363 protein-coding genes, 6 tRNA genes, 4 pseudogenes and 2 riboswitches (1 of these 375 running past the window's edge) are annotated in these 461373 nt (G+C 71.8%); of the genes and pseudogenes, 150 read left to right on the top strand and 223 right to left on the bottom strand.

The features are described from left to right. The 6 genes from ACZ4QV_RS03750 to ACZ4QV_RS03725 all read left to right on the top strand — a co-directional run. Nucleotides 1-434, top strand: partial view of an Lrp/AsnC family transcriptional regulator gene (locus ACZ4QV_RS03750; RefSeq protein ID WP_003980199.1) — the 3' portion only. The gene continues 40 nt to the left of window position 1, outside the view; 434 of the gene's 474 nt are visible here — the last part of the coding sequence; the start codon falls outside the window, past its left edge; it ends in the stop codon at nucleotides 432-434. A 2-nt stretch (nucleotides 435-436) separates the two neighbouring features. After that, the gene (locus tag ACZ4QV_RS03745; protein WP_361145567.1) at nucleotides 437-1798 is read left to right on the top strand and encodes an aspartate aminotransferase family protein; all 1362 of its coding nucleotides are present in this window, start codon (nucleotides 437-439) and stop codon (nucleotides 1796-1798) included. Between the two features lie 473 nt (nucleotides 1799-2271). Beyond that, nucleotides 2272-3003, top strand: coding sequence for an ABC transporter ATP-binding protein (locus ACZ4QV_RS03740; protein WP_361145570.1), 732 nt, complete (start codon nucleotides 2272-2274; stop codon nucleotides 3001-3003). Continuing rightward, the gene (locus tag ACZ4QV_RS03735) at nucleotides 2985-4196 is read left to right on the top strand and encodes a hypothetical protein (protein ID WP_361145573.1); all 1212 of its coding nucleotides are present in this window, start codon (nucleotides 2985-2987) and stop codon (nucleotides 4194-4196) included. The genes ACZ4QV_RS03740 and ACZ4QV_RS03735 overlap by 19 nt, the downstream gene beginning before the upstream one ends. A gap of 71 nt (nucleotides 4197-4267) precedes the next feature. Further along, entirely contained in the window at nucleotides 4268-5521 is a 1254-nt protein-coding gene (locus tag ACZ4QV_RS03730; protein ID WP_467762529.1) for an LOG family protein, read from the top strand. A gap of 30 nt (nucleotides 5522-5551) precedes the next feature. Then, nucleotides 5552-6553: a DMT family protein gene (locus ACZ4QV_RS03725; RefSeq protein ID WP_361584036.1), complete on the top strand. Its 1002-nt coding sequence runs from the start codon at nucleotides 5552-5554 to the stop codon at nucleotides 6551-6553. Between the two features lie 37 nt (nucleotides 6554-6590). Here the strand turns inward: ACZ4QV_RS03725 and ACZ4QV_RS03720 are convergent, their stop codons facing one another. The 9 genes from ACZ4QV_RS03720 to rpsB all read right to left on the bottom strand — a co-directional run bounded on the left by ACZ4QV_RS03720 (nucleotide 6591) and on the right by rpsB (nucleotide 16568). Continuing rightward, nucleotides 6591-7664, bottom strand: a complete 1074-nt coding sequence (locus ACZ4QV_RS03720) for an ABC transporter ATP-binding protein (RefSeq protein WP_467762528.1) — start codon at nucleotides 7662-7664, stop codon at nucleotides 6591-6593. Further along, complete coding sequence (locus tag ACZ4QV_RS03715) at nucleotides 7665-9278, bottom strand: ABC transporter permease (RefSeq protein ID WP_467762527.1); 1614 nt, start codon at nucleotides 9276-9278, stop codon at nucleotides 7665-7667. Between the two features lie 56 nt (nucleotides 9279-9334). Further along, nucleotides 9335-10411 carry a thiamine ABC transporter substrate-binding protein gene (locus ACZ4QV_RS03710; RefSeq protein ID WP_361615803.1) on the bottom strand — a complete coding sequence of 359 codons (1077 nt, stop codon included), beginning with the start codon at nucleotides 10409-10411 and terminating at the stop codon, nucleotides 9335-9337. Nucleotides 10412-10657: 246 nt separating this feature from the next. Continuing rightward, nucleotides 10658-11764 (bottom strand): dual-specificity RNA methyltransferase RlmN, encoded by a 1107-nt coding sequence (gene rlmN, locus ACZ4QV_RS03705; RefSeq protein WP_361145584.1) that lies wholly within the window; start codon nucleotides 11762-11764, stop codon nucleotides 10658-10660. Between the two features lie 125 nt (nucleotides 11765-11889). After that, on the bottom strand, nucleotides 11890-13029 hold the full coding sequence (locus ACZ4QV_RS03700; protein WP_361634516.1) for a phosphatidate cytidylyltransferase: 1140 nt from the start codon (nucleotides 13027-13029) through the stop codon (nucleotides 11890-11892). Further along, nucleotides 13029-13586, bottom strand: coding sequence for a ribosome recycling factor (gene frr / locus ACZ4QV_RS03695; protein ID WP_030674083.1), 558 nt, complete (start codon nucleotides 13584-13586; stop codon nucleotides 13029-13031). The genes ACZ4QV_RS03700 and frr overlap by 1 nt, the downstream gene beginning before the upstream one ends. Nucleotides 13587-13760: 174 nt before the next feature. Next, on the bottom strand, nucleotides 13761-14534 hold the full coding sequence (pyrH, locus tag ACZ4QV_RS03690) for a UMP kinase (protein WP_030017377.1): 774 nt from the start codon (nucleotides 14532-14534) through the stop codon (nucleotides 13761-13763). A 176-nt stretch (nucleotides 14535-14710) separates the two neighbouring features. Next, nucleotides 14711-15547 carry a translation elongation factor Ts gene (tsf, locus tag ACZ4QV_RS03685; protein WP_030017378.1) on the bottom strand — a complete coding sequence of 279 codons (837 nt, stop codon included), beginning with the start codon at nucleotides 15545-15547 and terminating at the stop codon, nucleotides 14711-14713. A gap of 109 nt (nucleotides 15548-15656) precedes the next feature. Continuing rightward, complete coding sequence (gene rpsB / locus ACZ4QV_RS03680; protein ID WP_361145675.1) at nucleotides 15657-16568, bottom strand: 30S ribosomal protein S2; 912 nt, start codon at nucleotides 16566-16568, stop codon at nucleotides 15657-15659. A 135-nt stretch (nucleotides 16569-16703) separates the two neighbouring features. Here rpsB and ACZ4QV_RS03675 point away from each other — a divergent pair. Next, nucleotides 16704-17990, top strand: a pseudogene (locus ACZ4QV_RS03675) (peptidoglycan DD-metalloendopeptidase family protein); the annotation flags it as partial. A 288-nt stretch (nucleotides 17991-18278) separates the two neighbouring features. On the opposite strand, the gene ACZ4QV_RS03670 reads toward ACZ4QV_RS03675, so the two are convergent. The 18 genes from ACZ4QV_RS03670 to proS form a co-directional block, all read right to left on the bottom strand. Beyond that, on the bottom strand, nucleotides 18279-18818 hold the full coding sequence (locus ACZ4QV_RS03670; protein ID WP_361147302.1) for a TetR/AcrR family transcriptional regulator: 540 nt from the start codon (nucleotides 18816-18818) through the stop codon (nucleotides 18279-18281). A 1316-nt stretch (nucleotides 18819-20134) separates the two neighbouring features. Then, a complete protein-coding gene (whiG, locus tag ACZ4QV_RS03665; RefSeq protein ID WP_031007327.1) occupies nucleotides 20135-20971 on the bottom strand; it encodes an RNA polymerase sigma factor WhiG in 837 nt (278 codons plus the stop codon). A 369-nt stretch (nucleotides 20972-21340) separates the two neighbouring features. After that, nucleotides 21341-22504, bottom strand: coding sequence for a DNA-processing protein DprA (gene dprA / locus ACZ4QV_RS03660; RefSeq protein ID WP_361615808.1), 1164 nt, complete (start codon nucleotides 22502-22504; stop codon nucleotides 21341-21343). Nucleotides 22505-23078: 574 nt separating this feature from the next. Then, nucleotides 23079-24695 carry a YifB family Mg chelatase-like AAA ATPase gene (locus ACZ4QV_RS03655; RefSeq protein ID WP_361145682.1) on the bottom strand — a complete coding sequence of 539 codons (1617 nt, stop codon included), beginning with the start codon at nucleotides 24693-24695 and terminating at the stop codon, nucleotides 23079-23081. A 1-nt stretch (nucleotide 24696) separates the two neighbouring features. Continuing rightward, complete coding sequence (locus ACZ4QV_RS03650; protein WP_361584039.1) at nucleotides 24697-25065, bottom strand: YraN family protein; 369 nt, start codon at nucleotides 25063-25065, stop codon at nucleotides 24697-24699. 516 nt (nucleotides 25066-25581) lie between these two features. After that, complete coding sequence (locus ACZ4QV_RS03645) at nucleotides 25582-25890, bottom strand: DUF2469 domain-containing protein (protein ID WP_003980220.1); 309 nt, start codon at nucleotides 25888-25890, stop codon at nucleotides 25582-25584. A 38-nt stretch (nucleotides 25891-25928) separates the two neighbouring features. Next, nucleotides 25929-26498, bottom strand: coding sequence for an NUDIX hydrolase (locus ACZ4QV_RS03640; RefSeq protein ID WP_467762526.1), 570 nt, complete (start codon nucleotides 26496-26498; stop codon nucleotides 25929-25931). Beyond that, entirely contained in the window at nucleotides 26491-27219 is a 729-nt protein-coding gene (gene lepB / locus ACZ4QV_RS03635) for a signal peptidase I (protein ID WP_361145684.1), read from the bottom strand. The genes ACZ4QV_RS03640 and lepB (ACZ4QV_RS03635) overlap by 8 nt, the downstream gene beginning before the upstream one ends. Before the next feature lie 219 nt (nucleotides 27220-27438). After that, a complete protein-coding gene (lepB, locus tag ACZ4QV_RS03630; RefSeq protein WP_361147310.1) occupies nucleotides 27439-28443 on the bottom strand; it encodes a signal peptidase I in 1005 nt (334 codons plus the stop codon). After that, on the bottom strand, nucleotides 28385-29641 hold the full coding sequence (lepB, locus tag ACZ4QV_RS03625; RefSeq protein WP_467762525.1) for a signal peptidase I: 1257 nt from the start codon (nucleotides 29639-29641) through the stop codon (nucleotides 28385-28387). Before lepB (ACZ4QV_RS03625) ends, lepB (ACZ4QV_RS03630) begins: the two co-directional genes overlap by 59 nt. After that, a complete protein-coding gene (gene lepB / locus ACZ4QV_RS03620) occupies nucleotides 29634-30374 on the bottom strand; it encodes a signal peptidase I (protein WP_467762555.1) in 741 nt (246 codons plus the stop codon). Before lepB (ACZ4QV_RS03620) ends, lepB (ACZ4QV_RS03625) begins: the two co-directional genes overlap by 8 nt. Nucleotides 30375-30797: 423 nt before the next feature. After that, nucleotides 30798-31145 carry a 50S ribosomal protein L19 gene (gene rplS / locus ACZ4QV_RS03615; protein ID WP_031007308.1) on the bottom strand — a complete coding sequence of 116 codons (348 nt, stop codon included), beginning with the start codon at nucleotides 31143-31145 and terminating at the stop codon, nucleotides 30798-30800. A gap of 132 nt (nucleotides 31146-31277) precedes the next feature. Then, nucleotides 31278-32087 (bottom strand): tRNA (guanosine(37)-N1)-methyltransferase TrmD, encoded by an 810-nt coding sequence (gene trmD, locus ACZ4QV_RS03610; protein WP_361145687.1) that lies wholly within the window; start codon nucleotides 32085-32087, stop codon nucleotides 31278-31280. Further along, nucleotides 32087-32695: a ribosome maturation factor RimM gene (gene rimM, locus ACZ4QV_RS03605; RefSeq protein ID WP_361583831.1), complete on the bottom strand. Its 609-nt coding sequence runs from the start codon at nucleotides 32693-32695 to the stop codon at nucleotides 32087-32089. The genes trmD and rimM overlap by 1 nt, the downstream gene beginning before the upstream one ends. Before the next feature lie 195 nt (nucleotides 32696-32890). After that, nucleotides 32891-33130 carry an RNA-binding protein gene (locus ACZ4QV_RS03600; RefSeq protein WP_003980229.1) on the bottom strand — a complete coding sequence of 80 codons (240 nt, stop codon included), beginning with the start codon at nucleotides 33128-33130 and terminating at the stop codon, nucleotides 32891-32893. Nucleotides 33131-33132: 2 nt separating this feature from the next. Then, nucleotides 33133-33570: a 30S ribosomal protein S16 gene (gene rpsP, locus ACZ4QV_RS03595; protein ID WP_030018410.1), complete on the bottom strand. Its 438-nt coding sequence runs from the start codon at nucleotides 33568-33570 to the stop codon at nucleotides 33133-33135. Between the two features lie 155 nt (nucleotides 33571-33725). Then, nucleotides 33726-34316, bottom strand: a complete 591-nt coding sequence (locus ACZ4QV_RS03590) for a hypothetical protein (protein WP_361145694.1) — start codon at nucleotides 34314-34316, stop codon at nucleotides 33726-33728. A gap of 248 nt (nucleotides 34317-34564) precedes the next feature. After that, nucleotides 34565-35980, bottom strand: coding sequence for a proline--tRNA ligase (proS, locus tag ACZ4QV_RS03585; protein WP_361615811.1), 1416 nt, complete (start codon nucleotides 35978-35980; stop codon nucleotides 34565-34567). Nucleotides 35981-36199: 219 nt separating this feature from the next. On the opposite strand from proS, the gene ACZ4QV_RS03580 reads away from it, so the two are divergent. The 9 genes and pseudogenes from ACZ4QV_RS03580 (at nucleotide 36200) to ACZ4QV_RS03540 (ending at nucleotide 45552) form a co-directional block, all read left to right on the top strand. After that, a complete protein-coding gene (locus ACZ4QV_RS03580) occupies nucleotides 36200-37075 on the top strand; it encodes a methyltransferase domain-containing protein (RefSeq protein ID WP_361583839.1) in 876 nt (291 codons plus the stop codon). Between the two features lie 406 nt (nucleotides 37076-37481). Next, nucleotides 37482-38429: a GntR family transcriptional regulator YhfZ gene (yhfZ, locus tag ACZ4QV_RS03575; RefSeq protein ID WP_361615814.1), complete on the top strand. Its 948-nt coding sequence runs from the start codon at nucleotides 37482-37484 to the stop codon at nucleotides 38427-38429. 144 nt (nucleotides 38430-38573) lie between these two features. Beyond that, nucleotides 38574-38945 (top strand): PRD domain-containing protein, encoded by a 372-nt coding sequence (locus ACZ4QV_RS03570; protein WP_361583845.1) that lies wholly within the window; start codon nucleotides 38574-38576, stop codon nucleotides 38943-38945. Continuing rightward, nucleotides 38942-39298 carry a DUF2620 family protein gene (locus ACZ4QV_RS03565; protein WP_361615815.1) on the top strand — a complete coding sequence of 119 codons (357 nt, stop codon included), beginning with the start codon at nucleotides 38942-38944 and terminating at the stop codon, nucleotides 39296-39298. Before ACZ4QV_RS03570 ends, ACZ4QV_RS03565 begins: the two co-directional genes overlap by 4 nt. Nucleotides 39299-39394: 96 nt before the next feature. Then, nucleotides 39395-40810 carry a YhfT family protein gene (locus ACZ4QV_RS03560; RefSeq protein WP_361615817.1) on the top strand — a complete coding sequence of 472 codons (1416 nt, stop codon included), beginning with the start codon at nucleotides 39395-39397 and terminating at the stop codon, nucleotides 40808-40810. A 36-nt stretch (nucleotides 40811-40846) separates the two neighbouring features. Continuing rightward, nucleotides 40847-41767: pseudogene (locus ACZ4QV_RS03555) on the top strand (phosphotriesterase family protein); the annotation flags it as partial. Between the two features lie 214 nt (nucleotides 41768-41981). Continuing rightward, the gene (locus ACZ4QV_RS03550) at nucleotides 41982-43127 is read left to right on the top strand and encodes an aminotransferase class V-fold PLP-dependent enzyme (RefSeq protein WP_361615819.1); all 1146 of its coding nucleotides are present in this window, start codon (nucleotides 41982-41984) and stop codon (nucleotides 43125-43127) included. Nucleotides 43128-43132: 5 nt separating this feature from the next. After that, complete coding sequence (locus ACZ4QV_RS03545; protein ID WP_361615821.1) at nucleotides 43133-44305, top strand: alanine racemase; 1173 nt, start codon at nucleotides 43133-43135, stop codon at nucleotides 44303-44305. Then, the gene (locus ACZ4QV_RS03540) at nucleotides 44302-45552 is read left to right on the top strand and encodes a phosphopentomutase (RefSeq protein ID WP_361615824.1); all 1251 of its coding nucleotides are present in this window, start codon (nucleotides 44302-44304) and stop codon (nucleotides 45550-45552) included. The genes ACZ4QV_RS03545 and ACZ4QV_RS03540 overlap by 4 nt, the downstream gene beginning before the upstream one ends. A gap of 110 nt (nucleotides 45553-45662) precedes the next feature. Here the strand turns inward: ACZ4QV_RS03540 and ffh are convergent, their stop codons facing one another. The 5 genes and pseudogenes from ffh to nsdA all read right to left on the bottom strand — a co-directional run bounded on the left by ffh (nucleotide 45663) and on the right by nsdA (nucleotide 54297). Continuing rightward, on the bottom strand, nucleotides 45663-47222 hold the full coding sequence (gene ffh, locus ACZ4QV_RS03535; protein ID WP_361145724.1) for a signal recognition particle protein: 1560 nt from the start codon (nucleotides 47220-47222) through the stop codon (nucleotides 45663-45665). A gap of 336 nt (nucleotides 47223-47558) precedes the next feature. Beyond that, nucleotides 47559-50084, bottom strand: coding sequence for a [protein-PII] uridylyltransferase (locus tag ACZ4QV_RS03530; RefSeq protein ID WP_361615835.1), 2526 nt, complete (start codon nucleotides 50082-50084; stop codon nucleotides 47559-47561). Between the two features lie 290 nt (nucleotides 50085-50374). After that, nucleotides 50375-50713: a P-II family nitrogen regulator gene (locus ACZ4QV_RS03525; protein ID WP_030018395.1), complete on the bottom strand. Its 339-nt coding sequence runs from the start codon at nucleotides 50711-50713 to the stop codon at nucleotides 50375-50377. A gap of 224 nt (nucleotides 50714-50937) precedes the next feature. Then, a pseudogene (locus ACZ4QV_RS03520) lies at nucleotides 50938-52263 on the bottom strand (ammonium transporter); the annotation flags it as partial. 558 nt (nucleotides 52264-52821) lie between these two features. Further along, nucleotides 52822-54297, bottom strand: coding sequence for a transcriptional repressor NsdA (gene nsdA, locus ACZ4QV_RS03515; protein WP_361634526.1), 1476 nt, complete (start codon nucleotides 54295-54297; stop codon nucleotides 52822-52824). A 1178-nt stretch (nucleotides 54298-55475) separates the two neighbouring features. Here nsdA and ACZ4QV_RS03510 point away from each other — a divergent pair. After that, nucleotides 55476-56144 carry a bifunctional DNA primase/polymerase gene (locus ACZ4QV_RS03510; protein ID WP_361583857.1) on the top strand — a complete coding sequence of 223 codons (669 nt, stop codon included), beginning with the start codon at nucleotides 55476-55478 and terminating at the stop codon, nucleotides 56142-56144. Nucleotides 56145-56381: 237 nt separating this feature from the next. On the opposite strand, the gene ftsY is transcribed toward ACZ4QV_RS03510, so the two are convergent. Continuing rightward, a complete protein-coding gene (gene ftsY / locus ACZ4QV_RS03505) occupies nucleotides 56382-57608 on the bottom strand; it encodes a signal recognition particle-docking protein FtsY (protein ID WP_467762524.1) in 1227 nt (408 codons plus the stop codon). Nucleotides 57609-58122: 514 nt separating this feature from the next. Between ftsY and ACZ4QV_RS03500 the strand changes: the two genes are divergently transcribed. Next, nucleotides 58123-59604, top strand: coding sequence for a purine-cytosine permease family protein (locus ACZ4QV_RS03500; RefSeq protein WP_361145736.1), 1482 nt, complete (start codon nucleotides 58123-58125; stop codon nucleotides 59602-59604). Between the two features lie 92 nt (nucleotides 59605-59696). Continuing rightward, a complete protein-coding gene (locus tag ACZ4QV_RS03495) occupies nucleotides 59697-60686 on the top strand; it encodes an LLM class flavin-dependent oxidoreductase (RefSeq protein ID WP_361145738.1) in 990 nt (329 codons plus the stop codon). 152 nt (nucleotides 60687-60838) lie between these two features. Here ACZ4QV_RS03495 and ACZ4QV_RS03490 read toward each other — a convergent pair whose 3' ends face one another. From ACZ4QV_RS03490 to ACZ4QV_RS03475, 4 genes are all read right to left on the bottom strand, one after another. Next, the gene (locus tag ACZ4QV_RS03490) at nucleotides 60839-62257 is read right to left on the bottom strand and encodes a sugar porter family MFS transporter (protein WP_361583864.1); all 1419 of its coding nucleotides are present in this window, start codon (nucleotides 62255-62257) and stop codon (nucleotides 60839-60841) included. A gap of 246 nt (nucleotides 62258-62503) precedes the next feature. Continuing rightward, the gene (gene smc, locus ACZ4QV_RS03485) at nucleotides 62504-66055 is read right to left on the bottom strand and encodes a chromosome segregation protein SMC (protein WP_467762523.1); all 3552 of its coding nucleotides are present in this window, start codon (nucleotides 66053-66055) and stop codon (nucleotides 62504-62506) included. A 295-nt stretch (nucleotides 66056-66350) separates the two neighbouring features. Beyond that, nucleotides 66351-66557, bottom strand: coding sequence for a hypothetical protein (locus ACZ4QV_RS03480; RefSeq protein ID WP_361145746.1), 207 nt, complete (start codon nucleotides 66555-66557; stop codon nucleotides 66351-66353). Nucleotides 66558-66938: 381 nt separating this feature from the next. Beyond that, nucleotides 66939-67220 (bottom strand): acylphosphatase, encoded by a 282-nt coding sequence (locus tag ACZ4QV_RS03475; RefSeq protein ID WP_361145748.1) that lies wholly within the window; start codon nucleotides 67218-67220, stop codon nucleotides 66939-66941. Nucleotides 67221-67356: 136 nt separating this feature from the next. Here ACZ4QV_RS03475 and ACZ4QV_RS03470 point away from each other — a divergent pair, with 136 nt between their 5' ends. Next, nucleotides 67357-68307 carry a CAP domain-containing protein gene (locus ACZ4QV_RS03470; protein ID WP_361145751.1) on the top strand — a complete coding sequence of 317 codons (951 nt, stop codon included), beginning with the start codon at nucleotides 67357-67359 and terminating at the stop codon, nucleotides 68305-68307. A gap of 19 nt (nucleotides 68308-68326) precedes the next feature. On the opposite strand, the gene ACZ4QV_RS03465 is transcribed toward ACZ4QV_RS03470, so the two are convergent. The 10 genes from ACZ4QV_RS03465 to ACZ4QV_RS03420 all read right to left on the bottom strand — a co-directional run bounded on the left by ACZ4QV_RS03465 (nucleotide 68327) and on the right by ACZ4QV_RS03420 (nucleotide 78097). Continuing rightward, nucleotides 68327-68563 (bottom strand): hypothetical protein, encoded by a 237-nt coding sequence (locus tag ACZ4QV_RS03465; protein ID WP_361583872.1) that lies wholly within the window; start codon nucleotides 68561-68563, stop codon nucleotides 68327-68329. 222 nt (nucleotides 68564-68785) lie between these two features. Further along, a complete protein-coding gene (gene mutM / locus ACZ4QV_RS03460; protein ID WP_361145757.1) occupies nucleotides 68786-69646 on the bottom strand; it encodes a bifunctional DNA-formamidopyrimidine glycosylase/DNA-(apurinic or apyrimidinic site) lyase in 861 nt (286 codons plus the stop codon). A 170-nt stretch (nucleotides 69647-69816) separates the two neighbouring features. Beyond that, nucleotides 69817-70668, bottom strand: a complete 852-nt coding sequence (gene rnc / locus ACZ4QV_RS03455) for a ribonuclease III (RefSeq protein ID WP_361583875.1) — start codon at nucleotides 70666-70668, stop codon at nucleotides 69817-69819. 19 nt (nucleotides 70669-70687) lie between these two features. Further along, a complete protein-coding gene (gene rpmF, locus ACZ4QV_RS03450; protein WP_003951102.1) occupies nucleotides 70688-70861 on the bottom strand; it encodes a 50S ribosomal protein L32 in 174 nt (57 codons plus the stop codon). Nucleotides 70862-70863: 2 nt separating this feature from the next. Next, nucleotides 70864-71547 (bottom strand): YceD family protein, encoded by a 684-nt coding sequence (locus tag ACZ4QV_RS03445; protein ID WP_361145763.1) that lies wholly within the window; start codon nucleotides 71545-71547, stop codon nucleotides 70864-70866. Nucleotides 71548-71633: 86 nt separating this feature from the next. Further along, on the bottom strand, nucleotides 71634-72722 hold the full coding sequence (locus ACZ4QV_RS03440; RefSeq protein WP_361584049.1) for a cell division initiation protein: 1089 nt from the start codon (nucleotides 72720-72722) through the stop codon (nucleotides 71634-71636). Between the two features lie 109 nt (nucleotides 72723-72831). Further along, nucleotides 72832-73341, bottom strand: a complete 510-nt coding sequence (gene coaD, locus ACZ4QV_RS03435; protein ID WP_361145766.1) for a pantetheine-phosphate adenylyltransferase — start codon at nucleotides 73339-73341, stop codon at nucleotides 72832-72834. Further along, nucleotides 73338-73922 (bottom strand): 16S rRNA (guanine(966)-N(2))-methyltransferase RsmD, encoded by a 585-nt coding sequence (gene rsmD / locus ACZ4QV_RS03430; protein WP_361145768.1) that lies wholly within the window; start codon nucleotides 73920-73922, stop codon nucleotides 73338-73340. The genes coaD and rsmD overlap by 4 nt, the downstream gene beginning before the upstream one ends. 108 nt (nucleotides 73923-74030) lie before the next feature. Beyond that, nucleotides 74031-76253: an ATP-dependent DNA helicase RecG gene (gene recG, locus ACZ4QV_RS03425; RefSeq protein WP_361145771.1), complete on the bottom strand. Its 2223-nt coding sequence runs from the start codon at nucleotides 76251-76253 to the stop codon at nucleotides 74031-74033. Between the two features lie 83 nt (nucleotides 76254-76336). Next, the gene (locus ACZ4QV_RS03420) at nucleotides 76337-78097 is read right to left on the bottom strand and encodes a DAK2 domain-containing protein (protein ID WP_467762522.1); all 1761 of its coding nucleotides are present in this window, start codon (nucleotides 78095-78097) and stop codon (nucleotides 76337-76339) included. Between the two features lie 214 nt (nucleotides 78098-78311). Between ACZ4QV_RS03420 and rpmB the strand changes: the two genes are divergently transcribed. Continuing rightward, nucleotides 78312-78497, top strand: coding sequence for a 50S ribosomal protein L28 (gene rpmB, locus ACZ4QV_RS03415; protein ID WP_003984695.1), 186 nt, complete (start codon nucleotides 78312-78314; stop codon nucleotides 78495-78497). A gap of 158 nt (nucleotides 78498-78655) precedes the next feature. On the opposite strand, the gene thiD is transcribed toward rpmB, so the two are convergent. Both thiD and ACZ4QV_RS03405 read right to left on the bottom strand, forming a co-directional pair. Then, on the bottom strand, nucleotides 78656-79447 hold the full coding sequence (thiD, locus tag ACZ4QV_RS03410) for a bifunctional hydroxymethylpyrimidine kinase/phosphomethylpyrimidine kinase (RefSeq protein ID WP_467762521.1): 792 nt from the start codon (nucleotides 79445-79447) through the stop codon (nucleotides 78656-78658). 103 nt (nucleotides 79448-79550) lie between these two features. Continuing rightward, nucleotides 79551-80531, bottom strand: coding sequence for a thiamine-phosphate kinase (locus ACZ4QV_RS03405; protein ID WP_361145780.1), 981 nt, complete (start codon nucleotides 80529-80531; stop codon nucleotides 79551-79553). Nucleotides 80532-80740: 209 nt separating this feature from the next. On the opposite strand from ACZ4QV_RS03405, the gene ACZ4QV_RS03400 reads away from it, so the two are divergent. Continuing rightward, nucleotides 80741-80974, top strand: a complete 234-nt coding sequence (locus ACZ4QV_RS03400) for an Lrp/AsnC family transcriptional regulator (RefSeq protein WP_030018372.1) — start codon at nucleotides 80741-80743, stop codon at nucleotides 80972-80974. Nucleotides 80975-80983: 9 nt separating this feature from the next. Then, the gene (locus tag ACZ4QV_RS03395) at nucleotides 80984-81475 is read left to right on the top strand and encodes a DUF3515 domain-containing protein (protein ID WP_361145783.1); all 492 of its coding nucleotides are present in this window, start codon (nucleotides 80984-80986) and stop codon (nucleotides 81473-81475) included. 18 nt (nucleotides 81476-81493) lie between these two features. Here the strand turns inward: ACZ4QV_RS03395 and ACZ4QV_RS03390 are convergent, their stop codons facing one another. The 3 genes from ACZ4QV_RS03390 to ACZ4QV_RS03380 all read right to left on the bottom strand — a co-directional run bounded on the left by ACZ4QV_RS03390 (nucleotide 81494) and on the right by ACZ4QV_RS03380 (nucleotide 84618). Beyond that, on the bottom strand, nucleotides 81494-82630 hold the full coding sequence (locus tag ACZ4QV_RS03390; RefSeq protein ID WP_361876124.1) for a D-alanine--D-alanine ligase family protein: 1137 nt from the start codon (nucleotides 82628-82630) through the stop codon (nucleotides 81494-81496). 159 nt (nucleotides 82631-82789) lie between these two features. After that, nucleotides 82790-83791: an NAD(P)H-dependent glycerol-3-phosphate dehydrogenase gene (locus ACZ4QV_RS03385; RefSeq protein WP_361145789.1), complete on the bottom strand. Its 1002-nt coding sequence runs from the start codon at nucleotides 83789-83791 to the stop codon at nucleotides 82790-82792. Beyond that, nucleotides 83788-84618, bottom strand: a complete 831-nt coding sequence (locus tag ACZ4QV_RS03380; protein ID WP_030018368.1) for a lysophospholipid acyltransferase family protein — start codon at nucleotides 84616-84618, stop codon at nucleotides 83788-83790. Before ACZ4QV_RS03380 ends, ACZ4QV_RS03385 begins: the two co-directional genes overlap by 4 nt. A gap of 140 nt (nucleotides 84619-84758) precedes the next feature. Between ACZ4QV_RS03380 and cofC the strand changes: the two genes are divergently transcribed. After that, nucleotides 84759-85445: a 2-phospho-L-lactate guanylyltransferase gene (gene cofC / locus ACZ4QV_RS03375; RefSeq protein ID WP_361145792.1), complete on the top strand. Its 687-nt coding sequence runs from the start codon at nucleotides 84759-84761 to the stop codon at nucleotides 85443-85445. A 130-nt stretch (nucleotides 85446-85575) separates the two neighbouring features. Here cofC and ACZ4QV_RS03370 read toward each other — a convergent pair whose 3' ends face one another. The 5 genes from ACZ4QV_RS03370 to leuC all read right to left on the bottom strand — a co-directional run bounded on the left by ACZ4QV_RS03370 (nucleotide 85576) and on the right by leuC (nucleotide 89185). After that, nucleotides 85576-85782, bottom strand: coding sequence for a hypothetical protein (locus ACZ4QV_RS03370; RefSeq protein ID WP_361583894.1), 207 nt, complete (start codon nucleotides 85780-85782; stop codon nucleotides 85576-85578). A gap of 137 nt (nucleotides 85783-85919) precedes the next feature. Further along, entirely contained in the window at nucleotides 85920-86642 is a 723-nt protein-coding gene (locus ACZ4QV_RS03365; RefSeq protein ID WP_361634542.1) for an HU family DNA-binding protein, read from the bottom strand. A gap of 125 nt (nucleotides 86643-86767) precedes the next feature. Then, entirely contained in the window at nucleotides 86768-87013 is a 246-nt protein-coding gene (locus tag ACZ4QV_RS03360) for an SCO5555 family protein (protein WP_030018364.1), read from the bottom strand. A 135-nt stretch (nucleotides 87014-87148) separates the two neighbouring features. After that, on the bottom strand, nucleotides 87149-87742 hold the full coding sequence (leuD, locus tag ACZ4QV_RS03355; protein WP_361145800.1) for a 3-isopropylmalate dehydratase small subunit: 594 nt from the start codon (nucleotides 87740-87742) through the stop codon (nucleotides 87149-87151). 6 nt (nucleotides 87743-87748) lie between these two features. Then, the gene (gene leuC, locus ACZ4QV_RS03350; RefSeq protein WP_361145802.1) at nucleotides 87749-89185 is read right to left on the bottom strand and encodes a 3-isopropylmalate dehydratase large subunit; all 1437 of its coding nucleotides are present in this window, start codon (nucleotides 89183-89185) and stop codon (nucleotides 87749-87751) included. Between the two features lie 172 nt (nucleotides 89186-89357). Here leuC and ndgR point away from each other — a divergent pair, with 172 nt between their 5' ends. Next, nucleotides 89358-90074 (top strand): IclR family transcriptional regulator NdgR, encoded by a 717-nt coding sequence (gene ndgR, locus ACZ4QV_RS03345; protein ID WP_003984709.1) that lies wholly within the window; start codon nucleotides 89358-89360, stop codon nucleotides 90072-90074. 101 nt (nucleotides 90075-90175) lie between these two features. Here ndgR and ACZ4QV_RS03340 read toward each other — a convergent pair whose 3' ends face one another. Next, nucleotides 90176-90658: a DUF4188 domain-containing protein gene (locus tag ACZ4QV_RS03340; protein WP_361145806.1), complete on the bottom strand. Its 483-nt coding sequence runs from the start codon at nucleotides 90656-90658 to the stop codon at nucleotides 90176-90178. A gap of 83 nt (nucleotides 90659-90741) precedes the next feature. On the opposite strand from ACZ4QV_RS03340, the gene ACZ4QV_RS03335 reads away from it, so the two are divergent. Next, nucleotides 90742-91392, top strand: coding sequence for a MerR family transcriptional regulator (locus tag ACZ4QV_RS03335; RefSeq protein WP_361145808.1), 651 nt, complete (start codon nucleotides 90742-90744; stop codon nucleotides 91390-91392). Nucleotides 91393-91468: 76 nt separating this feature from the next. On the opposite strand, the gene ACZ4QV_RS03330 is transcribed toward ACZ4QV_RS03335, so the two are convergent. From ACZ4QV_RS03330 to ACZ4QV_RS03295, 8 genes are all read right to left on the bottom strand, one after another. Beyond that, nucleotides 91469-91541: transfer RNA gene (locus tag ACZ4QV_RS03330), tRNA-Glu, on the bottom strand. A gap of 38 nt (nucleotides 91542-91579) precedes the next feature. Then, a tRNA-Gln gene (locus ACZ4QV_RS03325) sits at nucleotides 91580-91651 on the bottom strand. A gap of 16 nt (nucleotides 91652-91667) precedes the next feature. Beyond that, nucleotides 91668-91740 (bottom strand) — tRNA-Glu (locus ACZ4QV_RS03320). A gap of 63 nt (nucleotides 91741-91803) precedes the next feature. After that, nucleotides 91804-91876 (bottom strand) — tRNA-Glu (locus tag ACZ4QV_RS03315). 40 nt (nucleotides 91877-91916) lie between these two features. After that, a tRNA-Gln gene (locus ACZ4QV_RS03310) sits at nucleotides 91917-91988 on the bottom strand. A gap of 87 nt (nucleotides 91989-92075) precedes the next feature. After that, nucleotides 92076-92816, bottom strand: coding sequence for an HAD family hydrolase (locus ACZ4QV_RS03305; protein ID WP_361145811.1), 741 nt, complete (start codon nucleotides 92814-92816; stop codon nucleotides 92076-92078). Between the two features lie 161 nt (nucleotides 92817-92977). After that, nucleotides 92978-93181: a DUF397 domain-containing protein gene (locus ACZ4QV_RS03300; RefSeq protein ID WP_361614668.1), complete on the bottom strand. Its 204-nt coding sequence runs from the start codon at nucleotides 93179-93181 to the stop codon at nucleotides 92978-92980. A gap of 10 nt (nucleotides 93182-93191) precedes the next feature. Then, on the bottom strand, nucleotides 93192-94049 hold the full coding sequence (locus ACZ4QV_RS03295; protein WP_361614665.1) for a helix-turn-helix domain-containing protein: 858 nt from the start codon (nucleotides 94047-94049) through the stop codon (nucleotides 93192-93194). Between the two features lie 130 nt (nucleotides 94050-94179). On the opposite strand from ACZ4QV_RS03295, the gene ACZ4QV_RS03290 reads away from it, so the two are divergent. The 3 genes from ACZ4QV_RS03290 (at nucleotide 94180) to ACZ4QV_RS03280 (ending at nucleotide 95191) form a co-directional block, all read left to right on the top strand. Then, nucleotides 94180-94479, top strand: coding sequence for a hypothetical protein (locus tag ACZ4QV_RS03290; RefSeq protein WP_361614662.1), 300 nt, complete (start codon nucleotides 94180-94182; stop codon nucleotides 94477-94479). A 143-nt stretch (nucleotides 94480-94622) separates the two neighbouring features. Then, entirely contained in the window at nucleotides 94623-94955 is a 333-nt protein-coding gene (locus ACZ4QV_RS03285) for a DUF6247 family protein (protein ID WP_361634550.1), read from the top strand. Further along, nucleotides 94952-95191, top strand: coding sequence for a hypothetical protein (locus ACZ4QV_RS03280; protein ID WP_030018349.1), 240 nt, complete (start codon nucleotides 94952-94954; stop codon nucleotides 95189-95191). Before ACZ4QV_RS03285 ends, ACZ4QV_RS03280 begins: the two co-directional genes overlap by 4 nt. Nucleotides 95192-95279: 88 nt before the next feature. Here the strand turns inward: ACZ4QV_RS03280 and gltX are convergent, their stop codons facing one another. The 3 genes from gltX to ACZ4QV_RS03265 form a co-directional block, all read right to left on the bottom strand. Beyond that, a complete protein-coding gene (gltX, locus tag ACZ4QV_RS03275; RefSeq protein ID WP_361145820.1) occupies nucleotides 95280-96758 on the bottom strand; it encodes a glutamate--tRNA ligase in 1479 nt (492 codons plus the stop codon). Next, complete coding sequence (locus ACZ4QV_RS03270; protein WP_361145821.1) at nucleotides 96751-97512, bottom strand: fumarylacetoacetate hydrolase family protein; 762 nt, start codon at nucleotides 97510-97512, stop codon at nucleotides 96751-96753. The genes gltX and ACZ4QV_RS03270 overlap by 8 nt, the downstream gene beginning before the upstream one ends. 99 nt (nucleotides 97513-97611) lie before the next feature. Further along, nucleotides 97612-97836 (bottom strand): hypothetical protein, encoded by a 225-nt coding sequence (locus ACZ4QV_RS03265; protein WP_361145824.1) that lies wholly within the window; start codon nucleotides 97834-97836, stop codon nucleotides 97612-97614. 612 nt (nucleotides 97837-98448) lie between these two features. Between ACZ4QV_RS03265 and ACZ4QV_RS03260 the strand changes: the two genes are divergently transcribed. The 8 genes from ACZ4QV_RS03260 to ACZ4QV_RS03225 all read left to right on the top strand — a co-directional run bounded on the left by ACZ4QV_RS03260 (nucleotide 98449) and on the right by ACZ4QV_RS03225 (nucleotide 109156). Continuing rightward, entirely contained in the window at nucleotides 98449-102234 is a 3786-nt protein-coding gene (locus ACZ4QV_RS03260; RefSeq protein WP_361583908.1) for a nitrate- and nitrite sensing domain-containing protein, read from the top strand. 9 nt (nucleotides 102235-102243) lie between these two features. Further along, nucleotides 102244-102657 (top strand): roadblock/LC7 domain-containing protein, encoded by a 414-nt coding sequence (locus tag ACZ4QV_RS03255; protein WP_030018344.1) that lies wholly within the window; start codon nucleotides 102244-102246, stop codon nucleotides 102655-102657. 97 nt (nucleotides 102658-102754) lie between these two features. Then, the gene (locus ACZ4QV_RS03250) at nucleotides 102755-103165 is read left to right on the top strand and encodes a DUF742 domain-containing protein (protein WP_030018343.1); all 411 of its coding nucleotides are present in this window, start codon (nucleotides 102755-102757) and stop codon (nucleotides 103163-103165) included. After that, a complete protein-coding gene (locus ACZ4QV_RS03245; RefSeq protein ID WP_358965342.1) occupies nucleotides 103146-103745 on the top strand; it encodes a GTP-binding protein in 600 nt (199 codons plus the stop codon). Before ACZ4QV_RS03250 ends, ACZ4QV_RS03245 begins: the two co-directional genes overlap by 20 nt. Nucleotides 103746-104165: 420 nt before the next feature. Further along, nucleotides 104166-107468, top strand: a complete 3303-nt coding sequence (locus tag ACZ4QV_RS03240) for a sensor histidine kinase (protein ID WP_467762520.1) — start codon at nucleotides 104166-104168, stop codon at nucleotides 107466-107468. A gap of 10 nt (nucleotides 107469-107478) precedes the next feature. Further along, complete coding sequence (locus ACZ4QV_RS03235) at nucleotides 107479-107892, top strand: roadblock/LC7 domain-containing protein (protein ID WP_018087204.1); 414 nt, start codon at nucleotides 107479-107481, stop codon at nucleotides 107890-107892. Between the two features lie 84 nt (nucleotides 107893-107976). Then, nucleotides 107977-108597: a DUF742 domain-containing protein gene (locus ACZ4QV_RS03230; RefSeq protein ID WP_361614654.1), complete on the top strand. Its 621-nt coding sequence runs from the start codon at nucleotides 107977-107979 to the stop codon at nucleotides 108595-108597. Then, complete coding sequence (locus ACZ4QV_RS03225) at nucleotides 108578-109156, top strand: GTP-binding protein (RefSeq protein WP_073447656.1); 579 nt, start codon at nucleotides 108578-108580, stop codon at nucleotides 109154-109156. The genes ACZ4QV_RS03230 and ACZ4QV_RS03225 overlap by 20 nt, the downstream gene beginning before the upstream one ends. A 79-nt stretch (nucleotides 109157-109235) precedes the next feature. On the opposite strand, the gene ACZ4QV_RS03220 is transcribed toward ACZ4QV_RS03225, so the two are convergent. Continuing rightward, the gene (locus tag ACZ4QV_RS03220) at nucleotides 109236-111020 is read right to left on the bottom strand and encodes a dihydroxyacetone kinase family protein (protein ID WP_467762519.1); all 1785 of its coding nucleotides are present in this window, start codon (nucleotides 111018-111020) and stop codon (nucleotides 109236-109238) included. A 289-nt stretch (nucleotides 111021-111309) separates the two neighbouring features. Between ACZ4QV_RS03220 and ACZ4QV_RS03215 the strand changes: the two genes are divergently transcribed. Then, complete coding sequence (locus tag ACZ4QV_RS03215) at nucleotides 111310-112626, top strand: MFS transporter (RefSeq protein ID WP_361583917.1); 1317 nt, start codon at nucleotides 111310-111312, stop codon at nucleotides 112624-112626. Here ACZ4QV_RS03215 and ACZ4QV_RS03210 read toward each other — a convergent pair. The 4 genes from ACZ4QV_RS03210 to ACZ4QV_RS03195 form a co-directional block, all read right to left on the bottom strand. Continuing rightward, nucleotides 112619-113284: a DUF4360 domain-containing protein gene (locus tag ACZ4QV_RS03210; RefSeq protein ID WP_361145842.1), complete on the bottom strand. Its 666-nt coding sequence runs from the start codon at nucleotides 113282-113284 to the stop codon at nucleotides 112619-112621. The two genes, ACZ4QV_RS03215 and ACZ4QV_RS03210, sit on opposite strands and share 8 nt — an antisense overlap. A gap of 232 nt (nucleotides 113285-113516) precedes the next feature. Then, nucleotides 113517-113726 carry an acyl-CoA carboxylase epsilon subunit gene (locus tag ACZ4QV_RS03205; RefSeq protein WP_361145843.1) on the bottom strand — a complete coding sequence of 70 codons (210 nt, stop codon included), beginning with the start codon at nucleotides 113724-113726 and terminating at the stop codon, nucleotides 113517-113519. Between the two features lie 102 nt (nucleotides 113727-113828). After that, nucleotides 113829-115412: an acyl-CoA carboxylase subunit beta gene (locus ACZ4QV_RS03200; RefSeq protein WP_361145846.1), complete on the bottom strand. Its 1584-nt coding sequence runs from the start codon at nucleotides 115410-115412 to the stop codon at nucleotides 113829-113831. Between the two features lie 261 nt (nucleotides 115413-115673). Then, nucleotides 115674-118115, bottom strand: coding sequence for a polysaccharide lyase 8 family protein (locus tag ACZ4QV_RS03195; protein WP_467762518.1), 2442 nt, complete (start codon nucleotides 118113-118115; stop codon nucleotides 115674-115676). A gap of 238 nt (nucleotides 118116-118353) precedes the next feature. Between ACZ4QV_RS03195 and ACZ4QV_RS03190 the strand changes: the two genes are divergently transcribed. Further along, the gene (locus ACZ4QV_RS03190; RefSeq protein WP_361145852.1) at nucleotides 118354-118989 is read left to right on the top strand and encodes a YceI family protein; all 636 of its coding nucleotides are present in this window, start codon (nucleotides 118354-118356) and stop codon (nucleotides 118987-118989) included. A gap of 108 nt (nucleotides 118990-119097) precedes the next feature. On the opposite strand, the gene cimA is transcribed toward ACZ4QV_RS03190, so the two are convergent. The 5 genes from cimA to ACZ4QV_RS03165 form a co-directional block, all read right to left on the bottom strand. Further along, nucleotides 119098-120714: a citramalate synthase gene (cimA, locus tag ACZ4QV_RS03185; RefSeq protein WP_361145855.1), complete on the bottom strand. Its 1617-nt coding sequence runs from the start codon at nucleotides 120712-120714 to the stop codon at nucleotides 119098-119100. Between the two features lie 562 nt (nucleotides 120715-121276). Beyond that, on the bottom strand, nucleotides 121277-122632 hold the full coding sequence (locus ACZ4QV_RS03180; RefSeq protein ID WP_361145858.1) for an MFS transporter: 1356 nt from the start codon (nucleotides 122630-122632) through the stop codon (nucleotides 121277-121279). Nucleotides 122633-122753: 121 nt separating this feature from the next. Next, the gene (locus ACZ4QV_RS03175) at nucleotides 122754-124013 is read right to left on the bottom strand and encodes a TolB family protein (protein WP_467762517.1); all 1260 of its coding nucleotides are present in this window, start codon (nucleotides 124011-124013) and stop codon (nucleotides 122754-122756) included. A gap of 180 nt (nucleotides 124014-124193) precedes the next feature. Beyond that, a complete protein-coding gene (locus ACZ4QV_RS03170) occupies nucleotides 124194-124841 on the bottom strand; it encodes a TetR/AcrR family transcriptional regulator (protein WP_361145862.1) in 648 nt (215 codons plus the stop codon). A 17-nt stretch (nucleotides 124842-124858) separates the two neighbouring features. Next, a complete protein-coding gene (locus ACZ4QV_RS03165; protein WP_361147325.1) occupies nucleotides 124859-125908 on the bottom strand; it encodes an agmatine deiminase family protein in 1050 nt (349 codons plus the stop codon). Between the two features lie 585 nt (nucleotides 125909-126493). On the opposite strand from ACZ4QV_RS03165, the gene ACZ4QV_RS03160 reads away from it, so the two are divergent. Further along, a complete protein-coding gene (locus ACZ4QV_RS03160; RefSeq protein WP_361145864.1) occupies nucleotides 126494-126919 on the top strand; it encodes a hypothetical protein in 426 nt (141 codons plus the stop codon). A 113-nt stretch (nucleotides 126920-127032) separates the two neighbouring features. Here ACZ4QV_RS03160 and ACZ4QV_RS03155 read toward each other — a convergent pair whose 3' ends face one another. Then, nucleotides 127033-128118 (bottom strand): branched-chain amino acid aminotransferase, encoded by a 1086-nt coding sequence (locus ACZ4QV_RS03155; RefSeq protein ID WP_361145867.1) that lies wholly within the window; start codon nucleotides 128116-128118, stop codon nucleotides 127033-127035. A 312-nt stretch (nucleotides 128119-128430) separates the two neighbouring features. Further along, on the bottom strand, nucleotides 128431-129471 hold the full coding sequence (locus ACZ4QV_RS03150) for a 3-isopropylmalate dehydrogenase (protein WP_361145870.1): 1041 nt from the start codon (nucleotides 129469-129471) through the stop codon (nucleotides 128431-128433). Between the two features lie 129 nt (nucleotides 129472-129600). Between ACZ4QV_RS03150 and ACZ4QV_RS03145 the strand changes: the two genes are divergently transcribed. After that, nucleotides 129601-131178: a purple acid phosphatase family protein gene (locus tag ACZ4QV_RS03145; protein ID WP_361634569.1), complete on the top strand. Its 1578-nt coding sequence runs from the start codon at nucleotides 129601-129603 to the stop codon at nucleotides 131176-131178. A 69-nt stretch (nucleotides 131179-131247) separates the two neighbouring features. On the opposite strand, the gene ACZ4QV_RS03140 is transcribed toward ACZ4QV_RS03145, so the two are convergent. Beyond that, nucleotides 131248-131379 carry a hypothetical protein gene (locus tag ACZ4QV_RS03140; protein ID WP_274535863.1) on the bottom strand — a complete coding sequence of 44 codons (132 nt, stop codon included), beginning with the start codon at nucleotides 131377-131379 and terminating at the stop codon, nucleotides 131248-131250. A gap of 352 nt (nucleotides 131380-131731) precedes the next feature. On the opposite strand from ACZ4QV_RS03140, the gene ACZ4QV_RS03135 reads away from it, so the two are divergent. After that, entirely contained in the window at nucleotides 131732-132253 is a 522-nt protein-coding gene (locus tag ACZ4QV_RS03135; RefSeq protein ID WP_361614680.1) for a Uma2 family endonuclease, read from the top strand. Nucleotides 132254-132330: 77 nt separating this feature from the next. Here ACZ4QV_RS03135 and pruA read toward each other — a convergent pair whose 3' ends face one another. Next, nucleotides 132331-133962: an L-glutamate gamma-semialdehyde dehydrogenase gene (gene pruA / locus ACZ4QV_RS03130; RefSeq protein WP_361145878.1), complete on the bottom strand. Its 1632-nt coding sequence runs from the start codon at nucleotides 133960-133962 to the stop codon at nucleotides 132331-132333. A 106-nt stretch (nucleotides 133963-134068) separates the two neighbouring features. Then, on the bottom strand, nucleotides 134069-134995 hold the full coding sequence (locus ACZ4QV_RS03125; protein WP_361145881.1) for a proline dehydrogenase family protein: 927 nt from the start codon (nucleotides 134993-134995) through the stop codon (nucleotides 134069-134071). A 266-nt stretch (nucleotides 134996-135261) separates the two neighbouring features. Here ACZ4QV_RS03125 and ACZ4QV_RS03120 point away from each other — a divergent pair, with 266 nt between their 5' ends. Further along, nucleotides 135262-136575, top strand: coding sequence for a PucR family transcriptional regulator (locus tag ACZ4QV_RS03120; RefSeq protein WP_361634572.1), 1314 nt, complete (start codon nucleotides 135262-135264; stop codon nucleotides 136573-136575). Nucleotides 136576-137189: 614 nt separating this feature from the next. Here ACZ4QV_RS03120 and ACZ4QV_RS03115 read toward each other — a convergent pair. The 8 genes from ACZ4QV_RS03115 to ACZ4QV_RS03080 all read right to left on the bottom strand — a co-directional run bounded on the left by ACZ4QV_RS03115 (nucleotide 137190) and on the right by ACZ4QV_RS03080 (nucleotide 149267). Then, nucleotides 137190-137828 carry a TetR/AcrR family transcriptional regulator gene (locus ACZ4QV_RS03115; RefSeq protein ID WP_467762516.1) on the bottom strand — a complete coding sequence of 213 codons (639 nt, stop codon included), beginning with the start codon at nucleotides 137826-137828 and terminating at the stop codon, nucleotides 137190-137192. Nucleotides 137829-138033: 205 nt separating this feature from the next. Then, a complete protein-coding gene (locus tag ACZ4QV_RS03110; protein WP_361145890.1) occupies nucleotides 138034-139014 on the bottom strand; it encodes a PRC and DUF2382 domain-containing protein in 981 nt (326 codons plus the stop codon). A 269-nt stretch (nucleotides 139015-139283) separates the two neighbouring features. After that, nucleotides 139284-140876 (bottom strand): phosphoglycerate dehydrogenase, encoded by a 1593-nt coding sequence (gene serA, locus ACZ4QV_RS03105; protein WP_361145893.1) that lies wholly within the window; start codon nucleotides 140874-140876, stop codon nucleotides 139284-139286. A 300-nt stretch (nucleotides 140877-141176) separates the two neighbouring features. Next, entirely contained in the window at nucleotides 141177-142175 is a 999-nt protein-coding gene (ilvC, locus tag ACZ4QV_RS03100; protein ID WP_125044817.1) for a ketol-acid reductoisomerase, read from the bottom strand. 128 nt (nucleotides 142176-142303) lie between these two features. Beyond that, nucleotides 142304-142828: an acetolactate synthase small subunit gene (ilvN, locus tag ACZ4QV_RS03095; protein ID WP_361145897.1), complete on the bottom strand. Its 525-nt coding sequence runs from the start codon at nucleotides 142826-142828 to the stop codon at nucleotides 142304-142306. A 45-nt stretch (nucleotides 142829-142873) separates the two neighbouring features. Then, on the bottom strand, nucleotides 142874-144739 hold the full coding sequence (locus ACZ4QV_RS03090; protein WP_361583951.1) for an acetolactate synthase large subunit: 1866 nt from the start codon (nucleotides 144737-144739) through the stop codon (nucleotides 142874-142876). Between the two features lie 208 nt (nucleotides 144740-144947). Next, nucleotides 144948-147971, bottom strand: a complete 3024-nt coding sequence (locus ACZ4QV_RS03085; RefSeq protein WP_361634578.1) for a putative bifunctional diguanylate cyclase/phosphodiesterase — start codon at nucleotides 147969-147971, stop codon at nucleotides 144948-144950. Between the two features lie 333 nt (nucleotides 147972-148304). Beyond that, the gene (locus tag ACZ4QV_RS03080; RefSeq protein ID WP_467762515.1) at nucleotides 148305-149267 is read right to left on the bottom strand and encodes a 2-hydroxyacid dehydrogenase; all 963 of its coding nucleotides are present in this window, start codon (nucleotides 149265-149267) and stop codon (nucleotides 148305-148307) included. Nucleotides 149268-149354: 87 nt separating this feature from the next. On the opposite strand from ACZ4QV_RS03080, the gene ACZ4QV_RS03075 reads away from it, so the two are divergent. The 3 genes from ACZ4QV_RS03075 to ACZ4QV_RS03065 all read left to right on the top strand — a co-directional run bounded on the left by ACZ4QV_RS03075 (nucleotide 149355) and on the right by ACZ4QV_RS03065 (nucleotide 151963). Beyond that, the gene (locus ACZ4QV_RS03075) at nucleotides 149355-150347 is read left to right on the top strand and encodes an aldo/keto reductase (protein WP_361583957.1); all 993 of its coding nucleotides are present in this window, start codon (nucleotides 149355-149357) and stop codon (nucleotides 150345-150347) included. 124 nt (nucleotides 150348-150471) lie between these two features. Then, the gene (locus tag ACZ4QV_RS03070) at nucleotides 150472-151647 is read left to right on the top strand and encodes a PQQ-dependent sugar dehydrogenase (RefSeq protein ID WP_361145909.1); all 1176 of its coding nucleotides are present in this window, start codon (nucleotides 150472-150474) and stop codon (nucleotides 151645-151647) included. Nucleotides 151648-151780: 133 nt separating this feature from the next. Continuing rightward, on the top strand, nucleotides 151781-151963 hold the full coding sequence (locus ACZ4QV_RS03065; protein WP_361145912.1) for a DUF6191 domain-containing protein: 183 nt from the start codon (nucleotides 151781-151783) through the stop codon (nucleotides 151961-151963). A 53-nt stretch (nucleotides 151964-152016) separates the two neighbouring features. Here ACZ4QV_RS03065 and ACZ4QV_RS03060 read toward each other — a convergent pair whose 3' ends face one another. From ACZ4QV_RS03060 to ACZ4QV_RS03040, 5 genes are all read right to left on the bottom strand, one after another. Then, the gene (locus ACZ4QV_RS03060; RefSeq protein WP_361145915.1) at nucleotides 152017-152655 is read right to left on the bottom strand and encodes a hypothetical protein; all 639 of its coding nucleotides are present in this window, start codon (nucleotides 152653-152655) and stop codon (nucleotides 152017-152019) included. 215 nt (nucleotides 152656-152870) lie between these two features. Next, entirely contained in the window at nucleotides 152871-155165 is a 2295-nt protein-coding gene (locus ACZ4QV_RS03055; RefSeq protein ID WP_361145918.1) for an MMPL family transporter, read from the bottom strand. 255 nt (nucleotides 155166-155420) lie between these two features. Continuing rightward, nucleotides 155421-157550, bottom strand: a complete 2130-nt coding sequence (locus tag ACZ4QV_RS03050; protein ID WP_467762514.1) for a phosphocholine-specific phospholipase C — start codon at nucleotides 157548-157550, stop codon at nucleotides 155421-155423. Nucleotides 157551-157855: 305 nt separating this feature from the next. Next, nucleotides 157856-158743 (bottom strand): hypothetical protein, encoded by an 888-nt coding sequence (locus ACZ4QV_RS03045; RefSeq protein ID WP_467762513.1) that lies wholly within the window; start codon nucleotides 158741-158743, stop codon nucleotides 157856-157858. 63 nt (nucleotides 158744-158806) lie between these two features. After that, nucleotides 158807-158944: a hypothetical protein gene (locus ACZ4QV_RS03040; protein ID WP_361634587.1), complete on the bottom strand. Its 138-nt coding sequence runs from the start codon at nucleotides 158942-158944 to the stop codon at nucleotides 158807-158809. A 501-nt stretch (nucleotides 158945-159445) separates the two neighbouring features. On the opposite strand from ACZ4QV_RS03040, the gene ACZ4QV_RS03035 reads away from it, so the two are divergent. Further along, nucleotides 159446-159721, top strand: a complete 276-nt coding sequence (locus tag ACZ4QV_RS03035) for a DUF7848 domain-containing protein (protein WP_361876080.1) — start codon at nucleotides 159446-159448, stop codon at nucleotides 159719-159721. A gap of 109 nt (nucleotides 159722-159830) precedes the next feature. Next, nucleotides 159831-160142, top strand: a complete 312-nt coding sequence (locus tag ACZ4QV_RS03030) for a glycine-rich domain-containing protein (RefSeq protein ID WP_361634593.1) — start codon at nucleotides 159831-159833, stop codon at nucleotides 160140-160142. A gap of 238 nt (nucleotides 160143-160380) precedes the next feature. Here ACZ4QV_RS03030 and ACZ4QV_RS03025 read toward each other — a convergent pair whose 3' ends face one another. Continuing rightward, nucleotides 160381-162045 carry an FAD-binding oxidoreductase gene (locus ACZ4QV_RS03025; RefSeq protein ID WP_467762512.1) on the bottom strand — a complete coding sequence of 555 codons (1665 nt, stop codon included), beginning with the start codon at nucleotides 162043-162045 and terminating at the stop codon, nucleotides 160381-160383. A 344-nt stretch (nucleotides 162046-162389) separates the two neighbouring features. Here ACZ4QV_RS03025 and ACZ4QV_RS03020 point away from each other — a divergent pair, with 344 nt between their 5' ends. Next, entirely contained in the window at nucleotides 162390-164138 is a 1749-nt protein-coding gene (locus tag ACZ4QV_RS03020) for a chitinase (protein WP_467762511.1), read from the top strand. Nucleotides 164139-164204: 66 nt separating this feature from the next. On the opposite strand, the gene gatB is transcribed toward ACZ4QV_RS03020, so the two are convergent. From gatB to gdhA, 10 genes are all read right to left on the bottom strand, one after another. After that, nucleotides 164205-165713 carry an Asp-tRNA(Asn)/Glu-tRNA(Gln) amidotransferase subunit GatB gene (gene gatB, locus ACZ4QV_RS03015; protein ID WP_361146072.1) on the bottom strand — a complete coding sequence of 503 codons (1509 nt, stop codon included), beginning with the start codon at nucleotides 165711-165713 and terminating at the stop codon, nucleotides 164205-164207. Nucleotides 165714-165737: 24 nt separating this feature from the next. Further along, a complete protein-coding gene (locus ACZ4QV_RS03010; RefSeq protein WP_030018300.1) occupies nucleotides 165738-165980 on the bottom strand; it encodes a hypothetical protein in 243 nt (80 codons plus the stop codon). Then, entirely contained in the window at nucleotides 165977-167470 is a 1494-nt protein-coding gene (gene gatA, locus ACZ4QV_RS03005) for an Asp-tRNA(Asn)/Glu-tRNA(Gln) amidotransferase subunit GatA (protein ID WP_467762510.1), read from the bottom strand. The genes ACZ4QV_RS03010 and gatA overlap by 4 nt, the downstream gene beginning before the upstream one ends. Before the next feature lie 5 nt (nucleotides 167471-167475). Then, entirely contained in the window at nucleotides 167476-167772 is a 297-nt protein-coding gene (gatC, locus tag ACZ4QV_RS03000; protein WP_003984986.1) for an Asp-tRNA(Asn)/Glu-tRNA(Gln) amidotransferase subunit GatC, read from the bottom strand. A gap of 418 nt (nucleotides 167773-168190) precedes the next feature. Next, nucleotides 168191-170308 (bottom strand): putative bifunctional diguanylate cyclase/phosphodiesterase, encoded by a 2118-nt coding sequence (locus ACZ4QV_RS02995; protein ID WP_361146078.1) that lies wholly within the window; start codon nucleotides 170306-170308, stop codon nucleotides 168191-168193. Between the two features lie 156 nt (nucleotides 170309-170464). Further along, the gene (gene ligA, locus ACZ4QV_RS02990; RefSeq protein ID WP_361146081.1) at nucleotides 170465-172681 is read right to left on the bottom strand and encodes an NAD-dependent DNA ligase LigA; all 2217 of its coding nucleotides are present in this window, start codon (nucleotides 172679-172681) and stop codon (nucleotides 170465-170467) included. 31 nt (nucleotides 172682-172712) lie between these two features. Next, complete coding sequence (locus ACZ4QV_RS02985) at nucleotides 172713-173675, bottom strand: methionine synthase (RefSeq protein ID WP_361147326.1); 963 nt, start codon at nucleotides 173673-173675, stop codon at nucleotides 172713-172715. 246 nt (nucleotides 173676-173921) lie between these two features. Next, nucleotides 173922-174611, bottom strand: a complete 690-nt coding sequence (locus ACZ4QV_RS02980) for an SDR family oxidoreductase (RefSeq protein WP_361146084.1) — start codon at nucleotides 174609-174611, stop codon at nucleotides 173922-173924. Nucleotides 174612-174701: 90 nt separating this feature from the next. Then, nucleotides 174702-175244: an LOG family protein gene (locus ACZ4QV_RS02975; protein WP_361146087.1), complete on the bottom strand. Its 543-nt coding sequence runs from the start codon at nucleotides 175242-175244 to the stop codon at nucleotides 174702-174704. 182 nt (nucleotides 175245-175426) lie between these two features. Next, a complete protein-coding gene (gene gdhA / locus ACZ4QV_RS02970; RefSeq protein ID WP_361146090.1) occupies nucleotides 175427-176809 on the bottom strand; it encodes an NADP-specific glutamate dehydrogenase in 1383 nt (460 codons plus the stop codon). 282 nt (nucleotides 176810-177091) lie between these two features. Here gdhA and murJ point away from each other — a divergent pair, with 282 nt between their 5' ends. Continuing rightward, complete coding sequence (gene murJ, locus ACZ4QV_RS02965; protein WP_361146093.1) at nucleotides 177092-178717, top strand: murein biosynthesis integral membrane protein MurJ; 1626 nt, start codon at nucleotides 177092-177094, stop codon at nucleotides 178715-178717. Here murJ and ACZ4QV_RS02960 read toward each other — a convergent pair. After that, nucleotides 178683-179471: a VC0807 family protein gene (locus ACZ4QV_RS02960; protein ID WP_361146097.1), complete on the bottom strand. Its 789-nt coding sequence runs from the start codon at nucleotides 179469-179471 to the stop codon at nucleotides 178683-178685. The two genes, murJ and ACZ4QV_RS02960, sit on opposite strands and share 35 nt — an antisense overlap. Before the next feature lie 204 nt (nucleotides 179472-179675). On the opposite strand from ACZ4QV_RS02960, the gene ACZ4QV_RS02955 reads away from it, so the two are divergent. Continuing rightward, nucleotides 179676-180734: an aldo/keto reductase gene (locus tag ACZ4QV_RS02955; RefSeq protein WP_361614617.1), complete on the top strand. Its 1059-nt coding sequence runs from the start codon at nucleotides 179676-179678 to the stop codon at nucleotides 180732-180734. A 51-nt stretch (nucleotides 180735-180785) separates the two neighbouring features. Here the strand turns inward: ACZ4QV_RS02955 and mnmA are convergent, their stop codons facing one another. Further along, a complete protein-coding gene (gene mnmA, locus ACZ4QV_RS02950; protein ID WP_361146102.1) occupies nucleotides 180786-181907 on the bottom strand; it encodes a tRNA 2-thiouridine(34) synthase MnmA in 1122 nt (373 codons plus the stop codon). 54 nt (nucleotides 181908-181961) lie between these two features. On the opposite strand from mnmA, the gene ACZ4QV_RS02945 reads away from it, so the two are divergent. Both ACZ4QV_RS02945 and ACZ4QV_RS02940 read left to right on the top strand, forming a co-directional pair. Next, nucleotides 181962-182651 carry an N-acetylmuramoyl-L-alanine amidase gene (locus ACZ4QV_RS02945; RefSeq protein WP_361146105.1) on the top strand — a complete coding sequence of 230 codons (690 nt, stop codon included), beginning with the start codon at nucleotides 181962-181964 and terminating at the stop codon, nucleotides 182649-182651. Between the two features lie 58 nt (nucleotides 182652-182709). After that, entirely contained in the window at nucleotides 182710-183297 is a 588-nt protein-coding gene (locus ACZ4QV_RS02940; protein ID WP_361146108.1) for a hypothetical protein, read from the top strand. A 58-nt stretch (nucleotides 183298-183355) separates the two neighbouring features. On the opposite strand, the gene ACZ4QV_RS02935 is transcribed toward ACZ4QV_RS02940, so the two are convergent. Then, the gene (locus ACZ4QV_RS02935) at nucleotides 183356-184525 is read right to left on the bottom strand and encodes a cysteine desulfurase family protein (protein ID WP_361146111.1); all 1170 of its coding nucleotides are present in this window, start codon (nucleotides 184523-184525) and stop codon (nucleotides 183356-183358) included. 149 nt (nucleotides 184526-184674) lie between these two features. Here ACZ4QV_RS02935 and ACZ4QV_RS02930 point away from each other — a divergent pair, with 149 nt between their 5' ends. Continuing rightward, complete coding sequence (locus ACZ4QV_RS02930; RefSeq protein WP_361614615.1) at nucleotides 184675-185520, top strand: alpha/beta fold hydrolase; 846 nt, start codon at nucleotides 184675-184677, stop codon at nucleotides 185518-185520. 65 nt (nucleotides 185521-185585) lie between these two features. On the opposite strand, the gene ACZ4QV_RS02925 is transcribed toward ACZ4QV_RS02930, so the two are convergent. From ACZ4QV_RS02925 to ACZ4QV_RS02905, 5 genes are all read right to left on the bottom strand, one after another. Further along, on the bottom strand, nucleotides 185586-191015 hold the full coding sequence (locus tag ACZ4QV_RS02925; protein ID WP_467762509.1) for an SAV_2336 N-terminal domain-related protein: 5430 nt from the start codon (nucleotides 191013-191015) through the stop codon (nucleotides 185586-185588). Next, entirely contained in the window at nucleotides 191012-192031 is a 1020-nt protein-coding gene (locus ACZ4QV_RS02920; RefSeq protein WP_361146119.1) for an AAA family ATPase, read from the bottom strand. Before ACZ4QV_RS02920 ends, ACZ4QV_RS02925 begins: the two co-directional genes overlap by 4 nt. A 46-nt stretch (nucleotides 192032-192077) precedes the next feature. Next, entirely contained in the window at nucleotides 192078-194441 is a 2364-nt protein-coding gene (locus tag ACZ4QV_RS02915) for a VMAP-C domain-containing protein (RefSeq protein WP_361146121.1), read from the bottom strand. Nucleotides 194442-194463: 22 nt separating this feature from the next. Next, nucleotides 194464-194904: a CU044_2847 family protein gene (locus ACZ4QV_RS02910; RefSeq protein WP_361614606.1), complete on the bottom strand. Its 441-nt coding sequence runs from the start codon at nucleotides 194902-194904 to the stop codon at nucleotides 194464-194466. 63 nt (nucleotides 194905-194967) lie between these two features. Further along, entirely contained in the window at nucleotides 194968-195828 is an 861-nt protein-coding gene (locus ACZ4QV_RS02905; protein WP_361876061.1) for a thioesterase family protein, read from the bottom strand. A 138-nt stretch (nucleotides 195829-195966) separates the two neighbouring features. On the opposite strand from ACZ4QV_RS02905, the gene ACZ4QV_RS02900 reads away from it, so the two are divergent. Further along, nucleotides 195967-196584, top strand: a complete 618-nt coding sequence (locus ACZ4QV_RS02900; protein ID WP_361146130.1) for a trimeric intracellular cation channel family protein — start codon at nucleotides 195967-195969, stop codon at nucleotides 196582-196584. A 40-nt stretch (nucleotides 196585-196624) separates the two neighbouring features. Here ACZ4QV_RS02900 and ACZ4QV_RS02895 read toward each other — a convergent pair whose 3' ends face one another. From ACZ4QV_RS02895 to ACZ4QV_RS02845, 11 genes are all read right to left on the bottom strand, one after another. Continuing rightward, the gene (locus ACZ4QV_RS02895) at nucleotides 196625-196936 is read right to left on the bottom strand and encodes a DUF6191 domain-containing protein (protein ID WP_361614603.1); all 312 of its coding nucleotides are present in this window, start codon (nucleotides 196934-196936) and stop codon (nucleotides 196625-196627) included. A gap of 271 nt (nucleotides 196937-197207) precedes the next feature. Beyond that, nucleotides 197208-198269 carry an alpha/beta hydrolase gene (locus tag ACZ4QV_RS02890; protein WP_467762508.1) on the bottom strand — a complete coding sequence of 354 codons (1062 nt, stop codon included), beginning with the start codon at nucleotides 198267-198269 and terminating at the stop codon, nucleotides 197208-197210. A 152-nt stretch (nucleotides 198270-198421) separates the two neighbouring features. Beyond that, a complete protein-coding gene (locus tag ACZ4QV_RS02885) occupies nucleotides 198422-199825 on the bottom strand; it encodes a M1 family metallopeptidase (protein ID WP_361146136.1) in 1404 nt (467 codons plus the stop codon). Nucleotides 199826-199946: 121 nt separating this feature from the next. Then, a complete protein-coding gene (locus tag ACZ4QV_RS02880; protein ID WP_361584020.1) occupies nucleotides 199947-200777 on the bottom strand; it encodes a class I SAM-dependent methyltransferase in 831 nt (276 codons plus the stop codon). Between the two features lie 165 nt (nucleotides 200778-200942). Further along, the gene (locus tag ACZ4QV_RS02875) at nucleotides 200943-202034 is read right to left on the bottom strand and encodes an ABC transporter ATP-binding protein (RefSeq protein WP_361146142.1); all 1092 of its coding nucleotides are present in this window, start codon (nucleotides 202032-202034) and stop codon (nucleotides 200943-200945) included. Beyond that, on the bottom strand, nucleotides 202031-203245 hold the full coding sequence (locus ACZ4QV_RS02870) for an ABC transporter ATP-binding protein (protein WP_361881208.1): 1215 nt from the start codon (nucleotides 203243-203245) through the stop codon (nucleotides 202031-202033). Before ACZ4QV_RS02870 ends, ACZ4QV_RS02875 begins: the two co-directional genes overlap by 4 nt. Then, nucleotides 203242-204252, bottom strand: coding sequence for an ABC transporter permease (locus ACZ4QV_RS02865; RefSeq protein ID WP_361146145.1), 1011 nt, complete (start codon nucleotides 204250-204252; stop codon nucleotides 203242-203244). The genes ACZ4QV_RS02870 and ACZ4QV_RS02865 overlap by 4 nt, the downstream gene beginning before the upstream one ends. 77 nt (nucleotides 204253-204329) lie before the next feature. Further along, nucleotides 204330-206078, bottom strand: a complete 1749-nt coding sequence (locus ACZ4QV_RS02860; RefSeq protein ID WP_361584025.1) for an ABC transporter substrate-binding protein — start codon at nucleotides 206076-206078, stop codon at nucleotides 204330-204332. Nucleotides 206079-206149: 71 nt separating this feature from the next. Then, the gene (locus ACZ4QV_RS02855; protein ID WP_361146151.1) at nucleotides 206150-207148 is read right to left on the bottom strand and encodes an ABC transporter permease; all 999 of its coding nucleotides are present in this window, start codon (nucleotides 207146-207148) and stop codon (nucleotides 206150-206152) included. A gap of 914 nt (nucleotides 207149-208062) precedes the next feature. Further along, a complete protein-coding gene (locus ACZ4QV_RS02850; RefSeq protein ID WP_361146153.1) occupies nucleotides 208063-208869 on the bottom strand; it encodes an enhanced serine sensitivity protein SseB C-terminal domain-containing protein in 807 nt (268 codons plus the stop codon). 174 nt (nucleotides 208870-209043) lie between these two features. Next, nucleotides 209044-209841: an enhanced serine sensitivity protein SseB gene (locus tag ACZ4QV_RS02845; protein WP_361147331.1), complete on the bottom strand. Its 798-nt coding sequence runs from the start codon at nucleotides 209839-209841 to the stop codon at nucleotides 209044-209046. A gap of 196 nt (nucleotides 209842-210037) precedes the next feature. Between ACZ4QV_RS02845 and ACZ4QV_RS02840 the strand changes: the two genes are divergently transcribed. After that, nucleotides 210038-210832: a hypothetical protein gene (locus ACZ4QV_RS02840; RefSeq protein ID WP_361146156.1), complete on the top strand. Its 795-nt coding sequence runs from the start codon at nucleotides 210038-210040 to the stop codon at nucleotides 210830-210832. A 233-nt stretch (nucleotides 210833-211065) separates the two neighbouring features. Here the strand turns inward: ACZ4QV_RS02840 and ACZ4QV_RS02835 are convergent, their stop codons facing one another. After that, nucleotides 211066-211818, bottom strand: coding sequence for an AAA family ATPase (locus ACZ4QV_RS02835; RefSeq protein ID WP_467762507.1), 753 nt, complete (start codon nucleotides 211816-211818; stop codon nucleotides 211066-211068). A gap of 256 nt (nucleotides 211819-212074) precedes the next feature. After that, nucleotides 212075-212170, top strand: a riboswitch (glycine riboswitch). After that, a riboswitch (glycine riboswitch) is annotated at nucleotides 212171-212279 on the top strand. Nucleotides 212280-212311: 32 nt separating this feature from the next. Between ACZ4QV_RS02835 and gcvT the strand changes: the two genes are divergently transcribed. The 5 genes from gcvT to ACZ4QV_RS02810 all read left to right on the top strand — a co-directional run bounded on the left by gcvT (nucleotide 212312) and on the right by ACZ4QV_RS02810 (nucleotide 218631). Next, nucleotides 212312-213439 carry a glycine cleavage system aminomethyltransferase GcvT gene (gcvT, locus tag ACZ4QV_RS02830; protein WP_361586257.1) on the top strand — a complete coding sequence of 376 codons (1128 nt, stop codon included), beginning with the start codon at nucleotides 212312-212314 and terminating at the stop codon, nucleotides 213437-213439. Nucleotides 213440-213527: 88 nt separating this feature from the next. Next, nucleotides 213528-213902 carry a glycine cleavage system protein GcvH gene (gene gcvH, locus ACZ4QV_RS02825; RefSeq protein WP_361146164.1) on the top strand — a complete coding sequence of 125 codons (375 nt, stop codon included), beginning with the start codon at nucleotides 213528-213530 and terminating at the stop codon, nucleotides 213900-213902. 57 nt (nucleotides 213903-213959) lie between these two features. Next, entirely contained in the window at nucleotides 213960-215219 is a 1260-nt protein-coding gene (glyA, locus tag ACZ4QV_RS02820; protein WP_361146167.1) for a serine hydroxymethyltransferase, read from the top strand. A 241-nt stretch (nucleotides 215220-215460) separates the two neighbouring features. Then, nucleotides 215461-217125, top strand: a complete 1665-nt coding sequence (locus tag ACZ4QV_RS02815) for an APC family permease (protein WP_361146170.1) — start codon at nucleotides 215461-215463, stop codon at nucleotides 217123-217125. A 123-nt stretch (nucleotides 217126-217248) separates the two neighbouring features. Then, nucleotides 217249-218631 carry an L-serine ammonia-lyase gene (locus ACZ4QV_RS02810; RefSeq protein WP_361146173.1) on the top strand — a complete coding sequence of 461 codons (1383 nt, stop codon included), beginning with the start codon at nucleotides 217249-217251 and terminating at the stop codon, nucleotides 218629-218631. 149 nt (nucleotides 218632-218780) lie between these two features. On the opposite strand, the gene ACZ4QV_RS02805 is transcribed toward ACZ4QV_RS02810, so the two are convergent. From ACZ4QV_RS02805 to ACZ4QV_RS02790, 4 genes are all read right to left on the bottom strand, one after another. Continuing rightward, nucleotides 218781-219791 (bottom strand): HNH endonuclease family protein, encoded by a 1011-nt coding sequence (locus ACZ4QV_RS02805; RefSeq protein WP_361634097.1) that lies wholly within the window; start codon nucleotides 219789-219791, stop codon nucleotides 218781-218783. Further along, on the bottom strand, nucleotides 219788-220441 hold the full coding sequence (locus ACZ4QV_RS02800) for a class I SAM-dependent methyltransferase (protein WP_361634100.1): 654 nt from the start codon (nucleotides 220439-220441) through the stop codon (nucleotides 219788-219790). Before ACZ4QV_RS02800 ends, ACZ4QV_RS02805 begins: the two co-directional genes overlap by 4 nt. Before the next feature lie 56 nt (nucleotides 220442-220497). Beyond that, entirely contained in the window at nucleotides 220498-220785 is a 288-nt protein-coding gene (locus ACZ4QV_RS02795; RefSeq protein WP_361634103.1) for a hypothetical protein, read from the bottom strand. Between the two features lie 97 nt (nucleotides 220786-220882). After that, the gene (locus tag ACZ4QV_RS02790) at nucleotides 220883-221608 is read right to left on the bottom strand and encodes a phosphatase PAP2 family protein (RefSeq protein WP_361634106.1); all 726 of its coding nucleotides are present in this window, start codon (nucleotides 221606-221608) and stop codon (nucleotides 220883-220885) included. Between the two features lie 535 nt (nucleotides 221609-222143). Between ACZ4QV_RS02790 and ACZ4QV_RS02785 the strand changes: the two genes are divergently transcribed. The 3 genes from ACZ4QV_RS02785 to ACZ4QV_RS02775 all read left to right on the top strand — a co-directional run bounded on the left by ACZ4QV_RS02785 (nucleotide 222144) and on the right by ACZ4QV_RS02775 (nucleotide 224173). Beyond that, entirely contained in the window at nucleotides 222144-222698 is a 555-nt protein-coding gene (locus ACZ4QV_RS02785; protein WP_361146186.1) for a GH25 family lysozyme, read from the top strand. 75 nt (nucleotides 222699-222773) lie between these two features. Then, entirely contained in the window at nucleotides 222774-223604 is an 831-nt protein-coding gene (gene nadE, locus ACZ4QV_RS02780) for an ammonia-dependent NAD(+) synthetase (RefSeq protein WP_361634109.1), read from the top strand. 221 nt (nucleotides 223605-223825) lie between these two features. After that, complete coding sequence (locus ACZ4QV_RS02775) at nucleotides 223826-224173, top strand: hypothetical protein (RefSeq protein ID WP_125044867.1); 348 nt, start codon at nucleotides 223826-223828, stop codon at nucleotides 224171-224173. Between the two features lie 77 nt (nucleotides 224174-224250). Here ACZ4QV_RS02775 and ACZ4QV_RS02770 read toward each other — a convergent pair whose 3' ends face one another. The 7 genes from ACZ4QV_RS02770 to ACZ4QV_RS02740 form a co-directional block, all read right to left on the bottom strand. Further along, nucleotides 224251-225081 (bottom strand): cytochrome c biogenesis CcdA family protein, encoded by an 831-nt coding sequence (locus tag ACZ4QV_RS02770; RefSeq protein ID WP_361146191.1) that lies wholly within the window; start codon nucleotides 225079-225081, stop codon nucleotides 224251-224253. Then, a complete protein-coding gene (locus ACZ4QV_RS02765; RefSeq protein WP_361634112.1) occupies nucleotides 225078-225911 on the bottom strand; it encodes a DsbA family protein in 834 nt (277 codons plus the stop codon). The genes ACZ4QV_RS02770 and ACZ4QV_RS02765 overlap by 4 nt, the downstream gene beginning before the upstream one ends. 59 nt (nucleotides 225912-225970) lie before the next feature. Then, nucleotides 225971-226372 (bottom strand): hypothetical protein, encoded by a 402-nt coding sequence (locus tag ACZ4QV_RS02760; RefSeq protein WP_361146196.1) that lies wholly within the window; start codon nucleotides 226370-226372, stop codon nucleotides 225971-225973. A 470-nt stretch (nucleotides 226373-226842) separates the two neighbouring features. Further along, nucleotides 226843-227394, bottom strand: a complete 552-nt coding sequence (locus tag ACZ4QV_RS02755) for an ATP-binding protein (protein ID WP_361146199.1) — start codon at nucleotides 227392-227394, stop codon at nucleotides 226843-226845. 264 nt (nucleotides 227395-227658) lie between these two features. Next, the gene (locus ACZ4QV_RS02750; RefSeq protein WP_030018248.1) at nucleotides 227659-228426 is read right to left on the bottom strand and encodes an enoyl-CoA hydratase/isomerase family protein; all 768 of its coding nucleotides are present in this window, start codon (nucleotides 228424-228426) and stop codon (nucleotides 227659-227661) included. Between the two features lie 170 nt (nucleotides 228427-228596). Beyond that, nucleotides 228597-229763: a L,D-transpeptidase gene (locus ACZ4QV_RS02745; RefSeq protein ID WP_467762506.1), complete on the bottom strand. Its 1167-nt coding sequence runs from the start codon at nucleotides 229761-229763 to the stop codon at nucleotides 228597-228599. 284 nt (nucleotides 229764-230047) lie between these two features. Beyond that, nucleotides 230048-231229 carry a L,D-transpeptidase gene (locus ACZ4QV_RS02740; RefSeq protein WP_361146201.1) on the bottom strand — a complete coding sequence of 394 codons (1182 nt, stop codon included), beginning with the start codon at nucleotides 231227-231229 and terminating at the stop codon, nucleotides 230048-230050. A 609-nt stretch (nucleotides 231230-231838) separates the two neighbouring features. Between ACZ4QV_RS02740 and glgX the strand changes: the two genes are divergently transcribed. From glgX to ACZ4QV_RS02725, 3 genes are all read left to right on the top strand, one after another. Continuing rightward, nucleotides 231839-234004 (top strand): glycogen debranching protein GlgX, encoded by a 2166-nt coding sequence (gene glgX, locus ACZ4QV_RS02735; protein ID WP_361147336.1) that lies wholly within the window; start codon nucleotides 231839-231841, stop codon nucleotides 234002-234004. Between the two features lie 103 nt (nucleotides 234005-234107). Continuing rightward, nucleotides 234108-236018: an ABC transporter ATP-binding protein gene (locus ACZ4QV_RS02730; protein WP_467762505.1), complete on the top strand. Its 1911-nt coding sequence runs from the start codon at nucleotides 234108-234110 to the stop codon at nucleotides 236016-236018. After that, nucleotides 236015-238006 carry an ABC transporter ATP-binding protein gene (locus tag ACZ4QV_RS02725; RefSeq protein WP_361146207.1) on the top strand — a complete coding sequence of 664 codons (1992 nt, stop codon included), beginning with the start codon at nucleotides 236015-236017 and terminating at the stop codon, nucleotides 238004-238006. The genes ACZ4QV_RS02730 and ACZ4QV_RS02725 overlap by 4 nt, the downstream gene beginning before the upstream one ends. Before the next feature lie 276 nt (nucleotides 238007-238282). On the opposite strand, the gene ACZ4QV_RS02720 is transcribed toward ACZ4QV_RS02725, so the two are convergent. The 3 genes from ACZ4QV_RS02720 to ACZ4QV_RS02710 all read right to left on the bottom strand — a co-directional run bounded on the left by ACZ4QV_RS02720 (nucleotide 238283) and on the right by ACZ4QV_RS02710 (nucleotide 240923). Continuing rightward, a complete protein-coding gene (locus tag ACZ4QV_RS02720) occupies nucleotides 238283-239389 on the bottom strand; it encodes an NAD(P)/FAD-dependent oxidoreductase (RefSeq protein WP_361146210.1) in 1107 nt (368 codons plus the stop codon). Between the two features lie 54 nt (nucleotides 239390-239443). Next, a complete protein-coding gene (locus tag ACZ4QV_RS02715) occupies nucleotides 239444-240334 on the bottom strand; it encodes an RNA polymerase sigma-70 factor (RefSeq protein WP_361146212.1) in 891 nt (296 codons plus the stop codon). A gap of 82 nt (nucleotides 240335-240416) precedes the next feature. Next, entirely contained in the window at nucleotides 240417-240923 is a 507-nt protein-coding gene (locus ACZ4QV_RS02710; protein ID WP_361146214.1) for a DinB family protein, read from the bottom strand. A gap of 569 nt (nucleotides 240924-241492) precedes the next feature. Here ACZ4QV_RS02710 and ACZ4QV_RS02705 point away from each other — a divergent pair. From ACZ4QV_RS02705 to ACZ4QV_RS02690, 4 genes are all read left to right on the top strand, one after another. Then, entirely contained in the window at nucleotides 241493-243760 is a 2268-nt protein-coding gene (locus ACZ4QV_RS02705; RefSeq protein WP_361146216.1) for a M4 family metallopeptidase, read from the top strand. A gap of 270 nt (nucleotides 243761-244030) precedes the next feature. Further along, on the top strand, nucleotides 244031-245674 hold the full coding sequence (locus ACZ4QV_RS02700) for a M4 family metallopeptidase (protein ID WP_467762504.1): 1644 nt from the start codon (nucleotides 244031-244033) through the stop codon (nucleotides 245672-245674). Between the two features lie 166 nt (nucleotides 245675-245840). Further along, entirely contained in the window at nucleotides 245841-246515 is a 675-nt protein-coding gene (locus ACZ4QV_RS02695) for a response regulator (protein WP_467762503.1), read from the top strand. A 79-nt stretch (nucleotides 246516-246594) separates the two neighbouring features. Continuing rightward, the gene (locus ACZ4QV_RS02690; RefSeq protein ID WP_361586226.1) at nucleotides 246595-248211 is read left to right on the top strand and encodes a sensor histidine kinase; all 1617 of its coding nucleotides are present in this window, start codon (nucleotides 246595-246597) and stop codon (nucleotides 248209-248211) included. A gap of 16 nt (nucleotides 248212-248227) precedes the next feature. On the opposite strand, the gene ACZ4QV_RS02685 is transcribed toward ACZ4QV_RS02690, so the two are convergent. Then, the gene (locus tag ACZ4QV_RS02685; protein ID WP_361147339.1) at nucleotides 248228-249160 is read right to left on the bottom strand and encodes an NADP-dependent oxidoreductase; all 933 of its coding nucleotides are present in this window, start codon (nucleotides 249158-249160) and stop codon (nucleotides 248228-248230) included. Nucleotides 249161-249245: 85 nt separating this feature from the next. Here ACZ4QV_RS02685 and ACZ4QV_RS02680 point away from each other — a divergent pair, with 85 nt between their 5' ends. Both ACZ4QV_RS02680 and ACZ4QV_RS02675 read left to right on the top strand, forming a co-directional pair. Continuing rightward, nucleotides 249246-250223: a GlxA family transcriptional regulator gene (locus ACZ4QV_RS02680; RefSeq protein WP_361146226.1), complete on the top strand. Its 978-nt coding sequence runs from the start codon at nucleotides 249246-249248 to the stop codon at nucleotides 250221-250223. Nucleotides 250224-250319: 96 nt separating this feature from the next. Then, nucleotides 250320-250607, top strand: a complete 288-nt coding sequence (locus tag ACZ4QV_RS02675) for an antibiotic biosynthesis monooxygenase family protein (RefSeq protein ID WP_361146229.1) — start codon at nucleotides 250320-250322, stop codon at nucleotides 250605-250607. Between the two features lie 69 nt (nucleotides 250608-250676). Here ACZ4QV_RS02675 and glgP read toward each other — a convergent pair whose 3' ends face one another. Beyond that, a complete protein-coding gene (gene glgP, locus ACZ4QV_RS02670) occupies nucleotides 250677-253394 on the bottom strand; it encodes an alpha-glucan family phosphorylase (RefSeq protein WP_467762502.1) in 2718 nt (905 codons plus the stop codon). 1047 nt (nucleotides 253395-254441) lie between these two features. Between glgP and ACZ4QV_RS02665 the strand changes: the two genes are divergently transcribed. From ACZ4QV_RS02665 to glgB, 4 genes are all read left to right on the top strand, one after another. Beyond that, entirely contained in the window at nucleotides 254442-256445 is a 2004-nt protein-coding gene (locus tag ACZ4QV_RS02665; RefSeq protein ID WP_361634124.1) for an alpha-1,4-glucan--maltose-1-phosphate maltosyltransferase, read from the top strand. Continuing rightward, nucleotides 256442-258142 carry a maltose alpha-D-glucosyltransferase gene (gene treS / locus ACZ4QV_RS02660; RefSeq protein WP_361146237.1) on the top strand — a complete coding sequence of 567 codons (1701 nt, stop codon included), beginning with the start codon at nucleotides 256442-256444 and terminating at the stop codon, nucleotides 258140-258142. Before ACZ4QV_RS02665 ends, treS begins: the two co-directional genes overlap by 4 nt. A gap of 282 nt (nucleotides 258143-258424) precedes the next feature. Next, nucleotides 258425-259996: a maltokinase N-terminal cap-like domain-containing protein gene (locus tag ACZ4QV_RS02655; RefSeq protein ID WP_361146240.1), complete on the top strand. Its 1572-nt coding sequence runs from the start codon at nucleotides 258425-258427 to the stop codon at nucleotides 259994-259996. Nucleotides 259997-260148: 152 nt separating this feature from the next. Then, a complete protein-coding gene (gene glgB, locus ACZ4QV_RS02650; RefSeq protein ID WP_467762501.1) occupies nucleotides 260149-262734 on the top strand; it encodes a 1,4-alpha-glucan branching enzyme in 2586 nt (861 codons plus the stop codon). Nucleotides 262735-262792: 58 nt separating this feature from the next. Here the strand turns inward: glgB and ACZ4QV_RS02645 are convergent, their stop codons facing one another. From ACZ4QV_RS02645 to ACZ4QV_RS02635, 3 genes are all read right to left on the bottom strand, one after another. Further along, nucleotides 262793-263857 carry an aldo/keto reductase gene (locus ACZ4QV_RS02645; RefSeq protein ID WP_361146246.1) on the bottom strand — a complete coding sequence of 355 codons (1065 nt, stop codon included), beginning with the start codon at nucleotides 263855-263857 and terminating at the stop codon, nucleotides 262793-262795. A 136-nt stretch (nucleotides 263858-263993) separates the two neighbouring features. After that, nucleotides 263994-264434: a DUF4259 domain-containing protein gene (locus ACZ4QV_RS02640; protein ID WP_361616640.1), complete on the bottom strand. Its 441-nt coding sequence runs from the start codon at nucleotides 264432-264434 to the stop codon at nucleotides 263994-263996. A 94-nt stretch (nucleotides 264435-264528) separates the two neighbouring features. Beyond that, nucleotides 264529-266229, bottom strand: coding sequence for an MFS transporter (locus ACZ4QV_RS02635; RefSeq protein ID WP_361146251.1), 1701 nt, complete (start codon nucleotides 266227-266229; stop codon nucleotides 264529-264531). 179 nt (nucleotides 266230-266408) lie between these two features. Between ACZ4QV_RS02635 and ACZ4QV_RS02630 the strand changes: the two genes are divergently transcribed. Continuing rightward, the gene (locus tag ACZ4QV_RS02630) at nucleotides 266409-267035 is read left to right on the top strand and encodes a TetR/AcrR family transcriptional regulator (RefSeq protein ID WP_361146253.1); all 627 of its coding nucleotides are present in this window, start codon (nucleotides 266409-266411) and stop codon (nucleotides 267033-267035) included. Between the two features lie 212 nt (nucleotides 267036-267247). On the opposite strand, the gene ACZ4QV_RS02625 is transcribed toward ACZ4QV_RS02630, so the two are convergent. Then, complete coding sequence (locus ACZ4QV_RS02625; RefSeq protein WP_361146256.1) at nucleotides 267248-268660, bottom strand: cation:dicarboxylate symporter family transporter; 1413 nt, start codon at nucleotides 268658-268660, stop codon at nucleotides 267248-267250. A 182-nt stretch (nucleotides 268661-268842) separates the two neighbouring features. Here ACZ4QV_RS02625 and ACZ4QV_RS02620 point away from each other — a divergent pair, with 182 nt between their 5' ends. The 6 genes from ACZ4QV_RS02620 to ACZ4QV_RS02595 all read left to right on the top strand — a co-directional run bounded on the left by ACZ4QV_RS02620 (nucleotide 268843) and on the right by ACZ4QV_RS02595 (nucleotide 275117). Further along, nucleotides 268843-270525 (top strand): sensor histidine kinase, encoded by a 1683-nt coding sequence (locus tag ACZ4QV_RS02620; protein ID WP_361616644.1) that lies wholly within the window; start codon nucleotides 268843-268845, stop codon nucleotides 270523-270525. Further along, the gene (locus ACZ4QV_RS02615) at nucleotides 270522-271220 is read left to right on the top strand and encodes a response regulator (RefSeq protein WP_361586210.1); all 699 of its coding nucleotides are present in this window, start codon (nucleotides 270522-270524) and stop codon (nucleotides 271218-271220) included. The genes ACZ4QV_RS02620 and ACZ4QV_RS02615 overlap by 4 nt, the downstream gene beginning before the upstream one ends. Before the next feature lie 63 nt (nucleotides 271221-271283). Beyond that, nucleotides 271284-272645: an extracellular solute-binding protein gene (locus ACZ4QV_RS02610; protein ID WP_361146265.1), complete on the top strand. Its 1362-nt coding sequence runs from the start codon at nucleotides 271284-271286 to the stop codon at nucleotides 272643-272645. After that, nucleotides 272642-273559, top strand: coding sequence for a carbohydrate ABC transporter permease (locus tag ACZ4QV_RS02605; RefSeq protein WP_361586207.1), 918 nt, complete (start codon nucleotides 272642-272644; stop codon nucleotides 273557-273559). Before ACZ4QV_RS02610 ends, ACZ4QV_RS02605 begins: the two co-directional genes overlap by 4 nt. Nucleotides 273560-273564: 5 nt before the next feature. Further along, nucleotides 273565-274416: a carbohydrate ABC transporter permease gene (locus tag ACZ4QV_RS02600; protein WP_361146271.1), complete on the top strand. Its 852-nt coding sequence runs from the start codon at nucleotides 273565-273567 to the stop codon at nucleotides 274414-274416. Nucleotides 274417-274439: 23 nt separating this feature from the next. Then, the gene (locus tag ACZ4QV_RS02595; protein WP_361634129.1) at nucleotides 274440-275117 is read left to right on the top strand and encodes a S1 family peptidase; all 678 of its coding nucleotides are present in this window, start codon (nucleotides 274440-274442) and stop codon (nucleotides 275115-275117) included. Nucleotides 275118-275148: 31 nt separating this feature from the next. Here ACZ4QV_RS02595 and ACZ4QV_RS02590 read toward each other — a convergent pair whose 3' ends face one another. Further along, nucleotides 275149-279180 (bottom strand): nSTAND1 domain-containing NTPase, encoded by a 4032-nt coding sequence (locus tag ACZ4QV_RS02590; protein WP_467762500.1) that lies wholly within the window; start codon nucleotides 279178-279180, stop codon nucleotides 275149-275151. Nucleotides 279181-279495: 315 nt separating this feature from the next. On the opposite strand from ACZ4QV_RS02590, the gene ACZ4QV_RS02585 reads away from it, so the two are divergent. The 7 genes from ACZ4QV_RS02585 (at nucleotide 279496) to ACZ4QV_RS02555 (ending at nucleotide 287928) form a co-directional block, all read left to right on the top strand. Beyond that, nucleotides 279496-280203, top strand: coding sequence for a helix-turn-helix domain-containing protein (locus ACZ4QV_RS02585; RefSeq protein WP_361586200.1), 708 nt, complete (start codon nucleotides 279496-279498; stop codon nucleotides 280201-280203). Nucleotides 280204-280281: 78 nt separating this feature from the next. Further along, nucleotides 280282-280968, top strand: a complete 687-nt coding sequence (locus ACZ4QV_RS02580; RefSeq protein ID WP_361147342.1) for a mycothiol-dependent nitroreductase Rv2466c family protein — start codon at nucleotides 280282-280284, stop codon at nucleotides 280966-280968. Between the two features lie 198 nt (nucleotides 280969-281166). Continuing rightward, complete coding sequence (locus ACZ4QV_RS02575) at nucleotides 281167-281949, top strand: ABC transporter ATP-binding protein (protein WP_467762499.1); 783 nt, start codon at nucleotides 281167-281169, stop codon at nucleotides 281947-281949. A gap of 40 nt (nucleotides 281950-281989) precedes the next feature. Then, nucleotides 281990-284560 carry an ABC transporter permease gene (locus ACZ4QV_RS02570; RefSeq protein WP_361586195.1) on the top strand — a complete coding sequence of 857 codons (2571 nt, stop codon included), beginning with the start codon at nucleotides 281990-281992 and terminating at the stop codon, nucleotides 284558-284560. 132 nt (nucleotides 284561-284692) lie between these two features. Continuing rightward, nucleotides 284693-285688 carry a YihY/virulence factor BrkB family protein gene (locus ACZ4QV_RS02565; protein WP_361146287.1) on the top strand — a complete coding sequence of 332 codons (996 nt, stop codon included), beginning with the start codon at nucleotides 284693-284695 and terminating at the stop codon, nucleotides 285686-285688. Between the two features lie 138 nt (nucleotides 285689-285826). Continuing rightward, nucleotides 285827-287485 (top strand): catalase, encoded by a 1659-nt coding sequence (locus tag ACZ4QV_RS02560; protein ID WP_467762498.1) that lies wholly within the window; start codon nucleotides 285827-285829, stop codon nucleotides 287483-287485. A 137-nt stretch (nucleotides 287486-287622) separates the two neighbouring features. Then, complete coding sequence (locus tag ACZ4QV_RS02555; RefSeq protein WP_361586188.1) at nucleotides 287623-287928, top strand: hypothetical protein; 306 nt, start codon at nucleotides 287623-287625, stop codon at nucleotides 287926-287928. Between the two features lie 133 nt (nucleotides 287929-288061). Here the strand turns inward: ACZ4QV_RS02555 and ACZ4QV_RS02550 are convergent, their stop codons facing one another. The 4 genes from ACZ4QV_RS02550 to ACZ4QV_RS02535 all read right to left on the bottom strand — a co-directional run bounded on the left by ACZ4QV_RS02550 (nucleotide 288062) and on the right by ACZ4QV_RS02535 (nucleotide 290357). Then, a complete protein-coding gene (locus ACZ4QV_RS02550) occupies nucleotides 288062-288322 on the bottom strand; it encodes a DUF4235 domain-containing protein (RefSeq protein WP_361146296.1) in 261 nt (86 codons plus the stop codon). Continuing rightward, nucleotides 288322-288735, bottom strand: coding sequence for a DUF3618 domain-containing protein (locus ACZ4QV_RS02545; protein ID WP_361146299.1), 414 nt, complete (start codon nucleotides 288733-288735; stop codon nucleotides 288322-288324). The genes ACZ4QV_RS02550 and ACZ4QV_RS02545 overlap by 1 nt, the downstream gene beginning before the upstream one ends. Further along, nucleotides 288732-289151: a phage holin family protein gene (locus ACZ4QV_RS02540; RefSeq protein ID WP_361146302.1), complete on the bottom strand. Its 420-nt coding sequence runs from the start codon at nucleotides 289149-289151 to the stop codon at nucleotides 288732-288734. The genes ACZ4QV_RS02545 and ACZ4QV_RS02540 overlap by 4 nt, the downstream gene beginning before the upstream one ends. Nucleotides 289152-289331: 180 nt before the next feature. Beyond that, nucleotides 289332-290357 (bottom strand): ATP-dependent 6-phosphofructokinase, encoded by a 1026-nt coding sequence (locus tag ACZ4QV_RS02535; RefSeq protein WP_030025262.1) that lies wholly within the window; start codon nucleotides 290355-290357, stop codon nucleotides 289332-289334. 229 nt (nucleotides 290358-290586) lie between these two features. Here ACZ4QV_RS02535 and pta point away from each other — a divergent pair, with 229 nt between their 5' ends. The 3 genes from pta (at nucleotide 290587) to pyk (ending at nucleotide 295485) form a co-directional block, all read left to right on the top strand. After that, nucleotides 290587-292686 (top strand): phosphate acetyltransferase, encoded by a 2100-nt coding sequence (pta, locus tag ACZ4QV_RS02530; RefSeq protein ID WP_467762497.1) that lies wholly within the window; start codon nucleotides 290587-290589, stop codon nucleotides 292684-292686. A gap of 43 nt (nucleotides 292687-292729) precedes the next feature. Continuing rightward, a complete protein-coding gene (locus ACZ4QV_RS02525; protein ID WP_361146308.1) occupies nucleotides 292730-293941 on the top strand; it encodes an acetate kinase in 1212 nt (403 codons plus the stop codon). A gap of 116 nt (nucleotides 293942-294057) precedes the next feature. Further along, nucleotides 294058-295485 carry a pyruvate kinase gene (gene pyk / locus ACZ4QV_RS02520; protein ID WP_361146311.1) on the top strand — a complete coding sequence of 476 codons (1428 nt, stop codon included), beginning with the start codon at nucleotides 294058-294060 and terminating at the stop codon, nucleotides 295483-295485. Between the two features lie 552 nt (nucleotides 295486-296037). On the opposite strand, the gene ACZ4QV_RS02515 is transcribed toward pyk, so the two are convergent. From ACZ4QV_RS02515 to ACZ4QV_RS02500, 4 genes are all read right to left on the bottom strand, one after another. After that, nucleotides 296038-297429 (bottom strand): hypothetical protein, encoded by a 1392-nt coding sequence (locus ACZ4QV_RS02515; protein WP_361879185.1) that lies wholly within the window; start codon nucleotides 297427-297429, stop codon nucleotides 296038-296040. Next, nucleotides 297419-297925: a DUF6114 domain-containing protein gene (locus ACZ4QV_RS02510; RefSeq protein ID WP_361586178.1), complete on the bottom strand. Its 507-nt coding sequence runs from the start codon at nucleotides 297923-297925 to the stop codon at nucleotides 297419-297421. The genes ACZ4QV_RS02515 and ACZ4QV_RS02510 overlap by 11 nt, the downstream gene beginning before the upstream one ends. A gap of 143 nt (nucleotides 297926-298068) precedes the next feature. After that, on the bottom strand, nucleotides 298069-298707 hold the full coding sequence (locus ACZ4QV_RS02505; protein WP_361146320.1) for a DUF6230 family protein: 639 nt from the start codon (nucleotides 298705-298707) through the stop codon (nucleotides 298069-298071). Between the two features lie 638 nt (nucleotides 298708-299345). Next, nucleotides 299346-300311, bottom strand: coding sequence for a tetratricopeptide repeat protein (locus ACZ4QV_RS02500; protein WP_361146323.1), 966 nt, complete (start codon nucleotides 300309-300311; stop codon nucleotides 299346-299348). Nucleotides 300312-300668: 357 nt separating this feature from the next. Between ACZ4QV_RS02500 and ACZ4QV_RS02495 the strand changes: the two genes are divergently transcribed. Further along, complete coding sequence (locus ACZ4QV_RS02495) at nucleotides 300669-301355, top strand: TetR/AcrR family transcriptional regulator (protein WP_361146326.1); 687 nt, start codon at nucleotides 300669-300671, stop codon at nucleotides 301353-301355. An 81-nt stretch (nucleotides 301356-301436) separates the two neighbouring features. Here the strand turns inward: ACZ4QV_RS02495 and ACZ4QV_RS02490 are convergent, their stop codons facing one another. After that, nucleotides 301437-302432 carry a GDP-mannose 4,6-dehydratase gene (locus ACZ4QV_RS02490; protein WP_467762554.1) on the bottom strand — a complete coding sequence of 332 codons (996 nt, stop codon included), beginning with the start codon at nucleotides 302430-302432 and terminating at the stop codon, nucleotides 301437-301439. A gap of 50 nt (nucleotides 302433-302482) precedes the next feature. Then, entirely contained in the window at nucleotides 302483-303649 is a 1167-nt protein-coding gene (locus tag ACZ4QV_RS02485; protein WP_361634143.1) for a UDP-N-acetylglucosamine--N-acetylmuramyl-(pentapeptide) pyrophosphoryl-undecaprenol N-acetylglucosamine transferase, read from the bottom strand. 63 nt (nucleotides 303650-303712) lie between these two features. On the opposite strand from ACZ4QV_RS02485, the gene ACZ4QV_RS02480 reads away from it, so the two are divergent. The 4 genes from ACZ4QV_RS02480 (at nucleotide 303713) to secD (ending at nucleotide 308928) form a co-directional block, all read left to right on the top strand. Beyond that, the gene (locus ACZ4QV_RS02480) at nucleotides 303713-304495 is read left to right on the top strand and encodes a response regulator transcription factor (RefSeq protein ID WP_467762496.1); all 783 of its coding nucleotides are present in this window, start codon (nucleotides 303713-303715) and stop codon (nucleotides 304493-304495) included. Continuing rightward, nucleotides 304492-305889, top strand: coding sequence for a sensor histidine kinase (locus ACZ4QV_RS02475; RefSeq protein ID WP_361586170.1), 1398 nt, complete (start codon nucleotides 304492-304494; stop codon nucleotides 305887-305889). The genes ACZ4QV_RS02480 and ACZ4QV_RS02475 overlap by 4 nt, the downstream gene beginning before the upstream one ends. 98 nt (nucleotides 305890-305987) lie before the next feature. Further along, a complete protein-coding gene (locus ACZ4QV_RS02470; protein ID WP_361618868.1) occupies nucleotides 305988-306467 on the top strand; it encodes a hypothetical protein in 480 nt (159 codons plus the stop codon). A 121-nt stretch (nucleotides 306468-306588) separates the two neighbouring features. Further along, nucleotides 306589-308928, top strand: coding sequence for a protein translocase subunit SecD (secD, locus tag ACZ4QV_RS02465; RefSeq protein WP_467762495.1), 2340 nt, complete (start codon nucleotides 306589-306591; stop codon nucleotides 308926-308928). A 64-nt stretch (nucleotides 308929-308992) separates the two neighbouring features. Here secD and ACZ4QV_RS02460 read toward each other — a convergent pair whose 3' ends face one another. The 8 genes from ACZ4QV_RS02460 to ACZ4QV_RS02425 all read right to left on the bottom strand — a co-directional run bounded on the left by ACZ4QV_RS02460 (nucleotide 308993) and on the right by ACZ4QV_RS02425 (nucleotide 315950). Then, nucleotides 308993-310693, bottom strand: a complete 1701-nt coding sequence (locus tag ACZ4QV_RS02460; protein WP_467762494.1) for an acyl-CoA mutase large subunit family protein — start codon at nucleotides 310691-310693, stop codon at nucleotides 308993-308995. A 205-nt stretch (nucleotides 310694-310898) separates the two neighbouring features. Further along, nucleotides 310899-311231 carry a DUF3817 domain-containing protein gene (locus tag ACZ4QV_RS02455; protein ID WP_361146346.1) on the bottom strand — a complete coding sequence of 111 codons (333 nt, stop codon included), beginning with the start codon at nucleotides 311229-311231 and terminating at the stop codon, nucleotides 310899-310901. 53 nt (nucleotides 311232-311284) lie between these two features. Next, nucleotides 311285-311794, bottom strand: coding sequence for a MarR family winged helix-turn-helix transcriptional regulator (locus tag ACZ4QV_RS02450; protein WP_361146349.1), 510 nt, complete (start codon nucleotides 311792-311794; stop codon nucleotides 311285-311287). A 96-nt stretch (nucleotides 311795-311890) separates the two neighbouring features. Then, complete coding sequence (locus ACZ4QV_RS02445; protein ID WP_361146352.1) at nucleotides 311891-312421, bottom strand: SUKH-4 family immunity protein; 531 nt, start codon at nucleotides 312419-312421, stop codon at nucleotides 311891-311893. A 63-nt stretch (nucleotides 312422-312484) separates the two neighbouring features. Beyond that, nucleotides 312485-313036 (bottom strand): hypothetical protein, encoded by a 552-nt coding sequence (locus ACZ4QV_RS02440; protein WP_361146355.1) that lies wholly within the window; start codon nucleotides 313034-313036, stop codon nucleotides 312485-312487. After that, nucleotides 313029-313838: a hypothetical protein gene (locus ACZ4QV_RS02435; RefSeq protein WP_361146358.1), complete on the bottom strand. Its 810-nt coding sequence runs from the start codon at nucleotides 313836-313838 to the stop codon at nucleotides 313029-313031. Before ACZ4QV_RS02435 ends, ACZ4QV_RS02440 begins: the two co-directional genes overlap by 8 nt. Then, nucleotides 313835-314521 (bottom strand): WXG100-like domain-containing protein, encoded by a 687-nt coding sequence (locus ACZ4QV_RS02430; RefSeq protein WP_361146361.1) that lies wholly within the window; start codon nucleotides 314519-314521, stop codon nucleotides 313835-313837. Before ACZ4QV_RS02430 ends, ACZ4QV_RS02435 begins: the two co-directional genes overlap by 4 nt. A 145-nt stretch (nucleotides 314522-314666) precedes the next feature. Next, the gene (locus ACZ4QV_RS02425; RefSeq protein ID WP_361586161.1) at nucleotides 314667-315950 is read right to left on the bottom strand and encodes an MFS transporter; all 1284 of its coding nucleotides are present in this window, start codon (nucleotides 315948-315950) and stop codon (nucleotides 314667-314669) included. 118 nt (nucleotides 315951-316068) lie between these two features. Here ACZ4QV_RS02425 and ACZ4QV_RS02420 point away from each other — a divergent pair, with 118 nt between their 5' ends. Then, on the top strand, nucleotides 316069-317073 hold the full coding sequence (locus ACZ4QV_RS02420) for an ArsR/SmtB family transcription factor (RefSeq protein WP_361586158.1): 1005 nt from the start codon (nucleotides 316069-316071) through the stop codon (nucleotides 317071-317073). Between the two features lie 9 nt (nucleotides 317074-317082). On the opposite strand, the gene ACZ4QV_RS02415 is transcribed toward ACZ4QV_RS02420, so the two are convergent. Beyond that, complete coding sequence (locus ACZ4QV_RS02415) at nucleotides 317083-317388, bottom strand: MTH1187 family thiamine-binding protein (protein ID WP_361146370.1); 306 nt, start codon at nucleotides 317386-317388, stop codon at nucleotides 317083-317085. After that, a complete protein-coding gene (locus ACZ4QV_RS02410; protein WP_361146373.1) occupies nucleotides 317385-317729 on the bottom strand; it encodes a DUF3817 domain-containing protein in 345 nt (114 codons plus the stop codon). The genes ACZ4QV_RS02415 and ACZ4QV_RS02410 overlap by 4 nt, the downstream gene beginning before the upstream one ends. Nucleotides 317730-317858: 129 nt before the next feature. Between ACZ4QV_RS02410 and ACZ4QV_RS02405 the strand changes: the two genes are divergently transcribed. From ACZ4QV_RS02405 to ACZ4QV_RS02390, 4 genes are all read left to right on the top strand, one after another. Then, nucleotides 317859-318497, top strand: coding sequence for an AIM24 family protein (locus ACZ4QV_RS02405; protein ID WP_361146376.1), 639 nt, complete (start codon nucleotides 317859-317861; stop codon nucleotides 318495-318497). Further along, entirely contained in the window at nucleotides 318497-319147 is a 651-nt protein-coding gene (locus tag ACZ4QV_RS02400; protein ID WP_467762493.1) for an AIM24 family protein, read from the top strand. Before ACZ4QV_RS02405 ends, ACZ4QV_RS02400 begins: the two co-directional genes overlap by 1 nt. Next, nucleotides 319144-319917, top strand: coding sequence for an AIM24 family protein (locus ACZ4QV_RS02395; protein WP_361146382.1), 774 nt, complete (start codon nucleotides 319144-319146; stop codon nucleotides 319915-319917). The genes ACZ4QV_RS02400 and ACZ4QV_RS02395 overlap by 4 nt, the downstream gene beginning before the upstream one ends. Nucleotides 319918-320032: 115 nt before the next feature. Further along, complete coding sequence (locus ACZ4QV_RS02390) at nucleotides 320033-320509, top strand: MarR family winged helix-turn-helix transcriptional regulator (RefSeq protein ID WP_031008046.1); 477 nt, start codon at nucleotides 320033-320035, stop codon at nucleotides 320507-320509. A gap of 64 nt (nucleotides 320510-320573) precedes the next feature. Here the strand turns inward: ACZ4QV_RS02390 and ACZ4QV_RS02385 are convergent, their stop codons facing one another. Then, on the bottom strand, nucleotides 320574-321995 hold the full coding sequence (locus tag ACZ4QV_RS02385; RefSeq protein WP_467762492.1) for a sensor histidine kinase: 1422 nt from the start codon (nucleotides 321993-321995) through the stop codon (nucleotides 320574-320576). After that, a complete protein-coding gene (locus tag ACZ4QV_RS02380) occupies nucleotides 321988-322650 on the bottom strand; it encodes a response regulator transcription factor (RefSeq protein ID WP_361146388.1) in 663 nt (220 codons plus the stop codon). The genes ACZ4QV_RS02385 and ACZ4QV_RS02380 overlap by 8 nt, the downstream gene beginning before the upstream one ends. Nucleotides 322651-322689: 39 nt before the next feature. Between ACZ4QV_RS02380 and ACZ4QV_RS02375 the strand changes: the two genes are divergently transcribed. Next, nucleotides 322690-323430, top strand: a complete 741-nt coding sequence (locus tag ACZ4QV_RS02375; protein ID WP_361146391.1) for a PepSY domain-containing protein — start codon at nucleotides 322690-322692, stop codon at nucleotides 323428-323430. Between the two features lie 75 nt (nucleotides 323431-323505). On the opposite strand, the gene ACZ4QV_RS02370 is transcribed toward ACZ4QV_RS02375, so the two are convergent. The 3 genes from ACZ4QV_RS02370 to ACZ4QV_RS02360 form a co-directional block, all read right to left on the bottom strand. After that, nucleotides 323506-323766, bottom strand: coding sequence for a hypothetical protein (locus tag ACZ4QV_RS02370; protein ID WP_361619491.1), 261 nt, complete (start codon nucleotides 323764-323766; stop codon nucleotides 323506-323508). Between the two features lie 3 nt (nucleotides 323767-323769). Further along, nucleotides 323770-324738, bottom strand: coding sequence for a methylmalonyl Co-A mutase-associated GTPase MeaB (meaB, locus tag ACZ4QV_RS02365; RefSeq protein WP_361146397.1), 969 nt, complete (start codon nucleotides 324736-324738; stop codon nucleotides 323770-323772). A gap of 95 nt (nucleotides 324739-324833) precedes the next feature. Next, nucleotides 324834-326009: an acetyl-CoA C-acetyltransferase gene (locus ACZ4QV_RS02360; RefSeq protein ID WP_361147347.1), complete on the bottom strand. Its 1176-nt coding sequence runs from the start codon at nucleotides 326007-326009 to the stop codon at nucleotides 324834-324836. A 173-nt stretch (nucleotides 326010-326182) separates the two neighbouring features. Here ACZ4QV_RS02360 and mce point away from each other — a divergent pair, with 173 nt between their 5' ends. From mce to ACZ4QV_RS02325, 7 genes are all read left to right on the top strand, one after another. After that, the gene (gene mce / locus ACZ4QV_RS02355) at nucleotides 326183-326656 is read left to right on the top strand and encodes a methylmalonyl-CoA epimerase (protein ID WP_361146400.1); all 474 of its coding nucleotides are present in this window, start codon (nucleotides 326183-326185) and stop codon (nucleotides 326654-326656) included. A 198-nt stretch (nucleotides 326657-326854) separates the two neighbouring features. Further along, nucleotides 326855-331132: a polarized growth protein Scy gene (gene scy / locus ACZ4QV_RS02350; protein WP_361146403.1), complete on the top strand. Its 4278-nt coding sequence runs from the start codon at nucleotides 326855-326857 to the stop codon at nucleotides 331130-331132. Between the two features lie 114 nt (nucleotides 331133-331246). Then, complete coding sequence (locus ACZ4QV_RS02345) at nucleotides 331247-332185, top strand: coiled-coil domain-containing protein (RefSeq protein WP_031008063.1); 939 nt, start codon at nucleotides 331247-331249, stop codon at nucleotides 332183-332185. Between the two features lie 254 nt (nucleotides 332186-332439). Beyond that, nucleotides 332440-333477 (top strand): ABC transporter ATP-binding protein, encoded by a 1038-nt coding sequence (locus ACZ4QV_RS02340; protein ID WP_361146406.1) that lies wholly within the window; start codon nucleotides 332440-332442, stop codon nucleotides 333475-333477. Between the two features lie 2 nt (nucleotides 333478-333479). After that, nucleotides 333480-334253 (top strand): ABC transporter permease, encoded by a 774-nt coding sequence (locus ACZ4QV_RS02335; RefSeq protein ID WP_467762491.1) that lies wholly within the window; start codon nucleotides 333480-333482, stop codon nucleotides 334251-334253. A gap of 161 nt (nucleotides 334254-334414) precedes the next feature. Further along, nucleotides 334415-335686: an ABC transporter ATP-binding protein gene (locus ACZ4QV_RS02330; protein WP_361634171.1), complete on the top strand. Its 1272-nt coding sequence runs from the start codon at nucleotides 334415-334417 to the stop codon at nucleotides 335684-335686. Beyond that, nucleotides 335683-337128: an ABC transporter permease gene (locus tag ACZ4QV_RS02325; protein WP_467762490.1), complete on the top strand. Its 1446-nt coding sequence runs from the start codon at nucleotides 335683-335685 to the stop codon at nucleotides 337126-337128. The genes ACZ4QV_RS02330 and ACZ4QV_RS02325 overlap by 4 nt, the downstream gene beginning before the upstream one ends. A gap of 10 nt (nucleotides 337129-337138) precedes the next feature. Here the strand turns inward: ACZ4QV_RS02325 and ACZ4QV_RS02320 are convergent, their stop codons facing one another. Continuing rightward, nucleotides 337139-337456: an ATP/GTP-binding protein gene (locus ACZ4QV_RS02320; RefSeq protein ID WP_361146416.1), complete on the bottom strand. Its 318-nt coding sequence runs from the start codon at nucleotides 337454-337456 to the stop codon at nucleotides 337139-337141. 189 nt (nucleotides 337457-337645) lie between these two features. On the opposite strand from ACZ4QV_RS02320, the gene ACZ4QV_RS02315 reads away from it, so the two are divergent. Next, nucleotides 337646-338674: an LLM class flavin-dependent oxidoreductase gene (locus tag ACZ4QV_RS02315; protein ID WP_361146419.1), complete on the top strand. Its 1029-nt coding sequence runs from the start codon at nucleotides 337646-337648 to the stop codon at nucleotides 338672-338674. Nucleotides 338675-338880: 206 nt separating this feature from the next. On the opposite strand, the gene ACZ4QV_RS02310 is transcribed toward ACZ4QV_RS02315, so the two are convergent. After that, complete coding sequence (locus tag ACZ4QV_RS02310) at nucleotides 338881-339273, bottom strand: SCO5389 family protein (RefSeq protein ID WP_361146422.1); 393 nt, start codon at nucleotides 339271-339273, stop codon at nucleotides 338881-338883. A 216-nt stretch (nucleotides 339274-339489) separates the two neighbouring features. Between ACZ4QV_RS02310 and nucS the strand changes: the two genes are divergently transcribed. Next, a complete protein-coding gene (gene nucS, locus ACZ4QV_RS02305; protein WP_031008081.1) occupies nucleotides 339490-340152 on the top strand; it encodes an endonuclease NucS in 663 nt (220 codons plus the stop codon). A gap of 150 nt (nucleotides 340153-340302) precedes the next feature. On the opposite strand, the gene ACZ4QV_RS02300 is transcribed toward nucS, so the two are convergent. The 4 genes from ACZ4QV_RS02300 to ACZ4QV_RS02285 form a co-directional block, all read right to left on the bottom strand. Beyond that, nucleotides 340303-342813: an ATP-binding protein gene (locus tag ACZ4QV_RS02300; RefSeq protein WP_467762489.1), complete on the bottom strand. Its 2511-nt coding sequence runs from the start codon at nucleotides 342811-342813 to the stop codon at nucleotides 340303-340305. Nucleotides 342814-343078: 265 nt separating this feature from the next. Next, nucleotides 343079-343402 carry an STAS domain-containing protein gene (locus ACZ4QV_RS02295; protein WP_031008086.1) on the bottom strand — a complete coding sequence of 108 codons (324 nt, stop codon included), beginning with the start codon at nucleotides 343400-343402 and terminating at the stop codon, nucleotides 343079-343081. A gap of 266 nt (nucleotides 343403-343668) precedes the next feature. Next, nucleotides 343669-344517: a 3-hydroxyacyl-CoA dehydrogenase family protein gene (locus ACZ4QV_RS02290; RefSeq protein ID WP_031008088.1), complete on the bottom strand. Its 849-nt coding sequence runs from the start codon at nucleotides 344515-344517 to the stop codon at nucleotides 343669-343671. A gap of 126 nt (nucleotides 344518-344643) precedes the next feature. Continuing rightward, complete coding sequence (locus tag ACZ4QV_RS02285; RefSeq protein ID WP_361146429.1) at nucleotides 344644-345285, bottom strand: TetR/AcrR family transcriptional regulator; 642 nt, start codon at nucleotides 345283-345285, stop codon at nucleotides 344644-344646. A gap of 99 nt (nucleotides 345286-345384) precedes the next feature. Between ACZ4QV_RS02285 and ACZ4QV_RS02280 the strand changes: the two genes are divergently transcribed. From ACZ4QV_RS02280 to ACZ4QV_RS02270, 3 genes are read left to right on the top strand one after another with little or no spacing between them, the layout of a single operon-like run. Then, complete coding sequence (locus ACZ4QV_RS02280) at nucleotides 345385-346167, top strand: ABC transporter ATP-binding protein (protein WP_361146432.1); 783 nt, start codon at nucleotides 345385-345387, stop codon at nucleotides 346165-346167. Nucleotides 346168-346193: 26 nt separating this feature from the next. Continuing rightward, nucleotides 346194-346949, top strand: coding sequence for an ABC transporter permease (locus ACZ4QV_RS02275; protein WP_467762488.1), 756 nt, complete (start codon nucleotides 346194-346196; stop codon nucleotides 346947-346949). Nucleotides 346950-346959: 10 nt separating this feature from the next. Beyond that, entirely contained in the window at nucleotides 346960-347532 is a 573-nt protein-coding gene (locus ACZ4QV_RS02270; RefSeq protein ID WP_361146442.1) for a cob(I)yrinic acid a,c-diamide adenosyltransferase, read from the top strand. A gap of 56 nt (nucleotides 347533-347588) precedes the next feature. On the opposite strand, the gene ACZ4QV_RS02265 is transcribed toward ACZ4QV_RS02270, so the two are convergent. Next, nucleotides 347589-348236 carry a hypothetical protein gene (locus ACZ4QV_RS02265; protein WP_361146445.1) on the bottom strand — a complete coding sequence of 216 codons (648 nt, stop codon included), beginning with the start codon at nucleotides 348234-348236 and terminating at the stop codon, nucleotides 347589-347591. 163 nt (nucleotides 348237-348399) lie between these two features. Here ACZ4QV_RS02265 and ACZ4QV_RS02260 point away from each other — a divergent pair, with 163 nt between their 5' ends. The 3 genes from ACZ4QV_RS02260 (at nucleotide 348400) to ACZ4QV_RS02250 (ending at nucleotide 352353) form a co-directional block, all read left to right on the top strand. Then, complete coding sequence (locus ACZ4QV_RS02260; RefSeq protein ID WP_361146448.1) at nucleotides 348400-349635, top strand: sensor histidine kinase; 1236 nt, start codon at nucleotides 348400-348402, stop codon at nucleotides 349633-349635. Then, the gene (locus ACZ4QV_RS02255) at nucleotides 349632-350327 is read left to right on the top strand and encodes a response regulator transcription factor (RefSeq protein WP_361146451.1); all 696 of its coding nucleotides are present in this window, start codon (nucleotides 349632-349634) and stop codon (nucleotides 350325-350327) included. Before ACZ4QV_RS02260 ends, ACZ4QV_RS02255 begins: the two co-directional genes overlap by 4 nt. Nucleotides 350328-350520: 193 nt before the next feature. Continuing rightward, nucleotides 350521-352353, top strand: a complete 1833-nt coding sequence (locus ACZ4QV_RS02250) for a glycosyl hydrolase family 18 protein (RefSeq protein ID WP_467762553.1) — start codon at nucleotides 350521-350523, stop codon at nucleotides 352351-352353. A 101-nt stretch (nucleotides 352354-352454) separates the two neighbouring features. Here ACZ4QV_RS02250 and ACZ4QV_RS02245 read toward each other — a convergent pair whose 3' ends face one another. From ACZ4QV_RS02245 to ACZ4QV_RS02125, 25 genes are all read right to left on the bottom strand, one after another. Continuing rightward, the gene (locus ACZ4QV_RS02245) at nucleotides 352455-352904 is read right to left on the bottom strand and encodes a DUF2550 domain-containing protein (RefSeq protein WP_030022185.1); all 450 of its coding nucleotides are present in this window, start codon (nucleotides 352902-352904) and stop codon (nucleotides 352455-352457) included. Between the two features lie 149 nt (nucleotides 352905-353053). After that, nucleotides 353054-353437 (bottom strand): F0F1 ATP synthase subunit epsilon, encoded by a 384-nt coding sequence (locus ACZ4QV_RS02240; RefSeq protein ID WP_223735126.1) that lies wholly within the window; start codon nucleotides 353435-353437, stop codon nucleotides 353054-353056. 107 nt (nucleotides 353438-353544) lie between these two features. Further along, entirely contained in the window at nucleotides 353545-354987 is a 1443-nt protein-coding gene (atpD, locus tag ACZ4QV_RS02235; RefSeq protein WP_361146461.1) for a F0F1 ATP synthase subunit beta, read from the bottom strand. Nucleotides 354988-354992: 5 nt separating this feature from the next. Continuing rightward, on the bottom strand, nucleotides 354993-355913 hold the full coding sequence (locus ACZ4QV_RS02230; protein WP_361146464.1) for a F0F1 ATP synthase subunit gamma: 921 nt from the start codon (nucleotides 355911-355913) through the stop codon (nucleotides 354993-354995). 20 nt (nucleotides 355914-355933) lie between these two features. Beyond that, a complete protein-coding gene (gene atpA, locus ACZ4QV_RS02225; protein WP_361146467.1) occupies nucleotides 355934-357526 on the bottom strand; it encodes a F0F1 ATP synthase subunit alpha in 1593 nt (530 codons plus the stop codon). Nucleotides 357527-357675: 149 nt separating this feature from the next. Then, nucleotides 357676-358491 (bottom strand): F0F1 ATP synthase subunit delta, encoded by an 816-nt coding sequence (locus tag ACZ4QV_RS02220; protein ID WP_361146468.1) that lies wholly within the window; start codon nucleotides 358489-358491, stop codon nucleotides 357676-357678. Further along, nucleotides 358488-359036 carry a F0F1 ATP synthase subunit B gene (locus ACZ4QV_RS02215; protein WP_467762552.1) on the bottom strand — a complete coding sequence of 183 codons (549 nt, stop codon included), beginning with the start codon at nucleotides 359034-359036 and terminating at the stop codon, nucleotides 358488-358490. The genes ACZ4QV_RS02220 and ACZ4QV_RS02215 overlap by 4 nt, the downstream gene beginning before the upstream one ends. A gap of 61 nt (nucleotides 359037-359097) precedes the next feature. Beyond that, nucleotides 359098-359340: an ATP synthase F0 subunit C gene (gene atpE / locus ACZ4QV_RS02210; protein WP_030595669.1), complete on the bottom strand. Its 243-nt coding sequence runs from the start codon at nucleotides 359338-359340 to the stop codon at nucleotides 359098-359100. Between the two features lie 79 nt (nucleotides 359341-359419). Beyond that, entirely contained in the window at nucleotides 359420-360217 is a 798-nt protein-coding gene (gene atpB, locus ACZ4QV_RS02205; RefSeq protein WP_030022193.1) for a F0F1 ATP synthase subunit A, read from the bottom strand. A gap of 279 nt (nucleotides 360218-360496) precedes the next feature. Continuing rightward, a complete protein-coding gene (locus tag ACZ4QV_RS02200) occupies nucleotides 360497-360934 on the bottom strand; it encodes a hypothetical protein (RefSeq protein ID WP_361634186.1) in 438 nt (145 codons plus the stop codon). A gap of 289 nt (nucleotides 360935-361223) precedes the next feature. Next, entirely contained in the window at nucleotides 361224-362606 is a 1383-nt protein-coding gene (locus ACZ4QV_RS02195) for an MraY family glycosyltransferase (RefSeq protein ID WP_361146477.1), read from the bottom strand. A gap of 99 nt (nucleotides 362607-362705) precedes the next feature. Next, on the bottom strand, nucleotides 362706-364043 hold the full coding sequence (locus ACZ4QV_RS02190; protein WP_361586115.1) for a serine hydroxymethyltransferase: 1338 nt from the start codon (nucleotides 364041-364043) through the stop codon (nucleotides 362706-362708). Nucleotides 364044-364637: 594 nt separating this feature from the next. After that, nucleotides 364638-365300 (bottom strand): arsenate reductase/protein-tyrosine-phosphatase family protein, encoded by a 663-nt coding sequence (locus ACZ4QV_RS02185; RefSeq protein WP_030017732.1) that lies wholly within the window; start codon nucleotides 365298-365300, stop codon nucleotides 364638-364640. Next, nucleotides 365297-365944: an L-threonylcarbamoyladenylate synthase gene (locus ACZ4QV_RS02180; RefSeq protein ID WP_030017733.1), complete on the bottom strand. Its 648-nt coding sequence runs from the start codon at nucleotides 365942-365944 to the stop codon at nucleotides 365297-365299. Before ACZ4QV_RS02180 ends, ACZ4QV_RS02185 begins: the two co-directional genes overlap by 4 nt. A 53-nt stretch (nucleotides 365945-365997) precedes the next feature. Continuing rightward, nucleotides 365998-366837: a peptide chain release factor N(5)-glutamine methyltransferase gene (prmC, locus tag ACZ4QV_RS02175; RefSeq protein ID WP_030017734.1), complete on the bottom strand. Its 840-nt coding sequence runs from the start codon at nucleotides 366835-366837 to the stop codon at nucleotides 365998-366000. 112 nt (nucleotides 366838-366949) lie between these two features. After that, nucleotides 366950-368029 carry a peptide chain release factor 1 gene (gene prfA, locus ACZ4QV_RS02170; RefSeq protein ID WP_361146483.1) on the bottom strand — a complete coding sequence of 360 codons (1080 nt, stop codon included), beginning with the start codon at nucleotides 368027-368029 and terminating at the stop codon, nucleotides 366950-366952. A 184-nt stretch (nucleotides 368030-368213) separates the two neighbouring features. Next, nucleotides 368214-368438, bottom strand: coding sequence for a 50S ribosomal protein L31 (rpmE, locus tag ACZ4QV_RS02165; RefSeq protein ID WP_030017736.1), 225 nt, complete (start codon nucleotides 368436-368438; stop codon nucleotides 368214-368216). Between the two features lie 173 nt (nucleotides 368439-368611). After that, nucleotides 368612-369736, bottom strand: coding sequence for an LCP family protein (locus ACZ4QV_RS02160; RefSeq protein WP_361146486.1), 1125 nt, complete (start codon nucleotides 369734-369736; stop codon nucleotides 368612-368614). A gap of 384 nt (nucleotides 369737-370120) precedes the next feature. Continuing rightward, a complete protein-coding gene (gene rho, locus ACZ4QV_RS02155; protein ID WP_467762487.1) occupies nucleotides 370121-372181 on the bottom strand; it encodes a transcription termination factor Rho in 2061 nt (686 codons plus the stop codon). 361 nt (nucleotides 372182-372542) lie between these two features. Next, the gene (gene thrB, locus ACZ4QV_RS02150; protein WP_361146492.1) at nucleotides 372543-373460 is read right to left on the bottom strand and encodes a homoserine kinase; all 918 of its coding nucleotides are present in this window, start codon (nucleotides 373458-373460) and stop codon (nucleotides 372543-372545) included. Nucleotides 373461-373837: 377 nt separating this feature from the next. Then, a complete protein-coding gene (thrC, locus tag ACZ4QV_RS02145; protein WP_361146495.1) occupies nucleotides 373838-374914 on the bottom strand; it encodes a threonine synthase in 1077 nt (358 codons plus the stop codon). Between the two features lie 8 nt (nucleotides 374915-374922). After that, nucleotides 374923-376251: a homoserine dehydrogenase gene (locus ACZ4QV_RS02140; RefSeq protein ID WP_361146498.1), complete on the bottom strand. Its 1329-nt coding sequence runs from the start codon at nucleotides 376249-376251 to the stop codon at nucleotides 374923-374925. Nucleotides 376252-376504: 253 nt separating this feature from the next. Continuing rightward, complete coding sequence (gene lysA / locus ACZ4QV_RS02135) at nucleotides 376505-377896, bottom strand: diaminopimelate decarboxylase (RefSeq protein WP_361146501.1); 1392 nt, start codon at nucleotides 377894-377896, stop codon at nucleotides 376505-376507. A gap of 128 nt (nucleotides 377897-378024) precedes the next feature. Continuing rightward, nucleotides 378025-379269, bottom strand: a complete 1245-nt coding sequence (nrtL, locus tag ACZ4QV_RS02130) for an ArgS-related anticodon-binding protein NrtL (protein WP_361634192.1) — start codon at nucleotides 379267-379269, stop codon at nucleotides 378025-378027. Between the two features lie 96 nt (nucleotides 379270-379365). Next, nucleotides 379366-379869: a response regulator gene (locus tag ACZ4QV_RS02125; RefSeq protein WP_361146506.1), complete on the bottom strand. Its 504-nt coding sequence runs from the start codon at nucleotides 379867-379869 to the stop codon at nucleotides 379366-379368. Nucleotides 379870-380060: 191 nt separating this feature from the next. On the opposite strand from ACZ4QV_RS02125, the gene ACZ4QV_RS02120 reads away from it, so the two are divergent. Further along, a tRNA-Arg gene (locus tag ACZ4QV_RS02120) sits at nucleotides 380061-380132 on the top strand. A gap of 355 nt (nucleotides 380133-380487) precedes the next feature. Here the strand turns inward: ACZ4QV_RS02120 and ACZ4QV_RS02115 are convergent. Continuing rightward, nucleotides 380488-381711, bottom strand: a complete 1224-nt coding sequence (locus ACZ4QV_RS02115; RefSeq protein WP_361634195.1) for a hypothetical protein — start codon at nucleotides 381709-381711, stop codon at nucleotides 380488-380490. Nucleotides 381712-382135: 424 nt separating this feature from the next. Here ACZ4QV_RS02115 and ACZ4QV_RS02110 point away from each other — a divergent pair, with 424 nt between their 5' ends. From ACZ4QV_RS02110 to ACZ4QV_RS02090, 5 genes are all read left to right on the top strand, one after another. Further along, a complete protein-coding gene (locus ACZ4QV_RS02110) occupies nucleotides 382136-383497 on the top strand; it encodes a serine/threonine-protein kinase (RefSeq protein WP_361634198.1) in 1362 nt (453 codons plus the stop codon). 87 nt (nucleotides 383498-383584) lie between these two features. Next, a complete protein-coding gene (locus tag ACZ4QV_RS02105) occupies nucleotides 383585-386596 on the top strand; it encodes a DEAD/DEAH box helicase (RefSeq protein WP_361634201.1) in 3012 nt (1003 codons plus the stop codon). Nucleotides 386597-386630: 34 nt separating this feature from the next. Beyond that, a complete protein-coding gene (locus ACZ4QV_RS02100) occupies nucleotides 386631-391823 on the top strand; it encodes an Eco57I restriction-modification methylase domain-containing protein (protein ID WP_361634204.1) in 5193 nt (1730 codons plus the stop codon). Nucleotides 391824-392847: 1024 nt separating this feature from the next. Beyond that, nucleotides 392848-393273: a hypothetical protein gene (locus ACZ4QV_RS02095; RefSeq protein ID WP_361634206.1), complete on the top strand. Its 426-nt coding sequence runs from the start codon at nucleotides 392848-392850 to the stop codon at nucleotides 393271-393273. Nucleotides 393274-393279: 6 nt separating this feature from the next. Then, nucleotides 393280-397191: a caspase, EACC1-associated type gene (locus ACZ4QV_RS02090; RefSeq protein WP_361634209.1), complete on the top strand. Its 3912-nt coding sequence runs from the start codon at nucleotides 393280-393282 to the stop codon at nucleotides 397189-397191. 38 nt (nucleotides 397192-397229) lie between these two features. On the opposite strand, the gene ACZ4QV_RS02085 is transcribed toward ACZ4QV_RS02090, so the two are convergent. Continuing rightward, complete coding sequence (locus tag ACZ4QV_RS02085) at nucleotides 397230-398291, bottom strand: beta family protein (protein ID WP_361634212.1); 1062 nt, start codon at nucleotides 398289-398291, stop codon at nucleotides 397230-397232. 319 nt (nucleotides 398292-398610) lie between these two features. On the opposite strand from ACZ4QV_RS02085, the gene ACZ4QV_RS02080 reads away from it, so the two are divergent. From ACZ4QV_RS02080 to ACZ4QV_RS02065, 4 genes are all read left to right on the top strand, one after another. Next, entirely contained in the window at nucleotides 398611-399807 is a 1197-nt protein-coding gene (locus ACZ4QV_RS02080) for an AAA family ATPase (RefSeq protein WP_361634261.1), read from the top strand. Next, a complete protein-coding gene (locus tag ACZ4QV_RS02075) occupies nucleotides 399804-400442 on the top strand; it encodes a hypothetical protein (RefSeq protein WP_361634215.1) in 639 nt (212 codons plus the stop codon). The genes ACZ4QV_RS02080 and ACZ4QV_RS02075 overlap by 4 nt, the downstream gene beginning before the upstream one ends. Before the next feature lie 106 nt (nucleotides 400443-400548). Then, complete coding sequence (locus ACZ4QV_RS02070) at nucleotides 400549-407514, top strand: DEAD/DEAH box helicase (RefSeq protein WP_361634218.1); 6966 nt, start codon at nucleotides 400549-400551, stop codon at nucleotides 407512-407514. Beyond that, the gene (locus tag ACZ4QV_RS02065; RefSeq protein ID WP_361634221.1) at nucleotides 407511-409778 is read left to right on the top strand and encodes a UvrD-helicase domain-containing protein; all 2268 of its coding nucleotides are present in this window, start codon (nucleotides 407511-407513) and stop codon (nucleotides 409776-409778) included. Before ACZ4QV_RS02070 ends, ACZ4QV_RS02065 begins: the two co-directional genes overlap by 4 nt. A 300-nt stretch (nucleotides 409779-410078) precedes the next feature. On the opposite strand, the gene ACZ4QV_RS02060 is transcribed toward ACZ4QV_RS02065, so the two are convergent. Then, nucleotides 410079-411353 carry a site-specific integrase gene (locus tag ACZ4QV_RS02060; protein ID WP_361634224.1) on the bottom strand — a complete coding sequence of 425 codons (1275 nt, stop codon included), beginning with the start codon at nucleotides 411351-411353 and terminating at the stop codon, nucleotides 410079-410081. Nucleotides 411354-411568: 215 nt separating this feature from the next. Between ACZ4QV_RS02060 and ACZ4QV_RS02055 the strand changes: the two genes are divergently transcribed. The 9 genes from ACZ4QV_RS02055 (at nucleotide 411569) to ACZ4QV_RS02015 (ending at nucleotide 421228) form a co-directional block, all read left to right on the top strand. Beyond that, nucleotides 411569-411832, top strand: coding sequence for a CopG family transcriptional regulator (locus tag ACZ4QV_RS02055; RefSeq protein WP_361634227.1), 264 nt, complete (start codon nucleotides 411569-411571; stop codon nucleotides 411830-411832). Further along, nucleotides 411829-412242 (top strand): type II toxin-antitoxin system VapC family toxin, encoded by a 414-nt coding sequence (locus ACZ4QV_RS02050; protein ID WP_361634230.1) that lies wholly within the window; start codon nucleotides 411829-411831, stop codon nucleotides 412240-412242. Before ACZ4QV_RS02055 ends, ACZ4QV_RS02050 begins: the two co-directional genes overlap by 4 nt. A 118-nt stretch (nucleotides 412243-412360) precedes the next feature. Then, nucleotides 412361-413782, top strand: a complete 1422-nt coding sequence (locus ACZ4QV_RS02045) for a hypothetical protein (protein ID WP_467762486.1) — start codon at nucleotides 412361-412363, stop codon at nucleotides 413780-413782. A 964-nt stretch (nucleotides 413783-414746) separates the two neighbouring features. Then, complete coding sequence (locus ACZ4QV_RS02040) at nucleotides 414747-415409, top strand: response regulator transcription factor (RefSeq protein WP_361146514.1); 663 nt, start codon at nucleotides 414747-414749, stop codon at nucleotides 415407-415409. Between the two features lie 51 nt (nucleotides 415410-415460). Further along, complete coding sequence (locus ACZ4QV_RS02035; RefSeq protein ID WP_361634236.1) at nucleotides 415461-416648, top strand: sensor histidine kinase; 1188 nt, start codon at nucleotides 415461-415463, stop codon at nucleotides 416646-416648. 112 nt (nucleotides 416649-416760) lie between these two features. Further along, the gene (locus tag ACZ4QV_RS02030; RefSeq protein WP_361146520.1) at nucleotides 416761-417300 is read left to right on the top strand and encodes a hypothetical protein; all 540 of its coding nucleotides are present in this window, start codon (nucleotides 416761-416763) and stop codon (nucleotides 417298-417300) included. Between the two features lie 8 nt (nucleotides 417301-417308). Then, a complete protein-coding gene (locus tag ACZ4QV_RS02025; protein ID WP_361586268.1) occupies nucleotides 417309-418238 on the top strand; it encodes an ABC transporter ATP-binding protein in 930 nt (309 codons plus the stop codon). Continuing rightward, nucleotides 418235-419860, top strand: coding sequence for an ABC transporter permease (locus ACZ4QV_RS02020; RefSeq protein ID WP_467762485.1), 1626 nt, complete (start codon nucleotides 418235-418237; stop codon nucleotides 419858-419860). The genes ACZ4QV_RS02025 and ACZ4QV_RS02020 overlap by 4 nt, the downstream gene beginning before the upstream one ends. Before the next feature lie 225 nt (nucleotides 419861-420085). Then, nucleotides 420086-421228, top strand: a complete 1143-nt coding sequence (locus ACZ4QV_RS02015) for a GDSL-type esterase/lipase family protein (protein ID WP_361146526.1) — start codon at nucleotides 420086-420088, stop codon at nucleotides 421226-421228. A gap of 14 nt (nucleotides 421229-421242) precedes the next feature. On the opposite strand, the gene ACZ4QV_RS02010 is transcribed toward ACZ4QV_RS02015, so the two are convergent. Together ACZ4QV_RS02010 and ACZ4QV_RS02005 are read right to left on the bottom strand one after the other, a co-directional pair. Further along, nucleotides 421243-421725 carry an MSMEG_6728 family protein gene (locus ACZ4QV_RS02010; protein ID WP_361146529.1) on the bottom strand — a complete coding sequence of 161 codons (483 nt, stop codon included), beginning with the start codon at nucleotides 421723-421725 and terminating at the stop codon, nucleotides 421243-421245. 145 nt (nucleotides 421726-421870) lie between these two features. Then, nucleotides 421871-432568 (bottom strand): amino acid adenylation domain-containing protein, encoded by a 10698-nt coding sequence (locus ACZ4QV_RS02005; RefSeq protein WP_467762484.1) that lies wholly within the window; start codon nucleotides 432566-432568, stop codon nucleotides 421871-421873. Between the two features lie 108 nt (nucleotides 432569-432676). Here ACZ4QV_RS02005 and ACZ4QV_RS02000 point away from each other — a divergent pair, with 108 nt between their 5' ends. After that, a complete protein-coding gene (locus ACZ4QV_RS02000; protein ID WP_361617356.1) occupies nucleotides 432677-433420 on the top strand; it encodes a 4'-phosphopantetheinyl transferase family protein in 744 nt (247 codons plus the stop codon). Nucleotides 433421-433430: 10 nt separating this feature from the next. Here the strand turns inward: ACZ4QV_RS02000 and ACZ4QV_RS01995 are convergent, their stop codons facing one another. Genes ACZ4QV_RS01995 through ACZ4QV_RS01950 form a run of 10 tightly spaced genes read right to left on the bottom strand, consistent with a single transcriptional unit; the run spans nucleotide 433431 to nucleotide 445581 of the window. Then, nucleotides 433431-435068 carry an amino acid adenylation domain-containing protein gene (locus tag ACZ4QV_RS01995; RefSeq protein WP_361617357.1) on the bottom strand — a complete coding sequence of 546 codons (1638 nt, stop codon included), beginning with the start codon at nucleotides 435066-435068 and terminating at the stop codon, nucleotides 433431-433433. Beyond that, complete coding sequence (locus ACZ4QV_RS01990; protein ID WP_361586084.1) at nucleotides 435065-436333, bottom strand: MFS transporter; 1269 nt, start codon at nucleotides 436331-436333, stop codon at nucleotides 435065-435067. Before ACZ4QV_RS01990 ends, ACZ4QV_RS01995 begins: the two co-directional genes overlap by 4 nt. Further along, nucleotides 436330-437493, bottom strand: a complete 1164-nt coding sequence (locus tag ACZ4QV_RS01985; protein ID WP_361617359.1) for an HAD-IIIC family phosphatase — start codon at nucleotides 437491-437493, stop codon at nucleotides 436330-436332. The genes ACZ4QV_RS01990 and ACZ4QV_RS01985 overlap by 4 nt, the downstream gene beginning before the upstream one ends. Further along, nucleotides 437490-438494: a 3-oxoacyl-[acyl-carrier-protein] synthase III C-terminal domain-containing protein gene (locus ACZ4QV_RS01980; protein ID WP_361146543.1), complete on the bottom strand. Its 1005-nt coding sequence runs from the start codon at nucleotides 438492-438494 to the stop codon at nucleotides 437490-437492. Before ACZ4QV_RS01980 ends, ACZ4QV_RS01985 begins: the two co-directional genes overlap by 4 nt. Beyond that, a complete protein-coding gene (locus ACZ4QV_RS01975) occupies nucleotides 438491-439603 on the bottom strand; it encodes an acyl-CoA dehydrogenase family protein (RefSeq protein WP_361586078.1) in 1113 nt (370 codons plus the stop codon). The genes ACZ4QV_RS01980 and ACZ4QV_RS01975 overlap by 4 nt, the downstream gene beginning before the upstream one ends. Then, nucleotides 439600-439896, bottom strand: coding sequence for an acyl carrier protein (locus tag ACZ4QV_RS01970; RefSeq protein WP_361146548.1), 297 nt, complete (start codon nucleotides 439894-439896; stop codon nucleotides 439600-439602). Before ACZ4QV_RS01970 ends, ACZ4QV_RS01975 begins: the two co-directional genes overlap by 4 nt. Then, nucleotides 439893-440846, bottom strand: coding sequence for a 3-hydroxyacyl-CoA dehydrogenase family protein (locus ACZ4QV_RS01965; protein WP_467762483.1), 954 nt, complete (start codon nucleotides 440844-440846; stop codon nucleotides 439893-439895). Before ACZ4QV_RS01965 ends, ACZ4QV_RS01970 begins: the two co-directional genes overlap by 4 nt. Before the next feature lie 4 nt (nucleotides 440847-440850). Then, nucleotides 440851-444339 (bottom strand): thioester reductase domain-containing protein, encoded by a 3489-nt coding sequence (locus ACZ4QV_RS01960; protein WP_467762482.1) that lies wholly within the window; start codon nucleotides 444337-444339, stop codon nucleotides 440851-440853. After that, on the bottom strand, nucleotides 444336-444755 hold the full coding sequence (locus ACZ4QV_RS01955) for an acyl carrier protein (RefSeq protein ID WP_361146553.1): 420 nt from the start codon (nucleotides 444753-444755) through the stop codon (nucleotides 444336-444338). Before ACZ4QV_RS01955 ends, ACZ4QV_RS01960 begins: the two co-directional genes overlap by 4 nt. Beyond that, nucleotides 444748-445581 (bottom strand): sugar phosphate isomerase/epimerase family protein, encoded by an 834-nt coding sequence (locus tag ACZ4QV_RS01950; protein ID WP_361146556.1) that lies wholly within the window; start codon nucleotides 445579-445581, stop codon nucleotides 444748-444750. Before ACZ4QV_RS01950 ends, ACZ4QV_RS01955 begins: the two co-directional genes overlap by 8 nt. Before the next feature lie 1037 nt (nucleotides 445582-446618). Between ACZ4QV_RS01950 and ACZ4QV_RS01945 the strand changes: the two genes are divergently transcribed. Continuing rightward, nucleotides 446619-447851: a cytochrome P450 gene (locus ACZ4QV_RS01945; RefSeq protein WP_361586063.1), complete on the top strand. Its 1233-nt coding sequence runs from the start codon at nucleotides 446619-446621 to the stop codon at nucleotides 447849-447851. A gap of 247 nt (nucleotides 447852-448098) precedes the next feature. On the opposite strand, the gene ACZ4QV_RS01940 is transcribed toward ACZ4QV_RS01945, so the two are convergent. Next, a complete protein-coding gene (locus tag ACZ4QV_RS01940) occupies nucleotides 448099-449337 on the bottom strand; it encodes a cytochrome P450 (protein ID WP_361147360.1) in 1239 nt (412 codons plus the stop codon). 802 nt (nucleotides 449338-450139) lie between these two features. On the opposite strand from ACZ4QV_RS01940, the gene ACZ4QV_RS01935 reads away from it, so the two are divergent. The 4 genes from ACZ4QV_RS01935 (at nucleotide 450140) to ACZ4QV_RS01920 (ending at nucleotide 454689) form a co-directional block, all read left to right on the top strand. Beyond that, the gene (locus tag ACZ4QV_RS01935; RefSeq protein ID WP_361146562.1) at nucleotides 450140-451669 is read left to right on the top strand and encodes an FtsW/RodA/SpoVE family cell cycle protein; all 1530 of its coding nucleotides are present in this window, start codon (nucleotides 450140-450142) and stop codon (nucleotides 451667-451669) included. Then, entirely contained in the window at nucleotides 451666-453120 is a 1455-nt protein-coding gene (locus ACZ4QV_RS01930; RefSeq protein WP_361146564.1) for a penicillin-binding transpeptidase domain-containing protein, read from the top strand. The genes ACZ4QV_RS01935 and ACZ4QV_RS01930 overlap by 4 nt, the downstream gene beginning before the upstream one ends. A gap of 69 nt (nucleotides 453121-453189) precedes the next feature. Further along, nucleotides 453190-453693 carry an HD domain-containing protein gene (locus ACZ4QV_RS01925; RefSeq protein WP_361146566.1) on the top strand — a complete coding sequence of 168 codons (504 nt, stop codon included), beginning with the start codon at nucleotides 453190-453192 and terminating at the stop codon, nucleotides 453691-453693. A gap of 132 nt (nucleotides 453694-453825) precedes the next feature. After that, complete coding sequence (locus ACZ4QV_RS01920; protein ID WP_361617365.1) at nucleotides 453826-454689, top strand: ABC transporter ATP-binding protein; 864 nt, start codon at nucleotides 453826-453828, stop codon at nucleotides 454687-454689. Between the two features lie 55 nt (nucleotides 454690-454744). Here ACZ4QV_RS01920 and ACZ4QV_RS01915 read toward each other — a convergent pair whose 3' ends face one another. Beyond that, entirely contained in the window at nucleotides 454745-455869 is a 1125-nt protein-coding gene (locus ACZ4QV_RS01915; RefSeq protein ID WP_361146571.1) for a ferritin-like domain-containing protein, read from the bottom strand. A 171-nt stretch (nucleotides 455870-456040) separates the two neighbouring features. Between ACZ4QV_RS01915 and ACZ4QV_RS01910 the strand changes: the two genes are divergently transcribed. From ACZ4QV_RS01910 to ACZ4QV_RS01890, 5 genes and pseudogenes are all read left to right on the top strand, one after another. After that, nucleotides 456041-456988, top strand: coding sequence for an AurF N-oxygenase family protein (locus ACZ4QV_RS01910; protein WP_361146573.1), 948 nt, complete (start codon nucleotides 456041-456043; stop codon nucleotides 456986-456988). Nucleotides 456989-457159: 171 nt separating this feature from the next. Beyond that, complete coding sequence (locus ACZ4QV_RS01905) at nucleotides 457160-457900, top strand: TetR/AcrR family transcriptional regulator (protein ID WP_361617368.1); 741 nt, start codon at nucleotides 457160-457162, stop codon at nucleotides 457898-457900. A gap of 110 nt (nucleotides 457901-458010) precedes the next feature. Beyond that, entirely contained in the window at nucleotides 458011-458274 is a 264-nt protein-coding gene (locus tag ACZ4QV_RS01900; protein WP_031001301.1) for a hypothetical protein, read from the top strand. Between the two features lie 406 nt (nucleotides 458275-458680). After that, nucleotides 458681-459697, top strand: a pseudogene (locus ACZ4QV_RS01895) (chitinase); the annotation flags it as partial. A gap of 191 nt (nucleotides 459698-459888) precedes the next feature. After that, complete coding sequence (locus ACZ4QV_RS01890; protein WP_361146582.1) at nucleotides 459889-461250, top strand: C40 family peptidase; 1362 nt, start codon at nucleotides 459889-459891, stop codon at nucleotides 461248-461250. Nucleotides 461251-461373: the final 123 nt, after the last annotated feature.

Here is a 461373-nt window from a genome sequence, read left to right as displayed (position 1 = left end):
CCGTCTCCCTGGCGATCATCGAGCAGCTCCAGGAGGACGGCCGCCGTCCGTACGCCGCGATCGGCAAGGCCGTCGGCCTGTCCGAGGCGGCGGTGCGGCAACGCGTACAGAAATTGCTCGACCAAGGCGTGATGCAGATCGTCGCGGTCACCGACCCCCTCACGGTCGGCTTCCGACGGCAGGCGATGGTCGGGATCAACGTCGAAGGTGACCTCGACCCGGTGGCCGACGCCCTGACGGCCATGGAAGAGGTCGAGTACGTCGTCATGACCGCGGGCTCCTTCGATCTCCTCATCGAGATCGTCTGCGAGGACGACGACCACCTCCTGGAAATGATCAACAAGCGGATCCGCACGCTGCCCGGCGTCCGGACCACCGAGAGCTTCGTCTACCTCAAGCTCCGCAAGCAGACCTACACCTGGGGAACCAGATAGCCATGACCGCTGACCTCTCGAAGACGGCCTACGACCACCTGTGGATGCACTTCACCCGCATGTCGTCGTACGAGAACGCCCCCGTGCCGACGATCGTGCGCGGCGAGGGCACGAACATCTACGACGACAAGGGCAAGCGCTACATCGACGGGCTGGCCGGCCTCTTCGTCGTCCAGGCGGGGCACGGCCGCGCCGAACTCGCCGAGACCGCGCTCAAGCAGGCCCAGGAGCTGGCCTTCTTCCCCATCTGGTCGTACGCGCACCCCAAGGCCGTGGAGCTGGCCGAGCGGCTGGCGCACCACGCGCCGGGCGACCTGAACAAGGTCTTCTTCACCACCGGCGGCGGTGAGGCCGTCGAGACCGCGTGGAAGCTGGCCAAGCAGTACTTCAAGCTCACCGGCAAGCCCGCCAAGCACAAGGTCATATCGCGCGCGGTGGCCTACCACGGCACACCGCAGGGCGCCCTGTCCATCACCGGACTGCCGGGCCTCAAGGCCCCGTTCGAGCCGCTGGTCCCCGGCGCGCACAAGGTCCCGAACACCAACATCTACCGGGCGCCGCTCTTCGGGGACGACCCGGAGGCGTTCGGCCGCTGGGCCGCCGACCAGATCGAGCAGCAGATCCTCTTCGAGGGCCCGGACACCGTCGCCGCCGTCTTCCTGGAGCCGGTGCAGAACGCGGGCGGCTGCTTCCCGCCCCCGCCCGGCTACTTCCAGCGCGTCCGCGAGATCTGCGACCGGCACGACGTGCTGCTCGTCTCGGACGAGGTCATCTGCGCCTTCGGCCGCCTCGGCACGATGTTCGCCTGCGACAAGTTCGACTACGTGCCCGACATGATCACCTGCGCCAAGGGCATGACCTCGGGCTACTCCCCCATCGGCGCCTGCGTCATCTCCGACCGGCTGGCCGAGCCGTTCTACAAGGGCGACAACACCTTCCTGCACGGCTACACCTTCGGCGGCCACCCGGTCTCCGCCGCCGTAGCCTGCGCCAACCTCGACATCTTCGAGCGCGAGGGCCTCAACCAGCACGTGCTGGACAAGGAGGACGCCTTCTTCTCGACCCTGAAGAAGCTCCACGACCTGCCGATCGTCGGCGACGTCCGCGGCAACGGCTTCTTCTACGGCATCGAACTCGTCAAGGACAAGACCACCAAGGAATCGTTCAACGACGAGGAGACCGAGCGCGTCCTGTACGGCTTCCTCTCCAAGGCCCTCTTCGACAACGGCCTGTACTGCCGTGCCGACGACCGCGGTGACCCGGTCGTCCAGCTCGCCCCGCCGCTCATCGCCGACCAGCCGGTCTTCGACGAGATCGAGCAGATCCTGCGCGGCACGCTGACGGAGGCCTGGGCGAAGCTCTGAGAAGTACGGAACGGCGGCGCGGGCCCGGGGTCGCGGAGCGAGCGGCGAAGGGCCGCGGCCCCGCCCCGGGCCCGCGGTCCGGGGCGGGGCCGCGGGCTTGTCGCCTCCGCCTGCCCACCTGCCGGTACGGGCGAGCCCGCCCAGCGGGCTCACGCGCCCGCCCGTGATGCGCGTACGGCCATGGACCCACGGCCCCGCACGCCCTCCGGGCAGGCGCGGCGCACGGACGAGCGCGGGTCCCGGGCGCCCGCCCGCCTTCCCCCGCCCGCCCCGCACCTCCCGCGAGCCCCTGCCGCTCACCCTTCGCCCAAGTTCTTCATATAAGCGGCCATTTGAGTGAACCTGAGCCGTGGTGCGCGCCGAGCGCCGAATACCGAGGGTCGCCACTCCTTACCGTGCCAGTGACCGATACTCTCCATGGTCGTTCACCCGGTTGGGGGAACGATCGGACGCGACGAGCATGAGGTGCGCAGATGGTGGCCCCACCTGACAACGACGTTCTCTGGGCGCGCGGCCTGCACCACACGTACGCCGGCTCCCCCGCGCTCGCCGGGGTTTCCGTCGGTGTCCGCGAGGGCGAGATCCTCGCCGTCACCGGGCCGCGCGGCTGCGGCAAGTCGACTCTCCTGCGGTGCCTTTCCGGCCAACTTGTCCCGGACAGCGGCGAGATCTGGTTCAACAGTTCACCCGTGCACACGCTCTCGCCGCTCAGCCGTGAACGGCTGCGCCTGGACCGGTTCAGCTGGGTGGACACCGAACCGCACCTCGTCCCCGAGCTGACCGCCTGGGAGAACGCCGCCCTCCCCCTGCTGCTGCGCGGCGTCGGTCACCGCGCCGCCAAGCAGACCGCCGGCGAATGGCTGGACCGCCTGGACGTGGGCCTGTGCGCCCGTCAACGCCCCGGCCGCCTCGACCAGTCGCAGCGCCAGCGGATCGCCGTCGCCCGCGCCCTGGCCTGCGCGCCGCAGGTCCTGTTCGCCGACGAGCCCACCGCGCCGCTGCACCGCGCGGACGCCGCCCAGGTACTGCGCGCCATCACCACGGCGGCCCGCTCGCACGGCATCACGGTCGTCCTCGCCACCCACGAACCCGAGGCCGACACCCTCGCGGACCGCACCGTGGCCCTCCTCGACGGCCGTCGCGTCGGTCTCAAGGCCCCCGCCCCCGAGAAGGAAAGCAGGGCAGAGTGCTCGCTCTCCGTCTGACCCGCGGGGCCCACCCCCTCGTCCTGTTCCGCCGCCTGCTCGTGGCCGCCGCCTCCGCGGGCACCGGCTTCCTCCTCCTGGCCGTCCTCGGCCACGCCGCCGCCCACCCCGCGTCGGCCACGGACGCCTTCGTACGCCTTCTCTGGTGCGCCGTCCCGGTCGCGGCCACCACCCAGCTCGCCGTGTCCGCGGCCCGCACCGACCCCGCGTCCCGTCCTCAACGGGGCATGTCGGCCGCCGGGCTGGGGCCTGCCCGGCTGACCCTGATCGCCGCCACCTCCACCGCCGTCTCCTGTGTCCTGGGCAGCTTCCTCGCGCTGCTCGTCTTCCTGGCGCTCCGCGGCGACCTGGGCGGCGCGACCGCCACCGGTTCCGCCACCCAGCTCCTCGGCGCGGGCCATGCCCTGCCGCCCGCCGGCGCGCTGCTGCTGCTCGCCGTCGTCCCCCTGACGGCTGCTGGCGCGACCGCCGTCGTCCTGCGCCCCCGTAAGGACGTCCGCGGCGGCCGGCGCGGCGCCCGGGCGGCCACCGGAGCCGGCGAGCCCCTGACGGCCACGGCCACCGACAGCTCGCGTTCCGCCGTGCCCGCCGCGCTCCCGTGGGGAATCACGCTGACGGCGGCCGGCCTCGCCCTGGAGACCTACGTCAGCCGGGGCTCCGACGACGCCGGCGCTCTCCTCCCGCTGCCCGAGCGCCTCGTCGGGAGCCCGCCGGGAGTCCTGGCGGGCTGGGCGCTGTCCACCCTCGGCCTGGTCCTGGCGGGCCCCGGCCTGACGCAACTGTCCGGCCGGCTGCTGGCGGCCGGCCGCCCGGGCGCCGTCCGCCTCCTCGCGGGCCGCGTCCTCCAGGAGGAGTCCCGGCGCGTCGGCCGTCCGCTCGGCGTGCTCTGCGCGGTCGCCTCCGGTACGTATGCGGCGGTGAAGGTGTACGAAGCCGCCCCCGCCCGGCCTCTCGGCCCCCTCACCGGGCTGGGCGCGGCCCTCGTCCTGGCCTGCGTCACCGCGAGCGCCCTCACCGCGGCGCTGGAAGCCCGCTGGGCCCGTGAGCACACCACCGCCGCCCTCCGCCGCCTCGGGACGCCCCGCTCGCTCCTCCACCGCGCCGCCGCCCTCCGCGTCCTGGCCCTCCTTGTCGTCCTGGCCCCCTTGACCTGGGCCATCGCCGAACTCGCCGCCCTCCCCCTGCTCCCCTGACCCGGCGTCACGCCGCCCGCCACCCCGCCCTCGCCGCCGGGCCCCGGCGCCTCCCGCCTACGATGACGGGCGTGCAGCCGAACTCCGAGCCCCCCGCGTCCCCCGCACCCCATCGTCCCGTCGAGCGGCCGCGACACCCCGGCAGCGACCGCGAGATCGAGACGCTCGCCGCGTTCGACCGGGTGCTGGCCTCGGGCAGTCTGCGCGGCTACCGCGTCCAGTCCGTCGACCTGACCGGCCGCACCTCCGCCCTGCTCGGCACGCCGGTGTCCGACGCCGTCTTCCTCGGCTGCCGGATGGAACCGGAGGCCGCCGCGAGCGTGCGGGCGGCCGGCGCACTGGTCTTCCCGCCGATACCGGACCTGCCGTTCGACCCGTACCGCGGCGGCCTCTACTCGCCCGACGAACTCTTCGACGCCCTCGCCACGGAAGCCGGCTACCCGGCGACCCCCGACGCCCTGGCCTACGCCTGGTACCAGCGGACCATGTCGGACGGCGACATCCTCGCCTCGATGCTGCGCAGCATCCACGACGACGCCGTCTCGGACGCGCTGGACGAGCACGTCACCGGCGCCCGGGTCGTCGGCATCATGGGCGGGCACGCGCTGGAGCGCGGTTCCGACGCGTACGCAGGCGCGGCCCGGCTGGGGCGGCGGCTCGCCCGGGCCGGCCTGACGGTCGCCACGGGCGGCGGTCCGGGCGCGATGGAGGCCGCGAACCTCGGTGCCTACGCCGCGCCCTTCGACGACGCCATGCTGGACGAGAGCCTCGCGCTCCTCGCCAAGGTGCCGCGGTTCGTTCCCTCGGTGACGGACTGGGCGCGGGCCGCCTTCGAGGTACGCGGCCGCTGGCCGGGCGGCGGCGACTCGGTCGGCATCCCCACCTGGTTCTACGGGCACGAACCGCCGAACGCCTTCGCGTCCCGCATCGCCAAGTACTTCGTCAACGCGGTCCGTGAGGACGGCCTCCTGGCCCGTTGCAACGCCGGCGTGGTCTTCCTGCCCGGCGCGGCGGGCACCGTGCAGGAGATCTTCGACAACGCGACTCCGAACTACTACGGATCGCGGGGTGAGCCGACCCCGATGGTGCTCGTCGACCGTGTCCACTGGACCGAGAGGCTGCCCGCCTGGCCGCTGTTGCAGGCGCTCGCCGCGGAACGCGCCATGTCCGGCAGGATCGCTCTGGTCGACTCGGTGGAAGAGGCGCCGGAAGCGCTGGCCCGCCTCGGCGAAGTCCCCGGTTCCGGTCCCGCGGCATCTGCTCGACCGTCCGAGGCAACTCACGCCCCCGAAACCACGTCTCCCAGTCAGGTAATGCACAGGTAAAACCAGGCAGTGCGCGAAACGGAGTTCTCGGTGCTCATCGGTCTTCTGACAGCGGTAGCGGCCTCGGCCTGCTACGGCACGGGGTCGGTCCTGCAAGCGGTGGGGTCGCGCAAGTCCGCGCGCCGGGAGGCGGCCGCCGCGTCCACCACCGGCGTCACCGCACACGGCGGCCCCAGTCTCTCCTCCACCGCCAAGGCCGCCGTGACGTGGGAGTTCATGGTCGGTACGGTGCTGGACTTCGTGGGGTTCGGCCTCGGCGCGCTGGCCGCCCGGATGCTGCCGCTCTTCCTCTCGCAGACCGTCATCAGCGCCAACCTCGTGATCACCGCCGTCCTCAGCATCAAGCTGCTCGGCATCCGGCTGAACGGCCGCGAGTGGGTCTCCATCGGCGTGGTCTGCTCGGCGCTGGTCCTGCTGGCCACCGCGGCCGGGCCGGAGGGCGGCGGGGACGCCTCGACGACCACCCACTGGTGGCTGCTGATCGCCTCGGTGGCGCTGATGGGCGGCGGAACGCTGGCCGTCCGGCTGCTCGGCAGCCGCGCCGCGATCCTCGCCGGCCTGCTGTCCGGCCTGGGCTTCGGCGCGCTCGGGGTCGGCGTGCGCGTACTGAACGGCGTCGACCCGTTCCACCTGCCCACGCTCCTGGCCGACCCGGCGCTCTACGCCATTCTCGTCGCCGGTATCGGCGGTATGTACCTGCACACGGTGGCTCTCCAGATCGGTTCGGTCAACGGTGCCACGGCGGCGTTGGTGGTGGGCGAGACGGTGGTGCCGGGCATCCTCGGGGTGCTGTGGCTCGGTGACTCCTCCCGGCCGGGCTTCGCCTGGATGGCGGTGCTCGGTTTCGTCGTGGCGGTGGCCGGCGCCGTCGCGGTCGCCTGGTTCGGCGAGCCGGAGGACGGCGGCACGACCGGTACGGCGTCCGGGCCGGCGTCCGTACCGGCTCCCGCGGAGGAAGCGAAGGCGCCGGACGGGCCGTCGGCCGTGAGCGACGCCCGGACCACGGCGGGCAGCCGCACCAGCTCCCCGTAGTACGAACGCGGGCACGCGTCCCGGTGGTGGGCGTCCCTCAGCGGTTCAGGACCACGACGTCCTCGGCCGCGAAGGTGACGCCCACCGGCTCCCCGTCCTGTGGGGCGTCCCGCAGCGCGCAGGCCGCCTCCACCTGCGGCCCGGTGTCCGGCTGGAGGAGCAGCGCGACATGGGTACCGCGGAAGGTGCGGGCCGCTACCCTGCACGGCAGCCCGTCCGCGGCGGCCGTGATGCGCACCCCGGCCGGGCGCACCAGCAGGCGGCACGGGCCGTCCGGTGTGCCGTCCGGTACCGGGATCTTCCCCCAGGGGGTGTCGGCGGACCCGCCCCGTACGGTCGCCTCCACCACGTTGTCGAAGCCCAGGAAGCGGGCGACGAACTCGGTGGCGGGGCGCTGCCAGACCTCCAGCGGGGTACCGCTCTGCGCGATCCGCCCCTCCTGCATGACCACCACCCGATCGGCCAGCGCGAAGGCTTCGCCCTGGTCGTGCGTCACGGCCAGCACGGTCGTCCCCAGCTCGCCGAAGACTCTGCGCAGTTCGACGACCAGGCGCTCCCGCAGGCCGCGGTCGAGCTGGCCGAGCGGCTCGTCCAGCATCAGCAGCCGTGGCCGCGGTGCGAGTGCGCGGGCCAGCGCGACCCGCTGTTGTTCGCCGCCGGACAGCGCCGCCACCGCACGCCGCTGGGCGCCGGGCAGACCCACCAGGTCCAGGAGTTCGGCAACCGTACGCTCCTGTTCGGCACGTGACGCGCCTCGCATGCGCAGGCCGAAGGCCACGTTCCCGCCGACGTCGCGCTGCGGGAAGAGCTGGTGGTCCTGGAACATCAGCCCGAGGCCGCGGCGGTGGGTGGGCACGCCCGACTGGTCCCGTCCTTCCAGGAAGACGCGCCCCGCTTCGGCGGCCTGCAGTCCCGCCACGACCCGCAGAAGCGTGGACTTGCCGCTGCCGCTGGGCCCCAGCACGCACACGGTCTCCTGCGCGGCGACGCTCAGGTCGACCGCGTCCAGCGCCGGCGGCTGCCCGGTGCGGAAGCGGACGGTGACGTCGTCCAGCCGCAGCAGTGCCCCGTCCGCCGTGTCGGCGCGTCCCGTATCGGCGTGTCCCGCCATCTAAAACTCTCCGGCCTGGTCGGTGCGGATGCGCTCCAGCGCCAGCAGCGCGCCCGCGCACACCACCATCAAGATCGTGGACAGTGCCATGGCCTGTCCGTAGTTGAGTTCTCCAGCGCGTCCCAGCAGCCGTGCGACGGCCACCGGCAGCGTCGGGTTGTCCGGTCGCGCGATGAAGACCGTCGCGCCGAACTCGCCCAGCGAGACGGCGAAGGCGAAGCCCGCGGCGACCAGCAGGGCCCGCCGCACCAGCGGCAGGTCGACCTCGCGCCACACCCGCCAGGGCGAGGCTCCCAGCACCGCGGCCGCTTCCCGCAGCCGCTCGTCCACCGCGCGCAGCACGGGCAGCATGGTCCGTACGACGAAGGGCACCCCGACCAGCGCCTGCGCCAGTGGCACCAGCCACCACGACGAGCGCAGGTCGAGCGGCGGCTCGTCGAGAGTGATCAGAAAGCCGAAACCGACGGTCACGGCCGAAACCCCGAGGGGCAGCATCAGCAACGCGTCGAACCCCCGCACCAGCCTGCCGCCCCGCTTCGTCAGCGCGGCCGCGGCCAGTCCGCCCACCACCAGGGCGATCAGCGTGGCGGCCGCCCCGTAGGCGAGCGAGTTCCACAAGGCGTTCAAGGGGGCGACGGCAAAGGTGCTGTCCATGGAGGCGGCGGATTGCAGCGCCCGGTAGTACGTGAACCCGTAGCCGTCCGGCCCCGCGAAGGACCGCTCGATCAGCACCGCCAGCGGCACCACCAGCAGCAGCACGATCACGACGAGCGTCCCCCACAGCAGCGCCCACTGGCCCGCGCCGCGCGGCCGCCGCACCGTCTGCGCCGGGTCGACGAGCGTGAGGGCGGCCTCCCGCCGCCGTACGGTCCAGGCGTGCAGGGCCAGCAGTGCCAGCACGGCGGCGAACTGCAGCAGGGTGAGGACGGCGGCCGTGGGGAGGTCCAGGAAGTCGGCGGTCTGCCGGTAGATCTCCACCTCCAGAGTGGAGAACGTCGGCCCTCCCAGGATCTGCACCACACCGAAGGAGGTGAAGGTGAAGAGGAAGACCATCAGGGCGGCAGCAGCGACGGCCGGCCCCAGGGCGGGCAGCGTCACCCGCCGCCAGGCGCCCCAACGGGACGCCCCGAGCACCCGGGCCGCCTCCTCCTGCCGCGGGTCGAGCTGCCCCCAGAGGCCGGAGACGGTCCGTACGACCACGGCGTAGTTGAAGAAGACGTGCGCCAGCAGGATCGCCCACACCGACGTGTCCAGCCGTACGCCCCACAGGTCGTCCAGCACCCCGCCACGCCCGACCAGGGCCAGGAACGCCGACCCCACCACCACCGTGGGCAGGACGAACGGCACCGCGACCACGGACCGCAGCAGCCTCTTTCCGGGGAATTCGAAGCGCGCGAAGACATACGCGCCGGGGAGCGCGATCAGCAGCGTGAGCCCGGTCGAGGCCGCCGCCTGCCAGACGGTGAACCACAGGACGCGCAGGACGTCCGGGTCGGAGAGCACCTCCCCGGCCCGGCCCGGCTGCCACTGCCCGCCGTCCTTCAGCCCGCGCCCGACGATCGCGACGACCGGGTAGGCGAAGAACAGCGCGAAGAAGGCGAGCGGCAGCGCCATCAGGGCGAGCCGGCCGGCCGTTGCCCGTCCGCGGCGCGCCCGCCTCGCGCGGCCGGTTACTTCAGAACGAGCGAGGACCACTGCTTGATCCACTGTTCGCGGTTCTTGGTGATCGTCTCCGGAGCCACCGTCCCCGGCTTGTCGATCTTCTCGCCGTACTTGGTGAACAGCTCCGGCACCTTCGCGTCCTGACGCGCCGGGTTGACGAACATCTGGAGCGGCATGTCCTCCTGGAACCGCTTGCTCAGCAGGAAGTCCAGCAGCGCCTTGCCGCCCTTCTCGTTCTTGGCGTCCTTGAGCAGGCCCGCGAACTCGATCTGCCGGAAGCAGGTGCCGACCGCGACGCCCGTGGGCGCCTCCTTCGGCTCCGGCTTCTTGCCCAGCACCTCCACCGGAGGGCTCGACGCGTACGACACCACCAGGGGCTTGTCCCCCTTGCCCTTACCGGCCGCCGAACCCGAGAACCGCTCGTTGTACGCCTGCTCCCAGCCGTCCACGACCTCGACGCCGTTGGCCTTGAGCTTCTTCCAGTAGTCCTGCCAGCCGGACTCGCCGTACTCGGCGATGGTGCCGAGCTGGAAGGCGAGCCCCGGCGACGACGTGGCGGAGTTCTCGGTGACCAGCAGCCCCTTGTACTCGGGCTTGAGCAGGTCGTCGAAGGTCTTCGGCGGCGCGATCTTGTGCGCGGCGAAGTAGGCCCGGTCGTAGTTGACGCAGGTGTCGCCGTAGTCCACCGGCGTCACCCGGTGCTCCGCCTTGTCGAGCTGGAGCTCGGCGGGCACGCTCTCCAGCCCCTTGGCCTGGTACGGAGTGAAGATCCCTGCCTTCAGCCCGCGCGACAGCAGCGTGTTGTCGATACCGAAGAAGACGTCACCCTGCGGGTTGCCCTTCGACAGGATCGCCTGGTTGACGGCCTTGCCCGCGTCCCCGCCCTTGAGCACGTCGACCTTGTAACCGGTCTGCTCGGTGAACTCCGCCAGCACGGATTTCGAGACATTGAAGGAGTCGTGGCTGACGAGCGTGACGGTCTTCGGATCCTTGCCGCCGCTGCCTCCCGAGCCGCACGCGGCGAGCGCCGTCATGCCGGCCGCGACGGCCAGCGCCGTGACGGTGATCCTTCTGTTGGTGCTCACTGAATTCCTCCTGGCTGGCCAGGAAGAGACGCGGCCCCGCCCGGCGCTTCGCGAAGAAGGCCGGACGGGGCGCAACAGCATGAGTGACGACCGAACTTCCTACCCGGAATGACCCGGGCGAGGTTCAAGGGTCTGCGGCACCTCGGTGTCCGTGACGCTCGGTCCGTGACACTGCCGCACTCTCAGCGCTGTGGCGCTCCCCTGTCGGAATGTGCATTTGTTCGATCACACCGTACCAGCGGGCGGTCAGCGCTCCGCGGCGGCGAGCTGCCCGCAGGCGCCGTCGATCTCCTGTCCGCGCGTGTCGCGGACGGTCACCGGCACACCGTGCGCGGCGACGGCCTCGACGAACGCCTTCTCGTCCTCGGGACGGGACGCGGTCCACTTCGACCCGGGCGTCGGGTTCAGCGGAATCAGGTTCACATGGACCCGCTTGCCCTTGAGCAGACGCCCCAGCAGGTCACCGCGCCAAGCCTGGTCGTTGATGTCCCGGATCAGCGCGTACTCGATCGAGATCCGCCGTCCGGACTTCTCCGCGTACTCCCACGCGGCGTCCAGCACCTCCCGCACCTTCCAGCGCGTGTTGACCGGTACGAGCGTGTCGCGCAGCTCGTCGTCCGGCGCGTGCAGCGACACCGCGAGCCGGCACTTCAGGCCCTCGTCCGCGAACCGCAGCATCGCCGGGACCAGACCGACCGTGGACACCGTGATGCCACGCTGGGACAGCCCCACCCCGTCGGGCTCGGGGTCGGTCAGCCGCCGGATCGCCCCCACGACCCGCTTGTAGTTCGCCAGCGGCTCGCCCATGCCCATGAAGACGATGTTGGACAACCGGGCCGGCCCACCCGGCACCTCACCGTCACGCAGCGCCCGCATGCCGTCGACGATCTGATGAACGATCTCGGCGGTGGAGAGGTTCCGGTCCAGCCCGGCCTGCCCCGTCGCGCAGAACGGACAGTTCATGCCGCACCCGGCCTGCGACGAGATGCACATCGTCACCCGGTCCGGGTAGCGCATCAGCACGGACTCCACGAGGGTCCCGTCATGCAGCTTCCACAGCGTCTTGCGGGTGGTGTCGTCGTCACAGGAGATGTGCCGCACCACACTCATCAGCTCGGGCACCAGCTCCGACGCCAGCTTCTCCCGCGCCGCGGCCGGGATGTCGGTCCACTCCGCCGGGTCGTGCGCGTACCGCGCGAAGTAGTGCTGCGACAGCTGCTTGGCACGGAACGGCTTCTCACCGACCGCGGCCACGGCTTCGCGCCGCTCGGCGGGGGTGAGATCGGCAAGGTGCCGCGGGGGCTTCTTGGCTCCGCGCGGCGCGACGAAAGTGAGTTCTCCGGGCTTAGGCATGGTTCTTCCAGTGTCGCAGACGTACGAAGTGACGATCGCCGACGCGATCCGGGGCCGTTCCCGACGTGCGTAGGGCCCGCCACGCGAGGTGGCGGGCCCTACGGCCGCGTACGGAAAACCGCTGGTCAGCCCGAGCCGACAAAGATCACGTACAGCAGCCAGACGATCGGCGCGGTCGGCAGGAGGGAGTCCAGGCGGTCCATGATCCCGCCGTGACCGGGCAGCAGGGTGCCCATGTCCTTGATGCCGAGGTCCCGCTTGATCATGGATTCGCCGAGGTCACCGAGGGTCGCGCTGGCCGCGACGGCGATGCCCAGGAGCAGACCCTGCCACCAGGCGCCGTCGGTGATGAGCAGCTCCATGGACAGCGCGCCCGCGACCATGGCGAACAGCACCGCGCCCAGCAGGCCCTCGCGGGTCTTGCCCGGGCTGATGCGCGGGGCGAGCTTGTGCTTGCCGAAGCGCCAGCCCACCGCGTACGCGCCCGTGTCGCTGACGACGGTCAGCAGCAGGAACGTCAGGACCCGCTGCGGTCCGTCGTCGGCGGCGAGCATCATCGCCACGAACGTCGCCAGGAACGGCACGTAGAACGCCGCGAAGACGCCTGCCGTGACGTCCCTGAGGTAGTTCTCGGGCGCCTCCGTCATGCGCCACACGAGCGCGGCGAGCGCGGTGAGCGCCATCGCCACCCAGGCGCCCTCCGCGCCGCGTACGTAGCCGGCGACCACCATCGCCGTACCGCCGAGCGCGAGCGGCACCAGGGGGACCTTGACGTCCTTGCGCTCCGCCAGCCGCGAGGTCAGCTCCCACAGGCCCACGACCACCGCGATGACTATCACGCCCACGAACAGGGGCTTGTAGACGAAGAGCGAGAAGAGGATGACCGCGCCGAGGCCGACGCCGACCCCTATGGCGGCCCGGAGGTTGCGTCCCGCGCTCTTCTTCTGCGGCTTGGGGGGTTGCTGTGAGCTGTCGGGCCCCGGCAAAGAGGTGGGCATGGGCTCCTGCGGCTGTTCGTCGCGGAACAGGGGGCCGCTCGGCCGAGCGGCCCCCAGGTCGTCCCGGTGGTCCCGGTCGTCGTCCAGAGGATTCCGGTCGTCGTCCTGGTGTCCGCCTGTGTCGGGCACGATGGGCATGGGGCGAGTCTGCGCCGCCGCGCTCCAGTCGTGCGCGGGACCCGCCGTACCGACGGGTCCCTGCTCGGGTGGTCCCCATTGACCGGCTCGGCCGACGCCAGGCGGGGCCCCCCAGGATGACTCGTTCATCAGACCTCGAGGAGCTCGGATTCCTTGTGCTTGAGGAGCTCGTCCACCTGCGCGACGTACTTCGCGGTGGTGTCGTCGAGCTCCTTCTCCGCCCGGCGCACCTCGTCCTCGCCGGACTCCTTGTCCTTGACGAGCTTGTCGAGGTTTTCCTTGGCCTTGCGCCGGATGCTGCGGATCGAGATCTTCGAGTCCTCGGCCTTGTTCTTCGCGACCTTGATGAACTCCCGGCGGCGCTCCTCGGTGAGCTCCGGGAAGTTCACGCGAATGATGTTGCCGTCGTTGCTCGGGTTGACGCCCAGGTCGGAGTCGCGGATCGCCTGCTCGATGTTGCGCAGCGCGCTCTTGTCGAACGGGGTCACCACGGCCATCCGCGGTTCGGGAACCGAGAACGACGCCAGCTGGTTGATCGGCGTCATGGCGCCGTAGTAGTCCGCCACGATCTTGTTGAACATCGCCGGGTGCGCACGCCCGGTGCGAATCGCGGCGAAGTCCTCCTTGGCGACCACGACGGCCTTCTCCATCTTCTCCTCGGCCTCGAGGAGGATCTCTTCGATCACCACTTGCTCCTGGTCTTTTCGGTAAGAAGCAGAGCCTCGCCCCTGCCGCGCGTCTTCTCCTGCACGGTGTCCGACCGGCAGGCCGTTGTCCATCCCCGTGCCGAGGTCAGCCACGACCCGGGGTTGCCGCCCGTACGGAGCCCTGCCCGTACGGCACTACGGCAGTTGGGGCCGTCAGGCCCGGGTGCCCTGATCGCTGACGAGCGTGCCGATCTTCTCACCCTTCACCGCGCGCGCGATGTTGCCCTCGGCGAGCAGCTCGAAGACGAGGATCGGAAGCTTGTTGTCACGGCAGAGCGTGATGGCGGTGGCGTCGGCGACCTTGAGGTCGCGGGTGATGACCTCGCCGTACTCCAGGGCGTCGAACTTCACCGCGTCCGGGAACTTCTTGGGGTCGGCGTCGTAGACCCCGTCCACCCCGTTCTTGCCCATCAGCATGGCCTCGGCGCCGACCTCCAGGGCGCGCTGCGCCGCGGTGGTGTCGGTGGAGAAGTACGGCATGCCCATGCCCGCTCCGAAGATGACCACGCGGCCCTTCTCCATGTGGCGGACGGCGCGCAGCGGAATGTACGGCTCCGCGACCTGTCCCATGGTGATGGCGGTCTGTACCCGGCAGTCGATGCCCTCCTTCTCCAGGAAGTCCTGGAGGGCCAGGCAGTTCATGACCGTACCGAGCATGCCCATGTAGTCGGAGCGGGCGCGGTCCATGCCGCGCTGCTGCAGTTCGGCGCCGCGGAAGAAGTTGCCACCGCCGATCACGATGGCGATCTCGTAGCCGTCGCGGACCACGGCTGCGATCTCGCGGGCGATGGCGTGCACGACATCGGGGTCGACACCCAGTCCGCCGCCGCCGGCGAACGCTTCGCCCGACAGCTTCAGAAGGAAGCGTCCCTTCCCGTCACTGTCGGCTTTGTGGGCTGTGTCCGCGCCGTCGGCACCCTGATTCATCACGCTCTCCTCGTGCACATACGAAGAAGGCCATTGCCGGGGGTCTGGTGCAGATCCCTGTACGGCAATGGCCTCCTCGTCACATCTGCGGCCGGCCGGTATGCGGCCGACTGCGTACGACCCTAGCGGGGCCGCAGGTCATTCGCTGGCCTTGGCGGCAAGGCCCACGGCTTGGCTCAGGCGCCGACGCGGATGCGCGCGAAGCGCTTCAGCGAGACACCGGCCTCGTTCAGGACCTTCTCGACGGACTTCTTGTTGTCCTTCGCGAAGGGCTGCGCGAGCAGCGTGTTCTCCTTGAAGAAGCCGTTGACGCGACCCTCGACGATCTTCGGGAGGGCGGCCTCGGGCTTGCCCTCCTCGCGCGAGGTGGCCTCGGCGACGCGACGCTCGTTCTCGACGACGTCGGCCGGAACGTCCTCACGGGTGAGGTACTTCGGCGCGAACGCGGCGATGTGCTGCGCGACGTCCTTGGCGGTCTCGGCGTTCTCCTTGTCCAGCTCGACCAGGACGCCGACCTGCGGCGGGAGGTCGGGCATGGTGCGGTGCATGTAGGCGGCCACGTAGCCGCCGGAGAACTGCGCGAAGCGGTCCAGGACGATCTTCTCGCCGAGCGTGGCGTTGGCCTCGTCGACGTACGCCTGGACGGTCTTACCGGCCTCGATCTCGGAGGCGAGCAGCGCCTGGAGGTCGGCCGGGGAGGTGGCGGCGACGTGCGCGGCGAGCGCGTTGGCGACGGCCAGGAACTTCTCGCCCTTGGCGACGAAGTCCGTCTCGCACTTCAGCTCCAGCAGGACGCCGGAGGTCTTGTCCTCGGAGATGAGGGAGACGACGGCGCCGTTCTCGGCCGAACGGCTCTCGCGCTTGGCGACGCCCTTCTGGCCCTTGACGCGGAGGATCTCCACGGCCTTGTCGACGCTGCCCTCGGCCTCGTCCAGGGCCTTCTTGCAGTCCATCATGCCGGCGCCGGTCAGCTCACGGAGCTTCTTGACGTCCGCGGCGGTGTAGTTCGCCATGGTCTGTGAATCTCTTCTCGAAATCTCGACAGTCGAAAGATCTACGGGTGGACGGCGGGGGCGGCGCTCGTGGCGCCCTCCCCCGCCGTCGTCAACCGGTGGTGCGGCGTCAGGCCTGCTCGGCGTCCGCGGCCGGCTTCTCGGCCTCGGCGGCGGGGGCCTCGGCAGCCGGAGCCTCGGCAGCGGGGGCCTCGGCGGGCTTGTCCTCGGCCTTGGCCTCGTCGGCCTTGGCGTCGTCGGCCTTCTTCTCGCCCTCGAGCAGGTCGCGCTCCCACTCGGCGAGCGGCTCGCCGGCCTTCTCGCCCGGCTTCTGGTCGCCGGTGGCGACGCCGGAGCGGGCGATGAGGCCCTCGGCGACGGCGTCGGCGATCACGCGGGTGAGCAGGGTGACGGAGCGGATCGCGTCGTCGTTGCCCGGGATCTTGTAGTCGACCTCGTCCGGGTCGCAGTTCGTGTCGAGGATCGCCACGACCGGGATGTTGAGCTTGCGCGCCTCGCCGACGGCGATGTGCTCCTTCTTGGTGTCCACGATCCAGACGGCGCTGGGCACCTTCTGCATCTCGCGGATACCGCCGAGGGTCTTCTCCAGCTTGGCCTTCTCGCGGGAGAGGACCAGCAGCTCCTTCTTGGTGAGGCCGGAGGCGGCCACATCCTCGAAGTCGATCTGCTCGAGCTCCTTCAGACGCTGCAGGCGCTTGTAGACGGTCGAGAAGTTGGTCAGCATGCCGCCGAGCCAGCGCTGGTTCACGTAGGGCATGCCCACGCGGGTCGCCTGCTCGGCAATGGCCTCCTGGGCCTGCTTCTTGGTGCCGACGAACATCACCGAGCCGCCGTGGGCGACGGTCTCCTTGACGAACTCGTAGGCGCGGTCGATGTACGACAGCGACTGGAGCAGGTCGATGATGTAGATGCCGTTGCGCTCCGTGAAGATGAAGCGCTTCATCTTCGGGTTCCAACGGCGGGTCTGGTGCCCGAAGTGGACGCCGCTCTCCAGCAGCTCCCGCATCGTGACGACGGCCATGGCCGTACTCCTCGTGTTACTCGGTTCCACTGCGGCCGGGCGGCCGCGGTGCCTGACGCCCCGGCGCGCTCTGCCGGGGAAGGAACCTTGCGGGGCCTTCCGAGGACCGAGGGGCGCGTCCACCGTGCTGCCCGAATGGGAAATGTGCGCTGGTGGCGGGGCGTGCGAAGTCGACCCGGTGACCCGGATCGCCACAAGAAGTGTACGGGACCGCCGAAGGGACGGGCGACACACTCCTTTCGGCCAGGGGGTGGGGGGCGGGGAGGGGGTGCGGTCGGGGGTGGGGTGGGAGGGTCGGGGTACGGGCCCACCAGGCTGTTCAAGCTTTACGACTGCACGGCTTCCGGCTTCCCGGCTTCCCGGCCTTCCGGAGCTTCCGGTGTGACGCGTGACGCGTGCCCCGCGCCCCCTGCCTGCTGCCTGCTGCCTGCTGCCTGCTGCCTGCTGCCTGCTGCCTGCTGCCTGCTGCCTGGAGCATTGGCGCCTTGGGGAGCGTTCCGAGACGGGAGGGAGCGCTCCGGGCAGATCCCGGGGTATCGCACGGGTGACGTGGTTGCACACAACCCGTCGGTAGTCCACCGATCCAGCTCAAGATCCCCAAGCCGCAGCCGATCGGGGCACCGTCGTGACATGCGACAACGAACTGTTATCGAGACCGTACGCACCGCAGTCACCCGACAGCCGGCGCGCGACGTGCACGCCGCGCCCACTACCGCCACACGCCGCCCACGGGTATCGCCCGGGGCTGGCCACTCACCAGTCCCCCTCGCCTCCGGATCCAGGCGGGCGGCGTACGCCCGGCGCACCGCTCCCCCAGCCGTCCGCCTCCTGGCCCTGTGCGCAGCGGGCACCACATCTGCCGTGCTGGCGGCCGTAGCCGCCGCCCCGACTGGAGCCTCCCCCACGGCTGGAGCCTCCTCCACGGCTGGATTGGCCTTCGCCGGTGCCGTTCAGCCCGGTTCCGAGGAACTCGCAAGGTCATCGGAACGCCGTCCGGCACCCGCCCACCCGATCGATCCTGACCGAAGCCGCCCCGCACCGCCGGCTACCGGCGAGCGAGCTTGGCCCGTCACTGGAGCGGCCGGCGCGCGGCCCACCATCGCACGCGGCTGGGAGCCCCCACCCGCCCCCTGGGCGCCCGGCCATCGGGGGGTGGATCTCCTCGCGGCCGAGGACGCGACGGTACGGGCAGCCGCCCCCGGACGCGTTCTCTTCGCCGGCAAGGTGGCAGGCCGAGGCGTCCTGTCGATCGAAGTCTCGGGGTCCGGTCACCCGCCCCTACGCACCACCTACGAACCGGTCCACCCGACCGTCCGCAAGGGTGACCACGTCACCGCCGGTCAGGCAGTGGCCAAGCTCGGCCCAGGCCCGTTCCACTGCTCCACCCCTTGCCTGCACTGGGGCCTGCTGCGCGACAAGACCTACCTGGACCCGCTGTCCCTGCTCCCCGCGGCAATGCTGAACCCCGGCCCTTCGCGGCTCCTCCCGGTCATCGGCGTGCCCGAGCCGAGCAGCGAACCAGGACGTCGCGATCCGCCGCGCTCACGTCAATCTCAGCGTTCGAGATCCCCGACGCAGGCGGCACACGCAAATGGAACCCGCCAACGGCCCTTACTCGTGCCTACGTGCCCGATCCTGCAACAGCGCCGATCTCCGTCCCCCACACCCCACACCACCCACTACCTCGTGCAGGGAGGATCGACCGACCGATCAGCCTCTTACCCCACCCAGGACCATGGCGACCGCGGCCTCCGTGATCTGCGTCGGCTCTTCCGCAGCCCCGAGCTCGATGCGGCGGACAGCGGCGTCGACGATCCCCTGAAGCAGCATGGCGGCGAGACGTGGTTGCTCGTGACCGAGGCCGGCCAGCGCCTCCACGATCATCGCGATCAGTCCCCCGTGCGCGGCACGGATCTTCTCCCGCGCGCCGGCGTCCAGCTCACCGGCCGAGATCGCGACGACGGCTCGGTGACGGCGGTCGCCGACCAGCGCGAGCTGTTGCCGCACATACGCCTCGATCTTGGCCTCGGGTGTCTCGACCCGCTCCATCGCCGCCTCGACCTCAGCCGCCCATACGGGGAAGTCGACAGCGCAGAGCTCTTCGACGACAGCCGCGCGGGAACGGAAGTACTCGTAGACGGAGGAGCGCGCGAGGCCCGTTCGCTCAGCGAGGGCGGGGAAGGTCAACGCCTCGGTCCCGCCTTCGGACAGCAGGGTGCGGGCGGCGTCCAGAAGGGCGCCACGCTGCATCGTCCGGTGCTCGGCCACAGAGGCCGCTCGAATCCTGGGCACGTCACCACTCTACGGATGGCACCGCGGACATGGCACTCCGCATCACGATGTGTCCATGCCGACACCCGGGAGAAGGACACCGAGAAGGGCGACGAGAGGGGGCCACGGCGGGCCGACGACGCGGCGAGACACCGGGAGAAGGCAGGTCGGGAAGGGAAGAGGACCAGAGGCAGAAATCCAGCTAGGGAAGGAAACGAGCAAGGGCAGCCGCCATAGGACGACCTCGTAGGCGCGCACACGATGCCGAGCAGGCAGGCAAACACGGAAGCGAGCGCCGACGTGACGTCCGGGAGGGACGGGGCCACAGAGCGCTCGGCATGGGTACTGATGCGCAGACGGGTATCGGTCCCGGTGATCGCGGAGCGACCGCGGGTGCGTGCGTCGGAGGTCAGACAGCCGCCAGGACTGGCTGTCCGCTGCGGGCTCTCGGCAGCGGGGCAGAGTACGCCGATCGACCGCAGGGCGAGTGCCCGGAACTACCCCCGACCGATCCCGAGCCAATCCGGATCAGGTCAAGTCCGACAACCAGACACGGGCACCGCAACCAGGCCCGGGACCGCAGCCGGGGAGTGCGGACGATCAGACGCAGGCATCGCAGCCAGGTCCAGGTTCGGCAGTCACGCCCGGGTTCGGCGGTCAGACGCGGACGCCGCGGGCAGGCGCGGGGCTGCGGGTCAGGCGCGGGAGCTGCGGAATAGGCGCGGAGCGCTGCGGTTCCTGAGGAGGCGGCCCTGGGGGCGGCGTGAGCTTGAGTGCGGCCTATAACAGCGAGCTCCAATGCGGCCCTCCAGGCACGAACGCCGCCGGGAAGCCGGCTGCGCTCGAACCGCCGCGGGGTACGGCCAGGGCGGAAGAGGAGAGCGGCGGAGGTGGGGTGGGTGGGCGGGGGGTGGGGGGAGGCGAAGCGAGAAGCGAGCGCCGAACTCGGAATGACCGTCAGGGGCTCGGAGCCGCGAAAGCGCAGGCCAAGAGCCAGGCGAAGGCCACAGTGCAGAGCCGGGCGAAGGAAGGACGTCGGCGCAGTGACTTCGCCGCCTCGCCCCCCGCGCGCAGGAACCGATGGACCTCCGCCATCGTGAACACCGGCAACAGTCCTCGGCCCCCGGGCGCGCAGGAACCTCCGCCTCCAGCAAAGCATCAGCTGCTTCTCGTCCCCAGCCGGCACCGGCCCGCTTCTCTCCAGCTTCCGACGACAAGAGCCTCCACCCCGGCTACGACACGACAGCACGCGCCCCACTGAACGGAGGCCCACGGCTCCCACCCCCTGCCCCGGCTCACCGCCCCACGTCAGCCAGTTTGGCGCGGAGCTGGAGTACGGACTTGGTGTGGATCTGGCTGACCCTGCTCTCGGTGACCCCGAGGACATTGCCGATCTCGGCGAGCGTGAGACCCTCGTAGTAGTAAAGCGTCACGACGGTCTTCTCCCGCTCAGGAAGCGTGTTGATGGCCCTGGCGAGCAGTCGCCGCAGCTCGCGGTCCTCGGCCACCTCGACCGGATTGTCGGCAGCCGTGTCCTCCAGGGTGTCCATCAGGCTCAACCGGTCACCGCCCTCGCCACCGACGTGCAGCAGCTCCTCCAGGGCGACGACATTGGCCAGGGACAGTTGGCTGAAGACCCCGTGGAGTTCCTCCAAGGCGATGCCCATTTCCGAGGCCACCTCCGCTTCGGACGGGGTACGCCGCAGCTGGGCCTCCAGTGTGGCGTAGGCCCGCTCGACCGCCCTGGCTTTCTGCCGCACCGACCGCGGGATCCAGTCCAGTGCCCGCAGTTCGTCGATCATCGCGCCCCGGATGCGGGTGATGGCGTACGTCTCGAACTTGATCGACCGCTCGGGATCGAACTTCTCGATGGCATCGATGAGCCCGAAGACTCCGGAGGAGACGAAGTCGGCCTGCTCGACGTTGGGCGGTAGGCCGACACTGACCCGGCCGGCGACGTACTTCACCAGGGGCGAGTAGTGCAGGATCAGCTGCTCACGCAGCCGCCCGTCGCCTGAGATCTTGTAGGCGCGCCACAGCTCCTCCAGCGAGGTGGGCGCGGCGGGGCGCACGCTACCGCGTGCGGCGGGGGGCGCGGCCGCGCGGTCGGACCCGGAGGTGTGCTGGGGCATTCGTTGCCTTGAGCCGTTCTGCCGAAACACTGGGGAACACGTGCGTGAGGTTCAATTACTCGTGAGCGTAGCGTGACTGCAGTGTCGCGATGCGCGATGAAGGGTGGTCCGGGAGTGCGCAGATACGTTCCGCTGCCCGCACCCCCGGGTTACACGAGGCGACGCCGATTCCACTCGCAGGGGGATGGAAGCGTCGTTACGGGCGCCCGGCGCACGCTCCTCCGCACGCGGCTTCACCACAGACCGCCACGGCGACGACCGATGCGCCTCGCCACCGTCCAGCGTCGACAAGGCTCCACGTACAGAAACGCATCCAAACCGGCCCTTACAGCCACTTCCCCTCCTCCCTTTTCACCCGTTCGCCACATGTCAAGCACCGCCTCCCCGGGGCCCCGTGATGGATACGGGACGTCGCGCCAACTCCCATACAGGTCCACACCTTTGAACGAATCCCAGCGACTGCAGCTCGAAGAGCTTGCCCTGCGCGACTTCCTCTGCCGTGCCCGAGTCCCGAGCCAGCCGCCGCGAGTCCGCACCACCCCGTGCGGGGACCGCTTCGAGCACCCGGGACGCCACCGGATCAAGAAGATCATGCGCCAGGGTCGGCCCACGCTGCGCGGGAGCGAGGTCGCCGATGCTGCCGACCAACTCGATCACTTCGGCGGCTTCGGTCACCACTACGGCCTCGCCTCGCAGCAGTTGGTGCACACCCGCCGACAGTCCGCTGGTGACCGGCCCCGGCATCCCCATGGTGAACCGGCCGAGCTCCGTCGCCCGCCGAGCGGTGACCAGGGATCCGCTGCGCAGTTCGGCCTCTACGACCACGGTGCCGCGGGTGAGGGCCGCGATGACTCGATTCCGGAGAATGAATCGGCTCCGGGTCGGATGATCTCCCGGTGGCAACTCCGCGATCACCAGGCCCTGTTCCGCAAGCCGACGGATCAATTCGGTGTGTCCCCGCGGATAGGCGTAGTCGACGCCGGAGGCCAGTACAGCGACCGAGGCCCCCTTCGCCGCCAGGGCACCTCGATGAGCCGCACCGTCCACTCCGTAAGCAGCTCCTGACACCACCGTCCAGCCGCGGTCGGCCAGGCCGGCGCTGAGGGTGGCTGCCAAGTGAGCGCCGTACTCCGTGCAGGCGCGAGCGCCGACGACCGCGACGGACCGTAAAGCCCACATGCGCAAGTTCGCGCTCCCACGCACCCACAGGCCGACGGGTTTGCCATCCCCCAAATCGTTCAACTGCTGTGGCCACTCGTCGTCTCCCGGACAGACGAACCGGCCACCGAGTGCAGCGACAGCCGCAAGGTCCGCAGCAGCTCCGTCGGCGTCCGTCCGAGCCGCTCGCAGGCGCAGGCTCTTGTATTTTTCTTTCGACACTCCTGACGGCATGTCCCGCTCGCCGAACAGGGACTGTACGAGGTGCACCGGCGTCATCTGCCGCAGGCACCGGCCTACCGCTTCGTCACCGGGCTCAGCGATACGCGTCAGTGCCGCGCGTGCTGCCCTCTCTTCCTCTCCCACTTCACTCATGCGCCGGCTCCCTGGCGCTCGCCGTGGAACAGCCCTCGGTCCCCCGCATGTCCCTCTCCCCTTCTCCTTCTTCGATTACCGATTCCTCGTCAGCCGAGCAGCGCCGTGTAGCCGAAAGGGGTAATCGGTAACTGAGTCGCCATACGTCGGCCTGCCGGGCCAGCGATCGCGGCCAGGCATCATCGTCTGCGGCCCGCTGCCCGCCTTCATCCGTCATCCGTTCGGCCCTACGCTCAGGTCACGGACGTTCTCACCCGCCCGAGCTAAGGCGAAGCACGAGATGACTGTGCTCGCTCCCCCCTCCCCCTCCCCCTCCCTTCGACCGTCGGCGAGCGGCGGACCGCGGGCCGCGGGCGACCGTCAGCCACCGGAACACGGATCGCCCCATCGTCGCTGCACCACATCCGCCCGCCGCGCGACGCCCTTCCATGCGCATCACTTCCGCGCCCAACGCCGCGGCGGCATTCGCAGCACCACACCGGCAACACCACACCCGCAGCGCCGGGGCACGCCTACCGCAAGGGCCGCCGGCTAGCCCAACAACCCGACCGAAGGGGCGCGCGCCTCTCCTCGCTCACCTCACCCCCGCTGCCAAAGGCACCCCCCGCCTGATACCCGTACGGAGTTCCAGAGCCCAGTTGATGTCTTCGGCCGTCGGGCGGTCGTGGCCTGCGAGGTCGGCTGAGGTCCAGGCGACCCGGAGTACGCGGTCCATTCCGCGGGCCGTCAGGAGGCCGGTTTCGAGGTCGTGTTCTGCCTGCGCCATCGCGCCCGGGGCGACTTGCCAGCGCGTGCGCAATTCGTGTCCCGGAACCTCACTGTTGGTGCTCCATGGCGTGTCCGTGAGCCGGGCTGCGGCGCGGTCGCGGGCTGCTCGTACTCGTTCGGCCACTTCGGCAGTGGTTTCGGCGCTCTGGGCGAGCGAGAGCAATTCGGAACGCGCGACGGGCTCCACCGCCACCCGCAGATCGACCCGGTCCATCAGCGGACCCGACAACCGGGCACGGTAGCGCCGGATGGTGGACGGGCGGCATTCACAGCCGCCTCCGAGTGTGCCGTGGCGCCCGCAAGGACAAGGGTTGGCAGCCAGGGCCAGCAGGAACTTCGCCGGCATCCGCATCATCCCGGCGGCCCGTGCGACTACGACGTATCCCGATTCCAGCGGCTGCCGCAGCGCGTCCAGTACGCGGGCATTGCATTCGGCTGCTTCGTCGATGAACAAGACGCCGTGATGCGCCAGCGACACGGCTCCCGGCCGGGGCAGGCCGCTGCCGCCGCCCACGAGCGAGGCCATCGTCGCGCTGTGGTGAGGCGCGCAGTACGGCGGGCGATCCACCAGTGGCTGCCCCGGCGGCAGGGCACCGGCCACCGAATGCACCGCCGTCACCTCCAGGGACTCCTTGGGCGAGAGACGGGGAAGCAGGCCGGGCAGGCGTTCGGCCAGAAGGGTTTTCCCAGCTCCCGGAGGGCCCAGGAAGAAGATGTGGTGGCGTCCGGCTGCCGCCACCTCCAGGGCTCTTCGCGCGCTGTACTGTCCGGCGACGTCCGACAGGTCGGGCAGCCGGTCGCCGATCGTGCGCTCCGTCCCCAGCCCGGTACCGGGTACGGCCAGGCCGGCCAGCAGAGAATCCGGGCGTCCCTCGGCGGCCGCGTTGTCTTCCTCTTCTTCCGGCACCGGTTCGTCGGTGAGCACCGCGATCAGCTGCCTGAGGCTGCGTACGCCGAGGACGGAGACGCCCGGGACGAGCGATGCCTCGGCCACGGTCTTCTCCGGTACGACCACCTGGCGGTATCCGGCGTCGGCCGCCGCCAGGACGGCCGGGAGCACTCCGCGCACCGGTCGGACACGGCCGTCCAGCCCCAGCTCACCGATCATGACGAGGTCGGACAGTTCCCGCGGATCGATCCGTTCCGCCGCGCCGAGCACCGCGCAGGCCACGGCGAGGTCGAACCCACTGCCGCCCTTGGGCACGGAGGCCGGGCTGAGGCCGACGGTGAGCTTCTTCTGCGGCCATTCACCGCCGGAGTTCACAACGGCGGCCCGTACTCTGTCCCGCGATTCGATCAGGCTCTTGTCCGGCAGTCCGACGAGTGCGAAGGCCGCCACTCCCGGCTCCAGATCCGCCTGGACCTCCACGACCACGCCTTCGACCCCGACCAGTGCGACCGAGCACGTGCGGGCGAATCCCATGTCAGGTCACTCCCCGCACATGCTCCAGAACCGGTGCGCCACGTGACGGCAGCAGCACTCCGACCACGTCGATGCGCACTCCGCCGGGCGGTGGGCCGCCGTGTTCCTCCAGCCAGCGTTCCGCCAGGCGCAGAAGGCGGGCGGCCTTCTCCGGCCGTACGGCCGCCATGGGGTGTTCGTACGAGCCCGCACGGCGGGCCTTGACCTCGCAGAGCACCAGGGCGTCACCGTCGGCCGCCACGATGTCGACCTCGCCGTCCTGACATCGCCAGTTACGGTCCAGGATGCGCATGCCGACGGTGGTCAGGTGCCGTGCCGCCAGGTCTTCCCCGTAGCGTCCGAGCGCTCGGCGCGCACTGCTGACGGGCAGGTCGTAGGGAGCGGTGGCCGGCCCGATGGGGTGTCTGGGGCGGCGGGGGCGGGAGCGTCGGGAGGCGGCTCGGGCGACGGTACGGGAACCGGGCGGGCCGTCTCCGCAGCTTGTCACCGACCGGCCGCTCCGGACTCGCGGTGTTGCGTCGCACGGCTCCCGCGGTACGCCATCCAGCCCTCGTGGCCTGTCCTCCGGGGGTGACGGGCCCCCCGCATCCACCGCTGCCTGAGCACGTCCGTCAGGCTGATACTTCAGGGAGCTTCGCTCGCGCGGATACTCATGCGAGTCCCTATTGGGCCGGTCAGGTCGGCGATTCTTCTCGTCCGTGGCGTTCACTCGGCACCACCTCCGGCACCGACTGTGACGCTTCAGCCACGAACTGTTGGATCTTGGTGGACTACCGAGCGGTTGTGGACAACTTCGTCACTCGCCCCGGTGAGGCCCCCAGCATCTACGACCCCTTCGAGGCCGACGCCAGGCCCAGCGCGCCTGCCCTCGACCGGCTCGGCGGTCTCAGCTCCCCGGAAGATCCAGGTCACTCTTGTTCAGCTCCTCGATGTTCACGTCCTTGAACGTCAACACCCGTACCTGTTTCACGAACCGAGCAGGCCGGTACATGTCCCAGACCCACGCATCAGCCATCGAGACCTCGAAAAAGACCTCGCCCTGTACGGAGTGCACCTGCATCTCGTAGTCGTTCGTGAGATAGAAGCGACGCTCGGTCTCGATCACATACTTGAACAGCCCGACGACATCGCGGTACTCCCGGTAGAGCTTCAGCTCCATCTCGGTCTCGTACTTCTCGAGGTCCTCGGCGCTCATGGCAGATCCCCTTCAGCCGTGCGTCCCCCTATTGTGCGTCAGACGCTCTCGGTAGCCAGCAGCACCGGCGCGTCAGGGGGCCCTTCGTCGAGCAGCCTGCGCAGCAGCTCGGCGAATTTCGTCGGATACACCGTCTCATGCGACACGGAAAGATCTTCCAGAGTCCACCACCTCACTCCCGACACGCTGCGCCGCTCAAGATCTGTCTGCCCCGACATCTCGGTTGCAGTCCGGTCGGTACGAGCCAGGTAGTACCACTCGTCCTGTTCCCAGCGCCTGCCGTCGAAGGGGAAGGCGCAGCGCCGCTTCCACAGCAGCGGCCCCAGTTGTACGCCCACGATCCCCGTCTCCTCGGCCAGCTCCCTGTGTGCGGCCTCCTCACGGGACTCCTCGCCCTCCAGCCCGCCTCCCGGCGTGAACCACCAGGTGCGAGAGGGATCGCCTGGTTCATAGCCGTTCAGCAGCAGGACCCGGTCGTCCGGGTCGAGCAGTACTACCCGTGCGACCTGGCGCACCTCCACCGGCAGCCCCCCGAGCGTCTCAGGCGCCTCGGACACCTCATACGCCCCGCCCTCACCCGTCGCATCAGCGCCCGTCACGTCAGCCATTCCTGCGTCTCCTCCACCGCGCCAGCGGCCCGTACGCCGCGCCGCCCAGAATCATCACCGCTCCGACGACGACCGCGACGACGATGACGCGTACCGGCCCGGGCTGCGACGTGCCGCCGGGCATCGCCGCGAAGCTCTCCGGCCGTTCCACCACGCCCATGTTGCCGACCGGCCACGCTCTGGCGTCCACCCGCGCGTCCACGGCCTTGCGCGACACGGAGCCGTGGTCGGCGTCCTTGAGGTGCGTGCGGGAGTCCAGGGAGTCATTGCGGTGATCGCCGAGGAGGAAGAGCTGGCCCACCGGTACCTTGGAGCTGAAGCCGGTCGGCGAGGCCGGGCCCGTGGCGTGCAGATACGGTTCTTCGACAGGCTTGCCGTTGATCGTCAGCCGGCCGTCCTTGCTGCAGCAGGCGACCGTGTCGCCGCCCACCCCGACGACCCGCTTGATCATCGGCACATCGCCCCACACCGCGTCCCGGAAGACCACGACGTCCCCGCGCCGCACCTCGGAGCCGTCCACCCGCTCGGCCAGCACCCGGTCCCCCACTCCGATCGTCGGGGCCATCGAGTCGGTCGGCACCGTATAGGGGCGGTAGGTCAGCGCTCCCCATACGAAGCCGCCCAGGAACAGCACACAGCCGACGGCCACGACCAGACCGGACAGCACACTGCCCGTCGTCCGGCCGCGGCCGTCGACCGTACGTGCCTTGCTGCTGCTCATCCCAGCGCTCCCGCCCCGCGAACGATCCGCTTCGAAGATCTGGGACGGCACCCTACCTGGGGGTACGTTCCCCAGTCAGCACCATGAGCCGGGACGACCTGCCGACGTACGCACGCGACGCCACGACGCTGTGACGCTCACCAGGAGAGCAATCCGGCACCGTCGACCTCTGTCCTTCCGGACCGCACACCTCATGCGCGGTCCGGTACGGTCACCCGCTCAGTCGGACGCCTGCTCCACCGGCTGCGCCGCCCTCGCGACCCGCCTGCGGCGCCGCCACAGCACGATCGGTACCGCGCCCGCCAGACCGAGCGCCGCCGGCGTCGCCGCCATGGCCTTGTTCAGCGCGGGCTGGTCGAAGGTGTCCGGCACCGACAGCCACGACCAGCGGTTGACCGGCCAGGCGATCGTGAAGGCGCGCCCCACGACCTGCTTGACCTCGACCGTGCCGTTGCCCTTGAGGTTGGTGTGATAGCGCGAGTCGAGGGAGTCCTGGCGGTGGTCGCCCATGACCCAGATGCTGTCCTTGGGCACCTTGATCGGCCCGAACGGCTTGTCGCCGCACGGCGTGTTGCCCGGGTAGAGGTACGAGTCCTCCTTCAGGGCCGTGCCGTTGACCTTGACCGGACCGGTGCCCTGGCACTCCACGGTGTCACCGCCGACGGCGATGACCCGCTTGATCAGGTCCTTCTCCTCGGCCGACGGCATCAGGCCGATGAAGCTGAGGACCTGCTGGATCGCGTTGGGCTCGGGCGTGGGCACCTCGTTCAGCCAGCCGCCCGGGTCGTGGAAGACCACCACCTCGCCCCGTTCCGGTTCGGAGCCGAACCACGGGGTGAGCTTGTCCACCAGTACCCGGTCACCGCGCTGCAAGGTGTCCTGCATCGAGTCCGACGGGATGGAGAACGCCTGCACCAGGAACGTCTTGATGATCAGCGCCAGGATCAGCGCGATCCCGATGAGGATCGGCAGCTCTTTCCAGAAGGCACGCGGTTTCTTGCCCTTCTTCACGCTGCCGCTCTCCTCCTCGTCCCCCGGTTGTTCCTTGTCCAACGGCACTCCCACACCCTCCGGTCGACCGGGGCCGGCCGGCTGTCCCGGACCCGCCGCCCGCGCCGGACCCGCCGGTCCCCCCGGCCCACCGGACGCGGCGGACTGTGAGGACTCACCGTTTCCCGCCGGCTCTTCGGGCTCTCCGGTTCCGGACCGCGCGCCGACCGCCAAGTCCCCCACATCCACTCCTTACTCCACGCCACTGCCTGCCCGATAGCCGGTGCAGGCCCACCACTCCCATAACGAGCGGGAGTTCCGCAGGGGTCGGGAGTTCGGACAAACCGTCGGAGGACACACTATGCGGAGCCCGCCCCGCCGTCGCCCTCGCGTCCGGCGCGTCGCGCACGGTCGCATAGGTGTCAGGCTCCTCCAGGCGGCGCCAGTGTCCCACCGGCCAGGCGATGACCACGGCCCGGCCGACCACGTTGTCCACCGAGATCGTCCCACGGTACGGCTCGTCCAGGTGATACCGCGAGTCCGCCGAATTGGAGCGGTGGTCGCCCATCACGAAGATCCGGCCGGCCGGAACCTTGACCTCGAATGTGATCTGCGAGGGCACATCGCCCGGATGTATGTACGGCTCGTTCAGGGGGGTGCCGTTGACCGTGACATGCCCTTGCTTGTCGCAGCACTTGACGGTGTCGCCCCCGACACCCACCACTCGCTTGATCAGGTCCTGCTCGTCGGCCGACGGGAGCAGACCGATGAAGGTCATGAACTCCTTGATCTGCTTGACCACGACCGGATCGTCGGCGGAGGTGACCTGCTCGTCCTTCAGCCAGCCCCCGGGGTCCTTGAAGACCACCACGTCGCCGCGCTCGGGTTCCGAGCCGAACCAGGGGGTGAGCTTGTCCACCAGCACCCGGTCGCCGATCCGGATGGTCTCTTCCATGGAGCCGGAGGGGATCACGAATGCCTGGACGAGGAACGTCTTGAGCACCAGCGCGATGGCCAGCGCCACACCGATGAGGATCGGTATCTCTTTGAGATAGGAGCGACGCCTGCGCCGTTTGATGCGGCGCGCCTGGCGCCGCCGTGCGGCACGTCCTCCAGTGGCGGGCCTGGTCGTTCGCGTGCTGACGCGCGCGCCGTCGCCGGCCCCGGCTCCTTCGCCATACGAACCGTCCCTGTGACCAGCGCTTTCGTACGGGCTGCCACCGTGCCTCGCGTACGAGTCAGACCTGTAGCCGGGCCCGTGGTCGGTTCCGTACTCGGGCGCGCTGGTTCCATACTCGGGCCCGCCGGTCCCATACTCGGACCGGAACGAAGCGGACCCGTGCGAGCCGCCCCCGTATGCCTCTTCCCCGTCCGACTCATCCGCGCCCGCGGCCCCCTGATGCCCGTGCCTGGGCCGCCCCCGGCTACCCATGGCTGCCCGCCGCGCCCGGTATGCCGTCGAAGGCGCGCGGGCGGTGCAAGGCCGTCCAGTGGCCCACCGGCCAGGCGATCCAGTCGGCACGGCCGATCACCTTGCCGACCGGGACGGTGCCGCCTCCTGGTTGGCCGAGGTGGTCCCGTGAGTCACGTGATCTGCCGCGGTGGTCCCCCATGACCCACAGCTTTCCCTCCGGCACCACGATGTCGAACGCGTCGGAGGACGGTTCGTCCCCCGGGAACAGGTAGTCCTCGTCCACCGGCTCGCCGTTCACCTTGATCCGCCCCCGTTTGTCGCAGCAGGTCACCCGGTCCCCGCCGACGCCGATCACGCGCTTGATGTAGTCGGTGGCCGCGGGCTCGGCCAGCCCCAGCGCCGCGCCCGTTCCCCTGATCAGCCCTGTCACCGGGTTCTCGTCGGGTTCGCTCTGCAGGAACGAACCGGTGCCGTCGAAGACGATCACGTCGCCCCGGCGCGGTGCGCCGCCGAAGCGGTACGCAAGCTTGTTGACCAGCACCCGGTCACCGACCCGCAGGGTGTTCTCCATGGAGGAGCTGGGGATCAGGAAGGGCTGTACGACGAAGGCGCTCACCAGCAGGACGAAGGCCACGCAGGTCGCGAGCAGCAGAACGGGCCGGTGCCACAGAGCGGACACGCCTGCTCCGAGCCAGGACCCGAACCGCCGGATCCGGGACGGCCGCCGTTGCGTTCCCCCCTCCGGGGCCAGCGATTCCTTGAGCGGCGCCTCCTGAGGCAGCGCTTCTTGGGACGGCGCGTTTCGATCATGCGATCGCGTGGTCTGTTCCGACCGCTCCTGCGGGCCCGTATCCCTCTCCGCCCGCCCCTTAGAGCCGGTGTACCCCTCAGGCCGGCCCAGCGCGCCCCTGCCCCCCTCCGGCCGATCATCCGGCTCCGGGGTTCCCTCCGTACGCCCCGAAGGCCCTGCGCCCCCTTCCACCCGCTCCTCGGACCCGAGGAGCTCGCCCGTCCCCTCCGGCCCGGAGGAAGAGGGCGCGGAAAAACGCGCGGAGCGCGACCCCTGCTCCGGCCCCGGTTCAGGGGCGGGAGAGCGGTCGCGCTCCGAAAGCTGTGCGTCGGTGTCCATCGGACCCTGAGCCTATCCGGCCGGTCCAGGACGCCGGACGTCTGTTCAGTTGTCGCGCTTCTCCTTGATCTTCGCGGCCTTGCCGCGCAGCTCACGGAGGTAGTACAGCTTGGCGCGACGCACGTCACCGCGGGTCACCAGCTCGATCTTCTCGACGATCGGGGTGTGCACGGGGAAGGTGCGCTCGACGCCGACGGAGAAGCTGACCTTGCGGACCGTGAAGGTCTCGCGGACACCCGCGCCCTGGCGGCGGATGACGACGCCCTTGAACTGCTGCACACGGGAGCGGTTGCCCTCGATGACGCGCACGTGGACGTTGACGGTGTCACCCGGGCGGAAGGCCGGGATGTCGCTGCGCAGCGACGCGGAGTCGACGGAGTCGAGAAGGTTCATGACCCACTGCTTTCTTCGCTGATGCCACAGGTCATCAACGGAACTGGAGAATTGCGTTGAGGTTGCCGTTCCGTCGGGCGGGCGTCGTTCCCCCTGTGGCAGGGGCGCGCGCCGGACGCACACAGCAGCGGCCTATTCTTCCACGCCGTCGGCCGTACGCCCAAATCGACCGCCCGTTCCCTCGGCCCACCCGAGGATCGAGAGGGTCTCGCGGTCCTTCTTGTCGAAGGCGGCCGGGTCGGCGCGCTCGATGAGGTCGGGGCGGTTGCGGTCGGTGCGGCGGAACGCTTCGTCCCTGCGCCAGCGGGCGATCTTGCCGTGGTGGCCGCTGAGCAGCACCTCGGGGATGCCGCGGCCGCGCCACTCGGGAGGCTTGGTGTAGACGGGGCCTTCCAGGAGGTCCGCCATCGCACCGGGGGCGAAGGAGTCGTCCTGGTGGGAGGCCGAGTTGCCCAGTACGCCGGGCAGCAGCCGGGCGATGGCCTCGACCATCACCAGGACGGGGGCCTCGCCGCCGGCCAGGACGTAGTCGCCGATGGAGACCTCGCGGACATCCACGCGGTCGCCGTACTCCTCGATGACGCGGCGGTCGATGCCCTCATAGCGGGCCGGCGTGAAGACCAGCCAGGGCTTCTCGGAGAGCTCCACGGCGAGCTGCTGGGTGAAGGGCTTGCCGCTCGGCGTGGGGACGACGATGACCGGGTCGCCCTCCTGGGAGTCGATGACCGAGTCCAGCGCCTCACCCCACGGCTCGGGCTTCATGACCATGCCAGGGCCGCCGCCGTACGGCGTGTCGTCGACGGTGTTGTGCTTGTCGTGGGTCCATTCCCGCAGGTCGTGGATGCGGACGTCCAGCTGGCCGCGGGCGCGGGCCTTGCCGACCAGGGAGACGTTCAGCGGTTCCAGGTACTCCGGGAAGATCGTGACGACGTCGAGCCGCATCACACGTCCTCGCCGGTGCCACGGGCCGGTGCGGCGCCCTCCGCCTTCGGGGCCGCGGCCTCCTCGGACGTGTCGCGGGCCGAGGCCACCTCGGCCTGGCTGTCGTCGAGCAGGCCGGGCGGGGGGTCGACGACCGCCTTCTGCTCCGCCAGGTCGATCTCCGGCACGATCTCGGAGACGAACGGGATCATGATCTCGCTGCCGTCCGGGCGGCGGACGATCAGCAGGTCCTGGTAGGGCAGGTGGGAGATCTCGGCGATCCGGCCGACCTCGGTGCCGTCGCGGGTGACCACATCGAGGTCGACGAGCTGGTGGTCGTAGAACTCCTCGGGGTCCTCGGGGACCTCTTCGGGGTCGATCTCCGCGATCAGCAGCGTGTTCCGCAGCGCTTCGGCGCCCGTACGGTCCCGTACACCCTCGAAACGCAGCAGCAGGCGTCCGCTGTGCACCCGGCCGGTCTCGATGGTCAGCGGACCGGTTGCGGGCGGGTCCGTGGCCAGTACGGCGCCGGGCGCGAGCCGCAGCTCCGGCTCGTCGGTACGCACCTCGACGGTGACCTCGCCCTTGATGCCGTGGGCGCGGCCGATCCGCGCGACTACCAGCTGCACAGTGCCCCTCTTCGCGGCCGGCCGCCCGCCGCTCGCCGCGGTGGCGGTCCTCGCCTCGTGTTCGTCAATCGGTGATAACGGTCATACGTGCATCGTCGCAGATGCCTACGACAACGGGCCGGGGCGAGCCGTAGCCCTCCCCGGCCCGTGCCGGTACTGCCTGGTCCGGGAAGTGCCCCGGTACCCCGGTTCTGCTCAGCGGACCTGGTCCACGTCGACGAGGTCGACCCGGATACCGCGGCCGCCGATGGCGCCTACGACCGTCCGCAGGGCGCGCGCGGTGCGGCCGTTGCGGCCGATCACCTTTCCGAGGTCGTCGGGGTGGACCCGGACCTCCAGAACGCGCCCGCGGCGCAGGGTGCGCGAGGCGACCTGCACGTCGTCGGGGTTGTCGACGATGCCCTTTACGAGGTGCTCGAGGGCCTCCTCGAGCATGATCAGGACTCGGTCGACTCGGAGGTGGACTCGGCCTCGGCCTCGTCCGCCTTCTTGTCCGCCTTCTTCGCCTTCGGGGTGATCGCCTCACCCTTCGGCTCGTCGCCGTCCTTGGCCAGAGCCTCGAACAGGGCGCTCTTGTCAGCCTTCGGCTCGGCGACCTTCATCGGCGCCGGGGCGGGCAGGCCCTTGAACTTCTGCCAGTCGCCGGTGACCTTGAGGATGGCCATGACGGGCTCGGTCGGCTGCGCGCCGACACCCAGCCAGTACTGGACACGCTCGGAGTCGACCTCGATGCGCGACGGGTTCTGCACCGGGTGGTACAGGCCGATCTCCTCGATCGCCCGGCCGTCACGGCGGGTGCGGGAGTCGGCGATGATGATGCGGTAGTGAGGCGCGCGGATCTTGCCCAGACGCTTCAGCTTGATCTTGACTGCCACGGGAGTGGTGTCTCCTGGTCTTGACGTGGTTGGGCACAACGGGATGCCACGTGGGGTTGCGGTACTCGGGTGCCCGATGGACGCGCCAGCCGGAGGAGAGAGGGGTCCTGTGCGACTGTCGAGTACAGCTGACCATTGTGCCACACCACTCCAGGTCAGCCGACCGCAGCCACCTCGGGGATCCGGAAGGGCTTGCCGCAGCCGCCGCAGACGATGGGCGCCTGCGCCAGCACGGACGGAACGACCCGGACATTGCGCCCGCAATCGCAGACGGCCTTGACGCGCACGCCACCGCCGGAGGAGCCGTGCCGGGCGGCCGGACCCCGGAAGCTGCGGGCGCTGTCGGCCGTGGTCGCGGCGGAGTGGGCCTTGAGGGCTCTGGCGAGCCGCTCGATGGTGGGGCGGTAGCGCCTTCTGGCCTCGGGGTTGAGCGTGACCAGTGAGAAGCCGCTGCTCGGGTGCGGCTCGTCGACGTGGTCGAGGCCCAACTCCTCGGCGATGGAGAGGAATCGGCGGTTGTGGTAGCGGCCGGCGCGTGAGGTGTCACGGACGCCGCGGGCGGCGGCGATGCCGTGGACTGCCTCATGCAGCAGCCGTTCGAAGGAGAGCTCGGCCCCACAGGCGGACGAGGACTCTCCGATCAAGGACTCGGGCGCGGCCAGATCCGGCAGCTCGGGGTGGTGCCGTTGAATGTCGGCCCACGCGAGCGCCAGCTCGGCGGCGAGAACAGGCGGTGTCGTGCTCACGTCGTGACAACGAGCCGGGCCCATCCAGTGTTCCGATTACGGGGCATCTCAAATAATTTGCACGTACCGGTCAGTTTCTGGTCATGGGTTTCGAGGACGGCGTGTGCGCAGAACTGCGGAGAAGGCGCGCGTCGGGTGGCAAGCCGGGACGTACCCGCGCGTACGCCCCGGCGCGTAAGAGACGGGTACGCGCCGGGACAACCGTTGCCCGTGGGCCGCGACGTGCCACCGGTGGAGCCCGGTGGGGCTCAGTAGGCGCGCGCGACGACCGCGATCGTACCGGGGGCTTCGTCCGTGTCGGGCACCGACCCGTCCTCGGCTACCAGACACCGTACGGTCGCCGCCCCCTCGGCGAGCCGGGCCTCCCCCTCCGGGCCGAGTGCCGCCCACGGGATGCGGGCCCAGCCGCCCGAGGCCGCCACCTCGGCGGCCTCCTCGGCCGTCGTCACGTCCGACGTGCGCGACTGCCGGCGCTCACGGGACTGCCGCAGGAGGAGCGCCTGGTCCTCCTCCAGGACGGCGGGGAGCAGGGAGGCGAGCGCGTCGAGCCGGACCGGTTCCTTGCCTCCGGGGATACGGCGGACGAGCACCGCGGTGCCGTTCTCCAGGTCGCGCGGACCGACCTCGACCCGGATCGGTACGCCCTTCAGCTCCCAGTCCACCGCGCGGCGCCCGAAGGGGACGTCCGTACGGTCGTCGACCTGGACGCGCACCCCCGCCGCCCTCAGGGTGTCGCCGATCCGCTGCACCTCGGCCAGTACGGCGTCGTCGCCCTTGACCGCGAGAACCACGGCCTGGACCGCGGCCAGTCGGGGCGGGACGCGCAGGCCGTGGTCGTCACCGTGCGACATGACCAGCGCTCCGACCATGCGGGTGCTGCTGCCCCAGGAGGTCTGCCAGACGAGTTCCTGCGCGCCTTCCTTGGAGAGGTACTGCGTGTGGAAGGCGCGCGCGAAATTCTGGCCCAGTTCGTGGCTGGTGGCCATCTGGAGGGCCTTGCCGTCGCCCATCATCGCTTCGAGGGTGAGGGTGTTGACGGCGCCGGCGAATCGTTCCGCCGGAGTCTTGCGCCCGGCCACCACGTCGACGGCGAGCACGTTGACCATGAAGTCGGCGTAGACGTCACGGTGGATGCGGGCGGCGTAGTCGCGGGCCTCCTCATAGGTGGCGTGCGCGGTGTGCCCCTCCTGCCAGAGGAATTCCGTCGTACGGAGGAACACCCGCGGCCGCATCTCCCAACGGACGACGTTGGCCCACTGGTTGATGAGCAGGGGGAGGTCGCGATAGCTCTGCACCCACTTGGAGAAGTACTCGTTGACAATGGTCTCGGAGGTGGGCCTGACGACGGCCGGTTCCTCCAGTTCCTTGCCGCCGCCGTGGGTGACCACCGCCAGTTCCGGCGCGAAGCCCTCGACGTGCTCGGCCTCTCTGGTCAGGTACGACTGCGGGATCAGGAGCGGGAAGTAGGCGTTCTGGGCGCCGGCCTCCTTGATGCGCACGTCCACCTCCCGCTGCATCCGTTCCCAGAGCCCGTACCCGTACGGCCGGATGACCATGGTGCCGCGCACCGGTCCGTTGTCGGCCAGCTCGGCCTTGCTGATCAGATCCTGGTACCAGCGGGGAAAGTCGTCCGCCTGGGGTGTGAGAACGGGGGCCTTTGCCATGGCGCGCATGGTAGGGGCGCGACACCCGGTATCGGCAAACGAAATTGCACCCCGGCGCACTGAGGGGCGCGCGGGAGACAACCCCGGCGCAACCCTGGACTCCGAGCCGGATGGGGAGTTGTCTGGAATGCGGGGGCGCACGACGCGAACACAGGGGCGGGACACGGGGGAGATCGACCACTGACAGCTTCGGGTTCTCGGCGGATTGGGGCGCTTTCGATGACACCCACGCTCGTACGGCATCACCTCCGGCAGTCCGGCTCTCCCGGTTCTCACGACCCATCCGCACCGGCCGACTCCCGTGGACGCGCCCGCGACTGGGCCGAGATCCAGGAACGGATGCTGGTGCCGCTGTACGAGGCCGTCTACGACCGGGTGGGCGTCGGCCCCCACACCAGGCTGCTGGGCCTGGGGTGCGGTTCCGGACTCGCGCTGCTGATCGCCGCGGCCCGCGGAGGGCAGGTCTGCGGCGTGGACGCGGACGAGGAACGGCTGGATCTGGCGCGGGAACGACTGACTCCCGACTCCTCGCGCGAAGCCCGAGGCGACGCGGCGCGAGCCACGGTCCTGGCGTGCGGCGGCCCCGAGCGGGCGGCCGCCCCGGACGGCTCCGCGTTCAACCTGGTGACGGCCCTTCACCCGGTGGGCTGTGTCAGCAGCGTCGAAGGACTGACGACTTCGCTGGTGACGGCCGCCGGTCTCGCGGAGCGCGGCAGCCCGGTGGTGCTGGGCGGCTGGGGGCCTGTGGAGCGGTGCGCCACGGCGAGTGTGCTGCGGGTGGCCCAGCGGCTGGCGGACCCGTTGCGCACGGCGGGCGGCTGGCGGCCCAGCGGCCGGGACGACCTCGAAGACCTGGCTGACCGCGCAGGGCTGCGGCCCGACGGGTCGGGGCGGGTGGCCTGCCCGTTCGGTTACGGCAACCTGCCGAGTGCGGTGCGCGGGCTGCTGTCCACGGGGCTGTTCGACGCGGCGCTGGAGGTCACCGAGCAGGCTCAGGTGGAGAAGGAGCTGAGTGAGGCGCTGCATCCGCACCAGCGCCCGGACGGCACGGTCTGGATGGCGAACGTGTTCCGCTATCTCATCACCCGCACGTGATCCTTTCCGCAGCGATTCCTTCCGTCTGCCCGCTGCCTCGGTCCGCGTCTCTTCCGCTGCTTCGTTCCCTTGTTCTTTCGACCCTTTCGGCTCCTCCGGCTCTTGCAGCTCTTCCGGCCCCTTCGCCTCTTCCACCCCTTCCAGCTCTTCCGGCCCATTCGGCCCATTCGGACCTTTCAGTTGTTCCGTCTTTTCCGACGGCCTGACCGCCGGAGCCGGCCGTTCTCGACCGGGCCCCGCCCGTCACTGGGACGTGACGGGGCGACCGGGGGGGGCGGCCCGGCCGGGTTCGCAGCGTTGTCTCCCTGCCCCGCCCGGGGTGGGAACGCGCGTCAACGTCGAGGTGCCAGGCGTTCACCCGTGCGAGGTATACCCAATATCCAGAATTCTGTTTACTGTCGTTTCCATGAACAGCATCGACGAACGGTTCCTGACCCGCAACGGGCACGCGGCCCGGCGGCTCTCCGCGCTACTGATCAACCAGCCCACCGAGGGCGACGCCGCGCGACTCCCCCGGGTCCGCGACCTCGCCACCGAGCTCGGGGTCGGCAACGGGACGGTGCAGGCGGCACTCCAACTGTTGGAGGAGTCGGGTGCGATAGAGACCGTGGCCCGCGGGCATCTCGGCACCTTCCTGGTGCGTGCGGACCGCGGCATACTGTGGCGCCTCGCAGGGCTGGGCACCGTCCTCGCCGCGATGCCGCTGCCTCACTCACGCCGTCATGAAGGCTTGGCCACCGGACTGCGGAGCGCCTTCGAGGAGGCCGGCGCGCCCTTCGCCATCACCTTCATGCGCGGTGCCGCCTCGCGGGTCTCCGCCCTGCTGGACGGCAAGGTCGACCTGGCGGTGCTGTCCCGCTTCGCCGCCGACCGGTTGATGGAGCAGCACCCCGTCGACCTGATCGCCGACCTGGGCCCGGCCACGTATGTCGGGGGACACGGGGTGCTCCTGCGGCGCGGCGTCCAGCTCGACGCCGACGGCCTGCGGGTCGCCGTGGACACCGCGTCGGAGGGGCAACGAGTGCTGGCCGAGCAGGCGTTCGCCGGCCGTCAGGACGTGACGTGGCTGGAGAGCTCGTTCATACGGCTCCACGACCTGTTCGCGCAGGACAGGGCCGACGCCACCGTCTGGAGCCTCGACGAGGTGCCGGGGCAGCTGGGCGACGAGGTGGAGGTGCTGCCGCTCGGCGACAAGATCCCCGGCGATCTGTCGCTGCGCAATTCCAGCGCGGCGCTGATAGCCCGCAGTGAGGGCAGCGAAGCGCTGGCAGCCGTGAGCGGCTCACTAGATCTGGGAGCCGTCACCGGTCTTCAGGACGAGGTGCTGCGAGGGGAGCGCATTCCTTCCTACTGAGACGGCCGTGGCGGCCGGCCGGGGGCGAGTCGTCTCCGTCGGTCCGAATGGGTCATCGGGGTGTCTGCACGCAGGCGCTCCCCCGCAGTCGCAGACCGATGCGCAAGACGCCGAATTCTTCTACCGATCACCAGGGGGGCGGGCATGGAAGCCCTGCTCGCGCAGCGGATCCGCATCTTCGTGGAGAGCGGTCAGGTGCGGTCCGAGGTCGCTGATTTTGTACGGACCGAACTGGACGCGTTGGCCGCCGACGGGTGCATGGTCACCGAGGAGACCGCGGGGATGCTCACCAGCCATCTGCTGATGGCGCTGACCCGGCTGCGGAACGGCGAGCCGGTGGTGGCGTTCCGCACCGACGACATAGCGGCGGCGGAGCTGGCCGACCATCCCCAGGCCGTCCGGCGGGCCCACGCCGTCTCCGTACGGGCCGAGAGCGCCTTCGGCTCTCCGTTCCCCGAATCCGAGATCAACTTCCTGGCGATGCATTTCGCCCTCCTGCGAAGGGACACACCATGACGACCATCCTCACCGGCGGTGTCGGCAAGGCCAAGGTCGCGGACGCCGTGGAGCGGCTGGCGCTGGCCGGCGTCGAGGTCGAGGTCAGCAACGACATGGAGGCGGCAGCACGGCTGCGGGCCGGCCGGGCCGACTACTTCCTGGGCACCTGCCAGACGGGGGCCGGGGCGTCGCTGGGCGTGCTGGTCGGGCTGATGGGCTCCGCCGTCTGCCACACCTTCGGCCGCTCGGTCCCCTCGGCGGGCGAGATCAACGCCTTGCTGGACCAGGGCAAGAAGGTGTTCGGCTTCGCGGTGGACCAGATCGACGCGATCACGCCCACGCTGGCCGGCGCCATCGTCGCCCGCGCTTGACCGCAACCTGACCGTGCCGGGCTGTCACCGGCTCGGCGCCCCGGCCTGCGAGGGCCGTGCGACCCGTGACCTGCCAGGGCACAAAGGAGTGACTCTGTGAGCAGCACCGTCTTCGCCGCGAGCACCGGTCTCGACTTCCCGCTCGCGCAGCAGTTGACCGTCGTGGCCCTGTGCGCGCTGACCGCGTTCCTCTCGCACCTGGCGCTGGCCGTCTTCAACGACGGTGTACGCCCCTTCATGCTCGACTTCGTCCAGGGCCGTACGACCCGGAGCGCCACCACGGCGGTGTCCTTCGGACTGTCCGCAGGGTTCATCTTCGGGCTGGGGGCGCCGATGGCGCTCTCCTCGGGGGTACTCAATCCCTGGCTGCTGTTCCTGCCCACCGACGTGCTGGGCATCCTCGCGCCGAAGAAGTGGCTCGCGCCGCTGCTCGGCGGCGCGTGGGGCGCGGTGGTCGTGTTCGGGCTGGACGGGGCCAACGATCTCGCGCACGATCTGCCGGTCGACTTCCTGACGGCCATGCAGCAGATGGCGACGCCGATCCTCTTCCTCTTCACACTCTTCCCGGTGCTGGCGATCACCAGACAGTTCGGGAGGTTGCGCGGGGTTCTGGCCGGTGGGGTGGAGCTGGCGCTCGTGGTGCTGACGATGAAGGTGTGGCCGGAAGTGTTCGCGGGGGCGCCGGCCATGGTGGTCGGGGCGCTTCTCCTCATCGGGTTCGCGGTGGCGAAGGACGTACGTCGGCGCCGGGCGGAGCGTGTCGCAGCAGGAGGGGCGACGCCCGCGCAGGGGCAGGCTCCGGGTGATCCGAACACGGGGAAGGGTCAGGCTCCGGGTGATCCAGCTGCCGGTGGGGCGCCGGGTGAGGTGGATCCGATGGCGTCGCTGTTCGGCTCCAGCGCGGCCCGGTTGCGCCGGCACCTGCCGTTGTTCATGGTGCTGGGCGCCGGTGTCTGTCTGCTGGCTCAGCTGCATGTGTTCGGCGGTGGGGAGGCGACCAGTTTCCTGATCGCCAAGGGGCAGTACGCGGAAGCGGCGCAGGTCGACTTCTACCGGGCGCTGGGGTTCATCCCGCTGATCGCCACCACCGCGCTGGCCTCGGGGGCGTACGGCATCGTCGGTTTCACCCTCGCCTACCCGGTCGGATATCTGCTGCCGAGTCCCTGGCTGGCGATGGCCTGCGGAGCGTTGATCTTCGCCGGTGAGGTGCTGGCCCTCAGCTGGATCGGAAAGGTGCTGGGCGCGCTGCCATCGGTGCGTGACTCCTCGGAGCACCTGCGTGCAGCCATCGGCGACACCCTGCAACTGGCCATCCTCTTCGGTTCCTTGCTGGCGGCCGACGCCATGGGCGGCGGGCTGGGGATTCTGATAGCCGGCGGGCTCTATCTGCTGAACGAGGCAGTGGGCCGGGTGGTGGTCCGGATGGCCGCCGCTCCCGCCGCGGTCGTCGTCACCGGCATCGTCCTCAACCTCCTCCACTGGCTGCACCTCTTCACCCCGGTCAAGAGCTGAGCAGGCGTGCAGGGGATGTCAGAAAGGCAGTGCGTGATGAATTCTCTTGTGCGGACCGTCACCGGGCCGCTGCCCGTGAGCGCCGTGCGGGGCCCCGTGCTCGCCCATGAGCACCTGGCCCTCGATCTCACCCGGGCCGCCGACCGCGCGGCATTCCTTGGAGCCCGACACGCCACAGGGGTCGCCGGTGAACTGGCGGCCCTCCGGGAGCAGTTCGGTTTGGGGCTGGTCATCGAGCTGACCTGCCGCGGCATGGGGCGGAACCTCGCGACACTGGCGTGCATCTCCCGGGCGTCGGGGGTGGCGGTCGTCGCAGGCACCGGCTGGTACCACGAGCGATTCCATCCGGATGAGGTGGAAGGCGCGAGCGTCGAGGAACTGGCCGACATCCTGGTCGAAGAAATCACGGGTGGCTCGGGCGGCGACGGCGTCCTTCCCGGCGTCATCGGGGAAGTCGGCAGTCACGGTCGTGCGCCGAGCGGGCCGGAGGTGCGTACGCTCACCGCGGCCGCCCGCGCTGCTGTCACGACCGGCCTGTCGCTGGCGACCCATGCCCAGCTGGGGTACGGCGGCCCCGCCCAGCTGGAGCTGCTGACCGCGGCCGGGTTGGCGCCGCACCGGATCAGCGTCGGGCATCAGGATCTGCGCGACGATCCCGTGGCCCATCGGGAGCTGGCGGCGGCGGGAGCGTACGTAGCCTTCGACACCATCGGCAAGGAGCACTACCAGAGCGATACCACCCGGTTGCGGTCACTGCTCGCGCTGCTGGAGGCCGGGCACGCCGATCGTGTACTGCTCAGCTGTGACATCTCCCGGCACAGCTATCTGGTCGGTGCGGGAGGCCAGGGGTACGGGCACCTGTTCCGGTCGTTCCTGCCGCGGGTGCGGGCCGCCGGGGCCGACGAGAAGTTGATCGATCTGCTGACCCGTCGCAATCCGCTGCGTTTCCTGACCGGTGGAGGCGGCGGCGGGGACAGAGATGGGGACGGAGCAGCCGAGCCGCGGGCAGCAGCCCGGCCGGCAGGGCAGCCGGTCACCGCGCCGGCCCTTGGTACCGGAGCAGCCGTTGGTACCAGGGCAGCCCTTGGTTCCAGGGCGGCTTCTGCTCCTGGGGCAGCTTCCCGCCCGGCTCCCGGCGTCAGGGGGGCCGGGCGGGGTGGGAGGTGGTGACATGAGTGTGCGGCTGCCCAGGACGTTTCCGTTGCCGACGGTCTCGGTGGAGGACGCGGTGATGAACCAGTTTCGGCTGGTGGAGTGCGTGGCCCGGCATTTCGAAGGCCGTCAGCTCTTCGAGGCGGACGCGGGAGTGGTGCCGGGGCTGGGCCGTCCGCGGACCACCGCGCGGGTCGAGGCCGTCCTCGCGGACTATTTCGGGGCTCCCGCCGCCGCGCTGGTGCAGGGTGCGGGGACGGGGGCCATCCGGGCCGCGCTCGGCGCCGTGATCGGCGCGGGTGATCGGCTGCTCGTGCACCGTGCGCCGGTCTACCGCACCACCGGTGTCACTCTGCGCGGGTTGCGGGTGGAGGCCGTCGAGGTGGACTTCGAGGACCGTGCCGCACTCGACCGGGCCCTGTCCTCCGGCCGGTTCCGGTGGGCCTTCGTGCAACACACCCGGCAGCGGCTGGCGGACTCCCACGACCCGGGCGCAGTGCTCGCCTCCTGCCGGGCAGCCGGTGTGCAAACCATCGTGGACGACAATTACGCGGTCTTCCGTGTCCCGGCGTGCGGTGTGGAACTGGGCGCCGATGCTTCCTGCTTCTCGCTGTTCAAGCTGCACGGCCCGGAGGGGGTGGGAGCGGTCGTCGGTGCACGCGACGTGGTGGAGCGGGTGCACGACGACAACTACTCGGGCGGCGGTCAGGTGCAGGGGCACCAGGCGCTCGATGCGCTGCGTGCGCTCACCCATGTCCCGGTGACATGGGCGGTGCAGTCCAGGACGGGTACGGAAGTCGCCGAGCGGCTGGCGGCCGGGGAAGTGCCCGGTGTCCCCGAGGTACGGATCGCCAATGTCCAGGACCGTTGTGTACTGCTGAGGCTGGACCGGCCTGTGGCCCAAGCGATGCCGGGGGTCGCGTCCCGGTACGGGGCCGCGCCGTACCCGGTCGGTGCCAACTCCCGGTACGAGATCGCTCCGCTCGTCTACCGGATGTCCAGCTCGGCCCTGGAGGACGCTCCGGAGCTCGCCGACTGGACGGTACGCGTCAATCCGATGCGGGCAGGCGCGGACCTGGTCATCGACATCCTCCGCCGTGCGCTGCGTGACCTGGACGCCGCCGGCACCGCGCCCGGTGTTCCCGGGTGCGGGAAAGGGGGCTGACCACGATGTTCCTCGACGCGGTCCTCGCACGTAACCCGCAGTTGGTCGACTATGCCGCCGAGCTGCACCGCACCGGAAGGGTCCAGCCGGACACCTACGTCGTCGACCTGGAGACCGTCGAGGCCAATGCCGCGCTGCTGGCGGCGGAGACGAGACGGTGGTGCCTCGGCCTCTGGCCCGTGGTCAAACAGGTCGGCCGCAACCCCGAACTGATCCGGGCGGTGGCCCGGCACCTGCCCCGCTTCGCCGCCATCGACGCACCGGAAGCCCGTGCCCTGCACGCGGCGGGCGCGCGGTTCGGGAACGTGGGCCACCTGGTGCAGATTCCGCACCGCGCGCTGCCCGAGATCCTCGCCTGGCGCCCGGAGGCGGTGACCGTTTTCGATGTGGCCAACGCCCGAGCCGTCTCGAGGACCGCCCGCCGACTGGGCTGGGTGCAGGACATCCTCGTACGGATCGAGGGTGCGCCGAGGCTGGTGCATCCCGGGCAGGAAGGCGGTGTACCGCTCGGTGGGCTGGCGGAGTTCGCGGCCGAGGTGGAGCAGTTGCCCGGAGTCCGTGTCGCCGGGGTCACCGGATTCCCCTGCGTCCAGTGTGTTCCCGGAACCGGGCAGCCGCGTCCCACCGCCACTTTCGCACGCGTCCGCGAGGCCCGAGCGGTGCTGGCTGCCCGCGGGCATCCGGACCTGAAGCTGAGCGCTCCGGGCGTGACCTGCGCGGCCACCCTGCCGCTGCTCGCCGAGCTGGGTGCCACGCACGGTGAGCCCGGCCATGCCCTCACCGGCACCACACCGCTCCACGCAGTCGACCTGGACCAGCCGGAACGGCCCGCCTACATCTATGTCACCGAGGTCGCGCATGTCCTCGCGGACGGCCGGCCCGCTCTGCACGGCGGCGGCTTCTACTCCAGGTCCGGGGTCGAATCGGCGCTGATCGCCCGTACCGGCGCACGGCTCGTCGTCCAGCGAGCCCCGGCCGAGAACATCGATTACCACCGTCTGCTGGCTCCCGGTGACGCCAGGCCCGGCGACACGGCCGTCCTCGCGTTCCGTACCCAGGTCTTCGTCACCCGCAGCACGGTCGCCGTCGTCGCCGGCCTCGCCACCGGTTCCCCGCGGCTGATCGGCCGCCATGACGCGCTCGGTCGGCCGCTTCCGGAGGGTGCGGGTGGGCCATGAGCAGGATCGTCATCGTCGTCATCGACGGTTTCGGCATCGGGGCGATGCCCGACGCGGACACCCAGCGCCCCGGCGACGCCGCCGCCGACACGCTCGGCCATCTCCTCGACCGGCACCGCGCGACCACCGGCCGGCGTCTGCCGCTGCCCACGCTGGCAGCTCTCGGTCTCGGCCTCGTCCACCCTCATCCGGACCTGCCGCGGGAGCCGTCACTGCCGGTGGCCGTGGGCCGCGCGGCTCTCGGCTATCCGGGGGCCGACACGTACGCCGGGCATCAGACCATGATGGGAGCCGACTGCAGCCGGGTGACGGCGGCCCGGCTCGCCGATCACCTCGACGAGGTCACCGTGGCCCTGCGGGCGAACGGGCACGGTACGGACAGCCTCGGCGGGCGGCCCCTGCTGGTGGTGGACGGGCGGGTTCTCGTCCACGACAACCTGGAGGCGGACCCGGGCGTCAACTGGAACGTCTCCGGCTGCTTGGCAGACGTCTCGTTCACCGACGTTCTCCGCATCGCCCAGGTGGTGCGCTCGGTGGCGCCCGTCGCCCGGGTGATCGCCGTGGGCGGTCACGCCGACGCTCCGCTGCCCGCCTTCGTACGGGAAGGCGCCCTCGGCACGGTCGGCCTGGACACCCCGGCGAGCGGGTTCTACCGGAACGGTGGGCTGGCGGTGCAGCATCTCGGCGCGCCGTTGGACCGGGCCCGCCGGCTGCCGGAGCTGGTGGCGGGCACGGGTGTCCCCGTCACGCTCGTGGGCAAGGCCGCAGAGGTGCTGGCCTGCGACGCGGCGGTGCGCCGCCCTGCCGTGGGCACCACCGACGTCTTCGCGCTCACCCTCGACGCCCTCCGGCGGGCTCCTGGCACGGCGCTGATCGTCAGCAACGTCCAGGAGACCGACCTGGCGGGGCACCAGCAGGACGCCCCTCGGTACGCCTCCGTGCTCCGGCGTACCGATACGGGTCTGAGCACGCTGCTGCCGCTGCTCTCCTCCCCCGGCGACCGCCTGATCGTCACCGGTGATCATGGTAACGACCCGGTGATCGGTCACGCCTGTCACACCCGGGAGTACGTCCCGGTCCTGATCCACCGCCCGGGAGCCGCCCGGGCGGAGCGTCTGCCGGCGGCCCGGACCTTGGCGGACGTGGGGGCCACGGCGGCGGCCGCCCTGGGACTGGGTGCCGCCGCCCTCGGCAGCGGCGCTCCACTCCTGAGGCCGGCGGCCGGATCGGCGGGTGTACCGACATGACCGCACGGACGAGCCCCCGGCCGGGGCTCCGGCCAGGGGCTCGATCACGCAGCTACGCGCCGTGCACGGCCCCGGAGGCGGCGGGTGCCGCCCGGAGGCCGGGGTGGGCGTCAGCCCATGAACTTCTTGAATTCGTCGGGCAGTTCAAAGTTCTTCGCGTCGTCGCCCTGCGGCAGACCCAGCGGATTGCCGGACTGTGCGGCCTCGCGGCGGGCGGCAGCTGCCTCCTCCTCGGCCTTCCGCTTCATCGGGTTGCCGCTCTTGCGCTTGCCCTTGGCCTGCTTCTGCTGCTTCTTCTTCTTGGCGCCGCCGCCACCCATGCCCGGCATCCCCGGCATGCCAGGCATTCCCGGCATGCCGCCGCCCTGGGCCATCTTCGACATCATCTTGCGGGCGTCGAAGAACCGCTCGACCAGGTTCTTGACCGCGCTGACGTCGACGCCGGAGCCCTTGGCGATACGGGCACGGCGCGAGCCGTTGATGATCGTCGGCTCCTGGCGCTCGGCCGGCGTCATCGACTTGATGATCGCCGCCGTACGGTCGACCTCGCGCTCGTCGAGGTTGTTGATCTGCTCCTTCATCTGCCCCATGCCGGGCAGCATCCCGAGGAGCTTGGAGATGGAGCCCATCTTGCGGACCTGCTCCATCTGGGCCAGGAAGTCGTCGAGCGTGAAGTCCTTGCCCTTGCTGCTCGCCAGCTTCGAGGCCATCTTCTCGGCCTCTTGCTGGCTGAAGGTCTGCTCGGCCTTCTCGATCAGCGTGAGCATGTCGCCCATGCCCAGGATGCGGGACGCCATGCGGTCCGGGTGGAACGCGTCGAAGTCGTCCAGCTTCTCGCCGTTGGAGGCGAACATGATCTGCTTGCCGGTGACGTGCGCGATGGAGAGCGCGGCACCACCGCGGGCGTCGCCGTCCAGCTTGGAGAGGACCACGCCGTCGAAGCCGACGCCGTCGCGGAACGCCTCGGCGGTGTTGACCGCGTCCTGGCCGATCATCGCGTCGACGACGAAGAGGACCTCGTCCGGCTTGACCGCGTCGCGGATGTCCGCGGCCTGCTGCATCAGTTCCTGGTCGATGCCGAGGCGGCCGGCGGTGTCGACGATGACCACGTCGTGCTGCTTGGAGCGGGCGAACTCGATCGAGTCCTGAGCGACCTTGACCGGGTCGCCGACACCGTTGCCCGGCTCCGGCGCGAAGATGGCGACGTCGGCGCGCTCGGCGACGACCGAGAGCTGGTTGACGGCGTTGGGGCGCTGCAAGTCACAGGCGACCAGCAGCGGCGCGTGGCCCTGCTGCTTGAGCCAGTTGCCGAGCTTTCCGGCGAGGGTCGTCTTACCGGCACCCTGCAGACCGGCCAGCATGATGACGGTCGGCGGGTTCTTGGCGAAGCGGAGCCGACGGGTCTCGCCGCCAAGGATGCCGATGAGCTCCTCGTTGACGATCTTGATGACCTGCTGGGCGGGGTTCAGCGCCTGGGAGACCTCGACGCCGGTCGCCCGCTCCTTGACCTGCTTGATGAAGGCCCGGACGACGGGCAGCGCGACATCGGCCTCCAGCAAAGCGATCCGGATCTCGCGCGCCGTGGCGTCGATGTCCGCCTCGCTCAAGCGGCCTTTGCCCCGGAGGTTTTTGAAAGTACTCGCCAAGCGGTCGGAAAGCGTATCGAACACGGCGGTCGTCGATCCTCGGGGTCGGGGGCAGGGTCAAGTCGGCTTCTAGGGTATCCGCACAGGCAAGCAACGTGTCCCTGCCCGCCGGGGAAGGGCGCCGGGACAGGCCCCCGTACGACTGCGGGGGCGGTGCGCAACCAGCGCGGGCGCCCCTTGCGCACCCCGCACCCACCGTCTCACGGAGGCGCGGCATCCGGGGAGCCCGCGCCGTCCACGGAGACGGTGCGGCTTGCGAAGGCGTTCCGGTCGGCGGAGGCGTACCGGTCCGGGGCGATGATCTCCGTGTTGTCGATCTTGCTGGTTTCGGAGCCCGCACCGGGCAGGCGGCCTGCGTGGCTACTTCAAGGCGTGCTCCACCGTCCGTGCCACCTCGACGGCCACCTCGTCCGCCAGAGGTTCTCCCTTTTCGTCCGTGACGTAGAACGCATCCACCGCGTTCGCTCCCAGCGTGCTCACATGGGCGCTGCGTACGGTGACCCGCACGGACTCCAGGGCGCGGCCGATCCGGTGCAGCAGTCCCTGGGCGTCCTGGGCCCGTACCTCGATCACGGTGGCCAGCTCCGAGGTCCCGGGGGCGACCGTCACCCGGGGCGGCGGGGCCTGCATCCCGCGCGAACGACGCGCGTACGCCTGCTCGCGCTCGGCCAGCCTGGCCGGCACGTCCAGCGAGCCGTCCAGAGCCCGTACGAGGTCCGCCCGCAGCCGTACCGCCTGCGGGAGAGAGCCGTATTCGGCGGCCACCCGCCAGCTCAGCAGCAGCACCGGCCCCTCGCCGACGGGATCGACGCTGCGCAGGTCCGCGGCGCGGACGGTCAGGCGGTGCATGGCGAGGACGCCCGCTGCGGCGGGCAGCACGCCCGGCTGGTCCGGTACGGCCATCAGCAGTTCGACGCCCACCGGCTCCGGTTCCGGATCTGCCGCGGCGCCCGGACCTGCGGCGGGATCGGCGGGCGGGTCCGTGCGGAGGCGTTCGTCGACTTCGCCGCGGCCCTCCGCCCGGGTGCGCAGGGCGAGGGCCGGGCCGCCGGTACGCCACGCCTCGACGGCCAGGCGCTCCTGCTCGGCGGTCGGCTCGTCCGCCGGGCGCCCTTCTGGTGCGGCCTCCCCCGCCAACCGCGCCGTGACGCGTTTCACCAGATCGGCGACGAGCGACCCGCGCCAGGCGCTCCAGGCCGCGGGGCCGGTCGCCAGTGCGTCGGCCTCGGTGAGGGCGTGCAGCAGTTCCAGCGTCCCGGTACTGCCCACCGTCTCCGCGACCGCATCGATCGTCGCCGGATCGGCCAGGTCCCGGCGGGTGGCCGTCTCGATGAGCAGCAGATGATGCCGTACGAGCGTGGCGATCACCGTCACGTCCCGGGCGTCGAAGCCGATTCTGGTCGCCATGTCCCGGGCGATGGTCTCGCCGGAGACGGAGTGGTCGCCGGGCCAGCCCTTGCCGATGTCGTGCAGCAGAGCCGCGATCAGCAGCAGGTCGGGGCGGTGCACGCGGCGGGTGAGCGCCGCGGCGCGGACGGCGGTCTCGATCAGGTGCCGGTCGACGGTCCAGCGGTGCACGGCGTTGCGTTGCGGACGGCAGCGCACCCGCTCCCAGTCGGGCAGCAGCCAGGTGACGATCCCTTCCGCCTCCAGCGCCTCCCAGACGGGTACGGTCTGTGCGCCCGCGCCCAGCAAGGTGACCAGTTGTTCGCGTGCCTCGGCCGGCCACGGCACGGGCAGGGGCCGGATGGCGGCGCCCGTCCGCAGCCGGCGCACGGCGTGCAGGGACAGCGGCAGTCCGGCCAGCGCGGCGGCGGCAGCGGCGCGCAGGGGAAGCACCGGGTCGCGGTCCGGCCGCGCCGTCCGCGCCAGGACGGCTTCACCGTCCAGTTCGACCACGCCCTCGGCGAGCGGGGACCGCTCTCCCCGTCCCGGCCCGCCCCCGGCCGTACGGCCCCGCAACAGCCCGCGCAGTACGGGGCGTACGGACCGGGACCGCAGCACCCGCCCGACTTCGCGCCAGGTGACGTCGCTCGCGTACGAGATGGTGCGCGCGGATTCGTAGACCTGCCGCAGCAATACGTCCGCGTCCAGTACACCGAGTGCTTGGGCCACCTGGTCCTGGTCCTGGAGAGAGAGCCGGTCGGTGGTGCGGCCGGTGGTCAGGTGCAGTGCGTCGCGCACGTCCAGCAGGCGGGTGCGGGCTGCCTCCAGTCCCTCGCGCGGGGCGTCGGCGAGCCAGGAGGCGGCTACCGCCCGCAGCGCGGTGGCGTCCCGCAGCCCGCCCCTGGCCTCCTTCAGGTCCGGTTCCAGGAGGTACTGCAACTCGCCGTGGCGGGCGGCGCGTTCGCGGCTGATCTCGCGCAGCTCCGGCAGGCGTTTGGGAGCCTGTTCGCGCCAGTCGGCCAGCGCGGTGCCGCGCAGGGCGCCGGTCAGTTCCGGGTCGCCGGCCAGGTGGCGGGCGTCCAGCAGGCCGAGCTGGACCTTGAGGTCGTCGCGAGCGGCCTTGCGTGCCTCGACGGGCGTCCGTACCGAGTGGTCCAGGGCGAGGCCCAGGTCCCAGACCGGGTACCAGAGCCGGTCGGCGAGCTCGGCCACCGTGCGGGCGCCGGCTTTGCCGTCGTGGAGCAGGAGCAGGTCCAGGTCGCTGCGGGGGGAGAGTTCGCCGCGGCCGTAGCCACCGACGGCGACCAGCGCGACGCCGGAGCCGGTGCGGCCGGTCGCGCGCTCGAACAGACCGGCCAGCCAGTCGTCGGTGAGCCGGGCGAGGGCGGCCCGGCGCGCGGCTCCCTCCTGACCCATGTCCTGCAGAAGCCGCAGCCGGTCCGGGGCGTAACTGTCTTCGCTGCCTTTGCTGTCTTTGCTGTCTTCGGCAGCGGAGGACAGGGGCGGGTGCTGCGGGCCGTCCGGTGCTTCCGTAAGGGCGGTGGTCGCGTCCGCTGCCTGGTTCGTGGCGGCATTCGTCCGGGCCGCAGTGGTGGCGGCGTCGCACTGGTCGCCGTCCTCCGCCGTCTTGCGCACGCTGTCGGTCAACTCAGGCGCTCCTTGGTCATGTCGGCCCCCAGGCACCGGACCTCGAAGGGCCCCGTCCTCACGCTCCTTCCCCCGTGGCGGGTACGGCTCTGCCAGCACGGGGGCACGGACACCCGCACCCGCACCCGCACCCGCACCCGCACCTACAACGCGTCCGGACCCCGTTCGCCCGTGCGGACGCGGACCGCTTCCTCGACCGGGAGGCTCCAGACCTTGCCGTCGCCGATCTTGCCGGTGCGGGCCGCCTTCACCACGATGTCGATCAGTTCGTCGGCGTCCGCGTCGTCCACCAGGACCTCGATGCGGACCTTCGGGACCAGGTCGACGGTGTATTCCGCGCCCCGGTACACCTCCGTGTGTCCGCGCTGCCTGCCGTATCCGCTGGCCTCGGTGACGGTCAGACCGTGTACGCCGAACGACTGCAGGGCCTCCTTCACCTCGTCGAGCCGGTATGGCTTGATCACTGCCGTGATGAGCTTCACGCGTCCACCCTCTTCTCACTGCCGGAGGCCGGGGCCGGGCCCTGGCCCTTCCCCTGACCCGCGCCCTTGTCCTTGCCCTTGTTCGTATCCCGGTTCGTGCTCTTGCCCGTGCCCTCGTCCGTGCCCTCGTCCGTGTCCTGGTCCGGGCCCTGGCTCGCGCCTCGGCCCTTGCCGTGGCCCTCCCCCTGCGCCTTGTGCCGGGACGGGGACGAGCCGCCGCCGAAGGCCTGCCCGGGAGCTGCTGCGCCCACGCCCGCGCGCGCCACCACGCCACCGCCCGTACCGCCGAAGTCATACGCCGTCTCCGCGTGCGCGGCTTGGTCGACGCCCGCGACCTCCTCGTCCTCGGAGACCCGGAAGCCCATCAGCACGTCGATGATCTTGGCGAGGAGGAAGGAGACGACAAAGGAGTACAGGAGCACGGAGACGACACCGACGGCCTGCTTCCCCAGTTGGTCCAGGCCGCCGCCGTAGAAGAGGCCCTTGACGTCGCTCTGTACGCCGCCGGTGGCGAACAGGCCGACCAGCAGGGACCCGGCGACGCCGCCGACGAGGTGGACGCCGACCACATCGAGGGAGTCGTCGTACCCGAACCGGTACTTCAGGCCGACCGCCATCGCGCACAGCACCCCGGCGATGACGCCCACCCCGATCGCGCCCAGCGGACTGACCGCGCCGCACGCCGGAGTGATCGCGACCAGCCCTGCCACGGCGCCGGAGGCCGCGCCCAGGGTGGTGAAGGAGCCGTGCCGGATCTTCTCGTACCCGAGCCAGCCGAGCATCGCCGCGGCCGTGGCGACCTGGGTGTTGACGAAGGCGACGGCGCCCACGCCGTCGTCGTTGTTCAGCCAGGAGCCCGCGTTGAAACCGAACCAGCCGAACCACAGCAGCCCGGCGCCGAGCATCACCAGCGGCAGGCTGTGCGGCCGCATCGGGTCCTTCTTGAAGCCGATGCGCCGGCCGACGACGAAGAGCACGCCCAGGGCCGCGGCACCCGCGTTGATGTGGACGGCCGTACCGCCGGCGAAGTCGATGACGCCCAGGTCGAAGAGCCAGCCGCCTTCGGCCCACACCCAGTGCGCGACGGGGAAGTAGACGACGGTGGCCCACAGGGCGATGAACAGCGCCCACGCCGTGAACTTCACCCGGTCCGCGAGGGCACCGCTGATCAGCGCGGGTGTGATCACCGCGAACATCAGCTGGAAGACCGCGAAGACGTAGACCGGGATGGAGGTGGTGCCCCACAGCTCGGTCAGGCCGATGCCGCTGAGCCCGGCGAAGTCTCCGGGCCGGCCGAGGAAGCCGCCGCTGTCCTGGCCGAAGGCGACCCCGAAGCCGTACAGCACCCACAGGACGGTGACGATCCCCAGACTGATGAAGCTCATCATCAGCATGTTGAGCACGCTCTTGACCCGGACCATGCCGCCGTAGAAGAAGGCGAGGGCGGGGGTCATGAGCATCACCAGGGCGGTGCAGATGAGCATGAAGCCGGTGTTGGCCGGGCTCAGGGTGGCCTCGTCTGCCGCGAGCGTCATGATGCCTGGGGGCATCGGCGTCTCCTGTCGTCGATGCGGCCCGTGCGGGCGTGGTTCCGGGTGGGCCGACTTTCGCCACGAGGTTGTCGCAGCACCGTTTCGGCCATGACCCGTCGGTGTTTCCCCACGGTGACGAAGCCCTCGTCAGTGTTACGCCCCCATGAACTCCGAGATCAGCCCGCCACGCCCGGTACCTCCCGCAACCCACCGAAACGACCACTCCGGCACCACGCCCCCGGCACCACGCCCCCACCGAGACCACGGCACGACGGCCACACCGCGACCGCGCCACCGAGGCCACAGTGCCCTCACGACCCCACCCCCTGCCACGCCAGCCCTACCCCCTGCCCCTGCCCCCTGCGCCCTGCGCCCTGCGCCCTGCGCCCTGCCTCACCGCACGCCCCACAAAGCCGACCGCGGCTGTCACCCGTTTGACCTGGCGTGGGGGAGCCGAGTCGAGCTGTACGGGGTGACGGGCCGCGGTCGGGGTCTCTGGGAATGCGGTCGAAGAAACGGGGTGAAGAGGGTGCGGTCGCACAGTGGGGCCGAAGAGGGTGCGGCCAGGGAGTGCGGTCAGACGGCCTCCGCGCCGGTTTCCGGCAGTTGCTGGGCCAGTTCGTCGCTGAGCTGGATCACTTCGGCCACGCTTTCGAAGTTCCGCGCCGCGGTGTCCACAGTCTTGCGCAGCCGGGTGTTGACCCGTTCCGAGCGGACCTTCTTCGCCAGCGGTATGGCCTGCTGCGCCAGGACCGCGCACTGCTCCGGCTCCTTCTGGAGCAGGTGCACCGTCGCCATCCCGATCAGATTGAGCGCGTACGAACGCTGGTGCTCCATGTCCCGCGAGAAGAGTTCGACCGCCCGCTGCATCACGGGGTTGGCGAGGGAGGCGTAGGTCGGGCTGCGCCCGGCCACGTAGGCGAGATCGCGGTAGGAATGGGCGTTCTCCGCGTTCAGCTCGGCCTCCGAGAAGAAGCGGATCCAGTCCGGCTCGGGGTCACCGGGCGTCACGTCACCGAAGGTGTCCTCGGCCATCCGCACGGCGCGTTTGACCTTGCTCGGCTGGCCCATGCTCGCGTACGCCCGCGCCTCCATCGCATACAACATCGCCTGGGTGCGGGGCGTGGCCGATTCGCGGCTGCCGTACTGCGCGAGGTGGATGAGCTCCAGTGCGTCGTCCGGGCGGTCCAAATGGATCATCTGGCGGCTCATGCTGGAGAGGATGTACGAGCCCAGCGGGCGGTCGTCGGCTTCCTTGGAGGCGTGCAGGGCGAGCACGAAGTACTTCTGCGCGGTGGGTTGCAGGCCGATGTCGTAGCTCATCCACCCGGCCAGCTCGGCCAGTTCGGCGGCGACCTTGAACAGCCGTTTGGAGACCTCTTCGCTCTGCGGTTCCTGCAGCAGGTCGGTGACCTCGTGGAGCTGGCCGACCACCGCTTTGCGGCGCAGTCCGCCGCCGCACTGGGCGTCCCACTGGCGGAACATCACGGTCGTCGACTCCAGCAGGTCCAGTTCCGGGCTGGACAGCCGGTTGGAGCGCCGGGGACGCTCCTGGGACGCCTGCTGCGCGGCGGACGCCTGGCCGGGTGAGACCGGCACCAGCCAGCGCTGCATCGGCTCGATGAGCGCGGGCCCGGCGGCCAGCGCCAAGGAGGTGCCCAGGAAGCCCCGGCGTGCCAGCATCAGGTCGCTGCGGGAGAACTCGCTGATCAGCGAGACGGTCTGGGGGCCGGCCCAGGGCAGGTCGACGCCGGAGACGGACGGGGACTGGTGCGCGGTACGCAGGCCGAGGTCCTCGATGCCGACCACACACCCGAACCGCTCCGAGAACAGTTCGGAGAGGATGCGCGGGATGGGCTCGCGCGGCTGTTCACCGTCGAGCCAGCGCCGTACCCGCGAGGTGTCGGTGCTGATGTGGTGCGCGCCCATCTGGCGTGCGCGCCGGTTGACCTGTCGTGCCAGCTCGCCCTTCGACCAGCCGCTGCGCACGAACCATGAGCCCAACGGTTCGTTGGGACGCTTGTCAGCGCCGGTGCCGCCACTGCCGCCCACTGGAACGCCCCCATTCCGATTGCTGCCTTGCTTCACTGCGCCGCGCCATCGCTTCGCATCGCCGCTCTTCGCCGCTTCCGGGTTTCTTTTCCATACGTCCGCTAATACGGTCCGGACCGCCCCGATGCCTCATTGCGCCGGCGCGGTGTTCCTGCCGCGGCCGCGGTGCCGGTCCGGTGCGGTACGTGGAGGGTGCCGCCCCGCCGGTGCCCGGCCGCGCTGTGGCCGCTGCGGACGGTTTCCGCGCCGCTGCGTCCACGTCGTGGTGTTGCTGTTGTTCCGGTACTGCTGTTGTTCCGGTACCGCTGTCGTTCGCGTACTGCTGCTGGTCAAGTACTGCTGTCGTTCCGGATATCGCCGCTCGCCCTACGGTTGTCCGCCGGTCCCGTAGGACCGGCCGTCCCGCGGAACTGCCGGCCCCACGGGTTGCGCCGGTACGACCGACCGTTGACACTGCCGCATCGGTTTCGGCACTTCGCGTTCGCGTCGCCTCGCGTTACTTCCCGTTCTGCTGCTTCGTACGTCTGCTGCTTCCTGCGTCTGCCGGTCCGGCATGTCCTGCGGCAGCTTCTCCGCCGTATCCCTGCCGTGTCCGCTACGTCATGGCTCTACGTCGCCGCTCCACGTCGCCGTAGTGCCTCGGTACCGCGCCATCGCGCTGTTCGCGCACCGGTTCACCGCACCGCTCCGCACGGCCGCCCTGCCGCTGTGCGTCGCGGCCGTGTCCCGTGAATCTGCCACAGGATTCCGTTGAACCTCCCACAGGATGCCGTCTGTTGCGGCGACCGGTACGGGGTGGACCTACCCGACCACGGAATTGAGCCAACCCGATTCGGCAGGGTTCACCCGCCGGTGCGTTGCCTCCGGCATACCCACGCCCGCAGCGTCCCGCCCCGGGTCGTGCACCGAAAGTAATCCTACGATCACGCCCGCGGCGAGGGCGATCCGCTAAACGCCACCATTCGCCACCCCTTTGAATGAACTCCCCGGCCGGTCCTCGCGATTGACTTGACACAGGTCGAGAGGAGACGGACGGAAAGGAGTGCGCACAGGCGCGCGTCGCACGCCGCACCACCCACCGCACCACAACGCGCCACGGACACCGACCTCTCCTGACGGAGCGTCACGACTTCGCTCCCACACGTAACCACTGGCACGCACCACCCGTTGGAGGAGGCATGGGCTTCACGATCGGCGGCATCCGCGACATCCGGTCCGGCTCACGGCGTCGCGCCCGCTCGACCGAGATCACGGCGGTGGCGGAGTACACGGGACTGTGGGGCTGGGACGTGGTGCCCGGCGCCCGCGCGGCCCGCGGCGGGAACGGACGTACGGTCTGCTCGTGCGGTGCGGACGACTGCGCCTCCCCCGGCGCGCACCCGCTGGCCCACGCGGACGGACTGGCGGCCGGCGCGACGCTGGAGGAGGCCGCCGACGTCTGGGCGAGGACGCCCGGTGCGGCCGTCCTGCTCCCGGTGGGCCGGACCTTCGACGTCCTCGAAGTGCCGGAAGGGGCGGGGCGCAGCGCGCTCGTACGGCTGGAACGGATGGGTCTGCCGCTCGGTCCGGTGGCCGCCACGCCGACGGGCCGCGCCCTGTTCTTCGTGGCGCCCGGTGCCGCCGCCGGGCTGCCCGGTCTGCTCTACCGGATGGGCTGGGACGACGCCGCCCTCGACCTGTGTCCGCGCGGCCCCGGCGACCATGTCACGGCCCCGCCGTCCGACCTCGGCGGGCTCGGCCCGATGCGGTGGCTGCGGCCGCCCACCCTGGACACGGCCGGGCGGCCGCCGCAGGCCCGGCTGCTGCTGGGCACACTCGCGTACGTGTGCCACCGGTCGGCCGCTTGACCTCGGGCCCGGACGGAACCGCGCCCCATCCGCGCCCCCGCCCGCCTACGCCGCACCCGCGCCGCAATGCAGCCCGCCACGCCACGCCCCGCCTCCCCGCGCCACGGCGTACCCCGGCATACCCCGCCTTCCCGCCCAGAAGCCCCGCCCCGCCCCCCACCCACCAAAAAGCCCCGCAGCGATCATCCGCTGCGGGGCTCTTCCCACCGGCTGCGCCCGTAAGGCCATCTGCCCGCCCTAGTCGCCGATCAGGGCGTCCACGAATGCCTCCGGCTCGAACGGCGCCAGGTCGTCCGCGCCCTCGCCGAGACCGACGAGCTTGACCGGTACGCCCAGCTCCCGCTGGACCGCGACGATGATGCCGCCCTTGGCCGTGCCGTCCAGCTTGGTCAGCACGACACCGGTGATGTCCACGACCTCCGCGAACACGCGGGCCTGCACCAGGCCGTTCTGGCCGGTGGTGGCGTCCAGGACGAGGAGGACCTCGCCGACCGGGCCGTGCTTCTCCACGACCCGCTTGACCTTGCCCAGCTCGTCCATCAGGCCGGTCTTGGTGTGCAGCCGGCCCGCGGTGTCGATGAGGACCACGTCGGCGCCCTCGGCGATACCTTCCTTCACCGCGTCGAAGGCGATCGAGGCCGGGTCGCCGCCCTCCGGACCGCGGACCGTACGGGCACCGACCCGCTCGCCCCAGGTCTGGAGCTGGTCGGCGGCGGCGGCGCGGAAGGTGTCGGCGGCGCCGAGGACGACCGACTTGCCGTCGGCGACCAGGACACGGGCCAGCTTGCCGGTGGTGGTGGTCTTGCCGGTGCCGTTGACGCCGACGACCATGACGACGCCGGGGATCTCCTGGCCGTCCTTGCCCACCGCGTTGTCGGTGGCGACCGCGCGGTCCTGGTCCGTACCGATCAGCTTGAGCAGCTCTTCGCGCAGCAGCGCGCGCAGCTCCTCGGGGGTACGGGTGCCGAGCACCTTCACGCGCTCGCGCAGCCGCTCCACCAGTTCCTGCGTGGGCGCGACACCCACGTCGGCGGTGAGCAGCGTGTCCTCGATCTCCTCCCAGGTGTCCTCGTCGAGGTGCTCGCGGGAGAGCAGCGTGAGCAGGCCCTTGCCCAGCGAGTTCTGGGAGCGGGAGAGCCGGGCGCGCAGCCGCACGAGCCGGCCGGCGGTCGGCTCGGGGACCTCGACCTCGGGGGCGGCGGGGGCGGGCGGCGTTTCGGCCACCGGCTCCTCGACGGGCGCCTCGGCCGGCGGCAGGTCGACTTCTTCTATGGTGCGACGGGTTTCGTCGCGGGGGGTCTCGGCGTCCTCACCGACCTGCGGCTCCGCAGGGGGCGCGGTGACGGACGGGGTGGTCGGCGGGGCCGGCGGCAGCTGCTTCTTCTTGCGGCTGCTGACGACGAGCCCGCTGATCGCGCCGAGCGCGACCACAGCGATGACTACAGCAAGGATGACGATTTCCATAACCCGTCCAGTATCGGTCACACCCCGCCGTGCGGGACCGCACACGCCGAACCTGGACGTCGCCTGTCCGGGTTCACTCGCCGCGGGGCCGCTCGCCACCCCCTGGAGGAAAAGTCCGGACATCGTGTACCACAGTCCGGGCCCCGAGCGCGGCGGCCCTGATCGTCGGCCCAGGTCGGCCGCCTGACCCGGCGCGGCGCCGCCTGCCCACCGGCGCACGCACCCCCGCGCCGGGGGCGCGGTCGATATCCGTCGTGTCGGCCGGGCGTTGAAAGCCCCTGCTCCGGACTGCCGCACACCCCGCCTGACCTGCGCCTCAGCCGACCGGACGGGAGGCTCCGACGAGTTCGGGGACAGCGAGCGGTCGTCGTTGGACACAACAAGGCGTATGAACCGAAGTTGGATCAAAGTACGATAGCTCTCGGCTGCGCAACGCGCGTAGAGTCCTGGCAACCCCCTCCCCTTCGCCAGGCATCACAGCCGCTGCCTGAACCCGCACGGAGACACCTGCACCATGGGCACCACGTCCACGGACACCATGTCCGCTCCTGAAACCGAAGGCGCCGTCGAGCAACGAGGCATCGAGCCCGTCCCCGACCACGAACGCCACGGCCGCGTCCGCGAACTCTTCCCGACCTGGGTCGCCGCCAACATCAGCGTGCTGCTGCTCACCATGGGTGCCTCCCTGGTGATCACCAACGGTCTGAACTTCTGGCAGGTCCTGATCGTGGCCGCCATCGCCTCCGTCGTCTCCTTCGGCATGGTCGGCGTGCTGTCGGTCTCCGGCAAGTGGGGCGGCGCGCCCGGCGCGATGCTCTCCCGTGCCGCCTTCGGTGTGCGGGGCAACTACTTCCCGGGCGCGATCCTGTGGGTGGCCCGCTTCGGCTGGGAGACGATCAACGCGGTCAGCGGCGCGTACGCCGTACTGACGGTCCTGAAGCTGCTGTTCGGCATCGAGGCCAACAACGTCCTCACTGTGATCACGCTGCTGCTCTTCGTCGCGACGACGTTCCTGGTCAGCGGCATGGGCCGGAAGGCGCTCAACGTCTGCAACAAGTACTCGACGTACCTGTTCAGCGTCTTCAGCATCATGGTGCTGGTCTACCTGATCGCCGAGATGCCGTGGGGGAAGATCTTCTCCCAGTCGGCGGGCAGCACCGCCCTGATGATCGCCGGTATCGGCACCATCGCGGCGGGCGGCATCAGCTGGGTGCCCACCGGTCCGGACTTCGCGCGCTACCTGCCGCACTCCGCCTCCGGCAAGAAGATCGTCGGCACCACCATCTCCGGCGCGGCCCTGGTGATGGTCCCGATGGTGCTGATGGGCGGCATCATGGCCGTCTCCAAGCCCGACCTGGCCAACCAGAACACCGACCCGATGTCCTTCCTCGGCGAGGTTCTGCCGACCTGGCTGGCGATCCCCTACCTGATCACCGCGCTGGTCGGGATGCTGCTGATCAACAGCCTGTCGATGTACTCGGCCGGTTTCACCGCGCAGACCATGGGCGTCAAGCTGCCGCGTGCCCTGGCCGTGAGCATCAACGCGGTCATCAGCCTGGTCGGCGGCGCGTTCATGATGCTGGTGGCCAAGGACTTCATCGGCCAGTTCATCACCTTCCTGACGCTGCTCGCGGTGTCCTTCTCCGCCTGGATCGGGGTGTACGCCGTCGACATGGCGCGCCGCCGGAACATGGCGGTCCGCTACGACGGCGATAGCCTGATGAACGTCAGCCGCGCCAGCCGTTACTGGTACGCGGGCGGCTTCTGCTGGCAGGCGCTGACAGCCTGGGCCGCGGCGCTGGTGGTGGGCCTGTGCCTGACCAAGGTCACCTGGTTCACCGGCCCGCTGGCCGAGACCTGGCCGGGCAAGCACGGCCTGGGCTGGGCGGCCACGATCGTGATCGCCGCGGTGGTCTTCGCGGTGCTGCCGAAGCCGAAGGAGACGGTGCCCGCGGGTGCCGCCGCCCCGGCCGCGGAGCCGGCGCCGGTCGGCTGATTCAGCGCCCGCACCCTTCTCACCTGATGTGACGTCAGCTAGCGTCCCCTTCGCCAACCGGGCCCACCGCCTCGGTGAAGGGGACGTTCGTCATGCCCGTAACGGTCCTGCGCTTCAACCTCGCCGACCCCTCCCCCACCCCCGCCTCACTCAGCGCGCGCTACCGGGCGGCCGTCGAGATGGCCGCCTTCGCCGACGACCGGGGCCTGACCACGGTCCAGACCGAGGAGCACCACGCCACGGACAACGGCTGGATGCCGGCGCCGCTGGCGTTCGCCGGCACGGTCCTGGGCGCCACCCGGCGGATCACCGTCACCGTCTCCGCCCTGATCACACCGCTGCACGACCCGCTGCGGCTGGCCGAGGAGATCGCCGTACTGGATCTGCTGAGCGGCGGCCGGCTGGTCACCGTGGCGGGCATCGGCTACCGGCCCGAGGAGTACGCGGCGCACGGCCGGGACTGGCACTGGCGGGGCAAGCTCCAGGACGAGGTGCTGGAGACGCTGCTCGCCGCCTGGAAGGGTGAGCCGTTCCGCTACCGGGGCCGTACGGTGCGGGTCACCCCGCGCCCGTACACCCAGCCCCATCCGCTGCTGCTGGTCGGCGGCAGCTCCCGGGCCGCCGCGCGCCGGGCCGCACGGCTGGGGCTGCCGCTCTTCCCCAGCGCGCATCTGCCCGAGCTGGAGGCGTACTACCACGCGCGGCGCGCCGAGTACGGGACCGAGGGCTGGGTGCTGCAGCCCGACGCCCGTACGAGTCTGCTGCACGTGTCCGAGGATCCGGACCGGTCCTGGGCCGAGTACGGCGGGCATCTGCTGCACGAGGCGCGAACGTACGCCGCGTGGCAGGCCCCCGGTGCGGAGTCGGCCGTGCGGTCCGCCGCCGACGACGTGGCGGCGCTGCGCCGGGAGGGGGTCTACCGGATCGTGACACCCGAGGAGTGTGTGCGGCTGGCCGGGGAGGCGGGGCCGACGGGGTCGCTGATCCTGCATCCGCTGTGCGGCGGGATGCCGGTGGACGAAGGCTGGCGTTCCGTACACCTGTTCGCGGAGCGGGTGGTTCCGCACCTGAAGGAGAGCTGAGGCGCCGGCCCGCTTCCCTGCTTCAACGGAAAACCATTCACGGGGAAAAGAAGTGCCCGCGAGCCCTGGCGCGCGATAAAGGAGCTGCCCCGATCCGACGGACGGACCGGGGCAGCTGCCCACAACTGAGGAGAAGGGCTGGCGGGGGGTTGTTAGCCCATCTCCTCCAACGCCTTGCCCTTGGTCTCCTTCACGAATTTCAGCACGAAGGGGATCGAGAGCAGAGCGAAGATCATGTAGATCACGTACGTACCCGAAAGATTCCAGTCGGAAAGGCTCGGGAAGCTGGCAGTGATGGCCCAGTTGGCGATCCACTGCGCACACGCCGCGACACCGAGCGCAGCGGCACGGATCTTGTTCGGGAACATCTCACCGAGGAAGACCCAGACTACGACGCCCCAGGACAGGGCGAAGAAGAGCACGAAGGCATGGGCCGCGACCAGGGCGACCGTGCCCTGGGCGGTCGGCAGCGTGCCGTCCGCGGTCTTCGAGGCGAAGGCCCAGGCCTCCAGCGCGAGGGCGACGGCCATACCGGCGGAACCGATCAGCGCCAGCGGACGGCGGCCGATCCGGTCCACGAAGACCATCGCGATCACGGTGCCGATGATGTTGATGATCGAGGTGGTGAAGCTGTAGAAGAACGAGCTGCTCGGGTTGATGCCGACGGACTGCCACAGCGTCGAGGAGTAGTAGAACGCCACGTTGATGCCGACGAGCTGCTGGAAGACCGAGAGGCCGATACCGATCCAGACGATCGGCAGGAAGCCGGCCTTGCCGCCCAGCAGGTCCTTGAAGCTGGACTTGTGCTCCCGGCGCATCGCCTCCTTGATCTCCGAGACGCGGGTGTCCAGGTCGACGCCCCGGCCCTCGACCTCGGCCAGCACCTCCTTGGCCTTGGCGGTCTTGCCGACGGAGATCAGGAAGCGGGGCGACTCGGGGATCGCGAAGGAGAGCAGCCCGTAGAGCACGGCCGGTACGACCATCACGCCGAGCATCCACTGCCAGGCCTCCAGACCCGCCAGCTTGCCGCGCTGGTCACCGCCGGCGAGGTTGAGGATGCCCCAGTTCACCAGCTGCGAGATCGCGATGCCGATGACGATCGCGGCCTGCTGGAAGGAGCCCAGGCGCCCCCGGTACGCGGGCGGCGCGACCTCGGCGATGTAGGCCGGGCCGATGACCGAGGCCATACCGATCGCGATGCCGCCCAGGACGCGCCACATGGCCAGGTCCCACAGGGCGAACGGCAGCGCCGAGCCGACCGCGCTGATCGTGAAGAGCGCCGCGGCGATCTGCATGACGCGGATCCGGCCGATGCGGTCCGCGATCCGGCCGGCCGTGGCGGCGCCGATGGCGCAGCCGATCAGCGCGATGGCGATCACCTGGGCGAGCCCCGCGGAGCCCACTTCGTAGCGGCCGCGGATCGCCTCGACGGCGCCGTTGATCACGGAACTGTCGTAGCCGAAGAGGAAGCCGCCCATCGCGGCAGCCGCGGTGATGAAGATGACATGGCCGAGGTGATCCGGCTGGGCCTTGCGGCCTTCCGGAGTCGTCGGCTGCGCGGTGCTGGTCAACGTGTACTCCAGTGCCCGGCTGCGCTGCCGGGCGTAGGGGGCTGGCCCTTCCAGTGGCGCATAGGTTGGGGGTACCCACCACTTGAAGGTAAAAGCAACGTTGCAGACCCTATGCCTTCAAGTTTCGAAGTCAATAGGTCGTGATGAATTTGTTTCGCCGGAGCTTCGCGGTCATTGCGTTCAAGTTATGAAGCGTGCCGGGGTCGCGGGAAGCGTGTATGCCACAGCCGGGTACCCTGCGCGCGGTCACCGGAGCCGCTGGCTGATGACCTTCGAGACGCCGTCGCCCTGCATCGACACCCCGTACAGCGCGTCGGCGACCTCCATCGTCCGCTTCTGGTGCGTGATCACGATCAGCTGGGAGCTCTCCTGCAGCTCCTCCATGATCCCGATCAGCCGCTGCAGATTGGTGTCGTCCAGCGCCGCCTCGACCTCGTCCATCACGTAGAACGGGCTGGGGCGCGCCTTGAAGATCGAGACCAGCAGCGCCACCGCGGTCAGCGACCGCTCGCCGCCCGACAGCAGCGACAGCCGCTTGACCTTCTTGCCCGGCGGGCGGGCCTCCACGTCCAGGCCGGTGGTGAGCATGTGGTCCGGGTCGGTCAGCACCAGCCGCCCCTCGCCGCCCGGGAACAGCCGCGCGAAGACGCCCTCGAACTCCCTGGCGGTGTCGTGGAAGGCCTCGGTGAAGACCTGCTCCACCCGCTCGTCGACCTCCTTGACCACCCGCAGCAGGTCGGTACGGGTCTTCTTCAAGTCTTCAAGCTGCTCGCTGAGGAACTGGTGCCGTTCCTCCAGCGCGGCGAACTCCTCCAGCGCCAGCGGGTTCACCTTCCCGAGCTGCTGATACGCCCGCTCGGCGGCCTTGAGCCGCTGCTCCTGCTCGGCCCGTACGTAGGCCACCGGCCGGTTGCGCGGGTGCTCCGGGTCCGCCGACAGCTCCTCGCCCTGCGCGGCCGGGGACGGCGGTACGGGCTGGTCGGGGCCGTACTCGGCCGCCAGCGCGGCGGGCTCGACGCCCAGCTCCTCCAGTGCCTTGGCCTCCAGCTGCTCGATCCGCATCCGCTTCTCGGCGCCCAGCACCTCGCCCCGGTGGACCGAGTCCGTCAGCTTGTCCAGCTCGTCCTTCAGCTCCCGGCTCGCGTTGCGCTCGGCCACCAGCGCCTGCTCGCGCTCCTGCTTGGCCAGCTCCGCGGTCAGCCGCTCCTCCTCGGCCCGGACGACCGAGACCTCGACGTGCGCCAGCAACTGCCGCGCCCCGGAGGCCACCGCGGACGCCACCGCCGCCTCGTGGCGGGCCCGGGCGCGCCGCTGATCGGCACGGGCCCGTGCCTCACGTTCGGCCCGCGCCGCGCGGTCCAGGCCGTCGGCCCGGCCCGCCAGGGCCTTGACCCGCTCCTCGTGCGTACGGGCCTGGAGGCGGGCCTCCATCTCCGTCTGCCGCGCGTTGGCGCCGTCCGCGGCCAGCCGGTCCCGTACGGAGGTGTCCGGCTCCGCGTCGCCGGGCTCCTCCTCGGCCACCGCCAGCCGCGCGGCCAGCTCCTCGGCCTCTTCGGTCGCCCGTTCGAGCGCTTCCTCCGCCTTCGCCGCGGCCGCGGCCGAGCGCTCCGCCTCGTCGGCGGCGCCGCGTGCCTGGCCACCGAGGCGGCCCAGGTCACCCGCGACGCGGGACTTCTCGCGGTCGGCGGCGCTCCGCAGCTCCCCCGCCTCCTCGGCCAGCCGCGCGCACGCGTCCCGCCGTTGCCGCGCCGCCTCGTGAGCGACGGTCAGTTCCGCACAGCGTTCGCCCAGTTCGGCGGCCTCGGCCGCGGCCTCGTCGACGGATGCCTGCACTTCCAGCAGGCTCGGCGCGCCGGCCGACCCGCCCTGCGCGAAGTGCGCCCCGAGGACGTCACCTTCGGCGGTCACCGCCGTCAGCTCCGGCCGGGACGCCACCAGTTCCTCGGCGTCCTCCAGCGAGCCGACGACCACGACGCCGCGCAGCAACCACCGTACGGAGCGCAGCAACTCGTCCGGGCCGCCGACCAGTTCGGATGCGAGCGGCAGGCCGCCGGAATCCACGTCCGGGCTCGACTCCGGGCCCGCGCCCAGCACCATCGCGGCACGTCCCGCGTCCTCCTTGCGCAGGAGGCGAATCGCTTCGGCAGCCGTGGCCGGGTCGGCCACGGCCACGGCGTCCGCCGCCGCGCCGAGTGCCGCCGCCACCGGCACCTCGTGGCCCGGTGCGACGGTCAGCAGTTCGGCGGCCGGGCCGAGCAGGCCGGTCAGCCGGTCGGCCGCGCCGAGCAACGCGCCGGTCCCGTCCTTGCGGCGCAGCCCGAGGGCCAGCGCCTCGTGGCGGGCGGAGACCGCCGCGCGCTGCCGCTCGGCGGCCGTCTGCGCGTCGCGCGCGGCGCTCAGCGCGGCCTCCGCGTCGGCCAGGTCCTGTTTCGCGGCCTCGTGCTGCCGCGACAGGTCGGCGTCGTCCGCGTCCAGCCCGTCCACCTCGGCCTTGAGGGTTTCGTACTGCTCCTGGGCGTGGGCCGCGCGCTGCCGCGCCTCGTCCCTGGCCGCGGCCAGCCGCCCGATCTCGGCCTGCGCCGAAGCCGCCCGGCCGCGCGCGGCCGTGACCTGCCCGTGCAGCCTGGCCAGTCCCTCCCGCCGGTCCGCCATGGCGCGCGCGGCGTCCCGCAGCCGCCGCTCCTCGTCCGCCAGCTGCCGCTCCAGGGCGGCCCGGTGCTCGACGGTGTCCTCCAGCGCCCGGCTCGCCGCCTCCAGCGCGGCTTCCAGCTCGGCCTCCTGCTCGCGGACCCGGGCCGCCTCCCGTTCCAGGTCCTCCGGGTCGCGGCCGCGCCGTTCCTCCGACGGGGCGGCCGTCGCGCTCTTGACCCGCGCGTCGGCCAGCGAGATCGTGCCGCGCACCCGCTCGGCGAGCTGCGACAGCTCGTAGTACGTCTGCTGGGCCCGCTGGAGCCGCGGCGTCAGCGTCCGTACCTCCTCCTCCAGGGCGGCCTCGCGCCGTGTCGCCTCCTTGAGCCGCTGCTCGGCGGTCTCCTTGCGCTGCTTGAGCGCCGCCTCGTCCGCGATCTCCGCGCGCAGCGCCTCGCGCAGTGTCACGAGGTCGTCGGCGAGCAGCCGCAGCCGGGCGTCGCGCAGGTCGGCCTGGATGACGGCGGCCCGGCGGGCCACGGCGGCCTGCCGGCCCAGCGGCTTGAGCTGCCGCCGCAGCTCGTCGGTGAGGTCCTGGACGCGCGCCAGGTTCGCCTTCATCGCCTCCAGCTTCCGCAGCGCCTTCTCCTTGCGCTTGCGGTGCTTGAGGACGCCGGCGGCCTCCTCGATGAAGGCGCGGCGCCCCATGGGGTCGGCGTGCAGGACGGAGTCGAGCTGGCCCTGCCCGACGATGACGTGCATCTCGCGGCCGATGCCGGAGTCCGAGAGCAGCTCCTGGATGTCCAGGAGGCGGCAGGTGTCCCCGTTGAGCTGGTACTCGCTGCCGCCGTTGCGGAACATCGTCCGCGTGATGGTGACCTCGGCGTAGTCGATGGGCAGGGCGCCGTCGGCGTTGTCGATGGTCAGCGAGACCTCGGCGCGGCCCAGCGGCGGCCGGCCGGTCGTCCCGGCAAAGATCACGTCTTCCATCTTGCCGCCGCGCAGCGACTTGGCGCCCTGCTCGCCCATGACCCAGGACAGGGCGTCGACGACATTGGACTTGCCCGACCCGTTGGGGCCCACGACACAGGTGATGCCGGGTTCAAAACGCAGTGTCGTGGCGGAGGCGAAGGATTTGAATCCTCGCAGTGTCAGGCTCTTGAGATGCACGCCGTTGGACTCTACCGCCCACGTCCCGCCGGGAGCCGCCCCGGCACGAGGACCCCGGCGCGGCCGCCCGGACGGGGAGCGCGAGGCCGGTCGCCGGGCGCCCGCGCTCCTCGCGGCGGTGTGATTTCGGTTTCGTTGCTGAAGGTGCAGGGCACATCAGACGGTGAGGGCCGACCGGGAGCCGAAGAGAAAAGCGACGGAAAACGACGAAGGGACGCCGAAGCGTCCCTTGAAGATCTTGCTAGCGGTGCCTCAAGCGGCTGGCGAAACAGCCCGCTGACCCCGGGGGATGGGGTCAGGTGAGCGCGGGCTCCGCCTGGGGTACGTCGATGCCCTCAAGCATCGAGTCGTCGTGACGTGCGGCAGCGGACAGCATGTCGTTTTCGGCCTGCATCCGGATGAGTTCGGATTCGAGGTCCTGGACGCGCTGCTGAAGCCGTCGCATCTCGGAGAGGACTCGGGGGTCGGAGCCGCCGACGTAACCGAGAAGCGCCTTTGCCATGATGGATGGTCCTCCACACTGAGTGACCGACCGAAGCGGTGTGGGTCGTGAGGGATTCGCACCCGCGGTGCTTGCCATTGTCCTGCGAACTCAATGCCAAACAGCTAAGGTGCGCGGGGCTTCCAGAGTCTCACCAAAAGGTTTGAGGGTCAACACGATCACGCCCCGTATCCTTGGGCGCCCGGGAGTCCGCGGCCACGGCAACGCCGGACCGGCTCCCCAGAAAAGCGCCTCGGGGGCGTGGAGATCATCCTTACAGCGGCAGCCTTCCACGGGTCGGCCGAGTTGGCAACCACCAGGTCATGACTGCATTGTGCATCTGACGGGGACACGCAGAACCGGCCCCGCGTCCGGTTCCCGGATACCGCGCGCCGCACCGGGTCAGCGGATCGCGAAGCCGTCGTAACCGCCCCGCGGAGTGTCCCAGATCTCACCGACCCCTTCGACACGTCCGGGCGTGTCGCCGGTGCGCAGCCACTCCAGAAGCTCCTCGCACCGTTGGCGGGGTCCCTCGGCGACGACCTGGACCCGGCCGTCTTCGAGATTGAGGGCGAACCCCACGAGGCCGCCGATCCGCAGGGCGTTGGCCCGGGTGAACCACCGGAAGCCGACCCCTTGGACCCGGCCGCGCACCCAGGCGGTCAGGCGGACATCTTCGTTCATGTCTGCACGTTAACCGGCCAATTGCTCGGCGGGCACATCGGCCCCACACGTCATGGCGTACAGTCGCCCGGCAAACGAGACTCACCCGTACGGGTGAGGCGCGTTGACGCTCGTGTGGACAGAAGGAAGGCAGTGGATGGGCCGCCATCGACGCTCCGCTCCCGCATCGCCCGAAGCCGCCGGAGCCACGGACCAGGCCGGAAGCCCGGCCTCCGCATCTCCCGCGCACGCGGGCCCCGCGCACTCCGGCCGCCACCGTGGCAACCGCCCCGCGCGCGACCGCCGGTCCGCACCGGTCCGCACCGGACTGCTCGGCGCTTCGGCCGCCGTGGCGATGGGCGCGGTCGCCGTCGCCTCGGGCCTGCTACCCGGCGGCGGGCAGTACGACTGGGGCGGCAGCGGCGGCTCCGGCGAGCGGGTGCGCGCCGACGCCCTGCCGCACACCACGCCGCGCGACGCGGCGTCCGTGTCGCCCACGGACCGGGGCACCGGGCAGGCCAGCCGCGGCGAGACCCGGCCCGGCCTCCCGGACCGGACGCGCCCCACGTCGTCCGCCGCCCCGTCGGCCACCCCGGCCCCCCGGCGCCCGTCCACGCCCGCGGCGGACACCGCCCCCGACCGGGACCGCACGCAGCGGCCGGACCGTACGGCGACCACCCCCGCGCCCCCGAAGCGCACCCCGACCGCCTCCGCGGCGCCGGACACCTCGCCCTCCGCGGCCGAGTCACAAGTGGTGGACCTGGTCAACCAGGAGCGCGCGAAGGCCGGCTGCTCACCGGTGACCGCCGACCGCGAACTGGGCGTCCTGGCCCGGAACTTCAGCGAGGACATGGCGCGCCGCGGCTTCTTCGACCACACCGACCCGGACGGCCGCAGCCCGTGGGACCGGGCCAAGGAGGCGGGCATGGAGAACCTGGGCGGCGAGAACATAGCGCGCGGCCAGGCCGACGCCCGCGCGGTGATGGACACCTGGATGCACAGCACCGGACACCGCGCCAACATACTGAACTGCGAATACAAGACCTTGGGGGTCGGAGCGCACTTCGGCTCGGGCGGCCCGTGGTGGACACAGGACTTCGGCTTCTGAGCCGGGCGGCGGCGTCGGCTCAGCCCTCCGCTTCCTCCGGAAGGCTGTCCCATTCCTCGCCGTCGCGGTAGAGCTCGTAGCCGTGCTCGGCGGCGATCTCCTCCGCCTGGGTGCGGCTGTGCACCGTGACCTCGTGCCGCTCGCTGACCACCTCGCCGTGTACGCCGCCTTCTTCGACCACCTCGATCGCGTGTGTCTCGTACACGACGCTGCCGGGCGCCGCCGAGCTCCAGACCAGATGCATACTCGTCGCCATCGGATCCCAACCTCCGAAGGTATGGCCCCCTGGCTACAGGGTCGCATCTCCATCCGTACGAAAGCACGCGTATGCGGGTGGGTCGGCGTGTACAGGTCCCCGCGTACGGGCGGCATGCCCGGGGGCCGGGCGTGCGGGGTGGGCGCGCGGGCCGGGCGCGCGCTGTACGGATCTACGGCGCGCCGGTGTGCGGGCTTGGAGCCTGAGTGGTGACACAGGCTCTTACGGACGCGGCGGTCGCTGGCAGCGGGGGCAGAAGTAGCTGGAGCGGTTCATCCAGGGGCGGCGGCGCATGGCCGTGCCGCAGCGCCGGCACGGTTCGTCCTCGCGCCCGTACGCGTCCAGCGACCGTTCGAAGTAGCCGGACTCGCCGTTGACGTTGACGTAGAGGCTGTCGAAGCTGGTGCCGCCGACGGCGAGCGCGGCGCTCATGACGTCGCGGATGTGGCCGAGCAGCTCGGTGGTGCGGGGGCGAGTGAGGGTGGCGGTCGGGCGGTCGTAGTGCAGCCGGGAGCGCCACAGTGCCTCGTCGGCGTAGATGTTGCCGACACCGCTGATCAGCGACTGGTCCAGCAGCGCGCGCTTGACGGTGGTGCGGCGGCGGCGCAGCGCGTCGTGGAAGGCGGCGTCGTCGAAGGCCGGGTCGAGCGGGTCGCGGGCGATGTGCGCGATGACGTCGGGGAGCCCTTCGAGGTCGCCGGGCACGGCGTCGTGCAGCGACAGCCCGCCGAAGGTGCGCTGGTCGACGAAGCGCAGCTCGGTGCCGGCGTCGTCGTCGAAGGTGAGGCGGACGCGCAGGTGCTTCTCGTCGGGGGCGTCCTGCGGCTGGACCAGGAGCTGCCCGCTCATGCCCAGGTGGGCGAGGACGGACAGGCCGTCGGTGACCGGGAGCCAGAGGTACTTGCCGCGGCGCCGGGCCTCGCCGATGCGCTGCCCCCGAAGGCGCGTCGCGAAGTCGACGGCTCCGGCGGTGTGCCTCCGGACGGCCCGCGGGTGCAGGACCTCGACGGCGTCGACGGTACGGCCCCGTACCCACCGCTCCAGTCCGCGGCGTACGACCTCGACCTCGGGCAGCTCGGGCACGGCTCTCCTCGTCATGGGGCGTCCGCCGCGAGCGCGCGGGGGACGCGGTACGGATGGTGCGCGCCAGCCGCGGGAAGCGGGCCTCGCGCGGGCGGTACGGCCCCGCAAAGCACTGCCCGGCCGCCCTCCCCTGTACGGGACGGACGACCGGGAGTGACGAGCTCTGCGGCTCAGCCGGAGACGGGCGGCTCCCCTGCCGGGGGAACCACGGGCTCCCCGGACGGCGGAACCACGGGCTCCCCCGCCGGCGGCGCGTCCGCGGCCTTCTCGGCCGCTTCGTCCGCCGCCGCGCGGATCGCCCGCCAGGCGGACTCGGCCGCCTGCTGCTCGGCTTCCTTCTTGCTGCGGCCGGTGCCGGTGCCGTACGAGACACCACCGACGCGGGCAGCAGCAGTGAAGGTCTTCTCGTGGTCCGGACCGGTCTCGCTGACCACGTACTCCGGGACACCGAGACCTTCGGTCGCGGTCAGTTCCTGGAGGCTGGTCTTCCAGTCCAGGCCGGCCCCCAGGCCGGCGGACTTCTCGATGAGCGGGTCGAAGAGCCGGTGCACCAGCTCGCCGGCCGCGTCGAGGCCCTGGTCGAGATAGACCGCGCCGATCACCGCTTCGAGGGTGTCGGCCAGGATGGAGGCCTTGTTCCGGCCTCCGGTGCCTTCTTCGCCCCGGCCGAGGCGGATGAAGGCGCCGAGGTCGAGGCCACGGCCCACCTCGGCGAGTGCGCGCGAGTTGACCACCGCGGCCCGCAGCTTGGCCAGCTGGCCTTCGGGCAGGTCGGGGTGGGTGCGGTACAGCGTGTCCGTGACCACCAGGCCGAGCACCGAGTCCCCGAGGAACTCCAGCCGCTCGTTGGTGGGCAGACCGCCGTTCTCGTACGCGTACGAGCGGTGCGTCAGCGCACGCACCAGAAGGGCGGACTCAAGGTGATACCCGAGCCGCCCTTCCAGAAGCGTGTGGGACGAGGCCGTGTCCGCCGGTGCCGTTTCAGCCCCGCGCTTGCGGGGAGACGTCTGGGCGTCTGACATAGAGCCTGTCACCAGCCGATCAGACCTCGAGGACCTGTCGCTTGTTGTAGGTGCCGCAGCTCGGGCACGCGATGTGCTGCTGCTTCGGCTCGTGGCAGCGCTCGCACGCCACCAGGGTGGGGACCGCAGCCTTCCACTGCGACCGGCGGTGGCGCGTGTTGCTGCGCGACATCTTCCGCTTCGGAACAGCCACGGCTACTTCTCCTGCTTCTCGGCGGCGCGCGCTGATTCAGGCCCGTCGCCGCTCATGTTTTCGTCCTTCTCGCCGGCCGGGTCGGTGGCGAGTCCCTGCAGTGCCGCCCAACGGATGTCGACGGCGTCGTGGTGGTGGTCCGGGTCGTCCGCGAGCCGCTCTCCGCACTGGGAGCACAGGCCCGGGCAGTCGTCCTGGCACACCGGCTGCATCGGCAGTGCGAGCACCACCGCGTCACGCAGCACGGGTTCGAGGTCGAACAGGTCGTCCTCGAGGAAGAGAGTGTCCTCCTCTTCCTCGGCGTCGTCGCCGGGCTCCGCGGTGCGGTTCCTGGCGTCGGCGTCGGGGTAGGAGAACATCTCCTGGAAGTCCGCTACGAGCTCGCGCTCCAGCGGCTCCAGACACCTTACGCACTCCCCCTGGACCGATGCACGGCCGGTGCCTGTGACAAGCACCCCGTCCATGACGGACTCCAGGCGGAAGTCGAGTTCCACCGGCGCGCCCACGGGCACTCCGATGACCTCGTTGCCGAGGTCCCGGGGGGCCTCGACGGTGCGGGAGAGCCGCTGCAGCGCGCCGGGACGACGTCCCAGATCGCGCGTGTCGAACACGAGCGGGGAACGGTGGTCGAGGCGGGCGTTGATGGCTTCCTGCTTTCTACGCTGACGTACGAGCCACCCCGTCACCGACAGGCAACCGGGCAGCAGAGATCGCGGACGTACACGCGACCGAAGAGCCAGGATACTGGAACGGTCCCGATAGGCCCAATCCGCTACTGGCGCCCCTCCTCGTACTGCCGCAGCCGGTCCAGATCGATCATGCTCGTGTCGAAGAGACTGGTCTCGTCGAGGGCGGCGGGCTGCGCCGCCCCGCCCGCCGGGTCCTGCCCGGGCGGCTGGGGCTGCTGGAGGTAGGCCGCGTTCGGGTCGTAGGGCTGCTGGTGCTGGTGCTGGTGCTGCTGGGCCTGCGGATCCTGCCAGCCGTAGCCGTACGGGTCCTGCTGTGCGTACGAGGCCTGCTGGTAGCCGTAGGCGTCCTGCTGCTGGTAACCCGGGGCGGTGTAGTCGGCGTAGTACTCCTGCCGGCCCCCGGGCTGGGCCTGGGGCGGCACGGTGGGCTGCGGCGGTACGGGGTCGGCCAGCTCGGCGAGCCCGGCCAGGTACTCGGCGTCGCCGGTGTGGCCCGGGTGGTGGCCGTCGGACGGTGCGGCGAGGCTGCCCAGCTCGTCCGTCGGGCGGGCGCCCTGGAGCTTGAGCCGGCCGCGGCCGACGGCCTCCAGGGTCTTGGTCAGGACGGCTTCGAAGGCGCCGAACTTGGCGTCCACGTACCGGTCGGCCCGCTCCTTGAGCGTCTGCGGGTCGGCGCTGCGCTCGGGCGCCTGGACGCCGTCCTCGTCCGGGTGGCCGTCCTCGCCCGGCGCGCGGCCCAGCAGCTTCTCGCGGCCCCGGTCGACCGAGCCGATGGTCTTGGTGAGGACGACCTCGAAGTTGGCCAGCTTGCTGTCCACGTAGTCGTCCGCCTCGGCGCGGACCTCCTCGGCCTCCCGGCGGGCCTCGGCCAGGATGCGGTCGGCCTCGGCCCGGGACTGCCGGGCGACCTCGGTGTCGGAGATCAGCGAGCCGCGGTGGGCGTTGGCGGACTCGATGATCCGCTCCGCCTCGGCACGGGCCTCCTCGACCATCTGCGCACGGTCGCCCAGCACCTCCTGGGCCTGCGCGAGCGACCCGGGCAGCGCGGCCCGCACCTCCTCCAGCATGGCGAGCAGCTCGGCGCGGTTGACCACGCACGAGGCCGACATGGGCATGGACCGGGCGCTGCCGACGGTCCGGACGATCTCGTCGAGCTTTTTCTGCACGTCCACCTTGGACTCGCCACTCTCCGGGTCGGTACGACGGAACGGGGACGACTGTACGTCCACAGCGCCCCACGCCGACACCTGCTGACGGGAGGTCAGGACGTGCCCCGGGCCGTCACTCGGTACCGAGCCGCTTGGTCAGCTCCTCCAGGACGAAGGGCGGCACGAGGTGGGAGACGTCGCCGCCCCAGGCCGCGACCTCCTTGACCAGGCTGGACGAGAGGAAGCTGTAGGTGGGGCTGGTGGGGATGAAGAGGGTCTCGATGCCGGAGAGCCCGTTGTTCATCTGGGCCATCTGCAGCTCGTAGTCGAAGTCGCTGACCGCCCGCAGCCCCTTGACGATGGCGGGGATGTCGCGCTGCTTGCAGAAGTCGACGAGCAGGCCGTGGAAGGACTCGACCTGGACGTTCCCGTACTCGGCGGTGGCCCGGCGGATCAGGTCGATCCGCTCGTCGACCGTGAACAGGCCCTTCTTGGCCTGGTTGATCATCACGGTGACGTGCACGACGTCGTAGAGCCTGGAGGCCCGGGCAATGATGTCCAGATGCCCGTTGGTGATGGGGTCGAACGACCCCGGACAGACTGCGCGGCGCAACTGAGGTTCCTCGCTCTCCGGTCCGGTCATGACGCGTTGTCGCACGTCGAAGCGGCGCGACCGTACCAAAGCGTCCCCTCGCCGTAGCGCCGGGACCGGACGGCCTCGAATCCGGCCGGCCAGGGGAACGGACCGCCTCTGGTGCTCCGCTCCACGGTGACGAGTGCCTCCTCGGCGCACCAGCCCCGTTGATGGAGTGTGAGCAGGATCTCCTCAAGATCGCTGTTGGTGACGGCGTACGGCGGGTCGAGGAAGAGCACGTCGTACGGCTCGTCCGGGGCCGGCCCGGCGATCACCTGCTCGGCCTTGCCGGCCCGCACCTCGGCGCCCGGCAGACCGAGGGTGCGGACGTTGTCCCTGATGGTGCGGACGGCGCGGGCGTCGGCCTCGACCAGCAGGACGTGCGCGGCGCCGCGGGACAGTGCCTCCAGGCCCACGGCGCCGGAGCCGCCGTACAGGTCGAGCACCCGGGCGCCGGACAGCGTGCCGTCCAGCGACTCCCAGGTGGAGAACAGGCCCTCGCGCGCCCGGTCGGAGGTCGGGCGGGTGCCGTTGCCGGGGGGCACGGCCAGGCGCCGGCCGCCGGCCGTGCCGGCGATCACGCGGGTCATGGGTCTCGGTCCTTCGCGCTGCGGGTGGGGCGGCCCGCCTGCGCGGACCACTCCCCACGATATGGCGTCGGACGGGACGGGGCCGCGCCAGCCGGCCCCGCCGCCCGTTCACCCCTTGTCGAGGTACTGCTCGCGCTCGGCGTCCAGCAGGGCCTGGAGGGCGATGCGCAGCTCCGGATAGCCGGACAGTTCGGGGTCGGCGGCGACCACCGAGGTGGCTTCCTCCCGGGCGGCCTCGATGACCTGCTCGTCCTCGATGACGGCGAGCATCCGCAGGGACGTACGGGCGCCGGACTGGGCCTGGCCGAGGACGTCGCCCTCGCGGCGCTGCTCCAGGTCGATACGGGACAGCTCGAAGCCGTCCAGGGTGCCGGCCACGGCGGCGAGCCGGGCCCGCGCGGGGCTGGCCTCGGGCATCTCGCTGACCAGCAGGCACAGCCCCGGGGCCGACCCGCGGCCGACCCGGCCGCGCAGCTGGTGCAGCTGGGAGACGCCGAACCGGTCCGCGTCCATGATCACCATGGCGGTGGCGTTGGGCACGTTCACCCCGACCTCGATGACGGTGGTCGCCACCAGCGCGTCCACCTCGCCGGCCGCGAACCGGCGCATCACCGCGTCCTTGTCGTCCGGGTGCATCCGGCCGTGCAGCACCTCGACGCGCAGCCCGGCGAGCGGCCCCTTCGTGAGCTGGTCGGCGACGTCCAGGACGGCCAGCGGGGGCCGCTTGTCCTCGCCCCCGCCGTCCCCTGCCTCCTCCGCGGACTTCTTCTTGGCGCCCTTGCCCTTCGGCGCCTCCTCCTCGTCACCGATGCGGGGGCAGACCACGTACGCCTGGTGGCCGGACCCGACCTCCTCGCGCACCCGCTCCCAGGCCCGCGCCAGGAAGTGCGGCTTGTCCTTGGCGGGCACGACATGGCTGGCGATCGGCGAGCGCCCGGCGGGGAGTTGGTCCAGTACGGAGGTCTCCAGGTCGCCGAAGACGGTCATCGCGACCGTACGGGGAATGGGGGTGGCCGTCATGACGAGGAGGTGCGGCGGCTGCTTGCCCTTGCCGCGCAGCGCGTCCCGCTGCTCCACACCGAAGCGGTGCTGCTCGTCGACGACGACCAGGCCGAGGTCGTGGAACTGCACCTTGTCCTCGATCAGCGCGTGGGTGCCGATGACGATCCCGGCCTCGCCCGTGACCAGGTCCAGCAGGGCCTGCCGGCGGGCGGCGGCGCCCATCGACCCGGTCAGCAGCACCACCTTCGTGCCGTGCTCGGCGCCGCCCAGCATCCCTCCCTCGGCCAGCTCCCCCATCATCTCGGTGATGGACCGGTGGTGCTGCTGGGCGAGCACTTCGGTGGGCGCGAGCATCGCCGCCTGCCCGCCGGTGTCCACGACGGCGAGCATGGCGCGCAGGGCGACCATCGTCTTCCCGCTGCCGACTTCCCCTTGCAGGAGCCGGTGCATCGGGTGGTCCGTCGCCAGGTCGTCGAAGATCTCGCGGCTGACCTTCTGCTGGCCTTCGGTGAGGGTGAAGGGGAGTTTCGCGTCGAAGGCGTCGAGCAGGCCGCCCGGGGTCAACGGGCGCGGGGTGGCGGGGAGTTGGGTCTCCGCCATGCGGCGGCGGGCGAGGGCCACCTGGAGGACGAACGCCTCGTCCCACTTGAGCCGGGAGCGGGCGTCCTCGATGTCCGCCTTCGTGCGCGGGCGGTGGACCTTCTCCAGGGCGTCCGGGAGCGGCAGCAGGGCCCGGCCCGCGCGCAGCGCCTCCGGCAGCGGGTCGAGTGCCTCGCGGGCGCTGGGCAGCACCGCGTCGACGGCCTTGGTGATCTTCCAGGAGGCCATCTGCTGGCAGGCCGGGTAGATCGGCATGAGGCGGCCGGCGAAGGCGTCCACGGCCTCCTCGCCGGTCGCGCCCCCCTCGCCTTCCAGCAGCGCGTATTCGGGGTGGGCCAGTTGCAGCTTGCGGTTGAAGACCGAGACCTTGCCCGCGAACATCGCGCGGCGGCCGGGCAGCAGGTCCTTGTGCGGTTTGTGGATGCCCTTGCCGAAGAAGACGAGCTGGAGGCGGCCGCTGCCGTCGGTGAGGGTCACTTCCAGGCGCTGGCCGCGGCCGTTGTTGAACTTCAGCACGCGGGCGTCCGCGACCCGCGCGACGACCGTGACGTGTTCGTCCAGCGGCAGGTCGGAGAGCCGGGTCAGCTCACCGCGCTCCGCGTATCTGCGCGGATAGTGGTGCAGCAGGTCGCCGACCGTGTGCAGGCCGAGATGCTCGGCCATCACCTTGGCGGTGGTGCCACCGAGAATCTTCTTCAGGGGTTCGTCGAGCGCGGACACGCAGACCATTGCACACCACGCCACTGACATCCGGCGGCAGGCCCCGGAATTCCGCCGGGACGGCCCGGATTCCCGCACCGCCTTCCGGGGCGTTATTCGACGCCGATGAGAAGGGGGGCACCGCGCTGTCCGCCTTCGTAGACGACGGTGTCCACGGCCAGGTGGCGTTCCCGTACGTGCCTTTCCAGGCGCTCCGCGAGGGAATCGGGGAAATCCGCGCCCAGGACGAGCGTCACCATTTCCCCGCCCGCGGAGAGCATCCGGTCCAGTACGGTCACCGCGGTCGCGGCCAGGTCGGAGCCGATCACCACCACGTCCCCGTCGATCAGCCCGAGGACGTCGCCGGCCTGGCAGACGCCGGCCATCGTCCAGGACTGCCGTTCGGCGACGGCCAGCTCGGCGTAGCGGGTGGCGCCCGCGGCCGAGGTCATGGCCACCATGTCCTCGTCGAAGCTGCGGGCGGGCTCGTGCACGGCCAGCGCGGCGATGCCCTGGACGGCGGCGCGGGTGGGGATCAGGGCGACCCGTACGCCTTCGGTACGGGCCTGCTCGGCCGCGGCGGCGGCCATGTGCCGCAGCTCGGGGTCGTTGGGCAGCAGCATCACCTCGCGGGCGTTCGCCTGCCGGATGGCCTGCACCAGCTCGCCGCTGGCGGGCGGCTCCCCGGGGCGTACGGTCACCGCGGTCGCGCCGGCCTCGGCGCACAGACCGGCGAGCCCGTCACCCGGCACCACGGCCACCACGGCGCGCGCCGCGGGCTCGGGCGCGCGGCGGCGGGCGCCCCGGCCGCCGCCGTCCGGTGCCCCGAAGTGGGTGATGCGGATGCGGTGCGGGCGGCCCGCCTCGATGCCCGCCTCGACGGCGGCGCCCGCGTCGTCCACGTGGACGTGCACGTTCCACAGCCCGTCGCCGCCGACGACCACCAGGGAGTCGCCCAGGCCGTCCAGCCGTGCGCGCAGCCGGGCCACGGCGGAGTCGTCGGCCTCCAGGAGGTAGATCACTTCGAAGGCGGGACCGTCCGGGTCGGCGTCGTCGCCGTGGGCCGTGCCCTCCGGGCGCTGCTCCGCGAAGGCCGGTCCGTCCCCGCCCGCCGCCGGGCAGCCGCCCGCCACCGGCACGGGCGCGTCCGGCCGTACGGTGATCGCCGCGGTCGGCACTTCTCCGGAGAGCGCCCCGGCCAGCGCGCCCAGCAGGGCGACCAGGCCGCAGCCGCCCGCGTCCACGACGCCCGCCCGGCCCAGGACCGCGAGCTGGCCCGGCGTCGCGTCCAGGGCGGTACGTGCTCCTTCGTACGCGGCCCTGGCGACCGCCGCCGGGGTCCCGTCGGCCCGCTCCGCCGCCTGCGCGGCCACGGTGGCGACCGTCAGGACCGTGCCCTCGACGGGGTGCGCCACCGCCTCGTACGTCGACTCGGCCGCCCGCCGCAGGGCCCGCTTGAGCGCCGCCGCCGGGCCGCCGGGCCCAGCACCGACCTCACCCCCGGCCCCCAGAATCTCCGCCATCCCGCGCAGTAGCTGCGCGAGGATCGTGCCGGAGTTGCCGCGGGCGCCGATCAGGGCGCCGTGGGCCATGGCGCCGACGGCGTCGGCCAGGTCCGGGGCGGCGCCCGAGGCGCCGTGGCCGTCGAAGGCGGCCTCGACCGCGCGGGCCGCGGACTCCACGGTCAGGTACAGGTTGGTGCCGGTGTCGCCGTCGGCCACGGGGTAGACGTTGATCGCGTCGATCCGCTCGCGCTCGCGGCCCAGGGCCTGGAGCGCGAGGGCGCACCAGGTACGTACCGCATCGGCGTCGAGCGGGTGCGGCACCGTTCGTCCTCCTCGGCCAGCGGCCCTCGGCGGGCTCGGCTCGGTCATGCGATCCACCGCACAGTAGTGGCGCGGGGGCCCGGCGGCCGGGGCGGGGGCCGGGGCGCTCATGGTAGTTTCGTTCTACGGGAGCGGTCGTTGTATGCTGCTCCGGTTGCCCGATGCGAATCGGGCCATTCCTCTCCTGGCGAATCGGGTCGGTTCAATGCACTCCGCTCGCCGGGATTCACCGTAAGTGCATCTGAAGTCTTTGGAGTGACCCGTGGCTGCCAACTGCGACGTCTGCGGCAAGGGGCCGGGCTTCGGCAAGAGCGTTTCCCACTCGCACCGCCGTACCAACCGTCGTTGGAACCCCAACATCCAGACGGTGCGCGCGGTCATCGGGCGCACGCCGAAGCGGCTCAACGTCTGCACCTCGTGCATCAAGGCCGGCAAGGTCTCGCGCTGACGTCCTAGTCGAAGCGCAGCCCCGCCGGTTGCCTGAAAGCCGGTCCACCTCGGTGGGCCGGCTTTTTGCCGTACCGGGAGCCCGTACGCCCGGAGCCCGTACACCCGGAGCCCGTACACCCGGAGCCCTACGCCCTGATGCCGGGCACCGGGCACCTCCTAGCCCCGCATCCGCCAGCCATGATCCACCGGCCCGATCCCCGCGCCCAGGCGGAAGCCGCCCGCGATGGCGCCGGTGACGTACTCCTTGGCCGCCGTCACGGCCTCCGGGACCGTGTCCCCCAGGGCGAGCCGGGCGGCGACGGCGCTGGCGAGGGTGCAGCCGGTGCCGTGGGTGTGCCGGTTGTCGTGCCGCGGGGCGCGCAGCCAGTGCTCCTCGGTGCCGTCGGTGAGCAGGTCGACGGCGTCGCCCTCCAGATGGCCCCCCTTGATCAGCGCCCAGCGCGACCCGAAGCCGAGGACCGCGGCGGCGGCGCGCGGCAGATCGGCCTCTTCCCGCACCCGTACGCCTGTGAGCTGCGCCACTTCGTCGAGGTTGGGGGTGGCGAGGGTGGCCGTCGGCAGCAGCTTGGTGCGGACGGCGTCCAGCGCGGAGGCGGCCAGCAGGGCGTCGCCGTGCTTGGAGAGGCCGACCGGGTCGACGACGACCGGCGCGGACACCCCGGCGAGCAGGGCGGCGACGGTCTCGACCAGTTCGGGTGAGGACAGCATCCCGGTCTTGACGGCCTGGACGCCGATGTCGTCGACGACGCTGCGGAACTGGGCCCGGACGGCTTCGGCGGGCAGTTCCCACGCGCCCTGCACGCCGAGTGAGTTCTGCGCGGTGACGGCGGTCAGCACGCTCATGCCGTGCGTGCCGAGCGCCAGCATCGTCTTCAGGTCGGCCTGGATGCCCGCGCCGCCGCCGGAGTCGGACCCGGCGACGGTCAGGACGCGTGGAGGTGTGCGCATACCGGCGAATCTACCGGGGCGCCGTGCGGGGCCTGGCCGCGGTCCCTCAGGCGCGGACCGGTCCCGCGGTTCCTTCTCGGGCGCGTGTTCGGCCCGCGGTCCCTCAGGCGCCCGGCTGCTCGCCGTCCTCGTCCTCGCCGAAGTGGTCCCAGCCCGCGCTGGACCACGGTGCGCCGTCCACCGTCACCTGCGGCAGCGCCGACGGGTTCAGCACCTCGCCGATCACCTTCCAGCGGGCGGGCAGCTTCACGTCCGGCGGGAACGTCGCCACGATGGCGTGGTCCTCGCCTCCGTTGAGCACCCACTGCATCGGGTCCACGCCGACCGCCGTACCGATGTCGGACATCTGCGAGGGGATGTCGATCTGGCCCGAGCGCAGGTCGATACGGACCTTGCTGGCCTCGGCGATGTGGCCGAGGTCGGCGACCAGGCCGTCGCTGACGTCCGTCATGGCGGTGGCGCCGAGACCGGCCGCCGCCGGGCCCGCGTGGTACGGGGGTTCGGGGCGGCGGTGCGCCTCCACGAAGGCGCGCGGGGAGCGGAAGCCGCGGGTGAGGACCGCGTAGCCGGCCGCCGACCAGCCCAGCCAGCCGGTGACGGCGACGACGTCGCCCGGCTGGGCACCGGATCGGGTGACCGGTTCCTGGTTGCGGAGGTCACCCAGTGCGGTGATGGCGACGGTGATGGTGTCGCCGCGTACGACGTCGCCGCCGACCACGGCGGCGCCCGCCACCTGGCACTCGTCGCGCAGCCCGTCCATCAGCTCGGTCGCCCAGGTCGCGGGCAGTTCGGCGGGTACGACCAGGCCGAGCAGGATGGCGGTGGGCACCGCTCCCATGGCGGCGATGTCGGCCAGGTTCTGCGCGGCGGCCTTGCGGCCCACGTCGTAGGCGGTGGACCAGTCGCGGCGGAAGTGCCGCCCTTCGAGAAGTACGTCGGTGCTGGCCACGACCCTGCGGTCGGGCGCGGTGACCACCGCGGCGTCGTCGCCCGGACCGATCCGTACGGCCGGGGTGGCGGTGAGCCGGGAGGTCAGCTCCCTGATCAGCCCGAACTCTCCCAGCTCGCCCACGGTGCCCTTCATGCTGCTGCCCTTCCGATGCGTACGGACGATCCGTACTGCGCTGCCGATCCGTACTCCGTCACCGCGTGTCCGGCCCCCGCTCCCCCGGGGCGGCCGGTCCCCGCGCCGCGCGTCGCGTTCCCCGCCCGGGTCTCCCCGGCGCGCGCGCCGACGCGGTACCGTGGCGTCCCTTCTTCCCACATGATCCTCGAAGCCGCCCTGGAGGTCCCGTGGTACAGGCGTACATCCTGATCCAGACCGAGGTGGGCAAGGCGTCGGCCGTGGCGGAAGTGATCGCCAAGATCCCCGGCGTGATCCAGGCCGAGGACGTCACCGGTCCGTACGACGTGATCGTGCGGGCCCAGGCCGACACGGTCGACGAACTCGGCCGCATGGTGGTCGCCAAGGTTCAGCAGGTGGACGGCATCACCCGCACCCTGACCTGCCCGGTGGTCCATCTCTAGCTCCCCCGTATGCTCGGCCGGGTGATCTCCTCGTCGCGCCGGCTGCTGATTCCGGCCCTGCTCACCGTGGCGTTCGCCGCGGTGGGCTGCTCGTCCTCGGTCCCCGTCGCCGCCCCCGCGCCCGAGGGCGACTCCGCGCGGCAGTGCCGGGCGCTCCAGAAGAAGTTGCCGCGGACCGTGGACGGGCTGGAGCGGGGCACCGCCGATCCGGTCTCGGACTTCACCGCCGTCTGGGGCGATCCCGCCGTCCGGCTGCGCTGCGGGGTACGCAAGCCCGCCGTGCTGACGCCTGGGAGTGAACATTACAACCCCGGTGCGGACGCGGCGGAAGTCGACGGTGTCGACTGGCTCTTCGAGCAGCAGGACGACGGATACCGCTTCACGACCGTACTGCGCAAGACGTACGTCGAGGTGAGCGTGCCGGGGAAGTACGCCCCCGAGGTCGATGTGCTCACCGACCTCGCGGACGCCGTACGCACGACGGTGCCGGCCGGGGTCTGAGGCCGCCGGCCGGCCGCCTCAGCGCAGCCCGGTGGAGCGCCGCAGCGCCGCCTGGATCAGCCGGTCGACCAGCTCCGGGTAGCTGACGCCGCTCTCCTGCCACATCCGCGGGTACATCGAGATGGGCGTGAAACCGGGCAGCGTGTTGATCTCGTTGATCACGAACTCGCCGTTCTCCTGGAGGAAGAAGTCGGCGCGCACCAGTCCCTCGCAGGAGGCCGCCTCGAAGGCCGCCACGGCCAGCTCCCGGACGCGCGCGGTCTGCTCCTCGGCGAGCGGCGCGGGCACGATGCCGCTGGCCGAGTCGATGTACTTGGCCTCGAAGTCGTAGAAGGAGTGGTCCGAGACCGGCGGGATCTCGGCCGGGACGCTGGCGCGCGGGCCGTCCTCGAACTCCAGGACGCCGCACTCGATCTCCCGGCCGGTCAGCAGCGACTCCACGATGATCTTGGGGTCGTGGCGGCGGGCCTCCGCGACGGCCGCGTCCAGGCCGGAGAGGGCGTCCACCTTGGTGATGCCCATGGAGGAACCGGCGCGGGCGGGCTTCACGAACAGCGGCCAGCCGTGTTCCCCGGCGAAGTCCACGATCTTCTTGCGGGCCGCGGCCGGGTCCTGCTCCCACTCGCGGGGGCGGACGACCTCGTACGGGCCGACCGGCAGCCCGAAGGAGGTGAACACCCGCTTCATGTAGTCCTTGTCCTGGCCGACGGCCGAGGCGAGCACACCGGAGCCCACGTAGGGCACGCCGGACAGCTCCAGGAGGCCCTGGAGGGTGCCGTCCTCACCGTACGGGCCGTGCAGCACCGGGAAGACGACGTCGACCTCGCCGAGCACCTTGGGCGTCGTGCCGGGCTCGCTGTAGACGACCTCGCGGCTGGTCGGGTCCACCGGCAGGACGACGGTGCCCTCGGCGGATCCGCTCAGCTCCGCCACGTTCGGCAGCTTCCGGTCCGTGATGGCCATCCGCTCCGGGGCGTCGGCGGTCAGCACCCACCGTCCGTCGGTCGTGATGCCGATGGGCAGCACGTCGTACTTCTCGCGGTCGATGGCGGCCAGCACGGCGCCCGCGGTGACCACGGAGATGGCGTGCTCGGAGCTGCGCCCGCCGAACACGACGGCGACGCGGGGCTTCTGGGAAGGGGTCTCGCTGCTCATATCGCGTTGAGCGTACCTGCTGCCCCAGGAGGAGTCGGAGCCTGTGTCACCACCCCGGCCCCGGGAGTCGCCGCGGGCCCCGCGGCCGGGCGGGGCCGGGGGCCGGAGCCGGTCCCGGGGCACCGGCCCGTACGCCTCCCGGGCGTGGCGCGAGCGCGCTCAGTGCCGCTCGGGCTTGGCGCTGCGCGCCATCAGTTCCTTGAGGGCCACCAGCGGCGGCTTGCCCTCGTGGACGATGTCCACGACCGTCTCGGTGATCGGCATGTCGACGCCGTGCCGGCGGGCGAGATCCAGTACCGACTCGCAGGACTTGACGCCCTCCGCGGTCTGCTTGGTGACCGCGATGGTCTCCTCCAGCGTCATGCCGCGGCCCAGGTTGGCGCCGAAGGTGTTGTTGCGGGACAGCGGCGAGGAGCAGGTGGCGACCAGGTCGCCCATGCCGGCGAGGCCGGCGAAGGTGTGCGCGTCGGCGCCCATCGCCAGGCCCAGCCGGGTCGTTTCGGCGAGGCCGCGGGTGATCAGGGACGCCTTGGCGTTGTCGCCCAGACCCATGCCGCCGGCCATGCCGACCGCCAGCGCGATGACGTTCTTGACCGCGCCGCCCAGCTCGGCGCCGACCACGTCGGTGTTGGTGTACGGGCGGAAGTAGGGGGTGTGGCAGGCGGCCTGGAGGCGCCGGGCCACGGCTTCGTCCGCACAGGCGACGACCGCGGCGGCGGGCTGCCGGGCGGCGATCTCCTTGGCGAGGTTGGGGCCGGTCAGCACCGCGACCCGCTCGGCGGGAGCCTTGGCGACCTCTTCGACGACCTCACTCATCCGCTTGGCGGTGCCCAGTTCGACGCCCTTCATCAGGGAGACCAGGACGGTGTCGGCGGGCAGCAGCGGCGCCCAGGCGGCGAGGTTCTCGCGCAGCGTCTGCGAGGGGATGGCCAGGACGGTGAAATCGGCGCCGTGCGCGGCCTCCGCGGGGTCGGTGGTGGCCCGTACGGTGTCCGGCAGCTCCGCGTCCGGCAGGTAGTCGGGGTTGGTACGGCCGGTGTTGATGGCGTCGACCAGGCCCGCTCTGCGGCCCCACATCGTCACCTCGCAGCCCGCGTCGCCGAGCACCATCGCGAATGCGGTGCCCCAGGACCCCGTGCCGTAGACGGCGCAGCGCGTCACTTGCCTTCATCCTCCTGTGTCTTCGGTGCCTGGTCGTCCAGTTTCACGCCCTGCTCGTCCAGCTTCCGCGCCCGCTCGGCGGCCTGCTGTTCGCGACGGGCCCGGCTGCGCCGGACGGCGTCCTTGCGGTGGTCGTACGGTTCGGCCGGCGCCGGTTCGTCCCGCACCTCGGCGAGGATCGCGGTGACGGCGGCCATGACCTTGTCGGTCACCTCGCGCAGCACCTCGGCGGTGGGCTCCTTGCCGTAGAACTCGCTCAGGTCGACCGCCGGCCCCGCCTTGACCCGCAGGGTCTTGCGCGGGAAGAGCCGCAGCTTCTTCTCCTTGGCGTACGGCGGCATGACCTCGTTGGCGCCCCACTGCGCCACCGGGATGACCGGCGCCTTGGTGAGCAACGCCACCCGGGCGGCCCCGGTCTTGCCCTGCATGGGCCACATGTCGGGGTCGCGGGTGAGGGTGCCCTCGGGGTAGAAAGCGACGCATTCGCCCTTGTTGATGGCGGCCACCGCGGCGCGGAAGGCCACCGCGGCGTCGGCGGATTCCCGGTAGACGGGGATCTGGCCGGTTCCGCGCATCATCAGGCCGACGAAGCCGCCCTTGAAGAGTCCGGACTTGGCGAGGAATCGCGGGACCCGGCCGGTGTTGTACTGGTAGTGCGCATACGACAGCGGGTCCAGATACGAGTTGTGGTTGACCGCGGTGATGAATCCGCCGTCGGCGGGAATGTGCTCCATTCCCTGCCAGTCCCGCTTGAACAGAACCAGGAGCGGCGGTTTGCAGATGACCGCGGCCAAGCGGTACCAGAAGCCGATTCTGCGGCGGGACACTGGGACACCCTCCTTGTGGGATCTGCTGAGCTGCTGCGACCCGGCAGCCGCACAAGTGTCGCCCCAGGTACCCGCTATGTCGAGAACACCGTAACCCCGCCGCTCACGGAAGGCGGTGGCGGCGGGTGAGAATGAGGGCGATGCGAAGAGACGGAGCGGACGTGGGCTGGAGCCTGGTCGTACCGCTGAAACCCCTGGTACGGGCGAAGAGCAGGCTGTCCCGGGCGGCGGGGGAACAGCTCCGGCCCCAGTTGGCACTGGCGTTCGCGCTGGACACCGTGACGGCTGCGCTGGCCTGCGAAGACGTCCTGGATGTGGCGGTTGTCACGGACGATCCGGTGGCCGGGGAGCGGTTGGCGGCCCTCGGAGCGCGGGTCGTCGCCGACGTGCCGGGCCGCGGCCTGAACGCCGCGCTGGCGTACGGCGCGGGTCTGGTGCGGCGGCGGCGCGCCGCCGCGGCCGTGGCGGCACTGAACGCGGATCTCCCGGCGTTGCGTCCCGCGGAACTGGGGCGGGTGCTGTCGGCCGCCGCGGCATTTCCCCGGGCATTTCTCGCGGATGCGGCGGAAATCGGGACGACACTGCTGTGCGCGGCTCCGGGAGTGGAATTGGCACCCGCTTTCGGGGGGCCGTCCCGGGCGCGTCACCGCGAATCGGGAGCGCGGGAGATCGTGCTGCCGGGGACCGAATCCGTACGCCGGGACGTGGACACCGGGGAGGATCTGCGGGCCGCGCTGGCACTGGGTGTGGGGCGGCACACCGCCCGCTGTGTGCCGCGGATGCGGGCTTACCCGGCGGCGGAAGGCGTCCGGGCGCCCGGAGTATGACGCAATGCGGCGGGGTGCCCGGAGGGCGGCAGAGAACCGTCACACCGCCGGGAAGGGCGCCGGAAAGCCGCCGGAACCCCTGAGTAGTGCCGGAAGACCGCCGGAAGCCCTGGCAAGTGCCGGAAAGCCGTCAGAACGTCTGAAGAGTGACGAGCACGATGCGGCGACCGTCGCCGGCCTCGCCCTCGACGTCGACACGGACCCGCTGGCCGGGCCGCAGCAGCCGCAGGCCGCCCGCGTCGAAGGCCGCGGCGTCGAAGGGCAGCGGGGTGCCGTCGTCGAGCAGCACGCTGCCGGAACGGGTCTGGGCGTCGTAGGTGTACGCGGTGGCCTGCATGGTGACCAGCCTAGACGGCACAGGGCTCCGGGCCGCGCGGGGGCCGCGCCGCACACCGGGCGGGCGGTCCGGGACGCACCGCGGGCCGGGCCCCCCGAGGGGGGTCCGGCCCGACGCGTGGCGTCGCCGCTGCTGGATTACCGCTTGCGGGCGGTGGTCTTCTTGGCGGTGGTCTTGCGGGCCGTGGTCTTCTTGGCCGGGGCCTTCTTGGCCGTCGCCTTGGTCGCGGGCGCGGTCTTCTTGGCCGTCGCCTTCTTGGCGGTGGCGGTGGCCTTCTTGGCCGGGGTGGCCTTCTTGGCGGTAGCCGTGGTCTTCTTGGCCGCCGACTTCTTCGCCGTGGCCGTGGTGGTGGCCTTCTTCGCCGCCGGGGTGGCCTTCTTGGCGGTGGCCGTGGCCTTCTTCGCCGTGGCGGTGGTCTTCTTCGCCGGCGTGGCCTTCTTGGCGGTGGCCGTGGCCTTCTTCGCGGCCGACGACTTCTTGGCCGTGGCCTTCTTGGCAGCGGCCTTGGCCGTCGTACGGGTGGAACCGCCCGAAAGGCTGCCCTTGGGGGCCTTCTTGACGGCCACGTCGTTCTTCGGGAGCTTCTTCGAGCCGCTGACCAGGTCCTTGAAGCCCTGACCCGCGCGGAAACGCGGCACCGAGGTCTTCTTGACCCGCACCCGCTCACCCGTCTGCGGGTTGCGGGCGTAGCGGGCCGGACGGTCCACCTTCTCGAACGAACCGAATCCGGTGACCGATACGCGGTCGCCGGAGACAACTGCACGGACGATTGCGTCCAGTACCGCGTCCACCGCGTCCGCGGCGTTCTGACGGCCGCCGAGCTTGTCGGCAATGGCTTCTACGAGCTGCGCCTTGTTCACGTCTTCCCCTTCGGAGACATTGCTGGAACGAAAGTGTTCAAGCCTTTTCGCACGTTAGGCAGATATATACCGCAAATCAAACACGAAACGGGCTAATCACCCTTGTGCCGCAACGAACTCGACCTTCACGGAGTTCCATCGGCGTGCACGTCTACGGGAAAACGACCCTCGTCGAGGTCGTTCATGAACCACTCCAGACGCCTTGCCGCGTCCGCCAGATCGTGTTTCGCCGCCGCCGTGATGACGAGCAGCTTCCGGGTCAGCGCCATGCGTACGCCCTCCGGGACTTGCAGTGTCCGCACTCGTGTGTGTGCGTCCTTGAGTCGGTCGGCGACGAGACCGTAGAGCTCGAGTTGGTCGTCGCGTTCCATGCGCTAATTGTGCCATCTGCGGCGAGTTGTCGCTTCACGGGGCCTCAACGGCAGCCTTCACACGCCGATGCGCCCCCTGCCAACTAGCAAGGGGCGCATCGTACGCAATAAGGCTTTGAGCCAAAAAACCCGAGGTCAGACTACTACCGTACGCGGTTTGAACGACGGCCTGTTCGCCTCGTACCCGGCGATGGCCTCCTCCTCCCGAAGAGTGAGGCTGATGTCGTCCAGTCCCTCCAGCAGCCGCCAACGCGCGTTCTCGTCCAGCTCGAACCCAGCGGTGATGCCCGGTGCCCGGACCTGCCGGCCGACGAGGTCGACGGTGACCTCGGCCGCGGGGTCCGCCTCGGCGAGCTTCTGCAGCGCCTCGACGGTCTCCTGCGGGAGCACCACGGTCAGCAGTCCGTTCTTCAGCGAGTTGCCCCGGAAGATGTCGGCGAAACGCGAGGAGATGACGGCTTTGAAGCCGTAGTTCTGCAGGGCCCACACCGCGTGCTCACGCGAGGAGCCGGTGCCGAAGTCGGGCCCGGCCACCAGGACGGTCGCCCCCCGGTACGCCTCCTGGTTCAGCACGAACCCCGGGTCCTTGCGCCAGGCCTCGAAGAGCCCGTCCTCGAAACCGTCGCGGGTGACCTTCTTGAGCCAGTGGGCCGGGATGATCTGGTCGGTGTCGACGTTGCTGCGGCGCAGCGGTACGGCCCGGCCGGTGTGCGTGGTGAAAGCTTCCATGGTGGTTCAGACTCCCGCGGGCGTGCGTACGTCGGCGTCGGCGTCGGACAGGTCGGCCGGCGATGCCAGATGGCCGAGAACCGCCGTTGCGGCGGCGACCTGGGGCGAGACCAGGTGGGTGCGGCCGCCCTTGCCCTGCCGCCCCTCGAAGTTGCGGTTGGAGGTCGAGGCGGAACGCTCGCCGGGCGCAAGCTGGTCCGGGTTCATCCCGAGGCACATCGAGCAGCCGGCGTGCCGCCACTCGGCACCGGCCTGGGTGAAGACCTTGTCGAGGCCTTCCGAGACCGCCTGGAGGGAGACCCGCACCGAGCCCGGTACGACGAGCATCCGTACGCCGTCGGCGACCCGGCGGCCCCGTACGATCTCGGCGGCGGAGCGCAGATCCTCGATGCGTCCGTTGGTGCACGAACCTACGAAGACGGTGTCCACACGGATGTCACGCAGCGGCTGACCGGCCGTCAACCCCATGTATTCCAGGGCCTTTTCGGCGGCGAAGCGCTCCGATGCGTCCTCGTACGAAGCGGGGTCGGGGACGGCCGCCGAAAGGGGTGCGCCCTGGCCCGGGTTGGTGCCCCAGGTGACGAACGGGGCCAGCTCGGAGGCGTCCACGACGACCTCGTGGTCGAAGACCGCGTCGTCGTCGGTGCGCAGGGTCTTCCAGTACGCGACGGCGTCGTCCCAGTCCGCCCCCCGGGGCGCGTGGTCGCGGCCCTGGAGGTAGGCGAAGGTGGTCTCGTCGGGGGCGATCATGCCGGCCCGGGCGCCCGCCTCGATGGACATGTTGCAGATGGTCATCCGGGCCTCCATCGAGAGCTTCTCGATGGCCTCGCCGCGGTACTCGATGACGTAGCCCTGGCCGCCGCCGGTGCCGATCCGGGCGATGACGGCGAGGATCAGGTCCTTGGCGGTGACGCCGTCCGGCAGCTCGCCCTCGACGGTGACGGCCATGGTCTTGAAGGGCGCCATCGGCAGCGTCTGGGTGGCCAGCACGTGCTCGACCTGGCTGGTGCCGATGCCGAAGGCCAGCGCGCCGAACGCGCCGTGGGTGGAGGTGTGGCTGTCGCCGCAGACCACGGTGGTGCCCGGCTGGGTCAGTCCCAACTGCGGTCCCACTACGTGGACGACTCCCTGCTCGACGTCGCCCAGCGGGTGCAGCCGGACGCCGAACTCCGCGCAGTTCTTGCGCAGCGTCTCCAGTTGGGTGCGGGAGACGGGGTCGGCGATGGGCTTGTCGATGTCGAGGGTGGGGGTGTTGTGGTCCTCGGTGGCGATGGTGAGGTCGGTGCGCCGCACCGGCCGGCCGGCCTTGCGCAGGCCGTCGAACGCCTGCGGGCTGGTCACCTCGTGGAGCAGGTGCAGGTCGATGAAGAGGAGGTCGGGTTCGCCTTCGGCGCGCCGGACGACATGGTCGTCCCAGACCTTCTCCGCGAGTGTCCGTGCCATCGCTTTCCCTCCGGCCGGCCGCATTGCCGGCCCAACTCGACTGTGTACGCGGCGCCCGTCCCCCGGATCCGGACGCCGTGCCGGGCCCTGGTCGAGGGCCGCGACTACAGATTGGCGGCTTCCCAGGAAAATTGAACTTGCGTTTCACACTGTGAGACGCGAGTATCGTTTCATGGACAACTCTAGCGGCGTCGGCGTTCTCGACAAGGCAGCTCTGGTACTGAGCGCTCTGGAGTCCGGTCCGGCCACCCTCGCCGGGCTGGTCACGGCGACCGGGCTCGCACGACCCACGGCACACCGGCTGGCCGTGGCACTGGAACACCACCGGATGGTGGCGAGGGACATGCAGGGCCGGTTCATCCTCGGCCCGCGGCTGTCGGAACTGGCCGCGGCGGCCGGCGAGGACCGCCTGCTGGCCACGGCCGGACCGGTGCTCACGCATCTGCGTGACGTGACGGGCGAGAGCGCGCAGCTCTACCGGCGCCAGGGCGACATGCGGATCTGCGTGGCCGCGGCGGAACGGCTGTCCGGACTGCGGGACACCGTCCCGGTCGGCTCCACGCTCCCCATGAAGGCCGGTTCGGCGGCCCAGATCCTGATGGCCTGGGAGGAGCCGGAGCGCCTGCACCGCGGCCTCCAGGGCGCCCGTTTCACGGCCACCGCGCTGTCCGGCGTACGGCGCCGGGGCTGGGCGCAGTCGATCGGCGAGCGGGAGCCCGGCGTGGCCTCGGTCTCCGCTCCCGTACGCGGCCCGTCGAACCGCGTGGTCGCCGCCGTCTCGGTCTCCGGACCGATCGAGCGGCTGACCCGCCACCCGGGCCGGATGCACGCCCAGGCGGTCATCGACGCGGCGGCCCGGCTCAGCGAGGCGCTGCGCCGCACGGGCTGACCGGCTGCCCCGCCGACCTGCCGACCTGCCGACCTGCCGGGACACCGACCGGTCGGGGCGCCCGCCGACGTCCGCCCCAACCGGTCGGCCCGTACTCCGTATTACGCCACGCTCACGGGCGCACTCCGCGCCCCGCGCCGGCCGGGCGCGACGACGCCACGCGCGGCACCGAGCCCGGTCGGCGGCATCGAGCGGTAGAACGTGCTGTACGCGCCCGCCGGCACGACGTACGTCTCGTGCCAGATCCCCACTCCCCCCTCGCCGCTCCGCGCACGACGGTTGAACGCCGTCCACGCGGGGCGGTGCTGCATGTCCCGGTCCGAGGCGTAGGCGTACAGCTTCTCCCGCGACTCCCAGTACTGGATGACGGTGAAGACGCGCGGCCCGCCGTTCAGCATCCGGAAGCCCAGCATCCCCGCGCCCCGTTCGCGCGCCAACTCCTTGAGCATCCGCGGCATGGCGAGCAGCGTCGGCAGCCAACTGCGCACCGACCGGAGCCGGTTGATGCGCATCCCGACCAGGAAGACGACCACCTCCTCGTCGGTGTCCGCCACCGCACTCCCCGGTACGACCTTGTCCCCCATGACGACCCCCTGTCATCTCTTCTTTGGATAGCGTCACTATCCATGCTTGGATAGTGACACTCTCCAAGGAAAGGCGCAAGGGTATGCGACTGGCGGAACTGAGCGAGCGCAGTGGGGTGCCCACCGCCACGATCAAGTACTACTTGCGGGAGCGGCTGCTGCCGCCGGGCGAGCGGATCACCACCACCAAGGCCGAGTACGGCGACACCCATCTGCGCCGGCTGCGCCTGGTCCGCGCGCTGGTCCAGGTCGGGAAGATGCCGGTGGCCGCCGCGCGCGAGGTACTGGCCGCGGTCGAGGACGAGTCGCTGGACCACCACATGCGCCTCGGCGCGGCCGTGTGGGCCCTGCCGCACGACCCCGCCCCCACCGAGGAGACTCCGGAGATCACCGCCGCACGCGGGACGGCGGACGAGCTGCTGCGCCGCCTGGGCTGGCAGTACGGGCTGGAGCTGGGACCGGTCTCCCCCGCGTACGGAATGCTGGTGAACGCGCTGGCCGCGCTCGCCCGGCTCAGCTATCCGCACACCGTCGAGAACGTACTCCCGTACGCCCGGATCGCGGGTGAACTGGCCGCCGCCGACCTGGACTTGGTGGAGGAGTACGAGACGCCCGCCGAGCAGGTGGAGGCCGCGGTGGCGCTGACCGTACTGCTCGAACCGGTACTGCTCAGTCTGCGGCGGCTGGCGGAGGCGGAGGAATCACACCGCCGCTTCAGGGCCGACTCCTCGTGACGCCGGGCCCCGCGGAGAGTGGGGCCCACCACGCGAAGAGGCCCTTCCCCGATCAGGGAAGGGCCTCTTCGTCGCGTACCCCCGACCGGATTCGAACCGGCGCTACCGCCTTGAGAGGGCGGCGTGCTAGGCCGCTACACAACGGGGGCTTGCTCTGCAGAACCGCAGTCTGACCTGCGATTTCGCGCTGGGCTACCAGGACTCGAACCTAGACTAAATGAACCAGAATCACTCGTGCTGCCAATTACACCATAGCCCATGGTGGTATAGACCAGTACCCCCGACCGGATTCGAACCGGCGCTACCGCCTTGAGAGGGCGGCGTGCTAGGCCGCTACACAACGGGGGCCCTAGCGATCCTTGCGTCGTCGCATCCGGGAGCGACCCGAAGGTGACGGTGAGAAAGGATCTGTACCCCCGACCGGATTCGAACCGGCGCTACCGCCTTGAGAGGGCGGCGTGCTAGGCCGCTACACAACGGGGGCCTGGTACTGCATGATCAAGACACCTTCAGAAGGTCTCTTGCTGGGCTACCAGGACTCGAACCTAGACTAACTGAACCAGAATCAGTCGTGCTGCCAATTACACCATAGCCCACCGGAACGCAACCCCCGCCGGGGGTTCAGTTCGGCTTGCGCTTCCCGGTCCGGCCTTTCGGCCCGCCCGGGCGGCGCAGAAAGAACATTACCCGAAGGTGGACGACGCTCCAAAACCGATAAGGCCGCGCACCAGCCCGGGCAGCTCACCGAGCCCGCCGATCCGCGTCACCCCGTCCGGCACGTCCGCCTCCGGCACCTCCCCCTCCGCGCCGGCCCGGTCCACCCACACCGCGCCCAGCCCGGCATCGCGCGCCCCGATGGCGTCCACGTCCAGCTTGTCCCCGACGTAGACGACCCGCTCAGGCGCCAGCCCCAGCGCATCACAGGCCGCCCGGAACGCCTCGGCCGCCGGCTTCGCGTGCCCCACCTCGTCGGCGCAGAGCACCACCTCGAAGTGATCACGAATTCCCAGCGTCCGCAGCTTGCGGTCCTGATTGGCGACGGAGGAGTTCGACAACACGCCCTGCCGGGCCAGCGGCGCCAGGTCCGTGAGCGCCTGGACGGCGTCCGGGAAGAGCGTCCAGGCCGCCTCGTACAGCGCGACATACCGCCCGAACCAGGCGTCCGCCTCGTCATCGCTCAGCACCGCCCCGAGAAAGGCCCGAGCCCGCTCCCTACGGTGCTCCAGGAACCCCACCTCCCCGGCAAGAAAGCGCGCGAAGGCGACCTCCATGCACTCCCGCCACCGCCCGAGCGCACACTCGGCGTCCGCGTACCGCCCGAGCAGCCCCTCGGCCTCGATGTGCCGAAGCGCTCCCGCGCGGTCGGACCCGGTGTAGTCGAAGAGGGTGTCGTCCACGTCCCAGAGGACGGCCTCGATGGTCATGAAACCGACGGTACCCGGGCAGGCCGCACGAGGACGCGATTTTTGCCCTGCGCACGTCAAGGCCACGGCATGCTGCCGGGTCCTGCTGAGGCGCGCTCGCGCGCCGAAGGTGACGTGGGGACCGGCGGCCGGGGTTCGGCCCGCCGGGGCCTCGTGCGTGTTCAGCGGTTATGTACGGGCGGGTGGGCCCCGTGGCCTTTAATCGCGGTCAGGAACGCGGCCATGCCGCTGCGGGTGGTCGACAGGATCACCTGCGGGGCGTCGCTCTCCCGGAGACGCACAGTGCCGTCGGGCGCAGCAGCGACGTTCACACAATTCACCGCCGCGTTGCTGTACGACGACTTCTGCCACTGGTATTCGTACATCCTCGGGGCCTCACAGACTCTTCGCGATCTTGTGGATGAAGTTGCGGCTCTCGGCGGGATCGAGTGCACACCGACTCATGCGGTCCAGCACTTCCCGGTAGCGGGCGAGCTGGTCCTCCGCATGAAGAATCTCCAGGCCGTGGTCGGTGTCCAGCAGGACGGTGTCCAGTTGAGGTACGGGCCCGCACACATAGGTGACCGGTTGGCCGCCCGCTGCGGGAAAGTCCGCCCGCCCGAACGGGATGACCTGGATCGTGATGTGCTCGTACTCACCCATGTCCATGAGATGCCGAAGCTGCGCGCGCACGACGTCCGGCCCGCCGATCCCCATCCGCAGAGCGGCTTCGTGGATGACCACGGTGTAGGGCAACGGCGGTTCCCCGTGCAGGACGCCTTGGCGCCTGATGCGGAACGCCGTGCGGTGTTCGATCTCGAACGGGCGCAGCGCGGGCACGTTCTGGCTGTACGCGGCGCGGATGTGTTCGGCGGACTGCAGGAGACCGGGCATCGCCACGAGCACAGCCACCCGCACTGCCTTGGCCTCGCGTTCGAACTCGGCGACTTCGACCAGCGCTGTGGGCAGCAGCTCACGGTATTCGTCCCACCAACCGCGCGTACGGCCGCCGGTCATCGCGGCCAGCGCCTCTACAAGAGCGTCATCCGAGCATTCGTAGAGCCGGGCCAACGCCCTCACCCGGTCCGCGCTGACCGCGTAACTGCCTGCCTCGATGTTGCTGATACGCGATTGCGGCACACCGAACAGTTCTCCGGCACGCGTCACAGACAGGTCCGCATGTTCCCGGAGGCGGCGCAGCTCGGCCCCCAGACGCCGTTGTCTGACCGTCGGCGGGACCTTGGCCCGGACCATGTCTTCTGCCTTTCACTCACAGGAGTGGTAGCGGTACGAAAACTAACCAAGTGGTGGTCTACATACCAGCAACCGCCCTAGTCTCCTCACCATCAGCTCCACAACTTGGCCCACAACCAGGAGACTTCACATGACCACCGTATCCCCACCCCCGCCCCTCCCCGACCCGCCTGACGGGTTCGGGCGGGAGGTCCAAGAGTTGGTCGATGCCACCGCGCCCCGCCTCTTCGCCGTCGTCGAGGAGTACGCCGTCGGCGGGTTCCGGGACGCCCGTGTCGCCGCCTGGGGGCTTGCCTACGAGGACGGGCGGGCGGATGTCGCTGCCGTGGGCTCCGGCTTCCGGATGTCGGTGGCGGCGCCGGAGCGGGCGGCCCGGTTCGTGTCGATGCGGCCGGGCAGTCTCGGGAGCGTCGTCTGGCCGGGGGCATGAGGGCCCGGCCGAACGGACCGGTCCGACCATCGCCGGACACCATCCGTCCGTCGGGGCACGGAAGCCCGGATCTCCTGGATGCGTGCCCCACCGCCGCCTACCGTGGGTCCCGCCCTGCCTACTCGTACCGGAGGTCGCCGGCCATGGACAGAGAGATCGAAGTGGATCGGGACGCCTGCGAGCGGACTCCGGACGCGATCCGTACGGCGTTGCAGCGGCGCCCGGACTGGCTCCAGTACTTCGAGCAGGACTGGCTCAGCGCGGCGGCGGAGTTCGACCGGGCGGAGCTGGACCGGGTGGTCGACAAGTGGTTCCCCTTCGCCTGTGCGTGCGCGACGCCCGGCTACCTGGATCAGGTGGAGCAGATGGCCAAGCGCCTGGCGGAGGGGGACACGGAAGGCATGGTCTTCCGGGACGCCGAGGGCAACGCGTACGACGCCGAGAACAATCCGATCGACGTCGGCGGGTGTCCATGACCGCCTACGTCATCAGGTACGCGGACCGCGCCGCACGGTGCAAGGCGGCCCTGGGCGCCGCGCAGCGGGCCTCCCTGGAGGAGCTGGAGAAACGGCTCAGCCTGAACCCGTTCGGCGCGCCTGCCAAGAGCCATCGGGACAACAGTTGGTCGGCCACCTTCGAAGGCGGCTTCATCCAGTACGTGGTGTCCAATACGCACGTCGTGATCAACGTCATCGACCTCGTGGCCGCGTGACCCGGCCCCGCCACACACGCCACGCCGAAGGGGCGGCCACCGACACCCGGTGGCCGCCCCTTCGGCGTACGACGTGAAAGCCGCGCGGTTACGCGCCCAGCTTCGCCAGTGCCGCGTCGATGCGGGACAGGGTGCGGTCCTTGCCCAGGATCTCCAGGGACTCGAAGAGCGGGAGGCCGACCGTGCGGCCCGTGACGGCCACACGGACCGGGGCCTGGGCCTTGCCGAGCTTGAGGCCGTGGGCCTCGCCGGCGGCCAGGACGGCTTCCTTGAGGGAGTCGGGGCTGGACCAGTCGGCGCCGGTCAGCTTCTCGCGGGCGGTGGTGAGCAGGGCCACCGGGTCGCCCTTCATCGCCTTGGTCCAGGACGCCTCGTCCTCGACCGGCTCCTTGCGGAAGAGGAAATCGACGTTGGCGGTGATGTCGGAGAGGACCGTCAGGCGGGTCTGCGCGTGCGGGGCGATGGCCTGCCAGGCCGCCTCGTCGAAGTCGGCCGGGTCCCAGTTGGCGTGCGGGGCCTGGAGCCAGGGGCGGCAGGCTTCGGCGAAGGCCTTCGGGTCCAGGCGGCGGATGTGGTCGGCGTTGATCGCCTCGGCCTTCTTCAGGTCGAAGCGGGCCGGGTTGGCGTTGACGTCGGCGATGTCGAAGGCCGCGACCATCTCGTCGATGGAGAAGACGTCCTGGTCGGCGGAGAAGGACCAGCCGAGGAGGGAGAGGTAGTTGAGGAGGCCCTCGGGGAGGAAGCCGCGCTCGCGGTACAGGTTCAGGGACGCCTGCGGGTCGCGCTTGGAGAGCTTCTTGTTGCCCTCGCCCATGACGTACGGGAGGTGGCCGAAGGCGGGGACCGTCTTGGCGACGCCCAGTTCGATCAGGGCCTTGTAGAGGGCCACCTGGCGCGGGGTGGAGGAGAGCAGGTCCTCGCCGCGCAGGACGTGGGTGATCTCCATCAGGGCGTCGTCGACCGGGTTGACGAGCGTGTAGAGGGGGGCGCCGTTGGCGCGGAGGATGCCGTAGTCCGGGACGTTCTCCGGGGTGAAGGTCAGCTCGCCGCGGACCAGGTCCGTGAAGGTGATCGGCTCGTCCGGCATCCGGAAGCGGACGATCGGCTCGCGGCCCTCGGCCTCGTACGCGGTGATCTCGTCGGCCGTCAGGACGCGGCACTTGCCGTCGTAGCCGGACGGCTTGCCGGCGGCGCGGGCGGCCTCGCGGCGGGCGTCCAGCTCGGCCGTGGAGCAGTAGCACTTGTACGCGTGGCCGGCGTCCAGCAGCTTCTGCGCGATCTCCTGGTAGAGGTCCATGCGCTGCGACTGCCGGTACGGCTCGTGGGGGCCGCCGATCTCGGGGCCCTCGTCCCAGTCCAGGCCCAGCCAGCGCATCGAGTCGAGCAGCTGGTTGTAGGACTCCTCGGAGTCGCGGGCCGCGTCGGTGTCCTCGATGCGGAAGACCATGGTGCCCTGGGTGTGCCGGGCGTAGGCCCAGTTGAACAGGGCGGTGCGGACCAGGCCCACGTGGGGGTTGCCGGTCGGGGAGGGACAGAAACGGACGCGGACGGGGGTCGCGTTAGCCACGCTTGATCACCTTGTTGGTGAGAGTGCCGATGCCTTCGATGTGGACGGCGACCTCGTCGCCGTCCTGGAGGGGGCCGACCCCGGCCGGGGTGCCCGTGAGGACGACGTCGCCGGGAAGCAGCGTCATCGCCTCGGTGATGTGCACGATCAGGTCCTCGACGGAACGGACCATTTCGCTGGTGCGGCCGAGCTGGCGCTGCTCACCGTTGACGGTGCACATGATCGTCAGGTCGCCGGGGTCCAGCTCGGTCTCGACCCAGGGGCCGAGCGGGCAGGAGGTGTCGAAGCCCTTGGCCCGCGCCCACTGCGCCTCGCGCTTCTGCACGTCACGGGCGGTGATGTCGTTGGCGCAGGTGTAGCCGAGGACGACGTCCTTGACCCGCTCGCGGGGGACCTCGCGGCACATGCGGCCGATGACGACGGCGAGCTCCGCCTCGTGGTGCACCTCCTGGGAGAAGGAGGGGTACACGATGGGGTCGCCGGGGCCGACCACCGAGGTGGAGGGCTTGAAGAAGGTGACCGGCACGTCCGGGACCTCGTTGCCCAGTTCGCGCGCGTGTTCGGCGTAGTTGCGGCCGACCGCGACGACCTTGTTGGGCAGGACCGGGGGCAGCAGGCGGACCTTGTCGAGGGGGACCTTGTGACCCGAGCGCTCGAATTCCGCGAAGGGATGTCCCTTGATGACGTCGATGTCGTCGCCGTCGAGGACGCCGAAGCCGACGTTGCCGTCGATGGAGAATCTGGCGATGCGCACGGGTTGCCGCTGCCCCTCATAGATCACTGGCCGGAGTTGACACTCCAGGCTATCGCGGGGGGCGCGGCGGGCCCGCCTGCCCTGGCGTTCGCCCTGGTGTCAGACGGCCGTGTCCGGCGCGGCGGCGGCCTGCGCGGGGACGGTCTGCGGCGCGGGGGCGTCCATGAGGACGGTGCGGCGGGGGTTGGCGGTCTGGGTGGGCAGCTCGACGGCGTGCTCCGGGGCCTCGGCCGCGGCGCTCTGGAGGTCGTCGGCGTCCTTGAGGTGGGCGAGGGTGGTGCGCCGCGGGTTGGCTATGTTGCGGAACATCATCGTGGTCTTCACTGCTTCATGCCTCGCGTGGGGACTCGGGGAACAAGGCCGCGGTCCGCTCGCGCGGGATTGCGGCCTTGTCGTTTCGGGCAACTGTGTAAAGCGTCAGGCTATGCGCGCTATTCCCCGCGCGACTCCGGGAAAGTCGACCCGGCACCTGTGAGTTTGCTCACGAACTGTGTGACAAATGCCGCATTTCTCATGATCAACATCCAGGGGCGAAACGGACATTGCAGGATTGAAGCCCATGTTCCGCTCCCGATCACCGCACCTGGGACAGGAGGTACCCGCGAGCGACTCGCGGGCATTAGTCCGTTATCGACGGCGCCACTCTCTACGTATTGTGACGTGTTCCGTACATTGCGTCACGCATGTCACAGGGGACGGCACCGCCCTTGTTGGAGATCCGGCACTGTGCTGGAATTCCACGGACCGCCGCAGGTTTCAGCCGGACGGCGCGCAGAGGGCGCAGCGAAGCGCCGCGCGGTGGTGCCGCTCTCTCGGCCAGAGAGGGCAGCTCGCCGGTCACTCACGACCGCCACACGGGGGCCCCGGTCCCCTACGACTCGACAACCGTCCCGCCGTTCACGCGGAGGGACGCCTGGTCCAGAGGTTGCGACGCTAGTGCAGGGACGTTTCAAGAGGGACGGGTCTCCCCAGGCCCGCCAGGGCCAAGGGGAAGCTGCGGCGGACCCGGAGCTGCGCGGCGGAAGCGACCGCGCCGCCTCGCCCCAGCATGGCCAGGGCCCCGGCCCGGCGGCCGGGGGTGACTCCGCCGACGGCGCCTCGCCCAAGCCGTCGAAGGGCGCCAAGGAGCCGAGCGGCCCCGGCGCGCGAATAGCCATGCGCAACTGGCGCATCAGCACCCGCCTGGTCTCCCTGCTCGCGCTCCCCGTCATCGCCGCGACCACGCTGGGCGGCATGCGCATCAACACGTCGCTGGAGAACATGGACCAGCTCGACAAGATGCAGCTCCTCACCGAGATGACGCGGCAGGCCACCGAGCTGGCCGACGCCCTCCAGACGGAGCGGGACAAGTCGGCGGGTCCGATCGCCGGCACCGGCAACGTCAAGGACGACGCCAGCGTCGTCGCCCCGCGTGAGGCGACCGACCGGGCCAAGCAGGCGTTCAACAAGGCCACCGGTGACGTCCAGCGCGACGACCCGACGATGGCCGGCGTGCAGGCGACCCTGCTGGACATCGGGCGTCAGCTCAACACCCTCAACGAGATCCGCAACAACGCGTACAAGGACGGCGACAACGCCGCCCGTACCGTCAGCAGCTACAACCAGCTCATCACCTCGCTGCTCGCGCTGTCCCAGGACATGGCCCAGGCGACCAGCAACCCGGAGATGATCCGCAGCACCCGTGCGCTGGCGGCATTCTCCTCCGCCAAGGAATACGCGTCGATGCAGCGCGCGCTGGTCAGCGCCGGCCTCGCGCACAAGGGCAGCCCGCAGCTCTCCTCCAACGACCGGCTGGCCGGCCGTACCGCCGAGGACAACGAGAAGGCGGCCCGTGACCGCTTCTCGCAGATCTACACCGGCGCCACCGACCTGACCAAGGGTCTGGACGGCAACAACGACGACATCAAGGCGGCCGTCGCCTTCGCCCACCGGGCCTTCGCCAGCGACGGCGGCATCCACAGCGAGGACTACAAGTACCTCGACTGGTACGACACGGACACCGTCAAGATCGACGAGATGGGCCGTATCGAGAGCTCGCTGCTCTCCCAGATGGAGCAGAAGTCCCGCGAGCTGCGCAACGAGGCGACGCAGGAGGCGATCCTCAGCGGTGCGCTGATCCTGCTGGTCCTCGGCATCTCGCTGGTCGGCGCGTTCGTCGTGTCCCGGTCCATGGTGCGTTCGCTGCGCCGTCTGCAGGACACCGCGCAGAAGGTCTCCCAGGAGCGCCTGCCCGAGCTGGTCAAGCAGCTTTCCGAGGCGGACCCGCAGGACGTGGACACCTCCGTGGAGTCCGTCGGCGTGCACAGCCGGGACGAGATCGGCAAGGTGGCCGCGGCCTTCGACGACGTGCACCGCGAAGCCGTCCGTCTGGCGTCCGAGCAGGCGCTGCTGCGGGGCAACGTCAACGCGATGTTCACCAACCTCTCGCGCCGCAGCCAGGGCCTCATCCAGCGCCAGCTCTCGCTCATCTCCGAACTGGAGTCCCGCGAGGCCGACCCGGACCAGCTCTCCTCACTGTTCAAGCTGGACCACCTCGCGACCCGTATGCGCCGTAACGGTGAGAACCTCCTCGTCCTCGCGGGCGAGGAGCCGGGCCGCCGCTGGACGCGCCCGGTCCCGCTGGTCGACGTGCTGCGCGCCGCCGCGTCCGAGGTGGAGCAGTACGAGCGCATCGAGCTGAGCGCCGTACCGCAGACCGAGGTCGCGGGCCGGGTCGTCAACGACCTCGTGCACCTGCTCGCCGAGCTGCTGGAGAACGCCACCTCGTTCTCCTCCCCGCAGACCAAGGTCAAGGTCACCGGTCACGCGCTGCCCGACGGCCGGGTGCTGGTCGAGATCCACGACACCGGTATCGGCCTGTCCCCCGAGGACCTGTCCGCGATCAACGAGCGGCTGGCCAGCCCGCCGACGGTGGACGTCTCGGTCTCCCGCCGCATGGGTCTGTTCGTGGTCGGCCGCCTGTCGCTGCGGCACGGCATCCGCATCCAGCTCCGGCCGTCCGACTCGGGCGGTACGACGGCGCTGGTCATGCTGCCGGTCGATGTCGCCCAGGGCGGCAAGAAGCCCCAGCCGGGCGGCAAGGGCGGGCCGGGTGCCGGTTCCGTCGAGGGCGCCCCCGCGCCCCACACCCCGAACGCCTCCGCCAACCGCCTCGCCGGTCTCCAGCCGCGCGGCCAGGTCGGCGCGGGCGGCGCGCGTCCGGCGCTGCCGGGCCGCGGCGGTCCGGGTGGCCAGGGCGGGCCGGGTGCCAGTGCGTTCGGCGCGCCGACCGGCCGTACGGGCAACGCGCCCGCCGGACCCTCGAAGAGCACCCCGAACACCGGTCAGCTGAGCGACGGGCGTCCGGCGCTGCCGACCCGTGGCGCGCCGGCCGGTGCGAACACGGGCGCGGGTGCCGGTGACACCTCGCAGATGCCGACGGTCGCTCCCCCGACGGGTGCGCCCCACCGTGACGAGCGCCCGGAGCTTCCGCAGCGCGGCCCGGCCGGCGAGCTGACCGGCGGCGCGGACGCCACCGGCGGTCCGTCGCAGCCGAACACCACGAGCTGGGGTGCCCGCCGTGAGCGCGGCGCCTCGGACGACTGGCCGATGACGCCCCGCCAGGAGCAGGACCGGCCGCGCGGCCACGAGGAGCCGGAGACCACCGGCGGCTTCCCCCGCCCGGCGGCCGGCGGTCCCGGCGACACGGCGGAGTTCGCCCGTCCCGACTTCGACGCCCCGCCGCCCGGCGCGGACGGCGACCTGACCGGACGCGGCCCCGGCGACACGGGGGAATTCGCCCGTACCGACGCCTTCGGTTCCGGCGCGCCGCAGCGTGACGACCAGGCGACCGGTCAGTACGAACTGCCTGCCGACCTGCGCGGCGAGTCGCCGCAGGGCCCCGGCGACACCGGGCAGTTCGCCCGCCCGGACGACGGGCGCGGCTTCGGCGAGACCGCGTACGGGAACAACGGTTATGACGCGGGCGCGGGCAACGCCTTCGCGGGCGGCAGTGCCTTCGGCGGCGGCGCGCAGCAGCAGGACGCCAACACCACCGGCGAGTTCGCCCTCCCCGCCGACCTGCAGAACGGGTCGCAGCAGGGCACCGGCGAGTTCGCGGTGCCGCCGCAGGAGCGGCAGCGCCAGGACGGCGGCTCCGGTGACCTGCTCGGCGGCGGTTCGCCCGCCGGTCCCGGGGACGGCCGTACGCCGATCTTCGACACCATCGAGTCGAACTGGTTCAACCACCCGGCGTCCGGTGCGGCCTCGGTGCCGCAGCAGGCCGCCGACGAACCCTCGGTCCCGTCGGCGGAGCACTCCGAGGCGCCGCCGCTGCCGCGCCGCGAGCCCGGTGCCGCCGCCGGCGGCGCGTCCGCCGGTACGTCCGGCTCGCTCTTCGACGGTGCCGCCGCCGACAGCCGTACCCAGGGTGAGCAGGGCCAGTGGCGTGCCTCGCCCAACGACGAGCGCTGGCGGCAGGCGGAGCAGATCCGCCAGCCCGCCGCGGGCGGCGTCACCACCTCCGGGCTGCCCCGCCGGGTGCCGCGCGCCAACCTGGTCGCCGGCACCGCGCAGCAGCAGTCCCACCAGACCGGTCCGCAGGTCTCGCGTGCGCCCGACGACGTGCGCGGCCGTCTGACCAATCTTCGTCGGGGTATCCAGCAAGGCCGTTACCGGGCCGAGGAGAACGCCTCCACCGGCAACCACGGCATTGTCGACCCCACTCACCAGCAGGAGCGTTAGTTGAGTCCGATGAGCCAGGCGGCGCAGAATCTGAACTGGTTGATCACCAACTTCGTGGACAACACCCCCGGTGTGTCCCACACGGTGGTGGTTTCCGCGGACGGACTGCTCCTCGCCATGTCCGACGGCTTTCCCCGCGACCGCGCCGACCAGTTGGCGGCGGTGGCCTCGGGGCTGACCTCGCTGACCTCCGGTGCGTCCCGCATCTTCGAGGGCGGCGTGGTCAATCAGACCGTGGTGGAGATGGAGCGCGGCTTCCTCTTCATCATGTCCGTCTCCGACGGATCGTCGCTGGCCGTACTGGCGCACCCCGAGTGCGACATCGGCCTCGTCGGTTACGAGATGGCCCTGCTGGTCGACCGCGCGGGCACCGTGCTGACGCCCGACCTGCGCGCCGAACTCCAGGGCAGCCTGCTGCACTGAGTCCCGCCGAACGTCACGACCCGACCCACCGACCACCGTGCCGCACCCCCCACCGGCCCAACCCGACGACAGTCAGTTGTCCCGTCCGGAGGACCCCATGACCCCGCCACCTGCCTCGCCCGGCCCGTACGGCGCCTACAGCCAAGCGCCGTACGGGGGCGAAGGTGACCAGCCGCTGGTCCGCCCGTACGCCATGACCGGGGGACGGACCCGGCCGCGCTACCAGCTCGCCATCGAGGCACTGGTCAGCACGACCGCCGACCCGTCCCAGCTGCCCGGCCTGCTGCCGGAGCACCAGCGCATCTGTCATCTGACCCGCGAGGTGAAGTCGGTCGCCGAGATCTCGGCGCTGCTGCACATTCCGCTGGGGGTGGCCCGGATTCTGGTCGCGGACCTGGCGGAGGCCGGCATGGTGGCGATCCACCAGCCGGGCGGCAGTGGCGAGGCCGGCGGTACGCCCGACGTGACGCTGCTGGAAAGGGTGCTCAGTGGACTTCGCAAGCTCTGACGGCGCCGCGGCGGCCGCCGGTCAGGGCGGCAGATCCACCACCTCGGCGAAGATCGTGGTGGCGGGCGGCTTCGGCGTGGGCAAGACCACGTTCGTCGGGGCCGTCTCGGAGATCAACCCGCTGCGTACGGAGGCCGTGATGACCTCCGCCTCGGCGGGGATCGACGACCTGAGCCACGTCCAGGACAAGACCACCACCACGGTGGCGATGGACTTCGGCCGTATCACCCTGGACCAGGACCTGATCCTGTACCTGTTCGGTACGCCGGGTCAGGACCGTTTCTGGTTCATGTGGGACGACCTGGTCCGCGGCGCCATCGGCGCGGTCGTTCTGGTCGACACCCGCCGGCTCGCCGACTGCTTCGCGGCGGTCGACTACTTCGAGAACAGCGGCCTGCCCTTCGTCATCGCCCTCAACGGCTTCGACGGACACCAGCCGTACACGCCGGACGAGGTCCGCGAGGCCCTCCAGATCGGCCCCGACGCACCGATCATCACCACCGACGCCCGCCACCGCAGCGAGGCCAAGAGCGCCCTCATCACCCTGGTCGAGCACGCTCTCATGGCCCGCCTGAAGTGACGCCGGCAAGTCGCCCCGCCCGAAAGTAAGTTGCCTCGGGCAATGAGAGCCTTTCCGGTGCCGCGCGGCGCCGGAAAGGTGCGGGCCGCACGGTGGTTCCCGTGCGGCGCCGGTGGATCTGTGTCCTTGGCCACGCCGCCGACCGCGTTCATAACGTTTCGACAGAGAATTCATCCGCCGCCGACACCCGGCGCGCACGCGCGGCTCCGCTGCGCTCACATTTCTCCCGCCTTTTAGCGCCCCTCGCCCTTAACGCCCCTTTTATCTGACGTGCTCAGCGCGCTGCCACCCCTTTGCCCAGTGTTTGGAACGCACGGTCCTGACGTGCTGAAATTCGCTGAACTCCGGAGTAGTGACGCCCTGAAGAAAACGGCACAGCGCAAAAGGGTGCAGTGCCGGCGCCGAGAGGTTGTTGGTCGAGTGAGGCGAAGCAAGTCGGGCCCCGAGCCGCAGGAACCGCGGCGGGGCAACTTCACGCCACCGTCGCACAGCGCGGCATCGGCCGTCGGCACGTCCGAGAGCCCGGTCGCCACCGCACCCGTGAGCGGCGGGCGGTTCTCCCCGCGCAACTGGCGGGTGGCCACCCGCCTCAACGCGATCCTGCTCATTCCCGTACTCGTCGCCCTGGTCTTCGGCGGCCTGCGGGTGAACGCCTCCGTCGAGACCTGGCAGGAGGCCCAGGACGCCGAGGCCACCGCCAAGCTGGTACGCGCCGCGGCGGCCTACAGCCACGCCATCATCGACGAGCGCGACCGTACCGCCGAGCCGCTGCTGGCCGGCAAGCGGGACGACCCCGCGGTGAGCGAGGCCCGCGGGGCCACCGACACCGCCGCCGACGCGTTCCACGCCGCGGTCGCGGAGATGCCCGCCAAGGAGGGCCTCAAGCGCCGCCTCGCCGCCTTCCAGAAGGTCGAGCCCAACCTGACGAAGCTGCGCGAGTCCGCGTACACGCCGCAGCTCCCCGGGGTACGCACCGAAGAGGGCTACGTCGCCATCCAGCATCCGCTGATGGAGTTCGCCAACGAACTGGGTCTGGGCACCGGCAACATCACCTCCTACGGCCGTACGGTCTACGCCGTCTCGCTCGCCAAGGCCGCCGAGTCGCTCACCCGTGCCATCGGTACGCACCTGCTGGTCGACCCCGCGTCCCCGCAGGGCGGCAAGGAGCACAAGAAGCAGCTCACCGCGTTCGCCTCGTACAAGTACCTGGAGAACATCGCCATCGGCGAGTACACCTCCGGCGGTACCCCCGAGGACGTGCAGCGGCTCAAGGACGACGCCGCCCAGCTCAAGAAGCGGGCCGAGGAGGCCGCCGCCAAGGCCAAGCAGCGCGCGGAGGCCGCCGGCCAGCAGTTCAAGGCGCCGCCGTCGTTCGAGGCGATGGCCACCGCCATCGCCTCCGGCGCCTCGCCGCAGCAGCTCGCCGCGCAGGGCATCACCCCGGAGACCTGGTTCGCCGCGGCCACCGGCACCTTCGACATGTACCGCGCCATCGAGAAGGACCTCGCGGACAAGGCCGTGGCCGAGGCCGCCGAGATCTCCTCGGACGCCCGCCAGTCCACCTTCACCGACTCCGCGATCGTGATCGCCGCGCTGGTCGTCGCCTTCCTGGTGGCCGGCATGATGGCCCGCCGGATGAGCCGCAACATGCGCCAGTTGCGCACCGCCGCCTTCGGCATCGCCGAGCAGCGGCTGCCGACCCTGGTCGACCAGCTCTCCCGTACGGACCCGGGCCGCGTCGACACCCGCGTGCAGCCCATCCCGATCCACACCACCGACGAGATCGGCGAGGTCGCCCGCGCCTTCGACCAGGTGCACCGGGAGGCCGTCCGGCTCGCCGCCGAACAGGCGCTGCTGCGCGGCAACGTCAACGCGATCTTCACCAACCTCTCGCAGCGCAACCAGGGCCTGATCGAACGTCAGCTCACCCTGATCACCGAGCTGGAGAACAACGAGGCCGACCCGGATCAACTGGAGAGCCTCTTCCGGATGGACCACCTGGCCACCCGTATGAGGCGCAACGGCGAGAACCTCCTCATCCTCGCGGGCGAGGAGCCGGGCCACCGCTGGAACCAGCCGGTGCCGCTGATCGACGTGCTGCGCGCGGCGACGTCCGAGGTCGAGGCGTACGAGCGGATAGAACTGTCCGGCGTGCCGGACGGCGACATCCACGGCACCGCCGTGACCGACCTCGTGCACCTGCTCTCCGAGCTGCTGGAGAACGCCACCACGTTCTCCTCGCCGCACACCAAGGTGCGGGTCGCCGCCACCCGGCTGCCGGACGGCCGCGTCATGATCGAGATCCACGACAAGGGCATCGGGCTGACCCCCGAGGACTTCGCGGACATCAACCACAAGCTGGCCAACCCGCCGACCGTGGACGCCTCGGTCTCCCAGCGCATGGGCCTGTTCGTGGTCGGCCGGCTGGCCGACCGGCACGGCATCCGCGTGCAGTTGCGCCCCTCCGGCGAGCAGGCCGGCACCACCTCCCTCGTCATGCTCCCCGAGCCCATCACGCACGGCGGTGGCGGCGAGGAGGGCGGCTACGACGACGACTTCACCGTCTCCCGCATCGTGCCCGAGCACCAGCAGGGCGCGTACGAGAGCGACGGCCGTTCCGCCGCCGAGCTGGGCTTCGACGAGCTGGGCCTGAGCCACGGACAGCACGGCGCCGCCTCGCGGCTCGACCCGGTCAACCGCTCACTGATGCGCGAGGAGCGCCGGGCGGCACTGGAGGCGCAGAGCGGCGGCGCGGGCGCGCAGCCGCACCACCCGGCGCAGGACCCGCACCACCCCGCGCAGACGCCGGGCCCGTACCAGGACCCGTCGGCGCCGCTGTTCCAGGACCAGGCGCCGTTCCAGGACCAGGCCCAGTTCCAGGACCGGGCGCCGTTCCAGGGCCCGGACCAGTTCCAGAACCCGGACCAGTTCCAGGACCCGGCCCAGCAGCACGGCGCGGGCTACGGGGACCACTCCGGCCAGGCATATGCGGAACCGGCGCAGGGCACCTACGGGGACACGTCGCCGCAGGGCCAGGGACTTGCCGAAGTCGGTTACGACGAGGCCGTCGGCCAGCAGTCGTACGCCCCGTTCGAGTCGCGGCCGCTGGACGGCGGGCCCGAAAACGGAGCGCACACCGGCTACTTCGGCGGGGAACCGGAATCCGACCGGAATCAGCCGCCCGCTCCCGCGGACGGTCCGGAACGCGTAGCATTCGACCGACCGGACCCCACCCCGAACGGCGCACCGCCGCTGACCGACGCCGGCCTTCCGCGCCGCGGAGCCGCCGGCAAGCCGCAGGCTCCGCAGCAGCAGTGGCAGCCGTTCGAGGAGGCGTCCTCCAGGCCCCGTGCCCAGGAGGAACCGGCGGCCGCCCCGCAGGGGAACGCGCCGGAGCCCGGTGCGGACGACTCCGAGTGGCGCTCGGCCAACGACGAGCGCTGGCAGCGGGCGGAGCGGCTGCGTGAGCCGAAGGCGGGCGGAGTCACCTCCTCCGGTCTGCCCCGGCGGGTGCCCAAGGCCAACCTGGTCGAGGGCACCGCGGAGCAGAGCCCGCAGGGCGGCCCGCAGGTCTCCCGTGCTCCGGAGGACGTCCGCGGCCGGCTGAGCAACCTGCGGCGCGGGGTCCAGCAGGGACGCAACGTGGGCACGGACCAATCGGAGGTCCCCCAGAATGACCAACAGGGCTTCGGCCCCGGCAGCACCTACGATCAGGAGCGTTAGTGTGAGCCCGATGAGCCAGGCGGCGCAGAACCTGAACTGGTTGATCACCAACTTCGTGGACAACACCCCCGGTGTGTCCCACACGGTCGTGGTCTCCGCGGACGGTCTCCTCCTCGCCATGTCCGAGGGCTTCCCTCGGGACAGAGCCGATCAGTTGGCGGCGGTGGCCTCCGGCCTCACCTCGCTGACCTCCGGCGCCTCCCGCATCTTCGAAGGCGGGAGTGTCAATCAGACCGTGGTGGAGATGGAGCGCGGCTTCCTCTTCATCATGTCCGTCTCCGACGGATCGTCGCTGGCCGTACTGGCGCACCCCGAGTGCGACATCGGCCTCGTCGGTTACGAGATGGCCCTGCTGGTCGACCGCGCGGGCACCGTGCTGACGCCCGACCTGCGCGCGGAACTGCAGGGCAGCCTTCTCAACTAGCAGACAGGCAGTGCGTTTCCCGCCACCGCGCCATAGGGTGCGGTGGCGCGACCGGCGTCAGAATGGCAAGTTGAAGGAGGAGACGTGGCAACGCCCCCGAGCGGATACCCGTACGGTCCCGGACAGCAGTCCGGGTCCCAGGGCGAGCACCATCACAACCGCTTCAACTTTCCTTCCGCGCCCAGCCGCCGGCAGCAGCGGCCGTCCCAGCCGCCGCAGCCACGGCAGTCCTACCAGCAGCAGCCGTACGACTCCCGGCAGCCGTACGAGCCGTCGCCGTACGACCAGCCGCGGGCGCCCCGCAGCCGGCCGGCGCAGTCCCAGCGGCGCGCGCCCGGTCCGTCGGCTCCCGCCGGGGGCGCGCACAACCCGCTCGTGCGCCCGTACGCGATGACCGGAGGCCGGACCCGGCCGCGCTACCAGCTCGCCATCGAGGCACTGGTCAGCACGACCGCCGACCCGGCCAGGCTGCAGGGCCAACTGCCGGAGCACCAGCGCATCTGCCACCTCTGCCGCGAGATCAAGTCAGTGGCCGAGATCTCGGCCCTTCTCTCCATCCCCCTCGGCGTCGCCCGAATCCTCGTCGCCGACCTGGCCGAGGCCGGACTCGTCGCCATCCATCAGCCCGGCGGGGACGAGTCCGCCGGCGGACAGCCAGATGTGACACTGCTCGAAAGGGTGCTCAGTGGACTTCGCAAGCTCTAGCGGTGCAGCCCGCTCCACCACCTCCGCGAAGATCGTGGTGGCGGGCGGCTTCGGCGTGGGCAAGACCACGTTCGTCGGGGCCGTCTCAGAGATCAACCCGCTGCGCACCGAAGCCGTGATGACCTCGGCGTCGGCCGGCATCGACGACCTCACGCACGCGCCGGACAAGACCACGACGACCGTGGCGATGGACTTCGGCCGCATCACCCTGGACCAGGACCTGATCCTGTACCTCTTCGGTACGCCCGGTCAGGACCGTTTCTGGTTCATGTGGGACGACCTGGTCCGCGGCGCCATCGGCGCGGTCGTCCTGGTCGACACCCGCCGGCTCGCCGACTGCTTCCCCGCGGTCGACTACTTCGAGAACAGCGGCCTGCCCTTCGTCATCGCCCTCAACGGCTTCGACGGACACCAGCCGTACACGCCGGACGAGGTCCGCGAGGCCCTCCAGATCGGCCCCGACGCACCGATCATCACCACCGACGCCCGCCACCGCAGCGAGGCCAAGAGCGCCCTCATCACCCTGGTCGAGCACGCTCTCATGGCCCGCCTGCGCTGACCGGCCCGGCCGACGGCGACCACGCGGCGAGCCCCCGTACCTCTCGGTGCGGGGGCTTTGCGCTGCGGGGGGGGCGGGGCTACCGGTTGAGGTGGTCGGCGGTGGCGGTGAGCAGGAGCGCCAGCGACGTCGCTCCGGGGTCCGGGTGGCCGTGGCCCAGCGGGCCCATACGGGCGGCGCGGCCGCGGGACGGGGTGAGGTCGGCGGTGGCGGCCGCGGCGCAGGTGGCGGACTGGGCGGCCGCCTTCCAGGCGCCGGGCAGGGGTTCGCCGGCGCGGGCGTGGAGTTCGGCCCGGAACGGATCCAGCGCGTCGAGCAGGGTCTTGTCCCCGACCCGGGCGCCGCCCAGTTCCGAGACGGCCCGCTGCGCGGCGTCCGCGGCGTCCGCGAACAGGGCGGTGGAGTAGCCGTCGGCGCGAGTGAGGACGGCGCCGGTCTCGGCGAGCAGCGTGCCGTACAGGGCGCCGGACGCGCCGCCCGAGGCGTCGGCCAGGGCGAGACCGGCGGCGAGCAGCGCGGCGCCCGCCGAGCGGGGATCGGCGGGCGGCCCCGGTTCGGCCGCGCGGGCCGCGCCGACGGCGGCGCGCAGGCCCCGGACGATGCCGATGCCGTGGTCGCCGTCCCCGGCCACGGCGTCCAGGCGGCCCAGTTCGTCCTCATGGGCGGCGATCAGGTCGAGGACGGCCTGGAGGGTCGCGGTGGCGGGGAGGTCGGTGGCGGAAGCGTCGGTGGCCGAGGTGGCGGTGGCGGCCGCCGGTGTGGCGGCGGCGGCCTGCGCGGGTACGGACGGGCGGAGGTCGGCGGCTTCCGGGTGCTCCCCCGGGAGGCTGCGGAAGGCGGGGGTGTCGCAGGGCGCGTCGTAGAGCGCGGCCAGTTCGTCGTCCAGGAGCATGACGGACAGGGAGACGCCCGCCATGTCGAAGGACGTGACGAACTCGCCGACCTCCGGGCGGTGCGGGCGCAGCCCGGCGGCGCGCAGGCGGCGGTTGACCTGCCGGTAGACGACGAACATCTCCTCGTACTTGGTGCGGCCCAGGCCGTTGAGGAGGACGGCGGCCCGGCCGTCGCTCCCGGCGGGCGGCTCGGGGAGTTCCTGGAGGAGGTTGTCGACGAGCGCGTCGGCGAGTTCGGCGGCGGTGAGGTGGCGGGTGGTGCGCAGGCCGGGTTCGCCGTGTATGCCCATGCCGAGTTCGGTGGTGCCCGCGTCGACGGTGAACAGCGGTTCGCCGGCGCCCGGGAGCGTACAGCCGGCGAACGCGGCGCCGAAGGTGCGGGTCATCGCGTTGGCGTGCTCGGCCGCGCGGGCGACGGCCGCCAGGTCGTCGCCGCGTTCGGCGGCCGCGCCGGCCACCTTGAAGACGAAGAAGTCGCCGGCCACCCCGCGCCGGTCGCGGGACGGGTCGGCCTCCCGGCCCTCGACGGGCGGCGGCCCGCTGGCGACGTCGTCGGTGACCAGGACCGTACGGACGTCGACGCCTTCGGCGGCCAGGCGGCGCGCGGCGAGGCCGAAGTGCATGACGTCCCCGGCGTAGTTGCCGTAGCTGAAGAGCACCCCGGCGCCGCCGTCCGCGGCGCGCGCGGTGCGGTAGACCTGTTCGGCGCTGGGGCTGGCGAAGACGTCGCCGACGGCCGCCGCGTCGGCGAGGCCGGGGCCGACGAGCCCGGCGAAGGCGGGGTAGTGGCCGGAGCCGCCCCCGATGACGACCGCGACCTTGCCGGGGCGCGGCGCGTGCCGCCCGACGACCCCGAACGTGTCCGGGACCCGGCGCACCGTGCGGGCGTAGGCGTCGGCCAGACCCTCCAGCCAGTCCTCGCGAAAGGTGCCGGGGTCGTGGCCGGGGCCGACTGCGGGGGTGGTGGTCATCGGGCTCACTCCTTTGTTTCGTCCCTGTTGGATTTAACACTCAGATCACATATTCGTCACCCCTTCTGCCGTGAATGGCGGCCCAAGTTGCGCGAAAGCCGTCGGAGAAAAGCTCGCATCACATCTTGCGTGTGAAGTTCACAGGATTCATGCTGCTCGCATCACACCGCGCCGACCGCACCGCCGGATCGCCGGATCGCCGGATCGCACCGGCCCTACCGCAGGCACCGCACACAACGCACGCACCATCCGTACCGCCGCATCGCACCGCACCGCACGGAGGCAGGTCATGGCCCCACCGAAGCTCCCGCTCCCCGACCGCCTCGGCATCCCGGGCCCGCTGGTCCTCGGCTATCTCGGCGTGCTGCTGTTCATGGTGGGCGACGGCGTCGAGTCGGGTTTCATCGCCCCGTACATGGCGGACCACGGCGCGGGCACCGAGGTGCACGCCTCGTACGTCATCACCGCGTACGGCGTGACCGTCATGCTCGCGTCCTGGCTGTCCGGCGCCCTGTCCGACCTGTGGGGCCCGCGCCGGGTGATGCAGTCGGGGCTGGCCGTCTGGGTCGTCTTCGACGTGCTCTTCCTGGCCTTCGCCCTGGGCCCGCAGAACTATCCCCTGATGCTGGTCTTCTACGGTCTGCGCGGCTTCGGCTACCCGCTCTTCGCCTTCGGCTTCCTCGTGTGGATCACCGCGACCGCGCCGACGGCCCGGATGGGCACCGCGGTCGGCTGGTTCTACGTCGCCTTCACCGGCGGGCTGCCCACCCTCGGCTCGCTCGTCGCGGGGGTCACCAACCCCTGGTTCGGCCAGTTCGGCACCCTGTGGGTGGCGCTCGGCATCATCGTCCTGGGCGGCGCCTGCTGTCTGCTGGGCGTCCGGGAGCGCACCGGGTACGCCCGGCTGGCGCCGCCGGAGGTGCGTCCGGTGCAGTCGCTGCTGTCCAGCCTCTCCATCGCCTGGACGCACCCGAAGGTCGCCGTCGGCTGTGTCGTACGGATCATCAACACGGCGCCGGAGTTCGGCTTCCTGGTCTTCCTGCCGACCTTCTTCGGCTCGGAGCTGGGGTTCGGCCAGGGCCGCTGGCTGACCCTGCTGGCCGTCATCTACGGCACCAACGTGCTGTGCAACCTGCTCTTCGGCGCGATCGGCGACCGGATCGGCTGGCGGCGGACCATCGCCTCGTTCGGCGGCCTCGGCTGCGCGGTCACCACGCTGACCCTCTACTTCGTGCCGAAGGCCGTCGGCGGCAACTACCCGGTGGCGATCGTCATGGGCATGCTGTACGGCATCACGCTGGCCGGATTCGTGCCCGTATCGGCCCTGGTCCCGGCCCTCGCGCCGGAGAACAAGGGCGGTGCGATGGCCCTGCTCAACCTGGGCGCGGGCGGCGCGGCCTTCGTCGGGCCGGCCGTCGTCAGCGTCTTCCTCGGCCCGCTCGGCCCGGCCGGGGTCGTGGTCGTCTTCGCGGCGCTGTACGTCGTCTCCGCCGCCCTGACGCTGTACCTCAAGGTGCCGGAGCGACCGGAGGACCCGGAGGGCCCGCGCACACCGGTGCACGCGGACCCCGTGGCCGTACGGGCCGCTGCCGATGCGGCTACCTAGGGCACTGCTTCCACGCGAAGTGGTACTTGGTGTTGATGCTGCCGTCGGTGGAGTCCATCGCCATGTAGCTGGTCAGCTTGGGGTCGGAGCCCTTGGCGTCCACCCGCAGCTCGGTGTTGATGTTGAAGTAACGCTTCTCGCCGCAGGGGGCGTAGACCAGCGCGTCGATCCCGGTCTCGTCCGAGGACTGCCAGTTGGCGTCGTACGGGCCGGTGAAGCGGTGGCTCTTGCGAGCCGTCTCGGAGCTGCCCTGGAAGTAGTAGCCCGCCTGTTCCAGGCCGACGGCACCGGGCGCGAGCTGGGCGTAACCGCGGTAGTCGGCCTTGGCGATCGCGTAGGTGAAGCCCTGGGGGACGTGGACGTTCAGGGCGATCTGGCAGTTCTTGCGGGAGTCCGTGGGTCTGCTGTCCTTGCCCGCCTGGGCGAGGTATTCGCTGTACGTCACGGTGAACGCGGTGTTGTCGGGCGCGACGGCCACCGCGGCGCTGCCCGGGCGGCAGCCCGAGCCGTTGACGGTGGCGACCGTGATGGTGATCTGGCCGGTCGGCGGCGCCTCTTCGCCGTACCGCGGCGAGGCCTGTGCGGAGGCGGGGGACGCCGACCCGGCGAGGAGCAGCAGCGATGCCGCGGCGGCACCGACACCCAGTGTGCGGAGCATGGGCTTTCCTTCCGGTCGTCCTGCGGTCGGTTCCCGGGGCCCGGGGGTGGACGCCGGGAGCGCAATGACGAGCGCATGTCAGCACGGGGATCACGGATTGGACAGCTCCCGGCCCCGGAGTCGGTGTGAACCTACGCCTTCTTTCGGCCGTCGGAGCAACGGCGTACGCCCCGCGAAGAAAGCAGTCGGGCCCGGTACTCGCTTCGAGTACCGGGCCCGGACGACTTGCTGCTCAGCGCTGCCAGCTACCGGCGCCGCGGAAGCCGTACTGGCGCTCCAGCCGGCGCCAGCGCGCGGCGGTGGCGCGGCGGCGGCCCGGCACGGCGGCCTCCGGGCGGTGCGCGGCGCGGGCGAGCAGGACGGCGGTCAGCGCCGCCAGCTCCTCCTCGCTGGCCTCACCCTTCTCCACACGGATGGGGCTGGTCTGAACGGAAGTGGTCACGTCGTTTCTCCGGTCTGCGAAAGGTCCGGTCGGGGGCCGGTCGGTGGCTGTCGTGCCGTGCCGGGCGGGCTTGCGCGCCTCTCGGAGGCGGGCCGGCGCGCCCTACTGGGGCGGGTTGCCGTGCTTGCGCGCGGGCAGGTCCGCGTGCTTGTTGCGGAGCATGTCCAGGGAGCGGATGAGCACCTCGCGGGTCTCGGCGGGGTCGATCACGTCGTCGACCAGACCGCGCTCGGCCGCGTAGTACGGGTGCATCAGCTCGGACTTGTACTCCTTGACCATCCGCGCCCGCATCGCCTCGGGGTCGTCCGCCTCCGCGATCTGCTTGCGGAAGATGACGTTGGCGGCGCCCTCGGCGCCCATCACCGCGATCTCGTTGGTGGGCCAGGCGTAGGTCAGGTCCGCGCCGATGGACTGCGAGTCCATGACGATGTACGCACCGCCGTACGCCTTGCGCAGCACCACCGAGATCCGCGGCACGGTGGCGTTGCAGTACGCGTACAGCAGCTTGGCGCCGTGCCGGATGATGCCGCCGTGCTCCTGGTCGACGCCGGGCAGGAAGCCGGGCACGTCCAGCAGCGTGACGATGGGGATGTTGAACGCGTCGCACATCTGCACGAAGCGGGCGGCCTTCTCGGACGCCTCGATGTCCAGCACGCCGGCCAGCGACTGCGGCTGGTTGGCGATCAGGCCGACGACCTCGCCGTCCATCCGGGCCAGCGCCACGATGATGTTGGTGGCCCAGCGCTCGTGGACCTCCAGGAACTCGCCGTCGTCGACCAGCTCCTCGATGACCGTGCGCATGTCGTAGGGCCGGTTGCCGTCGGCCGGCACCACGTCCAGCAGGGCGTCGCCGGAGCGGTCGGCGGGGTCCTCGCACGCCACCGACGGCGGGTTCTCCCGGTTGTTCGACGGCAGCAGGGACAGGAGGTAGCGGACCTCTTCGAGGCAGGTCTGCTCGTCGTCGTAGGCGAAGTGGCACACGCCGGAGGTCTCGGCGTGCACGTCGGCGCCGCCCAGGCCGTTCTGGGTGATCTCCTCGCCGGTGACCGCGCGCACCACGTCGGGCCCGGTGATGAACATCTGCGAGGTCTCGCGGACCATGAACACGAAGTCGGTCAGGGCGGGGCTGTAGGCCGCGCCGCCCGCGCACGGGCCGAGCATCACGCTGATCTGCGGGATGACGCCGGACGCCTTGGTGTTGCGCTGGAAGATGCCGCCGTACCCGGCCAGCGCCGAGACGCCTTCCTGGATACGGGCGCCGGCGCCGTCGTTCAGGGAGACCAGCGGGGCACCGGCCGCGATGGCCATGTCCATGATCTTGTGGATCTTCGTGGCGTGCGCCTCGCCCAGCGCGCCGCCGAAGATCCGGAAGTCGTGGGCGTAGACGAACACGGTCCGGCCGTGCACGGTACCCCAGCCGGTGATCACACCGTCGGTGTAGGGCTTCTTGGCCTCCAGGCCGAACCCGGTGGCCCGGTGCCGCCGCAGCGGCTCCACCTCCCGGAAGGAACCCTCGTCCAGCAGCAGCTCGATCCGCTCACGCGCGGTGAGCTTGCCCTTGGCGTGCTGCGCCTCGGTCGCCCGCTCGCTGGGGCCGCGCCGGGCCTGCTCGCGGATGGCGTGCAGCTCGGCGACCCGCCCGCGGGCGTCGTTCGCCTCGGCGGGCACATCTTCGACAGTGGTCATGTATCGACGGTACGTGGCCGGACCCTCCGGAACCGATGTCGGTTTCGTACAACGTCGGAAGCGATTTGGTGGGCAGGCAGGACAGAAGCGTCCTGCCCGCGGCCTGCGTCCGCCCCCGTGCGCACGCCGCAGGGCCTCAGCGGTATGTATGGGCCCGACAAAACGTGACCGTCCGGCATTGTGGCAGTCCACTGCTTGACCGGGCGCCGGGGTACCGTGATCAGCCCGTCGGCGGCGCCCTGATCAGGGGGGAACGGCCGGTCAGCGCGGGGCGACCGTGCAGGTGTGGGTGGTGCAGGCGGTGCCTGGAGTGACGCGCAGCCGGAGCGCCGGAGCGGTCGCCAGGACCGTGACGGAGGGGTCGGCGGCGAGCACCGCGCGGACCGGACGGTCCCACACCACCTCGAACGGCTTCCCGGTGCGCGGCGGCTCGGCCACGCACAGTGACGCCGTCCGGCCACCGTGCCGCCCGTGCGCGGTCCGCGCCGGCCGTTCGCGCAGCAGCACGCTCGCGGGTGCCGAGACGGCCAGGCCGCCGGCCGATCCGGCCTGCCAGAAGTTGGCGGCGGTCAGCCCGAGCGAGGGGACGGCGACCGCCTGCCGTTCGCCGGTGTTGGCGAGGACGGTCAGCCAGCGGCGGTCGGCGGCCCGGGCGGCGAGGGCGCGCGGGCCCGCTCCGGGCATCAGCAGGTACGCGTACGCGGCGTCCGCCGGGTCGGTGCCGTGGTCGATCCACAGGGTCAGGTAGCGGCGGGTGAACGGGTCGGGCGAGCCGCCGGTGTTGATGTCGCTCCACGCGCCCGTCCGGGTGTCGCGCAGCGCGTGCGGGACCGTTTCCCCGCCGCCGGGGACGCGGGGGAAGACGTACCCGCCGTGCCCGGCCAGATGGATCCAGCGGGCGCGCGGGAAGGCCAGCGGACGGCCGGGCGCCGCGGGCTGCCGTACACCGTCGACGGTCAGCGCCTGCGTGCCCGACGCACCCAGGTTGCGGTTGTCCACGACCGTCTCGGCGGGCACCCCGTCGCGGGAGGTGATGCCCGCGCCCAGGCAGACCACGCAGTCCGCGGCGAAGAACCAGGACTTCTTGGCGCGCAGGGTGGAGGACAGGCCGCGCACGTCCTGCCCGACCGCGGCGAACTCGCCGTCGGTGGTGCCGCCCACCCACCGCGCGGCCGGCTTGGGCAGGCCCCAGCCGCCGCCCTCGTTGTCGGCCAGCCGCTTGGCGGACACGGTCGTGCCGGGCAGGCGGTACGGGTCGACGGTGGGCCAGAAGGCGTCCGTGTACTGGTCGTTCGCGAAGTCCCGGCCCCACCAGTAGAGCATTCCGGCGCCGGTGTGCCAGCCGCGCGGGTTCTCGCCGTTGCCGTTCTCGTAGTACGTGATGCGGTCCGAGGCCATGGCCAGGCCGGCGGCCCAGCCGGGGCGGCGGTGCACGGCCCGGTCCATGGCCGGGAAGAGGCGGTGGGCGACCGGTTCCGGTGCGACCGGGCAGCCGTCGTCCGCGAGCCCTTTGAGGCGGGCGAGGTCGGCGATCTCGTACTGCCGGTCGGCGAGCACCGGGTAACTCGTGTCCCGCCGCATCCAGCCCCGGACCCTCGCCTGCCAGCGCTCCCGCTCCCGGGGCGCGGCCGCCTCCGCCAGGAGGGCGACGGCGGCGACCAGGGCGTGCCCGTGGAAGTGGTCGCCGCGCATCACCCGGCGCTCGTCGGCGCGCAGATAGCCGCGGCTGACGGCGCGTCCGTTGACGCTGTCCATCATCAGGCCGTTGTAGAGCAGCGGCGCGTAGGCGTGCTCCACGCTGTCGAAGATGATCTGGCGCTTCGGGTCGGTGACGGCCCAGTCGGTCCCGCCGAGCAGGGTGAAGAGGCGGCCGAGCCCGTCGAGCAGGACGAAGCCGTAGGTGCCGGAGTAGGCGACCCAGGTGTGCTGGACGAAGGAGCCGTCGGCGTAGAGGCCGTCACCCTTGGTGACGTACGGGAAGACCGGGGACAGCGCGTCGCGGGCCAGCGCGATCTTCGCCGGGGCCCGGCCGAGGATGCCGCGCAGCGCGACGACGCGGCACAGGTCGACGCGGTTGGCACCGGTGCTGGTGCCGGTGTAGTCACCGAGCATGCCGTCCGGGACGAAGTGGTCGACGGCGGCCAGGTACCGGGACCGCCGGTCCGCGCCGAGCTGCTCGTACAGCATCGCGACGGTGTCCAGGAGGAGGCGGGGGCTGCCGATCTGCCACTCCCACCAGTTGCCGTAGCGCGCCGTACCCGAGTGGTAGACCGTGTCGTGCACATGGTCCAGGCCCTTGACGACGTCGGCGGCGAGGGCGGCGTCCCCGGTCAGGCCGGTGCCGGGCTGGGCGTGGGCGCGGGCCATGGTGGCGAGGCGGCTGTAGCTGCGGGTGATGCCGGCCGGCGGGTCGAAGGGGCTGTCGGGCCAGAGCGAGCCGGCGGCCGGGCGCATGGCCGCGCGGAAGCCGCGGGCCAGTTCGCCGGTCTCCTTCAGACGGGCGGCGTACGGTTCGGCGGCGGGGTCGAACCCGGTGCCGAGCTGGATGCCGAGCCAGCGGCGGCGCAGGGTCTCGTACGGATCGGCGTCGGCGGCGTGCGCGGCGGCCGGCCCGGTGAGCGCGGGCGTCAGCGCCAGGCCGAGCGCGCCCGCTCCGGAGAAGCCGAGGAAGCCCCGGCGGGACCAGACGGGGGAAGGCGGCACGGTCCGTCCTCTCCGTGAACGTCGCGTACGTACGGAAGCGGTCTGGTGGAACGGTGTCCGACGGTCTAGCACGGGCTCCGGCGCTCCGACAATGCCCATGACACGCCCACCGTCCGCGACCCGTCCGCCGCGGAACACCCCGGATCACTCCCCCGTGGATCAAATGTTGAAACTTGAACTAGATCGCGCTACGCTCAATCTCGTTGAAGGTTAAACAAACCCTTTCCGAGGAGGAGCCATGGCTCTGTTCACCCGCAAGCGCGCCACGGCCACGGACGCCGGCCGCACCCCCCACCGGCCCGCCGCCGTCCTCGACGCCGACCCGGCCCTCGCCGCCCTGACCGGCGACTACACCATCGACCCGGCGCACAGCCGGATCGGCTTCACCGTCCGGCACGCCATGGTCACCAACGTCCGCGGCGCCTTCGGCACCCACGAAGGCACCCTCCACCTGGACGGCACCGACCCGGCCCGCTCCACCGCCGCCGTCGACGTCACGATCGCCTCCGTCGACACCGGCATCGCCGACCGCGACGCCCACCTGCGCGGCGCCGACTTCTTCGACGCCGACACCTTCCCGCTGATGACGTTCCGCTCCACCGCCGCCGAGCGGGTCGGCGGCGACACCTACCGGATCACCGGCGACCTGACGATCAAGGACGTCACCCGGCCGCTCACCATCGACCTGGAGTTCCAGGGCACGGCCACCGACGTGTACGGCGCCGAGCGTGTCGGCTTCGAGGGCAGCGCCGAGATCCTGCGCTCCGACTGGGGCCTGACCTGGAACGCGGCGCTGGAGACCGGCGGCGTGATGGTCAGCGACAAGGTCAAGCTCACCTTCGACATCTCCGCGGTGAAGGCCGCCGCCGCCTGAGCCCCGCCCTGCGCCGGGCGGCACAGCGTCCGCCGAAACCCCGCGGCCCCGCACCGGACTTCCCCCAAGGACCGGTGCGGGGCCGCGGTCACTCCCGCGTGCCGCGGGCTACTCCTGCGGCTCGACCCCGGCCCGCATCAGCCCGAACGCGTACGCGTCGTCCAGTGCCTGCCACGACGCGGCGATGACGTTCTCGGCGACACCGACCGTGGACCACTCCCCCTGCCCGTCGCTGGTCGACACCAGCACCCGGGTGATCGAACCGGTGCCCACCCGGCCCTCCAGGATGCGGACCTTGTAGTCCACCAGCTCCAGCCCGGCCAACTGCGGGTAGATCCGCTCCAGCGCCACCCGCAGCGCCCGGTCCAGCGCGTGCACCGGACCGTTGCCCTCGGCGGTGGCCACCAGCCGCTCGCCCTTGGCCCACAGCTTCACCGTCGCCTCGTTGGCGTGCGTACCGTCCGGCCGGTCCTCGACGATCGCCCGCCACGACTCCACCCGGAAGTACCGGAGCGGCCGGCCCTCCGCCTCCTCGCGCAGCAGCAGTTCGAAGGAGGCGTCGGCGGCCTCGTACGTGTACCCCGCCAGCTCGCGCTCCTTGACCCGCTCCACGACCCGGCCGACCAGTTCCCGGTCGCCGCTCAGGTCGAAGCCCAGCTCCTTGCCCTTGAGCTCGATGGAGGCGCGCCCCGCCATGTCGGAGACCAGCATCCGCATGCTGTTGCCGACCAGCGCCGGGTCGATGTGCTGGTACAGGTCCGGATCGACCTTGATGGCGGAGGCGTGCAGCCCGGCCTTGTGCGCGAACGCGGAGACACCGACGTACGGCTGGTGGGTGGAGGGCGTGAGGTTGACGACCTCGGCGATGGCGTGCGAGATGCGGGTGGTCTCGGCCAGCTTGCCCTCGGGCAGCACCTGACGCCCGTACTTCAGCTCCAGGGCGGCCACGACCGGGAAGAGGTTGGAGTTGCCGACCCGCTCGCCGTAGCCGTTCGCGGTGCACTGCACGTGGGTGGCGCCCGCGTCCACGGCGGCGAGGGTGTTGGCCACCGCGCAGCCGGTGTCGTCCTGCGCGTGGATGCCCAGGCGCGCCCCGGTGTCCGCCAGCACGGTCCGTACGACGGCCGCGACCTGCGCGGGGAGCATGCCGCCGTTGGTGTCGCAGAGCACCACCACGTCGGCGCCGGCCTCGCTCGCGGTCCGGACGACCTGCTTGGCGTAGACCGGGTCGAGGGCGTACCCGTCGAAGAAGTGCTCGCAGTCCAGGAAGACCCGGCGGCCTCGCGCGCGCAGGTGGGCGACGGTGTCCCGCACCATCGCGAGGTTCTCCTCCGGGGTGGTGCGCAGCGCCAGCTCCACGTGCCGTACGTGCGACTTGGCGACCAGGGTGACGACCGGCGCCTGCGACTCCAGCAGCGCCGCGACCTGCGGGTCGTCCTCGACCCGTACGCCCGCCTTACGGGTGGCGCCGAAGGCGACCAGCCGGGCGTGCCGGAAGTCGAGCTCCGTACGGGCCCGCTCGAAGAACTCGGTGTCCCGGGGGTTGGCGCCGGGCCAGCCGCCCTCGATGAAGCCCACGCCGAAGTCGTCCAGGTGCCGGGCGATGGTCAGCTTGTCCGCGACGGTCAGGTTGATGCCCTCGCGCTGGGCTCCGTCGCGCAGCGTCGTGTCGAAGACGTGGAAGGCGTCGGACAACGCGGGGTCGGGTTCGGGTGCGTCCGTCATGGCTGGTCTGGCTCCTGTCGGGGTCTCGGTTTACCGGAATAACCGGTTCCACCGCCCCCTCGTGGTCCCGCGCGCTCCGCCTCCGGCGGAAGGTGGGCCGGAAACGAAAAGACCCCTCGCGGATGCGAGAGGTCTGCGCGCGGGTCTGGGGCGACGGTGACCGCGCCGTACTCGGGTGGGTACGGGGCGGTCACTGCGGACCGGCGCGCCTGCTGCCAATAATCGTGGCGAACGGGAGCATGGGGGCATCTTGCCATACGTTCCCGGAGGGGGGTCGGATGTCTCACAGTGCGGGCCACTGGGGGTGGCGATTCCTGTGTCCTCAAACGCCGGACGGGCTTGAGTTTGGCTGCGGGCAGTCAGGGGTGACCGATCCTGCGGCCTCACACGCCGGACAGGCTTGAGGCGGCTGCGGGCAGTCAGGGCGGCGGTTCCTGTGTCCTCAAACGCCGGACGGGCTTGAGTTTGGCTGCGGGCAGTCAGGGTGGCCAATCCTGCGGCCTCACACGCCGGACGGGCTTGAGGTGGCTGCGGGGCGGCAAGGGTGGCCGATCCTGTGGCCTCAAGCGCCGGACGGGCTTCGGTTTGGCTGCGGGCTTGATGTGGCCGGCTGCGCGGAGAGGGACGTGTCGTCTCCTTCCGGCTGCTTCACGCGGTGGAGGTCGATCGTCCTGGTTTCGCGCATCGTCACGTAGACGATCAAGGAGACCGCCGCGCAGCCGGCCACGTACCAGTAGTAGCCCGACTCGATGCCGCCCTTCTTGAACCACAGGGCCACGTATTCGGCGGTGCCGCCGAAGAGGGCGTTGGCGATGGCGTACGGGAGGGCGACGCCGAGGGCGCGGATACCCGTGGGGAAGAGTTCGGCCTTCACGCAGGCGTTGATCGAGGTGTAGCCGGTGACGACGAGCAGGGCGAGCAGGGAGAGGCCGAGGGCGGGCCAGAAGCTGCCGGCGTGCTGGAGGAGCGTCATGATCGGCACGGTCAGGAAGGTCGAGCCGACCGCGAAGGTGATCAGCAGCGGGCGGCGGCCGATGCGGTCGGAGAGCCGGCCCGCCAGCGGCTGGATGCACATGAACACGAACAGGGCGCAGAAGCTGACCAGCGAGGCGGTCGGCTTGTCCAGGCCGGCGCTGCCGGAGAGGTACTTGGTGAGGTAGGTCGTGTACGTGTAGTACGCGACGGTGCCGCCCATGGTGAGGGCGATGACGAGGAACGCCTCGCGCCGGTGCGCCCACAGCGCCTTGAGCGTGCCGCGCTCGGGGTCGTTCTGCGCGCTGTCGTCCTGCGCGTACACCTCCGTCTCCAGCATGTTGCGCCGAAGGTAGAAGACGACGGCCGCGCCGAGCGCGCCGATGATGAACGGGATGCGCCAGGCCCAGTTGTGCAGGGCGTCCTCGGACATGGTGCGCTGGAGGACGATCTGCAGGCCGAGTCCGAGGAGCTGGCCCGCGGTCATGGACACGTACTGGAAGCTGGAGGCGAAGCCGCGCCGCCCGGGGGCGGACGCCTCGGTGAGGTAGGTGGCGCTGGCCGCGTACTCACCGCCGACCGAGAGTCCTTGCAGCATGCGGGCGACGAGCAGGACGGCGACGCCGCCGTACCCGGCCACCGCGTAGGTCGGCGCGACGGCGATGAGGACGGCCGAGGCGGACATCAGCGTGACGGTGAGGGTCAGCGCGGCCTTGCGGCCCTTGCGGTCACCGACCCGGCCGAGCACCCAGCCGCCCACCGGCCGCATGAAGAAGCCGACCGCGAAGATCCCCATGGTGTTCATGAGGTTGGCGGTGTCGTTCCCCTTCGGGAAGAACGAGTCGGCGAAGTACACCGCGAAACTGGCGTACACGAACCAGTCGAACCACTCGACCATGTTGCCGGCCGAGCCGACCCAGATCTTCTTCCACTGCTCTCGTCCCATGTCGGATCACGGTCGCCGACGCCGCCCGCCGCGGCAAGAGTTCAGCGGGCAACGATCACGCTTCGTTACCTGCGGGGTATGCACGCCGGCCGGCGCGTACGGCGTGGCGCCGCCCTGCCCTTCAGCGGACGTGCCGCAGGAACACGTCGGTCTCGTGGTTGGTGTCGCCGTCGACCAGGTCGTCGAGGTGCGACTCGAAGACGGCCTCGCGGCCGTCCGGTGTCATCGCGTCGGGTCCGGCGGTGGCCGCCCGGGGCTTGCCGTCGGTGCCGGGGCTGACCAGGGTGTCCCTGCCGGTCCGCAGGTCCTTGACGTACAACCCGTACTCGACGCCGGCGTAGCGCAGCAGCAGGCGCCGGCCGTCCGGGCTGATCGCGTCCGCGGCGGCGTACTGGTTGCCGTTGATGCCGTCCACGCGCCGGACCGCGCCGGTGCGGGTGTCGCGGACGAAGACGTAGGAGCGGGCTTCGTCGGGTACCGGCACGATGTTCTTGGCCGACGAGTTGAAGGCGACGGTACGGCCGTCGGCGCTGATCAGCGGGTCGGTGGAGCCGGAGGTGGCGGGACGGCCGTCGGCGGTGGTGTCGATCTGCCGCTGCTCGCCGGTCCGCAGGTCCGCGAGACGGATGTCGGCCCAGTCGCGCTCGCCGCCGGGGCCGCCGCCGCGCCGACTGCGTTCCCGGTAGGCCACCTTGCCGCCGTCGGCGCTGATGCGCGGCGAGTCGTAGCCGCGGCCCTCCTTGGCGGGCACCCTGCTGGCGCGGCGCGTCGTGCCGGTCTTGCGGTCGCGTACGTAGATGCGGCCCAAGTCCTCGTTCGCCGGGGGGACGGCGGCCTGCGTGCCCTGGAAGGCGACGTAGCGGCCGTCGGCGCTGAGCGACGGGGTCTCGCCGCCGGTGAAGCCCGCGTCCAGGTCCAGGTCGACGCGTTCGAGGCGGCCGGTACGGATCTCGTAGACGTATACGTGGTACCTCCCGTCCGTCTCGGCGTCGAAGGCCACGTAGCGGCTGTCCGCGCTGATCGTGGCGAAGTCGGCGTTGCCCGGGCCGAGTGGGGCGTTGAGGCGGCGGGTGGTGCCGGTGCGGCGGTCGCGCAGGAAGACGTCATGCACGAGGGTGCCGTCGTTGTCGTCGCCCGGCACGAGGTTGTCGGCCTCCGAGTCGAAGGCGACATACCGGCCGTCGGGGCTGATCGCGGCGTTGAACGAACCGCCGCCGACCGCTTCCGAGCCGTCGGGCGCGGTGTCGACCCGTTCGGTACGGGGCCCGTGGCCGCCCGCCGCCACCGCGGGCGCGTCGGCACCGCTCAGCGCCGCCGCCCCGATGAGGACGGCGGCCGCGACGGCCCCCGGTACCGCACGTCTGCCGCTGTCCGTCCGCACGCCCATGTTTCCCCCGGAAACACCCGCCTCCGGCCCTGCGCCGGAGCGCCAAGGGATACAACCGCATCAGCCGCGACAGGGTCAATGCGCTCTTTTCCGTACAACCGGGGCTGGGTGTCAGATGTCCGGCCTCAGGTGTCAAGTGCCGGTTGTCAGGCGTCAGGCGTCAGGCGTCAAGCGTCAGGTGCCGGGGGTCAGGCGTCCGCGGTCACGGCCCTCCGCGGGCCGCAGCGCCTCGTCCAGGAACTCCCCCACGTGCCGCAGCACCTGCTGCCGGTCCAGGCCCGGCAGCCCGACGACGAGATGGGTGCTGAAGCCGTCCAGCAGCGCGCGCGTACGCGTGGCGAAGCGCTCCGCGTCCACGGCCCGCAGCTCGCCCTTCGACGCGCCTTCGACCAGCAGCGCCACCAGGTCGCGGTGCCAGGCCAGTTCGAGGTCGAGCTGGCGCTCGCGGGTCTCGTCGTCCGCGTTCTGCGAGCGGTTCCACACCTCCAGCCACAGGGTCCAGCGCGGGTCCCGGTGCCCCTCGGGGAGGTACAGGTCCACCAGCGTGTCGAGACGTTCGCGCACCGGGGCGCGGTGGGCGAGCGCGGCCCGCCGCCGGGCGCCGAGCTGCTCCTCGCTCCACTGGAGGGTCTGGAGCAGCAGCTCGTCCTTCGTACCGAAGTAGTAGAGGATGTGCCCGCTGCTCATCCCGACCTCGCGGCCCAGCCCGGCCATGGTCAGCCGGTCCAGGCCCGACTCGGCGATGGTGGCCATGGCGGCGGCGAGGACCTGCTCGCGCGGCTGGGTGAGCCGCCGCCGCGGCCGTCGGACCGGTCCGGGCACGGGAACCTCCGGGAACGTCACACTGTGCCCACCTTGGGCTGCTGCTGGGTGATGCAGTGGATGCCACCGCCCGCTGCGAAGATCGTACGGGCGTCGACCGGCGCCACCGTCCGCTCCGGGAACAGCCGCCGGAAGATCCCGGCCGCCTCCTCGTCGCGCGGATCGTCGAAGGCGCACAACACGACGCCGCCGTTGCACAGGTAATGGTTGATGTACGAGTAGTCCACCACCTCACCCTCCGCCTCGACGACGGTCGGCGCGGGCACCTCCACCACCTCCAGCCGCCGGCCGCGCGCGTCCGTCGCGGAGCGCAGCAGCCCGACGATCTCCTCGCACACCTCGTGGTCGGGGTGGGCCGGGTCGGGCTGGGTGTGCGCGACGACGACGCCGGGCCGGGCGAACGCCGCGACGATGTCCACGTGGCCGCGGGTGCCGAACTGCCCGTAGTCGGCGGTCAGTCCGCGCGGCAGCCAGATCGCCTTCGTGGTGCCGAGGCCGGCATGGACCTCCGCCTCGGCCTCCTCGCGCGTACGGCCGGGGTTACGCCCGGGATCAAGCTGCACGGTCTCCGTCAGCAGGACCGTTCCCGCACCGTCCACGTGCAGGCCGCCACCCTCGTTGACCAGCGACGACCGGTACGTACGGGCTCCGGCCAGCCCGGCCACGTACCCGCCGACCCCGGCGTCCCGCTCCCAGCGGGCCCAGTCCTGGCCGCCCCAGCCGTTGAAGACCCAGTCGGTGGCGGCCAGCCGTCCGGTCCCGTCCGTCAGGAAGGTCGGCCCGATGTCCCGCATCCACGCGTCGTCCAGCGGCCGCTCGACGACCTCGATCTCCGGGCCGAGCAGGTGCCGCGCCCCGTCGCCCTGCCCGGTGCCCGCCACGACCGTGACCGGCTCGAAGCGGCGCACGGCCCGGGCGACGGCGGCCCAGGCCCGGCGGGCCCGCTCCAGCGCCTCGCCGCCCTCCTCGCCGAAGGTGGCGTTGGGCCCGGGCCAGGCCATCCAGGTCCGGTCGTGCGGGGCCCACTCGGCGGGCATGCGGAAGCCGTCGGCTGCGGGGGTGGTCATGGGCGGGGCCGTCATGGGCGGGGTCCTCCGGACTCGGGCGGGACAGGGGCCGGGCGGGGTGGGGCGGGGCGGTCCCCGTCCGGACCGCCCCGCGGCCTGGGCGCGGCACTGCGCCGCCGATTTAGTGCGGCACTCTAACTTGGTTCTCCGCAGGTGCCAAGCATCAGGTGAAGCCCTGGCGCCATAACCTCGTTTGCTTAGAGCAGCACTCAAACATGCGCCACGCACCGCGGAGCGCCTTGTCCGTGATCACGCACGCCGTGCCGGATGCGGTATCGCGACCGGGTGGCGCGCAGCGACTCTGCGGACCGACCAGGTGTGGATCGCCCTCTCCGGCGGATCGACCACCGTGTCCGGTTCTCAGCGAACCGTCGCCCGGGTCGTGAAACCCCGGGTCGATCACATAGCGAGCCGCATAACGTCCGGGGTGCCCGGTATCGAGGTACGGGAATTCATTGCCGCGGCAGCACATATGGACTGGATCGGACGGGCGCTGCTTTTCGTGTTCCTGGCGAGCGCGGGATCGGCCCTGCTGATACTTGTGCGACCAGGGTTGCCCCGGGATGCCCCGGGAATGTCACCGCCATGAAGGTCAGCATGGATCTGCTCGGACACCCGCTGTTCCGGAAACTGGGGTCGCTGAATCTCCGTACGGCCGATTTCGTCATCGCCGGCAGCGGGCCCCTGCTGGCGCACGGCATCGAGCCGGACATCGGGGACCTCGACGTCGTGACCCGGGGAGCCGCCTGGGAAAGGGCGGCCGGTCTGGGTGATCCGGTTCCGGCCCCGCTGGGGTACGTCGAGCACGTCCTGTTCTTCGCCGGGGACGTCGAGGTGTTGAACGGCTGGTTCGAGTACAGCGTCGACGAGCTGATCGGAGAAGCCGATGTATTCTGCGGCCTGAATTTCTCCCCGCTCCGAAGAGTGCTGGAGTGGAAGACAGAGCTGGCCCGGGAAAAGGACCACGCCGATATCGAGGCCATTCACCGGTATCTGCGTACGCACACCTGAGAGACGCCCGTGGCGCCCTTTTCGCCATGCCGGCGCCGGCCGCTTCCGGGCGGAAAGGACGAACGGCCGCCCGGCGACATACCGGACGGCCGTTCGTCGTCGTACGGGGCGGATCAGCCCAGCGGGTGCATCCAGCCGTGCGTGTCGGGGGCGGCGCCGGTCTGGAGGTCCAGGAGGGCCTTGCGGAGCTTCATGGTGACCTCGCCGGGCTTGCCGTCGCCGACGGTCCAGGAGGCGGCCTCGGACTTGACGGAGCCGACGGGGGTGATCACGGCGGCGGTGCCGCAGGCGAAGACCTCGGTGAGGGAGCCGTCCTCGGTGGCGGCCTTCCAGTCCTCGACCGAGATGCGGCCCTCGGCGGCCTCGTAGCCGAGGTCGGTGGCGATCTTCAGGAGGGAGTCGCGGGTGATGCCCGGGAGCAGGGAGCCGGACAGCTCCGGGGTGACGATCTTGTTCCCGTACACGAAGTACAGGTTCATGCCGCCCATCTCCTCGATCCAGCGGCGCTCCAGGGCGTCCAGCCAGACGACCTGGTCGCAGCCGTGCTGGGCGGCCTGCGCCTGGGCGACGAGGGACGCCGCGTAGTTGCCGCCGGTCTTGGCGGCGCCGGTGCCCCCGCGCACGGCGCGCACGTACTCCTGGGAGAGCCAGACGGAGACCGGCTTGACGCCGCCGGTGAAGTAGGCGCCGGCCGGCGAGGCGATCACGATGAACAGGTACTCGTTGGCAGGCCGGACGCCCAGCCCGACCTCGCTCGCGATCATGAAGGGACGCAGGTAGAGCGATTCCTCGCCGTTGGTCGGCACCCAGTTCTTGTCCTGCTTGACCAGGGCGTCGCAGGCCTCGACGAACGTCTCGACGGGCAGCTCGGGCATACCGAGGCGGCGGGCGGACGCCTGGAAGCGCCGGGCGTTGGCGTCCGGGCGGAAGGTGGCGACGGTGCCGTCGGGCTGGCGGTACGCCTTCAGGCCCTCGAAGATCGTCTGCGCGTAGTGCAGCGTCATGTTGGCCGGGTCCATGGACAGCGGGGCGTACGGCACCAGCTGGGCGTCGTGCCAGCCGCGGCCTTCCGTCCACTTGATCGTCACCATGTGGTCGGTGAAGTAACGGCCGAAGCCGGGGCTGGCCAGGGCCCGCTCCCGCTCCGCGTCGGAGAGCGGGTGGGAGGAGGGCTTGAGCTCGATCGTGGGCGTCGTCATGAGTGCGTGTCCTTCACCGGTGAGGTTGTGGGGCCGCGCTCACGAAGTCCTTGTCGGTACAGGACGTCCGGTATTTCCCCTCGTACAGCGGCTCCACGTTCGATTATCGCTCCCGAGGTACCGGGGACGGAAATGCCGTGCTGCGGCGAGGGTGGGACGCCGTGGTCCGAAGGCGGATCCGTGTGCGCCTGCCAGGGATCGATGGTCGCACCCAACCCGGCGGTAGCACAGTCGCGGATCTGCGCGACAGCGCCGGGCCGGTGCGGCCCGGCGCTGTCGGTCAGCGCGTGTTCGCGCGGCGGGCGGCGGGCCTCAGCCCGCTACCCGCGCGGCGAGCGCGTCGCCGATCTCGCCGGTGGTACGGGGGGTTTCGCCCCGGTCCGCGAGGTCCGCGGCGACGGCCTTTTCGATACGGGCCGCCTCGGCGTCGTACCCGAGGTGCCGCAGGAGGAGAGCGGTGGACAGGACGGTGGCCGTGGGATCGGCCTTTCCGGTGCCCGCGATGTCCGGCGCCGAGCCGTGCACCGGCTCGAACATGGACGGGAAGGCGCCCGTGGGGTTGATGTTCCCGGAGGCGGCCAGGCCGATGCCGCCGGTGACGGCCGCGGCGAGGTCGGTGAGGATGTCGCCGAAGAGGTTGTCGGTGACGATCACGTCGAACCGCTCGGGCTGTGTGACGAAGAAGATCGTCGCGGCGTCGACGTGCAGATAGTCGGTGCTGACCTCGGGGTACTCCTCGCCCACCTGGTCGAAGATCTTCTTCCACATGTGGCCGGCGTGCACCAGGACGTTGTTCTTGTGCACCAGCGTCAGCTTCTTGCGCGGCCGCGCCTCGGCCCGCTCGTACGCGTCCCTGACCACCCGTTCCACGCCGTACGCGGTGTTCAGGCTGACCTCGGTGGCGACCTCGTGCGGGGTGCCGGTGCGCAGGCTGCCGCCGTTGCCCGTGTACGGGCCCTCGGTGCCCTCCCGGACGACGACGAAGTCGATGTCGGGGCGGCCGGCGAGCGGCGTCGCGGTGTTCGGGAAGAGCTTGGAGGGGCGCAGGTTGACGTAGTGGTCGAAGGCGAAGCGCAGCTTCAGCAGCAGGCCGCGCTCCAGGATTCCGGACGGTACGGACGGGTCACCGATCGCACCGAGCAGGATCGCGTCGTGCTCCTTGAGCGACTCCAGCTCCGCGTCCGGCAAGGTCTCGCCGGTGGCGTGCCATCGCCGGGCGCCGAGGTCGTACTCCTTGGTTTCCAGCTTGACGTCCTGCGGGAGGGCCGCGCCGAGGACCTTCAGCCCTTGGGCCACGACCTCCTGGCCGATACCGTCACCGGGGATCACTGCGAGGCGAATGCTGCGAGACATGGCTGGACCCTACTCTCTGTCCCATTGGTTGACACGTGGTGTCCGGGATGCGGACACATGGACGGCCGGACACCTGCCGTTCACCCGCAGGGCCCCGGCCGGTCGGACAGTGATGCGACGTTGCGCCCCATGGACACACCACGCGTGGGCATCCCCGAACCGCTCGCGAGCCGGATGAGCATGCCCGAGCAGCACGAGTACCTCCGCACGAAGCTGACCCGCCGCGGGCTGCTGCGCACCTCCGCCGTGACCGCCGGCGCCGTCGCGGTCGGCGGTCTGCCGGCGGGGGCGGGGCCCGCCCAGGCCGCCGTCCCCTCCCCCACTTTGCTCTCCTCCCCCGCCACCGGCGCCGTGCACGGCTCGCTGGTCGCGCCGTTCGGCCGGCACCTGGCCTTCGGCGCCGACCCCCGGCACCAGATGCGCGTCTCGTGGCAGGTGCCGTTCGCGGTCAAGCGCCCGTTCCTGCGTGTGGGGCTGCGCCCCTGGGACCTGAGCCGCAAGATCCACGCCGAGGTGCGGGACCTGCACACGCCCGCGCTGAGCAAGAAGCTGCCCGCGGTGGACCAGTACTATCTGCACGCCGCGCTCGACGGCCTGCGCCCCGGCACCACGTACTACTACGGCGTCGGCCACGACGGCTTCGACCCCGCCGACTCCCGCCACTTCGGCACCCTCGGTACCTTCCGCACCGCCCCGGCCCGCGCCGAGCGGTTCGTCTTCACCGCCTTCGGCGACCAAGGCGTCAGCTACCACGCCCTCGCCAACGACCAGCTCATCCTGGGCCAGAACCCGTCCTTCCACCTGCACGCCGGCGACATCTGCTACGCCGACCCGGACGGCAGCGGCACCGAGCACGACACCTACGACGCGCGCCAGTGGGACCAGTTCCTCGCGCAGACCGAGTCGGTGGCCAAGACCGTGCCGTGGATGGTGACCACCGGCAACCACGACATGGAAGCCTGGTACTCCCCCAACGGGTACGGCGGCCAGCACGCCCGCTGGAGCCTGCCGGGCAACGGCCCGGACGCCGGGAACGCGCCCGGCGTCTACTCCTTCACCTACGGCAACGTCGCCGTCGTCGCGCTCGACGCCAACGACGTCTCGTACGAGATCCCCGCCAACCTCGGCGTCACCGACGGCAAGCAGACCAAGTGGCTGGACCGCAAGCTCGGCGAACTGCGCGCCGCCCGGGGCATCGACTTCATCGTCGTCTTCTTCCACCACTGCGCCTTCTCCACCACCAACGCGCACGCCTCCGAGGGCGGAGTACGCGACGCGTGGCTGCCGCTCTTCGAGAAGCACCAGGTGGACCTGGTGGTCAACGGCCACAACCATGTCTACGAGCGGACCGACGCCATCAAGGGCGGCCGGGTCTCCAAGAAGATGCCCGTCGGCGAGACGGTGGACTCCTCGCGTGAGGGCATCGTGTACGTCACGGCCGGGGGCGCGGGCAAGTCGCTGTACGACTTCCCGGTGCCCGACAGCTACGAGGGCCACGTCAAGGACCTCGACCACGTGGACACGTACCACTGGGCCGAGGGCAAGGTGAAGGTCAAGGAAGCCGCGCAGTGGTCACGGGTCCGCTACACCGGTTACTCCTTCATCGCGGTCGAGGTACTGCCCGGCCACCGGCCACGGATGAAGGTCACCGCGCTCGCCGAGTCCGGCGAGCGCATCGACCGCTTCGAGGTCACGCGGCGCCACTGAGCACGGCAGGGGCGGGCGTGCCCACGCGCTCGGCGCGCCGCACACCCGCCCGCCGGACGGCCCCCGGGCTCAGTGCCCGGTCGAGCCGCCGTTGTCCCGGCGGTCGAGCGCCCGCTGGAGCGCGGCGGCGGCGTTCTTGCGGTCGGCCTCGCCGGTCGCGCGGGCGGAGTGACGGATCCTGCGGACAGCGGTCTTGGTCATGATGCGTCTCCAATGCCAAAGCCCCGAGAGATGAACGGAAGCGTCCTTCCGGAAACGGCCGACACACGCGGGGGCCTCGGCGTCAGCAGGGATCACCTGCGCACACGCACCGGGCCGCACCCGCCGCCGCCCGATGGAGCGGAACGTTCGGCTCCTACAAAGCTAAGCCAGCGGAGCCGTGCTGTCTGCACAATTACTTGGGCTTCCTACTATTTGAGACGGGCCATGGCCTGAGGTGCTCGTTCGGGTGATCATCCGCTGATCGGTGCAGCCAAGGGGACACGGCTGCGTAGCGTGACGACGTCGCTCGTGCCTCGGGGCCGGGCGCGCCCACACTTGGGGAGGCGCCGAGATCATCGAGGGGTTCATCGAGGTGTCGCCGACAGGCTGCTACGCGCGCAGTCGGATCGCCAACAAGCTACGGCGTTCCGCTGACAGATACCTGGCCGATGGACCGTATGCCGGCCACCAGGACACCGATGTGATCCACGACCGCAAGGTCTGGATTCCTGACGTGATCATCGCTCTTGAGGATGCCGAGGCGCAGGACGTCACCGAACAAGGTGTCGGCATCAGAGCCACGGCTGTGGATGTGGTCGTCGAAGTGGTCTCCCCCGGTCACAACAGCGTCACCCGCGACCGCGTCCGTAAGCGCCGCGCCTACGCCCGTGCCGGCATCCCCGTCTACGTCCTCGTTGACGATCTTGACCTCCGCGGCACTGTCACCGTGTTCACCTCCCCGGTGGCCGAGAAGGCGGACTACGCGGCCGAGACGCGCGTCCCCCACGGCACCGACATCGCCATCCCCGAAGGCCCCGCCAAAGGCTTCGTCATCGGCGAATCGATCACCGGCCCGCCCCGCGGCGACAGCTGACCGGACACGGCCGACACGGACGGCCCGGCACCCCCACCAAGGGAGCACCGGGCCGTCCGCGTCGTGCGGCTACCGCATCAGCCCATGTGCGGGTAGCGGTAGTCCGTCGGGGCGACCATCGTCTCCTTGATGGCGCGCGGCGACATCCAGCGGAGCAGGTTGAACTTCGAGCCCGCCTTGTCGTTGGTGCCCGAGGCACGGCTGCCGCCGAAGGGCTGCTGGCCGACGATGGAGCCGGTGGGGCGGTCGTTGAGGTAGAAGTTGCCGGCCGCGAAGCGCAGCTTCTCCGACGCCGCGACGAGGACCTGGCGGTCCTGGGCGAGGACGGCGCCGGTCAGGGCGTACGCCGAGGCGGACTCCATCTGCTCCAGCATCGCGTCGAAGTCGGCGTCCTCGTAGACGTGGACGGCGATGATCGGGCCGAAGTACTCGGTCTTGAAGACCTCGTTCTCCGGGTCCGAGCAGGCGATCACGGTCGGGCGCACGAAGTAGCCGACCGAGTCGTCGTAGCTGCCGCCCGCGACGATCTCGCAGGTCGGGTCCTCCTTGGCACGGTCGATCGCGGCCTTGTTCTTGGCGAAGGAGCGTTCGTCGATGACGGCGCCGATGAAGTTCGACAGGTCGGTGACGTCACCCATGGTGAGCCCCTCGACCTCCGCCACCAGGTCGTCCTTGAAGCCGTTCTCCCAGGTGGAGCGGGCGATGTAGGCGCGGGAGGCGGCGGAGCACTTCTGGCCCTGGTACTCGAACGCGCCACGGGTGACGGCCGTCTTCAGGATCGCCGGGTCCGCGGTCGGGTGGGCGACGATGAAGTCCTTGCCGCCGGTCTCGCCGACCAGGCGCGGGTAGGAGCGGTAGTTCGTGATGTTCTCGCCGACCGCCTTCCACAGGTACTGGAAGGTGGCGGTGGAGCCGGTGAAGTGGACGCCGGCCAGCTCCGGGTGCGGCAGCGCGACCTCGGAGACCTCCTTGCCGTCACCGGTCACCAGGTTAATAACGCCCTTGGGCAGGCCGGCCTCCTCCAGGAGCTGCATGAGCAGGATCGCGGAGTGGGTCTGGGTGGGCGACGGCTTCCAGACGACGACGTTGCCCATCAGGGCGGGCGCGGTCGGCAGGTTGCCGGCGATGGCGGTGAAGTTGAAGGGCGTGATCGCGTAGACGAAGCCCTCCAGCGGGCGGTGGTCCAGGCGGTTCCAGACACCGTTCGGCTGGACGGGCGGCTGCTCCTGGAGCAGCTCGCGCGCGAAGTGGACGTTGAAGCGCCAGAAGTCCACCAGCTCGCAGGGCGCGTCGATCTCGGCCTGCTGGGCGGTCTTGGACTGGCCGAGCATCGTGGAGGCGGCGATGGTCTCGCGCCACGGGCCCGACAGCAGGTCGGCGGCCTTGAGCAGGATCGCGGCACGGTCGTCGAAGGACATCGCGCGCCAGGCCGGGGCGGCGGCCAGGGCGGCGTCGATCGCGTCCTGGGCGTCCTGGCGGGTGGCGTTGGCGTACGTACCGAGGACGGCCTGGTGGTTGTGCGGCTGCACGACGTCGAAGCGCTCGCCGCCGCCCATCCGCTTCTCGCCGTTGATGGTCATCGGCAGGTCGATCGGGTTGCCGGCCAGCTCCTTGAGCTTGGCCTCCAGGCGGGCGCGCTCCGGGGAACCGGGGGCGTAGCCGTGCACCGGCTCGTTGTACGGGGCGGGGACGTGGGTCACGGCGTCCATGTCGGCCGTCTCCTTCGGTCGGGGGTGTGCGGGTGCGTCAAGTTGTGGGGCGCCGGGCCACGGGGGCGGCCCGGCTGCGGTCCGGCCGCGGGGCCGGGCGCCTGGCTCAGCCCTTGGTGACGAGCGAGCGCAGGAAGAACGCGAGGTTGGCGGGGCGCTCGGCGAGGCGCCGCATGAAGTAGCCGTACCAGTCCGTGCCGTACGGGATGTAGACGCGCATCCGGTGACCCTCGGTGACCAGGCGCTCCTGCTCGGCCTCGCGGATGCCGTACAGCATCTGGAACTCGTACTCGGCGGGCTTGCGGCCGAAGCGGCGGCCCAGTTCCTGGCCGATCGCCACCATGCGCGGGTCGTGCGACCCGATCATCGGGTAGCCCTCGCCGGCCATGAGGATCTTCAGGCAGCGTACGTACGCCTTGTCGACCTCCCGCTTGTCCTGGAACGCGACCGTCGCGGGTTCCTTGTAGGCGCCCTTGACCAGGCGCACGCGAGATCCTTCCCCGGCCAGCGCGCGGCAGTCGTCCTCGGTGCGGAACAGGTAGGACTGGAGCACCGCGCCGGTCTGCGGGAAGCGGGCGCGCAGCTCGCCGAGTATCGCCAGGGTGGAGTCGACCGTGGTGTGGTCCTCCATGTCCAGGGTGACCGTCGTACCGGCCTCGGCGGCGGCCTCGACGACCGGCGTGACGTTCTTCAGGGCCAGCTCGTGGCCGCCGGGCAGCGCCTGGCCGAAGGCGGAGAGCTTGACCGACATCTCGGCGCGCCCGCCCAGACCCAGGTCCTTCAGGGCGGCGGTCAACTGGAGGTAGGCGTCGCGGTTGCGCAGCGCCTCGGCCGGGTCGGTGATGTCCTCACCGAGGTGGTCGAGGGTGACCTCCATCCCGCGGTCCGCCAGGGACCGCACGGCGGCCATCGACGCGTCCAGCCGCTCACCGGCCACGAACCGGTCGACGACCGGACGGGTGACCGGGGCCGCCGAGACGACTCGGCGGATGCTGTCGCTGCGGGCTGCTGCGAGAAGCACGGGACCCAGCACGGGGCACCTCCACGATTCAAGATGACAAGCCGGGCGGGCGCCTGGCAGGCGGGCGCGACGGCGAGATGAGCCACCTGAAACTTAAGGATCTCGCCAGTTCGCGGCCATCGACAGCTGTCTGGCCTTCGTGGCCGGGATCTCAGACAGATGTATGACAATGGAGGGGGACCACAACGGCACCGGAGGGCCCACCTTCCCCGGTGACCGCAGGGACAGCGACGGCCGTACGGCTCGGGAGCGCGGACCGGAAAGGAGCCACGCGGCACATGCGGGGCGATTACCAGCAGCTCGTGGACGAGATCTCGGCCGCTCTCGGCGCCCCGGCGACCCTGGAGGACCGCGATTTCGGCCTGATCGCCTTCGGCGCGCACGAGGGCGACGACGATCTGGTCATGGACCCCGTACGGACCCGCTCGATCCTCCAGCGCCGCTCGACGGCGGCGGTACGGGCCTGGTTCGAGGCGTTCGGCATCGCCCGCGCGAAGACCGCGCTGCGCATCCCGCCCGATCCGGCGGCCGGGGTCTTCAAGGGCCGGATCTGCCTGCCCGTACGCCATCGCGGCATCGTGCAGGGATACGTCTGGCTGCTGGACGACGGCCACCTGACCGACCTGGAGCTGGGCGGTGGCGGCGCGCCGCCCGACCCCCGGATCGAGCAGGCGATGGAGTCGGCCTCCGGCATCGGCGCGCTGCTGGCGGCGGAGGCCCGCGCGGGCGCCGAACTGGGCGACCTGCTGCGCGCGCTGCTGGTCTCGCGGCCCACGGAGCGCACCGCCGCGGCGGCCGCGCTGCGCGACGGGCTGCGGTCCGCGGCGGACGCGCCGCTGCTGGTGGTCGCGGTGACGCCGTGGGACGTGCCGGACGCCGATCACGCACCGCTGCCGAATCTGCCGGGGCTGCTGGCCGCCTGCGTACTGCCCGCCGCGAACGGGGCGGCCGAAGAGACGCCGGGCCCGGCATCCCCGAGTGGCGCGTCGGCCCCTCCCGGAGGGCGGCGCTCCGCTCCCGTTCCGCCGTCGCGGGCGACCGCCGACGCCCCGTCGCTGGCGGCTCTCGTACGGCTGCGTTCGCCGTCGGCCCTCGCCGCGGCCCATACGGTGGCCGAGCACCTGCTGCGCTCGCCGCGCGCGGGCGGGGGCCTGGCACCGGCCGGGGCGGACGCCCGTACGCTGCCCGGCGCCGCCGGACTCGGCACGCCCGTACGGGACTTGGCCGGCCTGCCCACCGCCTGGCACGAGGCGCTGGCGGCGGCGCGGGCCGCGCGCGCCGAACCCCGGCTGGGCCCGGTGGCCGAGTGGGACGCCATCGGCGCGTACCGTCTGCTGACGGGGCTGCCGTCGGTCGAACCGGACCCGCCGGTACGGCCGCTGCTTTCCCCCGCGCACAGTGAACTCGCCCGTACCGCCGAGGTGTTCCTCGACTGCGCGGGCCAGGCGGGCCGCGCCGCCCAGGCGCTCGGCATCCACCGGCAGACGCTGTACTACCGGCTCGGCCGCGTCGAGAAGCTGACCGGACTCGACCTGGACGAGGGCGGCGACCGGCTGCTGCTCCACATGGCGCTGAAGACGGCACGGCTGTGAGGCGCCCGGCACCTTCGGGGCCGGACGGCGCGGTTCCCGGGCGTCCGCGAACAGACTTTTGTTGAGCACTGGACAGACGGCGGGTCCGGACGGACGATGAAACTCTGCGGCCGGTACCCGTCGCGAGCACGACGGGCACGACGTGCACGACGCACCCACGAGAGATGCGGCCGCCGCCGGGAGAAGAACCGGAACCGGCGGCGACCGGCTGCCGGGCGACGGGGCTCCTCTTCCCCCTCACCTGGCACTGTCCGCCCTCCCTGGCGGGCCGGGGCGCGCGGGAGGACCCCTGGCTGAAGACGGCCGGGAAGGGCGGGGCCGGAGACGCGTGTTCGCTGCGTGGCGCGGATCTCCGGCCGGTCTCGGGTGCGGACTGCGCGGCGACCTCTGGGTCTGGGAGATCCGGGTCCGGCGGCAGCTTGCTGCCTGGTCCCGTACGGCGAGCGTAGAGCGCGGCGGCGCGACCGGACAAGTGCTGGACGGTCAAATACCGAAGGCTCTCGGCCGGTTGACCGGTGCGGGCGGCCGACGGCCGGGCCCTCGGGCGGCCCCGGTACGGTCGAGGGGCGGACAGCCAGGGCGCGGCGAGCAGGTCGGCGGGCGGCCCGGGTACGTCAGGAGGCGGCCGTTCCGCCGCCCGTGGGCACCTCTCCCGGTCCGTGCGCCGTCGCGGGGAGCACCGTTCCGGAGAGCACCCGCCGCATCGCTTCCACGAGGTCGCCGCCCGAGGGCAGCGCCGCCGGGGAGACCAGGGACTGCACCATCAGACCGGTGAGCAGCGCCTGGTAGAAGGAGCCGACGACGCGCGCCGACTCCGCGTCCACCTCGGTGTCCGGTACGTTCTCGAAGACCGCGACCAGCCCTTCGCCGCCCTCCGGAAGGACCGTGGCCAGGGCCGCGCGCAGTTCGGGGTCGCGGGGCAGCAGGCCGAGCACCTCGACCTGGGAGGCCACGAAGTCGCGCTGTTCCAGGAAGCTCCGCAGGATGCGGTCCCAGCCGGCCGCGAAGCGCTCCACGGGATCACCGGTCGGCTCCGGGCCGGCCTCCTCCGTACCGGCGAGCCCGGCGCCCCACGCCTCGACGGATTCCACCAGCGCCTGGCGCATCAGGACGTCCTTGGAGCCGTAGTGGTAGCCGATGGACGCCAGGTTGGTGCCGGAGGCGGCCACGATGTCGCGGGCGGTGGTGCGCGCGTACCCCTTTTCCAGGAGGCAGCGCTTGGCCCCTTCCAGCAGGTCTTCACGGTGTCCCATGCGGTCAGCCTATGCCCGGCGGGCAGCGGTACCGGACGGGGTGCACCGGACCGGCGTACGAGCTGAGCCCGGCCCGCCGATCGCGGTACAGGGCCGGGCCCGCCGACCGCGGTACGGAGCCCGGCCCGCCGCGCTGTGCGTGCGGCGGGCCGGGCCCGTGGAGCGGCGGACTGCCGGAAGCGGCGGCGCCCAGGGTGCCGGCTGTCTACCGGCCCCGCTCGGTGTCCGGACCGCCGCGGCCCCGCTCGGGCCCCTGGCCACGGCCGCGCCGGTCGCGCCGGCCGGTGCCCTTGCCGTCGTCGAACTCCACCTCTTCCCGGTGGACCTCGGTGTTGACCTCCTGCTGCTCGGTGACCCGCTCGGTCTCCAGCCGGATCCGCTCGACCGGCACGTTCTCCTTGCGGACGACGACCTGCTCCTCGTAGAGCGTGACGTCCAGCTCACCGTCGCCCAGCTCGGGCTGCCGGCCCCGCGCCTTGCGGCGGTCCTCTTCGCTGATCTTCTCGCGCCGGATGCGCGCCTCGTCGTGGCTGACGGGTACGGAGCGGTGCACCTCGCCGGTCGTCACATGCTTGCGCAGCCGGGCGTGGCCACTCTCGTGCGCCTCGGTGCCGATCTCGACGTGTTCCTCGGAGATGAGCATCTCCGGGTTCTGCTCCTTGGACCGCGCGGCGTCGTCCCGGCCGCGGGACATGGCCATCGCCCCGGCCCCGGCGCCCGCGCCGGCCAGCGGCGCGGACTCGGTCCGCTCCCGGCGGCGCTCCTCGGGCCTGCGCATTCCGGCCGCGCCGGCGGCACCGGCGGTGCCCATCCCGGCTCCGCCGGTCGTGGTCCGCCCAGGGACCGTGCCGGTCGGTGCGGTGCCCGGCCGGGACATCCCGTAGTGCCGGTACAGCCGTTCCTCCTCGGCCGGTTCCAGATGCCCGTCCGCGTCGATCCGCGGGGCGTCCTTGATCTGCTCCTTGGTGTACGGGACCTGCAGTTCGTCACCCACCCGCCGGCCTCCGGCGAGCGGTACGAAGGTCTCCTTCATGCCGAACAGGCCGGTGCGCACGGTGATCCACTCGGGCGCGTCGGTGGCGTCGTCCCGGTAGATCTGCTGGACCGAGCCCACCTTGGTGCCCTCCGCGTCGACCACGTTCATACCGGTCAGATCCTGAGGGTTCTCACCCAGGGGTGCGTTCATGGCGTCGCTCTCCTTCCGCACGCGCCGGCAGGGGGCACGTGCAGTTCCCATTGCGCGCCGCCCCGCAGCGCGCAGCGAGTCGGAAAACCCCCGGAACACCGGCTCGACGGCGAGTTTGCGGGGCGTCCGGCTTCGGTCCGCACTAGGCCGAACGGGTGATGGGGCGCGTTCACCCGCCGGCGCGGGTGCCGCACGACAGCGGGCCCGTGCTCCCGCCGCAGCGGGGGCCCGGGCCCGGAGTCGAACGGGTACGGCCGTACGGCCTCGGCTCAGTCCGCGAGGTTGACCGCGCGCGCCGAGGTGGCGCCGATCTCGTCGGCGATCTCGGCGAGCACCGGCGCCGGGATCGTGTCGTCGACGGTCAGCGCGACCAGCGCCTCGCCGCCCGCGTCGGCCCGCGAGACCTGCATGCCGGCGATGTTGATGCCCGCCTCGCCGAGGATCCGGCCGAGCGTGCCGACGACGCCGGGGCGGTCGCCGTAGCGCAGGAAGGCCATGTGGTCGGCGAGCGCGAGGTCGATGGAGTGCTCACCGACCGCGACGATCTTCTGCTGGTTCTTGTTGCCCGCCAGGGTGCCGGAGATGGAGATCTCGTCGCCGCCGGACAGGGTGCCGCGCACCGTGACCACGTTGCGGTGCTCGGCCGACTCGCTGCTGGTGGTCAGCCGCACCTCGACGCCACGCTCCTGGGCGAACAGCGGGGCGTTGACGTACGAGACGGTCTCGGCCACCACGTCCTCGAACACGCCCTTGAGCGCGGACAGTTCCAGTACCTTGACGTCGTGCTGGGTGATCTCGCCGTACACCTCGACGTCCAGGCGGACCGCCACCTCACCCGCCAGCGCGGTGAAGATCCGGCCCAGCCGCTCGGCCAGCGGCAGCCCCGGCTTGACGTCCTCGGCGATCACGCCGCCCTGGACGTTGACCGCGTCCGGCACCAGCTCGCCCGCCAGCGCCAGGCGCACCGACTTGGCGACCGCGATGCCCGCCTTCTCCTGCGCCTCGCCCGTCGAGGCGCCGAGGTGCGGGGTGGCGACAACCTGGTCGAACTCGAACAGCGGGGAGTCGGTACAGGGCTCGCTGGCGTAGACGTCCAGGCCCGCGCCGGCCACCCGGCCCTCCTTGAGGGCGCTGGCCAGCGCGGTCTCGTCCACGATGCCGCCGCGCGCGGCGTTGACGACGCGCACCGTCGGCTTGACCTTGTGCAGCGCCTCGTCACCGATCAGGCCGAGGGTCTCGGGGGTCTTGGGGAGGTGGACGGTGATGAAGTCCGCGACCTCCAGCAGCTCGTCGAGGGTGACCAGCTTGACGCCCATCTGCGCGGCACGGGCCGGCTGCACGTACGGGTCGTACGCGACGATCTTCATGCCGAAGGCCGACATCCGCTGCGCGACCAGCACGCCGATCCGGCCGAGGCCGACCACGCCGAGGACCTTCTCGGACAGCTCGACACCGGTGTACTTGCTGCGCTTCCACTCGCCGTTCTTCAGCGCGGTGTTCGCCTGCGGGATGTTGCGGGCGGTGGCGAGCAGCAGGCCGCAGGCCAGCTCGGCGGCGGTGACGATGTTGGAGGTCGGCGCGTTGACGACCATCACGCCGGCCTTGGTGGCGGCGGCGACGTCGACGTTGTCCAGGCCGACACCGGCCCGGGCGACGACCTTGAGCTTGCGGGCCGCGGCGATGGCCTCGGCGTCGACCTTGGTCGCGCTGCGCACGAGGATCGCGTCGACATCGGCGATGGCGGGCAGCAGCTCGGCGCGGTCGGCGCCGTTGCAGTGCCGGATCTCGAAGTCCGGACCGAGGGCGTCGACGGTGGCGGGCGACAGTTCCTCGGCGATCAGTACGACAGGTTTCGAGCTCACGTGGTCTTCAGTCCTCACTAGTCCTGGGAGCCCCACCCGTGCCCCTGATGGCTACGGGGGAGAACGGCCGTCCCGACGGCCGAAGGCGGTGAAGGGGGCAGCCGCGTGGAAGACGCACGACGCTGTGAGCCTGACGCGCTTGTGGTGTGCAGTGTAGTGCTGGCCCCCGGCCGTTCATCCGCCGTTTCGGAAGGATCACCCGGTAGTGGTGCGACGCGGTGGACAACACGGTGGCGGGGGCCGGGCACCGGTCATGGCGAACGGGGCCGCGGCGGCTGCCACGGCCCCGTGCCGTACGGCTCACTGCTCGTCGTCGACCCAGCTCATCAGCTTGCGGAGCTTCTTGCCGGTGGTCTCCAGCAGGTGGTCCTCGTCGGCCTTCTTGTACTCGTTGTACTTGGGCAGGCCGGCGTTGTACTCCGCCATCCAGTTGTTGGCGAAGGTGCCGTCCTGGATCTCGGCGAGCACCTTCTTCATCTCGGCCTTGGTGGCGTCGTTGACGATCCGCGGACCGGTGATGTAGTCGCCCCACTCGGCGGTCTCGGAGACCGACCAGCGCATCTTCTCCAGGCCGCCCTCGTACATGAGGTCCACGATCAGCTTCAGCTCGTGCAGGCACTCGAAGTAGGCGATCTCCGGCTGGTAGCCGGCCTCGACCAGGGTCTCGAAACCCGCCTTGACCAGCGCCGAGGCACCGCCGCAGAGCACCGCCTGCTCACCGAAGAGGTCGGTCTCGGTCTCCTCGGTGAAGGTGGTCTTGATGACGCCGGCGCGGGTGCCGCCGATGGCCTTGGCGTACGACAGGGCCAGCGCGAAGGCGTTGCCGGAGGCGTCCTGCTCGACGGCCGCGATGCACGGCACGCCGCGGCCCTCCTCGTACTGGCGGCGCACCAGGTGGCCCGGGCCCTTGGGGGCGACCATGCACACGTCGACGTTCTCCGGCGGCTTGATGAAGCCGTAGCGGATGTTCAGGCCGTGGCCGAAGAACAGCGCGTCGCCGTCCTTCAGGTTGTCCTTGACGGACTCCTCGTAGACCTTCGCCTGGATCGGGTCCGGCACCAGGATCATGATGACGTCGGCCTCCGCCGCCGCCTCGGCCGGGCTGACCACGCGCAGCCCCTGCTCCTCGGCCTTGGACTTCGACTTCGAGCCCTCGTGCAGACCCACCCGGACGTCGACGCCCGAGTCGCGCAGGGAGAGGGCGTGGGCGTGGCCCTGGCTGCCGTAGCCGAGAACCGCGACCTTGCGGCCCTGGATGATGGACAGGTCGGCGTTGTCGTCGTAGAACAGCTCGGCCACTTCGGGTATCTCCTTGGATCTAGCTGGTTGCCCGACACACTACGTCGGGCTCGTGAGGAAAGGTTCGGGGGTCTCGCGATACGGTCCGGGCGGGCCCGGGCGCGACGGTCCGGGCGGGCCCGGGCACGTCAGGCGGAGCGCTCCAGGGCCCGCAGCGAGCGGTCCGTGATGGAGCGGGCGCCGCGCCCTATGGCGATGGTGCCGGACTGCACCAACTCCTTGATGCCGAACGGCTCCAGCATCTTGAGCATCGCTTCGAGCTTGTCGCTGCTGCCGGTCGCCTCGATGGTCACCGCGTCCGGGGAGACGTCGACGGTCTTGGCGCGGAAGAGCTGGACGATCTCCACGATCTGCGAGCGGGTCTCGTTGTCGGCGCGCACCTTGGCCAGCACCAGTTCGCGCTGGACCGCGGAGCCGGGCTCCAGCTCGACGATCTTCAGCACGTTGACGAGCTTGTTGAGCTGCTTGGTGACCTGCTCCAGCGGGAGCGACTCGACGCTCACGACGATGGTGATGCGGGAGATGTCGGGGTGCTCGGTGACGCCCACGGCGAGCGAGTCGATGTTGAATCCGCGGCGGGAGAACAGGGCGGCGATCCGGGCCAGGATGCCGGGGGTGTTCTCCACCAGGACGGAGAGCGTGTGCTTGGACATGGTCGGTCTTCTCTCTTCTATCCGCGTGTCTCGCGTCCCGGCGTCTCAGTCGTCTTCGTTGTCGCCGAAGTCGGGGCGCACCCCGCGGGCGGCCATGACCTCGTCGTTGGAGGTGCCGGCCGCGACCATCGGCCAGACCTGGGCGTCCTCGTGGACGATGAAGTCCACCACCACCGGGCGGTCGTTGATCGCGTTCGCCTTGGCGATCACCGCGTCCAGCTCGGCGGGGTCCTCGCAGCGCATCGCGACGCAGCCCATCGCCTCAGCCAGCTTCACGAAGTCCGGGACACGGGTGCCGCCGCCGGCCACCTCCGCCGTGGCGAGGCAGTCCTCGGGACCGCTGTGCAGGACGGTGTTGGAGTAGCGCTGGTTGTAGAAGAGGGCCTGCCACTGGCGGACCATGCCCAGGGCGCCGTTGTTGATGATGGCGACCTTGATCGGGATGTTGTTCAGCGCGCAGGTGACCAGTTCCTGGTTGGTCATCTGGAAGCAGCCGTCGCCGTCGATCGCCCAGACCGTACGGTCCGGCCGCCCGGCCTTGGCGCCCATGGCGGCCGGGACGGCGTACCCCATCGTCCCGGCGCCGCCGGAGTTCAGCCACGTGGACGGCGTGTCGTAGTCGATGAAGTGGGCGGCCCACATCTGGTGCTGGCCGACGCCCGCCGCGTAGATCGTGCCCTCCGGGGCCAGCTCGCCCAGGCGCTGGACGACCTGCTGCGGGGCCAGGCTGCCGTTGTCGGGGTGGCCGTAGCCCAGCGGGTACGTCTCGCGCCAGCGATTGAGGTCCTTCCACCAGGCGGTGTAGTCGCCGGCGCGGCCCGCCGCGTGCTCCGCCTGGAGGGCCACGATCAGGTCGGCGATGACCTCGCGGGCGTCGCCGACGATCGGCACGTCGGCCGCGCGGTTCTTGCCGATCTCCGCCGGGTCGATGTCGGCGTGCACGACCTTGGCGAACGGGGCGAAGGAGTCCAGCTTGCCGGTGACCCGGTCGTCGAAGCGGGCACCGAGCGCGACGATCAGGTCGGACTTCTGCAGGGCGGTGACGGCGGCGACCGCGCCGTGCATCCCGGGCATGCCGACGTGCTGCGGGTGGGTGTCGGGGAAGGAGCCGAGGGCCATCAGGGTGGTGGTGACGGGCGCGCCGGTCAGTTCGGCCAGCACCTTCAGTTCGGCAGTGGCGCCGGACTTCAGCACGCCGCCGCCGACGTACAGGACCGGGCGGCGGGCCTCGGTGATCAGCCGGGCGGCCTCGCGGATCTGCTTGGCGTGCGGCTTGGTGACCGGGCGGTAGCCGGGCAGGTCGGTGTGCGGCGGCCAGGAGAAGGTGGTCTGTGCCTGGAGGGCGTCCTTGGCGATGTCCACCAGGACCGGTCCCGGCCGCCCGGTGGAGGCGATGTGGAACGCCTCGGCGATGGTGCGGGGGATCTCGGCCGCGTCGGTGACCAGGAAGTTGTGCTTGGTGATCGGCATCGTGATGCCGCAGATGTCCGCCTCCTGGAAGGCGTCGGTGCCGATCGCCTTGGAGGCGACCTGGCCGGTGATCGCGACCATCGGCACGGAGTCCATGTGGGCGTCGGCGATGGGGGTGACGAGGTTGGTGGCACCGGGTCCCGAGGTGGCCATGCAGACGCCGACCTTGCCGGTGGCCTGCGCGTAACCGGTGGCGGCGTGGCCCGCGCCCTGCTCGTGGCGGACCAGGACGTGGCGGACCTTCGAGGAGTCCATCATCGGGTCGTACGCGGGGAGGATGGCGCCCCCCGGAATGCCGAACACGGTGTCGGCCCCGACCTCTTCGAGCGAACGGATGAGGGACTGCGCGCCCGTGACGTGCTCGACGGCGGTCGCGGCTGCTCCGCCGGAGTGACGGGCCCGCGGCTGCGGATGGTGGGCCCCGGTGGCCTGCTCGGTCATCTGCGTCTCTTCTCGAAGCTGAGGGTTTTGGTGGGGTATGGGGGTGGTTATGCAACAAAAAACCCCTCGTGCCGTGAGGCAAGCGAGGGGAGCGCGCCGGTGCGGAGCGCTGGGTGGTGTGGGTGACCCAGCTTCAGCCGACGCGCTGTCCAAGTACGAGAATTCGGGTGCGCATGGAACTGACCCTCCCCCTGCTGCCAGGGGAGTGTCAAGTGGGTGGGACGGAGGTCTCACTATTTGGGCGCAGCGGGGGGCTGGCCAGCGCTGTCTCCGCCCCGTCCCTGCCCTCACCCGGCCCGAATCGCCTGGGCAGTTCGCCCAGCACCCGTCCGGGTGACACCGGTTCGCGCCCCTTCTTGACGTGGCGCACCGGCAGGCCCGTACCGCTGAACACCACCGCCCGGCCCTCGCTGCCCGGGCCCGGCACCGGATAGCTGCCCTGGGACAGCGCGTGGCGCAGCCGGTGCTCGTCCAGCGGCCCGGAGAAGGCCATGCCCTGGCCGTGCGTACAGCCCATGGAGCGCAGCGCGACGATCTGCTCGGGCAGGTCGACGCCGTCGGCCACGGACTGCATGCCGAGGTCGGAGGCGATCCGCAGCAGCCCCGAGGTGATCTTGTGCAGCCGGGCGGAGTCCACCACCCCGTCGACCAGGTCACGGTCCAGCCGCAGCACGTCGACGGGCAGCCGCCGCAGCGCTCCGATGGCGGCCGCGCCGCTGCCGAAGCCGTCCAGGGCGATCCGTACCCCCAGGCGGCGCAGGGCGACCAGACGGCGCTCCAGCTCCTCCAGCGGTATCCGCGGATCGGTGTCGGCCAGCTCCAGGACCAGCGAGCCGGACGGCAGGCCGTGCCGGGACAGCAGGGCCTCGATGCTCTTGGGCGGCAGCGCCCGGTCGAGCAACCGGTGCGCGGAGATCCGGACGGCCACCGGGACCGGATGGCCCGCCCGGTGCCGGCCGGCGGCCTGCTGCACCGCCTCCTCCAGCTGCCAGCGGCCCAGCTCGGCGGTGCGGTCGCCGTCCTCCTTGAGCCGGCCGCGGTCGCCGACCCGCAGGAACTCGGCGGGGGTGAAGAGTATGCCCTGGGCGGAGCGCCAGCGGGCCAGGGCGGCGACCGCCGTGATCCGGCCGCCGGCCAGCTCCACCACGGGCTGGTGCAGCAGCGCGAACTCGCCGTCGTGCAGGGCGGTGCGCAGCTTGGTGGCCAGCTCGGCGCGGTGCACCACGTCGGCCTGCATCTGTGGCGCGTACAGCTTGACGCAGCCCTTGCCGGCCTGTTTGGCGCGGTACATCGCCAGGTCGGCGTTGCGCATCAAGGGGCCGGGGGTGATGCCCGGCTCGGCGAAGGCGACACCGATGCTGGCGGCGACCCGTACGTCCCTGCCGTCGATCTTGTACGGGTCGGAGAGCCGGATGCGCAGCCGGTCGGCGACCTCCAGGATGCGGTGCTCGCGCGCCGCGTGGTCGCGGGAGCCGTCGCCCATGATCAGCGCGGCGAACTCGTCGCCGCCGAGCCGGGCGGCGGTGTCCCCGGCCCGTACGGATTCGGCCAGTCTGCGGGCGGCCTGGATCAGCAGCTCGTCCCCCGCCTGGTGCCCGATGGTGTCGTTCACCTGCTTGAAGCCGTCCAGGTCGATGTAGAGCACGGCGGTGCCCGGATCGGTGGCGCGACGGCCGGTCAGCGCCTGGCTGACCCGTTCGGTGAACAGCGCCCGGTTGGGCAGGTCGGTGAGCGCGTCGTGCGAGGCGTTGTGCTGCAACTGGGCCTGGAGGCGGACGCGTTCGGTGACGTCACGGGAGTTGAAGATGAGGCCGCCGTGGTGGCGGTTGACCGTGGACTCGACGTTGAGCCACTTCTCGCCGCCCGCACGGTGTTCGCCCGCGCGGAAGCGGCACTCGATCCGGGTGGTCGGCTCGTCCTCGGGCCGGGCGGCGAGGAATCTGCGCACCTCGTGCACCACGCGCCCCAGGTCCTCGGGATGGATGAGGGAGGCCAGCTCGGAGCCGACCAGTTCCTCCGCGTCCCGGCCGTAGACCCCCGCGGCGGCGGGGCTGACATAGCGCAGTATCCCGGTCGGTGCGGCGATCATGATGACGTCGCTGGAGCCCTGCACCAGCGACCGGAAGTGGTTCTCCTTCTGGGCCAGTTCCTGCGTGAGGGTGATGTTGTCGAGCAGCATGATGCCCTGGCGGACGACCAGGGCGAGGACGACCGTGCAGCCGGTGAAGAGCACCACGCGGTCGATGCGGCGGCCGTCCAGGACGTTGTACAGGATGCCCAGCGTGCAGACGGCGGCGGCCAGGTACGGGGTGAGCGCGGCCAGCGAACCCGCGATGGGCCGGGTGGCCGCCGCGGCGGCCGCGGAGGTGCCCGTGGCCGGCGGGGTGCGGGGTGCGGCGCGCCCGGGAGCGGCGGCCGCGGTGTCGCCGCCGGGCAGCCGCCGGGCCACCCAGGGCGCGTACGTGAGCAGCATCGAGCCGGCGAACCAGCCGGCGTCCAGGATCTGACCGGAGCGGTAGTGCTCGCGCAGCAGCGGCGAGCTGAACAGCGCGTCGCACAGCACCGTCAGGGCCAGTGCCGCGATGGCGGTGTTGATGGCCGAGCGGTGCGCCGAGGAGCGCTTGAAGTGCAGGGCGAGCACCATGCTCACCAGCACGATGTCCAGCAGCGGGTAGGCCAGCGCGAGCGCGCCCTGCGGCACGCTCTGGCCCTGGAAGTGCGCGGTGTGCGCGAGCGCCAGGCTCCAGGAGAGCGTCAGCAGCGAACCGCCGATCAGCCAGGCGTCCAGCCCCAGGCACACCCAGCCGGCCTTGGAGACGGGCCTCTTGGCGAGCACGAGCAGGCCGACGATGGCCGGTGGCGCGAAGAGCAGGAAGCAGAAGTCGGCGAGCGACGGGCTCGGCACCGGCTCGCGCAGCACGACCTCGTACCAGCCCCAGACGCCGTTGCCGATCCCCGCCATCGTGGAGGAGGCGGCGAACAGCAGCCAGGCGGGTCGAAACCGGCCGTGGTGCCTGCGGGCGTACAGGAAGCAGGAGACGGCCGCCGCGAAGGCGGCCACGCTGAGGCCGAAGTCGCCCATGAAGAGCGCGAGTTCGGGAGAGCCCCAGCCCAGTGCGGCACCCACGGCGTAACCGCCGCAGACGACCGCGAGCACGACCTGCGGGACCACGCCCGGTGCGCCGCCGGCCTGCACCGGCGGCCGGGTGAGGACCGCGCCCGTGGCGCTCACCGCCCTCTCCTCCCGCCCGCCGCGCGACATCGTCGCGACCGGTGCGCGCACGGCGCCCGGCGCGCCCATGGGCCCGGAGGTGTCCCCCCGGGGGATTGCGGAGTGCCTGTCCCGTGCATCGTCCATCGGCCGTACATCGCCCGTCGCCCCCCTCGGTTCCGGTCTTTCGCGCTGCGCCGTATCACTGCCCGGCGCGGTCCCCGCTCGGACGATACACCAGTTTCGTCACTCAGGGACATAGCTTCTCTACGCAGCGTGACTGTCCATGGGATGCGGATACCCAGTGCAGTCGTACGGCCCCGTAGAGCTACCCGCAAGGGGTCCGGGAAGGTTTCACCCGGCCGTAGCCACGACGTTGCACAGAGGATCACCGGAGGCGAAACGTGTCAGCTGGTCCCTGATGAGGCGCTTGGCGCGGGGCAGGAAGGCAGAGCTGGGGCCTCCGACATGGGGAGTGACGAGCACGCCGGGAGCGTGCCACAGCGGGTGCCCGGCGGGCAGCGGTTCCGGATCGGTGACGTCCAGGGCCGCCCGCAACCGCCCCGATTCGAGTTCGGCGAGAAGTGCCTTCGTGTTGACGACGGCGCCGCGCGCCACGTTCACCAGCAGCGCGCCGTCCTTCATGCGGGCCAGGAAGTCGCTCCCGACCAGACCGCGGGTGGCGTCGGTGAGCGGCGTGGCGATGATCACGACGTCCGCCCCGGGCAGCTCGGCGGGCAGTTCGGCGAGCGGAAGCACGGGCCCGCGCACGGTCTCACGTGCGGTGCGCGCAATGCGCGCCACCCGCGCACACTCGAAGGGCATGAGCCGGTCCTCGATCGCACTGCCGATCGATCCGTACCCCACGATGAGCACCGTCTTGTCGGCGAGGGCGGGCCGGAATCCGTTGAGCCACCGGCCCTCGTCCTGGCCCCGGACGAATTCCGGTATGCCGCGCAGCGAGGCGAGCGTCAGGGTGAGCGCGAGCTCGGCCGTACTGGCGTCGTGCAGCCCGCGGGCGTTGCACAGATGGGTCCCGGGCGGCAGCCGGGGCAGGGCGGGCAGCATGTGCTCGATGCCGGCGGTCAGGGTCTGCACGGCGCGCAGCCCGGTCATCTCCGTCAGCGGGCGTATGCACACCTGCGGATCCTTCATGTACGGGACCACGTAGAAGGCGCAGCGGGCGGGGTCCGCGGGGAACTCCGGTCCGGCGTCCCAATGGACGTAGTCGAAGCCGTCCGGCAGTCCGCCGACGTCGTCGGCGGGGATCGGGAGCCATACGTCGTTCGCGGCGGTGCGCGGGTCTGCTGATGCCATGGCCAGAGGCTATGCGATGCCCTTCGGGCTCAGACGTTAGTTTGGTCAGGCCCTTGATCGGGGGCGAGGGGATGGAGGCACGACCACGTGGAGCGCAGGACAATCGGGGCTACAGCGCTCGAAGTGGGTGCAATCGGACTCGGCTGTATGCCGATGAGCTGGGGATACACCGAGTCGCAGCGCAACGGCGAGAGCTCGCTGCGCACCGTGCACACCGCGCTCGACCAGGGCTGCACCCTGCTCGACACCGCCGACATGTACGGGCCGTTCACCAATGAACTGCTGGTCGGGCGGGCCCTGAAGGAGCGCCGCGCGGAAGCCTTCGTGTCGACCAAGGTCGGGCTGCTGGTGGGCGAGCAGCACATCGTCGCCAACGGGCGGCCCGGCTACGTGAGACGGGCGTGCGACGCCTCGCTGCGCCGCCTGCAGACCGACTGCATCGACCTGTACCAACTGCACCGCACCGATCCCGAGGTACCGATCGAGGAGACCTGGGGCGCGATGGCGGGACTGGTGGCCGCCGGGAAGGTGCGGTCGCTGGGGCTGTGCGCGGTGGGCGCGCGCGCCGGCCGCCGCCGGGGCACGCGGCTGTACGACGGGACGCTGCGGCAACTGGAACGCATCCAGCAGGTGTTCCCGGTCAGCAGCGTGCAGGCCGAGCTGTCGGTGTGGTCGAAGGAGGCACTGGAGACGCTGCTGCCGTGGTGCGTCACGCGCGGCGTCGGGTTCCTCGCGGCCATGCCGCTGGGCAACGGTTTCCTCACCGGCACGCTGACCCCGGGGCAGGGCTTCGAACCGGAGGACATACGGGCCCGGCACCCGCGCTTCACGGCCGAGATGATGGCCGCCAACCAGCCGGTGGTGGCCGGGCTGCGCCGGGTGGGCGCGCGGCACGGGGCCACGCCGGGGCAGGTGGCGCTGGCATGGGTACTGGCGCAGGGGCCGCACGTCGTGCCCGTACCGGGGACGAAGAAGGAACGCTGGGCCGCCGAGAACGCGGCGGCGGCCGGGCTGACACTGGACCGCCGGGACCTCACGGAGATCGCCGCGCTGCCGCCGGCTCGGGGGTCGTGGGACTGACCGCCACGCGCGCCGGGCGGGGCGCGCGTGACGGTCCGGGCCGGGCGGCGCCGGAGTGGGGGCCTGACTTGAGGGGTGCGGTGTGGTGTCGTAAGGCGGGTTCCGTCGACGAGAGGACTTCGCCGTGCAACGACGCTCCGTGACCTCCGTGTTGGCCGCTGCCTCGCTGCTGCTGGCGGCGGGGTGTTCCTCCGGGGGCGCCCCCGGTCCGGCCGGCTCGCTCGCCGCTTCGTCCGCCGCCCCGTCCGGCGCCGCGTCCCCGGGCGGCACCCCGGCCTCCCCGTCCGCCCCGGCGCCGCCCGCCAAGGGCTCGGTGAAGGTCGTCAGCACCCTGACCACCGGTCTCACCTCGCCCTGGGGAGTGGCCGCGCTGCCCGGAGGTGACCTGCTGGTGTCCTCGCGCGACACCGGGAAGATCTTCCGGGTGGCGGCGGACGGCGGCCGGAAGACCGAGCTGGGCACGGTGCCGGGAGTCGCGCCGGGCGGCGAGGGCGGGCTGCTGGGGATCGCGGTGGCGCCGTCGTTCGGCCGGTCCCCTCAGGTGTACGCGTACTTCACCACCGAGTCCGACAACCGCATCGCCCGGCTGAACTACGACGCGAAGAAGCAGCCCGGCAGTCAACTGGGCGCCCCCGACACGGTCCTGAAGGGCATTCCCAAGGGGCAGATCCACAACGGCGGCCGGATCGCGTTCGGCCCGGACAAGATGCTGTACGCGGGCACCGGCGAGACCGGCGACACCGGCCTCGCCCAGGACCGGACGTCGCTGGGCGGCAAGATCCTGCGCATGACACCGGACGGCGAGCCGGTGCACGGCAACCCGGACGCCGACTCGGTGGTGTACACGTACGGACACCGCAATGTGCAGGGCCTGGCCTGGGACGGCGAGGGGCGGCTGTGGGCCGCCGAGTTCGGGCAGAACACCTGGGACGAACTGAACCTGATCGAGCCGGGCAGGAACTACGGCTGGCCCGAGGTCGAGGGCAAGGGCCGGGGTGACGCCCGGTTCGTGGACCCGGTGGCCCAGTGGAAGACGGCGGACGCCTCGCCGAGCGGCATCGCGATCGCCGGGGGCTCGGTCTGGATGGCGGGGCTGCGCGGCGAACGGCTGTGGCGGATCCCGCTCGCCGGGCGGCAGGCGTCGGCGCCGCCGCAGGCGTTCCTCCAGGGCGAGTACGGGCGGCTGCGTACGGTCGTGACGGCCCAGGACGGCGGGGTGTGGCTGGTCACCGGCAACACCGACGGGCGCGGGGAGCCGAAGCAGGGTGACGACCGGATCCTGCGGCTGGACGTGCGCTGACGGGAGGAACGGGGACGGGCCCGCACAGGTACGGGCAGGTACGGACAGGACAGGTGCGGCCGGGGCCGCCCGTTTCCGCTTCGTTGGTGCCTACACTCGTCGTACGGAGCCGTCCGCGTCGTCAGGAGGCCAGATGTTCAACCTGGTGGAGGAGTTGTTCGCGCCGGGACGCAAGCACACCGACGAGGAACAGCGACGGCTGACCCTGGTGGTCACCGACACCGGCGACAGTGATCCCGGCAAGGGACCGATAGACCTGTCCTCGGGCAAGGTCACCGTCCGCCTGCCGGAGCAGGAGCCGCCGCGGCACACCTGAGGGCGGGTGTGCCGGACCCACGGCCCCGGCACACCCGCCTCGTGCACGGCCCCTCAGGAACCAGGCGTGCCGGCTCCGGCCTTGGGCAGCGAGGGCAGGCTGGCGAAGAGGTCGAAGTACATGCCCGCGGAGACGATGAGCCCCAGGACGCCGAGGGCGAGTCCGCCCCAGGCCACGGCCCGTACCCAGGTCGGGCGGGGCCGGGTGAGGACCAGGCCCGCGACGACGACGGCGAGCAGCGCGAAGATCGCGTTGACGAGGGCGTGGGTGTGCCAGGGGGCGCCGTAGACGGTGCCGATCTGGTCGGTGGCCTTGCCGGTCTGCAGCTTGATCTGGCCGAGCAGCGTCTGGCGCTCGGCCAGCACCGTGCCGACCCAGGTGCCGGTGAGCGAGGCGAGCCCCAGTCCCGCGGCGACGACGGAGCCGGCGCCGGACGCCACCGAAGCGGTCGCGGTGGTGGCGGCGGGCGTCGCGTCGGCGTCCGCGGTCTCCTCCTCGTCCGCCCCGTCCTCCCCGTCCGCCCCGCGCTGCTCGTCGGCGCCCGCGCCGCGCGGGGTGTCCGCGCCGGACGGCTTCTTCCCGTCCGCCTCGGTGGCCTCGGACGCCCCTTCGGCCTCCGTCGTCCCGGTGGCCGCCTTGGCCTCGTCGGCCTTCGTGTCGTCGGTGCGGTCTTCGGTCTTGGTGGTGTCCATGGGCGCGACCGTAGGTGCCGGATCTGAGAGACGTATGAGAATCCCCGGGGCGCACGGGGAACCGGCCACGGCAGCGGGCACAAGGGCCGTACGGTACGTACGGGAACGACCGGAACGTAGGGGTACGGCCGGGCTGTACGGGACCGCCCGGCCATACGGAGACGGCCGGACCGCCCCCCTTTCCCCGGCCGCGGCCCCTCCCCCTCGGGACGGCGCTACTTCCGTACCAGCCCTTCGTCACCCCGCCGCGGCCCCGGCACCGCAACCGGAACCGGAACCGGAATCACCGGCGCGCCGTCCGCCCCCGGCGCCGCCGGGCCCGCGCCCGAACCGGTACCCGCACCCGATCCGGTACCTGCCCCCGCCTCCGCCGGCGGCTCGATGCTGATCCGCGGCAGCCGCCGCTCCAGCCACCCCGGCAGCCACCAGTTCGCGCCACCGAGCAGGTGCATCAGGGCGGGCACGAGCAGGGTGCGCAGTACGAAGGCGTCCAGCGCGACGGCGGCCGCCAGGCCGATGCCGAACATCGCGATGATGCGGTCGCCGCTGAGCACGAACGCCGCGAACACCGCGATCATGATGACGGCCGCCGAGTTGATGACCCGGCCGGTCTCGGCGAGTCCGACGCGGACCGCGCGGCGGTTGTCGCGGGTCAGCCGCCATTCCTCGTACATCCGGCTGACCAGGAAGACCTGGTAGTCCATGGACAGCCCGAAGAGGACCGAGACCATGATCACGGGCAGGAAGGGCTCGATCGGGCCCGCGCTGCCCAGCCCGAGCAGTTCGCTCCCCCACCCCCACTGGAAGATCGCGACCACGATCCCGAAGGAGGAGGCGACGGCCGCGATGTTCATCGCGGCGGCCTTCAGTGGTATGCCGATGCTGCGGAACGCGAGGAGCAGCAGGACGCAGCCCAGGCCGATGACGACGCCGACGAAGAGCGGCAGCTTGCCGACGATCACGGAGGCGAAGTCGTCGTAGCTGGCCGTCACCCCTCCGACATGGACCTTCATGCTGGTGCCCTCCCCGGCCTTCGGCAGGACGTCGGCGCGCAGCCGTTCCACCAGGTCGGAGGTCTGGCGGGACTGCGGGGAGCCGTCCGGTACGACGGTGATCACACCCGTGCTGCCGCTGCCGTCGAACTCCGGTCCCCGTACCTGTGCCACGCCCGGTGTGCCGCGCAGTTCGTCCGGCAGCCGGTCGAAGGCGAGCCGGTCCTTGGCCCCGTCGAGGTCGCCGACCAGGGTCAGCGGCCCGTTGGAGCCCGGCCCGAAGCCCTCGCCGAGCAGGTCGTACGCCTGCCGGGTGGTGCTCGTCGCGGGGTTGTTGCCCTGGTCGGAGGTGCCCAGATGCAGGGACAGGGTGGGCAGCGCGAGGATCAGCATGACGACGGCCGCGGCCGCGCCCAGCAGCTTGGGGTGGCGCTCCACGAAGCCGGACCACCAGGCCGCGAAGCCGGCCGGCGGCTCCGGGCGGGGTCCGTCGGCGGCCAGTTGCCGCCGTTCGCGCCGGCTCAGCGCCCGCGGTCCGATGACGCCGAGCAGGGCCGGGAGCAGGGTGACGGAGGCGGCGACGGTGAGGACGACGGTCAGCGAGGCGGCGATGGCGACGCCGTTGAGGAAGCCCAGCCGCAGGACGAGCATCCCGAGCAGGGCGATGCAGACGGTGGCCCCGGCGAAGACCACCGCGCGCCCCGACACACTGACCGCGCGCTCGGCGGCCTGCGGGACGGTGAGGCCGGATTTCAGCCCTCTGCGGTGCCGGGTGACGATGAAAAGCGCGTAGTCGATGCCGACACCGAGGCCGATGAGCATGCCCAGCATCGGGGCGAAGTCGGCCACCGTCATCGCGTGGCCGAGCAGGGTGATGCCGGCGGAGGCGGTGCCGACGCTCACCACCGCCGTGACGAGCGGCAGGAGCGTGGCGGCGAGCGAGCCGAAGGCGAGGAAGAGGACGACGGCGGCGGCGCCGAGCCCGATCAGTTCGGCGAGCTGGGCGTCCGACGACTCGGTGACGGCGATGCCGGCGCCGCCCAGCTCCACCTGGAGTCCGTCGGCCGCGGCGGTCCTGGCGGTGTCCACGACGCGCTGGACCTGGGCCTTGTCCAGGTCCTCGGCGGGCGCGTCGAAGGCGAGGTCGGCGTAGGCGGTGTGCCCGTCCTCGCTGATCTGCCCGGCGCCCTGCGGTCCGTACGGGCTCTGTACGGACGCGACGCCGGGCAGTGCGGCGATCTTGTCGAGGGTCTGCTGAAGGTCCTTCCGCACGGCGCCCGCGCGTACGGTGCCGGACTCCGTGTGCCACACGATCGTGTCGCGGTCGCCGGAGCGCTCCGGGAAGGCCCGCTCCAGCAGGGCTCCGGCCTGCCCCGATTCCGTACCGGGGACGTCGTAGTGGTCGGAGTAGGCGGAGCCGGCGGCTCCGGCGGCCGCGGTGGCTCCCGCGAAGGCGGCGAGCCAGAGCACGATCACGACGATGCGGCGCCGCAGGCACCACCGGGTCAGTGCGGTCATCAAGCTCTTCGTCTGCTTCCCGGGTCAGGCGCCGATGTCTCCCGGGATGTACCCGTGGTGCCGAACGCGTAAGGGAGGGGGAAGCACGGGACCACCGCCTGCCGACGAAGGGGCGGCGGGCCCGTACCTCTTGCAGAGTGACAGCAGGAAAAGATCCTTTGACCCTTTTGTGGAGTTCCCCACAAAGGGAACGGGAAGCGGAACCCGGCCCGAGCACGAGGCGACCGGAAGACGGCCGGTACCGCGCGCCTCAGGTCAGCCGGTGACCGACTCCTTCCCGTTCTCGATGTGCCCCATGAAGCGGCGGTGGAAGGACGCGTCCTGTGCGACGGACAGGTCCAGGTCGTACCAGCCGTGCGCCGCTGCCGCGGAGTGCGCGACGGTACGGGTGCTGCCGGCCCGCACCCTGATCTCGCGCGTCCTGGTGTCGCCGTACGCCAGCGGCTTCAGGGTGAAGGTGAGGTCGGCGCGTCCCTGGTTGACGAGCGTGAGGTGCAGTTCACGCCGGTGCGCGTCCAGGCGGGTGCCGATCCGGACCGCAGCGGCCGCGCCCGCGGCGGTGCCCGCGTGCTCGCGCCGGAACCCGTTGGGGCCCGTGACGGTGAAGCGGTACGCGCCGTCCTTGACGGGCACCTCCCAGTCGGCCCGGCCCAGCACGTCACGGTGCTGCGGCGTGCCGTACTCCCCCGCGTACGGATACAGCGCGAAGTGCGCGCTCGCCCGGCCCCCGTTGCGCACCGCGAGCCGGAAACACCCCGCCCGCGCGTCGTACGCGCCGTCCGCGTCGGGCTGGTACGGCAGCGGGCGCGCGGGCCGGGTGCCCGGCTCCTGGCGCGGGAGCCGCTGCTCGCGCGGCGGGCGCGGCGCCCAGCGTCCGCCGAACGGCGGGATCGCGCCGGGCCGCTCCACGGCGGGCTGCCTGCGCCCGCGCGAGAAGTCGAAAGCGGTGGTCAGGTCGCCGCAGACGGTACGCCGCCAGGCGCTGATGTGGGGCTCCCGCACGCCCGTCCAGCGCTCCAGGAAGCGGACGATCGAGGTGTGGTCGAAGACCTGCGAGCAGGCGTAGCCGCCCACCGACCAGGGCGAGATCACCAGCATCGGCACGCGCATCCCGAGCCCGGTCGGCTTGCCGTCCCAGAACTCGCCCTCCGTGCCGGCCGGCGGCACCGGCGGCGGCACGTGGTCGAAAAATCCGTCGTTCTCGTCGTACGTCAGGAACAGCGCGGTGTGCCGCCACACGTCCGGGTTCTTCCCGAGCGCGTCCAGCACCTTGTAGACGATGGTGGCGCTGGCGACCGGCGAGGACGAGCCGGGATGCTCGGAGTCCGCCGCGGACGGGACGATGTAGGACACCTCGGGCAGCTTGCCCGCGGCGACGTCGGCGGCGAAGGCGGTGGCCGTGGAGTCCGGCTCGCCGCGGCGCAGCGCGCGCTCGAAGAGACTGCGGTCGGCCGCGCTCAGCGCCCGTACGCCTTCCTCCAGCAGCCCCTGCAAGCGCTTGCGTTCCGCCTCGCCGGCCGCGGCGACCTTCCCGTAGAACGCGGTCATGTTCTGCACGCCGCCGCCCACCTTGGCCAGCGCCTTCTTCATGACCGCCTTGAAGGTCGCGTAGAACTCCAGGTTGTTGTCGGTGAAGTTGTCCCACTCCTGGTAGACGCGCCAGCTTCGCCCGGCCTTCTCCAGGCGCTCGGCGTACGTGGGCCAGGTGTAACCCGTGTGGGTGTCCTCCGCGTACGCGTCGTTGCCCACCGCGCGCTTGCCGGAGCCCGGCTCGAAGCCGGTCCAGCCACTGACCAGGTGGTTGCGGTTGGGGCTGGTGGAGGAGTGGATCGAGGAGTGGTACGCGTCGCAGACGGTGAAGGTGTCGGCCAGCTCGTAGTGCAGCGGTACGTCCTGGCGGTCGTAGTGGGCCATGGTGGCGGCCGTCTTCGCGGTGACCCAGTTGTCCATCCACCCGTCGCGCCACGCCTTGGCGCCGCCGGCCCACTCGTGGTTGAGCGCCCCGATGTACTGGAGGTCCTTCTTCTGAGCCACCGCGGCCTCCCGGACGGAGAACGGCAGGACGGTGCCGACGCCGAGCGCGCCCGGCTGCTCGAAGACGCTCCGGTCGCCGCCGGGCAGCCGCACGGCGTTGCGGTCGCCGTAGCCGCGTACGCCGCGCAGCATCCCGAAGTAGTGGTCGAAGGAACGATTCTCCTGCATCAGCACGACGACATGCCTGATGTCTCCGAGGCCACCCCGGCCGTGCCCGTGCCCACGCCCGGCGGCGGCCGGCCCGGCGGCCAGCGCCTGCTGAAGGGACGGCGGCAGCAGGGACGCGGCGGCCGCACCCGCCGCGGCCGCGCCAAGTCCCATGACCCGTCTGCGAGATACCTCGGATGCCACGCTCGACCTCCCAGTCGTCTGCCCACGGTCGGGCAATGGTTCCCCCACAGCCCATTGGCTGCTGCGAGCGGGACGGTAGTGGAGCGCGGTGGCGGGCGACAGGTGTCGGGGTGACGGTTTCGAGAACAGATGGTTCCGGTTCCGGTTGTGGGCTCATCCGGTGGGACGGGCGGCGCCCTGCCCCTTCCGCCTTCACGCAGCGCCGTCAAGTACCGCCCGGACTTCCGGAACGTCCCGGTAGCCCTCCAGCCGCCCCAGCACGACGCGCACCCGTTGGGCCGTGCGGTCGCTGGTGACGGCCTCGCTCAGCGCGATGACCGTTCCGCTGTCGCGGCCGCCTCTTCCGGTTCGTTCGCGTCGGCCAGAGCGACGGCCAGCCACGACAGGTACAGGGCGAGTTCCCGGGTGTGCGTCGCGTCGTACCGGCTGAGCACGTCCCGTAACAGGGGCACGGCCCGCAAGGGTCGGCGTAGCTCCGTGTAGACCCGGCTCTCCATGACCTGTAGCTCCCCGGCGTCCACCCAGTACAGGTAAGCGGGCGACTCGGCTCCAGCGCCGTGTGCTGCCAGCGCCTCGCCGGCCTCTGCGAGTGCACGCATGGCGGGCTGAGCTTCTCCGGCCCTGGTGCGAGCCCATGCCACCCGATCGAGGTAGAGCGCGCGGGCTTTCGCAGGTGCCTCCGGTCCTGTTCCGTCGAGGGCCGCCCGCGCAAGCTGGACCCCTTCGGCCTCCCTGCCGGTGTTGCTGAGTTGATAGGCCAGCGAACCAGCGAGGTTTCCGGCAAGCGTCCGGTCGTCCGCCTGCATCGCCGCGCTGAGACCCAGTCGGTGGACCCGTTCCGCGTCCGCGTGCTGCCCGGCATCGCTGGCGATCCAGCCCGCGATCTGCGCCAGTTCGCCGATCTGCCGGAGAAGAGCGCGCCCCACCTCTCCGGAGTGGGCGCCTTCCTTGTAGACCCGTACGGCAGCGCGGAGTTCCCGCAGCGCTGGACGGATCAGGTCTCCCCCGGCCAGCACGTCATCCGCGAGCCTGAGCCCGTGTACGCGTTCTTGCAGGTCGCCCACCTGCCCCAGACCGACACGTCGGCCCTCGCGGGCGCTGAGCGGGGCCAGCGGATCACCGGCGGGCAGGAAGTCCTCCAGGGCCGGCAGGGGCGGTTCATCGGCCTCCCGCGGCTCCTTGAGCACGTCCACGGGCACCCCGAGGGCGGCGGCGATGAACGGCAGCCATTGGCAGGGCGTGCGCTTCCCCTTCTCTCAACGGCTGACCTCCTGGCGGCCGACCGGTTCGCCTCCGACCCCGGCGCCGCGACAGATCTCGTGCGCCAAACGCTCCTGGCTCCAGCCCCGTCGCTCCCGCTCACGCCGGATGTTGGCCCCGATGCTGCTTCGCATGGGGCCAGTCTGGCCGACAACTGGCCTACACGGGGCCGCTGGTGGCCCCATCGGTTCCGGCACGACGATCGCCTCACGAAGTACCGAGGGAACGGCGAGGAATCATGGTCGAGAACTTGGCCCCCGCCGCCGGGGCATACGCAGCGGGTGCGGCGGAAGGCCGGATCACGGAGGGAGGACGGGGAGCGCGCTCGGACTCCGACCTGGGCTCGCCCGGTCGGGACCCGGTCATGAACCGGGCCCACCCCCCATCGCACCGCAGCTACCCGGAACCGCCGGTCGTGCTCCCGGTGCCGGCCGCGTCACCCGGACCGGTGCCGGTCGAGGGCTGCGACGCCTGCGCGCACGCTGCGGCGTGGCGGCAGGCGTACCGGACGGGAAAAAGCACGACGGACGGTTGCACGAACCGGTCGGCGGCCGTGGACTGTTCCCTGGAGATCCGCGACCACCCGCACCACCCGCGCGTGACAGGACTGCCGCTCGGCACCCGGCGGTACGCCCGTGAGTACCCGCAGTGTGTTCCGCGCCGTGCAGCACGCCATCGGCACCCATCCGCAGAGCGAGATCACCCTCACGGCGCACTGCCTGAGCGCCGGTTGCGGGTGGACGCCGGCGGCGACCGCCGACCTGAAGGCGGCCGGCCTGGCGATGATGACGCACACGGGCCGTACGGGTCACCCGGCGTTCGCCCGGACGTACGAGGACGTGGCGCTCGTACGCCGCCTGGAACTGAACGAGGGGCAAGCGGGCATTCCACCGCTTCCGACACCCCGCTGAGCCCCCGCTCCGGTCGCCCTCACCCGGGACAGGTCGAGCGACCGGAGCGGGCCGATCCTCAACAGGTCCACAACAGGCCTTCCCCACGGTGAAGATCACCCCCTCACGCGTGGTGGACGAAGGATGGCACACGCTGATCCTGCACACGGACCCGTACGCCAAGATGTGCGAACGGCTCGGCCGATTCGTCCATCATTACCCGGAACGGCCGGGCCCCGAGCGGTACGACCCACACGCACTCGCCCGGACCATGGCCCTGATCCAACAGGCTGGGCACAGCGTGGACAGCGAGCTGTGGACGGGGCCTGCCGAGGCCCTCGTACCGGTCGCGGCGAACTGTTCCCACACCCCGAAACCAGGCGGCCGCGGCCCCATCAACCCCGGAGAGTGCGCGACACATGGCGGCGGTCAGGGCGGCTAAGCTGCCGCACCCCGGCAGAGAAGGTGAGCGTATGGACGCGGAAGAGGCCCGGCACGTGGACGTCGCGCTGAGGCGGCTGGGTATTCCCGGGGTCGTCGCGCCGGAGGAACCGGGCCGGGCGGCAGGGGGGTGGCGGGCGTACCGACAGCGGTCCTGCCCGGGGCTTCCTCATCCCGTCGGCCGACAACTGACCGCCCGCACCCGAGCCGCCCCACGGGCAGCCCGGGTGCGGCTCACGTCACCGCGGCGGACGGACCGACAGCGCGTGCCGGAACTCGTCCCGCGGGTCCCAGCGCGCCTTGATCCGCTGGAGGCGCGGGTAGTGGTCCTTGTAGTACAGGGTGTGCCAGGGGACGCCGGAGGTGTTCAGCTTCGGGTCGGCGAGGTCCCGGTCCGGGTAGTTGATGAACGAGCCGTCGCTGACGGCGTTCGGGACGGGTACGCCGCCGGTGTCCGCGTACACGTCGCGGTAGAAGTCCCGGAGCCACGCCAAGGGCTTCGCCCCGGCCGCCTCCTCCCCCTCCCAGCCGGTCATGTAGACCGCCTTGAGAATCGAGTCCCGCTGGGCGACCGCCGTCGCGTCCGGTGCGACGCTGTTGACCTGTCCGCCGTACGAGACCAGCCACAGTGAGCCGTTGACGCCCTCGGGCACCGCGTCCTTGCTGCCCGCCGGGCCCGCCAGGTGCCGGTGGAGCGCGGTGATCTGCCGGTCCGTGTACCGCTTGCGGAGGTAGCCGGCCTTGACCTTGAACGCGGCCGGCTCGCTCTCCTGGACGAGGGCCACCGCCTCCAGCCACGGCCGGACGGAATGGTCGAGCGCGGGCCGGGCGCCCACGCCGCGCCCAACGGCGTCCACGTAGGCGTGCATCCGCCGTTCGGCGTCGGGTGTGGTGGCGTCGAGCTGTCCCACCAGGGCGATGCTGCCGCTGTTGCGGGCGTTGAGCATGAAGACGCTGAACAGGTCGTGGTACGGGGAGTCCGGGCCGCTGTTGTGCTCGTACCAGGCGCCGTGGTTGCGCACCAGCCGCGTGAACGCGCGCTCGTCGAGGTCTTTCCAGTTCCAGGTGGCGGCGAAGGCGAGCATCGTCGCCGGGGCCTTGGGCAGGAGCCGGGCGGGGTCGTCGCCCCGGGCGTGCGGGTCGCGGAACCAGTAGCGGGTGACGATGCCGAAGTTGCCACCTCCGCCGCCGGTGTGCGCCCACCACAGGTCGTGGTGCGGGTCCTTGGGGTCCCGGGTGGCCACCACGCTGCGGGCCGTGCCGGAGCGGTCCACCACGACGACCTCGACGGCGTACAGGTGGTCCACGGACAGTCCGTACCGCCGTGAGAGGGTGCCGTACCCACCGCCGAGGACGTGTCCGCCGACGCCGACCTCGGCGGTCGCCCCCGCCGGGATGGTCACGCCCCAGCCGAGGAACAGCGCGCGGTAGACCTCGCCGAGCAGGGCACCGGGCTGGACGGCGAACGCCCGCCGGGCGGCGTCGTAGGAGACCGCGCGCATGGGCGAGGTGTCGATCAGGGCGGTGACGGACGGGTCGTCGACGAAGTTCTCGAAGCAGTGACCGCCGCTGCGTACGGCGATGCGCTTGCCGTCCCGTACGGCCTGCTGGACCGCAGTGACGACCTGCTCGGTGGTGCTCACGACGTGTACGTGGTCGGGCTTGCCCGCGAAGCGGCCGTTGCAGCCGCGCCGGGTCAGGGAGGCGTAGCGCGGGTCGTGGGGGCCGAGGGTGACGAGGCCGGTGCCGGGCGGGCGGGCGGCCGCGGCGGCGCTCGCGTCCGGTGTGCCGGACACGGCCGGTGCGGTCGCCGCGGCCGCGATGCCCGGCGTCGCCAGGGCCGCGGCCGTTCCCCCCAGCGCCGCCGCTCCCGCGAGCAGACTCCGGCGCTTCACTTCACCCATGGTCAGGCTCCCCCGTAACTCGTGTGTCTTCAGAGGTGGTTGTTGTGTGTCGCACCTCTCCACCATCGGGCCCGCCGGGCGCCGGTTCATCGTCCACGGTGACCACCTGCCCCCTAAGGAGAAGGATGTACGCCGCGTGCCGCCTCCCCTCCCTCAGAAGGGGACGCGAGCGGCACGCATCATCCCCGGGAACGGTTCGCCCCCTCCGGCGACGGCACCAACGCGCGCGTAAGTTTTCACGAACTCTTGACAACCGCATTGGTCTGGACCATTTTGTGCGCTACGCCCGCCCCGCCTCCGGACCGGGCGGACGGCCCTTCCGGGCCCATGACTTGGAGACAGCCATGCCGCACCCCCTCGTGTCCCGCACCCCCCGCTCCCGGCACAGACGGTGGCTCACCACCGCCTTCACCGGGCTGGCGGCCGCCGCCCTCGCCGTCACCGGCACCGCGGCCGGCGCCTCGGCGGCCCCCCACGCCGCCGCCGGTGTCGCCGCCGACGTCAACAACGCCAAGAACCCCGGATTCGAGTCCGGGCTCTCCGGGTGGACCTGCTCCTCCGGCGCGGGCACCACCGTGTCCTCCCCCGTGCACGGCGGCACCTCGGCCCTGAAGGCCACGCCGGCCGGCTCCGACCAGGCCAAGTGCTCGCAGACCGTCGCCGTCAAGCCCGGCTCCACGTACACGCTGAGCGCGTACGTCCAGGGCTCGTACGTCTACCTCGGCGTCGGCGGCACCGGCACCACCGACGTGTCCACCTGGGTCCCCGGCGCCACCACCTGGCAGCAACTGAAGACCACCTTCACCACCGGCCCCTCCACCACCTCGGTCACCGTCTACACCCACGGCTGGTACGGGCAGTCCGCCTACTTCGCCGACGACATCAGCGTCTTCGGACCGGACGGCGGCGGCAACGGTGACCCGGGTGATCCGGTTCCCGGCGCGCCCACCGGGCTGACCGCCGGCGCGGTCACCGCGTCCTCGGTGGCGCTGTCCTGGAACCCGGCCACGTACGCCACCGGGTACCACGTCTACCGCGACGGTGCCAAGGTGCAGTCGGTCACCGGTACGTCGGCCACCGTGACCGGCCTGAACCCGTCCACCGCGTACCGCTTCCAGGTCGCCGCGACCAACGCGGCAGGCGAGTCCGCCAAGTCCGCCGAGGTCACCGCCACCACGTCCCCGGATGGCGGCGGCCCCGGCCCCTCCGTACCGAAGCACGCGGTCACCGGCTACTGGCAGAACTTCAACAACGGCGCGACCGTGCAGAAGATCAGCGACGTCTCCGACCAGTACGACATCATCGCGGTCTCCTTCGCGGACGCCACCACCACGCCCGGCGCGATCACCTTCAACCTCGACTCGGCGGGCCTGGGCGGTTACACGGTCGCGCAGTTCAAGGCCGACATCAGGGCCAAGCAGGCGGCCGGCAAGAACGTCATCCTGTCCGTCGGCGGCGAGAAGGGCACCATCTCGGTCAACGACTCCGCCTCGGCGAACAACTTCGCCAACAGTGCCTACGCGCTGATGCAGGAGTACGGCTTCAACGGCGTCGACATCGACCTCGAAAACGGCATCAACCCGACCTACATGTCGCAGGCCCTGCGCTCGCTGTCCCAGAAGGCGGGCAGCAAGCTGGTCATCACCATGGCCCCGCAGACCATCGACATGCAGTCCACCCAGGGCGGCTACTTCAAGACCGCGCTGAACATCAAGGACATCCTCACCGTCGTCAACATGCAGTACTACAACAGCGGTTCGATGCTCGGCTGTGACGGCAAGGTCTACTCGCAGGGCACCGTGGACTTCCTCACCGCCCTGGCCTGCATCCAGCTCGAAGGCGGCCTCGACCCGTCCCAGGTGGGGATCGGTGTTCCGGCCTCGACCCGGGCCGCCGGCGGCGGTTACGTCTCCCCCGGCGTCGTCAACAGCGCGCTGGACTGCCTCACCAAGGGCACCGGCTGCGGCTCCTTCAAGCCCGCCAGGACCTACCCGTCCCTGCGCGGCGCCATGACCTGGTCCACCAACTGGGACGCGTCGACCGGCAACGCCTGGTCGAACGCGGTCGGACCGCACGTGCACAACCTGCCGTAACGCGGCACGCATGCAGAAGGGCGGCACACCGGTGGTGTGCCGCCCCTCGCGTACCGGAACCGGGTGTCAGCCCTCGACGCCCAGCTTCTCCAGGATCAGCTCACGGACACGGGCCGCGTCGGCCTGGCCGCGGGTGGCCTTCATGACCGCGCCGACCAGCGCGCCGGCTGCCGCGACCTTGCCGCCGCGGATCTTGTCGGCGATGGCGGCGTTGGACTCGATGGCCTCGTCGACCGCCTTGCCCAGCGCGCCCTCGTCCGAGACGACCTTCAGGCCGCGCTTCTCGACGACGGTGTCCGGGTCGCCCTCGCCCGCGAGGACGCCTTCGATGGTCTGGCGCGCCAGCTTGTCGTTGAGGGAGCCCTCGGCGACCAGCGCCGCGACCCGCGCGACCTGCTCCGGGGTGATGGGCAGGGCGGCGAGCTCGGTGCCGTCCTCGTTGGCGCGGCGGGCCAGCTCGCCCATCCACCACTTGCGGGCGGCGGCGGAGTCCGCGCCGGCCTCGGTGGTGGCGACGATCAGGTCCACGGCGCCGGCGTTGAGGATGGACTGCATGTCGTGCTCGGAGACGCCCCACTCCTCGCGCAGCCGGTTACGGCGTACGCGCGGCAGCTCGGGCAGGCCCTTGCGCAGCTCCTCGACCCACTCGCGGGAGGGGGCCACCGGCACCAGGTCGGGCTCGGGGAAGTAGCGGTAGTCCTCCGCCTCCTCCTTGACCCGGCCGGGGGTGGTGGAGCCGTCCTCCTCGTGGAAGTGGCGGGTCTCCTGGATGATCGTGCCGCCCGAGGACAGCACCGCGGCGTGCCGCTGGATCTCGAAGCGGGCGGCCCGCTCGACGCTGCGCAGCGAGTTGACGTTCTTCGTCTCGGAGCGGGTGCCGAACTTCTCGACGCCCTTGGGGCGCAGCGACAGGTTCACGTCGCAGCGCATCTGGCCCATCTCCATGCGGGCCTCGGACACGCCCAGCGCCTTGATCAGCTCGCGCAGCTCGGCGACGTACGCCTTGGCGACCTCGGGGGCCCGCTCGCCCGCGCCCTGGATGGGCTTGGTGACGATCTCGATGAGCGGGATGCCGGCGCGGTTGTAGTCCAGCAGGGAGTGGGACGCGCCGTGGATACGGCCGGTGGCGCCGCCGACGTGCGTCGACTTGCCGGTGTCCTCCTCCATGTGGGCGCGCTCGATCTCCACGCGGAAGATCTCGCCGTCCTCCAGCTGCACATCCAGGTACCCGTCGAAGGCGATGGGCTCGTCGTACTGCGACGTCTGGAAGTTCTTCGGCATGTCCGGATAGAAGTAGTTCTTCCGGGCGAAACGGCACCACTCGGCGATCGAGCAGTTCAGGGCCAGGCCGATCTTGACGGCGGACTCGACGCCGACCGCGTTGACGACCGGGAGCGAGCCGGGCATGCCCAGGCAGGTGGGGCAGGTCTGCGAGTTGGCGTCGGCGCCCAGGGACGTCGAGCACCCGCAGAACATCTTGGTCTTGGTGCCGAGTTCGACGTGCACCTCAAGACCCATCACAGGGTCGTAGGTGGTCAGCGCGTCCTCGTACGACACCAGTTCAGTGACGGTCACGGAAAACTAACCTCTCAGTCCCGCTCAGCCCGCGAGCACGTCGTCGTCGCCGAGACGACGCAGATCGCGGATCAGCAGCGCGACTCCGGTGGCGATGGCGGCGGCGGAGACGACGGCGTCCAGGAGCTGGAGCCGGTCCTGCTCGCCCTTGGCCGCCTTCGCCTGCTTGACGACGCTCACCGCACCGAACAGCGTGGTGCCGATGGACAGATACGTACCGGCCTTGGACTTCTTGAAGCCCTTGGCCTTCGCAAGCTTTCCACTCACAGGGACGGTGCCTCCTCAAGCAGCGGGTGCCCCCAACGGGCGGTGAACGCGGCCTCGACCGCGGCACCGACCTTGTAGAGCCGGTCGTCGGCCATGGCAGGGGCGATGATCTGCAGCCCCACCGGCAGCCCGTCCTCGGGGGCCAGGCCGCAGGGCAGCGACATGGCCGCGTTGCCTGCCAGGTTCGTCGGGATCGTGCACAGGTCGGCGAGGTACATCGCCATCGGGTCGTCGGCGCGCTCGCCGATCGGGAAGGCCGTGGTGGGCGTGGTCGGCGAGATCAGCACGTCGACCTGCTCGAAGGCCTTCTCGAAGTCCTGGGTGATCAGGGTGCGGACCTTCTGCGCCGAGCCGTAGTACGCGTCGTAGTAGCCGGAGCTGAGCGCGTACGTGCCGAGCATGACGCGGCGCTTGACCTCGGGGCCGAAGCCGGCCTCGCGGGTCAGGGCCGTGACGTCCTCGGCGGACCGGGTGCCGTCGTCGCCGACCCGCAGGCCGTAGCGCATGGCGTCGAAGCGGGCCAGGTTCGAGGAGCACTCGGACGGCGCGATCAGGTAGTACGCCGACAGCGCGAGGTCGAAGGACGGGCAGGAGATCTCCACGATCTCCGCGCCCAGCTCGCGCAGCAGCTCGACGGACTCGTTGAACCGCTGCATGACGCCGGCCTGGTAGTGCTCGCCGGAGAACTCCTTGACGACGCCGACGCGCATCCCCTTGACGTCGCCGTTGCGGGCCGCCTCGACGACCGGCGGGACCGGCGCGTCGATGGAGGTGGAGTCCAGCTCGTCGTGGCCGGCGATGACCTCGTGCAGCAGGGCCGCGTCCAGGACCGTACGGGCGCAGGGCCCGCCCTGGTCGAGGGAGGAGGAGAACGCCACCATGCCGTAGCGGGAGACCGCGCCGTAGGTGGGCTTGACGCCGACCGTGCCGGTGACGGCGGCGGGCTGGCGGATCGAGCCGCCGGTGTCCGTGCCGATGGCGAGCGGGGCCTCGTAGGCGGCGAGCGCGGCGGAGGAGCCGCCGCCGGAGCCGCCGGGGATGCGGGTGAGGTCCCAGGGGTTGCCGGTCGGGCCGTAGGCGCTGTTCTCGGTGGAGGACCCCATGGCGAACTCGTCCATGTTGGTCTTGCCGAGGATGACGACGTCGGCGGCCTTCAGCTTCTTGGTCAGCGTCGCGTCGTACGGCGGGATCCAGCCTTCGAGGATCTTCGAACCGACGGTGGTGGGAATGCCCTCCGTGGTGAAGATGTCCTTCAGGGCGAGCGGGACGCCGGCCAGCGGGCCCAGCTTCTCGCCGCGCTCGCGCTTGGCGTCCACCGCACGGGCCTGGGCGAGGGCGCCCTCACGGTCCACGTGCAGGAAGGCGTGCACCTTCTCGTCGACGGCCTCGATGCGGGCCAGGTGCGCCTCGGTGACCTCGACGGCCGTGACCTCGCCGGCGGCGATCTTCGCCGCGGTCTCGGCGGCGGTGAGCTTGATCAGATCTGCCATGTCGGTCACTCCTCCCCCAGGATCTGCGGCACCTTGAAACGCTGCTGTTCCTGGGCCGGGGCGCCGGACAGCGCCTGCTCGGGCGTCAGCGACGGACGGACCACGTCCGGCCGCATGACATTGGTCAGGGGCAGCGGGTGGGAGGTCGGCGGTACGTCTTGGTCGGCGACCTCGGAGACGCGGGCGACCGCGCCGATGATGTCGTCGAGCTGTCCGGCGAAGTGATCGAGCTCTTCGTCCTTCAGCTCCAAGCGCGCCAGCCGGGCGAGGTGGGCAACCTCCTCGCGCGTGATGCCAGGCATGCAGCGATCCTCAGGGTGAGTGTCTTGGCTTGTTGTCCGGGCCAATCCTATGGCGTACGCAACGAGGGTTCGAAACGCATTCCCGCAGTCGCGGGCACGGGCCGCTCGGCGCGGGCGGGCACGGACCGTACGGTGCGGGCGGACACGGGCCGCGTGGCACGGGCGGTGGCCGGGGTGAGGGGCGGGTCGCCGGGGTGGCGGGAGGGGGTGCGAGGGGGGTGTGGGGTGGTGTGGGGTCTGCGGGGCGGGGCGCACGCCGGGGCGCTGGGTGGGGTGGCCGCGCCGTACGGGGCGGGGCGCACGCCGTACGGGGCGGGGGCGGGCTGGGCGCGAGTGGGAGCGGTGGGCTGCCGGGCCGGGGCCGGACGGCGTCCGCGGTACGGGCCGGGGCCGGACGGCGCCGGGCGCGGCGGGCCGGTCAGATGACGCGCTGGTCGGCTTCCTCGACCGCCGTGGCGCGCTCGTGCTGGGGTTCGGCGGCGGAGCGCTCCGCCTCGCGCTGCCAGCCGCGCTCGCCGCGGGCCCGCAGCCAGGCCGTGGTCTCGTCCGGCGGCATCGCGGCGGCGACCAGCCAGCCCTGTACGGCGTCGCAGCCCAGGTCGCGCAGCCGCTCCCAGGTCTCGTCGTCCTCGACGCCCTCGGCGACCACCAGCAGACCGAGCGAGTGGGCCAGGTCCAGGGTGCAGCGGACGATCTCGGCGTCCTCGTTGTCCACGGCGAGCCGGGCGACGAAGGAGCGGTCGATCTTCAGTTCGCTGACCGGCAGGCGGCGCAGGTGGACGAGGGACGAGTAGCCGGTGCCGAAGTCGTCCAGGGACATCTTGACGCCGTGGCCGGTCAGCCCGGCCAGCGTGTCGGCGGCCCGCTGCGGGTCCTCCAGCAGGACGTGTTCCGTTATCTCCAACTGGAGCGAGCCGGGCGGCACCTGATGGCGGGCCAGCCGCGCGGCCACCGCGCCGGCGAAGCCGGGGGTGTGCACGTCGCGCGGCGAGACGTTGACCGCGACCGGCACCTCCAGGCCGGACGCGCGCCACCGGGCCACCTGGGCGAGCGCGGTCTCCAGGACGTACTCCGTCAGGCGCGGCATCAGCCCGGACGACTCGGCGATGGCGATGAACTCGTCCGGCGGGACCCGGCCGCGCTCCGGATGGACCCACCGGACCAGTGCCTCCAGCCCGGCCACGTGCCCGTCGAAGCCGACCTTGGGCTGGTAGTGCAGCTCCACGTCGCCGGCGTCGAGCGCGCGGCGCAGATCACCCAGGAGGCCGAGCCGGTCGGGAGTGTTGCCGTCCCGCTTGGCCTCGTACACCTCGACGCCGCTGCGGTCCCGCTTGGCCTGGTACATGGCGACGTCCGCCCGGCGCAGCAGGCCCTCGGCGTCCAGGGCGTGGTCGGGGAAGACCGCGACCCCCGCGCTGGCTTCCAGTACGAGGGTGAGTCCGTCCAGGTCGAGCGGCGAGCCGAGCGCCGCGACGAGGTTGCGGGCCACCCGCTGGGCGCTGGTCAGGGAGTCCGCGGTGGGCAGCAGGACCGCGAACTCGTCACCGCCGAGCCGGGCGACCTCGGCGCCGCGCGGCAGCGCGTGCCGCAGCCGGTCGGCTATCTGGAGCAGCAGCCGGTCGCCCGCGAGGTGCCCGAGGGTGTCGTTGACCGAGCGGAAACGGTCCAGGTCGATCAGGACGAGGGCGGATCGGGCGCCGATGCGCTCGGCGTCGTCCAGCGCGGTCCAGGTGCGCTCCAGCAGCCACTGGCGGTTGGGCAGGCCGGTGAGCGGGTCCCGCAACTGCTCCTCGGCGCGGGCGCGGGCGATCCACAGGGTGGAGTCCAGGGCGATCAGCGGTACGGCGAACATCGGCAGCAGGAACGGCGCGTGCACGGCGGCCACCACGATCAGCGGCGAGATGCCGAGCAGCGCCACGCCGACCAGGGCCTGGCGGGCCAGCGCCGTCCGGGCGATGGTGGGCAGGCTGCCGCTGCGCGACGCCATGGTGAACCACAGCAGGGCGCGGGTGACGATCAGGTACGCGGCGGCCGCGACGAGGATGTCGGGCAGGACGGACAGGTCCCAGGCGGCGGGCTGCCACGGGTGTTCGACGGTCGGTACGACGTGGAAGGCGGCGAGGCCCAGCGCCGCGGCGCCGATCCCGAGGATGTCCACCGCGCCGTGCAGCAGGGCCTGTCGCCAGCGGTGCCGTCGCGCGGCCCCGACCAGCAGCACGACGGCGACGCTCACCAGGACGGCGGGCACCCAGCCGTACAGCAGCAGGACGGCGAGGGCCAGCGCCGCGCCGGAGCCCGTGCCGCCCCACCAGCGGTCGCGGCCGAGGGCGACCAGGTGGCCCACGATGACACCGGTCAGGATCGCCAGGGCCCAGCCGACGGCGCCTTCCGGGAACAGGGCCCGGCCGGTGCCGAGCGTGCGGATCACTCCCGCCGCGAGCGCGGTGCCCGCCATCAGCACGACGGTCGCGGGCAGCGCGGGCACCACGAGCCGGCGGAGCCGCGACGCCGGAGCGGCGCTGTCGGTCGGTTTCATTCCGATACCTCTCACAGCCGGCTGTGCCCGCGCCACGGCAGGCGCACACCTCAACAGTAGGCCGCAGAAGGCCGCCGCGGGCAGCGATCGGCAGCGGTTGCCCGAATGCGACCCGGCCATCCGGAACCATCTGCTATGCGCCGATGAGGTGACTCCTCACTCGCCCTCAGGCGGAGTGACAGCTACCGCTCGTGCTTCATCGGGACCCTGCTCCAGCAGCACCGCGAAGCCGTCATCGTCTAGCACAGGCACCTTCAACTGCATGGCCTTGTCGTACTTCGAACCAGGATTGTCTCCCACCACCACGAAACCGGTCTTCTTCGAAACGGAACCGGTCACCTTCGCTCCGAGACGCTGCAGGGCTTCTTTCGCGCCATCTCTGGTGTGTGACTGAAGTGTGCCCGTTACAACGACGGTGACGCCTTCAAGTGGACGCGGGCCTTCGTCTCCTGAGGATTCCTCTTCCATCCGGACCCCGGCGGCCCGCCACTTCTCCACGACCTCGCGGTGCCAGTCCTCGGCGAACCACTGCTTGAGCGAGGCGGCGATGGTCGCGCCGACGCCCTCGACGGCCGCCAGCTCCTCCTCGCTCGCGTCCCTGATCCGGTCCAGCGAACGGAACTCCATGGCGAGCGCCTGGGCGGCCACCGGGCCCACATGACGGATCGACAGACCGGTCAGGATCCGGGCCAGCGGGCGCTCCTTGGCCGCCTGGATGTTCTCCAGCATCGCCAGGGCGTTCTTCTTCGGCTCGCCCTTCTGGTTGGCGAAGAAGGTGACGACCTTCTCCTCGCCGGTCTTCGGGTCGCGCTTGGGCAGGCCGCTGTCCGGGTCGAGGACATAGGACTTGATGGGCAGCAACTGCTCGATGGACAGGCTGAAGAGGTCGCCCTCGTCCTTCAGCGGCGGCTCGGCCGGCTCCAGGGGCTGGCTGAGCGCCGTGGCCGCGACATAGCCGAAGTTCTCGATGTCCAGGGACTTGCGGCCGGCCAGGTAGAACAGCCGCTCACGGATCTGGGCGGGGCAGGAACGGGCGTTGGGGCAGCGCAGGTCGACGTCGCCCTCCTTGGCGGGCTGAAGCGCCGTACCGCACTCGGGGCACTCGGCGGGCATCACGAACTCCCGCTCGCTGCCGTCCCGCAGGTCCACCACCGGGCCCAGGATCTCCGGGATCACGTCGCCCGCCTTGCGCAGCACGACGGTGTCACCGATGTAGACGCCCTTGGCCTTGACCACGTCCTGGTTGTGCAGCGTGGCGAACTCGACCTCGGAGCCGGCCACCGTGACCGGCTCGACGACCGCGTACGGCGTCACGCGGCCCGTACGGCCGACGCCGACGCGGATGTCCACCAGCTTGGTGTTGACCTCCTCCGGCGGGTACTTCCACGCGATCGCCCAGCGCGGCGCGCGCGAGGTCGAGCCGAGGCGGCCCTGGAGGGCGATCTCGTCCAGCTTGACCACGGCGCCGTCGATCTCGTGGGCGACGGCCGTACGCCGGGTCTCCGGATCGCCGTAGCGCTCGATGAACCCGCGCACGGCCTCCAGGGAGTCGACGACCTCGTTGTGGTCGGCGGTCGGCAGGCCCCACTCGCGCAGCAGGTCGTACGCGTGCGACTGGCAGTCGATGTCGAAGCCCTCGCGGGCGCCGATGCCGTGCACGACCATGTGCAGCGGGCGGGTGGCCGTGACCTTCGGGTCCTTCTGGCGCAGCGAACCGGCGGCGGCGTTGCGCGGGTTGGCGAACGGCGGCTTGCCGTCGGCCACCAGCCGTTCGTTCAGCTCCAGGAACTTCTCCATCGGGAAGTAGACCTCGCCGCGGACCTCCACCAGGTCCGGGACGCGGTCGCCCTTCAGGCGGTCCGGGATCTCCGTGATCGTGCGGACGTTGGGCGTGATGTCCTCGCCCGTACGGCCGTCGCCACGGGTCGCGGCGCGGGTCAGCCGGCCCTTCTCGTACGTCAGGTTGACCGCGAGGCCGTCGACCTTCAGCTCGCACAGGAAGTGGTAGCCGGCGCTCTTCGGGTCGCCGCCCAGCTCCGTCGCCAGCCGCTCGGCCCAGGCCGCCAGCTCCTCGTCGTCGAAGGCGTTGTCCAGCGAGAGCATCCGCTCGCGGTGCGCCACCTCGGTGAACTCGGTCTCGTACTGCCCGGCGACCTTCTGCGTCGGCGAGTCCGGGGTGCGCAGCTCGGGGTGCTCGTCCTCCAGCGCCTCCAGGGACCGCAGCAGCTTGTCGAACTCCGCGTCGCTGACGACGGGGGCGTCCCGCACGTAATAGCGGAAGCGGTGCTCCTCGATCTGCTCGGCCAGATGAGCGTGCTCTTCCCGCGCCTTCGCGGGCACCGCGTGCCCCGCCGTGTGCTGTTCGCCGGCCACCGTTACGTCCTCCCGTGGTCCTTGAGTGCCGTCACTCAGGGTTGTCTGCGAGCGATCTCGCGGCCCGGACGCAGTGGGCGAGCACCGCGCGGGCATATGCGGGCGAAGCGCCCGCCAGCCCGCACGACGGGGTGACCACCACGGACTCCGCGAGAGTCCCCGGCGCCAGCCCCAGCCTGCGCCACAGCGTCCTGACACCCATGACGCTACCGGCAGGGTCTGACAATGGGCCGTCCACGCCCGGCACCACGCCCGCCAGGAGCGTCGTACCGCCCTCGACCGCCTCGCCGATCGCCTCCTCCTCACGCTCGGTGAGCAGTCCGAAGTCGAACGAGACGCCGCGCACGCCGGCGCGCCGCAGCAGGGCGAACGGGACGTCGGGGGCGCAGGAGTGGACGACCACCGGCGCGCCCGCCTCCCCGGCGACGGCGACCAGGTCGCGCAGGGCGCCCTCCACGACGGCCCGGTCCACGGCGCGGTGCGTGCGGTAGCCGCTCGCGGACTTGATCCGGCCCTGGAGGACGGCGGTCAGCGACGGCTCGTCCAACTGGAGCACCGGACGCGCGCCGGGCACCCGCCGCCGTACGTCGGCGAGGTGCGCGCGCAGGCCCTCGGCCAGCGACGCCGTCAGGTCCCGACAGGCGCCGGGGTCGCTGAGGGCCGCCTCGCCGTTGCGCAGTTCGAGCGCGGCGGCCAGGGTCCACGGGCCGACCGCCGAGACCTTCAGGTCACCCGCGTAGTCCTGGGTGAACTCCTCCAGCGCGTCCAGGTCCTCGCCCATCCAGGAACGGGCGCGCCGGGTGTCCCGGCCCGGCCGGTCGCTGATCCGCCAGCCGCTCGGCTCCACGTGCGCGTACACGTCGACGAGGAGCCCGGCGGTCCGGCCGATCATGTCGGCGCCGGGCCCCCGGGCGGGCAGCTCCGGCAGGTACGGCAAGGTCTCCAGCGAGCCGGTCACGGTCCGGGCGGCCTCGCGGGCGTCGCCGCCGGGCATGGAGCCGATGCCGGTGGCCGTACCGGTGCCGGCGTCGCCGGCGAGGCGGGTGGGGGCGTTGTTCTCGGTCACCTGTCGAGGGTAAGTGGTGTGGCGCCTGGCCACGGGGGGCCGGGGGGCTGCCGGGGCCCCGGCTGCGGGACGGGCCGCGCATCCGTCACCGATGTCCTCGAACGCCGGACGGGCTCGATCTTGCGCATCGGGGCCCCGGCCGCGGGCAGGCCGGGAACCCCGTCGATGCTCCGCTCAGCGGCCCGGCCGCACCGTCAGGTCGTTGATCTCCGCGTCGCGCGGCAGGTCGAGCGCCGTGAGGAGGGTCGTGGCCACCGACTCCGGGTCGATCCACCGGGAGGCGTCGTACTCGCGGCCCTCCTGGCGGAAGACGTTCTCCTGCATGGGGGTGGCGGTGCGGCCCGGGTAGATGGAGGTCACCCGTACGCCGTTGCCGTGCTCCTCGGCGCGCAGCGAGTCGGCGAGCGCCTTCAGGCCGTGCTTGCTGGCGGCGTACGCGCCCCACTGGGCGTGGGCGTGCAGACCGGCGCCGGAGTTGACGAAGACGACGTGGCCCTTGGCGGTGCGCAACTGCGGGAGGAACTGGCGGGTCAGCTCGGCGGGCGAGACGAGGTTGGCGGCGAGCGTGCGCTGCCACGCCTTGGGACCGAGGTCGCCGACGGCGCCCAGTTCGACGACGCCCGCGATGTGCAGCAGGGAGTCGAGGCGGTCCGGCAGCGACTGCTTGCCGAAGGCCCAGTCCAGCTTCTCGGGGGTGGCGAGGTCGCCGACCACCGTGCGGGCGCCGGGGAACTGCCCGGCCAGCTCCTTGGCGCGGCCGGCGTCGCGCGCCAGCAGCCAGAGCTCCTCGCCGCGGTCGGCGAGCCGCCGCGCGACCGCCGCTCCGATGCCCGATCCTGCGCCCGTGATCAAGTGCGTACCCATGGACCCGATCCTAACGAGGGGGACCGGGGCGGCGCGGGCGCGTCCGCGCGGAGCGGAATGATGCGTTCCGACCCGGCGCCGGTCCCCGCCTCAGCCCTGGACGCCCGCCTGCTCCTCCAGGTACGCCAGCGCCCCGGCGCCGTCCTCCGCGAAGAACACCAGCTCCGTGAGCGGCAGCGGGAGGAAGCCTTCCTTCTCCATGCGCTGGAACTGCTCCTTGAGGCCGTCGTAGAAACCGGCGGCGTTCAGCAGCACCACGGGCTTGGTGTGCAGGCCGTGCTTCTTCAGCTCCAGGATCTCGGTGGCCTCGTCGAGCGTGCCGGTGCCGCCGACCATGACGACGATCGCGTCGGCGCGCGCCAGCAGCTCGGCCTTGCGCTCGGCGAGGTCCTTGGTGACCACCATGTCGTCCACCCCGGGGCGCACCTTGTGGGCGAGGAAGTCCACGGAGACGCCGACGAGCCGGCCGCCCGCCGCCTCCACGCCGTCCGCCATGACCTTCATCAGTCCACTGTCCGAGCCGCCCCACACCATGGCGTGGCCGCCCTTGCCGATCAGCTCGGCGAACTCGCGGGCGGGCTCGGTGTAGCGGGCGTCGAGGTCGGCGGCGGAGCAGAAGACACAGATGTTCATACCGGCCACTCTACGAGCCACTACCGACAGCGCCCCGGGGCCGGGCGCGGCAGCGCGGACACCGGGGACCGGCCCCCTTCAGATCAACTCCTGAAGCCAACCCCTCAGGCCAACCCCTCGGACCGGCCCTTCAGATCAGCCCCTCAGATCAGCCGCTCAGATCAGCCCCTCAGATCAGCCCCTCAGATCAGCCCCTGCGCCAGCATCGCCTCCGCCACCCGCTCGAAGCCCGCGACGTTCGCGCCCGTGACGTAGTCGCCCGGCAGGCCGTGGCGCTCCGCGGTCTCGTAGCAGGTGTCGTGGATGCCGCGCATGATCGCCGCCAGCTCGCCCTCGGTGCGCGCGAAGTCCCAGGATTCGCGGCCGGAGTTCTGCCGCATCTCCAGGGCGCTGGTGGCCACGCCGCCCGCGTTGGCCGCCTTGCCCGGCCCGAAGGCCACACCCGCCTCCTGGAAGAGGGCCACCGCGCCGGGCGTCGTCGGCATGTTGGCGCCTTCGGAGACGGCCTTGACGCCGTTGCGCACGAGGACGCGCGCGGCGTCGGCGTCCAGTTCGTTCTGGGTCGCGGAGGGCAGCGCGACGTCGCAGGCCACGTCCCAGACCCGGCCGCCCGGCACGTACCGGGCGGAGGCGCCGCGCCGGTCCGCGTAGTCCGCCACGCGGCCCCGCTCGGCCTCCTTGACCTGCTTGAGCAGGTCGAGGTCGATGCCCTTCTCGTCGATCACGTAGCCGCCGGAGTCCGAGCAGGTCAGCACGTTCGCGCCGAGCGCCTGGGCCTTCTCGATCGTGTAGACGGCGACATTGCCCGAGCCGGAGACGACGACCTGCTGGCCGTCCAGGTCCTCACCGCGCTGCCGCAGCATCTCCGCGGTGAAGAGCACATTGCCGTAGCCGGTGGCTTCCGTACGGACCGTGGAGCCGCCCCAGCCCAGGCCCTTGCCGGTCAGCACCCCGGCCTCCCAGCGGTTGGTGATCCGCCGGTACTGGCCGAAGAGGTAGCCGATCTCCCGGCCGCCGACGCCGATGTCGCCCGCCGGCACGTCGGTGTGCTCGCCCAGGTGGCGGTGGAGTTCGGTCATGAAGGACTGGCAGAACCGCATCACCTCGGCATCGGAGCGGCCGCGCGGGTCGAAGTCGCTGCCGCCCTTGCCGCCGCCGATGTTCAGTCCGGTGAGGGCGTTCTTGAAGATCTGCTCGAAGCCGAGGAACTTGACGATGCCGAGGTTGACGGAGGGGTGGAAGCGCAGCCCGCCCTTGTAGGGCCCGAGGGCGCTGTTGAACTCCACCCGGAAGCCGCGGTTGACGTGGACGGCTCCGGAGTCGTCCTGCCACGGCACGCGGAAGAGGATCTGGCGCTCCGGCTCGCAGATCCGCTCCAGGATCTTGGCCTCGGCGTACTCGGGACGGGCCGCCAGCGCCGGGGCGAGGGTCTGCAGCACTTCGAGGGCGGCTTGGTGGAATTCCGGTTCCCCGGGGTTGCGCCGGATCAGCTCCTGGTGCAGCGCCTCCAGTGAGACCGCTGAGTTCCGTCCGGCCGTACCGGCCCCCGCGTGAACTGTCGACATGTCTGTACTTCCCTTCGTGGCCGACGAAGGGCCGCCGGCGAACCGGGGTCCGGCGCGTGGCACCGGATGCCGGCCGGGCGGCCCAGGGCGTCCCGTCGCTGCCGCCGAGCCTAGGCGCCGGGGATCCGCCCGGGGCCACCGGGGCGGAAGTCGCGATGCGTGATCCTTTGGGTTTAGGTTGCGGCCATGGTGGAGGAAACGCGTTCCGACGCGCATTCAAGGACCAGGGGTGATTCCACGGTCATGGGGGACGGTCGCGGCCAAAGGGCACAGCGAGAGCAGATGGAGAAGGACGGGGGCGGGCCCGCCCCCGGCGGTCTGCGCCGCTCCTCCCTCCTGATGGCCGTGGGCACGGTCGTCTCCCGCGCGACCGGCCTGTTCCGGGGCGTCCTCCAGGCCGGCGCCCTCGGTACGGGGTTGCTGGCCACCACGTACAACACCGCCAACCTCGTCCCGATGAGCCTGTACACGCTGCTGATCGGCGGCGCGCTCAACGCCGTGCTCGTGCCGCAGCTCGTACGCGCCCGGGCGGAGCACCCGGACGGCGGGCGCGCCCACGAGCAGCGGCTGGTCACGCTCGTCCTGTCCGTCCTCGGTGTCGGCACGCTGCTCGCGGTGTGGGCCGCGCCCGAGATCGTCAGCCTCTACACGACGGACACACCGGAGAACCACGCCGCCTATGAACTGACCGTCGTCTTCGCCCGGTTCCTGCTGCCGCAGATCTTCTTCTACGGAGTGTTCGGCATCCTGGGGCAGGTGCTCAACGCGCGCGGGAAGTTCGGCGCGATGATGTGGACGCCGGTGCTCAACAACGTCGTGCTGATCGCCATGTTCGGTGCGTACATCGGGCTGCTGACCGTCCCGGAGACGGTGGCGGACATCACCGACGCGCAGGTGCGGATGCTCGGAGTGGGCACCACGATCGGCATCGCCCTCCAGGCCCTGGCGCTGATCCCCTACGCGCGCGAGGCGGGCTTCCGCTTCCGGCCGCGCTTCGACTGGCGCGGCACCGGACTGCGCAAGAGCGCCGAAGCGGCGCGCTGGACGCTGCTGTTCGTGCTGGCCAACCTCGTCTCGATGACCGTCGTCACGCACTACGCGACGGCCGCCGACCAGGAACTGCCCAAGGCGGGCGTCGGCTTCTCCGCGTACACCTATGCGCAGAACATCTGGGGCCTGCCGCAGTCCATCGTCACCGTCTCGCTGATCACCGCGCTACTGCCGCGGATGACCCGGGCGGTCGCCGAACGGCGCCTGGACGACCTGCGGGACGACCTCTCCCGCGCGCTGCGGATCAGTGGCACCCTCATCGTCCCGGCCGCCGTCTTCTTCGTGGCCTTCGGCCCGGAGATGGCACGGCTGCTGTACGCGCACGGCGCCGCCAGTGCCGAATCCGCCGTGCCGCTGGGTCAGATGCTCCAGGCCCTCGGGCTGGGCCTGATCCCGTTCTCCGCCCAGTCCCTGCTGCTGCGCGGCTTCTACGCCTTCGAGGACACCCGTACACCGTTCCTGATGGCCGCCTGGATCTCCGGTGTGAACATCGCGCTCGCCACCGCCTGCCACCTGCTGCTGCCGGCCCGGTGGGCAGTCGTCGGCATGGCCGCCGCGTACGCCGTGTCGTACGGCGTCGGTCTGCTGGCCAGTGCGTACTTGCTGCGCCGCCGCCTGGAAGGACGGCTGGACGGGCACCGGCTGAGCCGTACGTACGGCAAGCTCACCGGTGCCGCGCTGGCCGCCGGAGCGGTGGGGTGGGCGGCGGCCCACGCCTGTGCCGGCGCCACCGGGGACGCCTTCTGGTCCACGGCGCTGGCCCTGGCCGCCGGGGCGGCGACCATGGCGCTGCTCTTCCTGCTGCTGGCGCGCGCCCTGCGGATCACCGAGCTGCGGTCCCTGCCGGGGTTGCGCTGACGTCCCGGGCCGGGGCGGTGTCCGCCGCTCCGGCCGCCGCGTCCGCCGCCACCTCGGCCACCAGCATCCGCACCATCGTCTGGATGCCGACCATCCCGCTGACCACGGTCGCGACGACGATGGCCACGATCAGCATCACCGTTCCCAGCCACACCATGGTGTCCACCGGCAGGGTGAACGCGCCGATCACCCGGGCCACGCACTCGCCCAGCAGGGCGGCGCCCCACACGGCGGAGTGCCGGCTCTGCACCCGCCGGAACCGCGCCGACTCGGCCGTCAGCCGGTCCCACGCGGCGCCCATGGCGGCGTCACCCCGGGTCAGCCACGGCTTGAGCGTCGGCGCCAGCATCGGCCGCCCGACGAGCGCGGACACCAGCACCGCCAGGCCGAAGGTGCTGCTCACGGCACTGTCCTTGGCCATCATCAGCCGCTCGTCACCCGCCAGCAGGCTCAGCAGCAGCCCGACGACGTTGGTCGCCGTCATCACCGTGGCCATGGCGTTGAGGCGGCGCTCCTTGACCAGGCTCCACACGGAGCGCGCGGCGGGCAGGACGCCGCTCCAGGCCAGCGCGGCGAGGGTGCTCAGGCCGAAGACACCGGTCAGGACGTAGTACGAGGCGATCGGGACACCAGCGTCCAGGAGCAGCGCCCGCGGGCCCTCCAGCTTCTTGCCGGAGCCGGCGGCCTTGCCGGGTCCGGCCGCCTCACCGGAACCGGTCGCGGCCGTCGTACCGTGCGGGGCCTGGCTGTTCATGGGTCCTCCGTATCGCTGTGCGCCCGTCCGTCCTTGCGCTTCCAGCTTCGTCGCGCGGCCCCACGCCCCGGCAGGCCCGGGTGTAACCACATCGCCGTGACATTTGTCAGGCCGCGCCCGCCCGCCCGGCCCGGTGCTTGCGTTGAAGCGCCCTCCAGCTCTTAGCGTCTGACGCACGACCCGACCACCGAAGGGGAACTTTTCGTGCGTTACACACTGTTCGGCAGGACCGGTCTGCGGGTGAGCGAACTGAGCCTCGGCACCATGACCATCGGCGCGGACTGGGGCTGGGGCGCCCCCGAGGACACCAGCGCGCGGATCGTCGACGCGTACGACGACGCGGGCGGCAACTTCATCGACACCGCCAACAACTACACCGACGGCAGCTCCGAGAAGATCCTCGGCAAGCTCCTCGAAGGCCGCCGGGACCGCTTCGTGCTCGCCAGCAAGTACACCTGCGCGTTCCGCGCGGGCGACCCCAACGCGGCGGGCAGCCACCGCAAGAGCCTGGTGCGGTCGGTGGAGCAGAGCCTCGCCCGGCTGCGCACCGACCACCTCGACGTCCTCTGGGTGCACGCGCGGGACCACTTCACGCCCGTCGAGGAGACCATGCGGGCGCTGGACGACGTCGTACGGTCGGGCAAGGTGCTGTACGTCGGGGTGTCCGACTGGCCCGCCTGGGAGGTCGCGCAGGCGAACACCCTGGCCGAACTGCGCGGCTGGACCGCGTTCGCGGGCTCGCAGCTCCGCTACAGCCTGCTGGAGCGCACGCCGGAGCGCGAGCTGCTCCCCCAGGCGCGCGCCTTCGACCTGGCCGTACTGGCGTGGGCCCCGCTGGCGGCGGGCAAGCTCACCGGCAAGTACCGGCGCGGCGAGCGCGGGCGGCTGGACGTGGTCGGCGACGACGGCCGGGCGGCGGACAACGAGGAGGCGACGATCTCGGCGGTGCTGGAGGTCGCCGAACAGGGCGGCTGGAGCCCGGCGCAGGTGGCGCTGGCCTGGCTGCGGCAGCAGCCCGGGAACATCGTCCCGGTCATCGCCGCCACCAAGGAGAGCCAGCTCGCCGACAACCTCGCGAGCGTGGACGTCGAGCTGGACGCGGACGCCCTGCGGCGGCTGGACGAGGTGAGCGCCGTACCGCTGGGCTTCCCGCACGACTTCCTGGCGGAGCCCGGGATCACCCAGAACGTCTACGGCGACCGCTGGACCGCCATCGAGGAGCGGCGGTCCGGCTACCGGCGGTCGGTGCGCGGGGTGCTCTGACCCGGCGGCCCGGGACGCTCACCGCACGCCGCGCGGTGAGCGTCCTGCCCGCTAGGCGACCGCGCGCGCCCGGTCCGTCGTCGCGATCGTCGCCGAGCCGACCACCCGGGTGCCGTCGTACAGCACGATGGCCTGGCCGGGGGCCACGCCGCGGACCGGCTCCGTGAAGGTGACGTGCAGTTCGCCGTCGACCAGGCCGGCGGTGACCTCGGTCTCGCCGCCGTGGGCACGCAACTGCGCGGTGTACGTGCCGGGGCCGGACGGCGCGGCGCCGCACCAGCGCGGGCGGACGGCGGTGAGCGCGGTCACGTCCAGGGCCTCGGCCGGGCCGACGGTGACCGTGTTGTCGACCGGGGAGATGTCCAGGACGTAGCGCGGCTTGCCGTCCGGTGCGGGGGTGCCGATGCGCAGGCCCTTGCGCTGGCCGATGGTGAAGCCGTACGCGCCCTCGTGGGTGCCGAGCTTCGCGCCGGACTCGTCGACGATGTCGCCTTCGGCCGTGCCGAGCCGCTTGGCCAGGAACGCCTGGGTGTCGCCGTCGGCGATGAAGCAGATGTCGTGGCTGTCCGGCTTCTTGGCGACGAACAGGCCGCGCCGGGCGGCCTCCTCGCGGATCTCCGCCTTGGTGGTGAGGGTGTCGCCGAGCGGGAACATGGCGTGCGCGAGCTGCTGGTCGTCGAGCACGCCGAGCACGTACGACTGGTCCTTGGCCATGTCGGAGGCGCGGTGCAGCTCACGGCTGCCGTCCGGGTGCTCCACGACCGTGGCGTAGTGGCCGGTGCAGACCGCGTCGAAGCCGAGGGCGAGCGCCTTGTCCAGCAGTGCGGCGAACTTGATCTTCTCGTTGCAGCGCAGGCAGGGGTTGGGCGTGCGGCCGGCCTCGTACTCGGCGAAGAAGTCCTCGACGACGTCCTCGCGGAAGCGTTCGGCGAGGTCCCAGACGTAGAACGGGATGCCGATGACGTCGGCGGCGCGGCGTGCGTCGTGCGAGTCCTCGATCGTGCAGCAGCCCCGGGCTCCGGTACGGAAGGATTTCGGGTTCTCGGAGAGCGCGAGGTGCACGCCGGTCACGTCGTGGCCCGCCTCGGCGGCGCGGGCGGCGGCGACGGCGGAGTCGACACCGCCGGACATGGCGGCGAGCACGCGGAGGCGGCGGGGAGCGTCAGTCGTCATAACCCTTCCAGGGTAGACGGAACCACCGACAGCCTCCCAAGCGTTGTGCAGCGCATGGGAGACGCGGGGGAATCCGGGCGGACGGCGGGCCAGGGCTTCAGCAGACGGGCCCTGCTGCTCGGCGGCGTGGGCACGGCGCTGGCGGGCGGCGGCGCGTACGCACTCCACGACGACCTGCTGCGCTGGTGGTGGCGGCTGCCCGGCCGCAAGAAGCCACGGACGGACGGCACGGTGGATCACGTCGGCGCGCGCTGGGTCCCGGCGTCCCCCGCGAACTGGCGGCAGGCCGACCGCCCGGACGACTACGTGATCGACCGGGTCGTCGTCCACGTCGTCCAGGGCGGCTACACGGACGCACTGCGGGTCTTCCAGAGCCCGCTGCACGGCGCGGCGGCGCACTACGTGGTGCGCAAGGACGGCCAGGTGGCGCAGACGGTCCGCGAGCTGGACGTGGCGTACCACGCGGGCAACCGCGCGTACAACGAGCGCAGCATCGGCATCGAGCACGAGGGCTTCGTGGACCGCCCGGCCTCCTTCACCGCTGCCATGTACGCATCATCCGCACGGCTGACCGCCGGGATCTGCCGCCGCCACGGCTTCCCCGCCGACCGGCAGCACATCGTGGGCCATGTGGAGGTACCGGGCGCCGATCACACCGATCCCGGACCACACTGGAACTGGAAGCTGTACCTGGACCTGGTGCGCGCCGAGCTGCGCCGGCCGGCCCCCACGCCGGGGGCGTGACGCGGGGCCGCCGAGGCGTCCGGGCGCCGCGCGGCGCCCCTCGCGGAACGGACCACTCATGGCGTACGACAGAGCCCCGGCCACCGGGCCGGCGCACCGCAGCACCGGGGCCGGCACGGGCACCAGCAGCGGGCCCGGCCTCGCCGAGGACCGCGTCTTCGGGCGGGTCGTGCTGGACCTGGACCTGAATCCGGCCGCCGACGCCGGCCTGCTCACGGTACGGGGCGACCGGGTGGCGACGGCCGAGCTGCGCCGCTCACCGGGCGCGCCGGCGGCCGGGCACGTCCCGGTCGGCACCCGCGACGGCGGGTACCTGCGGCTGACCGTGGACGGCCGGCCCGCGCACCTCACCCCCGGCAAGGGGCGGCTGACCCGGCGCTCCCACCGGGTGGAGGTGATCTATGGCGGTGCCGTGTACCGGCTCCTCCCGGACTCGCCCAACGGCAGCAGGCTGGTCAAGGAGGGCCGCCGGATCGCGGACTTCTCCTCGGACGGCACCGGGCACGTCTGGGCCGACTGGCATCCGGACGTGGCGCCGCCGCTGCGGGAGGACGCCGCGATCGGCTACACCCTCGCCGCGGCCTTCGGCACCGGCGCCGAACCGACCTGGCGGCTGCTGCTCCAGGCCGTGCTCGACCTGGTCTGACGGGCCCGGGGACCAGCCGGCCCGGCCCCCGTACCGCGGCTCGGCACCGCCCCGGCCCTCAGCTCAGCCCCGCGCTCCGCGCCCGTTCCACCACCGGACCGATCGCCTCCGCGACCGCCGCCACGTCCGCCTCGGTGGTGGTGTGGCCGAGGGAGAAGCGCAGCGTGCCGCGCGCGAGGTCGGCGTCCATGCCCGCGGCGAGCAGGACGTGGCTGGGCTGGGCGACGCCCGCGGTGCAGGCGGAGCCGGTGGAGCAGGCGATGCCCTGGGCGTCCAGGAGGAGGAGCAGGGAGTCGCCCTCGCAGCCGGGGAAGGAGAAGTGCGCGTTGGCGGGGAGGCGGCCCGCCGGGTCGGGGTCGCCGCCGAGGACGGCGTCCGGGGCGGCGGCCCGTACGGCCTTGACGAGGTCGTCGCGCAGGGCGCCGATGTCGCGGGCGAACTCCTCGCGGTGTTCGACGGCGTACCGCGCGGCGGCGGCGAACGCGGCGATGCCGGGAGTGTCCAGCGTGCCGGAGCGCACCTGCCGTTCCTGGCCGCCGCCGTGCAGGACGGGGACGGGCGCGTACTCGCGTCGCAGCAGCAGCGCGCCGACGCCGTAGGGACCGCCGATCTTGTGTGCGGAGACGGTCATCGCGGCCAGGCCGGAGGCCGCGAAGTCGACCTCCACCTGCCCGAACGCCTGCACCGCGTCGGCGTGCAGCGGAATACCGAATTCCGCCGCCACGTCGGCCAGTTCCCGGACCGGCATGATCGTGCCGATCTCGTTGTTGGCCCACATGACGGTGGCCAGGGCGACGTCGTCGGGATCGCGGGCGACCGCCGCGCGGAACGCGTCGGCGTGCACCCTGCCGTATCCGTCGACGGGCAGCCATTCGACCCGCGCGCCCTCGTGCTCGGCGAGCCACTCCACGGCGTCCAGGACGGCGTGGTGCTCGACGGGGCTGGCGAGGACGCGGGTACGGGCCGGGTCGGCGTCCCGGCGGGCCCAGTACAGGCCCTTGACCGCGAGGTTGTCGGCTTCGGTTCCGCCCGCGGTGAGGACCACCTCACTGGGGCGCGCGCCGAGCGCGGAGGCGAGGGATTCCCGCGCCTCCTCGACGGTGCGCCGGGCGCGCCGGCCGGCGGCGTGCAACGAGGACGCGTTGCCGGTGACGGTCAGCTGGGCGGTCATCGCCTGCACCGCCTCCGGGAGCATCGGGGTGGTGGCGGCGTGGTCGAGGTAAACCATGGTGCGAACGATTCTACGAGCAGGCGCGGGGGCGCATGCCGGGCGCGTGGGGGCTCGGCCGTACGCCCCGGCTTCCGACCCCGCCGCCCCGCCACCCCCGCCCCGCAAACCCCTCGACACCCCTGTAAGGAGTGTCTACGATTACGGTCATGACACAGGGGCATCGGGAACAGTGGCATCTGGACCGTACGTACCGCAGCACCTCCGGCGAAGTGCGCTGGACCGCGCTCGGCGAGGACGGGGCGCCGCCGCTGGTCCTGCTGCACGGGACGCCGTTCTCCTCCTACGTCTGGCGGGGCGTCGCACGGGCACTGTCCGAACGGTTCCAGGTGTACGCCTGGGACCTGCCGGGCTACGGCGCATCCGAGAAAGCCGCAGGCCAGGACGTGTCCCTGCCCCGGCAGGCGGAGGTGTTCACCGAACTGCTCGCGCACTGGGGGCTCGCCGACCGGGAACCCACCGTCGTCGCCCACGACTTCGGCGGCTACGTGGCCCTGCGGGCCCACCTCGTGCACGGTGCGCGCTACCGGCGTCTCGCGCTCGTCGGCCCGACCACCCTGCCCGGCTGGGGCTCCGCCACGTACCGCCTGCTCGGCGAGCACCCCGACGTCTTCTCGCGACTGCCTCCCGCCCTGCACCGCGCGCTGGTGAGGGAGTACATCGCGTCCGCGAGCAGCCCCGGCATGCACCCGGCCGTCCTGGAACAGCTCGTCGAACCGTGGTGCACGGAGCAGGGACAGCCCGCCTTCTACCGGCAGATCGAGCAGAACGGGCTGGACGCCACCGCGGACCTCACGAAGGAGTACCGCGGGGTCTCGGTGCCGACGCTGGTGACCTGGGGCGCGCAGGACGCGTGGAACCCCGTCACGCTGGCACCCGACCTCGCGGCGATGATCCCCGGCGCCCGTCTGCAACTGGTCGAAGGGGCCGGGCACCTCGTGCAGGAGGACGCGCCCGCCGAACTGACGGCGCTGCTGGCGGCGTTCACGGCGTAGCACCGCACTCCCCCGCGCCCCCGACCCCACCCCCGGTCCCACGCCTTCGACCCACGCTCCCGGCCCTACGCCCCGCCCGGCTCCAGCGGCGGCCGCAACCGCGGTCCCTCCGAACCGGTCACGTTCAGCGTCTCGTACAGGGCGAGCGCTTCGCTCCAGCGCTCCTGGGCCCTGGTCGCCTGGCCCTGTGCCTCCAACGCGTGCGCCAGCAGGGACAGCCCGTCAGCCGCCCGCCGGCCGCCGTCCGCCAGCGCGAACAGGCGTACCGCCTCCTCCGCCGCCTGTACGGCGCCGTCCGCCCAGTTGGTGGCCAGACAGGACTCGGCGGTCCGCAACTGGGCCAGGCCCGTCCAGAGCCGCTGTCCGGCCTCGTTCAAGAGGGGCAGCGCCTCCTGGAGGGCGGCCAGCGCCTCCTCGTGGCGGCCCGCTTCGGCCTGGGCCACGGCGAGGAAGTACAGCCCCGTACCGAGCCGCTGTCCCTGCCCCGCGGCCCGGTAGAGGTCCACGCCCTGCCGGGCGAGCCCGATGCCCCGCTCCGCCTCCCGGTCACGGACGCACAGCCGGGAGCGCTCCACCAGTACGGCGGCCTCGCCCAGCCGGTCACCCTGCACCTGGCAGTGGCTCCTGGCCAGCGTGAAGTGCTGCTCGGCGTCGGGCCGCTGGAGCGCGACCGCGGTGACGCCGCGCACCAGCGGTGCCCAGCCGCTGGTCACCGGGTCCCCGGCGTCGAGGCCCAGCCGGTACGCGCGGCGGGCCTCGTCCTCCGCGTCGGCGAACCGGTCGGACGCCAGGCAGGCGCGGGCGCGGGCCAGCCGGGCGCGCGCCTCCGCGCGCTTCTTGTCGCGTCCGGTGCCGGCCCGGGCGATCACGGCCACCGCGGCCTGCTCGTACCGGCCCGTGAAGAGCCCCGTGCCCAGCAGCGGTTCGAGGAGCAGCAGGGTGTCGGCGCACCGGGCGACGTACGCCCCGGACCGTACTTCCGCCGTCTGCCGGACGACGGCCAGCGCTCCGGTCCCGTTCGCCGCCCACCATTCCGACGCCGCCCTGCGGTCCGCGAGCGGGAGGGCCGGCACGGGGGCCGCGGGAGCGGCGCTCCGGTCGAGCAGCAGAGCGCCGGGCGCGTCGAGGCCGTACGCCCGGTGGGCGGTGACGAGGTACCAGTCGAGCAGCCGGGACAGCGCGGCGTCGCGCTCCTCCGGCGTGGTGTGGCGGGTCAGCTCCTCGTACGCGAACGAGGCGAGCGCCTCCCGGTGCCGGTAGCGGCCGGGGACCGGGGCCTTGAGCAGGCCGGTGCGCACCAAGGTCTCCAGGTGTGCCTGGGCGGCGGTGGGTTCGGTGCCGGTCAGGGCGGCCACGGCGGCGGTCGGCAGGTCGGGGCCGTGCGGCAGCGCCAGCAGCCGGAAGGCGGCGAGCGCCGGCGGGTCGAGGTCGTGGGTGAGACGCAGCGCGGTGCTGTTGATCATGGCTTCGGCCGCCGCGCGGTCCGCCGGGCCGTCCAGCATCAGTTCCGCCGCCACCGCCTCGACCGCGGCCTCCGAACAGCCGCACGCTTCGAGCGCCGCGCGGGCCACCGCGCGGCGGGCCGCGACGCGTTCCTCGCCCACCCGCAGCGCGAGGAGTTCCAGCGCGTCGGTGGTGCTCAGGGACTCCAGGTGGAGGGAGAGGACACCGGTCAGGCCGGCCGGCGGCCGGTCGCGGCCGACGACCAGTGCGGCGCCCGTGGCGTCCGGGAGCAGGGGCAGCAGAGGGCCGATCGCGCGTACCTCGTCCAGGACGACGACCAGGCGCAGCGTGCCGATCGCCGACCGGTAGAACGCCACCCGCTCCTCGCCGTCGGCGGGGATCTCCTCGTCCCGGTAGCCGAGTTGGCGCAGCAGTACGGCGGCCAGATGCGGTACCGCGGCTTCCGGATCGCCGTCCGCCGGCATGATCGCGTACAGCCGCCCGTCCGGGAACCGGTCCTGCACGGCGTCGGCCACCCGCGCCGCCAGGCTCGTCTTGCCGACGCCCGCGCCCCCGGAGATGACTCCGACGCTGCGTACCGTGGGCCGCTGCCGCGTCAGGTGGTCCGCGAGCCGGCCCAGCTCGGCGGTTCGGCTGCCGCCCGCGCGGTCCTGCCGGGGCCCGTACCGGCCGGCCCGCAGCAGGCTGCGCAGCCCCGGGGAGACCGGCTCGTCGTGGGCCAGGGCGCGCGCGAGGAGTTCGCGGGTGCGTTCGCGGGCCGGATCCAGGTACAGCAGCCAGGTCAGCGCTTCTTCCGCCGCGGCGTGCCGGCCCAGGCGCAGTTCCAGTTCGGTGCGGTCCTCGACCAGGGTGCGCCGGCGGTCGGCCAGCCGCCGGGACTCCGCGCGCAGGTACGGCCCCGGCAGGCCCGCCAGGGGCTGACCGCCCCGCCACAGGGCGACGGCCGCGTCCAGCAGGTCCCTGGCGCTGTCCCAGTCCTGGGCCGCGCGGGCGTCGCGGGCCACGGCGACCAGGTCGTCGGCCCGGCGCAGGTCCACGTCGAGGTCGGTCCTGGCGGTCCGGCGCAGCGCGTAGCCGCCGCCCTCGGTGACGAGGACGTCCGCGTCCGGCCCGAGAGCCTTGCGCAGCCGGGAGGCGTACGTGTGCAGCGCGGCGTGCGCGGCGTTCGGCGGGTCGTCCCCCCACAGGGCGTCGATCAGGTCGTCCTCGGAGATGACGCGGCCAGCGCGCAGCACGAGTACGGCGAGCAGCGCGCGCTGCTGCGGTGAGCCGGTGGCCAGGTCCACGGCGCCGCGCAGCATCCGCACCGGCCCGAGCACGGTGATGCGCAGCGGTTCGCGCGGGGGCAGCGGGGCGGTTTCACCCGGTCCCGTCCGGTCCTGGTCGCGGGCGAGCGCCAGCAGTTCGCGCAGGCGGGGACGGGACGGGGTACGGGCGAGCAGTTCGGACAGCTCGGCCTGGGCCTCCTCGTACCGGCCGAGCCACAGGTCGCACTCGATGCGGTCCTCGGCCAGGGTGTGCCGCCAGTCGGTCAGCCGGAGCCGCTCGGACTGCGCGTACGGGCCGGGGAGCCCGGCCAGCGGCTCGCCGCGCCACAGGTCGAGGGCCGCGTCGAGCAGCATGCGGGCGCGCTCCCACTCCCCCGCGTCCCGGGCGGCGCGGGCGGCGCGTTCGTAGCTCTCGGCACGTTCCAGGTCCATGTCCATGTCGGTTCCGGCGTCGGCGCGCAGGGCGTAGCCGACACGCTCGCGGACCAGGACGTGCTCGTCCTCGCCGAGGGCCTTGCGCAGCCGCGCGATGCTGTGGTCCAGCATCGAACGGGCGCTGCGCGGCGGATTGCCGCCCCAGAGCGCGTTGAGCAGTTCGGCCTCGGAGGCGACGCCTTCGTGGCGCAGCAGGAGGGCCGCGAGCAGGGCCCGGTCCAGGCGGGAGGGGATCTCGATCCGCTGGTCGCCCCGCCACAGCCCGACCGGCCCGAGCACGGTGAAGCGCAGCGGCTCGCGCAGTTCCTCGACGGGCAGGACGGGGACGGGCCGGGCGTCCGACGGGTACGGAACGGGCTCGGCGGCGGGGCCCTCCGACGGGTACGGCTCCGTACCGACGGGCTCTCGGACGGGCTCTCGGACGGGCTCTTCGACGGGCTCCCGGACGGGCTTTCCGACGGTCCCGGCGCCGGTGCTCCCGGCCGGAGCTTCCGCAGGGGCCGCCGTCCCGGCCGCCGCGACCGCCGCGTCCACGAAGGACGGTGCGGCGGAGGCGTCCGGAACCCTGTCGTCCGCACCCGTGAACTCCTCGGCCCCGACAGCCGCGGCAGGCCCGGCAGGCCCGCCGACGCCACCGGACCCGGACGCCCCACCGGCCCTGTCCGCCCCCGTCCCCCCACCGGCAACATCCGTCCCCCCGGGCACCCTGCCGCCCAGCCGCTCCAGCACCGGACTGGCCAGCACCGCGAACGCCTGTGCCGACTCCTGGAGCCGCATCTCCCCGGTGTCGTCGGCGACCAGGGCCGGGAAGTCGGGCAGCCGGCCCATGTACGGCTCCAGGGCGCGCCCGACCGCCTCCACGACGGCCAGGGACTGCTGGGTACCGAGACCGCTGAAGAGGAGTTCGCGGACGCCGGGCCGGAAGTCGTAGACGGGCTGCCCGGAGCCGGTGCCCAGCGGCCCGTCGAACCCGCCGAGGGACCGCGCCCCGCGCGGGGCGGCGACGCGTTCCAGCAGGCCGCCGAGGAGGATCTCGGCGACCTGGGTCGGTCCGGCGTCGCTCATCGTGGCGGCGCGCACCAACTGCATCAGGGGAACGGTGAGCGGGTTGATGGCGGAGAGCCGGACGGCCAGGCGGTACGACTCGGGCGAGAACGCGCCGCGGAAGTGCGCGACCAGTTCCGCCGCGGAGCCGGCGGGCCGCGGCGGGTCCTGCTCCGGTTCCTCGCCCAGCAGCACCGTGTCGATCAGGTGCGGGACGCCGGGCCGGGTCAGCAGCGCGGCCCACTGCCCGAGCCCGCCGGGGGTCAGCGGGACGACGGGCAGCGCCACCGTGCCCGGCTCCTCGGCCTCGGGGTCCGGCTCGCCCGTCAGCGGATCGAGCACGCCGGTGCGGTCGGGCCCGGCGAACTCCACCGGGGAGGTCAGCAGCCGGGGCTGGGCGTCCAGCGCGGTGCCCCGCCACAGCCGCCGTGGCAGCGGGTGCAGCACCGCCACCGGCCCGTGACAGCCCCAGCGGCGCACGGCGCGCGCCGCGTCCGGGGTCCGCCACCCCGGGCTCGTGCCGTCGGTGAGGACGAAGGTCAAGGTGGGGCCCGCTGCCCACGGCAGCCGGCCCAGGACGGCCATGTCCTGCGGGTCGAAGGCGCACACCCGCACACCGCGGAAGACGCCGCCCCGGTCCAGCACCGACCGCAGCTCACCGGCAAGCTGGCTCCAGACCTGCATCGAGGGCGCGTCGTCCACCAACAGCACGGCGGACCAGCGGCGCTCCTGGTCGGGCCGCGAGACGACGTCGAACAGCGCGGTCTCGGCGGCGAGCCGGACAGTGGCTTCCACGTCGGTCACGCGCCGGTGGGGGTGCGGCTCGAACCGGCGCAGCGGGCGCAGGGCCCGGGACAGGTGTTGCGGCTTGGCGAGCGCGCGGCGCCCGGGCGCGCGGGCGGGACGGGCCCGGCGGCTGAGCGCGCTGCCGCCCTCGCTGCCCATCGCGTACAGGGAACGCTGCGACGGAAATACGGTCGCGGAGACGCCCCCGGGCAGGTCGCCGGCCGTACCGTCCTCGCGCCGCCCGTCCGTACTGTCCGGGCCGTCCGCCGCCCCCGGCCCGCCGCCGGACCCGTCCTCGGGCGCGCCCGGGGCGGCGGAGTCGGCCGGCGTGTCCTCGGACGCGCCCGGCCCGGTGTCCCGCGCGGGCTCCGGTCCGGGCAGCGTGGGGCCGAGCTCGCCCTCGCGCACCGCGCGGGCCAGCCACAGGACGTCCAGCAGTTCCCCCGCACCGAGGTCGTAGCCCTGGCCCGCGAGGATCTGCCGCAGCCGGTCGATCATGGCGACATGGGTTCGTCCAGGCGGTGCATGACCGCGGAGAGCAGCTCGTCCTTGGTCAGGTCGGCACCGGTGATCCGCAGGTGGACGGCGGCCAGCAGCTGGTCGGTGGCGAGCGTCTCGGTCTTGGAGCGCTGGAGGAAGCCGTCGATGAGGTCCTCGGCCTCGGCGAGCGCCTGCGGCCCCAGGTTGTGGGCGACGATCTCGCGCAGCCGCTCGGGGGTCGGGTCGGGCAGGTCCAGGCGGACGCAGCGGCGCAGGAAGGCGGGCGGGAACTCCCGTTCGCCGTTGCTCGTCATCACCACGACGGGGAAGTGCGCGCAGGACACGACGCCGCGGTGCACCCGTACCCGCTCCCGGCTGCCGTCGGTCAGCACATGCACGTCCTGGTGCTGCTCGGACAGCCGCGCCAGCTCCGGAATCTCGAACTCGCCCTCCTCCAGCACCACCAGCAGATCGTTGGGGAGGTCGATGTCGGACTTGTCCAGCTCGTCGACGAGCAGCACCCGGGGCCGGTCGGTGGCGGCCAGCGCCGTACCGAGCGGGCCCAGCCGCAGGTAGTGGCCGATGTCGGTGGTGTAGGAGCCGCGGTGCTCCTTGAGCCGCCGCGGCGCCGTACGGACCGCCTCCCGCTCGCGGCGCAGCGACGCCTCGCGCAGCCGGCCCACCGCGTCGTAGCGGTAGAGCGCGTCGGCGAGGGTGGAGCGGGAGTTGACGGACCAGCGCAGGACGTCGCCGAGCCCCAGCTCGGCGGCGACGGCGCGGGCCAGCGAGCTCTTGCCGGTGCCCGGGCGGCCGGTGACCAGCAGCGGGCGGTGCAGGTGCAGGGCGGCGTTGACGACGGACACCTCGTTGCGGTCCATCAGGTACGGCGCGGGCGCCTCGGTCCTCCTGCGGGCGGCGGCGAAGTAGCGCCACGGGGGCGCCGCCGGCAGCGGCGCGGGACCGCGGAACACCCACCAGCCCTCGGGCTCCGGCCCGGCTTCCGGGCCGTGGTCGGGTGTGCTCTGTCGGGCCACGGGTCGTTCTCCTTCGTCCTTGCTCACATGCTGCGTCATACCCGGGTCACGGCTGGGTCAGCACCCAGGCGTCCGGGGCCAGTTGCGGTGGCCGGTGGTCGGGCGCGTCGTACATCAAGGAGAGCTGACGCCCCCGGTGGCCGGTGGACGTGGCCTCGGCGACCGCCTTGGCCCGCTCCAGCCGTACCGTCTCGGGGAGCTGGGTGTGGTGCCCGCCCTCGACCAGTTCGAGCAGGCCCGCCGCGACGCTCTCGCCGTGCTCCTCGCGGTGCCACAGGACCGTGTGGACGCCCGCCTGGACGCACTGGCGCAGCAGCGCCCCGTGGTGCCGGGGCTCGCAGCAGACGATCACCGTGCCCACCTCGGGCTGCATCTCCAGGCGGGCGCGGGCCACTTTGCGGTCGGTGCTGCCGTGGTCCAGGACGAGGCTGCGGGCGGTGTCCAGGGCCGCGGTGCGCCGCTTCCACCCGGCGTAGCTCGTACGCGAACGCTGGGCGGTGCGGATCACCACCCGGCGGGTGAAGCCCAGTCCGAAGGGGCCGTCCTCGTCGCTGTCGAAGGACTCCCAGCGGTCCACCGGCAGCCCGAGCCAGGCGGCGGGCAGGAAGAACTCGACGAGGGCGGGCTCGGGATCCTCGCGGATCTCCTCGACCAGCACCCGGTGGATGTCGTCCACGACCTGTTCGCTGGTCACCTCGGTGTCCCGGGCGAGGACGAGGTGGTGCGGGGCGTCGCCGCCGCTCCACGCCCAGACCTGGTACGTGTAGTGCCGTCCGGTGGCGGTGGGCAGCAGCTCCACCTGGACGCGCGGCACTCTCGACAGCCGCGCGCCGTCCTCGGTCCGGTGCCCGGACGGGCGGCTGCCGTTCGCCGAGGGGACGGAGCCCACCGGCGCGGGGCACACCGGTGCCGGGTCCGTCGGGGCCGTCTCCACCGGGGTCGTGCCCCGCGGCGCCATGCCCACCGACGCGCTCCCGACACCCGCCCAGCCGGCGGGCGGCCGCGTGTCGTGGTGAGCCGCGTGGTGGGCCGCGTGATGATCCGGGGGGCGGTCGGTGGGATGGACCGCCTGACGGACGGCCGGGTGGTCCGCCGCGGCCCGTACCCGTTCCGCGCGGTAGCCCCGTACATCGGCCGCGTACTGGCGTACGGCGGCCACGTCGACGCCCAGCCGGGCGGCGGTCCGCTCCGTCCATGCCTCCAGGTCCTCGGCGGGGTACGCGCCCGCCTCGCTCTCGTCGACGCCGATCCGCACCACTCCCTGAAGCAGCGGTGGCATGGGCTGGGCGCCCTGGGCCTCGAAGCCCTCCAGGACGTCGACGGTGTCGGCCAGCCCGGTGACCGCGGGCAGTTCGATGGCGTGCGGCAGTACGTCGGCGAGCAGCGCGCGCGGGTCCGTACGGCCGCAGTGCGCCAGCAGGCCGTTCAGGTCGCGCTGCTGTTTGCGGGTCAGGCACTCGCCGGGGCTGACGGCGCGGGCCACCCTGCGCAGCCGCTCCCACTGCGGCCCGCTGCCGGCCGGCATCACCTCCCGTACGACCTGGAGGAGTTCGGGCACGCCGCGCCGGACGCCCACGGCGAGGCCGACCAGCCGGTCGAGGTCGGCGCCGGGGCCCAGGGACGGCCGCAGCAGCCGGGAGGCAAGCAGTTCCTCGCAGCCGCGGACCGCGTCCGGGGTGGTCAGGATCGTCTCCAGGACGGCCAGCAGCTGCTGGACGCCGCGCCGGGCGGTGGGCACCGAGGGAGGCGGCAGCTCGGGCAGCTCGGCCTCGATCGCCGGGACGCTGATCGCGTAGAGGGTGGCCGCGGCCTGGGGCTGCCGGGTGCCGGCCGGGGCCCGGAGGTCGGCCACCACGAGTCCGACGACGGCCTGCCGGTCGCGGTCCCACAGCGGCCCGCCGCTGAAGCCTTCCCTGACCTCGGTGCCGCCGACCACGTCCAGCGCCACCCAGGGCGGTGCGGAGACCCGGGGCACCGCGCGCACGGTGGGCAGCGGGTGGCCGCTGGCCCACAGGGCGATGACCTCGTTGCCGTAGGCGTGCGGGAGGAAGGGGGCGGGCTCGGCCCCGGCGGGCGCGGGGCCCGGCAGGCGGAGCACGGCCAGGTCGCCGTGGTGGAGGTGCGCGCCGGGCGGTACGGGTCTGCTGCCGCCCGCCGTCGCGCGCGGCGGGCTCCACAGGGCGGGCTCCACCCGGGCGGTCAGGTCCCGGTCGGGCGCGACGTGCGGCAGCCGGACGCGGACCCCTTGGTCCGGGCCCGGCAGCGTCTGGTCGTAACGGTCCCGGCCCAGCGCGCTGTTGACGACGTGCGCGCAGGTGAGCACGAGGTCGTCGGCGAGCAGGACGCCGGCGCCCACGGCCCTTCCGGTGTCGCGAACCGAGACGAAGGAGCGGAACAGCGGCTGATCCACGCCGGACACCACCATGCCGTCCTCAGGTCGTGCTGCCGCTGCCGAGGTTCCAGGTGGCGGAGACCTTGAAGCTGGCCTCGCCCTGGCCGGAGAAGACCCCCAGGCTCAGGTCCGAGCCGAGGGTTACTCCGAACTCCACCGTGACCTCGTCCGGCCGGTGGTCCCCGGCGGCGAGCGAACGGTGGATGCTGCCCAGGACGGTGCCCAGCGGCCGCAGGGCGCCCTCCAGCGTCTCGCCGCCCCGGGTCAGCGCCCGTGCGACCCGTCCGTCCACGCTGACCGGGCGGGAGTGGCCGAAGCCGTCCGGCAGCTCCAGTCCGGTGTCGTCACCCTCCTCGGGCTTCTCGGGCCGGGCCGCGCCGTTCGGACCGGGCGCGCCGTGGGCGCCGGCCGGGGCCAAGTGCAGCCAGACGACGGTTTTTTCGCCGTTTGCACCGGTGCCTTCGTCAATACTCAGTGCCATGTCCCCCATGTGATCAGTCTGGCACGTCACCGGGGGCCGCCGCGCCCCCTTTGAAAGAGCGTTTCAGGCCATGGTGGGGACGGACCGCGGCGCGCGGGCCAGTTGGCGGGACTGGGCGACGAGATGGTCCGCGCTGTCCCAGACCTCCGCGTCCTCCTCCAGGAAGCCGCCCGCCAGGTTGCGGGTGGTGATGGCGACGCGCAACGGGCCGGGGGCCGGGCGGCGGCGGATGTGGGTGGTCAGCTCGACGGTGGGGACCCAGCCGGACAGGCCGATCTCGAAGGCGGTGGGCGGCAGCGCGTCGACCGTCAGCAGCAGCGACAGCGGGTCGGGGTCGCGGCCGTCGGCGAGGCCGAACCAGCCGCGCATCTCGCCGTTGCCGGAGGGCGCGCCGACGGCCCAGCCGCAGGTGGCCGGATCCAGCCGGATGGCGAGGCGGTCGGCGATGGCGGTGCTGCCCGGGATGGCGGGCTGCCCTCCGGGCGCGCTCTCGGTGCCCAGGCAGTGTTCGTACGGGGGGACGGCGGGCGGCTTGGCGGTGGTCCGTACGTCGTCGGTGAGGGTGTCGAGGTCGCCGTACGTGGCGAGCACCCGCAGCCGCTCGACCTCGCTGCCGTCCTCCTCGAACTGGACGAGGCTGGCGGTGCCGGTGGACAGGGCGCGGCCGGTGCGGACGACCTCGGTACGGATGACGGCGGGGCCGGGGACCGAGGCGGTCAGGTAGTGCGCGGTGACCGAGAAGGGGTCGGGGTGCGGCAGGGCGTCGCCGAGGGCGCGGCCCACCAGGGCGAGCAGGTAGCCGCCGTTGACCGCGTGGATGATCGTCCAGCCCGCGGAGAGGTCGGCCTCGTAGCGGCCGGGGGCGCGGCGGACGACCGCCGTGTCGCGGTCGAATTCGCTGTTACCTATGGTCACCTGTGCCATGCGCGGCACGCTACACGGATTTGTTACTGACCGGTAGACCCTTTTTCCTTCAACCGCCCGGAGGCCGCCCCGCCAGGTGGCGGCCGCTGCGCGCCTCGGCCTGCGCGCCGCACCCCGGCGGCCTGAGATCATGGGCCCATGCTTCACGTGCTCTACCTGGTCGGCATCTCGGCCTTCGCCGCGAGCGGGGTGCTGGCCGCGTACCGCGCCAACATGGACCCGTTCGGCGGTCTGGTGCTCGCCTTCGCCGCCGCCACCTCCGGCGGCACCCTGCGCAGCCTGATCCTCGACGACCATCCGCTGTACTGGACCCACGACTGGGTCCTGCTCACGCTGATCGTCTGCGTCAGCGTCGGCACCATCATCTACCTGCGGTACTGGCAGCTCCCCCGCAAGTCGCTGCTGGTCGTCGACGCGGTCGGGCTCTCCGTCGTCACCGTCATCGCCGCCCGCGCCGCCATCGCGGCGGGCGCGACGCCGCTCGCCGTGATCATTCTCGCGGTGATGAGCGGAGTGGCGGGCGAGGTGATCCGCGACGTGCTGTGCGGCGAGTTCCCGCCGCTGCTGCTGCGCGAGGACGTCTACGCCATCGCGGCGCTCGCCGGCGCCGCCTCCTACCTGGGCCTGCACCACCTCCAGGTGCGCGCCGACATCGCCGCCGTGGTCTGCGCCGGACTGGTCTTCGCCCTCCGGATGGCGGCGGTCTACTTCGGCTTCCACCTGCCGCGCCCGCAGCAGCTCAAGCCGCGGGGTTAGGACGGGTCCGGCCGGCCGGCCCCCGCGGGCACCGTCCCGATCAGCGCACGCGCCGGGCCGCTTCCTCCGGCACCACGATGAACGCCGTGCCACCGGCCAGGTCGATACGGGAGCAGGGCGGCGCACCGTCGCTCTCGTCGTCCCGGCGCAGCAGCTCCACCCGCCGCTGCTCCAGCTCCGCCGCCTTGTTCCCGTTCACCACCGCCGTGAATTCGTCGAAGGCGATGCTCGACAACGAAGGTCCCGAGCGCCGGCGCAGCCACGGGATCAGGCCCAGTCCCGTGAACCACCGCCATACGCTCTCCACCAGGGCGGACAGGGCCAGCAGACACGCGAAGGCCGGGAACGACATGAGCCAGACCGTCACGGACGGCCCCCCGCTGTCCGCACCGCGGTCGCACCCGTCCCGTTGATCGCCATGGGCACCACTGTTCCGCGTCCGCGGCGCGCAGGGATCAGACCGGAGGACGACCCGCCTCCCCCATGCGGCGGAGGCACCGCACGGGGATCGGCGAAGCCGGGCTCCTGCCCATGGGCACGGTGCGCATTCGCCGCACGGGCCACGGCGGACCGGAGCAGGCACCTCCGCCTTGACGGCCTCCCGCCCCCCCCCTGTTCCCGTACTACCCCGCCGGCCGCGGCGCCTCCAGCTCCTGGCTCAGCCACCCGAAGGCCGCCGGGTACATCCGCGTCCAGGTGCCGTAGTTGTGGCCGCCGGTCGGCAGCACCATCGTCCGTACCCGGGTCCTGGTGCCTTCGGCGGCCTTCTCGAAGCGCTCGATGTTGGCGGGCGGGCTGATCGGGTCCTGCGCCGAGGTCGCCAGGAACAGCCCCACGTCGGCCTTGGCGTGCCGGACCAGCCACTGCGGGCTGTTGCGCTGCCGCAGCGCCGGGTCGGTGAGCACGTCCGGGTCGCCGGTCAGCGGGTCGGGGTCGAAGGCCACGCCCGCGCCGAACGTCTTCGGGTACTGGAGCGGCAGCTTGGCCGCGCAGTACCCGCCCGTGGAGAAGCCCAGCAGCCCCCAGTTCTTCGGGCCCGGCGCGGTGCGGAAGTGGTGGCTGATCAGGTCCGTGACGTCGGTCGCCAGCCAGGTCGCGGTCCTGCGGTGCGGGGTGTCGGAGCAGTCGGTGTCCACGCTGCCCGGGTTGACGACGGGCAGGGCGAGGATGAAGGGGTGCGCCGCGTTCCCGTCGACGAGCTGCTGGAGGTCGCCGGGCATCCCGCCCTGTTCGAGCCAGGACTGCGGTGAGCCGGGTACGCCGTGCAGCAGCATCACGACCGGGAACCTGGTCTTCCGGTACGCCGGGTCGTCGTACTGCGGCGGTGTCCAGACCATCACCTGGCCGGACAGCCGGGACTTCGCCCCGCGGAAGTACGTGTCCTTGATGCCGTTCGGGCCGTCGTTGAACTTGGCGCGCCCGACCGGCGGCCCCGGCATGGCGATCGCGTCCTGCTCGGTACCGAGCAGGTCGTCCCAGGAGGCGTAGAGGCCGTAGCTGTTGTTGATGACGACCGCGACGACACAGATCGCGGTGAGCTGACACAGGCCGATCAGGAGGATTCTGGCCAGCCAGCGCAGGGGGTGCGGCCCCCGGACTCTGCCCCACAGCAGCAGCGTGGCGAGGACGGCGAGGACCGTCGCGATCACCAGCACCACGAAGAACGGGGTTCCGGTCAGACTCATCCGTGTCCCCTTTCACCGCTCGTACCACCATCGACGGTACGTGACACGGCCTGCCACGCCCCGGGGCCGGGCCCGCGCGCCGGAAGGTTTCCGCCGCGCGGGCCCGCCGGTGCGTCAGCGGCGGCGGCCTGGCCGGGGCCGTGCCGCGGCGCTCAGGGCAGGGCCGGCTTGCCGGTGGTGTACAGCCAGGTGTGGAAGAGGTCGCCGAGCCGCTGGCCGGACATCTTCTCCGCGAGGGCGATGAACTGCCGGGTGTCCGCGTTGCCGTAGCGGTGCTGCTTCGTCCACGCGGGCAGCAGCTCGAAGAACGCCCGGTCACCGATCCGCTCGCGCAGCACCTGGAGCGTCATCGCGCCGCGCGTGTAGACCGAGCGGGAGAGCATGGTGTCCCGCTGCGGGTCGCCGATCTTCAGTTGCCAGAAGTCGGAGCCGGCCGGGCGGGCCGCGTACGCCGCGCGGAAGGCGTCGTACGCGCTGCGGGTGCCCTTGTGCTCGTCCCACAGCCACTGCGCGTACGAGGCGAAGCCCTCGTTGAGCCAGATGTACTGCCAGGTGCGGGGCGTGACGGAGTCGCCGAACCACTGGTGGGCGACCTCGTGGGCGATGGTCGACTCGCTGCGGACGGCCGAGTAGACCGGCTTGGTCTGGGTCTCCAGGGAGAAGTCGGCCTGCGGCACGTCGTCGACGATCGCGCCGGTCTCCTCGAAGGGGTACGGGCCGAAGACCCGCGCGAAGTAGTCGGTGGCGGCGGCGGTGACGCCGTAGACGTCGACGGTCCCGGTCGGCAGCTTCGGGTCGGTGGCGACGTAGATCGGTACGCCGCCGGGGGTGGTGCCCGTCCGGACGGTGAACTTCCCGATCGTGGCGGTGGCCAGGTAGGTCGCCATCGGCTTGCGCTCACGCCAGTGGAAGTACGCGCGCCCGTCCTCGTCGTACCGGTCCACCAGCCGCCCGTTGGAGACGCCGGTCAGGCCCTCGGGCGCGTCGATGCGGATGTCGTAGGTGGCCTTGTCGCCCGGGTGGTCGCTGGAGGGGAACCAGGTGGACGCGGCGTTCGGCTCGCAGGCCACGAAGACCCCGTCGTCGGTCTTCATCCACCCGTAGTCGGAGCCGAAGACGATGGGCCCGCCGAGCGGCAGCGGTACGCCTCCGTAGACGACCTCGACGGTGAATCGTTCGTCCTCTTCCAGGGGCCGCCGGGGCGTGACGGTGATCTCGTCGCCGGAGCGGCTGAACTTCGCGCGTCTGCCGTCCACCTCGATCGAGGTGACCGCCAGCTTCTGGAGGTCGAGGTGGAAGGAGCCGAGGTCCTGGGTGGCGCGCGCGGTCAGTTCCGTACGGCCGTCGAGGCGGCCGGTGGCGGGGTCGTAGCTGACGCCGAGGTCGTAGTGCAGGGCGTCGAAGCCGCCGTTGCCCAGGTTCGGGAAGTACGGGTCGCCGACGCCCGGGGCGCCGGGTGCGGCGGCGGGGGCCGCGGCGATGGAGAAGGCGGCGGCCACCGCGGTGGCCAGGGGGAGCAGACGAGCGGGGCGACGTGCTGAACGGGAGAGTGCCATGAGCCGTCCCTTCGAACACACGGATGCCGTCTGGTGAACAACCGCGCCGACTCTGCACTCTTCTGTCGCTTTTCACACGGAACTTTGCCAACTCGTCATGCCACTCGGACCAGTTGACGCCTCAATCGGACTGCTGTCCCTGCTTTCCGGCCACATAGAGAATCTTGCGGCAGCCGTCCTCGTCCGGGACGTCGGTCAGCTTGCGGCCCTCGACACCGTGCGCCGCGATCAGCCGCAGCCCTCCGGCGGCCAACTGCCGGCGCACCGTGACGTCCGAGTGGTGGTGGTAGAGGTGCCGGGAGGACACCCGGCGCCAGGTGTCGTCATCCGTGCCCGTGCGCGCGAAGTAGTCGTGGGTGACGTCCACGACCCCGTCCGGCTCGACCGGTACGAGCCCGCCCCGCCACACGTCGAACCGGCCGTCCCGGTCCACCACCTTGGTCACCGCGTAGTCGCGCCGGAAACTGCCCAGCGTGGTCATGTCGAAGACGACGACGCCCCCGTCCGCGAGCTGCCGCCCCAGGCCCGCGAAGGCGGTGGCGAGCTGTTCGCCGGCCAGGTAGGCCAGCGGCTCGCCCATGCAGGTGACCACGTCGAAGGAGCCGAGGTCCGGCATGTCCCGCAGGTCGGCGACGACGAACGGGGTGCCGGCCGCCGCCGGCTTGGCGCGGGCGGCCTCGATCATCTCCGGCGACAGGTCGCAGCCGGTCACCGTGTACCCGAGGCGGTCCCGCAGGGCGAGGGTGCCCCGCCCGGTGCCGCAGCCCGCGTCCAGCAGCCGCTTGCCGTCCGGCCCGTACCGTTCGACGAGCTTGCCGTAGAAGGTGACCCAGCGCAGCAGGTACGGGTCCTCGACGATGGTGTCGTAGTCCGCCGCGACCGCCGCGTAGGCGGTCAGCGCGGGGTCGGGGGCCGTGGCGTCGGCGTCGTGGGCTTCCTGCTGCGCGGACAAGGCACTACCTCCATGGGACCGGCCGACGGGCGCCGCCGGGGCGCCGCTGAATCTATGGTCGGCAAAACCGGCCGGTCAAGGGCGGCCGCGGACGCCCGGAGGCCGGTGCGGAGGCGGCGTTGCCGCTCGCCCCGCACCGGCCCCGCACGCCTCGTGTCCGCCGGCTCAGCCGCCGCTCCCCGCGGCGCCCGGCGTTCCCGCGCCGACACCCTCCGGCGCGTTCTCCGGATGGTGGCAGGCCACCTTGTGGCCGCCGCGCAGCGCCACCAGCGGCGGCTCGGTGGTCGAGCACACCTCGGTCGCCTTCCAGCAGCGGGTACGGAACCGGCAGCCCGAGGGCGGGTCGATCGGCGAGGGCACGTCGCCGGTGAGCAGGATGCGGTCGCGCTGGGTGCGCCGCTTGGGGTCGGGCACCGGCACGGCCGACAGCAGCGCCTTGGTGTACGGGTGCATCGGCGCCTCGTACAGCGCCTTGCGGTCGGCCAGCTCCACGATCTTGCCGAGGTACATCACGGCGATCCGGTCCGAGACGTGCCGGATGACGGACAGGTCGTGCGCGATGATGACGTAGGTCAGGCCCAGCTCGTCCTGGAGGTCGTCCATGAGGTTGACGACCTGCGCCTGGATGGAGACGTCCAGTGCGGAGACCGGCTCGTCGGCCACGACCAGCTTGGGCTTGAGGGCCAGCGCCCGCGCGATGCCGATGCGCTGCCGCTGACCGCCGGAGAACTCGTGCGGATAGCGGTTGTAGTGCTCCGGGCTCAGGCCCACCAGCTCCAGCAGCCGCTGCACCTCCTTCTTGACGCCGCCCTCGGGCTCGACGCCCTGGAGGCGGAAGGGGGTGCCGACGATGCCGCCGATGGTGTGCCGCGGGTTCAGCGAGCCGTACGGGTCCTGGAAGATCATCTGCACGTCGCGGCGCATCGGGCGCAGCCGCCCCGGCGACAGGTGGGTGATGTCCCGGCCCTCGAACTCGATGGAGCCGCCGGTCGGCTCGTCCAGCCGGGTGATCAGCCGGCCCATCGTCGACTTGCCGCAGCCGGACTCACCGACCACGCCCAGGGTCTCCCCCGGCCGTACGTCGAAGTCGATGCCGTCGACCGCCTGCACCGCGCCCACCTGCCGCTTGAGCAGGCCCTTGGTGATCGGGAAGTGCCGTACCAGGCCGCGTACCTTCAGCAGCGGCGCGGCGTCGGCGCTCTCGTCGGTCCCGTCCGTCGTACCGGCGGCGACGCCGGTCTCATCAGTCTCGGTCACAGCTTCGGCGCAATCTCTTCGGTCCAGATACGCTCCCGCTCCTCCTGCGCCAGGTGGCACGCGGCGACGTGTCCGCCGCCGCCGGCCTCGCGCAGTTCGGGGCGGACCGTGCGGGTGACGTTGTCCTTGGGGACGTCCGCGTACGGGCAGCGGGGGTTGAAGGCACAGCCGCCGGGGACGTTGATCAGGCTGGGCGGCGATCCCTTGACCGGGATCAGGCGCTCGGTCTGCTCGCGGTCGATGCGCGGCATCGACCCCAGCAGGCCCCAGGTGTACGGGTGCTGCGGCTCGTAGAAGACCTTCTCCGCCGGGCCGCGCTCGATGCAGCGGCCCCCGTACATCACCAGCAACTGGTCCGCCAGCTCGGCGACCACCCCCAGGTCGTGGGTGATGATGATGACCGCCGAGCCGAACTCCTTCTGGAGGTCGCGGATCAGGTCGAGGATCTGCGCCTGGACCGTCACGTCCAGGGCGGTGGTCGGCTCGTCGGCGATCAGCAGTTCGGGGTTGTTGACCAGCGCCATGGCGATCATCGCGCGCTGGCGCATACCGCCGGAGAACTGGTGCGGGTGGTCGTCCACCCGCTTGTCGGGCTGCGGGATGCCCACCCGGTCCAGCATCTCGACGGCCCGCTTGCGCGCGGTCTTCTTGTCGACGTCGTGATGGACCCGGTACGCCTCCACGATCTGGTTGCCGACCGTGTAGTACGGGTGCAGCGCGGACAGCGGGTCCTGGAAGATCATCGCCATCTCGCGGCCGCGCAGCCTGCGCACCTCGTCCGGGTCGGCGCCGACCAGCTCCTTGCCGTCCAGCCAGATCTCCCCCGACATGTCCACCTTGGCGCGCTGCTGCCGGGAGGCCCGGTGCAGGCCCATGACGGCGAGCGAGGTGACGGACTTGCCGGAGCCGGACTCGCCGACGATGCCGAGGGTGCGGCCCTTCTCCAGAGTGAAGGAGAGGCCGTCCACGGACTTCACGATGCCGTCGTCGGTGGGGAAGTGCACCTTCAGGTCGCGCACTTCCAGGAAGGCGGTGGGCGCCCCCGAGCCGGCCGCGGCCGGTTCGCCGACCGCGGCGCCCGTCTTCGTCAGGTCGGCCGCGGCGGCGGGCTGCGCGGCCGGGGTGGTGCCCGGACCGGCGGCATCCGGGGTGGTGCCTCCGGCGCCGGGGCCGGCGGTGGGGCCGGTGGTGGAGTCTGGGGAGTCGGTCACGAGAGCCTCACCCGCGGGTCGACGGCGGCGTACAGAACGTCCACCACCAGGTTGCATATGACGATGAAGAACGCGGCGAGCAAGGTGACGCCGAGGATGTTCGGCAGGTCGTTGGCGTTGATCGCCTCGACGGCGAACGCGCCGACCCCCTTGAGGGAGAAGACCTGTTCGGTGATGAGCGCACCGCCGAGCAGCAGGCCCACGTCCATGCCGAACACCGTGATGATCGGGGTGAGCGCGGCACGCAGGCCGTGGCGCACCACGACCTTGCGCTCGCCCAGCCCCTTGGCGCGCGCGGTACGGATGTAGTCCTCGCTCAGCGTCTCCAACATGCCCGCTCTGGTCAGGCGTGCATAGAGGGCGGAGTAGAGGAAGGCCAGGGTGATCCAGGGAAGCACCAGCGTCTGGGCCCACATGAAGGGGTCCTCGAACAGCGGCACGTAGTCGCTGCGCTCGATGATCGGCCACTGGTAGGTGAACAGGGCCAGCGCCAGCGCGCCGGTGAAGAACATGGGCAGCGACACACCGGCCAGCGCGATGCTCATCGCCACCCGGTCGAAGACCGAGCCGGGGCGCAGCGCGGAGAGCACGCCGGTGGCGACACCGGAGACCAGCCACACGACGGCCGCACCGGCGGCCAGCGAGACGGTCACCGGGAGCCGGGTCTGGATCTCCGGCCAGACCTCCAGGTGGGTCTTGAAGGAGTAGCCGAAGCACGGCACGTTGCACGTGGCGGCGTCCGGGCCGAACTTGTAGTCGACTCCGACGAAGATGCCCTTCAAAAAGTCCCAGTACTGTACGAAGACCGGCTTGTCGAAGCCGAGGTTCTTCTTCACCGCGGCGAGGTCCGCGGCCGATGGGGCCTTTCCGATGTACTGCGCGGCCAACTGGTCAGCGGTCTGTCCGGCCAGTTTCGGCAGCACGAAGAAGATGCCGAAGGTGACCGCGCTGACGATCAGCAGCAGAATCACCGCGCTGATCAACCTGCGGATGAGGTACGCGAACACGGGACTGCGGCGTCGGCGCCGCGGGCCGGACCGGCCGGCCCGCGGACACCAATGCCTTCACCTGCCTTCCGGGGCTGCTACTTCTTGACGCCGATGTTGAGGTAGTCGTACTCACCGCTGTAGGCGGAGGTGGACACCAGGTTGGTGGCCTTCGGCGAGCGGTACAGCAGGATCTTGAAGTAGGTCAGCGGGACGATGACCGCTTGCTCCATCGTCTTCTTGTCGATCTCCGCGTAGTCCTTCTCGCGCTGTGCCTGGTCGCTGGTGGCGATGGCTTCGTCGAGCAGCTTGTTGATGGCCGGGTCGTCCAGCTCGGAGAGGTTGGAGTTGCCGGACTTCTGGATCGCCTTGCCGTTGACGATCTGGTTCAGGTAGCCGAAGCCGGTCGGGTAGTCCGAGCCCCACTGCATCATCATCAGACCGATGTTGTTCTTCTTGGTGAACTCCGGCACGCCCGCGTAGTCCGAGAAGTACTTGCCGCTCGGGTACGTCTGGATCTTGGCGTCGATGCCGATCTTCTTCAGCGAGCCGACCACCGAGGTCGCCGCGTCCACCTCGTCCTGCCGGTCGCTGCGGGCGCTGATCGTGGTGCTCACGTTGCCGGCGCCGCACGCCTGCCACTGCTTCTTGGCCTCGGTCAGGTCGAGGTTCTCACCGCTGTACTTCTGCGGGTACTGGTCGAACTTCTGGTACCCGGCGAGGTCGGTGGGCAGCACGGTGGTGGCGATGTCACCGCGGATCGGCCCGCCCTGCGCGGTCTGCACGGCCTTCTTGTCGACCGCGTACTGCACGGCCCGGCGGCACTCGACCTTGTCGAACGGCGCAACCTTGGGGTTGATCGCCACGTACGACAGGCGCTGGCCGAGCGCGTTGTCGGTGTTGGCCTTCTCCTTGGCGCTCGTCAGGAGCTGGGCCTGGGTCTGGGCGTCCACCCCGCGGCCGGCCATGTCGATGTGCGTGTTGCCGGCCTTCAGGTCCTTGTCGATCGTCGACTGGGCGACCTTCATGTTCAGCACGATCTTGTCCGGAAGCTGCTTGCGCAGCGGGTCGGTCTTGGCGTCCCAGTTCGGGTTGCGGACGAGGACGACCTTCTTGCCCTCCTCGTAGGTGTCGAACTTGTAGCTGCCCGAGGAGGCGATGTTCTTGGTGTAGTCCGCGCCCTTGTCCCTGGCCTTCGGCACCGGCGCCGTCTGCGGGGCGCTGACCAGGTAGTCGAACTCCGCGAACGGCTGCTTGAGGCGGAAGACGATGGTCTGGTCGTCCGGCGTCTCGATGGACTTCAGCCCCTCCGGGCTCGGGTCCTTGTACGGTCCCTTGTAGCCGCCCTCGTTGTCCTTGAGGTACGTCTGGAAGTAGTTCGGGCCGAGCGAGAGCACATCACGCGCGAAGTTGCTGCGCTCCACCGCGTACTTGACGTCCTTCGAGGTGATCGGCTTGCCGTCGTCGTACTTGAGGCCCTTGCGGAGCTTGTACGTCCAGGTCTTGTTGCCGTCGCTGGACTTGCCCATCGACTCGGCGAGGTCCGGCACCAGCTCGTTGCCCTTGAGGCCCGGCCCCGGCTTGAAGGTGGTGAGCGGACGCGCGTACAGACGGCTGAAGTTCCAGACGTAGGCGTAGTACGTGTTGCCCGGGTCGTAGGACTCGGGGGCGTCGCTCATCGCGTACGTGAGCGTGCCGCCCTTCTCGTCCGAGGCGTTGACGATGCCCTTGGTGGCGGCGTTCGCCTCGGCCGAGCCGCTGCTCGAACTCTTGCCGCTGCAGCCGGCCAGCAACAGGCCCGCACTGGTGAGGGCCGCGATCGTTGCGACCGGGACTGACCTTCGCATAATGGTCGGTTTCCCCTTCGTTGGTCGGAAACTTGGGTGGGTGCTGCCGGGCGTACGGCGCCCGGGCGGGGTCAGCGGCTGCGCGGGTCCAGCGCGTCCCGCAGGCCGTCGCCGAGGAGGTTGAACGCCAGCACGGTGACGAAGATCGCGATGCCCGGGACGAGCATGTACTGCGGGTCGACCTCGTAGAACTTGACCGCCTGGTTGAGCATCCCGCCCCAGGACGCCTGGGGCGGCTGGATGCCGACGCCCAGGAAGCTCAGCGCGGCCTCGAAGAGGATGTTGGAGGGGATCAGCAGCGTCGAGTAGACGATGATCGGGCCGACCAGGTTGGGCAGCAGCTCCCGGAAGAGGATGAACGGGCCGCGGGCACCCATGCCGCGCGCGGCGTCCACGAACTCCCGCTCGCGCAGCGAGAGCGTCTGGGCCCGCACGATCCGGCCCATGTACGGCCAGTTGAAGAATCCGATCACGAAGATCAGGACCGAGATGTGCAGCGGCAGCCCTTCGAGCCCGAAGGCGCCGCCCTGGAGCGAGGCCGAGATGGCGATGGCGAACAGCAGCAGCGGGAACGCCAGGAAGACGTCCATCAGCCGGCTGATCAGCGCGTCCACCCGGCCCCGGTAGAAGCCGGCCACCACGCCGAGCACGGTGCCGATGGCCACCGACAGCAGCGTCGCGCCGAACGCCACGATCAGCGAGACCCAGGAGCCCTCCAGCACCCGCGCGAGCAGGTCACGGCCGAACTTCGGGTCCACGCCGAGCGGGTGGTCCAGACTCATGCCGCCGAATTCGCCCTTGGGCAGCGTGGTGTTGGGGTCGATGAGGTCCTGGTTCGGACTGTTGGGGTCCAGACCCAGCCAGGACTGGATCGGCCGGGAGAGCGCCGCGATCACGATGAGCAGGATGACAACGATGGCACCCGCTACCGCGACCTTGTCGCGCCGGAAGCGCAGCAGGGCGATCTGGCCGAGCGAGCGTCCCTCGATCTTCTTGCTCTCGACGCCTTCCAGCACCGCTTCCGGCTGCGCCTCGGCAGCCGCCCCGGTGGTCTCGATCGGTGCGGTCACGGTGCCTTTGACCCCTCTCGGCCGGCGCCGCCGGCCCATGCGCGCCGCGGTCAGCGGCCTGGTTCACATCACTGGTGCGAGTGGTGCGTCTGGTGCGAGGTGGTTCTTCTGGTGCGAGTGGTGCTCTGGTGCGGGAAATGCCCTGGTGCGAATGGTGCTGCTGGTGCAACGAGGAGAGCTCTGGAACAGCTGGAGCAACTGATGCTTGTACTGCGGGCAATGCGGGTACAGGTGTTGCGAGTACAGGTGTTGCAGGTCTTGCGGATGTTGCAGGCGGAGCAGAAGTCGCGGAACGTCACGCGACGACGAGCGGTGCATCTCGTACACAGGGCCGAAACCCTCTGCTGCGGGAGTCTTCATCCGAGTTGCGATCACTCACCAGCCCTGGCCGGGAATGGATGCGTAACTGTGATGTAGCCCACGGCTCGCCGTTATGCGGACACACGCCCCGACTGAGCGGTTCGCGCGGAGCCGGTCAGGGCTCAACTTCCGGGCAGGATCGCCCAATTCGGCCCGGGGAGCGGCGGGGGGCGACGTTGGGCGGGGGCGACGTTGGGCGGGGGCGATGTTGGGCGCGGGGCGGGTCGGCTTGGGGCGGGTCGGCGCGGGCCGGTCGGGCGCGGGGCGGTCCGGCGCGGGCCGGTCCGGAGCGGGGCGGTTCCCGCTCACGCCCCTTGGGTAACCCCCTGCTGGGGGGACGTGGCCGTTCGATTCGCCCTCATAGGCGCGCGATCCGTGCGCCGCGAGCCCACCGCCTCGGGGCCTGGAGCCACGGAAAGGCCGAGGCCCGCAGAAGACAGGCAGGGCCCGGGCAGCAGGCGGGGGCCGGACAGCAGGCAGAGTCCGGGCGGCAGGCGGGTGCCGGATGGCAGACAGGGCTCAGACGGGAGCCGGGCGGGAGCAGGGCGGCAGGCTCAGTACGCGCGCGGGTAGCCGTACCCGTAGGACGGGGCGGGGGCTGGGGCGGGCGCGGGCACCGGGCCCGCCGCGTAGGCGTCCCGGTCGAAGAACGGCCGCGCGTTGGCCCGCATCCACATACCGACCGGGTCGTACTCGTCGTTCATCGCGACCGTCGAGACGGGCAGCCCCTCCGGCACCGCGCCGATGGACTGCTGGATCATCAACCGTACCGAGTCCACGGCCGGTTGCCCCGTGTCGTACAGGTCCAGGCCGATGGCCAGGTACGGAGCGCCGAGGGCGGGCTGCACCCAGGCCCGGCGCAGGGAGCGCACCGCGGGCGTGCGGTGCGCGTTCTGCCCCAGGAGGGCGTAGAACTGGGGAATCTCGATGGCCGGTTCGGTGATCCGCAGCGGACCGGCCGGCAGCCGGTCCAGGCCGCCCGCGATGCGCCGCAGGTCCAGCCACGGAATGCCGACGCCGCCGCCGGGGGCGTGCGGGTTGAGCCACAGGCCCCAGCGGTCGGGGAAGAGGGTGGCCGCGATGTCCCGTCCGTAGACGACCTCGTGGGCACGGTTCCAGCCGCTGGCGGCGAGTTCGGGGGCGGAGGTCACGCACGGCGCGTAGCCGAGCCCGTCGACCTCCATGTTGCCGTACTGCGCATCGGGCGAACCGGCCTGGCCGTGCCAGAGCAGCATCCAGACCTGACCGGCGGCGAGCGCTTGCAGCAACGCCTCGTAGGCGTCGTACCGGCCGGGCGAGACCTGCTGCAGCATCTGCTCGACCTGCCCGGCAGCCGCTCCCTGATGCGCACCCGCGCTCACGTGGTCCGTCCCTTCCTGTCGGCAGGCACGTGGGGTACGCCTGCCGGTTGCAACAACAGCTTAGAGCCTGCGTCCGGGCCCCGGACGGATCAGCACACACGGCTTGCGGTCACGGGAAGGGGCGCCCTGGGCGTGCCGGGGCGCCGGGGGCGTGGCGACGTGGGGCCTGAACGGCTAGACGGCGTCGCGGGAGTAGAAGGGCCGGACCCGCTCCAGCATCCAGTCGGCGACCGGATCGCCCTGCGCGAGGTCCAGCATGACCAGTTGGACGGGCCAGGCCAGCGGTGCCCCGCCGAGCGCCCGCCCGAGGGCGGCGGTCACCGCGTCCCGTACGGCCGGGTCGTGCGGCGCGACGGCCGCGGCGTCCACCTGGACGCCGACGAACAGCGCGGGCGCGTCCCCCTCGATGCTGGCCAGCGCGCGCCGCGCGGTGACCACGAATCCCGCCGACGAGAACTCCAGCCCGGCCGCGGCCAGGAAGTCCACCGGCTCCTCCTGCCAGTCCGGCTCGAACAGCCTGACCCGGGCGCCGCTCGGCGCACCCGGCTGGTCCGGACGGCCGGTCCGGCACAGCTCGGCCACCGCGTCCGGCGGCAGCGGTACACCGACCGTGCCCTCCGGGTTGACGGCGATACCGAGCAGCGGGGGCAGGCCGCGCGCGAACTCGGCGGCCGGCGCGACGGCGAAGGACAGGTGCGGCCCGGCCACCCGCTGGAATTCCTGCTCGGAGCTGAAGACCGGGACGTACGCGGCCGAGCCGATCTCGACGGTGGGCAGGTCCAGGCCCGCCCGGCCCATCCCGGCGCTCTCCGGGCCGCCGCCCTTGGGCAGCGGCACCCATATCCGGCTGCGGCCGAGCACCTCGACGATGCGGGCGCCGGCCCCGGGGTGCCCCACCGAGGCGGCGAGCACCTCCTCCAGTTCGTTGGCGGGCCACTCCAGCCGCGGAATGCCCTGCTCCGGAAAGTCCATCTCCACCCACCCGCTCCGTACCGCTCGTACCGCGCTTTACCTGGTCGACGACCCTAACGCCAGCAGGCGGCCGGGGCCCTGGTGCGTCCGGGGGACCACCGAACGCGCGCGAGCGGTTGCGGACCGTACACACCCCTCTCAAGGTGGCTCCAGGGTGATCTTGCCCTGCCGTTCCTACAGAAAGGCACGTCTCCTGATGGCAACGCACCGGACCGCCTCCGCCCTCGTCTGCGCCACCACCGCCGGCGCCCTCGCCCTCGGGGCCATGGGCTCCGCGACCGCGGCGGAAGGCCCCGAGCCCCCGGTTCGCAACCACAGCATCGTCGTCGACGACATCGGCCGGCTGGCGGACGCCTCGGCCGAACTGGCCGAGAAGTCGGCCGACAGCCGCGGCCACTCCGTGGAGGTGCGGTCCGCCCGCACCCGTCTGGACACGGTCCTCCAGGACGCGCAGCGGCTGGCGGACCAGCTGAACGAGGACTCCGACCGCACGGTGACGGCCGACTCCCTCCGGCTGCGCAGGGTCTCGCAGGACCTGCGCACGCAGTTGGACGAGCTGATCGAGCGCCGGGCGCCGGTCCCCGAGGAAGACACCGACTCCGCGACCCTGACCGGCTCGGTCTCCCGGTCCGTCACCGACATCTTCAAGATCCTGGGTCTGGACAAGCTCCTCGGCGGCCTGCAGCAGCCGGCCGCCCAGCCCGCCGCCGCTCCGGCGGCCGACCGTCCGGCCCGGCCCGCCGCGGAGCCGGCGGACGGCGCGGACGCGGCGGACGACCAGTCGGCCGCCCAGCCGAAGGCGCCGATCAGCGACCCGCGGCCGGGTGACGGCGCCCAGCCGGCCGCCGACCCGCAGCCGGCCGCCGACGCGCAGCCGCCCGCCGACGCGCAGCGTCAGCAGCCCGCCGAGGCGCAGCAGCAGGGCGTCCCCTCGCTGGTCAACTCGGTGCTCTCGCTGCCGACCGTGCTGCTCAAGGCCCTGGGCCTCTAGATCGGCCCGGCGCCGAGCGTCCGGAGGAGGCGCAGATGCGGGAGATATGCCTGGACTAGGACCGGTCGTGACGGGCCGTACGGAAGGTTCCGTACGGCCCGTCAGGTGTCCGGCACTCCGGGCCGGAACGACGGGTACGGACGCCCGCCCCTTGGGAGGCGGGCCTCACTCGTTCCCGATGGCGGCCCCGCTCGTGCCCGACGGCGCCCCTCGCGGGTACCCGTCGGCGACCCTCACTCGAAGGCGATCTGCCGCAGTGCGCCCGCCGCCGGCCGGTCCAGCAGGACGACCGAGGTGAAGCCCGCGGGGAGCCGGGCCGCCCGGGCGCGGGCGGCCAGCCGCCGTACCGCGCGCCGGTGCCGGGCGAAGGCGTACCCGGAAACTCCGCGTCCGCGCGAGCGCTGTCCGGACAGCGCGACCTCCGGCGGTACGTCCAGCAGCACCAGGTGCAGGCCACGCCCGCCGCGCCGGGCCTCGCGCGCGAGCCAGCGGCGTACCCACGTCAGCGTGCCGCAGTCGTGCACCACCACACTGCCGCCGGATCGCAGCGCCCGCCGCAGCCCCAGGTAGTGGGAGGCCCTGACCAGCGGCCGGTAGAGCGCGTACGGAATCCGGCGCAGCCTGCCGCGCTCCCAGCGTTCCCGTACGTCCTGCGAGTCGATGCGGTGCACGGCGGCGCCGCGCGCGTCGAGGGCGGGCACCACCCGGATCATGAGCGTGCTCTTGCCGCTGCCCGGCAGGCCGGAGACCACCACCACGTCGCCCGCCGCGAAGTGCAGCTCGGCCGCCTCGCGCGGGGTGCCGCGGTCCCTGAGGTCGACGACGTCCACCGCCGGCGCGTCCGGCGCCGCGGCACGCGCCCGGCCGGGGCGCACCACCCCGAGCGGCAGCCGCCGGGGCCCCGGCACGGCGGCCGGAACCGGCTCCGGGACACAGCCCGGGGGCGCGCCTCCCGGACTTGTCGCGAGTGCGGCCTGCCTGTGCACCGTGATCGCCCCTCCCGGTCCGGTGATTCCGTCCCCTTACCCGCAGAGTGTCAAGAAAAGGTAATGCGCTTCAAGGGAATCCCACGATCCGTACAGTCCCAGGACACTGTCGTGACACCCCTGCGAACACCGGTACGACCAGGGCTCCTGTATCCGGCGATCCCGTGCGATGATGTGCGCGCCAAGTGCCGGACGGCGCACCACCGTGCGCGTCCTGGTACGGGTGCCACGCTCAGCCAACTCCATACCGGCCGCTTGAATCCGCGCGGGAGAGTCCCCGGCCGTCACGGCGGGGCGCCGAAGGAGCAAGTCCTCCCTTGAATCTCTCAGGCCCCGATACCGCGCGGGCGAGGCAGATCTGAAAAGCGGGCCGCCGTGGTGTGGCTCCACCCAAGGTGCAAGCCGGGACCGGTCACGGCCTTCCGGTGAACCTCTCAGGTTCCGATGACAGATGGGGAGACCGTCTTGTCACCCATGCCCGGGAGCCACCACCATGACCGAAGCCCCCCGCCGCACCGCGCTGGACGCGACGCATCGCGCCCTCGGCGCGACCATGACCGACTTCGCCGGATGGGACATGCCGCTGCGTTACGGCAGCGAGCGTGACGAGCACGTCGCCGTCCGTACCCGCGCCGGCCTGTTCGACCTCTCGCACATGGGCGAGATCACCGTCACCGGCTCCGGCGCCGCCGACCTGCTGGACTACGCGCTGGTCGGCAACATCGGCGGCGTCGCCGTCGGCCGCGCCCGCTACACCATGATCTGTGACGCCGAGGGCGGCATCCTGGACGACCTGATCGTCTACCGCCTCGGCGGGACGGAGTACATGGTCGTCGCCAACGCCTCCAACGCGCAGGTCGTGCTGGACGCGCTCACCGAGCGGTCGAGCGGCTTCGCGGCCGAGGTGCGCGACGACCGGGACGCGTACGCGCTGCTCGCCGTGCAGGGCCCGGAGTCCCCCGGCATCCTCAAGGGCCTCACCGACGCCGACCTGGACGGGCTGAAGTACTACGCCGGGCTGCCCGGTACCGTCGCCGGAGTCCCGGCGCTGATCGCCCGTACGGGATACACCGGTGAGGACGGTTTCGAGCTGTTCGTCCGCCCCTCGGACGCGGTGGCCCTCTGGGAGGCGCTGACCGAGGCCGGCCAGGACGCGGGCCTGGTCCCCTGCGGCCTGTCCTGCCGGGACACGCTGCGCCTGGAGGCGGGCATGCCGCTGTACGGGCACGAGCTGACCACCGGCACCACCCCGTTCGACGCGGGTCTGGGCCGGGTCGTGAAGTTCGAGAAGACGACGAACGGCGGCGACTTCGTGGGCCGCGCCGCCCTGGAGGCGGCCCGGGACCGCGCCGAGGCCAACCCGCCGCGCAAGCTGGTCGGCCTGATCGCCGAGGGCCGCCGTGTCCCGCGCGCCGGATACCCGGTCGTGGACGCCGACGGCGCCGTCATCGGCGAGGTCACCTCCGGCGCCCCCTCGCCCACCCTCGGCAAGCCCGTCGCCATGGCGTACGTGGACGCCGCGCACGCCGCGCCCGGCACCGCCGATGTGGCGGTGGACATCCGTGGCACCCATGAGCCGTACGAGGTCGTGGTTCTGCCGTTCTACAAGCGCCGGAAGTGACGCCCGCGGCTCCGCCCCGGACGCACTCCCGTCTCACCTGTCAAGACCCCTGCACCGAGCACGCCACCGTATCCAGGAGAATCAAGACATGAACAACCCCCAGCAGCTGCGCTACAGCAAGGAGCACGAGTGGCTGTCGGCCGCCGAGGAGGGCGTCTCGACGATCGGCATCACCGAGCACGCCGCCAACGCGCTCGGCGACGTCGTCTTCGTGCAGCTCCCCGCGGTCGGTGACACGGTCACCGCGGGCGAGACCTGCGGTGAGCTGGAGTCGACCAAGTCCGTCAGCGATCTCTACTCCCCCGTCGACGGCGAGGTCACGGAGATCAACGAGGACGTGGTGAGCGACCCCTCGCTGGTGAACACCGCCCCGTTCGAGGGCGGCTGGCTGTTCAAGGTGAAGGTCAGCGGCGAGCCGGACGACCTGCTCTCGGCCGACGAGTACACCGCCTTCACCGGCTGAGCCCGCCCACCCGCCGCCTGGCGGGGCCCCGTGCCCCGCGTACCCCCAGGAAGAGTCATGTCGCTTCTGAACAGCTCACTCCACGAGCTCGACCCCGACGTCGCCGCCGCCGTCGACGCCGAGCTCCACCGTCAGCAGTCCACCCTCGAAATGATCGCGTCGGAGAACTTCGCCCCGGCCGCCGTCATGGAGGCCCAGGGCTCGGTCCTCACCAACAAGTACGCCGAGGGCTACCCGGGCCGCCGCTACTACGGCGGCTGCGAGCACGTCGACGTGGTCGAGCGGATCGCCATCGACCGCATCAAGGCGCTCTTCGGGGCCGAGGCCGCGAACGTGCAGCCGCACTCCGGCGCGCAGGCCAACGCGGCCGCGATGTTCGCGCTGCTCAAGCCGGGCGACACGATCATGGGCCTGAACCTCGCGCACGGCGGGCACCTGACCCACGGCATGAAGATCAACTTCTCCGGCAAGCTCTACAACGTGGTGCCCTACCACGTCGACGAGGAGTCCGGTCAGGTCGACATGGGCGAGGTCGAGCGCCTGGCCAAGGAGACCCGTCCGCAGCTCATCGTGGCCGGCTGGTCCGCGTACCCGCGCCAGCTGGACTTCGCGGCCTTCCGCCGGATCGCCGACGAGGTCGGCGCGTACCTGATGGTCGACATGGCGCACTTCGCCGGGCTGGTGGCGGCCGGGCTGCACCCCAACCCGGTGCCGCACGCCCACGTCGTGACCACCACCACGCACAAGACCCTCGGCGGTCCGCGCGGCGGTGTGATCCTGTCCACCCAGGAACTCGCCAAGAAGATCAACTCGGCGGTCTTCCCGGGCCAGCAGGGCGGCCCGCTGGAGCACGTCATCGCGGCGAAGGCGGTGTCCTTCAAGGTCGCGGCGAGCGAGGAGTTCAAGGAGCGCCAGCAGCGCACCCTGGACGGCGCGCGCATCCTCGCCGAGCGTCTGACGCAGTCCGACATCACCGAGCACGGCGTCTCCGTCCTGTCCGGCGGCACCGACGTGCACCTGGTCCTGGTGGACCTGCGCAACAGTGAGCTGGACGGCCAGCAGGCCGAGGACCGCCTCCACGAGGTCGGCATCACGGTCAACCGCAACGCCGTGCCGAACGACCCGCGCCCCCCGATGGTCACCTCGGGCCTGCGGATCGGCACCCCGGCGCTGGCCACCCGCGGCTTCCAGGCGGAGGACTTCCGCGAGGTCGCCGACATCATCGCCGAGGCGCTCAAGCCGTCGTACGACGCCGAGGCGCTGAAGGCCCGGGTGACCACCCTGGCCGGGAAGCACCCGCTGTACCCGTCGCTGTGATCCGCGCCACGCGGCCCGCGGCCGCGCGGTGTGCCGTGTGACGCGTTTCATGAAGTGCGCCCCGGAAGGTGCCGCCGCGGCGGTGCCCCCGGGGTGAACAGGCCGTGCGCCCGGGGTCGTTGACCTCGGGCGCGCGGCTTTTCCGTCCGCCTTACGGTGATTTTCCGCCCCATAGGCTGAGAACCGACCCCTCAACGACGCGGGGTCCTTCGCACCACAGCAGGACGGAACACGTACGGCAATGGACATGAGCGCGGGCAACCGCAAGGGGATCGGCCTCTTCGCCCTGACCATGATCGGCATCGGTTCGATCTTCGGCTCCGGCTGGCTCTTCGGCGCCGGTTCCGCCGCGCAGGTCGCGGGGCCCGCGGCGCTGGTCGCCTGGGTCATCGGCGCCGTCTTCATCGGCATGATCGCGATGTCCTACGCCGAGGTCGGGGCCGCGTACCCGATCCCCGGCGGCATGGCCCGCTACGGCCACCTCTCGCACGGCCCCGTGCTCGGCTTCCTGACCGGCTGGGCGGTGTGGATCGCGGTCGCCTCGCTGATCCCGATCGAGTCCATCGCGGCCACCCAGTACATGTCCTCCTGGGGCTTCGGCTGGGCCCGGGGCCTCGTCGACCCGGCCACCAACCACCTCACCCTCGCCGGGAGCGGCGTCGCGCTGCTGCTGACCTTCGCGCTGTGGCTGACCTGCTACTGGTCGGTCCAGCTGCTGGCCCGCGCCAACACGGTCCTGACGCTGGTCAAGTTCGCGATCCCGGTGCTGGCCGTGGCCGCGCTGATCGCCTCCGGCTTCCACACCTCGAACTTCACCGCGCACGGCGGCTTCGCCCCGTACGGCTGGCCGGCCGTGCTCACCGCCGTGACCACCTGCGGCGTGGTCTTCGCCTTCAACGGCTTCCAGGCCGTGGTCAACCTCGGCGGCGCCGCCGAGAACCCCGGCCGGGCCATCCCGGTCGCGCTGGTCGGGGCGCTCTCGCTGGGTCTGGTGATCTACCTGGCCCTGCAGGCCGCTTTCCTCGGCGCCGTACCGCCGGAGCAGCTGGCACAGGCCGGCGGCTGGCACGGGGTGAACTTCAACTCGCCCTTCGCCGACCTGGCCAAGATCCTGATGCTGCACTGGGTCGTCACGATGCTCCAGTTCGGTGCCTTCATCTCGCCGGCCGGCTCCAACATCGCCAACGTCGCGTCCGCCGCGTACATGGTCCAGAACCTCGCCGAGACCGGCTTCTTCCCCCGGAAACTGGCCGCCGTCCACCCCCGGTACGGAACCGCCCGGCCCGCGATGTGGCTCAACCTCGGCTTCTCGGTCCTGCTGCTGATCACCGTCGGCCGGAGCTGGAACGCGCTGGCCAGTGTGGTCTCGGCCGCCATGGTCATCTCGTACCTCATCGGGCCGATCGCGGTCGGCGTCTTCCGGCAGACCAGGCCGGACCTGCCGCGCCCGTTCCGGCTGCCCGCCGCGAAGGTGCTGTGCCCCGTCACCTTCGCCTTCGCGGCGTGCGCGCTGTACTGGTCGAAGTGGCCGGACACCGGCAAGGTCGCGCTGCTGACGCTCGTCGCCGCGCCGGTCGCCGCGGTGGTGCTGCGGCGGCGCGGCGGGACGAAGCTGCGCAGGCAGTTCGCGCCCGCCTGGTGGCTGGTCGGCTTCCTCGCCTGGATGTCCGCGGTGTCCGCGCTCGGCAGCCCGGACTTCGGCGGCCACGGCGTCATCCCCGGCGGCCTGGACATCGCCCTGGTCGCGCTCTCCGCCGTCGCCTTCTACTTCTGGGCCGTACGCGCCGGGGTCCGTGCCCACGAGACCGGTCTGACCGGCACCGACCCCGCCCTCGACACCGGCAGCGACTCCCCTGCGTCTTCTGCCGTTGCGCCGGAGGACAACCGTCCGATGGCCTCCGTCTGAGAGTCTGTGCGCCGTCCGGGTTAGGCTCGACAGTCGGCGCAGAAACGTACCTCCCGTTTCGTCCGCCCCTTCAGCCCGATTTGCTCCACCGTCCACCACGAGCAGACAAGGGAGTCCGCCACCGTGGCCATCTCCGTCTTCGACCTCTTCTCCATCGGCATCGGCCCGTCCAGCTCCCACACCGTCGGCCCGATGCGCGCCGCCCGGATGTTCGTCGGGCGGCTCAAGAAGGACGGGCTGCTCGCCCAGACGACGGCGGTACGGGCCGAACTCTTCGGCTCCCTCGGCGCCACCGGCCACGGCCACGGCACCCCCAAGGCCGTCCTGCTCGGCCTGGAGGGCCACTCCCCCCGCACCGTGGACGTCGAGACCGCCGACGACGAGGTCGAGCGGATCCGCAAGAGCGGGCGGCTGCGGCTGCTCGGCGCGGAGATAGGCAGCGACCACGAGATCGCCTTCGACGAGTCGACCGAGCTGATCCTGCACCGCCGCCGCTCCCTGCCGTACCACGCCAACGGCATGACCCTCTTCGCCTACGACGCGGGCGGCGCGCCCCTGCTGGAGAAGACCTACTACTCCGTCGGCGGCGGCTTCGTCGTCGACGAGGACGCGGTCGGCGAGGACCGCATCAAGCTCGACGACACGGTCCTGAAGTACCCCTTCCGCACCGGCGACGAGCTGCTGCGCCTCTCCCGCGAGACCGGCCTGTCCATCTCCGCCCTCATGCTGGAGAACGAGAAGGCCTGGCGTACGGAGGACGAGATCCGCGCCGGGCTGCTGGAGATCTGGCAGGTCATGCAGTCGTGCGTGTCCCGCGGCACGTCCCGCGAGGGCATCCTGCCCGGCGGCCTGAAGGTACGCCGCCGCGCCGCCAACGGCGCCCGCGCGCTGCGCGCCGAGGGCAACGCCGAGGCCCACGCGATGGAGTGGACCACCCTCTACGCGATGGCCGTCAACGAGGAGAACGCGGCCGGCGGCCGGGTCGTCACCGCCCCCACCAACGGCGCGGCCGGCATCATCCCCGCCGTCCTGCACTACTACGTCAACTTCGTGCCCGGCGCCGACGAGGAGGGCGTCGTCCGCTTCCTGCTCGCCGCCTCCGCCATCGGCATGCTCTTCAAGGAGAACGCCTCCATCTCCGGCGCCGAGGTCGGCTGCCAGGGCGAGGTCGGCTCGGCCTGCTCGATGGCGGCCGGCGGCCTCGCCGAGGTCCTCGGCGGCACCCCCGAGCAGGTCGAGAACGCGGCCGAGATCGGCATGGAACACAACCTCGGCCTGACCTGCGACCCGGTCGGCGGCCTCGTCCAGATCCCGTGCATCGAACGCAACGGCATGGCCGCCGTCAAGGCCGTCACCGCCGCCCGCATGGCCCTGCGCGGCGACGGCCGCCACCACGTCTCCCTCGACAAGGTCATCAAGACCATGAAGGACACCGGCGCCGACATGAGCGTCAAGTACAAGGAGACGGCCCGGGGCGGGCTGGCGGTCAACATCATCGAGTGCTGAGGGCTCTTCGGGGCCGGATCGCCGGCTGACGGGGCGTGTCTCCGCGCCCAGGGCCGGTGGGTGAGGGCTCGGGGGTGCGCCGCAGGGAACCCTCCGCGCGTCCCCGCACCCCGGCCGGTGGGCGGCTTTCCCTTCCTCGGTCCGACGGCCTAGGCACACACCTTGCCGACCTCTTGCAGGAACGCGGTCCAGTTCGGTATTCGGCGGCCGGGGATCGCGTGCTGCAGGGTGCGGCGGAGGGTGGTGTGGAGGGGCCACGGGGAGCGCATGATCGCTTCGTTGCGGCGGGCCAGGCGGGTCAGTTCGGCGGGCTTCGGCAGGCGGTCGCTCTTCTCCCCGTTGCACTTCGCGTGGGCCACCGCGAGGTTCCACAGGCTGTCCAGGTCGGGGCCGCGCCAGCCGCCGACGCTGGCGAAGCGGCGCATCAGGGCGTGCGGGAAGACGTGGTCCACGGCGGTCCGCGTGCCGGGGTCCAGCGGCTCGTCGCAGATGTGGCAGCGCCCGTGCTGGAACCCGGCCACGGCCTCGGCCACGCCGGTGACCGAGCGGCGCCGGTACCGGTCCGTGACGTGCAGGGTGTCCAGGTCGACGTGGATGCCCTCCTCGATCAGGCTGCGGCCTACGCCGGTCGCGAAGCAGTTCTCCACGATGCTCCAGCGAGCGTCCAGCTCCGCGCGGAGCCCGTCCCGCTCGTACGAGCGCGCCACCTGGCCGAGGGCCGGGCTGAGCCGCACCGTGCGGTGACGCCCGCGGCCGGCGAGGTCGTAGAAGCGGTGCGGCACCTCGCCGCCACCGTGGTTGTGGAACTTCAGCATGACCATCCCCGGCATCGACCGCTCCGCGGCGTCCAGCAGTCGGTCGGTGGGGCGGCCGAGCCGACGGGACTCCGCGCTTTCCTGCGCCGTCACGGTCAGGAAGTCCGTCGCGCCGAGCGCCTCCGCGCTCCCCGGGGCCTGGGGAGCTTGGCGTTCGAGGAACGCCATCGCGTACGAGGCGGCCAGGTCGCGCAGCGGGATGTCCGTGTGGCCCTGGGCCGCGTGGTGGAGCAGGGCGTCGCCGAGGGCGAACTTGTAGGTACGGGCGTTGCGGCCCATCAGGATGGACATCCGCCACGATGCGCGGGCGGACGGTTCGGCGGCGTAGAAGTCGTCCTGGGTCATGCCCGCTCCTTCTCGAAGGCCAGGGACGACCAGTGGACGGCGTCGCGGCCGAGGTGGTCCGTGCCGGTGGTCTTCCGGAGGGGGCGCAGGCCGTGGTGGGTGGCCAGGGTGACGGTTTCGGGGGCGGGGATGTCGTACATCCTGCCGTCGGCGGGCGGGGGGCCGTGGCGTAGGGAGATGAGCAGGCGGCCGCCCGGGGCGAGGAGGGTGTGCAGGCGGCGCATCGCGGCCGGGCGGTCCGGCTCTTCCAGGTGCATCCATACGGCGGAGAGGAGGACGAGGTCGAAACTCCCGGCCTCTCCCTCCAGCCGGGCCAGGTCCGGCAGGGAGTCCGCGAGCCAGTGGATCGATGGCGAAGGATGCAGACGGCGGGCGACGCGGCGCAGTTCCGGTACGGGCTCGACGGCGAGAACTTCGTGGCCGAGGGTGGCCAGGGCGGCGGCGTCCCGGCCGGTGCCCGCGCCGATGTCGGCCACGCGGGCGGGGGCCGTGGGCAGCAGGGGCAGGAAGTCCCGGTGCACCGTCTCGAAGCGGACGCTCTCGTACCGCTCGGCCAGTGCTTCGGCCGCCTGCGCGTAGTACGGCTGGACGCCCGGCGCCGGCTGTCGTGCGGTGCCGGTCCCGGCGTCCGCTTCCCCGTTCGTCGTCATGCCCGCAGACTACGGCCCGGCACTGACAATGCCTGCCGACCTGCACGTTCGATGCCTTACCCGCCTATCTCCCAGGCGAACGATGGCAGTTCGCGGGACCTGAGGCAGATCTCCATGGCGCTGCCCGCCGGGATGAACGGGCGGACGCGGGCGCCCTCCAGGCCGGCCAGGGCCCGGGCGCAGTGGTGGACGCAGCCCGCGATCTCCCGGTCGGTGGGGTGGATGATCGTGGCCGCGTCGTGCGGTTCTTCGCACGGGGTCGGGTCCGGCGGCGGGGCGGCGGGGCGGCGGGGCGGCGGGGCAGCGTGGTGGTGTGGTGGTGTGCGGTCGGGTCGGTTGTCCATGGAGGGGCTCGCCCTGGGTCGGCGGTGCGTTCGGGGCCACGGGGTGTTGCTCGGCTCCGTGCCGTTCCATGCCGTCCTTGGTGAACATCTGGGCTGGTCATGAACAGTTCGGGGGCTGTGGGGCGGTGGTGGGGGTGCGCGGGGAGGCAGGGGCGCGTGGGACCGGCAGGCAGCCTGTTCGTACGAGGTGGAGGGTGAGGGAGAGCCAGGCGGCGGCGAGCAGCCAGCCCGCGAGCACGTCACCGGGCCAGTGGACGCCCAGGTAGACGCGTGTGGCGCCGACCGACGCCGCCCAGATGCCGAGGAGTGTGAGGGTCAGGCGGCGGGCGGGTGTCCGGTGGACGCGGGTCAGCACCGCCCACGCGAGGATGCCGGCCACCAGGAGGGAGGTCGTGGAGCGCCCGGAGGGGAAGGAGTGGCCGGTGGCGCGGGCGGTCCAGTCGGCCTCGGAGGGGCGTGGGCGGGTGATCAGTTCCATCAGGCCGTACCGGACCGCTTGGCCGAGGAGGAGGACGGCGAGGGCGGTGGCGGCCGTGTGCAGGCGCTCGCGCGGGGTCCGGCCGGCGAGCGCGCCCGACAGGAGGGCCAGCGCGTACGGGACGGGGCCGGAGCCGGTGGCCGTGATCACGAGGGCGGCCGCGGCCGCCGCGTCCGTCCGGTGGGCCACGGCCCAGGCGTGCGCCGCCCGTTCCGGACCGAGCGGGGCCCAGCCGTGCGCGGCGAGCAGCGCGGCGGTGACGGTGAGGAGCAGGGCGCACAGGGCGGCGGCACGGAGCGTGCCGGGGACGCGCGGCCGTCGCGGGCGGGTTTCGGACGGCGTCACCGGGCCTCCACCCGGGGCAGGAGGAGCGCGTTGGTGGGCCGGAACGGGAGAGGGTGGACGAGGCGGGCGCCGTCGGGGCGTCGTGCGGCGTGCGTCATCCGGTAAGTCTGCCAAGGTCAGAGATGGTTCGTGCCGGACGGATGTGCCAGGGGCAACTGCTGGAGCGAGGGTACGGGCCTCGCGCGGGGCGTTCCGGCTCGTTGCGCCGCGCACGCCGGCGGGCGGCCGAAACACGCGGGCGCCCGGTCTGGCCGAACTCCGGCGGTTCTCTGGCCGACACGCGCCCCCTCGGTGGCCGGACCGCGCGCTCCCTTCCGGGAACCGGGGTCCGTACCCCTACGTATCGCTACCGGAACGGTAGTCGATCATCGCCGGTCGAAGAACGTCAACTGCGGCCGTACGCCCGCCAACAACGCGTTGATCAGCGGAAGTTCGCCGCCAGACTCTGGCGCGAGATGCCGTGGACATGTTGAACTGCTGATAACACCACGTGACGCATCGTAATCGATCGTTTTCGGTCGGCAGGAGGCCGCACATGCTGCATGGCGTCGACGTCAGCTCCCACAACCCCTCGTACTCGGCGACCGGACTGGACTTCGTCGTCGTCAAGGCGACAGAGGGCCGCTCGTACATCAATCCGCACCAGGGCGCACAGGCCGCCAAGGCCCGCAAGGCGGGCTGCGTGGTGGGCTTCTACCACTTCCTGTGGCCGGGCAACATCGCGGCGCAGGCGAAGTACTTCGTCGAGAAGTGCGCGTCCGTGGAGGGCGACCTGCTGGCGGCGGACTGGGAGCGCACCGGCGGCGGCACGTACGCGAGCAACGCCCAGAAGGACCAGTTCCTGAAGGAGGTCAAGCGGCTGCGGCCCACGCACCGGGTGATCCTGTACTGCAACCGCGACTTCTGGCTGAACCACGACACGACCTCGTACGCCGGCGACGGCCTGTGGATCGCCGACTACGTCTCGGCCGGGCACCCCCGCATCAAGGCGCCGTGGCGCTTCCACCAGTACACGGACCGGCCGCTGGACAAGGACGTGGCCGACTTCCCGGACAGGGCCGCCCTGAAGGAATGGGCCTCTCCGTCATAGAGTCTGAGGAGTCCTGTCCGTACCAGCACCACGCACCCTGCGTACCGCGCTGGCCCCTCGTCCGAAGGAGCAGCCGTGACCGACCCGGCGTCCACGTCCCAGCAGCAGGAGATCGCCCGGGATCTCCAGGTGTCCGCGTCGTTCGACGTCCAGGCGGAGATCGAACGCCGCGTGGCCTTCCTCACGGAACAGCTGACGACCACGGGCCTGCGCGCGCTCGTCCTGGGCATCAGCGGCGGCGTGGACTCCACCGCGGCCGGCCGGCTGTGCCAGTTGGCGGTGGAGCGGGCCCGTGACGCGGGGCACGACGCGACGTTCTACGCGATGCGGCTGCCGTACGGGGTCCAGGCCGACGAGCACGATGCGCAGCTCGCGCTGGACTTCATCAAGCCCGACCGGGTGCTGACCGTGGACATCCGCCCGGCGAGCGACGCCATGCTGGAGGCGACGCTCGCCGGTGAGGTCACCTTCCGGGACGAGCGGCACCAGGACTTCGTCCAGGGCAACGTCAAGGCCCGGCAGCGGATGATCGCGCAGTACGCGGTCGCGGGCGCCCAGGACGGCCTGGTCGTGGGCACCGACCACGCGGCCGAGGCGGTCTCCGGCTTCTTCACCAAGTACGGCGACGGCGCGGCGGACGTGGTGCCGCTCACCGGCCTCACCAAGCGCCGGGTCCGGGCGGTCGCCGACGCGCTGGGCGCCCCGGCCGAGCTGGTCCGCAAGGTGCCGACCGCCGACCTGGAGACGCTGGACCCGGGCAAGCCGGACGAGGACGCCCTCGGTGTCACGTACAACGACATCGACGACTTCCTGGAGGGCAAGCCGGTCGGCGAGCAGGCGTACGAGGCGATCGTGCGCCGCTACCACGCCACGGCCCACAAGCGGGAGCTGCCGACGGCTCCCTGAGCGGTCGCGGAGGGTGGGGGCGCGGAGGCCGGGACCGGCTTCCGCGCCCGCACCGTCCCGCCCGGCCCCGCCGCACGTCGTCCGCCTGTCATGCTGCGGACAGGGGAAGATCACCCGCGAGGTGCTCGATCGTCGCCGACGGCGGGCATGGACGGTGCATGCGAAGCCGTGAAACGCGCTCGGAAGATCGACTGTCAGTGGGGGCCTCTACGCTCCGGAGCATGGGTTACGCAGACCTGCGCGAACTCCAGACCGCGCTGACGACCGCATCCGACATCGCCTCCTCCCTCCAGGCGGCGCCCACCCGGCGGGACGCCGACCAGCTCGTCGACGTCCTGCGGCAGGCGCTGACCGCCGCCAGCTCGCTGAGCACACTGACCGGCCCGACCGGCTGCGCCATACATCCGCACGGCGCGGTCGATCCGCTGTACGGCGACCCCGACGACCCGCTGCCCCCGGGTTACGGCAAGTGCCTGCTGTGCAACGACCGCCGTCGCCGTGCGGACGCCGGCCCCCACCAGCCGTACCACTGGGACCGGCAGGACCACTCTTTGCGCCGCAGCGCCTAGACGCGTCCGCACGCCTGCCGGGCGGCCGGCAGGCGTGCGGAGGGGGAACGGACGTGGCGGGCGTGCGGCCGGGCCGTTCAGTCCTGCCGCTTCTTCTCAGGGCGCAGTGCGATACGTCCCAGTACGGCCGCGACGACGAGTGCCACCAGGGCGACGAGGACGTAGTCCGGTACGGCGTTGCCGATCCGGGTGGCCCACTCCTCGACGTGCACCTCCGTGTCCGCGTCCAGGATGCCGGGCAGGGCGCTGGTGCCGTTGAAGGTGAGGAACAGGACACCGATGCCGATGAAGAACAGCCCGGAGACCAGGGAGGTGGTGTGCAGCCGCAGCTTTCCGACGCCGAACTCCCGGCCGCGCAGCCAGCCCCGGCTGCCCAGCGAGAACCGGTCCCAGAGCAGGGCGAGCACGAACAGCGGCAGGGCCATGCCGAGCGCGTACACGGCGAGCATGGACGCGCCGTAGACCGGCGACCCGCTGACCGCCGTGACCATCAGCACCGCGCCCAGGATCGGCCCGGCGCAGAAGCCCGCGAGGCCGTAGACGCAGCCCAGCAGGAACGTGGACACCGCCGAGCGCGGCGTGATCCGGGCCGCCGCCTGCTGGGCCCGCTTGAAGGCGAAGCCGAGGCCGAGGATCTGGGCGGCGCCCATCGCGATCACCACCCAGCCGCCGATGGCGACGAGCAGGTCCCGGTGGCCGTTGAAAAGCTGGCTGGTGGCCGTGCTGGCCGCGCCGAGCGGGACCAGGGTGGTGGCGAGGCCCAGGTAGAAGACGCCGGTACGGGCCAGCAGCCGGCCGGGGTGGGACAGCGAGTAGGCGAAGAAGGCGGGCAGCAGCAGGGCGCTGCACGGGCTGAGCAGGGCGAGGGCGCCGCCGAGGAAGGCGGCGAGGTAGCCGATGTCCGTCACTTCGCCGGCTCCTCCGCCTTGCCGGAACCCTCACCCTTCGCCGCGCCGTCGGCCTTCCCGGCCTTTCCGGCCTTCTTCGCCTGCTCGGCGGCCTGGCGGACCGTCTGCTCGAAGACGTCGGTGGGCTGGGCCCCCGCGATGGGCCGGCCGTTGACGAGGAAGGACGGCGTGGACTGGACGCCGATCCCGTAGCCCTCGTTCTGGTCCTTCTTCAGGGCGGCCGCGGCGGCGGCGCCGTTCAGGTCGCTGCGGAACCGGTCGAGGTCGGCCACGCCGCTCTCGCGGGCCATCTCGACGAGCTTGTCCTCGGCCAGGGCGCTGCCCTTGTTGGTCTTGGCGTACAGCTCGTCGTGCATCTGCCAGAACTTGCCCTGCTGTCCGGCGGCCCACGAGGCGCGGGCGGCCCGCTCGGAGTCGGCGCCGTAGATGGTGAAGTTGCGGAACTCGATGCGCAGGGTGCCGTCGTCCACGAACTTCTTGATCAGTTCGGGCTGGGTCTCCCGGGTGAAGCGCCCGCAGAACGAGCACTGGTAGTCCGCGTACTCGACGAGGACGACCGGGGCGTCCTTCTTGCCGACGGCGAGCGGGTCGCCGTCCGTGCGCCGGCTGGTCTGCTGTGCGAGCTGGTCGTACAGCCGCTGCTGGCCGTCGTCCTCCTGGGGAGAGACGGAGGCGGCGGCGCGGGGGGTGTTCGTGCCGCTGTCGGAGTCGCCTTCGACGGCCTTGCCGACGGCGATGCCGATGGCGACGAGTGCCACCACCAGGGCGACGACGGCGCCGATCGCGGCGATCTTGCGGGTGGGTGAAGCGGATGACGAGGAAGTGGGCATGGGAATGCTCCAGACGTACCGGGTGAGAAGGAGGTCGGGCCGGGCTGACGGGCAGCGGCCTAAATCCGCAGTACGGGCAGGAGCGCGATGGGGTCGGTGGCGGGGGCGGTCCCGGTGGGCGGGCGGGCCAGCGCGAAGCAGGCGGGTGCCGCGGCGGCGAACGGGGCGGGTGCGGTGGCGGCGGGCGCCAGCGGCTCACCGCGGTTCGGGGTGGGGACCGGGACCGATTCGTTCTGGCTGGGGGCGTGCTGGCCGGAGCACTTCTTCGGCGCCTGGGCGACGGCGTGGTGCGCGACCGGTCCGGCCGCGGTGCCGTCGCCCGCCCGCACGGTGGTCTGGGCCACGGCGGCCGGCCGGACCGGCTCCGGCGGGACGCCGCCCACCCGGCACAGCAGGGGCGCGAAGGTGACGGCGAGCAGGAGCAGCAGGGTCGTGGCGGCCGAGCGGCGTACGCGTTCCATGCCCCTGGCCTCCTTCCGTCTCCCTCTGCCGGGCGCCCACCGGCGCGCACCGGTGTGCGGCCGCCCATCCTACGGACCGTGGCCCCGATGTCCCGCTACCGACCGCCGTTCCCCGCCGTCGAGTTAGGTGCATAGCCCATACTCTTTTTCGCATAACCATAGAGGGAATCGATTACCTAACCACTAAATGCAAGGCTGGTGTCGTAGCTCACCTTTGATCGCGCATCGTTTGATCAACCTTCGACGCTTTTTGTCCGCAATTGCCGCTTTGGCAAGGTCGCGACCGGCCTGCGATAGTCGGTTCCAGCGACCCCCCATTGACCCGGGCCACGGTCGCCCTGACCCCGCGGGTACACCCCTTTCGCCCGCCGGCGGTCGACACTGGGGCCTCACCCGCGTACCGCGCGGGAGGGCCCCAGTCGCGTTTCACGGCCGTACGGACGCACCGGCCCCGCACGCGGCGCGGCCGCTCAGCGGTCGATGACCCGCATCTCGAACCAGGTCGTCTTGCCGCGCGGCAGCAGATCCACGCCCCAGCGGTCGGAGAGCTTGTCCACGAGGAAGAGGCCGCGACCGCTGATGTCCATCTCGTGGACCGGCATCAGACAGGGCAGGCCGCGGGACGGGTCGCGGACCTCTATCCGGATCCAGCCGCGGCGGCGGAGCATCCGCAGCCCGAAGGTGCGGGCGCCGGTGTGCCGGACGGCGTTGCCGACCAGTTCCGACACCAACAGTACGGCGTGCTCCGTCAGTTGCTGGGAGACGTTCCACCGCTTCACGAGTACGGACTGGGCCAGCCGGCGGGCGGTGAAGGCCGATTCGGGGCGGGAGGGCAGGCGCACCTCGTCCAGCGTGGGATCACCCACCAGTTCCAGGGCCCGGGCGGCGGGGTCGCCGCCGGACGGGCCGCTCCGGGCGCCCGCACCGGGAAGACCTCCGGGAAGTCCCCAGCGTGCGGCGGCCGAGCCGCTCCGCGGCCGCGGCTGCTCCATTCCTTCGAGGCCCGCCATGCCCCCCATCATGGCTGTTACCGCGGGGTCACGGGGGCGGAACCGGGGGAATGCCCTGCCCGGAACGCCCGGTTCCGGACCCCTGCCTTGGCATATGCCGAAGGCAGGGGGAACCCGGCCGAATCCATGCTGACCTGCGGAGACTTCATGTGCCTACCCGATGAACGTGCACGGCGGACGCGCCCCCTCCGGGGCGTTCCGGCGTTTACTGCAATTCCCCCACACGAGGCATCGATCGTCAGCCACACCTCAGCGGCCCCGCCAACCGGGCGCGATTCAGCGGAACTTGGCCTTTCCCGGACCCTCCTCAACAAAGCTGCGCATACCGGTCTCCCGGTCCTCGGTGGCGAAAAGCCCCGCGAACCAGGTGCGTTCGATCGTCAGGCCGGTGTCGATGTCGGTCTCCAGGCCCGCGTCGACGGCCTCCTTGGCGGCCCGCAGCGCGATGGCGGGACCGGCCGCGAGCCGGGCCGCCCAGGCGTGCGCCTGCTCGTACACCTCGGCGGCGGGCACGACCCGGTCGACCAGCCCGAGCGAGAGCGCTTCGTCGGCCCGCACCTGGCGGCCCGTGAAGATCAGGTCCTTGGCCTTGGACGGGCCGACGAGCCGGGCCAGCCGCTGGGTGCCGCCGGCCCCCGGAATCAGGCCGAGCAGGATCTCCGGCTGGCCCAGCTTGGCGTTGTCGGCGGCGATCCGGAAGTCGGCGCACAGCGCCAGCTCGCAGCCGCCGCCGAGCGCGTACCCGGTGACGGCGGCGACCACGGGCTTGGGGATGCGGGCCACGGCGGTGAAGGAGTCCTGCAGGGCCTTGGAGCGCTCGATCATGGCCGCGTGGTCCATGTTCTGCATCTCCTTGATGTCCGCGCCGGCCGCGAACACCTTCTCGCCGCCCCAGATGACGACGGCGCGCACGTCGTCGCGGCGGGTGGCCTCCTCGGCCAGCTCGCGCAGCCGGTCCTGGGTGGCGACGTCCAGTGCGTTCATCGGCGGGCGGTCCAGGCGGATGGTGCCGACGCCCTCGGCGACCTCGAAGTTCACAGTCATGAGGGCAGGTTAGTCCGCGTTAACGCGGTGGGGACCGGCGCCCTTCGGTCAACGGTGCGGACACCGGCGGCGGGATCGCGTCCACCGCCGGGCCACGCCGGGCGCCCGGACCGCCGACTACGGCCGGACCGCCCCTGCCGGCCGGCCCGCGCTCACCGGCCGGACCGTGCCTACTGGCCGGACCGCCACTTCTCCCAGGACATGTTCCACACGTTGAGGCCGTTCTCGGGCGCGATCGTCTCGTCGTGGGAGTTCTTGACCGTGACCACGTCGCCGATCAGCGAGTTGGCGTAGAACCAGGCGGCCGGGGTGGACCTGTCCCCGCCACCGCGCTGGTCGAAGAGGCCGATGCAGCCGTGGCTGGCGTTGCGGGAGCCGAACGTCGACCGGCCGGACCAGTAGTTGCCGTGGATGAACGTGCCGGACGTGCTCAGCCGCATCGCGTGCGGCACGTCCGCGATGTCGTACTCGCCGCCGAAGCCGACGGTCTCCCCGTTCATCCGGGTGACCTCGTGCTTCTCGCTGATCACCATCTGGCCGTTGTACGTCTCGGTGCCCGGCCCGCCCGCGGTGATCGGAATCGTCTTGATCTTCTTGCCGTCGCGGACGACGGACATCTCCTTCGCCTTCACGTCGACCGTGCTCACCTGGCTGCGGCCGATCGTGAAGGATATGTGCTTGGACTGCGTGCCGTAGACGCCCGGCCGTCCCTCGACGCCCTTGAGGTCGATGTCGAGCGTGACCTTCGTGCCGGGCTTCCAGTACGTCTCGGGGCGGAAGTCGAGGCGGTCGTTGCCGAACCAGTGGCCCGCGATCGGCACCGAGGGCTCGGCCGTGACCTTGATGCCCTTCTGGACGCGCTCGGGGTCGGTTATCCCGCGGGTGAAGTTGATGGAGACCGGCATGCCGACGCCGACGGTCTGGCCGTCCTCCGGGGTGTACCGGCCGACGAAGGTGTTCTCCGGGACCAGGGTGGTGAACGTGGCGTGCCGGGCGGACTCGCGGAGCTGGTCGTCGACGGCTACCGCGTCGACCTTGTACGTCGTCGCGGCGCGCAGCTTGCCGGTGGGCTGCCAGACCGAGCCGCCGGTCACCTTCCCCTCGACCGGATTGCCCTTGTCGTCCTGGACCTTGACCGAGGTCAGCCGGCCCCGCGAGGAGCTGACCTTCAGGGCGCCGTCGGTGGCCACGTCCTTGGCGCCGTCCTTCGGCGTGATCGTCACACTGGCCTGCGAGGGCTGCTTGTCCGCGTCGGTCCCCCCGCCCTTCTTGTCCTCGCCCCCGCCGCCGCAGGCGGTGACGAGTATCAGCAGTGCCGACAGCAGCAGTGCGAGCACTCCGCCGCTCCTCGACGGCCCCGCTCGCCGCGCCCCCGGCACCGGCTGCCCCTGCTGCACGTTCACGACTGGCCCCTTTGTTCCCTCGCCCGGCCGGCACTCCCCCGTACGCGCATATCTACCCACGTACGCTCAGCCGATAGATAACCACACCCCACTGACAGTGGCTTCACCCGGCGATGTCACCGTTCGGCCTCAAGTGATATGCGTGGGGCGGGATCGCACGAAAGGGGGTCCGGTTCGCCCCGAAGTCGGCCGGAAACGTCGTCGCCCCGCGGTGCCTCTCAGCGCAGCGCGGAGCCCGCCCGCCACATCCGCCACGGCATGTTCCAGCCACCGAGGCCGTTGTCCGGCGCCACCACCCGGTCCCGGGAGTTCACGACCTCCACGACGTCACCGACCAGCGACCGGTCGTAGAACCAGCCGGCCGGGGTGTCCGGGCCGCCACCCTGGGTGTCCCGCAGCCCGATGCAGCCGTGGCTCGTGTTGGTGCCGCCGAAGGTACGCGGCGGCGCCCAGTAGTTGCCGTGCAGGAACGTTCCCGACGTGGTCAGACGCAGGGCGTGCGGCACGTCCGGGATGTCGTACTCGCCGCCGAAGCCCACCGTGTCCCCGTCCATGCGGGTCACCGGGTGCCGCTCCAGGATCACCATCCTGCCGTTGTACGTGGGGCTGGTGAGGCTCCCGGCGGTCACCGGGAGCGTGGCCAGCCGCCGGCCGCCGCGCCACACCGTCATCGTGTGCGCCGCCGCGTCAACCCGGCTGGTCTGATCCCGGCCGATCCTGAACCGGACCTGCTTGCGCTGGGTGCCGAGCACACCGGGTGCGGCCCGTACGCCGCGCAGCCGCAGGTCCATCGAGACCCGCGTACCGGGCCGCCAGCGGGTGCGCGGCCGGAAGTCCAGGCGGCGGGCGCCGAACCAGTGGGCGGCGATCTCGGTGGCGGGCCGGGCGGTGACCGAGACGGCACGCTCGACGGCCGCCCGGTCGGCGACCGGACGGTTGAACTCCAGCGAGACGATCATGCCGGTGCCGACGGTGGCGCCGTGCTCGGGCGTGAAGAAGCCGACGAGGCGGTGCGGCGGCACGAAGGTGGTGAAGGTGGTGTGGCGGGCCGTGCGGCGTCCGTGCCCGTCCGTGGCCACCGCGTCGACCGTGTAGCGGGCGGCCGGCGCGAGGCGGGCCGTCCCGGACGGGCGCCAGCTCAGCCCGTCCGGGGTGATCCGGCCCGGCACCGGCGTACTGCCGTCGTCCTCGATGCGGCTGACGGCGACCCGCTCCAGCCGCCCGTCGGGCACCCGTACGGTGATGCGGTCGGTGTCCCGTACACCCTTCGCACCGTCCCCCGGAGTCACCCTGATCGCCTCCTTCGGGGACCGCGGCTTGCTCCCGGCCACCGTCCCGGGGAGCCCGCAGCCGGCCAGCGCCACGGCGGCCGTGAGGACGGCGACGGTGGCGGCCGTCACGGAGGACGGCCCCCTGCCCCGGTGGAGCGGCCGTACCGGACGGTCCCCCTCCGGGGGCCGCCGCACGGAAGGTGCCGGTACGGAGGCGATCCGTCCGGGAGTCCGCCCTACGAGGATCCGCCACTCCATGTCCCGATATGTCACGCCGCGATAGGTCACGGACAGACCAACGAGACCCCCGGCGCCGAGGAAACGTGAGGCGACGGCCCGTTGCGGGAAGAACACAGGGGAGGACGGTCCGGGCGCGCGGCCGGGACGCCGCGCGGTCCCCGTCCGACCGAGCCATGAGCCGCGGGAGGCTGGCCTGTGTCGAGCGCACCCGAGCAGGAGTCGGTACGGGACGTGCGGGGCGAGGACGGCCTGCGGGACGGGCAGCGGGACGGCGCCGGCCCCGGACGTACGGCGCCGGCCGCGGGTACGGAGCAGGGTGTTGCGCACGCGCCGTTCCCGGACACCGCGAACGGCACGGAGCCCGGCAGCGGCACGGCATGCGCGGCCGGCGCCGCGCCCGTCAACGGCCACCGCGTCCACCCGCCCCCCGCCCAGCCGCCCCGTCAGGCCCCCGCACCGGACGCGGCGGACGCGACGGACCGGGCCGACCCGCTCCCGGTGCCGGTACGGCCCGGCAGCCCGCAGCCGCTCGGGGCCCGCTACCGTACGGGCCCCGACGGCGTGGCGGGCACCAACTTCGCCCTCTGGGCGGGCGGCGCGGAGTCCGTCGAGGTGTGCCTCTTCGACGACGAGGACCGCGAGACCCGCCACCCGCTCAGCGAGCTGACGCACGAGATCTGGCACGGCTTCCTGCCCGGCGTCCGGCCCGGCCAGCGCTACGGCTACCGGGTGCACGGCCGCTGGGACCCGTGGACCGGCGCCCGCTGGAACCCGGCGAAGCTGCTCCTGGACCCGTACGCACGGGCCGTGGACGGCGAGTTCACGCTGCCCGCCCAGGTGTACGGGCACGTACGCGACTGGCCGCAGCAGCACGTCGCCGACACCGTGCGCGACGACCGCGACTCGGCCCCGTACGTCCCCAAGGGCGTCGTCGTCGCCGACGAGGACCCGGAGGACGGCGGCGACGAGTGGATGGACGACCGGCGGCCCAAGACGCCCTGGTCCGACACGGTGCTGTACGAGACGCACGTCCGCGGCTTCACCATGCTCCACCCGGGCATCCCCGAGGAGCTGCGCGGCACGTACGCGGGCCTCGCCCACCCGGCCGCGATATCCCACCTCACCCGCCTCGGCGTGACCGCCGTCGAGCTGATGCCGGTGCACCAGTTCGCCCACGAGGACCACCTGCTCCGCCGCGGCCTGCGCGACTACTGGGGCTACAACTCCATCGGCTACTTCGCGCCGCACGCCGCGTACGCCGCCTCCGGGACCCGCGGCCAGCAGGTCGGCGAGTTCAAGCGGATGGTGCGGGCCCTGCACGACGCCGGTATCGAGGTCGTCCTCGACGTCGTCTACAACCACACCGCCGAGGCGAGCGAACTGGGCCCGACGCTGTCCTTCCGGGGCATCGACAACCGCGGCTACTACCGGCTGGCGGACGGCAGCCGCCGCTACGCCGACTACTCGGGCTGCGGCAACACCCTGCACGTCGTCCAGCCCAACGTACTGCGCCTGATCACCGATTCGCTGCGCTACTGGGTCACCGAGATGGGCGTGGACGGCTTCCGCTTCGACCTGGCGGCGGCGCTGGCCCGTTCCATGCACGACGTGGACATGCTCTCGCCGTTCCTGGCGGTGATCGCCCAGGACCCGGTGCTGCGCCGCGTCAAACTGATCGCCGAGCCCTGGGACGTGGGCTCCGGCGGCTACCAGGTCGGCGCGTTCCCCCCGCTGTGGACGGAGTGGAACGACCGCTACCGCGACACCGTGCGCGACTTCTGGCGCGGCGCGCACCCCGACGTACGCGACCTCGGCTACCGGCTCTCCGGGTCGAGCGACCTGTACGCGTGGGGCGGCCGCCGCCCGTACGCCTCGGTCAACTTCATCACCTCGCACGACGGCTTCACCCTGCGCGACCTGGTCTCGTACGAGCACAAGCACAACGCCGCCAACGGCGAGGGCAACCGGGACGGCACCGACGGCAACCGCTCCTGGAACTGCGGCGCGGAGGGCGAGACCGACGACACCGCCGTGCAGGCGCTGCGCCGCCGGCAGCTGCGCAACATGATCACCACCCTGCTGCTGTCCACCGGGGTGCCGATGCTGGTGGCCGGCGACGAGATGGGCCGTACGCAGGGCGGCAACAACAACGCGTACTGCCAGGACAACGCGACGAGTTGGGTCGACTGGTCGCTCCTCGACGACCCGGGCTGGCGGGCGCTGGCCACCCTCGCGTCCCGGCTGATGGCCCTCCGCCGCGACCATCCGGTACTGCGCCGCCGGGCGTTCTTCTCCGGCCGGCCGCAGCGCCCGGACGGGCTGCGGGACCTGGCCTGGTTCACCCCGCGCGGCACGGAGATGACCGAGCGGGACTGGTACGAGCCCACCCCCACCCTCGGCATGTACCTGTCCGGAACCGACATTCCGCAACGCGACCCCGAGGGCCGCCCGGTCACCGACGACAGCTTCCTCGCCGTCCTGCACACCGGCCACCGCCCGGTCGCCTGCACCCTGCCGGGGCCGCCCTGGGCCGACGCGTACGAGCTGGTCGTCGACACCTCTCTGGAGGACCAGGACGGGCCGCCGGGGACCGTGCTGCGCGCGGGCGTCCGGCTCACCGTTCCTGAGCGGTCGGTGCTGCTGTTGCGCGTGGTGGCGGACTGACGCCCGCGCCGGCGGCCGGACGTCTCAGCTCTCCCAACTGCCGCGCGGGCCACGGCGAAAACCCGGTGAGTGATGTCAGTGGCGGGACGTACTCTCGGTACCGATGGCCGATACAGCGAAGGTGACACGACAGCAGCAGTCCGACAGACCCGCTCCCGACCCCGACCTCGACGCCCGCCCCGACTCCGGCTCCGCCGACGGGTCACGCCCGCCTGCCCGACGCTCCGCCGTGCGCTCCCTGCTGCGGCTGTGGCCGTTCGTACGGCCGGTGCGGGCGCGGCTGTTCACGGCGGCGTTCGTGGCGGTGCTCGCGTCCTGCATCGGGCTGGTCATCCCCCTGGTCCTCAAATGGCTCGTGGACGGGCCGATCGCCGACCGGGACCCGGGCGGGGCCTGGCTGGGCGGCGGGTATCTGCTCCTGCTCGGCCTCGCGGAGGCGGGCCTGTTCGGGCTGCGGCGCTGGCTGGTCGCGCGGCCGCTGGCGCGTGTCGAGGCCACGATGCGCGACCGCCTGTACCGGCACGTGCAGCGGCTGCCGGTCGCCTTCCACGACCGCTGGGCCTCCGGCCAGTTGCTGTCCCGGGGCACCACGGACCTGCAACTGCTGCGCCTCTTCCTGGCCTTCCCGCTGACGTTCCTGATCGTCAATGCCACCACGATCCTGGTGGGCTGTGTGATCCTGCTGGTGCAGCGGTGGTCGCTTGGGCTGGTGCTGCTGGCGCCCATCGTGCCGCTGATCGTGCTGTGCTCGGTCTTCGAGGCGAAGTACGCGGTGGCCGCGCGGCGGGCCCAGGACCAGGTCGGCGACGTGACCACGGTCGTGGAGGAGTCGGTCCTCGGCATCCGCATCGTCAAGGGGTTCGGCCGGCACCGCAGCCAGGCCCGCGCGTTCCGGGAGCTGACGGCCCGGCTGCGCACCACCGAGCTGCGCAAGGCCCGGCTGCTGGCCGCCCTGTGGGCCTGCATCATGGCGCTGCCGGAGCTGGCCCTCGGGGCGGCGCTGGTGCTCGGCACGGTCCAGGTGGCCGACGGGGACCTGTCGGCCGGCACCCTCGTCGCGTTCCTGTCCACGGCCCTGGCCCTGATGTGGCCGGTGGAGTCGATCGGCTTCCTGCTCGCCATGAGCAACGACGCGGCGGCGGCCACCGACCGGTACTTCGACGTCCTGGACGAGCCGGTGGCGGACCGGGACGACGCCCGGAAGGCGGCGGAGCAGCCGTCCGTCACCGGCCCCGGAGCCGCCGGCCTCGCCTTCCACGGCGTCACCTTCCGCTATCCGGACGCCCCCGCCGACGCCCCGCCCGTCCTGCGGGGCATCGACCTGCACATCCGCCCCGGCGAGACGATGGCCCTGGTCGGCGCGACCGGCAGCGGCAAGACCACGCTCACCGCGCTCGTGCCCCGGCTGCACGACGCGACCGGCGGCCGCATCACCCTCGACGGCACGGACATCACGGCGCTGTCCCGCGACGAACTGCGCGCCCGGGTCGCGGTGGCCTTCGAGGAGCCGACCCTGTTCTCCGCGACCGCCGCGGAGAACGTCCTGATGGGCGGGGAGGGCGCCGGCCCCGATGATCTCCGGCGGGCGCTGCGCGTCGCCCAGGCGGACGGGTTCGTGGACGCGCTCCCCGACGGCCCGGACACCGAGGTCGGCGAACAGGGGCTGAGCCTGTCCGGTGGTCAGCGGCAGCGGCTCGCGCTGGCCCGCGCGGTGGTCGGCCGGCCCCGCTTCCTGGTCCTGGACGATCCGCTGTCCGCGCTGGACGTCCATACGGAGGCGCTGGTCGAAGCGGCGCTGCGGCAGGTCCTGGCGACCACCACCGCCCTGGTCGTCGCCCACCGCCCGTCCACGGTCCTGCTCGCCGACCGGGTGGCGCTGCTGTCCGGCGGCCGGATCGCGGCCGTCGGCAGCCACCACCGGCTGCTGCGCGAGAACGCCGAGTACGCGGCGCTGATGTCCGGCACGGCGGACGGCGGGGACGCCGCCCGGCACGAAGGGGAGAGCGTGCGATGACCACGAGCACCGGTACGGGCAAGGCCACGGACGACGCGCCGGACGGCGGCGACGGCGCGCCCCGCCGGGGGTCCCCTTCCCCGGTCACCCCCGCCACCCTGGACCCGCTCCCGGACGGGTCACCGGATACCTCGCCCGTCCCTTCCCCCGATGCCGACGCCGACGCCTTCGCCCAAGACCTCCTGCCCACCGCCAAGGGCGCCTCGCGCGGCCTGCTGGGCTCGCTGCTGCGCCCGCACACGCGCGTCGCCTGGGCGGCGGCCGTCCTCCTCCTGCTCCAGCAGGCCGCCGTACAGGCCGGTCCGCTGCTGGTCGCCTTCGCCATCGACCACGCCGTCCCGGCCCTGCGGGCGGGCGACCACGGCCCGCTGATCGCCGTGGCGGCGGGCTACCTGCTCTGTGCCTCCGCGGCCGGCGGGCTCCAGTACGTCTTCATCCGGGTCGCCGCGCGTATCAGCCAGGACGTCCTGCTCGACCTGCGGGGCCGGATCTTCCGGCACGGCCAGGCGCTGAGCCTGGACTTCCACGAGCGCTACACCTCGGGCCGGCTGATATCCCGCGCGACCACCGACGTGGAGGCGCTGCGCGAGCTGCTGAACGAGGGGCTCCAGGAGCTGATGTCCATCGTCCTGGCCACGGTCTACATCACGGCGACGCTGCTCTGCCTCGACTGGGGTCTGGGGGCCGCCGCCGTCGCCACCGCCGGGCCGCTCTACCTGCTCGTCCGCTCCTTCCAGCGGCGTTCGCAGCGCGTCTACAGCGTGAAGTCGTCGGCGATGGCCGCCGTCATCGTGAAGTTCGCGGAGACGCTCAACGGCATCCGCCCGGTGCAGGCGTTCCGGCGCGAGCGTCCCAACGACGCGGCGTTCGCCCGCCTGAACGGCCGGCACGAGCGCGCCAACGGCGACGCCATACTGGAGATGGCCCGGTACGTCGTCTCCTCGCGTCTGGTGGCCAACGTCGCGGTGGCCGCGCTGGTCCTGTGGGGCGCGTACCGGGTGGCCTCGGACAGTCTGGCGCTGGGTGTCCTGGCGGCCGCGGTGCTCTACCTGCGGCGGCTGTACGACCCGATCGACCGTCTCGGCATGTTCCTCAACTCCTACCAGTCCGCCGCCGCTTCGCTGGAGAAGATCGCCGGGCTGCTCGCCCAGCGCCCGAGCGTCCCGGAGCCCGCCGCCCCGCTGCCGCTGCCGGACCGGCCCGGCGCGCTGCCGGGGCGCGAGGTCACCTTCGACGGCGTACGGTTCGCCTACCGCACCGGCGGCGAGGTGCTGCCGCGCTTCGACCTGACCCTGGCCGCGGGGCAGACGGTGGCCGTCGTCGGCTCCACGGGCGCCGGCAAGTCCACCCTGGCCAAGCTGCTGGCCCGGTTCTACGACCCCTCCCCCGGCTCGCCGTCACGTACGGGCACGGGAGACCCCCGTACCGGCAGCGTCCGTGTCGACGGCGTCGATCTGCGCGACCTGTCCACCGCCGACCTGCGCCGCGCGGTGGTCATGGTCACCCAGGAAGCGTTCCTGTTCTCCGGCACGGTCGCCGAGAACATCGCCGTCGGCCGCCCCGACGCCACCCGCGAGGAGGTCGAACGGGCCGCGCGGGCCATCGGCGCCCACGACTTCGTCGCGGCCCTGCCCGACGGGTACGACACCGACGTACGCAAGCGCGGCGGCCGGATCTCCGCCGGGCAGCGCCAGCTCGTCGCCTTCGCCCGCGCCCTGCTCGCCGACCCGGCCGTACTGATCCTCGACGAGGCGACCAGCTCCCTCGACATCCCCGGCGAACGCGCGGTCCAGCGCGCCATGGAAACGGTCCTGCGCGGCCGGACGGCGGTGGTCATCGCCCACCGCCTGTCCACGGTCGAGACGGCCGACCGGGTCCTGGTGATGGACGCCGGCCGCATCGTCGAGGACGGCTCCCCCGCCGAACTGATCGCCCGCCGCGGCCGCTTCGCGGAGCTGCACCGGGCGTGGCGGGAGAGCGTGGTGTGAGCCGCGGGGCCCTGGGTTCCGCAGTTTCCTGAGCAGATCGGCGGTAACGGCGTCGCTCGGGTGCGTGGACGGGGCGACTCGTGACGCTCCACGTCACGGGCCGCCAGGTGCCCGTCGGCGTTCGCCTCCCCCGTGAACTGCGACTCGCCGTGGACGACCAGGGGAACTTCGCGTCGTCGGTCGTCGGTTCGCCCCTGGCCGTCAGGGCGCTCGCGCTGACCGATCCCCCGACACCCAGGTTCCGCATCGGCCGCAGAACACCGTTGCCGGTGCCCCTCACCGGCGCAGGGCCAGTACCGTCCCCCGCGTGACGGCCTCCTTGAAGCGGGCCGAGGCGCGGCCGGTGAGCAGGGCGGGCACCGGGCTGTCGTCGGCGCGGGTGAACTGGGTGAGGCCGTCGTGGCGGCCGAGGCTGATGTTCTGCCAGACGTAGTGGAGCCGGAGCGGGCCGGGGGTGCGGCCGGTGAGGGCGGCGGCGACGTTGCGGGCGGCCCGGGCGCCCATCGGCAGGCCCGTCTGGCAGGACATACGGGACGCCGAGCCGTCGGGCCCGTACGCCGCCACCGCGTCGCCCGCCGCGAAGACCTCCGGGTGGGAGAGCGAGCGCAGGTCCGGGCCGACGGTGATCAGGCCGCGGCCGTCGACGGCGAGCCCGGACTCGCGCGCCAGGTCGGGTACGCGGAAGCCGGCCGCCCAGACGACCGCGTCGGCCGGCAGCCCCCCGCCGTCGGCGAGGACCAGGCCGTCCGCGGTGACCTCGGCGACGCGGGTGTGTTCATGGAGCGTGACGCCGTGCCGCCGCAGGGCGTTGCGGAGGTAGCGCCGGCCGGGTTCCGAGAGTCCGGGGCCGGCCTCGCCCTGGGTGACCAGGTGCACGGTGCGCCCCGGACGGGCCTCGGCCAGCTCGGTGGCGGCCTCGATGCCGGTCAGGCCGCCTCCGACGACGGCCAGCGGGCCGCGGGTGTCCCGGGTGCGGGCGCGCAGGAGGACCGCGTCCTGGTGGGTGGCCACCGCCGAGGCGTGCAGGGCGGCTCCGGGGACGGTGGTGGTGTCGGCCGTGCTGCCCAGTGCGTACACGAGGGTGTCGTAGGTGAGGACGTGCGGTGCGGCGTCGATCCGGACGGTACGGGCGGCGGCGTCGACGGCGGTCACCCGGGCGACGGCCAGCCGGATGCCCGTACCGGCGAGGAGGGTGCCCAGGGGGAGGTCCCGCAGCGGCTGCCCCGCGGCGAGCTGGTGCAGCCTGACCCGCTCGACGAACCGGTCCGACGCGTTGACCAGGGTGATGTGCACGCCGCCGTGGCGCCGCAGCCTACGGGCGGCGCCCTTCGCCGCGACCAGTCCGGCGTACCCGGCTCCCAGAACCACGATGTGATGAGTCATGCCTCCTGAACCGGCGAGCGGGCGGATCCGTGACAGCCCGCGCTGTGAGGCGGCTCACGCGAGCTGGGCTGCGGCGAAGGCGAGTTTGTCCGGGTTGACGATCGTCCGTACCTCGCTGATCCGCCCCTCGTGGACCTCCGGTACGACGACGGCCAGCAGCGTCCCGCCCAGCCGGACGAGCAGCGCCGGTTCGCCGTTGACCTCGGCCGGTACGAACCCGGCCGCCGCCGCCTCCGGCCGGGACCCCAGGCCGAGCAGATAACGGAGCACCTTCGCGCGCCCGGTGACCGGCCGGCGCGCGGCGGTGACCCGGCCGCCGCCGTCGGCCCAGGCGGTCACCTCGTCGGCCAGCAGCCGCTCCAGTCCGGCCAGGTCGCCGTCGAGGGTGGCGGCGAAGAAGCGCTCGACGATCTCCTTGCGCCGGGTGTCGTCCACGGCGAAGTGCCGGCGCGGCCGGTCGAGCCGTTCGCGGGCCCGGCGGTGCAACTGCCGGGCGTGCGCCTCCTCGACGCCGATGACCTCGGCGGCCTCCCGGTGGCTGTGGCCGAACGCCTCCCGCAGCACGAAGACGGCGCGTTCGGCCGGGGTGAGCCGTTCCATCAGGGTGAGCAGGGCGAGCGAGACGGTCTCGCGCTGCTCGGCGGTCTCCAGCGGGCCGAGCGGACCGTCGGTGGTGCGGGTCAGGACCGGCTCGGGGAGCCAGGGCCCGACGTACAGCTCGCGCCGGGCGCGGGCGGAGGTGAGCCGGTTGACGCAGAGGTTCGTCATGACCTTGGTGAGCCAGGCGGCCGGGGTACGGACGGCGGACCGGTCGGCCGCGCTCCAGCGCAGGTACGTGTCCTGCACGACGTCCTCGGCCTCGCTCGCCGAACCGAGCATCCGGTACGCGAGCGAGAAGAGCCGGGACCGGTGCGTCTCGAACTCCGTGGCGGCTTCCGTGGTCATGCCCGCAGCATGGCAGGACGGGCCGGGAAGGCGCCCGGCAGGGTGCCGGGAGGGCTTTCGGGAGTGTGGGCCTCGCGCGCCCTCAGGGGCCCACCACCCCGTCGATACCCTCGCGCAGGAAGTCGGCGTGGCCGTTGTGGCGGGCGTATTCGAGGATGACGTGGAGCATCACGACGCGCAGGGACACGTCGGTGCCCCAGCGGGGCGCGTGGGCGGTGACGTCCAGGGAGGGGGCCGCGCGCTCGATGCGGCGGGCGTGGTCGACCTCGGCCTGCCAGGCGGTGAACGCGTCCTCGCGGGTGGCCGTCCCGGGGTCGTACGCCGCCTGGAAATCGCCGTCCGGCGACCAGACCAGGGGGACGTCCTCCTGGCCGATCACCCGCCGGAACCAGGTGCGTTCCACCTCCGCCAGGTGCCGTACGAGGCCGAGCAGGCTCAGTGCGGACGGCGGCATGGACCGACGGCGCAGGTCCTCGTCGGACAGGCCGTCGCACTTCATGGCGAGCGTCGCGCGGTGGAAGTCGAGGTAGGCGCGGAGGGTTTCGCGTTCGTCCCCGCGCATCGGCGGGCCGGTTCGTCCGGTGGTCATCTGCTGTCCTTTCGACCGCCCGATCATGCCGGGCGCGCCGTGCCGCCGCACCTGCATTCCGGTCCGTTCCGGTCCGTTCCGGTCCGTTCCGCTCCGTTCAGGTGGCCGAAGACGACGCTTCGCCGCCGCGGCGGCGGACGGACGGCACGTCGAACGTGTATGCGCCCGGGGCGCGCGGTCCGGACTGCCTGTTGGGCCGCGGTGCGACGGGGCGGCCGTGCGGGGAGGGGCCGGTGGGGATCGACGTACCGTCACGTCCTGTATACGGACCCGATCCCCCGCTCTACGGACGTTTTCCGGCCAACTATTGACCGGCCACTGACAACAACGGTCCTCGGGTGGCACTCTTCCCCGCATCCGTTACGCGGAGCCCCACAGCGCACCACTCCGCGCCCACGGCCCGTTCGACGCCCGACGCCCGACGTTCGAAGGCCCGGACCACCCGCACCTGGTGCCTCCCCCCACACGTTCCACGTGTTCTGCCTCGCTCTGCCCGGACGGTCACTCCGCCGCCCGGTCCCCCTCGGCCGCCCACCCACCCGGTCGCGGCCACCGCAGAAGGAGTCAGTGTGAGACGCACCCCCCATAGGCGCGCCGTCGCGACCGGCGCCGTGGTCGCCATGGCCGCGATGCTGACCGTGACCGTGCAGGCAGGCGCCGGGACGGCCGCCGCCCCACGGCCCGGTCAGGTCACCGCGCAGCCCGATCCGGGCGCGCTGCCCGCCAAGTTGACCCCGGCCCAGCGTGCGGAACTGCTGCGGGAGGCCCGGGCCACCACCGCCGAGACCGCGGAGCAGCTCAAGCTCGGCCCCAAGGAGAAGCTGGTCGTCAAGGACGTCCTCAAGGACGTCAACGGCAGTGTGCACACCCGCTATGAGCGCACCTACGCCGGGCTGCCGGTGCTCGGCGGCGGCCTGGTCGTCCACGAGACGCCCAGCGGGAAGGTGCGCGCCGTCACCAAGGCGGTGCGCTCGCAGCTCGACGTGCCGACCACCACCGCCAAGCTCGCGCCGGCCGCCGCGGAGGAGAAGGCTCTCAAGGCGTCGAAGGCGCAGGGCGCGAAGAAGTCGGACGCCCGGGAGCCGCGCAAGGTGGTCTGGGTCGCCGACGGCAAGCCGATCCTCGCGTACGAGACGGTCGTCGGCGGCGTCCAGGACGACGGCACCACGCCCAACGAGCTGCACGTGGTCACGAACGCGACCACCGGCGAGAAGCTGTCCGAGTGGCAGGGTGTCCAGGAAGGCACCGGCAACAGCATGTACAGCGGCCAGGTCACCCTGGGCACCGCGCCCTCGTACACGCTGACCGACACCACCCGCGGCAACCACAAGACCTACAACCTCAACCGCGGCACCTCCGGCACCGGGACGCTGTTCTCCGACCCGGACGACGTGTGGGGTGACGGCACCCCGCAGAACGCCCAGACCGCGGGCGTGGACGCGCACTACGGCGCGGCGCTGACCTGGGACTACTACAAGAACGTGCACGGCCGCAGCGGCATCAGGGGCGACGGTGTCGGCGCGTACAGCCGGGTGCACTACGGCAACAACTACGTCAACGCGTTCTGGCAGGACAGCTGCTTCTGCATGACGTACGGCGACGGCACCGGCAACGTCAAGCCGCTGACCTCCATCGACGTCGCGGCCCACGAGATGACCCACGGCGTCACCGCGGCCACCGCCAACCTCACCTACAGCGGCGAGCCGGGCGGCCTGAACGAGGGCACCTCGGACATCTTCGCCACCGCCGTCGAGTTCAACGCCAACAACCCCAGTGACGTCGGTGACTACCTCATCGGCGAGGAAATCGACATCAACGGCAACGGCACGCCGCTGCGCTACATGGACAAGCCCAGCAAGGACGGCCGGTCCAAGGACTACTGGTACTCCGGCATCGGCGGCATCGACGTCCACTACTCCTCCGGCGTCGCCAACCACTTCTTCTACCTGCTGGCCGAGGGCAGCGGCCCCAAGGACATCAACGGCGTCCACTACGACAGCCCGACCTACGACAACCTGCCGGTGCCCGGCATCGGCCGATCCAACGCCGAGAAGATCTGGTTCTCCGCGCTGACCAAGTACATGAGCGCGAACACCAACTACGCGGCCGCCCGCACCGCGACGCTGTCCGCCGCCGCCGAGCTGTTCGGCCAGGGCAGCGCCACGTACAACACGGTCGCCAACACCTGGGCGGCGGTCAACGTCGGCCAGCGCGTGCCGGACACCGGCGTCAGCGTGACCAACCCGGGCAGCCAGACCAGCACCGTCGGCCAGCCCGCCAGCCTGCAGATCAAGGCCACCAGCGGCAACGCGGGCGCGCTGAAGTACGCGGCCACCGGGCTTCCCGCCGGGCTGAGCATCAACCAGGACTCCGGGCTGATCTCGGGCACCCCGACCACCGCGGGCACCGGCAACGTGACGGTCACCGTCACCGACTCCGCCAACAAGACCGGCACCACCAGCTTCACCTGGACCGTGAAACCGGCCACCGGCGGTGACGTCTTCGAGAACCTCGACGACGTGCAGATCCCGGACGCGGGCAGCGCGGTCGACTCGCCGGTCAAGGTGGCCCGGACGGGCAACGCGCCGAGCGCCCTGAAGGTGGACGTGGACATCGTGCACACCTACCGCGGTGACCTGGTGATCGACCTGGTGGCCCCGGACGGCACGGCGTACCGGCTGAAGAACTCCAACGCGGCCGACTCGGCGGCGAACGTCAAGGCGTCGTACACCGTCAACGCCTCCTCGGAGGCCGCCGAGGGCACCTGGAACCTGCGGGTCCGGGACGTCTACCAGCAGGACACCGGCTACATCAACAGCTGGAAGCTGACCTTCTGAGGTGACGGCGGGCCGCGCACGGGCCACCCGCCGCTGCCCGCCTGACAGTTCCGGCATCCGTTCCACCGGGCGTCGCTCCCACCAGGGGCGACGCCCGTTTCTTTACGTGCAACTCCGGCATACGGACAGTGATGTTCGCTCTACGGACGATTTCACGCCAACTTCCAGGCCCCCTCCTGACATGCACGCGTTCGAATGGCAGTCTCCCCCGCAAGCACCACCCGCATCGCTTTGCACCCCCACCCCTGGCAAAGTCGAAGGAGCACACGCGTGTCCCCCCACATGTCCCGTAAGGCGCGTACCACCGGAATCTCGCTGGCAGCGGCCGGCGCTCTGATAGCCGCGGCCGTCACGGCCGGTACCGCGGGCGCCTCCCCCACAGGCCCCGACACCACCGCCCGGGCCGCGGCGGCCTCACCGATCCAGATGACCGCCTCGCACCGCGCCGAACTGCTGCGCGACGCGAGCGCCACCAAGGCCCGGGCCGCCGAGGAACTGGGCCTGAGCGCCCAGGAGAAGCTCGTCGTCAAGGACGTCGTCAAGGACGCCGACGGCACCACCCACACCCGCTACGACCGCACCTTCGCCGGGCTGCCCGTCCTCGGCGGCGACCTGATCGTGCACCGGGCCAAGGGCGGTACGGTCAAGAGCACCACCAAGGCCAACAACGCGAAGATCGCCGTCGCCTCCACCACCCCGAAGATCGCCCCGAAGGCCGCGGCGCAGGCCGCGCAGGGCACCGCGAAGTCCTTCGGCGCGAAGCAGGCCGCCGCCGTGCCGCCCAAGAAGGTCGTCTGGGCCGCCTCCGGCAAGCCGGTCCTCGCGTACGACACCGTGGTCGGCGGCTTCCAGAAGGACGGCACGCCCAACCAACTGCACGTCATCACCGACGCGAACACCGGCAAGAAGATCTTCCAGTACCAGGGGATCGAGAACGGCGCCGGCACCAGCACCTACAGCGGCTCCGTCGAGATCGGCACGAAGAAGGGCGCCGACGGCTACGAGCTGACCGACGACGGGCGCGGCGGCCACTCGACGTTCAACCTGGGCGGCAGTGAGAGCGGCGAGGGCAAGCTCTTCACCAACAAGGACGACAAGTGGGGCAACGGCAAGGCCGACGACCCGGCGACCGCCGCCGTCGACGCCGCCTACGGTGCCCAGCTCACCTGGGACTACTACAAGACCGTGCACGGCCGCTCGGGCATCAAGGGCGACGGCAAGGGCGCGACCTCCCGCGTCCACTACGGCCAGAACTACTCCAACGCGTTCTGGGACGACAGCTGCTTCTGCATGACGTACGGAGACGGCGAGGGCAACAAGAAGCCGCTCACCTCGATCGACGTCGCGGCGCACGAGATGAGCCACGGTGTCACCTCGGCCACCGCCAACCTCACCTACAGCGGCGAGTCCGGCGGCCTGAATGAGGCCACCTCGGACATCTTCGGCACCTCCGTGGAGTTCTTCGCCAAGAACAAGGAGGACGCCGGCGACTACCTCATCGGCGAGAAGCTCGACATCGCCGGTGACGGCAAGCCGCTGCGCTACATGGACAAGCCCTCCAAGGACGGCCAGTCCCTGGACAGTTGGAGCCCGGACGCCGGCAACGTCGACGTGCACTACTCCTCCGGCATCGCCAACCACTTCTTCTACCTGCTGTCCGAGGGCAGCGGCGCCAAGGAGATCGGCGGTGTCAAGTACGACAGCCCGACCGCGGACGGCAAGAAGGTCGAGGGCATCGGCCGGGACAAGGCCGAGAAGATCTGGTTCAAGGCCCTGACCACGTACATGGCCTCGAACACCGACTACAAGGGCGCCCGCGAGGCGACCGTCAAGGCGGCCACCGACCTGTACGGCGCGGACGGCGCCGAGGTCAAGGGCGTCGAGGCCGCGTGGTCGGGCGTCGCGGTGAAGTAAGGGTGAAGTAAGGAGGAACGGCCGGCCGGCCCCCGACGGCCGGCCCCTCCCGGGGCGGTGACCCCACGACCGGGCGGTGTCCGGAGGCTCCCAACCTCCCTTCGGACACCGCCCTTCCATGTGCCCGGCGGCGGTCGGCACCGTACGGATGGCTAGGGTGACCCGTATGAACGATGTGGGGGCGACCGTTCGGGTACTGCTGGCGGACGACGAGGCGATGGTCCGGGCCGGGGTGCGCGCCATCCTCACCGCCTCGCCCGGCGTCGAGGTGGTCGCGGAGGCGGCCGACGGACGCGAAGCGGTGGAACTGGCGCTGCGGCACCGCCCCCATGTGTGCCTGCTGGACATCCGGATGCCGCGGCTGGACGGCCTCGGCGCCGCCGTCGAACTGAACCGGGTGCTGCCGGAGACGGCGGTGATGATGCTGACGACCTTCTCCGAGGACGCGTACGTGGCCGGGGCCCTGGGCTCCGGCGCCAGCGGCTTCCTGCTGAAGACCGGCGACCCGCGCGAGCTGATCACCGGCGTACGGGCGGCCGCCGAGGGCGGCGCGTACCTCTCGCCGTCCGTGGCGCGGCGCGTGATCAGCCAGTTCGGCGGCGTGGCGCTGGGCAAGGCGGCCGCGGCGCGGTCCCGAACCGAGGAGCTGACCGAGCGCGAGCGCGAGGTGCTCGCCCTGGTGGGCGCGGGACTGTCGAACGCGGAGATCGCCGGGCGGCTGTTCGTCGTCGAGGGCACGGTCAAGGCGTACGTCAGCGCGATCCTGGCCCGGCTGGGCCTGAAGAACCGGGTGCAGGCGGCGATCCTCGCGTACGAGGCGGGGCTGGTGCGGGACGCGTGAGCCCGCCGGCGCCGCTTCCCGCACCGGGCCTTGCTTTCGGCAGGGGCGCCGGACCGGCCCGATCGGCGAAGCTGACGACATGCTCACTCGTCTGACGCGGTGCGCGCCGCCCGCCGCCGAACGCCCCCGGTGGGCGGCCCGGCTGCCGGACGCCTGTCTCTGGCTGGCACTGGCCGTGCCGCTCACCGCCGCCTTCGACGGGGTGCCGCAGGCACGGACGTGGACGGCGGCGCTCGGCGTCCCGCTGCTCGCGGGGGCGGTGGCGGTGAGCCGGAAGTGGCCGCTCGTGGCACTCGCCGTGCCCGTGGCGCTGGGGCTGGCGACGACCCGGGACCTGTTCACGTTCGAGTACACCGCCGCGCTGGCCGTCCTGGCGTACCTCGCCGGGGTACGGCTCGAACGGGCCCGCGCCCCGCTCTGGTTCTTCGCGGGTGTCGCAGCCGTCAGCCTGCCGCTGAGCGTCGTCGTCGTCCGCAACATGTGGCCCTGGTTCACCGCCGTTCTCACCCTGCTCTTCAACATCGTCCTGCCGTGGCTGCTCGGCCGCTACCGCCGCCAGTACGCGGCACTGGTCCGCTCGGGCTGGCAGCTCGCCGCGCGGCTGGAGCTCGAACAGCAGGCGGTCGCCGACCGTACCCGGCTGCGCGAACGGGCCCGCATCGCCGGGGACATGCACGACTCGCTCGGCCACGAACTGGCGCTGCTCACCCTGCGGGCCGGGGCCCTGGAGGTCGATCCGCGGCTGGCGCCCGACCAGCGGGCGGCCGTCGGCGAGCTGCGGGCGGCAGCGGGCACGGCCGCCGAACACCTGCGGGACATCATCGGCGTCCTGCGCACCGACGACCGGCCCGCGCCCTCCCGGGTGCCCGCGGACGACAGCGTCGAGGCGCTCGTCGAACGCGCCCGGTCCGCCGGCCTCACCGTCTCGCTGCGGCGGGACGGCGCGGTGGAGGCGGGCCAGGGGACCGTGCCGGTGATGGCCGGGCGGGCGGTGTACCGCGTGGTGCAGGAGGGGCTGACCAACGCCGCCAAGCACGCGCCGGGCGCACCGGTGGACGTACGGCTGACCGGCGACGGGCGGCGGCTGGACGTGACGGTGACCAACGCCTCGCCGCCGCCCGGCACCGCGCCGGTGCCGGACTCCGGCCCGGGCGGCAGCGGTCTGGTGGGGCTGGACGAACGGGTCCGGCTCGCGGGCGGTGAACTGCGTGCCGGGCCCACCCCCGAGGGCGGGTTCGAGGTCGCGGCCCGGCTGCCGACGACCGGCCGGGCACCGGTACGCGGCCCCGGCGACCACGCCCGGTGGAGCCGGTCAAAGAGGGAACTGGCGTCCGCCCGGCAGCAGGTGCGGCGGCGGCTGGTGCAGACGGTGACCGTGCCCGCGGCACTGTTCACCGGGCTGCTGCTGCTCATGGGGATCTTCGCGCTGGTCAGCCCGTCCTGGTCGGTCCTGGACCGCGGGACGTACGACCGGATACGGACCGGTGACGCCCGGGAGGCGGTGGAGTCGCGGCTGCCGTTCTTCTCCCTGGACGTACCGCCGGACGGCACCCCCGAACCGCCGCCGGGGCACACGTGCCGGTACTACTACACCCGCCCGTACGCGGAAGCCGTGGCCTACCAGCTCTGCTTCGCGGACGGCCGGCTGGCGTCCAAGGGCGTCGTCCACCGCCGGGACCGGCCGCCGCCCGGCTGAGCGGGCCGCTGCGTCGTCACTTCACCTCAAGCACGATCTTTCCCTGGGTGCGGCCGCTCTCGCCCATCTCGTGCGCCTTCGCGGCCTGCTCCAGCGGGAACGTCGCGGCGATGTGCGCCCGCAGCGCGCCGGACCCGGCCAGGGCGGCGATCTCGCGCATGCCCGCCTGGTCGGCCTCGACGATCAGCAGCGCGAGGCGGACCCCGCGCTCCGCGGCCTTCGCGGTGTCCTCCGGAGCGCTGCGGGCGAGGATCGAGACGACGGTGCCGCCCTCGCGCACCACGCCCAGGGAGCGGGTGAGGGTGTCGCCGCCGATGGTGTCCAGGACGACGTCGACCGGACCGGCGGCCTCGGCGAAGTCGGTCTCCCGGTAGTCGATCACCTCGTCGGCGCCGAGGGAGCGCAGGAAGTCGTGCTTGGCGGCGCTGGCCGTGCCGATCACGTGGGCGCCCCTGGCCTTGGCGATCTGTACGGCGAGGTGGCCGACCCCGCCCGCCGCCGCGTGGATCAGGACGCGCTGTCCGGGCTGTACGTCCGCGGTGTCCACCAGCGCCTGGTACGCGGTGAGCGCGGCCAGCGGCAGGGCGCCCGCCTGGACGTGGTCGAGGGCGGCGGGCTTGGGCACGAAGGCCCGCGCGGGGCCGGTGACGTACTCGGCGTGGGTACCGACGCCGTACGGGTACGGGACCATGCCGAAGACCTCGTCGCCCGGCTGGTGCAGGGTGACCCCCATACCGACCGCCACGACGACGCCGGACACGTCCCAGCCCAGGACGCGGGGCAGCGTCCGGACGAAGAGGCCGTCCGCGCGGTGCTTCCAGTCGGTGGGGTTGACCCCGGCGGCACGGACCGCGATCAGTATCTGGCCGACGCCCGGTTCGGGCCGCGGCAGTTCGGTCTCCTTCAGGACCTCGGGTCCGCCGGTGACGTCCTGGCTGATGGCACGCATGGTGTGTTCGCTCATGCCGTCCAGCATCACCGGGCCCGACGGGCGCGACAATGGCACGATGGCCATCATTCGATAGGATCGTGCCATGCAGCCTCATCGTGTGGTGGTCCTGGCCCTGGACGGCGTCTACCCCTTCGAACTGGGCATCCCCGCCCGGGTCTTCCATGCCGCCGACGGCCGGTACGAGGTCCTGACCTGCTCGGCCGACGGGCGCCCGGTGCGCAGCGGCGCCGACTTCTCGGTCGTGGTGGAGCACGGCCCCGAGATCCTGCGCACCGCCGGCACCGTGGTGATCCCGTCCATCGCCCCGGACCGCGTCCCCACCGGGCTGTCCGAACCGGTGCGGGCCGCACTGGCGACGATCCGGCCCGGTACGCGCCTCGTCTCCATCTGCACCGGCGCGTACGTGCTGGCCGCCGCCGGGCTGCTGGACGGCCGCCCGGCCACCACCCACTGGCAGCTCAGCGACCACTTCCGCCGCCTGTATCCGCAGGTCAGGCTCACCCCCGACGTGCTCTTCGTCGACGACGGGGACGTCCTCACCTCGTCCGGCGCCGCGTCCGGCATCGACGTCTGCCTGCACATCGTGCGCGCCGACCACGGCGGCGCGGTCGCCAACCACGCGGCCCGCGCCTGTGTCATGCCGCCGTTCCGTGACGGCGGCCAGGCCCAGTACGTCGAGCAGCCGGTGCCCGCGCCGACCGCGACCGGCACCGCGGCCACCCAGCAGTGGGCCCTGGAGCACCTGGACGAACCGCTGACGCTGACCCGGCTGGCCCAGCACGCCGGGATGAGCCTGCGCACCTTCAACCGCCGCTTCCGCGACGAGACCGGTCTGAGCCCCGGCCGGTGGCTCATCCAGCAGCGCCTGCTGCGCGCCCGCCAACTGCTGGAGACCAGCGACCTGCCGGTGGACCTGGTCGCCGGCCGGGTCGGCTTCGCCGGCGGCGCGTCCCTGCGCCAGCACCTGCACGCCGCGATCGGCGTCTCGCCGCAGGCGTACCGGCGTACGTTCCGGGCTCCGCGCGCGGCGGAGGACCGGCCGGCGGTCCGCGCGGGCTGATTCCGCACGTCACGCACGACGGACGGCTGTACGGAGCCGCGCGGCCGGTCTAGCTTCGGCCTGTACGGAGACGTACCCCAGGAAAGGGACACCGTCATGGCATTCGGTTTCGTCGCCTTCCACTACCCGGCCCCCGAGCACGTCGAGGAGTTCGTCGGCCAGTGCCACCAGGTCGCCGAGGCGGCGCGGTCGCAGCCGGGCTTCCTGTCCGTCGGGGTCTGGGTCACGCCGGACGGCGAAGCCGTCGTCACCACCGGCGCCTTCGCGTCCGAGGAGACCTTCCGCGCGGCGGCCGAGGTCGCCCGCGAGCTGGGCGCGACGCCCGAGGGCCTGAGCGACCTGGAGGTCCGGCCCCGCCAGGTCCACTTCCTGCTGTCCCGCTGACCGGAGCGGCCGGGGCACCGCACACCGTACGTGCGAAGCCCCGGCCGCCTACAGGGGGACGCCCGCCCTTCAGCGCATCAGTACCCCGGCCTCCTCCCCCGTCGCTTCCGACGGCACCGCCAACAGCCCCATCTCGGCGGCGGTGACCAGCAGCCGGTGGGCCGGGAGGACGCGGACCGTGTAGCCGAAGGAGCCGGTGCGGTCGAGGGCTAGCGGACCCTCGTAGAGCCAGCGGCCCTCCAGGTCGGGGCCGCCGGTCGGTTTGAGCGGCACGGTCGTGGCGTCCGTGATCCGGTCGGACTCGTCCACCCGGCCCGAGACGACCTGGACCTCCACGTCGTCCGGGGCGAGGTCGCCGAGGGCGACGCGGACCCGCAGTGCCAGGGTGGCGCCCAGTTCGGCGCTGCCGTTGGGCGGGGCGCCCGGCACTCCGGCGGGCTCCGCGCGGTCCACCACCAGGGCCCCGGTCTCCACGTGGTCCACCGCGACCCGCGGCCACGCGGCCCGTACCCGGGCCTTCCAGGCGGCCAGTTCGGTCGCGGCCTGCGGGGTCAGCGCGCGCTGGGAGCGGGCGGCGGGCGCGTACAGCCGCTCCACGTACTCGCGCACCATGCGGCCCGCCAGCACCTTCGGCCCCAGGTTGACCAGGGTCTGCCGGACCATCTCGACCCAGCGCTGCGGGACGCCGGCCTCGTCGCGGTCGTAGAAACGCGGCGCGACCCGCTGCTCCAGCAGCTCGTACAGGGCGTTGGCCTCCAGTTCGTCGCGCCGGTTCTCGTCGGTGGCGTGGCCGTCGGCCGTCGGGATGGACCAGCCGAAGTCCGGCTCGTACCACTCGTCCCACCAGCCGTCCAGGACGGAGAGGTTCAGGCAGCCGTTGAGCGCCGCCTTCATGCCGGAGGTGCCGCACGCCTCCAGCGGGCGGAGCGGGTTGTTGAGCCAGACGTCACAGCCGGGGTAGAGCTTCTGCGCCATGGCCATGCCGTAGTCGGGCAGGAAGACCAGCCGCTGCCGTACGCGCGGGTCGTCGGCGAAGCGGACCAGTTCCTGTACGAGGCGCTTGCCGCCGTCGTCGGCCGGGTGGGCCTTGCCCGCCACCACGATCTGGACCGGCCGCTCGGGGTGCAGCAGCAGGTCCATCAGGCGGTCGCGGTCGCGCAGCATCAGGGTGAGCCGCTTGTAGGAGGGCACCCTGCGGGCGAACCCGATGGTGAGCACCTCCGGGTCCAGTACGCCGTCGATCCAGCCCAGTTCGGCGGCCCCGGCGCCGCGCTGCCGCCAGGAGACGCGCAGCCGCCGCCGTACTTCCTCGACGAGTTGTTCGCGCAGCACCCGCCGCAGGTCCCAGACGTCCGCGTCCGGGATGTCGGCCACCGCCGACCAGCGCCGGGAGTCGCCGACGGACAGCGCGTCCTCGGTCCGGCCGGCCCCGATCTGGCGGGCGCCCAGCCGGAAGACCTCGGGCGCCACCCAGGTGGGCGCGTGCACCCCGTTGGTGACCGACGTGATCGGTACGTCCTCCGGGTCGAAGCCCGGCCACAGCCCGGCGAACATCTCCCGGCTGACACGGCCGTGCAGGGTGGAGACGCCGTTGGCGCGCTGGGCCAGCCGCAGTCCCATCACCGCCATGTTGAAGCAGTTGGGCTCGCCGCCGGGGTAGGTCTCCAGGCCGAGCGCGAGGATGCGCTCGACGTCGATGCCGGGCAGTTCCGCCGCCTCGCCGAAGTGCCGGGCGACCAGTTCGCGGTCGAAGCGGTCGATGCCCGCGGGGACGGGGGTGTGGGTGGTGAAGACCGTACCGGCGCGTACGGTCTCCAGGGCGCCGTCGAAGTCCAGCCCGACCGGTCCGCCCGCCTCGCCGGGGCCGCCCTCGCGGCCGGCCTCCGCCAGCTCGCGGATGCGCTCCAGACCGAGGAAGCCCGCGTGTCCCTCGTTCGTGTGGAACACCTCGGGCGCGGCGTGACCGGTGAGCCGGCAGTACGTCCGTACGGCCCGTACCCCGCCGATCCCCAGCAGCATCTCCTGCAACAGGCGGTGCTCGCTGCCCCCGCCGTACAGCCGGTCGGTCACGTCCCGCTCGCCCGGCCCGTTCTCCTCCACGTCGGAGTCCAGGAGCAGCAGCGGCACGCGGCCGACCCGCGCCACCCAGACGACCGACCGGAGCTGCCGCCCGCCGGGCAGCGCGAGGGCGACCTGGGCGGGTGTCCCGTCGGCCTCCCGCAGCAGGTCCAGCGGCAGCTCGTTGGGGTCCAGCACCGGGTAGTGCTCCTGCTGCCAGCCCTCACGGGAGAGCGACTGGCGGAAGTAGCCGTGCCGGTAGAGCAGCCCCACCCCGATGAGCGGTACGCCGAGGTCGCTGGCCGCCTTGAGGTGGTCGCCGGCGAGGATGCCCAGGCCGCCCGAGTACTGCGGCAGCGCGGCGGTGATGCCGAACTCCGGCGAGAAGTAGGCGACGGCCTCGGGCAGCCGGCCGTCCCGGCCGCCCTGCTGGACGCTCTGGTACCAGCGCTGACCGGAGAGGTAGTCCTGCAGGTCGTCGGCGGCCGCGCCGAGCCGGCGCAGGAACCTGCGGTCCCCGGCCAGCTCCGCGAGCCGCTCGGCGGAGACGGTGCCCAGCAGCCGTACGGGGTCCAGTCCCGCCCGGCGCCGGCCGGCGGGGGCTATGGCGTGGAACAGTTCGCGGGTCTCGGGGTGCCAGGACCAGCGCAGATTGCGCGCCAGGTCGCTGAGGGGTCGCAGGGGCTCCGGGAGGACGGGGCGCACGGTGAACCGACGAATGGCCTTCACGCTACGACGGTAGCGGCGCACCGCCGCCCGATTCGCCCGGTAGCCCGGAATCCGGTCGGATCCGGACGCCAACTGCCATGATCGGTACGCTTCTTGGCCCGTCACCCGTTCGGCCGAGCCGGTCACCCGCAGGGCGCCTTCCGGCCACTCGGGAGCGCGGCGCGGCGCACCAGGACGGCGGAATCCGGCCCGCCCCTCCCCCGCTCTCCCACCGCACCGCGCGGCCGATATGGCCGGTTCCCCACCCCCGCGCACTCTTGTTCGAGCCCGCGCCGGGCGAAAGGCTGCCGGGTGGCGCCGCCGGCCCGGGTGCGGTACCCGCCCCCACCACCCGCGACTCCGACGGCCTCGGCCCGAGTTGAGGAGGGGGGCGGGACCGATGCCAGGCATATGCGCCGGGACTCCGGCGGGCGGCATGCCCCAACTGGCGTTCGGCGTCTCCCTGTTCGCGCCGGGGTGTGGGCATCACGTCGGCGTGGAACTCGGGAGACACTGCGGTACGGCCCCGCCGCGGCACGTCCACGGCCGCACCGCACGCAGCCGGCACGGCTGCGCTCCATCTGCCGCCCCACCGGCGGGCCGGACCGAAGGAGGTGCGGAACGTGCCGGCCGCCGCGGCGGCCGGGCAACGGACCACTGCGGCGAGCACCGGCTCGCCGACCGCGTCGTTGCAGGTCAGCGACGGCCGATGAGTGCGGAACGGCACCGCACCGTAAGACCCCGTAGCGCGTGCGGGCGGGGCGGGAGCCGGGCGCCCGGGAGCGTGCGCGCCGCCGCGCGTACCCGTCCGGAGCCCCGGTCATATTCCGTTCCGCGGTTACGTGCCGGTAGTGCGCGGACGGCCGGATTGCCCGCCCGCGCGGCACGGGAAGGCTTGTGCGGTACCGCTCTTGCGCCCCGGCGCGCCGCACGGCTTCCCGCCCCGCCCCCCATCCGCCAACCGAGTGAAAGCGGACAGGAGAGCCCATGCCCGCAGCCCGTCCATCCGTCACAAAAACGATAGAAAGGACAGAATCCGGTAACACCTCCCAACCTTCAGGTGACCCCATGATCGGCCGCATCCCCGTGCTGGACCTCCATCCGCTGATCGACTGCGGCCGTCGCCCGGCGAAAGCGGTGGTCGGCGAGACCTTCGAGATCTCGGCCACCATCTTCCGTGAGGGCCATGACGCGGTCGCCGCCAACGTCGTCCTGCGCGATCCGCTGGGCCGTCCCGGCCCCTGGACGCCGATGCGTGAACTGGCGCCCGGTACGGACCGCTGGGGCGCCGAGGTCACCCCGGACGTGGAGGGCCGGTGGACGTACGGCGTCGAGGGCTGGTCGGACCCGGTCGGCACCTGGCGCCACCACGCCGGCATCAAGATCCCGGCCGGCATCGACACCGAACTGGTCCTCGCCGAGGGCGCCGCGCTGCACGAACGCGCCGCCGAGGGGGTGCCCAAGAGAGACGGCCGGGAAGCGGTGCTGGCCGCCGCGGACGCCCTGCGCGACCCGCAGTTGCCCGCCGCCACCCGGCTCGCCGCCGCGCTCGCCCCCGAGGTCACCGCCGCGCTCGCCCGCCACCCGCTGCGCGAACTGGTCACCGCCTCGCGGACGGTGCCGCTGCTGGTCGAGCGCCGCCGGGCCCTGTTCGGGTCGTGGTACGAGCTGTTCCCGCGTTCGGAGGGCGCGGTGGTGCGCAAGGGCGCGGCACCGGTCAGCGGCACGTTCCGGACGGCCGCCGAACGGCTGCCGGCGGTCGCGGCCATGGGGTTCGACGTGGTCTATCTGCCGCCCGTGCACCCCATCGGCGCCTCCTACCGCAAGGGCCCCAACAACGCGCTCTCCGCGGGCCCGCACGACGTGGGGTCGCCGTGGGCCATCGGCTCACCCGAGGGCGGTCACGACGCGCTGCACCCGGACCTCGGCACCTTCGAGGACTTCGCGCACTTCGTCCGTACGGCACACGACCTGCGCATGGAGGTGGCGCTGGACTTCGCCCTCCAGTGCTCGCCGGACCACCCCTGGGTCACCGAGCACCCCGAGTGGTTCCACCACCGGGCGGACGGCTCCATCGCCTACGCCGAGAACCCGCCGAAGAAGTACCAGGACATCTACCCGCTGGCGTTCGACGCGGACCTGAACGGCCTGGTGCGGGAGACGGAACGGCTGCTGCGCTTCTGGATGGAGCGCGGGGTGCGCATCTTCCGGGTCGACAATCCGCACACCAAGCCGGTGCTCTTCTGGGAGAAGGTCATCGCCGACGTCAACCGCACGGATCCGGACGTCGTCTTCCTGGCCGAGGCGTTCACCCGGCCTGCGATGATGCGCACCCTGGCGCAGATCGGGTTCCAGCAGTCGTACACCTATTTCACCTGGCGCAACGGCAAGCACGAGCTCATCGAGTACCTCACCGAACTGTCGCGGGAATCGTCCTCGTACATGCGGCCGAATTTCTTCGTCAATACGCCGGACATCCTCCACGCCTATCTGCAGGACGGCGGGCGGCCCGCGTTCGAGGTGCGTGCCGTACTGGCCGCCACCCTCTCCCCGTCGTGGGGCGTCTACGCCGGATTCGAGCTGTGCGAGTCGACACCGGTACGAAGTGGCAGCGAGGAGTACCTGGATTCCGAGAAGTACCAACTCAGGCCCCGGGACTGGGAGACAGCGGCGCGCGAGGGACGTACGATCGCACCTCTCATCACCACGCTGAACCGCTTGCGACGCCGCCACCCGGCACTCCAGCAGCTGCGCGACCTCCATTTCCACCACGCCGACAACGACGCCGTCCTCGCCTATTCCAAACGGGCCGGGAACGGCGCCGGGGCCGACACGGTGCTCACCGTCGTCAACCTCGACCCGCACCACACCCACGAGGCGACGGTGTCGTTGGACATGCCGGAACTCGGCCTCGATTGGCACGATTCCGTCCCGGTGCGCGACGAGCTCACCGGCGAGACCTACCACTGGGGCAGGGACAACTATGTGCGCCTCGATCCGGGCCGCTCTCCGGCGCCCGCGCACCTGCTCTCCCTGCGACCGTCCTCACCGATCGGAGGGTCACCCAATTGATCGTCAACGAGCCCGTCCCCGACAAGTTCGAGGACACGCCGGCCAAGGACCGCGATCCCGACTGGTTCAAACGGGCCGTCTTCTACGAGGTCCTGGTGCGTTCCTTCCAGGACAGCAACGGTGACGGGGTCGGCGACCTCAAGGGCATCACGGCCAAACTGGACTATCTCCAGTGGCTGGGCGTGGACTGTCTGTGGCTGCCGCCGTTCTTCAAGTCGCCGCTGCGGGACGGTGGTTACGACGTCTCGGACTACACGGCCGTGCTCCCGGAATTCGGCGACCTGGCCGACTTCGTGGAGTTCGTGGACGCCGCGCACCAGCGCGGGATGCGGGTGATCATCGACTTCGTCATGAACCACACCAGCGACCAGCACCCGTGGTTCCAGGAGTCGCGCACCGACCCGGAGGGCCCGTACGGCGATTACTACGTCTGGGCCGACGACGACAAGCAGTACCAGGACGCGCGCATCATCTTCGTCGACACCGAGGCGTCCAACTGGACCTTCGACCCGGTGCGCAAGCAGTACTTCTGGCACCGCTTCTTCTCCCACCAGCCGGACCTGAACTACGAGAACCCGGCCGTGCAGGAGGAGATGCTGTCCGCCCTGCGCTTCTGGCTCGACCTGGGCATCGACGGGTTCCGGCTGGACGCCGTCCCGTACCTGTACGCCGAGGAGGGCACCAACTGCGAGAACCTGCCCGCCTCGCACGCCTTCCTCAAGCACGTACGGGCGGAGATCGACGCGCATTACCCCGACACCGTGCTGCTGGCCGAGGCCAACCAGTGGCCGGAGGACGTCGTCGACTATTTCGGCGACTACTCCAAGGGCGGGGACGAATGCCACATGGCGTTCCATTTCCCGGTCATGCCACGCATCTTCATGGCGGTCCGCCGGGAATCGCGCTACCCGGTCTCGGAAATCCTGGCCAAGACCCCGGAGATTCCGGCCAACTGCCAGTGGGGCATCTTCCTGCGCAACCACGACGAGCTGACGCTCGAAATGGTCACGGACGAAGAGCGTGACTATATGTACGCGGAATATGCCAAGGACCCGCGCATGCGGGCCAATATCGGCATCCGCCGCCGACTGGCCCCGCTGCTCGACAACGACCGCAACCAGATCGAGCTGTTCACCGCCCTGCTGCTGTCCCTGCCGGGCTCGCCGATCCTGTATTACGGCGACGAGGTCGGCATGGGCGACAACATCTGGCTGGGCGACCGGGACGCGGTCCGCACACCGATGCAGTGGACGCCCGACCGGAACGCCGGTTTCTCCTCCTGCGACCCCGGCCGGCTCTTCCTGCCGACCATCATGGACCCGGTCTACGGCTATCAGGTCACCAACGTCGAGGCGTCGATGTCCTCGCCGTCGTCGCTGCTCCACTGGACCCGGCGCATGATCGAGATCCGGAAGCAGAACCCGGCCTTCGGCCTCGGCACCTACACCGAACTCCCCTCGTCCAACCCCGCGGTGCTGGCCTTCCTGCGCGAATACCAGGACGACCTGGTGCTCTGCGTGCACAATTTCTCGCGTTTCGCGCAGCCCACCGAACTGGATCTGCGTACATTCAACGGGCGGCATCCGGTCGAGCTGATCGGCGGCGTCCGTTTCCCGCCCATCGGCGAATGGCCCTATCTGCTGACCCTGGCGGGTCACGGCTTCTATTGGTTCCGGCTGCGGAGGGGGGCGGTCTAGGGACCGTACCGGCGCACGTGCAGGGCGGCGGAAAACCGCCGCCCGTATCCGCCCGCGATACGGGTACGGGCGTTTTCCGACCGCCCCCACGGGCAGTCTCCCTACTACCGCACGGGCCGGGTGAGCCAGCGCCGAAACCCCGGTGTCAGGGGTAATCCCCACGGACGCCGCTGCCGTACGGACGATCCTCACCCGACACGTCCCGCACCGCCGCACAGTCAAGGCCGCATTCCGGGACACTCTGCCCTATCTGTCGTGTGCCCGGGGAAAGGACGCGACGCCATGTCGGAGACCGCCTCGACCCGTGCCATCCGCAGTTCGCATGACCGCCTCTCGACCACCGCGCCCGCACTGTTGTCCTCGCTCGTCCCCCTGCTCAGCGAATGGCTGCCGCGGCAGCGGTGGTTCGCCGGCAAAGGGCGGCCGATCACGGGCTTCGAGCTGGTGTCGGCGACCGAGTTGCTGCCGTGCGCGGCGGGTGGCGCCACACCGGGGCTGCTGCACCTGCTCGTACGGGCTCAGCAGTCGGCGGCACCCCCGGGGGCCCCGCATCCGGTGCCACCGGAGGGCCCGGCCGAGCCGGCCACCGCGCCGACCGCGGGCCCGGTGGCGAACGGGGACTGCTACCAGCTCCTGCTCGGCGTGCACAGCGCCCTGCCGCCGCAGCTCGCCCCCGCCGTGATCGGCCGCCCGGCCGGCGGCCCGCTGCACGGGCGCACGGTCTACGACGCCCTGCTGGACAACCGGCTGTGCGCCCTCCTGCTGGAGCGGCTGCGGGTGCCGGGGCGGCTCGGCGGGCTGCGGTTCTGCCGGGTGGCCGACAGCACCATCTCCTCCGGGCTGCCCGCCCGCCCGGTCACCGCCGAACAGACCAACTCCTCGGTGGTCTACGGCGATTCGTACATCCTCAAGGTGTTCCGGCGCACCGCGCCCGGCCTCAACCCCGACCTGGAACTGCCGCTGGCGCTGGCCCGCGCCAAGTGCGGACGGGTCCCGGCGCCCGCCGCATGGTTCGAGACCGACCCGGAGGCGGGCGAGGGCGAGCCGGTGACGCTCGGCGTGCTCCAGCCCTACCTGAGCGGCTCCGCCGACGGCTGGCAGCTCGCCCTGAACGCGCTCGCCGTGCAGGCCGACTTCACCAGCTCCGCGCGGGCCCTCGGGCACGCCACCGCCGAGGTGCACACCGCGCTGGCCGAGACGCTGCCCACCACCGAGCTGCGCCGCCCGCAACTCGACGCGGTCGCCGCCCAGATGAACGAGCGGCTGGTGGCCACCGCGCGCGTGGTGCCCGCCCTGCGGCCGTACTGCGCGCGGCTGCGCACCGCCTTCGACGACCTCGCGGCGCTCGGCCACGACGGCCGCGCCTGGTCCGCCCAGCGCATCCACGGCGACCTGCACCTGGGCCAGACGCTGCGGACCGCCGACGAGGGCCGCTGGTCGCTGATCGACTTCGAGGGCGAGCCGTCCCGGCCGCTGGCCGAGCGGCGCCGCCCGCAGCCCGCGGTGCGCGACGTGGCGGCCATGCTGCGCTCGTTCGACTACGCGGCACGCAGCGGACCTTCGGGCGGCGACCCGTGGTCGCTGGAGTGGGCCCGGCGTACCCGGGCCGCCTACTGCCTCGGGTACGCGGAGGCCGGCGGGCTCGATCCGCGCTCGGCGCCCGAGCTGATGCGGGCGTACGAGACGGACAAGGCCGTCTACGAAGTGCTGTACGAGGCCCGCCACCGGCCGAACTGGCTGCCCGTACCGATGGCCGCGGTGCGGCGGCTGGCCAGGACGCACGCGTCCCGGGACGCGGCCGGCGCGGACCCCGGGGCCGGCCCGGACCTGGACGGGTCCGATGGGCGCGCATGAAACCGCGGGAGCGGGCCACCCGGAGCGGTACGGAGCACCGGCACCGGTGTGCGCGGCCCCGGTCCGTCCCGCGGGCGCGCGCCCGGTGCGCACCAGACCCCCGCATCACAGACAACCCTGATCGCTGACATCTGGCCGAGGAGGCTCCTCTCGTGACCGCCCGTTCGTCGTCCCGCCACCCATCGCAAGAACCCGCGCCCGCCCGTGGCACGGCCGTCCGGGGCGCGCCCCCGGAGGCATCCGCCGGCCGGTCCGGTGTCCCGGCGACCTTCCTGCCGGGGCGTGATGAGCCTGCCGGGCCCGGCGGGGCCGCCTCGCCCTCCGCTCCCTCCGCCGCCGAAACCGACACCGGAGCCGAAACCGCCACGTCCACCGGCACCGAAACCCCGTCGTCCGCCGAGCGGCCGCCGCACCAGCGGGACCACGGCGAACCCCTGCCGGAGCGGGCCCGGCGCGCCCGGCCCGGCGGCAGGCAGTCCGGTACGCCGACCGACGGCGCGCCGCCCGACCCCGCCCCGGAGCCCAGTGGCGGCAGCCACGGCGTACGGACCGCGCCGCCGCTCGGCGCCGAGGACCGCGACCGGCTGCTGGCCGGCGCGCATCACGACCCGCACGGGCTGCTCGGCGCGCACCCGGTGCGCGGCGGTGTGCTCTTCCGCGTGCTGCGCCCGTACGCGCAGGCCGTCACCGTCCTCGCCAAGGGCCTGCGGGCGGACCTGCACGACGAGGGCGACGGCCTGTTCGGCGGGGTGCTGCCGCTGTCCGCGGTGCCCGAGTACGAGCTGCTGGTCTCGTACGAGGACAACGACGTGACCGTGCACGACCCGTACCGCTTCCTGCCCGCCGTCGGCGAACTGGACCTGTACCTGTTCGGCGAGGGCCGCCACGAGGAGCTGTGGCAGGCGATGGGCGCCTGGCCCATGGTGCACCAGGAGGTGACCGGCACCCGCTTCACCGTCTGGGCGCCGAACGCCCGGGGCGTGCGCGTCGTCGGCAACTTCAACTACTGGGACGGCACCGGCTTCCCGATGCGCTCGCTCGGCTCGTCCGGCGTGTGGGAGCTGTTCCTGCCCGGGCTGGGCGAGGGTGAGCTGTACAAGTTCGAGATCACCCGGCCGGACGGCTCGAAGACGCTGCGCGCCGACCCGATGGCCCGCCGTACGGAGTGCCCGCCCGCCAACGCCTCCGTCGTGCACGCCTCGCACCACCGGTGGCAGGACGCGGCGTGGATGGAGCGGCGGGCCGAGCGCCCGGTGCACGCGGCGCCGTTCTCCGTCTACGAGGTGCACCTGGCGTCCTGGCGCCCCGGGCTCACGTACCGGCAGCTCGCCCAGCAGTTTCCCGCCTACGTCAAGGACCTGGGCTTCACGCACGTCGAGCTGATGCCGGTCGCCGAGCACCCCTTCGGCGGCTCCTGGGGCTACCAGGTCACCGGCTTCTACGCGCCGACCGCCCGGATGGGCACCCCCGACGACTTCAAGTACCTGGTCGACGCGCTGCACCGGGCCGGGATCGGCGTGCTGATGGACTGGGTGCCGGCGCACTTCCCGCGCGACGCGTGGGCGCTGGCGGAGTTCGACGGGCGGCCGCTGTACGAGCACGAGGACCCGGCGCGGGCCGCGCACCCCGACTGGGGCACGCTGGAGTTCGACTACGGCCGCGCCGAGGTGCGCAACTTCCTGGTCGCCAACGCGGTGTACTGGTGCGAGGAGTTCCACATCGACGGGCTGCGGGTGGACGCGGTCGCCTCGATGCTCTACCTCGACTACTCCCGGGAGAGCGGCGAGTGGACGCCCAACGTGCACGGCGGGCGGGAGAACCTGGACGCGGTGGCCTTCCTCCAGGAGATGAACGCCACCGTCTACCGGCGCTGCCCCGGCGTCGTCACCGTCGCCGAGGAGTCCACCGCCTGGGACGGCGTCACCCGCGCCACCCATCACGTGGGGCCCGGCGGCTTCGGCGGGCTGGGTTTCGGGCTGAAGTGGAACATGGGCTGGATGCACGACTCGCTGGGCTACGTCGGCAAGGAGCCGGTGCACCGCAAGTACCACCACAACGAGATGACGTTCTCGATGGTGTACGCGTACTCGGAGAACTACGTCCTGCCGATCTCGCACGACGAGGTGGTGCACGGCAAGCGCTCGCTGGTCTCCAAGATGCCCGGCGACTGGTGGCAGCAGCGGGCCACCCAGCGGGCGTACCTCGGGTACATGTGGGGCCATCCGGGCAAGCAGCTGCTGTTCATGGGGCAGGAGTTCGCTCAGGGGGCCGAGTGGGCGGAGGGTCACGGCCCCGACTGGTGGCTGCTGGACCCGTCGTACTCCGCCGAGCCCGACCACCGGGGCGTACGGGACCTGGTCCGCGACCTGAACCGCCGCTACACGGACACCCCCGCGCTGTGGGAGCAGGACACCGTCCCGGAGGGTTTCTCCTGGATCGTCGGCGACGCCAGTGAGGACAACGTCTTCGCCTTCCTGCGGTACGGCACGGACGGCACCCCGCTGCTGGCGGTCTCGAACTTCTCGCCGGTGGTGCGGCACGCGTACCCGATCGGGGTGCCGGCGGACGTGGCGGCGTGGCGGGAGGTGCTGAACACGGACGAGGTGCGGTACGGCGGGAGCGGGGTGGGCAACCCCGACCCGCTGAAGCCCGACGCGTCGGTGCCGTGGCACGGGCGGCCGGCGTCGATCACACCGGTGCTGCCGCCGCTGGCGACGCTCTGGCTGCGGCCGGTGTGAGGAGGCCGGGGCACTTCACGGGCCGGTGCCGGGGCCGGTGCCCCGGCCCGTGCCCCTGTCAGCCGCCCATGGCCCGCTTCCAGCCGTCCAGGAAGGGCGCCTCGGCCGGGTCCGGGCGGTCGGTGGCGTTCATGACGCGGTGCCAGTACGGGTAGTAGGCGGGCAACTGGGAGAGCTCGGTGAGGCGGGCGGTCTCGGCATCGGTCAGCCGCAGCTCGGTGGCGGCGAGGTCGTCGCGCAACTGCTCCTCGTTGCGGGCGCCGATCACCAGGCCGGTGACGCCGGGGCGGCCGAGCAGCCAGGCGAGCACGACCCGCGGGACCGAGGTGCCGTGCGCCTCGGCGATCCCGGCGAGGCACTCGATGATGTCGTAGGCCCGCTCCTTGTCGACCACGTGCGGTTCGGGCCAGTCGGTACCCTGGCGGGTGGTGGGCGGTACCGGCTGCCCGCGCCGGACCTTGCCGCTGAGCAGCCCCTCCCCCAGCGGGCTCCAGACCAGGGTGCCCAGGCCCTGGTCCAGGGCGGCCGGGAGGATCTCGTACTCCGCCTCGCGGGCTTCGGGGGTGTAGTAGACCTGCTGGGCCACCGGCGCGACCAGGCGGTGCAGCCGCGCGGTGTACAGCGTCTTCGTGATCTGCCAGCCGTTGAAGTTCGAGACGCCGACATAGCGGACCTTGCCGTCGGCGACCAGCCGGTCCAGCGCGGTCAGGGTCTCCTCGACGGGCGTCTGGCCGTCCCACTGGTGCAGGTAGAGCAGGTCCAGATGGTCGGTCTGGAGACGGCGCAGACTGCGCTCGACCTCGCGCAGGACGCTGTACGCCGACGAGCCGCCCTCGTTGGGCCCGTCGCCGACCTGCATCCGGACCTTGGAGGCGAGCAGGACGTCGTCGCGACGGCCGCGCAGCGCCTCGCCGGTGATCTCCTCGGCCTGGCCGAAGGAGTACATGTTCGCGGTGTCGATCATGTTCACGCCGGCGTCCAGCGCGATGTCGAACAGCCGGCGGGCCTCGTCCGTACCGAGCCCGCCGATCTGCGCGAACTGCTCGCGCGCGCCCACGTTGAGGGTGCCGAGCACGAGCCGGGACACCTTCAGGCCCGACCGTCCGAGCGTGCGGTACTCCACGGTTCCTCCTCGGTCGCCGGTGCGGGTGACGCCCGCGATCAACCGTAGGCGCGGGACCGGCGAGACGCACGGCAGGCCGGGCAGGGCGGTGGCGTGGCCCCTGCGGGGCGCCCGGCCGGGGCTGTGCCGCGGGCTCTCAGTCCGGGTCCCCGGTCAGCTCGGCGCGCAGCCGGGACAGGTGGGCCGGCCACTCCCGGCCGCCGTCCGACGCGTCCCACAGCTCGGCCAGCTCGGAGTCGGGCGCGAGCACCCGGTCCAGGGCGTGCGCCGCGAGCACGGCGAGTCGGCGCGGCGGCTCGGGGACCGTCAGGCCGGGGGCGGGCACGGGGCCGGCCGGGGGTGTGCCGCCCGCGCGGGCGGCGGCTATCAGGGCCGCGGCGGCCACGGCCATCTGGCCTTCCGGGGCTTCGAGATAGTCCCGTTCGGCGGCGGCGCTGGACAGTACGCCCCGCAGGGCGCCGAGCCGCCGGTCCTCCGGCATGGCGACCAGGTCGTCCAGCAGATCCGCCGCCCCGTCGTTGTCGAACAGCCCCGTGCCCCAGGTCCCCATCAGCGTCCGCCCCTCACTCGTCACCACCCACGCACCCGAACCACCACCGGGCCGATTGCATCGTGGCATCTGCCACTGACAATCGACCCGGTGGTGCGGTGCCGGACCGCGCGGGGGCGGCTCAGCCGCGCGTGGACGCGCCGCCGCTGCCCGCCGCGACCTGTTCACGGGCGGCCTCCGGAGCGGCCTCCGAACCGGCGCCCGGCTGCTGCGTACGGCGGCGGCGCGGCAGCAGTACGGCGACCAGCAGCGTCCCCACGCCGAGCACGACGGCGCCGATCAGGCTGGTGTGCGCCACCGCGTCGGAGAACGCCCCGCGCACCGCGTCCGCGACCGCCTGGGCCTGCTGGAGGCCGAGCGCCTGCGCTTTCTCCGGACCCGCCTCGGGCGCGGCGCCCTGGGCGACCTGCTTGCCGACCTCCTTGGCGACCGCCAGTCCGGCGCCCACCGAATCCTGTGCGGTGGACAGGGCGTCGCCGGGCAGCTTCGGGCCGCCGTGCGCCGCCGCGGACGCCGCCGCGTCGGACAGCTTGGAGGAGTAGGCGCTCGCCAGGACGGAGCCCAGGACGGCGATGCCGAGCGAGCCGCCCAGTTCGATGGAGGTGTCGTTGACCGCGCCGCCGACGCCGAGCTGGTCCTCGGGGAAGGCGCCCATGATGGCGTCCGTGCACGGCGACAGGGACAGGCCGATGGCCAGGCCCAGCACGATGAGCGGGGCGAGGAAGTCGCCGTACGAGGAACCGGCGTCCACCCGGGTGAGCAGGGCGAGGGCGACCGTGCCGCCCACCATGCCGGTGGTCACCGTGACCTTCATGCCCAGCCGCGGCGTCAGGAAGCCGGTCAGCGCGGCGCCCACGAAGACCGCGCCGGCCAGCGGCAGCATCCGTATGCCGGTGTCCAGCGGGGAGTAGCCCAGGACGAACTGGAGGTGCTGGGTGAGGTAGTAGAACGCGCCGAAGACCGCGAGGAAGAAGAGGGCGACGGCGAGGTTGGCGCCGGCGAAGCCGCGGTGGGCGAAGCGGCGTACGTCCAGGACCGGGCGCGGGTGGCGCAGCTCCCAGACGACGAACAGGACCAGGCCGACACCGGCGGCGACCGCGGCGCCGACGGCGCGGGCGTCCCAGCCGAAGTGCGGGCCCTGGATGAGCATGTAGATCAGCGAGCCGACCCAGACGACGGACAGCAGGCCGCCGACGTAGTCGAGGCGGTCACGGTGGCCCGCCTTGGAGGCCGGGACGACCAGCAGCGCTCCGACGATGCCGAGCGCGGCGACCGGCACGTTGATCAGGAAGGACGAGGACCAGCCGTGGTCCTCCAGCAGCGCGCCGGCGACGAGCGGGCCGACGGCGATGGCGAGTCCGGCGGTCGCGGTCCAGATGGTGATGGCGAGCGCGCGTTCGCGGCGCGGGAAGGTGGCGGCCAGCAGGGACAGCGTGGCCGGCATGATCATGGCCGCGCCCACGCCCATCACGGCACGCGCCGCGATGACGCCGCCGGAGCTGTCCACCAGGGCGCCCGCGACCGAGCCGCCCGCGAAGACCAGCAGGCCGAGGACGAGGGCACCGCGGCGGCTGTACTTGTCGCCGACGGCACCGAGCATCAGCATCAGCGCGGCGTACGGGACGGTGTAGGCGTCGATGACCCACTGCAGGTCGGAGCTGCTCAGGCCCAGGTCGGCGGTCATGTCGGGGGCCGCGACGGTGAGCGAGGTGTTCGCCATCACGATGATCAGCAGGCTCAGGCACAGCACGCCCAGGGCCCACCAGCGCTTCGTATAGGGCCGGTCCGTGTCCTGGACCGGCCGGGTCTCCGTAGGAGCCACCCGATTCACCCCTGTCTCTCCCCATGCTTCCGGTGGCGCGCGTCCACGCGCACGATCTTGCACATGGCTGTGCAATTACACAGCCGTGTGCAATTTACGTCGCTGCACAGCGATGTGCAAAATGAGAGGAGAGCGGGACCGTGACCGCACGCGTCCGCCGACCGAGGAGCCGCCGCGCCATGACCGCACTCACCAGCCGGGCCCACGCCAACCGCCGCCGGATCATGGACATCGCGCTGGCCGAACTGCTGCGGCACCCGGACGCGACCATGGATCAGATCGCCCGCGCCGCCGGGGTGGTGCGGCGCACCGTCTACGGCCACTTCCCGAGCCGGGAGGCGCTGATCACCGCCCTGACGGACGCCGCCGTCGAGGACGTGACGACCGCCTTCGCCGACGGCGCGGCCGACCCGTCCGAGCCCGCCGACGTGGCGCTGGCCCGGGCCACCCTCGCCACCTGGGCGTGCGCCGACCGCTACCGGCTGCTGGTCTCGCTCGCCCAGTGCAGCGTCACGGACGCGGGCATCCGGGTCCGCCTGGAGCCCGTACGGCGCCGGGCGACAACCATCCTGACGCGCGGCCTGGAAGCAGGACTGTTCCGCTCACCGCTCACGCCACGCGCGCTCGCGCACGTACACGAGCACATGCTGTTCGGGTTGATGCAGGCGGTCAACGACGGCGACCTGCGCGCCGAGGCGGCGGGCCACGCGGCGGCGGAGACCGTGCTGGCGGCGGCGGGGGTGCCGGCCGGGCGGGTGGCGGAAGCGGTACGGGAGGCGGAGGCGTCGCCGACGGTGGCTGACTGAGAACCCGGCCGCATCGCGAGAGTTCCCGGCCCGCCCGACAGCCAGGCCCCGTACGACTCCCGAAAGAAAAGCACAGCGCCTACGTGCCGCGCGCGCCGGCCCAGGGGCTGCCTCCGGCACGTCGCGCCCATACGCGTACGGGCGGTGCGCACGGAAAACCCGTACGCACCGCCCATGGTGACGCATCGCGTGCCGAACGGCCGCGGCCCGGATCAGACCTTCGCGGGTTCCTTGGAGCCGCCCGTGGGCCGGGCCGCCGGGCCGGCCGCCGCGGTGCCGTCCGGACCGTGCCCGTCCGCACTCAGCGTCCGCTCGTCGAACGGGAGGCGGCCGCCGAGCACCTCGCCCACCCGGGACTTGTCGATCTCCTTGGTCCAGGTGCCGACCAGGACGGTGGCCACCGCGTTGCCCGCGAAGTTGGTCAGGGCGCGGGCCTCGCTCATGAAGCGGTCGATGCCGACGATCAGGCCGACGCCGTCGACCAGTTCCGGGCGGTGCGACTGGAGGCCGCCGGCCAGCGTCGCCAGTCCGGCGCCCGTGACGCCGGCCGCCCCCTTGGACGCGATGATCATGAAGACGAGCAGCGAGACCTGCTGGCCGATGGAGAGCGGGCTGCCCATCGCCTCCGCGATGAACAGCGAGGACATCGTCAGGTAGATGGCGGTGCCGTCCAGGTTGAAGCTGTAGCCGGTCGGCACGGTGATGCCGACGACCGGCTTGCTGACGCCCAGGTGCTCCATCTTCGCGATCAGCCGCGGCAGCGCGGACTCGGAGGAGGAGGTGGACAGGATCAACAGGAACTCCCGGCCCAGGTACTTCAGGAGGGAGAAGATGTTCACCCCGGCGATCAGGCGCAGCAGCGTGCCGAGCACGACCAGGACGAATAGCAGACAGGTCACGTAGAAGCCGACCATGATGACGGCGAGCGACTTCAGCGCGTCCACGCCGGTCGCGCCGACCACCGCGGCCATCGCGCCGAACGCACCCACCGGCGCGGCCCACATGATCATGGACAGGACGCGGAAGACCAGGCGCTGGAGGTGCCCGATGCCGCGCAGCACGGGCTCGCCGGAGGCGCCCATGGCCTGGAGGCCGAAGCCGACGAGCAGCGCCACCAGCAGCGTCTGGAGCACCTGGCCGTGGGTGAGCGCGGAGACCAGCGTCTCCGGGATGATGCCGAGCAGGAAGTCCGTGGTCGACTCGGCGCCACCCTTGGTCTGGGCCTGTCCCGCGTGCCGCAGCGACTCGGTCAGGTGCAGACCGGAGCCCGGCTCCAGGATGTTGCCGACCACCAGGCCGATGCCCAGCGCGACCGTGGACATCACCATGAAGTAGCCCAGTGCCAGACCGCCGACCGCGCCGACCTTGGCGGCCTTGCGGACCGAGCCGACACCCAGCACGATCGTGCAGAAGATCACCGGCGAGATCATCATCTTGATCAGGTTCACGAAGCCGGTGCCCAGCGGCTTCAGCCCGACGGCGAAGCCGGGGGCGGCGAAGCCCACGGCGATGCCGGCGAGCACGGCGACGATCACGGCGATGTAGAGGTAATGCGTCCGGTCCCGCTTCTGCTGCGGTGCGGTCTCCTCGGTCGTCCCCCCGGGCGGTGGGGTGTGTGCGGCCACGGCTGACTCCTCGGTCTTCGGTCCTGCGCCGGTCTGCGGCTCTGCAACCCGTACGCGGCCCGTGTCGTGCCGGTACGCGGCCCGTACGCAGAACAGTCCCGGTGACTATGCACGGCGTTGTGGCGCCCGTCACCCTTGCGTGCATTTCGTTCACGCGTCAAGGAACGGGCAGACTGTCGGCCATGCCACGTTCCCGACGGGGGGACCCGCCGCGCAGCGCGCGCCCAGCACCTGGTGCGACGGGCGCGCGCCGCCCTCGCGTCCGGTGGCCGCGCAGCCTGGCCGGGCAGTTGTTCGCCGTGCAGGTGGCGCTGGTCGGCGTGGTGGTGGCGGGGTACGCCGCTTTCGCGTACGTCAGCGCCGGGCGGCAGGCCGAGGAGACCGCGCGGCGGCAGACGACGGCGGTGGCCGCCGCGGTCGCCGACGCGCCCGCGGTGGCGCGCGCGGTGCGCTCGGCCGATCCCACCGCGGAACTCCAGCCGTACACCGAGCGGCTGCGGCGGGCCGCCGGGGTCGACTTCATCGTGGTCATGGACCCGGCGGGCAGGCGGTGGACGCACCCCGAGCCGTCCGCCATCGGCCGCACCTACCTGGGACGCACCGAGGAGGCGCGGGCGGGCCGGACCTACACCGAGACGCACCGGGGCCGGCTCGGCCCTTCCGTACGGGTGATCACGCCGGTGCGGGACCGGGAGGACGGCGGGCGCATCGTCGCCCTGGTCAGCTCCGGCATCACCGTCGAGGCGATCAGCGACGGGCTGCGGCGGGAGGTGCTGGCGCTGTCCGCCGTCGCGGCCGGGGCGCTCGCGCTGGGCGGACTCGGCACGTACCTCGTCAACGCGCGGCTGCGCCGGCACACCCACGGCATGAACGCCGCGGAGATCGGCCGCCTGCACGACTACCACGAGGCGGCGCTGCACGCGGTGCGCGAGGGGCTGCTGATGCTGGACGGGCAGCGGCGGGTGGCGCTCCTCAACGACGGGGCGCGCGAACTCCTCGGCCTGCGCGGCGACCCCGTCGGGCGGCCCGTCACCGGGCTCGGCCTGCCCGCGCCCCTCACCGACACCCTCCTCTCCCCCGCCCCGCACACCGACGAACTCCACCTCACCGACGACCGGGTGCTGGTCGTCAACACCTCGCCGGTCTCCGGCGGCGAACGGCGCGGCACCGTCGTCACCCTCCGCGACCACACCGAACTCCAGGCCCTCTCCGGCGAGCTGGACTCCGTGCGCGGGGTCACCCGGGCGCTGCGCTCGCAGGCGCACGAGGCCGCCAACCGGCTGCACACCGTCGTCTCCCTGGTCGAGCTGGGCCGTACGGACGAGGCCGTGGAGTTCGCCACCGCCGAACTGGAGCTGGCCCAGGCCCTGACCGACCAGGTCGTCGGCGCGGTCGCCGAACCCGTCCTCGCCGCCCTGCTCCTCGGCAAGGCCGCGCAGGCCCACGAGCACGGCGTCGAGCTGGAGCTGACCGCCGACAGCCGGATCGACGACGGCGTACTGCCCGCGTCCCTGCCGCCGCGCGACCTGGTCACGGTCCTCGGCAACCTCCTGGACAACGCGATCGAGGCGGCGCCGGAGGGCGCCCGGGTGCGGGTCACCGCGCTGGCCGACGGCGGGGAACTGCTGCTGCGGGTGGCGGACAACGGCGGCGGCGTACGGGGAGCGGCGGACGCGGAGGACGTGTTCCGGTGGGGGTGGAGCACGAAGGGCGGCGCGGGCCGCGGGCTGGGACTGGCGCTCGTACGGCAGGCCGTGCGGCGGCACGGCGGGACCGTACGGGCGGGTGCGGCGCCCGAGGGCGGCGCCGAGTTCACGGTACGTCTGCCGCTGCCCGCCCCGGCCGGGGCGGGCACCGCCGGATGACCGGGCCGCACACGGAAGCCGCGCCGCCGCTGCGGGTGCTCGTCGTCGAGGACGACCCGGTGGCGGCGGACGCCCATGCCCTGTACGTGGGCCGGGTGCCGGGGTTCGCCGTGTCGGGGACGGTGCGTTCCGTCGCCGGGGCCCGGCGGCACCTGGACCGGCACCGCGTCGACCTGATCCTGCTGGACCTCTTCCTGCCGGACGGGCACGGCCTGGCGTTCGTCCGGTCGCTGCGGGCGGCCGGGTACGGCGCCGACGTCATCGCCGTCACCTCGGCGCGTGATCTGGCCGTCGTCCGGGAGGGTGTCTCGCTCGGCGTCGTGCAGTACGTGCTGAAGCCGTTCACGTTCGCCACGCTGCGCGACCGGCTGCTGCGGTACGCCGCCTTCCGCGCGACCGCCGGCGAGGCCAGCGGGCAGGACGAGGTGGACCGGGCCCTCGCGGCCCTGCGCGCGCCGCAGCCCGCCGCGCTGCCCAAGGGGCTGACCGCGGCGACCCTGCGCCTGGTGACCGACGCGCTGCGTGCCGCCCCCGGCGGCCTCGGCGCCACCGCGGCCGCCGAACAGATCGGCATCTCCCGTATCACGGCCCGCCGTTACCTCGAACATCTCGTCGACACGGGCCGGGCCGCCCGCGCCCCGCAGTACGGTCAGGTGGGCCGTCCCGAATTGCGGTACCGCTGGATGGGGCATTGACCTCCCTTTATCCCTGACTTACGGTCACCGGGCAGACTGCCGTGGCTAGTTGGAGGTCATGCCGTGCGCCGCACCGCTCCGATGGCTCTGCTCACCTCCGCCGTGCTGGCCGCCGGCGCGCTCACCGCCTGCGGCGGCTCGGGAGGTGACAAGAACACCGTCGAGGTCGCGTTCATCAAGGACACCAACAACAAGGTGACGGTCCGGGACGACTACATCGAGGCGGTGGCCCGCGCGTTCGAGAAGGCCCACCCCGGCAAAAAGGTCAAGCTGCTTCCGATCCAGGCGTCCGAGAACGACTACTACGCCAAGATCCAGCAGATGATGCGCTCCCCGAAGACCGCCCCCGACCTGGTCTACGAGGACACCTTTCTGATCAACTCGGACATCACCGCCGGGCTGCTGCGCCCGCTGGACGACCACCTCGCCACGTGGGCGGACTGGAAACAGTTCGAACCGGCCGCGAAGGCCGCCGCGCGGGCGCAGGACGGCAGGACGTACGGCGTACCGGACGGCACGGACACCCGCGGCCTGTGGTTCAACAAGAAGATCTTCAAGAAAGCCGGACTCCCGCAGAACTGGCAGCCGAAGACCTGGGACGAGGTGCTGGACGCGGCCCGCACCGTAAAGCGCGAGGTCCCCGGCGTCATCCCGCTGAACGTCTACACCGGCAAGGGCGCGGGCGAGGCCGCCGTGATGCAGGGCTTCGAGATGCTGCTGTACGGCACCGGCAAGGACCAGCTCTACGACCCGGCGGCGAAGAAGTGGGTCACCGGGAGCAAGGGTTTCCGGGACAGTCTGGAGTTCATCCGCACCGTGTACGCGGAGAAGCTGGGTCCCGACGTGTCCGACGCGCTCAGCCCCAACATCCAGACCAACGTCGCCACCGAGCTGATGCCCGAGGAGAAGCTCGCGATCAACCTGGACGGCTCGTGGCTGGGCCAGCAGTGGCAGCCGAAGGGCGGCGGCAAGCCGTGGCCCGAGTGGCCGACGACGCTGGGCCGGACGGCGTTCCCCACCCAGAACGGCGCGGCACCCGGCCGGGTCAGCCTGGCGGGCGGCTGGACCTGGTCGGTACCGCGGCAGGCGCAACAGCCCGACCTGGCGTGGAAGCTGATCGAGACGTTCCAGACGCGGCGCAACGCGCTGGAGTGGTGTGTGCGCGGCGCCCAGATCGCCGTACGCAAGGACGTGGCGGCGGACCCCGCGTACCTGAAGTCCCTCCCGGGCATCGACTTCTTCACCGACCTGGTGCGGGTCAGCCACTACCGTCCGGCGCTGCCCGTCTACCCCAAGGTGTCGGCGGCGATCGGCGAGGCGATGGAGGCGGTCACCTCCGGTGACGCGACGCCGCGGAAGGCAGCAGCGGACTACGACGAGCAGTTGAAGTCCGTCGTGGACGGACAGGTCGTCGCCAAGCCATGAGCCGGTCCGCCACCACGACCAGCGCGCACGGCACGGCGGGCCGCGGTGCACGGCCCCGCCGTACGGCCCTGCTGCGCTGGACACCGCTGGCCCCCGCGACCGTCCTGCTGCTGCTCTTCCTCGCCGGGCCCATCGGCTACTGCGTCTACATCGCCTTCACCGACACGCAGCTGACCGGCCAGGAGTCCGCCTCCTTCGTGGGTCTGGACAACTTCCGGCACGCCTTCGGCGACCCCGCGTTCCTGAACGCCGTCGTCCTGACCCTGGTCTTCACCCTGATCTCGTCGGTCCTGGGCCAGAACACCCTCGGCCTGGCACTCGCCGCGCTGATGCGGCGCGCCTCCAAGACCGTCCGCACGGTCACCGGCGCGGTCGTCCTCACCGCCTGGGTGCTGCCGGAGATCGTCGCGGGCTTCCTGCTGTACACGTTCTTCGAGCGGCGCGGCACACTCAACGCGATCCTGGACTGGCTGCACCTGCCGTCGCAGAACTGGCTGTTCACGCTGCCGATCCTGGCCGTGTCGTGCGCCAACGTCTGGCGGGGCACGGCCTTCTCGATGCTGATCTACTCGGCCGCGCTCTCCGAAATCCCCCAGGAGGTCACCGAGTCCGCCGAGGTGGACGGGGCGAGCGGCCGGCAGCGGCTGTGGCACGTGACGCTGCCGATGATCCGCCGCTCCATCGGCACCAACCTGATGCTCAACACCCTCCAGACCCTCTCCGTGTTCGGGCTGATCTGGGCCATGACCCGCGGTGGGCCCGGCAACCGCAGCCAGACCCTGCCGGTGTTCATGTACGACCAGGCGTTCCTGAAGTCGCTGATCGGGTACGGCACCGCCGTCGCCCTGCTGCTGCTCGTGGTGGGCGCCCTCTTCTCCGTCGTCTACCTGCGTCTGCTGCGCGAGGAGGTGTGACGCGGTTGCCCGCCTCCCGTGCCCGGCCACTGCTGACCCGCCGCACCCGGCACCGCCTCGCCGCCGACGCGGCGCTGTTCGCCGTGACCGCCGCCTTCGCCGTACCGCTGGCCTGGCTGGTGCTCGCCTCGCTGGACACCGAGGCGACGCTGCGGGTCCGCGTACCGGGATCACCGTCGCTGGACAACTTCTCGGCGGTCCTGACGGACGAGATCACCTTCACGCCGATGCGCAACAGCCTGGTGCTGTGCGGCAGCGCCACCGCCCTGACGGTCGCCTGCGCGGCGCTGGCGGCCTATCCGCTGTCCCGCTACCGCTCCCGGTTCAGCCGCCCGTACCTGCTGACCGTCCTGTTCGCCACCTGCCTGCCCGTCACCGCGGTCATGGTCCCGGTGTACGCGCTGTTCGTCCAGGTCGATCTGATCGACACCGTGTACGGCACCGCGCTGTTCCTCGCCGCCTCCCAGCTCCCGTTCGCCATCTGGCTGATGAAGAACTTCATGGACGGCATCCCCAAGGTCCTCGAAGAGGCCGCCTGGACCGACGGCGCGTCCTGGTTCCAGACGCTGTGGCGGGTGATCCTGCCGCTGATGGGGCCGGGTGTCACGGTCGTGACCGTCTACACCTTCGCCATCATGTGGGGCAACTTCTTCGTCCCGTTCCTGCTGCTCCTGTCCCCCGGGCAACTGCCCGCCTCCGTCAGCATCTTCACCTTCTTCGGCAACTACGGCGCCATCGCCTTCGGCCAACTGGCGGCGTTCTCGATCCTGTACTCGACGCCGGTCGTCCTGCTGTACGTGCTGATCTCGCGCCGGCTGGGCGGCGGGTTCGCGCTGGGCGGCGCGGTGAAGGGCTGACCCGTCCCTCCCGAGGAGGAATCGTGAGACCGAGACCCGTCGCCGTGCTCCGTTCCCTGACCGTGCTGACCGCTGCCGCGGTGGCTGCCCTGTCCACCGTGCCGACAGCGGCTGCCGCCCCGACGGCGGTCCGCGGCGGCAACGTCCTGTACAGCGCGTCCGGCCGCTGCACCGTCGGCTTCAACGCCACCAAGGGCGGCAGCTATTACGCGATCATGGAGGGCCGGTGTGCGGGCGGCGCCCAGGACTGGTACGCCGACGCGGCCCGTACCGTCCACGTCGGCGTCACCGAGGCCGTGCGCTTCCCCGGCGAGGACTACGCCCTCGTCCGCTACACCAGCCCGGCCGTCTCCTACCCCGGCGAGGTCGACCTCGGCGGCGGCCGGTACCTCGACGTCACCGGCGCCGCCCGGCCCGTCGTCGGCCGGTCGGTGTGCCTGCCCGGTTCCGCGACCGGGCAGCACTGCGGGCGGGTGGACGCCGTGAACGTCAGCGTGAACCACCCGGAGGGCACCGTGTACGGGCTCGTCCGGACGTCGGCCTGCACCGAGCCGGGTACGGCCGCGGGCCGCCCCGCCGTCTCCGGCAGCACCGCCGTCGGCCTCGCCACGGGCGGCAGCGGCGCCTGCGCCTCCGGCGGCACCACCTACCTCCAGCCGGTCGTCCCGGTCCTCCAGGCGTTCGGCCTCACCCTGCACTGAGGGAACGCCGCGCCGGCGCGGTCCCGGCGGCTCACCGGCAGTACCAGTCGGACGGCACGCCCCGCGCCGTCTGCCCCCAGTGGCCCTCCCGGCTCAGCCGGCAGATGTTCTCGGCCGTCGCACCGACATCGACGGACCACTCCCGCACCGTGCCGTCCGCGCTGCCGCTGACCAGCGACCGGCCGCCGGGCCAGTACGACAGGGACAGCACACTGCCGGTGTGCCCGGACAGCACGGCCGTCGTACTGCGGGCGGCCACGTCCCACAGGCGTACGGTGTCGTCGTCCCCGCCCGAGGCCAGGAAGCGGCTGTCCGGACTGAAGGCCAGCGAGGCGACACTGCTGGAGTGACCGCGCAGCGTGGCGGCCAGGCGGCGCCCCGGAACGTCCCACAGCAGGATGTCGTGGTCCGTGCCGGACGTGGCCAGGGTCTTGCCGTCGTCGGCGAAGGCGGCGGCGAAGACCGGGTAGGAACGGCCGGTGAACCGGGCGACCTCTTCGAGGGTGACCGTGTCCCACAGCCGTACGACGCCCCGGTTGTGGGCGTTCTCGGTGACCGCCAGGTTCCTGCCGTCCGGCGAGAAGGTGACGGTGGAGCCGCTGCCCGAGAGCTGGCGCGCGGCCGTACGCCGGTGACGCGCCACGTCCCACAGGAACAGGTGGCGGTCGTCCCCGACGCTGGCCAGCCGCTTGCCGTCCTTCGAGAAGGCCACCTGCCGTACGGTGTTGGTGTGCCCGCGCAGCGCGGCGAGCATCCGGCCGGAGCGCACGTCCCACAGCCGGACCGTACGGTCGGCGTGCACGGACGCGAAGACATCACCCCTCGGTGAGAACTCCAGACTGGTGATCGCCCCGGGCGGTGCGGCGAGCGACCGCAGCGGCCGCGGCCGGTCGGCGGACCACAGCGTCAGCTCGCTGCCCGCGGCGGCGATGGTCCGGCCGTCCGGGGACACCGCGACCGAGGTGATCCCGCCCTCCCGGCCGCCGAGCCGCTCCCGGCCGTGGCCGGCGGCGCGCCACAGCCGGACCGTGCCGGTGTCGTCGTCCGCCGGCGCGGCCAGGGCGGTGCCGTTGCGCGCGTAGGACAGCGCGCTCGCCGACTCCACGCGCGCCGTGAACTTCTCCCGCGCGTGCCGGCGGTTCACGTCCCACAGCCGGACGATGCCGTCGTAGCTGCCCACGGCGAGGGTACGGCGGTCCGGCGACCAGGCCAGGGCGGTGACCCGGTCGGCCGTACCGGTGAGTTCGCCCGCCCGGCGCCGGCTCGCGACGTCCCACAGCCGTACCGTACGGTCCCCGCCTCCGCTGGCGAGGCTCCGCCCGTCCGGGCTGAAGGCCAGCGCGAACACCGGCTGGACGTGTCCGGTGAGGGTGGCCAGCGGCCGGTGGGTGCGCGCGTCCCACAGCCGGACCGTACGGTCGTCACCGGCCGACGCCAGGACCTTCCCGTCCGGCGAGAAGGACACCGCCGTCACATTGCCCTGGTGCCCGGTGAGGTCGGCGACCGGGCGCCGCGAGGCGACGTCCCACAGCCGGACCGCCTCGCCCGTACTGCCGGACGCGAGGGTGCGGCTGTCCTGGGAGAAGGACAGCGACATCACCCGTCCCGAAGGGCCGTCCAGCACGCCGAGCAGGCGGCGGTTCGCGACGTCCCACAGCCGTACGGTGGTGTCGTCCCCGGCGCTCGCGAGGTACCGGCCGTCCGGGCTGAAGGCGAGGGCGTAGACCGGGCCGATGTGGCCGATCAAGGTGCCGCGCAGCCGGTCGGTGGCGGTGTCCCACAGCTTGACCGTACGGTCCACCGAGCCGGTGGCCAGGGTGCGGCCGTCCGGGCTGAAGGCCACGGCCGTCACGACGCCGGTGTGGCCGGTGAACTGGTTGGCGCGGAACGCGCCGTAGGCGCTCAGCAGACTGCCCCGCGCCTCGACCGTCGCCGCCTGCCGGTAGCCGTACAGCGCGGTCAGTGCCGCCGCCTGGGGCTGCTCCCGGCGCAGCTCGGCGGCCTCCGCCGCGTACTGCCGGGACACCGCGATCCGGCGCTGCGCCTCGGCGTCCGCCCGCTGTTCGAAGGCGATGCCCGCGGCGATCAGGGCGAGCACGAGCAGGGTGCCGAGCGACGCGGTGAGCCAGCGGGCACGGCGGCCGCGACGCCGGTCGGCGCCGGTGGCGCTGCGCAGGAAGTCCCGTTCCAGGGCGTTGAGCGCGGCGCCGTGCGCCCGCGCCCAGGCCTGCGCGCCGGCCAACTGCGCGCCCCGGTACAACGCGCCCGCGTCGCGGCCCAGTTCGTGCCACGCCTCGGCGGCCGTGGTGAGCCTGCGGTGGGTCCGCAGCGCCTCCCGGTCCTCGTCGAGCCAGTGCCGCAGCCGGGGCCACGCCCGGATCACGGCCTCGTGGGCGACCTCGACCGTCCCCTCGGACACCACCACCAGCCGGGCGGCGGCCAGCTTGCGCAGCAGCCCGTCGATCTCCTGCGGCTCGGCCAGACCGTCCAGTTCGCGGCGGGCCAGCCGGCGCCGGGTGTCCTCCGTCCCCTCGCCGAGCGCGGTCAGCCGCAGGAACACCGCCCGCAGCACGTCCCGCTGCCGGGGCGCGGCCTCCTCGTACATCCGCTCGGCGGTCTGCGCGACGGCGCCCCGCATCCCGCCGGTGGCGCGGTAGTCGGCCAGCCGCAGGGTGTCGCCGCTCCGCCGCTGCCACGCCTCCCGCATCGCGTGCCCGACCAGCGGCAGCGCGCCCGGCTGGCCGGCCGCCTCGGCGAGCACCGCCTCCACCAGGTCGGCGTCCACCTGGACGCCGGACCGGACGGCGGGCTCGGCGATGATGTCCCGCAACTCGGCCCGGCTGGGCGGCCCGACGGGTAGCTGGGCGGCCGTACGCAACACGGCGACCAGTCCCGGGTGGACGAAGCAGCGCGCGTAGAAGTCGGCCCGGATGCCGACGGCCAGCCGGATCCGCCGGTCGTCGGAGCGGGCCAGGTCGGCCACCGCGCCGAGGAAGGCGGTGCGTTCGGCCTCGTCGGCGCAGAGCGTGAAGACCTCCTCGAACTGGTCGACGACCAGCAGCGCGCGGGCGGAGTCGGGCCGCGCGGCGAGCCAGGTGCGCAGGGCCAGGTCGAGCGCGGCGGGGTCGTCGTCCATGCTGCGGCGGAGGGGGGTGGCGGGGGTTTCGGGGGCGGGGGTTTCGGGGGCGGGGGTTTCGGGAGTGGGGGTTTCGGGAGTGGGGGTTTCGGGGGCGGGGGTTTCGGGAGTGGGGGTTTCGGGGGTGAGGGCTTCGGGGGCGGGAGTGGGGCCGACGTCCGTACGCGCCTGCTCGTCCGTACGCGCCTGCTCGTCCATATCCGCGGCCCCGCCCGCCCCCGTCCCCCCTTCGGCCCCGGCCCCGGCCTCCTCCCCCGCGGCCCCCACCGCCGCGGCCGCCTCGCCCACCGCGGGAACCGTGTCGGCGGCCGGGCCTCCGCCGCCCGGCGGGCCGGGTTCCGCCACCAGGCGGGCCACCGCCGCCGCCAGGGCGGTGAGCGGCCGCTCTCCCGGGGTCAGCAGTACGGGGTGCCAGTGCGCGCCGAGGTGGGGCAGCAGCCCGGCCCGCAGCAAGGAGGACTTGCCGCTTCCGGAGGCGCCGAAGACCACGGTGAGCGCGTGCTGTTCGACGCGTCCGGACAGTTCCTTGATGAGGGTCGCCCGGCCGAAGTACTCGGCGGCGTTGGCCGCCTCGAAGGCGGCCAGCCCCGGGTACGGGCACCGGGCCGTGAGCGGTTCGTCGCCGCCGGCCCCGGCGGCCGCCCGCCACCGCGCCTCCCACTCGGCACGCTCCCCGCCGCACGCCTGGGCGTAGGCCAGCACGACGTCCAGCGTCGCCAGCCGCTCCCCCTTGGCCGCCTCCGCCAGGGTGCTGGCCGAATAGTGCGCCGTTTTGGCGAGCGTGCGGTAGCTCGGCGTCCCGGCCCGCTGCCGCAGTTGCCGGAGTTCCCAGGCCAGCCGCTCCACCGGCCCGGCCTGCGGATCCACCGGCCGTTCGGGCCGTCCCAGCCGGGGCTTGTGCTGTCCTCCCCCTGCGATCCCCGCCACCTTCTTCCTGCGCCGGGGCCGCCCCCCGCGGCCCGATCTCCCATTGTCCGACTTGTTTGTCCCGGGCGAGCTGCACTTTCGGACAACTCCGCGGCGTTGCACAGTCGATGTCTCCGGCGCCGTCGGGGTGGCAAACGGGGGTGGTGCGAGTACCGCGCGTCCTCGCGCCGCAAGCACCCCGACGCGCCGGACATCCAAAACCCGGTGTCCAGCGCCCGGGGTGAGCGGGGCGGACTCCGAGCCGCCGTAGCTTCCTACGACTTCGCTTCCTGTACCTCCGCACCATAGGTGCGCCGGTGCCGCCGCCCCTACCGTGTGCCGGTGACCACGCACCCCACCGGCGGACCGCCCGGACCGCCGTTCGACGCCGCGGCGGCGCGGCGGCTGCGCGAGGCGCTCGGCATGACGCACGCGCATGTCGCGTACGGGCTCTGGGCGGCGTACGGGCTACGGGTGCCGCCCGCGGCCGTGGCCGCCTGGGAGCGGGGCGAGGCGTCACCTTCGGAAGCCGAGCTGGCCGCGCTGGCCGGGGCCCTGTGGTGCGCGCCGGGCGAACTGCTCGCGGCGCCGCGCACCTTGCGCGAACACCGGCTCGCGCGCGGCCTGGCGGCGGACGACCTGGCGCTGCGCATCGGGATGGACCCCGCCACGTACGCGCGGACGGAGGCGGCCGGGACCTGGTCCGGCAACGACCGGCAGGCGGCCGGGCTGGCCGAGGCGCTGCGGCTGCCGCCCCGCGCGCTGATCCGGCTGACCGGCCGGGACGCCCGGCTCACCGAACTGCTGCGCAGTGCCACGACCACCCGCTGGCAGGCGTACGTACGGCCGGTCGCCAAGCTCGTCCCGCTGCCGAGGCCGCGTGTGCAGGCGGCACTCCGGGGGCTGCACGGCGACTACCAAGGGCTGATGGCCGCTTCGCTGAACTGGGGCGGTGGCGGGAGCGCCGACGCATCGGGGCACGCCGGGCAGACGTTCCTCGATGGCATCCTGGAGACGTTCTGGGCGCGCACCGGCGGTGGCTGACCGCGTCCGGTCCCGACGACGGGGAGGGCACAGGTGGACGGGACGGCGGGCGGGACGCCGGGCCGGGCGGCGGAGGCGGTGACGTGGGCGGCGGCCGACGGCTCCGGGGTCACCGCGGACTTCTGGTTCGACCCGGTCTGTCCGTACACCTGGATCGCCGCGCAGTGGCTCCGGGAAGTGACCCGGGTCCGCCCGGTCGGGGTACGGCTGCGGCTGATGAGCCTCCAAGTGCTCAACGAGGGCCGTGAGGTCAACCCCGAGGACCCGGACGGCGAGTGGGGCGCGTACCTGTGGGCGCCGGTACGGGCCTGCGCGGCGGTGGAACAGCGGTACGGGCACGAGGCGCTGGGCCGCTTCTACCGGGCGCTCGGCGTCCGGCTGCACCACCGGGGCGAGTGGGACGGGATCGAGCGCGCGCTGTCGGACGCGGGACTGCCGCGCGAGGTGGCCGCGGCGGCGTGGACCACGGAGTACGACGCGGCGGTCCGGGCCTCGCACGCGCGCGCCGTCGCCCTGGTCGGAACGGACGTCGGCACGCCGGTCGTCGCGGTGGGCGGGGTGGCCTTCTTCGGACCGGTGGTCTCCCCCGCACCCCGGGGAGAGGCGGCGGGACGGCTGTGGGACGGTCTCCTGAAGCTCGCTTCCGTACCGGGCTTTCACGAGCTGCGCCGCCCGGCCGCCGCACCGGACTTCGGGCCCGGACCGGCCGCCGGGGCCTCTCCTCGTGTCGGCCACAAGTCGGACGTCCGTCCCCCCACGGGATGACGGCTCCCGCCCGGGTCGGACTTCCGGCCGGTACCGCTTTCACCACTTCGGACTGAGGCATCGGGGCCCCGGACCACGAAGAATGGGACTGCACCACCCACCTGGCTCCCGGGCCCCTTCCGGCCCCGCGAGACCGGTGTTCCGCCGGGGCCCGACCGCCCCGGCGGCCCCGCCCGTCCCCTTCCCAGGAGTTCACCCGTGTCCCACGCGGCCGCTTTCCCCGCCCCCGCCCGAGCCACCGCGGCCGTCGCCGCCCGTGCCACGGACCTGAGCAAGGTCTACGGGCAGGGGGAGACCCAGGTGGTCGCGCTGGACCAGGTGTCCGTCGAGTTCGGCCGGGGCCGCTTCACCGCGATCATGGGGCCGTCCGGTTCCGGCAAGTCCACGCTGATGCACTGCATGGCGGGCCTGGACTCCATATCGTCCGGCTCGGCCCTGATCGGGGACACCGAGCTGACCGGTCTGAACGACAAGAAGCTCACCCAGCTCCGCCGCGACAAGATCGGCTTCATCTTCCAGGCGTTCAACCTGCTGCCGACGCTGACCGCGCTGGAGAACATCACGCTGCCGATGGACATCGCGGGCCGCAGGCCCGACCGGAACTGGCTGGACCGCATCGTGCAGACCGTCGGCCTGTCCGGGCGGCTCAAGCACCGGCCCGCGCAGCTCTCCGGCGGCCAGCAGCAGCGCGTCGCGGTGGCCCGCGCGCTCGCCTCCCAGCCCGAGATCATCTTCGCCGACGAGCCGACCGGCAACCTCGACTCCCGCTCCGGCGCCGAGGTGCTCGGCTTCCTGCGCGAATCCGTACGGGCGATGCAGCAGACCGTCGTCATGGTCACCCACGACCCGGTCGCCGCCGCCTACGCGGACCGGGTGATCTTCCTCGCCGACGGCCGGATCGTCGAGGAGCTGTACGAGCCGACCGCCGACGCCGTCCTGGACCGGATGCGGCTGTTCGACGCCAAGAACCGTACGAGCTGACCCGCCGCCGACACCTCACCCCAGGACTGACACCACCACCATGTTCCGAACCGCCCTGCGCAACGTGCTCGCGCACAAAGCCCGCCTGATGATGACCGCCCTCGCGGTCCTCCTCGGCGTGGCCTTCGTCTCCGGCACCCTGGTCTTCAGCGACACGGTCGGCGAGGCCGTCAAGAAGGCTTCGGCCAAGAGCTTCAAGGACGTGGCCGTCTCCGTACAGGCCACCTCGGGCGACGCGCCGCCCATCCCCGAGGACGGGCAGAACCGCACGACCCTGCTCACCGACCGGCTGGCCGACCAGGTCCGCGCGCTGCCGGGCGTGGCCGCCGTGCACGCCAACGTCAGCGGCCGCGCCACCGTCGCCGACAAGGACAACCAGCCGATCGGCAACGACTGGCAGAACGTGGCCACCAACTACCAGCCGGGCGCGGGCGGCAAGGACAGCCGCTACCCGGTCGTCCAGGGCCGCGGCCCGGCCTCGGCCGGCGAGATCGCCCTCGACGAGGCCACCGCCGAGAAGGGCGGCCTGAAGCTCGGCGACACCGTGCGCTTCGCCACCGACGGACCGGCCCTGCACAAGAAGCTCGTCGGTATCGTCCACTCCGAGGACCCGCAGGTCACCGCGGGCGGCAGCCTCGCGCTGTTCGACACCGCCACCGCCCAGAAGCTGTTCGTGCACCCCGGCCAGTACGACGAACTCGTGGTGGCCGCCAAGCCCGGCACCGACGAGAAGGCGCTGACCGCCGCGGTCGAGAAGCTGCTGCCGAAGGACCGCGCGACGGCCACCAGCGGCGCCGTGCTCGCCGCCGAGCAGGCCAAGATGGTCGAGCAGAGCAACCAGGCGATGAGCAAGACACTGCTGGTCTTCGCCGGTATCGCGCTGTTCGTCGGCATCTTCATCATCGCCAACACCTTCACCATGCTCATCTCCCAGCGCAGCCGCGAGATCGCGCTGATGCGGGCGATCGGCGCCTCCCGCCGCCAGGTGGTGCGCTCGGTGCTCGCCGAGGCGGGCCTGCTCGGCCTGGTCTCCTCCGTCGTCGGCTTCGCCCTCGGCACCGGCATCGCGGTCACCATGCGCGCCGTGCTCAACGCCAACGGCGCCGGCTTCCCCGACGGCCCGCTGGTCATCAGCCCCAACTCCGTACTGTCCGCGCTCGGCGTCGGCGTGCTGGTGACCGTACTGGCCGCCTGGCTGCCCTCCCGCAAGGCCGCGAAGATCGCCCCGGTCGAGGCGCTGAACACCGTGGACGCGGCGCCCAGGCTGCGCGGCCTGGTCGTCCGCAACACCATCGGCGCGGTCGTCACCGCCGCCGGCGTCGCGATCATGCTCTATGTGTCCACCCTGAAGGACGCCGAGGACATCACGCCCGCCATGGCGGGCTCGGCGCTCACCCTGGTCGGCGTCATCATCCTCGCGCCGCTGCTGTCCCGGCCGCTGGTCTCGCTGGTCGGCAAGGTCACCACCCGGGTCTTCGGCGTCAGCGGCAAGCTGGCCAAGGAGAACGCGCTGCGCAACCCGCGCCGCACCGCCGCCACCGCCTCCGCGCTGATGATCGGCCTCACCCTGATCACCGGCATGACGGTCGCCGGCGTCTCGGGCCAGCGGGCCTCGGACGAGATGGCCGCCCAGGGCCTGACCGCGGACTACCAGGTCACCACGGCCAACTTCCGCGGCCTGGAGCCCGAACTGACGAAGAAGGCCGCGCGGCTGCCCGGCGTGCAGGCGGCGGTGCCCTTCCGTTCGGCCGCCTTCGAGACGGACGGCGGCAGCGGCTACGGCTCGATCACCGGCACCGACCTCGCGCACCTCGACAAGGTCACCGACCTCACGTTCGTCAGCGGATCGATGGACGCCGTGCGCGACGGCGGGGTCGCGGTCTCCCGCAGCCGGGCGGAGAAGCTGCACTGGAAGACGGGCGAGACCCACGAGGTGGGCTTCTTCACCGGCACGGAGAAGAAGGAGAAGGCCCGGCTGAAGGTCGCCGGCGTCTACGAGGACAACGCCACCGTCGGCGACCTGTTCGGCTCCACCGCGCTGGTCGACCCGCACAACAAGCCCGTCAAGGACGAGAAGGTCCTGGTCAAGACGGCCGACGGGCCCGACGCCGGGCTGGAGAAGGAGATCCGCAAGGCCCTCGGCGACAGCCCGCTGCTCAAGGTCCAGGACAAGGACGCGCTGCGCAAGGAGAACGCCGGCAGCATCGACACCGTCCTGAACATGGTCTACGGACTGCTCGGCATGGCTGTGATCATCGCGGTGGTGGGTGTCGTCAACACCCTGGCCATGTCGGTCTTCGAACGCACCCGTGAGATCGGGATGCTGCGCGCCATCGGCCTCGCCCGCAGCGGCATCAAGCAGATGGTCCGCCTGGAGTCCGTCGTCATCTCCCTGTTCGGCGCGGTGCTCGGCATCGGCGTGGGCGTCTTCCTCGCCTGGGCCGGCGGCAAGATGGCGGCCGGCGCGATGCCGACGTACGAGATGATCCTGCCGTGGGACCGCCTGGGCATCTTCCTGGCGATCGCCCTGGTCGTCGGCGTCCTCGCCGCCGCCTGGCCGGCCCGCCGCGCCGCCCGTCTGAACATGCTGGAGTCCATCGGCGCCCAGTGACCCCGAAGGCGCCTGCTCCGCCCGCCCGTCCGCCCCGTCCCTCTTCCCCCAGGGACGGGGCGGACGTCTTCGTGCACCGGGGACTGCGCCGAAGAAGGGTTCGGCCGCCCCGAAAGGGCAACTCGCAGCGGCATGGCAGCCGAATCCTCGTCCGAGAAACCCACCACGCTGATGGCCCACTCGTGGTGGTCCGTACTGCGGCGTACGGTCAAGGAGTTCGTGGACGACGAGCTCCACGACCGCGCCGCGGGCCTCACGTACTACGGGGTGCTCTCCCTCTTCCCCGCGCTGCTGGTGCTGGTCTCGATGCTCGGGGTGATCGGGAAGTCGGCGACCGACGCCGTGCTCGGCACCCTTGAGGAGATCACGCCGGACGCCGCTCAGCAGATCCTGAGCGGCGCGGTGCGCCAGCTCCAGAACGGGCCCGGTACGGGCAGTGTGCTGGCCGTGCTGGGGCTGCTGGCCGCGCTGTGGTCGGCCTCCAGCTACATCGCGGCCTTCATCCGGGCCGCCAACGCCGTCTACGACCTGCCGGAGGGGCGGCCGGCGTGGAAGACCCTGCCACTGCGGCTGGGTGTGACAGTGGTGCTGATGGTGCTGCTGGCCGCCAGTGCGGTGATCGTGGTCTTCACCGGCTCGCTGGCCCGGCAGGCGGGCCGCGGCCTGGGCATCGGTGACACCGGTCTGGCGGTCTGGTCGGTCGCCAAGTGGCCCGTCCTGGTCCTGCTCGTGGTGCTGATGATCACCATCCTGTACCGCGCCACGCCGAACGTGCGGAACCAGGGGCTGCGGTGGCTGACCCCCGGCAGTTTCCTGGCCGTCGCCCTGTGGCTGGCCGCCTCGGCGGGCTTCGCGCTGTACGTCGCGAACTTCGGCTCGTACAACAAGACGTACGGCACCCTGGCGGGCGTCGTGATCTTCCTGGTCTGGCTGTGGCTGTCGAACCTGGCGGTCCTGCTGGGTCTGGAGTTCGACGCCGAGCTGGCCCGGCAGCGGGCGATCACCGAGGGGCACCCGTCGCGGGAGGAGCCGTACGTGGAGCCGCGGGACACCCGTACCTGGCCGGACCGCCTGCGCCGGCCGCACCGGCGCCACCGTACGGGGCGGGAGCCGTCGCCGGACCACTGAGAACGCGCCCCGGCGGCACTGCCCCAAAAAGGTGAGCGTCCGCACCACCGACGCCCCAGTGGGTACCTCTGTCCTTCCGGGGCCCCACCCACGGCGCGGACCCGAGCGCCTTTCGAGTGCTGAAGGAAACCGAGAGCAGTGACAGACGTAGCAAGCCAGGGACCGGCACCCGGCGACGACCGCCCGGTGCTCACCAACCGGCAAGGCCACCCGGTCTACGACAACCAGAACCAGCGGACGGTCGGCGCGCGCGGGCCGGCCACGCTGGAGAACTACCAGTTCATCGAGAAGATCAGCCACTTCGACCGGGAGCGCATCCCCGAGCGGGTCGTGCACGCGCGTGGCGTGACCGCGTACGGGTACTTCGAGAGCTACGGGAAGTGGGGTGACGAGCCGATCGGCCGCTTCACCCGGGCCAGGCTGTTCCAGGAGGCCGGCCGGCGCACCGAGGTCGCCGTGCGGTTCTCCACCGTGATCGGCGGCCGGGACTCCTCCGAGGCGGCCCGCGACCCGCGCGGCTTCGCGGTGAAGTTCTACACCGAGGACGGCAACTGGGACCTGGTCGGCAACAATCTGGGCGTCTTCTTCATCCGGGACGCCATCAAGTTCCCCGACGTCATCCACGCCCTCAAGCCCGACCCGGTCTCGCACGAGCAGAAGCCGGCCCGCATCTTCGACTTCATGTCGCAGACACCGGAGTCGATGCACATGCTGGTCAACCTCTTCAGCCCGCGCGGCATCCCGGCCGACTACCGGCACATGCAGGGCTTCGGCGTCAACACCTACAAATGGGTGAACGAGGCGGGGGACACCGTCCTGGTCAAGTACCACTGGCTGCCCAAGCAGGGCGTGCGCAGCATGACCGCGGCGGACGCCGCCGCCGTCCAGGCCGGGGAGCTGGGCCACGCGACGAAGGACCTGTACGAGGCGGTCCGGCGGGGCGACCACCCCGAGTGGGAACTGGTCGTCCAGATGATGAGCGACGACGACCACCCGGAGCTGGACTTCGACCCGCTGGACGACACCAAGACCTGGCCGGAGCAGGACTTCCCGCCCCGCCCGGTGGGCCGGATGGTGCTCGACCGGATGCCGGACAACTACTTCGCCGAGAACGAGCAGATCTCCTTCGGCACCGGCGTCCTCGTCGACGGCCTGGACTTCTCCGACGACAAGATGCTCGTCGGCCGGACCTTCTCCTACAGCGACACCCAGCGCTACCGCGTCGGCCCGAACTACCTCCAGCTCCCGGTCAACCGCGCCAAGCACGCCGCCGTCCACACCAACCAGCGCGACGGTCTGATGGCGTACGAGCAGGACCGGCACGGGCAGAACCCGGAGGTCAACTACGAGCCGTCGATCACCGGCGGCCTGCGGGAGGGCACCTACCCGACCCACGACGAGCAGGGGCCGGAGGTCCGTGGCCGGCTCACCCGCAAGCGCATCCCGCGCACCAACGACTACCTCCAGGCGGGCCAGCGCTTCCGGCTCATGGAGGACTGGGAGCGCGACGACCTCGTCAAGAACCTCACCGACCTGATCTCCCAGGCCGACCGGCCGGTGCAGGAGCGGATGGTGTGGCACTTCCTGCTGGTCGAGAACGAGCTGGGGCTGCGGGTCGGCGAGGGGCTGGGCATCGGCCCGAAGGACGTCGCCCATCTGGAGCCGCTGGCGAGTCAGGACCTGACGGACGAGGACCGGGAGCGGCTGTCGCGCCTCGGCGACAATCCGCCGCGGGACGTGTCCGGGCTGACCATGACCCACTGCGTACCCGACGCGCGGCATACCGTCGCCTCCTGACGGGCACGGTGAACGCACGGACGACGCCCTGCGGCACGGCCCTGCCGGCGATCCGGCGGGGCCGTGCCGCGTGTGCACCGAGGTGGTCCCCCGCGCCTCCCGCGCGCGGGGCGCCACGGGAGGAGGAACGATCGGGCATGGCAGCGGCGAAGCGGTACGCGGTCGCGGGATCGGGCCAGTGGGTGGACGACGAGGACGGGCGCCGGCTGCCGGCGGGCGAGGTGCACGCCTGGGAGCAGGGGCTGAACCAGACCGTGTGCGGTCTCTCGCTCAGCCGCTCGCAACTGGCGCGGTTCCCGCACATCGCCTGGCCCGACATCCTGCCCGAGTCCGGCGGGGCCGCGGACCGCGTCCAGCGGGTGTGCCCCCGCTGCGCGTCCGTCGCCGGCCGCCGGGGTGGTGACGCCCGCCCCCGCTGGCACCGCACCGATCCCCGGCCGTGACGGGGGCGGCGCCGCCGCCGTGCGGAGGTACGGCCGGGTTGCACGCGGGCGTACGGAACGGCGCCGCCGCGTGGACCTGCCGCGCGGCGGCGCCGGGGCGGCTACGGCGTACGGGGGCCGGGCCCCCGGGCGCTCAGCCCGGCCAGGTGCCGGTGGCCTTGCGGACGGCCACCGCGCCGCTGCGGTCCACGGCCGCCTTGACCACCGCGAGCGTCGCGCCCTGGAGCGCGGCGGCGGGCAGCACCTCACGCCAGCGGCGTTCCTCGTCCGTGGCGTTCGGCGCGTCCTCCTCGCCGCCGACCAGCTTCCACAGGCGCTTGAACAGGGCACCGGCCAGCACCCCGCCGAGGACGCCGAACGCCATCCCCAGGGGCTTGTAGAGAAGTTTGATCATCAGTGGTGTCCTTTGCTCCGGCAGGCCCGCCGGGCCTTGGTGCCCGCCTTGGCGAGCGGGCGCTGGCTCTTCTTCCTCGTCCGCAGCTCCTTACGCAGTGTCGTACGCAGCGGATACGGGCGCACCCGGGACCGGGCGCGGCGGCGCAGCACCAGGACGCCGGCCAGCAGCGCGCCGCCCGCGACGGCGGCCGTGCGGACGGCGGGGGAACCGGCCATCCGGTCCGTGACCGCCGCGGTCCGGTGCAGCGTCCGGTCCTTGACGCGGGCCGCCTTCTCCTGGGCGCGGCTCTTCACATCGGCCTTGTCGGCGAGCGCGGCGACGGTGTCGCCCAGTTCCTGCCGGGTCTGCTCGATGCGGGCGCGCAGTTCCGCCGGGCTCGCGGTGCCGTCCTTGCCGGGGTCACGGGTCATCGCCGGGCCCTCTCCTTGATCGTCTCGATGTCCTGCCGGACGCTGCGTACGGCCTCCTCGGGCACCGGCGGGGTGGCCCGGCGGATCCGCTGCCGCCCCAGCAGCCCCAGGACCGCCGCCAGCACCAGCAGCACGCCCACGACCACCAGGCCCGCCGCCCACAGCGGCAGCACCAGCCCGAGCGCGATGATCGCGGTCGCCACCAGGGCCTGGGCCGCCAGGAACGCCACCGTGCCGGCGCCGCCGAGCAGTCCGCCGCCCACGCCGAAGCGCTTGCCCTTGCGGGCCAGTTCCGTCTGCGCCAGCCGCATCTCGTCGCGCACCAGGTCGGAGAGCTGTTCCGACGCCTGGGTGACCAGTTCGTTGACCGGCCTGCTGTCCGGCCGGGCCGTCCGGTGATCCACGAAATCGCTCATTCCGGTCACGCCTCCTTCCTCGTGCGCACCGGGTACCTCCTCACGGGCCGGTTAACCGGAATGCCGGCCCGTACGGGTGCCGAGGACGTACGCCGGGCGCCGGGAACTCGTCCCGGGCAAACGCGACGGCGCGCGCTCCCCCGGCGGGGAACGCGCGCCGTCAGATGCGGAGGCGGTGGGTCAGAAGACCGACTCGGTCTCGTCCATCCGGCTCACCGGCACGGTCTTCAGCTCGGTGACCGCGTCGGCCAGCGGGCTCATCACGATGTCGGTGCCGCGCAGGGCGGTCATCTGGCCGAAGTCGCCGCGGTGCGCGGCCTCGACGGCGTGCCAGCCGAAGCGGGTGGCCAGCACGCGGTCGTACGCGGTGGGCGTGCCGCCGCGCTGGACGTGGCCGAGGATGACCGGGCGGGCCTCCTTGCCGAGGCGGTGCTCCAGCTCGCGGGCGAGGGCGGTGCCGATGCCCTGGAAGCGCTCGTGGCCGTACTGGTCGATCTCACCGTGGCCGTAGTCCATCGTGCCTTCGGCGGGGTGGGCGCCCTCGGCGACGCAGACCACGGCGAACTTCTTGCCCCGGTCGAAGCGCTCCTCGACCATGGCGACCAGGTCGTTCACGTCGAAGGGGCGCTCCGGCAGGCAGATGCCGTGGGCGCCGCCGGCCATCCCGGACTCCAGCGCGATCCAGCCCGCGTGCCGGCCCATGACCTCGACGACCATGACCCGCTGGTGCGACTCGGCGGTCGTCTTCAGGCGGTCGATGGCCTCGGTGGCGACGCCGACGGCGGTGTCGAAGCCGAAGGTGCGGTCGGTGGCGGAGATGTCGTTGTCGATGGTCTTGGGCACACCGACGATCGGCAGGCCGGCGTCGGCGAGCATCGTCGACGCGGTGAGCGTGCCCTCGCCACCGATGGGAATGAGCACGTCAATGCCGTACTCGCGGGCCAGGTCCTTGCCGTTCTCGCACGCCTCGCGCAGCCGGGCGCGCTCCAGGCGGGCGGAGCCGAGGATGGTGCCGCCGCGGGCCAGGATGCCGCTGACGGCGTCCAGGTCCAGCTTGCGGTACCGGCCGTCCAGCAGTCCCTTGAATCCGTCCTCGAAACCGATGACCTCGTCGTCGTGGCCGGTGAGGGCGCGGTGCACCACCGAACGGATCACAGCGTTGAGGCCGGGGCAGTCGCCGCCCGCGGTGAGGACTCCGATACGCATGGTGCTGTGTCTCCTGTGCTCGCTGTTGGTTCTTGTGAGCCGGTCCGATTGTTTCACGGGCCGGCCGGCGTTGCGCTCACAGCGTCGGGCACCACTGCGGCCGCCCGCTGACACATGCGTAAAACTGGAGGGGCGGCTTAACCACAGCCGCAGGTATTGTCAAGAGGGGCAAGCTCACCATAACGGGAAATTTGACCTTGCGAAGCGACGGATGGATCGGAGAGCACGCGTGACGCGCAGCGTGTACGTGACCGGTATCGACCGCGGCGACGGCCGCCAGGTCGTCGAGCTGGGAGTCATGGAACTCCTGACCCGCCACTTGGACCGGGTGGGCGTCTTCCGCCCGCTGGTGCACGACGGGCCCGACCGCCTGTTCGAACTGCTGCGGGCCCGCTACCGGCTCTCCCAGCCCGCCGAGACCGTCTTCGGCCTCGGGTACGAGGAGGCCGCCCGCCTCCAGGCCGAGCAGGGCACCGACGAACTGGTCTCCCAGCTCGTCGAGCGCTTCCACCGGGTGGCCAAGGACCACGAGTACGTCCTGGTGCTCGGCTCCGACTACGCGGCCACCAGCCTGCCGGCCGAGCTGAACCTGAACGCGCGGCTGGCCAACGAGTTCGGCGCCGCCGTGCTGCCGGTCGTCGGCGGCCAGGGCCAGGAGGCCGAGTCGGTGCGCGCCGAGGCCCACAACGCCTACCGCGCCTACCACTCGCTGGGCTGCGACGTCGTCGCCCTGATCGTGAACCGGGTGGCCCCCGGGCAGCACTCGGCCGTCGCCGGGCAGCTCTCCGCCCACCTGCCCGTCCCCTGCTACGCGCTCCCCGAGGACGGCGCCCTCTCCGCGCCCACCGTCGGCCAGATCGTGCACGCGCTCGGCGCCGAGGTGCTGCTCGGCGACGACTCGGGGCTGGCCCGCGACGCCCGCGACTTCGTCTTCGGCGGCGCCATGCTGCCGACCTTCCTGAAGGCGCTGACCCCCGGCTGCCTGGTCGTGACCCCCGGCGACCGCGCCGACCTGGTCATCGGCGCGCTCGCCGCGCACAGCGCCGGCGCCCCGTCCATAGCGGGTGTGCTGCTGACCCTGGACGAGCGTCCGGGGCCCGACATCATGGCGCTGGCCAACCGGCTCGCGCCCGGCACGCCGGTGGTCTCGGTCTCCGGCGGCTCCTTCCCGACCGCGGCGGAGCTGTTCGCCGTCGAGGGCAAGCTGAACGCCGCGGCGCCGCGCAAGGCGGAGACCGCGCTCGGCCTCTTCGAGCGGCATGTGGACACCGCCGAGCTGACGAACCGCATCTCCGTCGCCCGCTCCGGCCGCGTCACGCCGATGATGTTCGAACACGAGCTGATCGAGCGCTCCCGCACGGGCCGCCGCCGGGTCGTCCTGCCGGAGGGCAACGAGGAGCGGGTGCTGCGCGCCGCCGACGTCCTGCTGCGCCGCGACGTGTGCGATTTGACGCTGCTCGGCGAGGAGGCGGCGATCCGCAAGCGCGCCGCCGACCTCGCCATCGACCTGGACGGCGCGCAGATCATCGACCCCCAGGTCTCCCCGCTGCGCGAGCGCTTCGCCGAGCTGTACGGCAAGCTCCGCGCCCACAAGGGCGTCACGTACGAGCTGGCGTACGACGTGGTCGCGGACGTGTCCTACTTCGGCACGCTGATGGTGCAGGAGGGCCTGGCCGACGGCATGGTCTCCGGCGCGGTGCACTCCACCGCGGCCACCATCCGCCCCGCCTTCGAGATCATCAAGACCAGGCCGGGCGCGCAGATCGTCTCGTCCGTCTTCTTCATGTGCCTGGCCGACCGCGTCCTGGTCTACGGCGACTGCGCGGTCAACCCGGACCCGGACGCCGAGCAGCTCGCGGACATCGCCATCCAGTCGGCGGCCACCGCCGCCCAGTTCGGCGTCGAGCCGCGGATCGCGATGCTGTCGTACTCCACCGGCACCTCCGGCTCCGGCGCGGACGTCGACAAGGTGCGCAAGGCCACCGAGCTGGTCCGCGAGCGCCGCCCCGACCTGCTGGTCGAGGGCCCGATCCAGTACGACGCGGCCGTGGACGCCGCGGTGGCCAAGACGAAGCTGCCGGACTCCGAGGTCGCCGGGCGGGCCACCGTGCTGGTCTTCCCCGACCTGAACACCGGCAACAACACCTACAAGGCCGTGCAGCGCTCGGCCAACGCGGTCGCCGTCGGCCCGGTGCTCCAGGGCCTGCGCAAGCCGGTCAACGACCTGTCGCGCGGCGCGCTCGTCCAGGACATCGTCAACACCGTGGCCATCACCGCCATCCAGGCGCAGGGTGCGGCACCGGGCGGCTCGCCCGCCGCCGACGTCTGACACCCCCGCCGCCCGCCCCCCACAACCGACCGAAAGCTGCTTCATGACTGCCAACGCCACCCGCGTCCTCGTCCTCAACTCCGGCTCCTCCTCGGTGAAGTACCAGCTCCTCGACATGAAGGACGGCTCCCGGCTCGCCGTGGGCCTGGTCGAACGCATCGGTGAGGAGACCTCGCGCCTGTCCCACACCCCGCTGGCCGCCGGCGGGGACAAGCGCGAACGCGAGGCCCGGATAGCCGACCACGAGGAGGCGCTGAAGGCGGTCGCCGACGAGCTGTCCGCGGACGGGCTCGGCCTGGACTCGCCCGAGCTGGCGGCGATCGGGCACCGGGTGGTGCACGGCGGCCTGAAGTTCACCGAGCCGACCGTGATCGACGACGCGGTGCTCAAGGAGATCGAGCGGCTGGTGCCGGTCGCGCCGCTGCACAACCCGGCGAACATCACCGGCATCAGGACCGCGCAGGCGCTCCGCCCCGACCTGCCGCAGGTCGCGGTCTTCGACACCGCCTTCCACACCACGATGCCGGAGCACGCGGCGCGCTACGCCATCGACGTGGAGACGGCCGACGCGCACCGCATCCGCCGGTACGGCTTCCACGGCACCTCGCACGCGTACGTCTCGCGCAAGACCGCCGAGCTGCTCGGCAAGGCGCCCGAGGACGTCAACGTCATCGTGCTGCACCTGGGCAACGGCGCCTCCGCCTCGGCGGTGGCCGGCGGCCGCTGCGTGGACACCTCCATGGGGCTGACGCCGCTGGAGGGCCTGGTCATGGGGACCCGGTCCGGTGACATCGACCCGGCCGTGGTCTTCCACCTCAAGCGGGTGGCGGGGATGGACGCGGACGAGGTCGACGAGCTGCTCAACAAGAAGAGCGGCCTGGTCGGGCTCTGCGGCGACAACGACATGCGGGAGATCCGCCGCCGGATCGACGAGGGCGACCAGCGGGCCGCGCTCGCCTTCGACATCTACATCCACCGGCTGAAGAAGTACATCGGCGCCTACAGCGCGGTGCTGGGCCGGGTGGACGCGGTGGCGTTCACCGCGGGCGTCGGCGAGAACGCCGCACCGGTGCGCGAGGCCGCGGTCAAGGGCCTGGAGGAGCTGGGACTGGCGGTGGACGCCGACCTGAACGCCGTACGGTCCGACGCGGCGCGGCTGATATCGCCGGAGTACGCCCGGGTCGCGGTCGCCGTCGTCCCCACCGACGAGGAGCTGGAGATCGCCGGCCAGACATACGCCCTGGTCAGCAACTGACCTCCGGCACACCCGGCCGGCCGCAGCCGGTACCCGCGCCGCGGCCGGCCGACAGCACGCATCCGGGCACCCGAGCCCAAATAATTCCGCTCCGAAACAAACGATAGGATTGAGCCATGCGCCGTTCCAAAATCGTCTGCACCCTGGGCCCCGCCGTCGACTCCTACGACCAGCTGAAGACGCTGATCGAGGCCGGCATGAACGTGGCCCGATTCAACATGAGCCACGGCACCCACGCGGAGCACGAGGAGCGCTACCACCGCGTCCGCAAGGCCGCCGAGGAGACCGGCCGCGCCATCGGCGTGCTGGCCGACCTCCAGGGCCCCAAGATCCGCCTGGAGACCTTCGCCGACGGCCCCGTTGAGCTGGTGCGCGGTGACGAGTTCGTCATCACCACCGAGGACGTGCCCGGCGACAAGACCATCTGCGGCACGACCTACAAGGGCCTGCCCGCCGACGTCTCCAAGGGCGACCCGGTCCTGATCAACGACGGCAACGTCGCGCTCCAGGTCGTCGAGATCGACGGCCCCCGGGTGCGCTGCATCGTCATCGAGGGCGGCGTCATCTCCGACCACAAGGGCATCAACCTGCCCGGCGCGGCGGTCAACGTCCCGGCGCTGTCCGAGAAGGACATCGAGGACCTGAAGTTCGCCCTCAACATGGGCTGCGACCTGGTCGCCCTGTCCTTCGTGCGGGACGCCAAGGACGTCAACGACGTGCACCGCGTCATGGACGAGGTCGGCCGACGCGTCCCGGTGATCGCCAAGGTGGAGAAGCCGCAGGCGGTCAACAACATGGAGGAGGTCGTCGCGGCCTTCGACGGCGTCATGGTGGCCCGTGGCGACCTGGCCGTCGAGTACCCCCTCGAAAAGGTCCCGATGGTGCAGAAGCGCCTGGTGGAGATGTGCCGGCGGAACGCCAAGCCGGTGATCGTGGCGACCCAGATGATGGAGTCGATGATCACCAACTCGCGGCCGACCCGCGCCGAGGCGTCCGACGTCGCCAACGCGATCCTGGACGGCGCCGACGCGGTCATGCTCTCCGCCGAGTCCTCGGTCGGCCAGTACCCGATCGAGACCGTCAAGACGATGTCGAAGATCGTCGAGGCGGCCGAGGAGGAGCTGCTGGCCAAGGGCCTGCAGCCGCTGGTCCCGGGCAAGAAGCCCCGTACGCAGGGCGGTGCGGTGGCCCGCGCGGCCGCCGAGATGGCCGACTTCCTCAACGGCAAGGCGCTGGTGGCCTTCACCAAGTCCGGTGACACCGCCCGCCGCCTGTCCCGCTACCGCTCGGCGCAGCCGATCCTGGCCTTCACCACGGACGCCGCCACCCGCAACCAGCTCGCGCTGAGCTGGGGCGTGGAGACCTTCGTCGTGCCGCACGTGGAGCACACCGACGAGATGGTCGACCTGGTCGACGCCGAACTGCTGAAGCTCCAGCGCTACAACGACGGCGACACCATGATCATCACCGCCGGCTCGCCCCCCGGCGTCCCCGGCACCACCAACATGGTCCGCGTCCACCACCTGGGCGGCGACCGCGGCTGACCGCGGGTGACCTGAGTACGGCGATGGGCCGCATCCGGTTGGGGATGCGGCCCATCGCCGTACGCGGACGCCTCGCCCCTGGGGCAGCAGCGGACACACCTCCAGCCAGCCGTCCAGCTCCCCTACGCGCGGCAGGCCGTCGAGCAAGGGGCGCATCATCCTGGCAGGAGCGGCGAGCAACTTGATCAACCGCAGGTCGACGATCTGATCGCGCGGCAGTTCCCGCCACCGCGGCCCGTCCAGTTCCGGGGCCGCCTCGATGGTGCGCGTCGAACATCCGGGCAGCGGCGGCCAGTCGTGGACGTCTCCCTGCGCCGTCCGGGAACCAGCGCCGGACGCGGCCGTCCAGATCGAGGGTCGCCGGACCGGTGAAGTGACAGGTCATCAGAACTGCCCTCCCGCCGCGGCGAAGGCGTCTCCGCTGGTCTCCAGGCTCAGCCGACGTGCTCGGCGTCGGCCACTGCTTCGCCACAAAAGGCTCATGGCCCGCCTTGCGGAAGGCGGGCCATGAGCCGTACGGCTCAACGGCACGCGAGGGCGGGGCGGCGGCCGTCACCCCGTGATCGAATGGTGCAGCCCCGGAATCGTCAGGGTGCCGCCGAACTGGCCCGCCTGGGTGATCTTCACCTTGGTGAAGTACGCGAAGGGGACGTTGAGGGGCGGCGGGTGCTCCGGGTCGAAGACGATCGGGATCAGGCCGAAGAGGTTGCCCTGGAGGCGTTCGGTGTACATGGTGACCTTGCCACCGCGGATCGTGGAGGTGGAGCCCGCGGCCGCCTGGACGTGGTACTTCTTTCCGGCCGGGCCGTCCACGGTCTGGTGGAGGTCGCCGATGTCGATGCTGTCGGCGGTGAACTTCAGCGCCTGCTTGGTACGGCCGTTGGGCATCGTGAGGTTGACGACGCCCTCGTAGTCCAGACCGCGCAGGGTCAGGCCGCTGGACTCCAGGTACCAGGGCTGGTTCGGGACGGTGGCCGGGGGCCGCTCGGCCTTGCCGGCGACCTTCTTCTCCTCGACGCAGGGGAAGGGTTTCTTGCCGTCCGCGTCGGGGGCGTTCGGGTCGGCGGTGCCGCTGGGGGACGGGGACGGTGAGGCCGAGGGTGAAGCGTCGTCCGCCCTGTCCTTCGCGTCGTCGAGCGCCTTGCCCGCCTTGTCCTTCGCGTCGTCGGCAGCCTTGCCCAGCTTGTCGGTGGAGTCCTTGAGCCGGTCGGTGGCCTTGCCGCCGGGCTTGCCGGACGTGCCGCCGGAGCCGGAGCCCTTGTCCGCGGGTGCCGAGGAGGACGGGGTCGGTGACGGGGACGTGCTCGGGGTGCCGGACTTGCCGTCGCCGGGGTGGAAGACGTCGTGCAGCTTCTTGCCCACGCCCAGCGGGTCGTACCAGGGGTTCTGCTCCGAGGGAGACGGGGAGGCGGCGGGGGACGGCGGGGTGGACCTGCCCGCGGACGGGGACGGAGCCGGGGCGGGCCCCGGGGGCGTGCCCTTCTTGTCCGGGGACGGGGAGGAGGCGCCGGGGGCGGGGGCGGTGTCCGTACCGGAGTTCCCGGAGCCGGAGCCCCGGTCCTTGCCGGACCCGTCCTCGGCCGCCTTGTCCTCGGCCGCTTTCTCCTTTTCGGCCTTCTCCTTCTCCGCCTTCTCCTTGGCTGCCTTCTCCTTGGCTGCCTTGTCCTTCGCCGCCTTGGCCTCGGCGTCCTGCTCCGTCTTGTCGGGGGCGCTGACGCACGGGCCGTTCCTGAAGGGGCTCTCCGGCGGCTGCGGCTTGGCCATCGCCAGTTGCGGTGTCAGGCCCATGCCCATCAGGACCGCGGTGGGCATCGCGGCGAGGGCGATCGCCTTGCCGGCCGGTACGTGCAGCCGGGTCAGCAGCGGTTTGCGCGGGGCCGCGTGGCGCGGCCCGGTTCTCGCGGCCGGGGCGGCCGCCCGCGTCTCGTGCTCGTCACCCGGCACTGTGCCTCCCGTTCGTCCCGGTGACCGGGCTCGCTCCTGACAGGTCGTCCGGTGCGCCGCCCACGGGCCGGGCCGGTTCGCCCCCCTCGGGAGCGACGGGCTTGCCCGGCGCCCAGGAGACCGCCAGCGCGCCGCCGACCAGGCCCAGCGCGAAGCCGACCACGAAGGCGCCGAAGTTGGAGACCACCAGGGAGACCAGGGACAGCAGGATCGCCGCGACACCCGCGAAGACGCGGGAGGCGGGCTGGAACCACATGGTCAGACCGAGCACGACCAGGAGTACGCCGATGATCAGCGAGCCGGCGCCCGCGGTCGTCGCCATCCGGACGGTCAGGGAGCCGATCGTGAGGTTCGCGTAGGGGATGTACATGATCGGGAATCCGGCCAGCAGCGTCAGCACCCCGCCCCAGAACGGGCGCTGACCTCGCCAGTCCCGGAACGAAGTGCGCTTGCGGCCGGTGTTCTCGTTCAGCCGTGGTCGCGTGTCGGCGCTCATGTCGTACAGCTCCTCGGGACTGGCTAATCGGTGGTACGTGAGCTGGAGTGCGTGGCGCGGTGGCCACCGGCGTACGGGTGCAGGGGCGCGCGGACGGCGGACCGCTCCGCCGCGCACGCCCCCGCCCCCGTGGGCTCAGTGCGTCAGTAGCACTCGTTCTTGCCGCGCTTGACGCTCATGTTCAGGCCACTGAGCTGGAACGTGCCGGCCGTGGTGGCCCAGGCGCGCTGCTTGACGTCCTTGAACAGGACATGGTCGGCCTGCTGGGCGAAGGAGCCGGGGAGGTAGGCACCTCTGCCGCCCTCGCCGGGCCGGGCCGGGCCGGGCGTCTTGCCGTTGGCGCCGGTGTCGTCCACCGAGACGCCGATGTCCACGTTGGTGAACGTGGCGTTGGTCCGCAGGTCGTCGGCGTCGATGTAGAGCTTCTTCGCCAGGACCTTGTCCTTGCCGGCGCCCGCCTCCAGCCGCATCGTCACATCGCCGAAGACCGGCACCGGCACGACGACCGACTGGCACAGTTTGGTGATCTTCGCGGAGTTCAGCCCCACCACGGCGACCGGGTGCTGGCCGTCCTTGCCCTTGTCGAGGGCGCCGTACTGGACGAACCCGTCACCGTCGAGTTCCGCCGCGGTGACCTTGAACTGCTGACCGGAGACGCTGAACGACGCTGCCAGCGCACCCTGCGCGATGGCGACTCCGATGGCAGCCGTCGCCGCGACGCTCGGCACCATGACAACGGCGAACCGCTTCCATCTGGTCCCGCCACGAGCCAGGGACTCCATGACTTTCCTCCTTCTCGGACGTACATCTCCGGTTACGGTCCGGATCTCGGGGAGACGGCGGCCGTACCTGGGATGGGAGAAGTGCTACGTCCTCGGGAAGGAGAGCGCCCGTACCGAAATGGCGTACAGGCGTACGGCGTTCCGATGCACCGGCGATCACCCCCGAGCGACAACCACTGGCCACGCTCGCGCGCGGCGCTTGTCGGACAGGCCCTGCCGGGTGGGCAGGAACCCCCCTGTCCGGGACCGGTGGCGGTGCCGCCGGCCACTCGGTGGGGACCCATGGACCCCGCGGCGCCGACCGGTTGCCGGGCGACGGGAATGGACCGAGCCCGGCCGATCGTGGTGCATCGGCGGCCGTCGCACAAGGGGTTCATTACTTGCGAGTAACGGAGAGATGAGCACGGCGCGACGGCGCGAATTCGGCCGGGCACCCAGGGTTGTCGCTGACGGTGAGGAGACAACGGGAAGTCAGGGAGGAACGCTGACGAACCCCCTCGCCCCTCTTACTCCAAGTAACAGCGGCCACGATTACCAAGATTTGGTAAAACGTGGCCGCTGCCTAGTGATGGGGTCCGCGCGCCTCAGGAGGCGCGGGTGACCGGACGCCAGGGAAACAGAGGGGGATCAGAGGGAGATCAGAACAGCACCCGCGCCAGGGCCGTTCGGGCCGAAATCACCCGCGGGTCGTCGGTGCCGATGACCTCGAAGAGCTCCAGCAGCCGTACCCGCGCGCTCTCGCGGTCGTCGCCCGCCGTGCGCCGGACGGTGTCCACCAGCCGCCCGAAGGCGTCCTCCACATGACCGCCGACCAGGTCCAGGTCGGCCGCCTTGATCTGCGCCTGCACGTCGGCGGGGTGGTCCGCCGCCGTCTTGCGCACCTCCTGCGGGTCCAGGTCCCGCACCCGGCGCAGCAGTTCGGCCTGCGCCAGGCCGAGCTTGGCCTCCGGGTTCGCCGGGTCGTCGGAGAGCACGTTCTTGTACGCCTGGACGGCGCCGTCGAGGTCACCGGCGTCCAGCGCCTGGTTCGCGGCCTCCAGCAGCGCGTCGTACGGGCCGACCGGCTCGGGGACGTCCTCCTGCGGCGCGGCGTCCGCCGGGTCGACGGGCGCGCCGACGATGCCGAACTGCTGCTCGGCGGCCTGGACGAGCTGGTCCAGCACCTGGCGGATCTGCGCCTCCGGGGCCGCGCCCTGGAACAGCGGGATCGGCTGGCCCGCGACGACCGCGAAGACCGCCGGGATGCCCTGCACGCCGAACTGCTGGAACAGCGCCTGGTTGGCGTCGACATCGATCTTGGCCAGGACGAACTTGCCGGCGTACTCCCCCGCCAGCCGTTCCAGCAGCGGGCCGAGCTGCTTGCACGGCTCGCACCACTCGGCCCAGAAGTCGATGACGACCGGCACCTCGGTGGAGCGCTGGAGGATGTCCTGCTGGAATCCCGCCTCGTCGACATCGAACACCAGGCGGGCACCCCCGCCGGCGGGCCGGCCCGTGCGGGCCGCCTCGGCGCGCGCCTGCTCCGCCTTCTGCTTCGCTTCCCCGGCCGCCTTCACCGCGGCGAGGTCGACGACTCCACTCATGGACATGTTGCGTGGCTGCATGGGCCTATCCTCCCCCCTTCCGCGGACCGTTGCGAAAAGCGGTGCCGAAAATTCACGGTGCGCGAAAAAGCACGCGGCGCCGGGTCCGTCCGTGCGGCCCGCCGGTGTGCCGGCGCAGGACGGAGGTGCCGCGCGCACCGGCCCGGGGCCGGTGCGGTACTGCGGTGGCCCCGGGTCCCCACCCGCGGCCTGTGGTTGTCGCGTCCGGCGCGGGCCGTGCCGGCCACACCCTTTCGCTACGACCCGTAGCGTAACTGTCCGGCGCCCCGGCCCGGCAACCCCTCCCGCGAACCGTACGGGTGATCTGCCTCACGAGGGCGGGCCCACCCGTGGCTACTGGCCGGTATGGTCGCCCCCATGCACCGCTGCCCCCTCACCGGCACCAGCTCCGCCGCGGGCCGTGCGGGCTCCCGGAGCCGTACGGGCCGGCCGCGCAGCGCCGAGGCGGACCGCGCGATCCTCGACGCCACCCGCGCCGCGCTGGTCGAGCTGGGCTGGGGCAAGCTCACGATGAGCGACGTGGCCGCCCGCGCCGGAGTCGCCAAGACCACCCTCTACCGCCGCTGGGCCAACAAGAACGAGCTGGTCCTGGACGCCGTGGCGGTCCTCTTCGACGAACTCGAACTCCCCGACCGGGGCTGTCTCCAGGCCGACATCGAGGGCGTCGTCCTGCAGTTCGCCTCGCTGCTGGCCCGTCCGGAGACCAAGACCGCGCTGATGGCCGTGGTCGCCGAGTCCACCACCGACGAGGCGCTGCGGGTCCGTATCCGCTCCGCCGTGGTCGAGCGGCAGAAGCGGCTGGTGGTCCTCGGGCGGGAGCGGGCCCAGGCGCGCGGGGAACTGCCGCCGGACCCGGCCGGCGAGGAGGGCGCGGCGGCCGCCGGACGGGCGGTGGGGCTGATCTTCGACGTGATCGCGGGCGCCGTCGTGCACCGGGCGCTGGTCAGCGCGGAACCGGTGGACGAACTGTGGGCGCAGCAGTTCAGCGCGCTGCTGCTGACCGGCCTGGCCGGACTCGCGGAAGCGGGCCCGGCCGGGGCGTGAGTCTCCCGGCGGGCCCGCTCCTGCGGCGGCTCGGTCCTGGGCCGGTCCGTCCCTCAGACCTGGTACCGGACGATCCGTCCCTCAGACCTGGTACCGGTCCGCCGCGAACAGGTGCACATGCTCCGCGACCCACTCCGACGTCCGCTTCAGGCCGTCCTCCAGGGACACCTCCGGCGTCCACCCGGCCCACTCGCGCGCCCGCGAATTGTCCGAAAGCAGTCGCTGGACCTCGCTCCCGGCGGGCCGCAGCCGGGTGCCCTCCACCACCACCTCGGCGTCCCGTCCGGACGCGGCGATCAGGGACCGCGCCAGGTCGCCGATGGAGATCTCCTGTCCCGTACCGAGGTTGACGACCTCGCCCAGCGCCCGGTCGCAGTCGGCCATCGCCAGGAAGCCGACCGCGGTGTCGGTGACGTAGGTGAAGTCGCGGGTCGGGGTGAGCGAGCCCAGCCGGATCTCCCGGGAGCCGGAGTGCAACTGCGCCAGGATGGTGGGGATGACGGCGCGCGCGGACTGGCGCGGGCCGTAGGTGTTGAACGGGCGGACGACCGTGACCGGCAGCTCGAAGGCGTGCCAGTGGGAGAGCGCCATCATGTCCGCGCCGATCTTCGAGGCGGAGTACGGGGACTGCGGCTGCAGCGGGTGGTCCTCACTGATCGGCGCGGTCAGCGCGGTGCCGTACACCTCGCTGGTGGAGGTGTGCACCAGGCGGCGTACGGAGTGCCGGCGGCACGCCTCGGCGATGTTCTCGGTGCCCACGACGTTGGTCTGCACGTAGGCGCCGGGCGAGTCGTAGCTGTACGGAATGCCGATGAGGGCGGCGAGGTGGAAGACCGTGTCGCAGCCGGCGACGGCGTCCGCCACCCGGCCGGCGTCCCGCACATCGCCCGCGATCATCTCGACCGGGCTGTCCGGGCCCAGGTAGCGGGCGAGGTGCCCCTTCTCGGCGTACGGCTTGTAGTGCACGAAGGCGCGCACCTTCGCGCCGTACCCGACGAGCTGGTCCACCAGCGTCGAGCCGATGAAGCCCTCGGCGCCGGTGACCAGGACGGTGCGGCCCTTCCAGCGGGCTTCCATGGTGGCGTGGCCGGTGGTGGCGTCGCCGGTGGTGGGGCGGTCGGTGGTGCTCATGCGGTCTCCCTCAGGTACGTGGTGGTGGGGTGGGCTGCGGGGTGGCCGGCCAGCTTCAGGACCTTGGCGGCCAGCAGGTCGGCGGCGCGCGCGTGGGTGCCCGGGTCGGCGGCCTGGCCCATGGCCGCCAGCCGGGCGGGATCGTCGAGCAGCGGGGTGACGAGCGCGTCCAGGCGTTCCGCGGTGGTCTCGGCGTCCGGCAGCAGGACGGCGGCGCCCGCGTCGGACAGCACCCGCGCGTTGTGCGTCTGGTGGTCGCCGGGCGCGTGCGGGTACGGGACCAGGACCGCCGGCATCCCGATCGTCGCCAGCTCGGCGACGGTCGCCGAACCGGCCCGGCACACCACGAGGTCGGCGGCGGCGTAGGCCAGGTCCATCCGGTCCAGGTACGGGACGGCCTCGGCGACCGCCGCGCCGCCCGTCGCCACCAGCCGCTCCCGGGTCTCCTCCAGGGCGGCGGGCCCGGTCTTGACCAGCAGCCGCAGGTCCGTACGGGTCCGGTACCGGGCCGCGAGGCCGACCGCGGCCTCGGTGAGCCGGGCCGCGCCCAGGCTGCCGCCGTTGACGAGCAGCAGCCGGGTGCCGTCCGGCACGCCCAGCTCGCGGCGCGCCCGCTCCCGCAGCGCGGTACGGTCCAGGTTCGCCAGCGGCCCGACCAGCGGCATCCCGACCGTCTCGGCGCGCTCGCCGCCCGCCAGGTGCGCGCGGCTGCGGTCGAAGGCGAGCGCGATGTGCGGGGTGAGCCGGGCGGCGAACTTGTTGGCCCGGCCGGGCACCGCGTTGGACTCGTGGACCAGGCTGGGCAGCCCGGCCAGCCGCGCCCCGACGATGACCGGCGCGCTCGGGTAGCCGCCCATGCCGACCGCGACCTGGGCTTCCTGGGCGCGCAGGATCGAGCGGCACTGGGCGCCCGATTTCAGCAGCGCGGCGGGCAGCAGATAGCGCTTGGCGCCGAGCGACGGGTCGAAGGGAATCATGTCCACGGTGTGCAGGCAGTATCCGGCCTGCGGGATGAGCCGCGTCTCCAGCCCGCGCTCCGTACCGACGAAGGAGACCACCGCGTCGGGCACGGCCCGGCGCAGGGCGTCCGCGAGGGCGAGCCCGGGGTAGATGTGACCGCCGGTACCGCCCGCACCGATGACGACTGAGAGTGGTGTGCGCATGGCCGCCACGCTCGTCAAGCGCCCTAAGAAGGTTCTAAGACGGAGGTTTGGCAGCCTGTGTGCATGCCGTCCTCGCCTGCACCGCACCCCGCGCCCCGGAGCGCCGCCCAGCAGCCCGCCGCCGCGTCCCCGCCGAAGATCCTCGTCGTCGACGACGAACCGGAGGTGCGGGCCGCCGTCGAGGACGGCCTCACCGTGGAGGGGTACGCGGTGCGCGGCGCCGCCGACGGGCTGGCCGCGCTCTCCGAGGTCGTCTCCTGGCAGCCGGACGCGATCGTGCTGGACGTGATGATGCCGGTCCTGGACGGCCTGGCGGTCTGCCGGCGGCTGCGCGCGCTGGACGACCGTACGCCGATCCTCGTGCTGACCGCGCTGGACTCGGTCAGCGAGCGGGTGGACGGGCTGGACGCGGGCGCCGACGACTATCTCGTCAAACCGTTCGCGCTGGACGAGCTGGTCGCGCGGGTGCGGGCGCTGTTGCGCCGCGCGTCGGCCGGCGCCGCCGACGACACCTCGCTGGCCTTCGCCGACCTGGTCGTCGATCCGGTGACCCGCACCGGCCACCGGGGCGGCCGGCCGCTGGAGTTCAGCCGTACGGAGTGGGCCCTGCTGGAACTGCTCCTGCTGCACCCCGGGCAGGTGATGCCGCGCGAGGTGATCCTGGAGCGGGTCTGGGGCCGCGACTTCGGGCCGGACTCCAACTCCCTCGCCGTGTACGTCGGTTACCTGCGCCGCAAGCTGGAGGCGGGCGGCGAGTCCCGGCTGGTGCACACCGTGCACGGCGTGGGCTACCGGATGGACGAGCCGGACCAGCCGGGCCGGGGCGGCAGAGCGGGACGGGCGTGAGCGGGCGGCGCGGCCTGGGCGCGCGCTGGCGGCGGCGCCGGCCGCTGCGGACCCGGCTGGCGATCGCCGCGTCCGCCGCCGTGGCGCTGGTGGCGGTCGGCATCTGCACGGCGGCGTTCTTCATCATCCGCTACCAGATGACCCGGCAGCTCGAACTGAACCTGGCCCAGACGGCGGCCCAGTACAGCGAGAAGTTCCGCTCGTGGGGCCCGACCGCGGGCGACACGAGCTGCCGTTTCCAGGCCGTGCCCTGCGTCCAGTCGGTCCCCGCCGACGAGTCCAGGGACCCGCGCGCCCCCTACGCGCTGCCGGTCGGCGACGCCACCCGCGCGGTCGCCGCCGGACGGCACGCGCCGTACTACGACGAGCTGACCGTGGCCGGATACCCGGTGCGGAGGTACACCGTGCGGCTGCGCGGCAAGGACGAGGCGCTCCAGGTGGCGCTGCGCACGGACACCGTGCAGCGCGGCGTCCAGAAGGCCGCGGTGGCGCTGGCGGGAGTCGGCGGCGCCGGTGTCCTGCTGGCCGCCGGGCTCGGCTACTGGGTGTCGCGCACCGGCCTGGCCCCGGTCGCCCGGCTCACCGCCACCGCGGAACGCATCGCCGCCACCCGCGACGCCCGGCACCGCATCGAACTGCCCGCCGGTCCGCCCGGCCGCGAGGACGAGGTCACCCGCCTCGCCGCCAGCTTCAACACCATGCTCGGCGAACTGGAACAGTCGGTCGCCGCGCAGCGCCGGCTGGTCGCGGACGCCTCCCACGAGTTGCGCACTCCGCTGACCGCGCTGCGCACCAACGCCGAACTGCTCGCCCGTGCCGACCGGCTGACCGACGCCCAGCGCGACCGCGCGTCCGGCGCCCTGGGCCGCCAACTGCGCGAGGTCACCACCCTCGTCAACGACCTGATCGAACTGGCCCGGGACGAGGAGCCGCAGCCGCTGGTGGAACAGGTGCGGCCGGCGGCGCTGCTGGAGCACGCGGTGGAGGCGGCGCGCGGTCACTGGCCGGAGATCACGTTCACCGTACGGGCCGACCGGGCGGCGCACGGCGTGACCGTCCCGGGTGTACCGGCGCGGCTGTCCCGGCTGCTCTCCAACCTGCTGGACAACGCGGCGAAGTTCTCGCCGCCCGGCGGCCCGGTCGAGACGGAACTGGCCGCCACCGCCGACGGCCTGGAGCTGACCGTCCGCGACCACGGCCCCGGCATCACGGCCGAGGACCTGCCGCACGTCTTCGACCGCTTCTACCGCGCCGAGACCGCCCGCGCGCTGCCCGGCTCCGGCCTCGGCCTGGCCATGGCCCGCCAGATCGCCCGCGCCCACCAGGCCGAACTGACGGCCGCGCAGGCACCGGGCGGCGGAGCGCTCTTCCGCCTCCGCTTCCCGGCGGGGTAGGACAGGACCGTACGGATTCCTATACAGGGACGGCGTACTACCCTGGGCCGGAATCACGGCCGGGTACGGCCGATCGGGCGGACCGGGAGGGGCGGGCGGTGAGCGGACGAGCACGCCGTGCGCTGCCGGGCTTCCTGCCCCGCGCGCTGGCCGGGCTGTGGGCCGTCCTGCTGGTCCTGGCCGGGACGTCCGGGACGGCGGGTGCCGCCTCCGGCCCCCTGAGCGCCGTCACGGCAGCCACCGTTTCCGGTCCCGCCGGCATCGCTTCCCAGCCGTCCTCCGCCACCGCAGCCCAGGTGCTCACGGCACACACCGCGCCCGGCCCGCCCCGGGCCGACGCCCGGACCACCCCGGACCGGCCGGTGGCCCGCCAGACCGCCACCGCCCACGTCCAGGCCGTCCTCCCGCATCCGCGCTTCCCCGGCCTCCCGGGCGCGCTGCCCGCCGCGTCCCCGGCGCCCCGCCACTCCCCCTTCGGGTACGGCGAGACCGTCGGCCCGCGCCAGGAACGCGCGCCGCCCCGGGCCCGGTACTCCCCGCGCAGCCCGCGCGGACCCCCCTTCGTACGGAGCAGCTGACGCCCCAGGCGTACGGCGGCCCCGCAGCACCGGCATGGCCGGCGTCGCCCCGACGCGTCGCCGCGGCCCCGTGCGCGCGGTCGGCCGGCGCCCCGCCTCCGTATCCCTGAAGGGGAGACCCATGCCGTCCCGCGCTCCGTCGCGGCGGCCCTGGCGTGCGCTGATCGCGCTCGCCGTCGTCGCCGTGTCCCTGTTCTTCGCCCTGACCACCCCCGCCCGCCTCGGCCTCGACCTCCGTGGCGGCACCCAGATCGTCCTGGAGACGAAGGACTCGCCCACCACCCGTGCCGACTCCGCCGCCACCGACCGGGCCCTGGAGGTGCTGCGGCAGCGGATCGACGCGCTCGGCGTCTCCGAGCCGTCGCTGTCCCGCTCCGGCGAGAAACGCATCGTCGCCGAACTGCCCGGGGTGCGGGACCCGAAGCAGGCCGTCGAGGTCATCGGCCGTACCGCGCAGCTCACCTTCCACCCCGTGCTCGGCACCCTCCAGGACCCCAAGGGCACGCCGGAGCTGCAGGCCAAGGGCGACCGCACCCGCACCCTGGCCGACCCCGACACGCCCGGCCAGGCCCTGCGGCTCGGCGCGCCCGCACTGACCGGCGAGGGCGTCAAGGACGCGGAGGCCGTCTTCGACGCGCAGGGCGGGCGCGGCTGGACCGTCGACCTGTCCTTCCGCGGCGCCGCCGCGGACGCCTGGGCGCGGGTCACCGGCCAGGCGGCGTGCGCGGCGCCCGGCGATCCGGCCCGGCGGGTCGCGATCGTGCTGGACGACCGGGTGATCTCCGCCCCCGGCATGCAGCAGAGCGTGCCGTGCACGACCGGCATCGCCGGCGGCAACGCCCAGATCACCGGCGGATTCAGCGACACCGAGGCCCGCGACCTGGCGGCCCTCGTCAAGGGCGGCGCCCTGCCGGTGCCCGTCGAGGTCGTCGAGCAGCGCACCGTCGGCCCGACGCTGGGTGCCGACGCGATCAAGGCCAGTGCCACCGCCGCCGTCATCGGCCTGCTGTGCACCGGCGTGTTCGTCATCGTCGTCTACCGGCTGCTGGGCGCGCTGGCCACGATCGCGCTCGCCGCGTACGGACTGATCTCGTACGCCGTGCTCGTCGCCCTGGGCGCCACCCTGACCCTCCCCGGTCTCGCCGGTTTCGTCCTCGCGATCGGTATGGCGGTGGACGCCAACGTCCTCGTCTTCGAGCGGGCCAGGGAGGAGTACGCACGCCGCGCGGCCCGCTCCGGCGGCGATCTGCGGCGCCCGCTGCGCGAGGGCTTCGGCAAGGCGTGGAGCGCGATCCTGGACTCGAACGTCACCACGCTGCTCGCCGCGGGCCTGCTGTTCTTCTTCGCCACCGGACCGGTCAAGGGCTTCGGTGTCACCCTGTCCATCGGTGTGCTGGCCTCGATGGTCTCGGCGCTGGTCATCACCCGGGTGCTGGCGGGCTGGGCGGTGCGCCGGGGCTGCGTACGGCGGCGGCCCGCGATCACCGGCATGGCGTCCGAGGGGCGGGTACGGCGGTGGCTGGCACGCCGCCGGCCGCGGCTGATGCGGCGGCGCCGCACCTGGCTGGGCGTCGGCGCGGGCCTGCTGCTCGCCGTCACCGGGATCGGCGTACGCGGTCTGGAGTTCGGCGTGGAGTTCACCGGCGGCCGGCTCGTCGAGTACAGCACCAGCCGCACGGTGGACGCCGAGACGGCGCGCGAGGCGGTCTCGGCGGCGGGCTTCCCGCGCGCGGTCGTCCAGGAGTCGGGCGACGGCGGCATCGCCGTACGGACCGAGCAGTTGACCGACGCCGAGCAGGACCGCATCCGTACGTCCCTCCAGAAGCCCGGCGGCACGGTCGAGGTCGAGCGGGACGAGAAGATCGGGCCCAGCATGGGCAGTGAGCTGCGCGGCAAGGCGCTGATCGCGCTGGGCATCGCGGTCGCCGCCCAGCTGATCTACCTGAGCGTCCGGTTCCGCTGGACGTTCGCGACGGCCGCGGTCCTCGCCATGATCCAGGACGTGGTGCTGGTGGTGGGCCTCTTCGCCTGGCTGGGCAAACCGGTGGACAGCGTCTTCCTCGCGGCGCTGCTGACCGTCGTCGGCTACTCCGTCAACGACACGGTGGTCCTCTTCGACCGCGTACGGGAACTGCGGCGCGGCGCCAAGGGCGACCGGGCCGCGCGCGGTCCGGAGGGGCTCGCGCTCCTCGCCGACCGGGCGATCGTCCAGACCGTGCCCCGCACGGTGAACACCGGCATGGGCGCCCTGTTCGTCCTGGCCGCCCTCGCGGTGCTGGGCGGCGACTCACTGGCCGACTTCTCCGTGGCGCTGCTCGCGGGCGTCCTGTTCGGCATCGCCTCGACGATCTTCACGGCGACCCCGGCCGCCGTCGTCCTGGAGAGCCGCCACCCGGGCCCGGAGGCACCCGCCGCGCGCCCGCGCGACAAGGCCGAGGCCGGAAACGGCGCGGTGGTCTGAGGGGTCCTGTTCGACACCGGGGGGCGGGACCGCGCACAGTCCCGCCCCCCGGTACGTACCGCCGTCAGAACCCCGCCGGCTCCGTGTACACGCCCCACTCCTCGCGCAGCACGTCACAGATCTCACCGAGCGTCGCCTCGGCCCGTACGGCCGCCAGCATCGGCTCGATCATGTTGCCGCCGTCGCGCGCCGCGTCCAGCATCGCCGCCAGCGACGAGCGCACCCGCGCGTCGTCCCGGGCCGTCTTGCGGTCCGCCAGGACCCGCACCTGCTCGCGCTCGACCTCGTGGCTGACCCGGAGGATCTCCAGGTCGCCGGTGACCGAGCCGTGGTGGCAGTTGACGCCGACGACCTTCTTCTCGCCCTTCTCCAGCGCCTGCTGGTAGCGGAAGGCGGACTCGGCGATCTCACCGGTGAACCAGCCGTCCTCGATGCCGCGCAGGATGCCGGAGGTCATCGGGCCGATCGGGTGGTGCCCGTCCGGCACCGCGCGCCTGCCACGCTCCTTGATCTGCTCGAAGATCTTCTCCGCATCGGCCTCGATCCGGTCGGTCAGCGACTCGATGAACCACGAGCCGCCCAGCGGGTCCGCGACGTTGGCGACGCCGGTCTCCTCCATGAGCACCTGCTGGGTGCGCAGCGCGATCTCCGCGGCCTGCTCGCTGGGCAGGGCGAGGGTCTCGTCCAGCGCGTTGGTGTGCAGGGAGTTCGTTCCGCCGAGGACCGCGGCGAGCGCCTCCACGGCCGTACGGACGACGTTGTTGTACGGCTGCTGGGCGGTCAGCGAGACGCCGGCGGTCTGCGTGTGGAAACGCAGCCACTGGGCCTTCTCGCTGGTCGCGCCGTACACGTCGCGCATCCAGCGGGCCCAGATCCGGCGGGCGGCCCGGAACTTCGCGATCTCCTCGAAGAAGTCCAGGTGGGCGTCGAAGAAGAAGGACAGCCCCGGCGCGAAGGTGTTCACGTCCAGGCCGCGGGAGAGCCCCAGCTCGACGTACCCGAAGCCGTCGGCGAGGGTGTACGCCAGCTCCTGCGCGGCCGTCGCGCCCGCCTCGCGGATGTGGTAGCCGGAGACCGAGAGCGGCTTGTACGCGGGGATGCCGCGCGCGCAGTGCTCCATCAGGTCGCCGATCAGGCGCAGGTGCGGCTCGGGCGGGAAGAGCCACTCCTTCTGGGCGATGTACTCCTTGAAGATGTCCGTCTGGAGCGTGCCGTTCAGGACGGCCGGGTCGACGCCCTGGCGCTCGGCGGCGACCAGGTACATGCAGAAGACCGGGACGGCCGGGCCGGAGATCGTCATCGAGGTCGTGACGTCGCCGAGCGGGATGTCCTGGAACAGGACCTCCATGTCGGCGGCCGAGTCGATGGCGACACCGCAGTGGCCGACCTCGCCGAGCGAACGCGGATCGTCGGAGTCCCGCCCCATCAGCGTCGGCATGTCGAAGGCCACGGAGAGACCGCCGCCCCCCGCCTTCAGGATCATCTTGTACCGCTCGTTGGTCTGCTCGGCGTTGCCGAAGCCCGCGAACTGGCGGATGGTCCACGTACGGCCGCGGTAGCCGGTCGGGTACAGGCCGCGGGTGAAGGGGTACTCCCCCGGCCAGCCGATGCGCTCGAAGCCGTCGACCGTGTCACCCGGGCGGGGGCCGTACGCCGGCTCCACGGGATCGCCGGAGAGCGTGGTGAAGTCCGCGTCCCGCTTGCGGGCCGAGTCGTACCGGGCCTGCCAGCGGCGGCGGCCCTCTTCGATCGCGTCAGCGTCCATACGTTCAAATTTACTAGGACGTCCTACTAATTGTCGATGGCTGACGGCCGGAAAACGCCGCACGCCCCCCGTCTGCGCCCACGCGAAGGCCGCCGGGCGAACCCGGCGGCCCTGGACGACACCACGACGGCACGACGGCACGGCACCCACACAACCGCAGAACGTCCCTACGGCCGTACGACGCCCCTACGGCCGCCCGGTCACCTCACACCTTGGCCGGCTGCGGCGACCCCTCCGCGACCAGTGGCTCGACCTCGCGGACGACCTTGCGCTCGACGAAGAAGGCAGCGGTCGGGATGGTGCCGGAGATCAGCACCCACAGCAGCTTGCCGAACTTCCACTTCGCCTTGGACCCCAGGTCGAAGGCGAAGACGAGGTAGATGATGTAGAGCACGCCGTGGATCTGGGAGACCACGAGCGTCAGGTCCTTGCCCGTGTCGAAGCCGTACTTGGCCACCATGCAGGCGCACAGGACGAGGAGCATGACGGCGGTGACGTAGGCCATCACCCGGTATCGGGTCAGCACGCTGCGTTTCATGCTCCGAGCGTAACCGCCCGTTCCGGGGCGATCTTCGCCGCCCCTACCACGGTTCACTCGTCCTGGAAATCACCGGCCGCGACCCGCAGCGGCCGCAGCATCGCGAAGATCTCCCCGCACTCCTCGGCGTTGTAGGCCCCTAGCCCGAACTCCATCGCCATCAGGTCACGCGTCGCCTTGTCGCAGGTCACCCGTCCCTGCTCGGTGATGGACGCCAGCGTGCCGCGCCCGTCGTTCGGATTCGGCCGCTTGTCCACCAGACCGGACTTCACCAGCCGGTCGACGGTGTTGGTCACCGACGTCGGGTGGACCATCAGCCGCTCCCCGATCTTCGACATGGGCAGCTCACCCGCCTTGGAGAAGGTGAGCAGCACCAGCGCCTCGTACCGGGCGAACGTCAGCCCGTACGGCTTGAGCACCGCGTCCACCTCGGACAGCAGGATCTGATGGGCCCGCATGACCGAAGTGATCGCGGCCATGGACGGCACGGCTCCCCATCGTCGCTGCCACAGTTCGTCGGCACGGGCGATCGGATCGAAAGCAAGACTGAGCGGCTTCGGCACGCCATCGACCCTACCGGTCGGCCATATCGTGGTCAGCCCTGTCTCAGGGATCGGTACCCGGGTGGATCAGCTCTTGGCACCAGCGATCGCGCGGACTCAGCCGACCTGCTCGAAGACCATCGACCACCAGCTGTCCGGCTGCGCGAACGCGTACCGGTCACGGGTCCGCAAATACTCCACCAGTTGCTTCGTGTACGGGCTGCGATCCTGCGGCGCGGCATGCTCCAGATGCCTGGCACGCAGCGCGAAGCGGTACAGGAACTCGACGAAGTCGGCGAGGGTCCGGTTCACGATCTCTGCCTGCGGCTCCTCGCCGAACGACATGAGGATCACGTAGCCGCGCTCCATGTCCAGGCAGTACCGCATCGAGGGATCGTCGGTCGGACCGCCCAGCACGAGGATGCGGGTCTGCTCGCCGCCCGCGGCCACCGGGACCACGGTGAAGGGGTCGGGTCCTTCGTTCGCGGTGTCGAGAGTGAACAGTACGTCGACGAAGACCGGCACACCGACGTCGCACAGCACCTCGGCATCAGCCTCCGGCAGTCCGCGCTCCTCGGCGACGGCACGGTCCAGCGTGACCACCCGGTCCGCGCCGAACAGCTCCGTCATCTCGTCATGGGTGGCCATGCTTTCTCCGTATTCCCTTCGTCGTGCGTCCGTGTGCAGCGCTCTTCCGACCGCACCGGCGACTCAGCCGGTGAGACCGGCCCGCCGCAACAGCTTCAGCCAGTCGTCGTACTCCACCAATTCATCGTCGACCGACGCAAGCTGCGCGTACTCCGCAGTGGCCAGCCGATCCAGAAAGAACGCCTCCAGCCCGGGCGCGAGCTGCTCGAAGCGCTCGGCGTCGACCCAGTCGGCCCCTTCTTCCAGAGCGCCGAGGACGCTGTTGGTCGCGCGGTCGAGAAATACGGGCGCCTGGTTGATCATCCCTACGCAGAACAGCTTTTCCGGGGACAACGGCAACGGGGAGTCGACCACCGGCTCGCAGTGGAACTGGTTCTCTTCGGCCCCCTCCAGACCGAAGAGCTGCACGGTCGGCCCGCAGCTCGCACCGTCCAGCACACGGCAGAAGTCGAGGAACTCTCGCGGCGTCCCGTCGGCCTCCGCGGCGGCCGCCGTCTCCTCGTCGATCGTCCCGCCGAGCGTGAAGGAGAGCACGTCCGGGCTCTCCGCCAATGCTGTCCGCAGGGCATCCACCGTCGCGATCAAACGGGACGATCCGCGACTCGCGTCAGTCATCTGGCCACCACTTGATGTTGATTCTGATCGGATTGCCGTCCGGGAGATCCCTGATCTGCGGGCGTATCTGATGCCAGCCGATGTCCCGGTTCGTGAAATGGTCGAGCATCCGCAGATTGCGCCAGGCATCCGGGCCACCGGTCTGGAGCTCGTTGATGTGATCGGGCTCCATCTTACGGGCAGCTTCCGCAGCCTCCTTGGCGAACTCGGGGTCGTCCTTGTGGTTCCTGCGGATCAGCGCTTCCAATGCGCCCTTGTACTTCGCGGTGAGACTGCTGTCGCGATAGTCCTTGGTCTTGCCCTTGAACTTGAAGAGCTGCCCCTCCTCACCGAGCCGTTGCAGGGCCTTCGCCTTCCGCTCGAATGCCTGCTTGGGCATGCCTGGTTTCCACTCCAGGGTGACGGTGTGCGGCTCCTTCGTCGGGTCGAAGCGATCCTTGCCGATCCCACCGCCGTCGCGGACCTTGTCCTGTTTGCGGGAGGTGTTGACGATGCTGTTCAGCATCGTCTCGATGTTCTTGTCGTTGCGCGCGTGGTTCTCGCCCATGATCCGCACGCCCTTGGAGACGTCGTGCAGGTGCTTGTGCAGCTGCTCCTCGGCCTCCTCGATGGCCCGGAGGATCTTCTCCGCTCCGCTTTCGACGGCCGCCGCCATGCTGCCGCGGCCCCGCGTCCGGCCCAGCCCGGCACGGCTGCGGCGCAGGTGGGGACGGGCGCCGGACGCGTGCTCGTCGGCTTGGGAGGTGATCCGGTCGGCCAGCCGGTCGTGCAGGTCCTTGTCGTTGCGGACGGTGTCGCTCACGCGCTGCCTCCCCGCCCGGTGAATGACCCACCGACGGCGTCCAGGCCGTCGGAAAAGCCCTCACCGCCCGCCCGCAGTGTCTTGCCCGGGCTGTACCCGTCCTGAAGGCCGACGGCGTTGGCGCCGACCTGGATGACGAGATCGGTGGCCATACCGCCCAGTGCGGAAAAAACCGGGCCGGTGGCGACGGTCATGAGTTCCTCGACCAGAAGATGTTCCGCCTCCTTCAGCAGCCGTCGCACGATGACGCGGGTGGCCTGGGTAGCGCCGAGCGCGCCGAGCTCGGAGAGCCCGAACGTGAACGGCGCGGCGGCCTGGGCAGCGATGATCTCCGCGGCCAGGATGCCCAGCTGGACGATGGCTGCCACCTTGGCGCCGGCCACCGCGACGGCCGCGCCGTCCAGAGCTGTCGCACCGAGATCGGCCGCCTGGGCGATGCGTTCCAGATGGGTGCCGCTGACCTTGCCCCAGTGCTTCTCGAAGGCCGCGGTCGCCAGACCCTCGCTGCCCTCCAGGAATTCGCGGACGACACCCTCTGTCGCGTTCTTGCCGTCCCGCATCTGGGCGGCGAAAGAGCGCAGACCATCGGCCATGTCGCGGTAATCGTCCTCGTCGACGTTGGGCCACTCGACACCGATGAGGTCCAGTACCCAGGCCGCCTCGTCGGGCAGCACGACTCCCATCCTGTTTCCCCTCCACCTCGACGAGACGGTATGAGTCACTCGTGCGAAGGCCGAACACTACTACCCCGAAATAGGCGCCGATGGTAGCGAGATGACCGGCTGCGCAGTCAGGAGCCGTCGCTCAGCGGCTTCCGGGAAAGCCCCTTCAGGCGGGAACCTCTCTCGTCGCCCGGACCGCGTTGCGCCGCACCTCGCGCACCACCAACCCCACTGCCACCACCCCCACCACCCCTCCGGCCGGCATCACCGCCCGCAGGGGTGCGTACTCGGCTGCGAGGCCCGCTGCGGCCATCCCCAGGCCCATGATCGTCATGCGGCCCGCCTGCATCACGGTCATCGCCTGGCCCAGGAGGGCGTCGGGGACGGCGGTCATGAACCAGCGGTCCACGCCGAAGTTGTAGGCGATGCCGGTGCCGGTCAGGACGAGGAGTGTCGCTGCCCAGCCGAGTGAGGGCTGCGTGGCGAAGCCCAGGGAGGGGAGGACGCAGACGATGCTCATCGGGAAGGTCAGGCGGGTGCGGGTCCGGGGGCCGAGGAAGGTGCCGGCCAGGGTTTCGGCGGTGATCGCGCCGACCGGCATGGCGCACATCAGCAGACCGGCCGCCGCCGGGCCCGCGCCGAGGAGGTCCGCGTACGGGACGAGCAGTGCCTCGGGGACGACGACGAAGGCCGGGGGCAGCCAGGTCAGCAGGAGGAGGGCTCGGATGCGGCGGTCGGACAGAAGCTGCCGGGTGCCGGTGAGTGAGGCGCCCAGCAGCGCTCCGGTGGAGGCGGTGCGTGCGGGGCGGGGTCGGGTGCCCAGGCGTAGGAGGAGGGCCGAACCGAGGAAGGTGCCGACGGTGACGGCCAGTACCGCGCCGGGGGTCACGGCGGCCAGGAGCAGTCCTCCGGCGGCGAAGCCGGCCAGTTGCGCGCCTTGGTTGACGATGCGGATCAGCGACCGTCCCAGGACGAACAGGTCGCCCTCCCCCAGCACGTCGCCCAGCGTCCCGGCCCGCGTACCGGCGAATACGGGGGCGATGGCGGCGGTCGCACAGCGCAGGGCCAGCAGTACGGCGACCGGTGTGCCCGGGACCAGCATCGCGGCGGCGCAGCCCGCGCACAGCAGGTCGCAGACGACGAGGATGCGGCGGGCCGGGTAGCGGTCGGCGACGGCGGAGAGCAGGGTGCCGCCGACGACGTACGGCAGCAGGCCGAGCGCGAACGTCAGCGCGCTCAGCAGGGGCGAGCCGGTGAGCCGGTAGACGAGTACGGAGAGCGCGATCTCGCAGACGACGACGCCGAGTGAGGAGAGGAGGTGTGCGGCGAAGACGGAGCGGAATTCAGGGTGGGAGAAGACGGCGCGGTAGCCGGATCGGGTGAGTGGCGGCGGCTCCGGGCGCGGTTCGGCGGGGCCCGTGGCGGCGGGCCCGGAGGGGGTGGCGGGCATGGGGGCAGCGTGCCGGGCCTGGCCTACGCTCCCCAGTCATTCGGCAGGGGGCGAATCCGTGACGGATGCGGCCGCCCGGTGGGAAGAGTGGGGGTATGAGGAGAGGGGGGCCTCGGCCATGCCGCTGGACATGCGCTTCGGCGCGGACGACCTGCTGCGCATCCGCTTCGCCATTTCGCCGCTCTGCGAGACCCACGAAGCCGTACGGACCCTGTTGCGCACCGACCGGCACGGCTACCACCTGCCCTGGCTGCGGCGGATGCGCACGGCGCTGGCCGGCCTGGACCTGTCCGCGCTGTGGCTCCTGATGCCGTCCCCGCGGCCCGGCTACACCCCCGACTTCCTGGGGCCGCCGCCGGAGTCGTCGCTCGCGCCCTTCGAGGAGGAGCTGGCGCGGGTGCGGGCCACGGACCCGGCCGTCGCCCACGCGGAGCTGGCCAAGTCGCTGGCCTGTACGCCGGGGGCCGCCGAGTCCCCGCGCGGCCGGGCGATGCTGACGGACCCGGCCGCCGCCGTGCAGGAGCTGGCCGACGCCACCGAACGGGCCTGGCACGCGCTGCTGGCCCCGGACTGGCCGCGACTGCGGGCCCTGCTGGAGGCCGAGGTCGCCTACCGGTCCCGGCAGCTTGCGAGCGACGGGCTGGAGAAGCTGTTCGCGGACCTCAGCCCGCGGATCACCTGGTCAGGCGGCACCCTCACGGTCCGTACCCGCGCGCGGTTCCTCCAGATCCAGGACCTGGACGGGCGGGGCGTCCTGCTGATGCCGAGCGTCTTCGTGTGGCCCGACGTGGTGAGCGCCTACGAGCCGCACTGGCAGCCCACCGTCCTCTACCCGGCGCGCGGCATCGGCGGGCTGTGGCAGGAGCCGGAGACCGGCCCGGCGCTGGCCCGGCTCCTCGGCGTGAACCGGGCGGCGGTGCTCGTCGCGCTGGACGAGCCGGCCTCGACCACGGCGCTGGCGCAGCGGCTGGGGCTGGCGCCGTCGTCGGTGTCGGCGCAGCTCTCGGTGCTGCGCGACGCCGGACTGCTGACCTCGCGCCGGCACGGGCACCAGGTGCTGTACGAGCGGACGCCGCTGGGCATCGCGCTCAGCGCGGGGGGTGCGGGCACGCCACCGCGCTGAGCGTGCCGGTCAGTCGCCGGGGCCCGCCGCGAGGTAGCGCTCGACGGTCTCGACCTTGGAGGTGAGGCCGTCGGTGACGGAGGGCCTGATGTCGGCCTTCAGGACGAGCGAGACCCGCCCGGCGCGCGCCTCGACGGCGGCCACGGCACGCTTGACGACGTCCATGACCTCGTCCCACTCGCCCTCGATGGACGTGAACATGGCGTCCGTACGGTTGGGCAGCCCGGACTCGCGGACCACCCGTACGGCGTCGGCGACGTACTCCCCGACGTCCTCGCCCACGCCCAGCGGGCTCACCGAGAAGGCGACGATCATGCGTTGACCACGCCTTCCCGGCGGGCGCGGGCAGCGATCACGGTGGCCTCGGCCTCCCGCTTGAGGCGGCGGTCGGCGATGAACCCGCCGGTCGGCACGATGGACAGGACGAAGTAGAGGGCGGCGGTCCCGAAGGACCACTTCGTGCGGTTCCAGGCGTCCAGCCAGAAGAGCACGTACAGGATGAACAGCACGCCGTGCACCGGGCCCAGGACCGGCACCGCGTTGAAGTCGGTCGTGTACTTCAAGATGGTGCAGACGATCAGCAGCAACCAAGAGGCGGCTTCGGGTACGGACGCCAGGCGGAGCCGGCGCAGGGCGGAAGCGGTCTTGATGTCCACGGGAACCTCGTTCGGGTGGCAGGTGGCGGCACGATGCGCTTGTGCGACATTTCACAAGGGCGTCCCCATTGTTGCAGGCCCGCAAAGGATCACTGTTCAGGGGTCGGTGCGCCGGTTACCTTCGATCCTGTGGCTCAGTTTCGGCTCCAGGGGAGCAAAGTGCTCGCCGTCGACATGACCGGCGATGCCGTCAAGGCGAAGAACGGCGCGATGGTCGCCTACGACGGCCGGATGACGTTCAAGAAGATGACCGGCGGCGGTGACGGGCTGCGCGGCATGGTCACCCGCCGGCTGACCGGTGAACAGATGGAAGTGATGGAGGTGAAAGGCCACGGCACCTGCTACTTCGCCGACCGCGCGAGCGAGATCAACCTCGTGCGGCTGCACGGCGAGAAGCTCTACGTGGAAGCCAGCAATCTGCTGTGCACGGACGCGTCGCTGCGCACTGGCACCACTTTCACCGGCCTGCGCGGCGCCTCGCAGGGCAACGGCCTGTTCACCACCACCGTCGAGGGCAGCGGCCAGGCCGCGATCGTCTCCGACGGGCCCGCCGTGGTGCTGCGCGTCACCAAGCAGTACCCGCTCCAGGTCGACCCGGGCGCGTACGTCGCGCACACCGGCGACCTCAAGCAGCACTTCCAGTCCGGGGTGAACTTCCGCACCTTCATGGGCGAGGGCTCCGGCGAGTCCTTCCAGATCCGCTTCGAGGGCGAGGGCCTGGTGTACGTACAGCCCAGCGAGCGCAACACCATCGGCGGGGAGGTCTGATGCCGTTCACCCTCGTCAACTCCCGCATGGTGCGTGCGCAGGTCGGCCCCGGGCAGCGGATGTACAGCCAGCGCGGCGCGATGCTCGCCTACCAGGGCGACGTCAGCTTCACCCCGAACATCCAGGGCGGCCAGGGCGGCATCGGCTCGATGATCGGGCGGCGGATCGCCAACGAGGCGACGCCCTTGATGACCGTGGAGGGCAGTGGCACCGTCCTCTTCGGGCACGGCGGCCACCACATCCACGTCGTCGACCTGACCGGCGAGACCCTGTACGTCGAGGCGGACCGGCTGCTCGCCTTCGACGGGACGCTCCAGCAGGGCACGATGTTCATGGGCTCGCAGGGCGGCGTGATGGGCATGGTGCACGGCCAGGTCACCGGCCAGGGCCTGTTCACCACGACCCTCAAGGGGCAGGGCGCGGTGGCCGTGATGGCGCACGGCGGGGTCATCGAGCTGCCCATCACCCCGCAGGGGCCCGTCCACGTCGACCCGCAGGCGTACGTGGCGCACCGCGGCGACGTCCGCAACAAGCTCTCCACGGCCCTCGGCTGGCGCGACATGGTCGGCCGCGGCTCGGGTGAGGCGTTCCAGTTGGAGCTGTCCGGCCAGGGCACCGTCTACGTACAGGCGTCGGAGGAGAAACTGTGACCGGTCCCGTCGTTCTCGACCCCCACACGCTCCCCTCGGACGACAACGTCAACGAGTACACCTTCAGCGTGGACCTGAACGGCCAGTGGTTCCTGCAGAAGGGGAAGATGATCGCCTATTACGGGCGGATCGACTTCCAGGGCATCGGACACGGGGCTCTGGACCGCCTGGTGGCCCACAGCTTCCATTCGCCTTTGCACGCGGCGGACTGGGTCGTCGCCGAGGGCCAGGGCAAGATGCTCCTCGCCGACCGGGCGTTCGACGTCAATTCCTACGATCTCGAAGACGGCAACCTGACCATTCGCTCGGGCAACCTGCTCGCCTTTCAGCCATCTCTGTCGCTGAAACAGTCGATCATTCCAGGGTTCCTCACGCTGATCGGCACGGGCAAGTTCGTGGCCGCCTCCAACGGGCCGGTGGTCTTCATGGAGCCGCCGATCCGGGTGGACCCGCAGGCCCTGGTGGGCTGGGCCGACTGCCCCTCGCCCTGCCACCACTACGACCACCAGTACCTGCGCGGGTTCCTGGGCGGCGTACGGGCGCACACGGGCCTGGGCGGGGTCTCCGGCGAGGAGCACCAGTTCGAGTTCGTCGGGGCGGGCACGGTGCTGCTCCAGTCCACCGAACAGCTGATGCCCGAGCTGGCGACGGGGGAGGTGGCGGCCGAGGCGGGGGTGCCGGGCGGGGGTGAGGCAACTCGCCAAAGTGGCTCACAACCGCCGCAGCTCCCGGGCGCCCTCGGGGGGCTCCAGCGCCGCTTCGGGCTGTGAGCGGTAGTCTGCGGACGGTGACCTCGAACGTCTGAGCAAGCGCCCGACCGAGCGCCTGAGCCATGTCACAGCCATGACTAATTCGATATTCAACTTTCACGGGTAGAATTCATTCATGACGACCGACAGCGACACTCCCTGGCTGACCGAGCAGGAGCAGCGAGCCTGGCGTACCCACCTGGACGTCAGCCGGCTGCTGATGCACCAGCTGGAGCGCGACCTGCAGCCGTTCGGACTGACCAACAACGACTACGAGATCCTGGTCAACCTCTCCGAGGCCGAGGACCGGCGGCTGCGCATGAGCGACCTGGCGGCCGCCACCCTGCAGTCCAAGAGCCGTCTGTCCCACCAGATCACCCGTATGGAGAACGCGGGCCTGGTGCGCCGGGAGAGCTGCGAGTCCGACCGCCGCGGCCTCTACGCGGTGCTCACGGACGACGGCTGGGACACCATGCGCCGGGTCGCGCCGCACCACGTCGCGTCCGTACGGCGGCACTTCATCGACCTGTTCGCCCCCGAGAACCTCGAATCCCTGCGGGCGTCCCTGACCCCGGTGGCCGAGCACCTGAGGGGCCGCCGCGGCAAGGTCTGACGGCTACGCCGCCGGGGGTACGGGCCCGGCCGTCGCGCACCACGGGCGGCCGCGGCCCCGGCCGCTACGCCGCCGGCAGCCGCAGTTCGAACACCGAGCCGTCGCGCACGGCCAGTGTGCCGCCGTGCCGTTCCGCCACGTCGCGGGCGATGGCGAGGCCGAGACCGGCCCCGCCGTCGTCCCGGCTGCGGGCGTCGTCGAGCCGTACGAACCGTTCGAAGATCCGCTCCCGCTCCTCCGGCGGCACCCCGGGCCCGTCGTCCTCGACCCGCAGCACGGCCCACCGCCCGTCGCGCACCACGCTCGCCCGTACGGTGCCCGCCGCGTGCCGCTCCGCGTTGTCCAGCAGGTTCCCCAGCACCCGCCCCACCTGGCTCCGCGACCCGGCCACCTCCACGCCCGCCAGGTCACCCACCTGTACCGCGATCCGGTCCCCGACCCGCTGCGAGACCTCCTCCCGCACCAGCGCCGCCAGGTCGATCCGGGTGTCCGCGGGCCGCTCCCCCGCGTCCAGCCGCGCCAGCAGCAACAGGTCCGCCGCCAGGTTCTGCAGCCGTACGGCGTCCTCCACGGCGCCCTCGGCGTCCAACAGCTCCGGGTGGGCGATGCCCACCTCCAGTTGCGTCCGCAGGCTCGCGATCGGGCTGCGCAGCTCGTGCGAGGCGTCCGCGACGAACCGGCGCTGCCGCTCCACCGACTCCTGGAGCGCGCCCAGCGTCTCGTTGGTCGTACGGGCCAGCCGGTCGATCTCGTCCCGCGAGCCCGGCTCCGGCACCCGGCGCGACAGGTCCGTACTGGCCGTGATCGCCGCCATCTCCCGCCGGATGCCCTCCACCGGGCGCAGCGCCCGCCGCGTGACCAGCCAGGTCACCCCGGCCACGACCAGCAGCAGGCAGGGCAGCCCGATGAGCATCGCGGTGCGCACCGAGCCCACCGCCTCCCGCTCGGCCGCCAGCGGCGCCCCGGCCCGTACGACGGCCTTGTCGCCCTGCGTGTCCTTGGCCTCGACGGTGGCGAACCGGTAGTCCGCCGTCCGGTGCCCGACCGTGGCCGTACCACCGCTGTGCCGGGCCTTGTCCTCGACCTCGCCAGGCTTGATCTCCCGGTCGTCGTCATCGTCGTCGGAGCCGGAGCCGGAGCCGGACCCGTCCGGCTGCCGCGTCGCCGGCGGCTGCCGCTCCGTCACGGCCTTCCCGTCCACCGCCCGTACGTCGTCCCCCGCCGCCAGCACCCGCCCGTCCTCGGCCAGCACCACCACCGGACGGTCGTCCCCGTCCGGCAGGTCCAGCTTCTCGTACGGCTTGCCGGTCGCGATCTGCGTCGCGACCTCCCGCGCGGCGTTCTCCGCCTGCAGGTCCGCCTGTCCCACCAGGTTGTTCTTCAGCACCAGCAGCAGCGCCGTCCCCGCCGCGACCAGCGCGACCGCCACCACCAGCGAGGCGCCCGCCGCGGCCCGGACCCGGACCTTCCCGAAGACCCTACGCACCGGACACCAGCCGGTACCCGGCGCCGCGCACCGTCGCGATCGCCGCGGCGCCCAGCTTCCGGCGCAGCGCGCTCACGTACACCTCGACGATGTTGTTGTCGCCCTCGTACGCGAAGTCCCAGACGTGCTCCAGGATCTCCGCCTTCGACACCACGTCCCCCGCGCGCAGCGCCAGGTGCTCCAGCACGGCGAACTCCTTGGCGGTCAGGACGACTTCTTCCCCGGCACGCTCCACCCGCCGGGCCCCCTGGTCGATGCTCAGCTCCCCCACCCGCAAGACGGGCAACGCCGTGCGCCCGCGGCGGCGCAGCAGCGCCTTGATCCGGGCCACCAGCACCACGTACGAGAACGGCTTCGTCAGATAGTCGTCCGCGCCGGTGTCCAGCCCCTCGGCCTCGTCGTACTCCCCGTCCTTGGCCGTCAGCATCAGGATCGGCACGTCGTTCCCGGCGGCGCGCAGCGCCCCGCACACGCGGTAGCCGTTCATCCCCGGCAGCATGATGTCCAGCACGACCAGGTCGTAGGTGCCCTCACCCGCCCGGTGCAGGCCCTCCAGGCCGTCGTGCACCACATCGACCGCGTACCCCTCGGCCCTCAGACCCTTGGCCAGCGACAGGGCCAGCCGCTTCTCGTCCTCCACGATCAACAGGCGCATACGCACACGATGCCACCGCCCGCCTGAAGAACCCTTCAGGTGACTTCAGCCTGGCTTCAGCTTCCCCCGGCCACTGTGGAACACGTCATCGAGCAGCACCTCACCAACCGGGGAGAACGAACCGAGATGAAGCGCAACATCGTCATCGCCACCGTGGCCGCGGCCGCCCTCATCGGCGGCGGTACCGCTACCGCCGTCGCCTTCAGCGGCGACTCCGGGCAGGCGTCTTCGCCGTCGGCGTCTTCCACTCCGCGTTCCAGCGTCAGCGTCCCCGACGACGACGTGAACGAGGACGCACGGGAGGCCAGGGCGGCGACCGTCTCCGCCCCCGAGGCCGCCGCCGCGGCCCTGAAGGCCGCCCCCGGCACCGTCACCGGCATCGACCTCGACCAGGACCGGCCCGGTCTGGTCTGGGAGGTCGACGTCCTCGGCAAGGACGGCAAGTGGCACGAGGTCACCCTCGACGCCGGCAACGCGAAGGTCCTGAACCAGCACGTCGAGCACGAGGGTGACGACGACCACGGCGTCGATCACGCCCGCGCCGAGCTGAAGGGCACCACCGTCGACGCCACGGAGGCGGCCCGGAAGGCCGCTGCCCGGTACGGCACCGTCACCTCCGTCGACCTGGACGACGATCACCGGTCCAGTGCCGTGTGGGAGGTCGAAACCGTCAGCAAGGACGGCAAGGAGCACAAGCTCAACGTCGACCCGAAGAGCGGCAAGGTGACGGTTGCCCCGCGGGACGCGGATGACGACGACAACGGCGGCCAGGACGACTGAGGGCTCCACGGCCCGGCACTCATGAACGGAGGGGCTTCCCGCGCGCGGGAAGCCCCTCCGAGCCATGGCCTTCACTCAGCGCGAGCAGTCGCCGGCGCTCCCGGCGGCTTCGTCCTGCAGCCGCCGCCAGTCCGCTCCTCGGTCGCGCCAGGCAGGGCTCTCGTAGATCGCGCTCTTCGCTTCCGGGTGGGACATGCCGAACACGCGGGCCACGACGTAGATGGTCTCGGCCGGAGACCTCCCCTGTTCCCGCAGTTCCCGGAACACCTGCTCTCGGTCAGGAGTCCCGCTCTCCTTCAGGCCGGACGCGAGCGCGTCCAGGGATGTGCGGTCCACGGGTCAGTCCTCCGCCTCCTCCCCCGTGACCCCCGCCACCAGCTCGTCCGCCGCCGCGTACGGGTCCAGCTCGCCGGCGACGATCCGCTCGGCGAGCACGGACAGCCGCCGGTCGCCCCGTAGATCGCCGATCCGCTCCCGCAGGCGGGTGACCGCGATCGTCTCGACCTCGCGGGCCGCGCGGGTGCGGCGGCGTTCCGCCAGGGTGCCGTGCTCTTCCGACCAGGCGCGGTGCTTTTCCAGGGCTTCGACGACCTCATCGGTGCCCTGGCCCCGGGCGGCGACCGTCTTGACGATCGGTGGGCGCCAGTCGCCGGGGGCGCGGGACTCGCCGAGGCCGAGCATGTGGTTGAGCTCGCGGGCCGTCGCGTCGGCGCCGTCGCGGTCGGCCTTGTTGACGACGTAGACGTCGCCGATCTCCAGGATTCCGGCCTTGGCCGCCTGGATGCCGTCGCCCATGCCGGGGGCCAGCAGGACCATCGTGGTGTCGGCCTGGCCGGCGATGTCGACCTCGGACTGGCCGACGCCCACCGTCTCGACGAGGATCACGTCGCAGCCGGCCGCGTCCAGCACCCGGATGGCCTGGGGCGCGGCCCAGGCGAGGCCGCCCAGGTGGCCGCGGGTGGCCATGGAGCGGATGTAGACGCCGGGGTCGGACGCGTGGTCCGACATGCGGACGCGGTCGCCGAGGAGGGCGCCGCCGGAGAACGGGGAGGACGGGTCGACGGCGAGCACGCCCACCCGTTTGCCGGCCCGCCGGTAAGCGCTGACCAGGGCGGAGGTCGAGGTCGACTTGCCGACGCCGGGCGAGCCGGTGAGGCCGACGACGTACGCGCCGCCGGCCAGGGGGGCCAGCGCCGCCATCACCTCGCGCAGCTGCGGGGACGCGCCCTCCACCAGCGAGATCAGCCGGGCCACGGCCCGCGGCCGGCCCTGCCGTGCCTGTTCCACCAGTGCGGGGACGTCCACCACGGCCCAGCTCCTCCCAGCTCGGTTCTCACGTTCGCTTGGACACGCTGCGTGACGGGGCGGGCGGGTCCCGGCCCGCCCGGTCCGTCGCGCTCCGGCTACTTGCCCGGTACGCGGAGGATCAGCGCGTCGCCCTGACCACCGCCGCCGCACAGGGCCGCCACGCCGACACCGCCGCCGCGCCGCCGCAGTTCCAGGGCGAGGTGGAGCACGATGCGGGCGCCGGACATGCCGATCGGGTGACCCAGCGCAATGGCTCCGCCGTTGACGTTCACCTTTTCCGGCGACACCCCGAGATCCTTCATTGACTGCACGGCCACCGCGGCGAACGCCTCGTTGATCTCGATCAGGTCAAGATCCTCGACGGTGAGGCCGGCCTTGCCCAGAGCGTGCCGGATCGCGTTGCTCGGCTGGGACTGGAGGGAGTTGTCCGGGCCCGCCACGTTGCCGTGCGCGCCGATCTCGGCGATCCACTCCAGGCCCAGTTCCTCGGCCTTGGCCTTGCTCATGACGACCACCGCGGCGGCGCCGTCGGAGATCTGGGAGGAGGTGCCGGCGGTGATGGTGCCGTCCTTGGCGAAGGCGGGACGGAGTTTGGCGAGGGTTTCGGTGGTGGTCTCCCCGCGGATGCCCTCGTCCTTGCTGAAGACGACCGGCTCGCCCTTGCGCTGCGGGATCTCCACGGGGGTGATCTCGGCCTCGAAGAGGCCGTTCTTCTGGGCGGCGGCGGCCCGCTGGTGGGAGCGGGCGGCGATCTCGTCCTGCTCGGCGCGGCCGATGCCCAGGCGGGTGTTGTGCTTCTCGGTCGACTCGCCCATGGCGACGTTCTCGTACGCGTCGGTGAGGCCGTCGTGGGCCATCGAGTCGAGCATCTCGACGGCGCCGTACTTGAAGCCCTCGCGGGACTTGGGCAGCAGGTGGGGCGCGTTGGTCATGGACTCCTGGCCGCCGGCGACGACCACGTCGAACTCGCCGGCGCGGATCAGCTGGTCGGCGAGGGCGATGGCGTCCAGGCCGGAGAGGCAGACCTTGTTGACGGTCAGCGCCGGCACGCTCATCGGGATGCCGGCCTTGACGGCGGCCTGGCGGGCGGGGATCTGGCCCGCGCCGGCCTGCAGCACCTGACCCATGATCACGTACTCGACCTGGTCGCCGCCGATGCCCGCCCGGTCCAGCGCGGCCTTGATGGCGGCGCCGCCCAGGTCGGCGCCGGAGAAGCTGCGCAGGGATCCCAGCAGGCGGCCCATGGGGGTACGGGCGCCCGCGACGATCACGGAGGTGGTGCTGGACGTACCGTTCGCTGTCGACATCAGCGCGGCCCTTCCTGTACAGGGAGGTTAACGAGGGTTCCCGTCAATGTACTGAGCGGTAGACGCCGGGTCACCGGGCTGCGGGTGTGATCGCGCGCACGTTGCGTAACCACGCGTGCGGGCGGTGCACTGGAGCCATGCTGACGCGAATCGACCACATCGGGATCGCCTGCGAGAACCTCGACACGACCGTCGAGTTCTACCGCGCCACGTACGGCTTCGAGGTGTTCCACACCGAGGTCAACGAGGAGCAGGGCGTCCGCGAGGCCATGCTGAAGATCAACGATACGTCGGACGGCGGCGCCTCGTACCTCCAGCTCCTGGAACCCACCCGGGCGGACTCCGCGGTGGGCAAGTGGCTCGCCAAGAACGGTGAAGGGGTGCACCACATCGCCTTCGGTACGGCGGATGTGGACGGGGACGCCGGGGCCGTTCGGGAGAAGGGGGTCCGGGTGCTCTACGACGAGCCGCGCGTGGGCTCCATGGGGTCGCGGATCACCTTTCTGCATCCCAAGGACTGCCACGGCGTACTGACCGAACTGGTCACCGCGGCGCCCCACGAGGGAACCGCCGCCCCCGCTTCCACGTCTCCCTCCACGACAGAGCACTGACCTTTCCCTTCCCCGGCCGGTAGAGTGCACCTTCGGCCGGGGGCCGGGTCGGGGCCCGGTCCACACTCCGCCGATGATCTGACACCATTTCTTCGGAAGGGTCAGCTCCAGCACGCGCCCGGCACGAGGCATTTCGGGCTGCGGAACGCAGATGGGAGCCGGCCGCCACCATGACCAGGGGACGGATGGGACCGCGCAGTGCGGGGCAACGACCGCTACGAGGCTGACGACCACCTCTCGCAGTTCGAGGCCGAGATGGAGCGGCTGAAGACGGAGCGGGACAAGGCGGTCCAGCACGCCGACGACCTCGGGTACCAGGTCGAGGTGTTGCGAGCCAAGCTCCACGAGGCGCGGCGCACCATCGCGGCCCGCCCCGCCTACGACAACGTCAGCCACCAGGCCGAGCAGCTGCTGCGCAACGCCCAGATCCAGGCCGACCAGTTGCGCACGGACGCCGAGCGCGAGGTGCGCGAGGCCCGCGCCCAGACGCAGCGGCTGCTGCAGGAGCAGGCCGAGCGCCAGGCGCGCATGGAGGCCGACCTGCACGCCGAGGCGGTCGAACGGCGCCGTCGGCTGGACGAGGAGCTCAACGAGCGCCGCCAGACCGTCGAGTCGCACGTCAACGAGAACGTCGCCTGGGCGGAGCAGCTCCGCGCCCGTACGGAGTCGCAGGCGCGCCGTCTCATGGACGAGTCGCGGGCCGAGGCCGAGCAGGCGCTGAGCGCCGCCCGCGCCGAGGCGCAGCGGCTGGCCGAGCAGACCCGCGCCCGGCTGGGCAGCGAGGCCGAGCAGGCCCGTGCCGAGGCCGACGCGATCCTGCGCCGGGCCCGTACGGACGCCGAGCGGCTGCTGAACGCCGCCTCCAGCCAGGCCCAGGAGGCCACGGAACAGGCCGAGCAGCTCCGTACGAGTGTCGGCACGGAGTCCGAGGAGGCGCGGCGGCAGGCCGCCGAGCTGACGAAGACCGCCGAGGCCCGGATGCAGGAGGCCGACCGCGCGCTGCGCGAGGCACGCGCCGAGGCGGAGAAGCTGGTCACCGAGGCGCAGGAGAGCGCGGCCAAGCGGCTGTCGGCCGCCGAGTCGGACCAGGAACAGCGGCTGCGGACCGCCAAGGCGGAGATCGCCCGGCTGGTCGCCGAGGCCACGAAGGAGGCCGACGCCCTCAAGGCGGAGGCCGAGCAGCTCCGCGCGGACGCCCGTGCGGAGACCGAGCGGCTGGTCGCCGAGGCGCAGGAGGCCGCCAGGTCCAAGGCGGCGGAGGACTCCGCGGCCCAGCTCGCGAAGGCCGCGCGCACCGCCGAGGAGGTGCTGACCAAGGCGTCGGAGGACGCCAAGGCCACCACGAAGGCCGCCGCCGAGGAGGCCGAGCGGGTCCGCCGGGAGGCCGAGGCCGAGGCGGACCGGCTGCGCGGTGAGGCGCACGACACCGCCGAGCAGCTCAAGGGCGCCGCCAAGGACGACACGAAGGAGTACCGCGCCAAGACCGTCGAGCTCCAGGAGGAGGCACGGCGGCTGCGCGGCGAGGCCGAGCAGCTTCGGTCCGAGGCCGTCGACGAGGGCGACCGGATCCGGGCCGAGGCGCGCCGCGAGGCGGTCCAGCAGATCGAGGAGGCGGCCGCCACCGCCGAGGAGCTGCTGGCCAAGGCGAAGTCGGACGCCGAGGAGACCCGTTCGGGCGCGAGCGCGGAGAGCGAGCGGGTCCGTACCGAGGCCATCGAGCGGGCCACGGCGCTGCGCAAGCAGGCCGAGGAGGCGCTGGAGCGCGCCCGCGCGGAGGCCGAGGAGCTGCGCGGCGAGGGCGAGGAGGCCGCCGCGGCGCTGAAGGCGGAGGCCGAGGAGGCCGCGCGGCAGCTGCGTACGGAGGCCGAGGAGGCCGCCGCCGAGCGCCGCACCGAGGTGCAGGAGGAGTTGGACCGGCTCCAGGCGGAGGCGGCCGAGAAGGTCACCGCGGCCGAGGAGGCGCTGCACGACGCCCGTGGCGAGGCCGAGAAGCTGCGCCGGGAGGCGCAGGAGGAGGCCGCCAAGCTCAAGGCGGAGTCGGCGGAGCGGCTGCGGGTGCTCCAGCAGCAGGCCGAGGACGAGGCCGAGCGGCTGCGTTCGGAGGCGGCGACCGACGCGTCCGCCGCGCGCGCCGAGGGCGAGTCCGTCGCCGTACGGCTGCGCAGTGACGCCGCCGCCGAGGCGGAGCGGCTGAAGACCGAGGCGCAGGAGACCGCGGACCGGGTGCGCGCGGAGGCCGCGGCCGCCGCGGAGCGCACCGGCACCGAGGCCGCCGAGGCGCTGGCCGCCGCCCAGGAGGAGGCGGCCCGCCGCCGCCGGGAGGCCGAGGAGCTGCTCGGCGAGGCCCGCGAGGAGGCCCACCAGGAGCGCACGGCCGCGCGCGAGCAGAGCGAGGAGCTGCTCGCCTCGGCCCGTAAGCGGGTGGCCGAGGCGCAGGAGGAGGCGGAGCGGCTGGTCGAGGAGGCGGACCGGCGCGCCGCCGAGCTGGTCGCCGCCGCGGAGCAGACCGCCCAGCAGGTGCGGGACGCGGTCGCCGGGCTGCACGAGCAGGCCGAGGAGGAGATCGCCGGGCTGCGCTCGGCGGCCGAGCACGCCGCGGACCGTACGCGGACCGAGGCGCAGGAGGAGGCCGACCGGGTACGGGCCGACGCCTACGCGGAGCGCGAGCGCGCCACCGAGGACGCGGGCCGCACCCGGCGCGAGGCCCAGGAGGAGGCCGAGGCCGCCAAGGCGCTGGCGGACCGCACGGTCGCGGAGGCCATCGCGGAGGCCGAGCGGCTGCGCACGGAGGCCGGCGCCGAGGCCGAGCGGCTGCGCGCGGAGGCCGACAGCACGCTGGACGAGGCGCGCGAGGCGGCCGGCCAGGTCCGTACGGACGCCGCCGAGCAGGCCGACAGTCTGATCTCGGAGGCGACCGCGCAGGCCGAGAAGCTGGTGTCGGACGCTTCCGCCAAGGCGCAGCAGATGCGTACGGACGCGTCCGACGCGCTGGCCTCGGCCGAGCAGGACGCCAACCGGGCCCGCGCGGAGGCCCGCAACGACGCCAACCGGATGCGTTCGGACGCCGCCGAACAGGTGGACCAGCTCCTCACCGAGGCGCGCGCGGAGGCCGAACGGATCGTCACCGAGGCGACCGAGCTGACCTCTTCGGCGCAGGACGACGCGGACCGCACGGTCCGCGAGGGCCAGGAGGCCGCCGAGCGGCTGCGGGCCGAGGGCGAGCAGCGGGCCGCGGAGCTGGTCGCGGAGGCGACCGCCGAGGCGGAGCGGCTGCGGGCCGAGGCCGCCGAGGCGCTGGAGACCGCGCGCCAGGAGGCCGAGCGGATCGGCGACGCGGCGCGCGAGGCGGCGAACAAGACCCGTTCGGACGCCGCCGAGCAGGCCGACCAGCTGATGTCCGAGGCCGGCAGCGAGGCCGAGAAGCTGCGCGCGGACGCGGCGGAGACCGTCGCGGGCGCCGAGCGGGACGCCGACCGCACCCGGGCGGACGCCCGCGAGCAGGCGGACCGGATGATCGCCGAGGCCACCGCGGAGGCGGACCGGCTGCGCGCGGAGGCGGCGGACACCGTCACCTCGGCGCAGGAGCACGCCACCCGGACGCGTGCCGAGTCCGAGCGGATCAAGGAGGCAGCGGAGGCGGAGGCCGACCGGCTGCGCACCGAGGCGCTGGAGGAGTCGGAGCAGACCGTCGACGCGGCCCGCAAGGACGCCGCGCAGCGCCGCGCGGACGCCGCCGAGCAGGCCGACCAACTGGTGGCCAAGGCCCAGGAGGAGGCGCTGAAGTCGGCGACCGCCGCCGAGGAGCAGGCCGACCGGATGGTGGGCGCGGCCCGCAAGGAGGCCGACCGGATCGTCGCCGAGGCCACCGCCGAGGGCAACGCGCGGGTCGAGAAGTCCCGTACGGACGCGGACGTCCTGCTGAGCGAGGCCCGCGGGGACGCCACCGCGATAAGGGACCGCGCCGAGGAGCTGCGGGCCCGGATCGAGAGCGAGGTCGAGGAGCTGCACGAGCGGGCCCGCCGCGAGTCCTCGGAGACGATGAAGAACGCCGGGGAGCGGGTCGACAAGCTGATCGCGCAGGCCACGCAGCAGCAGGCGGAGGCCGAGGAGAAGGCCAAGCGGATGGTGTCGGACGCCAGCAGCGAGGCCAGCAAGGTCCGGATCGCCGCGGTGAAGAAGGCGGAGGGGCTGCTCAAGGAGGCCGAGCAGAAGAAGGCCGAGGCCGTACGGGAGTCGGAGCGACTGCGCGCCGAGGCCCGGGCGGAGGCGGAGCAGATCGTGGCGGAGGGCAAGCGCGAGCTGGAGGTACTGGTGCGGCGCCGCAAGGACATCAACGCGGAGATCTCCCGTGTCCAGGACGTGCTGGAGGCGTTGGAGTCTTTCGAGGCCCCGGCCAACGGTGGTGGCAAGGACGGGGCGAAGGCCGCTGCGGGGGCGGGCGCAACTCGTTCGAGTGGCAAGCAGTCTGAGGGGTAGCCACCCGAATGAGGGGCCATTCTCCACTTCGAACGCGCAATGACTCGATGACACGCCGTTGCGGCCCCTAGGATTCCCTTTATCACCTCACCGGTCTCTTTCGACAGGAACCCCATGAGCGACACTTCCTCCCCCTACGGCTTCGAGCTCGTGCGGCGTGGGTACGACCGCGGTCAGGTGGACGACCGCATCTCGAAGCTGGTCGCCGACCGCGACAGCGCCCTGGCCCGTATCACCTCGCTGGAGAAGCGGATCGAGGAGCTGCACCTCGAAACGCAGAACGCCCAGGCCCAGGTCAACGACGCCGAACCGTCCTACGCGGGCCTCGGGGCGCGCGTGGAGAAGATCCTCCGGCTCGCGGAGGAAGAGGCGAAGGACCTGCGCGAGGAGGCCCGGCGGGCCGCCGAGCAGCACCGTGAGCTGGCCGAGTCGGCCGCCCAGCAGGTCCGTAACGACGCCGAGCAGTTCGCGACGGACCGCAAGGCCAAGGCCGAGGACGAGGGCGCCCGCATCGTCGAGAAGGCGCAGGGCGAGGCGACCGCGCTGCGCGCCGAGGCGCAGAAGGACGCGCAGTCCAAGCGGGAGGAGGCGGACTCCCTCTTCGAGGAGACCCGTGCCAAGGCCGCGCAGGCCGCCGCGGACTTCGAGACCAACCTCGCCAAGCGTCGCGAGCAGTCCGAACGGGACCTGGCCTCCCGTCAGGCCAAGGCCGAGAAGCGGCTGGCGGAGATCGAGCACCGGGCCGAGCAGCTTCGGCTGGAGGCCGAGAAGCTGCGGACGGACGCGGAGCGCCGGGCCCGCCAGACGGTGGAGACGGCGCAGCGCCAGGCCGAGGACATCGTGGCCGACGCGAACGCCAAGGCGGACCGGATCCGCAGCGAGTCCGAGCGGGAGCTGGCGGCGCTGACCAACCGCCGGGACTCGATCAACGCCCAGCTGACGAACGTCCGCGAGATGCTCGCGACGCTCACCGGCGCGGCGGTCGCCGCGGCCGGCACCCCGGCGGACGAGGAGCCCATCTCCCGCGGCGTCCCGGCGCAGCAGTCGCGCTGAGGCGCCGTTCGTCGTTGTGACGCCGGTGCGGCCGGTGGGTTCCCCCGGCCCGCTCCCGTGACGGCCGGTACCGCGCCCGACGGCGGCAGACGCGCTCCGCCCGCCCCGCCTCTCCCGGAGGCCGGGCGGGCGGAATGCTTTCAGCAGATGGACGGACCCTCGCACGAAGCCGTTCCGGCGACCGGCGGACCCGGTGTGCGATGTCCGGTACGCCCGAGATGCGGGGGCACCGGCCCCCGCTTAGCGTGCTGTACATGATCGAGAGCGAGGGGCTGACCAAGCGGTACGGCGACAAGCTCGCCGTGGACGGGCTGACCTTCACCGTGCGGCCCGGGATCGTCACCGGCTTCCTCGGCCCCAACGGCGCCGGCAAGTCCACGACCATGCGGATGATGCTCGATCTGGACCACCCGACGTCGGGACAGGTCCGTATCGACGGACGGCACTACCGGCAGTTGTCCGACCCCTTGAAACACATCGGCGCCCTCCTGGACGCCAAGGCCGTGCACGGCGGCCGGAGCGCCTTCAACCACCTGCTGTGCCTGGCCCAGAGCAACGGTATCCCGCGCGCCCGTGTCCACGAGGTGCTGGACACCGTCGGACTGACCGCGGTGGCCGGGAAACGCTCCAGCGGCTTCTCCCTGGGCATGGGCCAGCGCCTGGGCATCGCGGCCGCGCTGCTCGGCGACCCCGAGATCCTGATGTTCGACGAGCCGGTCAACGGACTCGACCCCGAAGGCATCCACTGGATCCGCAACCTGATGAAGGGGCTGGCCGCCCAGGGCCGTACCGTCTTCGTCTCCTCGCACCTGATGAGCGAGATGGCGCTGACCGCCGAACACCTCATCGTCATCGGCCAGGGGCGGCTGCTGGCGGACACCTCGATGGCGCAGTTCATCCGGGAGAACTCGCGCGCGTACGTACGGATGCGGTCGCCGGAGCGCGAGCGGCTGCTCGACGTGCTCAGGGACGCCGGGCACCCGGCCTCGCCGGCCGGCGAGGCGGTGGAGGTCGACGGGGTGAGCGCCGCCGACCTCGGCGAACTGGCCGCGCGGCACCGGATCGTCCTGCACGAACTGAGCCCGCAGCAGGCGTCCCTGGAGGAAGCGTTCATGCAGCTGACCGCAGGATCGGTGGAGTACCACGCGCACTCGGCGGCGCCGCGGCCCGCGGCGCCGGAGGACGGCCTGCCGGACGCTCCGCCGCCGCCCGGGGCCCCGGGAGCGCCGCCCCCGGACTCCCCGCCCGGCGGCTGGGGTGCCGGCTGGCGCGACCAGAAGCGGGGGTCCTGACGATGGCGGCCGTCTCCCAGGTCCTGAAGTCGGAGTGGACGAAGATCCGGTCGGTGCGGTCCACGGTGTGGACGCTGGGCATCGCGCTGGTCGTCACGGTCGCGCTGGGCGCGCTGATCTGCCTGCTCGCCTCGAACGACTTCGGCACCATGTCCCCCCGCGACCGGACCACCTTCGACCCCACGAACATCAGCTTCGCCGGGATGGGCCTGGGCCAGCTCGCGATGATCGTCTTCGGGGTGCTGGTGGTCTCCAACGAGTACAGCACCGGCATGATCCGTACCTCGCTCGCCGCCGTACCGCAGCGCGGCACCTTCCTCTTCAGCAAGGTCGCCGTCGCCGCCCTGCTCGCCCTCGCCGTCTCCTTCGTGACGGCCTTTCTCTCCTTCTTCATCGGGCAGGCGTTGCTCGACACGCACGCGGCGTCCCTCGGCGACCGGGGCGTCCTGCGGGCCGTGGTGGGCGGCGGGCTGTACATGACGCTGATCGCGGTGTTCTCGATGGGGGTGGCCACGATGCTGCGCAGCCCGATGCTGGCGCTGGGCATCCTGATGCCGTTCTTCTTCCTGATCTCCACCGTCCTGGGGAACGTCTCGGCCACCAAGAAGATCGGCTGGTACCTCCCCGACCAGGCCGGCCACAAGGTCATGCAGGTGGTGCCGCCGGCCAGCGACGCGGTGCCGTACGGGCCGTGGGGCGGGTTCGCCATCATGCTGGCGTGGACGGTGGCCGCCCTGCTGTGCGGGTACGTCCTGTTGAAGCGGCGCGACGCCTGAGGCCGGGGCCCCGGCGGCGGCCGTCCGACGCCGGCCGGCGGAGCCCCGTCCCTCCGCGCCGGCCCGCGTTTTGACGGGAACCGTCAGCCTGCGGATAACCTCCTAACCCTCACGGGGGTACGAGAGCACCTCTGCCCCGAACCATTTCTGAGGGGCGGAGAATGATCGAGGCATTCGGTCTGACGAAGCGCTACGGCGCCAAGACAGCCGTGCACAACCTGTCGTTCCAGGTGCGGCCGGGCACCGTCACCGGCTTCCTGGGCCCCAACGGCTCCGGCAAGTCCACGACGATGCGCATGATCCTGGGGCTGGACACCCCGACGAGCGGCCGCGTCACCATCGGCGGCATCCCGTTCCGTCAGGTGCCCAACGCCCCGCGGCACGTCGGCGCCCTGCTCGACGCCAAGGCGGTGCACGGCGGCCGCAGCGCGCGCCAGCACCTGCTCTGCCTCGCCCAGCTCTCCGGCATCCCGGCACGCCGCGTCGACGAAGTACTCGGCGTGGTCGGCCTTCAGGACGTCGCCCGCAAGCGCTCCAACGGCTTCTCGCTCGGCATGGGCCAGCGCCTGGGCATCGCGGCGGCGCTGCTCGGCGACCCGCAGGTGCTGCTCTTCGACGAGCCGGTCAACGGCCTGGACCCCGAAGGCATCCTGTGGGTCCGCAACCTGATGAAGCAGCTGGCCGCCGAGGGCCGTACGGTCTTCGTCTCCTCGCACCTGATGAGCGAGATGGCGCTGACCGCCGAACACCTGATCGTCATCGGCCGCGGCCAGTTGCTGGCCGACATGTCGGTCACGGACTTCATCTCGGCCAACTCCGCCGACTTCGCCCGGGTCCGTACGCCGGACACCGAGCCGGAGCTGCGCGAGAAGCTGGGCTCGCTGCTCGGCGAGGCAGGTGCCCGGGTCGTACCGGAGCAGGACGGCGCGCTGCGCGTCAGCGGGCTGCCGCTGCCCCGCATCAGCGACCTCGCGCACGACGCGGACATCCGCCTGTGGGAGCTGTCGCCGCATCAGGCGTCCCTGGAAGAGGCGTACATGCAGCTGACGCAGGGGGCCGTCGACTACCGCTCGACGACCGACCAGCGGGCCGGCCTCCAGCAGCAGGGGCCCGGTCACGCGCAGCAGGGCATGGGCGCGCCAGGGCAGCCGCCGCAGGGGTACGCGGCGCCGCAGCCGGGTCCGTACGGGCAGCCCGGCCACCCTGGGCAGCCGCACCCCGGGGCCCAGGGGCAGCCGAACCCGTACGCGCAGGCGCCCGGCGGCGCGCCGGGCCAGGGCTACCCGCCGCCGATGGCCGGCCAGGGCTCGCCGTACGGACAGCCGAACCCGTACGGACAGCCGCAGCCGGGCCCGCAGGCCGGCGCCCCGGCGCCGACGCCGCCCGCCGCCCCCGCCGACATCTCCGAGCCGCACACCGAGGACGCCCGATGACCAGCCCTCAGCAGCCGCAGCCACAGCCTGAGCCGCACGACACCGACGCTCCCGGCACCGGCCCGACGCCCCCGGCAGGGGCCCCGCGGCCACCCGCGCAGCAGGCCGCCCCGCAGCCGCCCGCCGAGCAGCCGGAGCCCCGGCCGCTGGCCGCGCACGCACCGCCGCAGCAGCAGGCGCAGCCCGCCGAGCAGCAGCCCGCGCAGCGGCAGGCGCAGCCGCCCGCTCACGCGCCGCAGGCCGGACCGGCGCCGCAGCAGGCCCAGGCACCGCAGGCGGGCGCTCCGGCCCGTGAGCCCGGCACGATGACGCTCCAGGCCCAGCAGCCGTCCGCCACCGCGCCCGGCAAGGAAGCCGGGACGATGACGCTCCAGGCCCAGCCCGCACCGCAGGCTCCGCAGGCCGCGCCCCAGGCCCCGCAGAACGCACCGCACGCCCCCCAGGGCGCGCCCAAGGACGCGGGCACCATGACGCTCCAGGCCCAGCAGCCGCCCGCCGGTCCCCCGCCGCAGCAGGCGCCCTACCAGCAGCCGCACCAGCCCGCACAGCCTCAGCAGCCGCACCGGCAGCCTGCGCCTCAGCAGGCCCAGCAGCCGCCCCAACAGCAGCAGATCCCGGCCGCCTGGCAGGCCGCCGGTCCCGGCGGCACCGGCCCGGCCTACGTCTCGCCGATCCCGGTGCGCCGGACGACCCTGGGCCACGCGCTCGCCTCCGAGTGGACGAAGATCCGCTCGGTGCGCTCCACGATGTGGACGCTGGGCGTGCTGGTCCTGCTGAACGTCGGCATCGGCCTGCTGACGGCGCTGGCCCTGGCGGACCCGGACCGGGTGGTCGAGCCGGTGCTCGGCTTCGCCTGGTTCGGCCTGCTGCTGGGGACGCTGTGCGTGATCCCGCTCGGCGTGCTGGTGATCTCCTCGGAGTACGGCACCGGCATGATCCGTACGACGTTCACGGCCTGCCCCAGCCGCGCGCGGGTGCTGACCGCCAAGGCGATCGTCCTGTTCGCGCTGACGTTCGTCGTAACCACGGCCTCCAACGCGCTGGTCGCGGTGGCGCACGCCGGGATGCTCACCGGCCCGGCGCCCACCGGTGACGAGTGGCTGCGCGCCACCGTCGGCTCCGGTCTGTTCGTGGCCGTGCTGAGCCTGCTGTCCCTGGGGGCGGGCACGCTGCTGCGGCACTCGGCCGGCGCGATCAGCGCGATGACGGGCCTGGTCCTGCTGCCCATGCTGATGGCCGTGTTCATGATCACTTCGGAGAGCCTGCGCCCGTTCGCGACCAAGCTGATCGAGTACTCGATCCCGAACAACCTCGGCGCGCTCTACGGCCAGCCGTTCATGCCCGACGGCCCGACCGGCTGGCAGCCGCTGCTCGTCCTCCTGGGCGTCACCGCCGTCGTCCTCGGCGGCGCGTACGCGGCGCTGCACAAGCGCGACGTCTGACGGGGGCCGCTCAGTACCTCGGCGCGTTACGGGACCGCTGGAGCCGCGCGCTCCGGCGGTCCCGTGCGTTCCAGCACGCCTTGTGCCAGTGTCTGCGTTCGTCCACGTCGCCCTCCCGCGGCCAGGCGACGACATGCGGCACCCCCGGCGGGATCTCCTGGTCGCATCCCGGGCAGCGGTAGTGCTTGGCCGTCCCGCCGCCCCCCAGATGCCGTACGACCCACTCCTCGCCGCGCCATTCCTCGGTACGTTCCAGACCGTAGCGGCCCCCGCCCGCGTGGTCGGCTGGCTTCTCACCGCCGCGGGAGCGGTTTCGACGCGGAGACACTGGGCACCTCGGGAAATCTGCGGGGTCACGGGCCGTCACCACCCTACGCGGCTCCGTCATGGGGCGTAGTCGGCCGCCGCAATCCTGCGATCATCGGGAAACTTCGCCGCAGGCCGTGCCTTTGGCACGTGTCCCCCGTTGTTGCGTGTTAGGGGGATGTCGCGTCGGCTGCGAGGAGGCAGAAGAGCGATGCGTGTTGGGGCTTTCATTCTGGCCGCCCAGTTTCCCGGTCAGGGGCAGGGGGAGGCACTCCATCGGGCGGTGCGGTCGGCCGAAGTCGCGGAGGAGGCCGGGCTCGACGCCGTCTGGCTGGCGGAGCACCACTTCGTGCCGTACGGGGTCTGCCCGTCGGCGGCGACGCTGGCCGCGCTGCTGCTGGGCCGTACCGACCGGATCGGCGTCGGCACGTCCGTCAGCGTGCTGCCGACCCAGCATCCGGTCGCCCTCGGGGAGCAGGCGGCGCTGCTGCACCTGACCTCCGGCGGGCGGTTCACCCTCGGTGTCGGCCGCGGCGGACCCTGGGTGGACCTGGAGGTCTTCGGCTCGGGACTGGCCGCCTACGAACAGCACTTCCCCGAGTCGCTGGACCTGCTGCTGCGCTGGCTGCGCGAGCCGCGGGTCGGCGCCAGGGGGGAACGTCACTCCTTCCGGGAGGTGGCCGTCGTACCGCGGCCCGACGAGTCACTGGAGATGCCGTCCGGGCCGCCCGTGATCCTCGCCTGCACCTCGCCCGGGTCGGTGCGGCTGGCCGCCGAGCGCGGGCTGCCGATGCTGCTGGGGATGCACTGCGGGGACGAGGACAAGGCGGAGATGGTGGCGCTGTGGCGCCGGGTGGCGCTGGCGGCCGGGCGGGACCCGGCGCTGGTCGCGGCGGCGGAGCACGTCTCCGCCGGAGTGGTGCAGGTCGGCGACACCCGTCAGGGCGCGGCCGAGGTCCTCACGAAGGCGATGCCGGGCTGGCTGCGGCGCGGGCTGGCGGCCCATGAGACGGTCGACGGCCGCCACCGCCCCATGCGCGACCCGCTGGCGTACACGGAGCTGCTCTGCGACCTGCATCCGGTCGGGCCGCCGAAACAGTGCGCCGACCGGCTCGCGGCCTCGGCGGAGCGGACCGGCATCCGGCGCTTCGCGCTGCTCGTGGAGGGTTCCGGCGACCTGGCCGCCACCGAGGAGAACGTACGGCGGCTGGGCGCCGAGGTGGTGCCGCGGCTCGGCTGACCCGGAGCGGGGGCGGGCCTGCGCGGCGGACCGCCCGCGGTCCGCCACCGTCCGGCGTGCCGGTGCCGGTCTCCGGCCCCGCGGCCGGAGGGTGCCGTGCACGCCGCGCCGACGTCGCCTCACCGGCGCCGGGCCGGCCGATGCTGCCGCCGGCGCACCCTTGCCGTACGGCCTCCGTCGCGCATGCGCGGCGGCAGCGTCCTCGGTCAGCAGTCGCGCAGCTCCGGCGACTGGTTCAGCAGCTGGCCCCGGACGGAGGTGAAGGTGGCCAGCCTGTCGTCCACCGACGGATCGAGCGGGAAGACCGCGACCCGGTGGCAGTTCTGGAATGCCAGCCGCACACCGAAGTGACGTTCCAACGACCCACGTATCGCGTCACTCGCCAGTGCTCGCAGCAGCTGACCGCGTGCCTGCTCGTCCGGCGGCGGCGTCCGGTTGTCGGCGAACTCGCCGCCGTCCACCTTGAGCTGGGCCACCAGGGAGCTGATCATCCCCCATGCGTAGGGCAAGGAGGTCCGGACGCAGTCGACAAATTCCGCTTCGTCGACCTCGCCTCGCTCGGCCTGTTCGAGGAGGGCCGGTGAGACGTCGAGCGACATGAGGTTCTCCTCTCGCGGCCCCGCCGGGACGGAGCCTCAGGGATGGGACCGGGGGGTTCCGCGACGGAGCGTGTCCGTACCACGACCCCCCGCTTCAACGGTATGCCGCGCACCCGGCGCGCACCAGAAGATTGCCGCGACTACCGGCCGTCGGCGGACCGGGCGGTTCAGGGGCGAATCGCGTCGGCGGCCTCCGGTCGAGTAGCGTGGCGCACCATGCGTCTCGTCATTGCCCGTTGCTCCGTGGACTACGCGGGCCGGCTCAGTGCCCACCTCCCGTCGGCCCCTCGCCTGATCCTCGTGAAGGCGGACGGTTCGGTCTCCATCCACGCGGACGACCGGGCCTACAAGCCCCTGAACTGGATGTCCCCGCCGTGCACCCTCAAGGAGGGCGACGGCAGTGTGTGGACGGTGGAGAACAAGGGGGGCGAGAAGCTCATCATCACCCTGGAAGAGGTGATGCACGACTCGGCGCACGAGCTGGGCGTGGACCCGGGTCTCATCAAGGACGGGGTGGAGGCGCACCTTCAGGAGCTGCTCGCCGACCGGATCGAGACCCTCGGCGAGGGCTATTCGCTCATCCGCCGTGAATACCCCACCGCCATCGGCCCGGTGGACATCCTGTGCCGGGACGCGGACGGCGCGACGGTCGCCGTGGAGATCAAGCGGCGCGGTGAGATCGACGGGGTCGAGCAGCTCACCCGTTATCTCGAACTCCTCAACCGTGACCCGCACTTGGCACCGGTGAAGGGCGTCTTCGCGGCCCAGGAGATCAAGCCGCAGGCACGGGTGCTGGCCACCGACCGCGGTATCGGCTGCGTCGTGCTGGACTACAACGCGCTGCGCGGCATCGAGGACGACAAGCTGCGGCTGTTCTGAGCGGCGGGCCCGGCCCGCTCCGGGCGAGCGGGCCGGGGGTGAGCCCGCCCGGCCCGCGGCACGGACCTCCGCCGGTACGGACGACGACGGCCCGGTACGGAACGCCCGCCCCTGAGGCGGACGGTTCCGTACCGGGCCGTCGTGCTGTGCTCAGGCGTCCGTGCCGCCCGTGCCGCCGGAGCCGGTGGCCGCCGAGCTGCTGCCGTTGGCGCTGCTGGGCGCCGGGTTGCCGGTGGTGCCGGTCGGTTCCTGGCTGGTCGGCTTGTCGGTGGGCTTGTCCGTGGGTTTGTCGGTCGGCTTGTCCGTCGGCTTGTCGGTGGGTTTGTCCGTCGGCTTGTCGGTCGGCTTGTCCGTGGGCCTGCCGGTGCCCGTTCCCGTGTCGGTGGGCCGGGTGGTCGGCTCGGTCGGGCGCGTCGTCGGGGTGGTCGGGTTCGTGCTGCCGTCCGTGGGCCGGCCGGTCGTCGGGTCCGTGGCGCCGGTGCTCGGAGCGGGCGTGCCGGTGCCCGGCTGTCCGCCGGTGCCGCGCGCCGTCGAGCCGGGGCCGCCCGTACCGGGCCGGCTGCCCTGGCCGGTGCGGGTGCTGCCGGTGCCCGGCTGGTCGGCGGGCATGCCGTCGCCGTCCCGGCCCGGCTCGGCGGACTGCTCGGTCTTGACCTTCTCGCCCGTGCCGTGGTCGGGCCCGGAGACCGCGCCCAGGGTGACGACGGTGCCCAGGACGGCGACGAGCAGGGCGCCCGCGCCCGCGGCGACCAGGTTGCGCCGGGCGCCGAGCACCAGGGCCTTGCGGCCGCCGGTCCTGGCGCCGCTCTTGCCGCCGCCGGGGACGGCGCGGGTGACCACGGTGGGCGCGGTCGCGTCGACGGCCGGGGCCGACGCGAGGGCGGCGGGCACCCCGCCGGGCGGCGAGGCCGACTCCTCCGTCCGCGCGTCCGGGATCTCCTCCCCGGCCGGTGTGGCCGTACCCGCGGGCGGGGTGAACGTGCCGGAGCGGTCGGCGACCAGGGCCAGCGCGCGCCGCCCCGCGACCGCGCCGCGCCGGTCGGAGAGCACACCGCGCAGCCCTATCGACGCCTCCAGCTCGGCCCGCGCCCGGTCCAGGTTGCCGGTGCACAGGGCGAGCACACCCAGCTCGTGGTGGAAGTACGCCTCCTCGGCGACCTCCCCGGCGATGCGGGCGGCCTCGGCGCCGTGCCGCAGGCTGCGCTCCCAGGCGTTCCAGTGCAGGGCGGCGGCGAAGGCCGGGGCGGCCGTACGGGCCAGCAGGACGGCGGCGCTGGGGTGGCCGCTCTCCCGGCTGCCGGTCAGGACGTTCATCGCGGCGAGGATCGCGTCGGCCTCGGCGGCGGCCCGCTCGGGCGTGACCGAGGGGTGGCCGGCCCACCAGGCGTAGTGCTGGGCGGCGGTCAGGGCCCGCTCGCCCGCGCCTTCGTCGTACCCGGCGGCCGTCAGCTGGTCCTCCACCGTCGCCACGAGCCGGTAGTGGCCCCCGGCCGGGGTGATCAGCCCGCAGTCCAGCAGCGCGCCGAGGGCGGCGTCCGCGTGGGTGTCCTGGGCGAGCGCGGGCAGGTGTGCCTGGTGCGGCAGCTCGCCGCCCAGCGCGACCGCGAAGCGCAGCGTCTCGCGCGCCGCCTCGCTCAGGCCGGCGGCGATCAGCGGCGCGGGCGAGGCGGCCTCGGCGACGGTGGGCAGCGGTCCGGTGGTGCCGTCCTGGCCGGCACCGGCCGCGGCGGCGTCGTCGGAATGCTCTCCGTACGCGTCGAAGGTGTCCTGGTCGGTACGGAGCCGCTGCCGCAACAGGGCACCGGCCTGGACGAAGCGCAGGGGCAGCCCCTCGGACTCGAACCACAGGTCGGCGGCCCAAGCGGCCTCGTCGTCGGTGAGCGGCCGGCCGACGACGCCCGCCAGCAGCTCGCGGCAGGCGTCGCGGCCGATGCCGCCGAGGAAGACCTCTTCGAGGTGGGAGCCGGGCGAGGGGGCGGCGACGTCGGGGGTGGCGGCGAACAGGAAGGCGCACTCGGGGGTGGCGCCCAGCAGTTCGTCCAGCGCGGCGCCGCCGAACTCCAGGTCGTCCAGGACGACGATGGCGCCGATCTCGCCGAGCAGGCGCAGCAGCTCGCCGCGGTCGGGGCGGTGCAGCGGGGCCCGGTGGACGGCGGCGAACAGCTCGTACAGCACGTCGGTGGGCGTGCGGCGGTATCCGGAGAGCCGCACGACGCCGTCGGGGGCCAGGCCCTCGCAGGCGGCGGCGACGGCGTCCAGCAGGCGGGTACGGCCCGATCCGGAGGGCCCGGTGACCCGTACGGATCTGCCGCGGGACAGCAGCCGCACCAGCCGGTCGGTCTCCTCGGCGCGCTCCAGGAGCGCGCCCTGGCGGCCGGCGGAGACCGGCAGGGCGGGCGGGGCGGCGGCGCGGGCCAGCTCGGCGCGCTCCTCGGGGCCGTGCTTGCCGGGGACGGCGGGCTGCTCGCCGGGCGGGCAGGGTTCGATCTCGCTGCCGTCGACCGGGTTGACGGTGAGCAGGTAGGGACCCGACACGAGCTGTACGGTGCGGGCGAGCCCGCCGGGGGCGGCCGCGGAGCCGCCGGCCGCGGGCGTCGGCGTCGCGGCAGGGGCGTCCTGCTCGCCGTACTCCTCAGGTCCCCGGTTGGTGTTCGGGTCCATGGTGAAATGCCCCCCAGATGCGCTTGGCGTGCCGACCGGCCGTTTGCGTCCCGGCCGTCCGCACTCCCCCAGCCTCCGGCCGGGGTGCTCCCCGGCCGCCGCTTCTGGTCCGGTGCCCGCCGTGCGGCGAACCGGACGGCGGAAAACCGAACCTTAGACCTTCGCCCAGTATCTACGAAGCGCCGGGGTCCGTTCCTGCCCGGAACGTCACAGTGTTGTGAGAATCCTTCGGGTATGCGGCTTTTTGATCTTGCCGGGGGCGCCGTCAGACCCGCGGCAGGGTCTCGGCCGCGATGCCGCCCTCGATGGCGAGGATGCGGTGCAGACGGGTGGCGACCAGCAGCCGCTGCATCTGCGGCGGTACGCCGCGCAGCACGAGCCGGCGGTTGGCCCGCCCGGCGCGGCGGTGCGCACCCATGATCACGCCGAGTCCGGTGGCGTCCCACGAGTCGAGTCCGGTCAGATCCAGCACGAGGTCGCCCTGGCCCGAGTCGACGGCGGAGTGCAGGACGGTTCGGGCGTCCGCCGCGCTGCGGACGTCGAGGCGGCCCCCGACGACCAGCTCGGCGTGGTCGCCCCTGATGTGCATATGCGCTCCCCGGGTGATGAGTGCTCGATCGTTACGTCTACAGAACTGACTGCCTCTCATGCGGCGAAGTTGCCGCCTGTAAGCGAACCGATACCGAATTCACCCCGGAGGGTGACGGCACCGGACCCGTGCGCCTGGCGCGTCGGCCGCCTCGGGGGCGTGCCGCCGGCGGCCGGAGCCCCGGCCGCCGCGCTCCCGGCCGTGCCGGGAGCGGCGCCTGACGCTGCGACAGCGCGGTGCGGGGTCCGGGTCCGTCCGACGCGGAATCAGTGCTCGTAGAAGCCTTGCCCACTCTTGCGGCCGATATCGCCGGCATCGACCATCCGCCGCATGACCTCCGGCGGCGCGAACTTCTCGTCCTGCGACTCGGTGTAGATGTTGTCGGTGGCGTGCAGCAGGATGTCCACGCCGGTCAGGTCGGCGGTGGCCAGCGGCCCCATGGCGTGCCCGAAGCCCAGCTTGCAGGCGGTGTCGATGTCCTCGGCGCTGGCCACCCCGGACTCGTACAGCTTCGCCGCCTCCACGACCAGCGCCGAGATGAGACGGGTGGTCACGAAGCCGGCCACGTCCCGGTTGACGACGATGCAGGTCTTGCCGACGGACTCGGCGAACGCGCGGGCGGTGGCGAGGGTTTCGTCGCTGGTCTTGTAGCCGCGCACCAGTTCGCAGAGCTGCATCATCGGCACCGGCGAGAAGAAGTGCGTGCCCACCACCCGCTCGGGGCGCCCGGTGGCCGCGGCGATCTTGGTGATCGGGATGGCCGAGGTGTTGGAGGCGAGCACCGCCTCGTCCTTGACCAGCTTGTCCAGGTTCGTAAAGATCTCGCGCTTGACGTCGATCCGCTCGAAGACGGCCTCCACGACGATGTCCGCGTCGGCCGCCGCGTCCAGGTCGGTCGTGGTGGTGATCCGGGCCAGCGCCTGCTCGGCGTCGGCCGCGGCCAGCTTGCCCTTGCTCACGAACTTCTCGTACGAGGCCTCGATGCCGCCCTTGCCGCGGGCCAGCGCGCCTTCCGTCACATCGCGGAGGACGACCTCCCAGCCCGCCTGGGCCGAGACCTGCGCGATACCGGACCCCATGAGTCCGGCTCCGATGACGGCGAGCTTCTTTGCCACTTGCTGTCCCCTAACACGCTGTACACCTGACGGCTCTCGGCAGTGACGTTAGCGCCCGGCGGCGATCGATAGGAGGGTTAGAGATGCGCGTCACGTCTCAGATGACGGACATCACACCGCACGGGCTCACCGGCCGCCGCGCACGGCATAGTTGAGGACCTTTTCACCGAGCGCGTCCTCCAGGTCGTCGAGCAGCACGAGCGCCTCGCGTGACACCTCGTCGGGTGCGCGCCCGGCCATCATGGCGCGGGCGATGTGCGCCGTGAGCGTGGCGTGCACCCAGTTGAGCTGACCGGCCACCAGGAGCGGCAGCCAGTCGTCCGCCGCGGCGCCGGCCTCCTGGCGCAGGGTCTCCTCCAGGCGGGCGAGCTGTTCCTGCTGGAGGTGCCAGAGGCGGGCCTTGAGGGTGGCGGCGCCTTCGATGACGCGCAGGAAGCGGTCGTAGCCCTCGGTCAGTCCGACGGCGGGCGAGACCGCCTCCACCTGTTCGCGCAGTTCGCGCAGGACGGCGGCGGCCGCCGACTCCCCCGCGTCCCGGCCGCGTACGTAGCGCGCGAGGCGGTCGACCAGCCCGGCACCGCGGTCCATGAAGAGGTCTTCCTTGGCCGGGAAGTAGTTGTAGACGGTGTTGACCGAGACCTCGCAGACCTCCGCGATCTCCGCGATGGTCACGTCGTCGAAGCCGCGCTCCAGGAACAGGCCGGTGGCCATGTCCGAGATGTGCTGGCGCGTCTGCCGCTTCTTGCGCTCCCTGAGCCCCTCTGCCATGCCTCGCATCGTACGCCTTCTTGGGGTCCTTGGGTTTTTGGGTGGCTCATATTTTTTAGGTCATTGCAATTTTCCAGTGACTCTGTTTTTCTGTCCGGCATGGCAGTCATCACCGCGTCCGGCCTGGCCCGGACCTTCACCACCCGGCACGGCACCGTCGAAGCCGTACGCGGCATCGACCTCACCGTCGGGCACGGCGAGATCCTCGGCCTGCTCGGCCCCAACGGCGCCGGGAAGACCACCACCCTGCGGATGCTCACCACGCTCCTCGCCCCCACCGGCGGCAGCGCCACCGTCGCCGGCTGCGACCTGCTCCGCGACCCGGCCGGCGTCCGCCGCGCCACCGGCTACGTCGCCCAGTCCGGCGGCGTCGACCCGCACGTCTCCGTACGGGAGGAACTGGTGACCCAGGGGCGCCTGTACCGCCTGTCGAAGGCGCGGGCCGCGGCCCGCGCCGAGGAACTGGCGCACGACCTCGGACTCGACGGGCTGCTGGACCGCACGTGCGCGGCACTGTCCGGCGGGCAGCGCAGGCGGCTGGACATCGCGATGGGCCTGCCGCACCGGCCCGCGGTGCTCTTCCTGGACGAGCCGACGACCGGGCTCGACCCCGGCAGCCGGGCCGGCCTGTGGGACCTGGTCCGGCGGCTGCGGGCGGACTTCGGCACCACCGTCGTCCTGACCACCCACCACCTCGACGAGGCGGACGCACTCGCCGACCGCCTGGCGGTCGTGGACCACGGCGTGGTGGCCGCCGAAGGCACGCCGCGCGCGCTCAAGACCGCGTACGCCGGTTCGGCCGACGCGTCCCTCCAGGACGCCTTCCTCGCGATCACCGGGCGCGGCCCCGCGCCGGCGGACACCACCCCCGTAGCCGTCTGACCGCCCGACACCTCACGGAGACCCGCATGTCCCCCGTCCTGTCCGACACCGCCCTGATCTTCGGGCGCTACGCCCGGCAGACCCTGCGCTCCAAGGTGCAGATGCTCTTCGGCGTCCTGATGCCGCTGCTCTACCTGCTCTTCTTCGGGCCGCTGCTGACGAGGCTGCCACTGGCCGCCGAGGGCAGCTCCTGGCAGGTCCTGGTGCCCGGCCTGCTGCTGCAACTCGCGCTCTTCGGAGCGTCGTTCTGCGGCTTCGCCTTCATCCTCGAAAAGCAGTACGGCGTGGTGGAGCGGATGCGGGTGACGCCCGTCAGCCGGCTCGCGCTGCTGCTGGGGCGGGTACTGCGGGACACCGCGCTGCTCACGTTCCAGGCAGGGCTCCTGGTGCTGGTGGCACTGGTGATGGGGCTGCGGGCGCCGCTCGGCGGCATCCTCATCGGCTTCGCGTTCGTCGCCGCGACGGCCGTCGCCCTGTCCTCCCTGTCGTACGCGCTGGCCCTGAAGGTCACCTCACCGCAGGAGTTCGGGCCCGTCGTCAACGCCGCCACCATGCCCACGATGCTGCTCTCCGGCCTGATGCTGCCGATGGCCCTGGCCCCCGGTTGGCTGGACGTCCTCTCCCGCTTCATGCCGCTGCGCCATCTCGTGGACGGTGTCCGCGCGGCCTACGTGGGCGACTACACCGGTACGTCCGTGCTGTACGGCGCGCTGACCGCCGCCGGACTCGCCGCGGTGGCCGCGGCGGTCTGCGCCCGCGCCTTCCGCAGGGCCGCGGCGTAGGCTCGCCCGTATGGTCAATCTGACGCGCATCTACACCCGTACCGGCGACAAGGGCACCACCGCCCTCGGTGACATGAGCCGTACCGCCAAGACCGACACGCGGATCGCGGCCTACGCGGACGCCAACGAGGCCAACGCGGCGATCGGCGTGGCCGTCGCGCTGGGCTCGCTGCCGGAGGACGTCGTCAAGGTCCTCGTCCGGGTGCAGAACGACCTCTTCGACGTGGGCGCCGACCTGTCGACGCCGGTGGTGGAGAACCCCGAGTTCCCGCCGCTGCGCGTGGAGCAGACCTACATCGACAAGCTGGAGGCGGACTGCGACCACTACCTGGAGAGCCTGGAGAAGCTGCGCAGCTTCATCCTGCCCGGCGGTACGGCGGGGGCCGCGCTGCTGCACCAGGCCTGCACGGTGGTCCGCCGCGCCGAGCGCTCCACCTGGGCGGCGCTGGAGACGCACGGCGACACCATGAACCATCTCACCGCCACCTACCTCAACCGCCTCTCCGACCTCCTGTTCATCCTGGCCCGCACGGCCAACAAGGAGCAGGGCGACGTGCTGTGGGTGCCGGGCGGCGAGCGGTAAGCGGACCGCCGGAGCGGCGAGCGGCGGGGCGGACCGCCAGGACGGCCCCCGGCGGGCTACCAGGACGTGGGCGGGTCCGGCCGGCCGGACCCCTGGCCCGCCCCGACCTGGTCCCGGCCGTCCTCGCGGGCGCGCTCGTGGCCGTCCGCAGGGCGCGGGGGCGGATCCCCCTCCGGCGCCTTCTTCGGCCACAGCGTGTAGCTCACCGCGATCACCAGGTTGATGCCGATGACGAGGAGCATCTTGGACTGCCAGTCGCGCAGCGAGGCGGTCTGGGCGGGGTCGCCCACGTACCAGGCCGCGAGCTGCAACAGGCCCATCGCGATGAGCGCGGCGAGGATCCAGCGGCCCGCCGACCGCCACTCGAAGACCGCGCGCTGCCTGCCGTACTTCGGCGCCGGTACCGGCGGCGGGCCGCCCGCGAACCGGTGGGCGAAGCGGGCGTCCGCCCACTTGATCATGCGGTGCCCCAGGGTGACCGAGAAGCCGATGTAGACCGCGGCGAGCCCGTGTTTCCAGTCGGCCTCCGCGCCGTTCTTCAGGTCGACGGCGGTGGCGACGAGGAGGACCAGTTCCAGCAGCGGTTCCAGCAGCAGGACGGCGATGCCGGCACGTGGCCTCTTCGCCAGGTACCGCAGGGCCAGCCCGCCGGCCAGCAGCACCCAGAAGCCGACCTCGCAGATGACGATCAGCGCAAGGATCACGGGACCCACCTCTTTCCGTTCCCTTCCAGGCTCACCCCGGAATCCGGCCGTCACCTCGTCACCCGCGATGATCCGGTGCTGCATCTTTCGATGTAGCGCGCGGCGCCACGGGCTCGGCCGGAGCGTGGAGGCGTCGGGCCGCACCGCCGTGTTTGATGGAGGGGTGACCGCGAGACCCTTCGCCTCCCTGGCGCGCCCGCACCGTGACGACGTGTGCATCGCCGTCGCCGGTCTGCTCGGCGGCCTGCTGCTGTGGGGGCTGGGGCTGCACAGCAGCCCGCCGCTGCTGGACGTGCCCCCCTGGCTCGGCCTGGTGCCGCTGGCCGTCATCTCCGGCACCGAGTTGCTGCGCCGGACCGCCCCGCGGACCGCGCTGGGCCTGGCGACCGTCGCGCTCGTCGCGGACGTGTGCTCCGGCGGGCTGATCGCCACGATCGTGATGTTCACCGACATCGTCTACGCCGCGGTGCTGTACGGGCCCCCGGGCACCGCCCGGCGCGTGCCGGTCATCAGCGTCCTGCTCACCGTCGTCGCCACCATCGTCCCGGTGGCGGTCCTGCACGACCCGCAGGCCCTGCTGCTCGGTCTCGGCGTCGGTGTGATCACCATCAGTCCCGCCTGGACCGGGATCATCATCCGCGAACACCGCAACGCCGCCCGGGCCGCCCGCCTGGAGGCCGAACAGACCGCGCTGCTGGCCGAGATGGACCGTACGCAGGCCATCATCGCCGAGCGCGCCCGGATGGCCCGCGAACTGCACGACATGGTCGCCAACCACCTGTCCGCCATCGCCATCCACGCCACGGCCGCACAGTCCATCGACGACCCCGGCGCCAGCCGCGAGGCGCTCGGCGTCATCCGCGAGAACAGCGTCCAGGGCCTCGCCGAGATGCGGCGGCTGATCGGCCTGCTGCGGGACGCGAAGGACCCCGGCGGCACGGCGGAGGCGCAGGCCACCCCCACTCTGGACGGGCTCGACGCGCTGCTGGCCCAGGCCCGCTCCAACGGGGCGAGCAGTGGCCTGACGTTCACCCTGGAGGACGCCCGGGCGGACGGCGGCAGCGCGCGGCTCCCCGCCCCGGTGGAGCTGGCCGCGTACCGCATCGTGCAGGAGTCCCTGACCAACGCCCTCAAGCACGCCGCGCCCGGCGATGTCGCGGTCCGTATCGCCCACGCCCCCGGCGGCCCACTCACCGTCCGCGTCACCAGCCCCTTCGGCGACCGGCCCGGCCCGCGCGCGCCCGGCTCCGGTGCCGGCCTGGTCGGCATGCGGGAGCGGATCGAGCTGCTCGGCGGCCGGTTCGAGGCCGGGCCCGAGGACAGCGGCGGACACGGCAACGGCAAGGAATGGCGAGTACGGGCCGAACTGCCCGTCCGCGAGGAGGAAGAGGAACGATGACCGCTGTCACCGGCCGCCCGGTCCGGGTGCTGATCGCCGAGGACCAGTCCGCCGTACGGGCCGGGCTGGCGCTGATCCTGCGCTCCGCCCCCGACATCGACGTGGCCGGGGAGGCCGCGGACGGCGAGGAGGCGGTGCGACTGGCCCGCGAACTGCGGCCCGACCTGGTCCTGATGGATGTGCAGATGCCCAAGCTGGACGGTGTCTCGGCCACCCGGGCCATCGTCGACGAGCAGTTGGCCGACGTCCTGGTGCTGACCACCTTCGACCTGGACGAGTACGTCTTCGGGGCGCTGCGGGCAGGCGCCGCCGGTTTCCTGCTCAAGGACAGCGAGGCGGCGGCGCTGCTGGACGCGGTGCGCACGGTGGCCGCCGGGGACGGGATGATCGCTCCGGCCGTGACCCGGCGGCTGATCGCGGAGTTCGCCCGTCCCCGTACGGTACGGAGGCCCGCCGGTGCCTCGGCACCGGACCCGGCCGTCCTGGACGTGCTGACCCGCCGCGAACGCGAGGTGCTGGGCTGCCTCGGCCGGGGCCTGTCCAACGCCGACATCGCGGAGCACCTGGCGATGGCGGAGGCCACGGTGAAGACGCACGTCAGCCGCCTGCTGGGGAAGCTGGAGCTGCGCAGTCGGGTGCAAGCCGCGGTGTTGGCGCAGGAGTTGGGTGTCAGCGGGAGCCGGGAAGGGTAACGGCCGCTGCCGCGCCGGGCCGACCCGGCGGAGGATGCCACCCACTTTGGTCCAGACCTCTTGACCGTAGGTCTGGACCTTTTTACGCTCCCTTCACATCTTTGCGGTGAGCGCGCCCCACAGCGCTCACCGGGCGGCGCAGGTTCCCCCACCTCCACCCCCTTACCTGGGAGCATCCGTGACACCCGGAACCCTGACACGCACCACCCACGCCCGACGAAGAGCCCTCGCGGCCCTCACCGCACTCCTCCTGCCCGTGGCGGCGCTCATCGGCCTGGCCGGCGCCACCCCCGCGCACGCCGCCGAGTCGGCGACCGCCACTTACACCAAGGTCTCCGACTGGGGCACCGGCTTCCAGGGGCAGTGGACGGTGAAGAACACCGGCACCACCACCCTCAACGGCTGGACCGTCGAGTGGGACTTCCCCTCCGGCACCACCGTCGGCTCCGCCTGGGACGCCCAGGTCAGCGGCTCGAACGGGCACTACACGGCCAAGAACGTCAACTGGAACGGCACCATCACCCCCGGCGCCTCGGTCAGCTTCGGCTTCATCGGCACCGGCTCCGGCGGCGGCGACGTGAGCGGCTGCAAGCTCAACGGCGGCCCCTGCGACGGTGCGCAGCCCGGTGACACCCCGCCGTCCGCGCCCGGCAAGCCCGTCGCCGGCGACGTCACCGACACCTCCGTACGGCTGACCTGGACCGCCGCCACCGACGACAAGGGCGTCAAGAACTACGACGTGCTGCGGAACGGCACGAAGGTCGCCACCGTCGAAAAGCTCGCCTACACCGACAGCGGCCTGACCAAGGGCACCGACTACACCTACACCGTCGTCGCCCGCGACACCGCCGACCAGACCGGCCCGGCCAGTGCCGCCACCACCGTCCGCACCACCGGCGGCGGCGGACAGCCGGTCGACGCGGTCAAGCTGGGCTACTTCACCGAGTGGGGCGTCTACGACCGCAACTACCACGTGAAGAACCTGGTCACCTCGGGCTCCGCGAGCAAGCTGACGCACATCAACTACGCGTTCGGCAACGTCCAGGGCGGCCGGTGCACCATCGGCGACGCCTACGCGGCCACCGACAAGGCGTACACCGCCGACCAGAGCGTGGACGGCATCGCCGACACCTGGGACCAGCCGCTGCGCGGCAACTTCAACCAGCTCAAGAAGCTCAAGGCGAAGTACCCGAACATCAAGCTCCTGTGGTCCTTCGGCGGCTGGACCTGGTCCGGCGGCTTCCCCGACGCCGTCAAGAACCCGGCGGCGTTCGCCGACTCCTGCTACCAGCTGGTCAACGACCCGCGCTGGGCCGGCCTCTTCGACGGCATCGACCTGGACTGGGAGTACCCCAACGCCTGCGGTCTGACCTGCGACACCAGCGGTCCGGCGGCGTTCGCCGAGATGATGAAGGCGATGCGTGCCAAGTTCGGCAAGCAGCTGGTCACCGCCGCGATCACCGCCGACGGCTCGGACGGCGGCAAGATCGACGCGGCCGACTACGGCGGCGGCTCGCAGTACGCCGACTGGTACAACGTCATGACGTACGACTTCTTCGGCGCCTGGGACAAGACCGGCCCCACCGCCCCCCACTCGCCCCTGACGTCGTACCCCGGCCTTCCCAAGCAGGGCTTCACCACCGACGCGGCCCTGCAGAAGCTCAAGGCCAAGGGCGTCCCCGCGAAGAAGCTGCTGATCGGCATCGGCTTCTACGGACGCGGCTGGACCGGCGTCACCCAGGACGCCCCCGGCGGCACCGCCACCGGGCCGGCCCCCGGCAGGTACGAGGCTGGCATCGAGGACTACAAGATCCTCAAGGCGAGCTGTCCGTCCACCGGAACCGTCGCCGGCACCGCCTACGCCCGCTGCGGCAGCAACTGGTGGAGCTACGACACCCCGGCGACCATCGTCGGCAAGATGAACTACGCCAAGCAGCAGGGACTGGGCGGCGCGTTCTTCTGGGAGTTCAGCGGTGACACGGCCGACGGCGAACTGATGACGGCCATCGACAGCGGCCTGAAGTAACCCGGCTCACCACCCCCGGACCGGCCGGGGAGGCGGCGTCGCCCCCGCCTTCCCGGCCTTCCGGCCGTTCAGCAGCCGACCGACGGCCGGGCCTCGGGGCCCTAGGCCACATTCACTCTCTGCCCGGGAGGCGCCGCCTCCAGCCACGCCAGAAAACCGGTCAGGGCGTCCTCGCTCATGGCCAGCTCCAGCCTCGTACCGCGGTGGCGGCAGGCGAGCACGACGGAGTCGGAGAGCAGGGCCAGCTCTTCCTCGCCCTGCGGGGTACGGCGCTCCAGCACCTCGATGGCGAAGCGTTCCAGTTGACGGCGGGGGCGGGGCGCGTAGGAGAAGACGCGGAACCACTCCACCCGGTCACCGTTGTAGCGGGCGACACCGTAGATCCAGCCTTTGCCGCTGGGCTCGGCCTCCTCGTCGGGCACGTTCCAGCGCAGGCTGCAGTCGAAGGTGCCGCCGGAGCGCTGGATGAGCCGTCGCCGTAGACCGAAGACGAAGAGCCCCAGCAGCACCAGTACGACGACCGCGCCGCTCACGAGCAGAGCGAGGACCATCCGAACCGACCTCCTCGCCTCGATGGGGGGACCCGCGCGCCGGTTCGGGCGCGAGGGGGAAAACGCACCTGCATTGCCTCAGCCGCGGGCCGCCCTGGAGAATTCCAGCGCAGCCCGCGGCTGAGGGACGAACTCGTCGGTGGAGGGCTTCAGTGCACGCCCGCCACCGCACGCAGCCGGACATCGGCGCGGCGCTCGGCGGCCGCGTCGGCCTCCGACTTCGCCCGCTCCAAGGCCCGCTCCGCGCGTTGGACATCGATCTCGTCCGACAGCTCGGCGATCTCCGCGAGCAGAGACAGCTTGTTGTCGGCGAACGAGATGAAGCCGCCGTGCACGGCGGCGACGACGGTGCCGTCCCCGCCCTCGCCGGTCGTACGAATCGTCACCGGTCCGGACTCCAGCACGCCGAGCAGCGGCTGGTGCCCCGGCATGACGCCGATGTCGCCCGACGAGGTGCGCGCGACGACCAGGCTGGCCTCGCCCGACCAGACCTGACGGTCGGCGGCGACCAACTCGACGTGCAGCTCAGCCACGATGGCTCCTCGGGTCTCCACCTGCCGGGTGCGGCAGATGTTGGGTCAAATACTAGTGGTCGTACGGGCCGGGGGCGGCCAGGGCCGCCCCCGGAACGCGCCGGGCCTCAGGAGACGCCCAGCTCCTTGGCGTTCGCCTTCAGGTCCTCAAGGCCACCGCACATGAAGAACGCCTGCTCGGGGAAGTGGTCGTACTCACCGTCGGCGATCGCGTTGAACGCCGCGATGGACTCGTCCAGCGACACGTCCGAGCCGTCGACACCGGTGAACTGCTTCGCCACGTGGGTGTTCTGCGACAGGAAGCGCTCGATGCGGCGGGCGCGGTGGACGGTGAGCTTGTCCTCCTCGCCCAGCTCGTCGATACCGAGGATCGCGATGATGTCCTGCAGGTCCTTGTACTTCTGCAGGATCGTCTTGACCCGCGAGGCACAGCTGTAGTGGTCCTGCGAGATGTACCGCGGGTCCAGGATGCGGGACGTCGAGTCCAGCGGGTCCACCGCCGGGTAGATGCCCTTCTCCGAGATCGGACGCGACAGCACGGTCGTGGCGTCCAGGTGGGCGAAGGTGGTGGCCGGCGCCGGGTCGGTCAGGTCGTCCGCGGGGACGTAGATCGCCTGCATCGAGGTGATCGAGTGACCACGGGTCGAGGTGATGCGCTCCTGGAGGAGACCCATCTCGTCCGCCAGGTTCGGCTGGTAACCCACCGCGGACGGCATGCGGCCGAGCAGGGTGGACACCTCGGAACCCGCCTGGGTGTACCGGAAGATGTTGTCGATGAAGAAGAGGACGTCCTGCTTCTGGACGTCACGGAAGTACTCCGCCATCGTCAGACCGGCCAGCGCGACCCGCAGACGGGTGCCCGGGGGCTCGTCCATCTGGCCGAAGACCAGCGCGGTCTTGTCGATGACGCCGGAGTCCGTCATCTCCTCGATGAGGTCGTTGCCCTCACGGGTGCGCTCACCGACACCGGCGAACACCGACACACCGTCGTGGTTGTTGGCCACGCGGTAGATCATTTCCTGGATGAGGACGGTCTTGCCGACGCCCGCGCCGCCGAACAGACCGATCTTGCCGCCCTTGACGTACGGGGTCAGCAGGTCGATGACCTTGACGCCGGTCTCGAACATCTCGGTCTTGGACTCCAGCTGGTCGAAGCTGGGGGCCTTGCGGTGGATCGGCCAGCGCTCGTTGACCTCGACCGTGGCCGGGTCCACGTTCAGGATCTCGCCGAGGGTGTTGAACACCTTGCCCTTGGTGACGTCACCGACGGGCACGGTGATACCCGCGCCGGTGTCGGTCACCGAGGCCTGGCGGACCAGACCGTCGGTGGGCTGCATCGAGATCGCGCGGACCACGCCGTCACCCAGGTGCTGGGCGACCTCCAGGGTCAGCGTCTTGAGCTTGCCCTCTTCGGCCGGGTCGGCGACCTCGACGTGCAGCGCGTTGTAGATGTCCGGCATCGCGTCGACGGGGAACTCCACGTCGACGACCGGGCCGATGACCCGCGCGACGCGGCCCGTCGCCGTGGCCGTCTCAACAGTGGTGGTCATAGTTGTCAGTCACTCCCCGCGGTCGCGTCGGCCAGTGCGCTCGCGCCACCGACGATCTCGCTGATTTCCTGGGTGATTTCGGCCTGGCGGGCCGCGTTGGCAAGCCGCGAGAGCGACTTGATGAGTTCTTCCGCGTTGTCGGTCGCCGACTTCATCGCGCGCCGCGTGGCGGCGTGCTTGGAGGCGGCGGCCTGGAGCAGCGCGTTGTAGATGCGCGACTCCACGTACCGCGGCAGCAGGGCGTCCAGGACGTCCTCCGCCGACGGCTCGAAGTCGAACAGCGGCAGGATCTCGCCCTTGGACGACGCCTGCGCCTCCTCGGCCGTCTCTTCGAGGCTGAGCGGCAGCAGCCGGTTGTCGACCGGCGTCTGCGTCATCATCGAGACGAACTCGGTGTAGACGATGTGCAGCTCGTCCACGCCGCCCTCGGCCGTGTCCTGCTGGACGGCGGCGATCAGCGGCCCGGCGACGGCCTTGGCGTCCGCGTACGTCGGGCTGTCGGTGAAGCCGGTCCACGACTCCGTGACCTTGCGCTCACGGAAGCCGTAGTACGAGACACCCTTGCGGCCGACGATGTAGGTGTCGACCTCCTTGCCCTCGGCCTTGAGCCGCTCGGTGAGCTGCTCGGCGGCCTTGATTGCGTTGGAGGAGTAGCCGCCGGCCAGACCGCGGTCGCTCGTGATGAGCAGTACCGCGGCCCGCGTCGGGTTGTCCGCCTCGGTCGTCAGGGCGTGCTTGGTGTTCGAACCGGTGGCAACCGCCGTCACCGCGCGGGTGAGCTCACTCGCGTACGGCGTCGATGCCGCCACCTGGCGCTGCGCCTTGACGATGCGCGAGGCGGCGATCATCTCCATCGCCTTGGTGATCTTCTTGGTCGCGGTGACGGAGCGGATGCGACGCTTGTAGACCCGGAGCTTGGCTCCCATGGATCAGGTCCCTTCCGTCGTCACTTGCTCGTGCTGACCGGAGCGTCCTCACCGAGAAGCTTGCCGTCCGAGGTCTCGAACTGCTGCTTGAAGGTGGAGACCGTGTCGGTGAGCGCCTGGATGGTGTCGTCGGACATCTTGGCGCCCTCGGCGATGCTGGTGAGCAGCTCCTTCTTCTCGCGGCCCATCCAATCCAGCAGCTCGCGCTCGAAGCGGCGGATGTCCTGGACCGGGACGTCGTCCATCTTGCCGGTGGTACCGGCCCAGATGGAGACGACCTGCTCCTCGACGGGCATCGGCTGGTACTGGCCCTGCTTGAGCAGCTCGGTCATGCGCTGACCACGGGCGAGCTGGGCCTTGGACGCCGCGTCCAGGTCGGAACCGAAGGCGGCGAACGCCTCCAGCTCACGGAACTGGGCGAGGTCCACGCGGAGCCGGCCGGAGACCTGGCGCATCGCCTTGTGCTGGGCGGAGCCACCGACGCGGGAGACGGAGATACCGACGTTCAGCGCCGGGCGCTGGCCCGCGTTGAACAGGTCGGACTCCAGGAAGCACTGGCCGTCGGTGATGGAGATGACGTTGGTCGGGATGAACGCCGACACGTCGTTCGCCTTGGTCTCGACGATCGGCAGACCCGTCATCGAACCGGCACCGAGGTCGTCGGAGAGCTTCGCGCAGCGCTCCAGCAGGCGGGAGTGCAGGTAGAAGACGTCACCCGGGTACGCCTCACGGCCCGGCGGGCGGCGCAGCAGCAGGGACACGGCGCGGTAGGCGTCGGCCTGCTTCGAGAGGTCGTCGAAGATGATCAGGACGTGCTTGCCCTGGTACATCCAGTGCTGGCCGATGGCCGAGCCGGTGTAGGGCGCCAGGTACTTGAAGCCCGCCGGGTCGGACGCCGGGGCGGCGACGATGGTCGTGTACTCCAGGGCACCGGCCTCCTCCAGCGCGCCGCGCACGGACGCGATGGTGGAGCCCTTCTGGCCGATGGCGACGTAGATGCAGCGGACCTGCTTCTTCGGGTCGCCGGAGCGCCAGTTGTCACGCTGGTTGATGATCGTGTCGACGGCCAGGGCGGTCTTGCCCGTCTGGCGGTCGCCGATGATCAGCTGACGCTGGCCACGGCCGATCGGCACCATCGAGTCGACGGCCTTGTAGCCGGTCTGCATCGGCTCGTGGACCGACTTGCGGACCATGACGCCCGGAGCCTGGAGCTCCAGGGCGCGGCGGCCCTCGGACTCGATCTCGCCGAGGCCGTCGACCGGGTTGCCCAGCGGGTCGACGACGCGGCCGAGGTAGCCCTCGCCCACGGCGACCGAGAGCACCTCACCGGTGCGGCGCACCGGCTGGCCCTCCTCGATACCGCTGAACTCACCGAGGACCACCGCACCGATCTCGCGCTCTTCCAGGTTCAGCGCAAGACCGAGCGTGCCGTCCTCGAACTTCAGCAGCTCGTTCGCCATCGCCGAGGGAAGACCCTCGACCTTCGCGATGCCGTCACCGGCCTCGCTGACCGTCCCGACCTCCTCGCGCGAGGCCGCGTCCGGCTTGTACGCCTGGACGAAGTTCTCCAGCGCGTCCCGGATCTCCTCCGGCCGGATCGTGAGCTCCGCCATCTGGGTTCCCTGCTCTCCTTGTTGGGCCCGTCGTCGTTTACGGGGGGCTGTGCGTCCCCCGCCGCAGGCAGGGGCGGTTGCCCCCGTGATGTCACTGCGTCCACGGCCCAACTCGGGCCGCCGTACTACTTCTTGAGTTGGTGGGTGGGTCAGCCGGCCATCCGCCGGGACGCCTCTTCGAGGCGTGCCGCGATGCTGCCGTTGATGACCTCGTCGCCGATCCGGACCTGGACTCCGCCGAGGACCTCGGGGTCCACGTCGAGGTTCAGGTGGACCTGCCGTCCGTACACCGCCGCCAGGGCCGCGCCGAGGCGCTGCCGCTGGGTGTCGCCGAGCGGCACCGCGGAGGTGACCACGGCGACCATCCGGTCCCGGCGCGCCGCGGCCAGCTTGGACAGGGCGTCCAGCCCTGCTTCCAGGCTACGGCCCCGCGGCTGTGCGACAAGCCGGACCACGACGCGCTCGGTGACCGGGTGGGCCCGGCCGCCCAGCAGCGAGCGCAGCAGCTCGGCCTTGGCCGGGCCCTGCGCGGTGCGGTCGGTCAGTGCCGCGCGCAGTTCGTGCGACGAGGCGACGATCCGGCTGAACCGGAACAGCTCGTCCTCGACGTCGTCGAGGGCGCCCGCCCGCTGCGCCGCGACGAGGTCGGCGCCGTACGCCAGCTCCTCGGTCGCGTCCGCCAGGTCGCGCGAGCGCGACCAGCGGGAGCGGACCATGCCGGAGAGCAGGTCGACGGTCTCGCCGCCGACCTGGCCGCCGAACAGACGCCCGGCCAGCTCGGCCTTGGCCTCGCCGGCCTGCGCCGGGTCGGTGAGGACCCGACGCAGCGACACCTCGCGGTCGAGCAGAGCGGTGACGGCAGCCAGCTCCTCGGCGAGCTTCGCGGCGTCGACGGACGTGTTGTCCGTCAGCGCGTCGAGCTGCTCGCGTGCGGAGGCGAGTGCCTCGCGGCTCGCTCCATTCATCGGCCGGCCTCTGCCTTCGTCGGGTCCGACGCCGCCTTGGCCTCGAGCTCGTCGAGGAAGCGGTCGATGGTCCGGCTCTGGCGGGCGTGGTCCTCCAGGGACTCACCGACCAGCTTGCCCGCCAGCTCCGTGGCGAGCTTGCCCACGTCCTGGCGCAGCGACTGCGCGGCCTGCTTGCGGTCCGCCTCGATCTGGGCGTGGCCGGCCGCGATGATCTCCTCGCGCTGCCGCTGGCCCTCGGCACGCATCTCGGCGATCAGGGTCGCTCCCTGCTCCTGCGCCTCCTGGCGCAGCCGGGCGGCCTCGTGGCGCGCGTCGGCGAGCTGGGACCGGTAGTCCTCCAGGACCTGCTGAGCTTCGGCCTGTAGGGCATCCGCCTTCTCGATGCCGCCTTCGATCTTCTCGCGGCGCTCGTCCAGAACCTTGTTGACGTTCGGGAGGAGCTTCTTGGCGAGGAAGCCGAAGACGATGAAGAAAGCGATCAGGCCGATGACCAGCTCTGGAATCGGCGGGACGAGGGGGTTCTCAGGAACCTCCGCCGCCATGTTCACCAGGGCGCTCACATCAATGCCTTCCGTCTAAGTGGCGTCGTCGATCGGTCCGTGATCAGGCCGACGGGTACGCGTAACCCATGACGATGCCGATGAGGGCGAGCGCCTCGCAGAAGGCGAAGCCCATGATCTGGTTGGTGCGGATCAGGCCGGCGGCCTCGGGCTGACGGGCCAGGGCCTGGGTGCCGTTGCCGAAGATGATGCCGACGCCGACGCCGGGGCCGATGGCGGCGAGGCCGTAGCCGATCGAAGCGACGTTGCCAGTGAGGCCGGCGGCGAGTTCGAGAGTCGCGGACATGCCGTGTCTTCCTTCTCTTTCATGGACCGGTGGGGGTTGGCCACCGGACGTCTGGTGGGACTGCTGGGTTCCTGGGGGCTCAGTGGTGCTCGGCGAGCGCGCCCTGGATGTAGTTACAGGCCAGGAGCACGAAGATGTACGCCTGAATGGCCTGGATGAAGAGCTCGAAGGCCGTCATCACGATGGTCATGACGAACGAGACGCCCGCGTAGGCGATGCCGATGCCGTTCAGCAGGTACCAGCTGGCGACGGTGAACATCAGGATGAGCATGTGGCCCGCGAACATGTTCGCGAACAGCCGGACCGCGTGCGTGAAGGGCCGGATGATCAGGTGCTGCAGCAGTTCCAGGAACATGATCAGCGGGAGGACCCAGCCGAGCGACTTGTCGTAGCCGGTGAGGTTCTTCAGACCGCCGACGAAGCCCTGCCTCTTGAACGTCAGCACGAGCCAGGTGATGTAGACCACCAGGGCCAGACCCATGGGGAACGCGATGACCGATGTCACCGGGAACTGGGCGACCGGGATGATCGACCAGAGGTTCATGATCCACACGAAGAAGAACAGCGCGACCATGAAGGGGACGAACTTCTCGCCCTCCTTCTTGCCGAGCGCGTCGTAGACGAGCCCGCGGCGCACGAAGTCGTAACCCGCCTCACCGATCATCTGCAGCTTGCCGGGCACCACCTTGGCGCGGCCGAAGGCGGCCCAGAAGAACGCCACGATGATCACCGTGCTGACCAGGGCCAGCAGCATCGGCTTGTTGAACTCGTAGCCACCGATGGTGAAAAGGGGCTCGAAGACGAACGAATGAAGGCCCGGGGCCTCGAAGCCACACCCCGGGATGAAGAGGTGGCACTCCGTGTCGAGGGCGAGCATCGTTTCAGCACTCACCGCGAGCTCCTTCAGCGTGGCGCATGGGTACGGCAACCTCGTTGTGTCGGCGCGGCATTGAGCCACGGTGCGGCACTGGACTGGTCTTACGGATTGGGGGGCGGCTGATCGGCGCGGGGCCGGATCGGGTCACAGGCATCGGCCGGACGTGCAACCGGTTCCCTGACTCGGAACCTGGAGGCTCAGCCGCCTGCGCCGACTGCGCCGCAGTTGGCACCGGACGATAGCAGGCTCTCGCGTGGGCTTTTATTCCGGCCCTACGGCTCACGTCCGCGACCCCGTGGTTTCCGCCTTCTCGGAGTCGGCGGATTCGGGATTCACGTAGAGAACCTTTGCCTTCATATAGCTGCGGGCCTGGAAGGCGATCCACACCAGGACGGTCGCGAGCAGGGTGAAGGCGAACGCCCTGACGTTGAAGAGCGTGGTGTCCTTGAAGACGATCATGAAGATCGCGACCGCCAGGATCTGCACCGCGTACAGCAGCAGTCCCATCATCTGGAACAGATCCGGGAGGCGCTTCGCGGTCTGCTGGAGAACCACCAGACCCGACCCCATCAGCAGCAGCACCAGCGCCGTTCCGATGGCAGCACCGATCGCGCCCGGCCCGCCCGCGACCACAGCGCTGACCACGACGCCGACGGCGCCGGTGGCAAGCGAGGGTACGGAGACATTGGCAAGTAGGCGGGCGTCAGTGGACTGCATGGCGGCGCTCCGGCAAAAAATGGGGGTGGTGTCGTCAAGGACGAGCGTAGACCCGGCCTGAGGGAGAACCTGAGGCCGAAAGACCGTCGCACTTCGGTCCTTCGGCTCTGTCGCCGGGTTTCGTGAACGGTATCACAAACTATTTGATGAGGTCTTTACCTGCTCGGTGTGCTACCCGTCACACGTGAGCAGTAATCCGCGCGTAGGAGCGCGACACGGCGGCACTCTGTCTGCTATGTAACCCAATGAGGGGATTTTCGAGCATCGCTCGTACGAGCGAAAACTCGCCTCAGCGGTGACTTCCGGCCTTACGCCGGTCGGTGAACCGCGACCGGTCACCGATCGCGGTGGCCCCGTTGACGCCCGCCGGCACCGGCCGCCGCTCCCGCTCCGGAGCGCTCTCGCCGTCCGCCGTCCGTCCCCCACCGAGCTGCCCGGCCTCGTCGACCGCCGCGCTCTCCTCGGCGGCCGCGGCGACGGCCGCCGCCTGCACGCTGCGCCGGTACCGCGGCGGCACCATCCACTCCATCCAGCGCGGCGCGCGCGGCGTGAAGCGCGGCAGCAGCAGGAGGACCAGCCCGATCGCACTCAGCAGCACGATGCCCAACACGACCCACACACTCGCGTTGTTGACCGAGTACGCCACGGCGCCGAAGGCGATCAGCGCGGACCAGAAGTACATGATCAGGACGGCGCGGCTGTGCGAGTGGCCGATCTCCAGCAGCCGGTGGTGCAGGTGGCCGCGGTCGGCGGCGAACGGCGACTGGCCCTTCCACGTACGGCGCACGATGGCCAGCACCAGGTCGGCCACCGGCACCGCGATGATCGTCAGCGGCAGCAGCAGCGGGATGTAGACCGGCACCATCGCGTGGGTGGCCTCGCGGACGCTGCCCGCCTTCAGGTTGAGCAGGTCCGGGTCGACCTGGCCGGTCACCGAGACCGCGCCGGCCGCCATGACCAGCCCGATCAGCATCGAGCCCGAGTCGCCCATGAAGATCCGCGCCGGGTGCATGTTGTGCGGCAGGAAGCCCAGGCACATGCCCATCAGGACGACCGAGAACAGCGTCGCGGGCGCGGCCGCCTCGATGCCGTACCCGAACCACATCCGGTACGCGTACATGAAGAACGCCGCGGCGGCGATGCACACCATGCCGGAGGCCAGCCCGTCCAGGCCGTCCACGAAGTTGACGGCGTTGATGGTGATGACGACCAGAGCCACCGTCAGCAGCGTGCCCTGCCACGGGCTCAGCGAGACCGTGCCGATGCCCGGCACCGGGATCCACAGGATCGTCAGCCCCTGAAGGACCATCACACCGGCGGCGATCATCTGCCCGCCGAGCTTGACCAGCGCGTCCACGCCCCACTTGTCGTCCAGCACGCCCAGCACCCAGATCAGCGCGGCGCCCGACAGCAGCGCGCGCGGCTCGTTGGAGTGCTCGAAGACGGACTTGAGGTTGCTGAGATGGGCCGCGACCAGCAGTCCCGCGCACAGCCCGCCGAACATGGCGATGCCGCCGAGGCGCGGGGTGGGTTCGCGGTGCACGTCGCGCGCGCGGATCTCCGGCATCGCGCCGGCCGCGATGGCGAATTTCCGTACCGGCCCGGTCAGCAGGTAAGTGACCGCGGCCGTGACGCACAGCGTCAGCAGGTATTCACGCACGGGCTGCCCCATTGGTATCGCTGGCCATCACAGCCACACACCATATGCGTGTCCGCCCCCTATCCGTGAACGTAAGGGAAGACACCCCCGCCCCGCGCATGGTTCCAGAGCTCAGCCCGGATGGGGATATGGGGGAAAGCGCCGGACCAATGCCATGGTCGCCGCGCGGGCCCCCGGGTCCTCCCGTACCGCCGCCGCGATCAGCGCGCCGACCCGCACCGCCTCCTCCTCGCCCATGCCCTGGGTGGTCAGGGCGGCAGCCCCCAGCCGCAGCCCCGGGCGGCGTCCTGACGGGTCCTCGGGGCACGGCAGGGCGCAGGTGTCCAGCACGATGCCCGCCGCCGCGCAACGCCCCCTGGCCGTACGGGCGTCCGCCCCCAGCGGCGCCGGGTCGGCGGTGATCAGGTGGGTGTCCGTACCGCCGGTGGTGACCGGCAGGCCCTCCTCGGCCAGCGATCCGGCCAGCGCCCGCGCGTTGGCGACGACCTGCCGCGCGTAGGCGGCGAAGGCGTCGGTGGCGGCCTCGCCGAAGGCGACGGCCTTGGCGGCGACCGCGTTCATCTGGGCGCCGCCCTGGGTGAACGGGAAGACCGCCCGGTCGATGCGCTCGGCCAGCTCGGCACCGCACAGGATCATGCCGCCCCGGGGGCCGCGCAGCACCTTGTGGGTGGTCGCGCACACCACGTCCGCGTACGGCACCGGGCTGGGCGCCAGGCCCGCGGCGATCAGCCCGATGGGGTGGGCGGCGTCCGCGACGAGGTACGCGCCCACCTCGTCGGCGATCTCCCGGAAGGCGGCGTAGTCCAGATGCCGCGGATAGCAGATCGACCCGCAGACGATGGCCTTGGGCCGGTGCCGGCGGGCCAGCGCGCGCACCTCGTCGTAGTCCAGCAGGCCGGTGTGCGGATCGACGCCGTACCCGGCGAAGTCGAACCAGCGGCCGGAGAAATTGGCCGGGGAGCCGTGCGTCAGGTGTCCGCCGTGCGGCAGCGCCATGGCCAGGACGGTGTCGCCGGGGCGCAGCAGGGCGGCGTACGCGGCCAGCACGGCCGACGACCCGGAGTGCGGCTGGACGTTGGCGTGCTCGGCGCCGAACAGGACTTTGGCACGTTCCACGGCGAGCCGCTCGGCGAGATCCACGACCTCGCATCCGCCGTGGTGCCGGGCGCCCGGATAGCCCTCGGCGTACTTGTTGGCGAGCGGGGAGCCCAAGGCGGCCAGCACGGCCCGGGAGGCGAAGTTCTCGGCGGCGACGAGCTGCAGCCCGTCCCCCTGCCGGGCGGCCTCGGCGAGCAGCACCCCGGCGATCTCGGGGTCCTGCTCCAGCAGCTCCGCGAAGTCGGGCGTCCAGGCAGGCGACGGGTACCCGCCGTGCCCCGCCCCTGCCCCGGCCGCCTCCTTCCGGGCAGCCGTGATGTCGCTCCGGGATGACGTGGTGGTGGCGGGCATGGCGCGCTCCGGACCTCGGACGGGGACGTGGTCCCAATGTAGGCGCGGTGCGGGGTTGGGGCGCGGTGGAGGGAGCGGGTGGGGGGGAGGGTGGCGGGCGGAGCCGGGCCGGGGGCGGGGGCGGGGCCGCTCGCCTTACGGGGCGGCAGCGCACGTTCCCCCACCGGGGGCCTACCCAAGCGCAGCCACACCGAAGCTCGCACACCCGCGCCGAGCCGAACCGAGTCGAGGCCGGACCGGGCCGAGGCCGGGCCGCACCGAGCCGAGGCCGCGCCGAACCGCCCGCCTTACGGGGCGACCGCGCACATTCCCCCACCGGGGGCCTACCCAAGCGCAGCCACACCGAAGCTCGCACACCCGAGCCGAGCCGAACCGAGTCGAGGCCGGACCGGGCCGGGCCGAGGCCGGACCGCCCGCCTTACGGGACGGCTGCCCGCATCCCCCACCGGGGGCCTACCCGAAGCGGACCGGAACGAAGCGCACCGGAACACAGCACACCGGAACGAAGCCCCAGCCCCAGCACCCCCAAGAGCCCCCAAGAGCCCTAGAAGCCCCGTTCCCACCCCCGCACAACCCGGAGGCCGCCCAGACCCCTCAAGCGCGCGCCGGAACCCCCGTCAGCGCCGTCACGACGGGGTCCAGGGCCTGGTTGATCTCGTCGCCGATGGAGCGGAAGAACGTGATGGGCGCGCCGTACGGGTCGTAGACCTCGTCCGCCTCCGGGTTCGGTGCCAGCAGCCAGCCGCGCAGCGCCGCCGCGGCGCCGACCAGGGCGCGGGCGCGTTCGACCAGCCCGCCGCCGGGCAGCGCCGGATCGGGCTCGGGGAGCGTGGCCGGGTCTATGGCCCGTACGAGGCGGTTGAACTCCTTCAGCGTGAAGGTGCGCAGCCCCGCCGAGTGGCCCATGGAGATGACCTGGGCGCGGTGGTCGCGGGTGGCGGTCAGCACGAGGTCGGCCCGGATGACGTGCTCGTCCAGCAGCTCTCGGCCGGTGAAGTCGGCCGGATCGGCCCCGTAGTCGGCCAGAACCGTGGCGGCGTGGGTCTCCATGGGCGCGCCTTCGTGGCCCCAGGTGCCGGCGCTCTCCACGACCAGGCCGCCGCGGTCCGCGCCCAGCCGCAGGTCGAGGGCGTGCCGGTGCAGCCGCTCGGTGATGGGCGAGCGGCAGACGTTGCCGGTGCTGACGTGGAGGATGCGGAACGTGCGGTAGCTGTCCTCGCCGGGTCCCGCTATGCCACGCCCGAGGGGCGCAATCAATTCGCCACCTCAAGCCCGGGAGCCACCTTGCGCAGCTCCTCCGCGCTGATCGCGCCCTCGCGCAGCAGCAGCGGCGTCGGCCCGGTGACGTCCACGATCGAGGACGGCACGGCGGCGGGGGTCGGGCCGCCGTCCAGGTAGACGGAGACGGAGTCGCCGAGCATCTCCTGGGCCGCGTCGCAGTCCTGCGGCGACGGGTGCCCGGTGAGGTTGGCGCTGGAGACGGCCATCGGGCCGAACTCGGTCAGCAGCTCGATGGCGACCGGGTGCAGCGGCATGCGGACCGCGACCGTGCCGCGGGTCTCCCCGAGGTCCCAGGTCAGCGACGGCTGGTGGGTGGCGACCAGGGTCAGCGCGCCGGGCCAGAAGGCGTCGACCAGCTCCCATGCCTGCTCGGAGAAGTCCGTGACGAGCCCGTGGAGGGTGTTCGGGGAGCCGACGAGCACCGGGGACGGCATGCCGCGCCCGCGCCCCTTGGCCTCCAGCAGGTCACCGACGGCCTCGGCACTGAACGCGTCCGCGCCGATGCCGTAGACGGTGTCGGTCGGCAGCACGACCAGCTCGCCGCGACGGACGGCCGATGCGGCCTCGCGCAGACCGGTCGCGCGGTCGGTCGCGTCGCTGCAGTCGTATCGCCGTGCCATTTAACGGACCTCCTCGTGCGGAACGTACAGATGACTCGTGGGGGCCGGGCTCGTCATGGCGTCGCCCTGCGCGCGGTGGCGAAGCGGGGCCGGTTGTTCAGGTCGGGGTGGTCGGCCGCGTCGGCCCAGCCCCGCTCCTCGGTGAAGATCCACGGAACCTGGCCGCCCTGGGTGTCGGCGTGCTCGATGACCACGACGCCGCCGGGCCGCAGCAGGCGGTGCGCGGTCCGCTCGATGCCGCGGATGGTGTCCAGGCCGTCCTGGCCCGAGAACAGCGCGAGCTCGGGGTCGTGGTCGCGTGCCTCGGGTGCGACGTACTCCCACTCGGTCAGCGGGATGTACGGCGGGTTGGAGATGACCAGGTCCACCTGGCCGTCCAGCTCGGGAAGCGCGGTCAGCGCGTCGCCCTGCTGGAGAACGACGCGGGACCCCTCGACGTTCTTGCGGGCCCACTGCATGGCCTCGTCGGACAGCTCGACGGCGTGCACCCGGGAGCGGGGCACCTCCTGCGCCAGGGCGAGCGCGATGGCTCCGGAGCCCGTGCACAGGTCCACGATGAGCGGTTCGACGACGTCCATGGCCCGTACCGCGTCTATCGCCCAGCCGACGACCGACTCGGTCTCCGGGCGGGGTACGAAGACGCCGGGGCCGACGTGCAGCTCCAGGTAGCGGAAGAAGGCCCGGCCGGTGATGTGCTGGAGCGGCTCGCGGGCCTCGCGGCGGGCGACGGCCTCCCAGTAACGGGCGTCGAAGTCCGCGTCGGGGACCCGGTGCAGTTCACCGCGCTTGACGCCGTGGACGTGGGCGGCGAGTTCCTCGGCGTCGAAGCGCGGTGAGGGTACGCCGGCGTCGGCCAGCCGCTGGGTGGCCTGGGCCACCTCGGCGAGCAGCACGGTGCGGGGGTTGGGCCCGCGGCGGGGCCGCTGGGGGTCGTGACCCCCGGAAGGCGACGGCACGCTGTTCCTCCGGCTCGTTCTACGGGCGTTTTACGGGCGTTCCACGGGCTTACTGGGCGGCGGCCAGCTTGGCGGCCGAGTCGGCGTCCACGCACGCCTGGATGACCGGATCGAGCTCGCCGTCGAGGACCTGGTCCAGGTTGTACGCCTTGAAGCCGACACGGTGGTCCGAAATGCGGTTCTCCGGGAAGTTGTACGTCCGGATGCGCTCGGAGCGGTCGACGGTGCGGACCTGGCTGCGCCGGGCGTCCGACGCCTCCTTCTCGGCCTCCTCCTGGGCGGCGGCCAGCAGCCGCGACCGCAGGATGCGCAGGGCCTGCTCCTTGTTCTGGAGCTGGCTCTTCTCGTTCTGGCAGGAGACGACGATGCCGGTGGGCAGGTGGGTGATGCGTACGGCGGAGTCGGTGGTGTTGACCGACTGGCCGCCGGGGCCCGACGAGCGGTAGACGTCGATGCGCAGGTCGTTCGGGCCGATCTCGACCTCGACCTCCTCGGCCTCCGGCGTGACGAGCACGCCGGCCGCCGAGGTGTGGATACGGCCCTGGGACTCGGTGGCGGGCACCCGCTGCACGCGGTGCACACCGCCCTCGTACTTCAGGCGGGCCCACACGCCCTGGCCGGGCTCGGTGGCGCCGTTGCCGCCCTTGGTCTTCACGGCGACCTGGACGTCCTTGTAGCCGCCGAGGTCGGACTCGTTGGCGTCGAGGATCTCGGTCTTCCAGCCGACCCGCTCGGCGTAGCGCAGGTACATGCGCAGCAGGTCGCCGGCGAACAGCGCGGACTCCTCGCCGCCCTCGCCCGCCTTGACCTCCAGGATGACGTCCTTGTCGTCGCTGGGGTCGCGCGGGACGAGCAGCAGCCGCAGCTTCTCGGTGAGCTCCTCGCGGCGCGCTTCGAGGTCCTTGACCTCGTCGGCGAAGTCCGGGTCGTCGGCGGCCAGTTCGCGGGCCGTACCGATGTCGTCGCCGGTCTGCTTCCAGGCGCGGTACGTCGTGATGATCGGGGTCAGCTCGAAATAGCGCTTGTTGAGCCGCTTGGCCTCGCGCTGGTCGGCGTGGACCGCGGGGTCGGCCAGTCGCTTCTCAAGGTCGGCGTGCTCGCCGATCAGTTCCTCGACCGCCTCGAACATCGTGGGGGTTCCTCACCTGGCTGTGTCTTCCGGGATCCGGGGGTTCCCGGCTGCCGGTTGCCGGCACGTGTGCGGCGGGGCCGCGGGCCCCTGGGACCTCCGGCGGGGTCCGTGGCCTGGACGACAAAACGCCGGTCCGCCGCCCCTTCCCAGGGGCGAGACGGAACCGGCGCCTTGCGGGTCGCTACTTCTTGGCGGCGCCGGCGCCCTTGCCGAAGCGGGCCTCGAAGCGGGCCACACGGCCACCGGTGTCGAGGATCTTCTGCTTGCCCGTGTAGAACGGGTGGCACTCGGAGCAGATGTCGGCACGGATGGTGCCGCCGGCCACGGTGCTACGGGTGGTGAACGACGCGCCACAGGTGCAGCTGACCTGGGTCTCGACGTACTCCGGGTGGATGTCGCGCTTCAAGGGAATCTCCTAGGTTCGGGAGGGCTCCGGGTCGTTCCGCGGATTGCGTCACGTGAACCGGGGCCGACGGTCCAGTCTGCCAGGACTGGCCTCATCTCCCAAAACCGGGGTGCTCCGGATTTTGTTCCCGGGCGGTCCACGGCGGCGGGACATGAGGTGAAGAAACGGTTCCGCTACTTGACGTAGCTATCCGTTCCACCCTTGTCACCTGCGGAATCCTTGATCGCTTCCTTGGGGATGTCCCGGTCCTGGCGCAGCGCGTCCCAGACCTGCCGGGACTGCTTCTCCAGCGGCAGCACGCGGGAAGGATTCTTCGGGTCGTACGTGACGGGCAGCGTGACCATGTCGATGTGGTCCGACTCGATGCCGCCCATGTCCTTGGCGAGCCCCATCAGCGCGTTGACGGAGTTCAGGTCGCTGTCGGTGGTGATGGCCTTGGTGGCGGTGTCGGCGATGCCGTAGAGCTTCGTCGGGTTGGAGAGCAGCCCGATGCTCTTCACCTGTTTCATCAGTGCCTTGATGAAGGTCTGCTGGAGCTGGATGCGGCCCAGGTCGCTGCCGTCGCCGCCGGGCACGCCGTGCCGGGTCCGTACGAGGCCGAGGGCGTCCTCACCGTTGAGGGTGTGCTTGCCGGGCTCCAGGTTCAGGTGGCTCTTGTTGTCGTGGATGGGCTTGGTGGTGGTGATGTCCACGCCGCCCAGGGCGTCGATGAGCTTCTTGAAGCCGTTGAAGTCGACCTCGACGAAGTGGTCCATGCGGATGCCGCTCATCGCCTCGACGGTCTTGACCGCGCAGGCCGGGCCGCCGACCTCGAAGGCGGTGTTGAACATGGCCTTGCGCTGGCCCGGTACGTTCTTGCCGTCCTTGGTGCAGTCGGGGCGCTGGACCAGGGTGTCGCGCGGGACGCTGACGACGCTGGCCTTCTTGTGGCCCTTGAAGATGTGCACGATCATCGCGGTGTCGGAGCGGGCGCCGCCCTCGTCGGTGCCGTACTCCCCGTTCTTTCCCGCCCGGGAGTCGGAGCCCATGACGAGGATGTCCATCGATCCGTCGTCGTTGTCCTTGGGCCGGTTCTTGCCCAGGGCGGCGTTGATGTCGACGCCCTTCAGGTTGCCGTTGAGTTTGAAGTAGACGTAACCGAGTCCCGCGCCACCGAGCAGTACGCAGCTGACCAGCGCGCACACGGTGATCGTCAGGGCGCGGCGGCGCCGGGTCGGACCCTTGCGCCGGCGGCCCGTGGCACGTATGCCGCGGGAACGGCTCTTGGCCGGGTTCGCGGCCCTGCTGTCGTCCGCCATCTGCTCCTCAGTCCTCGTTCTCTCGGCTGCCCCTCGCCGCCACCGTTCAGCCTCCGGCCACGGTTTGTTGCTCCTTGAAAGACGGGGGGCAGACCGGAAGGGTTGCACAACGGGATTGAGAGCCATTCTTAGAAACCGGCCCGCCCGCACTCCGGCCAAAAGTCGACTTTTACCGGGGTGACCAGGGCTTTCGCCCGGAGGCGGAAAGCGGAGTGACGGCCTCCGGGAGCGCCGCGCGTGTGCGCAAGGCAACAATCTGCGGGTTTCCGCCGACAGCACGAAGCCCTCCCGGTCACCGATGTGACCGGGAGGGCTCAGCCGTGCGGCTACGGCCGTGTCCGGCGCCGTTACGGGCGCCGGCGGGCCGTTCGTACGGGGCCGGCGTCAGTCGTTGCCGTTGCCGTTGCCCATACCGGGCGTCGTCTTCTGGATCTGGAGCAGGAACTCCGCGTTGGACTTCGTCTGCTTCATCTTGTCCAGCAGCAGCTCGATGGCCTGCTGCTGGTCCAGGGCGTGCAGCACCCGGCGCAGCTTCCAGACGACGGCCAGCTCGTCGCTGCCCATCAGGATCTCTTCCTTACGGGTGCTGGACGCGTCCACGTCCACCGCCGGGAAGATGCGCTTGTCCGAGAGCTTCCGGTCGAGCTTGAGCTCCATGTTGCCGGTGCCCTTGAACTCCTCGAAGATCACCTCGTCCATCCGCGAGCCGGTCTCGACCAGCGCGGTGGCCAGGATGGTCAGCGAGCCGCCGTCCTCGATGTTGCGCGCGGCGCCGAAGAACTTCTTCGGCGGGTACAGCGCGGTCGAGTCGACACCGCCGGACAGGATGCGGCCCGACGCCGGGGCGGCGAGGTTGTATGCACGGCCCAGACGGGTGATGGAGTCCAGCAGGACGACCACGTCGTGGCCCAGCTCCACCAGCCGCTTGGCGCGCTCGATGGCCAGCTCGGCGACGGTGGTGTGGTCCTCGGCCGGGCGGTCGAAGGTCGAGGAGATGACCTCGCCCTTGACCGACCGCTGCATGTCGGTGACCTCTTCCGGACGCTCGTCGACCAGGACGACCATCAGGTGGCACTCGGGGCTGTTGCGGGTGATCGAGTTGGCGATCGCCTGCATGATCATGGTCTTGCCGGTCTTCGGCGGCGCCACGATCAGACCGCGCTGGCCCTTGCCGATCGGCGCGACCAGGTCGATGATGCGCGGCGTCAGCGCGCCGGGCTCACCTTCCAGGCGCAGCCGCTCCTGCGGGTAAAGGGGCGTCAGCTTGCCGAACTCCGGGCGGCCGCGGCCCTGTTCGGGCGAGACGCTGTTGACGGTGTCCAGGCGCACCAGCGCGTTGAACTTCTCGCGGCGCTCGCCCTCGCGGGGCTGGCGGACCGCGCCGGTGACGTGGTCACCCTTGCGCAGACCGTTCTTGCGGACCTGGGCGAGCGAGACGTACACGTCGTTCGGGCCGGGCAGGTAGCCGGAGGTCCGGATGAACGCGTAGTTGTCGAGGATGTCGAGGATGCCCGCGACGGGGATCAGCACGTCGTCCTCGGACACCTGCGGCTCGTTGCCGAAGCCCTCGTCGCGGCCACGGCGGCCACGGCGGTCCCGGTAACGGCCGCGGCGCCCGCGGCGCCCGCCCTCGAAGTCGTCGCCGTCCTCGTCGGCCCGGCGGTTGTCGCGCTGGCGGTTGCCGCCGCCCTGCTGGTTGCCGCCGTCACCGTCGTTGTTCTTGTTGCGGCGGTCGCGCTGGCCGCGTTCGCCCCGCTCCCCGCGCTCGCCCCGCTCACCGCGGTTCTGGCGGTCGCCCTTCTGGCCGCGGTCCTGGCGGTCCCCGCGGTCCTGGCGGTCGCCCTTGCCCTGGCGGCCCTCGGCGTTGTCCGCCGCGGCCTCGGCCTTGGCGTCCTCGCGCCGGTCGGTGCGGGTGTCGGCCTTCGCCTCGGCCTTGCCCTCGGCCTTCGCCTCACCGGCGCCGTCGGGGCTGCCCGCGGCGGCGGTGGCGCGGCGCCGGCGGCGCTCGCCGGCCGGCTGCTCGTCGCTGGGCTGGCCCGGGATGTCGATCTGCTGCTGGCCGGCGCCCTTGTCGGCGGTGGCCTTGTCGTCCGCCTTGCCCGCGGCCTTGGCGTCGCCGTCCTCGCCCGTACGGGCCTTGGAGGTCGCCCGGCGCTTGGGCTTGGTCTCGGTCTCTGCGGGCGCGTCGCCCTTGGCGGCGGCGGCGCCGGAACCGGAGCCGGCGGCCTGCTTCTCCTTGATGACCTCGATCAGCTGGCTCTTGCGCATCCGCGCGGTGCCCTTGATACCGAGGCTGGAGGCGACCTGCTGCAGCTCTGCCAGGACCATGCCGTCCAGGCCGGTGCCGGAACGGCGGCGCCGCGCAGGCGCGGCGGGAGCGTCCGTGGCGGGCGCGGTGGCACTGCCATCGGTGCGTACGCCCATCAGATCGGTGGTGTCGCTCACGAAGGGTCCTTCCCTGGAGCGGGCGTCGGCCTGTCTGGCTCGGCGACCGGTTGTGCTGTCCGGCTGCGGTCCCGTACTCGCGGACCTGGCCGGGGCGGTGGTCCCGCCGGAAATGGCGGAGAGATCAGTTCATGGTTCCGGCGCGAGGAGATGTCTGTGACTCATGTCCGTCACGCCGATTCCGGAGCGTGCTCGCTTCTGCTCAGGCAACTGCTCCAAGCAGTTTGGGAGGCTCCCGGAAGAAAGGTGGTCCCGATGGGGGACACGGAGTACCGCGCCGCAGAGGCGTCACGTACTCACTTGAGGTTAACACTACCGGATCCAACAAACATTCCCCCTCTCGAAGACCGGCAATCGTCGATCACCCGGCGAGCGGCAGCACCGAGGTGCCCGCCGCGTCGAGGGCCAGCCGGTTGGCCGCCCACCCCTCGCCCGCGAGGCCGGCGACCTTGTCGGCCGCGTCCTCCTGGACCAGCGCGAGGACCGTCGGGCCCGCGCCGGAGACGACCGCGGGGACGCCGTCCGCCCGCAGTCGGTTCACCAGGGCCACGCTCTCGGGCATCGCGGGAGCACGGTACTCCTGGTGAAGTCGGTCCTCGGTCGCGGCCAGCAGCAGCTCGGGGCGCCTGGTCAGGGCCTCGACGAGCAGTGCGGCGCGGCCGGCGTTGGCCGCCGCGTCCACGTGCGGGACGGTCCGCGGCAGCAGGCCCCGCGCGGTCTCGGTGAGCACCGGCTTGCCCGGTACGAAGACCACCGGAACGATGGAATCGGCGGGATCCATCCTGATCGCGCGCGCCGATCCGGTATCGGTCCAGGCCAGCGTGAAGCCGCCGAGCAGGCAGGCGGCGACGTTGTCCGGATGTCCCTCGATCTCGGTGGCCAGTTCCAGCAGCGCCGCGTCGTCCAGCTTCTGTTCGGCGCCTATGGTCACCGCGCGGGCGGCCATGATGCCCGCGCAGATGGCGGCGGAGGAGGAGCCCAGGCCGCGGCCGTGCGGGATGCGGTTGGCGCAGACGATCTCCAGGCCGCGCGGCTGCCCGCCGAGCAGGTCGAAGGCGGCGCGCAGGGACCGTACGAGCAGGTGGCTCTCGTCGCGCGGCAGGGTCTCGGCGCCCTCGCCCGCGATGTCGACGTGCAGGCCGGAGTCGGCCACCCGCACCACGACGTCGTCGTACAGGCCCAGGGACAGCCCGAGGGCGTCGAAGCCGGGACCGAGATTGGCGCTGGTCGCGGGGGTGCGCACCCGGACGGCGGCGGCGCGGAACGCTGGACCGGCCATCGCTCGATGACTCTCCTTGATGTGATGCTGCGGCACTGCCCCGGAGCGCCGCGGCACCTGGGTGCCCGGCCGGCTCGTGGGGACCGTTCTGACCTGCCCTGCACACCACTGCGACATGCCGTGGGGAGGGGAGTTGGCTGCCAGCCTATCGAAGGAAGGTTCTGTGGCGACATAGGGCGCACAGGAGGCGCACGATGCGTGTCGCGCGCTGCCCACGGCCCAGGGCCGCCTTTGCAGCCTTTGCAGGGTTTGCTGCGTCCGAGGTTACGGGGTTCCTGCGGGCTCCGTAACCCCTTTTCGCGCGGTGTCGCACGTTCGGGGCGCGCAGCCGGCCGCGGGGAACCGCGGCCGGCTGCGTCGCATCCTTCGGGGGCGTACTACGCCAGACCGAGGCGCTCGGCCGCGGCGTCCGCGTCGACCGGGACGGTGACCGGCTGCGGGGCGCCCGCGACGGCCCAGTCCGGGTCCTTGAGGCCGTTGCCGGTGACCGTGCAGACGATGCGCTGGCCCGGGTCGACCTTGCCCTCGTCGGCCGCCTTGAGCAGACCGGCCACCGAGGCGGCCGAGGCGGGCTCCACGAAGACACCCTCCTGGGAGGCCAGCAGCCGGTAGGCGGCCAGGATCTGACGGTCGGTCACCTCGTCGATGGCGCCGCCGGACTCGTCCCGGGCGCGCTCGGCGAACTGCCAGGAGGCGGGGTTGCCGATCCGGATGGCCGTCGCGATCGTGTGCGGATCCTTGACGACTTCGCCACGTACGATCGGCGCGCTGCCGGACGCCTGGAAGCCCCACATGCGCGGGGTGCGCGCGGCGATGCCGTCGGCGGCGTACTCCTGGTACCCCTTCCAGTACGCGGTGATGTTGCCCGCGTTGCCGACCGGCAGCACATGGAGGTCCGGCGCGTCGCCCAGCATGTCGACGATCTCGAAGGCGGCGGTCTTCTGGCCCTCGATCCGTACCGGGTTGACGGAGTTCACAAGTGCGACGGGGTACCGCTCGGAGAGGCCGCGGGCCAGCGTCAGACAGTCGTCGAAATTCCCGTCGACCTGGAGGATCTTGGCGCCGTGCACCAGCGCCTGGCCCATCTTGCCGAGCGCGATCTTGCCCTGCGGGACGAGAACGGCGCACACCATCCCGGCCCGTACGGCGTACGCGGCGGCCGAGGCGGAGGTGTTGCCGGTGGAGGCGCAGATGACGGCCTTCGCGCCTTCCTCCTTCGCCCGGGTGATGGCCATCGTCATGCCGCGGTCCTTGAAGGACCCGGTGGGGTTGGCGCCCTCTACCTTGAGATGCACCTCACAGCCCGTGCGCTCGGAGAGCACCTGGGCGGGCACCAGCGGCGTACCGCCCTCACGGAGCGTGACGACCTCGGTGGACTCGCCGACCGGCAGCCGGTCCCGGTACTCCTCGATGATTCCGCGCCACTGACGGCTCGCGGTGGAAATGGCAGACATGGGTTCCTTTACTCCCCTTCGACCCGCATGATGCTGGCGACGCCCCGGACGGTGTCCAGGTCGCGCAGCGCGCCGACGGTCGACGACAGGGCGGCGTCGGCCGCCCGGTGCGTGACGACGACGAGGGACGCCTCTCCCCCGTCGACGGTCTCTCCGGAGCGGGCGGCACCCCCGTCCTTGCTCTGCTGGCGGACCGTGTCGATGGACACGCCGTGCTCGGCGAAGACCGTGGCGACCTGGGCGAGCACACCGGGCTTGTCGGCCACGTCCAGGCTGATGTGGTAGCGGGTGACCACGTCACCCATGGGGCCGACCGGCAGTTGCGTGTACGCGGACTCGCCCGGCCCGGTGGTCTCGGCCAGCTTGTTGCGGCAGACCGCCACCAGGTCACCGAGGACCGCGGAGGCGGTCGGCGAGCCGCCCGCGCCGGGGCCGTAGAACATCAGCTGGCCGGCGGCCTCGGACTCGACGAACACCGCGTTGTACGCCTCGCGCACGGAGGCCAGCGGGTGGGTCAGCGGAATCATCGCCGGGTGCACGCGCGCGGTGACCGAAGCCCCGTCGGCGGCCCGCTCGCAGATCGCGAGCAGCTTGACCGTGCAGCCCATCCGCTTGGCGGAGGCGATGTCGGAGGCGGTGACCTCGGTCAGCCCCTCGCGGTGCACGTCGTCGATGGTCACCCGGGTGTGGAAGGCGATACCGGCCAGGATGGCGGCCTTGGCGGCCGCGTCGAAGCCCTCGACGTCGGCCGTCGGGTCGGCCTCCGCGTACCCGAGCGCCGTGGCCTCGTCCAGCGCCTCGGAGTACCCCGCCCCCGTGCTGTCCATCTTGTCCAGGATGAAGTTCGTCGTCCCGTTGACGATGCCCAGCACCCGGTTGACCTTGTCGCCGGCCAGCGACTCGCGCAGCGGCCGGACCAGCGGGATCGCGCCGGCCACGGCGGCCTCGTAGTACAGGTCCGCGCCGTTGGCCTCGGCGGCGGCGTGCAGCGCGGCACCGTCCGCCGCGACCAGCGCCTTGTTGGCCGACACCACGCTGGCGCCGTGCTCGAACGCGGTGGTGATCAGCGTACGGGCGGGCTCGATGCCACCGATGACCTCGACGACCACGTCGATGTCGTCCCGTTTGACCAGCTCTTTCGCGTCCGTGGTGATCAGCTCGGCGGGAATGCCCGCGCGTACCCGGTCCGGGCGGCGCACCGCGATACCGGCCAGCTCGACCGGCGCGCCGATGCGGGCCGTGAGGTCGTCGGCGTGCGTCGTCATGATGCGCGCCACCTCTGAGCCGACCACTCCACAGCCCAGCAGCGCCACCTTCAGCGGACGCGTACGCATCATTCCGACCTCTTTCGCTTTCCCTGCTCGGTCTGCACCAGTCTCACGCACCGGACCGGGAATTCCGGCCCCGGTCCGGATGCCGAGACATCTGTTCCACCATTGTCGGTCACCCGGCGGGTACGTCCGCCACCGGGCGGCGGGCGGTTCGCGGGCGGGGCGGGCGGGGGCCGTCGGCGCCGGGCGGGCGGGGGAAGCTCCCGCCGCTCCCCGCTACCCGCCGCACGTCCTCCGCGGCCTGCCCGCCGTACCGTCCTCACCCGACGTCGAGACGCAGCAGGTCCTCCTCCGTCTCACGCCGGACGATGACCCGTCCTTCGCCCGCCCGCACCGCGACCACCGGCGGACGCAGCGCGTGGTTGTAGTTGCTCGCCATCGACCGGCAGTACGCACCGGTCGCGGGCACGGCGAGCAGGTCGCCGGGGGCCACGTCGGCGGGCAGGAACGCGTCCCGTACGACGATGTCGCCGCTCTCGCAGTGCTTGCCGACCACCCGCGAGAGCATCGGCGGCGCGTCCGAGGCGCGCGAGGCCAGCGCCACGCTGTACTCGGCGTCGTACAGGGCCGTACGGATGTTGTCCGACATGCCACCGTCGACGGAGACGTAGGTGCGCAGCCCGTCCAGCTCCTTGACCGTGCCCACCTCGTACAGGGTAAAGGCGGTCGGCCCGACGATGGCGCGGCCCGGCTCCACCGACAGGCGCGGCACGCCGAGCCCGGCCGCCGCGCACTCCCGCGTCACGATGTCGCCCAGCGCCTTCGCGATCTCGTGCGGCTCGCGCGGGTCGTCGTCCGAGGTGTACGCGATGCCGAGCCCGCCTCCCAGGTCGATCTCCGGCAGCTCGACGCCGTGCTCGTCCCGTACCTCGGTCAGCAGCTGCACCACGCGCCGTGCCGACACCTCGAAACCGGCCATGTCGAAGATCTGCGACCCGATGTGCGAGTGGATGCCGGTCAGCTCCAGGCCGTCCAGCTTCAGCACCCGCCGTACGGCCTCCGCGGCCTGCCCACCGGCCAGCGCGATCCCGAACTTCTGGTCCTCGTGCGCGGTGGCGATGAACTCGTGCGTATGGGCCTCCACGCCCACCGTCACCCGGATCTGCACCCGCTGCCGCTTGCCCAGCCGGTCCGCGACGTGCGCCACCCGCACGATCTCCTGGAAGGAGTCGAGCACGATCCGCCCGACCCCCGCCTCCACGGCTCGGGTGATCTCCCCGATGCTCTTGTTGTTCCCGTGCAGCGCGATCCGCTCGGCCGGCATCCCCGCCGCGAGCGCCGTGGCCAGCTCCCCGCCACTGCACACGTCGAGATTCATCCCTTCTTCCGCCAGCCACCGCACCACGGCCCGCGAGAGGAAGGCCTTCCCGGCGTAGAAGACGTCCGCCCCCTCCCCGAAGGCCTCCTTCCAGGCCCGGCACCGGCCCCGGAAGTCGTCCTCGTCCAGGAAGTAGGCAGGCGTCCCGAACTCTTCGGCGAGCGCGGTCACGTCCACCCCGCCCACGGTGACCACCCCGTCGGCGGAGCGCTCGACCGTACGGGACCACACCCGCGGGTCGAGGCTGTTGAGGTCGGTGGGCGGAGCGGTGTAGTGCCCCTCGGGCAGCACGTCACCGTGACGGGGTCCTGCGGGGTGTGCGGAGCGGCTCATGGCGTGGAGGTTCCCCTCGGGTACGGGTGTGGCGTCGCCGCGCGTACGGCGCCGCCGGATGGATCACAGACGTTCGGGCGGTCGCGGACGGCCGGGACGGTCGTGGACGGTCTCGGCCGATCGCTTCGTCACAGTCGTTCGGGCGTGGAGATGCCGAGCAGGTGCAGGCCGTTGGCGAGCACCGTTCCGACGGCTTCGGCGAGGGCCAGCCGGGCACGGTGCACGGCCGAGGGTTTCTCCTCCCCGACGGGCAGCGGCGGACACACGTCATGACATCGCAGCCAGGCGTCGGCGGTCACTTCCAGATGCCGCGCGACCCGATCGGGCGCCCGGTGCCGCGCGGCGGCCTCGACGACGCCGGGGTACTCGGCAAGCGCAGCCCAGACTTCCCGGACCTCCCGGACACCCCATCCGCCCGCGACGCCCCCCACGTCCCCCGGCTCGGCCGCGAAGCCCAACTCCCGGGCGTTACGCGTCATCGCACACGTACGCGCATACGCGTACTGCACCCGGAACCGCCCGTTGCTCTCCCGCTGCACCGGCTTTTCGGGAAGCCGCACCACATCGTGCTGCGCGGCCCGCAACAGCACCCAGCGGGCTTCGTCGGGGCCCAGGCGGGCGGTCAGGGCGCGCCATTCCCGGGGGGCGGCAGCGGAGGCGTCAGCGGCAGCGGACGCCTCCGGAACCCCCGCAGCCTCCGCGGTGCCCACAATCCCCACGTACGAGAAGCCCCCCTCGAAAGCCGTGCCCACAACTCCCGCGTACGAGGAGTCCTCCTCGGAAGCCGTGCCCACAACCCCCGCGTACGAGGAGCCCCCCTCGAAAGAGACCTCCACCGGCCGGGGGCGAATCACCTCGACCCGCGGCTCCCCCACCTCAGCCCCGCCCCGGCCCTCCACGCCCCCCGCGAGCAGAATCCGCCCCAACGCCTCGACCACCACCGCGGCCCGCACTCCCCTCGCAGCCCGCAAAGCCACCGCCGTACCCCCGGCCCCCGGTGCCGGCGACTCCCCCCGCTCGCCCCGCTCCCCCATCTCTCCCCGCTCCCGCACGCTCCACACGAGCGCGGCGCGGGCGGGCCCGGTCAACGTCACGTTCAAGAATCCGGCCCCGGCGATCTCCACTCCCGCGATCCCGGGCACCCCCACCAACCGCCGCCGCAGCACCTCCGCCACCTCGCGCGGTGGGCGCCCGGCGTCCTTGGCGATCTTCAGCGCGATATTGCACGCGAGATCGGTCTCGCCGCCCCCGCCTTCCCCCGGCATGGGCGCACGCACGACAACCCGCTCCGGAACCGTCACGGAGAGTTCCCCGGCGGCCACAGCGCCACGTACGGCGCGCAGGACGGCGCGGGAGAAGTCAGCGGGGGTCACATCCCCAGCGTATGGGAGAAACGGTCCCCCACCGCCACCACGTTTCACCCACCGGACACCCCGGCGGCCCCACACCCTCCGTCACCGTCCGGCCCCTCAGCCGGCCGGCCGCACCACCGACTCCGCATCCCCACCGGCATCGGCCTCGGTCTCGGCCTCGACATCCACCTCTCCGCCCACCTCACCCTCCGCCTCATCCGCCCCCTCGGCCCCCGGCTCCTCCCCTCCGCGACTCATCAGCCGCCGCACCGTACGCACGAGGTCCATGGGCTCGAACGGCTTCGCCAGGAACGCGTCCACCCCCGCCGCCTGCCCGCTCTCCACCTCCGCCGGCGTACACCCGGAGACCACGGCGAGCGGAATCCCCCGCGTCCGCGGATCGGCGCGCAGCCGCGCCGCCGTCTGCAACCCGTCGAGCCGGGGCATCACCACATCGAGCGTCACCACATCCGGCGCGACCCGATGCACGATGTCCAGGCACTCGGCACCATCAGCCGCGGTCACGACCTCGAAGCCCTCCAGCTCGAGATTGACCCTGATCAACTGCCGGATGACCTTGTTGTCGTCGACCACAAGGACCCGGCCGGACAAGCCAGGCACACCTTGAGACTAGGTGCGCGCCTCCGGCTGCGTCCGGGTTTTCCCCACTTCCGCCCCCGTGCGAGGGACCTTTCCCCGACCACCTCCACCCCCACTCCCCCATGCGATACGCCACCCTCCCCCAACCCGTTCATGAACACCCCGTCGGAGCTGGTAGTGTTCTACCCGTCGCCGCAAGCAGCGGCCGACACGCCCCCGTAGCTCAGGGGATAGAGCAACGGCCTCCGGAGCCGTGTGCGCAGGTTCGAATCCTGCCGGGGGCACCGGAAATCAAGGCCCTGACCAGCGGAAACGCCGGTCAGGGCCTTTCTTGTGCATGGCAAAACAGACACGGCTTCACCATGTGCGTTTGACGTCCATCAGGCTGCTGACCAGGCACTTTGCTACGCCAGCGCGGAAGAGCCACAGAGTTTCCGTCCCGCATGCAAAGCAGCGAGAACATGTGCGGGCTATACGTGGGACGAAAGGCTGCGTCGGCCCAGTCAGAGCCCTTGAACGCCAAGCTCGCGTCCCGCTGACCTGCTACTTCCCTGACAGGCTTGTCGTTTGATGCAACGGAGCACGCCTTTCACGCACGCCGCAGCTGCCAGAGGGTGGCCAACTGGCCAACTGGCCAACTCAGGACACTGTGCTGCGCCCGTCCGGGTCCCACGTCGCCAAGAGCACGGGAGCCGGCGCCGCCCAGTTCTCCGCACCCTCGATCAGGTCGACGGCCTTCATCGAGCTCTCTGCCGCGAGGAGCTGGTCGCCGATGCCCTGGGGAACCCACAGGGCGGCAGTACCCCGGAACCAGTCCACGGCGACCTGATACACCGCGACGACCGCCAACTCCCACAGCGTCAACGGCTCGCACACGACCTCTCCGTGCGGTGCCCGACCCCGCGCAGGTATCCGCACCGCGATCAGACGCCACGGATGTCCGGCCGACTGCTCGACCGCAGCGAGGCCGGCACGCTGGGCCCAGGCAGCAGTCAGCTTCGCCAGCGACTCCTCGGCCTCCTCCCGGCCCCTTCTGCGGCGCCCAAGAGCCGCGTGCAGTTCCCCAAGGGCCGCCGACGCAGCATCGACAAGTGGCTTGGCGTCCCACCTGGCACGAGCACACCACGCTCGCCATACCCTCCCCAGCACCTCAGACGCTTCGCTGCCGAAGTCTTCGAAGGCGACATCCGGCGTCAACACAGGCGCGGACAGGGCGGAGATCGCCGCTCCGTCGGCGAGCGCCCGAGGAATGCAGATCCCCGCCAACCGAAGCCTCTGCCGCTCGGCTCGCTCCGCGAGTTCCGCCAACCTGATCTCAGCCCAGGGACGCAGCCAAGGGCACGTCGCCAGCCCCTCACCAGCCGTAATCAGCCGATTCTGCGTGTCCCGCCACAAAGTCAGCAGATCCCCCCTGAGCGCCCTGGCCTGCTCATAGCGCTCCCACGCAGCCTCATCGCCCTCGTTCTGCGGGTATTCACCCCGCGATAGCAGACACGCCGCCTCAGAGACCTCGGCTTCCCCCGGACACCCCTCGCCCATCTCCTCCTCGTCGGGCCTCAGCCGCGCCACGGCGTCGAGCGCGTCGAGAAAGACCGGCCAGCGCCCGTCATCAGGCACCGCCCAGCGGCAGCTCCAGTTCTTGCAGAGCCGCGCCAACGAGGAGGCGTCAAGGGCGAAGTCGACGACCCGCACGCCGGATGCCTTGCGCAGTTGCGGACATTCTTCGACAGCGTGAAGGAGTCCGGTATCGGAAACCGCGGTATACCCCGAGAAACGCATGCCCTCGAAGGGGCCCAGCGGTGTACCCACCTCGATACAACGGCCCAGCACGACAGACAGCGTTCCGGCCTCTGGCATAGACATGACACTGACACTAATCGACGGCACCACACCTGTGAGGTTCGGCCGCTGCGCGGGAGAACTTCAGGTCGCATGGTTTCCGAATTCGTCGACGCACCTCCCGCGACCGAAGACAGAGATGCGGGCCCGACAGGTGACCTTAAACGCCACCACCGTTCGCCCCAGACAAAAAGCGGAGATACAGGACCGTCGGCAGCCACCCCGAGTCGACGCAGGCTACGCCGACACCTCATCCAAGCGCTGGGCCGGACATCGGTCACGGCCGGCAACAGGCGATCTCTGTGCAGAGCGTCCGCGCCATTCGCCGCGGCAGAGGGCACAGTTTGCTCGTCATCACATGAACTGATCGACATCCTTCCCTTGGGTCATGGTCTAGCGTGACGATGAATATCCACCCAGCTCGCTCGTCCCGAATGTGAGGCTCCACGTGCACATCGCGCCCCTCAGTCCCGACGACCCGGCCGAGCTGGGTGGATACGAGTTGCTCGGGCGGATCGGGCAGGGCGGTATGGGGCAGGTGTATCTGGGCGAGTCGCCGGGCGGGGAACCGGCTGCTGTGAAGGTGATCAAGCCGTCCGTCGTGGACTCCGAGACCCGGATGAGGTTCGCGCAGGAGGTGGAGATCCTCAAGACGGTCTGGGGGGCCCGGATCGCCGCTCTCCTGGACGCCGACCCGGAGGCGGACCCGCCGTGGCTGGCGACCGAGTATGTCGAGGGGCTGGACCTCAGCAAGCATGTGGGCAGTCATGGTCCGCTCGACGCCCTGCTCACGGCCTCGTTGGGCGCCACGCTCGCGGAGGCGCTGGCGACGGTGCACAAGCAAGGGCTGCTGCACCGTGATCTGAAGCCGGCCAATGTGCTTCTCGGCCCCAACGGCCCCAAGGTGATCGACTTCGGGCTGGCCGTGTTCGCGGAGACCAGTGTGTCGCTGACCGCGGCCAACACGGTCGTCGGCACTCCCTCCTGCATGCCGCCCGAGCAGGCGAACGGCGAGAAGCCGCTGACGTCGGCGGTCGATGTGTACGCGCTGGGCGCCGTGCTGCTGTTCGCCGCCTCGGGGCACCTCCCGTACCGGGCCGATAACATCCATCTCCTGTTCCACCAGGTCGTCGATCCCGCGACCACGCCGGACCTCTCGGGAGTGCCGGAGGAGCTCGTACCGCTGCTGACGGCGATGCTGGCCCACCGCCACCAGGACCGACCCGCACTCGACGACGTCGTACGACAATGCCGGGCGCTGATCGAGAAACGGGGGCTGAAGGTCGCCCAGGCGCGGCGCAAGCTCACGAGCCACACAGCCACTCCGGCCCATGTCCTCGACGAGTTGCTCGCCATGGGACGCCGGCCCGCGTCGGAGGAGGAGTCGGCTCGGGCGCATCCCGGAGCGGGCGAAGCCCCGGATGACGCCGTGCCCGGTGAAGAGCGGCCGGGGGCCTCCACGCCTAGGGCAGCCAGCTATGAACCGGGGGGATTCGACCCCGCGCGCCGGGAGCGCGAGGCGCTCGCCACTTCGATGCCACCCGCCCAGGTGCCACCGCCCGCAGATCCGCACTCGACCTTCGCCCACGGCAAAACCGCCACGTCCCCGCCCGCCGACCCCACGACGGCCGGGCAGCGACCGAAGGAGGAAAAAACGGCGAAATCTGATGGTTTGCGGCCCTCAGCTCGCCCGGCGGCGCGGGGCAACGCCAGCGGTGGCGCCCGACGGCGCTCGCTGCGGCACTCCGCGCAGGCCCGTATCACCGCGCAGCGGTTGCGCGAGGCCTACGCGGCCACCGCACCCTTCTGACCCGCGGGGCCCACGGACCCGCGATAATGGGCAGGCCCCGAAAGGGGGCCTGCCCATGTACGAACAAACCGCCTCAGGAGGCCACGGGTGACCGCCGTCCAGACCAGTGCGGAGCAGAGCGGTGCCACGGCCGGCCAAGACCAGTACCCGGCCGGTGCCCAGGTGGTCGTGCGGGACGAGGAGTGGCTGGTCAGGAGCTCCATGCCGACGACGGACGACGGTACCCGGATCGAGGTCGTCGGGGTGTCGGAGTTCGTCCGCGATCAAGAGGCCGTGTTCTTCTCCGGCCTGGACCGCATCGAGCTGCTGAATCCGCGTGCGACCGCTCTGGTCATGGACGACTCCCCGAACTACCGGCGCTCCCGGCTCTTCCTGGAAGCGGTGCTGCGCCGTACCGCACTCCCCCAGTCGGAGCGCCGGCTCGCCCTCGCCGACTCGTTCCTGATGGACCCGCTGCCGTATCAGCGGCGCCCCGCCGAACTGGCTCTGTCCGGCGCGAATCTCCGCCCGCGGCTGCTGATCGCGGACGTGGTGGGTCTCGGCAAGACCCTGGAGATCGGTCTCACACTGGCCGAGCTTATCCGCCGTGGTCGGGGCGAGCGCATCCTGGTCGTCACCCCGCAGCACGTGCTGGAACAGTTCCAGCACGAGTTGTGGACACGTTTCGCGATCCCCCTTGTACGTCTCGACTCGGTCGGCATCGAGCGGATCCAGCGGGAGATCCCGGCCGGCCGCAACCCCTTCACGTCCTTCAAGCGGGTCATCGTCTCCATCGACACCTTGAAGAACACCGACCAGTACCAACACCATCTGGAACAGATCCGCTGGGACGCGGTGGTCATCGACGAGTCACACAACCTGATCAACCGTGGTTCGCTCCGCAACCAGCTGGCGCGCACCCTCGCCCCCCGCACGGACGCCTTGATCCTGGCCTCGGCCACCCCGCACAACGGCGACGCGAGGTCCTTCGCCGAGCTCATCGACCTGCTGGACCCCACGGCGATCCGGGACCCGGAGAACTACCGCGCGCAGGACATCGACCACCTCTTCATCCGCCGTACGAAGATCAGCCCCGAGGTACGGGAGCAGATGAAGGGCCAGTGGGCGGACCGGGGCCCCTCCCACTCCGTGCGCTGCCCGGCCACCGCCGCCGAGGAGAAGATCTTCGAGGAGCTGGCCGCCGTCTGGCTGCCCGGTGACGGCGGCGCCTCGGTGAGCTCGGTCCCCCTCTTCCCGTACACGCTGCTCAAGTCGTTCCTGTCCTCCCACGCGGCGCTGAGGGCCACGGTCTCCGCGCGTACCAAGACGTTGGAAAAGAAGGACGACGCTCAGACCACCGCAGCCGAGCTGGCCGCCCTGCACCGGCTTTCGGAGCTGGCCGCTGATCTGTCCGTGGAGGATTCCGCGAAGTTCGCCGCCCTAGTGCACCAACTCCGCGAGGAGATCGGCGTCGGGCCCGGTTCCGACGAACGGGTCGTGATCTTCTCCGAGCGGGTGCAGACCCTGGAGTGGCTGTCCGAGGTGCTGCCCGCGGCGCTGGGCTTCAAGGGGCGGGCCGCCCGCGACTGCGTCCGCGTCATGCACGGCGGTCTCTCCGACGAGCAGCAGATGGCCCGCGTCGAGGAGTTCGGCCTCGCCGACACGCCCGTACGGGTCCTGCTGACCGGAGACGTCGCCTCCGAGGGCGTCAACCTGCACCGCCAGTGCCGCCAGCTGGTGCATTACGACGTGCCGTGGTCGTTGATCCGTATCGAGCAGCGCAACGGCCGTATCGACCGGTACGGGCAGGCGCGGCCCCCGGAGTTCCGCGCGCTGATCCTGACCAGCGAGGCCGAGGGGGCCAAGGACGACACGGTGGTCGCTGAGCGGCTGCTGGAGCGTGAGGATCAGGCCCACCGATCCCTGGGCACAGCGGAGGCCGTGACCGGCCTGTACCGGGCGGAGGCGGAGGAGAAGTCCCTCATCCAGGATCTGCTGCGCGGCAGAACCGTGGACGAGTCCCTGGACGCCCACCGCGCCGGCGCGGACGCCGAGGACGCGGGGCTGAACGACTTCCTCGCGGACTTCTTCGGCCCGGTCGGTGAGGAGGTGGCAGCGGAAGGGCCCTCCGAGGGCGACTCGGACGCGGCCGGTACGCAGGAGTCCTCGGCCCGACGCGCCGCCGCAAGTCCCGTGGTCCCCCGTCTCTTCGACTCGACCGCGCATTTTCTGGACGAGGCGCTGCGTGAGGTGTACCCGGACGCCCGCGAGCGGCTGGAAATGGACCGCGACCAGCAGTCGGGGCTGCTCTCGTTCCGGCCGCCGGCAGAACTCGTCCACCGTCTCAAGGCGCTCCCCCTGGACTACCTTCGCGAGCAGCGGCTGCGCGAGCGGCTGCTCGTGACCTTCAACCGCCGCCTCGCCGAGCACTCCCTCCAGCGGGCCCGGGAGTCGTCCACGTCGAGCTGGCCGGAGATCTCGCTGCTGACGGACCTGCATCCGGTCGTCGAGTGGCTCACCGACAAGGTTCTCGTCGGGATGGGACGCCAGAAAGCCCCGATGATCACGGCGAATGTGGCGGAACCCGTCTATCTCGTCCAGGGCGTGTACTCGAACAAGCTGGGCAGGCCCACCGTCGTGAAGTGGATGGGCGTCACCTGGCAAGAAGCCTCCGGGGAAGGGCTGGTGGACGGCGACATGGTGTCGCTGCTGGGCCGCTGCGGTGTCGGCCCCACCATGGCGAACAAGCTCCGCTACCGCGACCCCGAGCCGCTGAGCAAGGCCCTCCCCCGCGTGCTGGACACGGCCGAGGCGTTCCTCGACGCGCACCGGGACGCCTGGGACGGGCCACTGCGGGAGCCCATCGAGCAGTACAAGCTGCGGCTCGGCACCTGGCGTCAGCCCACACTCGCCGGGGAACGCACGAAGGAACGCCTCGCCGACCTCGCCGACTCCTTGCTGACGACCGGCACGCCGCTGCTGCGAGTCCTCGCGGTGCTCCTGCCCGACACGGACCGCAAGGACGGTGACGACGGGCCGCCGCCCGTCTCCCTCACCGCCACGGCCGCATCCGCCTCCGTGTTCCGGTTCCGGCCCTCGTCCGCGCCCTCCGCCCTCTGACCCCGGTCTGTGACCTTCTGAGAGAAGCCCTTTCATGACGTACGACTCCCTGGTCAACCGCGGCGACTACTTCTCGGCCCACTATCTGGCCGAGGTACTGCCGAAGGACCTCAAGTCGGGCCTGCTACAGGTGTGGAAGGAACGCGAGGAGGCGGCGAAGCCGTCCGCCGGGAGCGAGCGCGGCCCGGACGCCGCGGTTCTCACCGCGGCGGCGCCCGGCGGCGACGAGCTGCCGATCACCCCCCGGGCCGGCCTGCGGGCGCTGCGCCGCGACTACTTCCGCGCGCGGTCCTTCTTCGCCGTCCCCACGGACAACGACGGCCTTCCTGTAGTGCGGGAGCGCGAAGAGAAGGAGGCCACTTACGGCGACGCCAAGTGGCGGGAGCGAGTGCACTCGCTCAACGCGGAGGTGCTGCGCGCCCTCGGCTACGACGCCAAGCCGACTACGCTCACGGTGACGCGGGCCGGGCAGACGTACGAGATCCCTGTCGCCCACGCCGAGAAGGGCTTGGTCGCGGTCGACTGCGGTTGGGCCGCCGAACCCGACGCGGCCCTCGACAAGAATGGCCGGGGCCGGCTGCTGGAGCCGGTGCCGCTCGACGGCGCGGCCCCCGTGGAGACCGGGGACAAGCTGGCCAAGTTCCTCTTCGCCTGCGAGGAGCCGCCTCGGTACGTGCTGCTGCTCGGCGGCGGCGTGATCGTCCTCGCCGACCGCGCGGTGTGGGGCGAGAGCCGGTACCTCGGGGTTTCCCTGGACACGGCGCTCCAGCGCAACGACACCAAGGTGGGCGGCGAACTCGACACGGTGGCCGCGCTGTTCAGCGCGGACTCGCTCCGCACCCCGGAGGAAGGCGGCGAGAACCCGCTGTCCGCGCTCGTCGACAAGTCGGCGAAGCACGCGGTGGGCGTGTCCAACGAACTGCGCGACGGCCTGCGCAAGAGCGTCGAGCTGATCGCCGGCGAAGTGCTGGAGCGCCTGCGCGATCAGGGCGTACGTCCGGAGGACATCGGCGAGCTGCCGGAGCTGGGCCGCCGGCTGACGCGCGAGTCGCTGCGCTACCTCTACCGGATTCTGTTCCTCCTGTACGCGGAGGCCCGCCCCGAGCTGGGCATTCTGCCCGCCGACTATCCCGAGTACCACCAGGGGTACGGGCTCGGACGGCTCGGTGAACTGATCGCCGACCGGGAACCGATCGGCGACACCGCCCGCAAGGGCTTCTACCTGTACGAATCACTGGACCTGCTCTTCAAGAAGGTGCAGGACGGCTACCGCTCGCTCCGCACGCACGGCGTGGAGGCGGCCCCCGACGGCGCCGACGCGAAGACCAGTGAGGACATCGGTCTGCGCTTCGAGCCGCTGCACAGCAAGTTGTTCGAGCGGGAATCGATCCAGTTGATCGGCGCCGACAGCCTCGCCGATCCGCGCTTCGACTCCGACGAGGCCCTGGCCCGGGGCGAGTCCGTCCGCTACCTCGACACCCGGCTGCGCAACGCCACGCTCCACCAGGTGCTGCACAGCCTGATGATCACCCAGGGCAGGAAGGGCGAACGCGGCGGCTTCATCTCGTACGCGCAGCTCGGCATCAACCAGCTCGGCGCGGTGTACGAGGGGCTGATGTCCTACAGCGGCTTCATCGCGGGCGAGGAGCTGTACGAGGTCGCCAAGGGCGGTGACCCCAAGGACGGCTCCTGGCTGGTCCCCAGGTCGAGGATCGACGACTACGACGACGCGGTGTTCGTACGGCGCCGGGACCGGCACACGGGCGAGAACGTCCGGGCGCGGTACGCCCCGGGTTCATTCGTGTACCGCCTCTCCGGCCGCGACCGGCAGACCTCGGCGTCGTACTACACGCCGGAGTCGCTGACGAAGGTCACCGTGCAGTTGGCCCTCCAACAGCTTCTCACCGAGGAGACGGGTGCGCGGGAGCTGCTGGACTGGAAGATCTGTGAACCAGCCCTCGGGTCGGGCGCGTTCCTCAACGAGGCGATCAACCAGGTCGCGGTAGAATACCTGCGGCGCCGCCAGGTCGAGACCGGGCGGTCGATCGACACGGAGCAGTACGCCGTAGAACTCCAGAAGGCCAAGGCGTACATCGCCCTGCACAACTCGTACGGCGTGGACCTCAACGAGACGGCCGTGGAACTGGCCGAGGTCTCACTCTGGCTCAACACCATGCACCCCGGAATGGAAGCCCCCTGGTTCGGGCTGCACCTGCGGCGCGGCAACTCCTTGATCGGCGGACGGCGGGAGGTGTACGGCGCGGAACGCCTCAAGAAGGGCGGCTGGCTGGGAGCCACTCCGGAGCGTTTCACGTTGGCGGACGCGGTGGGCGGTGCGTCGCTACCGGAAGGGGCGGTACATCACTTCCTGCTCCCCGCCAAGGAGTGGGGCGCGGTCGCGGCCGAGAAGGAGGCGAAGGCGCTCGCCCCGCAGGAAGCGAAGGCGCTGGGCGCATGGCGGAAGGCCATCACGAAGTCCCCGACGGCGAAGCAGACGGCCCGGCTCCAGGGGCTCGCCCGGCGGGCCGAGTACCTGTGGGACCTGGTCGTACAGAGGCTGAAGCTGTCGGAGCGGGACATCTCCCGGCGGATCGAGGTGTGGGGCGCGGAGAGCGACTGGCTGCGGCGGCCGAAAGTCGCGGTACAGCGAGACGCGGTGCTGGCCGACCTCCACGCCGAGGACACTCCGTACTGGCGGCTGAAGACGCTCATGGACACGTGGTGCGCGCTGTGGTTCTGGCCGGTAGAGAGCGCGTCGCTGCTGGACGGTACGGATGAGCGGTACGTGCGGGCCGAGGCGCTGGCGGAACGGGCGGCTGAGTTCGAGGCGGCGGGGGCTGCGGCGCTCGCCGAGGGGACAGAGGCCAGTGAGGAGTCGGGGGCCGGTCCAGAGGACTCCGGCGTCCTGATGGTCTGGGAGGCGGACGCCCTGCCGGGCTTCACCGCCGAGCCGAAGCAGATGACCCTGACGCGTGACTCGGTGTCGCGCCGCCGCACCGGACGCCGCACGGAGCAGCTCAAGGGGCAGCGCCGCGAGGTCATTCCGCTGGCGAAGCTGGAGGACTGGCTCGACTTCGCGGAGGCGCTGCTGGGCACGCAGGACGTGCCGGAAGAGTCGTTGGTGTCGACGTTCAGCACGCTGGACGACTTGTCCGTGTACGAGGACGAGTTGCCCGAGTGGATGGGCATGGAGCGGTTCCAGCGGCTGGAGGACCGGTTCCTGTGGGCGGGCGTCGCGAAGGATGTGGCGAAGGCTCAGGGGTTCTTCCACTGGGAGTTGGAGTTCGCGCAGGTGTTTGCGCGGGGTGGGTTTGACTTGCAGGTGGGGAATCCGCCTTGGGTTCGGCCGAGGTGGGAGGAGGACATAATTCTTGCCGAGCTGGAGCCGTGGTTTGTACTGACAGAAAAACCCAGCGCATCACAATGGCGCCTCCAAAAGGAAGAGACGCTGGCCACCCATACGAACGGTAAGACATTTCTCCTCAACGAGCTAACCGCTCACGCAGGAGCCGTCTCTACGCTCGGCAGCCCCGTCACCTATCCTCTCCTACTTGGCACCCAAGGCGACCTCTATCGAGCCTTCATGGCTCAGGTGTGGCAGCGCATCTCACCTCGCGGTAGCGCGGGCTTGATTCATCCTGATACGCACTTCGGCGGCATTCGCGAGGGAACTATCCGAGCTGCGGCATACCGGCATCTTCGGATCCATGCACATTTCGTCAACTCGGCGAACTGGGCGTTCGAAGATCTTTCCCGGTCCCAAGAATTTGGGATGCACATCTACGGCACGCCGCAGGAGCCCAACTTTGTTCACGTGAGCCAACTCCGCGATGCTGATGCACTTCCTAACTCGCTGACCCACGACGGACAGGGCACAGCTCCTGGCATTAAACATAATGGCTCGTGGGATATCCGACCGCACCGTGAGCGTGTGGTTCACGTGGACGCGGCCTTGCTGACCAGTTGGCACGCCCTGACGGGGTCGGCGGGTGGGGCGACACAAACCCCTCTGCTGTATCCGGTCCTCGTCGGCGAGCAAGGGGCAATCGAGGCTCTGGCTGCCTATGGCAGCAGTCTGGCCGACTACCGCCCGATGATCACTAGCGGATACCACGAAGCCGGCGCCAAGAAAGACGGACTGATCCGCTGGGGAAATCAGGCCGTCACCAAGTTGTCGGACGTCGTCCTGCAAGGGCCGCACTTCTCATTTGCGCTGCCTTTCTCTAACGAGCCTATGATTCCTTGCAAGAATCAAAGACACTGGAACGCCCTTGCGCCTACCGAGCTCCCCGAAGCACATGTCCCAGTCACTAACTACATGCGAGCCACCGACGAGTCGACATATCTGGCAGCACAAGAGTCCTGGCTCGGAAAATCCTCTACTTCGCACTTTCGACTGGCTTGGCGGAGGATGATCCCCTTCAATACCAGCCGAAGCTTGCATGCCGCCCTTATTCCGCCTGGCCCCGCCCACATCGACGCGGTACATTCATTGGCGTTGACGGACGAGCGAATGACTGTGCTCAACGCAGGATTTTGGGCATCGCTGCCACTGGACTACTTGCTTCGTATCACTGGTCGCTCTGACCTTCGCGTCGCTGAGGCCCATAAGATGCCTGCCCCTGATCCGGAGCACCCCCTCGCCCCAGCCCTCCTCCTCCGCAGCCTCCGCCTGAACGCGCTCACCACTCACTACGCCCCTCTTTGGGCAAAACTATTCGACCATCACTGGGCGGGCTACGAAGACTGGGCCAACCCCTGCTGGCCCCATTTGGGACCGCTCGCCGCCGGCCTCAAGCCCGCCTGGGAGTACGGCACCCCACTCCGCACCGAACACGAGCGCCGCGCCGCCCTCGTGGAACTCGATGCCCTCGTCTCCGTCTGGCTCGGCATCACCGCCGACCAGCTCGTCGCGATCTTCAAGTCGCGCTACCCACAGCTGTACGCCTACGAGTCGGATACCTACTTCGACGTCAACGGCCGCAAGATAGCGGGCGACTTCAACACGTACGGGCACGGCCAGACCAAGCAGGACTACCTCGATCTCCTCGCCCACCTGGAGGACCCGGACGGCACCCCTCCTCCAGAGGGCTACCAGGCCCCCTTCTACAAGGCCGACCGCGAGGCCGAGATGAGGGCTGCGCACGCCCACTTCCAAGCGCGGTTGGACACGGAGATCACCGATGGGCACTGGACCCCGCCTGCTCGTGGAGAGGTACACACGTAGCCGGTGGCCACGGTCGGCGAAGGTATGCCCCTGCAAGTTGTCAGGGGCAGATCCTCAACGACCCGCCAGGGTGTCTCCACCGGACGAGGAAGCCGACAAACGCGGCCCAAGCCGCAGCATCGATCACAAGGCCACGACGGACTGTGTCTTTGGAGTCCCCTCATCCGGAACAGCTTCGGCTGCCGCCCGAAGACGCGCAGGATTCCATAGTTCGCGCCCGCCTCCTCGTCGTTCCAGAATCCTCTTCGGTAGTCGGCTCCATCGGTTCGCTCGTGTCCCGTACCGCCTCTCCGCACAGCGCGGCCCCCGCGTCGACCTCACGCTCCGTACCGCCCTACACGCCTCAGTTGGTCACGAACGGCGACCAACCGTGTGCGCGTCGCATCTCATCACGGTAAAACCACGGCGTCAGCGTGGACGCATGAACAGCGAAACTCGCCCCTCACCAGGGCCAGCGTCCGCCCCGACGCGCCCTGGGGGTTCTCGATGTGCCTCACGTCCTCCCATCGCGGAGCGAGCCATTCCGTCGTCTTGTCTCGCACCGGCCGGACTGCTGGGGCTATCCGTACACCGGCGACGTCAACGAGACACTGTCACTCATCGCTTCGGAGGTGACCGCGAATGCCGTTCGGCACGGCTACGTCCCCGACCGGGACTTTCACTTGCGGCTGACGGCGAGCGGCGACAGTCCGCGCGTACTGCGCGTCGAGGTCACCGACACCCGCACCGAGCGCGTACCACTGCTTACGTCCCAGGAACCGCCCGGGGAAGAGGAGTCGGGGCGGAGCTGTTCATCATGGCGCGCTTGGCGTAGCGTTGGGCGGTCGCACCGCGCGTAAACGGCCCCTGCAGGACCGTTTGGGCGGAGTTGTGGGTGCCGGGCGAGTCGTCCGCGCCGTCTCGGCCGGCGGATTTCCCGACGGCTGCTGACGGGCTTCCGTAAACGTGCGCGCCTGCCGCCGTGCCGACTATCGTCGTGCGCCTATGCCTCCGTCAGGAGCACGGCAGATCAGGGGGAAGCACTGTGGCCACCACGCCCGAGAACCGGACCGGGTACCGGATCTCCATCATCGACGAGGATCCGCTACGGGCGCGCAAGGAAGCGCGTGAACTGCTGGCCGGGATCGCCGACGTCGATCCCGGGGCGGCACTGGATGTTCCCCGGCAGGGCCCGCCGGCCGAAGAGACGGACAAGGGAGGGCTGACCTCCGACGCGATCGGGCTATTGATCAGCGCCGGTTCACTGGTCGCCGCCGGGGTGCAGATCTGGCTGGCGCGCGTACCGCAGCGGACGATCGTCGCCACGCGGCCCGACGGCGCGACCCTGCGCATCACCGGCAGGGAGGCCCGGGAGGACGACGGACGGATCGACCGGTTCCTGGCGGGTGATGCCGGAACGCCTGATCACACGGATGATGACGGCGACGGCGACACGTCCGCGACGAGCTGAGCGCGCATGACTGACAACGACCGGTTCGCGCTGCTCGTCGGCGTGTCCACGTACGACAGCGAGGCGTATCACGATCTGCCGCCCGTGCGGGCCGACCTGCACTACATGCGGGCGGTGCTGGAGAACACCGAGATCGGCATGTACAACGAGTGCGGGATGGTCGCCGAGCCGACCCGCGCGGAGATGCTGCACGCCATTGAGACGTACCTGGCGGAGCGGCAGCCCAGTGAGACCGCGCTGCTGTACTTCAGCGGACACGGCGAGTTCTGTGAGGCCGACAACCAGCTGTACTTCCTGACCAGGGATACGGACCCGGATGATCTGCCGGGTACGGCAGTCCCGGCGGAGTTCCTTGAGCGGATGCTCCAGTCGTGCCGTGCCTCTTCGAAGCTGGTGCTGCTGGACTGCTGTTCCAGCGGCTCCGTCGTACAGGGCTGGACTGCGAAGGGGCCCGCGGAGGGGCCCGCGCGGCCCGCGCCGAGCACACTGCTGCGGCCTACCGGCGTGTACTTCATCACCGCATCCGACGCCCTCCAGTCGGCGTCCGCGATGGCGCCGCCCGGATCGGATCTCGGTACGTCCCGGTTCACCGGGGAGATTGTGGAGGGGCTGCGCAACGGACGGATCAAGGGTGGCGGCTGGATCACGCCGGACGACCTCTTCGACTACCTCACCGCGCAGATGGCTCGTGACGGCGTACCGGAGGAACAGCGCCCCACCAAGTCCACCATCAGGGCGACGCGGAGCCTGCCCTTCGCTCGGTCGGTGGCGCGCCCGGTGCACATCCCGACGCTGCCGCACGACGCTGCCGAGGCCGCGCGGCGCTCCCCCGCCCTGCTGAAGGCCCAAGACCTGGCCGCGCTGGACGCGCGTGACGGCGTGGACTGGCAACGGCTGCTGCGGTACTACGCGCACTGCCTCACCGCGCAGGCGGCGGCCGCCATGCGGCCCGACCGTGACAGCGGGCGCGACTCGAAGTACTTCCTGCTGGCCCAGGGCGAGGAGACCATCCAGTCGGGTCGCGGTTCCACGTTTCCCGCGCCCGGACAGCTGCCCAAGCCGCAGAGCAGGCCGGCCGGAGCGGGCGGCGACGGGGGCGCGGGCGCACGGCAGGAGTACTGGTACGGCTATCCGGCGATCACGCTGCCCGTACGAGGAGGGGGCCAAGGACGCCGTACGGCGGTGGAGCTGGCGCCGCTGCTCATCCAGCAGATGGAACTCGCGCCGGACGAGGAGGGCCGGGACGTGCTCCGGCCCAGTGGTGTGCCGTCCCTGCACACCGGTGTCGTCTCGGAGCTGCTGGACGCGGAGGACGCGGCCGATCTCGTCGCCCGCTGGCAGCCGGCCTGGCAGGAGGGCAACGACGCGCAGATGCTGCGGGCCGTACGGGAGCTGCTGGAAGAACTGGGGCTGGCGGAACTGGAGCCGCTCGATCCGTCCGCGCTGAGCGAGCGGTCGGTGATGCAGGCGTTGCGGCCCGGTGCGCACAACGCGGCCGTACTGCTGGCGCCTACGGGTGTGGAGGCCATCGCCACGCAGGCCCTGGTGGACAACCTGCTGCAGATGTCGGCGCGGACCGGGCAGATCTCCGGCACCGCGCTGGACGCGCTGCTCAGCGGCGGTGGAGACGACGGCGCACACACCACGTCCACCGCCGTGGTGGCTCCCGGGCCGTGCAACGAGAGCCAGGAGCGGGTCATCTCCGCGGCGATGACGCGGCCCCTTACGGTCTCGACCGGGCCGCCCGGTACGGGCAAGAGCGAGGTCGTCACAGCCGTGGTCACCACCTGTGTCGCCGCCGGGCAGTCCGTACTGGTCGCGTCGACGAACAACGAGGCCGTGAACGTCGTCGCCGAACGCTGCGACGACATCGCACCCGGCCTGCTGATGCGCACCGGCAACTCCGAGGCGCTGGAGCGCGAGGCGGAGAAACTGGAGCGGCTGCTCGGTGAACCCGCTCCGGCGCCGCGCCGCGGGTCGGCCACCGTGGGCGGGGAACTGCGCAACTCCCGGAAGGCGGCCGACGGACTGCGGGTGGAAGCGGCACTCCGCGTCGGCGAGGAAGAACGGCTGCTGAAGCTGCTCCGGGACCGGGAGGAGCGGGCTGCCTCACTGGATCTGCCGCTGACGGTCCTGGACGGCATCTGGACGGCCGACCAGGACGGTGTGGCCGCGCTCAAGCGCTGGGAGGACAGGGCGCGGAAGGCGGCCGGGGCCCGCTGGTGGCTGCTCGGCACGTGGCGCCGGAGCCGCTCGCTCGCCGCGCTGGTCTCGGCGGTGGCCGGTGCCCCGGAGGGGGACGTGCCGTCGTGGCCGGCATGGGCGACCGGGCGGCCGGTGCCGCCCGAACTGCTGGAATCGCTGGCGGGTGCGGTAGCCGTGGAACGGGAGGTGCGGGAGCTGGTTTCCCGGCACGGGGAGTGGGACGAGGAGAAGCTGCGGCAGTCGCGGCTGGAGGCGGCGGACGGGCTGTCCCGGCTGTCGGCGGAGCTGTCCCGGGCGGTGTCCGCCGAGACGCTGACGAGGGCACCCGGGCTCATGAGCCAGCGACTCCAGGCGCTGCGGCGCCGCTCGGGCTACCAGCGGAGCCAGAAGAACCTGATGACTCACATCAAGGGGTGGGCCATCAGCACCCATTCGGTGCGGCAGCTGGAACTCGCTCCGAAGCTGTTCGACCTCGTCGTCATCGACGAGGCGAGCCAGTGCTCCATCCCCTCGGTACTGCCGCTGCTGTTCCGGGCGCGCCGGGCGCTGATCATCGGTGACCCCATGCAGCTGGGGCACATCCCCGGCGTGTCACCGCAGCAGGAGCAGCAGGCGCGGGTCAGAGCCGGGCTGAGCGCGGCGCAGCTGGAGGACCACCGGCTCACGTACCACGTGTACTCCTCGTACCACGCGGCCGAGCAGCACGGCGACTCGGCGCTGCTCCTCGACGAGCACTACCGGTGCCATCCTCGGATCGCCGACGTCGTCAACGGCTACTGCTATGCGGGCCAATTGCGGGTGCTCACCGATGTGCGGCGGCAGATCCCGGCAGCCGACCCGGTGGGTGCCGCCGACCCCGCACCAGTGCTGGGCTGGGTCGACGTGGCGCACGGCGACTCGGCGCGGGGCGGCGACGGGCGATCCTGGCGCAACGCGACGGAGGCCGAGGCCGTACGGCGAGTGGTGGACGAGCTGCTGACGCGGCTGCCGCAGGACGCCACGGTGGGGGTGGTCACGCCGTTCCGGGCGCAGAAGGAGGCACTGGCGCGGGTGTGGCGCGACGACGACCGGGTGCGGGTCGGCACGGTACACGCCTTCCAGGGCGGGCAGCGCGACGTGATGGTGCTGAGCCCGGTGGCGACGCACAACACGCCACCGCGCACGACGCACTGGGTGTCGAGCCAGGTCAACCTGTGGAACGTGGCCGTCACCCGGGCCAAGTCACAGCTGATCACCGTGGGCGGTCGCGCGTTCTGGCAGGAGCAGAGCGGTCTGCCGCAGATCCTCGCCGGACGCTCGGTACCGCTTGGGTCGGAGGCGGGCGAGGACGGCGACGAGTCGACGCTGACGGCCGCTTATGCGGCGGGGCCCCGGTCAGGAGGGTCCCGCGAGGAACTCGCCGACCGGCTCCAGCAGTACCTCGCCGAGCGCGGGATTACCAATCTGGAACGGGCCGCGATGGTCGGCGGGCATCCGGTGGACCTGCTGTTCACCGCGGCAGGGGAGAACACTGCGGTGCTGATCGACCCTGGCCCGCCGCATGGCGGCGACGCGGCTCGGCACTTGCGACTGACACACGCGCGGAGCGAGTTGCTGACCGGGCTGCCGTCCGGGGGCCATGGGGCGAAGGCGTGTCCGGTGGGGCGGACGGTTCGGGTACCAGCGTGGCGGGTGCTGGCAGGCGAGGCCGCGCTTGCGCCTCTCTTCGACTGATCCGGGTGTGCTCCGGCGGGTGGGCTCGACCACCGGGCTCAGCTGCTGGGCAGGCACCGGGCGACGTACGTGATGTGCTGGGCGTTGCCTGTCCAGAGCCACTGAGTGTGGGTGCCGGAGCCTGCCTTCTTCATCATGAGCCCGGTGGCGCAGTCGCGCAGCCAGGTCTCGCCGGCGCTGGCGGCCGCTCCCCGGAAGCCGGGCAGATCACGGATCAGGCCGGCGGCGGCCCGGATGCCCGCCGCACGGTCCGGCCCTACGTTCAGCACCTTGCACAGCACGTACGAGCGATCAGTGGTGTAGCGGAGCACTCCCCAGGGCGGCCCGCCGCCCCCTGGCGCCGTGGCCAGGGCCGTGGCGGGCTGCACACCGTAGTCGCCGAACCGCAGCCGTGGCAGGCGACCTCGGGGGTCCGCCCGTATCTCGTGCCACATGTCCCAGTCGGCACGGGGCTCTTCGTGCAGCTGCCCCAATTCCAGTAGGCCATCCGTGGCCTGGGGGAACCCCCCACCGAGCACGGCGACGTTCCGCCAGTCGTCGGGACCGACGACCAGAGCTTCGAGAGCACGCAACGCTTCCTTGCTCGCGTCGGGGCGAGTGGGCAGCACACTGCCCAGGTCCAGCAGCAGATCGACGGGGATCCCCTGGCCGACCCGGGCCAGTAGTCTCCTGACGGATTTGACGTTGGCCCCGTCCCACTCCCCCGGCAGGCGGACACGGATACCGACCCCACCGCCCCTGCGGCGGGCGGTCTCCATCGCGACTGTCTGCTGGTCCTCGCTCCGCTCGGGCCCGGTCACCGGACGAAGCAACGGAGAGCACGCGCTGCACTCGGCCAGGATCTCGGCGAGTGCGAGCGTCTGTGCGGCCTCCGCAAACGGGGCGTCGATCCAGCCCGGGTGGTGGCGGTGCACACGCTGTACTTGGAGCAGTTCCTTCTGCCATGGAGCCTGTCCCAGCGCTGCCGGAGGCATCCCAGGAGAGGGCGGGAGGTTCCAGAGAGGCGCCACCGCTGCCTGTGTGTCAGGCCAGAGCCGTTCATAAGCTATTCGGGCATGCTGGCGGACGGGCAGAACGGGAACGTAGAGCGGTCCGGACATCGCGGCTCCCCTTCGGAACTGCCCGCACGCTTTCCCTTCTTGTCAGCGTCGTCGCACGTCAAGGCCCCGTAAAGAGGTCACTTTCAGCCTGATTGGCCGAAGTGCACGAGAATCTGGTGACGCTGTGAAGCAAGTTGTACGATTCGTCTTGCTCGGTGGTCGAACGCGCCAAGTGGACCTCACGCGTGGGGGACTGGGGCGCGCTCAGCGGCTCTCAGTACCGTCTGCCGTGCGCCGACCAGTTCAATGACCGGGTCCCTGTCGCCCGGCTACTCCAGGATGGGCGCGAGGGTTGAACCACCGGATACTCGGTCTGACGGTGCGGAACTTCCGGACCCTGACCGACATGAAGCTGCCGCTGGGCCCGCTGACCGTCCTGTCCGGTCCGAACGCGGCAGGCAAGTCGAACGTGTTGCAGTCTCTCCAGTTCCTGGGAGACGTCGCGAACACGGGGATCGAGGCGGCCCTTGAGGACCGCGGCGGGTTCGACGTCCTGGCCTTTCGCGGTGGCCGCAAACCGGTGTCGCGGATCACGGTGAGCGTCGAGGGGCTCTGGTCGGATTACGCCTCGGAGGAAGCACCCGACCGCTACGAACTGAGCATCTCCCGCCCTCGTCTCCCCGAAGGGGCACGCGCGCGCTACGCGCAATACCGCCGCGAGTGCTTCGTCCAACACCCGGCAGAGGGCAGCGAGACCTCGGTGGAACTGACGAGCAGCTCGCTGAAGGTCCACAGCGCTCTGCCGGACGACCGCACGGCCGGTATGGCCGACATCAAACACATGACATCGGCCCTACACCTGGGACATGTGCCCTCGCTGTCGGAGGCCGCTCCATCCACCCGCGCCGTGACCGACCTGAAGCGTCATCTTTCCGAGATCCGGGTGTTCGATCCTGATGTGCGTGAGGCTCGCAAGCCCTACGGGATCACTGATTCCGGGCGATGCCTGGAGAGCGACGCCGCCAACCTCGCGGACTTCCTGCGCAGACTCAAGGAGGACGGGGACGACGCCTGGGACATGCTCCTGGAAGATGTCAGAACCGTCGTACCCCAAATCCGGGACATCCACCTCGTCAAGCCGTCACCCGACGCGGTGAACCATCGCACAGCAGTGGAGTTGGAGGAGACGGGTCTCCGTGGCCGAACCCCCCTGACGGAAGCGTCCTGGGGCACAGTCCGGATTCTCTGCATGCTCGCGATCTTCCACGATCCCAATCCCCCCTTGCTGACCTGTATCGAGGAAGTGGACCACGGGATCCATCCTCACGCTCTGGAGTTGCTGGCCGAACGGCTCCGCGAGGCCGGCGAGCGCAGCCAGTACCTGGTGACGACCCACTCCCCGGTTTTTGTCAACAAGCTCAGCATCGATGAGTGGGTCCCCTGCGACCGTCGTAAGAGCGGCGCCTCGGTCATCCCTGCCCGCACACCGAAACATATCCGGGGCGTCGTGGAGGAATCCGAGCACGAACCTCTCGGCGATCTCTGGTATTCAGGCTCGGTAGGAGGGGCGCGGTGAGCCCCCGTCGCCCTGGTAAGAGACGATCTGTCATCGTCGTCGCTGGTGAGAGCGGAAACGATCGTGGGGTTCTCAAGAAACTGATACCGGCCCTTTACCCCGGGACGTGCCCCAGAATCGAAGAGATCAAGGACGAGATCAGGCTGGCGGCAGCCATCGAGCAGCTCAGCCCGCGAGTCGAGGTGATCCGCAAGAGGGCTCTCGCCAGGGCCAAGGACTGCAACGCCGAGCTGGCCGGCATAGTCGTGCACGCCGATCTGGACACCGTGGCCGACGACAGGTACGACAGCGTGCGCGCCAATGTCACGGCCCAACTACGCGCGGGGCTTCCCTGCAAGTCCGCACTGGCGTTGGCCGTGGCCGAGATGGAAGCCTGGCTGATGCAGTTTCCGGATGCCTTTCCCAAAGTGAAGCCCGGCTGGGAGATGCGTCCTCAGGACTGCGGTCGCGATCTGGCACTACTGCTCAAGCCGAAGGAACACCTGAAGAAGCACCTGGGAAAACCGACCTATGTCGAATCCCACTCTCCAGCCATCATGGAGGCGGCGGTCCAGCACGGTCACGTGAGCTCACGCCCCAGCGGCAACAACCGCTCGTTCCGCGACTTCGCCGACGAACTGGCGGGCTGGAAGTAGAGCGGGCACCGAGCTCATCCCCAAGACTCCATCTACTTAGTGTGTCAGTCACCCCCTATACGGTGGTACCGATCACCAGGGCACCAGCACCGCAAGGGGGACCGTCGTGAAGCCCACCATGGCCGCCGCGCAGCTCCGCGGCAGTTTGACGCAGTACCTCACGACGACATACGCCCTCGCCGACGAGGACACCCGCGGCGCGCTCGAACGGTTCCTCGGGCACCCGGAGACCGGCATCTTCCGCGGTCCGTACCTGCGGATCAGGACTCCGTTCCACGTCGCCGAAAGCGACTGGCAGCGGGACCTTGAGTGGTCGGCCGGGTTCCCCGGATTCGCTCCGTGGCGGCATCAGGCGAAGGCGTGGGCTCGGCTGTCCACGTTGCACGGGCCCGCCCGGCCGACGCTGGTGACGACCGGTACCGGGTCGGGCAAAACCGAGTCCTTCCTGGTTCCCGTACTGGACCACTGCCGGCGGCAGAAGGCCGAGGGGCGGGCCGGGATCAAGGCCGTGCTGCTGTATCCGATGAACGCGCTCGCCACCGATCAGGCCGGCCGCATCGGGGAGTACCTGGCCCGGCCGGAGCTGGCCCAGGTCTCGGCGGGCCTGTACATCGGTGACCGGCCCGACACGGACTTCCGGCGGGTGATGACGCGGCGCGAGGAGATGCGCGTCGCGCCGCCCGACGTACTGATCACCAACTACAAGATGCTCGACCTGCTGCTCCAGCGCGGCGAGGACCGCGGCCTGTGGGAAGGCGCGGAGCCCGCCTTCGTCGTGCTGGACGAGTTCCATACGTACGACGGTGCGCAGGGCACCGACGTGGCGATGCTGCTGCGCCGGCTGGCAGCCGCCACCAGCGTGTCCCGGCCCGGCAGGCCGCTGGGGTCGATCTGCCCGGTGGCGACCTCGGCGACGCTCGGTGAGGGCGCGCCGGGCAAGGAGGCGGGGGGCATCCTCGACGTGGCGGCGCGGGTGTTCGGGATGCCGTTCCCGCCGGACGCGGTCATCGGTGAGGAGCGGATGACCGCTGAAGAGTTCACCGGCGCCGTCGACTACGAACTGCCGGAGCCGCCGACCCCGCAGGAGGTCGTGACGGTGTCCGGCGGGCCGGACGTGGAGGCCCGGCCCGACCTGCTGGACCTCGACGCGCTCGCGGCTCGGATGCTGGGCCGTTCCGGTCTGGACGCCTTCCGCGTCGGGCGACTGCTGAAGCGGCACGACTTCACCCATGGTGTGCTGTCGCTGCTCGGCGGTGAGCCGCTGGACGAGTGGGCACTGCGGGACCGGCTGGCCCGGTTCGGCTATTCCTGGGGCCGTACCGCGCGGGAGAACCCGCGGCTGGTGCTCCGAGCGCTGTCCCGGTTCGTGGCGCTGCTGTCGGCTGCCCGCGACCCGGACTCCGACGAGCGCAACCCCCGGCCGCTGCTGCACATCGAGGCGCACCTGTGGGTACGGCCGGTGACGCGGGTACTGCGCGGGGTGGGCCGCGCCCCCGAATTCCGGTGGTACGAGGACGACCGGACGGCTGCCCGCCGGGCCGCGCTCAACGCCGCGCCGCCCGGCGACGAGGACCCGGACGCCTCGTCCGGCAGTTGGCCGTCGTCCTCCGCGAGCAGACAGCCGCAGCCGCTGCCGGGAGCCGACACCGCGCCGCGCCCCGCCCAGGTGCATCTGCCCGCCGTGTACTGCCGCAACTGCGGGCGCTCCGGCTGGGCCGCGCTGTCCCCCGAGACCGACCCACAGCGTCTGGTGCTGGCGCAGGACCGGATCTGGCGAGCCGGAGTGGGCCGGGACAAGCGGCGCGTGCGCTACTTCATCTCCGCCACCGCCCGAGAGCGGCGGCAGGCCCTCGACGCACTGACCGGGGCACGGCCCGCGGACGGCGGTGTCGACCCGCTGTCGGTGGTGGTGCTCGACGGCGGGCAGGGCACCTACCGGCTGCCCACGGCCGGGGACGACGGTGAGCTCGTGGACGCCTGGTTCGCGTTGGCGGTGCTCGACAAGAAGTCCGCCGATCGGGCCGCGAAGGATGACCGCTGTCCGGCCTGCCACACGGACAACAGCATCCGCTTCCTGGGAACGGCCCAGGCGGCCCTGGCCTCGGCGACGGTCACCCAGTTGTTCACCGGTGGCGACATCGCGCTCGTACCGGAGGAGCGTAAGACGCTCCTGTTCAACGACTCCACACAGGACGCGGCGCACCGGGCCGGATACGTGGCCAACGCCTCGTACAAGTTCTCCCTGCGTTCCTTGCTCGCCCACAATCTGGACGACTCGGGGGCGCCGACCCAGTTGAACGACCTGATCGGCTATGTCCTGGACTCGGTGGACGACCCGGAGGCGCTGGCCGCCGTGGTTCCCCCGGATCTGCACGACGAGCCGGGCGTCGACCGGCTGCTGTCGGGCCGTGGCACCGGCGACGCACGTACCTGGCGGCTGATCGGCGAACGGCTGGCGTTCGCGACGGTGATGGAGTTCGGGTTGCGCAGCCGTATGGGGCGCACCTTGGAGCTGACGCGGACCGCTGCCGCCGAGGTCACGCTGGCGGAACCGGGCCGGGTCGCGGATCTGGCACGAGACCTTCATCTGTCGCTGCCCGGCCAGCTGCTGGCGGTCGGCGGGCTGCCCATGCCCGAGCGCTATCTCGCTTATGTCCGAGGCTTGTTGGAACGGCTGCGGCTGCGCGGCGCGGTGCGGCATCACTGGCTGGACACGTGGATCAAGGAAGCCGGTGCCAACCGCTACCTCATCTCCGGGCGCAGGCCGGACGGTATGCCCGCGTTCCCCGAAGGGGTCGCCCCGCCGCGCTTCCTGCTGGACGGACAGAAGGACAGGTCCGAGTTCGACTCGGTCACCGGGCGTCTGGGCTGGTACCAGGACTGGACCCGCAGGTGTCTGAAGCTGGACACCGCGGGGGCCACTGAGTATCTGCGCAGGCTGCTGCCCGCGCTCGCCGACGCGGGCGTCCTCGCGGTGCGGACCGGCCGCGACCGCCAGACCAGGGTGTACGGGCTGCAGCCCGGCCATATCGGGGTGCGGCTGCTCGGTGACGCCATCGTCAACAAGGCGTTCGTCAGCTGTGAGGACTGCGGTTGGCAGCAGGTCGTGGCGCCTGAACGGCGTACCCGCTGGTACGGGCATCCGTGCCCCCGCTACCGGTGCAAGGGGAGCCTGACCGCGCCGCAACCCGGCGTGTCGGGAACCGGGGGCGAGGTCTCCCGCTTCGGGGTGCCCGCGCAGGAGAGGGACTACACCCATGACTACTACCGCCGCCTCTACCTGACAGGCGGCACGTTCCGCGTGGTGACGGCCGAGCACACGGGCATGCTCAGCCGTCCTCAACGAGAGCGTGTCGAGCGCACCTTCAGGGCGGGTACGCACTACACCGACCCCAATGTGCTGTCGTGCACCCCGACGCTGGAACTCGGCATCGACATCGGCGACCTCTCCGCCGTGCTGCTGGGCTCCCTGCCCGCCGGGCCCGCCAACTACGTGCAGCGGGCCGGGCGCGCCGGACGCCGGACGGGCAACGCGCTGGTGGTCGCATTCGGCGGGCGCAAGGCACGCGACTTGTACTACCTGGATGAGCCGCGCGAGATGATCGCCGGAACCATCCTGCCGCCGGGCTGCTACCTGTCGGCGGTGGAGATTCTGCGCCGCCAGTACACGGCGCGGCTGCTGGACCTGGCGGCACGCGGTGAACTCCGGACCGCCGACGGCGAGGTGCTGGCGCCGCTCCCCCGACTGTCCTCCGCCCTGTTCGGCACCAGCGGCTGGTGTCAGGACCTCGCGGACGCCGCCCAGACGCACGGCGCGACCCTCGTGGAGCAATTCCTCGCCCTCTTCCCCGGCGACGGTGATCCGCCGGGCTCCGAGACCTCGGACGGGTCGGGCGTCTTCGAGCACTCGGCAAACGCGCTGCGGGAGTTCGCGACCAGCGGGATCGTGCGGATGCTGCAGGAGGCCGAGGAGGACTGGACCGGGCGGCGTGAGGAACTGCGCCGCCGGATCGCGGCGATCGACGAGGCCGCGGAACAGCTGGCTCGCTCCGATGACACGCAGGACCGGGAGCGGCGCGAGCTGCTGGCCGAACGGAGGAGCACCGGGGATCTGCTGCGGGAGCTGAGTCAGTCCGGCGCCCACGCCACCCTCGTGGACCTGGGGCTGCTGCCGAACTACAGCCTGGCGGACACCACCACCCGGCTGGAAGCGACGCTGTACTGGGCGGAGACCCCGAGCGGCGAGGACGACGGCGCGGCCGGGAAGGGGACCGGGCAGAACCCCGGCGGCAAGGTGTACCGCAGCGAGACCCGGGACTACGAGCGGTCCCGCAAGCTCGCCCTCACCGAACTCGCCCCCGGAAACAGTTTCTACGTCAACGGCTACCGGCACGTTGTCCGCGCCCTCGACGTCGGCGGCCCCGAGCGGCGTACCTGGTCGGTGTGGCGGCTCTGCCCTGCCTGCGGGTACGTCCGTACCGAGGAACAGGACGCCGAGCACAACACCGACCCGTGCCCGCGCTGCCGGGGGCGCGAGATCGCCGACGCGGGCTGCGTGCAGTACGTGCTGCGGCCCAGGCGCGTCCTGTCCCGTGACAAACGGGACGACGCCCGGGTCCGCGACGACCGCGACGAACGGGACCGCAGGCATTACTCGGTCCTCACCACCGTCGACATCGACCCCGATCGTCTGGCGCTGGGCTCGTGGCGACATGACACCGCCGTGTTCGGAGTGGACTTCACTCGTCACGCCACGATCCGGACGCTGAACCTCGGGCTGGACCGCGAGGACGGCAGCAGCACGGTGCCTCTCGCCGGCCAGGACGTACGGATCAACCCGTTCTTCGTCTGCACCGAGTGCGGCGGCGCGACGGCCGACGGACGGCCCGTGGTGGAAACGTCGCAGCACGCGCTCACCGAGTCGGGAGCGGCGAGCACCCCGGCCGCTGCGCACCATCAGCTGTGGTGCCCGCGCCGCCGTGTCCGAGGGCCGGTGGCCGGCACGGGCGAACAGCAGGGAAAGGGGAAGGACGTACCGCTGCTGCTCGCCCACGAACTGACCACCGAGGCCGTGCGCATTCTGCTGCCCGCGTCGGTGGCGCGCGTCAAGGAGCGGCTCGCGTCGTTCACCGCCGCCCTGTTCGCGGGGATAGCGGCCCGCTACGGCGGCGACCCCGACCACATCGACATCGCCGAGGCGACGATGCCCGACCACTCGGGTGACCCCGACGCCGACTGGCCGAGACGCTTCCTCGTCGTCTACGACCGACTGCCGGGCGGCACCGGCTACCTGCACCGGCTGGCTTCGGCCGAAGGCTTCCGAGAGGTGCTGCTCAAGGCGCGCGACGTCATCGAGGGCTGCCCGTGCCGCGAGAAGGGGCTCGACGGCTGTCACCGGTGCTTGCTGCGCCGCGTACCCGCCGCCGACTACGACAAGGTGAGCCGCAACGAAGTCCGCCAGATGCTGGACGACCTGCTGGGCGCCGACGGTGAACGCTGGCACACCTCCCCGGTGGCGACGACGCGCCACATTCCGTTACAGCGACAGGCCGAGAGCGACCTAGAGATCCTCTTCATCGACACCCTCCAGGACTGGGCGAGGCTGGCGGAGTCGCAGGCGGCGGCGGACACGTACACCACCTCCGCCGGCACGTACGCCCTCGATCTGCGGCTCACGGCCGCCGACGGGTCCACCGTGAGCTGGCGCGTCTCCCAGCAGCGCGCCCTGGACGGCACCCGACCCGACATACTCCTCGAACGGCTGGACGCGCCGGGCCCGCGCGTCGCCCTGTACCTCGACGGCTACGCGTACCACGCCACCCGTGAGCACAACCGGCTGGCGGACGACGCCGTCAAGCGCGCCCGTCTCCGAGCCGAGGGCCTACGGGTGTTCCAGCTGACGTACCCCGACGTCAGGGAGTGGCGTCAGCAGGTCCAGGACACCGGCTACGCCGGAGCCGGCCCCGCCGCCCCGGTGTGGGAGCCGTACGGCGCGAGCGGACAGCAGCGAGCCCGCGACTACTACGCCCGTGTGGGCCGGGGCCTGCCCGGTGAGCTGGCCGAGACCGTGTGGGTCAACCCTGCCCGGCAACTGCTGGCCTACCTGCGCTCCCCAGATCCAGAGCGATGGCGTCGACGGGCGGAAGCGGCGGCCGCGGGGCTCAGCGGGGCGGACGGGATCCGTGCCGCAGCCCTCACCGGCGAAGAGGTCAACGAGGGACTCCGGGAGGCGTTGCGCGGCTCCAAGCCCGCCGGAGCGGCCGGGCCTGTGCGGTTGCTGTCCGGCGCCGACGCGTCGGGCTGCCGACTGGTGCTGACCGCGGACGGCAGGCGGACCCCGCCCACATGGACGGGGATCACCGTCCTGGCCGACGATGACACCGCCCTGGCCGACGAGCCGGCCCACAAGCGACGCTGGCGCGCCTGGCTTTACTGGAGCAACGTGCTGCAGTTCCTGGAGCACGGCGGCGGTGACAGCGCCCAACTGACGTCGAGCATGCTCGAAGGGTTCGCCACCGAGGTACTCACCGTGACCGGTGGAGTCGGCTGGCTGACGTCGACACGTACTCCGGTGCCCTCGCCCGCGGAGGAGCTCACCTCGGTCGGGGTCGTCGCCGCGCCGTCGGTCCCTGCCAGGCGAAGCGGTGAGGAAGCCCCGCCGCGACGACCGGCCTACGAAGGCTTCGGTGACGAGGAAGCAGGGCGGGATCCCGGCTGGGACCAGGTCATCGAGTTTCTCGACCCCGAGGAGCCGGGACTGGCAGATCTCGCCCACGCCCTGGCCGCCGCTGCGGTGCGAGCACCGCGGGACGGCTACGAACTGGACAGCCACGGTTGGCAAGCGGAACTGGCGTGGCCGGACGTCCGTATCGCGGTGGTCCTCGCGCCGCGCACGAGCGGCGACGAGCCCGATTACCCCGACTACGAGGCACAGGACCGGAACAGGGCGTTCTCGGCAGCGGGCTGGACCGTCGGCACCGCGGCGGAGTGGGACCTGGCGGCTCTGATCGCCCGGCTCACGGAACAACGGCAGGACAGCGACACCACCAGCGACGGGGAGCCGAAGCGATGAACACCTCGGGCGTCACACTGCGCCTGCTCGACAAGGCGGACAAGGAGATCCTCAAGCTCCCCCGTACGGTCAAAGGCGCTTTCTTCGACTTCCAGCACAGGTTCAGGACCAACTCGCGCGCTGCCGGGCTCAAACTCCAGCAGCTCAAGGGCGACAGCAGACTCTGGTCGGCGCGCGTCAACGACGACTACCGGGCGCTGCTGCTGCGGCTCGCCGACGACGACTGGCTGATCGTCTCCGTCAAGCACCGCAAGGACGTCTACAACCGGCTGTCGTACAGCGTCAACCAGGTCACCGGCGGGATCGAGTACGTGGATCTGGAGGTGGTCGAGGACAGCGTTCTGCGCAGGCTTCCCACACCGCCCGCGCCGACGCCGACGGCCGCCGAAACACTCGCGGACACGCGGCCGGAGTCGACTCGACCGTTGTTCGCGGACTGGTCCGACCAGCAGCTGTCGGGCCTCGGCGTAGCCGAACCGCTGCTGCCGGTCATCCGCACCCTCGCCACAGAGGACCAGCTGCTCGGACTCGTCGAGTACGCGCCACAGCTCACCGGTGAAGTGCTGCTGGCCCTGTTCGACGGCGCGTCGTACGACGACGTCCTCGACCAGGTGACCAAGCCGGTGGCTGCCGCCGATCCGGTCGACCCGGACGACTTCGAGGCCGCCGCACAGCGGCCGGCGACGGTCGTCACCACGACGGACGACGCTCTGAGGGAGGCGCTGGAAAGCGGCGACTTCGGCCGCTGGAAGGTCTTCCTCCACCCGACCCAGGCCAGACTGGTCGAACGGCGCTACAACGGCCCCGCCCGGGTCGGGGGCGGTCCGGGCACGGGCAAGACCATCGTCGCTCTGCACCGGGTGCGCCATCTCGTTCGGCAGCTGCCCCCAGGCCGGGACAAGCCCGTGCTGTTGACCACGTACAACAAGAATCTCGCCGCCGATCTGCGCTCCAGGCTGCTGGAACTGGGCGGCGAGGAGCTGCTGAACCGGGTCGATGTCAGCCATGTCGACCAGTTGGCGCTGCGCATCGTCCGCGAGGCCGAACCGGGCCAGGGGAAGCAGACCATCGACGACAGCCAGGCCGTCCGCGAATGGCGCGAGATGCTGGACGAGTTGGGGGTGAGCGACTGGGACCCGGAGTTCCTGCACGACGAGTGGACTCAGGTCATCCTCGGGCAGGCCGTAGGCACCCGCACCGACTACTTCCGGGCACGGCGTGCCGGACGCGGCAAGAACATCGGCCGCGGCGAGCGCGCCGAGATCTGGCAGCTCGCCGAACGTTTCGCACAGCGGCTGGACCGGCTCGGGCGGCAGAGCTGGGACCAGGTGGCGGAGCGCGCCGCACGGCTGGAAATGGGCCGCGAACAGCGCATCGTGAGAATCGCTCAGCAGCGCGAGGAGGCGGGCGGCCTCGACAACGTCCACCTTCAGGACGGCTCGGGTGGCTGGCTCCGCTATCGGTACCGGCACATCGTGGTGGACGAGGCCCAGGATCTCCGTCCCGCCCACTGGAAGATGCTCCGCGCGATGGTCGCTCGCGACGCGGACGACCTGTTCCTGGTCGGCGACACCCACCAGCGCATCTACAAGAACCAGGTGACACTTGGCAGTCTGGGCATCAACATCCGCGGCCGGTCCTCGAAGCTGAGCCTCAGCTACCGCACGACACGGCAGATCCTGCGATCCGCCCTCGGCGTACTCGGGGAGACGAAGTACGACGACCTCGACGGCAGTGAGGAAACGCTGGCCGGATACCGATCGGTGCTCAGCGGAGGGCCCCCGGCCGGGCACGCGTTCCCCGACTGGGGCGCCGAGCGGGAAGGCGTAGCCGCGCTCATCAAGGAATGGGACGCGACAGCCAACATGAGCGTCCCGCACGAGCAGATCGCCATCTGCGTGCCGACCAACCAGATGGCGGCCGAGATGGGCTACACGCTCAATCTGCACGGCATCCACTCAGTGGAAATCCGTTCCGACGGCCCGCACGGATCCGCCGGCGTGCACATCGGGACAATGTTCCGGTTCAAGGGACTGGAGTACCAGCGAATGATCATCGCGGGCGTGGCGGACGGAATCGTGCCGCGCGACGCGGTCACCAGACTCCGCCGCACGGACCCGGCCCGCCATCGACAGGAGATCCAGCGGACTCGATCCCTGCTGTTCGTGGCGGCGACACGGGCACGCGACAGCGTGGACGTGTTCTGGCACGGAAAGCCCAGCCCGTTCCTCGACAACTCATGGGTGACGCGGAACCCGATGTGAGTTAACAGCCCTGGTGTCCTAACCAGGGCATCCGTAGGCAATCCCGATCTGCTTGTTGCCCCTCTTTCCGCCCTATGCCTGGTATCCGACATTGCTCATCGCACTCGCGCAGGCGGGTTACAGGACGCTCGCGCTACGCCAGAACTGCAGGGTCGACATCGACCACCGCAACATCACCTGCTCGCTCAGCGCTCCGGTGCCAGAGCGCCCACGGACATCCGACTACGCGGCCCGTACATACAGCACGTGTCCTCGTGGGCATCGTCTCCTGCCTTGTTCGAAGGACGATGCCTGCGAGCATCACTCGTATTCGCGCAGAAGTCTGTCGATGCACTGGTTGGCGATGGCCTGGCGTGCGTACAGGCATTTCGCGTAGCGAGTCATGAGTACCTCAACACTGTTACCGGCACGCTCGGCGACCTCGGTGGGGTCCACGTCGGCATTGAGCCATGTAGACAGAGCAGAGTGGCGCAGGTCGTAGGGGCGGGCGACGAGAGGTGAGCGCGCCAAATCGGGAGGCAGGGCAAGTTCACGGGCCTCATGCCAGACGCGATCGTAGGTGCTGGAGCCAACAATGCCGCCGCGTTCATTGAAGAACAGACGCCCGTCGTTCGCAATGCCGAAGGCGTCGATGCTCTCCCGCCACGCTGTCACCAACTCGGGCGGAAGCCGAACGGGCCGAGTATCGTCGGCCGGACGGCACTTCAGTCCGCGCTCGTCGTGGACATTACCGGTGTCAGTCCACCGCGAGCCCGCCTGCGGCAAGGTGCGGTGAAGGGTTACCAAGCCCCAGCCCTCGTGGGGCAGGAAACAATCCGGCAATGCCACAGCGACAGCTTCAGCGGGACGCAGCCCGGCGTAGTACATGCCGGCGAACAAGCCGATCAACCGCCGCCCACGCGCCCGGCGATAGCCGCCGACGTAGGACACCGCACACAGCAGCGAACGGGCCTGGGCCGGGTTGGCCACCACCCGCGGGTCGACTTGACCGACAGTTTCGGCCACCTGCCAGTTGATCGAGGCAAGAGGGTCGACAGGCAGAGCGCGCTGCTCGATGGCGTAGCGCACCGCGTTGACCAGGACCTTGTGCTTGTGCCGCTGCGTCTCAGCGGCTGCTGTCAGTCCGTTTCGCTTGAGCCGCAGGGCGTGCAATACAGCTCGCATCAAGGCCGGGTCCAATAGATCGGTCAGCGGGCGCGAGGCTCCCGCCGCCCAGCGCAGGGCGAGTCGGACATCGGCTGGCGTCTGGTGCGGCTCAGGGCGCGGGACGACGAACGCCCAGCCCCGCAGCGCACGCCGCAGCAGTTCGTCGCTCGGGCGCCCCCGTACATCCCGAAACATCGCCTGGGTGATCGCGCACAACGCGTCATTGGTTTCGTCCCGGGTCTTCGCCGCGATCAGCGGCCACTGCATTTCCAGATACTCCAGCGCGAAGGCATACCAGCTGATTCCAGCCGCGGCCCTCCGGGTCGCGCTATCGCCCCGATCCGAGCCGTGATGCGCGCGGACCAGCGCGTCAGCGAGTTCATCAGCCAGTTCCCTGATTACCCCCGTTCCCGCTGCACGACGGTCCACGTTCTGCGGCCGTATGTTTCCATTCCGCGCGAAGTGCCGCCTTTGCGGGATGCGGGACGCTGCGGGTCCTGGTCTCTTCCTCATGGCGTCCACCACCTTCCTGATCAGGTGAACGCACAAGGCCACCGAGCTGATGGCGCACCGCGGGTGCTATTCACCCGGCTCCACAGACACCAGCTACTACCCCAAGGAGGATCATTGGTAGGATTAGGAGCATGAGCGACCCTACCGGGAAGTACTCAATCACCATGCCGCGCGACCTCGCGGAAGCCGCTCGGTCCCGTAGCGGCCCGTCCGGCCTGTCCGCGTACGTGGCTGCCGCCGTCGCCCGCCAGATCGAACGCGACAACCTGAACGAGCTCATCCAGGTCGCTGAGGCTGAGCACGGCCGCATCACCGACGGCGAGATCCAGGCGCTGCGCGACCAGCTCCACCAGGCCCGACAGGAACAGACACGCAGCGGGGCGGATGCCGCGTGACCCGCCCTCCTGCCACTCCGGGCGGTAGTCTCGTCCTCGACAGTGAGGGGCTGGCCAAGTCCGTCCTTCGGGACCGCACGACCACCGGTTGGCTCGCCCTCGCCCGCGCTGACGATTTCCGCGTCATCACCTCCGCCGCTACCCTCGTGGAAGTGGTCCACCCCCGCATCAACCGGCCGGCTTTGGAGTGGACGTTGTCCCGCCTCATTGTCGAGCCGGTGACCGAAGCGATCGCCCGACACGCTGCCGAGCTCCTGGCCGACGCCGGGCTGCACGGGCACAAGTACGCCATCGACGCCATGCTCAGCGCCACTGCCCTCGCTGCTCCTGGCCCTGTCACGGTCCTTACTTCCGACCCCGAGGACCTCACCGCCCTGTGCGGCACGCGCGTCACCGTCATCAAGGTCTGAGCACCAGTTCCCTGTCCGCGGCGCCGATCCCGTTCGAGCCCCCAGCGCAGAGGCGTCAAGCGCGAAGAGTCTCTCCGATCTGAACCATGACCACAGTCACCGGGATAGGGTCCCCAGCGTGGCCTTCATAGTGACTCTGAGTTCTAACGAACTCGCCGAGAATCAGAGCAAGTTCAGGATTGAACAGCGCCTGACCAAGTCCCGCCCCAAGAGCCTGAACATCGATGCAGCGCTCGACGGACCGCCTATCACCCTCTTAGTCGGTGAGGACCCCGCCCGACCAGGCCGCGACCGGTCACGGTGGCTCACATGGATTGGAATCGTGGCCCGCCATGGCACCGTGGGGGCCGTCGAAAAGAGCATCACCGTCGATCCGCTTCGAGAGTGTACGGAGTCCGTTCCGCTCGACGGCCCTGACGGTGTGCTCAACGACGTACCAGCGCCTCTGCGGCAAGAGTTCGACCGAGCTTCACTGCTAGGCACGGTCGGCGCATGCAGCAACGTCGTATGGCAGTCGTTGGAAAGTGTGCTGCGCGCGAGATGGCCCGCACTCAGCCCACTTCTTGACTGGCTGATCGCGCAAGCCGACCCTCCTGTCTTCGGAAACAGCCCTGCCGACCAGTCTTGGCAGGAGCAGCGCGACGCGACAGGGAGCCTATTGCGCATCGCCGACTTCCCGCTCTCTGCACTTGCTGCATGGCAACGTCCGCCAACAGGAGACGCCCCGTACACCGCCGGGCTGATTCCGCAGCCCGTGGAGCACAGCCTTATAGACTATGACGTCCGTGTTGCCGGCGAGGCATTCGAGATGTTCAGCGAATGGCAGCAAAGCAACACAGCCCGCTGCGACATTCACGTACTCCACGACGCATCAGGAAGGCGACTAGAGGTCGTCAACGTCAATGCCACGCCGGTGGAATCACGCCTCGGCACCGACATGCTCTACTATCACGAGCCAACCAAGAGCTTCGTTTTCGTTCAGTACAAGCGACTCGATCCGGACACTCGCTCGATTTACGTCGACAAGCGCCTTAGGAGTCAACTTGACCGTCTCGAAGAAACAGCCAAGCTGAGCATCCCTCCAAATCGGCCGAGCGAATGGCGTCTCGGCACTGATTCCTGCTTTGTAAAATTGGCCTACTGGCCACGGAACCCCAAAAGGCTTCCGATTCAAGGGCTCGCCCCAGGAATGTATTTGCCCGTCTCATACATCCGACTTCTGCTTGAAGACGACTGCACGCGCGGCAAACGAACGGATAGCAGCGCCCGGATCCTCGGCTACGACCAAGTCGAACGTCATCTCACTGGAACGCAGTTCATCGACCTGGTCAAGCACGGGCTCGCTGGAACCGTAGGCACCACCAGGGAACAGCTATATGCTTTGGTCAAACAGCGCGCCGACACCGGCCACAGTGTCGTCGCGGCTATGGAATTCAGCGAAGAATCGGTGCGCGCGCGCCAGCAACGTACACGCGATCGCGGCGCCAAACGCCGAGCCTACCTTCACCGCGCCTCCGAGCATGACTCACCCACCAGCTGACAGTCCGCTACACCACCTTGGCACCAGACCTCTAGGGGATCAGCTGAGGAACAGAAGCCATACGGCAAGCCTCACGAATCACCCTCATGGGGCATAGATAGCTATGCAACGCATTTCACCCTCGTGGGACATACGCGGGACCGCGCGGCTGACGGCGCATTAGAGAATGCTCTGACCTGCGCTATCGACTGGGAACTGCCCGTCCTCCGGAGCCGTGTGCGCAGGTTCGAATCCTGCCGGGGGCACCGGAAATCAAGGCCCTGACCAGCGGAAACGCTGGTCAGGGCCTTTTTGTGCATGCCGAAAGGAACACGGTTACTCGGCGTTGCACTTCCTGTGCCACCCGAGCGCAGCCGCAGCCCCCCGATCAGCCACCGAGCCTCGATGGGTGGGCGAGGCGAACCCCACTTGACGGGCGCTCAGCACCGTCATGGGTTCCGGCGGCAGCGGCACCGGACGCGTGCCCCCTGACGGGCGCCCCTTCGGGCCACGCTCGTCATGGACCTGATCACTGTCCGTCCACTGCTTGCCGGTCTGCGGCCGGGTGACGGGCGGCGCCGCCCGCTTGCGGCCCTCGTGACGTCCCGGGGCCGCCAACCGCGCGGTCTCCCGGAACTGACGGGAATGGTTCCCCGGATAAACCGCCCAGCCCTGAAGTGGACGCTCCCCGCCTGGTCGTGAACCGGTCACCGAGCCGATCGCCCGGCACGCTGCCGCGCTGCTCGTTGCCTGGGTTCGGTGGTTGGCACCGCAGCGCCCCGCGTGGTCCGGCGGCGCCTTCGCCGACCCGGCTGCAGGCGCTGCGTAGGTGACGTCGATGACGACCGCTGTCACGGCGCCGCCGCAAGGGGGCCTGTCCCGGTCCCGGCAGAACCCGCTTCGGAGGCTGGGCGAACACGGGTGCTCGGGCCCCGGCCGGGGGCTCCGGACGGGGGTGCCGCCCCGTGCGGCAGGATGTCCGCCCATGACCATACGGGTGTTGATTGCCGACGATCAGGAGATGGTTCGTCGTGGGATGCGGCGGATTGTGGAGAGCCAGGCGGACATGGAGGTGGTCGGGGAGGCGGGGGACGGGGTTGAGGCTGTGGAGTTGGCGCGGGGGCTGGCGCCGGATGTGGTGTTGGTGGATGTGCGGATGCCGCGGATGGACGGGTTGGAGGTGACGCGGCTGCTGGCCGGGGGTGGGTCGGGGTGGCAGACGAGGGTGGTTGTGGTGACCACGTTTGATCTGGACGAGTATGTGTATCCGGCGTTGCGTTACGGGGCTTCGGGGTTTCTGCTCAAGCGGGCGGGGCCGGCGTTGTTGGTGGAGGCGGTGCGGGCGGCGGTGTCGGGGGACAGTTTGATCAGTCCGGAGGTGACGGTGCGGTTGCTTCGGCATGTTCAGGGGGCTGACACGAAGAGGAGGAAGGGGAGTTCGCCGTTGACTGGACGCGAGGTCGAGGTGGCCGCGTTGGTGGGTGAGGGGAAGACCAATGCTGATATTGCCGCGGAGCTGTTCATTTCGGCCGGGACGGTCAAGACGCATGTGGCCAGCATTCAGCGGAAGTTCGGGGTGCGTAATCGGGTGGGGGTGGCGGTGCGGGCTTGGGAGTTGGGGTATGTGGAGGGTCGCGGCAAGAGGTGATGGGCGCTGCTGCGCCGGGGGGGTGCGGGTCGGGTGCGTAGCCTCGGGCGGATGGATGGTGACGTGAGATCGTCGGGGCGTAAGCGCCGCGTGTGGTGTGCGGTGCTTGTGGTGATGGTGTTGTTTCCTGCGCTGGGCACCTCGGTCGGCGCGCTTCCCCTGGCGCTCTGTGCGGCAGTGGCCGTGGCGGCCGCGATGCTGGGGCGGCCGACGGGACGTGTCTCCCTCGTCCGGGCGTCGGGTTTCACCGCCGTTCTGTCGCTGGTGCTGGACTTCGGGTATGTCGGCGATCCGAAGCCGGTGGGGTTCTGGCTTCCCTTTGAGGGGGTGGCTTTGTGGGTTCTGCAGTACCGGGTAGTGCGGCGGGAGCCCGTACCCCGGGTCCTGTGGGGCGGCGGGCTGGTGGGGGCCGCGACGGTCTGCCTGTTGTTGCGGATCACTTTGCATGTGCCGGAACAAGGTTGGCGGGAGTCGGTTTTCGCGGTGTTGCTGGGGTTCTTCCCTGCTGCGTGTGTGGCCGGTGTCGGGCTCTACCTGAGATCGCTGGACGGGCGGCGGGCGCGGGCGGTGGCGCAGGCGCTGCGGGAGCAGCGGCTGGAAGTCGCGCGGGACCTGCACGACTTCGTCGCGCACGAGGTGACGGGCATGGTGTTGGAGGCTCAGGCGGCTCAGTTGGACGGGGGTGCGCCGACAGAGGCTCGTGAGCTGTTCGAGCGTATTGAGGGGGCGGGACTGCGGGCGCTGGATTCGATGGATCAGACGGTGTCGGCCCTGCGTCAGGTGGATGGGGACGGGCGGGCGGTCGGGAAGGGGTGGGCGGAGGCGCCGTCGACCCGGGTGTACGGGTTGGCCGATCTGGGCGAGCTGGTGGGCCGTTTTTCGGCGATGTCGCGCGCGGGCGCGCAGTTGTCGCAGGAGGAGGGGCTGGGCGGAACGCTGTCCCGGGAGGCTGAGGACGCCGCGTACCGCGTGGTGCTGGAGTCGTTGACCAATGTCCGGCGGCATGCCCCGCACGCCACTCGGGTCGTGGTGGAGGTACGCCGTACCGCCGAGGGCTCGGTCGAGGTGACGGTCGCCGATGACGGGGGTGGGGTGCCAGGCGGTACCCGGAGTGGCGGCGGCACGGGGCTGGCCGGGCTGGCGGAGCGGGTCGACGCGCTGGGCGGATCGCTCCGGGCCGGGCCGCGGGACGAGGGCTGGCGGGTCGGCTGCGTGCTTCCGGCCGCGAAGGCGCGGTAGCGGCGATACGGCCGGCCACGGATATCTGCCATTCGGCAGATGTGCCGGCTGCGCACCGGCCGGGAGACTCCGTTCCAGTTGCGGAACGTGGTTCTTCGGAGGGGCGGAGCAGATGGCCGACGGTGTGGTGGCTGCGCAGGTCGGTGGCCAGGTGACGGCTGAGCCAAGAAGTGGCCGGGTGGTGCCTGAGCAGAGCGGTGACCGGGCGGCGGTCAAGCGGAACGGTGGCCGGGCGGCGGCCAAGCCGAGCAGTGCCCCGGCGGTGGCTGTGCCGAGCTGTGGGCGGATGGTGGCCGTCCTGGCGGTGGTCGTGGGGTTGGGGGTGGGGGTGGCCGGGTGTTCGGTGGATGCTTCGCAGGCGACGCCTGAGTCGAAGGTTTTCCCTTTTCAGGGCAAGAGCCTCGACGTCAGGACGCATGAGATCGCCACCGATCTGGTCGCGGTGGACCGTAGGGACGTCAAGGTCACCCGCTGGTTCGACGCCGCGGCCGGCAGTGAGCATCTGTCGTGGGAGCTGAAGGGCGGCGTGCTGGACATCGATGCCGGGTGCAGTGGCCTCGCGATCTGTGATGCCAAGTTCCGGGTCGAGGTGCCCGAGGGCGTCACCGTGCTGCGGGACGGCCGGAAGACCGGGCTGCGGGGCGGGAGCTGATCATGACCGTGCTTCAGCTTTCCGGGATCAGCAAGGTGTACAGGGGCGGCAAGCGCGCTGTCGATGACATGACTCTGCACTTGGGGCCGGGCATGGTGGGGCTCCTGGGGCCGAATGGCGCCGGTAAGTCCTCACTCATGCGGATCGCCGCCACCGTCACCCGTCCCACCAGCGGCAGGGTCTTCTTTCACGGGGACGACGTGGTGGCCAGGCCGGACGGGCTGCGCAGGGTGCTCGGATATCTGCCACAGGATTTTGGTGTCTACCCGCATCTCACCTCGCGCGAGTTCCTGATGTACCTGGCTGCCGCCAAGGGGGTGTCGGCCAAGTCGGCCAAGGCTCGTATCGACGAGCTGTTGGAGCTGGTCAATCTGACCGCGGCGGTCAAGCGGCCGCTGGGCACGTACTCCGGCGGGATGCTGCGCCGGGTGGGGATCGCACAGGTGCTGCTCGGCGATCCGCAGGTCATCGTCGTGGACGAGCCGACGGCCGGGCTGGATCCGGAGGAGCGGGTGCGGTTCCGCAATCTGCTCAGCGATCTCGCGTCGGACAAGGTGGTGCTGTTCTCCACCCACATCGTTTCCGACGTGGAGTCGGTGGCGTCCGACATCGCGGTGGTGGCGGCCGGGCGGTTGCTGCGCCGCGGCACGCCGGAGGCGCTGCTGGGCGAGGTGGACGGGCTGGTGTGGGAGGCACTGGTCGACCCCGCCGCCGTCCCCCAGGTGCAGGCGCGGTTCGTGGTCAGCCGGATGGTGCGTACCGGGCAGGGCGTGAAGGTGCGTCTGCTGTCACCGGGCCGACCGTATGAGGGCGCCGTGCAACTCGCCCCCGATCTGGAGGACGCGTATCTCCACGTCGTCAACGGAGCGGTCGGGTACGGGGGTTCCGACCGCATCCGGCCGGGGCGCGCCGTGGGCGCGGGCGGTGTGAGCCGATGACGCGTGTGCTCTCCGGTCTGGCGGTGGCCGACTTCAAGGACCGGGTACGGCGGCCCGCCTACGGGGTGACGCTGGCCGCCGCCGTGGCCCTGGGATACGTGGCGGTGCCGGACTCGGGCGCCAGGTGGGTCGTCATGCAGCTCGGTGACTACCGCGGCGTCTACAACAGCGCGTACGTCGGTACGGCGACCGCACTGGCTTGCGGGCTGTGGATTTCGCTCGGCGGCTTCTACGTCGTCCGGGACTCCATCGGGCGCGACCGTCGTACCGGGGTGGGACAGTTGCTCGCCGCGACCCCGGTGCGGACCTGGGCCTACCTGGCGGGGAAGTTCCTGAGCAATCTCCTGGTGCTCGCCTCCATGGTGGGCGTGCTCGCGCTGACCGCGCTGGTGATGCAGCTCGTGCGCGGCGAGGACAGGAGTGTGGACCTGGTCGCGCTCTGGCGGCCGTTTCTGTTGCTCGCGGTGCCGCTGGTGGCGTTGGCCGCCGCCTTCGCGCTGTTCTTCGAGGCGCTGCCGCTGCTGCGCGGCGGGCTGGGCAACATCGTGTGGTTCTGCATGTGGGTGGTGCTGGCCGTCGGGGGGCAGGGGCCCGGCCTGCCGTTGGGCGGTATCGGTGTGAACGGTGTCGCCGTGTCGATGTACGAGGACATGCTGGCGCAACGGGCCGAGGTGGACGGCGCGTTCAGTCTGGGTCTGACGTACCTGGACGAGCCGCTGCGGGTGTTCGACTGGCACGGCTTCACGCCGGATGCCGGTTATGTCCTGGCCCGGTTGGCGTTCGTCGGCATCGCGGTGACCGTCGCGCTGCTGCCCGCGCTGTGGTTCCACCGCTTCGACCCGGCTCGCGCCAAGCACTCGGCCGAGCGCCCGCAAGAGCGGGATCAGGCGGCGGGCGGGGGCCCGGCTGTGTTCGTGGACGGGATGCCGCGCCCGGCCGGTGACCGGCGGATTTCCGCCGCCGTGCTGAGGACTCCCCCGCGGCCCGGCCGCGTCCTGCTGCGTCTGTGGGGCGGTGAGCTGCGCATCCTGCTCCAAGGCGTGTCGAAATGGTGGTGGTGGGGTGCCGGGTTCTGGGTGTTTCTCGGCGTCTGCTCGCCGATGCCGGGCGCGACGCGGCTGATGCTGCCGGTGTCCTGGCTCTGGCCGGTCCTGGTCTGGTCGCGGCTGGGCACCCAGCATCACGAGCACGGTGTCGCGGGCATCCTCGGCGCCTACCCGTCGGCGTACCGCAGGGTGGTCGCGGAGTGGGCGGCGGGCGCCACGCTCACCGCGGCGGTGGGCCTGGGCCCGCTGGTCCGGCTGGTCGTCGAAGGTGACGTCACGGGGGTCACCTGCTGGGCCGCCGGCGCGCTGTTCGTCCCGTCGCTGGCGCTGGCCCTGGGCACCCTCAGCCGTACGCACCGTCTCTTCCAGGCGGTCTACCTGCCGCTCTGGTACACGGTCGCCAACGGTCTGCCGGTCTTCGACTTCATGGGCGCCATCCGGATCGAAGGGCAGCCGGCAGGGCTGCCCCCGGCGGTGGTGCTGACGGCGTCGGCGGTGCTGGTCGCGGTGGTCTTCCTGACGGGGGCGATGCGGCGGCTCAATACCGGGGCGGCGCGGCGGCTCAGCCGGGGCTGATGCCCGGTGCCGGCCCCAGTGAGATGCGCTGCACGCGCCGAGAGGAGAATCATGCGGCCCAAGTGCCGAACGTTCATCAGGGGGCCGATCGCCGGCCTCCTCACGGCGGCGGTGCTCGTCGCCACCGGAGGCTGCTCCACCGCTCCCTCCCCCACCCCCCGCTCCGCATCCCCCGGCCACGCAGCCCAGGCGGCCCCACACTGGACGGCGACCTGGGGAGCCTCGATGCAGCAGGCCGTCCCCGACACCCTGGACGAGGAACCCAACTGGTCCGAGGAGGGTTTCGACGACCAGACCGTACGGCAGGTGGTACGCGTCAGCACCGGCGGGACCACGCTGCGCTTCCGGCTGTCGAACGCGTACGGCAGCGGGCCGCTGAGGATCGCCGGGGCCGCCGTGGCCCGGTCCGACGGCGGTGCCAAGACCAAGCCGGGCAGTACCCGACCGCTGACCTTCGGCGGCTCCCGCGCCACCACGGTCCCGGCGGGCAAGGACGCCGTGAGCGACCCGGTGCCGCTGACCGTCGCGAACCTGGAGAAGCTGGCGGTCTCCCTGCGGTTCGCCGGGCCGACCGGACCCGCCACCTTCCACCGCTTCACCACGGCCACGTCCTACCGCGCGGACGGTGATCGGCTCGCCGACGTGGGCAGCGGCGCGTACACCGAGTCCGTCAGGTCCTGGTACTACCTCAGCGCCGTCGATGTGCGGGTACGGTCTGCCCGGTCCCGTAACGCCGTACTGGTCTTCGGCGACTCCCTGGTCGACGGTGTGGGGGCGAGCCCCGGTGCCGAGGGCCGCTTCTCCGACAAGCTCGCGGAGCGGCTGGCCGGTGCCCGCCGTCCGTCCGGCGTGGTCAACGCCGGACTCGCCGGTGGCCGGCTGCTGGCTGCCTCCCCCTGCTTCGGGGAGCGGGCCGCCGTCCGTTTCGAGCGGGAACTGGAGCAGCGGCCGGGGGTGCGGACCGCCCTCGTCCACCTGGGCGCCAACGACCTGGCCGTCGCGATGCCCGGCAGCCCCTGTGCGGCCGACGGCCCCCGGCCCACGCTCCGGCAGCTGACCGACGGTCACCGGGCGCTCGTCAAGCTCGCCCACGACCGGGGCGTCAAGGCCGTGGGGATGACCGTGGTGCCCGTCAGGGGTGCCGTCTTCCCCTTTGCGGACAGCGCCGGTGACCGTCTCCGCCGTCAGCTCAACGACTGGATCCGGGACTCCGGCGCGTACGACTCGGTGCTCGACGCGGACCGGCTCCTGGCGGACCCCGCTCGGCCGGACCGTCCGAGTCCGTCCTATGTGTCGGAGGACGGGCTGCACCCCAATGACACCGGATACTTCGCGGTCGCCTCGGCGGTCGCCCTCGGTCTGCTGTGACTGCGGCGGCCGGGTCAGGTCTCCTTCTGCCCCGTCCCCCGGTCGGACGACGGCCACACGTACGGCAGGCCTTCCGGGACGTCGGGGAAGAGGGTGCGGTAGTGCTCGGGGGCCTTGGTGACCAGGGCGGACCGGTGGCTGCGGTGGAAGGCCGGGTCGCCCAGCCAGTTCGGGAGGTCGCCGGCTTCGGAGAGTTCGGTGTAGGTGCGGACGGGGACGCGGGGGTGGTGGGCGGTGAAGTCCTGGGTGAGGGTCGTGGCGCAGGTGTCCTGGCGGCCGGTGGCGGTCCATTCGCGGCACATTTCGAGGCCGTACCGGACCAGGGCCTCCTCGTAGCCGGCCCACATGCGGACGGCCGGGTGGTGCCGCCAGCCGTAGCCGGGGACGGTGAGTCCGCGCAGGACCTGGAGGGTTTCCACCCGCTGCTTGCCGAGTCGGCGCGCGTCGAGGACGGCGGCGGAGGCCGCGAAGTCGGGGTACGGGAGGAAGGTCTGCATGGGGACAGGTGTAGCCCCTGCACGGGGACCGTGCAGGGGCGGTTGCTTCGTCTGGCCCAGCGGCCGGGCCCAGCGACGGCCCAGCGGCCGGGCGCGGTGACCGGGCCCAGCGGCCGGGCGCGCGGGTCCGGCCGCCGGGTACGTGCTACGGCAGCAGCCCGGACAGCGGGGTGTCCGGGGCGGTGACGGCTGCGGTGAGCAGGGTGATCAGGGACGCCGCCAGGTCCTCCACCGTCTTCCGTTCGAAGAGGTCCGTGTTGTATTCGACGAAGCCGTCGAGGCCGTTCGGGGTGCCTTGGGGGGCGCGCTGTTCGGTGAGGCCGATGGAGAGGTCGAAGTGGGCGACGTGCAGGTCGACGGGTTCGGGGCGGGCGTGGTGGCCGCCGAGGGTGAAGTGGCGTTCGGGGGCGTTGTCGAGGGTGAGGAGGGTCTGGAAGAGGGGGTGGCGGGCGGTGGAGCGGGCCGGGTTGAGGGCTTCGACGAGTTGTTCGAAGGGGAGGTCCTGGTGGGCCCAGGCCGCGAGGTCGGTGGCGCGGACGCGGGTGAGGAGGTCGCGGAAGGTGGGGTCGCCCGAGGTGTCCGTACGGAGGACGAGGGTGTTGACGAAGAAGCCGACGAGGTCGTCCAGGGCCTGGTCGGTGCGGCCGGCGACGGGGCTGCCCAGGGGGATGTCGGTGCCGGCGCCGAGGTGGGTGAGGAGGGTGGCGACGCCGGCCTGGACGACCATGTAGAGGCTGGTGCCGGTGTCGCCGGCCAGGGTGTGCAGGCCCTGGTGGAGGTCGGCGGGGAGGTGGATGGGGAACATGTCGCCGCGGTAGGTGGTGACGTCCGGGCGGGGGTGGTCGAGCGGGAGGGGGATTTCGGCGGGGAGGCCGGCGAGTTGGGTGCGCCAGAAGGCCAGTTGCCGGTTGTACGTGCTGTCGGGGTCCGCCGGGTCGCCGAGGAAGTTCTGCTGCCAGAGGGTGTAGTCGGCGTACTGGACGGGAAGCGGGGACCACTGCGGCTCTTCGCCCGCGCTGCGCGCGTCGTAGGCGGCGGCGAGGTCGCGGGAGAGCGGTGCCATGGACCAGCCGTCGCCCGCGATGTGGTGCAGGAGCAGGAGGAGGACGTGCTCGTCCGGGCCGGTCGCGAAGAGGGTGGCCCGCAGGGGGTGTTCGGTGGTGATGTCGAAGGAGCGGGTGGCGGCTTCGTGCAGGGCGGGGGCCAGGCCGTCGGGGTCCGTCTCGACGACGGTGAGCAGGTCGCGGCCGGAGTCGGGCGGCAGGATGATCTGCTGGGCGGCGCGGGCGCGGCGGGGGAAGACGGTGCGCAGGCTCTCGTGCCGGGCGACGAGGTCGCCGAGGGCGGCCCGTAGGGCGTCGTGGTCGAGTTTGCCGGAGAAGCGCAGGGCGAGCGGGATGTTGTAGGTGGGGCTGGGGCCTTCGAGGCGGTGCAGGAACCAGAGCCGGCGCTGGGCGTAGGAGAGGGGGACGGCGGCCGGGCGGATCGCGGGCTTGACCGGCGGGCGGGTCTGGGCGGTGGCGGAGTCGATGCGCCGGACGAGGGCCGCGACGGTGGGGGCCTCGAAGAGAGCGCCGATGGGCAGTTCGACGTCGAGGGCGGTGCGGATGCGGCTGATCAGGCGGGTCGCCATCAGGGAGTGGCCGCCGAGGACGAAGAAGCTGTCGTCGATGCCGACGCGGGGGACGCGCAGCACGTCGGCGTACAGCCCGCAGAGGATCTCTTCCTTCGGGGAGCGGGGGCCGCGGCCGCCGAGTTCGGAACGGGGGTCGGGGGCGGGCAGGGCCTTGCGGTCCACCTTGCCGTTCGGGGTGAGCGGCAGGGTGTCGAGCGCCACGAGGGCGGTCGGCACCATGTAGGCGGGGAGGCGGTCGCGCAGGTGGCGGCGGAGGGCGGTGGCGTCGAAGGCTTCCCTGGAGACAGGGACGAGGTGGGCGACCAGGCGGGCGTCGCCCGGGGTGAGCTCGCGCAGGTTGACGGTGGCCCGGGCGACCGCGGGGTGGGAGACCAGGACGGTCTCGATCTCGCCGAGCTCGATGCGGAAGCCGCGCATCTTGACCTGGGAGTCGGCGCGGCCGATGTAGTCGAGTTGTCCGTCCGCGGTCCAGCGGACCAGGTCGCCGGTGCGGTACATGCGGGCGCCGGGGGCGCCGAAGGGGTCGGCGACGAAGCGTTCGGCGGTGAGGCCGGGGCGGTCGAGGTAGCCGCGGGCGGGGCCGGTGCCGCCGACGTACAGTTCGCCGGTGACCGAGGGGGCGACGGGGCGCAGAGCGCTGTCGAGGACGTAGACACGCATGTTGTCCATGGGGCGTCCGATGGGGACGGTTCCGGCGATCCGCCGCGGTGCGCGCATCGCGTGGTACGTGGCCGACATGGTGACCTCGGTGGGCCCGTAGACATTGCAGACGCGGGTGTCGGGGCAGGCGTCGAGGATCTTCTGTACGGCGGACGGGGAGGCGGCCTCGCCGCCCGTCCAGACCTGCCGGACGCCCGCGAGCGCGCCGGGGCACTCCTCGGCGAGCAGGTTGAACAGGGCGGTGGTGAGGAGGACCGCGGTGATGTGGTGGGTGGTGAGCAGGGTGCGGTAGTCGTCGGGGGTGAGGTCGCCGGGCGGGGCCATGACGAGGTGGCCGCCGTTGAGGAGCGGTACCCACAGGTCGAAGGTGGAGGCGTCGAACGCGGTGGAGGCGTGGCCGAGCACGGTGTGCCGGGCGCCGTCGGGGCCGTCCTCGCCCCAGCAGTGGTCGGCGGCCAGGGCCACCACGTCGCCCTGGGTGACGGCGATGCCCTTGGGCGCGCCGGTCGAGCCGGAGGTGTACATGACGTATGCGACGGAGTCGGCGTACGCCGTGGGCCCGGCGGGGTCCCGGTCCGGCAGGTCCGTCGCCGTCTCCGCCCAGGCGTCGACGGCCAGGGCCGGGACGCCGGGGAGGTAGGCGGCGGCCGGCAGGTCCTGCTGGGTGAGGACGACGACGGCCTCGGTCTCGGCCGCGATCAGCCGCATCCGGGCGGCCGGGTAGCGCTTGTCGAGCGGTACGTACACGCCGCCCGCCTTGAGGACGGCGAGGATCGCGACGACCAGGTCGGCGGAGCGGTCCAGCAGGACGGCGACGCGGCTCTCGGCGCCGACGCCGTACGCGCCGGCCAGGTGCCGGGCGAGGCGGTCGGCGCGGGCGTCCAGTTCGGCGTAGGTGAGGGTGGTGTCCTGGAAGGTGAGGGCGGGGGCGTCCGGTGTTTCGGCCGCCCTGGCTTCGAACGCCGCCGCGAGGGAGGTGCGCCGCAGCGGCCGGTCGGTGGCGTTGACCTCGCCGAGCAGCAGGGCGCGCTCGTCGGCGGTCAGCACGTCGAGGCGGGCGAGCGGCTGGTCGGGGTCGGCGGTCACCGCGTCGAGCAGGGCGACGAACCGGGCGGCCAGCGCCTCGACCGTACGCCGGTCGAAGAGGTCGGTGCTGTACTCGATCGCGCCGTCCATGCCCGGCCGTTCGCCGTGCGCGCCGCGCCGTTCGGTCAGGAAGACGGACAGGTCGAAGCGGGAGGCGTCGACGTGGACGGGCTCGGTGCGGGCGGGGTGGCCGCCGAGCGTGAACTCGCCTTCGGGCGCGTTGTCGAGGGTGAGCATGGTCTGGAAGAGGGAGTTGCGGGCCGCCGAGCGGACCGGGTTGAGGGCTTCGACGAGCTGCTCGAACGGGAGGTCCTGGTGGGCCCAGCCGGTGAGGGCGGTGCTCCGTACGCGCTGGAGCAGTGCGCGGAAGGTCGGGTCGCCGGAGGTGTCCGTACGCAGCACGAGGGTGTTGACGAAGAAGCCGATGTGATCGTCGAGGGCCTGGTCGGTGCGGCCCGCGACGGGGCTGCCGAGCGGGATGTCGGTGCCGGCGCCGAGGCGGGTGAACAGGGTGGCCAGTCCGGCCTGGAGCACCATGTAGAGGCTGGTGCCGGTCTCGCCCGCGAGGGCGTGCAGGCGCTGGTGCAGCGGCGCGGGGATCTCCCAGGTGATCGAGTCGCCGCGGAAGGAGGCGCGCTGCGGCCGCGGGCGGTCGAAGGGCAGGGCGATCTCCTCGGGGAGGCCCGCCAGTTGCTCGCGCCAGTAGGCGATCTGCTGTCCGTAGACACTGCCGGGGTCCTCGGGGTCGCCGAGGAAGTCCCGCTGCCACAGGGTGTAGTCGGCGTACTGGACGGGGAGCGGCGCCCACCGCGGGGCCTGTCCGGCGCGGCGCGCGTCGTACGCGGTCGCCACGTCGCGGGAGAGCGGCGCCATCGACCAGCCGTCACCGGCGACGTGGTGGAGCAGCAGGAGCAGGACGTTCTCGTCCGGGCCGACGCGGAAGAGCTTCACGTGCAGCGGCAGGTCGGCGGTCAGGTCGAAGCGGTGCCGGGCGCCTTCCTTGAGGAGCGCACGGAACGCCTCCGGGTCGCCGGGGACGTCGTCGGTGACGGTGAGGATGTCGAAGGCGGCCGGGTCGGCGGCCGGGTCGAGGACGACCTGCTGCGGGGTGCCGCCGGTCTCGCGGAAGACGGTGCGCAGGCTCTCGTGCCGGGCGAGCAGGTCGCCGAGGGCGGCGCGCAGCGCTTCCTCGTCCACCGGGCCCTCGATGCGCAGCATGAGGGGGATGTTGTAGGTGGGGCTGGGGCCTTCGAGGCGGTACTGGAACCACAGGCGGCGCTGGGCGTAGGACAGCGGCAGCACCTCGGGGCGCGGCATGGGCCGCAGGGCGCCGCGGGTGCGCGCGGTGGACAGGCCGAGGCGTTCGACCAGGGCTTCGACGGTGGGGGCCTCGAAGAGGGCGGCGACGGGCAGTTCAACGCCGAGGACCGCGCGGATGCGGCTGACCAGGCGGGTGGCGAGCAGGGAGTGGCCGCCGAGGGCGAAGAAGCTGTCGTCGATGCCGACGTTCGTGACGCCGAGGAGGTCGGCGTACAGCTCGCACAGGATCTCCTCCTGCGGCGAGCGCGGCGCCCGGCCGCCCGCGTCGGCGCCGGTGCGGGCCGGGTCGGGGGCGGGCAGGGCCTTGCGGTCCACCTTGCCGTTCGGGGTCAGCGGCAGCGCGTCGAGGACCGTGATGACGGACGGCACCAGGTACGCGGGCAGCCGGGCGAGCAGGTCGCGGCGGAGGTCGGCGGCGAGGGTCTGCCGGGCGGCGTCCTCGGCGGGTACGACGTAGCCGGTCAGGCGGAGGTCGCCGGTGCGGTCGGCGCGCGCCGCCACGGCGGCCTGCCGTACCGCCGGGTGGGCGCCGAGCGCCTGCTCGACCTCGCCCGGCTCGATGCGGTGGCCGCGTACCTTGACCTGGTCGTCGACGCGGCCGACGAACTCCAGCTCGCCGTCGCTCCGGCGCCGTACCAGGTCGCCGGTGCGGTACATCCGCGCGCCCGCCGGGCCGAACGGGCAGGCCACGAACCGCTCGGCGGTCGGCGCGGAGCGGCCGAGGTAGCCGCGGGCCAGACCGGAGCCCGCGAGGTAGAGCTCTCCCGCGCCACCGTCCGGCACCGGCCGCAGCAGCGCGTCGAGCACGAACAGCCGTACGTCGCCGATCGGCGCGCCCAGCGCGGGCAGCGTCCGGCCGGACAGCGGTTCGCCGACGGTGGCGCACACGGTGGCTTCGGTCGGGCCGTACGCGTTGACCATGCGGCGGCCGGCCGACCAGCGTTCCACGAGGTCGACGGGGCAGGCCTCGCCCGCCACGACCAGCGAGACGACGCCGGGCAGCGTCTCCTGGGGCGGCAGGGCGGCCAGCACCGACGGCGGCAGGGTGGCGTGGGTGACGCGCTGCGCGGCGAGCAGGTCCTCCAGGCCGGCTCCCGGCAGCAGCCGCTGCCCCGGCGCCATGACCAGGGCGGCGCCCGCCAGCCACGTCACGCACATCTCGGAGACCGACGCGTCGAAGCTCGGTGAGGCGAACTGCAGCACGCGGCTCTCCCCCGTCACCGCGAACCGCTCGGCCTGCGCGGCGGCCAGCGCGGCGAGGCCGGTGTGGGAGACCACGACGCCCTTCGGGGTGCCCGTCGAGCCGGAGGTGTGGATGACGTACGCCGGGTGGGCCGGGCGCAGGCCGGTGGCGGGGTCGGTGTCCGGATACGCCGACAGGTCCGCCAGGTCCCGGCGCAGCGCGGCGGCGTCCAGGACGAGGGCGGGCGCGGTGTCGGCGAGGACGAAGGCGCGCCGCTCGGCCGGGTAGTCCGGGTCCACGGGTACGTAGGCGCCACCCGCCTTCAGGACGGCGAGCAGCGCGACCGCCAGTTCCGCCGAGCGCGGCAGCGCCACGGCCACCAGCGTCTCCGGGCCCACGCCCTGGCCGGTCAGCCAGTGCGCGAGGCGGTTGGCGCGGGCGTTCAGCTCGCCGTAGGTGAGCGAGACGTCCTCGAAGACCAGTGCCGTGGCGTCCGGTGTACGGGCCGCCTGCTCGGCGAACAGTTCGGGCAGGGTGCTGTGCCGCACCGCCGGGCGGGCGGCCGACGCGGCCTGCCGCAGCCGCCCGTGCTCCTCGCCGGTCAGCACGTCGAGGTGGGCTAGCGGCACGTCGGGGGTGGCGACGGCCGTCTCCAGGACGCGGACGAGCCGGGCGGCGAGCGTGGCGACCGTGGAGCGGTCGAAGAGGTCGGTGCTGAACTCGACGAAGCCGTCCAGGCCGCGCGGTTCGCCCTGCGGGCCCTGGCGCTCCCAGAGGCTGAGGAAGAGGTCGTACTTGGCGGTGCCGGTGCTGACCAGCTCGGTGCGGGTGCGGACGCCGAGCCGGTCGAAGCCGCCCTCGGGGGCGTTCTGCACGGCGGCGACCACCTGGAACAGGGGCTGCCGGCCCGCCGACCGCACCGGGTTGAGGGCCTCGACGAGCTGCTCGAAGGGCAGGTCCTGGTGGGACCAGGCGGCGAGGTCGGTGTCGCGGACGCGGCGCAGCAGGTCGCGGAAGGTCGGGTTGCCGGAGGTGTCCGTCCGCAGCACGAGGGTGTTGACGAAGAAGCCCACCAGGTCGTCCAGGGCCTGGTCGGTGCGGCCGGCGACGGGGCTGCCGAGCGGGATGTCGGTGCCGGCGCCGAGGCGGGTGAGCAGGGCCGCCAGGCCCGCCTGCACGATCATGAACAGGCTGGTGCCGGTGTCGCGTGCCAGGGCGTGCAGGTTCGCGTGCAGTGCGGCGGACAGGGTGAGGTCGAGCGCGTCGCCCCGGTAGGTGGCGTGCCGGGGGCGCGGGCGGTCGTACGGCAGCGCGATCTCCTCGGGGAGGCCGGTCAACTGCCGTTTCCAGTAATCGAGTTCCCGCGCTTGGACACTGGACGGGTCCCGCGGGTCGCCGAGGAAGTCCCGCTGCCAGAGGGTGTAGTCGGCGTACTGGACCGGCAGCGGGGCCCACTGCGGGGCCCGGCCCTGGCGGCGCGCGTCGTACGCCGCCGCCAGGTCGCGTGAGAGCGGTGCCGACGACCAGCCGTCACCCGCGATGTGGTGCAGCAGCAGGAGCAGCACGTGTTCGTCGGGCCCGGTGCGGAACAGCGTGGCGCGCAGCGGCAGTTCGGCGGCGATGTCGAAGGTGTGGCGGGTGGCCTCGCGGAGCAGGCGCCGTACGTCGTCGGGGCCGGTCCGCACCACGGAGAGCACGGACGGCATTCCGGCCACGTCGTCCGGTCCGAGGACGACCTGGTGCGGGGTGCCGTCGGCCGTCTCGTGGAAGACCGTGCGCAGGCTCTCGTGCCGGGCGAGCAGATCGCCCAGCGCGGCGCGCAGTGCTTCGTGGTCCAGTTCGCCGGACAGGTGCAGCGCCGTCGGGACGTTGTACGTGGCGCTCGGCCCCTCCAGCCGGTGCAGGAACCACAGGCGGCGCTGGGCGTACGACAGCGGCAGCGCGTCGGGGCGCGGGACCGGCCGCAGGGCCGGGCGGCCCCCGGAGGCGGCGGCGTCGACGTGCCCGGCGAGCGCGGCGACCGTGGGCGCCTCGAACACGGCGGTGATCGGCAGGTCCACGTCCAGGGCGGTGCGGATGCGGCCGATCAGGCGGGTGGCGAGCAGCGAGTGGCCGCCCAGGGTGAAGAAGTTGTCGTCGATGCCGACCCGCGGCACGCCGAGGACGTCGGCGTACAGCTCGCACAGCACGCCCTCGCGCGGGGTGCGCGGGGCCCGGCCGCCGGTTCCGTCGCCGAGGTGGGTCAGGCCGGGCGCGGGCAGTGCCGCGCGGTCGACCTTGCCGTTGGGGGTCAGGGGCAGGGTGTCCAGCGCGACGAGGGCGGACGGGACGAGGTGGGCGGGCAGCCGGTCGCGCAGGTGCCGGTGGAGGGCGGTGACCAGGGCGGCGGTGGTCAGGGCCGCGCCGGGGTCGGTGGTGTGGGCGGCGAGCGGGCCGGTGAGGTCGCCGGCCGGACGGCAGAGGCCGACGGCGGCCGCCGAGGCGAGGTCTTCCCGCGGTGCGAACAGGACGTCGTACCGGCATCGGCCTTCCGGGCTGTCCGGCGCCCAGGTGGCGGCCGCCCACAGGCCGAGGCGGGTGCCCAGTCCGGTGAGCTGCTCGGGTTCGGCTCCGGCGGTGGTGCCGGGGGCGGCCAGCCGGGAGCGCGCCTCGTCCACCGGCAGGCCCGCCGTGACGGCCGCCTCGGCCGCCGCTTCGCCCGCCAGGCGCGGGTTGGGCACCCCGGTCAGGCGCAGCCGCTGTCCGGGCCGGTCGCGCAGGGCCTGTTCGAGGGTGGTCGCGTCGGTGACGTCCCGGCCCCAGACCAGGCTCGGTACGTCGGCGAAGGAGACCGTGCGGGCGGGCCGCTTGTACAGGACGGCGTCGTAGCGGTGGCGGGTCAGCTCGTTGTGGTGGCGGGTGCCCTTGAGCTGGAGTTCGGCGCCCGTCACGTCCGGCAGTGCGGCGGGCAGTGCGGCGAAGAAGTCGGGGTCGACCAGGAGTTCCTTCTCCAGGCGGACGCTCTGGTCGACGGCCGCGCCGAGGGCGCCCGGTTCGGTGTCCGCTCCGGCGCGGTGCAGTTCGACGGCCGTACGGAAGAGCCGCAGCAGGCGCCGGTTGCGGATGTCGCCGACGAAGACCCGGCCACCGGGGGCCAGCAGGTCCACGGCGTTGCGCAGGACGCGCAGGAAGTAGGCGGCGTTGGGGAAGTACTGGGTGACCGAGTTGATCACGATGGTGTCGAAGTACCCGGTGGGCAGGCCCTCGGTCACGTCGGCGGGCCGGCAGCTCAGCTCGACCTTGCCGGCCAGCTCCGGTACGGCGGCGACCTGGCGGCGCAGCCGCTCGACGGCCGGGGCGGAGAAGTCCGCTCCCCAGTACGCCTCGCAGGCGGGCGCCACCTGCGAGAGCAGCAGGCCGCTGCCGACGCCCGTCTCCAGCACCCGGCGGGGCTTCAGGGCGAGGATGCGCCGGACGGTCTCGGCGCGCCAGTCGCGCATCTCCGCGACGGGGATCGGGGTGCCGTCGTAGCTGCTGTTCCAGCCGCCGAAGTCCTCGCCGAACGGCGGCTCGTCGTCCTGCGCCTTTGCCTCGTCGGCGTAGACCAGGTCGTGCATCTCCTGCCACTCGCCGACCTGGTGCGCGTCGGCCCCGGCGTCCGGCGCGGGGCCGTCGGCCGGTACGACGTAGCCGACCAGGCGGGCGTCGCCGGGCCGGTCCTCGCGGGCGGTGACCACGGCCTGTCCGACCGCCGGGTGGGCGCCGAGCACCTGCTCGACCTCGCCCGGCTCGACGCGGTGGCCGCGTACCTTGACCTGGTCGTCGGCGCGGCCGACGAACTCCAGCGCGCCGTCGGTCCGGCGGCGCACCACGTCGCCGGTGCGGTACATCCGCGCGCCCGCCGGGCCGAACGGGCAGGCCACGAAGCGCTCCGCCGTCAGCCCGGAGCGGCCGAGGTAGCCACGCGCCAGGCCGGTGCCGGTGACGTACAGCTCGCCGGTGCCGCCGTCCGGGACGGGGCGCAGCGCCGCGTCGAGCACGTACAGGCGCACGTCGGCGACCGGTGTGCCGAGGCCGGGCACCACGCGGCCGGACAGCGGCGCGCTCACCGTCGCGCAGACCGTGGTCTCCGTCGGGCCGTACGCGTTGACCAGGCGCCGTCCGGCCGACCAGCGTTCGGCCACGTCGGGCGGGCACGCCTCGCCCGCCACCGCCAGCGCGGTGATCTGCGGCAGGGTGGTGTGCGGCGGGAGGGCGGCCAGGACGGACGGCGGCAGGGTGGCGTGGGTGACGCGCTGTTCGGCGACCAGTTCGGCGAGGCCCGCGCCGGGCAGCAGGTGGGCGGCGGGCGCCATGACGAGGGTGGCGCCGGTCAGCCAGGCGCCGCAGATCTCCGCGACGGATGCGTCGAAGCTGGGTGACGCGAACTGCAGGACCCGGCTCCCGGGCGTCACCGCGAACCGTTCGGCCTGCGCGGCCGCCAGCCCGGCGAGGCCCGCGTGCGGGACGACGACGCCCTTGGGCACGCCCGTCGAGCCGGAGGTGTGGATGACGTACGCGGCGTGGCCGGGCGTGAGGCGCGCGCCGGGGTCGGTCGCGGGGTGGCCGGACAGGTCGCGGGGCAGGGTCTCCTCGTCGAGGACGAGGACGGGGGCCGTGTCGTCGAGGAGGAAGGCGCGGCGGGCCCGCGGGTACTCCGGGTCGACGGGTACGTACGCGCCGCCCGCCTTCAGGACGGCGAGCAGGGCCACGGCCAGCTCCACCGAACGCGGCAGGACCAGCGCCACGCGGGTCTCCGGGCCCACGCCCCGCCCGGTGAGCCAGTGCGCCAGGCGGTTGGCCCGCGCGTCCAGCTCGCGGTACGACAGGGTGGTGTCCTCGAAGGCCAGCGCCGTGGCGTCCGGAGTCCGGGCCGCCTGCCGGGCGAAGAGTGCCGGGAAGGGTTCGGCGGAAACCGTCGCCTGCGTCATGTCGTTCACTGGTCCTCCACTCGTCGGCCGACGCCTGGAGCGGGCCGTTCAACAGATGCGAATGCGCTGATGGGGGTGGCTTGCCCGGGCCGTGGCCGCACTGGAAAGGTGCTCTCCGTGACGGGGACGGACGGGCAGCCGACGGCGGTGGTGGCGGGTACGGACGAGGTGCTGGGGTGGGTCCCGGCGTACGGGCGGCTGCTCACCGGCGTGGAGCGGCGGCGTGCTGACGCGTTCCTCACCCCGGCGCTGCGGGCCGACTTCATCGCCGCGCACGTCCTGGTGCGGCTCTGCGCCGCCAAGCTGCTGGACCGGGCGGCGGACTCCCTCGTACTGGAGCAGCACTGCCCCGGCTGCGGCTCCGACGAGCACGGCAGGCCGGGCCTCGCCGGGCTGCCGCAGGTGTACGTGAGCCTGTCGCACACGACGGGCGTGGTGGCCGCCGCGGTGGGCCACGAGCCGGTCGGCGTGGATGTGGAGCGGCGGGCGCTGCCGGACAGCGTGCGGGGCGCGGGGGACCGGGTGCTGAGCGCGGCCGAGCGGGCGGCGATGCGCGAACACGCCGACCCCGACGCGTACTTCCTGCGCCAGTGGGTCCGCAAGGAGTGCTTCGTCAAGCTGGGCAGGACCACGCTGGGCGGGCTGGCCGCCCTGGACCTCTCGGGCCTGCCCGACCGGAGCGGCGCCCCGTCCCGCCACGGCAGCCCGTCCCGCCACGGCGACCTGTACGTGCTCGACCACACGGACGTACGCCGGGACGCCGTGGCGGCCGTGGTGAGCACGGCGCGGCCCCGCATCGGCGCGGCGGTCCCGCACACCGACCCGGAACCCCCCGCCGACCCGGCACGCCGGAGCACCTGACCGCCGCCCCTCACGCCAGCAGCTCGGCGAGCCGCTGCCGGTCGAGCTTGCCGTTGTCGTTGTGCGGCAGCTCCTCCAGGCGCCGGATGCGGCGCGGCACCATGTGCAGCGGCACGTGCTGCCGCAGCCAGTGGCCGAACTCGAGCGCCCGCATCTCCTTGCCCAGGTAGGCGGCCAGCAGACGCACCTCGTCCTTGACCGTGACGGCCACCACGGCCGCCTCGGACACCTCGGGGTGGCGCCGCATCGCGGCCTCCACCTCGCCCAGCTCCACCCGGTGCCCCATGATCTTGACCTGGTTGTCCAGCCGGCCGCGGTGCACCAGCAGGCCGTCCTCGCGGCGCACCCGGTCGCCGGTGCGGTACCAGTGGTCGCGGGTGAGCGGTCCGGTGCCGTCGTACGGGGCGGCGGGCGCGCCGGGTTCGTACCGGACGAAGCGCCCGGCGTTGTCGGCCGGGTCCAGGTAGCCGTCGAAGCGCTGGGCGCCGCGCACGCACAGTTCACCGTCGTCGCAGGGCCGCCCCGCCTCGTCCAGGAGGACCGCCTCCATGTGCGGGTACGGGCGTCCGATGGGCACCGTGCCGTTGGCACTGCCCGTCGCGGCGGTCCCGCCGCCGGCGAGTTCGTGGTCGGTGCAGGTGATGGTCAGTTCGGTCGGCCCGTACAGGTTGTGGATACGGCTGCCGGGCGCGACCTCGTGCCAGCGCGCGGTCAGCCGCGCGGTGACCGGCTCGGCGCTGAAGCAACTGTGGCGCAGCGTGGTGACCTGGCCGGGCGGCAGGTTGCCGTACCGCTCGGCGGTGGTGACCAGCGACGGTACGGAGAACCAGTGGGTGAGGCGGCGGCGCACCACGTAGTCCACGGGCCGGTACAGCTCGTCCTTGTCCGGTACGACGACGGTGGCGCCGGAGCCCCACGCGACGAACAGGTCGTACACGGACGGGTCGAAGGTCAGGCCGAACGTCTGCGACATGCGGCAGCCGGGTCCCGCCTCGTAGCGGGCGATGTTGTACGCCACGTACGGGGAGACGTTGCGGTGGCGGACCGGCACGCCCTTGGGGCGGCCGGTGGAGCCGGAGGTGAACAGCAGGTACGCCTCGGCCTCCGGGTCGCCGGGATGGGCGGGCAGGGCGTCGGCGGGCGGCTCCGGGAGGCCGTCGGCGTCGTCCGGTACGACGGTCACCGGCGGCCGGAAGTCCGCGGGCAGCCCGGCGAACGTGTCGCGGTGCTCCTCGCCGACGAGGACGGCGCCGACCCCGGCGCGGCGCGCGATGTCGAGGGTGCGGGGCAGCGGGTGGTCGGCGTTGAGGGGGACGGCGCAGGAGCCGAGGCGCTGCACGGCCAGGTACGCCACGTACGCGGCCACGGTCCGGGTGGTGATCAGCGCGATCCGGGCCGGCGGACGGGCCGGGCCGTCGCCCGCGGGCTGCTCGGCGAGGACGCGGGCCGCCAGGGCCAGCACCCGGCGGTGCAGTGCGCCGTAGGTCAGGGTCTGCTCGCCCAGTTCGAGGGCCGGGGCGTCCGGCCACCGGCGGGCCGAGTCGGCGAACCACTGGTAGAGGGTGCGGTCTTCCAAGGCGGGCTCCTGGCGTACGGGGTCCTCGGTGGGCGGGACGGGAGGGGTGCCGACGGCGCGCGTGCGGTTCACGAGGCGGCCTCCGCCGGTGCGTCCGGGGCCCCGGCGCAGCGCTCCTGCGCCGTCCCCATCCGGACGACCGGGCGCGCGACCACCGCGAACAGCAGCAGCACCACGGCTCCGGCGGCCGTGTACGGGACGTTGACCTCGACCGCCTTGGCGAGCGCGCCGCCCGCCAGCGCGCCCAGCGGGATGGTGCCGGTGCCCACCAGCCGGTAGACGCCGTTGAGCCGGCCGAGCTGGTCGGGCGGGGTGGTGGCCTGGCGGAAGGAGACGGTCAGCGCCTGGTAGACGGCGGCGCCGAGCGCCATCAGGGCGAAGCCGGCGGCCGCGACGAACGCGTGGTGCACCAGGCCGGTCAGCAGCATCGCGACGCCCATCAGGACCATGCCGCCGAGGGCCGCCGGGAAGGTGCCGAACCGGTCCGCCAAGCGCGCGTTGAGCAGTCCGCCGACGATGCCGCCGAGCGCGCCGACGGCCAGGAACACGCCGAAGGCGGCTTCCGGGAGGCCGAGCCAGCGCACGACGTAGAGGACTTCGAGGGTGCCGGTGACGGCCATGCAGAAGTTCAGCGCCCCGAGCATGCCCGCCAGGGTGGCCAGCAGCCGGTCGGCGCGCAGCAGGCGCACGCCGTCCAGGATCATGGTGCGCCATCGCGGCGCGGCGCCCGGCTCGGCGGGCCCGGCGGACGGTCCGGGCGAGCGCGGGAGGGTGACCAGCAGGGCCACGCCGAACAGGAACGACACCCCGTCGATCAGGAACGGCAGGCCCGCCCCGGCGACGAAGGCGAGACTGCCGAGCGGCTGTCCGGCGGAGTCGCGGAAGATGAGCTGGGCCACGTGCAGCCGCCCGTTGGCGGCGGCGAGCCGGGAGGTGTCCACCACCATCGGCAGGTACGACTGGGACGCCACGATGTGCACCGTCTCGCCCAGCCCGAGCACCGCCGCCACCGCGCAGACCACCGGCAGGCTCACCACGCCCGTCACCACCGTCAGCGTGAGGACCAGGACCGCGGCCGCGCGCATCAGGTCGACGCCGATGAGCAGCGCGCGCCGGTCGGCCAGGTCCGCCCAGACTCCGGCCAGCGGCGACAGCAGCAGCGGCAGCCAGTTGGCGACCGTCACCAGGGAGATCAGCAGTGGGTCGGTGGTGAGCGAGAGGGCGAGCAGCGGCAGGGCGGTCAGCCGTACGCCGTCGCCCAGCGCGGAGACCGCGGTGGACGCCCACAGCCGTCCGAAGGCGCCCCGGCCGGGGCCCGCCACGGCCCCGCCCGTCATGCCCACGGTTTCCCGGTGCCGTCGCCGGACCACAGGGCGGGGCCGGTGACGGTCAGGGTCGTCGGTGCGGTCTGCCGCCGCGGGACCAGGTGCAGGCGCTGGACGTCCGCCGGGGTTCCGGCAGCCGCCTCCCGGCCGTCCTCCTGGCACGCGCACGGCTTCGCGTCGAAGCCCGCGAACCGGTACGCGACCTCCATGATCCGGTTGCGGTCGGTGCGCCGGAAGTCGGCCTCCAGGTGGACTCCGGCCCGGGTGGCCTGGTCGGCGGTCCAGCGCAGCAGCTGCGTACCGATGCCGAAGTTGACCACCCGGCAGGAGGTGGCGAGCAGCTTCAGGCGCCAGCGGCCCGGCTGCCGCTCCAGCAGGGCGACGCCGACCGCGCCGTGCGAGCCGAAGCGGTCCTCGACGGTCGTGATCAGCACCTCGTGGTCCGGGTCGGTGAGCAGGGCGCGCAGGTCGGCGTCGGAGTAGTGCACGCCGGTCGCGTTCATCTGGCTGGTGCGCAGGGTCAGTTCCTCGACGCGGGCGAGGTCGTCCTCGTGGGCGCGGGCGATGCGCATCCGCATGTCCAGGGAGCGCAGGAAGTCCTCGTCCGGGCCGTTGAACTCGCTCTGGGCGGTCTCGCGCCGGAACTTCTCCTGGTACACGGCCCGGCGGCGGCGGGCGTCGGCGGTGACGGCGGGCGCGAAGTCCGGCAGGTCCGGCAGCCCGGCCGCCGCGGGAGCGTCGTAGCAGCGCACGTCCGGCAGGTGGTGGGCGACCTCGGCGCGCTCGGTGCGCTGGTCGTCGATGAACGCGAGGGTGTTCTGTGCGAAGTTCAGCCGTTCGGCGACGGCGCGTACGGCGTCGGACTTGCGGCCCCAGCCGATGTGCGGCAGGACGAAGTACTCGGCGACGCCGAGGCTCTCCAGCCGGGTCCAGGCGTCGTCGTACTCGTTGCGGCTGGCCACCGACTGGAGGATGCCACGCTCGTCCAGGGCCTTCAGCGTCTCCAGGACGCCGGGCCGCAGGACGAGTTCGTCGTGCTCCAGCAGGGTCCCCTGCCACAGGGTGTTGTCCAGGTCCCAGACCAGGCACTTCACCGCGGGACGTACGGCGGTCTCCGCCGCGTCCGTGGGGGTGCCGGTCTCCGCCGTCTCGGTGGCCGCCATGCCGGTCATACCTCCCAGAGGGTCACGGCCCAGGCCGCGACGGGGCTGTTGTTCAGGACGAGGACGAGGTCGCCCGGGGCCAGGTCGCCGCGGGCCAGCAGCCGGTCGAGGTTGAGCACCACGTCCATGGCGCCGGTGTGGCCGTACGCCTGGAGGTTCTCGCCGCACACCGGGTGGACCGGCAGGCCGAGCAGGGTCTCGTAGAACTGGAAGGCCGGCGCGGTGACGTTCTGCATGAGGGTGGCGGCGATCCGCTGCCGCTCCACACCCGCGTCGTCCAGCACCTGCCCGACCAGGCGCTTGAGGTGCTGCTGGCTGTGCAGGGCCAGTTCGAAGCGGTAGCGGTCGGCGGAACTGACCTCCTCGCGCCACTCGTACCAGGGGGCGTTCTTGTAGTCGACCTGGAGGAGGTCGTGGAACCGGCCGTCGGTGTGCTGGCGGTGGGCACGCAGTACGGGTCGGCCGCCGCGCACCAGGGTCATGGCGAAGGCGCCGTCGCCGACGACGGTGACCGGGTGGCGTACCCGGTCCAGGGCGACCGGGCGGCTGGCGTGCGCGATCATCACGGACTGCCGGGCCGGGTCGGCGACGAGGAGGTCCCTGGCCAGGGCCCAGGCCGCGCTGGAGCCCGTACAGCCCAGGCCGTCCAGGACGAAGGAGAACGACGGGGTGAGCCCGGCCTCGTGCGCGACGTGGCCGGAACCGGAGCCGAGCAGCACCTCGGGGGCGCGGGCGCCGACGACCACCAGGATGTCGGGGTCCGGGGCGGCCGGGTCCTTCGCGCGCAGTTCCCGTACGGCCTGGGCGGCGAGCCCCGCGGCCGTCGCCCCGTCGTCGAACCGGCCGACCGTGCGGATGCCGCAGTCGCGCGCGAACTCGGCCTCCTCGCGCGGCAGTCCGGCGATCTCGTCCAGCTTCCCGACGGGCACCGGCTCGCCGGGCAGGAGGCAGTGCACCGCCCCCACCCCGACGGCCGTGTCCGCGCTGCTGCCCGTGTCCGTCGTCGTCATCCCCGGCCCGTCCGTACGTGGTCCGCGAGGAGCAGCTGGCTGATCTCCGTGCTGCCCTCGATGATCTCCATGAGTTTGGCGTCGCGGTAGGCCCGCGCCACCGGGTGGCCGTCGCGGGCGCCGCGGGAGGCCAGCACCTGGACGGCCGTGGCGGCGCCCCGGGTGGCTTCCCGGGAGGCGACGTACTTGGCGACGACGGCCTGGGTGCCCAGCTCCGGCCGGTTCTCGTCCCAGCAGGCGCTGGCGTGCTCGCAGCACCGGAGGGCGACCTGCTCGGCGACGGCCAGTTCGGCCAGGTGCCGGGCGACGAGCTGGTGGTCGGCGAGCGGCTTGCCGAACTGTTCCCGGGTGCGGGTGTGCGCCGCCGTGCTGTCCAGGCACGCGCGCAGGATGCCCGCGCAGCCCCAGGCGACCGAGAGCCGCCCGTAGGTGAGCGCGGCGGTGGCGAGCAGGGCGACCGGCAGGCCGGCGCCGGACAGCAGGTGGCCGGCCGGTACGCGGACGCCGTCGAGGTCCACGTCGGCGTGGCCGGCGGCCCGGCAGCCCATCGGGTCCGGCACCCGGTCGATCCGTACGCCCGGGGCGTCGGCGGGCACCACGACGACGGCGGCCCCGTCCCCGTGGGTCCCGAAGACCACCAGCAGGCTCGCGTAGGCGGCGCCGGTCACCCAGACCTTCGCGCCGGTGACGTGCACGGTGTCACCGTCCCGGCGGATCTCCGTGCGCATCGCCGACAGGTCGCTGCCCGCGCCGCTCTCGGAGAACGCGACGCCGGCCGTCTCTCCCCCGGTGAGCCGGGGCAGGAACGTGCCGCGCTGCGCGGCGGTGCCGAAGCGCTGCACGGTCCAGGCGGCCATGCCCTGCGAGGTCATCAGGGACCGCAGGGAACCGCACAGGGACCCGGCGTGCGCGGTCAGTTCGCCGTTGGCCCGGCTGTCCAGGCCCAGGCCGCCGTGTTCCGCGGCGACCTGGGCGCACAGCAGGCCGCGCCGGGACGCCTCCCGTACCGTCTCCCCGGGAATCCGGCCGGCCAGGTCCCACTCCTCGGCGCGGTCGCCGACGAGGTCGCCGAGCGCGGTGCGGGCGTCCGCGGTCGCCTGTGCCGTCACTGCCCCGCCGCTCCTTCGCCGCGCAGCCGCCGCACCAGGGCGGTGATGGCCGGCACGGTACGGAAGTTGTCCAGGGTCAGGTCGTCGCCCTCGACGGTGACCTGGAACTCCTGCTCGACGTGCTGGAGCAGTTCCAGGGAGAACAGCGAGGAGAACGCTCCGGAGGCGAACAGGTCCTGGTCCACGGCCCAGTCACCGCCGGTACGGGAGCCGAGGAACGCCACCAGGCGCTGCTGGACGTCTCCGGCGCCGGGCCCGGTCGCCGCGTCGGCCTGGTTGTCGACGGTGGTCATGCGCGCGTTCCTCCGTAGGAGTAGAAGCCGTTGCCGGTCTTGTGGCCGAAGTCGCCGGCCCGCACCTTGTCCAGGAGCAGGTCGCAGGCGAGGTATCCGTCGTCGCCGGTGCGGTCGTGCAGCACCTTGAGGGTGTCGACGATGTTGTCCAGGCCGATCAGGTCCGCGGTGGCCAGCGGCCCCGTACGGTGCCCGAAGCAGCCGGTGAAGACGCGGTCCACGGACTCGGCGGCGGCGCGGCCCTCGGCGACCAGCCGGGCCGCGTCGTTGATCACCCGCATCAGGATGCGGTTGGAGACGAAGCCGGGTCCGTCGCCGACGACGACGGCCTCCCGGTCCAGGGCGCTCAGCAGCCGGTCCAGGGCCGCCATGGCCGCGTCGCCGGTGCGCGGGCCGCGGATCACCTCGACCGCCCGGATCAGGTAGGGCGGGTTCATGAAGTGGGTGCCGACGACGTCCGCCGGGCGCTGGGTGTAGCCCGCCAGCTCGTCGACCGGTACGGCCGAGGTGTTGGAGGCGATCAGCGTGCCGGGGCGTACCGCCGCCGAGACGGCGCCCAGCGCCTCGACCTTGGCGTCGGTGGTCTCGGTGACCGCCTCGACGACGGCCGCCGCGGTGTCCAGCCGCGCGTACGAGGTGCTCAGGGTCAGTTCGCCGTCCGGGCCCTTGGGCAGCTTGCCCAGCAGCCGGGCGTGCCGCAGTTGCCGGCGCACCGTGCCGCGGGCGCGCTCCAACTGCGCATCGGACACGTCGATCAGCAGGACCGGAAGGCCGCGGCCCACGGCGAGCGTGGCCAGCGCGGTGCCCATGACCCCGGCGCCGACTACGGCCAGCCGGCCGTCGCCCCACCCGTCGTCCTGTCCGTCGTCCTGTCCGTCGTCCCTCGTCGTCCCGTCTGTCGTCGCTGTCGTCGCATCGGTGGACACGTCGGTGGTCCCCTCGGTGGTCACTGGGTCAGACGCCTTCCGTCACATCGGTCAACAAGCCCGCGAAGGTGGGGTTCTCGGCGAGGTGGCGTACGGCCTGAAGGGCCCGCCCGCCGTCCAGGCGGGGGTCCAGACCGTGCTCGTCCAGCCACTCCCCCCACAGCCGGCCCTCCACGTCCACCCGCGGCGTGTCCAGATCGTGGGTCTCGTACAGGGCCATCGTCGACAGCACCGGGTCGCCGGTCTCCAGCGCCCGCCGGCCGGCCAGCCGCGCCCACTCGGCGACCGGGACGGGGCGGGTCGGCGCGCCGAGCGCGCCCAGTTCGGCGAAGAGCGCGGCGAACGTGGTGGCCTCCTCGCCGACCAGGTGGTACGCGCGGCCCGCCGAGCCGGGCTCCCGGCCGAGCTGGACGACCGCGCGGGCCACCAGATCGATCGGTGCCACCGGCAGCGGCATGTCGTCCGCCGGGTGGGCGCCGACGGCCAGGCACGCGGCCACCAGCCGCCAGAGCATGTCCAGGTCGTTGCAGGCACCGGTGGCGGTGTCGCCGCCGATCAGGCCGGGGCGGAAGACCCGTACCCGCATCCCGTCCCGTTCGGCCTTGTCCAGGAGGCGTTCGCTGACCCACTTGGAGATGCCGTAGCCGCCTGCCTCGGGGTCCAGGGGCTGCTCCCGGCGCTCCAGCAGCCGGCCTTCGGAGCCGAGGGCCTGGCCGCAGGCGGCGAGGGTGGAGATGTAACTGATGTCGGTGATGCCGTGGCGGCGCATCCAGCCGAGGAGGTGGTACGTGGCCAGGGTGTTGGCCGGGCGCAGCACCTCGTACGGCTCGGTGAAGACGACGTGGGCGCCGCAGTGCACGACGTGGCGGGTGCGGCGGGCCAGTTCGCCGTCACGGTAGGTCTCGCACACCTCGGCGACGTCCCGCAGGTCGCCGGGGACGACGTGGACGCGTTCCGGGTCGGGCTCGGGGAGCCGGAAGCGTGCGGCGGTCTCACGCAGGCGCCGGTGGCCGTGGTCCTCGTCGTCGGCGCGGACCAGGCAGTAGACGCGGCTGTCGCGGTGGCCGGGGTCCTGGAGGAGTTCGTGTAGCAGGAAGGCGCCGACGAAGCCGGTGGCGCCGGTGAGCAGCACGTCGGTGCCGGGCGGGGTGGCGCGCGGGGCGAGGGGCGGGAGTTCGAGGGCGAGGTCGGCGTCGATGAGGGCGGCGTCGGAGGGGTGGGTGCCGGGCGTCTCACCGGTGGTGGGGCCGGTGGCCGTACCACCGGCGGCGCCTTGCGTCTCCGTACGGCCGGACGCGCCGCGGATCGCTTCGGCGACGCGGGTGACGGTGGCCCGGCTGCCGCCGGTGCGGTGGAGGTTGAGCAGAGTGCCGTACCGCTCCTGCACCTCCAGCGTCATCCGCAGGCCGAGCAGGGACGTGCCGCCGAGGGCGCCGAACTCGTCGTGCGGGCCGATGCCGTCGATCCCGAACAGTTCCTCCCAGAGGGCGGCCAGTTCGCCTTCGAGGCCGGTGGGCGCGTCGGCGTGCGCGGCAGCCGCACTGCGGGCCGCGGGCTGTTCGGTGGTGGTGCTGCCCGGCACGGTGAAGACCGAGTCGTCCAGCGCGGAGCAGCGGCGCCGGGTGTACGGGTACGTGGGCAGCGGGACGCGGCGGCCCGTCCCGTCGTCGAGCGCGCGGGCGTCCACCGGGACGCCGTGCAGCCAGGCGTCGGCGAGCGCGGCGGCGATCCGGTCGCCGGGGCCGGCGCCGTCCGCTGCCGGGATCACGTACCGGCCGGGGCCGCTCTCCCCCTCGCCGACGACGATCAGGTAGGCGTCGGCGGGCAGGGCGGCGGGCACGGTGTCGTGCTGCTCGGTACGGCTGCCGAGGGCCGCCAGCAGCGTGGTGCGCACCGCCTCCGCGCGCTCACCGTCCGCCGTGACGGCCAGGACGGGGCGGCGCGTTGCGGCGCGGACCGTACGGGCGGCGGGCGGCCGGGGCAGACGCAGGGCGGCGGCCAGCCGGTCGGGGGCCGCCGTGACCACCCGGCGCTCGGCGAAGTCCTGCCGTCCGACGCGCAGGGTGTGGGCGATGTCCCCGGGCGCCGCGCGGTCCTGGTCGATCTCGTCGGCCAGGCTGCGGGAGAGCGCGTCGAGTTCGGTGCGGGTCCGGGCGGAGAGCTGGAGCCGTACGACGGGCCGGGCGGGCGCGGACGGGCGCACCGGCTCCGGCGGCGGGGCGAGGACGACGCAGGCGTTGGCGCCGCCCAGGCCCATCGAGTTCACCAGCACCCGGCGGCCGGCGTCGGTGCACCGTTCCAGCTCGGTGGGGACGCGGAAGGGGCTGTCGGCGAGCACGCCGGGGTCCCGGGCGTGCTCGAACATCGGGTGCGGCACCAGGTGGCCGGTGCGCACGACGTGGATCGCCTTGATCAGCCCGGCGATGCCGGCGGCCGACCCGGCGTGCCCGATGTTCGCCTTGACCGTGCCGAGCGCGCAGTGGCCGCGGTCGGACGCGCGGGCGCCCGCCGCGCGCAGCCCGTCGATCAGGCCGCGCAGTTCGACCTGGTCGCCCAGGGGCGTGCCGGAGCCGTGCGCCTCGGCGTAGCGCAGGTCCGCCGGGTCGGTCCCGGCCACCGTGAGCGCGGCGGCGACGACCGAGGCCAGGCCGTCCGGACTGGGCGCGGTGAAGCCGGGCCGGCGGGCGCCGTCGTTGCCGACCGCGCTGCCGCCGATCACCGCGAGCACCGGGTCGCCGTCGGCGAGCGCGTCGGCGAGGCGGCGCAGCACGACGACGCCGATGCCGGAGCCCGCGCCGGTGCCGGTGGAGCGGATGTCGAAGGCGCGGCAGAAGCCGTCCTCGGAGAGCACGCCGCCGGGCTGGTACTGGTAGCCGACGGACGGGTACGACAGTCCGCTGCCGCCCGCCAGGGCGATGTCGCACTCCTCCGACAGCAGGCTCAGGACCGCGTAGTGCACGGCGGTCAGCGAGGAGGAGCAGGCGGTCTGCACGGCCAGGGACGGGCCGCGCAGACCGAGCTTGTACGAGACCCGGGGGGCCATGAAGTCGATGCCGCCGCCCAGTTGGGTGGCCAGGTCGTCGAAGGCGGCGGGGCCTTCCGTACGGGCGCGGGCGTACTGGAGCAGCGTGTTGTACGTGCTGTTGCTCGCCCCGGCGAACACGCCGACCTGCGGCCCGTGCTCACCGTTGGGCAGGTGCCCGGCGCGCTCCAGGCCGTCCCGGCAGGCCTCCAGGAAGAGGCGCTGCTGCGGGTCGATCAGCTCGGCCTCGACGGGGGTGTGGCCGAAGAACTCGGCGGCGAACAGCTCCGGGTCGGCGAGCCGGCCGGACCGGGTCACGAAGCCCGGCGCGGCGGCCGTCTCCGGTGACACACCGCAGCGGCGCAGTTCCTCGGCGGGGATGTCGCGGAGCGAGACCACGCCCTTGTCGAGGTTGCTCCAGAACTCCTCCGGGGTGGCGGCCTCCGGGAACCGGCAGCCGACGCCCACCACCGCTACGGCGGTCTCGCTGTTCATCGCGCGGCGGACCCTTCCGGCTGCTGCGGGCCGGCCGCGTCCGCGGTGTCCGTACGGCCGCGGCGGGCGCTGCCGAGCAGCCGGCCGCGGCCGGCCGGGGCCGCCGCGGCGGGGGCCGGCGGCTCGGGCTCGTCCGACGGGTCCAGCAGCCGGGCCTGGGCGCGCACCGTGTCGTGCCGGAACAGCTCGGCGACCTCCAGCTCGCGGCCGGTCCGGTCGGACAGTTCGTCGCTGAGCATCACCAGCAGCATCGAGTTGCCGCCCGCGTCGAAGAAGCCGGTGTCCAGCGGCACCTCGTCGGTGCCCAGGACGTCCCGCCACGCCTGGCGGACGAGCTGGAGCGGGTCCGCGGGTATGGACGCGCTGTCTTCGGGGTTCGCCACGGGGTCCTCCGGGAGGGTTTCGGTGTCAGACACGCCGCGCCGCCGCGGTGTCGAAGAAGTCGCGGGACCGGGCCATGGCCCGGCCGACCTTGTCGTAGGCGTTCTCCGGGTCGGCGAACGGGCCGACCTCGACGCCGATCCAGGCGGCGTCGACGGCGAGCAGTTGGTCGGTGAAGGCGGCCATGTCCGCGACGCCCTCGCCCGGCACCAGGTGCTCGTGGTACGTGCCGTTGGAGTCGGAGTAGTCGACGCTGTTGACCCGGCCGGGCAGCCGTCCCACCTCGGAGGCGGCCACACCGGCGACGACGAGGTGGGAGACGTCGACGTTGGCCCGCAGGGCCGGGGAGGCGACGTCGTCCAGCAGCCGTACGAGGTCGTCGACGTCGGTGACCAGGGAGGTCTCCATCGGCTCGGGCTTGACGCTGAGCGCGATGCCGCGCGCCTCGGCGTAGTCGGCGAGCCGCCGGACCGAGGCGGCGAGCAACTGCCACTGCGCCTCCTCGGGCCACATGGCGCGCCAGAACCAGTCGCCGAGGAGCAGTTTCATGACCTCGCCGCCCAGTTCCCTGGTGAGGTCGACATGGGCTTCGGCGCGCTTGAGGTGGAATTCCCGCACGACGTCGCGGAAATCGCTGAGGCCGAATGCGTGACAGGCCGTCAGGCTGATGGGCAGGCCCACCGCGTCGGCGTCGTCGCGGAATTGCAGCAGCCGTTCCGGCGCCATTTCCATCGCCTCTTCGACGATGCAGATCCATTCGGCGCCCAGTTCGGCGGCGGCCCGCCACGCGTCCTTGCCCTGGTACGGGGAACCGTAGAACGCCTGGTCCACCAGCAGCCCGAGGCTGATTTGACTGGTCATGGATGGTTCCGCTCCTAGTCGGTGCGTGTCCCGCCCGCGGGGCCGGAAGAGCTTCGGTCTTCTTCCGCGGAAAGGACCCGGCGCGACATTCCGTGGTCCGCAGTGGTGGTCGAGCCGTGACGGGCGCACGGTGCGGGTGCGGAGCGGCCTTTCCTGCTTTCTGCCGCGCCGCGCACCGGTGCGCGTGCCGGCCGCTGCCGTTCCGGGCAGGGCACGGTCCGCTCACGGGAGGGAAGGCTGTCGGTGATCCGGTCGGGAGGGGCGGTCCGGGGCCCTACGAGGCGGTGGCCGCCGGGCGGCGTGGTGGTGCGGTACGGCGGCCGGTCGCACACCGGATCGCGCCGTCGAAGCGGGCACCGGTGCCGGGCACCGCGTCCGCTCTCTCGTCGATTGCCATCATTCGCGCCCCCGTCGGCCAACGATCCTGACGACCTTGTTCCGGCCCTGTCGAACACCGGGATGCTAGCACGCGCCGCTGAGCGCACCGTATGGCGAAATGTCGCCTGATGCCGTCGCGTCCGACCACGTAGTCCCAGCTCAGAGGGGGTAGTTGGACGAAGCGACCGAAAGCGGGAGCGGGTGGTCCGAACGGGCCGGACGGGCCGGGCGGACGGCGTGGACAGCACGGCGGCGCACGCCCGGCGGACACGGCGCGGAGCCGTCCGCCCGCGGGCGGCACCGGCGCACCGCACCGGCAACGGCCGCCGGGCGCGCACCGGGTCACGCCCCTCGTCGCCGTCGGCGCCGATGCCCCGAAGTCCGCCGGCCGGCGCGGGGCAGCACACCACGGAGAGGCGTCGCCCAGGGCTCGGGCAGGTGACGGGAACCGGGGCTGCGGAAATGGCCCGGGAATACCTCGCGGCGATTCACCGCACCCGTCGGCCGGACGTGCTGCGGGGAAACGGAGTCCGGCGGCGGAGTGCGTCCAGGGACTCCGGCCACGACCTCCGCCGCCACGCGGCGAGTTGCTACTGTGCGAATGCGGAGCGGCCGCCTGGGCGACTCCGGCCGAAGAGCCCAAGGAGCAGGGGGAATCCATGCCCAGCCGCATCATGCTGAGCCCGGGGGACATAGCGACGCTGGACCTGACGGACCCGCGTACCCACGCCGAGTACGACCTGAGCGAGGTCTGGCGCCACCTGCGCAGGACGCAGCCGTTCTACTGGCACCCCTCCGTCGGCGGAGCACCGGGATTCTGGGTCGTTTCCCGGCACGCGGACGTCTCCGAAATCTACCGGGACGACAAGCGGTTCACGTCCGAGAAGGGAAATGTCCTCACCACGCTGCTGATGGGCGGGGATTCCGCCGCGGGCATGATGGCCGCGGTGACGGACGGACCGCGGCACGCCGACATCCGCAAGATTCTGCTCAAGGCGTTCTCGCCGCGCGCGCTGGAAGGCGTGGTGGACCACATCCGGCAGTCCACCCGCGCACTGCTCCGCGACGCGGTGGCCCGCGAGGAGTGCGACTTCGCCCGGGACGTCGCGGCGGACATCCCGCTCACCGCGATCTGCGACCTGATGGGCGTGCCCGAGGCGGACCGCGCGAAGGTGCTGGAGCTGACCGCGACGGCCCTCGGCAACGACGGCGCCGCCCAGTCGCCCGTCGCGGCCTGGCAGGCGCGCAACGACATCCTGGCGTACTTCGGCACGCTGGCCGAGGAGCGGCGCAGGAACCCGGGTGACGACGCGGTCAGCGTGCTGGCCACCGGTCTCATCGAGGGCCGGCCGCTGACCATGGACGAGATCGTGGTCAACTGCTACAGCCTGATCATCGGCGGTGACGAGACCAGCCGGATGTCGATGACCGGCGGGGTGCTCGCCCTCGTCGAACACCCCGCCCAGTGGCGGGCCCTGAAGAGCGGCGAGGCGGACATCGCCACCGCCGTCGACGAGATCCTGCGCTGGACGACGCCCGCGCTGCACTTCGGCCGTACGGCCCTGGAGGACGTCCCGGTCGGCGGGCAGGGGCAGGTGATCAGGGCCGGGGACGTCGTCACGCTGTGGAGCGACTCGGCCAACATGGACGAGGAGGTCTTCGACGCCCCGGAGCGGTTCCTGCTCGGCCGCACCCCCAACAAGCACCTGTCCTTCGGGTACGGCCCGCACTTCTGCCTCGGCGCCTACCTCGGCCGGGCGGAGATCGCCGCCATGCTGACCGGTCTGCGCGAGCTCGTCGCCTCGGTGGAACTGCGCGGCGACACCCGCCGCAACTACTCCAACCTGCTGAGCGGCGTCACGAGCCTGCCGGTGGCCCTGCGGGCGGAGTGAGACCGGGGACGGGCGGAGTACTTCCGCCTGCCGGGAGACGAAGCGCGACGACCGGGCCCTCGGCCTTGCGGCCGGGTGCCCGGTCGTCGCGGACAGTCGTTTACGGGAAATATGCGATTGTCGAAGCAGTGAATTGCGCTGCATTGCGCTGCACCGGAAGGGCGGAATCTCGCCCTTCCGGCGAAGCAGGTGAAGCGAATGAAACGCGCTGAATCCGACTAAGCGTGCAAGGCGCGGAAAACCCGGCTCAGCCGTCGACGCGGACCGGCAGCGACTCGATCCCGTACACGATCGACAGCTTGCGGAACGCCAGTTCCTCGGGCCGCACCGCGAGGCGCATGGCGGGGAAGCGCCGCACCAGCGCCGGGTAGGCGGCGCGCAGCTCCATCTTGGCCAGCTCGGCGCCGACGCAGCGGTGGATGCCGTAGCCGAAGGCGAGGTGCGAGGGCACGTTGCGGGACGGGTCGAAGCGCTCCATGTCGGGGCCCAGCTTGCCGTCCCGGTCGGCACCGCTCAGCGAGCACAGCACCACGTCGCCCTTGGCGATCGGCACGCCGGCGATCTCCAGGTCCTCGCGCGCGAACCGGGGGAAGGCCACCTGCACGACGGTGAGGTAGCGCAGCAGCTCCTCCACGTAGCGGTCGGCCGCCTCGTCGCCGTCCTTGAGGGCCGCGAAGTGCGAGTCGTCCTGGAGGAGCACCAGGGCGCCCAGCGCGAGCATGCTGGCGGTCGTCTCGAAGCCGCCGGTCAGGACGCCGTCGGCCAGGCCCGCCAGCTCCTCGTCGCTGACCGAGTCGCCGTGTTCCTTGACGATCATGCCGAGCAGGCCGTCGCCCGGGTTCTGCCGCTGCTTCTTGACCACCTCACGGAAATACGAGAGCGATTCCGATATGGCGCCGAAGGAGGCGTTGGCGCCGCTGAAAAGGTCGAAGCGGGCGGCGCTCAGCCGCTCGAAGTCCGCGCGGTCCTCGTACGGAACTCCGAGGAGTTCGCAAATGACCAGCGAGGGAATGGGCAGGGCGAACATCTCCACCAGGTCGACCGGGTCGCCGGAGGCGCCGGCCTTCTCCATGGCGTCCAGCCGCTCCTCCACGATCTCGTGGATACGGGGCGTGAGCCGGTTGAGGCGGCGCATGGTGAATTCGGGCGTCAGCAGACGGCGCAGCCGGGTGTGCACCGGCGGGTCGGCGAAACCGAGGCCGCCGGGGTTCTGGTCGGTGCTGGCGCCGGCCTGCCCGATGAGGTTGGTGAAGTCGGAGCTGAAGGCGTTGCCCTTGCCCAGGACGGCCTTGACCTCGTCGTAACCGGTGACCAGCCACACATTGGCGGCGATCGGCACCGGCAGCTTGCTGATGGGCTCCTTCTCCCGCACCGTGGCCAGCTCGCCCACCGGGTCCAGTCCGTCCCGCCGCAGCGGCATCAACACAGACTCGGGCAAGAAAGACATCCGAGACAGGTCGAAGCCCTTCTTCCGTGTCCTTGCCATATACAGGCGGCCGGCCCAGGCGATGATCCGGGAACGGAGAGTCGTCATGACGCTAATACTGCCTTTCGTCGAGGGGGACGGTCACCCGCCCTCGGCGGGCCCCGGTAAGGGCTGCCGAACGCCGGGACATCCGCTCGGCGTTCGCGGATGTGACGTGCGCCATGGACCGGTCGGCCGCATCCAGCGTGACGAGCTCAGCCTTGTATATGTGTGCGCGTGGTCTTGAGGGCGAGTTTACAAACTGCCATTGCGCGCAATCACGGAACAACCCCTGTTCGCCCCCTAGGGGTTTCCCCGGAGGCGGCCGCGGCGCGGCCCGGTCCGCGCGAACCGGCCCTGCTCGCGGGCCAGTAGGCCGCCGCGCCACGACGCGCCGCCGGGGTCGTGAAGCTGCCGGGCGTCATGGACGAAAGCCAACCGTACGCGGGGTGCGCGGCCCACCGTTTCCGTCACGGGCGAACGAGGCAACCCGCGCACCGTTTCACGCGTCCGCCCCGCCCGGCCGGGGAGGTGGCCGGACACCACCGGGCCCGTCCGACGCCGTACGGCCGCGGAAACCGTACCCGCCCGGCCCCGGCATCGTGCCCGCCCGCCCCCGCGGCCCGGGGCGCCGCCGGGCCCGCTCTCCGGGCGACCGCGCCCGTACGCCCCTTGCGCACAGCCGTGCGCGCGACTCCTGCCCACCCACCACTCCCCCGGTCGGCGGACACGACCCACCGACCGGCGGCCACGCCGCACCACACCCACCCCGCCCAACCCGACATAAAGGACATAAGCCTCAACGCTTGCTACGTTGCCTGTCATGACCGCACCCACGGCGGACGCTCCCCCACCGGGCCTGAGGATGCCCGGACGCCGGGGCACCGAACTGGCCCTCCTCGCCGGCGCCGTCCTGATCAGCGTCTGCGGGTACATCGACGTCGGGCTCGCCCGGCAGAACGCCGTCCCGGGCGACGCCGCGAGCTACGGGGCGGGCCTGGCCGCGCTGGCCCTCCTGGGTCACCTCGCCGTCAGGTTCCGCGCGCCGTACGCCGACCCCCTGCTGCTCCCCATCGCCATCCTGCTGAACGGGCTCGGACTGCTGCTGATCTTCCGGCTCGACCTGGAGACGCCCGCGGACCGGGCCTCCCCCACCCAGCTCGTCTGGTCCGCACTCGGCGTCGGCCTGTTCGCCGCCGTCGTCCTGCTGCTGCGGGACCACCGCACTCTCCAGCGCTACGCCTATGTGTCGGTCGCCGCCGGCCTGGCCCTGATGGTCGTCCCGATCTTCTTCCCCGCCGTGAACGGGGCCAAGATCTGGATCCGGGTGGCGGGCTTCTCCTTCCAGCCCGGCGAGTTCGCGAAGATCCTCATCACCGTCTTCTTCGCCGCGTACCTGGCGGCCAACCGCAACGCCCTCGCCCACACGGGCAAGCGGATGTGGAAGCTCCAGTTCCCCACCGGCCGGGTGCTCGGCCCGGTCGTCGCCGTCTGGCTGGTCAGCGTCGGCGTCCTGGTCCTCGAACGCGACCTGGGCACCTCGCTCCTCTTCTTCGGCGTCTTCGTCGTCCTGCTGTACGTGGCCACCGGCCGCACCGGCTGGATCGCGGTGGGCCTGCTGCTCGCCGCCGCCGGTGCCGCCGCCGTCGGTGTCCTCGAACCGCATGTGCACAGCCGGGTCGCGGACTGGCTGCACCCGTTCGCGAGCATCACGGCGGGCCGGGGCGCGAGCCAGCTCGCCCAGTCGCTGTTCGCCTTCGCCGCCGGCGGTCTGCTCGGCACCGGCCTGGGCGAGGGCCACTCCGCCCTCATCGGCTTCGCCATGAAGTCGGACTTCATCCTGGCCACCTACGGCGAGGAACTGGGCCTGACCGGCCTCACCGCCCTCTTCCTCCTCTACGCGCTCCTGGTGGCCCGCGGCTTCCGGGCCGGACTGGCGCTGCGCGACCCGTTCGGCCGGCTGCTGGCCGTGGGCCTCGCCTCCCTCCTGGCCGTCCAGGTCTTCGTCATCGCGGGCGGCGTGATGGGCCTGATCCCGCTGACCGGCATGGCGATGCCGTTCCTCGCCCAGGGCGGCTCGTCCGTCGTCACCAACTGGGTCATCGTGGCGCTGCTCATCCGGGTCAGCGACAGCGCCCGCAGACCGCACCCGGACGCCACGGAGACCGGGGTGATCGCGGCGGCGGGCCCCGCAGGCGCCCGGACCGGCGCCTCCGCCCCACCGTGCGAGGAGGACGACCTCCCGTACGGATACGGATACAGGGGCGGCGGCGGAGCCGAGGACGACCGCGACGACACCCCCGACGCCCCCGATGACCAAGACGCCTCCGACGACCAAGGCAGCCACCGGTGAACCGCTACATCCGCCGCGCCAGCGTCTTCTGCCTGATCCTGCTCGTGGCGCTGCTCCTGAACGCCGCCCGCGTCCAGGTCTTCGAGGCCGGGCGCTACGACGACAATCCCGCCAACCGGCGCGCCGCGCTGGCCCGTTACAGCCAGCCGCGCGGGGACATCCTCGTCGACGGCGAGCCGGTGACCGGCTCGCGCGACAGCGGCGGACAGCTACGGTACGAGCGGACGTACGCCGAGGGGCCGCTGTACGCGCCCGTCACCGGCTATGCCTCCCAGGTCTACGGCACCTCGCTGCTGGAGAACGCCGAGGACGACGTACTGTCCGGCACCGACCCGCAGCTCGCGCCGGTCCCGCTGTGGACCGACATCAGCCGCGCGCAGCAGCCGGGCGGGGACGTGGTCAGCACGGTCGACGCGGCGGTGCAGCAGGCCGGGTTCGAGGGGCTGGGCGGCAAGAAGGGCGCGGTGGCCGCCGTGCAGCCGCGCACCGGCAAGATCCTCGCGCTGGTCAGCACGCCGTCGTACGACCCGAACGACCTGTCCGGCACCGAGCGGTCCGTGGCCGACACCTGGAACCGGCTCAACCGGAGCGACCGCCAGCCGATGATCAACCGGGCCCTGAAGCAGACGTACCCGCCGGGCTCCACCTTCAAGGTGGTCACGGCCGCGGCGGCGCTGGACCACCGGAAGGTCACCGACATCGACGCGGCCACCGGCGCTCCGGACCCGTACACCCTTCCGGGGACGTCGACCCGGCTCACCAACGAGGCGGGCGGCTGCGCGAACGCGTCGCTGCGGCACGCCTTCGAGGTCTCCTGCAACACCGTCTTCGCCCGCCTGGGCGTGGCCGTCGGTCTGGACGGCATGGCCGGGACCGCGGAGAAGTTCGGCTTCAACGACGCGGACCTGAAGATCCCCTCCACCGCGGCCCGCAGCGTCTTCGACACCGACATGGACGACGCGCAGCTGGCCCTCTCGGCCATCGGCCAGTACGACACGACGGCCACCCCGCTCCAGATGGCGATGGTCGCCGCGGCCGTGGCCAACGACGGCGAGGTCAGATCCCCCTATCTGGTGGACAAGGTGACCGACGCGCACGGCGCCACGGTCTCCGTCACCCGGCAGAAGACCTTGCACCGGGCCATGAGCCGCGGCACCGCGCGGCACCTCCAGGAGATGATGACCGGCGTGGTCACGCGGGGTACCGGCACCGGCGCCGCGATCGACGGCGCCACGGTCGGCGGCAAGACCGGCACCGCCCAGCACGGGGTGGACAACAAGGGCACGCCGTACGCCTGGTTCGTCTCCTGGGCGAAGAAGGACGGCGCGGCCGACCCGGCGGTGGCCGTGGCGGTGGTCGTCGAGGACGCGGCCGCCGACCGCGCGGACATCAGCGGCGGCGGCAGCGCGGCGCCGATCGCCCGCGCGGTGATGCGGGCCGCGCTACGGTGACGTACCGGGGGCGTACGGGAACGCACGGGAGCGCGCGGAAAGCCGAAGCCACGATGCGCAGGGGGACGCATGGGACAGCCGGGACACGCACGTCCAGGACAGCCGGGACACCGACAGCGGGCCGGTGACCGGGCCCTCCTGACGCTCACCGAGGTGGAGGCGCTGGCCCGCCGGGCCCACGAGGGGCAGACGGACAAGGCCGGCCGCCCGTACGCGGAGCACCTCGCGGCGGTGGCCGCGGGCGTACGGGCGCGCGGCGGCAGCGACGAGCAGGTTGCCGCGGCCTGGCTGCACGACGCGGTCGAGGACGGCGCGCTCACGCCCGCGTGGCTGGCCGGCGCCGCGCTCACCGCGCGCACCAAGGCGATGGTCCGCGCGGTGACCAAGCGACCGGGGGAACCGGTCGAGGCGTACACGGCCCGCATCCTGGCCACGCCGGGCGCGCTGCTGATCAAGGAAGCGGACCTGGCGCACAACGCGGACCCGGCGCGGCTCGCGGTGCTGGACGCCGCGACGCGGGAGCGGCTGACCGTGAAGTACCGCCGGGTCCGGGGGCTGCTGGGACTGGCGTGAGGCGCCGCCGGGGTGCCCGGGGCCGGCTCCCGGCGTCGGCGCGAGACGCCACCGGCGCCGCCCGGCCCGCCCCCGGTCCACACCCCGGACACCACCCCCACAAAGCTGCCCCCTACAGCTAGCCTGCCCGCCATGACCACCTCGGAGCCCTCGGACCCCACCGCCCCCACCACTCCCTCGGCCCCTTCAGCCCCCTCGGCCCCCGGAAGCCGGGTCGTCGCGGCCCTCCACGACGCGAGCGTCCGCCGTCTCACCACCGGGCAGGTCATCCTCGACAGCGTCGACTGGACCGTACGCACCGGCGAGCACTGGGCCCTGCTCGGCGCCAACGGCGCGGGCAAGACCACCGTCCTGCGGCTGGTCGGCGCGCTGATGTTCCCCACGACCGGTACGGTCGAGGTGCTCGGCCACCGCCTCGGCACCGTCGACGTACGCGAACTGCGCACCGCGATCGGCCTGGTGTCCAGCGCGCAGAAGGTGCCTCAGGACGCGGCCGGCCACACCGTGGTGCTGACCGGTGCGACCGGCACCGTGCAGCCGCTCTGGGGGAAGTACGACGACACCACCCGTGAGCGCGCGCACGAACTGCTGGCCGAGCTGGAGTGCAAGGATCTGGCGGACCGGCCGTACGGTGTGTGTTCCGGCGGCCAGCGGGCCCGTCTCCTCATCGCCCGTGCGCTGATGGCCGACCCGTCGCTGCTCCTCCTGGACGAGCCGTTCAACGCACTCGACCTGCCGTCCCGGGAGGACCTGATCGACACCATGCACCGCTTGGCCGAAGGCCGCCCCGGCCTGTCGACGGTCACCGTCACCCACCACTTGGAGGAGCTCTCCCCCGCCATCGGCCACGCACTGCTGCTGCGCGAGGGCCGCGTGCAGGCACAGGGCCCGGTGGCGGACGTCCTCACCGGCGAGCGCATGACGGCGTGCTTCGGCCGGCCCGTGGAGGTGACCCGCCACGACGGCCGGTGGCTGGCGCGCTCGGGGCTCCGCTGACCGTCCAACTGAGCAGCCTTGACAGCGCGGCGCGGTACGCGGCCGGGCCGCGCTCTCAGGCCGGGTCCCCGTCTTCCCCTTCCTCCCCCCGTGCGATCGTCTCCGTCACCTCACCGGCCCGCGCGCGCTCCTCCTCCGCGAAGCGCTCCGCGTCGAGCCGTTCGGCCAGTTCCTCGTCCTGGGCCATCAGCTGATCCAGGTTGGAGTCACCGAGGTCGAAGACGCCCATGTCCACGTACGCGCGCTGGAGGCGTTCGCCCCACAGGCCGATGTCCTTGACGCACGGGACGATGCGGCTGAAGAGCAGTTTGCGGAAGAGGTGGAGGAATTCCGAGTTCTCGGTGAGGTCGGCGGCTTCCCGGCGGGGGACGCCGAAGTTCTCCAGGACTTCCAGGCCGCGCAGCCGGTCGCGCATCAAGTAGCAGCCCTCGATGACGAATTCCTCGCGTTCGCGCAGTTCGGCGTCGGAGAGCTGCTTGTAGTAGTCGCGCAGTGCCAGCCGCCCGAAGGCGACGTGCCGGGCCTCGTCCTGCATGACATAGGTCAGGATCTGCCGGGGGAGCGGCTGGGTGGTGGTGTCGCGGATCATGCCGAAGGCGGCCAGCGCGAGGCCCTCGATCAGTACCTGCATCCCGAGGTAGGGCATGTCCCAGCGGGAGTCCCTGAGGGTGTCGCCCAGGAGCGCCTGGAGGTTGTCGTTGACCGGGTAGAGCATCCCGATCTTGTCCTTGAGGAAACGGCTGTAGATCTCGGCGTGCCGGGCCTCGTCCATGGTCTGGGTCGCGGAGTAGAACTTCGCGTCGAGGTCGGGGACGGTCTCCACGATCCGCGCGGCGCAGACCATCGCGCCCTGCTCACCGTGCAGGAACTGGCTGAACTGCCAGGCCGCGTAGTGCTGCCGCAGTTCACCGCGTTCCTTGTCCGACATCCGGTCCCAGTACGGCGTGCCGTACAGGGAAACCGATTCGTCCGGGGTACCGAGCGGGTCGTACGGGTCCACCTCCTGCGCCCAGTCGATGCGCAGGCCGGCGTCCCACTGCTTGTCCTTGCCCTTCTGGTAGAGGGCCAGCAGCCGCTCGCGGCCGTCGTCGTACTCCCAGCTCAGACGGGCCGGACTGCCCGCCGGTACGGTCCACCGCTCCGCGCCCGGGTCCTGTGTGTACAGCTCGCGGCTCGACACCTGTGCCTCCTCGCTTCGCTTCCCGGCCCCCGTACCGGAGACGGTCGTTGGCAGGCTCACACGGACTTACCGGCGGGTCAACAATTCGCGCGCAGGGGATTGACGGGCTTGCTGACAAGCAGTCTCATAAGACGTGACCGCGGGTAACCCACGAGCGAGGTAGCCACAGCCATGACGACCGTGACGACAGCGAACACCGTGACGGAGCCGGACGTCCTCCGGGACGCCCTCGGGCTGCTCAAGGACCGCGAGCAGGTGGCGGAACGACTGCTCGACTCCTCCGCGAAGCACTCCTTCGACCCGGACACCGAACTCGACTGGGACGCCCCCCTGGAAGAGGGCAAGTGGTTCTGGCCGCCGGAGCTGGTGTCCCTCTACGACACCCCGATGTGGAAGAAGATGTCCGAGGAGCAGCGGATGGAGCTGTCCCGGCACGAGGCCGCCTCCCTGGCCTCGCTGGGCATCTGGTTCGAGATCATCCTGATGCAGCTACTGGTACGGCACATCTACGACAAGTCCGTCACCAGCGCACACGTCCGCTATGCCCTGACCGAGATAGCCGACGAGTGCCGGCACTCGAAGATGTTCGCGCGCATGATCCAGAAGGGCGAGGCGCCCGCGTACCCCGTCTCCCGCCTCAACCACAATCTCGCGCGCATCCTCAAGACGGTCTCCACGACGCCCGGTTCGTTCGCCTGCACGCTGCTCGGCGAGGAGATCCTGGACTGGATGCAGCGGCTGACCTTCCCGGACGAGCGGGTCCAGACGATCGTGCGCGGCGTCACCCGCATCCACGTCGTCGAGGAGGCCCGTCACGTCCGGTACGCCCGCGAGGAACTGCGCCGCCAGATGGTCACCGCGCCGCGCTGGGAGCAGGAACTGACCCGCGTCAGCTGCGGCGAGGCGGCCCGCGTCTTCTCCATCGCCTTCGTCAACCCGCAGGTCTACACGAACGTCGGGCTGGACCGGCGGGAGGCGGTCGCCCAGGTGAAGGCCAGCGGCCACCGCCGCGAGGTGATGCAGTCCGGCGCGGGCCGGCTGACGGAGTTCCTCGACGACATCGGCGTCCTGCGCGGCGTGGGCCGCAAGCTCTGGAAGAGTTCGGGGCTGCTGGCGTAACCGCCGGACCGCGGCGGCGATTCGGGCCGGAGCGCCCGGCGCCGCACCGGCGTGCCCCGGGTCCGGTGCGGGCCCGGGGCGCACCGGCGCGACGCGGACCGCGCACGCGGACGCACCCGGCCCCCCGTACCCGCCCCGGCGCTTTCCCCGCAGGCCGGTTACGCTGCTGGAATGAACGGCAGCGGCACCGCCCCAGCAGTACCCCGACCCGCCTACCGCAGGCTCAGCGTCGAGCAGCGCCGCTCCCAACTCCTGACCGCCGCCCTGAGCCTGTTCGCCCAGCGTGCCCCCGAGGACGTGTCGCTGGACGACGTGGCGGCCGCCGCGCAGGTGTCCCGGCCGCTGGTCTACCGCTACTTCCCCGGCGGCAAACAGCAGTTGTACGAGGCCGCCCTGCGCAGCGCGGCCGACATACTGGAGGGCTGCTTCGACGAGCCGGAGGACGGTCCGCTGACCCGACGCCTCGGGCGGGCGCTCGACCGCTATCTGGCGTTCGTCGACGAGCACGACGCGGGGTTCAGCGCCCTCCTCCAGGGCGGCAGCGTCGTCGAGACGGCCCGGACGTCCGCGATCGTCGACGAGGTGCGGCGCACCGCCGCCGAGCAGATCCTGCACCACCTCGGCGCCGCGTCCCCCTCGCCCCGGCTGCGGATGGCGGTCCGTACGTGGATCACGGCCGTCGAGGCCGCCTCCCTGATCTGGCTGGACGAGGACAAGCAGCCCCCGCTGGACGAACTGCGGGACTGGCTCGTCGACCACTTCGTCGCGCTGCTGACCGCGACGGCGGCCACCGACGAGCAGGCCGCGCGGGTGGCGCGGTCGGCGCTGGCGATGGAGACCGCCGAGGGGCCGGTCGGCCGACTGGCCCGGCGCATCCTGCCGATCGTGGCGGACGCGACCCATCTCCTGTGAGCCGAGGCCACTCGGGTCTGCTGTGAGCCGGGGCCACTCGGGCGCGTTTCCGCCCGGACTGGCCTGACCTGCGCTTTCACCGGGCTGTACATCGATGTGAGACTGGTGGGGTGAGAAGCGAGAACACCCCGTTCGTCGGCGGCCCGCTGGACGGGCGGGTGCTGCCGGTCCTCGTCGGCGCGACCGGCCAGCCGCCGAAGACGTACGAGATCCCGGTACCGAACGACGACGGCCGCCCGCCGACGGTGCACCTGTACCGGCGTGCGCCGGGCCGGGTGGGGCGGCTGGGCCTGCCCCGGGGCTGGAAGTACGAGTACGACCCGGCGGGCCGGCCGCCGGGCGGCCCGAAGTGGCCGTGGGCGAAGCGGCGTTGACCGTACGGCGGACGCCCGCCGACCGTACGGCTCGGTAACCCCGGCCACCCACCACTCCACTTGGTCCGGACCATTGACAGTACTGGTCTAGTCCTGTTTGCTGCCTGCCCAGGGGGAGCCGCTTCTGCGCCTCCCTGGCAAGGCCCCACCCCGTAGGGGCGGCCCCCTCCAGCACCTTCGGCATCCGCGTACGTCCCCTCCGTACCGCCGTCGACAAGGAGCCCCCATGCGCCGCAGCCGTACCCGCAGTCCCGGACCCGGCCCGTCCGGGAGACCGCTGACCGCCACCCTCGCCGCCGCGGCCGCCGGTCTCCTCGGCGCCACGGCCCTGTTCGTCACCCCCGCCCAGGCCGGCCCGCCGCCCGCAGCGGCCGCCACCGCCGCACCGGCCGCCCGCACCCAGGCCCTCCCCGAGCACGCCCTCGTCGGCTACCTCCACGCGAGCTTCGCCAACGGCTCCGGGTACACCCGCCTGGCCGACGTCCCGGACAGTTGGGACGTCGTCAACCTCGCCTTCGGCGAGCCGACCTCCGTCACCTCCGGCGACATCCGCTTCTCGCTCTGCCCGAAGACCGAGTGTCCGGGCGTGGAGACCGAGGCCGAGTTCACGGCCGCGGTCAAAACGAAGCAGGCCGCGGGCAAGAAGGTGCAGATCTCGATCGGCGGGCAGAACGGGCAGGTGCGGCTCACCACCACCGCCGCCCGCGACCGGTTCGTCCAGTCGGTCGGCGCGATCATCGACCGGTACGGGCTGGACGGTCTGGACATCGACTTCGAGGGTCACTCCCTCTCACTGGCCACCGGCGACACCGACTTCAAGCACCCGAAGACCCCCTCGATCGTCAACCTGATCTCGGCGGTCAAGACCCTCAAGGCCCGGTACGGCGCCGGGTTCACCCTGACCATGGCGCCGGAGACCTTCTTCGTCCAGCTCGGCTACCAGTTCTACGGTTCGGGGCCCTGGGGCGGCCAGGACCCGCGCGCCGGCGCGTACCTGCCCGTCGTCCACGCCCTGCGGGACGACCTGACCCTGCTGCACGTACAGGACTACAACTCCGGCCCGGTCATGGGCCTGGACAACCAGTACCACTTCATGGGCAGCGCGGACTTCCACATCGCGATGACCGACATGCTGCTGACCGGCTTCCCGGTGGCCGGCAACCAGAACAACGTCTTCCCCGCGCTCAAGCCGTCCCAGGTCGCCATCGGCCTGCCCGCCTCCCCGTACGCGGGCAACGGGTACACCGCCCCCGCCGAGGTCACCAAGGCCCTCAACTGCCTCACCCGGGGCACCGACTGCGGCAGCTACCGGACCCACGGCCGCTGGCCCGGCATGCGCGGCCTGATGACCTGGTCCGTCAACTGGGACCGGTTCGGCAGGTGGGAGTTCCAGAGAAACTTCGACGCGTATTACGGACGCTGACAGCCCCTCAGCAGCACGTCCGTGCCGCCACCGGGCACCGGGACACGCCCCCGGCCGCCGATCGGGTGACCGTACCGCTCCGGTGGCCCCACCCCCACGGCGAAGATACGACCACCGTGGCACGATCCGAACGAACCGGGCGGCGGACCGCGGGTCCGCCGGAGTCGTAGCTGTCCGTCGGAGGTGGGTTCGTGTCGCAGCGGTGCACGTCGGAGCGGTCCGGGCCGGGACGGGCCGGGCACGATCGGTCCGGCCCGGGGCGGCCGGGACCTTGGCGGCCGGGGCCGTCCCGGCTCGTACGGTCGGTCTGCGCGACGGCGCTGGCGGGCGCGGTCGCCCTGGCCCTGCCCGCCGCGCCCGTGCACGCCGTACCGGAACCGGACCCGGCCGCGACCGGAGCCCTGGAACTGCCGGACGGACCGGACACACCGGACGGACCAGCCGCCCCGGATTCACCCGTCGGACCGGACGGACCGGACGGACCCGAGGACCCTGAAGCAACCGACTCCGGCGAGGACCCGTCTCTCCGCCGCCTGCTGACCCGCCTCCAGGACCTGTACCGGCGGACCGAGCAGGCCACCGAGGCGTACAACGCCACCGAGGAGGACCTCAAGGCCCAGCGCAAGGAGTCGCAGGACCTCAACGTCCGGCTGGCCCGGGCCCGGACCCGGCTCGCCGACGGTCAGGCCGACGCGGGACGGCTCGCCCGCCAGCAGTACCAGGGCGGCGCCGCCGCCGGACTCTCCACGTACCTGCGCATGCTGCTCTCCGCCGACCCGCGGGAGGTACTGGAGGAGGGCCACCTCTTCAAGGAGGCGGCCGGCAGCCAGGCCGCCACCGTCGCCCGGCTCACCGGCAACGAGAAGCGGGCCGACGAGCTGGCGAAGGCGGCACGCGCCGCGCTGGACGAGCAGCAGGTGCTCACCGAGCGGCGCCGCCGGCAGCGGGACGCGGTCGAGGGCCGCCTCAAGGAGGTCGAGGAACTGCTCTCCACGCTCTCCGAGGACCAGCTCGCCGAACTGGGCCGGATGGAACAGCAGGGCACGGACGAGGCACAGCGCAGCCTGCTGTCCTCCGGGGAGCTGAGCGGGTCCCGGGCACCGTCGGCGCACGGCGACCGGGCCGTGCGGTACGGCCTCCGGCAGGTCGGCAAGCCGTACGTCTGGGGAGCGCAGGGCCCCGGCTCCTTCGACTGCTCCGGCCTCACCTCGCAGGCATGGTCGCACGCCGGGCGTCCCATCCCGCGCACCAGCCAGGAACAGTGGCGGCGGCTGCCGCACGTACCGCTGCGGGCGCTGCGCCCGGGCGACCTGGTGATCTACTTCCCCGGTGCCACGCACGTCGCGATGTACCTGGGCGACGGCATGGTGGTCCAGGCGCCCCGCCCCGGCGCCCGGGTCAAGGTCTCCCCCGTCGCGTCGAACCCCCTGCTGGGCGCCGTCCGCCCGGACCGCGGCGCTTCGCCCCTGCGCGCCTACGCCCCGCCGCCGCTGCCGGACGACGCGACGGCGGGCAGCGACACGGGCTACGGCTCGGCGACGGGCCCGGCCTGACCGAGCGGGCACGGGCGCAGCACGCCCGTACGCGCCCCCGAGGAGGAACGACGACCCGGACGCGGGCGGGCGAGCGGTTGCACGACGCCTACACCTTTGCAGCCAATCGGTCATCCAGAGGGC

Source organism: Streptomyces sp. NPDC026394 (assembly GCF_055567735.1).
Note: the sequence above shows the minus strand (reverse complement) of the source record. Positions and strands in the feature narration are given on the sequence as shown.

Bases quoted from the DNA above. Each gene is read 5' to 3' on its own strand.
- ACZ4QV_RS03745 (WP_361145567.1), top strand. From the start codon at position 437: ATGACCGCTGACCTCTCGAAGACGGCCTACGACCACCTGTGGATGCAC.
- ACZ4QV_RS03740 (WP_361145570.1), top strand. From the start codon at position 2,272: ATGGTGGCCCCACCTGACAACGACGTTCTCTGGGCGCGCGGCCTGCAC.
- ACZ4QV_RS03720 (WP_467762528.1), bottom strand. From the start codon at position 7,664: ATGGCGGGACACGCCGATACGGGACGCGCCGACACGGCGGACGGGGCA.
- ACZ4QV_RS03715 (WP_467762527.1), bottom strand. From the start codon at position 9,278: ATGGCGCTGCCGCTCGCCTTCTTCGCGCTGTTCTTCGCCTACCCGGTC.
- rlmN (WP_361145584.1), bottom strand. From the start codon at position 11,764: ATGCCTAAGCCCGGAGAACTCACTTTCGTCGCGCCGCGCGGAGCCAAG.
- ACZ4QV_RS03700 (WP_361634516.1), bottom strand. From the start codon at position 13,029: ATGAACGAGTCATCCTGGGGGGCCCCGCCTGGCGTCGGCCGAGCCGGT.
- pyrH (WP_030017377.1), bottom strand. From the start codon at position 14,534: ATGAATCAGGGTGCCGACGGCGCGGACACAGCCCACAAAGCCGACAGT.
- tsf (WP_030017378.1), bottom strand. From the start codon at position 15,547: ATGGCGAACTACACCGCCGCGGACGTCAAGAAGCTCCGTGAGCTGACC.
- rpsB (WP_361145675.1), bottom strand. From the start codon at position 16,568: ATGGCCGTCGTCACGATGCGGGAGCTGCTGGAGAGCGGCGTCCACTTC.
- ACZ4QV_RS03670 (WP_361147302.1), bottom strand. From the start codon at position 18,818: ATGCAGCGTGGCGCCCTTCTGGACGCCGCCCGCACCCTGCTGTCCGAA.
- whiG (WP_031007327.1), bottom strand. From the start codon at position 20,971: ATGCCCCAGCACACCTCCGGGTCCGACCGCGCGGCCGCGCCCCCCGCC.
- dprA (WP_361615808.1), bottom strand. From the start codon at position 22,504: ATGAGTGAAGTGGGAGAGGAAGAGAGGGCAGCACGCGCGGCACTGACG.
- ACZ4QV_RS03655 (WP_361145682.1), bottom strand. From the start codon at position 24,695: ATGGGATTCGCCCGCACGTGCTCGGTCGCACTGGTCGGGGTCGAAGGC.
- ACZ4QV_RS03645 (WP_003980220.1), bottom strand. From the start codon at position 25,890: ATGAGCGCCGAGGACCTCGAGAAGTACGAGACCGAGATGGAGCTGAAG.
- ACZ4QV_RS03640 (WP_467762526.1), bottom strand. From the start codon at position 26,498: ATGGCTGACGTGACGGGCGCTGATGCGACGGGTGAGGGCGGGGCGTAT.
- lepB (WP_361145684.1), bottom strand. From the start codon at position 27,219: ATGAGCAGCAGCAAGGCACGTACGGTCGACGGCCGCGGCCGGACGACG.
- lepB (WP_467762525.1), bottom strand. From the start codon at position 29,641: ATGGGTAGCCGGGGGCGGCCCAGGCACGGGCATCAGGGGGCCGCGGGC.
- rplS (WP_031007308.1), bottom strand. From the start codon at position 31,145: ATGAACCTTCTCGACTCCGTCGACTCCGCGTCGCTGCGCAGCGACATC.
- trmD (WP_361145687.1), bottom strand. From the start codon at position 32,087: ATGCGGCTCGACGTCGTCACGATCTTCCCGGAGTACCTGGAACCGCTG.
- ACZ4QV_RS03600 (WP_003980229.1), bottom strand. From the start codon at position 33,130: ATGCTCGAGGAGGCCCTCGAGCACCTCGTAAAGGGCATCGTCGACAAC.
- proS (WP_361615811.1), bottom strand. From the start codon at position 35,980: ATGGCAAAGGCCCCCGTTCTCACACCCCAGGCGGACGACTTTCCCCGC.
- ACZ4QV_RS03580 (WP_361583839.1), top strand. From the start codon at position 36,200: ATGACACCCACGCTCGTACGGCATCACCTCCGGCAGTCCGGCTCTCCC.
- yhfZ (WP_361615814.1), top strand. From the start codon at position 37,482: ATGAACAGCATCGACGAACGGTTCCTGACCCGCAACGGGCACGCGGCC.
- ACZ4QV_RS03570 (WP_361583845.1), top strand. From the start codon at position 38,574: ATGGAAGCCCTGCTCGCGCAGCGGATCCGCATCTTCGTGGAGAGCGGT.
- ACZ4QV_RS03565 (WP_361615815.1), top strand. From the start codon at position 38,942: ATGACGACCATCCTCACCGGCGGTGTCGGCAAGGCCAAGGTCGCGGAC.
- ACZ4QV_RS03550 (WP_361615819.1), top strand. From the start codon at position 41,982: ATGAGTGTGCGGCTGCCCAGGACGTTTCCGTTGCCGACGGTCTCGGTG.
- ACZ4QV_RS03545 (WP_361615821.1), top strand. From the start codon at position 43,133: ATGTTCCTCGACGCGGTCCTCGCACGTAACCCGCAGTTGGTCGACTAT.
- ACZ4QV_RS03540 (WP_361615824.1), top strand. From the start codon at position 44,302: ATGAGCAGGATCGTCATCGTCGTCATCGACGGTTTCGGCATCGGGGCG.
- ACZ4QV_RS03510 (WP_361583857.1), top strand. From the start codon at position 55,476: ATGGGCTTCACGATCGGCGGCATCCGCGACATCCGGTCCGGCTCACGG.
- ftsY (WP_467762524.1), bottom strand. From the start codon at position 57,608: ATGGAAATCGTCATCCTTGCTGTAGTCATCGCTGTGGTCGCGCTCGGC.
- ACZ4QV_RS03500 (WP_361145736.1), top strand. From the start codon at position 58,123: ATGGGCACCACGTCCACGGACACCATGTCCGCTCCTGAAACCGAAGGC.
- ACZ4QV_RS03495 (WP_361145738.1), top strand. From the start codon at position 59,697: ATGCCCGTAACGGTCCTGCGCTTCAACCTCGCCGACCCCTCCCCCACC.
- ACZ4QV_RS03480 (WP_361145746.1), bottom strand. From the start codon at position 66,557: ATGGCAAAGGCGCTTCTCGGTTACGTCGGCGGCTCCGACCCCCGAGTC.
- ACZ4QV_RS03475 (WP_361145748.1), bottom strand. From the start codon at position 67,220: ATGAACGAAGATGTCCGCCTGACCGCCTGGGTGCGCGGCCGGGTCCAA.
- ACZ4QV_RS03470 (WP_361145751.1), top strand. From the start codon at position 67,357: ATGGGCCGCCATCGACGCTCCGCTCCCGCATCGCCCGAAGCCGCCGGA.
- ACZ4QV_RS03465 (WP_361583872.1), bottom strand. From the start codon at position 68,563: ATGGCGACGAGTATGCATCTGGTCTGGAGCTCGGCGGCGCCCGGCAGC.
- rnc (WP_361583875.1), bottom strand. From the start codon at position 70,668: ATGTCAGACGCCCAGACGTCTCCCCGCAAGCGCGGGGCTGAAACGGCA.
- coaD (WP_361145766.1), bottom strand. From the start codon at position 73,341: ATGACCGGACCGGAGAGCGAGGAACCTCAGTTGCGCCGCGCAGTCTGT.
- rsmD (WP_361145768.1), bottom strand. From the start codon at position 73,922: ATGACCCGCGTGATCGCCGGCACGGCCGGCGGCCGGCGCCTGGCCGTG.
- recG (WP_361145771.1), bottom strand. From the start codon at position 76,253: ATGGTCTGCGTGTCCGCGCTCGACGAACCCCTGAAGAAGATTCTCGGT.
- ACZ4QV_RS03420 (WP_467762522.1), bottom strand. From the start codon at position 78,097: ATGACCGAGCCGAGCCCGCCGAGGGCCGCTGGCCGAGGAGGACGAACG.
- thiD (WP_467762521.1), bottom strand. From the start codon at position 79,447: ATGCGCACACCTCCACGCGTCCTGACCGTCGCCGGGTCCGACTCCGGC.
- ACZ4QV_RS03405 (WP_361145780.1), bottom strand. From the start codon at position 80,531: ATGAAGGGCACCGTGGGCGAGCTGGGAGAGTTCGGGCTGATCAGGGAG.
- ACZ4QV_RS03395 (WP_361145783.1), top strand. From the start codon at position 80,984: ATGCTCGGCCGGGTGATCTCCTCGTCGCGCCGGCTGCTGATTCCGGCC.
- ACZ4QV_RS03390 (WP_361876124.1), bottom strand. From the start codon at position 82,630: ATGAGCAGCGAGACCCCTTCCCAGAAGCCCCGCGTCGCCGTCGTGTTC.
- cofC (WP_361145792.1), top strand. From the start codon at position 84,759: ATGCGAAGAGACGGAGCGGACGTGGGCTGGAGCCTGGTCGTACCGCTG.
- ACZ4QV_RS03370 (WP_361583894.1), bottom strand. From the start codon at position 85,782: ATGCAGGCCACCGCGTACACCTACGACGCCCAGACCCGTTCCGGCAGC.
- ACZ4QV_RS03360 (WP_030018364.1), bottom strand. From the start codon at position 87,013: ATGGAACGCGACGACCAACTCGAGCTCTACGGTCTCGTCGCCGACCGA.
- leuD (WP_361145800.1), bottom strand. From the start codon at position 87,742: ATGGAAGCTTTCACCACGCACACCGGCCGGGCCGTACCGCTGCGCCGC.
- leuC (WP_361145802.1), bottom strand. From the start codon at position 89,185: ATGGCACGGACACTCGCGGAGAAGGTCTGGGACGACCATGTCGTCCGG.
- ndgR (WP_003984709.1), top strand. From the start codon at position 89,358: ATGGACAACTCTAGCGGCGTCGGCGTTCTCGACAAGGCAGCTCTGGTA.
- ACZ4QV_RS03340 (WP_361145806.1), bottom strand. From the start codon at position 90,658: ATGGGGGACAAGGTCGTACCGGGGAGTGCGGTGGCGGACACCGACGAG.
- ACZ4QV_RS03335 (WP_361145808.1), top strand. From the start codon at position 90,742: ATGCGACTGGCGGAACTGAGCGAGCGCAGTGGGGTGCCCACCGCCACG.
- ACZ4QV_RS03305 (WP_361145811.1), bottom strand. From the start codon at position 92,816: ATGACCATCGAGGCCGTCCTCTGGGACGTGGACGACACCCTCTTCGAC.
- ACZ4QV_RS03300 (WP_361614668.1), bottom strand. From the start codon at position 93,181: ATGTACGAATACCAGTGGCAGAAGTCGTCGTACAGCAACGCGGCGGTG.
- ACZ4QV_RS03295 (WP_361614665.1), bottom strand. From the start codon at position 94,049: ATGGTCCGGGCCAAGGTCCCGCCGACGGTCAGACAACGGCGTCTGGGG.
- ACZ4QV_RS03290 (WP_361614662.1), top strand. From the start codon at position 94,180: ATGACCACCGTATCCCCACCCCCGCCCCTCCCCGACCCGCCTGACGGG.
- ACZ4QV_RS03285 (WP_361634550.1), top strand. From the start codon at position 94,623: ATGGACAGAGAGATCGAAGTGGATCGGGACGCCTGCGAGCGGACTCCG.
- ACZ4QV_RS03280 (WP_030018349.1), top strand. From the start codon at position 94,952: ATGACCGCCTACGTCATCAGGTACGCGGACCGCGCCGCACGGTGCAAG.
- ACZ4QV_RS03255 (WP_030018344.1), top strand. From the start codon at position 102,244: ATGAGCCAGGCGGCGCAGAATCTGAACTGGTTGATCACCAACTTCGTG.
- ACZ4QV_RS03250 (WP_030018343.1), top strand. From the start codon at position 102,755: ATGACCCCGCCACCTGCCTCGCCCGGCCCGTACGGCGCCTACAGCCAA.
- ACZ4QV_RS03235 (WP_018087204.1), top strand. From the start codon at position 107,479: ATGAGCCAGGCGGCGCAGAACCTGAACTGGTTGATCACCAACTTCGTG.
- ACZ4QV_RS03220 (WP_467762519.1), bottom strand. From the start codon at position 111,020: ATGACCACCACCCCCGCAGTCGGCCCCGGCCACGACCCCGGCACCTTT.
- ACZ4QV_RS03215 (WP_361583917.1), top strand. From the start codon at position 111,310: ATGGCCCCACCGAAGCTCCCGCTCCCCGACCGCCTCGGCATCCCGGGC.
- ACZ4QV_RS03210 (WP_361145842.1), bottom strand. From the start codon at position 113,284: ATGCTCCGCACACTGGGTGTCGGTGCCGCCGCGGCATCGCTGCTGCTC.
- ACZ4QV_RS03200 (WP_361145846.1), bottom strand. From the start codon at position 115,412: ATGACCACTGTCGAAGATGTGCCCGCCGAGGCGAACGACGCCCGCGGG.
- ACZ4QV_RS03190 (WP_361145852.1), top strand. From the start codon at position 118,354: ATGGCTCTGTTCACCCGCAAGCGCGCCACGGCCACGGACGCCGGCCGC.
- cimA (WP_361145855.1), bottom strand. From the start codon at position 120,714: ATGACGGACGCACCCGAACCCGACCCCGCGTTGTCCGACGCCTTCCAC.
- ACZ4QV_RS03180 (WP_361145858.1), bottom strand. From the start codon at position 122,632: ATGGGACGAGAGCAGTGGAAGAAGATCTGGGTCGGCTCGGCCGGCAAC.
- ACZ4QV_RS03165 (WP_361147325.1), bottom strand. From the start codon at position 125,908: ATGACCACCCCCGCAGCCGACGGCTTCCGCATGCCCGCCGAGTGGGCC.
- ACZ4QV_RS03160 (WP_361145864.1), top strand. From the start codon at position 126,494: ATGAAGGTCAGCATGGATCTGCTCGGACACCCGCTGTTCCGGAAACTG.
- ACZ4QV_RS03155 (WP_361145867.1), bottom strand. From the start codon at position 128,118: ATGACGACGCCCACGATCGAGCTCAAGCCCTCCTCCCACCCGCTCTCC.
- ACZ4QV_RS03150 (WP_361145870.1), bottom strand. From the start codon at position 129,471: ATGTCTCGCAGCATTCGCCTCGCAGTGATCCCCGGTGACGGTATCGGC.
- ACZ4QV_RS03145 (WP_361634569.1), top strand. From the start codon at position 129,601: ATGGACACACCACGCGTGGGCATCCCCGAACCGCTCGCGAGCCGGATG.
- ACZ4QV_RS03140 (WP_274535863.1), bottom strand. From the start codon at position 131,379: ATGACCAAGACCGCTGTCCGCAGGATCCGTCACTCCGCCCGCGCGACC.
- pruA (WP_361145878.1), bottom strand. From the start codon at position 133,962: ATGGACGCCGTGACCCACGTCCCCGCCCCGTACAACGAGCCGGTGCAC.
- ACZ4QV_RS03120 (WP_361634572.1), top strand. From the start codon at position 135,262: ATGCGGGGCGATTACCAGCAGCTCGTGGACGAGATCTCGGCCGCTCTC.
- ACZ4QV_RS03115 (WP_467762516.1), bottom strand. From the start codon at position 137,828: ATGGGACACCGTGAAGACCTGCTGGAAGGGGCCAAGCGCTGCCTCCTG.
- ACZ4QV_RS03110 (WP_361145890.1), bottom strand. From the start codon at position 139,014: ATGAACGCACCCCTGGGTGAGAACCCTCAGGATCTGACCGGTATGAAC.
- ilvN (WP_361145897.1), bottom strand. From the start codon at position 142,828: ATGTCCAAGCACACGCTCTCCGTCCTGGTGGAGAACACCCCCGGCATC.
- ACZ4QV_RS03090 (WP_361583951.1), bottom strand. From the start codon at position 144,739: ATGACCGAGCAGGCCACCGGGGCCCACCATCCGCAGCCGCGGGCCCGT.
- ACZ4QV_RS03080 (WP_467762515.1), bottom strand. From the start codon at position 149,267: ATGGCATCAGCAGACCCGCGCACCGCCGCGAACGACGTATGGCTCCCG.
- ACZ4QV_RS03065 (WP_361145912.1), top strand. From the start codon at position 151,781: ATGTTCAACCTGGTGGAGGAGTTGTTCGCGCCGGGACGCAAGCACACC.
- ACZ4QV_RS03060 (WP_361145915.1), bottom strand. From the start codon at position 152,655: ATGGACACCACCAAGACCGAAGACCGCACCGACGACACGAAGGCCGAC.
- ACZ4QV_RS03055 (WP_361145918.1), bottom strand. From the start codon at position 155,165: ATGACCGCACTGACCCGGTGGTGCCTGCGGCGCCGCATCGTCGTGATC.
- ACZ4QV_RS03040 (WP_361634587.1), bottom strand. From the start codon at position 158,944: ATGCGAAGCAGCATCGGGGCCAACATCCGGCGTGAGCGGGAGCGACGG.
- ACZ4QV_RS03025 (WP_467762512.1), bottom strand. From the start codon at position 162,045: ATGGGTGAAGTGAAGCGCCGGAGTCTGCTCGCGGGAGCGGCGGCGCTG.
- ACZ4QV_RS03020 (WP_467762511.1), top strand. From the start codon at position 162,390: ATGCCGCACCCCCTCGTGTCCCGCACCCCCCGCTCCCGGCACAGACGG.
- gatA (WP_467762510.1), bottom strand. From the start codon at position 167,470: ATGGCAGATCTGATCAAGCTCACCGCCGCCGAGACCGCGGCGAAGATC.
- gatC (WP_003984986.1), bottom strand. From the start codon at position 167,772: ATGCCTGGCATCACGCGCGAGGAGGTTGCCCACCTCGCCCGGCTGGCG.
- ACZ4QV_RS02995 (WP_361146078.1), bottom strand. From the start codon at position 170,308: ATGAAACCGACCGACAGCGCCGCTCCGGCGTCGCGGCTCCGCCGGCTC.
- ACZ4QV_RS02985 (WP_361147326.1), bottom strand. From the start codon at position 173,675: ATGCCCGGCGGCGACGCCCGCGAGGCCGCCCGGACCGTGACCGGCTCG.
- ACZ4QV_RS02980 (WP_361146084.1), bottom strand. From the start codon at position 174,611: ATGGGTACGCACTTGATCACGGGCGCAGGATCGGGCATCGGAGCGGCG.
- ACZ4QV_RS02975 (WP_361146087.1), bottom strand. From the start codon at position 175,244: ATGAACATCTGTGTCTTCTGCTCCGCCGCCGACCTCGACGCCCGCTAC.
- gdhA (WP_361146090.1), bottom strand. From the start codon at position 176,809: ATGTCGACAGTTCACGCGGGGGCCGGTACGGCCGGACGGAACTCAGCG.
- murJ (WP_361146093.1), top strand. From the start codon at position 177,092: ATGGAGAAGGACGGGGGCGGGCCCGCCCCCGGCGGTCTGCGCCGCTCC.
- ACZ4QV_RS02960 (WP_361146097.1), bottom strand. From the start codon at position 179,471: ATGAACAGCCAGGCCCCGCACGGTACGACGGCCGCGACCGGTTCCGGT.
- mnmA (WP_361146102.1), bottom strand. From the start codon at position 181,907: ATGACGACTGACGCTCCCCGCCGCCTCCGCGTGCTCGCCGCCATGTCC.
- ACZ4QV_RS02945 (WP_361146105.1), top strand. From the start codon at position 181,962: ATGGGAGACGCGGGGGAATCCGGGCGGACGGCGGGCCAGGGCTTCAGC.
- ACZ4QV_RS02940 (WP_361146108.1), top strand. From the start codon at position 182,710: ATGGCGTACGACAGAGCCCCGGCCACCGGGCCGGCGCACCGCAGCACC.
- ACZ4QV_RS02935 (WP_361146111.1), bottom strand. From the start codon at position 184,525: ATGGTTTACCTCGACCACGCCGCCACCACCCCGATGCTCCCGGAGGCG.
- ACZ4QV_RS02930 (WP_361614615.1), top strand. From the start codon at position 184,675: ATGACACAGGGGCATCGGGAACAGTGGCATCTGGACCGTACGTACCGC.
- ACZ4QV_RS02925 (WP_467762509.1), bottom strand. From the start codon at position 191,015: ATGATCGACCGGCTGCGGCAGATCCTCGCGGGCCAGGGCTACGACCTC.
- ACZ4QV_RS02910 (WP_361614606.1), bottom strand. From the start codon at position 194,904: ATGGCACTGAGTATTGACGAAGGCACCGGTGCAAACGGCGAAAAAACC.
- ACZ4QV_RS02905 (WP_361876061.1), bottom strand. From the start codon at position 195,828: ATGGCACAGGTGACCATAGGTAACAGCGAATTCGACCGCGACACGGCG.
- ACZ4QV_RS02900 (WP_361146130.1), top strand. From the start codon at position 195,967: ATGCTTCACGTGCTCTACCTGGTCGGCATCTCGGCCTTCGCCGCGAGC.
- ACZ4QV_RS02895 (WP_361614603.1), bottom strand. From the start codon at position 196,936: ATGTCGTTCCCGGCCTTCGCGTGTCTGCTGGCCCTGTCCGCCCTGGTG.
- ACZ4QV_RS02890 (WP_467762508.1), bottom strand. From the start codon at position 198,269: ATGAGTCTGACCGGAACCCCGTTCTTCGTGGTGCTGGTGATCGCGACG.
- ACZ4QV_RS02885 (WP_361146136.1), bottom strand. From the start codon at position 199,825: ATGGCACTCTCCCGTTCAGCACGTCGCCCCGCTCGTCTGCTCCCCCTG.
- ACZ4QV_RS02860 (WP_361584025.1), bottom strand. From the start codon at position 206,078: ATGCGAAGGTCAGTCCCGGTCGCAACGATCGCGGCCCTCACCAGTGCG.
- ACZ4QV_RS02845 (WP_361147331.1), bottom strand. From the start codon at position 209,841: ATGGACTTTCCGGAGCAGGGCATTCCGCGGCTGGAGTGGCCCGCCAAC.
- ACZ4QV_RS02840 (WP_361146156.1), top strand. From the start codon at position 210,038: ATGGCAACGCACCGGACCGCCTCCGCCCTCGTCTGCGCCACCACCGCC.
- gcvT (WP_361586257.1), top strand. From the start codon at position 212,312: ATGACCGAAGCCCCCCGCCGCACCGCGCTGGACGCGACGCATCGCGCC.
- gcvH (WP_361146164.1), top strand. From the start codon at position 213,528: ATGAACAACCCCCAGCAGCTGCGCTACAGCAAGGAGCACGAGTGGCTG.
- glyA (WP_361146167.1), top strand. From the start codon at position 213,960: ATGTCGCTTCTGAACAGCTCACTCCACGAGCTCGACCCCGACGTCGCC.
- ACZ4QV_RS02815 (WP_361146170.1), top strand. From the start codon at position 215,461: ATGGACATGAGCGCGGGCAACCGCAAGGGGATCGGCCTCTTCGCCCTG.
- ACZ4QV_RS02805 (WP_361634097.1), bottom strand. From the start codon at position 219,791: ATGACCCAGGACGACTTCTACGCCGCCGAACCGTCCGCCCGCGCATCG.
- ACZ4QV_RS02800 (WP_361634100.1), bottom strand. From the start codon at position 220,441: ATGACGACGAACGGGGAAGCGGACGCCGGGACCGGCACCGCACGACAG.
- ACZ4QV_RS02795 (WP_361634103.1), bottom strand. From the start codon at position 220,785: ATGGACAACCGACCCGACCGCACACCACCACACCACCACGCTGCCCCG.
- ACZ4QV_RS02785 (WP_361146186.1), top strand. From the start codon at position 222,144: ATGCTGCATGGCGTCGACGTCAGCTCCCACAACCCCTCGTACTCGGCG.
- ACZ4QV_RS02775 (WP_125044867.1), top strand. From the start codon at position 223,826: ATGGGTTACGCAGACCTGCGCGAACTCCAGACCGCGCTGACGACCGCA.
- ACZ4QV_RS02765 (WP_361634112.1), bottom strand. From the start codon at position 225,911: ATGCCCACTTCCTCGTCATCCGCTTCACCCACCCGCAAGATCGCCGCG.
- ACZ4QV_RS02760 (WP_361146196.1), bottom strand. From the start codon at position 226,372: ATGGAACGCGTACGCCGCTCGGCCGCCACGACCCTGCTGCTCCTGCTC.
- ACZ4QV_RS02755 (WP_361146199.1), bottom strand. From the start codon at position 227,394: ATGATGGGGGGCATGGCGGGCCTCGAAGGAATGGAGCAGCCGCGGCCG.
- ACZ4QV_RS02750 (WP_030018248.1), bottom strand. From the start codon at position 228,426: ATGACTGTGAACTTCGAGGTCGCCGAGGGCGTCGGCACCATCCGCCTG.
- ACZ4QV_RS02730 (WP_467762505.1), top strand. From the start codon at position 234,108: ATGGCCGATACAGCGAAGGTGACACGACAGCAGCAGTCCGACAGACCC.
- ACZ4QV_RS02725 (WP_361146207.1), top strand. From the start codon at position 236,015: ATGACCACGAGCACCGGTACGGGCAAGGCCACGGACGACGCGCCGGAC.
- ACZ4QV_RS02720 (WP_361146210.1), bottom strand. From the start codon at position 239,389: ATGACTCATCACATCGTGGTTCTGGGAGCCGGGTACGCCGGACTGGTC.
- ACZ4QV_RS02715 (WP_361146212.1), bottom strand. From the start codon at position 240,334: ATGACCACGGAAGCCGCCACGGAGTTCGAGACGCACCGGTCCCGGCTC.
- ACZ4QV_RS02710 (WP_361146214.1), bottom strand. From the start codon at position 240,923: ATGACCACCGGACGAACCGGCCCGCCGATGCGCGGGGACGAACGCGAA.
- ACZ4QV_RS02695 (WP_467762503.1), top strand. From the start codon at position 245,841: ATGAACGATGTGGGGGCGACCGTTCGGGTACTGCTGGCGGACGACGAG.
- ACZ4QV_RS02690 (WP_361586226.1), top strand. From the start codon at position 246,595: ATGCTCACTCGTCTGACGCGGTGCGCGCCGCCCGCCGCCGAACGCCCC.
- ACZ4QV_RS02685 (WP_361147339.1), bottom strand. From the start codon at position 249,160: ATGCGTGCCATCAGCCAGGACGTCACCGGCGGACCCGAGGTCCTGAAG.
- ACZ4QV_RS02680 (WP_361146226.1), top strand. From the start codon at position 249,246: ATGCAGCCTCATCGTGTGGTGGTCCTGGCCCTGGACGGCGTCTACCCC.
- ACZ4QV_RS02675 (WP_361146229.1), top strand. From the start codon at position 250,320: ATGGCATTCGGTTTCGTCGCCTTCCACTACCCGGCCCCCGAGCACGTC.
- ACZ4QV_RS02665 (WP_361634124.1), top strand. From the start codon at position 254,442: ATGATCGGCCGCATCCCCGTGCTGGACCTCCATCCGCTGATCGACTGC.
- ACZ4QV_RS02655 (WP_361146240.1), top strand. From the start codon at position 258,425: ATGTCGGAGACCGCCTCGACCCGTGCCATCCGCAGTTCGCATGACCGC.
- ACZ4QV_RS02630 (WP_361146253.1), top strand. From the start codon at position 266,409: ATGACCGCACTCACCAGCCGGGCCCACGCCAACCGCCGCCGGATCATG.
- ACZ4QV_RS02620 (WP_361616644.1), top strand. From the start codon at position 268,843: ATGCCACGTTCCCGACGGGGGGACCCGCCGCGCAGCGCGCGCCCAGCA.
- ACZ4QV_RS02615 (WP_361586210.1), top strand. From the start codon at position 270,522: ATGACCGGGCCGCACACGGAAGCCGCGCCGCCGCTGCGGGTGCTCGTC.
- ACZ4QV_RS02605 (WP_361586207.1), top strand. From the start codon at position 272,642: ATGAGCCGGTCCGCCACCACGACCAGCGCGCACGGCACGGCGGGCCGC.
- ACZ4QV_RS02570 (WP_361586195.1), top strand. From the start codon at position 281,990: ATGTTCCGAACCGCCCTGCGCAACGTGCTCGCGCACAAAGCCCGCCTG.
- ACZ4QV_RS02565 (WP_361146287.1), top strand. From the start codon at position 284,693: ATGGCAGCCGAATCCTCGTCCGAGAAACCCACCACGCTGATGGCCCAC.
- ACZ4QV_RS02555 (WP_361586188.1), top strand. From the start codon at position 287,623: ATGGCAGCGGCGAAGCGGTACGCGGTCGCGGGATCGGGCCAGTGGGTG.
- ACZ4QV_RS02550 (WP_361146296.1), bottom strand. From the start codon at position 288,322: ATGATCAAACTTCTCTACAAGCCCCTGGGGATGGCGTTCGGCGTCCTC.
- ACZ4QV_RS02545 (WP_361146299.1), bottom strand. From the start codon at position 288,735: ATGACCCGTGACCCCGGCAAGGACGGCACCGCGAGCCCGGCGGAACTG.
- ACZ4QV_RS02540 (WP_361146302.1), bottom strand. From the start codon at position 289,151: ATGAGCGATTTCGTGGATCACCGGACGGCCCGGCCGGACAGCAGGCCG.
- ACZ4QV_RS02535 (WP_030025262.1), bottom strand. From the start codon at position 290,357: ATGCGTATCGGAGTCCTCACCGCGGGCGGCGACTGCCCCGGCCTCAAC.
- ACZ4QV_RS02525 (WP_361146308.1), top strand. From the start codon at position 292,730: ATGACTGCCAACGCCACCCGCGTCCTCGTCCTCAACTCCGGCTCCTCC.
- pyk (WP_361146311.1), top strand. From the start codon at position 294,058: ATGCGCCGTTCCAAAATCGTCTGCACCCTGGGCCCCGCCGTCGACTCC.
- ACZ4QV_RS02510 (WP_361586178.1), bottom strand. From the start codon at position 297,925: ATGAGCGCCGACACGCGACCACGGCTGAACGAGAACACCGGCCGCAAG.
- ACZ4QV_RS02505 (WP_361146320.1), bottom strand. From the start codon at position 298,707: ATGGAGTCCCTGGCTCGTGGCGGGACCAGATGGAAGCGGTTCGCCGTT.
- ACZ4QV_RS02500 (WP_361146323.1), bottom strand. From the start codon at position 300,311: ATGCAGCCACGCAACATGTCCATGAGTGGAGTCGTCGACCTCGCCGCG.
- ACZ4QV_RS02495 (WP_361146326.1), top strand. From the start codon at position 300,669: ATGCACCGCTGCCCCCTCACCGGCACCAGCTCCGCCGCGGGCCGTGCG.
- ACZ4QV_RS02490 (WP_467762554.1), bottom strand. From the start codon at position 302,432: ATGGAAGCCCGCTGGAAGGGCCGCACCGTCCTGGTCACCGGCGCCGAG.
- ACZ4QV_RS02485 (WP_361634143.1), bottom strand. From the start codon at position 303,649: ATGCGCACACCACTCTCAGTCGTCATCGGTGCGGGCGGTACCGGCGGT.
- ACZ4QV_RS02480 (WP_467762496.1), top strand. From the start codon at position 303,713: ATGCCGTCCTCGCCTGCACCGCACCCCGCGCCCCGGAGCGCCGCCCAG.
- secD (WP_467762495.1), top strand. From the start codon at position 306,589: ATGCCGTCCCGCGCTCCGTCGCGGCGGCCCTGGCGTGCGCTGATCGCG.
- ACZ4QV_RS02460 (WP_467762494.1), bottom strand. From the start codon at position 310,693: ATGGACGCTGACGCGATCGAAGAGGGCCGCCGCCGCTGGCAGGCCCGG.
- ACZ4QV_RS02455 (WP_361146346.1), bottom strand. From the start codon at position 311,231: ATGAAACGCAGCGTGCTGACCCGATACCGGGTGATGGCCTACGTCACC.
- ACZ4QV_RS02445 (WP_361146352.1), bottom strand. From the start codon at position 312,421: ATGGCCACCCATGACGAGATGACGGAGCTGTTCGGCGCGGACCGGGTG.
- ACZ4QV_RS02440 (WP_361146355.1), bottom strand. From the start codon at position 313,036: ATGACTGACGCGAGTCGCGGATCGTCCCGTTTGATCGCGACGGTGGAT.
- ACZ4QV_RS02430 (WP_361146361.1), bottom strand. From the start codon at position 314,521: ATGGGAGTCGTGCTGCCCGACGAGGCGGCCTGGGTACTGGACCTCATC.
- ACZ4QV_RS02425 (WP_361586161.1), bottom strand. From the start codon at position 315,950: ATGCCCGCCACCCCCTCCGGGCCCGCCGCCACGGGCCCCGCCGAACCG.
- ACZ4QV_RS02420 (WP_361586158.1), top strand. From the start codon at position 316,069: ATGCCGCTGGACATGCGCTTCGGCGCGGACGACCTGCTGCGCATCCGC.
- ACZ4QV_RS02415 (WP_361146370.1), bottom strand. From the start codon at position 317,388: ATGATCGTCGCCTTCTCGGTGAGCCCGCTGGGCGTGGGCGAGGACGTC.
- ACZ4QV_RS02400 (WP_467762493.1), top strand. From the start codon at position 318,497: ATGCCGTTCACCCTCGTCAACTCCCGCATGGTGCGTGCGCAGGTCGGC.
- ACZ4QV_RS02390 (WP_031008046.1), top strand. From the start codon at position 320,033: ATGACGACCGACAGCGACACTCCCTGGCTGACCGAGCAGGAGCAGCGA.
- ACZ4QV_RS02380 (WP_361146388.1), bottom strand. From the start codon at position 322,650: ATGCGCCTGTTGATCGTGGAGGACGAGAAGCGGCTGGCCCTGTCGCTG.
- mce (WP_361146400.1), top strand. From the start codon at position 326,183: ATGCTGACGCGAATCGACCACATCGGGATCGCCTGCGAGAACCTCGAC.
- ACZ4QV_RS02345 (WP_031008063.1), top strand. From the start codon at position 331,247: ATGAGCGACACTTCCTCCCCCTACGGCTTCGAGCTCGTGCGGCGTGGG.
- ACZ4QV_RS02340 (WP_361146406.1), top strand. From the start codon at position 332,440: ATGATCGAGAGCGAGGGGCTGACCAAGCGGTACGGCGACAAGCTCGCC.
- ACZ4QV_RS02335 (WP_467762491.1), top strand. From the start codon at position 333,480: ATGGCGGCCGTCTCCCAGGTCCTGAAGTCGGAGTGGACGAAGATCCGG.
- ACZ4QV_RS02330 (WP_361634171.1), top strand. From the start codon at position 334,415: ATGATCGAGGCATTCGGTCTGACGAAGCGCTACGGCGCCAAGACAGCC.
- ACZ4QV_RS02325 (WP_467762490.1), top strand. From the start codon at position 335,683: ATGACCAGCCCTCAGCAGCCGCAGCCACAGCCTGAGCCGCACGACACC.
- ACZ4QV_RS02315 (WP_361146419.1), top strand. From the start codon at position 337,646: ATGCGTGTTGGGGCTTTCATTCTGGCCGCCCAGTTTCCCGGTCAGGGG.
- ACZ4QV_RS02310 (WP_361146422.1), bottom strand. From the start codon at position 339,273: ATGTCGCTCGACGTCTCACCGGCCCTCCTCGAACAGGCCGAGCGAGGC.
- nucS (WP_031008081.1), top strand. From the start codon at position 339,490: ATGCGTCTCGTCATTGCCCGTTGCTCCGTGGACTACGCGGGCCGGCTC.
- ACZ4QV_RS02300 (WP_467762489.1), bottom strand. From the start codon at position 342,813: ATGGACCCGAACACCAACCGGGGACCTGAGGAGTACGGCGAGCAGGAC.
- ACZ4QV_RS02295 (WP_031008086.1), bottom strand. From the start codon at position 343,402: ATGCACATCAGGGGCGACCACGCCGAGCTGGTCGTCGGGGGCCGCCTC.
- ACZ4QV_RS02285 (WP_361146429.1), bottom strand. From the start codon at position 345,285: ATGGCAGAGGGGCTCAGGGAGCGCAAGAAGCGGCAGACGCGCCAGCAC.
- ACZ4QV_RS02280 (WP_361146432.1), top strand. From the start codon at position 345,385: ATGGCAGTCATCACCGCGTCCGGCCTGGCCCGGACCTTCACCACCCGG.
- ACZ4QV_RS02275 (WP_467762488.1), top strand. From the start codon at position 346,194: ATGTCCCCCGTCCTGTCCGACACCGCCCTGATCTTCGGGCGCTACGCC.
- ACZ4QV_RS02270 (WP_361146442.1), top strand. From the start codon at position 346,960: ATGGTCAATCTGACGCGCATCTACACCCGTACCGGCGACAAGGGCACC.
- ACZ4QV_RS02255 (WP_361146451.1), top strand. From the start codon at position 349,632: ATGACCGCTGTCACCGGCCGCCCGGTCCGGGTGCTGATCGCCGAGGAC.
- ACZ4QV_RS02245 (WP_030022185.1), bottom strand. From the start codon at position 352,904: ATGGTCCTCGCTCTGCTCGTGAGCGGCGCGGTCGTCGTACTGGTGCTG.
- atpD (WP_361146461.1), bottom strand. From the start codon at position 354,987: ATGACCACCACTGTTGAGACGGCCACGGCGACGGGCCGCGTCGCGCGG.
- ACZ4QV_RS02230 (WP_361146464.1), bottom strand. From the start codon at position 355,913: ATGGGAGCCAAGCTCCGGGTCTACAAGCGTCGCATCCGCTCCGTCACC.
- atpA (WP_361146467.1), bottom strand. From the start codon at position 357,526: ATGGCGGAGCTCACGATCCGGCCGGAGGAGATCCGGGACGCGCTGGAG.
- ACZ4QV_RS02220 (WP_361146468.1), bottom strand. From the start codon at position 358,491: ATGAATGGAGCGAGCCGCGAGGCACTCGCCTCCGCACGCGAGCAGCTC.
- ACZ4QV_RS02215 (WP_467762552.1), bottom strand. From the start codon at position 359,036: ATGGCGGCGGAGGTTCCTGAGAACCCCCTCGTCCCGCCGATTCCAGAG.
- atpE (WP_030595669.1), bottom strand. From the start codon at position 359,340: ATGTCCGCGACTCTCGAACTCGCCGCCGGCCTCACTGGCAACGTCGCT.
- atpB (WP_030022193.1), bottom strand. From the start codon at position 360,217: ATGCTCGCCCTCGACACGGAGTGCCACCTCTTCATCCCGGGGTGTGGC.
- ACZ4QV_RS02200 (WP_361634186.1), bottom strand. From the start codon at position 360,934: ATGCAGTCCACTGACGCCCGCCTACTTGCCAATGTCTCCGTACCCTCG.
- ACZ4QV_RS02195 (WP_361146477.1), bottom strand. From the start codon at position 362,606: ATGGGGCAGCCCGTGCGTGAATACCTGCTGACGCTGTGCGTCACGGCC.
- ACZ4QV_RS02190 (WP_361586115.1), bottom strand. From the start codon at position 364,043: ATGCCCGCCACCACCACGTCATCCCGGAGCGACATCACGGCTGCCCGG.
- ACZ4QV_RS02180 (WP_030017733.1), bottom strand. From the start codon at position 365,944: ATGGCACGGCGATACGACTGCAGCGACGCGACCGACCGCGCGACCGGT.
- prfA (WP_361146483.1), bottom strand. From the start codon at position 368,029: ATGTTCGAGGCGGTCGAGGAACTGATCGGCGAGCACGCCGACCTTGAG.
- ACZ4QV_RS02160 (WP_361146486.1), bottom strand. From the start codon at position 369,736: ATGGCGGACGACAGCAGGGCCGCGAACCCGGCCAAGAGCCGTTCCCGC.
- thrB (WP_361146492.1), bottom strand. From the start codon at position 373,460: ATGGCCGGTCCAGCGTTCCGCGCCGCCGCCGTCCGGGTGCGCACCCCC.
- thrC (WP_361146495.1), bottom strand. From the start codon at position 374,914: ATGTCTGCCATTTCCACCGCGAGCCGTCAGTGGCGCGGAATCATCGAG.
- ACZ4QV_RS02140 (WP_361146498.1), bottom strand. From the start codon at position 376,251: ATGATGCGTACGCGTCCGCTGAAGGTGGCGCTGCTGGGCTGTGGAGTG.
- lysA (WP_361146501.1), bottom strand. From the start codon at position 377,896: ATGAGCCGCTCCGCACACCCCGCAGGACCCCGTCACGGTGACGTGCTG.
- ACZ4QV_RS02115 (WP_361634195.1), bottom strand. From the start codon at position 381,711: ATGTCTATGCCAGAGGCCGGAACGCTGTCTGTCGTGCTGGGCCGTTGT.
- ACZ4QV_RS02100 (WP_361634204.1), top strand. From the start codon at position 386,631: ATGACGTACGACTCCCTGGTCAACCGCGGCGACTACTTCTCGGCCCAC.
- ACZ4QV_RS02090 (WP_361634209.1), top strand. From the start codon at position 393,280: ATGACTGACAACGACCGGTTCGCGCTGCTCGTCGGCGTGTCCACGTAC.
- ACZ4QV_RS02085 (WP_361634212.1), bottom strand. From the start codon at position 398,291: ATGTCCGGACCGCTCTACGTTCCCGTTCTGCCCGTCCGCCAGCATGCC.
- ACZ4QV_RS02065 (WP_361634221.1), top strand. From the start codon at position 407,511: ATGAACACCTCGGGCGTCACACTGCGCCTGCTCGACAAGGCGGACAAG.
- ACZ4QV_RS02055 (WP_361634227.1), top strand. From the start codon at position 411,569: ATGAGCGACCCTACCGGGAAGTACTCAATCACCATGCCGCGCGACCTC.
- ACZ4QV_RS02040 (WP_361146514.1), top strand. From the start codon at position 414,747: ATGACCATACGGGTGTTGATTGCCGACGATCAGGAGATGGTTCGTCGT.
- ACZ4QV_RS02035 (WP_361634236.1), top strand. From the start codon at position 415,461: ATGGATGGTGACGTGAGATCGTCGGGGCGTAAGCGCCGCGTGTGGTGT.
- ACZ4QV_RS02030 (WP_361146520.1), top strand. From the start codon at position 416,761: ATGGCCGACGGTGTGGTGGCTGCGCAGGTCGGTGGCCAGGTGACGGCT.
- ACZ4QV_RS02020 (WP_467762485.1), top strand. From the start codon at position 418,235: ATGACGCGTGTGCTCTCCGGTCTGGCGGTGGCCGACTTCAAGGACCGG.
- ACZ4QV_RS02015 (WP_361146526.1), top strand. From the start codon at position 420,086: ATGCAGCAGGCCGTCCCCGACACCCTGGACGAGGAACCCAACTGGTCC.
- ACZ4QV_RS02010 (WP_361146529.1), bottom strand. From the start codon at position 421,725: ATGCAGACCTTCCTCCCGTACCCCGACTTCGCGGCCTCCGCCGCCGTC.
- ACZ4QV_RS01990 (WP_361586084.1), bottom strand. From the start codon at position 436,333: ATGACGGGCGGGGCCGTGGCGGGCCCCGGCCGGGGCGCCTTCGGACGG.
- ACZ4QV_RS01985 (WP_361617359.1), bottom strand. From the start codon at position 437,493: ATGACCGGCATGGCGGCCACCGAGACGGCGGAGACCGGCACCCCCACG.
- ACZ4QV_RS01980 (WP_361146543.1), bottom strand. From the start codon at position 438,494: ATGACGACGACGGACACGGGCAGCAGCGCGGACACGGCCGTCGGGGTG.
- ACZ4QV_RS01970 (WP_361146548.1), bottom strand. From the start codon at position 439,896: ATGACCACCGTCGACAACCAGGCCGACGCGGCGACCGGGCCCGGCGCC.
- ACZ4QV_RS01960 (WP_467762482.1), bottom strand. From the start codon at position 444,339: ATGAACAGCGAGACCGCCGTAGCGGTGGTGGGCGTCGGCTGCCGGTTC.
- ACZ4QV_RS01950 (WP_361146556.1), bottom strand. From the start codon at position 445,581: ATGACCAGTCAAATCAGCCTCGGGCTGCTGGTGGACCAGGCGTTCTAC.
- ACZ4QV_RS01945 (WP_361586063.1), top strand. From the start codon at position 446,619: ATGCCCAGCCGCATCATGCTGAGCCCGGGGGACATAGCGACGCTGGAC.
- ACZ4QV_RS01940 (WP_361147360.1), bottom strand. From the start codon at position 449,337: ATGGCAAGGACACGGAAGAAGGGCTTCGACCTGTCTCGGATGTCTTTC.
- ACZ4QV_RS01935 (WP_361146562.1), top strand. From the start codon at position 450,140: ATGACCGCACCCACGGCGGACGCTCCCCCACCGGGCCTGAGGATGCCC.
- ACZ4QV_RS01925 (WP_361146566.1), top strand. From the start codon at position 453,190: ATGGGACAGCCGGGACACGCACGTCCAGGACAGCCGGGACACCGACAG.
- ACZ4QV_RS01920 (WP_361617365.1), top strand. From the start codon at position 453,826: ATGACCACCTCGGAGCCCTCGGACCCCACCGCCCCCACCACTCCCTCG.
- ACZ4QV_RS01910 (WP_361146573.1), top strand. From the start codon at position 456,041: ATGACGACCGTGACGACAGCGAACACCGTGACGGAGCCGGACGTCCTC.
- ACZ4QV_RS01905 (WP_361617368.1), top strand. From the start codon at position 457,160: ATGAACGGCAGCGGCACCGCCCCAGCAGTACCCCGACCCGCCTACCGC.